The following is a 461,373-nucleotide window of genomic DNA, read 5'->3' as shown; positions in this document are numbered from 1 at the left end:
TTCCTTACTTAAATCCGTGCAAAAGCGGTGCTGCTCACTCTGGCAGCACCGCTTTTACGTCGAATAGCCCTCCGAACCGCAACGTCTGCCAGCGCCTGAGCTGGTTTTTCCATCCACGAGGCCGCGCTTTTCGTACTTCTTCCGTTTTCCCTCAGCCCGCCGCTTACTCCTCCCCGCTATGCGCAAAGAGAGCTTCGATTTCCTCGAGAAATACCTCAATACCCACTCTCCTACCGGCTTCGAAAAAGAAGGCCAGAAAGTGTGGCTAGACTACGTACGGCCGTACATCGACGAATATTTCGTGGACACTTACGGCACGGTGGTAGGCGTGGTAAATCCGGAGGCGGAGTACAAAGTCGTCATTGAAGCACACGCCGACGAGATTAGCTGGTTTGTGAATTACATCACGAAGGAAGGGTACCTATACCTGCGCCGTAACGGCGGCTCCGATGCACTAATTGCCCCCTCGAAGCGCGTAATTATTCACACCGCCAAGGGTCCGGTGCGGGCCGTATTTGGTTGGCCCGCTATCCACGTGCGCAAAACGGAGCAGGACAAGGCACCCACCATCGAAACCATATTCCTCGACTGCGGCGCCGCTTCGGCCAAAGAAGTAGAGGAAATGGGCATTCACGTGGGCTCCGTGGTGACGTTTGAAGACGAGCTGATGCAGCTCAACGAGAAGTACCTAGTGGGCCGCGCGCTCGACAACCGCGTGGGCGGCTTTATGATTGCCGAAGTAGCGCGCAAGCTCAAGGAAGAAGGCAAAACGCTGCCTTTCGGCTTGTACATTGTAAACGCGGTACAGGAGGAAATTGGCTTGCGCGGCGCTGAAATGGTGGCCCACCGCATCAAGCCCAACGTGGCCATCGTGACCGACGTGACCCACGACACTCAGTCGCCGATGTACGAGAAGAAAACCGCCGGCGACATTCACTGCGGCAAGGGCCCGGTAATTACCTACGGTCCGGCCGTGCAAAACAACCTGCGCGACCTGATTATTGCGGCGGCTCAGGAAAAGGGAATTCCGTTTCAGCGCGCGGCTGCTACCCGCGCCACCGGCACCGACACCGATGCCTTTGCTTACTCGAACGCAGGCGTGGCTTCGGCCCTGATTTCGCTGCCGCTGAAGTATATGCACACCACCGTGGAAACCGTGGCTGAGGCCGACGTACTAAACGTTATTGAGCTGATTTACGAGTCGTTGCTGCGCATCGAAGACCAGCACGATTTCCGCTACTTCAAGTAAGCCACTACGGCTCTGATAGAACGTCATTCCGAGCGAAGCCGAGGAATCTCGCGTGTTTAGCTGGATAGTATCTTTTCCTCTGGATTTACTATTCGCCGTCAGCACGCGAGATTCCTCGGCTTCGCTCGGAATGACGTTCTTTTGTTACCTCTAATTCGCTTACCCATCACACCCGCATGTTCATTTCCGGCTTCACCATCATTCGCAATGCCGTTATCAACGACTACCCCGTGGTGGAAGCCATTCGCTCCATCCTGCCCGTCGTTGATGAAATGGTGGTGAGCGTGGGCGCCAGCGACGACGATACCGAAGGCCTGATTCGCAGCATCAACTCGCCTAAAATCCGCATCGTACACTCGGTGTGGGACCCGGCGCTGAGGCAGGGCGGCGCCGTACTGGCCGTGGAAACCGACAAAGCTTTCCGGGAAATCAGCCCCGATGCCGACTGGGCCTTTTACATTCAGGCCGACGAGGTGGTGCACGAGCAGTACCACGCCGCCATTCGGCAAGCGGCCAAGCAGTACCTGCACGACCCAGAGGTGGACGGGCTGCTATTCGATTACACGCACTTTTACGGCACCTTCGATTACGTGGGCGACAGTCGCCGCTGGTACCGCCGAGAGGTGCGCCTAGTGCGCAACGACCCGGCCATTCGTTCGTACCGCGACGCGCAAGGTTTCCGGCGCAACGGCGAAAAGCTGCGCGTGAAGCCAGCTAATGCCGCCGTATACCATTACGGCTGGGTGAAAAGCCCCCAGCAAATGCTCACTAAAATCAAGAACCTAGACCAGCTGTGGGCCGAAGACAAAGCCCCCGAAGAGCACCCGCTGGCCGCCGCCGAAGCATTCAACTTCGACGATTACGACTCGCTGCAGCTGTTTCAGGGCACGCACCCCAAGGTGATGCAGGAGCGCGTAGCGCGTCAAAACTGGAAGGTTGACATTGACGTGACGCGCAAGCGTTTCAAGCTAAAAAACCGCGTGCTGCACTGGGTGGAAAAGCTCACCGGCAAACGCTTTTTCGAGTACCGCAATTACCGCTTGGTATAGGCCATGCAGCTACCGCCCGTTTTTCCCCCGCTCACCGTAACCGACCAAATGGACCGGCGCGTGGCCGTGCCGTTTCCGCCGCAGCGCATTGTGTCGCTGGTGCCGTCGCAAACCGAGCTGCTGTTCGATCTGGGCTTGGGCAAACGGGTGGTGGGCGTTACCAAGTTCTGCATTCATCCGGCCGAAGCACGGGAGCAAGCCACCGTGGTAGGCGGCACCAAGAACTTCCACTTCGATAAAATAGAGGCGCTAAAGCCCGATTTAATCATCGGCAACAAAGAAGAAAACTACCAGGAAGGCATCGAGCAGTTGGCAGCCCGCTACCCGGTATGGATGAGCGACATTTTCACGCTGGACGATTCCCTGCGCATGATGCGGCAGCTTGGCCTGATTACCGGCGCCAAAACCAAAGCCGATGCCCTGAGCGAAACCATTGCCGCTTCCTTCGCTCAACTAACGCCCGCCGAGCCCCGCCTTTCGGCCGCCTATTTTATTTGGCGCAAGCCGTACATGATAGCTGCGCCCGGCACTTTCATCGACGATATTCTGCGGCGGGCGGGCTTCACCAATGCTTTTGCCGACTGCACCCGCTACCCTGAAATCAGCGCCGAAGAACTAGCCGCCGCTCAACCCGACGTGATTTTGCTTTCCTCCGAGCCCTACCCTTTCGGAGAAAAGCACGTGGCTGAATTCCAGCAAATATGCCCGCAGGCCCGCATTCAGATTGTGGACGGCGAGTTGTTTAGCTGGTACGGCAGCCGCTTACAGCATACACCGGCTTACCTGCAAAAGCTGCGGCAAGAGTTGTAAAACAAGCGCCTTTACTGCAGATCAAAGCCGGCCTGCCGTAGCTCTTCCCAGAAAAACGGGTACGACTTGCGCACCACAACGGGCTTTTCGACGGTGAGACGGCCCCGAAATGCCAACGGAGCAAACGCCATAGCCATGCGGTGGTCGTGGTAAGTAGCCACGTGCTGCTCGCGCACCTCAAAATCGTTGGCCGTTACCTGAAACACGTCGTCGACGGTCGGTTTTAGGGCGGCCCCAAACTTGGCCAGCTCTGTTTGCAGGGCGGCAATGCGGTCGGTTTCCTTGATGCGCAGGCTTTCCAGACCGGTCATGTCCACCACCACGCCGGTAGCCGCGGCAGCCACGGCAATGGTTTGGGCCAGGTCGGGGCAATCGGTGAAGTTCATGGCCACGCGGGAAGAGCGGCTTTCGGCAGGCATTTGGTACAGCGTTACCCCTTCGTCTTCGAACTCGGTGCGCACGCCCAACGACTCCATCAGGTGTCGCACAACCTGGTCGCCCTGCAGGGACTGGCGCCGCAGCCCCGGCAGCCGCACCTGCGAACCGGTGGGCGCCAGCGCCACCAGGCTGTACCAGTAACTGGCCGCCGACCAATCGGACTCCACGTGGTAATCGGCCGGCAGGTAAGGCCGCTCGCTGACGCGCACGTCGCGTTCGTGCACTTCCACTTCGGCGCCGAAATGGCGCATGAGCTCGGCCGTCATCTGAATATAAGGGCGCGAGCCGATGTGGCCGGTGAGCTGCAAATGCAAGCCGCCGGGCACCAGCGGGCCAATCATCATGAGGGCCGAAATGAACTGGCTGCTCACGTCGCCGCGCACCTGCAGCGGCGCCGACTCCACGGGTTGCCAGCCGCGCAGCCGCAGCGGCGGGTAGCCTTCGCGGCCCTCGTAGTCGATTACGGCTCCCAGTTGCCGCAACGCGTCCACCAGAATACCGATGGGGCGTTCCAGCATGCGAGGCGTACCGGTGAGGGTTACATTACGGCCCGTAACGGCCAGGTAGGCGGTAAGAAACCGCATAACGGTGCCGGCGTCTTCGGCATTAATCTCGGTGGCGTCTGCATCGGCCAAGAGGCGACGCATCAGCTGGGTGTCGTTGGCCTCGGAGAGGTTTTCGAGCGTGCCGCCACCGGCCAGGGCCTGCAAAATCAGCACGCGGTTGCTTTCGCTTTTGGAGGCGGGCAGTTGCGCCGTGCCGCAGAGCGGGCCACCGGTCCAGTGCAGGGTAAACGAATCGGGGTAGGTCACAGGCGGTGGTAGTAGCGCAGCGAATCGGCCAGTTCGGCCACGGTTACGGGTTGATCGTACACGCCGCGGCCAATGGCTTCCAGCAGCGTGCAGTTAATGGTGTCGCCTTGGTTTTTCTTGTCCTGGCGGGCGAGTTCGGCAATGGCTTCGGTTTCCAGGGTCACGAACTGCACCTTGTCGTAAACCGAAAACAGGAAGGTTTCGATTTTGTCCAGCTCGCTTTCTGTTAGCAGCCCTTTCTGCACCGACAGCCACGCCTCGCACACCATACCGGCGGCAATGGCCTCGCCGTGCAAAATAGCGCGGCCGGCCTGGCCCAGCAGGTAGCTTTCTAGCGCGTGGCCCACGGTATGCCCGAAGTTGAGCAGCTTGCGTGGCCCGCGTTCCAACGGGTCCTGTGCTACAATTTCCTGCTTTACCGCCACCGACTCGCGCACCACGGCTGCCCAATCGTCCACGAACAAGCCGTAGTTGCGGCCCTGCATAAACGCGTCGGCGTCGGCAATGAGCCAATGCTTTACTACCTCAGCGTAACCGGCACGCAGTTCGCGTGGGTCGAGGGTGGTTAGGAATTCGGGCTCGATGCACACGGCTTCGGGCAGTTGAAACACGCCCAAATGGTTTTTGAACCCTTGAAAATCGACGCCGGTTTTGCCGCCAATGCCCGCGTCTACCTGCGCCAGCAGCGTGGTGGGAACTACGGCACACCGAATGCCGCGCTTGTAAAGCGCCGCACAAAAGCCGCCGAGGTCGGTTACCACGCCGCCGCCCAGGCACACCAGCACGCTGTGGCGGTCGAAGCGGTGCTCGGTTAGCTCGGCCCACACCCGTTCGCAGGTAGAGAGGGTTTTGTGTTCCTCGCCAGCTGAAATTTCAATCAGCAAATGGTTGTCAGGCAGCAGCGGCTGCAGGCGCGGGTAGCACAGGCGCGCGGTGTTGGTATCGGCCAGCACGGCTACGTGCGTGGTGCCGGGCCGCTGCAGCAGCTGAGCCAAAGCCGGCAAAGCGTCGGAGCCGATGTGGATGGAGGAGTTATTCACGGGCGCTAAGTTCTGCTTTCGGGAGCGTTTGTGCCACAACGGCACCTTTACCTAACGCAGCAAGCGTCTTTACCGGCTATTTTTAGCGGCGTAACGTGCCTCTATCATGACTGCTGACGTGCCGAAAACCCCGCTGGTGGATTGCGAGGTAACCCTCGAGAAATTTGCCGGCAAAGGTGGCTGGACTTTCGCGCCCTTGCCGCCACTGCCACCGCAACGGGGTCAACATTTCGGCGTGCTTAAAGTTACCGGCCAGCTCGACAACGTGCAGCTGCCGCCCATGCACGTAATGCCCATGGGCCAGGGCCGCCGTTTTTTGCCCGTTAACGCCGCCCTGCGCCGCCAGCTGGGCAAGCAGGCCGGCGACACCGTGCACGTGCGCCTGTTCACCGACGCTGAACCGCCCAGCATTACCGAAGCCGACTGGCTCGACTGCTTGGCCGATGCTCCCGCCGCTTGCCGCGCTTACCAGGCGCTGCCGACTGCTCAGCAACAAGCCTGGCTGCTTTGGGTTAGCGCGCCTTTCACCCCCGATGCCCAGGTTACCCACGTGGAAACGGCATTAGCGCAACTGGCTGCAGGAGCGGGCTGGCCACCTTCGTCTTCCCCGGCTACTTCCCGCACAGAATGAATACCCGGGCGTAGAAATATTTTAGCGGCAGGCCTGCAACCACGTGGGCAAGGAGGGAATCGTGTGGATATACCTCCTCACGAAATTCTACATGTTTCGGCGTCTTACTTTACCGCTTTTACTGGCTGCAGCCTTGTTAACAGGCTGCTCCAAGGAAACCGACACCCTGGAACCCACGGCAGGGCCGTTATTGCAGGACAGCTGGACTTGGAGCCAAACCTCGGGCGGTTTTACGGGGCAGGTGCTTACGCCTGCTGGCACCGGCGACCAGCAGCAGCTGGAGTTTGGGGCTGACGGTCAGGTTCGCCGCTACCGCAACGGCCGCCTGGTGGCCACCGACACCTATTCGGTAAGCCGAGGCACGTCGGTTATCGACCGGCAGAACGCCATTATCGTCAAGTACGGCAGCGGTTTGGATCAGTCGGCTTTTATCAGTGGCTCGCTACTCACCCTGCGCGACGAGGCGGCCGACGGTCAGTTGCACCAGTACTCCCGCTAAGAACTGTTCTCTTACCCTTCTTCTGACTTACGATGCGTCCTTTTCGTACGCTGTTTTCATTTTCCTCGCTACTGGCTGCCGCTGGGCTGCTTGCCCTAACGGCCTGCCAGGACGACTGCCACGCGCCGGAACCGGAATTTGGGCTGGAGGGCCGCTGGGTCTGGGTATCCAGCTCTTGCGGGATGAGCGGCCCGCACACCGTAGAATCTACCGGCCGCCGGGAAAGCGTGCTGTTTGCCGCCGACAAAGCTTACTTCTTCGTGAACGACCAGCCGAAGGACACGGCTCGGTATGAAATTCTGCAGAAACAAGCCTGCGGCGGGCAAGCGGAAACCATGCGGCTCACGTTTCGCACTCACGTCTGGGAGCGGGGCTACGAGAAAAAAGGCAGCCGGCTGGTGCTCGACGGCTGCGCGCCGCTCGATGGTTGTATTGAGTACTACCAACGCCGTTAGAGCCGCCGGTTTTATCGATTTCACTTCCTTTTTTTTATACCAATGAAAGCTTCTGCCCTTTATACCTTGCTTTTGAGCGCGCTACTGGCCAGCAGCTGCCAAACCGACGACGATACCAAGCCGCAAGTCTCGGGCGTGGCGGGGTACTGGACCGTTACCAAGCTGGAATGCTACTGCCCAGCCAATGCGCCCGTGCCTAACGAAGCGCTGGAGCTCGACGCCGCCGGCAATGCCACCCGCTACCTAAACGGGCAGGTAGTGCAAACCGGTACCTATGAGCTCAGCACCGGAGCTGCCGCCTGCGAAACCAACGCCCCGGTCATCACCTTCAGTTGGACCAGTTTAACGCCGGGCGCTACCTATACCCTTTCCGGCGACGTGCTGGTCATTGACTACGGCTTGTGCTTCGATGCGCCCCGCTACACGTATTCCCGCACCAACTCACGCTAACGCGAATAAGCCCCGAACTACTCGGGCCGCTGCATGATTTCGGTTTGCTTGCGGATGCTTTCGATGTGAATGAGTTTGTAGAGCTCGGCCACAAACTTATCGTTTACCCGTAGTCGGTTGGCCCATTCCGGACGGCTCGTGTAAATCTCGTTCCAGCGGTCCAGCTGCAGAATTTTTACGTTGTTCTGCTTTTTATACTCAGCTAGTTCCTCCACCAGGGCCATGCGCCGCGCCAGCGCCTCAATAATATCCTGATCGGCCACGTCCATTTTCTGGCGCAGTTCTTCGGCTTTGTTGAGGTAATCGGCGTTGTCGGTGGTACGGTAGCGGTGCTTGAGTTCGTGCACCATTTCTGCGAGGCGCTGCGGCGTTACCTGCTGCGCGGCGTCGCTCCAGGCGTTATCCGGGTCGGGGTGCGTTTCCAGCATCAAGCCGTCGTAGTCTAGGTCGAGGGCTTTTTGAGCCACGGGCATCAGCAAGTCGCGGCGACCGGTAATATGGCTGGGGTCGCAGATGAGCGGAATTTCGGGAAAGCGCGTTTTCAGCTCAATAGGAATGCCCCAGGTGGGCGCGTTGCGGTAGCGCGAAGGCGCTCCGGTGCTGAAGCCGCGGTGAATGGCGGCCAGGTCACGCACGCCGGCACGGTCGAGGCGTTCCAGGGCGCCGGCCCACAGCGCGAGGTCGGGATTCACCGGGTTCTTCACCATTACCGGCACACCGGTTCCGCCCAGGGCTTCGGCCAGCTCCTGCACCGCAAAGGGGTTTACGGTGGTGCGGGCCCCAATCCAGAGTACATCGATGCCGTGTGCCAGGCATTCTTCCACGTGGCGCGGCGTGGCCACTTCCACCGTTACGGGCAGGCCATATTCCGCCTTAACTCGCTGTAGCCAGCGCAACCCTTCCGTACCAATACCCTCAAACGAACCCGGGCGTGTGCGCGGCTTCCAGATACCGGCCCGGAACAAATCGACGCCTACGCCCTGCAACCCGCGGGCGGTGGCCAGCACTTGTTCTTCGGTTTCGGCCGAGCACGGACCGGCAAACAGCAGCGGCTGGCCTTTGTGGGCCAACATGCGCGTGAAGTAGGTATCGATTTCCATGGAATGGGGAAGCGGCCTTTGCAGCCGAAAATGGCAACCGCGAAAGAAAGAATGCGAAGCTGGTCAGATAAGCAGCCCGTGATGTAACTACCTCCCCCGAAACGTTGTTTCGTGGCTATCTTCGCTGCTCCAAATCTACCGCTCTGCATGCCCGTTCCCCAAACAAAGCCCGTCGTTTCCTTCGACAATACCGCCATTGCGTTTGCCTCTAAGTCCGATGCCGAATTGCGGCGCATGTACGCCCTGTTTGCGGCCATGAACAACAAGTCGCTGGTAAGCTTTGGCGGCGGCTTAATGAAGAAGGCGTTGGGCTGGGGCCTGCCCGGTACTAAAACGGCCGTTAAGTACACCATCTTCCAGCAATTCTGCGGCGGCGAAACCATTGCCGAGTGCAAGCCGGTAATTGCCGAGCTGGGCCGTTATAAAATCGGCACCATCCTGGACTATTCGGTAGAGGGCGAAGGCAGCGAAAAGAGCTTCGACCATACCCGCGACGAGTTGCTCCGCACCATTGACTTGGCCGCCGGCAACCCCCACATTCCGTTTTCGGTGTTTAAAGTAACCGGTGTGGCCGATAGCGCCCTGCTGGAAAAAGTACAGGCCGGCAAAGCCCTGACGGCCGCCGAGCAAACCAGCTACGACCGCGCCCTGGAGCGCGTAGACGCCATTTGCCGCCGTGCCCACGAGAAGCAGGTACGCGTATTTGTGGACGCCGAGGAAAGCTGGTTCCAAACCACCATCGATGACCTGGCCCGCGACATGATGCGCCGCTACAACCGCGAGCGGGCCATTGTGTGGAACACCTACCAGCTCTACCGCCACGACCGTCTCGACGGCCTACGCCACGATTACGAGCTGGGTGTGGCCGAAGGCTACTACGTAGGCGCCAAGCTGGTGCGCGGCGCCTACATGGAGAAGGAAGCGCGCACGGCTACGCAGCGCGGTTACCAGAATCCCATCAACCCCAGTAAGCAAGCCACCGACGACCTGTACAACGAGGCCCTGCGCTTTTCCGTGGAGCACATTGACCGCCTTGCCATTTGCGCGGGCACCCACAACGAAGATTCTTCGCGCCTGCTGGCCGAACTCATGGCCGAGCACGACATAGCTCCCGGCGACGAGCGAATGTGGTTCGCGCAACTCTACGGCATGAGCGACAACCTCAGCTACAACCTCGCGCACGCCGGCTACAATACCGCCAAATACGTCCCTTACGGCCCCGTAGAGGCGGTTATGCCATACCTGCTCCGCCGCGCCGACGAGAATACCGCTATTTCGGGACAGAGCAGCCGCGAGTTTATGCTCATTCAGCGGGAGATGCAGCGCCGCAAGCAATCCGGCCGCTAGAGCCGGCACAATTTTGGCGCAACGTTCCGCCGCGTTGGATATTTTCCGGCGCGGCGGGTCTTTTTTTGTATTTTCCGAGCCCGTTTCTGCTTCCCTACTCGCTCACCCCCGATGAACGCGCGAATTCGACGCTACCTGATTAACATTTCCCGCAACCAGACCGGCACGGTCAGCTACCTCACCTTGGTGCAGGAAGCCGAGTTGGGTCTCAACCTTGACGTATCGCACGAAAAATCGCGGCTCAACGAAATTCTGGCCGAGATTTCCGATACCGAACACGCCGCTGGTCGTCCCATTCTCAGCTGCTTGGTGAAAGTGGAAGGTTCTAAAGGACAGGGCGACTCGTTCTTTAAGCTTTGTGAACGGATGGGCATGGGCACGTGGCGCGAGCTAAAGCAAAACCCAGAGTTCTTGCCCTCTCTACGGCAGGAATGCCGTGCCTTCTGGCGCAACGACGAGAACTTCAACAGCTTCTCGTAATACTGCAGCATTGTAGGCGGTCAACCCAGGAGGTTGGTACGTGAAAGTTGGATTTAGACACGGTCGGTTGTAACCCCGACCGGAAACCACTCGTTAAGGGTGCTAACGGGGCCCGCATCGGCTACTCGGCTGGTGACGGATTTCCGTTTGTTTCTCTCATCCTTCCCTTCACATACACCACAACCTCATGAATACCGACAACACCTCCAACATGGGCAACACCCCCGGCACTGGCTCGAGCATGAATCCTAACACGCAAGGCACGGGTGCTGGCGCTGGCTACGGCTCTACGCAGCATTCCGGTAGCGGCTCAATGGGCAGCACGGGTATCAACTCGAGCAGCAACACGTCGTCGGGCACCCCGGTAAACTCGGGAACTGATATGAATTCCTCGAACATGTCGAACTCGGGCTCGTCGATGGGCAACAGCAACATGGGCTCTACTACCGGTTCGCAGTACGGCAGCGCTAATACGCAAGGCGGCTCGTCCTCGGGCGGCTACCTGACCTCGACCTTCCGCGACCGTGACTCGGCCGAGCGTGCTTATAGCTCGCTGTCGTCGCGCGGTTACACCAAGGACGATGTGAACGTGCTGATGTCTGACGACACCCGCAAAACGCACTTCGGCGACCATACGCCTGATTCTGACCTTGGCAACAAAGCCATGGAAGGCGCTGGTGTAGGTTCAGCCATTGGTGGCACGGCTGGTGCCGTAATTGGCGCCATTGCCGCCATCGGTACGTCGGTAGCACTGCCAGGCCTGGGCCTGATTGTAGCTGGTCCTCTGGCTGCTGCGCTGGCTGGCGCTGGTGCCGGTGGTCTGACAGGTGGCCTGGTAGGCGCCTTGGTAGGCTCGGGCATTCCCGAAGAGCGTGCTGCTGAATACGAGCACGACATTAAGAACGGCGGCATTGTAATGGGCGTACGCCCCCGCAACGACGAAGACGCTCGTCACCTGCAAGACGAATTCCGTCGCAACAACGGTGACCGTATCTACTACTAGCCTTCTTTTTAGTTTAGTTAAAAAAGCCTCCCCGCAACCGGGGAGGCTTTTTTGTTTCTATATAGGCCGGTACCTAAACTAGGGCACTTATTGGCATCCCGACATCGTTAAGAAGAAAAGCGGCGCAACTTGTTCCGGCCCTTTCACCCCTGCGGGCGGCTTTTGCGTATGTTTGTTCAGACACTTTTTTGCTGCTTTCTCATGCTATTTTCCCGCTTTCGCATAGGTCTGTACGCTGCCGTTGTCGCGGCTGTGTTCGTACTGGCTTCATACAAGCTCTACCGCGGCCACGACGCCATCGTTCCGCAAAAGGAAGAGGTACTCATCAAAGCCATGTTACAGGGCTTGAGCGCAGCTCACTACCAGCCTGAGCAGATTGATGATAACTTCTCGCGCCGGGTGTTCGACCTGTACCTGAAGCGCATCGACTACGCCAAGAAATTTCTCTTGCAGTCGGATGTAGCCCAGTTGCGCAAGTACCAAACCGATATTGACGACCAGGTACGCCGCGGTTCGCATGAGTTCGTGGATTTGGCTTCGCAGCTTACCAAGCAGCGTTCCAAAGACGTGCAGGCCCTGTACCGCGACTTGCTTAGCAAGCCGATGGACTTTACCGCCGAAGAGTCGTTTCAGACCGACCCCGATAAAGCTCAGTTTCCGGCCGATGCGGCTGCCCAGCGCGAAGAGTGGCGCAAGTACGTGAAGTATCAGACGCTGATTCGCCTGTCTGAAATTCAGGAGGAACAAACCAAGCGTGACCCGAAGAAAGCAGCTACGCCTGCCCTTTCGGCTACCGAAATGGAAGCCGAGGCTCGTAAGCGCGTGCTGAAGAACTTCGATGAGCAGTTTAACGACCTGTTGCAAAACGACGATAACGACCGGTTGGCCCTGTGGGCTAACACCATTGCCAATACCTACGACCCCCACACGGAGTACTTCGCCCCGCGCGACAAGGAGTCGTTCGACATTGAAATGACCGGCCGCTTCGAGGGAATTGGCGCCACGTTGCAGCAGAAAGACGGTCAGATCAAGGTGGCCGACATCGTACCTGGTTCGGCTTCTTACCGCCAGGGCCAGTTGAAAGTAGGCGACATTATTCAGCGGGTGGCCCAGGGCCCTGCCGAACCGATTTCCATCGAAGGCATGCGTCTTGATAAGGCCATTACCTACATCCGTGGCCCCAAAGGCACAGAAGTTCGCCTCACGGTGAAGAAAGCCGACGGCAGCATGCAGGTTATTCCCATCGTGCGCGACGTGGTGATTTTGGAAGAGAAATTCGCTCAGTCGGCTACCATCGACAACGGCGGCAAGAAGGTGGGTTACATTCACCTGCCTGCTTTCTATGCTGACTTTAACGACAACGGCGGCCGTAGCTCGGCCGACGACGTGAAGAAAGAGTTGGAGAAACTCAAGCAGGAAAACGTGCAGGGCGTCATTCTCGACTTGCGCAACAACGGCGGCGGCTCTTTGTCGGATGCCGTAGACATGGTGGGCCTCTTCATTGACAATGGCCCCGTGGTGCAGGTACGCTCGCCCCAGGGCGCAGCCCAGGTAATGAACGACCGTGACCCGCGTGTGCAATACGGCGGCCCCTTGGTGGTACTAGTAAACAAGTACAGCGCTTCGGCCTCGGAAATTCTGGCTGCTGCCGTGCAGGACTACAAGCGCGGCGTGGTAATGGGCTCTACCAGCACCTACGGCAAAGGCACGGTACAGCGCATTTTCAACCTCGATGATGCTCTGCCCGCTGAGTTTAACGCTATCAAGCCGTTCGGCTCGCTGAAGCTGACGACTCAGAAGTTCTACCGCATTAACGGTGGCTCCACGCAGTTTAAAGGCGTAACGCCCGATATCCTGCTGCCCGGCGCCGACAGCTACCTCGACCAAGGCGAAAAAGACACCGATTACCCGTTGAAGTGGGACGAAATCAGCCCGGCCCGCTACCGTGCCTGGAACCAGCCGCCGTCTATCGACAAGCTGCGTACTGCCAGCGCAGCCCGCGTTGCCGCCAGCCCCAGCTTTAAAACGGTACAGGACATTGTGGCTCGCATGCGCAAGCGTAAGGATGACACCATGGTATCGTTGAACCTCGCCAAATTCCGCGCCGAGCAAGAGCAGGCCAAGGCCGAGTCGAAGCGCTACGAGGAGTCGCAGAAGACCGCCTCTGCCCTGAACATTGCTCCGCTGCCCGCTGACTTGCGCGCGGTGCAGTCGGATACCGTTAAGCAGAACCGCGTACGTCGTCTTACCAAGAACTTGGTGAAAGACATTAACCTGCGCGAAGCAGTAGCCGTGGTGAACGACCAACTTAACTCGGGCGTGACCAAGCGTTAGAACTTCTTAACAGGTCCAAAAAAGCCCCTGTACCCCATGGTACAGGGGCTTTTTTGGACCTGTTGTGGTCTGGGATATGCTCTCAAAAACGGCATTTACAGCATCATCAGCGGGCAACTTTCAAGAACGCATTATCTCTCCTAACCATTTTATTCATTCACTAAATAACCACTTGATTATCAACGTTAAAAACTACAAAATTTAGCTCTAATTTTTTTAGTATTTTGGCACTCAAACGCTACCCAATGCGTTGTGCATGTATGAATATGACGAACGAACTTCTGAACGATAACATCCTGCACCTGCAAGCTGCCGACGAGGCCACGCCCCAGCACGATGAGGCATGGCGCAAGTCCATCCCGGCTCAGGTGTTCCTCAACTACTTCTTCGCCCTGAGCTACCATATTCGCGAGGCGGATGATGCCGCTGGGGGCCTGCAGCACCTTCCTTTTTTCCGGGCCCACCAGGCTGAGCTAACCGAGGCCGACCTGGCTGCGGTGGAGAAGATGCTGATTAACTGCTGGAGCACTGAGTATGCCTTGCGCGCTACTGCCGAGCTCGGCAACGAAGACTACCTGCGCCACGCGCTGCACTGGACGTTCCCGCAGGCGTACCATGCCGTTACGGCGGGCTTACAAGCCTTCCTGTACACGACCGGTGTGCGTACCAACAATCCTTCGCTTATTCGCCGCGAAGTAGGTCGCTTAGTGGTACGCAATGCCTACCCTCGCCCGGTGTCGTTTTACGCTGCTGGCTCGTATGGAGACTTCAGCATCCACCGTTTGCCGCTGGCTGGTTACAAGGCCGGGCTGCAGATTGCCGGCAAGGCTATTGATGCCCAGGCCCAGATTGGGCAGTTCCTGCGCACCACCCGCAAGCAGAAGGCTGTAGGCGTGCGTCAGCAAGTGCAGGCCAACCCTAACACGGCCCTGCGCAGCCAAAAGACGGGCAAACTGCTCGATAAGTGGACGGCGCAACACTGGCAGCAGATTACGTGGCGCCTCGGTTACACCACCATTTTCGACCTGCTGGGCCGCCTGCGCATTTCGCAGACCAGCCGTGAGATTGAGCGTTACGTGGAAGCCGACATCGACTTCAACCTGTTCCACCAGTCGCTGCTGGACATTGTGAGCTACCTGAACGGCATTCACGAGACCTACGTGGCCAAGGCTCTGGGCCTGCAGCGCTACCAGGAGCTGGTGGCTAACCTGCCCCAGCACTTGCAGAATAGCTTTGTGACCGAGCGCCTGCGCAACCGCATTGAGCCGGTGCTGACGGAAACGCCGCAGATGGGCATGGCTGCTTAACCGCACTGCTTATACTAGACACAACTGCATATACACGTAAACGCTGGTCCACTGGGCCAGCGTTTTTTGTTTTGGGCCCAGCAACACAATGAAGCTGCTCTTGTTAGGCAGCTACCATCATTGCCCATCCGCGGTCTATCTTTGCAGCTTGACTTTGCCGGCCGCAACGGCCGCCTCAACCCCGCCTTATGCATCACCTCAGCGAACAGGAGCTTATCCGTCGTCAGAAGCTGGACGAGCTTCAGCAACTGGGCATCGAGCCCTACCCTTCCGAGCTGTTCGATGTGAATTTCTACGCCAAGGAAATTCACGACAACTACCACCCCGAGCTGAACAACTTCCAGGACGTGAGCCTGGCCGGCCGCCTCATGTCGGTGCGCATCAAGGGCAAGGCCTCGTTTGCCGAATTGCAGGACGCCTCGGGCCGCATTCAGCTCTACATAAACCGCGACGAAATTTGCCCCGGCGAGGACAAGGAGCTCTACAACACGGTATTCAAGAAGCTGCTCGACTTAGGCGACTTCATCGGCGTGAAGGGCCACGTGTTCAAAACAATGGTGGGCGAAACTTCCATCCACGTTACGGGCTTTACGCTGCTTTCGAAGGCTTTGCGTCCGCTGCCGGTAGTACGCGAAACCACCGACGAGCAGGGCAACAAAGTGCGCTACGACGAGGTAACCGACCCCGAGTTCCGCTACCGCCAGCGCTACGTGGACTTGGTGGTGAACCCCCACGTGCGCGACACCTTCGTGAAGCGCACGCAGCTGGTGCAGGCCATGCGCAACTACCTGAACGACCGTGGCTACCTGGAGGTGGAAACGCCCATTCTGCAGCCGCTGTACGGCGGTGCCGCTGCGCGCCCCTTCACCACGCACCACAACACGCTGGACATGACGCTGTACCTGCGCATTGCCAACGAGTTATACCTGAAGCGCCTCATCGTGGGTGGTTTCGACGGCGTGTACGAATTCTCAAAGGACTTCCGCAACGAAGGCATGTCGCGCTTTCACAACCCGGAATTCACCCAGATGGAGCTGTACGTAGCCTACAAAGACTACAACTGGATGATGGACTTGGTGGAGGAAATGGTGGAGCGTGTGGCCATTGCCCTGCACGACAAAACCGAAGTACAGGTAGGCGACAACCTCATCAACTTCCAGCGCCCCTGGAAACGCTACACCATGTACGAAGCCATTAAGGAGTACACGGGAGTGGACATTTCGGAAATGGACGAGGCTCAGATGCGCGAAGCGGCAGCCCAGCTGCACGTGAAGCTGGACCCCACCATGGGCAAGGCCAAAATCATCGACGAAATTTTTGGGGAGCACGTGGAGCCGAAGCTGATTCAGCCCACGTTCATCACCGATTACCCGGTCGAAATGTCCCCGCTGGCGAAAAAGCACCGCTCGAAGCCGGGTTTGGTGGAGCGTTTCGAGGCAGTGTGCAACGGCAAGGAAATCTGCAACGCCTTCTCCGAGCTGAACGACCCAATCGACCAGCGCCAGCGTTTCGAGGACCAATTGGAGTTGGGCAAGCGCGGCGACGTGGAAGCCATGGTGCTCGACGAAGACTTCCTGCGTGCTTTGGAGTACGGCATGCCGCCCACGGCGGGCCTGGGTATCGGTATCGACCGCCTGTCGATGATCATGACCAACTCGAACTCCATTCAGGACGTGCTGTTTTTCCCGCAGATGAAGCCGGAAAAGCAGGAAACGGCTAAGTCCGAAACGCAGGAAGAAGCTAAGTAACCTTTCCCAATAGTTTTAACGCACGCGGCCCGTCAGGTAAGTACCTGACGGGCCGCGTCTTTGGATACGGTGCAGAAGAGCTGTAAAAATCGAAAGCCTCCCGCACCAATAATATGTGCGGGAGGCTTTCTTTATAAAATCAGCTTACCATTCCGGCCGGTACTACCTAAAGAAGTGTGCGATGGACTAGTACGATTTTGCTGTCAGGTTTTAGAACCAATCCTGTCAGAAGCTCTACTAATCGGCAATTTTACTTTAAGAAGTCTATCCAGCTTTCTATTCAAACTGACTTTATACTGTCTTTAACGGCGGCTGTTACCGCAGGGTTACGGCGCCGTTAAAAATTCTTTTAGCTAGCTGCCTACGCCGCTGCCGCCCTCGGTGCCACCGGCTCCGCCAGCACCACCGGTGCTGCGCGACGTGCTGGCCGTGGAAGCGCCACCAGCGCCACCCGAACCTGAAGTAGAGGAGCCGCTGCCTGAGCCACCAGCGCCGCTGGTGCCCGAGCCGCTGCCGGAAGTAGAGCTACGACCTGCACTGCTGCCGGAACCGCCGCTGGTAGAACCACCGCCCGAAGAGGACGAAGAACCACCTGCCGTGCTACCGCCACCGGAGGCACCCGCACCACTACCCGACGACGAACCACCGCCGGAAGCGCTGCCGCCCGAAGTACCGCCGCCAGAGCGGCCACCGCTGCTTCCGCGGCTACCAGCCCCCGATCCACCCATACCGCTTAGGGCGCTTTCAGCACCTTCGCGGTCGGCGTTAGAGCCGCCTTGACCGCCCTGGCCGCCTTTCATGGCGTCGAACTTCGCGAGGCCGTCCTGCAACAGTTTGTTTAGGTCGTCGCCGAATTTACCGAGCGACTTGCCAAGGCTGTCGCGCGTGGCAGTGCCCGCGTCGGGAGCCATGAGCAGTCCAGCTACGATACCTGCGCTGGCGCCGGCCAGCAGGGCGAGAATTACTTTGCCGCTGTTGTCTTTCATAAGGAAGCAGGGATGTTGAGGTTGGGGAAGGAACAATGATCAGGCCCAAGGGCCGGTAGATTCCTAACGCGAAACGTTGGGGAAGGTTGTACAAAAAAAGCCCGCTGCCGGAGCGGCAGCGGGCTTTTACTACGCATTAGCGCAAGGCAAACGGCAGGCCGGGCCTACAGTTCGTTCAGCATGCGCACAATTTCGCGCTTGCCTTTGCCCAGCTTCTCTTGCAGGCGGCCCACCAGCTCGTCGCCCTGGCCTTCGGTGTAGGTCAGATCTTCGTCGGTGAGCTGGCCGTATTGCTGCTTCAGTTTGCCTTTGGTGGTGTTCCAGTCGCCTTTCATGTTCAGGCTGCTGCCGGCGCCGGTTACGCCCAGCTCTTCCAGCTTCTCTACCACACCTTTAAAGGAGGTATCGAACTGCTGGCCCAGCTTAGTGAGTTGCTCACCGAACTGGTCGCCGTATTTGCCGGCGTAGTTTTTCAGGTTGCCGCGGGTAGCGCTGCCTTTATCTGGTGCCATAAGCAGGCCGGCTACAATGCCAGCGCTGGCGCCGGCCAGAACGGCCAGCAGGATCTTGCCCGAGTTGTTGTCTTCGTTATAAGACATGAGGTAGAAAGTGTAGGTGAAGGAAAAGTCAGAGGAAGTCAAGAACCGGCTCCGGAAGCTCCGCAGGCCAGTTTGCTCTGCCTATACGGAAGCATACAGACCAGGTTGTATTGCCCGGCAAAAAGATAGTGCTTCCACCATATAACCACAAATTATTAGCGCTACTATATCCTTTAGCGGCCGAACAGGCGACCGGGCTGGCTGCATTTAGGGTTTCGCCGTACTTTTCGTTTCCACCCTTCTTCCTGCATTAGCCATGTCTTCTTCTCGACTTTCAAACGGCTTATTTTTCCTGGCTTTGCTGCTTACCGGCAGCTGCCAACAGCCCACCGACTCGACCGCAACTGCCGATAGCGGCTGCATTGACCCCAACAAAATCAACCCGAATGGTATTTGCACCATGGAATACAACCCTGTGTGCGGCTGCGACGGCAAAACCTACAGCAACCCCTGCGCGGCCGCCAATGCCGGCGTAACCCGAACCACCCAAGGCGAATGCCCCACCAAAACCAACTAACGCCTCTATGTCCACCAAACGATACTTCCGCCAGCAGGCCCCTTTTGTGGTTCCCACCACCGACGGCAAACTCATTGAAGAACACATTGGGCTGGCCAGCACCCAAACCGGCGAGTACAGCGTGGCCCACATGGTGGCGCCGCCGCACTGGAGCGAGCCGCACCAAAACCCGGCCTTCGACGAGGTAACCATAGTGGTGCGCGGCCGCAAACGGTTCGAAATAGATGGTGACGTGGTGGAGTTGGGTGCGGGCGAGTCGCTGCTGATCAAGGCCGGTGCGCGGGTGCGCTACTCCAACCCGTTCGACCAAGAATGCGAGTATTGGTCGGTTTGCGTGCCGGCCTTCTCCATTGATACCGTGAACCGCGAGGCCGAATAAACCGCACGCTCCTGCCCCTTTTGCCAAGCCGCCGGACCGCCGGTATTTTTCTCTCTGTTTCCTTTTTCCCGTCCATGGATCAGCGCATCATCAACCTCTTCGACGAGTACACCCACAAACCGCTTACCCGCAAAGAATTCATGGAGCGGCTGGTGAAGCTCACCGGCGGCATGGCCCTGGCCATGTCGGCGCTGAACGTCCTGGACTCCGGTTACGCCGAAGCCGCCACCGTGCCCGACGATGACAAAAACCTGGTGAGTGAAGAAGTAACCTGGGCCGGCGAAGCAGGCGTAACCATGAAAGGGCTGCTGGTGCACCCCAAAGGCAAGAAAAAGCGTGGCGCGGTGGTGGTAATTCACGAAAACCGCGGCCTCACGCCGCACATCAAAGATGTAACGCGGCGAGTAGCCAAGGCCGGCTATCTGGCGCTGGGCGTCGATGCGCTATCGGTATTTGGCGGCACGCCGGCTAACGAAGACGAAGGCCGGACGCTCATCGGCAAGCTGGATCCGCAGCAAAACCTGAACAACTACCTGCGCGCCTTCGAGTACCTGCGTACCCGCCCCGACTCGAACGGCAAAACCGGCTGCGTGGGCTTCTGCTGGGGCGGCGCCATGGCCAACAAGCTGGCCGTAGCCGACCCTAAGCTAAACGCCGCGGTAGGCTATTACGGCACCCAGCCCAAAGCCGAAGACGCCGCCAACATCAAAGCCCACCTGATGCTGCACTACGCCGGACTCGATGAGCGCGTAAACGCGGGCATGGTAGCCTGGGAACAGGCCCTGAAAGCAGCCGGCGTGAAGTACGAGCAATATGTGTACGAGGGCGTTAACCACGCTTTTAACAACGACTCGTCGCCGGCGCGCTACAACGAAGCGGCTGCCAAACTGGCCTGGGGCCGCACGCTGCGCTTGTTTAAGGATAAGCTAAGCTAAACCGCTGTAAATCGAGGCTTCCCCACTTTCAGAACCGTTCTAATGGCTTTGGGAGTGGGGAAACTTCGTTTATACCTGCATCTTTGGGTAGTTATTCCCCTTCGATGCCGTTTAGCCGATACCTTATTCCACTATCCGTTTGCCTGCTCGCGGCACTGAGCAGTCAGGCCCAGACCAAGCCGGTAAGCGTGCCCAAGCCGGCTGCCACCCAGCCGGTGGAGGTACGTTTGAAAATGCCCAAGCTGGTGGTGGCCATACGGGACTACGGCACCATTCTCGTAACCAAAGACGAAAACCAGGACAAGCTGCAACGGCTGGCCGCGCGGCGCAGGCAAGGCACACCCGAAACAGAGGTTGTGGTAACGGTGCCGGTAAGTAAAAACTGGGTTACCGAAAGGCTCGGCATAGTGGAGCCGCGCACCGACAAGTAAGATCGAGTGGGGTGGCTGGTCAGTCGCATTTCTAACCTCACTCCTCCCGAGAATTGCATAATTGGGCCTGCGTGCCCTTGCTAGTTACATCAATACCTAACCCTGATTTCGATGCGCTTCGTGAAGCTCCGCCAGGCAGTCCTTTCCTTTCTATTGCTGTTGCTTCCGTGGCTGGTCGCAGCCCAGGCCAAAGACAGCAGCTACGCCGCCAAAATGCAGGCACCAGGCGTGAAAATGATTACTGTGGATGGCAAGTACCGCGTGTGGACGCAGAAAGTGGGCGAAGGCAAGATCAAGCTGCTGCTGCTGCACGGCGGCCCCGGCAACACCCACGAGTACTTCGAGAACTTTCCCGAATACTTGACCAAGGAAGGCATCGAAATCTATTACTACGACCAACTGAACTCTTACCACTCCGACGAAACAGCCGACAAGGCTGTGTGGGACATCAACCGCTTTGTGGGCGAAGTGGAGCAGGTTCGCCAAGGCCTGGGGCTCGACCAGTTTTACCTGCTGGGTCACTCCTGGGGCGGCATGTTGGCCTTGGAGTACGCCAGCAAGTACCCGCAGCACCTGAAAGGTCTTATTACTTCGAACATCGGCTACAAGGCCACGGTATTCAACAAGAACCGCTACGCCCAATTTGCCGACATCATTCGGCGCCACGCGGCCAAAGAAGGCAAAACCATTGCTGGCCTCGATACCATGGGGCTGAAAGCCTTGTCGCCGCTCATTACCCCGGCTGTGTACACGGAATTTCGCCAGCTGCACATGATGCGCCTGACGCCGGAGCCGCCCACCTTCACCCGCAGTCAGGCGCACATCGTCCGCAAATACGCCGTGAACTTCCTGCCCTTCATGGTGGCGTGGGACTTTAGCACCCGCCTGGCCTCCATCAAAACGCCCACGCTGGTCATCGGCTCACGCTACGATTTCATTCCCACCGCCGACATCGACTATATGCAGCGGCAGATACCGAAAAGCCAGAAGTACATCTGCCCGGAAGGTTCGCACTACGCCATGTGGGACGACCCGCAGCACTACTTCCCGGCGCTGCTCAAGTTTCTGAAGAAAACGGAGCGAAAAGGGTAGTTTGCTATTCGTAGGCGCGTGTCGCTGCCTGCTTTCGAAGGCTTTCTGGCCGTGCCGCAGGTGGCGCCTTCCGTAACCACTCAACCACCGTTCACCATACTTTTTGCATGAAGCCAATATTTACCTTGCTGGCCGCATTGCTTTTGTTCGCGGGTACCACGGCGTCTGCACAGTCGCGCGACCAAAAACTGTACGAAGCCGTCAGCAAGAACCAAGTGAGCAAGGTCGCCAAGTTGATTGAAGAAGGTGCCAACGTGAACTACACGTTCCGCATGAACAACGCTTTCTTCATCACCACCCTAATGCAGGCCACGATGAAGAACTACACCGATGTGGCCACGCTGCTCCTCAACCACGGCGCGGATGTTAACGCCGTCGACGGCTTCAAAATGACACCCCTGATGTGGGCTGCTCACAACGGCAACGTGCCTTTAGCCCAGCTGTTGGTGGAAAAAGGCGCCAAACCCGACGCCAACGACGGGCAAGGCAACACCGCGCTGAAAGCTGCCCAAGATCAAAAGCACGCGGATATGATAGCTTACTTGGAATCGTTGGGGGTAAAGTAAATGCTGGTTCGTACAACTCAAAACGCCCTGCTGGCTCAATACCAGCGGGGCGTTTTGAGTTGTACGAACCAGCCAAACCTACGACTTAGGTGCGGTAGGTGGCTGGGGCAAAGCTTTGCGCGGCAGCTTCTGGTCGCGCATGGCAGCGTGGTACACGAACGAGGCCACGATTACCGAGGCCTGCTTGAGGTCGTCGGCTTGCAAACGCTCGTAGGTGTCCATGTTGGTGTGGTGGGTGCGGGTGTTGTAGTCGAGGCCGTCCTGAATGAACTGGAAACCGGGCAGGCCCACGGCGTCGAAGGCGAGGTGGTCGGTGCCGCCGGTGTTGCGGGGCGTAACGGTGGTGGCGCCCATGTCGGCGAAGGGCTTGAGCCAGGCGGCGAAGATGGGCTGCACCTGCTCGTTGCCCTGGGCGTAAATGCCGCGGATTTTGCCCGAACCGTTATCGAGGTTGAAGTAGGCCGCGAGCTTTTCGTGCTCGGGCAGCAGTTTCATGGTGGCGGGGTCGGCGAAGTGGTTTTTCACGTAGTTGCGCGAGCCGTGCAGGCCCTGCTCCTCGGCGCTCCACAGGGCCACCCGAATGGTGCGGCGCGGCTTCACGTCGAGGGCCTTCAGAATGCGAGCGGCTTCCATCATCACGGCGCAGCCGGCGGCGTTGTCGGTGGCGCCGGTGGCGGCGTGCCAGGAGTCGAGGTGGGCGCCGAGCATGACCACTTCGCTTTTCAGCTTGCGGTCGGTGCCGGGAATTTCGGCCACCACGTTGTAGCCCTTCAGGTCCTGGGTTTGGAATTTGGTGCGGGTTTCCATTTCCACTTCCACCGGAATGCCGGCTTCCACCAAGCGAATCAGCCGCAGCTGGTCTTCCGGCGACATTTCAATCTCGGGCAGCACGGGCTTGGCATCGGCGGCGTACGGGGCGCCGTTGGAGGTGAAGAACGTGCCGTGCGAGCCGCCGCGGGTGCTGAGCACTGCCGCTGCGCCTTCCTGCATGAACATTTCGCTCATTTTGGTGCGCAGGGCCAGGCGGGCACGGTAGGCGTTGCGGGCTTCATCGTTGGCAGTGGTGGCGGGTCGCGCTTCGGCGGGGGTAGCCATTTTCTGCAGCTCCTCGTCGGTGTAGCGGCTGGCGTCGGCGGTGAAGGTGGTTTTGGGCTCGGAGGCTACTTCCGTCAGCACAATTTTGTCGCGCAGCTGGCCTTTGTACTTGGCGAGGTCGGCTTCGGTGGCGGCTTTCACCAGCACCACCTGCTTTTTCAGGGCGCCGTTGGTGCCGGGCGTCCAGGCTTTGGGCGCGCCGATCATGGCGTGGTAGTACGGCGCCGTCATGGCCACGTACGACTTCTCGATGTCCCAGCCGCGGCCGAAGTCGCCCCAGGGCTCAATCTTGGAGTTGGTGAGGCCCCAAATGGCCATCTGCTTTTGCGTCCAGTCGTTGGCGCGGTTCAGGCCTTCCGAATTGGCCAGGCGCGGGCCGCACACATCAGTGAGGTAAAAGGCCGTTTTCATCACCTGGGAGCGGTTCAGGCCTTCGTCCTTGATCTTGGCAATTATTGCCTGATCGACTTTTTCGGCCTGTTGGGCCAGCGCTGGCGCGGTAGCGGTAAGGCCGTACGCCACGGCCAGGTAAAGCAGTTTTTGCATAACGGAGAAGAGAAGGCGAAGATTGAATGCTGCCGAAGAAACGAGAAATTGACGACGTTTTTGGTCTGGCGTTGCGGCGCGGGTCAAAGCTGATACCCTTTCACTACCTGTTCGCTATGCGCTTTCTGCTACACCTCAAACATTGGCAACTTTTCCTACTCACCTGGGGCACTGTTTTTCTGATGAACCTGGTAGTACTCATCGACATAAAGTTGATGCTATTCGCCTTCCCAATAGCTATGCTGCTGTTCACACTGGGTACGTTTGGCTGGATATGGGCCATAGCCACGCAGCTGCATTCCTTAGCCCCATCCAGCGCAGGCCTGAATTTGGGGCGCTTCAAGCTCTTATTCTCGGTGCCCCTGCTGTATGCTGTTCTTTTGGTATTTGGGGTGGCATACATTTTCTATCGGGGTAACATAGGAGAAGCTGGCTTGCCAAAAACCGCTATCATCAGCGCCATGGTGCTGATGCACCTTCTATCTATGGCTGGCGTTTTCTACGGTCTTCGCTTCGCTGCTAAGACGTACAAATCGGTGGAGTTGCAACGAGAAGCGCACCTGAGCGACTATCTGGTCGAGTTTTTTCTACTCTGGTTTTCGATAGTTGGGGTGTGGCTACTACAGCCGCGTCTGAACGCGCTGGCAGCGCAAACCGAACCGCAGCAGTAGGTTAGACTTTTTGGATAAGAGCTTGTTTGGATTTTAGATTTAGGTCATGCCGGGCTTGCCGAAGCATCTCTACCGTGTACTACCCCAACGGGCTGCTGAGAATGGCAACTGGTGCTTTATTTACTTGGTCACCAATTCGACTTGGCGGTAAACTTTGAACTACCTCCCACCCAGTCCTCTTTCGCTTTTCCAGCCAGCAGCATGAAGCCGTTACTATTACTCGCTTTATTTATCCTCAGCACTTTTACTACCCTCGCTTGCGACTGCCTGATGATGCCTGTCGAACATCACATAAAGAACACTTCTTATTTACTTACAGCAGAAGTAGTTGAAATACTAGACGCCAGAACTCCTGAAGGACGGGCATACCGGCATTGGTTGCGAATCTCAAATCAGGACTCAACCCGCGGCTTTAATGTCCGGCTTCGCGTGCTGGAAAGCTTTAAGGGCAAATTTGTAGCAAACGACACCATTGAGTTACAGTCGGACTACTCGTCGTGCTCAATGCATTTTGCCCTGGGTGAAAAGAGCATATTGTTTTTGCACGAGGAGAAAAAGGGGCTGTTTATTACCCCCTGTTCTTATTCGAACCGACTAAACGGTAGCAAGTACGCCAATGATTTGCAGCGAAAGATTCAGACGAGAACGAGGCGCAAGCGTCGTGATTAACGGTATACGGTCCAATACGTGCACATTCATAACTCCGCCCCCACGCTCAACGTCTAACCGGCTACCACCCACACCGTAGCCGCTGCCGCATGAGTCTCTGGGAAATCATCAAACGCCTGTACCCCTACGTCCTGCCCTACCGCTCGCTCGTCATTGGCACGTTGCTGCTGACGCTGGTGGGGTCCTTGGCGGCCCAGGTAAACCCGTTTGTGCTGCGCTACACTGTGGATACGGTGCAGAACCTGCTGAACCGCGGCCTCGGCCTGGCCCAGGGCGCCGACATGCTCCTGCTGGTGAGTGCGCTGCTGCTGGGCAAGGAAGTGGTTAACACATTCATCACCTTCGGGCAGAAGTACTACGGCGAGAAAATCCGCATCAACGTTTCCAGCACCCTGGCCCAGGACGCGGTGCGCAAAATTCTCTCCTACCAGCTCGGCTTTTACTCCGATAGCGGCAACCAAACCGGCAAGCTGCAAACCCGCATCGACCGCGGCGTGGAAAGCCTGATGAAGCTGGTGCAGAACTTCTTTATCGACATTCTGCCGCTGTTTGCCAACGCCCTTGTGGCCTTGGTGGTCATGTTCACGGCCAACCTGTACGTGGGCCTGGTGGCGCTGGCGGTGCTGCCGGTGTACTTCTGGATCAGCTACCGGCAGGCCGACCGCCTCAACGGCACCCGTCGGGCGCTGCGCAGCCTGCGCGAGCAAAAAAGCCAGGGCTTGGTAAACATCATCGACTCGGCCGTGGTCATCAAGAGCTTCGTGCGCGAAGACTACGAGGAGCAGAAACAGGCCCAGCTGCAGCAGAACCTACAAACCGCGCAGCTGGAAACCCGCAAAACCAACTTCCGCTACGACGGCCTCAAAACCTTCACCGAGCAAGTGGGCGTGGTGTTCATCATCATTCTCACGGCTTACCTGGTGCTGGATCGGCAGATCAGCATCGGGGCCATTATGTTCCACATTCTGCTGTTCAACAACGTGTCGGCGCCCATTCGGCAGTTGCACCGTATCTACGACGAAATGAACGAGGCCCTCACCTACTCCGAGGGCTTCTTCGACATTCTCGACGCCCGCGACGCCCGCGAGAAAACCGGCCGCATTCAGCCCGATCAGGTACGCGGCACCTTCGAGATTTGCAACGTCGATTTTACCTATCCCAGCGGCACCCAGGCCCTGCACGACGTGTGCCTGACCGTTGAAGAAGGCAAAACCACCGCTTTGGTGGGCCTGAGCGGCGCCGGCAAAAGCACCGTCATCAACTTGCTCTGCAAGTTCTACGAGCCCGACCGCGGCCAGATGCTGCTCGACGGCCGCCCCCTGGCCGAGTACGACACCCAGGCCCTGCGCCAGCGCATTGGGCTGGTGCTCCAAAAAAACCACATCTTCAAGGGCACCATCGAAGAAAACATCCGCTACGGCGTAATGGACGCCACCTTCGAGCAGATTCAGCACGCGGCCAAGCAGGCCTATTTGCACGATCAGATCATGCAGCTGCCCAAGGGCTACGCCTCCGATGCCCAGCAGCTTTCGGGCGGGCAGCAGCAGCGCATTGCCATTGCCCGGCTGTTCCTGAAAAATCCGCCCATCATTTTCCTCGACGAGCCCACCGCCTCCCTCGACGCCATTGCCACCGAGCAAATCAAGAACTCCCTCGAGGCCATCAAGCAGGGCCGCACGGTGGTCATCATCTCCCACAGTCTTGCCCAGATTGTGGACTCCGACTGCATTTACGTGATGAAGCAGGGCCGCATGGTGGAAAGCGGCACCCACGAGCAGCTCTACGACCTGCGCGGCACCTACCGCGAGATTTTCGATGCCTCGGCGCGCAGCTTGAACATCGAGAAGTTAGCCCGGGTGATGGTGGACGATGAGGATGACGTGGGCGACACGGCGGCGTGAGGTAACTTTAGTGGCTTGATCAAAGTTTATGGGCTACGCTGCTATTGTTAAATGCAATTGTTACCGAGAAGGGAAGACCATTCCCGCACCTCATCAAGAATATTTGCGCGTTGATGAAACAGGCTGGGTCTACCTTGATGTAGATGACCTGAACTTACCTAAAACCATTCGTGATGCGTGGTTTTTGGAGTTCGATCAGTGGGAACATGCGGCCTGTGCTCATGAAAACATGGAATATACCTATGCTCACCTGCAGAATAGTTCGGGTATGGGAAGTTTTCAGCGCTTTTTAGCTGAAATTGATGCTCCGCTTAGGTATCCGCTCCTAGCTACATATTTACCCAACTCCGAAGCTGAAAGCTTTCCGGCTGCTTATGCCACAGCGGGCTTGGCGGAAGTTCACCGGCTTAGGCTGGAGCCAACGCAGGAAACCAATGTGCGGCTAATAGAGGAAAAGTCAGGTAAACTCATTGCCGAAACATGCAGCCAAGAAGTAGCTGTTTTCCGGTTCACCCCACGCGGACCACACTATGCCTTGCATGCCGACGGCTTTTTTTTGTTCGAGGACTCGCGCCGACGTTTTTTCGCCCCGCGCAGCAATGTGGTGTTTAAGTCCATGCACTTCGTACAAATACAGCTTACTTCTGGAGCTTGCTTGCTCACAGACATTGCCACCGACCGTGCGTATCTGGCACCTGACACTTTAATGCTTCCCGGCGACGAGACACCTGCTGGAACACTCTCTTTCCGTGTTGACGTAGCGCCAGTACTGGCTACCACACAGCATGCTTATATTCTCAACGCTTTAGAAAGGGTATTGCAGGCATCGGTGGAAACCAGTAATCCAGTACTCTGGGCATAATTATCTATCTATTTGGCGCGAGTTTAGCGCACCGTAACTCGTGACCAGCCTCCCTGATTGGGAAGGCTGCGCTGCGCCTTCTCTACCGTCCCTCAGCGGCAAGTCGGTACTACAATTTCCCAAACCTTATCTTCACCCTATGCCCGACGACCTCCTCGCCCGCATCACCATCGACCCCAACATCTGCCACGGGCAACCAACGGTGCGGGGCATGCGCTACCCCGTGCAGCACGTGCTGGAACTACTGGCTTCCGGCATGACGGAGGCCGAAATCCTGGCTGACTACGAAGACTTAGAAACCGAAGACCTGCGCGCCTGCCAGGCCTACGCGGCCGAAGTGCTGAAGGTGCGCACCGCCTACCGGCTGGCCTCGTGAGCAGCTGGTTGCCGCTCCGGTTGCTCACGAGGCCCAGTTGCCGAAGCGACTGGCCCGGTGGCTGCTACTGAAGCCGGCTGCGACTGTCTGCACACGCTGGAACTGCCTGAGGCCAACAACACTACTGACGGCGCCATTAGTAACCTGTCGGTGCAGGAGCAGCGCGTGGTTATCAGCAAGAACGCCGATTTCGTGAACACCTTTTACTGCATGGAAAGCCTTATAAGTTACTCCTCGTCTCGACCGGCAACCTAACTACCAACGACTTACTGATGCTGTATCAACAGCATTGGCCGGCCATCAGCAACTCCTTGCAGCAGTATTCCTACGTCGAGCTGACACGCTTGCAACTACTGATTCACAAGTAGCTCAACAATCCTCTACCTCGTTAACTCCCCAACCAACCCCGCCAACTGCGGAAACTCCACCGTCAGCCCCTCTCGGTTAGCCAGCTCGAAATCGGCGAAATCAAACCCAGGAGCCACGGTGCAGCTGACTAGCGCGTAGCCGGTGCCGTGCTTAACACGGGCGGCAAACCACGTATTGGCCGGAATAGTGGCTTGGGGTACCTCTGCCGCCGCGAAGTCATTGCCGAGCGTGACTATGGTGGCTTGCCCGTCGAGAAGCAGGATGATTTCCAAGGGCTGGCCTTGGTGGAAAAACCACAGCTCATCGGACTTAATGCGGTGAAAATGCGACTTGTCTTGCCCTTCCAGCAAGTAGTAAATGGCCGTGCTCACGTTTCGGGTTTCGGACCCGGCAGCGCCTATGGTCTGGCTGGAGCGGTAGGTTTCGCGGTAGTAGCCGCCTTCGGGATGGGGTACTAGCTGAAGCAAACGGATAATATCGGGTGTGGTCACGGCTGAAGAAAGAAGGAGCGTTGAGGATAGCCTACCTGGACAGGCGGCCCTTTGGGAACGTGGAGCTGGCGCAATGTAGACCCAGTCCGGCTTCTTTTCCCTTCCCTTATTCTTCTATCCCGATGCGTGTTTCCCTCCCGCCGCCGTACACCCCTGCAGCGGAGGGCCTTGCTGCTTACGCAGTATCCGCAGGCCACTATTGGTCGCCCGGCCGTACCACCCACCCATGAAAAACTTCACCGTAGAGCGCCTATCCTTCGATACCCTTAGCGAATTGCCGAACTCCTGGCAAAACCAGGACTACACCGCGCTGCTGAACCTGATGAACTTCGACGGCACCGCGCAAATTGCTCCCGCCGAGCTGAAAGCCATGTGCCTGATGGCCCTCACCGACCTGGAGCCCACCGAAGCGGCCCAGTTGGTGCTAGGTTACCTGTTTACTGAGCAACACACGGCCGGCCAAATAGAGAACCTGGCCCACCAAATGCTCACGGAAAAGCTGTGGGAGGAAAACCCGCAGTTAGAGCAGCACGAAGGTTTCTTCAAAGCCACGCAGCTGCTGCACGAAGCCTACAACGGCAAATTCCCCCGCGCCGAGGCCGTGCAGTTCCAGGTAAAGCTAACGGCCGAAGATGCCGAAGGTCTGGCGTTGCTGCTCGACCGCCCCGAGGCGCCGTTGCTGCGCCTGTTGGCCCAGGGCATGCCCGATAATACCCTGCTCAAGCGCCTCTTTGGCGAGCAACTGGCCGGCACTGCCTTTCCGGAAGCGGAGCACATCATTTGGCAAGCCCTCAAAGTGCAGCAGGACGCCAATACCCTGGTGTTATCCGTTGTCGGTTCGGCCTATTGGCTCGATGATTTTAAGTACGCCGACACCTACGAGGCCGCCACGCAGGCCGACGTTTTAGCCGAAGAGGCTTAACCACACATGCCGCAACGCCTGTTATGCGAAGGCACCACCAGCCCTTTTCGCGGGCCGCTAAATAACACTGGCAGGTAATAAGGGCGGCCACCGCAGCCTGTCTGTTCATCCGCAAAACCCCAGCTCTGCCGCAACATCCAGTAAGTCGGTGGCGTTTGTCGGTGCCGAACAATACCGGCCCGGCCACGTTACGGGCGTGGGCAGTTCGCTTCCCGGGCCCACATTCATTTCCTACCAATTAGTGCATGATTACTTCGCTGAAGCGTGGTGACGGCAGCGTATACCTCACAGTAGAGCGCAACACCACCGACAACTGGATTCACGCGCACTGGCACGGGCGCCAAACCATTGGCACCGTGATGGACGGCGGCTTGTGGTACTTGGACATGCTGCGGCAGCAGCCTTGCCCCAAGCTGCTTAACGACCACCGCGACTTGGTGGGCACGTTCACCGAGGCCAACGACTGGATTCAGCAGGTCTGGACGCCCCTCATCATGGCCGAGGGTCTGCGCTCCATCGGGCAGGTGGTGTCGCCGGATATTTTTGGGCAGCTTTCCATCGAGGACCTGCAGATGCGCATCGGCAATCAGCTGGACATTTACCTGTTCGACAAGCTCGACGACGCGCAAGCCTGGCTAAGAAGCCAACCGTAACGCACCCGGCGCAGCAGCAGGCAACTCCGGGCCTTTAATTGGCAATATTCTCTTAACACATGGTTCACATTAAGGACATAGGTAATATCGCACTTTGTGCCAGCATTACCTTTTCATGAAGAAACTGTTAATCTGCCTGCTGCTTTTGGCTGCCGGGCCTGCTTTCGGGCAAGAAACTGACACCCTGGACCAGGCTCCTTCGGCCAAAAAGTGGTTCGAAACCTTCAACATTCGGGGCTACGCGCAGGTACGCTACAACCGGCTGCTCGAAACCAACCCCGATTTGCAGTGCGAGCAGTGCGACCGGTCGTGGGGACGTAACGGCGGATTTTCGTTGCGCCGCGTGCGCATTATTTTCTCCGGTCAGCTCCACGAGCGGGTTTATTTCTACATCCAGCCCGATTTTGCCAGCGCCCCAAATGGCGGCAACACGTTGCAGAACTTTGCCCAGCTCCGCGACGCCTACCTCGACCTGGGCCTCGACCGAGCCAGCCAGCTGCGGGTGCGCATTGGCCAAAGCAAAATTCCCTACGGCTTCGAGAACATGCAGTCGAGCCAGAACCGCCTGCCCCTGGACCGCGCCGATGCCCTGAACAGCTCTCTTGCCAACGAGCGGGACCTGGGTGCCATGTTATACTGGGCCCCCACGGCCACCCGCCAGCTCTTCGGCAAGCTGGTGCGGGACGGCCTGAAAGGCTCCGGCGACTACGGCGTGCTGGGCCTGGGCGTGTTCAACGGCCAAACCACGAACCGCCCGGACCAAAACGACCAGCAACACGTGGTGGCCCGTGTTTCCTACCCCATGGCCCTGGGAAAGCAAATCATCGAGCCCTCGCTACAGGCCTACAGCGGCAACTTCGTGGTAACCCGGGAGCAGCTCTCCGACGGCGTGAAGCACCGCCCCGGCCTGAGCTACCCCGACCAGCGCCTCGCGGCCTCTTTTGTGCTGTACCCACAGCCCTTTGGCGTGCTGGCCGAGTACAACATAGGCCGGGGCCCCGAGTTTAACCCCGCCACCGACAGCATTGAAACCCAAAGCCTGAACGGCGGCTACGTGCTGCTGAACTACCGGATACAATACCAGCAGCAGCAGTTTTACCCTTTTCTGCGCCTCCAGTATTACGACGGTGGCAAAAAACACGAACGCGACGCCCGCAGCTACACCGTGCGCGAAGCCGAGCTGGGCCTGGAGTGGCAGCCCCTCCGCAACTTCGAGCTGGTAACGATGTACACGCTGTCGTCGCGGCGCTTTGAGGATTTCCAGCGGCAGAACAACCGCCAGCGCGGCGGCCTGCTGCGCCTGCAGGCCCAGCTGAATTTCTAAGCGGGCCAAACACGCTTACGCGTGGGTAAAGTGGGGTTCTGAGCTTCCGCCCGATACGTAGTAGGTACGCGTAGCCCGAGCCCGCGCTGCGAAGCCTGGTCCGGCGGCTACCTTTGGATACCGGTGCCACCCTTCCTGCTTACCCGAATGCCTTTTCGCAGCCTGAGTCTTTTCGTAGTGCTTGCGCTGGTGGGCTGTAAAAAACTGTTTCCCGACTACAAGACCCGCACGGCTTACTTCCAGAACCCGGTTCCGGCGGCCCAGCCCGATAGCCTGCTGACCTGCGTTACCTACAACATTCAACTCGGTTTTCGGGCCGGACAGGACCCCTGGGATAAAACCCAGCGCGGCGGCTCGTCGGCCCATATCGACAGCCTTGCCCGCCTTCTGAGCAGTGTGCAGCCCGATATCATTTGCCTGCAGGAAGTGCCGCGTAACCGCTCGAACGTAGACACGCCGGACCTGCTGGAGCAGCTGGCCGCCCGGTTGCACATGAACTACGCGTTTGGAGCACATGGCTTTAACGAGCCGACTGGTGTTAAGCCCGCCCGTGGCGAATGGGGCAACGCTATTCTCTCCCGCTTCCCCATCGAGAGCATCGAAAACCGCGAGAACGAGTACGTGAGCGTGTGGCAGCGGCGCAGTATTCTATCGGCCGAGCTGCGCGTAGGCCCCAAACGGGTGCGGGTATATTCATTGCACTTCCAGCCCTCGGCGCCGGCGGCCCCCAATGCGGCGGCGTACTTCCGCGAGCGGGCCGCCGAAACCCAACTTGTTCTGGGAGACTTCAACATGCGCCAGGTACCCGAGCTGTTGCCCACCGATTACACCGACGTGCTGGCCTCTACCAACTTCAACGGGGGCGCCGACATCGACCGCATTTACATTTCCACCCGCCGCTTCCACATTCGATCGGTGCAAACCATTCCCGGCAGCTGGCGCGTTTCCGACCACCCAGCCAACTATTGCCGGCTGAAGTGGCAATAGTTGGCTGGGTGGCCGGCGGTCCGACCTCAGCCGACTGCCGCGTTATTCCAGCACAGATACGATGCGCGGCGGGGCGGAGGGTGGGGTAGCGCTACTTCCTGAGCCGAAAGAAACTGGCCTGTAGGCGCCTATATTTGCTGAACTACCTCCCCGGTTTCTTTTGCTCTGAATTTCTATGCGCTTCTCTTCTATTGCTTGTCTATTGTCTTTAAGCTTAAGCGCCGTGCTTGCAGGCTGTGGCAAGTCGGAATCGGAAAAAGAGTATGTGCTAAAGGGCGACTACCAAACCCAAAATCCGCTCACCGTAACTGCGCCCATTCTTTACACCCGCCAGGGACCGGTTACCAATCCGCAGGTAATTCAGCAGTTTCTGGCCCGACTCAACAACACGGGTTTCGTATTCGGCACGTCGCAAACCCTTTCGAGCAATTCGCTGCTCTCCTTCCGCGACGACAAGACGGCGAGTATTGTATTTCAGGCACCACAGGGAACCGCTATTGAAGCCCGCCTGGAAGAAAAGACCTCCGACCGCATCGTGCTGGTGGGCCGCGACTCCATAGCGTATTCGCAGGCACCAAACCCCGTGCTAGTGGTTCAGAACATCAATCAGTACAAAGTTGCCGGCCGCTGCCGGCCGGTACCCCCGGCCTCGGGGTTTATCTCGCCCTGCAAAGGAGCGGTGCGCTACCCCATTAACCGCACCGCCGACGGCCAGCTGCGCATTCCGTTGCTTTCCTTCCTGCATAAGGTTACTTACCCGGGCGGAATGGCCTCTAACTCCGGAATAAACGTGTGGGGCGTATTTAACTCCGCCGTGCTGGGGCAGCTTGGCGCTACCGATACCCTGGTGGTGCAAACCAAAGAGCTTCCGCTCCTGAAGCAATAAGCAGCTTTGCAGGTGCATACAGCCGTTTCGGCCCGGTGAATAAGGTAAGTGGAGGGCTGGTGCGTCTACCTCGGAACTTAACTCCACTACCCATGAAAATCAGAGCCATAGTAACCGGCGCCACCGGAATGGTAGGCGAAGGCGTACTCCACGAATGCCTCTCCCTCCCCGATGTGGAGCAGGTGCTGGTACTCACCCGCAAGCCCACAGGGGTTAAGCATGCCAAGGTGCGGGAGCTATTGCACGCCAATTTCCACGACCTCAGCACCATTGAAACGCAGTTGGCTGGCTACAACGCCTGTTTTTTCTGCCTCGGCACCTCATCGGTGGGCATGTCGGAGGCCGACTACACCCGCGTTACCCACGACCTAACGCTGCACGTGGCCGAAACCCTGCTGCGGCAGAATGCCGGGCTAACGTTCTGCTACGTATCGGGCGACGGCACCGACGGCACCGAGCAGGGCCGCCAGATGTGGGCGCGGGTAAAGGGCCGCACCGAAAACGAGCTGCTGCGCCTTCCTTTTGGCGGTGGGGCGTACATGTTTCGGCCGGGCTACATGCACCCTACACCGGGCCTGCGCAATGTGCCCCGCTGGGCCTCGGCTGTTACCTGGCTTTATCCGGTGCTGCGTCGCGTGTTGCCCAAACACGTTTCTACCCTCCGGGAACAGGCTCTGGCTATGATTAACGTGGTGCGCCGCGGTTACCCCAAACGGGTGCTGGAGGTACCCGATATTGTGGCGCTGGCGCGGCAGGCCTAACGGTGAGCCGGCAAAGCCCGGGGGCTTATGTTTGCGCGTCGGTTCAGGGCCGGCAAACACAAGACAACGTTCTGCAAAGCCCCGATTTGCTGACCGAACCCATCGACCGTTCCCAGTGGTCGGGGGAAACGTTGATGTACGTGGCCGACGAAGCATATGCGCGCAAATACGGGTTACCCGCCGATGAGAGGCGCACTCCGCGCGTCCGCACATCGGCCATCGACTACGACATGGGCGCTTACCGCATAACGGGCACCTACGTGGCGCCCGGTGATTTTGCGGATCGGTATCCGCGTTTTTCCAGCTTGTATTAAGTCAGCCATGCTTCCCCCTTCCGCTGCCCCCGCACCCGCCGCCCAGGTCGATCCGCTCCTCGCTTTCGTGCGCGAAATAGGCCTGGAAGTGCAGGAAGCATCGTTGAAAGACCAACCGACTTTCCTGCCCGGCCTGCTCATTGACCGGGGTCGGCTGGTAGTAGACCGGCAGCGGCTGCTATACCCCGGCGACATTCTGCACGAAGCCGGCCACCTGGCCGTAACGCCCGCCGCGGAGCGGCCGCTGCTTGGGGGCAACGTTACCGAGGGCCAACCCGAGAAGGAAGGCGAAGAGTTGGCTGTGCTCTGCTGGACGTATGCCGCCTGCCGCGCGCTGCAATTGCCGCCAGAGGTGATTTTTCACCCGGCCGGCTACAAAGGCCAGAGTGCTTGGCTCATCGAGGAATTCGAAAGCGGCCGCTACCTGGGCTTGCCCTTGCTGGCCTGGATGGACCTGACAACCACCGCCAGTTTCCCACACATGCAGCGGTGGCTGCGGGCCTGAACACGAGCTGTCCTTTTTGGGTATTTACTGGCGCTTGTCAGCGGGAGTTAATCTAGCGTGGGGTCCCAGCCGTGGAACACCGTTTTTAGGGAGTATTGCTGTGCTTCGGCGGCCGTAAGCTGGCGCGACCAGGGCACGCGCTGCTTGGGTTGAAAGCCCTTGCCTCGGTTTTGATACTCGGCGTAGCGGGCGGTCTGCTTGTTGGTTTCCTTTTCCCAATGGTCCCAGCCTTCGGGCTTGATGTGCGGGCCCAAGTCGCAGTTCATGAACACGGTTTTGGCGTATGGGCGCCACGGACGGCCCAAGTAACAGCTGCTGGCTGGCGCATCGCCCACGAGGCGGCAGTTGCGAAACACGTAACCGAAGCGGGTGGTATCGGGCGTGGAAGCGGCCGTAACAAACGAGCCGCCTTTTTTGGAGAAAATGGTGCAGTCCTCAAACCACGCGGTGCTCGAGCCGAAGATAAAGTCCACGGTGCCCTCTATGTAGCAGCCTTGGTAATACTGCCGGCTGCCGTAGCCGTAGGTGTACAGCGTGTCCTGAAACCCGAGGAAGCGGCAATTCCGGAACCGGGCTTTGTCGCCGGCTACCCACATGGCCACGGCCTGGCCTACCGGACCCGAGGAGTTCTGAAACGTGAGGTTTTCGGCCGTAAAATCGGCGCCGTAGATGTAGCAGCTAGCCGAGCCCGAGGTGCCCTTGTCTTCACCGAAGATGTTTTTCTTCTGGTTGTAATCGTCGTAAGTGAGAATAGTTTGGTCGCGGTCTTCGCCGATGAGCCGCACCAGGTTTTTCGAGCCGGCCAGAATCAGCTTCTCCTTGTACACGCCCTTTTTCACCAGAATGGTGGTGGCCTTTTTGCGAAAATCGGGCACAGCGTTAAAGGCCTCCTGCACCGTGCGAAACTGCCCGCTGCCGTCCTGGGCCACCACAAAATCGGGCTTGGGCGCAGCATTTTGGCCGTAGGCCGGCAGCAGCAACAGCCAGCTCAGGCAGAGGAAAACGAGGCGGTTTATCACGGCGTGGTGGGTTGAGCATCTTTGCCGGTGGCAGCGGGCGGCACGGCGTTTTTAGGCAGCGGTTTGGCCATGCGTTCGGCCAGCGGCAGCTTCTGCGCTTTTATGTCATTAACCACCAGCTGCGCCATTTTGCGGGCGCCTAATTCGCTGAAGTGGGTATTGTCGTTGCGGCCGAAGGGGTAGTTGGGATGGTCGCCGGGCTCAAGCTGCAAAAACAGCAGCTTGGAGTTTTCCACGCCGAACTGCTGCAGCAATTCCCGGCTCATGCGGTCGAGGTCGATGAGCGGTACTTTGAGGGTTTTGGCTACCTCCATCGTGGCTGCTGAGTACGCCACGTGGGTTTCCATTATGCGTCCTTCCTTGTCAAACTTGCGGCGCGTGACGGGCGTAATGAGCACCGGATTGGCCTTTTTAGCGCGCGTTTCGCTTACAAATTTGACGAGGTTCTTGCGGTAATCGGCTGGGGAAGTGTAGCGGTCGGGGTGCGCTTCCGACTCATCGTTGTGGCCAAACTGAATGAACACGTAGTCGTCGGGCTGCAAGGCCTCCACTACGGGCTGCCAGCGGTTTTCCGCCAGAAACGTGCGGGTGCTGCGGCCGTTCACAGCGCGGTTGTCCACCACCACCGTCGAATCGAAAAACGTGGGCAGCGGCATGCCCCAGCCAGTTTCGGGAAACGTTTGCTTTACCTTCTGGGCAATGGTGGAGTCGCCGATGAGGTAGAGCTTAATCTTCTTGGGCGGCGCCGGGGCCGCAAAAGCCAGCAGCACAAACAAGCTCAGCAGCCCGGCTTTATGCAGAAAGTGTAGTCGCATGAAAAAGCGTTTTGATGCCAGAAATGACGTTTTGAGTTGCTGATGCGCTTTTACCGCGCCTGCGCATCCACGGTGGATTTGCTTTGCACCTTCACCACGCGGTTGGCTAATTCCAGCTTAAGTGCCCGGATGTCGGCCAGCACCAGCTGCGCCATTTTGCGCGCGCCCAACTCGCTGAAGTGGGTGTTGTCGTCGCGGCCGTCGGGGTAGTTCGGATGCTCCCCAGGGACCAGCTGGTTGAACAGCAGCTTTGAGTTTTCGACCCCATACTGCTGGAGCAGCGCTTGGCTGGTTTGGCTTAAATCGATGAGCGGCACTTGCTGCTCCTGCGCCACGCGGCGCACAATGGCGGCGTACACCGCGTGCGTGTCTTCTACCTTGCCTGCGGCATCAAACTTGCGCCGGGCCACCGGGGTGAGCAGCACCGGCGTGGCTTTTTTGGCGCGGGTTTCGGTCACGAACCGCGTGAGGTTGGCGCGAAAATCGGCTTCGGTGGTGTAGCTGCGTTTGGTGGGCACCTCGTCGTTGTGGCCGAACTGAATAAAGACGTAGTCACCCGGTTTCAGGGCATCGGCTACGGGTTGCCAGCGGTTTTCGGCAATGAACGTACGGGTGCTGCGGCCGTTTTGGGCGCGGTTGTCCACGGTTACTGTTTCGTCGAAAAATGCCGAAAAAGGCATGCCCCAGCCTGTTTCGGGGTAAGCCCTCCGCTCTTTAACCGACATGGTAGAGTCGCCGATGAGGTACACCGTAATGCCGCCCGGCGCACCGCCTACGCACGAGAGCAAAACCAGTAGCGCAGTGGCGCTGAGCAGTAACAGGCGAAGGGGCATAAGCAAGCGAAAAAGCAACTGAGTAACTGATAAAAACCACGCGCCGCGCAGGTTCGGCCAAGGAATGATAGCGCAAAAAGGTCGGCATTGGGGCTTGCGTCCCGGTCTTTTTCTGCGCTATCGATGCCGGGAACGTTGCCGGAGCCGTAACCGGGTGCATCACCACCGCCTAGCGCCCGGTGTTACCGCGGCCCGGGCTTTCTTTGTGCCGAATTTGGTGCTACGCGTATAGCCTAGCCCGCACCTTTCCCCTCGCGCGCCCATGCACTTATACGTTTATACCTCGCTGAGCGAAATGCTGCGCGCTCATTTACGCGCCCAGCTGCCGCCCGATGTACAGGTAACCTTTCACAACGAGCTGTCGAAACCCGATTCACTGGCCGCCTTTCGCAGGGCAAACGCGGTGCTCGGCAACCCGCCGCCCGAGTGGTTTAGCGGCGGCCCGCTCCCGGCACTGCAGTTCTGGCAAATCGATTCGTCGGGCTTCGAGCGGTACGCCGGGTTACATCTACCTATTCCGGTAGCCAACATGGGCGACTACTTCGCCTGGCCCTGCGCCGAAACCATAGTGGCCGGCATTCTGGCCCTGTACCGCAACCTGCCCGAGTTAACCTTGCTGCAAGCCGAAAAGCGCTGGGTAGGGCCGCCCGTTAGGGCCACCATGCAGCTCATGCGCTACAAACGCGTGGTGGTGTTGGGCGCAGGCTACATTGGGCTGGCCGTGCGTCAGCAGCTCTCTGGTTTCCAGTGCCAGGTGCAATTGCTAGCCCGCACCAACCCCGAAGCGCAGCTGCACTCCACCGAAGAGCTGCAAGCCGTGCTTCCCGAAACCGACTTGGTAGTGAACTGTCTGCCCGGCACCGCCGAGGGCTTTTTCACGGCCGAACTCATCCGGGCCATGAAGCCCGGCAGCGTGTACGCCAGCATCGGCCGCGGTAACACCACCGACGAGCCGGCTCTCATTACCGCCCTGCAAAACGGCCACTTACACGGCGCCGTGCTCGACGTTACCGCCGTGGAGCCCATCCCAACTGAAAACCCACTCTGGCGCTTACCCAACGTGCTTCTCACTCAGCACTCCGGCGGCGGCCAACCCAACGAGGACGCCGGCAAAGTGGACATGCTGCTGCTGAATTTAAGCCGCCTGCGCAACGGTGAGCCGCTGGAGAATCTGGTGGATGTAGCGCGGGGCTATTAGAGGTCGAAGGCGTTTTACTATTTGCGCTTTGGCAATATGTTTATTGCGTTCCGGTAGTGCATCCGTTACATACGACTAGGGCTTTGCAAATAATAACCCGAAACGCATTTATCCTCCTCTGCCTTCACATTCTACTTGCCTGTGAAGTCCAGCAACCAAACGAGCAAGCAGTTGCTTGGTGGCATACCGAAGGAGACAGGATTCGCCGACTGCCCCCAATCGGCAATAACCCGGCTGTGCGTGATTTGCTGCCAGTGTCGGGAGACACACTTGTTGCTGCTAAATGGGACGGAGGCATTCTAATTAGTACCACGACCTCAGGCTTCCGATGGCGAGTGTTACATGATGACCCATGGCAACCTAATTTTCTCTTCCTCAGGCGCCTCACCATTGACCACGAGGGTACGTTGTGGGGCTTGGATTTTTGGAAAGGCATCCATGAGCGTAGCTACGCCCGACTATCCGTTTCACGGGATTTCGGCAAAACTTGGCGGGAACAGACCTTTAACCCGCACACGTTCTTTCCCATTGACTTTTATTCCCGACCAGGACAGCCACTGCAATTAGTGACTTGGAGCGGCCGAGTGTACCGCCCTGGCGACAAATTAGTCCAGAACTGGCAGTTTCAGGAGCCGCTTCAATTGAAGACATGGGCCGGCCGGCTTTATTTTCCCGCGGATCAATTAGGACAGAACTGGCAGTATGTCAGATACTGTCCAGAACTAGACAAAACCACCAGCCGTGATAGTCCTTTGGACGTGGAAAGTTTCTTTCACAACAGGCAGTACAAGTTTATGGAAGACGGCAGGCTGATGACCCGCTCCGGTACAGCTTGGAAGCTCGAGGCGACCATCGGTTTTGTGAATAATGTATATGACGTATGCGCCTGCAACACCAGCCTCTACGTTACTGCGGAGAACCACAGCACTTACGAAAACGCGCAGGACAAGACACTCGGAGGACCTGTGACTTTCTTGATGCGCGTCGCCAACGGGCAGGTGCGAAATATCCGGTTGCTGCCTGGAAAAAACTACATGCGCTGCGATGCTGCCGGCAGACTGTGGCTCTTTGGCAGCGAAGGCATTTGGGAACTGCAAACTCCCTCTTTGCTCAGAAAACGCTTTTAGCCATTCGCAGCCAATGCGGGTATTTATTATTTATATAATTCTCTCACAAAACATTTCCCTTGTTTACTCTATTGTAAGCCCCAAAAAAGCCCGACCTCACGGCCGGGCTTTTCTATTGAATCAGTTTTAGTAACTCTATGCCTCCTTGGTAGCTGCCGTAATTGCTTCCACCATGGCTTCTGAAATGCCGGTGGTGCTGAAGCCGCCGTCGTGCATGAGGTTTTGCATGGTCACGTAGCGCGTCAGGTCTGAGAACAGGCTCACGCAGTAGTCGGCGCAGGCTTCGGCGGGCGCGTTGCCCAACGGCGAGAGGCGGTCGGCGTACTCGAAGAATGCATCGAAGCCGCTGATGCCGGTGCCGGCCGTGGTTTTCGTGGGCGACTGGCTGATGGTATTCACGCGCACTTTTTTCGAGGTACCCAGCCGCTGGCCGTAGCTGCGGGCAATGCTTTCAAGCACCGCCTTGGCCTGCGACATATCGGTGTAATCGAGGAAGGCACGCTGGGCAGCGATGTACGACAAAGCCACCACCGAACCCCACTCGTTTAGGGCGTCCTGCTTCTCGGCCACGGCCAGCATTTTGTGGAACGACAAAGCCGAAATGTCAAGCGTCTTCTGGAACCAGTCGTAGTTCAGCTCGCCGTAGTGCTTGCCTTTGCGAATGTTCGGGCTCATGCCAATGGAGTGCAGCACGAAGTCGATTTTGCCGCCGAGCTGCTCTACTGCGCCGCTGAACACCTTTTCCAGGTCTTCTACCAGCGTGGCATCGGCCCCGATAATAGGCGCGTTGCACTGCTCCGAAAGCTTGTTGATTTCGCCCATACGCATGGCCAGCGGCGCATTGCTGAGCACAAACGTGGCGCCTTCTTCGTGGCAGCGCAGGGCTACCTTCCAGGCAATGGACTGTTCGTTAAGGGCGCCGAAGATGATGCCGCGCTTGCCGGCGAGTAGATTGTTGGCCATAAAAGATGAGTGGTCGAGTCGGAGGAAGGTCTTTGCGACGAGCAAAAATAGGGTTTCACGCCGAAGGTACCGACTAGCCGCTTTTTCTGCCATACAAGCGCGTCATGCCGAGCGTAGTCGAGGCATCTCGCGTACTGACTCCTGACACATCTGAGCAAACACGCGAGCTTCCTCGGCTGCGCTCGGCATGACGGTCTGTAAACGACGTTCTACGGAAAAACCGGACTTCTGAAACTACGCTGCCACCAAGTCGCTTTCGCCACGCAGAGCCAGCAGCTCCCGGGCGCTTTGCACGGCGTTTTCGCTCGGGCGGGCGCCGGAAATCATCTGGGCTATTTCGTGGATGCGCTCATCTTCGCTGAGTTTCCGGATGCGGCTTACGGTGCGGTCGGCGCGGTCTTCTTTGTAGACGAAGAAGTGGGCGTGGCCCGAAGCCGCCATTTGCGGCAGGTGCGAAATAGCAATGAGTTGGTGCTTCTTGGCCATTTGCTGCATCATCCGGCCCACTTTCACGGCAATTTCACCGGAAATGCCGGTATCAATTTCGTCGAATACGATGGTGGGCAAGGCGGTTTTATCGGCCAGCAGGTACTTCACGCACAGCATCAGGCGCGAGAATTCACCGCCCGAAGCCGCCTTACTCAGCGTTTGCGGCTGAGCTCCTTTGTTGGCCGTGAAAAGCAGGCTAATTACATCGGTGCCGCTGGTAGCGGGCTGGCCGGTGTGGTGTTGCACCACCAAGCGGGCGTTGGGCATGCCCAAGTCGGCTAGCAGGTCAGCCAGTTCCCGCTCGAACAGCGGGAAAGCCTTGCGGCGCTGCTCCGACAGATGCGTGGCGCGCTTCTGCACGGTGGCCAAAGCGCCTTCGGCATCCTTGCGCAGGCGGCTGATTTCCTTGTCGAGGTTGAGCACCGAGCCGACTTTCTCTCGCAGTTCGTCGCGTACGGCCAGCAGCTCGGTTACGTCGCGCACCTGGTGCTTGCGCTGCAGGTTGAAGATGATATTCTGGCGCTGCTGCAGCTCGTCGAGGCGCACGGGGTCGGCTTCGGTGCGCTGCTCGGCTTGCTCGGCTTCATCGGCCACGTCGCGTAGCTCAATCAGGCAGGAATCCAGCCGCTCCTTCAGCTGCCGGGCGGCTTCCGAATACGCCGCAATCTGGCCCAGCAAGGTAGATGCCTCTTTTAAGCTGCCAGTAGCGCAGTATTCGCCCTCCGAAAGGCCCTGCAACGCGCCGCTCAGTTTCAGCTTGATTTCTTCGGCATGTTCCAGCTCCTTTATCTCGGCTTCCAGCGCTTCTTGGTCTTCGCCATCGAGCTTGGCTTCTTCCAGCTCACTAAGCAGGAAGCTGTGGTAATCCAGTTCCTTATTAGCCTGCGCCACCTGGTCTTCCAACGACTTTAGGTCAGCAGCCAGCTTGCGGTACTGGCGGAAGGCGTTGCCGTACTGCGTGCGCGTGGGCACTAGGCCGGCGTAGAGGTCGATGAGGTTGAGCTGAAACACTGGGTCCCCAAGCAGCAGCGTGTCGTGCTGGGAGTGAATGTCCATCAGGTTCGCCCCGATTTTACGCAGCGTTTCCACCGTTACCGGGGTGTCGTTTACAAACGCCCGGGACTTCCCCGAAGGGCTGATTTCGCGCCGCAGGATGCACTGGGCATCGTAGTCCAGGTCTTCGGCCTCGAAGATGTCCTGTAGCTGGTAATTCGAAATGTCGAACTGCCCTTCAATGACGCATTTCTTGTCAGTGTTGAAGAGCAGCTTGGAATCGGCGCGGTTGCCCAACAGCAGGCCAATAGCACCCAGCATGATGGACTTGCCGGCGCCGGTTTCGCCGGTAATAATGTTGAGCAGCGCCGAGGGACGCAGCTCTAGCGCCTCAATAAGGGCGTAGTTCTGTATGCGAAGGTCAACCAGCATAAGGGCAATGGTTGCGTGAGACGATAGGGAAGCCAAGCTCCGCGGCTGTCAAGCAACCAGAGGTCAGCAGATTACAAACCTACTAAATCATTTAGCAGACACGCAACCCCCTACCCCAACCTATTTAGCACATACACTCTTAAAAGCGGCTTGAAACCAACTTCAGCCCAGATAATAAAATTTAGCACGTTGCTAAATTTCAAAAACCACATTTTCCTCTATTCTCCGCTTTCGGAATTTGGGAGCACACAAAAACAAAGAGTCCGCGCTGAGGCGCGGACTCTTTGTTATGGCTAGTTGGTATTCTAACGCTTCTGAAGAATGGTTTGGTACTTGGCCGTATTGGTAGGATCTACTTCCTGCAATAAGGCAACCGCGGCCTGCTTTTGCTCGGGCTTGCTGCTGCTGCGGTAAATGTTGGCAATTTCATCGGCTTTGGTTTCGAAGAACGAGCGGATGAGCGTGGAACCGGGGCGGCGCTGGTTGGCCTGCTGCACGCCCTGAAGCGCGGTTAAGATGCTGGCGCGGGCGTCTTCGGGCTTCTGGATGAAAATATCGAGGCCTTGGCGGTAGTAGCTGTACACCGCCGTGCGCAACGCCTCCAACTGCGGGTCCTGCAGGCCATTGAGCAGGGCAAAGCGGCTGCGCTGGTTGGCCTTGCCGTTGTCTTTCCAGCCGTCGTCGCCGTCGGTGCCTTGTGTAGCGGCTACCTGCAGGATATTGCGGGCGCGGTCGTAGGTGCGCGAGCCACCCAGCGGCGAAAACGAATCCTGGTCCATGCCGATGATGACGAAGGCGTAGAAGCTCAGGATGGACGAGAGATTATTGACGTAGGTGTTTTCCGAAAAATTCAGCGGCTGCCCGGGCAGGTAACTGAACGTCCAGCCCTCAGCGTAGTTCAGCAGGTTTGTTTCGTAGCTGGTGCCGTACACGGGGCGCGTACTGAAAATACGCACCGTGGCGCCATACACCCCGTTCTGCGGAATGCTCTGAATGCTAATGTACATCCGGCAGCGGATGCGCTCATCGGGCTTGTACACGTCGTTGGTCCAAGCCCGGTTCATGAACTGCGTGATGTCAGTTTGCATCTGGCGCAGCAGCTGCGGGTCGGTAATGGTCACGTTTTCGGCCTTCACGTCTACCGTCGTGAGCAACTCCTGCGCACGGGTGGGCATGGCAAACCCGAGGAAAACGGCCAGTACAGCCAAGCAACAGAACAAACGATTACGCAACATGGGCATTGAGGCGGGCTAGAATGGCGGAAACAATGTCGCGGGCAACATCGGCCTTGGGTTTGAGGTCGAATGGCGTCACGCGGTCGGCCTCCACCAGGGTAATTTTGTTGGTATCGTGGCGAAAACCGGCGCCGGCGTCGCGCAACGAATTTAACACCACCATATCAAAGTTTTTACGACGCAGCTTGCCCTGGGCATGGGCCAGCTCCTCGTGTGTCTCTAACGCAAAACCCACCGAAAATTGTTCAGCCCGCTTGGTTTGCCCCAGCATGGCGGCAATGTCTACGTTTTTTATCAGCTCCAGCACCAGCACGTCTTCCCCGTCGTCGCGCTTCTTGATTTTCTCAGCCGCCACGGTGCGCGGGCGGTAATCGGCTACGGCGGCGGCAAACACCCATACGTGGGCTTCGGGTGCCACGGCGGCGGCGGCGCGGAACATTTCCTCGGCCGTTTGCACACGCACCAGCTCAATAGACGGGTGCGCCACCGTTAAAGCCGACGGGCCGCTCACCAGCGTGACCGAAAAACCGGCTTCGGCAAATGCTTCGGCCAGGGCATAGCCCATTTTTCCCGTGGAGTGGTTACCAATGAAGCGCACCGGGTCGATGGGCTCGTAGGTGGGACCGGCCGTTAGCAGAACGCGCATGGTGGGCTTAGGAGTTAGGAAACAGGCCGGCTACTGCCGCCAGCAACTGCTCGGGCTCCAGCATGCGGCCGGGGCCCACGAGGCCGCTGGCCAGCTCGCCGGCTGGCGAATCGAGCACGTGTACGCCATCTTGGCGCAGCAGGGCAAGGTTGCGTTGTGTGGCTGGGTGCTGGTACATATCGAGGTCCATGGCGGGTGCCACCAGCACCGGGCAGCGGGCCGAAAGGTAAACGGCCGCCAGCAGATTCGGGCACAGGCCGTTGGCCATAGCACCCAGGGTGTTGGCACTGGCTGGGGCTACCAATAGCACGTCAGCCCAAAGGCCCAAGTCCACGTGGTTGTGCCACACCCCGGATTTCTCATCCTGCAAAAAGCCCTGCAGTACCGGTCGCTTAGAAAGCGTGGCCAAGGTAAGGGGCGTCACAAAAGCCGAAGCCGAGGGCGTCAGGATAACCTGCACCTCGGCTTCGGCTTTGATGAGCAGCCGCACCAGCGCGGCCGATTTGTAGGCGGCAATGCTGCCGCTCACGCCCAACAGAATGCGGCGGTTGGCCAGCATGCGTGCGGGGCTAATTATTCAGCTTTCGTGTCGCTGGGCAGTTCCTCTTCCGAGGGGTGACGGAACGTCACTTTGCCTTCCATGAACTCCTCAATGGCGAGGTTCGTGGCCTTGGGCATGCGCTCGTAGTGCTTGCTGATTTCGATTTGCTCGCGGTTCTCGAACACTTCTTCCAAGTTGTCCACAGTGGTGGCAAACTCGGCCAGCTTGCCGTTCAGCTCTTCCTTGATCTTCACGGAAATCTGGTTGGCACGCTTCGAAATGATGGAGATGGACTCGTAAACGTTGCCGGTTTCGTTGGTGAAATCCGACAGGTTACGCGTAACGATGGAAGCGGGAACGTTGCTCGGTACTTTCATGGGGAGGTTGAGTTAAACGGCTGGATGGTTAAATGACCGGTTGCTGGCGTGGTGGGATAAGCCACCAACCACTGGGCCATTCAGCCATTAATTATTGTTGGCTTGCGTAGCCTTGGTAGCCACGTCGGGGTTGTCTTTGAGGAACTTTCGGGCGTTGTCGTAGTACCCTTCGGCGTCTTTCAGGTTTTTGCTTTGCGGATAGGTATCCACGAAGGTCTGGTAGTAAGCTACGGTTTCCAAGTACCGCTCGCGCTGCTTTTCCTCCACGCTTTCGCGGGCCAGTTCATATTGTGACACCAGTTTCAGGTAAGCTGCCTGCTCGCCGTACAGCGACGACGGGTACTGCTGCTGGAAGGTATTGAAGGCTACCACCGCCGACTGGTAGTAGCGCACGGAGTAGTACAGCTTGGCCGATTCGAAAGCCTTTACTTCCAGCTTCTTCTGCAGCTCGTTCGACATGTTCTCCGTTTCGGGGCGGAACTTGCTTTCCGGGAAACGGTTCAGAAACTGCTGAATCGATTCGATGGCCGTAATGGTGTTCGTCTGATCCAGTTCGTACTCGGGAGAGTCGCGAAACAGCGACTTGGCGTGCATGAACAGGGCCTCCTCGGCGTATGGAGACGATGGGTAGGTTTCGGCAAACGTTTGGAAGTAGTAGGCACTGAGCGTGTAGTTGCCTTCTTCGTAGTTCGAGCGCGCAAAGTAGAACTCGGCCTTTTCGGCTTCGGGGCGGCCTTTCAGCAGCGGAATCAACGGTTCCAGCAGGCCCTGAGCCTTGAAGTAGTCCCCTTTTTCGAAGTACTTCACAGCGGCTTGGTACCGCTCGTTTACGTCGGTGCTCTTCAGCAGCTTTTGGTATGGGCTGCAGGCGCCGAGCACGGCAAGGCTCAGCAGCAGGGCAAGAACACGGAGGCGGAATGCGGGCATAAGGAAGGCAAAGGTAACGGATTGGCGGCCGAACGCAAAAGTGGCTCAGATACAGGATACCAGCCGGGGCCGGGAGGTTGCGCCCGATGCGCATTGGCCGCCGCAGGGGTTAACAATCAGAACTATGGTTTGGTGCGCGGCGCCGGCTTGGCGGCGGGCTTCTGCGCCAGCGGGGCCGCTTTCTTGGGAGCCGGCCTAGGAGCGCTCCTGGTTTTGGGCGCAGCCGGCTTGGTTGTTTTGGCTTTAGAAGGCTTTGCTTTGACCTTGGGCTTGGCTTTAACGGGCGGCGCAAAATGCTTGCCCAGCACGGCACGCCGGGGGGGTTTCTGGTCGATGAGCCAGCGGAACCCTTTAAGTTTTTGATCTTCTTCCTTCAGCTCGTGGGGTGGAATGAAGCTGGCGTCGGGGTTGGTTACGAAGGTGATGGTTTGCAGCTTGCTATCGGCGAAGCGCAGGGCCATGGTAGCCGACACGGCCTTGTTCACGCCCGTGACGGCCGTGTCGCCCTCTAGGGCATAGTACACGCTTTCGGCGTTGCCCAGTACATCTACTCTTTTCAGCTTACTATCCTGAAAGTAGGCCACCATGTTGCGGCCCTTCACTTGGTTGAAGTCCAGAAGCGTGTCCTGCCCAACGATGAATGAGTTGGCGTACAGCCGCATCTGGTCGATTTTCTGGCGGCGCATGCGCACCTCCATGGAGTCGGCGGTGAGCTGGTTTTTCTCGTTCCAGAGAATGGGGTTGCGGTTCAGGTAAATAACCGAGTCGCGGCGGTTGTAGGTGAGCGAATCGGCGCGGCCGCGCAGGTCAGCACCCCGCAGGATGCGCACTTTGCGGTAGGCGTACACAATGCCGGGGTCGTTTTCGCGCGACTCCACGTTTACCAGCGTATCGGCGGCGAGGTATAGTGTGTCGCGGCTGGTAATACTGCGCATTACGGGTGAGCCGTGCACTTTGGCCCGGCCGGTAGCACGCCAGTAGCGGCCCACGTCGCCGCGAATCACCACGTTGTCTTTCTTGGAGGTCATCGACACGTTGCCGCGGGCCACGCCGTACTGCCGGGCCTCGTCGTACACCAGCTGGTCGCCGCCCAGTAGGTAATTAGGCGTCTCGATTTTAGCGTTGCGCTTGAAGTCGGAAACCCGCGTCACGGTGTTGTACTCGCCTTTTTCGGCATATATATTTCCCTGCTTGCCCACAATGCGCGTGGGGCCGAAGAAGTACGCCACCTTGCTTTGGGTGTTGTACTGCAGGGTGTCGTTGGTGATTGTGTAGTCCTTGGTGACCAGCTTCACGTTTGTGCGGAAGCTGAATACTTGGGTTTGGGTGTTGTAATAGCCCTTCTGGCTGTCGAGGGTGTTTTCGGGGTCGGTGAGGTGGCCGCCGGTGCTGTAATAAGCCAGCTTCCGGTTCAGGTCGTAATCGAGCACCTGGGTGGTGAGCGTGATGCGCGGGTCGCGTAGCACCACGTTGCCGGTTATGCGGGCCGTGCGCTTTTCGCCGTCGTAGTAGCCCCGGTCGCCGGTAATGGTAACGGTGTCGTTTTGAATAATGCGAACGTTGCTGAAGGCCTCAATGGCGTTTTGGTCGAGGTACTGATAGGCCGAGTCGCAGTACAGGAAGGTGTCGCCCTGTTTAAAGCCCACGTTGCCGATGAGTTTGCGGATTTGCCGGCCGTTAAAGTCGCCGCCAATAAGCTGGCCGGCGCCCGGCAGCAGCTCTACGCGCTGGGCCTTGGGGGGCGTATCTTGGGCTTTAGCCGGGGCAGTGCGGCGCTGCGCCCACGTCGCCCGGGGCAACGTCAGCAGCAATAGCAAAGCAAAAAGGAGAAAACGAAAGTGCATCAGGGGCGCAAAAGTACGGAACCCCCGCCCTAACGCACAGGGTTCGGAATTGGTGCGTGCAAAACACGATACCCAAGCTGAACAAAGCCCTCCGCCGCGAATCAAAGAGGGCAGCATCCTTACTTACCGCTCTTCCACTTCCCCGGCCCCTCGCCTACCTTTGCGCCATGCTCGACCGCGTCCGCCAATTTATAACCGAAAATCAGCTTTTTAACCCTACCGACGACCCCATTCTTGTGGCCGTGAGCGGCGGCATGGACTCCGTGGTGCTGCTCGATGTGCTCGACAAGCTGGGCGTGCAGCTGGCCGTGGCTCATTGCCATTTCGGGCTGCGCGGCGAAGAAGCCGATGCCGACGAGGAGTTTGTGCGCAAGCTGGCCAAGAAATACAATGCTCCTTACTTCGCCGAGTTCTTCGACACCAAGGGCTTTGCCGAGCAGGAAAGACTTTCCACGCAAATGGCGGCCCGGGTACTGCGCTACCAGTGGTTTGAGCAACTGCGCCGCACCCAGCAACTGAGCTACGTGGCTACCGCCCACCACCAGCGCGACGCCGCCGAAACCATGCTGCTCAACCTCACCCACGGCACCGGCCTGGCTGGCTTGCACGGCATTCCGGTGCGCCAGGGCCACGTGGTGCGCCCGCTGCTAATCCTGGGCAAAGAAGATTTGTACGATTACTTAGTGGAGAACCGCCTCGTGTGGCGCGAAGACGCCTCCAACGACAGCACCCTGTACCAGCGCAACAAGCTGCGCCACGAGGTGCTTCCGGTGCTGCGCGAGCTAAATCCCAACCTCGACCAAACCCTGCAGAACACGGCCGAGCGCGTACGCGGCGCCGAGGCCCTGGTGCAGCATTTTGTGGACGAAACGGCCCGCCAAGCCCGCCGCGACGAGCCTGATGCCGTGTACTTCAACATTGCTACGCTGCAGGCTACACCCGCCGCGGCCTTGGTGCTGCACGAGTTGCTGCGGCCGTTTTACTTTCCCTGGCTGACGGTGAAAGACATTGTGGCGTCGTTTCACGCGGTGTCAGGCCGGCAGTTCGAGTCGCCCACGCACCGGCTGGTGAAGGACCGCGACCAACTGGTAGTTACGCCCAAAAATCTGACGAGCTTCGGCACTTACCAGTGGCCCGAAGGCCAGCCCGAGTTGGTAGTGGAGGATTTGCGCCTCACCATAAAGCAATTGCCCGCCGAAGGTTATCAGATCAGTCGGGCCAAGGACGTAGCCGCTTTTGATGCCGACAAGCTCGGGTTTCCGCTCACGCTGCGCCGCTGGCGCGAGGGCGAGTGGTTTATGCCCATTGGCCTGAAAGGCAAAAAGAAAATCAGCGACTTTCTCATCGATCAGAAAGTGCCGCTGAACCTGAAAGACCGTGTGCGCCTGCTCACCGCGCCCGACGGCCGCGTGGCTTGGGTAATAGGCTTGCGCCCCGATGACCGCTACAAAGTGACCGAAGAAACCCAGCGCGTGCTGGAAGTGCGGCTGAAGCGCAACCAACCGCAGGCGTAACCTCGCTTCGAAGTTGCGACGCTGCTTTCCAACAGCGGGACAGGTTCGGGTATAATTGCTTCGGCGAAAAACTAGGCTTTCAGTACCTGCCTCTAAGCGCCCGTGCGTACTTTAGCGCCCCGAACCCGTTTTCCCATTTCCAACTGACTCCCCATGAAAGTAACCGTTGTAGGGGCCGGAAACGTGGGCGCTACGTGCGCCGATGTTCTCGCCACCCGCGAAATTGCCAACGAAGTAATTCTGGTTGACATCAAGGAAGGCATTGCCCAAGGCAAAGCCCTTGACATCTGGCAAAAGGCCCCCATCATCGGCTACGACACACGTACGGTGGGCGTAACCAACGATTACTCCCGCACCGCCGGCTCGGAAGTAGTGGTTATTACCTCGGGCCTGCCCCGCAAGCCCGGTATGACTCGTGACGACCTCATTTCGATTAACGCCGGCATCGTTAAGACGGTAACCGAGAACGTTCTGAAGTACTCGCCGAATGCCATCATCATCGTGGTGTCGAACCCGCTGGACGTGATGACCTATCAGGCACACCTCACCTCGGGCCTGCCCCGCGAGAAGGTGTTTGGCATGGCTGGCATTCTGGATACCGCTCGCTACCGCGCGTTCCTGGCCGAGGCCCTGAACGTAAGCCCGAAAGACATTCAAGCTGTATTGATGGGTGGTCATGGTAACACCATGGTACCGCTGCCCCGCTACACCACCGTAGGCGGCATTCCCGTAACCGAGCTGATCGGTAAGGCGGAGCTGGATGCCATCGTGAAGCGTACTATCAATGGTGGCGGCGAGCTAGTAGATCTGATGGGCACGTCGGCGTGGTACGCTCCGGGTGCTGCCGCAGCCCAAATGGTAGAAGCCATTGTGCGCGACCAGCGCCGTGTGTTCCCCGTGTGCATTGAGCTGCAGGGCGAATACGGCATCAACGGCGTGTACCTGGGTGCTCCGGTTATCCTCGGCAAAAACGGCATCGAGAAGGTTATCGAGCTGCAGCTGAACGACGACGAGAAGCAGTTGCTGGAAACCTCGCGCGGCCACGTGAAAGAGGTAATGGACGCCTTGGACAACATGGGCAAAGCCGCTCCGGCCAACGCATAATTTCTTCTAACTAAGAAGGCTACGGGCCGTTCTGCACCAGCAGAGCGGCCCGTTTTGTTTGGTGGCAAGGCGTGTGAGGCAGTACATTGCCGGTGCTGAAACCCCTTACATGCACTTAAACCTTATCGACACCAACGCCGAAGTAACCGATGCTTGGTCCTTGGTATTTGCCGACGTCCCGCAAGTCACCGTTCGTCATGCGTCCATCTTCGAGCACCCGGCCGACGCCATCGTAAGCCCCGCCAACTCCTTCGGCTTTATGAACGGAGGCATCGATTTCGCCATTTCAAAGCACCTCGGCTGGCACCTGGAAAAAGACCTGCAGCGCGTCATTCGCGACAAGCACTACGGCGAATTACTCGTTGGGCAGGCCGAAATCATTGAAACCGGTAGCCCGTTGTTTCCCTACCTGATTTCGGCCCCCACTATGCGCACGCCCATGACCATCACGCGTGGCCCAAACGTGTACCAGGCAATGAAGGCTATTTTGGTGTTGCTGCGCCACGGCCGTTTGAGCACGAGTGAGCCGGTGGCCGACAAAGTGCAGACAGTAGCTATTCCTGGCCTAGGCACTGGCGTGGGCCAGGTCCGGCCCTTGGTGTGCGCCAGGCAAATGCGCATTGCCTGGGAAGACGTGATGCACGAAAAGTATGCGACCAAAGCTGGGTGGGAAGAGTTGCGTTCGAATTACGCTTACTTCTACACCCACGACCCGCGCGACTTGAAGTATCCTATTCCCTAATCATGTTCAAAGCCGCCGAGCTGCTCACCCGCATCCATGCCCTGGCTAACCCCGAACGGGCACTGCTGCTGGCGCGCTTCTTCCAAACCGGACCCGGCCAATACGGCGAAGGCGACCAGTTTCTGGGCCTGACGATGCCCCAGCAGCGCCAGCTAGCCAAACAATTCCGCACGTTGCCTATGGCCGAAGTGGAGCAATTGGTGCAAAGCCCTTGGCACGACTGCCGCTCCATTGGGCTTATCATCTGGACGCTGCAATTCCCCAAAGCCGGTCCGGCGGGCCAAATGGCTATTTATGAACGGTATCTGCAGAACCGGCGCTTCGTTAACAATTGGGACTTAGTAGATGTAACCTGTCCGCACATTGTGGGCGCTTACCTGCTGCACAAGGACCGCACGCCGCTTTACGAGCTAGCCGCCGAAAACTACCTCTGGAGTCAGCGCATGAGTATCGTCTCCACGTTGGCTTTCGTGCGTAAGGGGCAGTTTGCCGACACCTTTGCCTTAGCCGAGCAACTCCTCTCCCACCGCCACGACCTCATTCACAAAGCCGTGGGCTGGCTGCTGCGCGAAGTAGGCAAACGCAACGAAGAGGCGTTGGAAGAATTCCTGCACGACCACCGCCTGCGCATGCCCCGCACCATGCTCCGCTACGCCATTGAGCGGCTGGAACCGGCCAAGCGCCACCATTACTTGCGGAAGGAAACCGCGTAACCCCGGCTGGCTCGGGTAATTGCACGCAACGGCTTACTGGCCGGCATCGTTTTCGGGGCTATGCTTACCGCCGATTCCATCAGCATCATCATTCCCACCTACCAGGAGGCTGCCTGTATCGGGCAGCTCGTCGAATACCTGCAGCAAGCCGGAGCGGCTGAAAACGGGGTAGAAATTATTGTAGCCGATGCGCCTGGCACCGATGCTACGGCTGCCGTAGCGGCCGCGGCGGGCGCACGGGTGATTCAGTGCACGGAACGCGGCCGAGCCGCCCAAATGAACCACGGCGCCGCTCAGGCACAAGGGCAGCTGCTATACTTCCTGCACGCCGACACCTTGCCGCCCAAACGTTTTCTGACGACTATTCGGGCTGCGCTAAGGCCGGGCGGTTACGGTAGCGGCTGCTTTCGGCTGCAATTCGACCACCCGCACTGGTTTTTGCGGCTCAGTGCCTGGTTTACGCGCTTCCCCGCCGAAATCGTGCGCTTCGGTGACCAAAGCCTGTTTGTGCGGCGTGAAGTATTCGAACAGGCGGGCGGCTTCCGGCCAGATATGGTTATTCTGGAAGATCAGGAAATAATTGCCCGGCTGCGGCGGCACGGTCGGTTTGTGGTGCTGCCCGAGGCGGTGGTTACCTCAGCCCGCAAGTACTTAGACAACGGTGTCTTTCGGCTGCAGGGCATTTTTCTGCTGCTTTGCGTGCTCTACCGGTTAGGCCTGGGACAAACGCAGTTGCGGCAGACCTACCGGACGCTCGTTCGGCAAGACAAGATCTGATTCTCTGGCACAGGATGCCTCGACCGCCAAGAATAGCTCTGGGCTTGCTATTGCTGACTGGCTTTGAAGAGTTTCTGCTTTTCGTCTTTGGAAAGGCTTTCGTAGCCGGAGCGTGAAATCTTGTCCAGAATCAGGTCAATTTCGTTTTGCTTGGGCTGTGCCAAGGGTGCTTGGTTTTTACCGGGGGCCGCAGCCGGGGCATTGCGGTGCGACACCCGCAACCGCGGCCGGCCTTGCAGCAATCCGCTTACCCAGTCACCAACGGCCAGAATGGGGCGGCCCAGGTCGCGGCCGGCTTGCAGCTGACGCACAAACACAAAACCCATGATAGCACCGCCGATGTGGGCAATCTGGCCACCGGAGTTTTGCCCGCTGATGCCGGCAATGGAAATCAGCACCACTACCGCCGCAATGTATTTAATGCGAACCGGCCCAATCAGAATTATACTAAACGTGTAGTCGGGCAACAGTGTGGCGGCGCCCACAATAATGGCCGTAACGGCCGCCGAAGCGCCAATCATGGGTGTACCAAGCTTCGGCTGCAAAGCTGGCAGTAGGTTATAGCTCAGCAGAAACAGGACCGCGCCGGCCAAAGCACCCAAAATATACAAGCCCACTAGGCGCCGGTCGCCAAGATACTCCCGCAACAGCATGCCAAACCAGTAGAGATTCAGCAGATTGAAGAGGATGTGAAAGAACTTGACGTGCGTGAAGGCATAGGTTAGCAACGTCCAGGGGTGACGAAGCAGGCTGGGCAGGTTCGACGATATTTCCAACTGGCGCAACAGTACGGCGAATACGGAGCTGGCGCCGGTGAGAAACAGAATTGCTTCCATTACTACCAGCACCACAAACACGAGCACGTTAATCAGCAGCAGCTGATTAAGGGCGTTGTCGCGGCGGCTGAAGGCAGTCTTTATATCGGCAATGATGCTCATGAGGACGGGGAAATCAATAGAAGCGGGACTGGTTCTTTTCCCAGTATTTCAACAGCAGGAACCCAAACAACATTCCGCCCAAATGCGCGAAGTGTGCCACGTTGTCACCGGGGTTGCGCTGCACGCCAGCATACAGCTCGTAAATGCCATACAAGGTCACGAAGTACTTCGCCTTAATGGGAAAGGGGAAGAACAGCAGCATCAGTTCCGTATTGGGGAAAAGGTAGGCAAACGCCAGCAAAATGCCGAATATGGCCCCGGAGGCACCCACCATCGGCACCCGCAAAGCATCCTGGTATGCACCGTCGACGCTTTTAACGGCAGCGTCGATGTAGCCCGCGTTTGTAGGGTCGCTTTTCATGGCCCGGGCCAGTTCCTCGTACCCTCTGTACATCGAGGCATGGTCTTCATAATAGTCGACTAGCCTAACCGGCGAAGGGGCTTTCCTGAACGCTTGCCGGTCGTTGTTCATTTGATTGACTTCGTAATACCGAATGCCCGTGTACAGCAGGCCGGCTCCCACGCCGCAGATCATCCAGAACATGAGGAAGCGCTGAGCCCCCCAACGCTGCTCCAGCATCGGCCCGAAGGAAATCAGGCCGAACATGTTGCCAAAAATGTGCATCAGCCCTCCGTGCAGAAACATGTACGTAATGAACTGGAAGGGCTGAAATAGCTCCGATTGCACGGGGTACAGCGCCAGCCAACCCATTAGGTTGGGCATAAAAGCGCTGGTGAGCAACATCATCCCCAGGTTGAGGAAAAGAAGGTTGCGCACCATCGGGGTCAGGTTGAGCATCGACGTCGGGAGAAACTAAAGGAACGGAAACGGGTGCAAGGTTAGGCTTTACGGAAGAACTCCTGCAGGTGGTCGGCTTCCAGCATAACCAGGGTGCGGCGGCCATCGGGCGTGTAGCCGGGTACTTGGCAGGCAAACAGCTTATCGACCAAGGCGTTCATTTCTATTTCGGCCAGCCGGGCCGGCACGCTGGCGGCCACCCGACGCGCCAGGGTGCGGGCCAGCTGCTCGCGGCGGTCGAGCTGGGCGCGGGCTCCGCCAATGCGGAACTGCTCCAGCAGGCCTTCCAGCAACGACTTCTCATCGGCACCGGCAGGTACTTCGGCGGGCAGTGCTTCCACGGCAATGGTTGTGGGGCCAAACTCCGAAAAGCGGAAACCAATGCTTTGCAGCTCGTGGGTCATTTCGCGCAGCACGGCAAAATCGGCGGGCGAGAAGGTGACGGTGCGCGGAAACAGCAGGGCCTGCGAGGCACCGGTTTCGTTGGTGAGCGTGTCCTGATACTGCTCGTAGAGAATTCGCTCGCGGGCGGCCACTTGGTCAATCAGCATCAGCCCCGACTTTACCGGTACCAGCACAAACTGCTGCACCTGCACGGCGCGGCGGCCGGGTGCGGGCGCTTCGGGCCGGGATTCATGCTCCGGACTATTTATTTCGGGGTGCATGAACGGCAGCGTGGGCACGGGCTCGGGGGCTACCCCTACTAAATCTGCCGCTTCGGCCTCAATATCGGCCAGCGGGGTTTGCCCAATGGAGCGGTAAAAGTCGTCGAGGGCTTGGCGGGCTTGCTCGGTGGGGCGCGGCGTGAGGGGTTTCTCGTCGAGCCAGCGCGGGGCGCGGGAGGGCGGCGCGGCCGAGGCGGCGCCGGCCATAGCGGCCGCGATGCCGCCGTCTTCGGACCGGGGATTAAAGCTGCGGTGAATGGCGGCCTCGTCGTCTTCATCGGCCATGGCGGAGGGCGCGCCGGTACGCATGCCGCGCAAGGGTCCAAAGTTTACGTCGCTTTCAAAGTCGAGAGAAGGCGCCATGTTGTGCAAGCCCAGCGCCTGCTTCACGGCAGCCCGCATGATGGCGTACACGGTTTTCTCGTCCTCGAACTTGATTTCCGTCTTCGTGGGGTGCACGTTGATGTCAATGGCCTTTGGGTCGAGCTCCAGGAAAAGCACGTAGAACGGATGCGTGTCGCGGGGAAGCAGGCCTTCGTAAGCGGCCAGCACGGCATGGTTCAGGTAAGCCGACCGAATGAAGCGCCCGTTGACGAAGAAAAACTGGTCGCCGCGGCTTTTCTTGGCTGCCTCGGGCTTGCCAATAAAGCCTTTCACCGTGATGAACGGCGTTACTTCGTCTACCTGCGCCAGCTGCTCCTTGTAGCTCTGGCCGAGCAGGGCCACAATGCGCTGGCTGAGTTTGCCGGCGGGCAGGTTGAAAACCTCGAGGTCGTTTTGGTAGAGAGTGAAGGTAATGTCAGGGTGGGCCAGCGCCACATGCTGAAACTCGTCGAGAATGTGGCGCATTTCCACCGCGTTGCTCTTGAGGAAATTACGCCGAGCCGGCACGTTAAAGAAGAGGTTCTTCACGGCTATGCTGGTGCCGTCGGCGGTGGCGGTGGGCTGCTGGCTGCTTACCTGCGAGCCTTCCACCAGCAGCAGGGTACCGGTGTCCTGCTGGCGCAGCTTGGTGCGAATTTCCACCTGCGCCACGGCCGCTATGGAGGCCAGCGCCTCGCCCCGGAAACCGAGGGTACGAATGCGGAACAGGTCGTCGGTTGTGCGGATTTTGCTGGTGGCGTGGCGCTCCAGGCTCATGCGGGCGTCGGTGGCACTCATGCCCGAGCCGTTATCCACTACCTGCACCAGCTGTTTACCGGCCTCTTTTACAATCAGTTGGATGTGCGTGGCTTTGGCATCTACCGCGTTTTCAAGCAGTTCTTTCACCACCGAAGCCGGGCGCTGCACCACCTCGCCGGCTGCAATTTGGTTGGCGAGGTACTCGGGCAGCAGTTGAATGATATCGGACATGGAGCGGCTGGTTAAAGAAATTCAGAATGGCAAAACTCCGACATCGGCTAAGCATGCGAACGAGCAAAATCCTCCACGCAAGGACGCCTTTCATAACAACGAACCGGGCGCCGACGTTATTTGGATGTGTCCATTCAGTTAGGCGTTGCCAACGGCTTTTCGGTGGACAAAGGTAATTCCGGCGGGCAAGGCACACCCAAGATTCTTCAACGCATTGACACGCAAGCTCCTGCATATGCATATTGTTTTTCTCCTATACTGAACCGGAACTTTCGGTGAAAATGAAGCCGTTAGGCCATCAGCCGATGGTTGGCTTGATATTCGCACGCATCCGGCACAGGAAATAATGCGTAAGTTTGTGGCCAGCTTTTGCTTGCGGGCCGCAAGGCACGTTATTCGATCAACGTCTGCCGGGCTTTGGTCGGTTTTTTCCGCACCGTGAATCGGGCGCCCTTTGCCACAGGCTCAACTGTTGGCGGAGGGCGTCGGTGCAGCGGGAAGGGTGAAACACTTTTTAGTACGCGACACGACTCAGGGGCCAATGGGCAAGGAATTTCGGATTGGACTGGTACTGCTGCTGTTGGCCATTACAGGTCTAATCGTGTCGTTTTCGCACCCCTACGACAACGGCTCCAAGCCCGGCTCGGCGGCCGAGCAAAACTGGGTCGACTCGGTTTTCGCGTCGCTTACCCCCGAGCAGCGCCTGGGCCAGCTGTTCATGGTGGCCGCGTACTCCAACAAAGACCAAAAGCACGTTCAGCAAATTGACCGGCTGATTCGCGACTATAACATTGGGGGTCTGATGTTTCTGCAGGGCGGCCCGCGCCGGCAGGCCCGCCTCACCAACCGCTACCAGGCTGCTGCCCGCACCCCGCTGCTCATAGCCATGGACGCCGAGTGGGGCCTCGATATGCGCCTCGACTCCTCCATGCACTTCGCCAAGCAAATGACGCTTGGTGCCATGGACAACGAGCAGTACATCTACCGGATGGGCCGCGAAATTGCGCTCAAGCTCAAGACCTTGGGCGTACACATCAGCTTCTCGCCGGTAATCGATATCAACTCGAACCCCAATAACCCGGTTATCGGCAACCGCTCCTTTGGCGAGAACAAAGAGCAGGTAACCACCCGGGGGTTGGCCTATATCCGCGGTTTGCAGGACCACGGCGTAATTGCCGTAGCCAAGCACTTTCCCGGCCACGGCGACACCGACGTAGACTCGCACCTAGCCCTTCCGGTGATTAACTCCGACATGGCCCGCCTCACCGACGTAGACCTCTACCCCTTCCAGAAGTCTTTTGAGGCCGGCGTAATGGGCGTAATGGTGGCCCACCTCTACGTACCGCTCATCGACACGGTGCGCACCCAAACCACTACCCTCTCGCGCAACCTGGTAACCGGGTTGCTGAAGGAGAAGATGGGCTACCGCGGCCTCGTGTTTACCGATGCGCTCAACATGAAGAGCGTTTCGAACCTCTACAAGCCGGGTGAGCTGGATGCTCTGGCCCTGGCCGCCGGCAACGATGTGCTGCTCTTCTCGGAAGACGTACCTGTAGCCGTACAGAAAATCAAGGAGAAAATGGCCGCCGGCGTGATTTCGCCGGAAGACGTGGACCAGCGGGTGCGCAAAATTCTGCGGGCCAAATACTGGGCAGGCCTGAACCGCCCACAGTCGGTAGACGTGGCCAACCTGATGCAGAACCTTGACCGGCCTCTGGCCCGCACGGTGCAGCAGGAAATCTACGAGCACGCCGCTACGGTGGTAAAGAACGAAGACGATATTTTGCCCTTCAGCCACCTCGATACGGTGCGCATGGCCACCATTACCGTGGGCATGCCTACAGGCAACGCCTTCGGGCAAATGATGCAGAACTACCTGCCCAGCGCGGTGTACTCCATCCCGAACCGCTACGCCCCCGATTCCACGTTTGAGCGTTTGCTGCCCAAACTCAGCCTCTACAATACCGTGGTGGTGAGCCTGCACAACCTCAACAACACACCCGTGCACAACTACGGCCTGGGCGACGGGGCGCTTCGTTTCATTAAGAAGCTGCAGGAAAACCCATCGATGAAAACGGTGGTGGTGGTCATGGGTAACGCCTACGCTCTTAAACACTTGGAAGGCTCGCGCAACCTGGTGTGTGGCTACGAAGACAACTTGGCTTCGCAGCGCGTGGTGCCGCAGGTGCTGTTTGGGGCTCTGCCCGCCGTAGGCCGCTTGCCTGTTACGGTATCGGAAACCATGAAAGCGGGCTTGGGCCTGCCTACGCCCGATTTCCGCCGCTTGCGCTACGCCACGCCCGAAGCGGTAGGCCTCGACTCGCGGGTGCTCAGCCAGATTGACAACGTAGCCACCGAAGCCATTGCTTACGCCGCCGCCCCCGGCTGCCAGGTACTAGTGGCCAAAGACGGCGCTGTGGTATTTGAGAAAAGCTACGGCTACGCCACGTACGATAAGTCGCAGCCCATTAACAACGAAACCCTGTACGACCTGGCCTCGGTAACGAAAGTTGCTGGTACGCTGCAGGCCATTATGTGGCTCAAGGACGAAGGCAAGATCAACCTCGACTCCAAAGTTGCGGAGTACATGCCGGAGTTGAAGGCCACGAACAAAAAGGACATGACGGTGCGCGATGTGCTCATGCACCAAGCCGGCCTGAAGCCGGGCATTCCCACCTGGGAGCGTACCGTTACCAAAACCGGCCTCAAGCCCACTTTTTACGCTAGCACCCGCACCGATGAATTTTCCCGCGAGGTAATTCCGGGAACTTACGTGGTGGGCACCGCCGAAGACTCTGTGTGGACCTGGATCAAGCGCAGCAGTTTGCTGCCGAAGGGCAAGAACGGCAAGTACCCCGTAGAGTATTCCGATCTGAGCTTCATTGTGCTGAAGCGCTTGGCGGAGAAGCAGCTCAACCAACCCCTTGAAACGTTTCTGCAAAAGCAGTTTTACGCGCCATTGGGATTGAACACTATGACGTACAACCCGTTGCAGCGCTTTCCCAAGTCCTGCATCGCGCCCACCGAAAACGACACTTACTACCGCAAGGCCCTGCTGCAAGGCTCGGTACACGATCAGTCGGCAGCTTTAATGGGCGGCGTAGCGGGCCACGCGGGCTTGTTTTCGAACGCGCGCGACCTGGCTATTCTGATGCAAATGGATTTGCAGAACGGGCGCTACGGCGGGCAACGGTACTTCACCACGCCCGTGGTAGCCGAGTTTGCCCGCAGCCAAGCCGGTGGCCGCCGCGGCCTGGGCTGGGACCACGGCGACCCAACCAAGCCCGAGGGCCCCACCAGCAACCTGTCGCCGGCCAGTACTTTCGGGCATACGGGCTTTACCGGTACCTGCGTGTGGATGGACCCCGAAAACAAGATTTTGTATATTTTCTTATCGAACCGGGTGTACCCCGATGCAGGCAACAACAAACTGCGTCAGTACAACATCCGGACTCGCATTCACGACGTTATCTACAAATCCATCATCACCGACAAAGGGAAGTCCTAGCCCAATTTGGGTTGTTGACTAGAGGGGAAGCTTAACTATGTGGTGTGGAACAAGCAACCCCTTGACCGGCGCGTCGTCCTCTGGGCGGCGCGCTTTTTTCTTGCGGGCAGTTTGAGTTGGTACCGGCAAGGAAGCCTCCGGCTCAGTTACTCAAACCTTACCGAGGAAGATAAACTGGTGTTTTGGCCACGAATTTTAAAGTAACAGGCTGTACGCTTCGTCAAGGATATTAACCGGCAGGTGGAAACCCACGCAAATCGTTTTTCGCTGTTCATCAAGTTTTGATTAAGCGCGTAGAATATTTGCCGGTTTCCCCAACTTGCCGCCCGTTGTGCTGTTAGGCAGCAAACCACCCGTCCCTCCCAGCCCGCCGCACCCCCGCATATGAACATCGGTATAGTCTGTTACCCCACCTTCGGCGGCTCTGGCGTAGTAGCCACCGAGCTGGGCAAAGCCTTGGCACAGAAGGGCCACCGCGTGCATTTTATCACCTACAGCCAGCCCGTGCGGCTCGACTTCTTCAACGAGAACCTATTCTACCACGAGGTTTACATTCCGCCCTATCCGCTGTTCCAGTTTCCGCCTTATGAGTTGGCGCTGGCCTCGAAGATGGTGGACATTGTGCAGAACGAGAAGCTCGATGTGTTGCATGTGCACTACGCCATTCCCCACGCCTCGGCCGCGTACATGGCGAAGCAGATTTTGCGCACCAAGGGCCTGCAGATTCCGGTAATTACCACCCTGCACGGCACCGACATTACCCTGGTAGGCAAGGATGCCAGCTACGAGCCGGTGGTAACGTTCAGCATCAACCAGTCGGATGCGGTTACGTCGGTTTCGGCCGATTTGAAGGAGGAGACCTACCGCTACTTCGCCATTGAAAAGGACATTGAGGTTATTCCGAACTTCATTAACCTCGATCGGTTTCGGAAGCAGCCCAAGGAACATTTCCGCACCGCCATTGCCCCTGAGGGCGAAAAACTGCTCATTCACACGTCTAACTTCCGCTCGGTAAAGCGCGTCGATGACGTGGTGCACATCTTTGACGGGGTGCGCAAGCAAATGCCAGCTAAGCTGCTGCTCGTAGGCGACGGTCCCGACCGGCCGCGCATCGAGAAGCTCTGCCGCGAGCTGGGCCTGCTCAGCAACGACGTTCGTTTTCTGGGCAAGCTGGAAGCCGTGGAGGAAGTCCTCAGCGTGTCGGACCTGTTCCTGATGCCTTCGGAAAAGGAAAGCTTTGGATTGGCGGCCTTGGAGGCCATGTCCTGCGAAGTGCCGGTTGTCAGCACCAATGCCGGCGGTATTCCCGAGCTGAACCTGCACGGCGTAACCGGCATGGTGAGCGAAGTAGGCGACGTGGCTGACATGATCAAAAACGCCCTTTACGTGCTTGACGACGCCAACCTAAACCGCTTTAAAGCCGCCGCCCGCGCCCGCGCCGAGGAGTTTGCGGTGGATAACATTTTGCCGCGCTACGAAGCCTGCTACCAGCGCGCTATCGACGCGGTGCTGTCGGAAGTGTAGGGAATGGCAGGAGCGTAACAACGATTCCGTTCAACTACGCGGGGCCGGCAAGCTAAGCTTGCCGGCCCCGCCCGGTTCTGCGCCGCTCGCGCCGTGTGGTGCTGGTGGTAGTCGTTAACCTAAAGCAGCGTCACGTTTTAGCAGCGCTGACCTTTGGTTAAAACAGGCCGGCAGCCTCGCGCTTCACGGCCAACAACGCGGTGGCCGTGGGGTCTGCTTCGTCGGTAAGCAAGGTTTCCAGCACTCTTTTGGCAAGCTCCGTGCCGCGTGCTTGTTGCTGGTTGGGCAGCGTGTGGTAGGCTTTATTGATCATCGTTAGGATATTCTCCTTCGACTGCCGCACGTGGTTCCAGGTATCGGGGCCCATGTAGAGCTGCTGCGAAAGGTTGTGCTCGTACTCGGCCCGAATTTCGGTGAGCAGCAGGCGGTGATACTCGGAAGCTGTTTGGCCGGCCGAGCTAAGGCGGACCATGAGATTATTGGGCGTAATGCGCTCCAAAAACAACGTAATACGCTCCAGAGCCTGCAAACGCAGCGGCAGCGTGGTTTTGCTGACTTCGAGGCGCAGCTCCAGCAAGCGGCTCTGCCGCTCTTTCTCCATGAACTGTTTAATGAGGTAGTAAGCGGTGCCGGCCACGATGAGGGCGGGCAGGGTAATTTTCAGCAGATCAATGAAAAGAGCGGTGTCCATGCGGTGTGGAGGCGCCAGGCAAAGCCAAGCCAGTAGTTGAAACGAAAACGGGTGCCGAAAGGCCGGCAAAGATAATACGGTGAACCTGCCGTGCGGGGTAGCTGTTAAGGGAATATCACGGCGCAATACCGTGCAAGCCGTATCTTTACGGCGTCGGCTGCAAAGCCTTTTACCTGACGACTCTACCGCAACTTCTCTTGACTATGGCCACTGCCACTGCTCCCGTTAAAACGGCTCCCATCACGCTCACCTCGCGTGCGTTGGAGGAAGTAAAAAACATCTTGGTCGAGAAGAAAGTCCCGACCGAGTACGGCCTGCGCATTGGCGTACAGGGCGGCGGCTGCTCGGGCCTGAGCTACCTGCTCGGCTTCGACAAGCCCAAAGACCAGGACGAAACCTACGAACTCGACGGTGTACTGCTGGTGATGGACAAGAAACACGCGATGTACGTGCTGGGCATGGAAGTAGACTTCCAGGACGGCCTGAACGCCCGCGGCTTCGTGTTCAACAACCCGCAAGCCAAGAGCACCTGCGGCTGCGGCTCGTCGTTCTCGGCGTAAGCAGTTCCCTCTGCAGTTTTCTGAAAGCCCGGTCCGCGCCTGCGGGTCGGGCTTTTTTACGTGGCTTGGTCTAACGTAATGCGGGCTCCTCCCATTACCCGTGCCTCCGAGCCAGCCGCCATAAACACCGAACGCGGCGCCTGGGCCAGTGGCTCTACGAAAGCCGCGCCGTAAAGCTGAGCCACGCTGCAGTGCATATCGTACTGCAACACGCGGTGGGCATCCCAGCGCGGGTGCACCACCTCGTATTGGTCGGTGCGCTGCGGGCCGCGGCGGGTGTAGCCCCAGTAGTGCTCGGTGATGAACTCGGCTTCGGAACCGACCTCGATGGGGTGCACGGCTTGCTCTACGGTGGCGCGCAGGTGGTTCCACTCCGCCCCTACCCGCCAGCCGTATTCCACGTCGAGGGTGCCGGCTTCGGCATTGGCGCGCCACTGGTGGCGCATGGGCAGGGCCGCATACTTCTCGCCGTAAAAGGTGTTGGCTACGGCCACAATCATGGGCCGCGGCACAATTTCTTTTACGAATACCACCCCACGCCGCCAACCGTGGTGCGGGTCGCGGTGGCGCACGTAAAAGCGCAGGTTTACTTCCTCGAAGTGCCGGTGCCAGGGCACGCTGAAACCCCGCACCCGCGTGTGCATAAACATAAAACCCACCATGCTGGCGTAGTACGTGCCATTAAAGTCGTCGAGCTCGGTGCCGTAGGGCAAGTAGGGTTTCAGAATGTCCGGCTCCACGGCGTAGTTGGCCATGAGCAGGTTGCGCCATTCGGCGGTGAGGAAAGTGGTAGGCATGGGCGGGCACGAGGAGCTTGTGCTCCTCTAACCGGTGCCGCCGCACTTGGTTCTCCGTCCTTTTACGACCTGATTTCTGGGCTACTGTTTTCTACCACTGAACAAGCGGCCATTACTCCGTTTCGTCCGCCACGGGGCTGTTACCCATCCCGATTCGGTCCCAGTGTTTTTCCAGCCAAATGACTTTGTCGGCATAGCTCTGCAAATCAGGCGACACGTTGCCGCTGAAGCCGGCCAGCCAGATTTCCTTGTGCAGTTCGGACTTTACGTAATCGATGGCGTCCTCAAAATCCCCGTCGCCGGCGCTTAGCAGCAGGCGGTCGTACTGGTTTTGCGAGGCCAACTTAATGATGAGCGTGGCAATGCCCACGTCTACGCCTTTCTGCACGGGCCGAGCTGTTGTTTGGCCGCATTCCCCGCAGCGCACCGACATTTCCTTCAGCCCGTAAAGCTTCACGCGCATTTTGGGGCCGGTAGGCGGGGCGCTTTTCAGCCAGTTGTGAAAGGCATTCTGCTGGGCCGCCGAGGAATCTTTCACCGAATTCAGGTAGTAGATTTCCTTGAACTCGCCCCCGTTGATTTCTTCCAGCTCGTTCTTGAGCTTGATGTAATCGAACTTGCCGTGCGCGGCCGATGACTTCAGTAAATAAGCTCCATCGATGAGCCAGATGGTTTTAGGCATATGGGTGGTAGGTTTTAGATGGTATGATTGTAATGAGCTATTCACCCCGCTTAAGGCATACACATAGCTTGTATACGGTCATGCCGCGGCGCTACTTCTAATACGTCTTGGTCATATCCGCCGGCACCACCAGCACATAATCGGCTTTCTTCAGGTTCTCCTTGTCCAGCTTCTGCAGTTGTTCCTGCGTCACGGTGCTGATGGTGCGGATGCGCAGTTGCGGTTCGGCCTGGCGCAGGTAATGCACGATACCGTCGTGATTATCGGAGTGGAAAGAACCGTTTATGTGCAGCAGCAGTTGGCCCGGCTGACGACTTTGCCGGATGAAATGGGCCATGGTAGCGTCTTTCAGCGCCTGGGCCGCAATCATTTGCTGCAGGCCGGGGCCGGCGGTACCGTGGGCGGCGCTACCGCCGAACATTTTTGCCATTTGCTGGTAACCGGGCAGCGTGTAATCAACCACCAAGGGCAGCGGGGCCAGCCAGGCTTTTTCTTCGGTGGGCAGCGCATCGAGGGAAGCGACACCCTGCCGGGCTACCTGCTGAGCGTAGCGGCGCGGAACGTTGGTACCTACCACGCGCAGTTTCTGTTGCCGCGCCAGTTGTAGCAGCGGTTTGTAGTCGGTACTGTAGTTGGGCCAGGGGCGGCTTTGCTCCTCGAAGGCTTTATCGTCCAGCTCGCCGGTGTTATACTGCTCCACCAGGGGCTGCACGTCGCGCTCGAACATTTCCAGACCCAGCACCAGTTGGCCGGCTTTGCGTTGCGCCAGTTCCTTGGCCACTTGCAGCTCCAGCCAGTGCGCCAGGGGGTCGTTGTGCTGCTCGCCAAAGAAAACGACGTCGGCCGTGGCCAGCTCCTTAGTCATTTTCTCGAAGCTTACGGGTTTGCCATCGGCGGTGAAGAGACGGTAAGCGGGGCGGTCGTCGGGGGCACTGACTTCGAGTTTGGCTGCCAATGCAGTTAGGGAAGAAAGCAGAAACAACAACAGAACAGGCAGGAGGCGCATACAGCAAAAGTAGGGGCCGAAAAGTCTGCTCGCTACGTGGCTACTGCCCGCTGCCGGCACTTTTCCCGATGCGGTACAGCCGGCCGGCATCGGTAACGGCGTACAAGGCTCCGTCTTTGCCCTCCGCAATGTCGCGGAAACGCTGCTGCTGGTCGGCGGCCAGGCGCTCCTCCCCTACTACTTTCCGGTTTTCCAGCACCAGCCGGGCAATGTGGTAGCTGTTGAGGCCACAGATGAACAGGTTGTTTTTCCATTCGGGAATGGCGCTGCCTTGGTAAAAGGTCATGCCGCTGGGCGACAGCACGGGGTCCCAGTAATAGGTGGGCTGTTCCATGCCCTCGCGCTGGGTAATGCCTGCGCCTACTTTTTCGCCGCTGTACTCGAGGCCGTAAGTAATGACGGGCCAGCCGTAGTTCTTGCCGGGCTGAATCAGGTTCAGCTCGTCGCCGCCTTTTGGCCCCATCTCCGTCATCCACAGGTCGCCGGTTTCGGGGTGAATATCAATTCCCTGGGGGCTGCGGTGGCCGATGGAATACACTTCGGGTAAAGCTTTGGCCTGGCTTGCAAACGGGTTGCCGGCCGCAGGCTGGCCGTCTTTGTTAATGCGCACGATGGTGCCCACTGCCGTACCGGGATTCTGCGAGTTTGCCCGCCGCTCCTTCTCAAAACGTTCGCCGAACGTGACGTACAGATTGCCCGATTTATCGAACACCAGCCGGCTCCCGTAGTGGTTGTTGCCATCGTAAGCCGGTTCGGCCCGGTAAATAACCTGGGCATTCTCGATGCGTCGCTCGTCAGCAGAAAGCTTGCCTTTGGCTACGGCCGCCAGGTTTCCCTGGCCTCTCTTTTCCGTAAACGTCCAGTAAACCATGCGGCTGGTGCCGAAGTCCGGATCGAGAGCCAGCCCGAGCAAGCCGCCCTGGCCCGCCGCTACCACCTCGGGAATTCCGCCAATCTTTTCACTAACCTGCCCGCTTGCCGTAACGATGCGCATGGTGCCTTCTTTCTCGGTAACCAGGAAGCGTCCGTCGGGCATGGTGGCAATGTCCCAGGGTTTGGTCAGGCTTTCGGCAAGCACCTGTACCTGATACGCCGCGGAGGTTTTTACACCCGGCGCGCGGGTTTGACCACTGAAGGCGGGCTTGTAGTCGGTCCCTGGCTTCCGGGTTTCCACCGGCTGGCCCGCCGTTTCGTTGCCGATGGCCTCCTGCACGTTAGCGTCGTTGGTGCCGCGGTTGCAGGCGCTCAGGCCGATACACGTGGCTGCGATGATGATTCCAATTCTCACCATGGTCTTTGGTTTTGGTTTGGAGAAACCCATGATTTTAATCGATGGGCCTTCGTGTTCGGTCATGCACACACGCCAAAGCGCCCTCAGCAGTGCATTAACCATTGGGTATGCTTCAGCTTTACGCACAATAAAGCGTTGCTGTTCATCCTTCAGCAGCGGGCCGGGCAGCAGCAACCAACGAACTTCCTGGCAGTTGGGCTTACAAGACCAGCTAAGGGTGGCGGGAGTTGGCAAACGGATAAATAACAACGAGGCCGGGCAACATGCCCGGCCTCGCATCAGAAACAAAGAAACAAGATGTTAATCGTCCCAACCGTCGCCGCCCGAGCCGCCCGCTAGGGCTACCAGGGCTAGATAAGGCGCGGTACAACTTAGGTTACGGGCCGAAGCGCTGTTCAATTCCACTCTATCTATCACCAGTCCATTGGCCAGTATTTCTGCTCTCAACCAGCTGTTTGGGCCCAACTGAGCGGCGTTGTTGCACGTTACGTTGCGCATAGCCAGGGTCACTTCCAGGGCATCGTACATGCCAAATTCACCCAGTTCGTAGGTTTCGCTGACGCGCGTGGCGTAGCTGTACTGCGCGCTGGGACCGGGCTTGGGGTCGGTGAGGGTATTCCGGATGGAAGTGTAGCTCATTTCGGCACCTAAACCGGTAAGGTTTTCGCCGGTAACGCGCACCTCCACTTTGTAACGGAGCTTGCCCTTGAGCGGGTCTTCCTTTTTACAGCTCACAAGCAGTATAAAGGCGGTTAACAGCCATAAAGGCAGACGTAGTAATGGCTTCATGCAGGCGAAATAGAATGTTATACTTGGGCGAAGGGCAGCAAAAAGCCCCTCTCGCAAGCAAGAGGGGCTTTGGGTGCTAAAGGTTGCAATTAGCCTTTGTAGAACAGCCACTTCGACAGCTCGCCGTAGGTCACTTTCTTACCGTACATGAGAATACCCACGCGGTAAATGCGGCCGGCCAGCCAAATGGTGCCTATAAACCCGGCAATGAGCAACGCCATCGACAGGAGCAACTGCCAGGTGGGAACCCCGCCGAAGGGCAGGCGCATCATCATGGCAATGGGCGAAGTCAGCGGGAAAATCGACATCCAGAACGCTACCGAGCCGTTGGGGTTGGTCGTCAGGATGGCCTGCGACACCACGAAGGTTAGTACCAGCGGCATGGTCACGGGCATCATGAACTGCTGGGTGTCCGTTTCGCTGTCCACGGCCGAGCCGATGGCGCCAAACAGGGCGCCGTAGAACAGGTAACCGCCCAGGAAGTAGAACAGGAAGCAGCCCAGCAGCAGGGGTACGTTCAGGTCGGCGTTGCTTACTTCCTGCATGAACTTGGCCGTGAAGTTGGTTTGCTTGGCGGCCGCGTCGTCGGGGGTGTCGGCGCGGGCAATGGCCGTAGTGGCTGCGTCGGGCGCGGCGGCCGATACGCGGGCGGTCTGGCTGGCCAGGGCCTTGTCGGGGCTGACGAAGGCGGAGGCGGCCGAGGTAATGCCCACCGAAAGCAGCACCCACAGCGCCAGCTGTGTGAAGCCCACGCCGGCAATGCCCAGCACCTTGCCCATCATCAGTTCAAAAGGCTTCACCGAGGAAATAACCACTTCCACGATGCGGTTGGTTTTTTCCTCCATCACTCCGCGCATGATTTGCACGCCGTAGAGGAAAATGAAAATGTAGATCAGGAAGCCGAAGAAATAGGCCACGCCTGTACTGATACCGGTGCTGGAGCTTCTCTCGCCGTCGTCGCTCAAGCTAACGGTTTGCAGGTCCACGTTGGCCTTCAGGTTGTCGAGCACGGCGCGGTCGATGCCGGCTTTCTGCAGGCGCTGGTTCTCGATGGCCTTGTTAGCCGCCCGCTGAATGTCGCGCTCCAGCGAAAGACCCAGGCCCTTGCGCGAAAACACCTGGAAACCCACGGGGTTGGCAATATCCACCTTGGGCACGTAGAGCAGCGCGTCGTGCTTGGCTTTCTTGAACTCGTCCTTGGCCGTGGCCAGGTCGGGCGACACGCGAATGAAGCGCAGGTCGGCTGTGGCCTCGGGCAGCTTTTCGGTGAACAGCCCGCCGGCGTCGGCCACGGCCACCACTTTGCCGCCGTCCGACATCTTGGCGATGAGCACCGGCACCGCGAACAAAGCCACGGTGAGCAAAGGCCCAATGAGGGACATGATGATAAAACTCTTTTTGCGCACGCGGGTCAGGTATTCGCGCGTGGCGATGAGCCAGATTTTAGACATAGAAGTAGCGGTTGGCTCTTAAGCGGTTACAGAATCGGTTTCGGGCACGTAGTCGGGGTGGGTTTCCCGCACACGCCGAATGAAGATTTCGTTGATGGTGGGCACCTTCTCGCGGAAAGCGTGGACCTCCACACTGCCAATGAGGTAACGCAGCAAGTCGTTCGGCGTACCGTGCACAATGCGGATGCGGTCGTAGAAATGGCCGTTTTCGCGCTCCTTGTGCTCAATCACCTCGAAATCGGGGTGCATTACTATTAAGTGGCCCTTGCCCTCTACTTCGAAGGTCTGGTCGCGGTAGCCGTTTTTCACGTCGCTTACCTTGCCGTCGAGTACTTTCTTCGAGCGGTTGATCAGGGCAATATGGTCGCACATTTCCTCCACCGATTCCATGCGGTGCGTCGAGAAAATGATGCTGGTGCCCTGCTGGCGCATGGCCAGAATCTCGTCCTTCAGCAGGTTGGCGTTAATGGGGTCGAAGCCGGAGAAAGGCTCGTCGAGGATGAGCAGTTTGGGGTCGTGCACCACGGTGGCCACAAACTGCACCTTCTGCTGCATGCCTTTGGAGAGGTCCTCCACGTTTTTATCAACCCAGGACTTGATGTCGAACCGATCGAGCCAGTACTTGATTTTCTGGGTGGCATCGGCCTTCGATATGCCCTTGAGCTGCGAGAGGTACAGCAACTGCTCCCCTACCTTCATTTTCTTGTAGAGGCCGCGCTCTTCGGGCAAGTAGCCAATTTGGCCGATGTGCGAAGGGTTTAGCTTCTCGCCACGGAACATAATCTGGCCCGAATCAGCCCCGGTAATTTGGGTGATGATGCGGATGAGCGAGGTTTTGCCGGCGCCGTTGGGACCGAGCAGCCCGAAGATGGAGCCTTCGGGAATGTCGATGCTCACGCCATCGAGGGCGGTGTGGTTGGCGTACTGCTTGCGTACGTCAATGGCCTGTAGAATCGGTTTCACAGCGGTTTCGAGATGGTTGCTAGCACAAGGTAGAGAGTTGAGCGGCTAGGCGGTGCATCCGCAGAGCCAATCTTCAACGAACGGTATATTTCGCGGCGTTAACGGGTAATAAGCGGGCTGAAATAATCACCGTCTTACGCCTCCTGGTCTTGCAATTCACGCAAGTAGCCCTCCAACCGGTCGAGGTGCTGGCCGTAGAGGTCTTGTAGAGTAGCCCGGGCTAAACGGCCCAACAAGAAGTGTGTAAGCGCCCAAATAACGCCGTAACCCGCCACCAGCAGGGCCAACTGCGTCCACAACAGCCGGCCGGAATAATTCGTTAGCAAGCGGCTGCCCGAGAAAAACATGCCAATGCCCAACGATACCGGCACCGTGCGCAACACGGATTGCACGCTTTGCTCGATCAGGCGCCGGATGTTCGCGACTTGCTGCGTTACGTACTCGCGCACGTTGCCGTCGGCGTACTCGGTTTCCAACAGGCCCGTCATGCGGCGGTGGTAGCTTAGCAAGCTAACCACGCACAGCAGCATAATCCAGAGCAGCATAACGCGGCGACCGGTATCTTCCACGAAGAACAAGCCCGCCAGGCTGGCCAGCAGGCAAAGCACCGTAAAGCTGGTTTCCAACCGTGCATTGCGGCGCATTTTGCTGTTGGGGGAAGCATCGCCTTGCGCCAGCAACTTTGTCAGCGCGGTTGAATCGAAAGAATCAGCGGAATTACCGGCGGTAGCGGCAAGCTTCCAGTTCCGGCGCAAATCATCGAGTTCCATTACACAAGTCGGGCTAAAAGGGTGCGGAGCTTGTCTTGCACGCGGTGCATTTTCACGCGCACATTGTTTTGGGTGATGCCGAGGATGTCGGCCATTTCTTCGTAGCTGCGGTCTTCGAGGTAGAGCAGCACAAAGGCTTTTTCCACGTCGGAGAGCTTTTCAATGGCGCGGTACAGCTCGTCGATCTGGCTGGGCTCATAACCGGCTTCGGCCGCTTGGGCCATTTCCAGCACGTGCCAGTCGAGGCGGTCGGGGGCGGGGCGGCGGGTGCGTTGGCGCAGGTTGCTAATGGCCACGTTCAGCGCAATGCGGTACAGCCAAGTGCTGACTTTGGCCCGCGGCTCGTAGCGCGGGTAGGCCCGCCAGAGCTGCAGCACGATTTCCTGAAACAGATCCTGCCGGTCATCGGCATCTTGGCAATACAGCCGGCAGACGCGCCGAATCAACGGCTGGTGCTCGTTGATGAGGGCAACAAAGGGCTGAGAAGGGGCATCGGGCGGCATACGCGGACGAAGGAACCGAAATACACGGTATGAATCGGCGCCGGACCCTCGGCATTACAGCCAATGGCCAGAAATATTTTTTTGTCGAAGCGTGTAATGCTACGCCCACTTCGCCGATTCATCCGTCAAACTTCACCTTCTACCTTTTCAATTATGGATACCCGGAGCCTGTACACCGCCGCTTTTATGTTTTTCTACGGCGTGATTTGCCTGTGTCAAGGCAAGTTCGGCCAAACCGCCTTTTGGCTGATTCTGGCCGTGGTGGCGTGGGCCTATAATGTGCGCCTCGATAACGGCAAGCTCCGCGCCGATAAGCTAGACCTACCGGGCCGTACGGCCATCCTGCGTCAATTCCTTGCTGCACGCTAAGTACTTCGGCTCGCTTTAGCCATCAAAAAAAGCCTGCTCCTTTATTGGGAGCAGGCTTTTGCATTTTCGAATCAGCCAGCAGGTTTACTGGAAATACTCCTTCACTTTCTCGAAGAAGCCTTTCTCGTTTTTGCCGGGGCTGGGCGTGAAGTTGGGCGAGTTACGCAGCTTTTCCAGTGCCGCCCGCTCGTCGTTGGTCACCGTTTTGGGCGTCCACACATTCACATGAATGAGTTGGTCGCCTTTGCCGTAACCGTTCAGGTCGGGAATGCCTTTGCCGCGCAGGCGCAGAATCTTACCGGCCTGTGTGCCGGGGTCAATCTTCACCTTTACTTTTCCCTCAATCGTGGGCACTTCCAGGTTTGCACCCAAAGCGGCGTCGATGATGGAAATGTATTGGTCGAGCACCACGTTGTTGCCGTCGCGCTTCAGGAACTCGTGCGGCTCTTCCTCAATCTGAATGAGCAAATCACCGGCCATGCCGCCGCGCTCGGGGTAGTTGCCCTTGCCGCTCATGGAAAGCTGCATGCCCTCGGCCACGCCGGCCGGAATGTTGATCGGAATGATTTCCTCGGCTAGCTGGCGGCCTTCGCCGCGGCATACGTCGCAGGTGGCACTCACAATCTTGCCTTCGCCGTGGCAGGTGGGGCAAGTAGAGGAGCTAACCATTTGGCCGAGCATGGTTTGCACCACGCGCTTAACCTGGCCCTGGCCGTGGCAAGTGCCGCAGTCCTTGAGCTCGGTACCGTTCTTAGCACCGGTGCCGGAACACGGGGCGCAAGCGGTGTAGCGCTTCACCTTAATCTTCTTCTCGACGCCATTGGCTACTTCCTCCAGGTCTAGTTTCAGTTTGATGCGCAGGTTCGAGCCCTTGCGCACGCGCCGGCCACCGCGCTGGGCACCGCCGCCGAAGAAGCCTTCGAAACCGCCACCGCCGCCGAAAATATCGCCGAACTGGCTGAAGATGTCCTCCATGCTCGGGCCGTGGCCGTTGCCGCCGGCTCCGCCCACACCCTGGTGGCCGTACCGGTCGTAGCGGGCGCGCTTGTTTTCGTCCGACAACACCTCGTAGGCCTCCGCGGCTTCCTTGAACTTGTCCTCGGCCGTGGGGTCGTCGGGGTTTTTATCGGGGTGAAACTTGATGGCCACCTTGCGGTAGGCCTTCTTGATTTCGTCACCCGACGCGTTTTTGGCTACGCCCAGTATCTCGTAAAAATCTCGCTTCGTTGCCATGAATTCGGTGCGTGCGGCACGCGCAGGTAATCAGTTACTTATTGGCCCAACACCACCTTGGCGTGACGAATCACTTTGTCGCCGAGGTAATAGCCTTTTTCAATTTCGTCCACAATCTTGCCCTTTAACTCCTCGGTGGGGGCGGGAATCTGGGTAATGGCCTCGTGCAGGTCGGGGTCGAAGGCATTGCCTTGCGCGTTCATCGGCTGCAAGCCTTTCTGCTGCAAGGCTTTCGAAAGCTTGTTGTAAATGATGTCGACACTCTCGCGCACCACACTAGCGTCGGTGGTTTCGCGGGTGTGCTGGTAGGCACGGTCGAAATCGTCGAGCACCGGCAGCAAGGCCGTCATGAGCTCCTGGTTGGCGGTTTTGAATAGGTCGGAGCGCTCCTTGGTGGTGCGACGCTTGTAGTTCTCAAACTCAGCCGCGAGGCGCAGGTACTTGTCTTTAAGCTCGCTCACTTCCTGATCGGTGCGGGTGGCTTCGCCTTTGGGCGCGCCACCATCGGCGGGTTGACCGGCTTGGTCTTCCATCATTTCGCCGGCCACGTGGTCGGCGCTATTGGTAGCGGCTGCGTCGTTTTGCAGCTCGTCGGGATTCGGAAACGTTGCGTCAGCCATTCCTTAAGTCAAGTATTTCAGGCAGATGGATGTTCAATTAGGAAATAGCGCAGGCACAATGAGTTTGCCAAAGCCCCGCCCCGTGACATAGTGGCACGGAAACCCCAAGCTCAGGTGAAAAGGTTCGGACGAGGCGGCAGAAGCTTGTGCCAACTTGGAGCGTTTCAGCGCTTAACAGTTCTTCGCACTCCGCATTAAAGTCCTCTGCCGAATCTAACGTCCTGATGAGCTTGTCGAAGCATCTCTACCGCTGGGTTGGAACAAGTGCAATTGAGAACAATTACGAGCTCAGGCATCAAGCTTTGCCTGCTCAATTCTGGACAACCAATCAATGAACCAGCTTCCAGAGTAATAAGCTCAGCGCAGCAGCTATTAGAATTAAACATCCGAAGCTTTTCAAGCGGTCTGTGGCCTGAACTCGTTCCACATAAGCTTCGGCTCGCTTCACAGGCAGAAAATAACCACGCCACGCATTTTCGGGAAAGGAAAGCGCCCAGGTTACGTTGCAATTGCGGCACTGGTAGTATGCTTCTGCTTTCGTTAAATCATTGGTCGATGATGTTGGCGCCTGCTTTTCCAGTAGGAGTAATTGCCCTGTTCCAATTTTGGCCCGTAAGAATCTGGTAAAAGATTCAAAGTCTTGCCAAGTCTCAAAGCCTTCAATGCCTATCGAAAAGCATTTCCTACACATCGGTCTTTAGAGTTGAATCAGACCCAACTAGTTAATCCTGCTGATCTTCCGACGTTTCTTCATCGTCAAACTCGTCTTCGTCTACTTCGTCATCGGCTCGTTTCTGGGCCCAAATGCTATGGCGTAGCGGTTTGGGGTCTTCGCGGCGGGCATCCTGAATTTGCTGCCAGAGTAGGTCTTTCAGCTGCTGGATGTTCTTTTGGGTGATGCTGGAAATGAACACATGCGGCACGTCGGCGGGCAGCGTGGCTTCGATTTCAGCTTCCAGTTCTTCGTCCAGCATGTCGGCCTTGGTAATGGCCAGTACGCGGCGTTTCTCCAACAAATCGGGGTTAAACTGCTCCAATTCGCTCAGCAGCACCTGGTACTCGGCGGCAATGTCGGGCGAGTCGGCGGCAATCATGAACAGCAGCGTGGCGTTGCGCTCAATGTGCTTTAGGAAGCGTAAACCCAAGCCTTTGCCCTCGGCTGCGCCCTCAATGATGCCCGGAATGTCGGCCATAACGAAGGATTGGTAGTCGCGGTAGCCCACCACGCCCAAGTTCGGTACTAGGGTGGTGAAGGCATAGTCGGCAATTTTGGGCGTGGCCGCCGAAACTACTGAGAGTAGCGTGCTTTTGCCGGCATTCGGGAAGCCCACCAGGCCCACGTCGGCCAGCAGCTTCAATTCTAGCACGTTCCACACCTCCTGGCCTGGCTCGCCGGGTTGGGAATACGTAGGCGCTTGGTTGGTAGCCGATTTAAAGTGGTCGTTGCCCCAGCCGCCGCGGCCACCGGGCGTCAGAATAATTTCCTGGCCGTCCTCGGTGATTTCCGCACGGATTTCGCCGGTTTCGGCGTCGCGGGCGATGGTGCCCAGCGGCACATCGAGAATCACGTCTTCACCCTCGGCACCGGTGCAGAGGCCGCCGCTACCGGGCACGCCGTGGCCAGCAATAACGTGCTTCTTGTATTGCAGGTGCAGCAGCGTCCAGAGCTGCTTGTTGCCGCGCAGGATAATGTGGCCGCCGCGGCCGCCGTCGCCGCCATCGGGCCCACCCAAGGGGCGCCCTTTCGAGCGGAACATGTGAGACGAACCGGCCCCGCCCCTGCCCGAGCGGCAGCAAATCTTGACGTAGTCGATGAAGTTATTGGAAGCCATAGTGGTCAGCTGGTAAAAAGCTGTCATCCTGAGCGTAACGAAGGACCTCCTCAGTACAGAACGAATCGAAATACGATTTTCGCCCTGGCGTGATAAGGTCCTTCGCTACGCTCAGGATGACAGATTGTGTCAGATGCTACTTTGCCGGAGCGCCGTAGCGCTGCAAAGTTACGCCTTTACTTCGTCGGCCGCCTGCTCGCCGTCGGTTACCGTGGCGGGCTGGTGCGTATCGATGAGGCTGCAGAGCTGCGAGAAAATGTCGTCGATGGCGCCTATGCCGGGAATGGCGTGGAATTTATCCTGCTCGGCGTAGTACGAGGCTACTTGTGCGGTTTTGGTGTTGTACTCCACCACCCGACGACGGATTAGCTCTTCGTTCTGGTCGTCGGGGCGGCCGGAGGTTTTGCCACGCTCCAGCAGGCGTTTCACCAGCTCGTCTTCGGTTACTTCCAGGGCAATCATGCACGAAATACCGGTGTCGTAACGCTGCATAAGCTCATCGAGAGCTACGGCTTGGGGAATGGTGCGCGGGAAACCGTCGAAAATAAAGCCACCGGCCTGGGTGTTGCCGGCTAGCTGGCTTTCAATCATGCCAATAACCACGGCATCGGGCACCAGTTGGCCGGCGTCCATGAGTTTTTTGGCCGTCAGGCCCAGCTCAGTGCCCTGGGCAATCTGCGAACGAAGCAGGTCACCCGTGGAGAGGTGCACCAGGCCGTAGCGCTGGATGAGCTTTTGGCTTTGGGTTCCTTTGCCGGCTCCGGGAGGGCCAAACAACACGATATTAAGCATGATTGGAAGTGGTAGCGGGGAACGTGAGAGAAGAGGGGGCGAGGGTAAGTTAAGAAATTGTAGCCAGCCTTAGGGGCTTATACGGCGCGGTACAGGTCGCGGTAATTGCGGCCGAGCCCGTCGTAGTCGAGGCCGTAGCCCACTACAAAATCGTTGGGTATCGAAAGGCCTTGGTACTTGATGTTGAGTTCGTGCTGCAGGCATTCGGGCTTGATGAGCAACGTAGCAACCTCCACCGAAGCCGGCTGTTTGGCGTGCAGCTGCTCCAGCATGGCTTTCATGGTGTGGCCGGTGTCCACAATGTCTTCCAGAACAACGAGGTGGCGGCCCGCTACGTCTTCCTGCAAACCCAGAATTTCCTTGATTTCACCAGTGGAGCTGGTGCCCGCATACGAGGCTACCCGAATAAAGGCTACTTCGCAGGCTACGGTTAGCTCTTTTAGCAGGTCGGCGGCAAACATGAACGAGCCGTTGAGCACGGCCACGAACAGCGGCGTTTGGCCGGCGTAATCCTGGTTGATGCGGGCGGCCACTTCGCGTACGGCGGCGGTTATCTGCGCTTCGGGCAAATACGGGGTAAACTCCTTGTTATGCAGCGAAATATTGGCTTGCGACATGCCGGCGGCTTAGGGTGCAGAGCGAAAAAGTGCCGCGAAGGTACAAACCAAAACCGAGCGCGCCGGCCCTCCTCCCCCATTCGTGTGAGGCAGTAAGTAGGCGCATTCATGTGACTTGTGCCAAAAACCGGCCCTATTGAGTTTAAACGCATGGTGCCCCGACTAAAAGCCGGGGCACCACATCATTCAGCCAAAAGAGCAGATCTTACTCGGCGCGCTTCATTAGGGAAGTAAGCACGATTCGCGTGGCAGCGGGGGCTAAATCGGCGTAGCGCACTTTGGGCTGAGCCGTGGGCACAACCGCTTGTTCTACGGCTGGCTTCAGCGGCAGCGGCGCCACACCGCGCTCAGGGGCCGTACCATCCACGGCAATGTGCGGGGCTATAACCAACGACACAATGCTCATCAGCTTGATGAGAATGTTCATGGAGGGCCCCGAAGTATCCTTGAACGGGTCACCCACGGTGTCGCCGGTTACGGAGGCTTTGTGGGCGTCGGAGCCCTTGAACTCCATTTTGCCGTTTACCATCACGCCTTTCTCGAACGACTTTTTGGCGTTGTCCCAAGCGCCACCGGCATTGCTCTGGAACATGGCCATCAGCACGCCCGATACCGTAACGCCGGCCAGCGTACCGCCTAGAACCTCGGGACCGAACGCGTAACCGATGATAATGGGCGAAACGAGGGCAATAGCGCCCGGCAGCAGCATTTCGCGCAGAGCGGCTTGGGTGGAAATGGCCACGCACTTCTCGTACTCGGGGCGGCCGGTGCCTTCCATAATGCCCGGAATTTCGCGGAACTGGCGGCGCACTTCCTGTACCATGCTCATGGCTGCGCGGCCCACGGCCGAAATAGCCAAAGCCGAGAAGATGAACGGAATCATAGCGCCGATGAACAGACCAGCCAGCACGCGGGCGTTGCTGATATCGATGCTTGAAATACCGGCAGTGCCCATAAAGGCGGCAAACAATGCCAGCGAGGTAAGCGCGGCCGAGGCAATGGCGAAGCCTTTTCCGGTAGCGGCAGTGGTGTTGCCCACAGCGTCCAGAATATCGGTCCGCTCGCGTACTTCCTTGGGTAACTCGCTCATTTCGGCAATACCACCGGCGTTGTCGGCAATGGGGCCGAAGGCGTCGATGGCCAACTGCATGGCCGTGGTGGCCATCATGCCGGCGGCGGCAATGGCCACGCCGTACAGGCCGGCGCACTCGTAGCTGAGCACAATGCCCGCGGCCAGCACGATAATCGGCAGCACCGTGGATTCCATGCCCACGGCCAAACCGCCGATGACGGTGGTGGCGTGGCCGGTGGAGCTTTGCTGCACAATGCTCATGACTGGACGCTTGCCCATGGCGGTGTAGTACTCGGTGATGATGCTCATCAAAGCTCCCACTACGAGGCCCACGAATACGGCCCAGAATACATCGGTGGCCGTGAAAGGCGCCGAACCGAGGCGGCCCATGCTAAGTGTACCGCCGGGCAGTATCCAATGAATGGCAAACCACGAGCCGGCGGCCGTTAGCGCCACAGAAATCCAGTTGCCCAAGTTCAGAGCGCCCTGCACGTTGCCGCCCTCTTTCACCCGTACGAACAGAATACCAATCAACGAGAAAACGATGCCGAGGCCGGCAATTACCATTGGTAAAATAATAGGCGACATGCCGTTGTACGCGTCGCCAGAGGCCACGACCTCGCGGCCGAGCACCATGGTTGCAAGGATGGTGGCTACGTACGAGCCGAACAAGTCGGCACCCATGCCGGCTACGTCGCCCACGTTGTCGCCCACGTTATCGGCAATGGTGGCGGGGTTACGGGGGTCGTCTTCGGGAATACCGGCTTCCACTTTGCCCACGAGGTCGGCACCTACGTCGGCGGCCTTGGTGTAAATGCCGCCGCCCACGCGGGCAAACAGGGCAATGCTTTCGGCCCCGAGCGAGAAGCCCGTGAGAACCTCCAGTGCCCGCTCCATTTCGGGTCCGTTGGCCGAGGCACCGTTCACAAACATGTAGTAAAAGGCGATAAACAAGCCCCCTAGGCCGAGAACGGCCAGACCCGCTACGCCCATGCCCATTACCGAACCGCCGGCAAAGGAAACTTTCAGGGCTTGCGAAAGACTCGTGCGGGCGGCCTGCGCGGTGCGCACGTTGGCCTTGGTGGCAATTTTCATCCCGATGAAGCCTGCCACGGCCGAGAAGATGGCGCCCAGCAAAAAGGCACCGATAATGATGGGGGACGACCGTTCGTTGCCGTAGCTTAAAAAGCCCAAGAACAGGCAGGCAATGAGGGCGAAAATGGTTAAGACTTTGTATTCGGCTTTCAGGAAGGCAATGGCACCGTCGGCAATGTAGCCGGCTATGGTGCGCATGCGTTCGTCGCCAGCGTCTTGCCGGGCCACCCAGCTGGAACGCAGCGCCGTGTAGAGCAGCGCCAGCACCCCCAGCGCGGGTGCGAGGTAAAGAATGGTCATAAAGCGGTGTTAAGGGTTGGTAGGAGGAGAGAAATGTGAAGACAACGCAAGGTTGATGCTTGAAAAATAGAGGATTTCAATGCAAGCCCAAGTTTTTTCTTCGCTCCTGCCCCATTTACCCAGAAATGCTTCCGTCTTCTGCAACAGCCTATAGCTCCCGCATCAGTACCTGATACAAGCGTAACATACTGTCTATGTCGGCTTTGTGCACTTGTTCATGTGGGGTGTGCACGTGGTCTTCGGGCGCACCTACAAAGCACCAGTCCCAGGGCTGGGCACCGTGCTGCAACTCCTTGCCGTCGGAGCCGCCGCTACCTTCCACCTCCAACTGGTGCGGAATGCCCGACTTCTTGGCTATCTGCCGAATGCGTTCCACGTAGCTGCGTCGCGGAATGAGGGAGTCGCGCAGGGAAATGGCGCAGCCTTGCCCGGCGTGCACGCCTTCGGTTACCCAGGTAATGTCGCACACCAAGGCCTGGCGCACGGCAAACCGCTCGTGGATGTACTTGGCCAGAAACTTCACCGTGCCGCCGCCGTGCTCTTCGTAGCAACTGAACACAACAATGCCGTCCTGCAGGGTTTCGCACAGTTGCAGCGCATTCCACACTCCCAGCCGGTTATCGAGGTAGCAGCTTTGCACCGTCGTTTCGGTTTCGCGAAAGTCGCAGGCGAAGGTGAGCGTGGTGCCGCGCTCAATGTCGCGACTGAACTCATACCCCAACGCGCCGGTTTCGTCATCTACCGTTAGCGTGCAGTCGATGGCGCCCTGCGAATCTTCTCCTACCAGCCGGTAGCCCGTTTCGGTGTCGGGGCCGCCAATGCGCACCAGTTGGCGACCGTACCGAACCGTAAACCCAATGGAATCTATGTGCGCAAACACGGCCGTGCGCGGCTTCCCGAATACCAGAATGATACAATCCTGAAATTCCTCGCCAGCCAGTACTTCGGGCTGCACTAGCCAGGTAGGCGCTTGCCGGTTGATATAATCAAGCAAAAATGCCGTCAGTGGGGCCTCACTCCCGGAGGGCGCAGCCAGTTGGCACAACGTTCGTAGTAGTTCCATACGTAGGGGGTTACAAGTCCCATTCCGGCTTAAATATCCTATTTTTGTGGTTCCGTTTGGCGACGGAACGCCGGTGGCCTTCTCGCTTTTCGCTCCCATTCGCTATTTGCATGCTCCCGAATCTGCGTTATATCCTGTCGTTGTGCTTACTAAGCGGGCTATGCATGCTGCTGCCCGCGCGTGCAGTGGCGCAGCAACCCGATACAACCCGGAGGCCCGCTCCCATCCGCAACATTCAGCTCGACACCGTGGACGTAGTGCCCGGCGCCGTCGATTACTCGGGCTGGCTGCTGCTCGACAAGGACATCCAGCTGGAGCTGGAAGGCGCCGTGCAGAACCTTTACAACTTCAAGTACGACAAGGCCGAAAAGCAATTTCGGTCTCTGAAGCGGCGCTACCCCAACCACCCCATGCCCTACTTTTTGCTGGGTTTGAGCCAGTGGTGGAAAATAGTACCGACCAACGTGCAGACGAAGCAATACGACAAGGTATTCTTCGCCTACATGGACACCTCGATTACCAAAGCCGAAAAGCTTTACGACATCGACAACCGCAATTACGAGGCCTGCTTTTTCCTCTCGGCCGCCTACGGATTCGACGCCCGCCTGCACGCCGAGCGCAAGGACTGGCGCAAGGCCACCGTCAGCAGCAAACGGGCCCTTGACTACCTGCAGAAAAGCCAGGAAGCCAACGGCCTCAGCCCCGAGTTTCTCTTCGGCCAGGCTTTGTTCAACTATTACGCGGTTTGGATCAGCGAGAATTACCCGCTGCTGCGCCCCGTGCTGCTGTTCTTTCCCAGGGGCAACCGCGAGTTGGGCCTGAAGCAGCTCAAAAGCGTAGCCGACAACGGTTTTTACACCGGCACCGAGGCCAAGTTTTTCCTCATGCGCATCCTCAATAACGAGGAGAATAACCCGGCGGCCTCCATGCCCATTGCGCGCCTGCTGGCCACCCGCTACCCCGATAACGGTTATTTCCAGCGGTTTTACGCCCTGCTTACGTTCAACGAGGGCGAGTTTCGGGAGTGTGAGCGGGTGAGCCGCGAAATTCTAGACAAGCTCAACCGCGGCTACCCCGGCTACGAGGGCATTAGCGGCCGGTACGCCACCTACTTCCTGGGCTGGCTTATGCAGAACAAGTACAAAGACATTCCCAAAGCCAAGGAGTATTACCAGCGCTGCATTGTGTTTGCCGAAAGCACGAACGAAACTACCGGCGGCTTTTATTTGTACGCTAACCTGAACCTGGCCCGCATTGCCGACAAGGAAAAAGACGGCAAAGCGGCATTGCGCTACTACACCGTAGTGCAAAACAAATCAGACCGCAAAAGCGAGCAGTACCGCGAAGCCAGAGCGTATGTGAAGGGTTCGAAACGGAAGTAAAGGGCTATGGCAGGACTGGGCGGCACAATAGGATTAGGCGGAATGGACTTTAAGGACTTGTTCCTGGGTCCACTGTATCTAGCGCTATTCTATGGGTTGGCCTACGCCGTACGTCCTCGGTTTACCAATCCGCTAACCAAGCGTTACTTTATTCCGGCGCTGTCGGTCAAGTTTCTTGGCGCTTTTTCGCTGGGCTTAATTTACCAGTTCTATTACCAGGGCGGCGACACCCTAAACTACTTTAACGAGTCGAAGGCCATTTACGACGCCTTTTGGGACAGCCCCAGCATTGGCATCCGCCTGCTGCTGTCTAACGACGGCAGCTACGATCCGGACATGGGCAAGTACGTTGCCCTGATTCACTGGTACGATGCCCAAACAGAGTACTTCGTTGTGAAGGTGTGCGGCTTCCTTTCGCTGTTCTGCTTTCACTCCTACAGCGTGGTGGCGCTTATGTTCGCCATACTGAGTTTCAGCGGGGTATGGGCGCTTTACAACACCTTCCTCCGCCTCTACCCGCACTTGTATAAGCAACTGGCCATTTCGGTATTCTTTATTCCGTCAGTATTTTTTTGGGGTTCGGGCATTTCCAAAGATGCGTTGTGTATTGGCGCTTTGGGCTGGCTGTTTTATGGGTTTTACAACCTCTTGGTAAGCCGTACTAGACCCGTAGCGGCCATAATGGCGCTGCTGATTGGTGGCATTGTATTGCAATCGGTTAAGATCTATATTCTGATCAGCTTCCTCGGGCCGGTAATGGTATGGGTAGCCACGCAGCAAAGCGCCAAGATCAAATCTTCCGTGGTTCGGGCCCTAGTGCTGCCAGTGCTGTTGCTCATTGGGGCAGTTATAGGCTTTTTTGCCAGCCAGAAGATAGCAGAGGGTAACCAGAACTACGACTTTGATAAAATCGAAGATCGTGCTAAGGTGGCCTCTACTTACCACAACGAAATCAGTCAGGACGAATCGGGAAAGGCCCGTGGCATGGGCAATTCGGGCTACCACATGGACGACTTTACCGGCCCGGCAGACATTCCCAAACTTGCCCCCAAGGCCATTGTCATTGGCTTGTTTCGTCCATTCGTGTGGGAGGTACGAAACCCGGTAATGCTGCTCTCGGCATTCGAAGTACTTTGGATTACCTTCCTAACAGCCCGCGTATTCTATCGAACCGGTTTATTTAAGACCTTCAGCCGGATTGGCAGCACACCGCTTATTCTGTTCAGTATTATTTTCTCGGTGCTTTTCGCCATCGGCACGGCTATTACATCCGGTAACTTCGGTAACCTGGTGCGCTACCGCATCCCCATGTGGCCTTTTTATGTCACAGCCTTGTTCGTCTTGCAGGACGACTTCGTCAGACGCAAGGCAAAGCCTAAAAAGCGCCGCGTTCTACCGCCGCGTCGTCCTCAGCTAGCAGGCGCCGCATAGCTCTGACATTTTTCGTTAACAAGGCATTACGTGCACCGGTCAGTCGGTAACTTGGAGCCCTTCTTCTACCCTCGCTGTGCCTTGGTAGGCATACCTTCCCCTGGAGTAAAGGCCTGAGTTACTCTACTTAGGCTATTAGCGGCCCATTCACTGCTTCACGTTACCTTTGTTGGGTCTGCCTACTTAAACGAGCCCTCTGTATCATGTCTTCCCACGTCAGTGGTTCGCCTACGGTCCTCTCCGTAATTATTCCGATTTTTAACGAAGAGGCCAATATTCCCACGCTGTATAAGCGCCTGCGGGGAGTTATCGACCCGATGGGTTTGTCCTGCGAATACGTATTCATCAACGACGGTTCCCGCGACCGTTCTCTGGAACTGATTCGTGGACTTGCCGCGCAACACGACGATGTGCGGTACGTGAACTTCAGCCGCAATTTTGGGCAGCAAATGGCCGTTACAGCCGGCCTCGACCTGTGCGTGGGCCAAGCCGTGGTCATCATCGATGCCGACCTGCAGGACCCGCCGGAGCTCATTCCGCAGATGTACGAGAAGCTGCGTCAAGGCTACGAGGTAGTGTACGCTAAGCGCCGCAGCCGGGAAGGCGAAAGCGCCATGAAGAAGCTCACCTCCAAGCTTTTCTACCGCACCCTGGCCAACCTCACGAACGTGGATATCCCCGTCGACACGGGTGATTTTCGCATCATGGACCGCAAGGTGGTAGAAGCGCTTAAACTCATGCCCGAGCAAAACAAGTACATGCGAGGACAGATTTCGTGGGTGGGCTTCCGGCAGACGTTTGTGGAATTTGACCGGGCCGAGCGGGCCGGTGGGCAAACCGCCTGGACCTACCGAAAAATGATTCGCCTGGCTCTGGATGCCATTACGAGCTATTCGGATGTTCCCCTTAAGGTTTCCACGGTTGCTGGGTTTTTCGTGTCCGCCATTGCTTTTGTAATGATGATTTACACGTTTTACTCCCGCTTTTTCCGCCAAAGCTACCAGCCTGGCTGGGCCTCGCTCATGGTGAGCATCCTCTTCCTGGGCGGGGTGCAGCTGATAGCCATCGGCATTATTGGAGAGTACCTAGCCCGGGTTAGCGCGGATGTTCGCCGCCGCCCGCTGTACCTGATCGACGACACGAATATTGTGCTGGAAGACACAAGACCGCAACGGCAGCCCGGCGTTCCGGCTTAGAGCAAGCAGACTAACCAGCAAGCATAAATCGACGAAAACAGAGAAGCGGCGCTCCGTTAGAGGCGCCGCTTCTCTGTTTTCAGCGAACAAACAATCAATGGTGCAGGGCTTGTTGCAATGAGTTACAACCAATGCAACGCCAGCAGTGGACTATACAAAGTCCAGGTCGCCGAAGAAGAAGTTGAATTTAACTTTCGCCAGTTCATCGGTTTCGCCCTGGTTTTTGCCCTTCACCAAAAAGTCGAATTGGTTAGGCCAGAACTTACGCAGTACCCCGCGGGTGGCAGCGTCAATGAGCGGGTTGCCCATGTAAAGTAAGCCCACCGAGAGGTCTTTGGCGGCGTAAATACGAGCTTGTTTGATGAGGTAAGCCAGTTCGGTTTCGGAATGGCAAGCCACATCCATGAGCACGTGTACTGGCAGGCCCTTCTTCTTGATTTTCTTCAGGAATACGTAGCCAACCACTTTACCTGCACGCTTAACGGCCAGCGTAACGTACTTGTAGTGCGGCGACTGGAAAGTGAGGTAGCGCCACTGCAAGAACTTTTGGTCCTTGATCATGGCGTTGTTAAACTGGAAGGATGCGATCTGGAAGAAAGCATCATCCAGTTTGGTCACCACCTCGTAATTACCGCCGCTAAGCAAATGCGCGGGGTTGGTAAAGAGCAGCGTGAGGTCGGGATAAATACCGTGGCTGTAGTTGTACTTGGCCAGGTATATGGGCTTGGCTACTGCATTCGGGAAAGCGAGGAAACAGTCGCCGCCGCGCTCCATGAAATCGGTATCGGTTTTCACGTAGAGCTTGCCAAACAGGCCCTTGCCGCGCACCGCGTTCGAGGTGAGTACCTTCTGGATAAAACCCGATTTCCAGGGCTTGCCGTTGATGCTAAAAATAGCATCGTTCGAGGTACACATACCGGCTCCTTTGCCCTGAAAGCGCGCCAGGAAGAAGGAGAACGAGTTGAACGGGTTGTTGAAATACCACCAGTCCAAATAACCGGTAGTCATCCGGTCGTCGTCGTTTTCGGTGCGGTTAAGCTCCACCACATCGGCCAGGTCGGCCTGGGTAGCGCGGGTAATGGTAATATCGTCAGGAAGCTGAGCCATACGTGGTCAGGGTTACGTTAGGGTCGTGGGCAAACAAAGGCGGCCCGCTCAGAATGCGGTGCTCGGCGTAGCATTTCTCAAAAAACGGCTTTCGCAGCGCTAAATCCGTGGGATATAACGCGTCGATGTCAGCCCCGGGAATGTAAGGGTGCACCATCAGTTCCACCACTTGCGCATCGGCAGGAGCCTCGTGTACGAGTTGGCGCAGGGTTTCGGCGGTGTAGCCGGTGGGCGGCGTGCTCAAATCGTGCACCGATACCAGCACATCGTTGGTACGGGTGCTTACCTGGCGTTTAAACTGCTGACTGCTGCGGTACAAAATGCTTTGACGCACAAACTTTAGCGGCCAGCGCAGCAGCAAAGCCAGACTGGGCTTGTGTGGAATGGCCAGGCGCACCGGCAGCTTGCGGGCATTGAGCACCGGCGCAATAGCCCGAAACACTGCTGGCAGCATGTGCACGTGCTGGTGCGAGTCGGTGTGGGTGGGCTTGATACCCAGCCCTTCCAGCTTGGCTAGTTGGGCCTCAAACTCAGCGCGTACTTCAGTTTCTTTTACCTGGCCGCGCAACGCTCGCTTGAGCAAAGCACCACGCTCCAGAAAGTTGCCGTTGGCATCGGTGAGGGAGGGCGCAACCGTAAGCGGGCGGCCTTCGCTTAGGCAGAAATGCAGGCCAATGGCGAGGCCGGGGTTTTCGCTAGCCAGCCGGGCACCGTCGTCCGTGCCGGGCATGTTCACCATCATGGTGGTGCTGGTGAGGTTGCCGGCCCGATACGCGTCCACAATGGCGCGGCTCACCGAGGGACTGAGCCCGAAATCATCGGCGTTGATAATGACCTGACGCATGCGGGTCACTTAAGCGTACTTGAGTACTGCCTCGCCTTCCAGCACAGCTTTACCATCCTGATTGGTGCAGGTGGTGCGCACCGTGATTATCTTCTTTTCTTCCTTTAATCCGATTACTTCTACCTCCGCCGTAATCGTATCGTCTACAAACACGGGGTGCAAAAACTTGATGGTTTGGCCCAGATAGATGGCCCCTGTTCCAGGAATCTTGGTTCCCAGAATGCCACTCAGCAACGAGGCGGTAAGCAGTCCATGGGCAATTCGTCGACCAAACAAGCTAGACTTGGCAAACTCATCGTCGAGGTGAACTGGATTCGTATCGCCGGACAGTTCAGCGAAGGTCCGGATGTCGGCATCCGTAAACGTTTTGGAAAGCTGAGCTTTCTGGCCGATTTCAAACATAGTAGAAAGAATAAGGTGCAAAGGAAGCTCCACCGCGCGTTGATTTCGAACGTACGATAGAAAAGCAGCGCCCAGCTACGGGCAAGCGCAAATGTATTAAGCCGTTGCGGGAACAGTCACTACCCGCGCTGGCTCTGTATCGACCGAAAACAACCGCACGAAGTTTTCGGTGTTTGATACCACGGAATAGCGCGCACGCACTGTTTGCTGGGCGTTAGCACCAAGCCGAATGCGCAGTTCGGCATCCTCGATCAGGCGGGCCAGGGCTTGGTACCATTCTTCCTCGTCCTTGCATAGGAAACCATCGACGCCGTCGGTCACAATTTTAGTATTCACGCCCACCGGTGATGCCACCGCCGGAATACCCAACGACATGTATTGCAAGGCCTTGAAACCACACTTGCCCAACGACAATGGGCTGACCTGCTCCTCCAGCGGCATTACACCCACATTAAAAGTGGCCAAGTCATCAATTTCGGTGGTCTTGCGCCACGGCAGGTAGTCGAAGCTTTTGAGGTCCAGTTGCGGATCCTGGTTGGAAATAACGCGGAAGGTAAAATCGTACTTCTCCTCCAGGCGGCGTAGCACCGGCATCAACGACGCCAGGTACACCATGTTGGAATGGGTGCCGGTCCAGCCCAGAATAACGCGGTCGGTTTTCTGGTCTTTGGTACGGTTGTGCAGGTTAACCGTGTCAATAGTGGTGGGATTGAGCACCACCCGGGAGTTGTACTGGCGGGCGTACTCGCATAGGAAATCGTTGCCGCAACTCACTTTGTAGCTCCAGCGGCAAACGTCGGCCACCTTGCTGTGCCACTTTACGATGGCCGCCATTTGGTTGTGTTTCGACGTTAAGGCCATCCAAATAGCATCGTCGAAATCATAGATAATCTTTTTGCCCAACAGCTTGGCAATGATCCACTCGAACACGGGTGGCCCTATGGGCGACGCTTCACGGTGAATGAATACGTAATCGTAGCCCGGCACCTCGGGCAACGTAGCCAAACGACGAAAGAAGCCTTTCACAATACCCCACATCTTGGTTTTTGCATGACCAGGCTTGTAGAGCACCCGCCAAGTGGGCAAATCCAGAAAAGCGCGTTCGGAGTACTCAATGCCGCGCGCACGTAACGCCGGCAGATACTGCTCAAAACGAAACCGCTGGGAAGGCGCCTCGCCTTGGGGATAAGGCGTCAGAAATAGAATCTTCATTGGGTAAATTGACAACCACCAAAAACCAGTCGCCCGTACCAGGTCAAACACGGGCGGGCCGGCGCCGAACAAGAAACGTGCCCCAGCTTCTGGTTATGAGCTGAATTTCGTTTCGGCCTGCAAAAATACGAAAGAACGCGGGTGCGGTTCGGTCGCACCGCGCCGTTGCCGTTACTCTGCTTGTGGCACGCTCTTCGGTTTGCTACCTGTGCCGTTTACTGCTCGGCATTCCCGAAATTGTCACCGCATGAATATTGCTGCTGATTCCCCCGACTTTATTCCCTTTAACCGCCCCCACTTGGTAGGACCGGAGCTTAAGTATATTCAAGAAGCCGTTCTGCTCGGCAAGCTCTCCGGAAACGGGCAATTCACCCAGCGTTGCCAGCAGTACTTCGAGGAGCATTATGGCATTGCCAAGGCGCTGCTGACGACCAGCGGTACGGCAGCGCTGGAAATGGCAGCCTTGCTGCTCGATATTCAGCCCGGCGACGAGGTGATTGTCCCCAGCTACACGTTCACATCTACGGCCAACGCTTTTGTACTGCGTGGCGCCCGCATCGTTTTTGCCGACAGTACGGCCACTCATCCCAACCTCGATGTAGCAGCAGTAGCTCGGCTTATTACCCCACGCACCCGTGTCTTGGTGCCAGTTCACTATGCGGGCACGTCTTGCGACATGGAGGCGCTGCTTGCGCTGGCCAAGCAACACAGTTTGTGGGTGGTGGAGGACGCCGCTCAGGCGGTTGAATCGCGCTACCAGAATCGTCGGTTGGGTACCATGGGCCACCTAGCCGCTTTTTCCTTCCACGAAACCAAGAACATCAGCTCGGGTGAGGGTGGATTACTGGCAGTGAATGATCCGCAACTGGCTACCCGGGCTGAAATTATCTGGGAAAAGGGAACAAATCGTGCTGCGTTTTTCCGCGGCGAAGCCGCCCGCTACGAGTGGGTGGACGTAGGGTCTTCCTTTTTACCCTCTGAGCTTAATGCCGCCTTCCTATGGGCTCAGTTAGGCGCATTAGGAGCCATTCAGCAGCGCAGGAAACAGCTGTGGCAGCGCTACCAACAAGCGCTGGAGCCATTAGCTGCTGCGGGGTGCCTAGAGTTACTAAAGCACCCGGCTGAAAGCACGCCCAACTGGCACCTGTTTGCGTTGATATGCCGCACCGAGTCAGAGCGTGACAAGCTTCTGGCGCACATGCGCGCGCAGCACATCTTGGCGGTATTTCATTACCTGCCCCTGCACGCCAGTCCCTACTTTGCGCCTCGTCACGATGGGCGGCCCCTGCCTCATGCCGAGCGCTTCGGTCGTTGCTTGGTGCGCCTGCCGCTGTTCCATGACCTCAGCTCAGACCAGCAAGATAGAGTTATTGGGGCGGTGCGGAAGTTTTACGCGACGCTGGGTTTGGTCAAAAGTTCGTCGTAGAGCATTCCAAGCCGCTCGTACGTGGCATCGGCGCTGAACTTCCGGCGCACGAAGGCTCGGCCCGCCGCGGCGAACTGCTGGCGCAAAGCGGCGTCGGCGGCCAAACGTTGCAGGGCGGCAGCCATGGCGGGCACGTCGCGGTTAGGCACCAGCAGGCCCGAAAGGCCGTTTTCGAACAGTTCGGCCGGGCCGCCACAGTCGCTGGCAACAAGCGGAGTACCAAAGAACAGTGCGTCGAGACAGGTTAACGAGAAGGACTCCGACTCGGAGAAGTTAAGCACAATGTCGGCTTCCTTAATGGCGGCCTCTACGTCCTGTACAAAACCCCCGAAAGTCACTACGTCTGTTAAACCAGCCGTTGCGGTGGCGGCCTCAAGTTGTCGGCGATACTCCCGGTTTTTCTCCAAGCCCATGTCGCCTCCGGCAAAGTGCATGCGCAAACGCTGATCAGTAGCGTAAGCCTGGCGAAAAGCCTCTACGGCAAAGTTCTGGCCCTTACCGGGAATGTAATTGCTCAGGTACAACACGCGTATGGTGCCGTCGGGGCGCGGTTCCAGGTTGGTAGGAGCGTATTTCTCCTGCTCGGGAATGGGGTCGGCAATAACCTGCACGTGCGGCAGCGGCCGGAAGTAACTATACACCGCCTGCGACACGCAGACCACGCGCTGGGCTAGATGCTCGGCCACCCAGCGCCAGGTACGGGCCAACGGCTGCATTTGCGTGTGCGGCAAAAAACGAACGTGGGTAACCAGAGGCCGGCCCGTCAGCAGCCGTGCTACCACTCCGGTGAGGTTGTAAAAGTCATTCATGTGCACGGCTACCGCCTTCTCCCGGCGCACCAGGCTAGCTAAGCGCCACCCGTTTACCAGCAGCATAGGTATGTACAGCAACAAATTGCGCACGCGCTTACTGATTTCCACAAAAGGCAGCTCATGCACCCGATAGCCAGCAGCTTCCAGCACTTCAGCGCCGCGGCTGCCGGTGGGCAGCACGTACACGAACTCGTAGCGGTGGCGCAGACGGTCGGTGGCGTTGCGCATGGCCATGAGCGCGCCCGTTACGGCCGTGGAGTTATCGGCAATAAGGATAACGGGCCGCTGCGTTTTCGGCTGTTCGCTCATGAGTTCAGAACGTCATTTATCACGGCTACCCACTGCCGGAATATTTTCTCGCGCGAGAAGTCCTGCATGCGTTGATTGGCCAGTTTCCCGAGGCGCTGGCGCTCGGCCGGGTCGTTGAGCAATTGCGCCAAAGTAGTCGTCCATACCTGTTGGTCGGAGGCCAGGGTGGCGGGCTGGTTTAGCATGGGCATGAGCACGCCGTAGGCGGCCCGCTCGGCACGGCGGATGCCGGTGGCGGGCGTGGCCGAATCGGGCGCGAGAATTTCGCGCGGGCCGGTTGGGCAGTCAGTGGTTACGGCGGGAACACCACAAATCATGGCTTCGCCAAGCGCCATCGGGAAGCCCTCCCAGGCAGAGGGAAATACGAAGAGCGACGCAGGCCGAATATATTTGAAGGGGTTTTGCTGCATGCCCATGAAATAGACGTCGTACGCGGGTGTGAGCAGGGCTTCGCTCCAAGCTTCGTAGACGCGCAGGCCCAAGGCCCGCGCATGACTGGTCAACTCGTCGCGCAGTTCCCCGTCGCCCACAAACACCAGTTTGACCGGCTGCTGCTTGATGAGCGCCGCGAAGCTATCCAGCAAAGGCGCTTGGTTCTTTTGAATGGTAAGTCGGCCCGAGGTTACCAGTACCGGCGCAGCATCGTAGACGGCTTGTTCTTGCGGCGTAAGCGGTTCTTGCGCCTTCTGAGCTATTTGCTCAACCTCAAAGAAATTGTTGATGGTTTGAATCTTTTCCCGCTTCACGCCAAATCCGTCGATCAGTTCAGGGTTGATGTCGCGGCTTACCGTGATGATCCGGTCGGCGCGGTTGTACAAGCCGGGCATGAGCACTTTTTTCCGCAGCCAGCCAATGGGCCCTCGAATGTTGCCATCGTGCAGCTTAGAACCGTGAATGCAGAGAATAACCTTCTCGCTGCCTTTGCTGAGTAGGTTCACGTAGTCGGCACCCTCTAGGTGGCTTATGCAAACATCGGTAGCTAGCCTTTGCTTGAGGCTACGCAAGCGAGAAATGCGGCGGCCAAAATTACGCACCTTGTCGAGCGGGCTTCCGCCCCCGGATACATCGAGACTTATGAGTTCGTTACCGCTGGGATATAGATTGCCACCGTCGAGGTTAAATACGGCTTCCTTAACGATGAAATGATGGGCCAATTCCACGCTGTGGTCGTGAAAAACCCGCTGTGCGCCGCCCATGCCCAGGTTGGGAATGAGTAGCAGGATGTTTTTATTTAAAAGGCTCATCGGATGTAACGGTGCGAGAACCGAACCCGATCATTCGCAATAAGTAGCCGAAGCCGTTTATTAACCAGTCCCGGTTCGTGTGGAAGCGGTGGCAAAGATACTCTGGTTGAAAGCAAATGCACCGTGAAGGGTTACAACCACCAATGGTAAACCAAACGGACTTGTTGCAATAGAAAACCAGCACGTTCATATAGAGAGCAGGCCGGTATATTATCTAACTGGGTGACTACGCGCAGTTCAGGAGCCTGCCATTGTTGCGCTTGCTGTATGGCCGCGCGAATTAGTTGCTGGCCCAAACCTCTACGACGCGACTTGGTATCAACGGCCAATAGACCAATACCAGCAGCACCGCCCTCAAGCTGTTCCAGGGTTATCAGCCCCGTTTCTTGTCCGACAGCGCCAGTGGTCAACACTACTCCTGCTTGGTTGTTCTGCAGCGTATTGTGAAGCCATATCTCGTACAATCTTTGAAATACCGGATACGGAATTTTAGGATCGAGAAGAAAACGAGAGTACGCACCGCTTTGCCATGCTAGTTCCAACAGGGACGCTGTGACGGCATCATTGCCTGCCAATACACGCACTCCTTCGCCTGCGTTGAACTCCTGCTCGTCTATGCGTTTTATCCACGTGGCCTTGCGGTCTAGCAGTGGCAGGCTCTGCTGCTGTACGGCATTTTTGGAAAGGGCGTCAGTAGGGTCGACATAACAGTACACAAGCCGAATACCTTGCGCTGTGGCTTTAGCGCGAAGCTGATGAAACGATGATTCGGCAGCTTCCGCCAGAACCACTTTTGCTACTCCAAAGCCGAAGAAGGTACTATCCCACGGAAGGAGTTCCAGATTAAGCTCTCTGTTTTTCACTCCGGCGTGGTCATAGTATCCACAATATAAATTGGCCGTTGCTTCGTCTCTTCGAACGTGCGCCCCACATAGAGCCCTACCATACCAAGCACCGAGATACAAAGCCCTGAGAAAAAACACATTAATAACACTAAACTAGTGTAGCCCGGCACAGAAATTTGTCCGATCCAGTAGCGTATCAGCGTAATCATTCCTAACAGAAATGCCAGCACCATAACCAGCAGGCCCAACATGACAGTTAGCCGTAACGGTTTAGCTGAGTAGGCCAACACGACGTCTAAAGCTAAGTGAAAACGTTGCCCCCAACGGTACGACGACCCGCCCCCCGGCCGAGCGGCGTGTTCAACGGGCATAATCCCCCCCGTAAATCCCACCCACTGCACCATTACGGGGAAAAATCGTACACGCTCTGGCATTTGGCGAACAGCTTGAATAACACGCTGATGGTAAAGGCCAAAGTTACCCACAGTCGCGTCTTGCTTAACATCTGTCAAAAAGTATAACGTGCAGTAAAAAAGATACGATATACCTCGGTGTAATCGGCTATGCTTTCTTTTCCTTCGGCTGGCTAATACATAGTCTAGGTTATGCTGCCGGGCATGCTTTAACAGGCTTGGAATTTCTTCGGGAAGATCCTGCAGATCATTGTCCATCACCACTACCCATTCGCCTTGACAGTGGCTGAGACCGGCTGCAATGGCGGCGTGCTGGCCGAAATTGCGTGACAATCGGATTCCTTTCACCCTGGCTTCTTGCTGACACAGGTCCTGAATGCGTACCCAAGCGTCGTCCGGGCTTCGGTCGTCAACCAGCACAATTTCAAAGTAGGGAGTAATTGAAGCCAAGGAATTGACCAAGCGCCCCACCAACTCTGGTAGCAGCTCTCCTCCCCGATAAACAGGGCTTACAACCGAAAGGTAGGGTACGGAGTGCGTCAACGGAAAGCTACGGTTGGTGGCTGGAGTTGGCGGCATCGCGGGCAGCCGGGCCCGAGGCAAGCTGGTGGGTGCAACTTTGATACAAAGCGGTATATGCGGCTACGCACCGTTCCATCCGAAACTGGGCGAATGCATGAGGCGCCAATGCTTGGTGTTTGGCCAACAGCGCAGGCTCGGTTAAATAGCGACGCATGGCTTGGTAGAGTTGCTCGGTATCCGTAAGCCCTTGGTTCGGGAAGTCGATCAACAGGCCGGCCTGCTCGCCTTCCTCGGTGCAGAGCATGTTGCGTACCTCCCCGATGTCGGTGGAAATAGTGGGTTTCCCGCAGAACAAATACTCTGCAATAGAATTTGGCAGGCTTTCCCGCAACGAAGACGCCAACACGCCCACGTCGAAGTTGGCCACATAATCCACCGGGTTGTCGGTAAAACCGGTAAACAGAATGTCAGCCTCAGCAGCATATTGGGCCCGTAGAGCGTCGATGGCCGGGCCCTCACCCACCAACAGAAGCCGCAATGGTCGAGTGGATTCGGCCCGTAGGCGTCGATATGCTTCGGTTAAGGGCTGCCACCCTTTCCCGGCTACCCCACGCGCCACCATGCCAAACACGAAAGCGTCTGGCGGTATGCCCAAAGCAGTGCGGTTACGTTGTCCAGCCTGTGGTGAAAAGGCGGCCGAGAGGCCATTGTAAATGCGTTGGGTTAGCAAATGCTGCGTATTTGCCCCAGGCAGTACGCTTGGCTTGAGTACCTCCAGGTTTTGTTCGGACAGGTAAGCAATGCCGTTCACACGGCGTAGCGTACGCGTTAAACGAGGTAGGTAATTGGGGAGTACATGTTCCTTCCCAGCTCGGTAAAAGGCCAAGAACTGCTCGTAGTCGCCGTGCATAGTAACCACCAGAGGAACATGGGGCAACGGTTCAAGGGCTTGCGCCATGAGTTCGTCGCAACGAAACGTATTGCTGCTCACCACGTCGATTTGTGCCTCGCGCAGGAAGCGCGTTAGGTGCTTTCGCAGGCGGGCGGTGCGCACTGGCGAGGCCAAGCCCTTTCGTTCAAGCCATCCTTCGGTGCGTTGCAACAGCATATCCAGTTGCTGGTTACCGGGCTGGTAATGCACAAACTTTACATCGGGCGCCAAGCGACGCAACATGGAATCCTCCGAATACTGCCAGTACATGGTGTACAACCACACGCGGTGTCCGGCATCGTGTAAGGCCTGCGCAAAACGCAAAGCAAACGTTTGGGCGCCGCCAGCGCGGAGTTCCTCTACGGCAACAAGAATGTTCATTAATAGGACAAAAGCATTTAGTATACAATTACTGCTCGGTTAAACTGCCTTCATAAGCAAATACGACCTCCAACGGACAGGAATATAGTCGACAACAGCATGGCGCAGAAATACTATCCATGCCGTGCCACCCAATACTAGTGTGGCTGTAAAAGCTACTAAAAAAAACATGCTCCAACTATTGGAATACTGCGCTTGCACTTTAGTGGCTGCCCACCACACCATTCCCCCAACTACGCTTAATATCAGCGTGGGCCGTATGATGGGTAAGCCCCAATAAGCTATAAACGATATTCCTAAATGTTTGCGAAGTAGATACGGCACATACCATACCGAGGTCAGCAATGCTGCCAACAATGTGCCAAGTAAGATACCCGTCATACCCATTCGGTACCCAAGAATGACAGAGAAAGTAATATTAAGTACTGCTTCAACTATTGCTGCTATACTTACAGCGCGGGCTATGCCCTTTGCATACAGAAAAAAGGTTCCTGTTCTGGCCAACGTTTGCTGAACCATTACTCCAAGTGCTAATAATAGCACCGCCTGCCCGGCAAAAAAACTTGGACCTACCCATAAATCAACAAACCACTCGTCGAGTGCCAGCATCAGCCAAAAAGCTACTATACTGGATACCATAATAATCAGCATGATACGCTGCAAAAACAACTGAGTCCTGTTATGTCCCTCGTGCGTTACAATCTCAGTCGCAGCCGGACCTACATTTTCCAGCACCTTGGCTAATAAGCCCATCCCAACCTCTGGAATACGTACAGTTAGAGAGAAAACAGCGACTGCTGACAATGACAGTATTTTACCAATAACTAAGCGGTCAGTATTTAAAATAATTTGAGTCGACAGATTGCCCAAAAACATGAAGAGCCCAAACCCAAATAACTCCTTCATCAAGCTTCGATCAAAGTGCCGTGGTCTGATGCTTAAGTATGGAAAGTATCGTCTTAGTAACCACACTATACTTACCATTGATAGTAGCAATTGTAGCATGTTCGCATAAACGAACGACCATAACCCTACACCATTCATAAGTAAAATAATTGTAGCGACAATTCCCGTCATACTTAATATGAACTGTGTTACTCCGACGTGCACCTGCTTGTGATGAGTAAATAGTATACCGCCCAAGCCACGTTGTAAAAACTGAGCACCTACCAACAAACTGAACGTAGCGACAATAGGAATTGCCGCCTCAGCTAAGTCTGGTCGCAGATTAAACAACGACGGAACAAACGGAGCGAAGCCAAAACCAAGTAACGTAACTGCACCACCTAGTACCGCAGACACATACAAGCCTGTGGTAGCAATCCTGTTGAGTGTAATCCGTGCTAGTTCATCCTCGCCACGGTGAACAGATAATTGACGAATCAGCGCTGTTGAAAGGCCGAAATCAAATAGCGCTAAATAGCCAATAATCTGGAAGAAAAGAATTGACAATCCATATTCCTCTTTGTCAAGGTATTTAACCATCAGTGGCGTGCTGATTATAGAAACCAACATGCTAACGATGGTAAACACTTGCGACGAAACTGCTCCCCAAAAGGCAGGTTTCGCGCGTGCAACAGGTTTGCTCATGCTACAGGAGAAACGAAAGGAGCACCTGTATTGCGTCCAATACCACGTTCGATTAATACTTCCTTCATCCTCGTAGCCCACACATCCCAATTCAACACCTGCTCGTATCGCTCCCTTGATTGCTGACGCAGCTGTGCGTAGCTCACAGGATCTTTCCATACATGTGCAATGGCTGAAGCAAAGTCGGAGCTAGTAGCGGTAAGCGGAAGCATAAATCCGTTGCACCCTTCTTCTATAAAGCTACTAATACCACCAACGTTGGTTGTAATAACAGGAATGCCGAATGAATTAGCATCTCCAAAGGCAATAGCGGCACATTCGGCTCTAGAAGGAAGCAGAAAAAAATGAGTTTCCCGGAAAATCGCATCGAGCCGTGCCAAATCTTCAGGCACGCCCATATTTAAGTAAGGAATAACGTGGAAGTTGGGATGGGTATAGTTCTTCAGATCAGGCGGTTGACAGCCTACTACAGTAAGGTGGGTCGATATTCCCTGATCATTCAGTTCTACAAGTGTTTGGTAAGCTATATCACCTCCTTTGCGCCCCCATTCCCCTCCTAATAGGAAGAGGTTACATTGAGTCAGGTCAGGTGTTTTTAGAGCCTCTTCGCGGCTTACAGGTGCGGGATAATTTGCTCCAAAAGGAATAACAACAACCTTGTGCGGGTCTACGCCATAGTCTCGTATAGCCGATTCTGCAGCCCATTCAGACGAATAGCAGACTAAGGCAGCAGCACCCAACGCTTTGCTTTCTAGTTGATTTAATTCTCGTTTCGAATAATCCAGCAAACCAGTTAACCCAGGATAGAAATCGATAAGTTGACCAAGCGTGGAATCCTCACAGTATATAATGGGTACGTCAGTGCGCAAATACGCAATTTCTGTGAAGGAAGCAGGAGCTAGAAGGATGTCGAACTTAGACGCTTGAATTTTACGGGAGAAACGACGAGCGTACAGTTTGGCCATCCACTTCGTCCAAGAATAATGGTATCTTTTACCAGTAAGTGGTTGAATAATTCGTCGGTTCAAATTATCTCCGAAACGCATAGGCCAAACCATTGGCTCCGGGCCAAGCGCGGTGGTAGGACCTAAAACGCGAGCAGATGCTTGGAACATTGAGTAGTGTACCCCAGACCACGATCGACGATTCATCGGATCGGTACTGGTGAGAAAACCCACGTTGAAAGAGGAATCAGTAGAGTTCATGCTTAAAAAAAGGAATGCCAGCTAACTAGCCGATGCCAAATGCTGGTTCAGATACCACTCCCAAGTCTGTTGTAAAGCTTGCTCGAAAGAAAGTATCGGTTGCCAGCCAGTAGCTGTGCGAATGCGTTGAGTACAAAGTACGTTGGCCGGAACGTCGAAAGGACGCTCAGGTTGCATACGAACGCGCAATTCATAGCCAGCTGCCGTAGCCATTGGAACTAATGCATCCAATACTTGACGGTTACTCAAACCTACGCTGCTACCCAGATTATATACCCCCCCAGGCTGGCCTTGTTCAAGTACCGCCACTATACCCCGAGCCATATCGTGAACATGTAAGTAGTCACGAATAGTCCCATTCTCTCCGAATAAAGTCAATTCCCTTCTATCCAATATAGAGGCGACAGCAGTAGCAATAAAACCTTGTCCTACATAAGGACGCTGCCCTTCCCCAAAAGCATTTGCAGGTCGCACACAAAGCACCGGTAATCCACGCGTTGAGAAATACATATGGGCGTATTTCTCAATTGCTAATTTGGTAATACCATAAGGAGAGATTGGAAACGTAGGATGACCTTCGTCAATAAGTGTTGCGCTAGTATGGCCGTAAACTGTTCCGCCTGACGATATGCAGATGAACCTACGTACCTGTGCTTCCACTGCCATTTCAAACAAGCGAACAGCTTCTGGTAGGTTAACCATAATATCGTTAACCGGATCCTGAAAACTTGTTTGAGGTACCGTGGCATACGCCAAGTCGATGACTTCTTGCACTTCTTCCATCACGGTTCTCAATACCGTGTGGTCAGAATTTGCAGCAATACTTAAGTAACGGACCCCTCGTGGCAAATTTACAGCATCGGCACGACGTCCCACCACCACCACCTGCCGTCCTATAGCCAGCAATTCGCTGACAACAGCCCTCCCGATAAAGCCTGCACCACCGATTACACAGGTGGTAATGGGCTGAATTCTCTTTTCCAAAACTTCCTCATAAAATCGGAGAGGAACAAGCAACTTTCCGATTCTGCAAAGGTAACAGCTATACCAACACCAAGACTAGGTAGGACTAGCGCTTAGTTAATGAAGCGAAGTTGCTGAAGACTCTTTTTAATTTTAATCACACTACTTATAGGAATATTCAAACTAGATCCTAGCCATAAACCCAATGAATGAAAAGTATGGTCTTGCTGCCACTTTAACTTTAACCACCTTTTACTATGTGTATAGTCTCCAAGTTGATACAGAATTTGGGCTATGTCAATCATCTGCTTCTTGATCAACTCATCTGCCTTTTTACTGACGCCCCAATGCTTTTCCAATATTGCCATAGCGTCCCTGTACGTTTTTGCACTACGATTACGCCACGCCGACTGATTGTGAAGCCTGTAGCTCCCACATTTCTGTGGAATGTAGGCAATACCATAACTTCGGGATACACGCAACCACATGTCCCAATCTTCGAAGCTCAGGCTCTCATCGTAATTACCTACGTTCTCGTATACGCTTCTCCGAACTAACACACTTAAGGCAGGTATAAAATTACCTAAAATCAGGGGCTCGAAAAACTCCCCTTCTATCGGCAAAGCTTCATAACTCTCAAAAAAACTTTTCTCAAGTCTTTCACTCTGCTCATTCATATGCCATACGTCACTATAAACCAAAGCTATATTCTCTGGAAGTGCAAGCAAATATTTTAATTGAACTTCGGTCTTTTCTGGAATATAAGTATCATCAGAGGCTACTAAACTAATAAACTCTCCTTTTGCTTCTGAAATAAGCCGGTTACACACGCGACAAACACCCTGGTTAATCTCATGAACGATTAATCGAGCGTTGCATTCAACAAAATCTTTCATCCATTGTTTGATAACTTCAACAGAGTTGTCTTTCGAAGCATCATCAACAATTATCAACTCTATATTAGCATAAGTTTGCAGTCTTATGCTATCCAACGTTTCACGAATATATGCCGAATTATTGTACGACGCGACCCCAATAGTCACCAATGGCGAATTAAGCATTGAAATTTTATTTGTGTGTCCTAAAATTCTTGAATTTTGCTTAACCCTTCAGACATTTCATTTATTAACAAGTAAGATTCACAAACTATTACATCAATAACAATATTTTATTTTTTTACCCAGTTATCAAAGCCTATATTTTCCCACGGCATTCCACGTTCAAAACGGTGCATCCATGGATAATGATTGCCTGCAGCCTCCTTTGAACTAATAGTACGGATATCCCGCTGCACTTTGGCAGGACTTCCTACAGCAAAGCTAAAATCAGGAATATCGCGAGATACTACCGAATTAGCGCCTATAAGGCAATTTTCACCAATTTTGACACCTGGCAAAACAACTGAGTGAACTGCTACTATTGTATAATCGCCGATGGTTGGCCCTTTATAATGGTTAGATGGGGGCAAAGGATCATTCGTAAAAATCGTATATGGATACACAAATACATGATTACCTAGTTGCGAAAATTCGCAAATATGAACATTACTATAAAGCCTGCAATAGTCTCCAAAATTTGAGTTACCTTGTATATCTGCTAATGTGCTTATTAAGCAATTTATACCAAAGTTTGCTCCCTCGCGCACAGTAATGCGGTGCCCTGTCATTAATCCTTCACCAAAAACGCTACCCGCATAAATGATAGCATGGCTACGTATCATTGAATTCGCTCCGATAATTGTAGCGGGATTAATATAATTTTCATCGTGATAGTACCTTCCTGTGGGCTCACCAATTACACAATCATTTGTAATAATCGAATTATCTCCAATCTGTACATTATCGTAGATAATACAATTATCCCCTATACGGACATTAGTTCCGAGTTGAACATTGCGCCCAATCTGAATGTTTCGATTGTTGAATTTCATGACTATTTCAAAGTTTTGAAAGAATTATAGTCGCGAATATAGTCCTGCTCATCATATTCCTTTGATGCTAGGCATAAGAGTACGGCGTTATGCGAGAAACGGATAGTGCGCCAGAACATTCTCGGAACGTATAGCCCAATGTTTGGCCGGCTAAGCTCAAAAGTTTGTTGATGACCTTCTACATCTTCCAGAGTAAAAACAATTCGTCCGCTCACAGCGAAGATTATTTGCTCCAAATCATGATGGGCATGGTGCCCACGCAGTACTTCATCGGGAGTGAAGTAGGTCCAATACACGCGTTCTATGGTGAAGGGCAACTGACTATTTTGTGCTACGGTTAAATAGCCTAAGCTCAGGGCACCAACTTTCGAAAATTCAATCAGGTGTGGAACACACATAGTAAGCTGTTCTGAATCAGAAACTTCCTCTCTACTGAGCCGCAAGAGCTGAAGAGGTGGCTTTAGGTAGGACTTATCTAGCAAAGAAATCCTTTACAGCTCTAACAACATATTCAACATGTTCCGTAGTCATTCCTGGCCACATTGGCAAACTCAAAACTGTTTTCGCCGACGCTTCAGCAATTGGAAACTGGCCTGCTTTGAAGCCCAAGTGACTGTAGGCCTGTTGCAAATGTGGAGGAACAGGATAATGAATAAGTGTGCCAATGGAGCGCTCCTGTAACCACTTATGTAAAGCATCCCGGCTTTGGGTATTTACAACATATAAATGATATACATGAGTACACTCTTTAGCAATTTCTGGCAGCTTCAAATCTCCTACCCCTTCAAGTGCCTGATTATATAAACCAGCTATCTGTTGACGCTGTGATGTCCAATAGTCCAGTTGTTTCAATTTAACGCTAAGTACAGCTGCTTGTAATTCATCCAGTCGGGAGTTATGGCCAATAATTTCGTTGTAATATTTCTGTTGAGACCCATAATTACGCATTACCTGTACCTTTCGAGCCAGATCGGCGTTATTTGTTGTTATGGCTCCTGCATCACCTAGAGCGCCCAAATTTTTGCCTGGATAAAAGCTTGTAGCATTTAATTGCCCAAAGCTACCGGTCCTTTGCCCTCTACAAATTGCTCCCTGCGCCTGAGCGTTATCTTCGATTACGTTTATTTCGTAACGGTTGGCAATGTCCATTATATCGGCCATCTGGCAAGCTTGACCATAGAGATGCACAGGCAGTATAACACGCGTACGTGGTGTTATAGCCGTCTCAAGTTGAGTAGGATCGAGGTTATAAGTAGTTGGGTTAGGCTCAACAGGCACCACAGTAGCCCCCACGTAAGAAACGGCTAACCAAGTAGCTATATAGGTATTTGAAGGTACGATAACCTCATCCCCTGGTTTAATGTCTAGTGCTTTGAGAGACAAATGCAATGCATCCAGCCCATTGGCTACCCCAACGGCGTGACTAACATTGCAATACGCTGCAAATTGCTGTTCGAAATCTGTTACCGATTCCCCTAAAACATACCATTGAGAGTCATACACGCGGGCTACGGCCGCTAATACTTCCTCTCTGATAAGTTGATGCTGGGGAACAAAAGACAAAAAGGGAACCTGCATGTGTGTCAACCAAGTTTAATCATGTGAGCCCTCAAAGTTAGCCAAAAGTGTTTGTCTTACTTTTTCCATTTTCAAGCGGGTCCCCTTTAGTTGCTAGTTGTACAGTTTCCACCACGTACATGGGTCGATTTCGGGAAGCATCGAGGCCACGCCAAACATATTCCCCAATAACCCCCAAGGCAATCATTTGGAATGCCGACACAAACAGCAGCACCAGCATCAAAGCGGTCCAGCCTTCGGGCTCAGGTGCTCCAGTGAGGCGCAGAACCAACAAAAACAAACCGTAACTCATGGCCGAAAGTCCCAGCAGCAAACCAAGTACGGAAATGGCCCGCACCGGGAAAAACGAAAACGCCAAGAGGGAATCGACAAATAACTTCACCTTTTTGCTAAACGTCCACCGGGAACGGCCTACCTGTCGCTTTCGCCGTGTATAGGGGATGCTCACGTACGGGTAACCCAGCCATACCAGCAGGTAAAACACGTTGCTGTTGCGCTCCTGCAGGCGTACCACTTCGCTGCAAAGTTGCCGATCGAAAAAGACCATATCGAACCCACCGGTTGGTACGCCAGGGAGGGCAATACGGCGCATGAGGTAGTGAAAAGTATTGGAGACTACTCGTTGCACTGGGCCCTCTTCCCGGTCGGCACGGTTGGCTAGTACAAGCTTAAAGCCCTGTTCCCAGTAGGCGTACATCTGCGCCAGAAGTTGGGGAGGGTCCTGCAAATCGGCGGTAATTACGGCCACACAATCACCGGTTGCTTGGGCCATACCAGCTACGATGGCGTTGTAGGACCCCACATTCCCAGCCAGTTTAACCACCGTGACCTTTTCCGGGTGCTGCTCTTTAAACCGACACAGCGCGTTCCAAGTACCGTCGCGCGAGCCATCGTCTACCAATACGTACTCAAATGTTACGTCGGGTGGAAAATTCTGCTCATTTGCCAGCAACTCAGCCCCTGTAAGCGGAATGTTTAGCTCGTTGAAATAACAAGGAATTATGATGGAAAGCTTGGGCATGTTGCGAAAAAAGAAGGCGCCTTAACGCAGCCATTCAGCCGGTGGCAAATCGTGACCATCTACCCGTACTGAATCGAGCCCGTAGTAAGTGGCTACAGATTGGTTCACAATATGCCCGGCGGAAACCGAGAGCATATCGGTGTTCCAAATTAAAACTTGATACGGAACCACACCGCGCACGGCGGGTAGTGTTACCTCGCGCAACCCTTGCTGCTTAGCCGTACGCAATTGCTGATGCCATTGCCGGTGCTGCTGTCCGAAAACCGGTGCACCCCCTGCCAACTCACGCCACGCCCGGTAAACCGGTCCTCGCACCAAGCCGCCAAGCGCTAAAATGGCTACAATCATCCACCACGTGCGCGGAAGCGGCTGCCAATTTGGGTGTTTGCTTTGAGCCCAAGCCACAATTTCACGCCCAATGAATACCACCGCCACGAGTAAGAGCGCAATAATCAGGTTTTCTACGCGCCCGACAGCAGGTACGCCGTAAATCCACCTCGAAGGCAGCAGTACCCCTGCTACAGTCATGCCCACAAGTACTGGCCACAGCCATGGCGTGAGGGGTTTGCCAACTACCGGCTGGGGACGCAGGCGCATCCACGCATTTAAGCTAAGCACCAGCAAGGCTCCTAGGCACAGCCACACAGCCGGACGAGTAAGTAGGTTTACCGCATCGGCTACCGCTCCCACAGCGGCTTTCGGCCACGACCGATCGGCCAAAGGCAGAACACCCGATTCAACAGCCAGACGCTCATAGTTTCCTGGCGCTAGTACCGCTATACATCCGCCAGCCAAGGCAGCCGCTAACAAAATCAGCCATTTATGCCAGTATGTCTTGCGGCCATAATAGGCCAAGAGAGTGGCCACCAATAGCGCGAAGCACAACGTTAGCATTACTACCTCGTTAGTCGCTGTGGCCAGCACGGCAAGCAAGGAGGCCAGTACCAGCCAAGTATAGTGTGCGCCCGCCGTAGCGGCACGAATGGCCGCTACTGCGGCCAACCAACAGCCCAAGAAAAGGAGAAGTCCTGAGTGGTATACTGTCAGGCCCGTAAACCAATAAAGCCCTTGGTAAGGGTCGGGAATAATGCTTGCGTATACAACATAGAGCAAGATTCCAATCAGGATGGATTTGCCGACGCGCATGACGTAACCGCTGAGCGAAGCGACCAGAGCGGCAAAAGCTATGACCAAAGCCACCTGAGAAAAGAATGCAACCCACCCCAGACCCGGCAGCCAACCGTGCGTGAGTGGATTAGCACCAGCCAATAGCCCAATGGCTACGTAACGGCCGCTCCAGTGCCGGTATTGATCGACTAGGATAGAGCCGAGGTCATCCTTCCATAAAAGCGTGGCATAAGTGTAATCGTCCCAGTAAGGCTGAGTGAAAAAGCACAGCAACAGATAAGGCAACCACATGAACAATGCTAGCCCAGCAAGGCCAAACTGCCCCGTTATTAAGCCAAGTAGTTTTTTAATCATAAGCGGTTATGGGAGTGTTCGTAGACGTTGTAACCGCACTGCCCGGGCAATTTAGCTCGGGTACGCGAAGCGAATCGAGTCCGTAATACATGGCTGTTACTCGGTTCCGCTCCTCGCTGGCTTGAGGCTTTAAATCTTCTTCATGAACCAGAATGGCTTGTGGCTTGGCAATGGCCATGGGTGGTAGCGTAAGTTCACGCCAACCTTGGGCTCTAGCCTGGGCCAAAGCCCTATACCGAGCTTGCATTTGGCTTTCGAAAGGCATTGCATTTACCAGCAATTCCCGCCATGCCGGCAGTATAGCCGCGCCACTTATGGTGCCTAGAGCAAGGAGTATACCCCACGCTGTAATCCAACCAGGAATGGGGCTACGCACAGTCTCAATTCCGCTCCTGTGCCGCGCCGCGTACCAGCCCATTACTGCTTGCACTAAGGGCGGTATGCTCAGCAACGCTCCGAAAAGAATGGCGTTTTGGGTGCGTACGGGCGTGTAGGAGGCCCACATCCACCAGAAGGGAAAAAAGCCCATTAGCAAAGTGCCTAGCCATGCTGCAAGTGCTATAAGCGGATGTAACCGCCACGCCTTAAAAGCTGTCAAAGAAGCATTCCGGGCGGCCCACGGCACGCACACAGCCACCACCATTGCAAGCATAATCCATACCCGGGGTACAGCTAAGAATTCGATAGCGGAATAAATGGTGCGCGGAACTGCGTAGGTAAGCTCACGAGCGTGCAACGGATGTACTACGTGCAAACGAGCAAAATTTCCCGGCGCCGCCGTGGCAATTACTCCTATGCTCAGCGTTACCACCAGCAGTCCGACCCACCACTGCCAGGCGTTTGTTTTTTGCCAGTAGCTGATACCACTGAGTACGCCCAGCACCACTACCAATTGTACCAGTGCTACTTCGTTTGAGCTAGCTGTGGCAATTGCCGCCAATATTGCGCCAAAGGAAAGAACATATTTTGCGCGGCCTGAAGACCGGAAACGGTACCCGGACAGGAACACCGTTAAGGCAAGCATTGCGTTGCCTGCTTGGTAAACCACCGCTGAAGTAAACCAATAAAATGCCTGGTACACTTGGGCCGCCGCACCTAAATACAGCAACAAGGCCAGCGCAGCCACCCAAACGCTCCACTTACGGCTGAGCTGTGCGGAAGCGAGGTAACGCACCGCCAAGTAGAATACGCTCCAAATCAGTACCAAGAAAAAAAGCGGAGTGAGCCGTATGCCAGGTACCCAATCGTAAGTAAGCGGATTGCCGACGGTCAGGAGAAAAGAAGTAAAAAAGCGCCCTGTCCAGTGGAAATACAAGTGCTTTTGAGCGCCCCAAAGTCCGTATTGGCGTACCCGAATAGCTTCCATGTAATCATCGTAGAATGGATGATTAAAGAAGCTAAGTACCGCAAAGGGCAATAGGCCCAAGAGCGTCCAGCCTAGCAATGCCCACAAAAATATCCGACGCCAGCGGATGGTTCTGGTAGCTGGGAGTGACTTTACCAGTACGTCCCCAGTGGATTCGGCGGTATTGGAGGAAACGTGGGACATAGCTTACAATTTAATGCCGCTCATCTATCTAACCCGTAGAAAAGACCCACGCGGAAAAGCGCCGATGGTTACTGCTGGCATTAAGCAGTGGCAGCAAAAATCAGAAGTTCAAAACAATGTTCATTGCTTGCTTTAGCGTACACGTGCCGCGCCGGCAACGTTCGGCTATTCCCATCAATAAACTTGGTACCGCGGGCCCTCTACTCCCGAGTGCAGTTGCCAATCAACATGATAAGCTTACGCCTCATGTTTCCACTTCGCCCGAAACACCTCATAGTCGCGTATGTAGTCTGTTTCGTCGTAATGGGTAGAGGCGTACACAAGCTGCACTGCCCCGGGTGTATACTGCATTGTGTGCCATACATGTGGCGGCACGTACAAGCCTTGGTGCGGGTTCTGCAGATGGAATATTTCCGTAGCACCTCCGGGCATTTCAGTGGTTACCGTAATACGACCAGCTACAGCAAACAGCACCTGCTCGGTATTGTAGTGGGCATGATTCCCTCTCACGAAAGATTCCGGTGTGTCATAGGTCCAGAAAGTACGCTGTACTTCAAAAGGCAGAGCTTTGTGAAGCTCTACCACACAGATGTACCCCGTGGAGTCCTTCCCCAACTTCGGAAAATCAATCAAATACGGTTTTACCACAACACTACCTAATTCGATGGGGTTGAGGACGGCACACGTTCCCGAAAGTACTCGAAGGTGCGACGCAAGCCTTCGGCTCGGTCTACATTCGGTTCCCAACCTAAAATGTCCCGGGCTTTGGTAATGTCAGGGCGCCGCTTGAGAGGGTCGTTTTCGGGCAGAGGGTGGAAGGTGGGGCGAAACTCAACACCGGCCAGACGTGCAATTTCTTCGCCAAACTCCTTGATCGTAATTTCCGACGGGTTACCGATGTTCACCGGCAGGTGGTAATCCGACAGCAGCAAACGATAAATGCCCTCCACCAAGTCGTCGACGTAACAGAACGAGCGGGTTTGCGAACCGTCGCCGAAAACCGTGAGGGGCTCACCCTTCAGGGCTTGGCTGAGAAAAGCGGGCAACACGCGGCCGTCGTCGAGGCGCATACGCGGCCCATAGGTGTTGAAGATCCGGATGATTCGCGTTTCCACGTTGTGTACGTTGTGGTAAGCCATAGTAATGGCTTCCTGGAAGCGCTTCGCCTCGTCGTAGCATCCCCTTGGCCCCACGGGGTTTACATTGCCGTGGTACTCTTCTACTTGTGGGTGTACGTCAGGGTCGCCGTATACTTCCGAAGTACTGGCAATCAAGACGCGGGCTTTCTTCACGCGTGCCAGTCCCAGCAGGTTATGGGTGCCCAGCGAACCTACCTTGAGCGTTTGAATGGGTATTTTGAGGTAATCGATGGGCGAGGCCGGCGAAGCAAAGTGTAGGATGTAGTCCAGCTGGCCGGGCACGTGCACATACTTCGATACGTCGTGGTGGTAGAACTCGAAGTCCTGTTTGCCGAACAGGTGCTCAATGTTGGCCAGATTACCGGTTACCAGGTTATCCATGGCCAATACATGGTAGCCCTCGGCTAAAAACCGGTCGCACAGATGCGAACCAAGGAACCCTGCCCCGCCGGTTATCAGAATGCGCTTTTTTTCCATGCGGAGGTTAAACTGTTTTATGGGCGTGCTCGTGATGGGACGTACGTACGCCAATGCAATGGTAGGCAAATCCGGCGCGCTCCATCTCCTGGGCGTCGTAAATATTGCGCCCGTCGAACACCACTTTGGTGTTCATAAGGGCCCCAATAGTTTCGAAGTTAGGTGAACGGAACTCGGGCCACTCCGTTACCACCAGCAGTGCATCGGCTCCTTCGGTTGCGGCGTAAGGATCGGAGGCATACGTGACCCGGTCGCCAAGGTCTTTTTTAGCCTCGTGCACAGCCACGGGGTCGTAGGCGACTACCTCACACCCCACGGACAAGAGTTTTTCGATAATAACCAACGACGGTGCTTCGCGCATATCGTCGGTCTTTGGCTTGAAGGAAAGCCCCCAGACTGCCATCCGTTTGCCTTTAAGCTCGCCACCAAAATGGCGCTTTACTTTCTCGAACAACACCGACTTCTGGTCCTCATTCACGCTCTCCACGGCTTTGAGAACCTGCATTTCGTACCCGTTTTCGGCGGCCGTTTTAATAAGGGCCTTCACATCTTTGGGGAAGCAGGAACCGCCGTACCCGATGCCAGGGTAGATAAATTTCGTACCGATGCGGGCATCGGAGCCGATGCCACGGCGCACCATGTTCACGTCGGCCCCCATGATTTCGCACAGGTTGGCCACGTCGTTCATAAAAGAAATCTTAGTGGCCAGCATGGCATTAGCGGCGTACTTGGTCATTTCGGCCGACGGAATGTCCATGAAAATAATGGGGTGCCCGTTTAGCAGAAAAGGCTTGTAAAGCTTACGCATTACCTCTTCGGCGCGCTCCGAAGCTACACCCACCACAATGCGGTCAGGCTTCAGAAAGTCGTCAATGGCCGCACCCTCTTTCAGGAACTCGGGGTTGGAAGCCACGTCGAAATCGATGTCGGCCCCGCGCTTCGCCAGTGCCTGCGCAATTTCGTTTTGAACCTTGGCGGCCGTCCCTACGGGTACCGTGCTTTTAGTTACAATGACGCCGTAGCTGTTCATGTGTTCCCCAATTCCACGGGCCACAGCCAGAACATACTTTAGGTCGGCCGACCCGTCTTCGCCGGGAGGAGTGCCCACGGCAATAAAGGCCACATCAGCGTTCTGGATGCCCTCGGCCAGCGAAGTAGAGAAGTGCAAACGCCCTTTCTCCATGTTCCTAACCACCATTTCTTCGAGGCCGGGCTCATAAATGGGCAGAACGCCTTGCTTCAGATTATCAATTTTCTGTTTGTCGATATCGATGCAAGTCACCTCGATGCCAACTTCGGCAAAGCACGTACCGGTTACCAAGCCAACGTAGCCAGTGCCAACAACAGCTATTTTCATGGAGGACGTATGAAGTGGGGGGAAGAAATAAGCCGGGTTAGTGGTGACGAATTTCCGCTTTTTTAGGAGAAGTATATTTCTCTTTACCCCACAAGCGCACTTTATCCCGCAAAATTACTTGCCTAATGCGTGCTTGGTAGTAAGAATTTGGCAGGGACAGCCCAAAAAGCGCGGGTTCGAACGGCTTCATCACTCTGTTCCCCGAATGAACCAAACGACCTTTGTGCGGCTTAGCAGCGGTTTTATTTATGTAACCGGCCCCTAACCCAGCTTCTTGCAGAAAAGTACATGCGGTTTAGAAGGGCCAGAGAATTACGACCCCAAATGCACCTTAGAGTAGGTCAGCAATGATGAAGCTACTTACCCAAGCATAGCCTTATAACACAGTAGCCGTAAAGCAGACGTTGCTCCTGCAGGCCAGACCGAAGAGTTCCAAGGTCTACCCTGCAGGAGCAACGACACTAGACTTAATCTACCGAAACAAACCGTATTTAACGATGCAGTAGATGGCCCGGAACCCGTCCCGCCAGCCAATCTTTTTGCCTTCTTCGTAGGTACGGCCGTAATAGCTAATGCCCACTTCGTACACGCGTACATTGGGAACCTGAGAGATTTTGGCCGTCACTTCGGGCTCGAAGCCAAAGCGCTTTTCTTCCAGTTTCAGACCCTGAATTAAGTCGCGGCGGAACATTTTGTAGCAAGTTTCCATGTCGGTCAGGTTCAGGTTGTTGAACATGTTCGAAGCCATGGTGAGCCACTGGTTGCCGATGCTGTGCCAGAAGAAGAGAATACGGTGGGGCTTGCCGCCCAGAAAGCGCGAGCCGTACACCACGTCGGCTACGCCGCGCAGCACCGGGCGCAGCAGTACATTGTATTCCTCCGGATCGTATTCGAGGTCGGCATCCTGAATGATGACGTAGTCGCCGGAAGCGTGTTGGATGCCCGTGTGCAGAGCGGCGCCTTTTCCCGCGTTAACCTCGTGCTTGAGGTAGCGAATGGGGAAATCGGTGTTGGCCGCCATGTAACGCTGAATGGCTCCTTCGGTGTCGTCTTTGGAGCAGTCGTTTACAATAATAACCTCCTTCTCCATGTCGTTCAGCAACCGCACCGCCTTCACCTGATCCAGAATAAGGTGGATGGTACGGGCCTCGTTGTAGGCAGGAATAACAATGGAGAGCTTACGCGGGGGAAAGTGAATGGCACCAACTGGTGGGTTCACGGGCGTAGCGGGTGAGACCATGAAGGAAGGTTGTATCGACGAAATGAAAGAGGCAAACGTGGGGCTTAGACCATGTGGCGCTTCCACCAGTGCTGGAACACAATGAGGGCCCAGATGCGGGCGTGTACGTCGCCCGGGTTGTTAGAGAACAACTGCTTTTTCAGGTCGCGCACGGCATCGACCGAGAAAATGCCTTGCGCCTCAACAAAGTCATCGGAGAGCAGGTCGTCGGTGATGAGCGGACGCAGTTCGTTGCGGAACCACTTGAGCAAGGGCACCTCGAAACCGTGCTTGGGACGCTTGTATAACTCCTCGGGCAGTAGCGGACGGAAAGCATCCTGCACAATGCGCTTCTTCATTTTCGCGTCGATTTTGCTTTCGACGGGCAGCGAAAAAGCGAAGTTGACCACCTTGTAGTCCAGGAAAGGCGTGCGCACCTCCAGGGAGTTGGCCATGCTCATCAGATCCACCTTGGCTAGCATGTCGTAGGGCAGCACCAAGTTCATATCGGTGAGCAGCACTTCGTTCAGGTCGCCATCGGCGTGCAGGTTCTCCAGAATGTCTTTGCGACGCTTGTCGGCAATCCGCTTTCCGGCTTTGCTGCGCGCACTGGGGCTGAGCAGGTTGCGGGCGTCTTTTTCGCTGGCCAGGCTGGCCCAGTCCCAGTACCGGTCCTTGGGACCGGAAAGCATGCCGCGCGAAAAGCGTTGCAACTGCCGCACCTTGTTACCCAAAAACGAATTGCGCGACTTCGGCAGTACGTCCCATAGGATGTTCAGGCCCGTTACCAGCTCGGCTTTGGCGCCACCGGTACGCACCTGCCACTCGCCCATGTGCTTGTTGTAGCCAGCAAACATCTCGTCGGCGCCGTCGCCCGACAGGGCCACGGTTACTTTCTCACGGGTGTGCTTGCTGAGAATGTACACGGCCAGGGCCGAGGAGTCGGCGAAGGGTTCGTCGAAGTAGTCGAGCACATCGAAGAGATGCCCGTACAAGTCGTTGTTGGTCAGCGAAAAGACCGTGTGATTGGTCTTGTGCATCTTGGCCACGAGGTTGGCATACTTCGTTTCGTCGAAGAACGGCTCGTCTCTGAAGCCAATGCTAAACGTGTTCAGGTGCGGGGTGTGGCGCGCGGCCAGCGCCGTAATGACCGAGGAGTCGATACCACCGCTCAGGAACGAGCCCAGCGGCACGTCGGCCACTAGGCGGCGGGCCACCGAGGCGTCCATCAGCTCGACCAGCTTGGCCTTTTGCTGCTCGTAGGTGGTGCGGTTTTTGGCTACTTTCTTGGGGTCGTAAGGAATCTTGTACCAGCGCTTCTTCACCACCTTGCCGTCGGGGCGGACGAACAGGTAGTGGCCGGGCAGCAATTTCTTGACGCCTTTGAAGATGGTTGCCGGGCCCGGAATGTAGTTCAGCTGCAAATAATGGCTTAGGGAGGCATAGTCGAGCTTACGCGGCACGCCCAGCGCCAGCAACGACTTCATTTCCGAAGCAAACATCAGCTTGTCTTCGTCGCGGTACACCAGCATGGGCTTCACCCCCATTCGGTCGCGGGCAATGAAGAGGGTATTTTCCTCCTTATCGTAAATGGCGAGGCCGAAAAAGCCGTTGAGCTTCTTTAGAAAGCCGCGACCTTCGGTAATGTAGAGCTTGAGAATTACCTCCGTGTCGGTGTGCGACTTAAAGGTGTAGCCTTTGCGCTGCAACCGGGCCCGCAACTCGCGAAAGTTGAAGATTTCGCCATTGAACACGATGGTATAACGCCCCGACTCATCGGTCATGGGCTGGTTGCCATCGGCCGAGAGGTCGAGAATGGCGAGGCGGCGGAAGCCCAGCCCTACGCAATCGTACACGAAGTGGCCCTGCGAATCGGGGCCCCGGCTCACGATGGCGTCGGTAGAAGCTTGTAAACCTGTCAGCGACGAGCGTCCTGAATCAGAAAAGGCGAAGAGTCCGGTTATTCCACACATAATTGGCGGGCAAAGGTACGAAGCTTCGGGACTTACGTTGGCCGAAACTTGAAGGAGCCCGCGCCCGCAACCAAAGCCGTGCCAAGCCAGTAGACCAAAGCATCGGTCCAGCCGATTTCCTCTTACTTAACTTGATTTACTCATGAGCCTTCAGGATCAACTTTCCCTGCAACATGAATTCGAAGCGGCTGTAACGCGCGTAAACGGGTTGCCCGGTGATAAAGCCGCCGCTCACATGACGGAGCTCTACGGGCTTTACAAGCAAGCCACCGAAGGCGACCATGACACTCGCGACGGCGCCATCGGCGACGACTCACCGGACATGCCCAGCGGCTATCAGGGCATGTCGCAGGCTCAATGGGACTCGTGGAGCCGGTTTAAGGGCACCAGCGAAGATGACGCTAAGCGCCAGTACATTCAGAAAGTAAACGATATAGCAGGACCCGTAGGGGAAGATGCTTCGGTAAATACGGGCAACGGCCAGCCCGCCCTTGGCTCGCAAGTAGGCAGCGGCGACAAGGTTCCCGGCAACGAGGCTCCGGCCCCCGGCACAGCCAAGGCACCTTACGAAAACGAAGGCGGCCAATCGATGGGCGGCCTGCGCGGCGACATTAACGACGGCGCTCCGTATGGCGGCGAGGATCGGCTGAAAACGCAGCAGTAAGGGCCGCATATTCCGCAGACTTTGCTGCCAAACGAGTTGCTGGGCGTCGTTTTCCTCACGGTAATTAAGTGTGCAGGAAGCCCTAAAAAAAGCAGCAGGCCCCAATCTATTGATTGGGGCCTGCTGCTTTTTATCTGCTAAGTCCACAGAATTCGGCTAACTTCCTGGTTTAGAAAATCTTGTCGGGGTTCATAATTCCATGTGGGTCGAATACCTGCTTGATGCCGCGCATCAGCGCCAAGTTGATTTCGGGCAGGGCAATGCCAATGTATTGTCGCTGCACCATGCCAATGCCATGCTCCCCGGAAATTGTGCCGCCCAGCTTTACGCACAACTGAAACAGCTGCCGAATGGGCTCTTGCAGGCCGTGGTTCCACTGCTCATCCGTCAGTTCACCCCGAATGATGTTCACGTGCAGGTTGCCGTCGCCGGCATGGCCGTAACACACGCTTTTGAAGCCATACTGGCGGCCCAGTTCCTTCACCCCTTTTAAGAGTGTAGGCAATGCGGCGCGCGGCACCACGGTGTCTTCTTCTTTGTAAACCGAGTTGTAGCGCACGGCATTGCCAATGTTGCGCCGGATTTTCCACAGTTCGTCCTTCTGGGCGGCCGTATCGGCCAGCAGAATTTCGCCCACGTCGTAATGCTCCAGCACGGCGTACACCTGTTCGGCCTCCTTGTATAACTGTTCCAGGTCTTGCCCATCTAGTTCAATGAGCAGGTGGGCACTGATGTCTTCGGGCAGAGTGAGCGGAATATTTAGGTAGTTCGAGGACCATACAATGGCCTCTCGCTCCATAAACTCCATGCCCGACGGGATAATACCGGCCCGGAACACGGCCGACACGGCCTCGGCCGCCTGCTCCTCCTGCCGAAACGGCACCAGCATCAGAATATTCTGCTGCGGATACGGCAACAGCCGGAATACCACTTTGGTGATAATGCCCAACGTACCCTCCGAGCCCACCATGAGTTGCGTGAGGTTGTAGCCGGTGGAGTTCTTAAGCGTATTAGCCGCCGTCCAGATGATTTCGCCGGTGGGCAGGACAACTTCTAGGTTCAGCACGTAGTCGCGGGTGGTACCGTATTTCACGGCTTTGGGGCCGCCGCTGCTGTGGGCCAGGTTACCGCCCAAAAAACAGCTGCCTTTGCTGGCCGGATCGGGCGGGTAAAACAGTCCCACTTCCTTCACGGCGTTCTGAAACGCTTCATTCACCACGCCCGGCTCCACGGTGGCCTGCAGGTTGCGCTCGTCTATTTCAATGATGCGGTTGAGCCGTTCGGTACTCAACACCACGCCGCCGTGCGCGGGCAAAGCGCCGCCGCTGAGCCCGGTACCGGCACCGCGCGGTGTTACGGGAAGCCGGTTTTCGTGGCAGAGACGCATAATACGACTCACCTCATCGGCGTTGGCGGGGCGTAATACCACGTCGGGGGTGAAGTGTAGGTCCTCCGTATGGTCGCGGCCGTAGCGGGCGTAGTCATCGGAGGCTTGCCCGGCGGCCGTGAGCACATGCTCCTGACCCACAATGGTTTCAAAAGCCGCCAGCAATGCGGGCGTACAAGTCTCAAACCGCTTTATTTCTTGTAAATGGCTCATTCGCGTATCTTTGTCCCGATGCCGAAATCATTTCTAAAAGTACGGCTTTCAGCCCGGCCGTTGGGTTGGCTGCCGTTACTCGCGCTCGGGTGGTTGTTGATGCTGGCTGGGTGCAAAAGTGGGCAGAAGCTGAATTACCGCAATGGCCGGTATTATTCGGCCCGTGAAATGGCCCGCATGAAGGCCGAAAGCCGCGGCCGTACAGCCAGCCGGGTGAAGACCAAAAGCAAAACGGGTGGGAGAACCACTAAAACAGTGGTGCGCAAGCCCGGCAGACCCGTTAGCGCCAACCGGCAACTTGCCTCGGTTATCGAAACGGCCCGCTCCTACCAAGGCACTCCTTATAAATTCGGAGGCACCACCCGTTTGGGACTCGACTGCTCGGGGCTCCTATCCGCTTCGTTTGGGGCGGCGGGCGTTCAAATTCCGCGCTCCTCCAACGAGCAAGCGGCTTGGGGCGACCCAATCCGTTCGCAGGATTTACAGGCCGGTGATTTGGTATTTTTTGGTGCTTCTCCCGGCAGCCGCACCATCACCCACGTGGGCCTGGTAACCGAAGTCAGCGAAGAAGGGGTGCAGTTCATCCACTCTTCCACCTCTTTAGGGGTCGTGGAAAATGCCTTGGAAAGCGACTATTATCTGAGTAGATTCATTAAAGCGGTACGCCCTAAGTTGTGAATTTCCGTCGTAGCTTTGCGCTCCGTTTTCGCTCCCCTGGTTGCCTGGTAGCCCGGTAAATGTAATACTCTGGTAACCTCGTCTGCCGCCCGTCGGCTGTATTTTTGCCCCACTTTCCTGAGTACCTTTTTCACCAATGTTCCCTTTTATGAAACAAGTACGTTTACGCCACTTGCTTGCGCTGCTGCTGACGTTGCTGTCGGTGCAGCAGGGCTGGAGTCAAGGCGTTACGACCTCCTCTATGAGCGGTGTCATTACCGACAAAGCCGGTGAGGGACTCCCCGGGGCGACGGTAATTGCCGTACACACGCCCACTAACTCGCAGTACGTGGCCCCAACCAACGCCGACGGCCGCTACAACATCCAGGCAATGCGCGTGGGTGGTCCGTACACGGTTCGCGTAACGTTTGTGGGTTACCAAGAAGCTGTGCGCGAAGGTATTTTCCTGAGCCTAGGCCAAAACCTGCGCCTCGACGTTAACCTGAGCGAGACGACCCAAACGCTGGCGGGTGTAGAAGTGCAAGGCCGCCGCAGTCCTATCATCAACGCCGACCGCACGGGTGCTGCTACTAACATTCAGCGCGAGCAAATCGAGCGTCTGCCTACTCTAAGCCGCTCATTCAACGACTTCACGCGATTGACTCCGCAGTCAAACGGTGGTCAGAGCTTTGGTGGCCGGAATGGCAACTTCAACAACGTCACGGTTGATGGCGCCCTGTTTAACAATGCTTTCGGTTTGTCGTCTACTGTTGGTGGCCAAACCAACTCGCAGCCTATCTCGCTTGACGCCATCGAAGAAATCCAGGTAAACATTGCTCCCTATGACGTTCGTCAGGGGTCGTTTACCGGTGCCGGCATTAATGCCGTTACCCGCTCGGGCACCAACAAGTTCTCGGGCTCGGCATACGCCTTCCGTCGGAACAACAACCTGATTGCGGACGAAGTACGCGATACAAAGCAGCCTTTCGCAGCCTTCAGTCTGTGGCAGGTAGGTGCCCGCGTAGGTGGCCCAATTATCAAAGACAAGCTGTTTTTCTTCGTTAACGCCGAAGCCGAGCGCCGAGACGATCCGCCCGGTAACTTCGTTCCTTCCCGCCCCGGCCAAAACACGCCTGGTGCCGGCGTATCCACAGCGCGGGCCGACGAGCTATCGGTGCTGAGCAACTTCCTGCAAACGAACTACGGCTATAATACCGGCCCGTTTGAGAACTACCAACTTGAGACATACAGCGACAAGCTGACAACGAAAATCGACTGGAACATCACCCCCAAGAACGTTTTCAGCTTCAAGTACAACTACCTGAAGTCGTTCCGTGACGTCCCCCCCAGCCCATCTGGTGCTCCCGCGGGCGGCCGTAACCCTTCGGCAACGAACCTTCCTTACCTAGCCGCTTTTTACCGCATTAACAACAACCTGAACTCGTTTATCGGGGAGTTGAACTCGACGATTTCGGGCCGCCTGTCTAACACCTTCCAAGCCGGTTACACGGCTTTCCGCGACTCGCGTGAAAGTTCCGGCGGGCTGTTCCCCACGGTTGACATCGAAAACGGCGGGGGCCAAGCTTTTACCTCGTTTGGCTACGAGCCGTTCTCGGCAAATAACATTCTCAACACGGACGTAACGCAGATATCGGACAACCTTACCTACTCCGCAGGCAAGCACGTTCTTACTGTAGGTACGTACAATGAATTTTACAAATTCCGTAACGGTTTTGCACCTAACTACTTTGGCCGCTACCGCTTCCGCAATCTTACCGACTTTTACTCCGCAGCCGTAACGCCAGATGCTCCCTTCGGATTTATCTACGACCCGGCTACTTTGGCACTAACGCGGCGTAATGCAGCGCTGCCGCCGACCGCTCCAAACCCGATCTTTGATTACGAGGTTCGCTACTCAGCACTGCCCGACCGTAGTTTCCCGTTTGCCGACGTGAGAGCGTACCAACTGGGTTTTTATGCGCAAGACGAATTTAGCGTGTTGCCGAACCTGAAAATCACGGCGGGCGTACGCGCTGACATCCCAGTTATCAATACCGAAGTAGAACGCAACGAAACCGCCGCAAATCTAGAGTTCCGCGATGGTGTACGGTTATACACCGACCGCTTGCCCAAAACCAACGTGCTGTTCTCGCCGCGTATTGGCTTCAACTGGGACGTGAAGGATGATCAGAAAACCCAGCTGCGCGGCGGTACAGGTATCTTCACGGGCCGTGTTCCTTACGTCTGGATTTCGAACCAAGCTTCCAACAACGGTGTGCAGTTCGGTACTTACCGAAGCACCACTGTTCCAGGTGGTGGCCGCGTGGTCTTCTCGCCCAACGTTGATGCATCGGGTGACCGGGCCAACCCCAACCTGCCTGCTAACGCAACTGCCTCGACCAACTACAACTTGGCTGTAACCGAAGAGACCTTCAAGTTTCCGCAGGTATTCCGCTCCAACTTAGCTATTGACCAGCGTTTGCCCGGCGACGTGGTTATGACCTTGGAGGGTATATACACTAAGGACTTGAACGCAGTATACCACCAGAACGTAAACCTGCCCAACCCGTCGGCTACGGCTGCCGGTGCTGACAACCGCCCCTTGTTCCGCGACCCTGCCGCGCTGAACACCCGCATAAACCAGATCTACCGCGGCCAGCCGGTACCAGGCACCACCACGGGTGAGCGTTACCCCAACATCTCGGATGCTATCCTGATGCGCAATACTAATAAAGGGTATTCGTACACGCTGACGGCTCAGTTCCAGAAGACCTTCGACAACGGCGTTTCAGCCAGCCTGGCTTACAACTACGCCGATGCCCGCTCGGTAAACGACGGCGGCTCCATTGCCAACTCCATCTGGCGCGACCGTCAGGTGCCGGGTGACCCCAACTCCGAAGAGCTCAGCTACTCGCAGTTCCTGCAGCAACACCGGATCGTCGGTTCGGCTTCGTACCGCCGCGAATACTTGGGTCATCTTGCCACTACGCTATCGGCTTTCATTGATGCGGGCCCAGGTTTCCGTACCTCATACACCTACAACGGAGACTTGAACGGCGACAACAACCTCAACAACGATCTGATTTATGTGCCGCGTGATCAGAGCGAAATCGTGTTGACTGACATTGCCTTCTTTAGTGGTACGCCCCAAGCTTTTACCTACACTAAAGAGCAGCAATGGGCCGACCTTAACCGGTTCATCGACCAAGATAAATACCTAAGAACTCGCCGCGGTCAATATGCCGAGCGTAACGGTGCCGTGTCACCTTGGGTAGGATTTATCGATGCTCGCTTGCTCCAGGATGTATTCACTAACATTGGTGAAAATCGAAACTCTCTGCAATTCAGCGTTGACGTTTTCAACGTAGCTAACCTGATCAATAAAAATTGGGGTGTCTCGCAGTCTACTTACCGCACGGGTTTGCTTCAGTTTCAGGATTTTGACACCCGCGCTACCGTGGGGGGTGCTCCAAACCCCGATTTAAACAAACCTCGCTTCACTTACCCTTACTTCAACAACCCGACGCGCAATGCGTCTACGGGTGAAGTAACCCAAGGTGAGCCGCTGACGGAATCATTCCGCTACAGCACGGGCGAAGGGTCGCGCTGGCGCATCCAGTTGGGCCTGCGTTACATTTTCAACTAAGCCTTTACCGGCTAATTGCCTGAAAGCGGGCGGAACAGTAGTTCCGCCCGCTTTTTTTGTGGCCCATTCCCAGAGCTTTACAATTTATTTTAGATGGCGTCTTGCAGATTACGCCGGCTGCCGTACTTTTGCACTCACCAAACGCAAACGGCGGGCGGTAATACTACTTGGGGGATTAGCTCAGCTGGCTAGAGCGCTTGCATGGCATGCAAGAGGTCATCGGTTCGACTCCGATATTCTCCACTCGATTAGTAAAACAGAAAGGCCGACCTGGTATTCCAGGTCGGCCTTTCTGTTTTAAAGCAGTTACCGTTATACGAATAAGCCGTCGACGGAGAGGTACCGCTCGCCGGTATCGTAGCAGAAGGTAAGGATGCGGCCGCCCTGCGGTGCCTCGGCAATTTTGCGGGCTACCGCCGCTAACGACGCACCGGAGGAAACCCCTACAAAAATCCCCTCCTCGCGGGCGGCACGACGCGTCATCTCAAAGGCTTCCTGCTGACTAATCTGCACTACGCCGTCGAGGACCTCGCGGTGCAGGTTATCGGGAATGAAACCAGCCCCGATTCCTTGGATGGGGTGCGGACCGGGCGCTCCGCCGCTGATAACAGGTGAAAGTTCCGGCTCCACAGCAAACGTCTTCATGTTCGGGAAATGCGGCTTGAGCACTTCGGTAACGGCCGTGATGTGGCCGCCGGTACCCACGCCGGTAATGTGAAAGTCGAAGCCGCCTTCGGGAGCGTCGCGCAGAATCTCCTGGGCGGTGGTTTCGGCGTGAATCCGGATGTTAGCGGGGTTGCTGAATTGCATGGGCATCCAGGCACCGGGAGTATCACGCACCAGTTCGTGGGCTTTTTCGATTGCACCCTTCATGCCTTTTTCGCGAGGCGTGAGTTCCAGGTTAGCGCCGTAAGCGGCCATCAGGCGGCGGCGCTCAATGCTCATGCTCTCGGGCATTACCAGGGTGAGCTTGTATCCCTTTACGGCCGCTACCATGGCCAGACCAACGCCCGTGTTGCCGGAAGTAGGCTCTACTATCAGGCTGTCGGGCGTAAGCAGGCCCTCCTGTTCGGCTTGCTCGATCATGGCCAGGGCTATGCGGTCTTTGATGCTGCCGCCGGGGTTGGCCCGCTCCAGTTTCATCCAGACTTCTACGTCAGGCCTGAGGTTATGAAACAAGCGGTTCAGGCGCAATAGCGGCGTGTTGCCGATGGTGTCGAGAATGGTGTTGGCTTTCATGAGCTGACGGATTGATTGACAGATGAGTGCTTTAGCAATAACCCCATTGAGGGGATAAAGCTTTCAGATGGAAAAGACGAGGTCAGCCAATGGATCTTCGGATCGGGTTACGTGCAGCTGGGCGCGGTGGTACACCCGCGAATGCGACGGCACGCTTTCCGTGAGCCACACATTGCCGCCTATGATGCTGTGCCGCCCTACCGTAGTGCTGCCCCCCAGAATAGTTGCCCCGGCGTAAATAACCACGTGGTCTTCAATGGTGGGGTGGCGCTTAAGCCGAGCCAGCTCTTTGGCAACGCTCAGCGCACCCAAGGTCACTCCCTGAAACAACCGCACATGGTCGCCGATAACTGCCGTTTCGCCAATCACAATTCCGGTTCCGTGGTCAATGCTGCAGGATCGTCCGATTTGGGCGCCGGGATGGATATCGATGCCGGTACGCTGATGGGCATGCTCGCTTAGCAAACGCGGCAGCAGCAGCACTCCTCGCCTGTTTAGGGCATGCGCAATGCGATGAAACGCCAAGGCGTAGAAGCCGGGGTAGGTGCAGGTAACTTCGGCCAGGTTCTGGGCCGCGGGGTCGGCGGCGAGAATGGCTTCGGCATCGAACTGCAGCAACTCGTGCAGTTCCGGTAATAACGCCAGCAGTTCGGCAGCCAAGGATTCGGGTGGTGCTGGTAGGCTCGGAGCACTGCGCAATACCCTCGCCAGGGCCTGCTCGTGTTGGACAAGCACATCGGCTACCGCAGCGGGTTCGAAGAGCCGCTCCTCGGAACGTTCGGGAAAGAGCAGCGCCAGCAGGTGGTCGACCAACTGCACCAGGGCCGGGCCGGGCAACGGGGCAGGTGCTGCCCGGTGGGCCGCTGCCAAGCGCGCAAGAAAGTCAGTTGCCATGGGTGGGGGAGGCCGCAGGCCCCGTGTAGTGCTATTGGTAGCAATGTATAGTAACCACTGCAAGGCGCACAGGTTACAGCCCAGCTTGCGGCACCAAGGCGGCAACTGATAACGGTTGGGTTTCGTTAGCCCGTATTCACGTATGTTCCGACCTTAATCGATAAACGCCATGACCGACACCACCGTTACCAAAATCGATTCCCGACACTCGCCCAAAGGCCCCGATGGCCAGAAGTACCTGGCTTCGGGCCTGAACGTATCCATGCGCCTGTGGGAAAACGAGCAGCCGGGCAAAGCCAAAGAAACCGTAAGCCGGGACTACGAAACCGTTGGATTTGTAGTGAATGGCCGCGCGGAGTTGCACCTCGAAGGCCAAACGGTACTGTTGGAACCCGGCAATTCGTGGGTGGTGCCCAAAGGCGCTTCTCACACCTACCGGATTCTGGAAGCCTTTACGGCCGTGGAAGCCACTACCCCACCGGCCCAGGTTCATAACCGCGACCAGTAATATCCGGCCTGTGTGCCAAGAACTGAGCACCGCCGTTTCACACATTGTGATTCGGCGGTGCAATTATTTATAACTATATTATAATCAATAAATTAAATAGAGATTTTGCATTTTTCTTTCTAACGAAAAGTACATTCGCATTCCAACTGCTATTGCCCGATTGGCCTTCGCGCCAGAAAAGTGCAAAACAGTTATATTTTATGTATGCAGATGCCTAAACATGTATGTAGCTCTGCACGTTGAGGGCGTACACTTCTTACTGGTTGGGATATGAGAAACTTCTTACGCTTGCTGCCCGGCATCCTTACGCTCAGCTGCTTGTCGTTGGCTGCTCGAGCTCAGGGCCCGGCATCGATTTACATCAACGACCTCTCGACGGCCGGCGACGTGTACACCACGGCGCCCGGCAACGATGCTACGGGCAACGGCACTGCCGGAGCCCCGTTTGCCACGGTGGCCCGCGCCCTCGAGTCTGCCGGACCCTCCACCGCCACACTTTTCATTGATGCGGGTACCTACTCGGAGCGGGTAGTGCTCAGCAAAAACGTGAGCCTGCGCGGCGCCGGTAACCTCACGAGCAGCCCCGGTTCAGCTACAATACTCGATGGCGGCCTGCCCGCTTCCAGCAGCCAATCGTTCTTCGCGGGGGTGTTCATTAGTGCCAGCGGCGGCACGGTGGCAGCACCCCTTGTCATTTCCGGCCTTACCATCCGCAACTACGACCTCGGTATTCAAACCGACATTACCAGCAGCAAAAATTACTTCCTGCTGGAAGACGTGGAAACGGTGAACAACCGGCAATACGGTATTTTTTGGAATGGCCAGGGCGGAACTACCCCCGGCACTTCGTTCATCACATTTCGCCGGGTGCGGGCTTCCAGCACGGCCGTGGCGCCCAACACGCGCGATGGTGGCGCAGGGCGCGGCTTGTTTTTAGTGAACGGCCACAAGCAGCACATTCTCATCGAGAACAGTGTGTTTGAAGACAACGCCCGCGCTGGCATCGACATTAACGACGGCAGCGTAGGCGACCTGACCATTCGGGGCTGCCGGTTTGGGCGCAACCTGGGCGCTGCCATGTCCATTCTGGGTGTGGCCGGCAATCGGGACGGTAGCGGCAACTACACCAGCATTGCGGCCCTCATCGAAAACAACATCATTCGCGACAACCCTTCGAACGGCATGGAGTTGAAGTCGTGCACCGGAACCGGGCGCGCGGCAGGTCCCGGCAGCTTTGTAATACGCGGCAACTCCATTCTGCGCCAAATCCTGGCCCCCGGCGTATCGCCCGATCCGCAGTTTGATGCGGCTGGCATTGCCTTCGTCGACCGTGACCGAACCGCTGCCGGTGCTCCGTCGGTGGGCGGCGTAAACGGCGACCTAGTAACGGGTGGCGCCTGGATAGAAGGCAACGTGGTACGTGGCTATTATTCCACGCCTAACTCGTCGCAGTTCAACATCAATGCCTTCGGCATGGTGCTGGAAGGCAGCAACAACAAAGTAGTGTACAATGAAGTGGCCCAGTGCCAGTTCGGCATTCAGGTGCAGGACCGCCCCACGGGCACTGCCACCCAGTTTAATGCCTACTTCGGCGGCGGCGGAAACCGCCTCGTAGTTTCTGCCGGCGACAGTATCCGCCAGAACCGCATCGATAGCTGCCAGGTGGCGGGCCTGCGGGCCGTAAACCTGACCAACGTAGTGGATGCCGCCACCAACTGGCTGGGCGGCACTTCGGCCACTGACATCCGTGGCGCCTCGGGCCTTGGAGGACGTGTGCGGACCCTCAACGGCAGCTTGGCAGAAGTATCCTCGCTGGCCCCCACGGGCCGCATCGATTACAACGCCTTCCTCAATACCCCTGCTGATGCGTTAGCCGCCGCCGGCTGGCAGGGCGACCTAAGTTTCCTGAACGTAAACCACGACCGTCCCGCAGCCGGTACCCTCGGGGCCCTGGGTCAGGGCGCCAGCCTTGTGCTCGACGGTGGCACGGTGGAGGCCCTGGCTGGCCTATACACCGAAAACGCCGTGGTGACCAAGAGCTTCACGCTGCGGCAGGAAGCCGCTGGCTCACTCACGCTGACGGGCCTGACGCTCAACGGTCTGGGCAAAGCCCTTACGCTGGGCGTACCCCTAACGGTGAGCAACAGCCTGACCCTTACGGCTGGCCTGGTGAATACCATTGCGACCAACCTGCTCACGTTGCCCGACAATGCCACCAGCACGGCCGGCAACGCCACCAGCTACGTGAACGGACCGCTCCAGAAAATCGGTAACGACGCCTTCGTGTTTCCGGTAGGGCGCAATGGAGTATGGGCGCGCCTGGGTATTTCGGCACCCACTACCACTGCCAGCGCCTTAACCGCAGAGTACTTCGATGCGGCCTTCAGCAACAGCACATTCAATCCGCCCCTGGTGCGGGTCAGTCAGATAGAGTACTGGACGCTTAACCGCACTGCTGGCACCGGGCAAGTTTCGGTGAGCCTGTACTGGGAAAACGGCGGCCGCAGCGGCATAGCAGATCCGCAGTTTCTGCGCGTTGCTCGCTTCGATGGCTCGGCTTGGGTAAACGAAGGCAACGGGGGCACCACGGGTTCGGCTGCGGCAGGCTCCATCGTATCGTCGGGCGGTGTAGGCGGGTTCGGACCTTTCACTTTCGGATCGACACGGCTTATCAACCCCTTGCCCGTGGAGCTGAGCGCCTTTACAGCCGTGGCCGACGGCGAAGGCACTGCCCGCCTTACCTGGACGACTTCGTCTGAGCGAAACAATACCGGTTTCGAAGTGGAACGTTCGCTCAACGGCCAAGCCTGGCAGCGCCTCGGCTTTGTGCCCGGTCATGGTACTTCCACGCAGCCCCACTCCTATTTTTACCGCGACGTGGCTGGCCTGAGTGGCCGGGTCTTCTACCGTCTGCGTCAAATAGACACCGATGGCCAGACCAATTATTCACCCGTGGCCACCGTGCTGCTGCAGCTTGGCAAAAACGCCTTGGCCGTGTATCCAAATCCGGCCAAAGCAACGGTTAACCTGCGCCTATCAACCCCAGGCAACGGCCCGGTGCAAGTACAGTTAACCGACATAACCGGCCGCGTGGTACTGCGAACCGATCTGTCGTTTGCTAACTCGGAGGCAGCGCTGCCCCTTACGGGTGCCTTGAAGCCCGGCGTGTACCTGCTGCAAGTAAGTGGCAACGGCCTCGCCACTCCCCTAACCCAGCGGCTGGTAGTGCAATAAGTTTCCCATCCAGCTACGCAAAAGCGGCCGTTCCTTGTGGAACGGCCGCTTTTGTATTTACATCAACCGTAGGTGCGGAAATTCGCCGGAAGCCAGCACGCATAAGCCCCGGTTTAGAGTAGTTCCACGCTGCTTATTCGGTCGCCAATATCGAGGCGGTGTACCACGTCCATGCCGCGTTCTACCTGGGCGAAAATGGTGTAGCGGCCGTCGAGGTGGTGCGTGGGGGCATGGGTGATGAACCACTGGCAGCTTTCGGTGTCTTTACCAGCCGAGGCCAAGCCCACGGCCCCTTCCCCGTACCGCAGGTCGGCGAATTCGGAGCGCAGGGTGTAATCGGTACCGCCCCACCCGTCGCCGCGGGGGCAGCCCCCCTGCGCCACAAAATTGGGTACCACGCGGTGGAAGTTCTTATTGGCATAGAATCCCTGCCGTACCAGCTGCACGAAACTAGCCACCGAGCCGGGAGCCTCTTCTACCCGAAGGCGCAGCACGACGTCGCCACGTGAAGTATGCACCACGGCGCGCTGGGTAGCTGGTATGGTTTGCACCAGCGCCCAGTCGATGGGGTGCTGCGCCGCCGCGCTGGGCAAAGGTGTGGGCGTGGTTTTGTTGGCGAGGAAGTCCAGCGCCTGTTGCAGGGCCTGCCACGCTTCAATATCGCGCGGCAAGGCAATGCGCGACTGCGCCTGGCGCAGCAGCTCGGTGTTTCGGAAAGCACCGCGCATTTCCAGCTTCGGCTCGCGCAACGCCGTAGCGGCAGTACCGATCAGGGCCACGTCGTTCGTTGCCAGAGCTTTTTCCAAGGTGCTTACAAAGAGCGGCTGCTGCGCCACCGGAAAATCGGGGCGGCTGCGCAGGGCCACCAGCGCTTCAATGCCATAGGTACTGATAACCGGCACCTGGTTGGGGGCGAATGTGGCCTGCTCCACGAAAGCGTAAGCCGCCGGGTCTTCGCCCAGTGCTTTCAGCAGAAAAGACTTCTCGTAAACATCGGTAGCGGTGCTGAAACGCTGCTCGATGACGGCCCGAATACCCGGCTTTTCTTCGGCTGCAGCGTGGTGCAGCGCAGCCGCCAGCAAAGTGCTGCGCACGCGCCAGTTGGCTAGCCGGTTAGCGCGGTCGAGAAAAAGCTTACCGGTTTCTCCGGTGGCGTGCGTCAGAAAAAACTCGGCAGCGGTTACAGCAACCTGGTTACTGGCATCGTCGAGAGCTGCCCAGGCGGCTTCCTTCACGGGCAGGTACATGCCGGCGTTCATGGCGCGCAGGGCTGCAACGCGCACGCGGTAATCGGCGTCGCGGCGCAAAATACCGCTAAGCGTAGCCGGCAGCGCCGTTGACTTTACTTTGCTCAGCGAGGTGGTAGCAGCCACGCGCACGGGGTAACGGGCATCGGCGGTGGCGGCAGCTGTAATGGGGGCTTCGTACTGCGTTAAATCGAGGCGGGCCGTGCGGGCCAGCGCGTTTGCCGCAGCTAGGCGGGCACCGTAGGGCTGGGCCGCGGCCAACAGCGTAACCACCCGCCGCACCGCTGCCTCCGATGTAACCCCGCGCAGACCCGCCCGGTAGAGTCCCCAGGCCTGCCCCACGGCCTGCAGCGTATCGGTCGAAGGCGGGACGCGCAGCAGCAGCGGCAATGATGTGCGGCCCACGCAGCGGCCCAGGGCCTCCCATTGGTAGCGGCGGGCCTGGGCATCGGTTTCCGTGGCTATTTGGCTGGCCAATACGGGAGCGGCCGCGCTGTCGGCGGTTTGGCCCAGGGCGTAGGCCGTGGCTTGGCGTACCTGCGAGTCAGCGTCGGAGAGGGCGCTAAGCAAATCGGGCAGCGCGGCGCGGTCCTGTACCGAGGCAAAGGCCATAGCCGCGGCCCTGCGGTAGCTGCTCTTGGGGCTTTGCAGGTAGGTGCGCAGCACGGCGGTCTGCCGTTGGTCCTGGGCCGTAGCAATACGGCGCAGAATGGAATCGGCAGCAAATTGATTGGGAGCAGTACCCACGGCGCCGGGGGTGCGCGTGGTGGAGCAAGCCGCCAGGCAAAGCCCGACTGGCGCGAGGAGAAGGAGCAGACGATTCATTAAGCCGGAATTTAGGCAAACAGACGCAGACCTGCTTTCTATCTACCGTTTAACAGCGCCTGGCGGTATCAGGGAGCAAGCGCATCACCGCTATTTTCAAGTACGCCCGGGTAAGTCAAGTTCCCTACCCTGCTGGAGCCACTGCCCGCAGCACTTCGTCGAGCCGAGCAAACAGCTCGTTATTGCCGTGTTGCTCGTAGCCGGCCAGGGCCTGCTCAAAAGGCTTGAGGTCGTACAGGAAGGCGCGCAGGTTGTCGGGCGTAAGGGCGGAGAAATGCCGGCCGTAGCTGAGCTTTTCTACTTCGGCCGCGTTCAGCCACTGCTCAAACTGGGCCGGAATGGGAATAGCACAAATGGGCTTGTGCAGGTACACGGCTTCCGAAATCAGCGAAAAGCCACCGTTGGTAACAATGGCCCGGGCCGAGGCCAGGTCGTCGATGAAGCCGGCCTCGGAAAACGGCCGCAACTTCACGTTGCCGTGGTCTTCGTCGCGGTTAAAGCCGTACACCCGAAACTCCTGCTGCGGCAATTGCTGCAGCATCTGCACAAGGTCGTTCTGATTGGTACTCGACTGGTAGACCAGCACGTGCTGGCCCTGGCGCGGGCGCGCCGCCACAATTTCGGGCCGGATAATGGGCGGCACCAGCGTGGTATCGGCTTTGGCTACGGGCGGGTGAAAAAACGTGGTAATGAGGTAATGCTGACTGCGCGGCAGCTTGGCGCGCACAATGTGGCGAGCCAGTTGCTGGTTGCCGCGCTCTTTTTTGGGCACCGCCACATCCAGGTTGGTGCGGCTGATAACCTGCATGTTGTCGATGCTGATGACGGGCAGGCGCTGGGCTTTGGCGAAAAAGTAGCTGAACGACTCGAAATCGGAAATAACCAGATCGAAGCGGCAGCAATTGCGCAGCAGGTCGCGGTAACGCGTAAAGTTCAGTCGCAGGCTGTCGGGCGCGGTGCGGAGCGTGAGCGAAGCTGTCCGGCTTTTCGACACGGTGAGGTGCTTGTAGGCCAAGTGAAATCCGCGGATTTCGCGCACCCGCTCCCCAAAATTATCGGCCAGCAGCTTGTAGGCGCGGCTGCTGCTCACCACCTGCACGTCGTGGCCCTGCTCGAGCAAGTGGCGGATGATGACTTTGCTGCGGGTGGCATGGCCGAGGCCCTCACCAGGGACGCCGTAAAGGATGTTCATCTTTTTTTTGGGGTCTGAAATCAACCGGCAAGTAACAATAAATACCGCACGGCAGCCTTGCACAAGGCTGCACCCGCTGGGCTTCAATAGCTCAATGTGCCACCTCCACCGCCGTGCAAACTGGCAATTGGTGAGCACCTCTGGCTTAGTTCCCGCGCCGAAACCCGTTGCGCCACGAAGCCCCCCTGGCCCTTAGGTTGGCCTCGGTGCACGGAGCACAGGGCAATGGGGCACCGTAACACTGCAGCCCGGTGCGCGGCACCCGTATTTGGCCGCCTTTAATTGGCACCAGTTCGGTAAGCATTTGGGGAACTGGTTCGGGCCACAGCACCCGAGTAGCAAACCGGCGTGGGCTGGTACGCAGGTGGTAAACCGGGTCGCGCATTTGCTGCCCCACCCACAGCAGCAGCGCCACCACCAGCGCACTGCGCAGCCAGCCAGATGGTAGCAGGGGCCGCGCCGCCAACCAGGGCCATAAGGCGGCCACCAGCAAAAAGAGTAGCCCGAAGCGAAAATCGGGGGCGGAAAGCAGCCAGAACCAGCCACCCAGCCACGCCACCAGCCAGCCCACGGCCCAGCCGGTTTGGGTGAGCGGCACACCGCGGCGCCAGCGCCCAACCGCGGGCAATACCGAACCCGCAGCCAGGATGAACACCGCTTGCTGAAAGGGCAGACTCAGCCGCCACCACGTGGGTACCCAGGCAGCCAATGCGGTTTCAGGAGCAGCTGCGGCCACCGCGTGCGGCACGTTGCGGGCCAGGTTTACAATGAGCCGCTGCTCAATGCGCGCGGCCTCCAGCGGAACCTTCCAATCGAGGGCCAGCCAGTCCAGCGCCGGCAGCGGGTACACCAGGTAGCCCGAAAGCACTACGTTACGGGCCAGCCAAGGCAAAACCAGTACCGCTACGGTAGCCAAAGGCACAGCCCAACGGCCGTCCGTGACTAGCTTCCACCGCACCGTCCAGAGGGCGTGCGCGGCCAGACCCAGCACCGGCAGCACCGAGAGTTTCATGGTGACCAGCGTAACGGCCAGCAGCACGGTAGCCAGGGCCTCGGACACCGTTAAGCGGGATGCTTCGGCGCGCCAATGCGTGGTATAGCGCAGAAACAGCAGGGCTGCTAATGCGGCGGCAGGCCCATCGGTGAGGGCCGAAGACAGCCGGCTCTGAAACGGGTAGAGCAGCAAAAGCATTAGCAGCAAGGCCGCCCAGGCCGTGCCGGACCGTTGCCGATGGCGCCCGCCTTCGTTCCAGGCCCGCCCCACAGCCACGGCAAGCAGGGCAAACGGGTAGCTGCCCAGGCCGTACGCGGGGCCAACCGGCGTAAGCACCCGAAACAAAGCCGTAGGCAAAAACCAGCTGGCGTTAAAGGCCAGCCGGCCATGCAAATTGCCCAGGCCCGGTACCACGGGGTAATGTTCCGTCCATTGCAGCGTTTGCAGCGTGTACAGGCCCACATCGAAGCTCATGGGTCGTTGCGAGGCGTACACCAACACCCAAACCAAGAGCAAACTACCCAAGGCCCATCTCCAAAGGTTGGCCGTTTTCAAGTGCTGGCGCGCCTGTTTTGCCCATTGCTGTATTGCCTGGCGTTGCCACACGGCACTCAGCAAGGCAATGCCTGTTACAACCACCCGGGCGGCGTCGGCTACGGGCCACAGCAGCGACCAAATCTGCAGAAACGCAATGAGCAGGCCCAGCCCGAGGGCACTGAGCCATTCGGACGGCAAAGGCAGCGGCTCGGCCGGGCTCAGCCGCGCCAGCCAGCGGCAGAGCGCCGCGCCCCAGGCAGTGGTACACACCGCCGCAACCATCCAAGTAATCAGTACCGTAAGCATTCGGGGTGCAAAGGTTGGCAAATATGCGCAGCCCGCCGCCGTGCTTTCGGCCCGATTTTCGCCCGCCGCTGCTTAGCGGTTTCCCTTCAGAGTGCTTTTCTTCGTCCTATGATTCCTTTCTCCTCCCTTTTGCGCTGCCTGCCGGGCTTGTGCGTAATGTTGCTGGCTGCATGTAGCGCCCCGCGCTCGGTTATCCAATCCGGAAAAGTTACGCCCCGTGGTGAGTTTAGAGTGGGCGGCAACACGGGCGTAAACGTGGGCACCGCGGCCCTGGGCAAGCTCACCGGCGCCGTGAAAGAATTAGCCGAAGAAGCCGCCGACAAGGACACGGTAAACTACCGTCCGGCCCTCGACCAGGTACAAGCCGCCGCGCTGGCCTACGCCCTCGACCCCACCGTTGCTACCTCTGACCTGTACGTGCGCTACGGTGTGTTCGACCGCATCGACGTGGGTTACAAGTACTCGTTCGGCGCCCACAGCCTCGATGCCATGTACCAGTTTATGGGCCCCATTGGCACGCCCGAGAAGCCCGGCGGCGCAGCCGGCGCCAACTACGGCAGCATCGGCCTGCAGTTTTCCACCCAGCGCGCCAAGCTGCCCAGCATTCCGTTCCTCAACGATGCCGAGCGGCTGCTGGGCTTCTCGGCCCGCCGCATCGATTTGCTGGTACCGCTGGTGTTCAGCCATTCATTTGGGGCCGAAGAAGAAATAGGCAGCATCTCATACGGCCTGGCCTATAGCCACTCGTTTCTGAAGTACGGTTTCGAGCCCGGCAAAATTTACACCGGACCGGGCAGCGGCCAAACCACCCAGAAGCTGCCCAGCGTATCGGGCAGACAAAGCTTCGGTGCTTTGGGCGCCTTTGCGAACCTGAAAATTGGCTACCGCTACGCGTATTTCCTGCCGGCCCTGGCCATTTACTACCAAAACTACGGCACGTATCAGCTGCTCAACAACAAGGAAACCAAGCTAAAGGGCGTCACCATCATTCCCTCAATTGGGGTGCAGTTCCGGATTCCCAACACCCGCAACCGATAGCGCCATTCCCCTAGAAACGCCGCGCCCCGGCTCCATTGCAGGAGCCGGGGCGCGGCGTTTCTAGGCTTTACTGCGGCCTTACCGCAGCTGTGCTTCCTGCGACTGATATTCCTCCGACAACACCCGGTAGCGGTCGAAAATGGAGCGCACGGCGCGCCGCATGACGGCCATGGCTTGCGGCCCCGCCGGTGCCGATACGTTTGAGGCGTAGCCCTGCCACACGGCGCGGCCGTTTTTGCGGTCGATGAGGGTAATGAGCAGCGTTCCGTCGCTGAGCAGGTAGCGCACCCGCTTGTAGCCCTGTTTCTCGGTTTCGGGCGTTTCCTCCGACTCCACCGTCTCTTGCTTAATCCATTGGGTTAGCTCGGGCTGGTCGTAGCCGGTGAAGCGCATGGCCCCGTCGAACAGGCGGTACGACACCAGCAGGTCGGGCCGGCGGGCGGTAATGCGGTAGCCCTGGGAGCGGAGGTGGGTTTGAATAGCTTCCCGCACCGTAGCCGCGAGCTGCGAGGTATCGGGGGTGGTGTTGGACTCCAGAAAATTGTAGCTGCGGTAGTGCTTAAAGTCTCCCGCGTAGCTGTAATCCGATTCGATACGGCTTTCGCGAGCCGCGAAACAACTCGTTAACGCCCAGCCCAGGAGCAGTACAGCAGAAGTAGAAATGGGTTTCATACGCAGAAAATAACGGTGGTTGGGCGGGGGACTTGGAAGTTACGAAAAAGTACGAAGCCAGATGCGGCTATCTACTGATTATCACCGCATGAAGCCTACGCTATGGAGTACTAGCCGGTTTTCGATATCTTGCCTGTCCGGCTTTTGCCGTTTTCCCCGCTTATGCTCCAGTTTTACCTTAACCATCAGCTGGTTCGCCCCACGCACCGGGCCGGCAGCACCCTGCTCGATTACGTCCGCTACCACCAGCACCTTACCGGCACCAAAATAGGCTGCCGTGAGGGCGACTGTGGCGCCTGCACCATGCTCGTCGGCGAGTTGCAGCCTAATGGCTCGGTGCGCTACCAGTCCATGACCTCCTGCCTCACGCCGCTGGGCAATGCCCACGGCCGCCACATTGTAACCGTGGAAGGCCTGGGACAAGAAGCCGGCTGCCTTACGCCCGTGCAAGAAGCCATTGTGGCCGAAGGCGGCACGCAATGCGGTTTTTGCACCCCCGGCTTTGTGATGTCGCTGACCGGCCATTGCATTGGCGGCGCCGCTACCGACGAGGCCGCCCGCGCCGCTATCGACGGCAACATTTGCCGCTGCACCGGCTACAAGTCGCTGGAACGCGCCACCAACCGCCTGACTGCGCAGCTGCTGGAGCGCGACGCCGCGCCCGAACGCCTCACCTGGCTAGTCGAGCAGGGCTTCATTCCCGCTTACTTCCAGCAGATGCCCGCCCAGCTGGCCGAGCTACGCGCCGAAACCGTAGCCGACGTGGCCGCCCGCACCGGTGGCCACACAACCGGAGCAAACGGCACTTCCGAAATACCCACCTCCTACCTGCTGGGCGGCGGCACCGACTTGCTGGTGCAGCGTGCCGACGACGTGCTGGCCGCCGAGGTTCAGCTGCTCTACGGCCACGCCGAACGCTGCTTCCTGCGCGAATTGCCCGACGGCCGCCTCAGCCTGGGCGGTGCCACCACGGTAGAAGATTTGCGCGGCTCGGAGCTGATGCAGCGCCGCTTCCCGCGCCTGCGCCAGCACCTGAAACTGGTATCGAGCACGCCCATTCGCAACATGGCTACCGTGGCCGGCAACTTCGTGAATGCCTCCCCCATCGGCGACCTGACTATTTTCTTCCTCGCCCTCGATGCGCAGCTCACTTTGCAGGATGCAGCGGGTCAAACCCGTCAGTTGCCGCTGCGCGAGCTGTACCGCGGCTACAAGCAGCTCAACCGCCAGCCCGACGAGCAGGTGGTGGCAATCAGCTTTGTGCCGCCTACGGCCGATGACACCTTCAACTTCGAGAAAGTCAGCAAGCGTACCCACCTGGATATTGCCAGTGTAAACTCTGCGGCCCGCCTGCGGGTGCAGGATGGTGTTATTCAGGAAGCGCACCTCGCGGCCGGTGGTGTAGGTCCCACGCCGTTGTACCTGCGCCAAACCTCGGCTTTCCTGGCGGGCCGCCCCCTGAACGCGGAAACGTTGCGTGCGGCCAACGACGTGGCCCAGCAGGAAATCAGTCCCATCAGCGACGCCCGCGGCACCCAGGAATATAAGCGCCTGCTGCTGCGCCAGCTGCTGTTCGCGCATTTTCTGGAGCACTTCCCCGAGCAGCTACAGCTTCATGAACTGGTGTAGCCCGCGCTGCCAGCTCCTTCCCCGCTTCTCCCCATCCCATGCATAATCTCGACGCTGCCGGCCACGTGCGCGGCGAATCCCAATACCTCGACGACATTCCCGTGCAGCGAGGCACCCTGCACGCGGTGGTGTACGGTTCGCCGCTGGCCCACGGCAAGCTCCGCAGCTTAAACCTAGAGGCAGCCCGCCGGGCGCCCGGCGTGGTGCGCATTCTTACCGCGGCCGATATTCCCGGCGAAAACCAGATCGGTGGCATTGTACCCGATGAAGAACTGCTGGCCGGCTCGCACGTGCATTTTCAGGGCATGCCGGTGGCCTTGGTACTGGCCGAAACCGAACCGCAAGCCCGGGCAGCCGTCAAGCTCATTGAAGCCGACATCGAGCCGCTGCCCATCATCACCGACCCGCGGGAAGCTGCGGCCCAAGACGAGTTGATTGTGCCCCCGCGCACTTTCCGCCTCGGCGACCCGGCCGCTACCTGGGATGCTTGCGCCCACATTATCGAAGGTGTAGCCGAAAACGGCGGGCAGGAGCACCTGTACATTGAAACGCAGGGTGCCTACGCTTACCCGAGCGAAGGTGGCGGCGTGCGTGTGCATTCCTCCACGCAAGGGCCCACTGCCGTGCAGCGCCACACGGCGCGGGTGCTGGGCGTGGGCATGCACAAAGTAGAAGTAGATGTAGTGCGCCTGGGCGGCGGGTTTGGCGGCAAAGAAGACCAAGCCACTACCTGGGGAGCTTTGGCCGCACTCGGGGCTTTCGTGGTGAAGAAACCGGTTAAGCTGGTCCTTTCGCGCCACGACGACCTGCGCATGACCGGCAAGCGCCACCCCTACTCCTCCGATTTCAAGCTGGGCCTCTCAGCCGATCTGAAGCTGCTGGCTTACGAGGTAACGTTTTACCAAAACGCCGGTGCCGCCGCCGACCTTTCGCCGGCTGTGCTGGAACGCACCCTGTTTCACGCCACCAATACGTACTTCATTCCCAACGTGCGGGCCACGGCATACAGCTGCCGCACCAACCTGCCGCCCAATACCGCTTTCCGGGGTTTTGGCGGCCCCCAGGGCATGTTTGTCATCGAGTCGGCTATTGCGAAGGCCGCCGAGCAGTTGGGCGTGCCGGCTTGGGAAATTCAGCGCCGCAACCTGTACCAGGACGGGCAGGAGTTTCCTTACGGACAGCGTTTGGCCGATTGTCATGCTGGGCTAAGCTGGCAAACCGCCGAGCAAAAATTTAAGCTGGAGCAGTGGCAAGCCGAAGTAGATGCCTTTAACCAGCAAAGCGCGGTAAAGAAGCGGGGCTTGGCGGTGATGCCGATTTGCTTCGGCATTTCGTTTACCAAAACGGCCATGAACCAGGCCCGCGCCCTCGTGCACATTTACACCGACGGCTCGGTGGGCATTAGCACCGGCGCCGTGGAAATGGGCCAGGGCGTTAACACCAAAATGGTGCAGGTTGCGGCCCGCACGCTGGGCATTAATCCCAACCGCGTCCGCCTTGAAACCACCAACACCACGCGGGTGGCCAACACCTCGCCCACGGCCGCCAGTGCCACCGCCGACCTCAACGGCAAAGCCGTGGAAATGGCGTGCCGGGCGTTGCGGGTGCGGCTCATGCGCCACGCCGCCGAGGAGTTGAAGCTGGAATACGAGGGCCTGGAAATTTACGACGAACAGGTACTCGCCGCCGGCAAACCCGCCGAAACCGATTGGGAGAAGCTAGTTTCCACGGCCTACTGGAAGCGCGTGAGCCTCACCGAAAACGCCCACTACGCTACGCCCGACCTGTGGTTTGACCAGACCCAAGAGAAGGGCAACCCCTTTGCCTACCATGTGTACGGTACGGCTTTGGTGCAAGCGACGGTGGATGCTGTGCGCGGCACCTACGAAATTGACGCCGTGCGCCTCGTGCACGATTTCGGCCAGAGCTTTACCCCCGGCATCGACCGCGGCCAGATTGAAGGCGGATTGGTGCAGGGCCTGGGCTGGATGACCATGGAAGAGCTGATTTACAACCAAGAAGGCCGCCTGCTCACCAATGCCCTAAGCACTTACAAGGTGCCCGATCTGTACAGTGTGCCGGCCGTAGTGGATGTAGAGTTCCTGGAAACGCCCGGTCACCCAAACGCCATTCTGCGCGCCAAAGCCGTGGGCGAACCGCCGCTGATGTACGGCCTGGGCGGCTACTTTGCCATTCGCAATGCCGTACGCGCCTTCCGCCCCAGCGTGTTCCCCGCGTTTTCGGCACCCATTACACCCGAGAAAGTGCTGATGAGCTTGTACGCGGCACCCGCTGCGGAACCAGCACCCGTTCATCAAGCGGCCACTGTAGCTCCTATAAAACCTTAGAAACTCCTCGAGTGGTTATACCGCGGCCCGGCTAAGCAGTTAACGTCTGTTTGGCCGGGCCGTTCTGCGTTTCCTCGGTGAGCGAGAAACAGGACTAGTAGCTGCTATTTCCGTTCGTTCGTGGCATTTGTCGGCTTTGCGGCGTACCTTTGCGGCCTTTTTACCGCAATTCTTGCCCATTCCCGCTTTGTCGAATACCCTCATTACCGCTCCCCTGCGCATTATTGTTGCGCCGGTTATCCGTTCTACCCAAGTGCAGCGCAACATGCTGCGTGGCTTGGTTCTTTACTCCGCCGGCGACACCGTAGCAGCCCTGTTGCTCAACGATTTTCATTGGTTGCGCCTGCTGGGCGTAGCGTTGCTGGGCGGTTTCCTGTACGCCTTCGAAGTGCCGGCTTTCTTCAACTGGATTGACCGCATCGTACCCGAAAGCAAAAGCCAAGCCTCCCGCTGGCTGCGTGCAGCGCTGTCGCAGGTGTACTTTAACCCCATCTGGATTTTGCGCCACATGGTGTTTCTGCTGGTGTTTACCGGGCAGTTCGAGCAAATCGGCTGGCATTTGCTGCCGGTGGCGGCTAAGTCGTTCGCTCTGAACGCGCCGGTGTCATTGGTGGTGAATTACTTTATTCAGAACCACGTATCGCCGCAGCGGCGCTTCCTAGCCAGCTCGGTGTATTCGGGGGTTATGGCGGTGTACTACGCGCTCAGCGCAACTTGGTAGCAGCTGGTCTGCGCAAGTAAATATTAATCATATCCTATTCTTTCATAACTGCGTCTAAATCCGTTTCTTGCGGGCTGATTTCCCATTCCGCCCACTTGGATTCGCTGTCTCCCCACTCTCCTGCTCCACGCGACTTGGTTGTGTGGCAACACGCCATGGCCTGCTTGCGCGCAGGCGTACCCGTGACTCTGCTTATTGTAGCCAGCAGCACCGGCGACAGTCCGGGGCGGCAGGGGTTTAAAATGAGTGTGGCCGCTGGCAGCATGACGGGCTCCATTGGCGGCGGTATCATGGAGCACAAGTTTGTGGAGCTGGCCCGTGACCGTATGCAGCGCCGCGAAACCGGGGTATTACTCCGCGAACAGGTTCATCGGTCCGAGGCTGGTCACAACCGCTCCGGCATGATTTGCTCGGGACAGCAAATGTTGGTGTTGCTGCCGCTGCTGCCGGCACACTTGCCAGCCGTGCGCGCAGCCCTGGAAACCCTGGAGCAGCATTTGCCCAGCACCTTGCACCTCTCCCACACCGGTGAGCTAAGCGTGCACCTGGGCCACACAGGCTACCCGACGCAATTCGAATCGGCCGACGCGGCTGCCTCGCGCTGGCACTACACCGAGCCGTTGGGCTTCCGCGACCGGCTTACCATTATTGGCGGGGGGCACGTGGCGCTGGCGCTGTCGCGGGTAATGGCCACGCTCGATTTCCACCTCACGGTTTTCGACGACCGGCCCAACCTGAACACGCTGCTTCAGAACCCCTTCGTACACGAAAAACGCACGCTTAGCTACGAGAAACTGGCCCTGGAAGTCCCCGAAGGCCCGAATCAGTACGTGGTGGTCATGACCTTCGGCTACCGCTCCGACGACGTGGCGGTGCGCCAGTTGCTCGACCACCAGCTGGCCTACATCGGCCTGATGGGTAGCGAGGCCAAAATCGAGAAGCTTTTGGCGGGCCTACGGGCCGATGGCTATTCTGAACAGCAACTACAGCGCCTGTATACGCCCATTGGGTTGCCCATTCACAGCCGTACGCCCGAGGAAATTGCCATCAGCATTGCGGCCGAAATCATTCGGGTGCGCAATGCACCGTTCGACGACGCCCGCTAAAGGACGATACAACCGGATCAGGGCAATAGCGTGAAGGACACGGTTTCGGCCGTATATACCTCGCCATTGGTCAGGCGCAGTCGCACCCTAAACTGCTGCGGGCCAGAAGCTGTGGGGGCCCGGCGAAGTCGAAAATTCAATTGCTTTAACGGCTGACCATTGGCCTCAGCAATGCGGTTAGGCTCCAGGATCAGGCCGGAAGGCAGGTAGTCCAGCGCCACGAGGTCGTTGAGGGAGCTGCCGGCGGGATGCTGCGCGTCGTAGTCGAAACGGCTGCGAATGGTCAGCGAATCCACCCGCTCGTCGGTGCCTAATTGTCCGGGTTCGAGCGGGGAGCAAGCGTAGGCGCGGTTACCGCCGCGGGCCGGAGCAGAACTGTAGTAACGCACTGGCAGGCTCATGGCCAGCAGCAGGTTTGGGCGCGAAACAGATTCGTTGGGCACAATGCTCCGGGACGTCTGGTTTGCAGGACTGTTCAGGGCAAACAGGTTCGCGCCCTCCACATCGAAATAAGCTAGGGCGGGCTCACTGCCGCACTCGTCTTCGCAAGCGTAGAGAGGCGCCCAAAGGAGTAGCAAAAGAAGTATTCGTTTCATAGCAAGCCATATTGTAGCTGAAGAGCTGGCTATGCGGCTACAAGTTGCATCAGAGGCCGGTTTTACCGGTAACCGGCGGCCTGCAGCTGAAACAACTCGGCGTAGCGGCCGCCGCGCGCCAGCAGGTCGTCGTGCGAGCCAAGCTCCTGCAGCTGGCCGTGTTCAATTACCAGAATGCGGTCGGCCATGCGCACGGTGCTGAAGCGGTGCGAAATAAGGACGGCGGTTTTGCCGCGCGTCAGCTCGGCGAAGCGCTTGAATACCTCGTGCTCGGCGCGGGCATCGAGGGCGGCGGTGGGCTCGTCGAGAATCAGCAGCTGGGCGTCGCGCATGTAGGCACGGCCGAGGGCAATTTTCTGCCATTCCCCGCCGCTGAGGTCCACGCCGCCGGCAAAGCGGCGGCCAATCATTTGGTCGTAGCCGGCGGGCAGCTTCTCAATAACCGAGTCGGCGAGGCTGCGCGAGGCGGCACCTTCAATCCGCGTTTGGTTTTGGCGCTGGTCGATGCGGCCCACGGCAATGTTCTGGCCGGCAGGCAGCTGAAACCGCACGAAATCCTGGAAAATGACGCCGATTTCCTGGCGCAGCTCGGCCGGGTCGTACTCGCGCAAATCGTGGCCGTCGAGCAAGATGCGGCCTTCGGTGGGGTCGTAGAGGCGGGCCAGCAGCTTCACGAGCGTGGTTTTGCCGGCGCCGTTTTCGCCCACCAGCGCCAGCTTTTCGCCGGCCTGCAGGTGGAAGCTCAGGCCACGTAGCGCCCACTTGGAACCGTTGCGGTACTGGAAGCCCACGTTTTCGAAGGTAAACCCTTGCTGGATGGGGCGCGGGAAAGGCCGCATACCGGCGGCTTCGTCACGAATAATGCGGGGCCGCAAGGCAAAGAAATCGAAGAAGTCCTGCAGGTACAGCGCGCCATCGGCCATGGAGCTGAAGCGGCTGAGCACGCCTTCGAGCAGGCCGCGCAGCCGCCCGAACGAACCGGCCAGAAACGTGAGCTGGCCCACCGACATTTGCCCCTGCGCCGCCCGAATAATCAGGTACACATAGGCCCCGTAATAGCCCAGCGTACCGATGGCGGCAAACACGGTGCCCCAACTGGCCCGGCGAATGGCTAGGCCCTTGTTCTTGGTGTAAAACTCGGAGGAAAGCGTTTCAAAACGGTCGATGAGAAAACCCGACAGCCCGAAAATCTTGACCTCCTTGGCGGTTTCGTCAGAGGCTCCGGTTTGGCGCAGGTAGTCCAGCTCGCGCCGCTCGGGCGTCCAGGAGTGCACCAGCGAATAGCTCCGCTCGTTGAAATGTGATTCGCCCAGAAAAGCCGGTACCACCGCCACGGCTAGCAATAGCAGCAGCCAGGGCTGAAAAGCCACCAGGCCCGCCGCCAGAAACACCATTGTAATCAGGTCCTGCGCCTGGCCCAGCAGCTGCGCCATGAGCGTGGAACGCGACAGAGTTTGGCGGCGGGCCCGCTCCAGCTTGTCGTAGAATGTGGCGTCTTCGAATTGATCGAGGTCGAGGGTAGCGGCGTGGGCCATTAAGCGCACCGAGGAGCGGTTGGCCAGCAAGTCGCCCAGGAGACTATCGAGCAACGCCACGCCGCGGCCCAGGGCATCGGACAATATGGCGAGGCCGAACTCCAGCGCCACCAGCGTGAGAACAGGCGTGAGTGGCACGTCGGCCGGGCTGGGGCTTTGACTAAGCCGGATTACTTCATCTATGATTAGCCGGGCTACGTACAGCACGGCCAACGGAATAGCGGCTCGCACGAGGCGTAGAGCCGCATTTATCAATAGCAGGCGCGGGCTCGTTTGCCACACCAGGCGCATAAACGCCGGAATGTTACGCAAGGCGGCGGCCCGTTCGCGCAGGCTTACGGCCGGCTTGTGCTCGGGCCGGGGCCGCTTGGCCGAAATCGATTCAAAGAGGTTGGTCCAGAAACTCATGTGCAACTACCCCGGCAAGCGCCGCGCCGAAACGTGCCGGGCAGCCGTATTGGCAGCATACGCAATGGGTTCCGGTTCGGATGGTTGAGCTTGCCGCGCCGAGACAGGTATAGGACTGAATCAGAAATGTTTTAGGTGCAGGTTGGCTTATCGGCCCGAAAAGCATCTGGCACGAGTATGCCCGCTCGTTTGCGGGTTACCTTTGTCTCCGCCCACGCGTTCTGTTGCTCCATGCCCACCCCCACCAAGGTCTATTCAGCCGGTTTCTGGCTGATGTGCCTGAGTTCGTTTCTGTTCTTTCTGAGCTTTAACCTGCTCATTCCCGAACTGCCCGACCACCTCACCAGCATGGGCGGCGGCGACTACAAGGGCCTCATCATTGGTTTGTTTACCGTTACGGCGGGGCTTTCGCGGCCCTTCAGCGGCAAGCTGGCCGATACTGTGGGGCGCATTCCGGTAATGGTGGTGGGCTCGTTGGTATGCTTTATCTGCGGCTTTTTCTACGTGTGGGCCGGTACTGTAGCCACCTTTCTCACCCTGCGCCTGCTGCACGGTTTCAGCACCGGTTTTAAGCCCACCGGCACGGCCGCCTACATTGCTGATATTACCCCACTGGAGCGCCGAGGCGAGGCCATGGGTATGCTGGGCGTGGCGGGCAGCCTGGGAATGGCCGCCGGACCGGCCATTGGCGGGTACATTACGCAGTGGTTTTCACTGAACACGCTCTTTTACCTTTCCAGCGGTACGGCCTTGGTTTCGGTGCTGGTGCAAGGTACCATGACGGAAACCCTTCCCCGCGCCCAACGCCAACGGTTTCACTGGGGCTTGCTGCGCATTAAATGGAATGAGATTCTGGAGCCGCAAGTGCTGAAACCGGCCGCTGTTACGCTCCTGTGCTTGTTTCCGTTTGGCATTCTGCTCACCGTAGCGCCCGACCAAAGCCGCCTGCTGGGCATCGATAACAAGGGCTTGTTTTTTACTTCATACACGCTGGCTTCATTGTTAGTGCGCTTGGTAGCTGGCCGCGCCTCCGACCGTTACGGCCGCGTGCCCATACTGCGGATTTCTGCCTTAATGATGGTGGTGGCGCTGCTGACGCTCTGTGTGGCTCATACGCCGCTGTTGTTCCTGGCGGCGGCGGCATTGTTTGGCTTGTCCACGGGGCTGAACTCGCCCACGCTTTACGCCTGGACTATTGACCTAAGCCACCCCGAACGGCGCGGCCGGGCCGTAGCCACCATGTACATTGCCTTGGAAGTAGGCATTGGCTTAGGAGCCATGCTGAGCGGTTGGCTGTACTCGAACGAGCCGGCGCGCCTGCCGCTGGTGCACGGCTTGGGAGTGGTGGCGGTAGTTGCAGCGCTGGTGTATTTATACCGAATTCCTACCCGGCAGGTGGTCAACGGGTAAGGGTTAAAAATATGGACCGGAGTAATTCAATGCAACTAAAAAGCCCGTCCTAGACGGGCTTTTTAGTTGCATTGAATTACTCCGGATATCCCCCTACCGACTTCTGCTTAGGAACATATGTTTTATTCCCGTTGCTATTAATGTAGTACTGTCCGCCGCGTGACCCTGTTTGGATGGTATTGCCACTCCCATAATTTTCGGCTGCAGGAGAATAGTCCCGTGCTTTTGTTCCTGTTTCCCCGGTGTAATAGTTAGAGTTGCCTTTGGTAGAAAAATTATCGTGGTTGGTGCTATTTGACTCAGTTTTCATATGAGGACTAACGTAAGTACCGTCTGCCTTCGTGTATCCGTTTTGATAACGTGTAGAAGTGTTAGTTTGCGAGAAACCAGCGTAACTAGCCAGCATCAAAATCCCAGAGAACAAAAATTTCTTCATAAACAACGAAATGTGAAGGGGGCCTACTCTAAGTCAGTTTTCGGCTATCCTGTTGTAACGTAAGGATAGTCAACCGCATTCATAATAAAAACACTTTATCTAAAATAAAACCCAAAATAGTTCAAACGTTGACGGGTGTTCTTAAAACTGTAACCATAAGCCCTGAAATCGGGCACTAGCAGTCCGCTTTATCAGTAAGGGCCGCCGGTAATGGAAGCTATTTGAATTATTGCTGCCTTGATTTACTTTGAGAACACCACTGAGAGTAACATTTTTGGTAAAGAGCACACCACTTACATATAAAGTTCTATATTTTTCTACATATTTAGTTGTGCTACGTCCATTGCAATGTTTCTCAGTCCTCTGTACTTGTCTTTGTGGTTTATGAGTTTATTCTCTCAAGCCTCTATTCCTGTGGCAAATTATTGGACCGCGCTATCCAAAAGCCGGCAAGCCAAGCTGGGCACGCCGCGCATACGCCCCACTTCGTACCGTGTGCTGGCCCTCGACCTGCCGGCCCTCAAAACCTACCTGCAAAAAGTACCCACCACGGGCACTGCACCAACGCCCCTTGCGCTGCCACTGCCCAATGGCACCCGGCGCAGTTTTCAGGTGCAGCTCTCGGGCGTAATGGCTCCGGAGTTAGCCGCCAAATACCCCGAACTGCGCGCTTACATCGGCCGGGCGCTGGGTGCTCCGGGAACCGATGCGCGGTTTGAAGTATCGGCTACCGGCTTGCGCGCCATGATTACGGCCGAGGGAAAAGTATACCTCATCGAATCTTATCGTACCGGGGACACCCGTCACTATATCTGCTTCGATAAAGCCCAAATGCCGCCGGGCTCTAAACGCTGGCAAGAGCCTAGTAATTAAGGTTCAAAAGCCGGTGCCGAGCCGCTCAAACCTCTGCAAAAATTCTTACTTTAGAGGCTTAGTTCTCTCTGGCATTTCTCACCCAACCCCTATTTTACTGCCAATGCGTACACCCTTTACTCCTACTGGCACCGCCCTGCGTGGCACCTTGCTAGGCGGACTACTGGCCGCCGGTCTGGCAGCACCGCTAGCTGCTTCGGCGCAGCGGGTGCTGTGGGCCGATGACGCCCAGTTGCCCGTCGCGGCCCGCAAAGCCACCACTTCCCTGGATCGGTACCGAGCCGTAACCATTCAAATGGCAAACCTCCGGGCTACGTTGGCGCAGACGCCGGCCGAGCGCGGTGCCGGAGCACGGGGCTCGAACACGGTCATTTCTCTGCCCATGCCCGACGGTACGTCGGGCCGGTTCCGGGTGGTGGAAACCCACGTGATGCACCCGCAGTTAGCGGCCCGTTTCCCCATGATCAAGACCTACGCGGGTCAGGGCATCGACGACCCCACCGCAACGGCTGTTCTGGACGTAACGCCCGCTGGTTTTCACGCCCAGATCAACTCGGCCGAAAACACGGTTTACATTGACCCCACCGCCGACGGCAGCCACCACCTGGTGTTTTACCGCCGCGACATCAACCGCGCCACGCTTATTCCGAACCGGTGCCACACCGAAACGTCCTCGGACGTTAACCACCGCCTGGCTCCCACCGCGCTGGCGGCCCGCCGGCCCAATGGCGCGCAGCTGCGTACCTACCGTTTGGCCATGGCCTGCACCGGCGAGTACGCCCTGACCAAGGGCGGTACGGTGGCCGGCGCCCTGGCCGGCATTGTTACCTCGGTAAACCGCGTGAACGGCGTGTACGAGCAGGAGGTAGCCGTGCGCTTCCAGCTGATTCCCAACAACGATGTTCTCATCAACCTCGACCCGGCCACCGACCCGTACACCAACCTTAGCAACAGTGCCGCGCTAAACACTAACCAAACCGTAGTCGATCAGCGGGTGGGCAATACCAGCTACGACATCGGCCACCTTTTTAACACGGCCGACGGCGGCATTGCCGCGCTGCGCTCGGTGTGCAACACCGCCAACAAAGCGCGCGGCTCCACGGGCCTGCCCAATCCCACCGGCGACGCGTTCGACATCGACTACGTAGCCCACGAATTCGGCCATCAATTTGGGGGCAACCACTCGTTTAACTTTGCTGGCAGCAGCTGCGCCACCCGCAACGCCTCCACGGCCTACGAGCCCGGCGGCGGTACCACCATTATGTCGTACGCCGGCATTTGCGGCCCCATTGGCAACCTGCAGCCCAACTCCGACCCCTACTTCCACACCCGCAGCTACGACGAAATCCTGACCCACATTACCGGGGCGGGCAACTGCGTAACCCCGGTAGCAACCGGTAACACCCCGCCGGTGGTAAATGCCGGCCTCGACTACACCATTCCCGTGGGTACGCAGTTTGAGCTGACGGGCTCGGCCACCGACGCCGACGGCGACCCGCTTACCTATAGCTGGGAGCAAGTTGACCTAGGCCCCGACGGGCCGCCCACGGCGCCCACGGGCGACGCCCCCATTTTCCGCTCGAACGTACCCTCTACCTCCCCCAACCGGCTGTTTCCGGGGCCATTGCGCCGCACGGCGGCCGGGGGCCCGCCTGTGGCCGGTTCGCTTGAAGTGTTACCCAGCTACGCCCGCGTACTTAACTTCCGCCTCACGGCCCGCGACAACCGCACTGGTGGTGGCGGCGTTAACTACGACGCTGTGGCAATTCCCGTAGTGGCCACGTCAGGTCCGTTTGTGCTTACTGCTCCTAACGCCAGCAACGTAACGTGGCGCGCCACGGTACCGCAGCAGGTAACCTGGGATGTAGCCAACACCACGGCTGCCCCCGTTAGCGCGGCCAACGTGGATATTTTGCTGTCGATTGACGGCGGTGCTACGTACCCCTACACCCTGCTCAGCAACACGCCCAACGACGGTTCGCAGACGGTAACGGTGCCGGCCAACGTACCGGCCAGCTCGCAGGCCCGCATTAAGGTGAAGGGCTCGGGCAACATTTTCTTCGACGTATCGGACCAGAACTTCCAGTTGCTGGTGCCCACTGCCCCAGCCTTCTACCTGGCTTCGGGCTGCGGCACCACTGCCCCGGCCTTCTGCCCCGGCAGCAGCGGCACTTGCTCGGTTGAAGTAGGTCAGGTACTGGGCTTTACCGGCCAGGTAACCCTAACGGCCAGCAATTTGCCCACCGGCGTAACGGCCAGCTTCTCGGCTAACCCTGTGGCCGCCGGCGCTAACAGCACGGTTACCATTACCTCCACCACGGCCACGCCTTCGGGTAACTACAACATTACGGTAACTGGCACCAGCGGCTCGCTAACCGAAACCCAGCAAATTGCCATTACGGTACGTAACTCGGCGGCCATTGCGCCTTCGCTCACGCAGCCAGCCGCCAACACGTTGCGGGCCCTTCCCTTGCCCACGTTCACCTGGTCGCCCATCACGGGTGCTACCAGCTACGATTTGCAGGTATCGACGGACCCCAACTTTGCTACCACGGTTATCAACCAGAGCAACCTGACCACCAACCAGTACACCTCCACCGTTTCGCTGCAATCGAACGGCCGGTACTTCTGGCGCGTGCGCGGCACGGCCGACTGTGGCGCAGGTCCGTTCTCGGCGGCTTCGGTGTTCTATGTAGGTCGTCAGGTGTGCACCACGTACAGCGCTACTAACGTGCCCGTGGTTATCGGCACGGGCGGCGGGGCCGTGTACACCTCCACGTTGCAGGTACAAACCCCCAACAACGACCTGATTACCGACATCAACGTCAAGAACCTGAGCATCACCCACCCCGACATTTCGGAATTGGGCATTGCCCTGCTGAACCCCAGCGGCCGGCGCACGCAACTGTACACCGTAGCCTGTAACGGGCCGAACATGATCATCAACTTCGACGACCAGGCTGCCAGCGTTGTAACCTGCCCGCTGCCCAACAACGGCACCTTCCGCCCCGACACCCCGCTGAGCGGCTACCAGGGTTCTGCTCCCAACGGTACTTGGTCGTTGCAGGTGAATGATTTCCTGCCCGGCAACGGCGGCAGCATTACCGCCTGGGGTCTGGAAATCTGCACCGTGGCAGATGCCGTTCTGAGCGCCCGCGACGAGCAGCAGATGCTGCAAGGCGTGGCCGTGTTCCCCAACCCGAGCACCGGCGAGTTTAACGTTACCCTCGACAATGCCCAGCGCGGCACCCTGTCGATTCAAGTAACCGATGCCGTAGGCCGTACCGTGCTGACCGAGCAGGTTGCCAAAGGCGCCGGCTTGCTGCAGCATCGCCTAGACCTGACCAAGCTCAGCCAGGGCATGTACCAGCTGCACCTCTCGCTGCCCGGTGGTGGCAAGGCCGTGCAAAAGCTCATGAAGCTGTAAGCAACGGCTTCGGCATTCCCGATTTAGCGGGCGGTTTCCACTGGGAGCCGCCCGCTTTTTTGTGCCCTAACTTCCCAATTACATCATAGAACCGACACTTTTAGCAACGATTTATCGGTTCGTGGTATACCAAGCGTGGCCGCCAGTACGCATCTGTTGGGTTGATGCAGGAAGGTGATGACCCGACAGCAACGTTGGAAATAACCTCATCCTTCATTTCTTCATCATAAGCAAAAAACGCAACGCCCCGGCTTCTCCATCAGAAGCCGGGGCGTTGCGTTTCGCTGGGCAACTGCTAAAGAGCCACCCGTAGCTGCGCCTTCACGTCGGAGCGTTGCGGGCCTTGAATTTCCTCCAGTCCCGAGCCCACCGTGCGCTGGTCGCGGTAGCGGGTTACGGCGTAGCGCAGCCAAAGCGTGAGGCGCCGGTTCAGCTTGACTTCCGCCAGCGCATACATGCGGGTGCCCCGGCCCGACAAACCGGGTACCGAGAAGGCGTACAACACGTCTTGTTCGAAGGCATACTGCCGCGTATCGAAGTCGTCGGTATCGAAGAGGGCGTAGCGGCCGGTGAGGCGCAGGCGTTGCATGGGATGCACCGTAACATCTTGGGCCAACAGGAAACCGGAGGTTGTCGGGCCTTCGTTTTCGCGGTACAAGGTGCCCTGTACACGGGTACGCAGGCTCAGCGTTTGCGTGGGGTTGGTGTCGTAGTAGAACAGCAGGGAGCGGCGCACCGTGGGCACGGGCATGGGGGCCGGCCGCACCAGTTGGTCGTCGTCGTACTCCTTCTCACGGGTTCTAAACTGGGCGTAAAGCAGGCTGGTTTTGGTGGGCGCGTACGTCACGCGCACCAGCCAGTCGTACCCGCGGGAGGGGCCGCCTACCTGGTATTTCAGCCACGGAAAGCTGAACTGGTCGTAGTAGGCCGACAACTCCCAGCGGGCAATAGGCCTCACTTTCAGACCGAAATAAAGGCCGTTTTCGTTGATGTTGCGCGTGTTTTCGGCCAGAGCATTGCCGTACAGCGTGTGGAAGTTGCGGGCGTAGCTGCGGTGCAGCACCGAGGCGTCTACGTCGGGCCCGAGGCTGGCCAGCAGGCCGTTAACGGTACCGATGCCGCCGCTGCTGCTGCGGCCGGTTTCGCCAAACAAGCTCAGGTTACGCCAGCCGTAGCTGTAGTGTGCGCTTATGGCCAGGTTGTGGTTGCCGCGAAACTCGTAGCGGTTGTACGGCTCCAGGCTGCGTTCCAGCGGCGTGCTTAGCTGGGTATTAACCGCCGTGAGTCCGAGGTTGAAACGCCCGCCACCCGGCGCGAAAGTGACGTTGCCGCCGGTTATTACCTCGCGCACGTTTTTGCGGTTGGCCAGTTCGTTTTCGGTGCGGTGGAATCCCGAAATCAGCAGGCCCGAGGCGAATTCATCGAACTCCCGCAAGGTATCGGCGACGCCGCTCTGCAGGGAGGCATCCACGCGCTTAACCGAGGCAAAACCGGTGAGGCGTAAGCTGGGCGCTACAGCTACAGTAGCCGCTGCACCTCGAAAGAAAGTGCTTTCCAGCACGGAATTATAAGGCCGGATGCCCAGGTTGCTGCGCCGCAACGTGGTAATGGTTTCGGCGCCTTTGCCTACCTGCAAGCCTGAGGAAAGCAATAGCCCTTGACCAAACTGCAGCTGGTAGTCGCCTAGGATGACTGACTTTAGACGGCCACGTTCGAACAGGGCGATGTGGCCGGCGTAGTAATCGAAGCCGTAGCGGCGGGTTTTCTGGTCCCAGGTAAACTGCTCGCCGGCGTCTTTTTCGGCGGCAAACCCTACGCTGAAGTCGCGGGCGTGGCTGGTACGGAACCGCACGAGCACTTTATCGGGGGAGCCGAGGTAGCGGCTGGCGGGACGGCCGGTACTGGTGGTATCAGACGGTGCGTAGCCGGGGCGCTCTTCCAGTACCCGCTCATAGCGAATGAAGAGGGCGTTGTTTTCCTCCTGCAGAATACGACGCCAGAGCGGGCCGCGAGCGGCGTTGGTGTTCTGGTCGCCCACGTTCACGAAAGCCGCCATGCGGTAGGCTGTGCGCAGGTCGAAACCGCGGATGCTTTGCAGCTCATACAGGCTCAGCAGCGGCCCGTTTTGCTGGCGGTGCTCGAGCAGGGCCGTAATCTGGGGTTCCGAAAGCAACAGTAGGCTGCTAAGCTCTTCGCGGCTGGCCGTGTTCAGGTTCAGCGGCGTTTGCAGGTATTGCAGCAGGGTTTCGTACAGGTCCTCGTAAGGAACGTTGTCGCTCTGCGGCTCGGCAAACAGCTCCTGCACCAGCCGGTCGAGGTCGGGGCGCGGGCGCGGGTACTCGGGTGCCTGCGCATGGGCCGTGGCGGCTGTGAGCAAGAGCAGCGCGGCCAGACCGGTTTTCAGGCTGCTGGAGCGGACGGCAAGTCGGGAAATGGCAACGCGAGCAAACCGGTTACCTGGCTTCGGCAGCGCAATCAGCGACTTGCTCATCACGATTTCGGACCGAGGCGGAGGTTAACGTTCAGGTGCTGGCTCAGGCCCAACACGTTGTGTAGCTGGGCACCGTAATCCACGCGCAGTTGGCCGAAACGCAGGCCAAAACCGGCCGTTACCTGTTCGCTAAGCGTGGCCACGCCGGCCCGCACCGTAAACGCGTCGATTAGTTGGTACTCCAAGCCGGCGCGGAAGTCGGCGTCGCGGTCAATGTCCTTTTCGGTTTCGGCCACCAGCATCACTTTCGCCGAAGGCCGGAAACCGAGGCCGGCGCGCAGTACCGTGGGCACGCGTTCGTCCTGGTATTCGGCTAGCTTGGCTTGGTTAAGGTTGTAGAGGTACACGCCAAAAGTGAGCTTCTGCGGTACCACCTCGGCTTGCCCGCCCAGCGAAGCGGCCACGGTGCGGCGGCTGCCCAATCCCTCGATGCTCGTTTGGAGCATATCTACGCGGGCACCCAAGCTGATTACGCCCAGGCGGTACGCGTAGCCCAGGCCCGCGCGCGACTCGCTGTACCGCTTGTCACCGAAACGCTGTACTTCCACGCCTACTACGCCGTTGGGCGGGGTGGTAACGGTGCTGCCTTCGGGCTGGCGGCCCAGGGGCATGGCTACGGCCAGGGCGGCGTTGTTAATGTTCGGTATGAGGAAGCGGTTTTCGGCGTACACGCCTACTTCGGGCCGGTTGAGCTGCGCCAAACCGGCCACGTTGTTACTCAGAGCCCACAAATCGTTGCTAAGCGTAACGGAAGCATTGCCGAGCGCCGCTGCCCGTGCGCCCCGCACGCCGGGGGCCCCGCTTTGAGCCTGCGCGGCGGCAGAAGCAAGCAGTAAACAAACCAGAAAGTAGAGTTTTGACATAAAAAGGCATTGGTCGGCACCTTAAAGTACTGCAATAGAATCCATAAGAAAAAACATTCTGGCAGCAGGTCCCCGGTTTGCCCGTGGCGCTTAACCTCAACCGTTGCATACACGGGTGAAACGAGGCACCGAGGGCTCCTCAACGCTATGTTGGCAGTTGCAAACCAGCGCACCCCCAGATCAAAAAAGCCCCGGCGCAAATGCGTCGGGGCTTTTATCAAAAGTCGTTTTGCTTGCTAGAGGCTAGCAGGGGCTGGTTCGCCTTTCTTCTTCTTGGTTTTGATCTTCACCTTGGTGGCTTTGCCATCGAGGCTGGTAGGCACCATTTGAGCGGTGTTGCTAACGCCCGGGTTCGGACCGTTGTTCACCACCGTCATTTCGTCTACCAGATGCTTGGCTCCGCCGAGTTTCTCGATGCACCAGAGCACGTAACGGATGTCGGCGTTGATGCAGCGCTTCAGCTCGGGGTCGTAGGCCAAGTCGCCGGTCATGGCTTCCCAGTTGCCGTCGAAGGCCAGGCCGATTAGCTCGCCGCGGCCGTTGATAACGGGCGAACCGGAGTTACCGCCGGTAATGTCGTTATCGGTAATGAAGGCCGTGTGCAGCGTGCCGTCTTTGTCGGCGAAGCGGCCGTAGTCCTTGGCTTTCAGCAGTTCAATCTGCTTTTTGGGCACCACAAACTCGGGGTTGGTGGGGTCTTCTTTTTCCAGAATGCCTTGGGCCGTGGTGAAGAAGCTGTACTTCACCGCGTCGCGGCCTTCGTACGAGCGCACCGAGCCGTAGCTCAGGCGAATGGTGGAGTTGGCGTCGGGCGAGTATACCTTCTGGCTGTTTTTCTCGCGAATGGCGGCTACGTACAAGCGGTTGGCCCGTACCAAGCCGGCCTGCGCCGCCTGCATTTTGGGTGCAATGTTTTGCTGGTAATTGGTGAACAAGCTGTTAATCATCTTGAACGCCGGGTCGTTTTCCAGCTGCGGCAGCGTGGGCTTTTGCAGGAACTGGTCGGTTTTGGCTTTCGACGTCAGGAACGACTTGCTGAATACCTCGTCGGCGTACTTCTGCATGGAGCCGCCGTACTGCTTGGCCACCGTTTGGAAGATTTCCGGCTGCTGGTTCTTGGGCACGTCGGTGTAGTAGAGCTGCATAAGAGCGGCAAACACCTTCTTGTCAGTGGCGGCGTTGTAGTCCTTGAATAACTCCTCGGTGGGCTCCTTCAAATCATCGGTGGCCTTTTTGATGGCCGCCTGGTCGGGGCTTTCCGATTTCAGCAGGTTATGCAATGGGCGCAGGCGGGCCGCAAACGCTAGGATTTCGGTGCCCAGCGCGGCTTCGTTCATGTACACCGAGCTCAGGTTGTACTGGCGCATGCCGGCGTACGCCTGGTTGATGTCGTTCAGTACCGAGCCGTACTGCTGACCGCGGGCTTGGTCGGCGGCAATCCACTGCATGAGGGCGCGCTCTTCGGCCGTTTTCTGGTCCACGGTTTTCAGGCGCTTCATGCCTTCGTTCTGGCCGATGAAGTACTTCCAGTAGTTGGCAATGTTGGCGTACTTGGAGGCATACTTCAGGCGCACATTCGGGTCCTGGTCGCCGTCGGCTTTCCAGATTTTCAGGCGGGTGTCGCGCAGCTTGATGCGGGCCGGGTTGCTTTCGTCGAGCGTGAGTTGCAGGCCGGCAGCGGGCAAAAAGCGCTGCGTGCGGCCGGGAAAACCGAACACCATGGAAAAGTCGCCTTCGTTCACGCCTTGCAGGCTCACGGGCAGGTGCTTCTTGGGCATGTACGGAATGTTGCCTTCCTGGTAGCCGGCGGTGGGCTTGTTGTCTTTGGAGGCGTACACGCGGAATAGGGAAAAGTCGCCGGTGTGGCGGGGCCACATCCAGTTGTCGGTGTCGCCACCAAACTTACCTACCGACTCGGGCGGCGCGCCAACCAAGCGTACGTCGCCAAAGCGCTGGTACACGAACAGGTAGTACTCGTTACCGGCAAACATGTCGCGCACGTAGGCCACGTACTGGCCGTTTTCCTTGGCGGCGTTGGCCATTTCCTGCTGGCGCTTCTGCACCAGCTGGGCGCGCTCGGCTTCAGGCGTTTGGGGCGTAATGCCTTCCAGCACCTTGCCCGTTACGTCCTCCATGCGCACCAAAATATCCACGAACAGGCCGGGGTTCTTCAGCTCATCGGTTTTGGTGGTGGCGTAAAAGCCGTCGGAGAGCAGGTTTTTCTGGGGCGTGCTGTGACTCTGAATAGCGTCGTAACCGCAGTGGTGGTTGGTCAGCAGCAAGCCTTCCTTCGACACGAACTCGCCGGTGCAAAAGCCGCCAAGCTGTACAATGGCGTCTTTCAGGGACGAGTTGTTAACGTCGTAAATTTCTTCGGCCGTCAGTTTGAGGCCTTTCTTCTGCATGTCGGCGTGGTTGAGGCGCTTTACAAACAGCGGCAGCCACATGCCTTCGTCGGCACGGGCCACGGCCGGCAGCAGCAAAACCAGCAGCAGGGCTTTCAGCCAGGAGCTTTTTAGCATTCTTGAAATGAGGAAAGTGGTGAGTGAATGGGCGAATTACCGCGAATGGTAAACCAAACCTACAAAAACGGGTGTTCTTTGTGCCGATATCGGGTAGTATTCCAGCAACGCCGCGACCAGCAACGGCCTCTGTGTCAGCCAAACTAACCGATAGTCAGTACCCCAACATCCGCGCGTGGCGTCTCTGTTCAAACACTTCTTTCTGGCCTTGGTTTGGGTGTATCGGCACCTGATTTCACCGCTTACGCCGGCCTCCTGCCGCTACACGCCCACGTGCTCGGCGTACGCGGCCCAGGCCATTCAGCGGCACGGGCCGTGGCGCGGCGGCTGGCTGGCGCTGCGGCGCATTGGCCGCTGCCACCCCTGGGGCGGCCAAGGGTACGACCCCGTACCGGACTAGTTAGCGCCGGAACAACCGTAGCATTTTCAGCTCGGCCGCTACGGAGTTAATCTTAGCGTAACAACCTGCGTATACCCCCTCATACACCCGGCGCGCCCGTGCAGCCGGGTGTTTTTTCACGCTCCTTCCCCTCACCATCATGAACAAACTATTTGTGGGCTTGCTCGGCCTAACGCTGCTGGTCTCTACGGCTTGCTCCGAAGCTCAGAGCGACATTAAAGGAGAAAAAGGCGGTAAAAAAGAAGGCGGCAAGAAAGGCGGCAAAAAGGGCAGCTCGCCGATGAACCCCATTGCCGGCCTCACCAAAATCGGCACCATGCCCTCGGAGGTACCCGAAAGCTCGGGCCTGGCGCGTGGCCCCGAAGCCGGCACTTTTTACACCCACGGCGACCACGGCAACACGCCCACGCTGTACCTGGTGCGCCAGAACGGCGAGTTGGTGCGCCGCGTCGAAATTCCCGGCATTCAGCAGGAGGACTGGGAGTCGTTAGCGCAGGACAACCAGGGGCGCCTGTACATTGGCGACTGCGGCAACAACAGCAACAGCCGGCAGGACCTGACCATTTACCGCCTCGACCCCAACAACCCCTCGAAGGTTAGCCCCATCCGCTTCTCGTACCCCGATCAAAAGGAATTCCCGCCCGCCAAAAACGACCGCAACTTCGATGTGGAAGCCAGTCTTTGGCGCGACGGCACTTTGTATCTCTTCACCCGCAACCGCGCCCGCGGCCGCGACTGTAAGATTTACACCCTGCAAGCCGACGGCCCCGCCAAGCAAACCGCTAAGCTGCTCGGCCAGCTCACGCTGCCCGGCGAAGTAACCGACGCCAACCTCAGCCCCGATGGCAAGCATCTGGCCCTGCTGGGCCGCGAGCAGCTGTACATCTGCGATGTGAACGGCACCAACTTCACGCAGGCCAAAGCCAAAACCGTGGAACTGCCCGGTGCTGGCCAAACCGAAGGCGTGGTGTTTACCGACGACCAAACTCTCGTTATCAGTACCGAGCAGGGTGTGTTGTACCAGTACAAGCTGTAAACGCTTCCTCTCCCATCACTACATAAAAAAAGCCCGCTGGAGTAGCGGGCTTTTTTAGTTAGCGCGTGACCGGCTTAGCGGCGGGTGGCGCTGTTTGCTCCAGGTCGCGCGGGGCGTAACCATAGGGGTTGCCGGGCGTTTTGCCGGCCCGCAGCAGCACCCACAGGCCTACCAATACCAGCGGTATGCTCAGTACCTGGCCCATGTTCAGCGGAGCCAGCACCCAGGTGCTTTCAAAACCTTCCTGGTTTTCCTTCAGGAACTCCACCATAAAACGGAAGCTGAAGAGCAACGTGACGAACAAGCCGAACAAGAGGCCACGCGGTGTACGCTCCTTATACTTGTTCCAGAGCCAATACAGCAGCACGAACAGGAACAGGCAAAACAGGGCTTCGTAGATCTGGGTGGGGTGGCGTACCTCGTTAGGGATGTTGCCCGAGTCGTTGTGGATTTGGTTGTAGCGCAAAAACTTAAAGCCCCACGGCGCGGTGGTTTCGCGGCCAATGATTTCGGAATTCATGAGGTTACCCAGCCGGATGCACATGCCGCCGGTGGCCACCACAATCACAATGCGGTCGAGCACCCACAGGTAATCGAACTTGTTATTGCGGCTGAATAGCCAGGTAGCCAGTAGAATGCCAATGGTGGCGCCGTGACTGGCCAGACCGCCTTCCCAAATTTTGAAGATTTCCAGAAAATGCTCCCGGGTCAGGTAGTAATCGGGGTCGTAGAACAGCACGTGGCCCAGGCGGGCGCCCAGCACCGTGCCGATAAGCATGTAGATGGTAATGACATCGACCCAGTTCTGCGACACCCGCTCCGACTTGTAGATGTGGGTGAGGATAAACGAGCCGATGATGAACCCAGAGGCAAACAGCAGCCCGTACCAGCGCAGCGTAAGCGGCCCAATTTCGGCAATGATGGGCGAAACATCCCAGGGAATAAAAGCAAGCATAGGCGCAGAGTGTGGGGCAAAAGTACAGAAAGCCCTGTAAGCGGACGATTGGCCTTTGCCAGCGCCAAGATACGCTCCTGCGCGTAGCGGCAGTGCTCTTTCCAGACGCGCCCCCACCATGCGCAGTTCGGGTTGTCGGTCCTTCTCATCGGTTGCTGACTCACCAGGAAAGTATTCCCGGTACCGGGGCAGCCTTGGTACGCTACCGATGACGCATTGCCTACTCACAATGGCTTGGCTTTGCGACCCATCAGATTAAAATAAGTTAATGCAGTAAAGCCGAGTTTCTTTTCTGAATCCTTGGTATTTTGCATCCATGGCATGTTGCGTTGGCCTGCTCCCTCCTCTTTTCTCCTTTGCCTTTTTTCAGTTGCAAAGCTTCGTACCCGCGAGGCTTTTCGGCGTTTAAGCCTGCGGTTGCGTGTAGCAGCCCAGGCTTCTTTGTTTATCCACCTTTCCCTCTTTACACCCACCACCCACAATCCACCATTCATGCGAACAATTTTACCCGGCCGAAAGCGGCCCTTTCTAACACGTCTTGCGGCTGCTCCTTCGCGGCTGCGCCACTGTGCCAGCGCCCTGCTGCTGCTGTGCACCACGTCAGCTGCCTGGGCCCAAGCCCCACTCAGCGGTGCTTACACCATTAACAGCGGCCAGGCTACGGGCGGCACCAATTTCGCCAGCTTTACCGCCGCCGCCGCGCGCCTGAACACCGACGGCGTGAGCGGCCCGGTAACGTTTAACGTAACGGGTGGCCCCTACACCGAGCAAATGACGCTGAACGCCATAACCGGCACCAGCGCCACCAACACCGTGACGTTCAACGGCAACCGCAGCGTGCTGCGCTTTGCGCCGTCGGTTAGCGCCCAGCGCAGCGTGGTGTCGTTTAACGGCGCCGATTTTGTGACCCTGAACAATCTTGTTATTGATGCTACCGGTGGCGGCACGCCCGGCACCTTCGGCTGGGGCGTACACCTGATGAACGGCTCCGACCGCAACAGCCTCATCAACTGCAGCATCCTCAGCAGCACTACCTCCACCTCCACCAACTTCGCGGGCATTGTGGCCAGTGGCTCGGCCACCTCGGCTATTACGGCCGGCAACTCCGCTAACTTCCTCACCCTGCAGGGCGACACCATTACGGGTGGTTACTACGGCATTATTCTGAACGGGGCCAGCGCTACAGCCCTGGCCGGCGCGCACACCATTCAGAACAACGTGGTGCGCGACTTTTACTTCTACGGCATCGACGTAGAGTTTGCCGATGGCGCCCAGATTATCGGCAACGATGTTCACCGCCTGACGCGAGCCGATGTGAGCACGTTTTACGGCATCTACCTCTCGAACACCCGCAACACGGATGTTGAGCGGAACCGGATTCACGCGCCGTTTACCGGCGAGCCAGCCGCAACCAGCGCTGCTTACGGCATTTACTACACCGCCAACGACGCCGTAGCCGGTCAGGAAAATGATGCCGTGAACAACCTGATCTACGACTTTAACGGCTCAGGCACCGAGTACGGCATTTACAACTCCGGTTCGGATTTCGCCCGCTACTACCACAACACCATTTCGCTGGATAACCAAAGCGCTACCGGGGCTACGCAGTTGACCTATGGCTTCTACCAAACCCTCGCCGCAACGGGCATCGATTTCCGCAATAACGTGGTGTCGGTAACGCGCACGGGCGGCTCGGGCAGCAAGTACGCGCTGGGCTTTGTCACGGCCACTTCCACCATTACCTCGAACAACAACGACCTGTACGTGGGCACCGGCCCCGAGTACTTTACCGGCCGTTACGGCACCACCGATTACGCTACCCTGGCCGATTGGCGCGCTGCCAACTCCAATGCCTACGACCAGAACAGCGTGCAGGTAAACCCAGGCTTTGTGGCTGGCACCTTGCGTCCCACGGCCGCTCCGCTGAACAACAGCGCCGCCCCGCTGGCTCGCGTAACCACCGACTTTACCGGCGCTACACGCAGCACTACGGCTCCCGACATGGGTGCTTACGAGTTTACGCCAGCCGCCAACGACGCTGCCGTGGTTAGCCTGGCCAGCCCCGTGGCGCCCTTTACTGCCGGCACCCGCAACGCGGTCATTAACGTGCTCAACAACGGTACCTCTCCCCTCACCTCGGTTACGCTGACGTACGTACTGAACGGCGGCACGGCCGTTACCCAGGCTTTTACCGGCCTGAACATTGCCGGAGGCCAAACCGGCCAGATTACGTTGTCGAACCTCAACTTTGTAGTGGGCCTGAACACCCTTGCGGTAACCAGCAGCCTGCCCAACGGCGGCACCGACGCTAACCCGAGCAACAACTCGCAAACGTTCACCGTGCGAACCTCGCTTTCGGGTGCTTTCACCATTAACAACGGCCAGGCTACGGGCGGTACCAACTTCGCCAGCTTTACCGCCGCCGCCGATGCCCTGAACCTGGGCGGCGTGAGCGGCGCGGTAACCTTCACCGTATCGGGCGGCCCCTACACCGACCAATTGGTGCTGAACACCATTCCCGGCGCCAGCGCTACGAACACCGTTGTGTTCAACGGCGGTGGCAGCACCTTGCAATTCGCACCTTCGGTATCAGCTGAGCGCGCGGTAGTTACCCTGGATGGCACCGATTACGTGACCATTAACAACCTCGTTGTTGATGCCACCAACGGCGGCACGCCCGGCACCTTCGGCTGGGGCATTCTGCTCACCGGCGGCGCCGACAACAACCGCATTACAAACTGCACCGTGACGAGCAGCGTCACCTCCACGTCGTCTAACTTCGCGGGTATTGTGGTAAGCGGCTCGTTAACGGGCGCTACCACGGCGGGTGCTTCAGCCAGCTCACTGCTGCTCGAAAACAACACCATTACGGGCGGTTACTACGGCATTACCCTGGTGGGCACCAGCGCCACGGCGTTGGCCACGGGCAACATTGTGCGCGGCAACCAAGTGAAGGAGTTTTACCTCTACGGCGTGTACGCAACGGCCCAAGACGGCGCCCTAATTGAGACCAACGACATCGGCCGCCCCACGCGTACCGATGTTTCGACGTTCTACGGCGTGTACGTGGGCACGTCGTCGCGCAACATAGACGTGCTGCGTAACCGCATTCATGACACCTCCACTGGCGAGCCGGCTTCGACAGCCGTCAGCTACGGCATTTACTTTACCACGGGTGCGGGCGCTGCCGGTGCCGAAAACGACGTGGTAAACAACGTGCTCTACAACTTCAACGGTTCGGGCACGCAGTACGGCATTTACAACACGGCCTCCGGCTACGTACGCTACTACTACAACTCCATTAACCTTCGGGCCCCGTCCACCATCACCTCAACCTCGGCCTCGTATGGTTTCTGGCAGTCTACGGGCACCAACGTTGACTTCCGCAACAACATCGTGGTTGTGGAGCGCACCGGAACGGGCGTAGAGTACGGCATTTACCTGTCCTCGGCTACCGGCTCAACCACCTCGAACTACAACGACCTGTTCGTTCCGGGCGGCAACGTGGGCTACCTCGGTACGGCCTTCGCCACATTGACCGACTGGCAAGCCGCCAGCAGCAATGCCTACGACCAGAACAGCGTATCCATCGACCCGCAGTTTACCGCTCCTACCACGGGTAGCCTGGTACCATTGAACGCGGCTCTTAACAACCTGGGCACGCCCATTGCCGGCATTACCACCGACATTGCTGGTACCACGCGCAGCAGCACCACGCCCGATATGGGCGCGTACGAATTCTCGACCCTGGCCAGCGACGTAGCCCCGCAGGCGCTGGTAAGCCCGGCCGCCGGTACTTCGTGCTTCACGCCGGCCGAAGCCATTACGGTGCGCTTCCGCAACGCAGCTGCTACCGCCCTCAACCTGGCCAATTACCCTGTAACGGTTACGGTAGTGGTAACGCCTCCGAACGGCACGCCGCAAACCTTTACCACCACGGTTAACACGGGCACTGTAGCTGCTGGCGCTACCCAGGACGTAACGCTGCCCGGCACCCTGAACATGACGGCGCAGGGCACTTACAGCTTTGCCGTAACCGCCACCGCCGTGGGCGACGCCAACACCAGCAACGACGTACTCACGCCCGTGCCCACCCGCACCATGACGGTAGCCGGGCCGGTTGCCACGTTCTCCTACCCAGCCGGGGCGTACTGCGCCGGGGTAGCCAACAACATTTCGCCTAACCTGGCAGCTGGTGCCACGGCCGGTACGTTCTCGGCTTCGCCGGCTGGTTTGGTTATCAACGCCAGCACCGGGGTTATTTCCGTTGCCGGCAGCTCGGCCGGAACCTACACCGTAACCAACGTGGCGCCCGCTACCAGCACCTGCCCAGCCGTTAGCGCCACTACCACGTTCACGGTACGCGCCACGCCTGCCGCTCCTACGCTCACGGCCCAAACCCAGCCCAACGGCACGGTGGTCCTGACTTCGAGCGCCGCTGCTGGTAACCAGTTTTACTTTAACGGCTCCCCCCAAGGTGGTATCATCAGCGGCTCTACGCTGACGCTGACTTCGCCTGCGCAGAGCGGTACCTACACGGTGTACAGCACAGTGCAAGGCTGTACCTCACCGGTTTCCAACTCCGTCACTGTTAACGTGGTGCTGGGCTCCCGGACCGCAGCAGCAGGTACCAGCTTGTTGGTGTATCCCAATCCCACCCCCTCGGGCCGCCTGACGCTGGAATTGCAAGGCTACCGCAAGGCCGCTACGCTAACGGTGTTTAACAGCCTGGGCCAGGTGCTGCACACGCAGGTACTGACGCCCGATGCTTCGGGTAAGCACCAGACGGAAGTAAACCTGTCGGCGCTATCTGCTGGCGTATACACCGTGCGTGTTGCTACGGAAGGCGGCGTTGACACCCGCCGTATCGTTCGCGAGTAGTCTTCGTTACCTGCGCTGACATTGTTGCCAGCAGACAAAAATCCCCGCCGGCTTCGGCGGGGATTTTTATTTACCGTCGTTGCTTAATCGTGCCGGTTTTCCTGTTACTACCTGAGCACTGCCAGAATTGACCATGCTTCAAAACGCCTCGCCGTCATCTTTCCTAGTTGCGCAGGCCGCTGGTCATGCTGTATAACACCACAAAACGCCACTCCGGGAACTTACTTTCTCCGGCCCTTTGCTTTTGCCAGTATGAATACCCAAAATGCCGCTTTCGCAACGCTCAGGTAGCTCTTATCAGAGCTTGACGGCCAAGTAATGTAAACTCACCTGCACTTGGTTCTCAGCCTCTGAGTTTCATCTGTTTTCAGCTAGCCTCCACCCTGCGCAAACAAAAAGCCCGGCTCATCTGAGCCGGGCTTTTTGTTTGCAGTGCAGTAAACGCAGGAGGTAAGATACCTGCGCTACACCTAAATGCTTACTGAACTACAATTTGCTTGGTTGCCAACTGGTTGCCAGCCTGCACTTTCAGAGTGTACAGCCCTTTGGCCAAGTGACCTACTTCCATTTGCGTCTGCGTACCAGCAGCGTTCAAAGTCAGGGTGCGGGTTTGCACCAGCTGGCCGAGGCTGTTAACAAGCGTGAGCTGAGCAGTACGCTCGCCTCCCAGGGCAGGCAGGTTGAGCGTGAAAGCCTCGGTAGCTGGGTTCGGGAAAGCATCAATAGCATTAGCCAGTTCGATGCTGCGCGTAGCCGTTACGGTTCTGAACCCAACCTCAATGGCGAGGCGGGTACGCAGGGCAGTAGTATTTACTTCAGCCCATGCGCCGGTGGCAGGCGACTGGAAGTAGAACGTGCCTGGGCGCAGCGGGTCTTCTACCTGGTAGCCGATGCCCACGTTACCCGAAATTTCCTTCAGACCTACGAAGAACGGACCGTTAACCGTAATATTACCAGTGATGGGCACCGTTACTATTCCGGCAGCCGTCGGACGGTTCAGGGTAGGCGAAGTAAACAGGGCAGTGCCTGGCGTACCACCCGTGCCGGCAGCGTTCAAAACCACTACTTGGTACGTGGAAGTAGTAGTAGCATTAGCAAGGAACTCCAAACGCACCTCGTTCAGAACAGAAGCTTGGTTAGTAGTGTACTTAACAGCCAAAATACCGTTGGGCGTGGTGCTCGAAACACCAACCGAGGCCGTTACCGGCTGCGAGGCATCGATGTAAGACAGCTGACCAGCCGTTATGGCTTGCGCGTACGTGCGGACGTTGTTGGTGGCGACGTCATCGGCGGCCAATGTTACCGTTACGGTGTTAGCGCCGGTGGTTGCCGTTACCGGGTAAGCGGCAAAGGTTACCGTGGTGGAAGCACCCGGAGCCAGCGAGGCAATGGTTTGGGCGTTGGTGAAGGTGGTAGCCCCGCTAACAGACAGCACAACGATACGGTTGGTAATAGCAGCGCTACCAGCGTTGCGAACCACGGCCTGCACCGTTACCGGCGACGAGTACGTGGAAACTTTGCCCAGCGTGAATACAGCCGTTACGGCCGCATCATCAGCGGGCGAAGACGTGGTAAACGAAGTAGTTACCTGCTGCGACGAGCTGGTGGCCGAGCAGTTAGCCACTACCGTTAACGTGTAGGCAGTATTGGCAAGGAGGCCGGAAAGCGTGACGGGCGAGGCCGTAGGCGCTGGAGTAACCGTGGTTACGCTGGCAGGCGTAGCCGTGGGGTAATACGTTACCGTGTACGAGGTATTGCCGGTACCAGCCGTAAACGCCAACTGCGCCGACGTGGCCGTAATAGCAGAAACGGCCAGGGCCGTAGGCGCGGCGCAACTGGCCGGCGTGAGGCCGGTCAGGCGAATGTTGGGGCGAGTGGCGCTGAGAACACCAACGGCGACAGGAGCCGTGTTGTCCTCATTCCAGAACTGGGCGCGGGCAACACCCGTCGTAGCATAGCGGAAAACCTTGCCCGTGCTGCTTTCATTGCCTTCAGCAGCGGCATTGGTTTCTACAATTACTTCCAGGTTGCTGGTTCCATTGTAGGCGAAAGGCGTCGTCAGCGGCACACTTACCCAGGTATTAGCCACGAAGGCCGAGGCCGGAATGGTAGCATCGTACACCAACGTAGCCCCACTTATTTCGCTTGCCACAGTGGTGGCAGCGGCAAAGGCGCTATTGGTAACTGTTTTCAGGTAAATTTTAGTGGGTGCAGCGCCGGGGGTGCTAACCGAGTTGAGATAGAACCCAACCTGACTGATATTGCCACTGCTACCAATTTCAGCCGCGGTGTAAATCATCGCGCTCCGCTCGAACCCGTACCAAGTACCAAGCGGACGGCGGCCAGAAGCGTTGTTGGGATTACCAACCGTTACATCTACCTGGGCCATTACGGCCGGTGCCAGCAGAAGCGCCGAAGCTAGTGCAAAAAGGCGCGTTCGTAGTTTACCTCTCCAGGAGGTAGGTGTGTAGATTTCGTTCATACAACGAAGGAGAAAGGGTTTAATGGGACTTTGGTTGTCAGCTTTCGGCTTAGCGGCAGAAGCTGCGGTTAATGTAGCTTATTTATTCAAAGCCTGCATGCAAAAGCTCCTCCATTCTGGCACCTGCTTGTTCTGCCCCCATCGGTGGCCGATGGAAAAGTCATAATTAGCAGTCCATGGATAACTCATATCATTTGGTCCATGCGGCGGCCGCAGATAGCCTTTCGGGCACCTTAAAGTTTAGCACAGCAATAGCCAGCCGCTTTTGCGGAACGCTTACCCAAGACCTGTATATGGGGCTATAACGCGCGCAGTTCCTCGGTGTACCCACCGCTTAAAATGGGGAAGCGCAGCCACGAGCGGGGGTCGAGGTTGTAATCGTCGAGGTGGAAGGACGGTGCATACCGCTCCCGCTTCCACTGGTTGCGGCTCCAAAGCGTGAAAAAGCGCTGCACGTAGGTCTTGAGCTGCTCGCGGTCAGTACTGGTCATTTCTTCGCTTAAGCTGGCTAGCACTTGCTCGGGGCTCAGGCGCTCGTAAAAAGCCAGCCGCTCGATGCGGTTGAGCAGCGCGTAGGGCATCAGGTCCCGCTCGTCGGTTTGCTTGTCTTCCAGAGGCCGCAGCTCGGCGGTGGGTGCCAGGCTGTTCACGCGGCGCAGGCCGGGGTAGTTCAGCTCGCTTTCGGCCCACACCAGCCACTTCTTCACAAAGTCCTTGTCCACTCCCGCAATGGGCGAAATGCTACCGGCCGTGTCGCCGTCCATGGTGCAGTAGCCCACAGCAGCTTCCGAGCGGTTGGAAGTAGTAATAAGCAGGCAATTGAGCACGTTGGCCAGCATCCAGATGCTGGGGGCACGTACCCGGGCCTGAATGTTCTGCAAGGCCAGATCATCGGTTTTCCACGACAAATCCCGCCCCAGGGCATTTTCAATCTTCCCGGCGTAGCCCTTCACTTCCTGGTCGATGTCCCAGTTAAAGAACACCGCGCCCACGTTTTCGGCTAGCTCCTTGGCCGATAGATAGGTATCGTCGGAGGAATTAACGGTTCCTTGGTAGGCGCAGGTAAGCAGGCGGCGCGTGAGTTGCTGGTTGAGCGTCTGACCTGCGTCAGTATCGCCTGCTTGCCGGTCTTGGTCGGTTACAACCTGGGTGCGCGAGCCGGTGTCAGTGGCTACCGTTACCCCCGTCGGAGTTGCCGCTAGTGCCCCGTGCTGAGCTACCTGGCTGATGTCTTCTTCCGAGAAACAGCCGGCTTTGCGCATGAAGGTTTCGGCCCCAAGCTCCTCCACCCCCAGCCGCACAGACTCGGCCACGCCCACGGCGCACATACACGAGTCGGCCCCTCCCGAAAGGCTTAATACGAAGCCCTTGCTGCGGGCCTTTCGCAAGTAATCGAATAAGGCCAGGCTTAAGGCTTGGTTTAGTTCGCGGTACTCATCGGGTATGGGCAGCGCAGCTATTTCCGTAGTCAAGGCCGGCTCGTTCCGGAAATCCACGTCGGTCCATTCTAGGTCCACGTCCTTGAAGCTCAGGAGTTGGTTGCGCTTCAGCAACTCGCCGTTACGCGCAATCAGGATTTCGCCGTCGTAAGTAATGCGCCCGGCTTCATTGCCGAGCAAGTTGGCGTAGAGGTAAGTCACCTGATAATCCCGCGACGCCTTCAGCACCAGTTGGTAGCGTACGTCGGTTTTACTCATGGCGAAGTGGCTGGCTGAGGGGTTCACAATCAGCTGCACGCCGCGGGCCGTGAGGCGTGGGGCGGGTCGGTCTTCGGCGGGGCGCCAGGCATCCTCGCAAATTTCAAAGCCGAACTGCACGCCTTGGTGCTCGAACGTCAGGTCGCCAATCAGCCATTGCTCCTCACCGTAAGTTACGGTGCCGGTGGTGCCGGCAATCCAGGAGTTGAAGAAACGGGGCTCGTAATGCACGCCGTCGTTGGCTAGAAATTGCTTGGCCGCGAAGCCCAGAATTTCTTGATTACGGATAACGCAAGCTGTGTTGTAGGTGCGGCCATCGAGCCGCACGGGCAAGCCCACGCACACCACCATGTTGGGCTCGGTGCAGCAGCGGCGCACTTCCTGCAGCTTTTCCAACGCCGTTTCACTGAGCCATTCGTGTAGAAACAAATCCTCACAACCATAGCCCGTTAGGCACAGCTCCGGCAGGCACAGCAGCTCCACCTGGGCGTCCTTAGCTTGCTGAATGGCCTCGCAGATGTTGCGCAGGTTGTTGGTCCAGTCAATGGGAGTTTGGTTGAGAGCGGCGCCGGCAAGTCGCATAAAGAGTCAGCTGGAAGGAGGAAGATTTGTCCTGCAAGTAACTGCAAATGCCGCGCGTGGGTTGTCTGATGCAGGTAGTTGCCACCCGGCGCAGTTTATTGCTGCCTTACGGACGCCGTTATAAAACCACTGGCACCTGCCAAACCGAAGCTGTTCGGTTTGGCAGGTGCCAGTGGTTCTCATGAAGAAAGTCGCCTGTTCTGCCCTCAGCGGTACAGAGTTAATTACATACCAAGTGCCACCAGTGCCCGCTCGGCGGCCGTTTGCTCGGCCTGCTTTTTCGAGAGGCCCATACCCGATGCCACGGCCTCGTCTTCCACAAAAACGGTCACGGTGAATTCCATTACGCCGCCAGGGCGCTGCTCGCCGCTGTGCTCGTAGCGCAGGGACTTTCCTTTGCGCTGCGCCCACTCAATGAGCTTGCTTTTGAAATTAGCCGTAGTCGATGTCAGGGCTTTCACGTCCACAAACGGCCGGATAAGCCGCGCCAGCACAAAGCGACGGGCTGCCGTATAGCCGTGGTCGAGGTACACGGCCCCTACCAGCGCCTCCAGGGCATTACCGTTCACCGACCGGGACCTGGCCGCTCGGTTTTGCGCCGGGTCCAGCTGAACGAGTTTATCGAGGCCGAGCTTCAGGGCCATCTGGTTCATACTTTCCCGGTTCACTATGCGCGAACGAATTTCCGTGAGGAAACCCTCGGGCTCGTAGGGGAATTTACGAAACAGGTATTCGGCCACCACCGCTCCCAGAATGGCGTCGCCGAGAAACTCCAGCCGCTCGTTCGAGAGGTGCTTGCCCTGCTCGGCCTGGCGCACCACCGAGGCGTGCGTAAGGGCCAGGGTATACAAACGCGCGTTGCTCGGCGTGCGACCCGTAACGGTGGCTATTGCCTGCCGAAACGCCCGGTCGCCGCCGAGCAAGCGACGGAAAAATCCGAAAAGCGGAAGCGGTTGGCCGCCGCGTAGTATTGCCATAATTAGTCGCGCAGCTTGCCGAACACCACGGAAGTGTTGTGCCCGCCAAAGCCGAAGGTATTGCTCACGGCCACGTTCACGGCGCGAGTTTGGGCTTGGTTGAACGTGAAGTTCAGGCCAGCGTCCAGTTCGGGGTCGTCGGTAACGTGGTTGATGGTGGGCGGTATAATGCCGTGCTGAATGGCCAGCACGCTGGCTACTGCCTCAATACCACCAGCGCCGCCCAGCAAGTGCCCGGTCATGCTTTTTGTCGAGCTGATGTTCAGCTTGTAAGCATGTTCCCCAAATACTTTCTGAATGGCTTTTACCTCGGCTCCATCGCCCAGCGGGGTGCTGGTGCCGTGGGTGTTGATGTAGTCTACCGCTTCGGGGCCAATACCGGCGTCCCGCAACGCGTTCTGCATCACCAGCACTACGCCTTCACCCGTAGGGTCGGGCGCGGTAATATGGTAAGCATCCGACGATAGACCGCCGCCGAGCACCTCAGCGTAAATTTTAGCGCCGCGCGCTTTGGCGTGCTCGTATTCTTCCAGAATCAGCGCACCCGAGCCTTCGCCCAACACGAAACCATCCCGGTCCTTGTCGTAAGGACGCGAAGCCGATTTCGGGTCGTCGTTTCGCTCGCTCATGGCTTTAATGGCGTTAAAGCCACCAATGCCCGCCTCGCTGATGGCTGCCTCGGAGCCACCCGTCACCACCACGTCGGCCATGCCGGCGCGGATGTAGTTCAGGGCCGCCACAATAGAGTCCGACGATGAAGCGCAAGCCGACGTGGTAATGAAGTTCGGGCCCCGGAATCCGTTCTTAATCGAAATGTTGCCCGACGCGGAGTCAGCAATCATTTTTGGAATGAAGAATGGGTTAAACCGCGGCGTACCATCGCCACGGCCGAACTGCACACACTCTTCTTGGAAGGTGCGTAAGCCGCCAATGCCAGAACCCCAAATCACGCCTACGCGGTCCTTGTTCACGTTGCCCTCCAAGCCGGCGTCGCGAATGGCTTCGTCGCTGGCAATGACGGCAAACTGCGTGAAAAGGTCCATTTTACGGCCTTCTTTGCGGTCAAAATACGTATCGGGGTTGTAGCCCTTCACTTCGCAGGCGAAGCGGGTTTTGAATTTGCTAGCGTCGAAACGGGTGATGCTATCAGCTCCGCTTACGCCTTGGCGCAGGCCGTCCCAGTATTCGGCAACGGTGCTGCCAAGGGGGGTAATTGCGCCAAGACCGGTAACGACAACTCTTCGTTGGGCCATACTGGAGTGCGAAGGGGAAAGAAAAACGGCCGGCGGCGGGCCGGCCGGCAAAGCGGTGGAGCTTTAGCTAGAAAGGTATGCGTGCCTTATTTGGCGTGCTCTTCGAGGTAGGAAATAGCCTGACCCACGGTACCGATGTTTTCGGCTTGATCATCGGGGATGCTCACGTTGAATTCTTTTTCGAATTCCATGATCAGTTCAACCGTGTCGAGCGAATCAGCGCCCAAGTCGTTGGTGAAGCTTGCCTCGGGAGTAACTTCCGACGGCTCAACGCCCAACTTATCAACGATGATGCTCTTTACTTTTTCTGCGATTTCAGACATTTCCGTGGGGGTTTAAAGAAAACTCGCCACAAATAACACCATCTTCCCCAACATTGTCAAACTACTCCCGCTGAAATGCAGGGCGGCCGGCGCTGGTTTCGGCCTGCCAAGTCCGTATTTTTGCCCGGCCCCCGTAGCTTCTCCGTCCCATGAAAACTTTCACGCTTGAGTGCGACTACGATTGCGACTTCGACCTGTTTGGGGTGGTTTCATCGAGCCGCGACCATAAGCTGGCGTGGGCGCTGAACCAAGCCTTACGCCTGCGCTTGGTGAAGCAGCAGGACATCATTTACGACCTGCTAAACCGTGGGCGACTAGTTATCAGCAATTACTTGCACGCCACTGAAACCGCCACCCTGCGCCTGCTGCGGAACCGTTCGGTGGACCCTTCTCCTTTGAAAAAGCCGTTTCTGGCACCCGACATCAAGGAGTACGATTACCTGATTCAGGTAACTAATGGCACCGGTTCGCTCGACGCAGATGCGCTGATGGAGCAACTGGCCGCCTTGCCGCTGGTGCAGTACGTGTGCCGTTTCGACCCGAACGCACTCAAGTTTAAAGAGAATTTTCAGTTTTAATTACGCTTTTTAAAGCGGTGACTACTCCTGCCTGAAGTGCCCGTACAGGCGTTTCAATCGTTTGCAATAGCGAAGCAGGAAATGATAGGCGTGGCTTCCGAGCGGAGTCGTGTTGTTTAATGCGCTTCGTTTTCCGCCTAGCCTCCGTTTCTTTAGGGCGTCTCTCCCGTTTCCCGGGACCATGGGCGTTTGCGCCCACTTCATCCTTAAGCACTTCCCGAATTCATTGCATGGAAAACGTAACAGCGTTTAATAAAACTAAAATCGTGGCCACGGTCGGTCCCGCTTCAAACACTTACGAAAGGCTGGGCACGCTCATGCGCGAGGGTGTGGATGTGTTCCGCCTCAACTTTTCGCACGGCAAGCACGAAGAGCACTTGGCCGTAATTAACCTGGTGCGCCGCCTGAATAAGGACATGCGCAAGCACGTGGGCTTGCTGCAGGACTTACAGGGGCCCAAAATTCGCCTTGGCGACGTGGAAGGCGGCTCGTTTGAGATTAAGGTTGGCGAGAAAGTAACGCTAGTGTGCGGCGAGCAGGAAATCAGCCGACCCGGCCGCATCAGCACCATTTACATGGGCTTAGCGCGCGACGTGAAGCCCGGCGACATGATCCTGATCGACGACGGCAAGATTGAGCTGAAAGTGCTCAGCACCGACCGCGAAAAGGAAGTAGAGGCCGAGGTGATTTACGGCGGCACCGTGAAGCCGCGCAAAGGCATTAACCTGCCCGATTCCGACGTCTCGGCCCCCTCGATGACGGAAAAGGACTTGGAGGATCTGCGTTTCGGCCTCGAAAACGACGTAGACTGGGTGGCGTTGTCGTTTGCCCGACGCGCCGAGGATATTCGCGCCATCAAGCAAATAATTGCCGAGAGCGGCAAGCAGACGCGGGTAGTGGCTAAAATTGAAACCCCGGAAGGCCTGCGCAACCTCGATGAAATCATTGCCCTTACCGACGCGGTAATGGTAGCACGCGGCGACCTGGGCGTGGAAATTAAGGCCGAGGAAGTGCCCATGGCCCAGAAGATGATCATCCAGAAATGCAACCGCGCCGGCAAGCCCGTGATTGTGGCCACGCAGATGATGGAAAGCATGATTGTGAACCCGCGCCCCACCCGTGCCGAAACCAACGACGTGGCCAATGCCGTGCTCGACGGAGCCGACGCCGTGATGCTATCGGCCGAAACCGCCGTGGGTGCATACCCCACCGAAGTTATTCGTTCGATGGTGGCCACCATTTGCAGCGCCGAAGAACACGAGGCGCTGTACTACCGCGAGTTTGCCCCCGGCGACCCGCTAGCGCAGCCGCAAACCTTCTACACGAACAGCGTTATTGCGGCGGCTTGCTCACTTGCCCGGGCTACCGGCGCCCAGGCTGTGGTGGGTATGACGCACAAAGGCTACACCGCCTATCAACTCAGCAAATACCGCCCCCACGCACACATCTTTGTTTTCACCGACAACCGGGCCATTCTCACGCAGCTGAGCCTGGCTTGGGGCGTGCGGTGCTTCTACTACGACCGGTTTGTGAGCACCGACAACACCATTCAGGACATTAAGTACATCCTGAGCACCACCGGCCACCTGCACCCCGGCGACGTGTTCATCAGCACGGCCTCCATGCCCATTAACGAGAAAGGCAAAGCCAACATGATCAAGCTGAGCACGGTGTAACCGCGTTCATCCTCAAACAAAAAGCCTCGCCCGTGTGTAACGGCGAGGCTTTTTGTTTGCCGAAAGAAGCACAGACGAATTACGGAGTGAATTACCGACTCGGTTGGCTAGACGAGGTTACCTGAACGCGTAAAGGCCCCACGCACCGAATGCATGGGGCCTTTAAGTACAAGAGACGAAACGCGCTTGTGGCTTAGGCAGCCAGGGCGTTAACGTGCTTGGTCAGCTTCGACTTGTTGTTCGCAGCTTTGTTCTTGTGGATGATGTTCTTCTTGGCCAAACGGTCCAGCATCGACGACACTTTCTTCAGCAACTCTTGTGCTTCAGTTTTGTCGGTCGTGCCACGCAGTTTCTTAACGGCCGTGCGGGTCGATTTAGCTTGGTAACGGTTCAACACGCGCTTGGCTTCGTTCGAGCGGATGCGCTTCAGAGCCGACTTATGATTTGCCATGATGCGGAAAGCGGAAAAAAGACAGAAAAATCTGTCGGGGTTTATCAGTTGGGCTGGCAAAGGTAGAAGGTTCGATTGGGAATAACAAACCCACTGGCGAAGAATTACCTATCGGTGTCAGAATCTCATTTTGAGGCTTTTGCCGTTCTTGCCGACATGCGTTACCTCACCCGCACCGTGTGGCTGCTTTCGCTTGTGAGCCTGCTCACCGACTTAGCCAGCGAAATGCTTTACCCCATTATGCCCCTTTACCTGCGCGACATCGGCTTTTCGCTGGTGTTTATTGGCGTACTCGAAGGCGTAGCGGAAGCCACCGCCGGCCTGAGCAAAGGCTACTTTGGTCAATGGTCGGACCGGTTGGGCCGGCGCCGGCCTTTTGTGCAGTGGGGCTATGGACTCAGCGCCTTGTCGAAACCCATGCTGGCGGTGCTGGCCGTGCCGTGGTGGGTGCTGCTGGCCCGCACCGTGGACCGCCTGGGTAAAGGGCTGCGCACCGGTGCCCGCGACGCCATGCTGGCCGACGAAGCCGCTGAAGGCCGCAGCGGTGCCGTTTTCGGTTTCCACCGCGCCCTCGATACGCTGGGCGCCGTGCTGGGACCGGCGGCGGCCTTGTTCTGGTTAACGCTGCACCCGGGGCAGTACCGCACTTTGTTTTTGCTGGCGTTTATCCCGGGCTTGCTAGCCGTGGTGGTAACTCTGCTTGTGCGGGAAAAACCACAACTTCCTTCAGGGCGTCCGGTGCGTCCGTTTTGGGCCTCTTTCGAGTATTGGCGACGCGCCCCGGCAACTTACCGGCAAATAGCCGGGGCTTTGCTCGTGTTTGCGCTGTTCAACAGTTCCGATACCCTGCTCCTGCTCTTGGCCCGCCAGCAGGGCTTGTCCGATTCTTCGGTTATCGGCGTGTACATCTTTTACAACCTGGTGTATGCCGCTGCTGCATTTCCGGCTGGTCTTCTGGCCGACCGCCTAGGTCCGCGCCGCGTGCTGGTGGTCGGGCTGCTGCTGTTTGCTGTGGTCTATGCCGGCGCTACTCAAGTACATACCTGGTGGCTGTTCGCCGGCTTGTTCGGGTTATACGGGCTATACGCCGCCGCTACCGAAGGGGTGGGCAAATCCTGGGTGAGCCGGCTCTGCGCGCCCACCGACAAAGGGGCCGCGCTGGGCACCTTCGCAGGCCTGGGCAGCCTGGCCGCACTGGTGGCCAGCATTCTAACGGGGCTGGTTTGGCAGACCCTCGGGGCAGGAGTTGCTTTTGGGCTATCGGCCATGGTAGCGGCCGGCGTAGCGTTATTTTTGGCGCTAACTGCTTCGCCTGAAATGCCACGCTAGTTGCCCCCCATTGCAACTCTTGTTGTATGCATGCAGAACTGTTTTCTGCGTATCTTCCTTATTGCTGATCAAGCTCCAACCCTATCAGGCTTGTCACTGCCATGCCACTCGTTTCCGATTCGCCTTACCGCCCGCCGTTCTACCTGTTTAACGGGCACCTGCAGACCATTGTCCCGAGCTTGATGCGCGCGGTGCCGGAAGTGCAGTACCAACGCCAGCGTGTGGAAACGCCCGACGGTGACTTCCTTGACCTCGACTGGGCACGCACCGAGTACGTAACCGATTCGTTGGCTATTATTTCCCACGGGCTCGAAGGCGACGCCGGCCGGCCGTACGTGCGCGGCATGGCTCGGGCCCTCAACCGCGCTGGTATCGACTCATTGGCTTGGAACTACCGCAGCTGCAGCGGCGAACCGAACCGCCTGCTGCGCGCCTACCACCTCGGCGACACCGACGACCTGCACTTTGTGGTGCAGCAGGCCGTGGCTACCGGGCGCTACCGCCGCGTGTTCCTGACAGGGTTTTCGGCTGGTGGCAACGTAACGCTTAAGTACTTGGGCGAAGACGCTAGCCGCGTGCCAACGGCGGTGGAGCGCGCCGCCGTTTTCTCGGTGCCCACCGATTTAAAAGCCGGATCGGAGCAGATTTCGCGTATTCAGAACCGCGTGTACCTGAACCGCTTCCTGAAATCGTTGCGGCTGAAAATTCGGCAGAAAGCCGAGCTGCTGCCGGGCCAGCTAGACTTAGAAGGGCTGGACGAACTCAGCAACTTTCCGCAGTTCGACAACCGCTTTACGGCGCCTATGCACGGCTTCAAATCGGCTGACGAGTATTACGAGCACAGCAGCTCCGGCCGTTACCTCGACGGCATTCGTATTCCCACCCTGCTGGTCAATGCCCAGAACGACCCGTTTCTAGCGCCTACCTGTTTCCCGCACGAGGCGGCTAAGCGCAGCCCGTACGTTTTCCTGGAAACACCCGAAGAAGGCGGGCACGTTGGCTTTGCCGAAGGAACGCCCGACGGCGTCTATTACTCCGAGCGGCGGGCCGTGGAGTTCCTGACGGCTGCCGTTCCAGCGTAATTCGGATTATGGCAATACCTAAAACGAAAGCCGCCCGCGGATGACGCGGGCGGCTTTCGTTTTATACTTGGCTTCTACCTTACATGCTTAGGCTTACACGTTGTTCGTTCGTTTGCCGCGGGCCAAGGCATTGTTAGCCGGCACGAACACTACTTTTTTGGTTTCGAAAAACTCTTCCTTAAAGAAGTCGGCAAGTTCGGTTACCGTTGCCACCAAACCCGATTCGGCCAGCTCTTCGGTCAGGTCGCCGCCTTTTAGGTAATACAGGCCGTGTGTGGGGCTGGCTGTGGCCGTAGCGGTATAGCGCTGGGCAATCCAAGGGTGAAAGTTGGCTAGGCGCGTTACAGCCCGGCTCACTACGTAGTCGAACTTGGTGCGCACTTGCTCGGCCCGAACTTGCTCGGCGGTTACGTTGTGCAGCCGTAGCGTATGGGCCATGTCCTGCACCGCTTTGATCTTTTTGCCGATGCTGTCGATGAGGTGAAACTCTACTTCGGGGAACAGGATGGCCAGCGGCAGGCCGGGCAAACCGCCGCCGGTGCCCACATCGAGCACCGAGCTTCCGGGCTCGAACTGCACGGCTTTGGCAATGCCCAGGGAGTGCAGCAGGTGACGCTCGGCCAGGTTATCGACGTCGGATCGGGCAATGAGGTTAACGCGTTCGTTCCAGCCGCGGAACTCGGTAGCCAGTTGGCGAAACTGCTCCTGCTGGCGCGGCGTGAGGTCGGGGAAGTAGCGGAAGAGTATTTCCATCGTGTGGCAAAGATAGGGCGAGGACAAGAACGGAATGGCTGGCCCGCCTGTCATCCAGAACCCAGCAAAGGACCTTCTCACCTCTAAACGAGCCGTTATTACCATTGTCGTTCTTATGTGGTAGGTACTTCGCTACGCTTAGCCGGGCAATTGCAGTGAGCTAGAAACAACGAAGCCCCGCTGGTTGGGCGGGGCTTCGGTTGCAACGAGCAGAAGGCTATATAATTTCCTTCTTGTTCTTTACCATGTCGTAGAGCAACTCGCGGGCGCGGTGCAGCTGGGCCTTCACGGTGCCGAGGGGCGCTTTCAGCTCCTGGGCAATTTCTTCGTAGCTCAGCTCATCGAAGTAACGCAGAGTAACCAAACGCTGGTACTTATCGGGCAGCCGCGACACCACATGCTGCATGATTTCGATCTTCTGGTTCTTGATGGCCGACTCCGCCGGGTTCAGGTTGTTGTCGCGGAAATCGATGGTGATTTCGTCGCCGTTGTCAATCTTGATGGCCGAGTCAATGGACATCGTCTTGATTTTATTCTTGCGAATAAAGTCGATGCAGTTGTTGGTGGCAATGCGGAAAAGCCACGTGCTGAACGCGTACTCGGGGTTGAATTTGTGCAGGTTGCGGAACGCCTTGGCAAAAGCCTCAATGGTGAGGTCTTCGGCGTCGTCGGGATTGCGCACCATCTTCAGCACCACGTGGTACACGGGCTTCTTGTAGATCTGCATGAGTTCGGCATACGCCTTCTCATCGCCCTGCTCTACGGCAGAACGGATGAGCTTGAAGTCGTGCTTGGCCTTGGCCGAGAACTGCTTCTGGAGGTCCGGGTTGTTTACTTCCATCGGGAGGGTTTGCGGTAAAGCACTAGCGAGGCTGTCAAGAGAAAATAAGCCAGGAAATACGTCGCGTCCAGCACCGGCAGCAGTGCTACCGACTGCCGGTCATTCAAACGACGACTGGCCCCCGCGTACGTAGCTAATATGGCTGAGGTTCGCACGAACCAGGCTATAGCCAAAGGTACCCAATCGACCGGGGAAAAAAAGAGGGCCCCGAGGGTGGTCAGGTAAAAAAGGCCATTAGCCAACATAAAGGTTCCAATTCGGGCCTTGTCGGTTGCGCGATATTTAGATCCGGCTGACATATGCCGTCTTTTTTGGCGCCACCACTGGCTCCAAGAGGCGGGTGCTTCGCTTACGGATTGGGCCGCAGGATGGGTTACCACGGCGGCGCGCTTACCCAGGGCCACTGCGTCCTGCACCAGCAGGTCGTCGTCGCCGCTGAGGCTGCGGATGTGTGAGGCAAAACCTTTGGTAGCAAGGAAGGTAGCCTTGGTATAGGCCAGGTTGCGGCCGACGCCCATGTAAGGGTTGCCGCGCTCGGCGAAGCTCAGGTATTGCAGGCCGGTGAGCAGGGTTTCGTAGCGCACGAGCTTGTTCAGGAGGCCCGGCGCCTCATCGTAGGGACCGTAACCGAGGACGATGTCGGCGCCGGAACCGAAGCCGCGGGCCATGTGGCGCAGCCACTGGTTGGTGGTGGGCACGCAGTCGGCATCGGTAAAAAGCAGGTAGGGGTAGCGGGCTACTTTAATGCCGAGGGTAAGGGCGTATTTTTTGGGGGCGAGGCCCTCGGGCGTGCTGCCCACGGTAACGAGGCGCACGTTGGGGTAATACTGCGTGAGCTGTTGGGCGTACAGGCCGGTGTCGTCGTCAGAACGGTCGTCGACGAGGATGATTTCAAATTCGGCGTACTCCTGCGTCAGCAGAATGGGCATGAGGTGGCGCAGGTGCTCCAGGGCGTTGCGGGCGGCCACAATTACCGAAACCGGATGCTGCTGCTCGTGCGTGGGGGCCGGCTCGGCGTCGGGGCTTCTTTTAGCAGCGAAAGGCCAGAAATAATAGGCCATGTAGGCGAGCTGCACCACAACCGTGGCAAGCAGCAACCAGACTACGGGCGAAAAATGAACTGGCAAAACGACGAGCGAGGATGAGAAGCGGGCAAAAGTAGCCAATCCGGACGCAGCCCGGCGTCTGAAGCATAAAGTAAAACGCAACGTGTACGGCGCCTACGGGTTACCTTTGCGGGCAGGAGCTAGAAGCTAGAAGTCAGGAGCCAGGAGTGCGTGAACTATCGATTGGTTCGCTACGCCTCTCCCCTTCTGGCTTCTAGCTCCTCGCTTCCAGCTTCTTGTAAATGACTTTCGACCTCGTCGCTCACGACCCCCAAACCAAAGCCCGCGCCGGTGTGCTCACCACCGACCACGGTACCATTCAAACGCCCATTTTCATGCCCGTGGGCACGGTGGGCTCGGTAAAAGCTGTGCACCAGCGCGAGCTGAAGCAGGATATTCAGGCCCAGATTATTCTCGGCAACACCTATCATTTGTATCTGCGCCCCGGCCTCGACACGCTACAAAAAGCCGGTGGCCTGCACAAGTTCAATGGCTGGGACGGCCCCATTCTCACCGACTCGGGCGGCTACCAGGTGTACTCGCTGAGCAACACGCGCAAGATCAAGGAAGAGGGCGTGAAGTTCCGCTCGCACATCGACGGCTCGCAGCACCTGTTCACGCCCGAGGGCGTGATGGACATTCAGCGCGTCATCGGGGCCGACATCATCATGGCCTTCGACGAGTGCACGCCCTGGCCCTGTGAGTACGACTACGCCCGCCGCTCCCTCGACATGACGCACCGCTGGCTGAAGCGCTGCATCCAGCGTATTGATGAGACGGAGCCGCTCTACGGCTACGAGCAGCAGCTGTTTCCCATTGTGCAGGGCTCCACGTTCCGCGACTTGCGCGAGAAATCGGCGCAGTTTGTAGCCGAGCAAGGCCGCGCCGGCAACGCCATTGGCGGCCTGAGCGTGGGCGAGCCGGCCGACCTGATGTATGAAATGACGGAGCTGTGCTGCGACATTCTGCCCGCCGACAAGCCGCGCTACCTGATGGGTGTGGGCACGCCGGCCAACATCCTGGAAAACATTGCGCTGGGCGTGGACATGTTCGATTGCGTACTGCCCACCCGCAACGCCCGCAACGGCATGCTGTTTACCACGCAGGGCATCATTAACATCAAGAACAAGAAGTGGGAGCAGGACTTCTCCCCCATTGACGCCGAACTGGGCGGCTACGCCAGCACGTTCTATTCCAAGTCCTACCTGCGCCATTTGTTCCACGCCAGCGAGTACCTGGGCGGCATGGCGGCCTCGGTGCACAACCTCACGTTTTACCTCTGGCTGGTGCGCTCGGCGCGGGAACAAATCCTGGCCGGTACCTTCCGCGAGTGGAAGGAGCGCATGGTAAAGCAGCTGATGGTGAGATTATAAGTTGGCCGTTGTCAGTTTTGAGTTGTCAGTTCGTTCTGGCAAGCATTACTGACAACTAACAACTGTTACCTGACAACTCGTAAATGCTCCGCATCCTCGACAAATACATTCTGGGTAAACTGCTGACCACGTTTTTCTTCGTGGTGGTGGTGCTGGTGCTCGTTATCTGCGTGATTGACTTCACGGAGAAGAACGACGACTTCATCAAGCACGACTTGTCGGCGGGCAAGATCATTCTCGAATACTACGTCAACCTCTTCCCCTACTACGCTAACCTGCTCTCCCCCATAACCGTGTTCATTGCCACGGTGCTGGTAACCTCGCGGCTGGCGGCGCGCACCGAAATTGTGGCCATTCTGGCCAGCGGCGTGAGTTTTAAGCGGCTGCTGTTGCCTTACGTAATGGGTGGCGGCATTATCGGGCTGGCCATCTTCGGGCTGATCGGCTGGGTTATTCCCATTGCCAACAAAACCCGCGTGGACTTCGAGCGGAAATACGTAAAGAACCCCTACCGCTTCCAGGGGCGCAACGTGCACATCAAGATTGGGCCGAAGAGCTACGCGTACCTCGAGAGCTACGACAACGTGAACAACATGGGCTACAAGTTCGCGCTGGAAACCATCGACGGCACCGTGCTCAAACGCCGCATGACGGCCGAAGTCATGACCTGGGACTCTACCAAGCAAGCCTGGCGCCTCACGCCGCAGCTGGTGCGCACCTTTAAGGGCGACCGGGAAACGCTGCTTACCCTGCCGGCCCGCGACACCACCCTAAACCTCTACCCCAAGGATTTCGCCAGCACTTTTAAGCTGAACGAAACCATGACCACGCCCGAGCTCAACCGCTACATCCAAGAGAAAATCGACCGCGGCGCTTCCGACACCGACATTTACCTGGTAGAGAAGTACGAAAGGCTGGCGTACCCCTTCGCCATCGTTATCCTCACGGTTATCGGGGTAATCATGAGCGCGCGAAAATCCCGGGCGGGTGTGGGTGGCCAAATTGCGCTGGGCTTCGTGCTGGCGTTTGTGTTCATCATCTTCGTCATCATGAGCCGCAACCTGGCGTTGGTGGGCGAAATGTCGCCGGCGCTGGCGCCGTGGGTGCCCAGCATTGTGTTTACCATCATCGGCGCGGTGCTGTACCGCTACATTCCGCGCTAACCGGTCCGGCAAACGGATTTTGCGCCTTCGTTTCTATTTCTCTCCCATGCTCAAGGATTACCTGCGCCTCCATTTCATAGTGTTCCTGTGGGGCTTCACGGCCATATTGGGCAAGCTGATTACACTACCGCCGGTGGAGTTGGTGTTCTTCCGCACGCTCATTGCAGCGGTGGGTTTGGCGGTGTTGCTCTCGGCGCGGCAGCAACCTTGGCGCATTCCACCGGGACAGGCGTTGCGCCTGCTGGGCATTGGGGTGCTGGTGGCCGCGCACTGGATTACCTTCTTTTTGGCGGCCCGACTATCGTCAGTAAGTGTGTGTTTGGCAGGCATGGCTACGCTTGCGCTCTGGACCTCGCTACTGGAGCCGTTGCTGCTGCGCAAACGCTTCCAACCTTATGAAATTCTGCTGGGTTTGGTAGCCATGCTGGGCCTGTACCTGGTGTCGCAGGCCGAGTTCGATCAGCTCACCGGCTTGGCCGTAGCTGTACTGTCGGCCGGCATCAGCGCCTTGTTCAGCGTGCTGAACGTGAAGCAGGTGCAGCACCACCCACCCCTGCGCCTCACGCTGTACGAAATGGCCGGCGCTTGCCTCAGCATCATGCTGTTTCTGATCATCCGCCCTGCATTTGGCGGCGAACTGCCCCAACTCGACCCCAAGCCGCTCGATTGGGTGTGGTTGCTGATCCTGGCTGGCGTGTGCACGGTGTATGCCTTCTCCACGTCGGTGGAGTTAACGAAACGTCTTTCGGCCTTCGCCGTGAACCTGACCGTTAATCTGGAGCCGATTTACGGCATTGCGCTGGCCGTTGTCATTTTTGGCCAGCAGGAAAAAATGAGTCCGGGTTTCTACGCCGGTACGTTGCTCATTCTGGTTAGCGTGCTGGTTCACCCGCTGATTGACCAGTGGGTGCAACGGCGGCGAAGAGCAGTAGCAGCATAAATTTCTCCTCTGCGAACGGCTGCTCCGGTTTTAGCCGACCACCCGGCGCAACGGCAGGAAAGCCATCAGCAACTTCAGCAACGATTTCGTTCAACGACGCGGGGCCGGCAAGCTAAGCTTGCCGGCCCCGCCCGGTTCCGCGCCGTTCGCGCCGCCGTGGTTCCACAGGTTCAACGTAAGCAACGATAATCAACGGTGCCACGACTCAGCTACGCCGACCTGCGGTTGGAGTGATGACACCACGCGGCAGCGCGCCGCCGTGGCTCCCCCTCTCTTTTGGAGAGGGGGCCGGGGGTGAGGTCAAAGCCGTTACAGCCGCCCGTTCCATACCTCAAAATTCGCATTAAACTCCACAGCTGGTGGTGTTTCCAGCCCCGGCCACAGCCCAAATACCGCCGAGCCCGAGCCCGACAAACTCGCGTATGCCGCTCCGGCCGCGTAAAGCTGCTGCTTAAGTTGCTCCAGCACCGGAAACTTCGGGGCCAACGACGCCTCGAAATCATTCACCACCGTCTCGCGCCAGGTTTCTATGGGGCCAGCTAGAGCCGTGCGCAAATCGTGCTGCGGCGCCCGCGGCGTTACGCCCGCGTAGGCTTCGGCCGTGCTGATGTGCAGGTTTGGGTACACCACTTTGCAGGCGGTACTGGCCAGCTGCGGCAGCGGCAGTGGGGTAAGCTCGTCGCCACGGCCGGTGGCCAGGGCGGACAGGTTACGGATGAAAAAGGCGCAGTCGGAGCCCAGGCGGCGGGCGTAGGCCTCCTGCTGTTGTTCGGTCAGGCGCAGATTCAGCACGATGTTCAAGGCCTTGAGCGCAAACGCGGCATCGGCCGAGCCGCCGCCCAAACCCGCCCCAATGGGCACCACCTTGTGCAAGTTAATGCGCACGGCCGGCACCTGCGGAAAATCGGCCCGCAGCAGCTCGTAGGCCCGTACGCAGAGGTTGGAGGCTGGGTCGCCGGGCACGGGGCGGCCCGTAAGCGTGAGTTCGGTTTTGCCCTCGGCGGCAGGCAGTATCTCCAGCGCATCGGTCCAGGGCAGCGGCACCATGGCGGTTTCGAGGGTGTGGAAACCATCGGGGCGTCGGGCCGTGATGTGCAGACCGAGGTTGAGCTTGGCGTTCGGGAAGACGAGCATGGCGCAAAGAACGGCAGTCGGCGGAAATCAGCCGGCAGTTAAGTTGACCAAAAGACTGGCGGCTGCTCGCCTTTCGGCTTGCGCGGTAACAGCAAAGCCAGTTCGCTTAAACCGTGGAGGCAGCGTGGCGCGTAACTTGCACGGCCCGAGTGCCCGCGTTTCTGCCTTATGTTCACCACTGCCGCATCTGCCAACTGGTACCGCCGCACGGGCAAACGCCTGCTCGACGTGCTGCTGGCCGCGCCCTTGCTGCTGGCGGTAGCACCCGTGTTAACCTTGGCCGCCGGGTTGCTAAAACTGCAGCCGGGCAGCGGACGGATCCTGTTTCGGCACCGCCGGCCCGGCTTGCACGGGCAGCTGTTCACGCTCTACAAGCTCCAAACCATGACCGATGCCCGCGACGCCGCCGGGCAGCTACTGCCCGATGCCCAGCGCCTCACCCGCCTCGGCCGCCTGCTACGCGCCACGTCCATTGACGAACTGCCCCAACTCTGGAACGTGCTTCGCGGCGACCTGAGCCTGGTGGGCCCGCGCCCCTTACTACCTGAGTACCTGCCGCTGTACTCGCCTGAGCAAGCCCGCCGCCACGCCGTGCGGCCCGGCATTACGGGCTGGGCGCAGGTAAACGGCCGCAACGCCATTTCCTGGGAGCAGAAGTTTGCTTACGACGTTTGGTACGTTGAGCACCTCTCTTTTGCCCTCGATTTGCGTATTCTCGTACGTACCGCCGGTCGGGTACTGAGTGCCCACGGCGTAGCGGCTCCCGGCCAGGCCACCACCGAGGCCTTTCGCGGCTCCTCCCCATCTGCTTCTTCCCATACCGATTTCTCGGCATGACTCAACTTTTCTTCTCTGATTACGACGACCTGGAATTCTCCGGCAGCCGCCCGCTGGTTATTGTGGGCGCCGGCGGCCTGGGCCGCGAAGTGCTGATGCTGGTGCGCCAGCTCAACGAAATGCGCCTGCAATGGGATGTGCTAGGCTTTTACGACGACCAGCAGCCCGCTGACCTCGAACGCCTGCACGATTTACCCTACCTCGGCACCATAGCCGATCTGAACGCCACCACCGAAACGGTGTACGCTGCCGTTGCCGTGGGCAATAGCCACCACCGCGCCGCCGTGGTGGGGCGCCTTACCTCACCGCACCTGCACTTTGCCACCCTTATTCACCCTTCCGTTACGTTGCGCGGCTATCAGAATGTGCAAGTAGGCCCCGGCAGCATCGTTACCCAAGGCTGCGTGTTTACCTGCGACATCGTTATCGGCCGGCACGTGCTGCTGAACTTAGGCTGCACCATCGGCCACGATGCCGTGCTGGAAGACTTTTGCTCCCTTATGCCCCACGCCAACGTGGGCGGCGAGGCTCACTTGGAAAGCGCCGTGTACCTGGGGACCAATGCCACAGTCATCAACAAAGTACGCGTAGGCGCCCGCACTATTGTAGGTGCCGGCGCCGTGGCCGTACGCGACCTGCCCGCCGATGTAACCGCTGTGGGCGTACCAGCGCAAGTCATCAAGCAGCATTAGTCTAGAATACTGCGTCCGGTGCGGCTGCCTGTCATGCAGCCACTCACCTTGTTCCTTCGCTACCACTTCCGGCTTTCGGGCCGCTCTTCCGCCCTGCATGCACAGCGACGATTACGACCGGCTTTTCCTCTCTCCGCCCCACCTTGGTCGCCACGAGCTGAATTACGTTCACAAAGCCATCGAAGACAATTGGGTGGCCCCCGCCGGCCCCAACCTCGACGGCTTCGAGCGCGACCTGTGCCAGTACGTGGGCACCCAGCACTGCGTGGCCTTGTCGTCGGGCACGGCTGCTATTCACCTGGGGTTGCTACTGCTCGGCGTGGGCCCCGGCGACGAGGTGCTGGTGCCGTCGTTCACCTTCGTGGCCACGGCCAGTCCGGTACGCTACGTGGGCGCCGAGCCGGTTTTCATCGACAGCGAAACCCGCACCTGGAACCTGTGCCCCCAGCGCCTGCGCGAGGCGTTGGCCGAACGCGCCCGCCGCGGCAAACAGGCCAAGGCCATTATTGTGGTGCACCTCTACGGCATGCCCGCGCTGCTGAACGAAATCCTGGAACTAGCCGCCGAGTACGGCGTGCCGGTGCTGGAAGACGCGGCCGAGGCTTTGGGCTCCCGACACCACGGGCAGGCCTTGGGAAGCTTTGGCGACGTTGCCGTTCTTTCGTTCAATGGCAACAAGATCATTACTACCAGCGGCGGTGGCGCCCTGCTCACCAACAACGCCGAATACGCCCGCCAGGCCCGCTGGCTGAGCACCCAGGCCAAGGACCCGGCTCCGTACTACCAGCATTCTACCCTCGGTTATAACTACCGCCTGAGCAACATTCTCGCCGGCATCGGCCGCGGCCAGATGGAACTGATTGAAGAGCGCGTGAAGCGCCGCCGCGAAATCTTCGCATTATATCAAGAACTGCTGCGCGATGTACCAGCAGTGCAAGTAGGTCCCGCCGAGCCGGCCAACACCCGCTCAAACCGCTGGCTGACCACCATTCTACTCAGCCCCGAACATACCGAGCGCACGCCCGAAGACCTACGTCAGCACCTGGAAACGCACAACATCGAAAGCCGGCCACTCTGGAAGCCCCTGCACCTGCAGCCGCTTTTTGCAGCATCCGCCATGTACGGCGGCACCGTGTGCGAAGACCTTTTCACCCGCGGACTTTGCCTGCCTTCCGGTTCCAGCATGACCGACGCCCACGTGCGCCGCGTCGTTAAGGCTTTGCAGGCAAAGCTATAATGTCTACCCTTTTTAGCTTAAAAAGCCGCGCAGGTAGTCTATAAAGTTCACTATGCAGTACAAAACGTGCGGCTATCAGTTTAAAAACCCTGGACTTCGGTACAAAATTCTTGCTCGTTTGGCCTACCCCAACGCTTGTCGCAAGTCTTCCACCAACTCCTCGGCTGGCTCAATGCCCACCGACAGCCGCACCAGCCCCAATGTAATGCCCAGGTCCCGTTGCTGCTCCGGCGTAAGTGCCCGGTGCGATGTTCCCAGCGGGTACGACAGCGACGAGTCTACCCCCGCCAACGAGGGCGCGAACGGGAACCGCTGACAGCGGCGCATGAAGCCGCTCACCGCTTCCTGATCGTCTTCCAGCAGAATCGACATCATCCCACCGAACATACCTCCACCCTGCTCCTTGGCCAGTGCGTGCTGCGCATGATCGGGCAGGCCGGGGTAATACACGGCGCGCACGCCGGGGTGTTGTTGCAACATCTCGGCCACGGCTTGGGCGTTGTGGCAATGTTCACGCACGCGCAGGCGCAGGGTTTTCAGGCCGCGAACGGCCAGCCAGCTTTCCATGGGGCTGAGCGTAAGGCCGTAAAACACCCCGATTTGCTTGAGTCTGGCGGCTACTTCCGGGTCGGCCGCTACGGCGGCGCCGGCGGTTACGTCGCTGTGGCCCGCCAGGTACTTGGTTACGCTGTGCAGGCTGATATCGGCTCCCAGGCTTAGCGGCTTGGTGAGCAGCGGCGTGGCAAAGGTGTTGTCCACCACCAACTTCAGGCCCAGGTTGTGGCATTCGGTGGCAAGGCGACGCAAATCGGCCACACGCAGTAGTGGGTTGCTAATGGTTTCGGCCAGCAGCAGGCGCGTGGTGGGCTGCACAAATTGGCCGAGGCTGTAGAGTTGCTCGAAGGGCACGTACGTCACCGTGATGCCCATGCGGCTGAGTTCGGTATTCAGCAGCGCAGCCGAGCCGCCGTAGATGTCGGCAGCGCACAGCACATGGTCGCCGGTTTGGCAGTAGGCCAGAATAGAGGCAAAAATGGCCGACATGCCCGAAGACGTAGCCACCGCGCCCGCGCCGCCTTCCAGCTGATTGATGGCGTTAACCAGCTCGTCGGAATTGGGGTTGCCGTTGCGCGAGTACAGGTACCGGCTGCTGGTATCCTGAAAGTACTGGTCGAGCTCGTCGAGGTCCTGAAACTTGAAAACCGAAGTTTGGTAGATGGGCGTGATTTTCGGAGTAATGGAGGTCATCAGCGACGAGGGTTGGCGGGTATGGCGGGCGACACCGGGAGGAAATCGGTTTCTTTTCCGTGGTGCAAGCTACTGCCGCAGCCGCATTTTTCTGCTCCTCGCTTGCAACGATCAGGTCCTAACTACCCAAGGCATGTAAGGCACTGCCCGACCCTCCCTAAGCGTCAGCACCTGGGGACTCCCCCGCAATACCTTTGCTCTTGGCCGCCAAAGCAGCCCGTGCCACCCGGTTTTCACGCCGGAACACTTCCATCAGTACCAGAAAGTAAGACACCAGCAGCGGCCCCACCACTAAGCCCACGATGCCGAAAATTTCTATTCCCAGCACCAGACCGATTAGCGTTATCAGCGGATGAATGTCGCCCATGCGCTTGGCCAGCACAATGCGCAGCAGGTTGTCAACATTCACAATCACAATGAAGCCCACCAGCAGAATCCCAACTGCCGCCCCGGTAGCGCCTTCCGAAAACTGATACAATGCAGCCGGCCCCCATACCAGCGGAGTACCCAAGACTGGCAGGAAAGCCATAAAAAAAGCTACCACTCCCCAAAAAAGAGGATCGGGCACGCCAAAAATCCACAAGGTCAAGCCCGTCAGAATACTCTGCACCATCGACACCAGTACCTGGCCCAATACGTTGGCGTTAACGTTGTTTTTCAACGATTCCCCCAGCTCCGAAATGGTTTCGCCCCGAAACGGCAGGTACCGGCGCAGCCCGAGTAAAAAGTACGTTTCCTGCATAAACAGGTAGTACATAGTGAACAGCATTAGCCCCACAATCACCAGGAAATTCAAAGCACCGCTGGCAACTGTGGGCACCCAGCTGCTCACTTGCCGCGCAGCCTGCTGAAGCAGTTCGCGCACGTTTTGCTTCCCCACAATTTGAAAGCCGCTAGCGTTTTCCAGCTTGTGCAGTACATCCATGATGCGCTCGGGGTGCCGGGCAAATGCCACCATCCGGTCGATCAGCAACGTGCTCAGGGCAAAGAAGGGGATAATGAGGGCCACCACGGTAACCAGCAGCAGCCCCACGGCCACCAGCCGGCGGTTCCAGCGGCGCTGATGCACCAGCGCCACCCACCACGGCCGGAACATAACAAACAGAATGCCTGCCCCCAAAAACGCCGTTAGGTACTGCACCAGCCCCAACAGCATCAGCCCACCCAGCCCAATAAGCGAGGCAATCAGCAGCACGTGCCGCTGCCGGGGTGTGTAAATGTTCTCAATAGCAGCAAAAGGGTCCTGAGGACGCAGCATAGATCGGGCAACTAAACGGGCACTTGCTCCACGCAAGGTCGGCACTCCTTACTATAATTCAACCGAAGTGCTGTTCCCTCTCTAGACCAACAAAAAAGCCTCTCCGGGGCGGGAGAGGCTTTCCTGATTTCTTTTCGTTGAAGCGTTACGCCAACACCGACTCGGCCAAAACCACGACGTTGTTGCGCAGCACTTCCACCACGCCGCCCGTTACCTGGAACGACTCGCGGCCGGCAGCGCTGGTTAGGCGCACCTCGCCCGCTTGCAGCGCGCTGATGAGCGGGGCGTGGTTGTTGAGCACTTCAAACTGGCCGTCGGCGCCCGGGAAGATGGCCGAAGAAACTTCGCCCTCAAACACCTTGCGGTCCGGCGTGATGATTTCTAAACGCATAGCAGTTGCCTGTTTGTAGTTATCCGTTGTCAGCGTGTGCCGTTCGGCCTCACAACTGACAACGGATAACCGTCAACTCAAAAATTAGCGGGCTTCCGCCATCAACTTCTCACCCTTGGCTACGGCATCCTCGATGGTACCTACGAGGTTGAACGCTGCCTCAGGCAGGTGGTCGTGCTTGCCGTCGATGATTTCGTTGAAGCCGCGGATGGTGTCCTTGATATCAACGAGTACACCGGCCAGACCGGTGAACTGCTCGGCCACGAAGAAGGGCTGCGACAGGAAACGCTGCACGCGACGGGCGCGGTTTACGGTCTGCTTGTCTTCTTCGGAGAGTTCGTCCATACCCAAGATGGCGATGATGTCCTGCAGTTCTTTGTAGCGTTGCAGAATTTCTTTCACGCGCTGGGCGGTGTTGTAGTGCTCGTCGCCGAGAACGGCGGCATCCAGGATGCGTGAGGTCGAGTCCAGCGGGTCCACAGCCGGGTAGATGCCAAGCTCGGCAATCTTACGCGACAGTACCGTGGTAGCGTCCAAGTGAGCAAAGGTGTTGGCCGGAGCCGGGTCAGTCAAGTCATCGGCAGGCACGTAAACGGCCTGTACCGAGGTGATAGAGCCCCGCTTGGTGGAGGTGATACGCTCCTGCATGGCACCCATTTCGGTAGCCAGCGTGGGCTGGTAACCTACGGCCGAGGGCATACGGCCCAGCAGAGCCGACACTTCCGAACCCGCCTGGGTGAAGCGGAAGATGTTGTCGATAAAGAACAGGATGTCACGACCAGCACCGGTGCCGTCGCCGTCGCGGAAGTTCTCCGCAATGGTCAGACCCGACAGGGCCACACGGGCACGGGCTCCGGGAGGCTCGTTCATCTGGCCGAACACCAGCGTAGCCTGAGATTTTTCCATCTCGGCCATGTCCACCTTCGTCAGGTCCCAGCCGCCCTGCTCCATGGAGTGCTTAAACTCCGAGCCGTAGCGAATGATGTCCGATTCGATGAATTCGCGCAGCAAGTCATTGCCTTCGCGGGTACGCTCGCCCACACCAGCAAACACCGACAGACCCGAGTAGGCCTTGGCGATGTTGTTGATGAGTTCCTGAATCAGTACGGTTTTGCCTACGCCAGCACCACCAAACAAACCGATTTTACCGCCCTTTACATAAGGAGCCAGCAAGTCGATTACTTTGATGCCGGTGAAGAAAACTTCCGAGGAAGTAGCCAGTTCTTCGAAAGCGGGAGCCTGACGGTGAATGGGCAGACGCACGCCCGATTGGGGCTGCGGAATGCCATCAATGGCCTCGCCGATTACGTTGAACAGGCGGCCTTTTACGCCGTCGCCGGTGGGCATCGAGATGGGCGCACCCAAGTCGCGCACGTCGGCGCCGCGGGTCAAACCTTCGGTCGAGTCCATGGCGATGGTACGCACACGGTCTTCGCCCAGGTGTTGCTGGCACTCCAGGATTACGACTTGGCCGTTGTCCTTCGTTACTTCCAGCGCGTCGAGGATGTTGGGCAGTTTGGAGCCTTCACCCGCGAAGCTCACGTCCACCACGGGACCGATGACCTGGGTGATTTTGCCGGTATTCGCCATTGCGTTTGTGTATAGGGAAATGAAGCAGTTTCAGGCCGCAAAAGTACGGACCATCCGCCGCATGGGCAAACCCGAACGCCACGGAAACTTTTCGCGCTGAAAATCACCGCTAAAAGGCGCTTTTCAGGCCAAATAACGCCTTTACCCCAAAAAATTATTTCGCCCAAAATTTGGAGCCGCCCGAAACGGTAGTACATTTGCAAACCCAAACGGGACACCGCGTGGGATTTTGTCCGATGGTGTAACTGGCAACACGCTTGATTTTGATTCAAGAAAGTCCAGGTTCGAGCCCTGGTCGGACAACTGCTCAACAGCGAAAGGCGCTGGCTTCCTCTTCGGAGAGAAGTCGGCGCCTTTCGCTTTTTACGGTTCCACCGGTACTGACCACGCGCTAGCGGCGGTCAGGGCCCTGCAGCGGCCTGCGACCCAGCCACTAACGCGTGCATCCGGACTACGGACGCCGGTTCTTGGTTGGCTTTCCTTGTTCCCTTTTCTTCTCTCATGGCTTCGCAGGTCAAAATCTTCTCCGGTACCACGTCGCGCGACGTGGCCGAAAAAATTGCCGCCGCTTACGGTCAACCCCTGGGCGACCTCACCATCCAGCGCTTCGCCGACTCCGAAATCGGACCGAGCTTCAACGAGAGCGTACGCGGCTGCGAGGTGTTTCTCATCCAGAGCACCTTCCCACCCGCCGATAACCTGATGGAACTCATGCTGATGGTGGACGCGGCCAAGCGCGCCTCGGCCTACAAAGTGAACGTGGTGATGCCCTACATGGGCTACACCCGGCAGGACCGCAAGGATAAGCCCCGGGTAAGCATCGGGGCCAAAGTCGTGGCTGAGTTCATCCAGAGCGTGGGCACTTCCCGCCTGATGACCTGCGACCTGCACGCGGGCCAGATTCAGGGCTTCTTCGACATTCCCGTCGACCACCTCGACGGCTCCACCATCACGGCGCCCTACATCAAGTCCCTGAACCTGGAGAACCTCATCTTCGCTTCTCCCGACGTGGGCGGCGTGGTGCGCACCCGGGCCTTTGCCAAGAAGTTCGGGGCCGAAATAGTGGTCTGCGACAAGATGCGCCTGCGGGCCAACGAAATTGCCTCCATGCAGGTCATCGGCGACGTGACGGGCATGAACGTGGTGCTGGTGGACGACATCGTGGACACGGCCGGCACCGTGTGCAAGGCCGCCGATCTGCTGCTGGAGCGGGGTGCCGCTTCGGTGCGGGCCGTCATCACCCACCCCGTGCTTAGCGGCCCGGCCCATGAGCGGATTCGCAATTCCTCGCTGGTGGAGCTGATTACGACCGATACCATCCCGCTGCGCGAGGAAAACGACAAGATTCGCGTCATCTCGGTGGCCGACCTCTTTGCCCAAGCCATCCGGAACGTGGTGACACACGAGTCTATTAGCTCGCTGTTTATATAAAGACGGACTAATTGCCTGTCGTCAGGAACAGAGCGAAGGGCCTTCTCACGCCAGAACAAATCGTCCGGCGGTGAGAAGGCCCTTCGCTTTACTCAGGATGACGCTTTTCTAGCTACTGACGGCTTACTTCCGTCACATATAGTAAGCCCACACTTTTCAATCCGAAACCTTCCGCGTACCTTTGCGGCCCTGTCGGCTATTCTGGCTGGCGGAACAGTTTCATTTCAAGGTCTTTACTAAGACCACACTTTCAAACACCAGTATTATGAAAAGCCTCGAGATTGTAGGGTTTAAAAGAGCGAATCTCGGTAAGAAAGATGCCAAGGCCCTGCGCCTGGACTCTATGGTTCCGTGCGTATTGTACGGCGGCGAAGAGCAAGTGCATTTTTCGGTTCCGGCCATCCTGTTCCGCGAGTTGCTGTACACCCCCGAGGTGCACATCGTTGACTTGAACATTGAAGGCACCATGTACCGTGCCATCGTGCAGGACTCTCAGTTCCACCCCGTGAACGAGATGTTGTTGCACGTTGACTTCCTGTTGCTGCAGGAAGGCAAAGAAGTGAAGATGGACATCCCCGTGCAGTTCGTAGGCGTTTCGCCGGGCGTACTGGCTGGTGGCAAGCTGGTGAGCAAGCTGCGCAAGCTGAAAGTGAAGGCTTCGGCCGAAAACCTGCCCGACTACGTGAAGGTGGACATTTCGGACCTGGGCCTGGGCAAGTCGATCAAGGTAAACAAGGTGGTGCCCGAGAACTACACCATCCTGACGAACCCGATGGCTCCCATTGCCACGGTAACCATCCCGCGTGCCCTGAAAGGCCAGATGGCTGCCGACAAATAGGTTTTTCGCGCTGTCGAAAGCAAAAATCCTGCTTCGCCTTGCGGCGGGGCAGGATTTTTTACGTTTGTAGGCGTCTACACAAACAAGTATGAAATTTCTGATTCTGGGGCTGGGCAACATTGGCCCGGAGTACGCCGACACCCGCCACAACATTGGCTTTATGGTGCTCGATTACCTGGCGGCCAAGCACGAGGCAAGGTTTGAAATTGGGCGGCACGCGTTCGTGACCGAAATCAAGCACAAAGGCAAAACCTACGTACTGGTAAAACCCACCACGTACATGAACCTAAGCGGTAAAGCCGCCGCGCACTACCTCACCAGCCTGAAGCTGGAAAAAGAGCAGATGCTGGTGGTAACCGATGATTTGGCCCTCCCCTACGGCAAAATTCGCCTGAAAGGCAAAGGCTCGGCCGGCGGACACAACGGCCTCAAGCACATTCAGGAAACCCTCGGCTCCGACGAATACGCCCGCCTGCGCTTCGGCGTGGACGCCAACTTTCCCAAAGGCCGGCAGGTGGATTACGTGCTCAATCCGTTCAGCGAAGACGAGCGAATTGACCTGCCGCTGCGCATTGAAAAGGCGGCGGAAGCGGTGCTGGCGTTTGGCACGTTGGGACTGGAGCGGACGATGAATGTCGTAAACGTGAAGTAAGAGCTACTGCAGCGGCTCCGACTGGTGGTATTTCACTAGGATCGAGCAGATGTAGAGCAACCCAGGCAGTATTTTACTCACCCATGCAAGGCCACACAGCAGCAAGCCGAGACCGACGTAGAACTTTATAGAAAGATAAAAAGGCCCCGATCGGGTGGCGGTCATTAGCTTAATACCGCCCCATATCAGAGCCAAAATGCATACCGCAACCAATCCTACCGCCAGCAGGATGGACTGTCCAAGATTCTGAGGTTCCAGTGGGATTTCGTGCATTAGTTGGCTTAATAGCCAGCAGCACCATATAGTAACCCAAGCCAAAACAAACGGGCCGCCCTACTCCTTGCAGAGTGGGACAGCCCGTTTGTTTTGGGCAAGGTGGCTTCCCTACGCAACAAAGCTACCCGGCCGCACCGGCTGGCCGGGCTGCATGAGGTGCAGCGAACCGTCGGCGTTTTCGGCCATAAGCAGCATGCCTTGGCTTTCGATGCCTTTGATTTCGCGCGGCGCGAGGTTCAGCAGCACCAGCACTTGCTGACCTACCAAGGCCTCGGGAATGAAGTGCTCGGCAATGCCTGAAACAATGGTGCGCTGATCGAGGCCAGTGTCGACGGTCAGCTTCAGCAGCTTTTTGGTTTTGGCCACTTTCTCGGCGGCTACCACGGTACCCACGCGCAGGTCCATGCGGCCGAACTCGTCGAACGACACGTTTTCCTTGGCGGGAGCGGCGACGGCAGCGGCCATCTGGTTGGCTTTCTTGGTATCGAGCAGCTTCTGTACCTGGGCTTCTACGGTGGCGTCTTCAATTTTCTCGAACAGCAGGAAGGCTTCGCCCAACTGGTGGCCTTCGGGCAGCAGCGTGGCACGGCCGGCCTGGCTCCAAGCACCTTGCTCGGTGCGCAGCATGGTGGCCAGTTTCTGCGCCGACTCGGGCAAGAAGGGCTCCAGCAGCGTGGCTAAAGCGGCCGTAAGCTGCAGGCTCACGTGCAAAATGCTGGCGGTGCGCGTGGGGTCGGTTTTGATAAGTTTCCAGGGCTCGGTATCCGCCAGGTACTTGTTACCGACACGGGCCAGGTTAAGCACTTCGGCCAGGGCGTCGCGGAAACGGTAGTTCTCGATTAGGTCGCCGATGCGTTGCGGAAACTCCGAGAGCTGGCGCAGTACCTCTTCATCCAACTCGTCGAGTGGGCCGGCTACGGGTACACGGCCTTCGAAGAACTTGTGAGTTAGCACCACAGCGCGGTTCACAAAGTTGCCGAGTGTAGCCAGCAGCTCGTTGTTGTTGCGTGCCTGGTAATCTTTCCAAGTGAAGTCGTTGTCCTTGGTTTCGGGGGCGTTGGCACAGAGCACGTAGCGCAGCACGTCGGCTTTGCCGGGGAAATCCTGCAGGTACTCGTGCAGCCACACGGCCCAATTGCGGGACGTGGAAATCTTGTCGCCTTCCAGGTTCAGGAACTCGTTGGCGGGCACGTTATCGGGCAGAATGAATTCGCCGTGGGCCTTGAGCATCGCCGGAAAAATGATGCAGTGGAACACGATGTTATCCTTGCCGATGAAGTGCAGCAGCTTGGTTTCGGGGTCCTGCCAGTAGGGCTTCCAGGCGTCGCCGGGCAGCAGGTCCTTGGTGGCCGAGATGTAGCCAATGGGCGCATCGAACCACACGTATAGCACCTTGCCGTCGGCGCCTTCTACGGGTACGGGCACGCCCCAATCCAGGTCGCGGGTTACGGCGCGGGGGTGCAGGCCCTGGTCGATCCAGGATTTGCACTGGCCGTACACGTTGGTTTTCCAGTCCTGCTTGTGGCCTTCCACAATCCACTCGCGCAGCCACGGCTCGTACTGGTCGAGCGGAAGGTACCAGTGCTTGGTTTCGCGCAGCACGGGGTGGTTGCCCGAGAGCATGGAGCGCGGGTTAATCAGCTCGGTGGGGCTGAGCGAGGAGCCGCACTTTTCGCACTGGTCGCCGTAGGCGTTTTCGTTGGCGCAGGTGGGGCAGGTGCCCACGATGTAGCGGTCGGCCAGAAATTGGTCGGCCTGCTCGTCATAATACTGCAGCGAAGTCTGTTCGGTGAACTGGCCGGCCTCGTAAAGCTTGCGGAAGAAGTCGGAGGCCGTTTTGTGGTGCGTTTCGTTGGAAGTGCGCGAGTAAATATCGAACGACACACCGAACTCTTTAAAAGAGTCACGGATGATGGCGTGGTATTTATCGACCACCTGCTGCGGGGTAACGCCTTCTTTCTGAGCCCGAATGGTGATGGGCACGCCGTGCTCGTCGGAGCCGCAGATAAACTTCACATCGCGGCCCTGAGCGCGCAGGTAACGCACGTAAATATCGGCAGGCAGGTACACACCTGCTAAGTGACCAATGTGCACGGGGCCGTTGGCGTAAGGCAGCGCAGCGGTAACGGTATAGCGTTTGGGAAGGGCTTGCATGGGGAGGTGAAAAACGCCGCGCCACACATTCAGCGCGAACAAAAAATACGAGGAAGGCGCAAAGAAACGCCGAAAAGTGCAGACGTAACCGCACCCGCACGCGTATCAGATACGCGATGCGGTAGTACGGCGCAATGTTATCAATTACCGAGCAACGGTAACATTCTGCTTCCGATTCGTTTCCTTTCCGAAATAGTACATGAGTTGCTCATCTTTACCAGACCACACCATGGCAAAAGCAGATAAAAAAAGCGCCGGTAAACAAGGCGAAAAAGCCGGCAAAGAGAAGGGCGAAAAGAAAGGCAAGGCCAATGCAAAGGCGGAGCGTAAATCCGTAGCCCGGGCTTCTTCTGATGGCGCCCATGCCAGCATTGATCTGCCGACCGGCAAGGACAAGTCGGGGGGCAAGAAGGCGCAAAAAGCCGCTACCAAACAGGCGCAGAAACAGCTTAACAAGCAGCTTGATGAGTTGTCTAAGCGCATTCGAAAGGAAACCAAAGCGCAGGTAAAAGAAGTAGTGGCGCAAGCCGCTGTTCGCTTTGAGCAGGAAGCCCGTCAACTCCTGAAAGCATCTTCGGTTCAGGCTAACGACGAGAAACCGAGCACCTCAACCACTTCCAAAGCCGTTAGTGGCGCCACCAAGCCAGCAGCCCGGCCCGCAGCCGCAAAGCCTGCGGCTCCACGCCGGCCAGCCACGGCAGCAGCGGCTCCCAAGGCCACGCCGGCACCGCGCCCCAGCCGTTCGCGGGCTACGGCCACCACGCCCACAACCGCTACGCCGCCTGCGGCACGGCCGGCTGCCGTCCGCAACCGTTCTGGTGCCCGCCCCAGCGCACCGCTGGCCCCCGAAAAACCGGCTTCGCTGGTTACCCCGGCCTCGTCGGCTAACGGTACTACCGAATAAGATTTCCTGACGTGCCTTCGCATCGGTCCGCCTAGCTGTTTACGCAGCGGGGCGGGCCGATTCTGGTTTTAAGGACGCCGCAGGGTATCGGCCATATTGGGGTTGCCCTGAATACGACGCACGCGCTCTTCGGGCGTGCTCAGGTTGGGGTCGTTAGTGTTAACGGACTCGATGCGCTGCCGGGCGCCGGTAGCCGCTGCCTGCTCACGCACTTGGGGCACACGGTTGGGCGTGGCGTCGGGTTGAGTGCCGGTGCCCACGCCGTTGTTGTAAGCGGCCTGGCGGTCGGCATCGGTGCGAATTTCGGTGGGCGCGCGGTCCACTTCCGCCGATTGGTCGGAGGTGGTGCAGGCGGCGCCGAGCCAACAGAGCAATACGGCGGGCAAAACGAGACGAAACGGGCGGCAAGACATGAGACAGGAGCTGAGGTATATTCTCTCAACGCAAGGCAGCTACAGCTTGTTGGATCCCTTTTATGTACCCGAGCAGCAATAGTTGACGGTGCTGACCAAGGCGGCTACGCACAGAAAAGCCCGCACCGAGGCGCGGGCTTTCTTTTAAAGCAGTGACGACTCTTACTTCTTGACGAACACCATAGCGCCGGAGTTCATGCAGTAGCGCAGGCCCGTGGGCGCGGGGCCATCGTCGAACACGTGGCCCAAATGACCGCCGCACTTGGCGCAAACTACTTCGTCGCGGCTCATGCCGTGGCTGTTGTCTTTCTGCACCTTCACGCTGCTGGCTGTGGCCGGCGCAAAGAAACTAGGCCAGCCGGTACCCGACTCGAACTTCTCGGTGGAGTGAAAAAGCAAGTTTTTATCGGCCGCGCAGTAAAAGGCGCCTTTCTCGTGGTTGTCGTTGTATTTGTTCGCGAAGGGCCGTTCGGTGCCTTTTTCGCGTAGGATGGTGTACTGCTCAGGCGTGAGTTGCAGTTTCCATTGGGCGTCGGTTTTACGCACGGGAAATTCATCGGCCTTGTTGGTCATCGGCTGCGCCGTGGGATACACCTTATTAGATGCCTTGGCGACAGATATTTCCTTGGTTTTTTGTTGAGAACAAGCCGGCAACGAGGTTAAGCACAGCAGACTAAGCAGTAAGACGGGGATGCGCATGGAATAAATTAAACGGGAGAGAAAGACGGCCGAAAAAACCCGCGCCGCATGCAGAACGCTGTGCTGTCGGGTTTTGTTCAGCATACCTACGACGCTGACAGGCAGCGCGGTTTGCTTTCAAACATTAAGGGTAACAAGCATTTGCGGACGAAATTCCCTACCTTTGCACCCGCAAAACAGCTCTCATGCAGAACATCCGTAACATCGCCATCATTGCCCACGTTGACCACGGCAAAACCACGCTCGTGGACAAGATCATCCACGCGTCGAAGCTCTTTTCGGAGCACCAGCACTTCGACGACCTGATCTTGGACAACAACGACCTGGAGCGCGAGCGTGGCATTACCATCGTATCGAAGAACGTTTCGGTTCGCTACAAAGACGTTAAAATCAACATCATCGACACCCCTGGTCACGCCGACTTCGGCGGCGAGGTGGAGCGTGTACTGAAGATGGCCGATGGCGTATTGCTGCTCGTCGACGCCTTCGAAGGTGCCATGCCCCAGACCCGTTTCGTACTGGGCAAAGCCATCGATTTGGGCCTGAAGCCCATTGTGGTGGTTAACAAAGTCGACAAAGAAAACTGCCGCCCCGACGAGGTGCACGAGCAGGTTTTCGACCTCATGTTCAACCTCGGCGCTTCCGAAGACCAGCTGGACTTCGTAACGCTGTACGGCTCTTCGAAGCAGGGCTGGATGAGCACCGACTGGAAGCAGAAAACGGACGACATCACCCCGTTGCTCGATGCCGTTATTGCCTCCATCCCTCCCGCTCCGTTCTACGAAGGCACCCCGCAAATGCAGGTTACCTCGCTCGACTACTCGTCGTTCGTGGGCCGTATTGCCATCGGACGCGTGCAGCGCGGTACCCTTACTGAAGGTTCGAACATGAGCCTGATGAAGGCCGACGGCACCATCAAAAAGGTTAAGATCAAAGAACTGCAGGTATTCGAAGGCCTGGGCAAAGCCAAAGTTTCGTCGGTTTCGGCCGGTGAAATTTGCGCGGTAACCGGCATCGAAGGCTTCGACATCGGCGACACCCTCGCCGATGCCGAAAACCCCGAGGCGTTGACCCGTATCAGCATCGACGAGCCGACGATGAACATGTTGTTCACCATCAACAACTCGCCGTTCTTCGGTAAGGAAGGCAAGTTTGTGACCTCGCGTCACTTGCGCGACCGTCTGTACAAAGAGACTGAGAAAAACCTGGCGCTGCGCGTGAAGGAAACCGACCGCGAAGACTCCTTCTTGGTGTACGGCCGGGGCATTCTTCACTTGTCGGTACTCATCGAAACCATGCGCCGCGAAGGGTACGAGCTGCAGGTAGGCCAGCCGCAGGTGCTCTTCAAAGAAGACGACAACGGCAACCGCCTGGAGCCCATCGAACACTTGGTGGTAGACGTACCGGAGGAAACTGCCGGTAAGGTTATCGAGCTGGTGACGATGCGCAAGGGCGAGCTGACCATCATGGAGCCGAAAGGCGACCTGCAGCACCTGGAGTTCAACATTCCGTCGCGCGGCCTGATTGGCTTGCGTAACAACGTGCTGACCGCCACTGCTGGTGAGGCCATCATGAATCACCGCTTCCAGAGCTACGAGCCTTACAAAGGCCAGATTCCCGGCCGTATCAGCGGCTCGCTGATTTCGATGGACACCGGTGCCGGCACCGCGTACACCATCGACAAGATGCAGGACCGCGGCGAGTTCTTCGTTGATCCAGGCGAAGAAGTTTACGCCGGCCAGGTTATCGGTGAGCACACCCGCCCGAACGACTTGACCATCAACATTCAGAAGGGCAAGAAGCTGACGAACATGCGTGCTTCGGGTACCGACGACAACGTGAAGATTGTGCCCAAGCGCCAGTTCTCGCTGGAAGACGCCATGGAATACATCCAGAAGGATGAGTACCTGGAGGTTACGCCGAAGTCGATCCGGATGCGCAAAATCCTGCTCGACGAAAACGAGCGTCTGCGCTCGGCCAAGAAAATCGACTAGCTCTTTCGGGAGCTTATGTAAGAAAAGGCGCGGCTTCGGTCGCGCCTTTTTTGTTTGCGACCCGTCGGTAAACAGCCAATTAATATTCAATTGATTTCATATAGTATTATTGTGACCCGTTCTCTCCCGGTTACCCTATGCAGGCACATTTACGCCCTTTACTTCTCGCATTGCTGATGGCCGGCGCCGGCTTACAAGCTCAGGCCCAGAGCGTCGGCATTGGTACCACACAGCCCGACGGCGCCGCAGCCCTCGACGTTAATTCCACCAACCGGGGCTTTCTGCCGCCGCGCATGCTGCAGAGCCAGCGCGAGCAGATTCCCGTTACGGCCCAAAGCGCGGGCCTGCTCGTGTACCAGACCAATGGCACTCCGGGCTATTACTATTACACCGGTACGGGCTGGATGCAGCTAGGCGCTCAGGGCCCGGCGGGCGCTCCAGGGGCCGCCGGGCCGCAGGGCCCGCAAGGACCAGCCGGCGCCCTCGGGCAATACGGCGACGGCTCGGCGGGCGCGTTCAACATTGCGTCTGGCAACACCCTGGATCTGACTACCGCCAGCGGCTTTAATGCGCTGGCAGGGCGGCATCCTTTGCAGTTTACCACGCTCAGCATCTCTGGTAACCTAATTGTACCCAGCGGCACGGTCATCCGCTGCACCGGCGACGTCACCATTTCGGGCACCATCACCGTGGCCAACGGGGCCGAGGATAGCGGCAACGGCGCCCCGCACCCGGGCGTAGCCCGCTCTGCCCCAGGCGTCATTACCGGTGGAACCGGGATGAGCCTGCTTTCGGCGGCTGGGCTAACGTATGCCCCGGTGGCCGCTGGCGGCGCCGGCGACCGAACAATTAACGGCACGGGTGGAGAGGGCGGCGGCTCAATTGCCATCGTGAGCCGCGGCAACATCAACCTGACGGCAGGAGGCAACATCAACGCCAACGGCAATAGCGCGGTTAATACCGCTACGGCAGGTGACGTGGGCGGCGGTGGGGGTGGTGCTGGGGGCATTGTGATACTAGCGGCCCAGGGCAACATCACCGTATCGGGAAGCATTCGGGCCAACGGCGGCGCCGGCGCGAGTGGAGTCAATGCCAACGGCGGCACCAACGGTGCGGGCGGGGGTGGCGGCGGCGGTGGCGGCATCATCCATTTGATTTCGAGCGCCACGGCCACCGTAACGGGCACGCTGCAAGCCAACGGCGGGGCCGCGGGCGCCGACGCCTTCTCAACCAATCAAACGGCAGGCTCCGGAGGCGGCGCCTGCGGTGGTAACGGCGGCTCCGGTGGCGGCACCTTCGTGTTCGGCGGTGCTCTTACAGCCTCCCAAGCGGGCGCGGCGGGTTATGTAGTCCGCACGGTGGTGCCCAGCCCGGAGCTGCTTATCCGTTAGGGCGCTTGTCTTAAAAAGACAACAGGGCGCGGCTAAAGCCGCGCCCTGTTGCGTTTGGACTTGCTATACCTTGCTACTTCTTGCGCAGCAGCCATACATCCTGACTGGCAGCGGCACCCTGGCGCTGGCCGGGAATGTGCTCCAGCACTTCCGCTTGTTGGCCGAACAGGTGGTGCAAGTAGCTAGGCGGCTGGAAAGCAGCGAAGACCCGGTGACCTTCGTCCACGTTGCTGCGAATGACGAGTTGCCCCGCGTCGAAAGTGGCCCGTTCAGCTTCAGTCAGGATTTCGCGGAAGGCGGCACCGTGGGTGGTGAACAGCAACACGCCCCCGGAGCGCGTAACGCGCATCAGCTCATCGTACCAGCGTTGGTGGCCCTGAGCAGAAAGGTGAGTGAAAATGGATATGCCGTAAACCGCGTCGAATGCCGCATCAGCAGCTTGCAGGGGCGGGTCGATGCCGTTTAGCAGAAATTCAATGCCCGATAAATGTTGGCGGCACCACTCAATGGACTGCGCGTTGTAGTCGGTGCCGGTGTAGCGGCAGCCTTGCCCAACAACCTCGGGCAGGTGCCTAATGACGCGGCCGGGGCCGCAGCCCCAATCGAGGATGTGCTGATTGCGGAGCTCCAAATGTTTGCCGAGGTGGTCACGTACCCACGCAGCCGTGTCGCGGCCACCCTCGTAATACTTGCGGTAATTGAGTTGAAACGACTCGTACATCAAGTAATCAGGCGGCAGCTTTACGCCGGTGTTAGCTGCCCGGAAGGCCTGGTTGAGGTGGCGGTTTTTATAGCGCATCAGCCCGTATCGAACGCGGTCGGCGGCGTGCATGAGGCCTATTTGGCGAAGCAGATTGGTAAGTAACCCTTTGTTCATCGCTGCAATATCCTACTTTAAGTTGGGGCAAAGAAGCTCGAAATACTCACCGTGCCGAACTTCCGCGTGATGCCCAAGCAGCCGGAAAGCTTTACCACAGCCCGGAGCGGAAAGGCGCGTCGCAATTCACCCCCCCTACTGCCGCACCTCAAACGCCCTGAATCCTTGCATTTCGCCCGTTTGCGTTTCTACCCGGTCTACCCGTGCTGCCGGCGGCCCGTGCTGGCACCAAACTTCCAAAGCAGACAGTGCTTCGGCGGAGCCTTCGGCTTCAATGGTTACGGTGCCGTCGGGGTTATTGCAGGTGTACCCGTGCAGACCCAGCTCGGTGGCTTTGCGCTTGGCCGATTGGCGAAAGAACACGCCCTGTACGCGGCCGTGGATGCGGAATATGCGGTGATGAGTAGTCATGGCCATAGCACACGCAGCGGGGTTACGGGCGCAGCTGCACCTGCCAGCGGTTATCGGTGGCACGGCCCCAGCGCACGGTATCGAGCAGCGCGGCCGGGGGCACGTACACCCCGTTTACGATTTGCCGCTGGGCACTACGGGTTTCAAAATAATACTGATCGATAACGAGGCCCGGGCCCATAGCCGGCCGGCGGCGGGTTGGCACCCCTCCCACAACCACAACAACCGAGGTGGTATCGGGGCTATGCAGGCGGGCCAGTACACGGGCATCGGGGGAGAGCGTGTAGGCAGTACGTTCGGGGCGGTACTTCCAGCTCAGCCGCCGCGGCAAGGCAGGCAACAGCACGGGCTGGGTGCGCATTGCCTGCCAATCGATAAAGACGCCCGTGGAATCCGAGGAAACCAGGTAGGCATAACGGTTATCCGGCAGGGTTACCAGGTTACGCGCTCGGGCCGGATACCGCAACGGGCCCAGCGGGAGCAGCACCGGCCCGTCGGCCGTTAGCCGAAGCAGGTACAGCGTGGTACCGCCGGGGCAGCGGCTTTCCACGAGCCAGCGGGGATCGGGCCCACTGATGGGCCGCGGATGAAACCATTCGGCGTGTTTGGAGCCCATGTCGCAGGGCGTAGCAGGCCGCAGCTCCCGGCCCTGGTACACAATTTCGGTCCCGATGGTGTCGTAGCTGCGGAAAAAGAAGTGCAGAAAGCTCGTTTTATCAATGGTGTACCGAAACACCAGCGGCTTTTGGTGGCGGTCTTCGGTGGTGAACTTAAACGAGCCGCAAGCGCCCAGCACCTGCACCACCACAAAGCCCGCCAGCAACAGCCGCGGCCACAGCCACCGCCCCGAAAAGCGAACAAAAAAGGAATTCGGCTGCATTGAGGCGCGAGTGGTAGCGAAACAGGTACCGGAAAAATGGGTATTTCCGACCAATAATAAGCCCAACCAGCCCCGCAGAACCGCTACCGTTCTTCCTCGCGCTGCCGAACGGCTTCGAAGGCCAGTACTGCGGTGGCGGTGCTCACGTTCAGCGAGTCGATGTAGCCGCGCATGGGAATGATGATGGTTTCGTCGCAGGCGGCAATGAGCTCGGGCGTGAGGCCGTCGGCTTCGGTGCCCATGAGCAGGGCGGTGGGGCCGCGAAAATCGTAATCGGTGTAGGCTTTGGCGGCGGGCGTAAGGGCGGCGGCGTAGGTTCGGATGCCGTGCTGCTTGCACCACGCCAGTAACTCGGGGCGGGAAGTGGCAATAACGGGCACGGTAAACACGCAGCCGATGCTGGCCCGAATGGCGTTGGGGTTGTAGAGGTCGGTGCGCGGGTCGCACACAATCACGGCGTCGGCCTGGGCGGCGTCGGCGGTACGGAGCACGGCGCCCAGGTTGCCGGGCTTCTCCACGGCTTCCAGCACCAGCAAAAGCGGGTTGGTGGGCAGCTGCAGATCGGCCAGGCGGCGCTGCGGCGGGCGCACCAGGGCCAGCACGCCATCGGAGCCTTCGCGGTACGCCACCTTTTCGAACACGGCCTTCGATACGTCGAACCACTCGGTGCTGGCTTCCAGCACGTGGCGTAGCTCCCGCTGCTGGGTTTCGGGCAGCAGTTCGGGGCACACGAACACGGCCGGCACCACCACGCCGGCGCCGCGCGCAATGGTCAGCTCGCGCAGGCCTTCTACAATGGTGAGGCCCTGCTCACGGCGCTCGGAAGCTTTCTGCTGCAGGCGAAGCAGGTTTTTAATGCGTGGGTTCTGGGGGCTGCTGATGGCGTCGGGCATGGCGGAAACGGGCGAAAGCGGCGCGAAGATACGCCTTGGCGCGGGCGGGCGTGGCGGGCAGGCCACGCCGGCTGCGTATCTTGTTGGGCTTTTGCGGCCGTGGTTGCCGCAGTCGTTTTTCCACGTCATGCGCCTGCATACCAAAACTAAACTTTACATCGGCTTCGGCATTGCAGCGGGCGTGCTGCTACTCACGGCAGTAGCGTCGTTCGTTAGCATCCGGCAGCTGGCCAACCGCACCACGTGGGTTGAGCATTCGTACCAGGTTATTCAGGAGCTGAAGGATCTGGAACTGAGCATTAAAGACGCCCGCACCGGCGTACGCGGCTACCTCATTACCACCGATACGGTGTACCTGGGCAACTACGTGCGCGCCGCCAGGACGGTGGCGCCGCATTTGGAGGAAGTTGACCGCCTCAGCCAGGACAACGCCGTGCAGCAGATGCGCCTGGATACCATCGGTGCGGCTATCGAATCGGAAATGCGCCTGCTGGCCGAGCTGGGCCGCCCCCAGGCCGGTCTGTCGCAATCGGCCATTCAAACCGGCCTCGACACCGACCGGCAGACCATGCGCGCCATTGAGCGGCTGCTGGCCCGCACCCGGGCCCGAGAGCTGGAGCTGCTGGCGGAGCGCAGCGCCGAGCAGGAAATATACCAGTCGCTCACGCCGGCCATAATCCTGCTCTCGGCGGGGTTGGCCATTGTTATTACGCTGTGGCTGTTTGCCAAGGCCGGCAGCGAAATCAGCGCTAACGAACGGCTGCAGGCCGAGCTGGCCCTTACCAACGAAGCCGTGGCCCAGCGCATCGAGATTATCGAGAACCTGGCCGAGAAAGTGGTGCACGGTGACTACACCGTGAAAATTCGCGACAAGGAGAAGGACAACCTGGGTAACCTGGCCAATTCCCTGAACCGGATGACGCAAACCCTCGACGACACTTTTGGGGCCCTGCAAAAGCGCAACCGCGAGCTGGACCAGTTTGCGTACGTGGCCTCGCACGACCTGAAAGCCCCGCTGCGGGGCGTTACCACGGTGGTGAAGTGGATTGAGGACGAGTTGAACCAGGAACTCTCGCCCAAAATGCAGGAGTACCTGGGCCTGATGAAAGGCCGCCTCAGCCGCCTCGAAGACTTGATTAACGGCCTGCTGGCTTATGCCCGCGTGGGTCGCACCCAGCAAAAGCTGGAGGAAGTAAACGTAGACCACCTCGTGCACGACGTGGTGGACATGGTGGTGCCGCCCCAGTTTGAGTTGCGCATTACCGACCCGCTGCCGACCCTGCTTACCGACCGCCTCAGCCTGCAGCAGGTCTTTACCAACCTGCTCTCGAACGCCGTGAAATACCACCACCGCGGCGCGGGCACGCTCACCATTGGCTGCCGGGAGCTGAAAAAGGAGTACGAGTTTCGGGTGCAGGACGACGGCCCCGGCATTGCGCCCGAATACCACGAAAAGATCTTCCTGATGTTTCAGACCCTGCGCGACCGGCACACGGCCGAAAGCACCGGCATCGGGCTCAGCATTGTCAAGAAAATCATTGACGAGCAGCGCGGTAACATCCGGGTGGAATCGGCGCCGGGCGCGGGGGCCACGTTCGTGTTTACCTGGCCGCGGGTGCCCGCCGGCGTACCGGCCAGCATAACCGCAGGATAATACCGAAAGGCGCGGAATTGGCGCCGGGGTGTTGTATTTTTGCAGGCCGTATTTTTTTCGAGGCCTTAGTTACGTTGTATGCGTTCTGTTCTGCTGGTAGAAGACGATTTTTTCGACACGATGACCGTGCAGAAGTCGTTTGAGAAATTCAACATTCCCCACAAGCTGCACACGGCTTTTAACGGACTGGAGGCGCTGGATTTACTGCTGGGCACCAACGGCACCGAGGCCATCCGGCCCCTGCCCGAGGTTATTCTGCTCGACCTGAACATGCCCAAAATGAACGGGCACGAGTTTCTGGCCGAGCTGCGCACCCACGAGGAGCTGCGCGACATTCCGGTGTTTGTGACCACCACATCTGAAATGGACGAGGACCAGATCAGCACCCGCGAGCTAGGCGTGCAGGGCTACATCGTGAAGCCCATCGACTTCGAAAACACCCGCGACCTGGTGGATAGCATGAGCTTGCTGGAAACGCTGCTCAAGTAAACCGCCGCCCCGCACCGTTTGCTCTAATGCCGGCCGGCAGCCTTGGGGCTGCCGGCTTTTTTGTGTGGCGCATACGGCCACCGTGCAGCCGGCTAACGATACCGGCTGTCGAGGAATTACCGTACACTTGCCGGCGCGGTTTCAGGAACACGAAACCCGGGCGGTACATCGGCAAATGCACCACCACGGAACGAGTGTAGGGCTTTGCACCGTTACAGACCCGACAGCGGTATGGCCGGTTTTTTGTTCGTACTTGCCTCCGGCTTATTAACGTTGTTTTTCAGCCCGGCAATTCGGCTGTTCCGCCGTGCTGCTTTTCTTCCGCTCTTTCTTTCCACTGCTCACGCTACTCTGTTCATGAACGTTCGTTCATTGCTTCTGGCCACGGCACTGCTGAGCGCGCCGCTTGCCGCCACCAGGGCGCAAGATGCGCCCCGCCAGCTTAACACGCCCCCTGTGGCTCCTCCGCCCGATACCACCGCTCCGCAACGGGCCGTTCAACCCGCGCCAGCCGTGGCCCCGCCCGCTTCGCGCTACCGCATCGGCCTGAAATCGGGCGAAGTGTATGCGGCCGACGATGTGGAAGTGCGCCAGCCGGTGCTCGGCCGCTCGTATCTGCTGCTTAACGGCCAGCAGCGCTTCGAGCTCGACCAGATCAAGTTTTACCAGGACGAGACCGGCCACTACGTGCGTACCCGTTTGCCCGGCTCACGCCGCGAAGCTACGCTGCGCCGCGACCGGCTTGGCCGCATCAGTACGTATTCCATAACCACGCAGCAGTTTCAGCCGGGCGCTTTCGGTGGGCCCTTTGGCTACGGACGCTACCCTTACGGCGGTTTTGGCGGGTTCCCGTACGGCGGAGGCTACCCCTACGGCGGCTACCGCACCGTGCGCCAGGAGTACTTCAGCAAAGATGGTGGGCCCATTGAGGAAATGAACTTTCGCAGCCTGAGCGTGGCCTTGTCGGACAACCCAGGCAGCGCCGAAACGCTGCGCGACGTGGCCCGGCTGCGCCGCTACAGCACGGCCGGCTACGTGGTGGGCGGCGGCCTGATGGCGGCCGGCCTGCTCAGCACGTTTAGCGGGCAAACGCAATCGGTTTCGCCGCTGCTGTTTATTTCGGTACCGGTGCTGTTGGTGCCGTCCATTCTCAGCGGCTCCCAACACCGCAAGCTGAAGCAGGCCGTGGCTTTGTACAACCGCACTGCCGAGTAAAGTCCCGAGCTTGGCTCTGTTATGACCCCGCCCGAACAAGTTTGGGTGGGGTTTTTCGTGCCCGAAAGCCACAACCAGCTGCGGTCCGCGGCCGTTGGAACGAAGGCTATGCCCAAACTACCCACCGCTGCGCTACCAGTCTCTCCTTCTGCACCACCCGATCGTCAGGCGCTGGCGCTGCTGGCTCACGAGCGTCTGTGTGCGTTGTACGGGGCACCATTTCGGTTTTTCAGTACCAAGCCGCCACTTAGTGAGCTGATGAGCGCGCTGCTTTCGCACCGTACCCGCAACGCCGAGTCGCACCGGGCGTTTCAGCAGCTCACGACCCAATTTCCTACCTGGGAGCAAGTGCGCGATGCACCCACGGAAGCAGTCCAGGCCGCCATCAGCCCCTGCACCTGGCCCGAGCAAAAAGCTCCGCGCCTGCAGGCCATTCTGCGTGAGCTAACGGTTCGGCTGGGAGGCCACCTCGACCTGCCACGGTTTACGCAATTGCTCACCGAGCTGCCGGTGCCAGAGGCCCGCGCGTGGCTGGAAACACTGCCCGGCGTGGGGCCCAAAACCAGCGCTGCCACCCTGCTGTTCAGTACGCTGCGCCGCCCGGCCATGCCCGTCGACAGCCACCACCACCGCGTAGCTCAACGGCTCGGGCTCATTGGTCCGAAGGTGGGCACCGAAGCTTCGCACGCTTTGCTGGAAGCGCTGCTGCCGCCCGGCTGGGATGCTCAGCAGGTGTACGACCACCACGAGGCGCTCATGTTTCATGGGCAGAAGTGCTGCTACTTTAACTCGCCGGCCTGCGGCCGTTGCGTGCTGCTGGAGGTATGCCCCACCGGCCAGCTACGTTTGGGAGCTGCTCCCGCCACCGAACCAGCTACTATTGCGTAATTACACAGGTTCCTTCCCTTACTCAGCCATGAAACCAACTTACGGCGTACCTGCCATTCTCTCGGCCATTCTGCCCGGCCTGGGCCAGCTCATAAAGGGTCAAATTTTGAAAGCCATTTTCATCTGGGTTGTTAGCGGCATAGTGGGCTTTCTGCTGTGGTGGACCATCATTATTCCGTTTCTGGTGTGGGCCTGGAATATTTACGATGCCTACAACTCGCCAGCCTAAGTGGTTACCCTGCACCTGCGGGCCAAACCCAATGCCCGCGCCAACGCCCTGCAGGTAGCACCCGACGGCACCGTGACCGTACGCCTGAAAGCCCCCGCCCACGACGGCAAAGCCAACGCCTGCCTGCTGGCATATTTGGCCGAGCTGTTTGGAGTAAGCAAATCCAGCGTGGAGCTACTGAGTGGCCACACGGCCCCTTTTAAGAAAGTGCACCTGGCCTCGGTAGATGAAACTGCTTTGCAAACGGTGCTGCAACGTTACCGGGAATAAGCCAGCCGATTGGGAACAGTTGCAAAACGCTTGGTCAGCTGCTACCTTATTACTTTGTAACCGCCTGCTGCCATGCCTATTCGTGAGCTGCGCTACCTACTGGCCTACCTGGTGCCGCTGAGCATGGCGGCCGGGCTGGCATGGCGCGGGCCGTGGAGCTGGCTGACGCCGGCCTTCGTATTTGGGCTGGTTCCGGTGCTCGAAGAAGTGTTACTGCCGCGCCCGCGACCCGAGCCTCAGGTACCGGCCGTAACGCACAGCTCGGCGCGCCTCAACCGCTTTTTCGACGCGCTGCTGTACCTGAACGTGCCGCTGCTCTACGGTCTGCTGGGCTGGTACCTGATTACCGTAGCCCGCGTTCCGTTAACCACCCACGAACTGGTGGGGCTAACCCTCGCGCAGGGCATTTGCTGCGGCGCCATGGGCATTAATGTGGCCCACGAGCTGGGGCACCGCCCGGGCCGCCTGCCGCAGGTACTGGCCCAGTTGCTGTTGCTCGCCAGCCTGTACCTACACTTTTTCATCGAGCACAACCGCGGGCACCACCGGCACGTGGCCACCCCGCACGACCCGGCCACGGCCCGCCGCGGCGAAGCGCTTTACGCGTTTATTCTGCGCTCCATGGGCGGCGGCTGGTGGTCGGCGTGGCAGTTGGAAGCAGCGCGGCTGCGCAAGCTGGGGCACGTGCAATGGCACCCCTGGCACAACCAGATGCTGCGGTTTCAGCTGCTGCAAGTACTGGCTTTGCTGACCGTGGGCGCGCTGCTGGGAATCAAAGCCGCCCTAGCCTATTTGGCCGTGGGAATACTGGGCGGTACGCTCCTGGAAATCATCAACTACGTGGAGCACTACGGTTTGCTGCGCCGCGAGGTGCGGCCCGGCGTGTACGAACGTGTGCAGCCCCACCACTCCTGGAACGCCGAGCAGCCGCTGGGCCGGGTGCTGCTCTACGAACTCACCCGCCACTCCGACCACCATTACCTGGCCTCACGGCCGTTCCAGCAGCTGCGCTACCAACCCAGCGGCCCGCAAATGCCCGCCGGCTACCCCGCCATGATGCTACTGGCCACGCTGCCGCCGCTCTGGTTTCGGGTAATGCACGCGCGGCTGACGCAAGCCCAGCAGGCAGCCGCGCAACTGGCGTCCGATTAGCCGGCCCAAGGGCAGAAGCACTTTTCAGTAGACTGCCCCACGGCGCGGCCGCAGCTAACACCCGCGCACTCCAATACATAAAAAAGCCGTCGGTTTCCCCTCCGACGGCTTTTATCTCCCCTCACGTCTCCTCCCCTACTTTCGCCGGGGTGGCGGGCGCCTGTCCATTGCAGGGCCCGGCCGGCGAAAAGCGTTAGGCGCGGCGTACCAGCGCCTGCCGGTACGTGCGCTCAAATTCTTCGTCCACGTGGTAGGTGGATTCTTCGTGCTGGCTGAGGTCGAGGCCGAGGTCTTCGTCGGCGGGCTTCACGCGCAGGGCGAAGAAACGGTCGGTGAGCTTCAGCAGCACCCACGACCCGGCAAACGAGTAGCTCACCACAATCAGCAGGCCAAGCACGTGGTAACCGAACACGGTGGCGTCGCCGTGAATAAGGCCTACTTTATCGGCAAACACGCCGGTAAGCAGCATGCCCACAATGCCGCCCAGGCCGTGGCAGGGAAACACGTCCAAAGTGTCGTCGATGCTGGTGCGCGAGTTTTGCCAGTGCACGGCCGCCTGGCTGATGAGCGCCGCCACCACCCCAAACAGCAGGCTTTGCCCGTAGCTGACGTAGCCGGCGGCGGGCGTAATAGCTACTAACCCCACTACGGCCCCAATGCAGGCGCCCACAGCCGTGGGCTTGCCGCCGCGGGCCACTTCCACCAGCAGCCACGCAAACAGCGCCGCGGCCGAAGCCAGATTCGTGTTAACAAAAGCGTTTACGGCCAGCTCGTTTGCTCCCAAAGCCGAGCCGGCGTTGAATCCAAACCAACCGAACCACAGCAAGCCGGTGCCCAGCACCACATAGGGCACGTTGGGCGTGGAGAAAGTAGTGGCCCGCACGTGGTCGGTGCGGCGGCCGAGCACCATGGCTCCGGCCAGGGCCGCAATACCCGCCGAAATATGCACCACGGTACCGCCCGCGAAATCGAGCACGCCCCATTTCCGCAAAAAGCCCTCGGGGTGCCAGGTCCAGTGCGCCAGCGGGCAGTAAATGAACAGGCAAAACAGCACCATGAACGCCAGATAGCCTTTAAAGCGTACCCGCTCGGCAAACGAGCCGGTAATGAGGGCTGGGGTGATGATGGCAAACTTGAGCTGAAAGGCGAAATACAGAATGAAGGGAATGGTGGGCGAGAGTTCCGGATGCGGTGCCGTGCCTACGCCGCGCAGCAGCGCATACGTGAACGGCGACCCAATGAGCCCGTGCCAGGAGTCGCCGTAGGCCAGGGAAAAGCCCACGAAGTAAAACACCAGCGTGATAACGCCCAGGGCCACAAAGCTCTGCAGCATGGTACTGATGACGTTTTTGGGCCGCACCATACCGCCGTAGAAAAACGAGAGGCCGGGCGTCATAATCAGCACCAAAGCCGTGGCCGTAAGCATCCAGCCAACGTCGGCATAGTTCAGGCTGCCGGGCCCTGCAACCGGGTGCGTAGCCGGGTAAACCGCCGCTACCATAACCCCTAGCAGGAGGAAACCTAGCGTAACACGCGCCACCGACAGACGAGGCAAAGCAGAATCATTCATTTTACGTTTTACCCCTTGTTTTCGAAGGCCAATCTAAACATCAGCGCTATTTATTCAAATGTTACCCCTTAAAAAATATATCCTATTCACTCATTTTTTACCTTGTTAAAGAATAAATCCCCTAAATTTTTAACCCATATCAAATCTTGAAGCAGATAAGTTGTCCCGCCTGCCTATTAGGTTGGTGGGCGGATAAACTCGAATTTTAGGTTTTACTCATCAAGGCCTCACTTCTGCTGCTGCCTTGCTCACTTATTCTGTGATGTCTACGTTTTCCAGTCAGCCCGATTTACAGCCTCTGCTCGATGCCTTGGCCTTTTCGCCCGACAACCTTCCCTTGCGCCGCCACGTGGCCACTCAGCTTCGCCAGGCTGGCCGGCTAACCGAAGCCGAGGAGCACTACCGCGCCGGTATGCGGCAGGCGCCGCAGGATACCGAGCTGCAGCTGGGGTTGGCCGAAACGTACGCGGCGCTCGGCAAATCGTCGGCGGCGCTGGTGGTGGTGGAGGAGTTGCTGAGTAACCACGCCGAGCTGGCCCCGGCGCAGCTGCTGTACGCCCGGCTGCTGGCCCGCGCTGGCGGCAACTCCGAAGAAGCTCGCCACGCCTACCAGCAGGCCTTGGTGCTAGACAACTCCCTGCGCGACCCGGAGCTTGATGCCCAACTTGGCTTGCACACCGCCGCCATTCCCGCCGGGGGCGGCGCCCCTGTGCCCGGCAGCGGCGCAGGCGTTACCCCAGCTGGCCTCGACGAGCGGACCTTGTTCGCAGGCCTCGAAAAGCCCAAAATTACCTTCGCCGAGGTGGGCGGTATGGAGGCCGTGAAAGAGGAAATCCGGCTGAAAATCATTCACCCGCTGCAGTACGCCGACCTTTACAAGGCCTACGGCAAGGCGGCCGGCGGCGGCTTGCTGCTGTACGGCCCGCCTGGCTGCGGCAAAACCCACCTGGCCCGCGCCACCGCCGGCGAGGTGCAGGCCTCGTTTATTCACGTGGGCATCAGCGACATTTTGGACATGTTCCTGGGCCAAAGCGAAAAGAAGCTGCACGAGCTGTTCGAATTAGCCCGCCTGCAGGCACCGTGCGTGCTGTTTTTCGACGAAGTGGACGCCCTGGCCGCCAACCGCCACGACTTGCGCCAGAGCGCCGGCCGCACCCTCATCAACCAGTTTCTGGAAGAGCTGGACGGCGCCCGCAGCTCTAACGACGGCGTGCTGATTCTGGCCGCCACTAACGCGCCCTGGCACCTCGACCCCGCCTTCCGCCGCCCCGGCCGCTTCGACCGCATTGTGCTAGTAACCCCGCCCGACGAGCCCGCCCGCGCCGCCATTCTGGAGGTAATGCTGCAGGGCAAGCCCGTGCAAGACAACCTGAACACGGCCGCCGTGGCCGCGCAAACCGCCGGCTTTTCGGGTGCCGACTTGAAGGCCGTGGTGGACACCGCCGTGGAAACCCGCCTGCGCGAGTCTATGCGCGCCGGCCGCCCGTTGCCGGTGCAGCAATCCGACCTCACGGCGGCTGCCAAGCAGGTGCGCCCCAGTACCAAGGAATGGTTTGCCACTGCTAAAAACTACGCCCTATACTCCAACGAAGGCGGCACGTACGATGATATCTTAACTTACATGGGCATTCGAAAGCCCTGACGCCACCGCCCGCATGACAACCGATGAAGGCACCACCCTATGGCAGGAGCGCGCCAAGCTGTTGCTGCGTTTGCACCGGCCCGCCGATGCCGCGCAGCTGGCCGCTCGGCAGCTTACCCTCGATGCGCACGATGTAACGGCGTACATCACGCTGGCCCAGGCGCTGCTCGCGCAAAGCCAGTTAGTTGAGGCAGCCGAAGCCGCCTCGGCGGCGGCAGCGATTGATCCGGAAGAGCCCGCCGCTTATTATTTGCTGGCCGTAGCGCTGCAATATCAGAATCGGTATAAGGCAGCCGAAGCGCCGCTGGCAACTGCGTTGCGCCTGAACCCCTACGAGCCCGATTACCACGGCCGGCGCAGCGTAAACTTGTACTTTCAGAAACGCCTACGCCCAGCCCTGGAAGCCGCCAACGCGGGCCTGGCCATCAACCCACACCACTCCGACTGCCTGCTGTGGCGCGCCATGACCAGCGAAGCCCTGCACCGCCCCGAGGCAGCCGACCGCGCATTCGAAACCCTGCTGCGGCTGGCACCAACCAACGCGGGTGTGCACGCCAATCGGGGCATTATGCTGTTCCACCGCAACGAGCCTGAGGCGGCCCGGTACCATTTCCTGGAGGCGTTGCGCTTCGATCCTAACCAACGATTGGCGCTGGACTACCTGCCATCCGTGCTGGAAGAACGGCCTCTACCGCTACCAATCCCAGCGTCACCGCCCCTCATTAACGCTGCTACGTGGTGGGGTTGGCTGGCGTGGTTAATTACGGTAGCCATGTCGGGCGAAGTATTATCGCGGCCGGCACTGCAAAGCGAAGCCAGCTTTGCCGTTCACGTTCTGGTTCAGCTGGGTGCGGTTTTGATGGTTCTTCTTAGCTCGCATAGGCGCATGCAAGCACGCTGGTGGCCTACAGCTCTTTGGGTAATTCCTGCCGCAGGCGTAGCGGCGGCCGCTTGGTTAGCCTACCGGAACGGCAATGGGTATTCAGCCTTGTTGTGGGTGCGCATGAACGGATTGGTCCCTCTGATTAATTTAACACTTGCATTCAATACGCTTCAGAAGAAGCAGCGCCAAGAGGCCAGCCACTGAGCATAGTGCCGCTGCTGAAGCCATATCCTTAGCCATGTCCGCCCGGCAAGCAAGCCCATATTCGGTTTGAGTTATTCTTTTCTTCCATGCCCGCTGAGCCCGACCTCTCGCGCCTGCAAGCCCTGTTTCAAACGAACAGGCCCGACGTTGCCGAGCAAGCCGTCCGGCAGGTTTTGCAGCAGCTCCCCCAAGATGCCCGTTTGTATGCTCTGCTAGCACTGGCGCTTCACCGCCAGCAGCAATACGCTCCGGCTTCTGAGGCGGTCCGCACCAGCTTGGCTTTGGCGCCTCATTACGGTTACGGGCACTATATACAAGCCGTTATACTGCTGGCGCAAGGCCAAGCGCAAGCAGCCGTTACGAGCATCAACGAGTCGTTGCGGCTCACGCCGATGGCTGCGCACGCCCTCAGCCTGCGGGCTTTGATTCACTACGAGCTAAAGCAATACGCGGCTGGCCTGGCCGATGCGCGGGCTGCTCTGGCTATTGACCCGCTAAACGGTGAAGCCTTGCGCTGGTGCGTGGCCTGCCTGAGGCGCTTAAATCGGTTTGCCGAAGCCAAAGAAGCCGCTCAGCAGTGGCTGCAAATAGAGCCCAACAATGCCGAGGCGCAGTTGGCGGTAGGTCACGCTGCCTTGCATTTTCACGAGCCTACCGAAGCCGAGCGGCACTTGGTGGAAGCCGTGCGCCTGAATCCAACGGACCAGGTAGCCCGTCAGCAACTTTCGCGGGCGTACCAGAACCGCTACCTCGGCCTGCGCTTGTACCGCGCTTACGACGCCCATTACAACCAAATCAACACCCGGGTTCAGCGCGGTCAGGTATGGTGGTTCGGCCTTTTGCTGCTTGAAGTCATTCTGGTAGGCATGCTTTCGCCGTTGATATTGCTTTGGATTGGTGTCGATTACTTGCGCTGGCGCTTGAGCCCAACGGTGCGCCGCTTGCGCCAGCTCGATGCCGTGGCCGCCCGGCAGCGACGCCGGAGCTGGGCCCTCGGATTAGCCTTTTCTGCCGTTTTGCTGAGTCTCGTTGGTGCGGCTGTTTGGGTATGCTCGCACTTCGGTTGGTCGCTCAGCTGGCTGGGCCCCGGGCTGGTAGCCGGACTCACGCCGCTTTTCTACGGGCTCAACGAGGAACGGCAACAACTACGCCCTTGAGCTGCCTGGCAATACCGGGTTAGCACATTAATTTAAGTGCCTCATTTTGTTTATGGCCGCTGCTACTACCGACCGCGTTTCCCTCCTGCTGCAGCAAAAGCGCCCCGATCTGGCCGAGCAGGAAGCGCGCCGCCTGCTGCGCGAGGCCCCCAACGACGCCTGGACGCATACGCTGCTGGCACTGGCGTTGCTGCAGCAGCACTTACCCGCCGAGGCTAAGACCTCGGCAGAAGTTGCTTTGGCCCTGGACCCGCTTCAGGCTCAGGCCCACTATTGCCTGGGCATGAGTTTACTGGCGCAGCAGCAGTCCAAGTTGGCGCGGCAAGCGCTGCGGTCGGCGCTGGCGCTTATCCCCTTCGAGCCGGCTTACCACGCCGCCCTGGGCTGGACGTATTTTGGTGAGGCCCGGTGGCATTTGGCCCTGGCATCTGCTGAAGCAGGATTAAGTTTGGATCCAACCCATCCGGATTGTCTTAACCTACGCCTGCGAGCTTCGAGCTGGGTGAATCAGTCCGCTGAGGGCTTCGCCGATATACAACGAGCGGCCCTGCGTGCTGCCCCCAACAGTGAGCTTACTCATACCAACCTGGGTTACACTTATCTTGAATCCGGCAACTTCCGCCAGGCCCGGCACCACTTGCAGGAGGCTTTGCGCCTCAACCCAACCTGTTCCATGTCCTTCCGGGGCTTGCGTAAAGCTCATTTAGGACGTTTTTGGCTTTACCGAGCAGCCGCTTGGCTAAGCCGGCTAATTACGCCGGGTCTAATTCGAATGGTTAACCAGCCTGTGCTGTGGGGCATTGTGAGCCGGCTGATTTACCTGAGCCTGTGGGCTCTAACGGGCTGGTTGGTTTACCGCTTTGCCGCTCAGGATGCCCTGGAGAGTGTAGGCACTGCAAGCGCCATTTTGATAGGTGTAGCCTTGCTGTTCCCGTTGATGCGCCTGTGGATGCTGACGCTACTGCGCCTGGACCCGAAGGCCCGGCTTCTGCTGACGCCCACCGAAACCGTTTTCAGCAATGTGCTCTTGGGCGTCACGGTTGTGGTTATAGTCCTGACGGGAGCAGCATTGCTGCCTACCAATGGCTTTACCGCGCTGCCTCTGATGCTTTTCGGATTGACCGTTCCCGTGGGCGGCTCCCGCCTGCTGCCAGCCGGCAGCTACCACCGAGCGTCGCGGTGGGTGGCTATTGCATTTGCCGCCCTGGGTTTGTATGCCATGTACTGCGCTGCCGTCAACCAGTCATCGATTTGGGAAACCGTTTATGGCTATCTGCTTTGCCTGTACCTTCTGGTTTTCACCATGGGAGATTGGCCCGAATAACTCTTCACTTTTGATCATACCCTTATCTTTCCACTGCTTATGTCTGCTGCTACTACCGACCGCGTTTCCCTCCTGCTCCAGCAAAAGCGTCCCGATTTAGCTGAGCAGGAAGCGCGCCGCCTGCTTCAACACGACCCCGAGGACGCCTATACCCACGGCCTGCTGGCCATGAGTCTGCTGGAGCTGAAACGTCCGGTAGAAGCCCAAGAGGCGGCTCAAATGGCCGTGGCCTTGGAGCCGGCATACGATTTTGGCTTCTACCTGCTGAGCCTGGCTCACGTGCAGCAGCACCGGCCGCAGCAAGCCATGGCAGCCATTGAAGAAGCCCTGAGCATCGACCCCGAAGACGCCAACTACCACCACTTGCTAGGGCAGTTGCGCTTCCAGCAGAACCACCTGCGCGCCGCCCTGCAAGCCGCCGAAACCGGGCTGGCCTCCGACCCTACCCACGTGGATTGCCTGGGTTTGCGGGCCCGCTGCCTCGCCCGCCTCGGTCGCCGCGATGAAGCCTCCGCCGATTTTGCCGAAGCCTTGCGCTACGGTCCCACCGACACCGGTACCCACGCCGATTTGGGCTGGGTAGCCCTGGAACGGGGCCGCGCCAAGGAAGCCGCGCAACACTTCCGCGAGGCCCTACGCCTGAACCCCACATCGGAGTACGCCCGCGAAGGGTTGGTGGCGTCGCTTAAAGCACGTTTCTGGCTTTATAACGGCTTCTTCCGGTTCATGACCTGGACCCAAACCCTGAGCAACGGCACGCGCACGGCACTGTTTATCGGCATGTTTGTACTGGCCCGCCTGGTGCCGGCGCTGCTGCCGCTGTACCTGGCCTTCGTGGGCATGAGTTGGTTTGCCGAGCCGCTATTCAACACGCTGCTGCGCTTTAGCCGCGACGGCCGCCTGGCCTTAAGCGCTGAAGACACCCAGCACTCCAACATCTTCACGGCCTTAGTAATAAGCGGCGTTACGGCGCTTTCGGTGCATGCGTGGGCGTGGGCCTATGAGCCGCTGGAAATGATGGGCATGGTGCTGTTGGGCTTATTGTTCCCGGTAGCCGGAACCTACCGGCAAGTAGTTCCGCACTTGCGGCGGCGTTCCATGTGGTTTGGCGTGGCGCTGGCGGTAGTGGGCTTGCTGGCGGTTGCACTCATGGCGTTGGGCAGCGGTTGGCACCACACATTCATCATGATATTTCTGTTCGGCACCTTAGCCTACATCTGGGGCTTTGCGCTACAGTCGTAAGTCGGCCGCTTTCTTCATTCAAAACTGCCCCGCGGCTTCGAAACCAATGGTTCGAGGCGGCGGGGCGGGTTTGGTTTGATGCCTATTCAGAAGCCAGTGCTACCACGGCCGCGAAGGCACCCTTTACCACCTCGGTCATACGCGGAAAATCCAGCGTCTCGATGGTGTCGGAGGTTTCGTGGTAGTTGGGGTTGCGCAGGAACGAGGTATCATCGATCATGACGGCGTTGTAGCCGTAGCGCCAGTAGTTACGGTGGTCGGAAAGGCCAGCGAGCGGCGCGTTGGCGGGCAGGTTAATGCGCTGCACATCAATGCTGGAATTCTGCTGCATGAGCTGCTGCACTTGCTGGGTGAAGGCCTCTTGCCCGTCGCGGCCTACCACGATGATGAAGTTGCCGGTGTTCGGGTAGAGTTTGGCCAGCCGCTCGTCGGGGAAGTTCTGGGAGTTGGGCGCGTCACTGAAATACCCGATCATTTCGTAGCAGAGCATGGCGCGCACTTTCACACCGGCCTCGTGCAGGGATTTGGCGTGCACAGCGCTGCCCATGTACTCGCCAGCGAAGTAGGGCGGCTCCTCGTTGGGGTAGCCCACTAAATCGATGCGGTAACGGAGCGGCGGCCGTTGCTCGTGTAGCAGGCGGGCCGTTTCCAGCATACCGGCCACGGCGGAGGCGTTATCGTCGGCGCCGGGCTGCTCGCCGCACACGTCGTAGTGGGCGCCCACCACAATGCGCTCGGCGTCGGGCGGCCCGAACGAGGCAATGATGTTGCGGTATTGACGGCCGTCAGCGGTGAAGGTCTGCTCTTCTACCTGGCAATCGAGCTTTTCGAATTCGGTTTTGATGTAATCGGCGGCGCGGTTTAGGGAACCAAGGTTGCGGTAGGTGCGCGCCGGCTGCAGCGAGGTCAGGTATTCAACGTCGGCATAGAGGCGCTTCTGGTTGGCGGGCATAGTGGACAGGGATTGAGGAGCAGGAGAAGCGGCGGAAGGTGTATACGGCAAACGGCCGCTGCGTTTAGCAACGCACCACCCCAGCAGCCCCAGCGCGGCCGCTACCACGAACAGCATTAGCCCCGAACGTATGGAGAGCATGGCGTTAAGAATTTGCATCAACTAACGTGCGGCTTATCCCCATACGCAGCACAAAAAAACGCGGCGGCCTCCACTAAGGAAGCCGCCGCGTTTGGCCATTCTAGTGGCTGAATTAATACCGGCCTTCCACGTTGGCCATGTACTTCTGGCCCGAGCCAGTGTTGAGCAGCAGCATGTGCTCGTTTTCGCGCAGCCAGCCGGTTTTCAGCAGTTGGCGAGCAGCCATCCAGATGGCACCGCCTTCGGGAGCTACGAACAGTCCTTCCAGGCGGCTTAGCTCGCGCATGCCTTCCACCATTTCATCGTCGGTAATGCTAACGGCAGTACCATTCGATTCTTCCAGCACCTTTAGCATGAGGGCCTCGCCCAAGGGGCGCGGCACGGCCAAGCCGTTAGCAATGGTGGGGCGGCCGTTGTAATTCTGGCTATTGGGCTGTCGGCCGGCCAGGGTTTCTATGAGCGGACAGCAGTTGGCGGCCTGCACGGCCACCATGCGCGGCAGCTTCACGTCGGGTGCCAGCCAGCCCATTTCCTGCATTTCGCGGAAGGCTTTCCAGATGCCGATGAGGCCGGTGCCGCCGCCGGCGGGGTACAGAATTACGTCGGGCAGCTGCCAATTCATCTGCTCGGCAATTTCGTAGCCCATGGTTTTTTTGCCCTCGATGCGGTACGGCTCTTTCAGCGTCGACACGTCGAGCCACTGGCCATTGGCATTCAGCTGGCGCACGTGAGCGGCGCAGTCGTTAATCAGTCCATCAATGAGGTGCACGTCGGCGCCGTACCAGTAGCATTCTTCCTTAAAGGCCTGGGGCGTGTGGCGCGGCATTACCACGGTGGCGGCCATGCCGGCTTTGGCGCAGTACGCGGCCATGGCCACGCCGGCGTTGCCGGCGGTGGGAATAATGCAGCCTTCCACGCCCAGCTCTTTGGCCTTGGAAATGGCCATGCTCAGCCCGCGGGCTTTAAACGAGCCGGTGGGGTTCTGGCCTTCGTCTTTGAGCGTGACGGTAGCCAGACCGTGGCGGGCTGCCAAGCGGTTAAGCGTAAGCAAAGGCGTCATGCCCTCGCCCAGGCTCACCATGTGGTCGTTGTCGAGCAGCGGCAACTGCTCCTGATAACGCCACATGGTGGCCGGCCTTCCGTGCAGCACGTCTTTGCTCAGCGACTGGTCCAGCATGTAGCGGGCCAGCAACGGGACAGCGCAGCACGCCGAAACGGTTTGCAGGGAAAAGACCGAATGCGGCGCTCCGCAGCGGGAACATTCCAGCTCACGAATGCGACTTGAGGTTGCGACGTCGATAACCATAGACTTGCCAGGGAAGGTGCGAGGGGAAAACGCAGGCAAGTAGGGCTTGGGTTATGCCTTAAACAAATGGTATTTCGGCATACCCTATTCCTTGGCGGAATAGTGACGCTTGGTGAACTGAATAAAATCCCGGAACGGCTCTTGGTTTTCGGTGCCCCGGCGCTGAATAAACTCGAAGTGACGAGTGAGCTGCAAGCCTTGGATAACCACCTCCACCAACTCTCCCGAGGCTAACTCCTTCACCACCGCCTGGCGGGGCAAAAACGCCAGCACGCCGGGGTCCACGCGCACGAAGTTCTTCAGGGCCTCGGTACCGCCGAGGCGCACTTTCACCTGCAGGTCGCCGAGGCGAATGTGCTGGGCCTGCAGGGCCTGCTCCAGCACCGCGAGAGTTCCAGAACCGGCTTCGCGCAACGCCAAGGGCACGTCGTAAAGGTTTTTGACTTCCAGCTCGGTACGGTGCAGCGGATTTTCGGCGGCGCACACGGCCACCACGTCGTCGGTGAGCAGGGGCGTGTAGGTTACGTTGCTCACGCGGTGGATGCCCTCAATCACGCCCAGGTCGATTTCGTGGTCGAGCAGGGCTTTCAGGATGTTCTCGCTGTTGCGGTTTTTGAGCGTGAGTTGAATGTGCGGATTGTGGCCTAGGTACGCCGACAGCACCGGCGGCAGCACGTACAGCGAAATGGTGGTGCTGGCCCCCATGGTCATGCGAATCTGGGGCGAAAAGTTGGTGCTCAGGCGCGCCATTTCCTGCTGCAGCTCGGTTTGCAGCTGTTCGGCTTGCAGCAGCTTCTGATACAGCAGCCGCCCGGCCGGCGTAAGGGCCACGGAGTTGCCCAGCCGCTCAAAAAGGCCGGTTTTGTAGTGCTCCTCTAGCGCCTTTACCTGCTTGCTAACTGCCGATTGACTGATGAACAAGCTCTGCCCAGCTTTGGTGAAACTGAGGCGCCGCGCTACTTCCAGAAAAACCTCGTGTTGGTGGGAAAGCATGGCGGCAAGGTACGAGGAAGCCACAGGCCATGGACAGAAGGCCCCGCCGTGCTTCGGCAGCAATACCGGCAACCAGACACGATCTGACCGGGCCGAGGATTTGAATGGGCTAAATCAATTACAATATCTGTTTTACCGAATACTTATTTGTACATTAACCATGGCATCGGCCCCTGCCTTGGTTGCCCGCTGCCACATCCGTAACACCCAAACCTAACTGCCATGCCGAAGTACATAATTGAACGGGAAATTCCCGGTGCCGGCGCGTTGAGTGCTCAGGACCTACAAGGCATTTCGCAGACTTCCTGCGGAGTGCTTAATGACATGGGCCCGCAAATTCAGTGGGTCAACAGCTACGTGACCAACGATAAAATTTACTGCGTTTACAACGCCCCAAACGAGGAAATGATCCGCGAGCATGCGCAAAGAGGCGGTTTCCCCGCCAACGCCGTGAACCGCGTGCATACCGTCATAGACCCGATTACAGCAGAGCAACATGCCTAAATAAGGCGCGGTAAGTTTGCAATAGCCGGGGCAACTGATGCTAGCAGTTGCCCCGGCTTTTTTATGCCCATGACTCAGCACACTTCGCCAACCTGCTGAGCACGGCCCTCCCGTTCTCATACTATCATTCATCCATTCCCGTTTTTCTATACCTTCCCGCCGCCGCAACCCACCCCTCCTATTTCTGTATGACATCCCCCCTACTGCTCCGCCTGCCGCTGCTGGTGCTGCTGGCTTTGCTGTGCGCCTGCTCCAAGCCCGGTGCCGATACCGCCAGCGCCGACGGCGACGAAATCGACCCCTACGAAAACCTGGTGTTTAGCTTCGACGAGCCGGTGGCCGCCGCAGCCCAGCTCAGCCGCTGGGACACCACGCAGCTGGTGCGCTTCGAGCCGGCGGTGCGCGGGCGGTTTATGTGGACTTCGGACCGGGAGCTGGTGTTTTCGCCTAGCCAGCCGTTTGCACCCAGCACCTCCTTCAAGGCCGAGTGGCAGCCGCAGGCCCTGCCCAAAGAGTTGCAGGGCAAGCTGCCCGAGCTCAAACGTAGCCGCTTTCACACGCCCTACCTCGACATGACCACCCCGCAGGTGTTCTGGACCGCCGGCAACAGCGGCCCGGCCGTGCGCCTGAACGTGGCCTTCAATTATGCCGTGCGTCCCGCCGAGCTAGGCCAGCACCTGCGCCTGACGGCCAACGGCCAGCAGATTCCCTTTGAGGTAGTGTCGGCGCAGGCCGACAAGGTGGTGGGCGTGCGGCCTACCCAGGCCGTGCCGGCCGGCAGCGCCATTCAGCTGGAAGTAGCGCCGGGCCTTACGCCGGTGGGCGCCCCGGCCCAAACCGACACCACTAGCCGGCGCCGTCTCACGGGCTCGGTCACGGTGCCCGACCCGCAGGAATTGCAAGTGCGCGAGCTGAGCGGCACCCAGATCGAAGGCGACCCGGCCGTGAGCATCTTGACCAGCCAGCCGGTGAGCGTGGCCGCCATTCAGCCGCTGATTGCGGTGCAGCCGGCCGTGGGCTACACCGTGGAGGCCACCGAAAGCGGCTTGCTGCTGCGCGGAGGCTTCGAGCTGGGTAAAAGCTATACCGTGAGCATTCAGGCCGGGGCTACCGGTGAGTTGGGCGGCCGGCTTAATCAGGCGGTGAGCCAGCAGGTGTCGTTCAGCGACGAGCGGCCCAGCATCAGCTTTGCCCACGGCGAAAAAGCCATGTACCTGGGAGCGGGCGGATTTCGCAACCTGGGTTTGCGCCTCAACGAGGTGAACCGCGTGAAGGTGAGCATCTACAAGGTGTACGCCAACAACATCCGGGAGCTGCTGCGTGCGGGCGAGCAGTACGGCTACGACTACGAGGAAGACGGCGGCGGAGAAGAGGAAGGCGGCGAGTACGTGGACCGCAGCTACCGCTACTTCAACACGGCCGATTACGGGAACCTGCTCACCGAGCGCACCTACTCCACCGCCGCGCTGCCCAAGCAGGGCTCGTTGCGGCTGCTGCATTTGTCGCTCAAGGACCTGGAATTCAGCAACCAGCTGAAAGGCCTGTACGTGGTGCGCGTGCAGGACACCGAGCGCAGCTGGCTGCAGGTGTCGAAGCTGGTGACGGTGTCGGATTTGGGCGTGGTGGTGAAGCAGGGGCCGACGGGCGCGCTGGTGTTTGTGAATTCCTTGCGCACGGCCAAGCCGGTGGGCGGAGCCACGGTGCGCTTCATCAGCACGAACAACCAGACCATGTTCACGGGCGCTACCAACGGCCGCGGCGTGGCCCAGATGGGCACGGCCGCCGACACGGCCCTGGCGCGGCGCTTTCAGCTGGAAACGGTGCTGGTGCAGAGCGGGCCCGATTTTACCTTCCTGTCGCTGCCGCGCAGCCGGGTAGAAACCTCGCGCTACGATGTGGGCGGTCTGCAAAGCAACGCGGCCCGCTTCCAGGCTTTTCTGTACGGCGACCGAGACCTGTACCGCCCCGGCGACACCATTCGCACCAACACCGTGGTGCGCACCGACGACTGGCGCGTGCCCGGCGCGGTGCCCATGAAAATTCGCCTGCTGCTGCCCTCGGGCAAGGAATACGCCAGCTACCGCCGCACCCTGAGCAAGCCGGACGGCTCGTTTGAGGCGCAGTTCATTTTGCCCGCCTCGGTAATGACCGGCCTCTACACCCTGGAGGTGCTGACCGGCAACGACGTGCTGCTGACCTCGCGCAAAATCAGCGTGGAGGAGTTCGTGCCCGACCGCCTGAAAGTGACCGTAACGGCCGCGCCCGCCACCGTGAAGCCCGGCCAGACCGTGCGCGCCGCCGTGCGGGCCCAGAACCTGTTCGGCCCGCCCGCCACCGACCGCAAGGTGGAGGTGGAATTCTCGCTCAAGCAGAAAACCTTCGCTCCGAAGGACTACCCCGACTACAGCTTCAGCCTGGAAAGCGGCGGCACCCAGCGCCGCTACGTGAACAGCGAAGAGCAGGAATCGAGCCTGAACAGCCGCTTCGCGAAGGCCGTGCGCGAAACCGTGACCGACGCCCAGGGCCGCGCCACCGCCGAGTACCAGGTGCCTGACTACCGCGACCTGGGCACGATGGAAGGCACGGCCTTCGCCACGGTGTTCGACGAAACCGGTCGCCCCGTCAACCGCCTCGCCACCTTCGAGGTGCGCACCCAGCCGGTGCTCTACGGCGTGCAGCAGCTGCCCGAGCTGGTGAGCACCCGTCAGCCCACCGAAATTCGGGTGGTGGCGCTGAGTCCCCTAAATTCAACTCAAGGCAAGCCGACCCGGGCCGCCGCGCTGGTACGCGTGGTGCGCATTCTGTGGGAAACCGTGCTGGAACGCCAGGGCGGGCGCTACATCTACCAGTCGCAACGGCGCGAGGAAGTGGTGCTGACCAAAACCGTGCAGGCCGCCCCCGGCGCCGCGCTCAGCTTCCAGCCCAGCTACTCGGGCGAGTACGAGGTGCGCGTATCGCGGCCCGGCGCCGACACCTACGTGGCCAGCCGCTTCTACGCCTATGGCTACGGCGACACGCCCAGCAACGCCTTCGAAGTAAGCAACGAGGGTCAGGTGCAGATTGAGACCGACAAAGCCAGCTACCACCCCGGCGACAAGGCCACGCTGCTGCTCAAAACGCCCTTTCCCGGCCGCGTGCTGGTAACGGTGGAGCGCAACCGCGTCTTCAACCACTTCTACGTGGACACCGACCAGAAATCGGCCCGCGTGACCGTGCCCATCACCGGCGCGCACGTGCCCAATGTGTACGTAACGGCCACCGCCATCCGGCCGCTGTCCACCGATGCGCGCAACCCGCTCACGGTAGCCCGCGGTTTCGTGCCCCTCACGGTGGAAAAGCCCGAAGCTCGGCTGCCCGTCACCATCAAAGCACCCGCGCAAAGCCGCTCGCAGACCTTTCAGACCATTGAGGTGCAAACCAAGCCCGGCGCCGCCGTAACGCTGGCTATGGTGGACGAGGGCATTCTGCAGCTGAAAAACTACCAGACGCCCGACCCCTTCGGCTACTTCTACCAGAAGCGCGCCCTCGAAGTATCGGCCCACGACGTGTACCCCTTCCTGCTGCCCGAGCTGGGCACCAGCAGTAGCGGCGGCGACGGCTACGACCTGGCCCGCCGCACTACGCCCGTGCCCTCGCGGCGGGTGCAGCTGGTGGCCCGCTGGAGCGGCGTGCAGCGCGCCGATGCCAGCGGCAAAGTGCGCGTGCGCATGCGCATTCCGCAGTTCAGCGGCGCCGTGCGCCTGATGGCCGTGGCCTACCAGGGCGACGCTTTCGGCTCCGACGACCACACCATGCGCGTAGCCGACCCGGTGGTTATCAGCACCGCCCTGCCCCGTTTCCTCAGCCCCGGCGACACGATTGATGTGCCGGTGACGCTAACGAATACGACGGGGAAAACCATCAGAGTAAGGACATCATACGACTTGAAAGGAGGTCTAGCCTTTTTGATTCCAGGAGTTTTTACCGGAGAAGTGGGACAGATATTTCCAGGGAAATTTGTAAACGGTGGCCTCCAAACTATTGGCCCAAATTCAGAGAAGCGTCTCACCGTAAAATTTCCGCTAGTAGCAAGTGATATAGGCAATGGTGAAGTTTTGATTTCGGCAAAAATCCTTGACGCTGAAACCTTCACCGAAACCATCGAAATACCCGTACGCCCCGCTTCGCCGCTGCAAATGCGTACCGGCTCAGGCACGGTAGCGGGCGGCCAGACGCAGGCGCTGGACCTGCGCACCGATTTCCTGCCTACCTCGCAGCGCAGCCAGCTGGTGCTGAGCCGCTCGCCCATGGCCGAGTTCAGCAAAGACTTGCGTTACCTGCTGCAGTACCCCTACGGCTGCCTGGAGCAAACCGTGTCGGCCGCCTTCCCGCAGCTGTATTACCCCGATCTGGCGGCTACGCTCGGCCAGACGAAAAAGCAGCAGCGCTACAACCCCAACTACCACGTGCAGGAAGCCATCCGTAAGATTGAGGCCCAGCAGCTCTACAACGGTGCGCTCAGCTACTGGCCCGGCGGCGACTACGACAACTGGTGGACCTCGGCCTACGCTGCGCACTTCCTGCTGGAAGCGAAGCGCGCCGGTTTCGCAGTAAACGCCGGTGTGCTCGACAAAACCCTGCGCTACCTGCAATACCGCGTTCGGAAGCGCGAAACCGAGGAATACCAGTACCTCACGGCCGGCAACGTGGCGCGCCAGAAGGTCATTGCCAAAAAGGAAATTCCCTACTCGCTCTACGTGCTGGCCCTGGCCGGCCGCCCCGACCCGGTGGCCCTGAATTACTACCAGGCCAACCAGAATCTGCTGGCCCAGGACATGAAGTTTGTGCTGGCCAGTACCAGCGCGCTGTCGGGCCAGCGGCGCGGCTTCCAGGCCCTGCTGCCCCGCGGCTTCACCGAAACCGCCGCCCGCCGCGCCCTCGACGGCTCGTTCTACTCCCCGGTGCGCGACTTGGGTCTGGCTCTGAACACGCTCATCGAGGCCGATCCGCAAAACCCGCAAGTGGCGAGTATGGCCCGGCAACTCTCGCGGCTGGTGAAGCAAAGCGGCTGGCTGAGCACCCAGGAGCGCGCCTTTGCCTTGTTGGCCCTGGGCAAAGTGGCCAAGCAAAACCGCAACAGTACCGTCACGGCCACGCTGGCCGAAGCCGGCGGCACCGTGCTCGGTCAGTACAAAGGCCCGCAAAACCTGACGGTGAGCAACGTGGCTAACCGCCGCCTGAGCCTGAAAACCCAGGGTAGCGGCGCGCTCTACTACTTCTGGACGCTGGAAGGCATTTCGCCCACTGGCCAGGTGCGCGAGGAAGACCAGTTCCTACAGGTTCGCCGGCAGTTTCTCGACCGCAGCGGCCAGCCGATGGGTCGGGCCGAGTTCCGCCAGAACGATTTGGTGGTGGTCAAAATCACGCTGCAGGCCGCCGAAACGGCCGGCGAGGTGCCTAATGTGGCCATTACCGATTTGCTGCCCGCCGGACTGGAAATCGAAAACCCGCGCATCGGCGCCGTACGCGAGCTGACCTGGGCTACCGACGCTGCCACGCCCGATTACCTCGATGTGCGCGACGACCGGATTAACCTGTTCACCACCGCCACCAGCAAGCCCAAGTCCTTCTACTACCTGGCCCGCGCCGTGTCGAAGGGCACATTCAAGCTCGGCCCGGTGAGTGCCGATGCCATGTACAACGCCGAGTACCACAGCTACAGCGGCGCCGGCACGGTGCGCGTGCGGTAAGAAGTTATGCGCCATTGGGTCAGAAAGCAGTGGGAAAATGTGGGACCAGGCGGCCGACGCCTGCGCCTTGGGCTGCTGAGCCTGCTCGGAGTGGTCCTCGCCGCGCTGGGCCTCGACGCGGCTTTCCCGCTGCCGCCCGTACCGCCCGCCTCACCCGTGGTGCTGGCCGCCGACGGCTCGGTGCTGCACGCCTACCTTTCGCCCGACCAGAAGTGGCGCCTGCCCGCCGCACTGCGGGACATTACGCCCACGCTGCGGCAGGCGTTGGTAGCGAAGGAAGACCGGTGGTTTTACTGGCACCCCGGCATCAACCCCGCGGCTTTGCTGAAAGCGGCCGGCAACAACGTGTTTGGCAATAAGCGGCGCACCGGGGCCAGCACTATCACCATGCAGGTGGCGCGGCTGCTCGAGCCCAAGGAGCGTACCGTGGCCGGCAAGCTGCAGGAAATGCTGCGGGCCCTGCAGTTGGAGGCGCATTACTCCAAGGACGAAATCCTGCAGCTGTACCTGAATCTGGTGCCCTACGGCTCCAATGTGGAAGGCGTAAAGTCGGCAGCGCTGCTCTACTACGGACAACCGCCGCACTACCTCTCCCTAGCCCAAACGGTCACGCTTACCATCGTGCCTAACAACCCCAGCCGCCTCACGCCGGGCCGGCACAACGCAGCCTTGCTGGCCGCCCGCAACCGGTGGCTGCGCCGTCTAGGCGAACAAGGCGTATTCCCCGCCAAGGACATTGAAAATGCGTTACAAGAGCCGTTGTTGGCCCAGCGCCGCCCGGCGCCGCAATTGGCACCGCACATTTCACGCCGCTTGGTGCAGGCCAGAAACCAAGCCAATCGTCAGGCTCCCCCCTCTCTACAGGAGAACCGAAGGAAGGCGTTAGCCAGGGGGGCCGGGGGGGTGAGGTCCACCCTCGTGCGCGGCAAGCAAGCCAAGGCCGAGGCCCTGACGCGCAACTACGTACGCCGCCTCGCCCCACTGGGCATCACGCAGTCGGCCGTGCTAGTGGTTAATAACCGTACGCGCGCCGTGGAAGCCTACGTGGGCTCGGCCGATTTTCAGGATGCGTTTCACCAGGGTCAGGTCGACGGCATTCGGGCGGTTCGCTCCCCGGGCAGCACGCTCAAGCCCTTTCTCTACGCCCTGGCCGTGGACCGCGGCCTCGTCACGCCCAAGCGGGTGTTGCCCGACGTGCCCACCAACTTCGGCAGCTACCGGCCCGAAAACTTCGACAAGCGCTGCAACGGCGAGGTGACGCTGGAGCGCGCCCTGGCCTACTCGCTCAATATTCCGGCCGTTCACGTGCTCGAGCAGCTGGGCGTGGGCACGTTTACCAGCCAGCTGAGCCGGGCCGGATTTCGCACCGTGGGGCGGCAGGCACCGCAGTTGGGGTTGAGCACTATTCTGGGCGGCTGCGGCGCTTCCTTGGAAGAATTGGTGGGCCTGTATGCGGCCCTGGCCAACGGCGGCCGCTACCAGCCGCTGCGCTTCACCGCCGCCACTTCTGCTACGAACCGTCCAGCTCCCCCCTCTCTTTTGGAGAGGGGGGCCGGGGGGGTGAGGCTCGTGTCGGAGCCCGCAGCTTACCTCATTACCGATATCCTGTCCCAGCTCGTGCGGCCCGACTTGCCGGTGGGCTACGAAAACTCGCTGCGCCTGCCGCGCATTGCCTGGAAAACCGGCACCAGCTACGGCCGCCGCGACGCGTGGAGCATCGGCTACAACCGACACTACACCGTGGGCGTGTGGCTGGGCAACTTCGGCGGGCAGGGCGCGGCGGCCCTTACTGGCACCGATGTAGCCACGCCTCTGCTCTTCGACCTGTTCAACGACCTGAGCTACAACGACGGCGGCGAGTGGTTTGCCCCGCCCGCCGGCCTCGATTTCCGCCTAATCTGCGGCGTGAGCGGGCAGGTGCCCGGCCCGCACTGCCCCGATCAGGTTATGGATTACTTTCTACCCGGCCTTTCCGACACGCGCCGCTGCGAACATCAGCAGGAAGTGCTGGTGTCGGCCGATGGGCAGTTAAGTTACTGCCGGGTGTGCCAGCCCGAAATGGGCTACCGCCGCGTGCTCTACCCCAACTTCTCGCCCGAGGTGCTGGCCTTCAAGGCCGCGCAGGGCCTGCCGCACACGGTACGCCCGCCGCATAACCCCGCTTGCGCCTTGGTGCGCGCCGACGACGCCCCCGACCAGGCCCCGCGCATCCTCTCGCCCACGCCCAATGCCGAATATGTGCTGGATGCGCGCGACTCACAGCAGCTGCAGCTGCGCTGCGCCGCCGCCAACGACGTGCGCCAGGTCTATTGGTACGCCAACGACCAGTTCGTACGCGCCGCCGCACCTACGGAAGCCGTGTTCATTCGGCCCGCGGCGGGCGTGCTGAAAATTTCCTGTGCCGATGACCACGGCCGCAACACCAACGTGCAGGTGCTGGTGGAGCGGTTATAGAAGTGGCGGAGCCGCGGTTGGCAACGGGCTTAAGAAATTGCTGCGGTGACTTTCTCGGCCGTTGTTACCGTCGGAACGCGGTCCAGCCGCTGCATTTGCAATAGCCAATCGGTTGCTTCTCCTTCCTGAATAGCGTAGTGGAGCTGATAAGGCGCATGAGGGCCCGTGGCGGCTTCCTGGGTTTTGCGGAACTCTTCGGCCGCATTCAGGTGCACGGGTGAAATCAGGTAACTGAAATACAGAGGGCCACCGAGCTGACGGGCCATTTTTGGGGCAAACTCTCCCAGCATCCATTGCGTAGTGAGCGAGCTGGAGCTAGGCCGACGCCGGGCATCGAGCAGCCAAAATCGGCACTGCTGCACCGCTGCTTGCTCCAGCGACGCGTACACCCGCCGAATTTCTTCTTCGGATGTGACGCCCAACCAGCGTACCACTACAATGTGTAACTCGGGGCGGTAGGCAAGCTCTACCAAAGCGGAAGGCGAGGCAAGGTGCATGGGGAAAGGCAATTCAACTCCGCAATCATACGCGCAAGTCGGCCACACAGTTAACCCAGGCGGTTGCGCGGGCAACGGCGGTAGGTCCGCTTATCTTGGCCGTTGCCTAGCACTACCATTTAGCACTTATTACCATGGTCAAATTAGTCTTCCTTGTTTGTTGCCTGAGTGCTGCCCACGCGCTATTGGCCCAGAGCACTATTGCGCTGTACTCGGGCACGATTCCTAATTCCAAGCCCAGCAGCGTGCAGGAAACCAGCGTAACGTTGCCCAACGGCGGCGTGCGCATTTCCAACGTGGTGCAGCCCACGCTCACCGTATTTCGGGCGCCGGCCGCCACGGCAAATGGTACGGCCGTTATTATTTGCCCCGGTGGGGGTTATGCGCGCTTATCCATCGACCACGAGGGCTACGACGTGGCCAAGCGCCTGAACGAAATAGGCATTACCGCTTTCGTGCTGAAGTACCGCCTGCCCAACGACGCCAGTCAGCCCGACAAAACCACGGCCCCGCTGCTCGATGCCCAGCAGGCCCTGCGCCTGGTGCGCCAGCGCGCCGCCGACTACGGCGTGAATCCTGCCCGGGTGGGCATTATGGGCTTTTCGGCCGGCGGCCACCTAGCAGCCACGGCCGGCACGCACTTGAATCAGTCGGCGGCCGCAGCCCCTGACCGCACCTCCGTACGGCCCGATTTTTTGGTACTGATTTACCCCGTCATTAGCCTTTCCGATAGCCTGATGCACGCCGGCTCGCGCACCAATTTGCTGGGCGCATCCCCAAGTGCCCAGCAAATCCGCGAGTACTCCAACGAGCTGCAGGTTTCTGCCCAAACCCCACCCACGTTTCTGGTGCACGCCCAGGATGATAAGTCGGTGCCGGTGCAAAACAGTCTGCGGTTTTACGAGGCCTGCTTGCGCCGCAACGTGCCGGCCGAAATGCACCTTTATCCCAAGGGCGGCCACGGCTTTGGGCTGACCAACAAGACTACCAAAGACGACTGGATGCAGCGCCTGCAAAACTGGTTCGATGCCAATGGCTGGCTTACCAAGTAACTGCACGAAAACTTGTAAAAAGGCATTTACAGAACCTGAAGGCGGTTTTTCATTTTTGGCACTACCCTTGCAATACAGGTTTCAGGCACTGTAACCTTCCTCCGAAGACCTCAGTTAAGAGACTTGCCAACGGGGAACTGGCACGGTGCTTGCAAAACTCCACTCAGAAGTTCACCACCAAACTTTCACTCTGGTTCTCTGAACCCTAATCAAGAAACCACCATGAAAAAGGTCACTTATATGTTCGCCGTGATGCTGCTCATCTTCGCAGTATTGGGTAGCTCGCTCCAGGTACAAGCTCAGGACGGCAAAGTAAGCCCACAGGCTAAAGGCGCTATTATTGGTGGCTTAGGCGGTGCAGCTGCCGGTGCCATTATTCACAAGCGTAACCGCGTAGTGGGTGGCGCAGTAGGTGCCGCCGCCGGTGCTGGTACGGGTTACATGGTAGGCCGTAACATTCAGAACAAGCGTAAAGCGCAAGCTGCTGAAGCCGCCCGTGTAGCCGCTGCTAACCGTGCTGCCCGCGCCGAGCGCGCCGCCGCTGCCGCCCGTGCCGAGCGTAATGCCATGGCCCGCCGCGCCGAAGCTGCTGAAAACAAAGCCGCTGTGGCCCAAGTACAGGTTGCTCAGCAGCCCCAGTACCCCGGTATGGCCGCTGGCTTTGCTGCCGCTCCTAACATGATGTACACCAACAACGGTGCACCCATGGCCATGAACGCTGCTTACTTGCCCAACGAGTCGTACGGCAACCGTAACGCCCCGTACGCTAGCTCGGAAGTTCGCCGCAAGAGCTGGTAACCCCACACTTTCGTTAGTTTCGCCGACTCCAGCCCTGCGCCGGGGTCGGCGAAATTCTTTCACCCTTTACCAAAAGACCTGGTTTTATGAAATCCTCCCTCTGGATGTTGCTCGTAACTGCCGCCGTGGCTGCCTCCTGCACCAAAACGGAAGAAGCCCCTGCGGTTAACGTGCAAACCCTTAACCAGCAATTTATAAGCGCCTGGAACAGCCGCAACGCCGTGCAACTGGATACGCTGCTGGCCGACGACGTGCACTTCCTGCAAGGCGAAGCCCACTACCAAGGCAAGTCGGAAGTGTCGAACCGCTGGATTCGCGAAACGATGGGCACCATCGACGACCTGCGCCTGAGCGTGGTAAGCACCGGTGCCGATGCCAATATGGCCTACGAAGCCGGCACTTACGACGTGGAAGTTATTCCCTCTACGCCCGGCCAGCCCCGCGGCGAAGGCGAAGGCAACTTCATTCTGCTGTGGAAGAAAAACGCCAAAGGCGCTTGGAAGCTGGGCTACGCGCAGCTGGAAGGCCTGCCCGTACGAGTGAAGCAGTAATCTTTTACCAAACGCAAGAAGCCCCGGCAACAACGTGTTGCCGGGGCTTCTTGCGTTTTATATGTTCTGCAGGGCGGGTGTGCTGCTACGGTCTGATATGAGAATTGCAGCAACGCTTCGGCCAGCACCCGCGACCCGCGTAGCAACGTTGGCTAAACCTCGCTCGGTTGCGGATAATCGTCGCCGGCAAATACGGGTGCCATGTGTTGCTCCTCTTCCTCGGTAAACAGCCGGGAGCGAATGAGAAACCGCACGCCCAACGGAATTTCCAGCGAGAAGCTGGCGCCGCGGCCTTTGGTTACATCCACCGTAAGCTGCGTGTGTTTCCAGTACTCAAACTGCGAGGAGCTCATGAAAAAGTCGCAGCCGTGAATGCGGCCGAGCCACACGTCGCTGGCGCCTACCTTGAACTCGCCGGCCTGAAAGCACATGGGCGAGGAGCCGTCGCAACAGCCGCCGCTTTGGTGGAACATGAGCGGGCCGTGCTCGTCGCGGAGCACGTCAATGGTGGCTTCGGCGGCGGGCGTTACCAGAACGCGAGGCGTTTGTTCGGACATGGGATTTGGGGAAAAAGGTCATCCCGAGCGCAGCGAAGGACCTTACCTAGTTTGCTGCACTTACTTCGAGCAAACATCCTCAGTCAGTATTACCTGACGCGGTAAGTTCCTTCGCTGCGCTCGGGATGACGACTGGTTAATACGGTCCTAGAAGAAGCCCAGTTTCTGCTTGCTGTAGCTGATGAGCATGTTCTTGGTTTGGCGGTAGTGCGCCAGCATCATCTTGTGGTTTTCGCGGCCGAAACCCGAGGCTTTGTAGCCGCCAAAGGGCGCGCCGGCGGGGTAATCGTGGTAGCAGTTCACCCACACGCGGCCGGCCTGAATGGCGCGGGGCATGGTGTAAAGCTCGTGCGCGTCGCGGCTCCAGAGGCCGGCGCCCAGGCCGTATAGCGTGTCGTTGGCCATTTCAATGGCCTCCTCGTTGGTTTTGAATGTGGTGACCGACAGCACCGGCCCGAAGATTTCCTCCTGGAAAATCCGCATTTTGTTGTGGCCGCGGAAAATGGTGGGCTGAATGTAGTAGCCCTCGGTTAGCTCTTCGTGGTCGTGGACGTGGGCTTCGCCGCCGGTTAGTACTTCGGCGCCTTCGGCCTTGCCAATTTCCAGGTAGCTCAGAATTTTCTCGAACTGGTCGTTACTGGCCTGCGCGCCCATCATGGTTTCCTTGTCGAGCGGGTGGCCTAGCTTAATGGCCTTCACGCGCTCAATCAGGCGCGGCATGAACTCGTCGTAAATGTCCTCGTGAATGAGCAGGCGCGACGGGCAAGTGCAGATTTCGCCCTGGTTGAGGGCAAACATGGCGGCGCCTTCCAAACACTTATCTAGGAACTCGTCGTCGGCGTCCATCACCGATTTGCAGAAGATGTTCGGCGACTTGCCGCCCAGCTCCATAGTTACCGGAATGATGTTTTCGGAGGCGTATTGCAGGATGAGGCGGCCGGTAGTGGTTTCGCCCGTGAAGGCCACTTTCTGCACCCGTGGCGACGAGGCCAGCGGCTTGCCGGCTTCCAGTCCAAAACCGTTTACCACGTTCAGCACGCCGGGCGGCAGCACGTCCTGAATCAACTCCATGAGCACCATGATGCTGGCGGGCGTTTGCTCGGCGGGTTTCACCACCACGCAGCAGCCGGCGGCCAGCGCGGGCGCAATTTTCCAGGTGGCCATCAGCAGCGGGAAGTTCCAGGGAATAATCTGGCCGATTACGCCCAGCGGCTCCTGAATGACCAACGACAGCGTGGTTTCGTTGAGCTCGGTGGCGGAGCCCTCTTCGGCCCGAATAACGCCCGCGAAGTAGCGGAAGTGGTCGATGGCCAGGGGCAGGTCGGCGGCCATGGTTTCCCGAATGGCTTTGCCGTTTTCCACGGTTTCCACGGCGGCCAAATGCTCCAGGTTGGCCTCCATGATGTCGGCAATTTTCAGCAGCAGGTTGCTGCGCGTGGTGGCTGAAGCGGTTTTCCAGGTTTTAAACGCCTCGTGGGCAGCATCCAGGGCCAGCTCAATGTCCTCCTTGGTGGAGCGGGCTACTTTGCAGAACGCTTTGCCGTCGATGGGCGAGGGGTTGTCGAAGTACTGGCCCTTCACCGGGGCCACCCACTTGCCGCCGATGAAGTTGTCGTAGTGGGATTTGAACTTGGGCCGGGCTACGAGGGTGGTGGTTCTTTCGAGGGTTTCCATGCGGATCGAGGGGTTTGGGTTTTGGTGTTGGCCAAGCTCCCTTCTTTCCTGCCGAAAAAGCTGCACTATCCTCGCAACAAACTGACCTATCGTCGCATTTGTATCTTACTGCTGCGCCGTGGCCCGCTGCGCGTCTTGCGTTGTTCCCAGGTTTCCCCATCTTCCTGCTGCATGAACCACCCCCTCGTTCCCGCTCCCGTTGCCCTGCACCGCCCCGCCGACCTGCTCACGCTGGTGGAAAACCGCACGGTGTACTCGCTGAACGCCTTCGAGCTGAACATTTTCGAGACGCACCAGCAGGCGCACAAAGTGGCGCTGAACATGGGCTCGTTGGTGCTGACCACCATGCTGCGCGGCAAAAAAGTGATGCACCTGCCCGGCCGCGACGCGTTCGAGTATTTGCCCGGCGAATCGGTGGTGGTGGGCGAGCAGCAAACCATGGAAATCGACTTTCCGGAGGCCACCGAGCAAAACCCCACGCAGTGCCTGGCCGTGGCCATTCCCGCCGAAACCATCCGTTGCACCATTGATTTGCTGAACGAGCGGTACCCGCGCACCGAGGAGCACACGCCCTGGCAACTCGACGCCCACGATTACGCCCACCTGCATAACACGCCCGAGCTGACGAGCACCCTGGAGCGCATCATTCGGGTGTCGCAAGAAACCACGGCGGCCAAGGATGTGCTGGCCGGTTTCACGCTGCAGGAGCTGCTGGTGCGCCTCATGCAAACCCAGGCCCGCCGGCTCATTTTCGACAACTACCAGCAGCACCTCACCACCCACCGTTTCGCGCACGTGGTGCAGTACATCAAGCGCAACCTGGCCGAGCCGCTGACCGTGGAAAAGCTCAGCGAACTGGCCTGCATGAGCAAAGCCACGTTCTTCCGCCTGTTCAAGCGCGAGTTCGGCCTGACGCCCGTGGAGTACATCATTCAGGAGCGCCTGAGCGAAGCCAAGCGGCTATTACGCCACCCACTGAGCACCGTGGCCGATGTGTGCTACCGCGCCGGCTTCAACAACCCCGCGTACTTTCAGAAGCTGTTCCGCAAGCATGAGGGCCTCACGCCGGGACTGTACAAGAAGCAGTGCATTGTGGGATAGAATTATGAATGAAATGTTGCGCTATGTATTGAAGCCCGCAAAAATGGTGTGGGCAATTATACAAGCGGTATCGGTAGCTATTTGCCTTGCTCTTCCTCTGCTGTTTTTGTACACTATTTATAACGAACACTGGAGCCCGGAAGCCCGGCAAGGTCACTTAAATCAGCAGCACAGCAAGAGCATCCGACAGGGAATGAGCCGGGCTGAGGTTAAAGCCATTATGGGCGAGCCAATGGATAGCTCTAGGGATGAACGGGTACCACAAACCCTAGCTTACTACTATCGTGTTCCACCGGGCTCCTCCCTATCGTGTCGTATAATTTTTGACTTTGAGGCCCGGGTTACCAAGGTGTATTGTCCATCCGAGTAGCTCCACCCCACTTGGTACAGGAAGCCAAGCATTGTGGGGTAGCTTTGCGGCATGAGAGACGACATCGAAACGCAAATCATTGGGTTATCCGACCGCCAGAAAGCTGTTTTTGCCGGGCTGGTTTGCGAACGGCTGTACCCGCAATACCAGGCGTTTTGTGAAGCTGAGAGCTGGGGTAGCCCGGTTGTGTATGAGCGCGGCGTGGAGCTGCTCTACAACTCCGGCCTCGGGGAGTTTCACAAGCAGGAAGCCGCTTCGCTGCTCGAAAAGCTGGAGCTGGTAACGCCCGCCCTAAACGCCTCGAAAAGCCCGCTGACCTCGTACGCCGTGGATGCGTGCATTGCCCTGAACGAGGCCCTGCAATTCCTGACCGACAAGCTGGAAAGCCACCTGCATAATTGCGCTACCGCTGCCATGGACAGCGTGGATATGTTCGTGCAGGACTACCAGAACCTGAGTCCCAGCCGCCGCGGCCTGGAAGCCGTGGTAGCCGCCGACCCGTTTATGCAGGCCGAAAAAGCCCGCCAGCACCGTTTGCTGGAAGCCCTGCTTACGCTGCACGATTTCGACGCGACCAGCATTCATCAGCTGCGCCGCCTTAATGGTTCCGGCGGCATCATTGATGTTGATTTGCTGCCTCGCTCTTGAGGCTATAATTTACTCAACAAGCCGCCAGCAGCCTTATTGCTACTGGCTTGCAACGCCCCAGCCAATCTACTTATCATTAGTTACGATGCGCTACCTCGCTACTCCCCTCCTACTCTTGCTTACGGCCGTTTGCCAGCCCGTCTTCGCACAAACCACGGCTGTAGCTCCTGCCGCGGGGCCGGCAAACACCCTCGCTACGGCGCGCTACTCCCCCGCCGATACCATTCGGGCCGTGCGCAACCTGTTTGGCTTGCGCAGCAAGGGGGCGCTGGGCTACACGGCCGCCGGCAGCGCCGTGCTGGCCGAGGCGGCCGTAACCACGGCATTGCGCCCGCCCGGCACCTCCACCGGCCAACGCATCGACACGAACCGGGACTGGCTGTTCGGCAGCGCCATGATGGGCTACGGCCTGCTGCGCACCAAACGGTTCGGCAAGCACCGCGGCGAGCAAATTATTGCCGCTTACGAGCAAGGCGAACCGCTACCGTCGTATGTGCGGCGCCGGCTCAAGCCCAAGTACTTTCGGTACCGCCCGTTTTAGAACACCACGCTGTACGGCGCGGCGGCCAGGGCCTTCTTTTCCTCGTTCAGCTCCACGCCCAGAATTTCGTGCACGTTCACCCGAATCCGGTTCGACATTTGGGTCAGCGGCAGGTCGTTGCTGTCTTTGCCGAATGGGTCTTCGATTTCGTCGCCAATCATTTCCACGCCCAGCAGGGCGAAGGCGCCGAACATGGTAATGGGCACCATAAAATAGCCGTAGGCCGTGAGCAGCACCAGCGGCATCACCATCAGGAAAACCGAAATAAAGGCCTTAATGAAGAAGCTGTACGAGAATGGTATGGGCGTGCGCTGAATTCGCTCGCAGGCGCCCGTAACGTCCAGCAGCACTTCGTGGTGGCGCTGAATGGCCAGCAGGTGTATGGGCAAAATCAGTTCTTGGCGCAGCAGCTGCTCGTAGTACTCCTGCAGCGTGGCCGAGAGCAACGAGGGCACGTGGCTGGCCTGACTTAGCTGCTCCATCAGCTCAGGCCCAAGGTCTTCAAGCTTTTCGAAGCGCACGCCGCCGCGCAGGTGGCCGTCGAGGGCCATGGGAAAATTGGAGAGCAGCTTGGCCAGGTGGAAACGGTTTTCGCGGTCGGAGGCGGGCAGGCGGGCGTGCAGCAGCACGGCCAGGTTCCGGCAGCTGTTGATAAGCTGGCCCCACTGGCGGCGGCCCTCCCAGAAACGGTCGTAGGCGGTATTGGTACGGAAGGCCAGCAACAAACTGAGCAGGATGCCCAGCAGCGAGAAATACTGCGGATCAACGGTGAACTTCAAGTTCATGACGCCGCGCCCCAGCAACGCCACCACGGTTCCGTAAAGCCCCACCAGCACCACCCGCTTTAGGAGTTTGCGGATGACGGAGGACTTGTGCAGGTGGCGAAACGCATCCCACCAGTCACTGGATTTGTAAACAATCATAAGGCAGCAAGCGGGGCAACACCGTGCCCCGTTGCAAAGCTACGTTACTGCCGATTTGTGGAAACCGCAGCCCGCTATAAGCCACCGTCGTACGCAATGCCTGTTACCTCTACTTCCTCCTCTCGCGGGCCAAGTTTCAGCGTGACGAGCTGGCCCAGCTTAGCACCCTGCACAACCCGCGCTACGGGCGCTACAAACGCCACTTTGCCCTCGGCTACGGAGGCTTCGTCCACACCCACGATGGTGAACTTCCGCTCGAAGCCCACCTTGCCACCGCTACGGGTGCGCAACGTTACGGTAGCGCCAAACCGCACTTCGTCGGTGGGTTGGCTACGTGGATCCACCACTTTGGCGCTGGCAATGCGGCTATTTAATTGGCTGAGCTGGCCGTTTAGCAAGCTCAGTTGCCGGGTGCGGTCGGTATCGTTGTCGCGGTTGGCCTCGGCACGGGCGCGTTCGGCTTCCAGCCCGGCTAGCTCCTCGCGCAGTTGCTCCAGGCCACGTGGCGTCACGTAGTTGGGCGTATTGGGTGGCAGCGCCGCCCGCGGCGGAATAATGGGCGGCTGCTGCGAGTCGTCTTCTTTTACAAAACCTCGGCTCATGCCTGTTCTGAACGCAAGGCCTAAACGCAGGTTGCCGTGCGCTGAGTTGCCTGGAAGTTAGGCATGAGCCTGAGGCTTAGGAGCGGTTCTCAGCTTGGTGTATGGGGACCCCACCCCCGGCCCCTCCCCCGTAGGGAGGGGTGCCAGACGTCCGCAACAATTTCATTTTTTAGCAGAACGCACCCCTCCCTACGGGGGAGGGGCCGGGGGTGGGGTCCGCCATCCTGAGAACCGCTCTAAGAACGCGGTACGTACTGCTGAAACAGCTGCGCAATGCGGGTAGCGCGGGCCTGGTCGTTGGTGTCGGCGGCAGCTTGGTAGAGGCGGCTTAGCATAACTACGTTCGACTGAATTTCGCGGTCGAAACGGGCGGGTTCGTGGGTGGTGTAGTAGGCCAGGGCCTGTTGGGCGCGGTTGGTCATCAGGTCCATCATTTGGTGCGCCCGCGGAGCTTGCCCGAGCTGCACCAGCGGCGCCACCAAATCCGCCGATGAGGCATCGTACGGAATGGAATCGTCGGGCAGCACGCGCAGGCACTTGTCGATTACCTGTTGAGCGCGGGCTGGGTCGCCGGCTGCCATGTGCGCGTGCGCGAGGCGGGCGAATTGCTGGCGGTACTGGCCCATGAGGCGGCGCTGCTGCTCATCGAAATACACTTTGGGCAAGTGCAGGTTGCGGTAGGCAAACCTGCGCATCAGCGAATCGTCGAGCAGTTCGCGGGCCACGGTTCCTATTTCCGGTGCGGCATTGGGGTCGGCGGTAACGGCGGGTGCGGCCACGGGCAGTACGCGGTACGCCAAGCCTTCGAGCTGCAGGTAGTTATCGAGGCCTAGGTACTCGCGCGGGTCCATGCTGGTGGAGAAATAAACGGGCCGCTGCCAGTTGTTGGTGGCCAGCAAATCGAGTAGGGCCAGCTGCTTTTTCTCCAGCGCATCTTTGCCCACACTCCACTGCATGCGCGCTACCAGTTGGGTGCGGCGCTCCGCCGGCACAATGCTCAACCGGCGCACGGCAGCGGTATCTACATCAAGGTAAAAATTGGGCGTGGGGTACGAGAGCAACGACTTGCCGCTTTGCGTTTGCACTTGCAGCAGCGGGCTATTTTGGCGTACCAGCTGCATAAACTCTTTCACGTTCACGGCCTGCACACCCGGGTTCGGCACGAAGGGCAAATAGTCATTCGTGCCCTGGGCGAAATCCTGGTGCTGCAAAGTCATGGGCCACGGCGCCGAGGGTCCGTGGCGCTGCTGCATCTGGTCGAGGTACCAGTCGGTGTTCAGGTACGACACGACGGCCACGCGCACGTCGGGGCGCACGCCTTCCACTTGCTGGGCGTACCAGAGCGGAAAGGTGTCGTTGTCGGCGTAAGTGATGAGAATGGCGTTTGGCGCCACGCTGTTGAGCATGTTCTTGGCCCAGTCCAGCGCGGCGTAACGGCCGCTGCGGTCGTGGTCGTCCCAGTTCTGCTGGGCCATCAGGAAAGGCACGCCCAGGCAGAGCAGTGAGGCAGCCACGGCACGTAGGCGTTCCTGCTGCACTACCCGGCGCAAGCCCTCGGCCACCGCCACCACGCCCAGGCCCAGCCAAATGGCAAACGCGTAGTACGAGCCGGCGAAGGCGTAGTCCCGCTCGCGCGGTTCGGTGGGCGGCTGGTTTAGGTACAGCACCACCGCGAGGCCCGTGAGAACGAACAACATGCCCACCACCAAGGCGTTGCGCCGGTCGCGGCGCAGCTGGAACAGCAGGCCCGCTACGCCCAGCAGCAAGGGCAGGGCAAAGTAATTGTTGCGGGCGCGGTTATCGGCTAGTTCGGCGGGCAGGCCGTTTTTACTGGCGCTAGTAGGCCATAGCACGCCGGCCTGCTGCACATCGGCCTCGCGGCCTACGAAGTTCCAAAGGAAGTAGCGCGTGTACATGTGCCCGATTTGGTACCGAAACAGAAACGCCAGGTTTTGAGCCATGGTGGGCTTCTGATCGGGCTGCACGTCGGTCCACTTCTGGTACTCACGCACGTGGCCGGGTAGGTTGCTGTACAGGCGCGGCAACAGGGTTTTGTCCTCGGCGCGGTAAATGGTTTCGAGGCGGTGTTCGGCTACCACGTACTTGCTGCCTTGGCGCACGTAGCGCGGCGCGCCCTCTGTTTGGTCGATGGGTTGGGCATTGAACTGCGGGCCGTAAAGCAGCGGCCGGTCGCCGTACTGCTCGCGCTTCAGGTAGCTTACGAACGACAGCACCTCGTCGGGGTTGTTTTCGTCGATGACGGGATTAAAGCCCGAGCGGATGGGCACCATCAAATACGACGTGTAGCCGATGAGCACGAACACAAAGCCAAGCAAGCCCGTGTGCAACAGCTGCAGCTGCCGGCGTTTGGTATAGCGCAAACCACCCACGATTAAGCCTACCAGCAAACCGACAAACAACACCACGCCGCTGTTAAACGGCAGGCCGAAGCTGTTTACCACGAACACCTCCAAAGCGCCTGCCACCGAAGGCAAGCCCGGAATAACGCCCATCAGAATACCCAGCACCAATGCCCCGCTCACGGCCAGCGTTACCAGGCCGCCGCGGCGGTTGGGCTGCGCCGTACGGCGGAAATAGTAGATAAAGGCCAGGGCCGGAATGGCCAGCAAGTTCAGCAAGTGAACCCCGATGCACAGACCAATAACGTAGGCAATAAGAACGAGCCACTTGTCGGAATCGGCCTCGTGGGCGCGGTTCTCCCACTTCAGCATCAGCCACACCACCACGGCCGTACCCAGGCTCGATAGCGCGTACACCTCGGCCTCGACGGCGTTAAACCAGAACGAGTCGGAAAAGGCCAGCGCCAGGGCGCCTACCACACCGCTGCCCAGAATGAGCAGCGTTTGACCGGAGCTGGGCTCCAGGCCGCGGTCGTCGTGCATGCCGGGGCGGCCGAGCACGAGCTTTTTGGCCAGAATGGTGATGGTCCAGAACAGGAACAGCACCGTAAACGCGCTGCTCAGCGCCGACAAGCCGTTTACCCACAACGGAACCTGCGCCACATCGGCGCCGGCGAAGAGCGAAGCGGCGCGGCCCAGCAGCAAGAACAGCGGCGCGCCGGGCGGGTGCGGCACCTGCAGCTTGTTGGCGCTGGCAATGAACTCGCCGCAGTCCCAGAAACTCACCGTGGGCTCCAGCGTGAGCCAATACGTGGTGAAGGAAGCCAGCAGCACCAGCGCGCCGACGAGGTTGTTCAGGTGGTTGTAGGTTAGCCGCATATGCCGTTCGGGTAAGAAGCGTCTGAACGGCTCAGATGCAGGCCCTGCGGAAAGGGTTGCCCGGCACCCGCTCTGCGGGAACGGCCGGCTGCCCTACGGCCCGCCGGTCGTTTTGCCCACCCGTTGCCGTCCTCGTTAGCGGCCAGCATGGGCAATGCAGCGGCGACTGTAGCGCAGGTTAAGCAGATGCGTGCCCATCAGCCCCACAGAAGCCGCGTATTGCACCAGCTCCAGCCACGGGTATGACTCACTCAGCAAGCCCGCCGCCACAAACACCCCGAAAAAGCCCCAAAGCCCCAACCGCAAGCCCACCGACGACATTCGCCAGGTTGCCACCGCTACCAACAGCCCGCTCATGACCAGAAACACGCCTTCCCACAGCTCAGATGAATGCTGACGTACACTCAGAAATGCGAGCAGTACGGGCCCCACGGTACAATGCAGCAGGCAAAGGCCGGCATTCAGCATGCCGCCGTAATCGGCCATAACGCGCAAAACGTAAACTTTCATGCGGAGTAGAAAAGCTACCGGCTTAGAGCACGAGCTCAAGCGTGGCAGCGGTTGTGGGCTTGTTTCGGGGCAGCCCCGCAACGCAAACGCTTAATAGCTGCGCTGTTGCCCTAGTTAGTACTGGTGTTGTTGAAGCTCGGCCTCACTGAAGATCAACTGGTTATTGAGCATGGCCGCAGCGGCGGCGCCAGCAGCGGCGGCGGCTACCACCTGCTGCAGAGGCTTGGCAAGGTCGCCGGCTGCGTACACGCCGGGCACCGTGGTTAGTCCCATGGCGTCTACTTTCACGTAAAGGCCGTCCTCGGTGGAAGCACACCCAAGCTGGGCGGCCAAATCGGTGCGCTGCTGCTGGGGCGCACGAGCAAAAACGGCGTCAACCGGCAGCAGCGAGCCATCGGCAAAGGCTACGGCCTCCACGCCGTGAGCGGTGGGCACCAGTGCCGTTACGGGCGTTTCCACCACCCGAATGCCCAGCTGATTCAACGTGGCGCGCTGGTCGTCGTCCAGTTCGGCCGGGCCATCGGTGCATAGCGTCGGCTGCGGGCACCAATGGTTGAGCAGCACGGCTAGGTGAAAGCCTAACTGCCCGCGTCCGTAAATGGCCACGCGCTGGTCGCGCACTTCCCAGCCGTGGCAGTACGGGCAGTGATACACGCCCTGCCCCCACTTTTCCCGCAAACCGGGCACGGCGGGCAGCAGGTCCAGCATGCCGGTGGCCAGAATAAGGCTGCCGGTGCTTACGTCCGTTCCGTCGGCCAGGGTGAGGGCGAAGCCGGTGGGCGTAACGCGGGCAGTTTGGGCCGCTACACCCCGAATTTCCACATCGTAGGGCGCAAGCTGCTGGCGGCCGAGGCGCAGCAGCTCGGCGGGCGGGGTACCGTCTTGGGTGTAAAAGTTGTGCGCGTGGGCCGCGGGCGCGTTGCGCGGCGGACCACCATCGAGCACCAGTACGCGGCGGCGCGAGCGGCCCAGGGTGAGGGCGGCGCTCAGGCCGGCGTGACTAGCTCCCACAATCACGATTTCGGGTGAGTTATGCATGACGATATGAGTTTGAAAATGAGAAACCCAGGCCGGCGGGGCAAACCGGGTTAGGTCGCTCCCTTCGCTTTGCTCACGCAGCCGGGAGCCTTGCCTTTTGACTCCAGGTTTCGCGAGGCGCGTTGCGCACTCAGCAGGCCGCCAAGCACAGCAGCGTAATCAATAAGGAATTAAGGCCCGGGGGCGGCAGCGCAAACACAGATCCTTACTGCCCCACAGCTTCGCCGCAGCCCGACAAAGGTAAACCCTATTTTCTTAAATGCAACAATGTTGCATTTAAGAAAATAGGTCAGCAGTTTCCCACAGCAATGGCATCAAGAAAAAAGCCGTTCCGACTTCACTGGTCTGAACGGCTCGTTCGTGGTTACAAAAACCGGCTACGCGGGCTGGCACTCGCGGCAAACGCCCCCAAGTAGGTAATCCCGGGTAACGGCCTGAAACCGATCCGGCAGCGTCACGGCCGGAATGGCTACCTGGTTCAGGCAGTAAATGTGCTGGCAGCTCGTGCACTTGAAATGCACATGGTTGTCGAAGTGAGCGTGGGCGCTGCATTCGATGGAGCAGGCGGCGTATCGCACCACATCGGTGGTATCTACCACGCGGTGAACAAGGCCGCTTTCCTCGAACGATTTCAGCGTGCGGTACAGCGTGATGCGGTCGGTGCTGGGGTCGAGCTGCTGCTCTATCTCGCCGCCCGACAAGGCAAAAGCCGAATCGGCCAGCACTTGCAGCACGGCCCGGCGTACCGCCGTCTGGCGCAGGCCGTGGCGGGTTAGGGTCTGGGAAATACGGTCGGGAGTGGCCATGCTGCTGAGTACAAATTAGGACGCCAGCCCGCTTCTACTGCTAAGCAGAGGCCGCGACTACGAGAAGCAACAGCTGCAAAAGTAACGAAGTTGCAGGAGCGGCAAAGACGTCTTTCCTGTCCTTCTCCGAAGATGGGCGCTGCGCGGCAATCTGGGTCCCGCGCATTCTTACAGGCGGCAGGACTGCCGCTCTTGTCGGCCAGAACAGTTCAGTCCCACTTATTTTCCAGAATCCGGACCTCAACCCGCGTTGCGCATTCGCACGGCGTGGGCTACACAACCATCGGCCGGGTTTCGCAGTTAGGCAAAGGCCGCTTGCCAAAATCCCTGCATGAAAAACGCTCCGTTGAGCCCGGAACTCGCGCCCCCACCCGAATCCGTTTCGGTACCCCAACTTGGTCCGGCACTGGTGTGGCTGATGTCGCTGACCTGTGGCCTGGTGGTGGCTAATATCTACTACAACCAACCCCTGCTGGGCGAAATTGGCCGCACGTTTGGCGTGCCCGACAACCAGGCCAGCTACATTGCCACCATCACGCAGGTGGGCTATACGCTGTGCATGTTGCTGGTGGTACCGCTCGGCGACAAGCTGGAACGTAAGCGCCTGATTTTGCTGATGCAGCTGGGCGTGGCCTTGTGTATGGCCGCTGCGGCCTGGGCGCCCAGCTTCGCTGTTTTGCTGGCGGCCAGCCTGCTCATCGGCGTCTTCTCGGCCGTGCCGCAACTGCTGCTGCCCATGGCGGCCCACTTGGCCCGCGACGAAGACCGGGGCCGCGTAGTGGGGCAAATCATGAGCGGTTTGCTGATCGGTATTTTGCTTTCGCGCACCGTGAGCGGCTACGTAGGGGCGCATTTCGGCTGGCGTACGGTGTTTGGCGGCGGCGCGGCAGCCATGGTGCTGCTGGGCGCCGTGCTGGCCTGGCGCCTGCCCACCGACCAACCGGGCTTCAGCGGCTCCTACGGCACGCTCATGAAATCCTTGCTGACGTTCACCCGCGACCTGCCCCTGCTGCGCCGCTCGGCCTTGGTGGGCGGCTGCATGTTTGCCGGCTTCAGCGTGTTCTGGACCACCCTCGTGTTTCTGCTGGAAGGCCCGCCCTTCCACTACGGCAGCGCCGTAGCCGGTTTTTTCGGCCTGATTGGCGCTTGTGGTGCCCTGGCCGCGCCGCTGGCCGGCAAAGCCGCCGATAACCGCGGCCCCGACTACGCCATCCGCATCGGCATTGCGCTGGGGGTACTGGCCTACGGCATCCTGTTTTTAGGCAGCGGCTATGTGGCCGCGCTGGTAGTGGGTGTCATTCTGCTAGATGTAGGCGTACAGGCCACCCACATTGCCAACCAGTCGCGCATCTTTTCCCTCGTTCCCGAAGCCCGAAGCCGCCTGAACACGGTGTACATGACGGGCTATTTTATTGGCGGGGCGCTGGGCTCGTTGGTTGGCGGCTGGGCCTGGACGCACGGGCACTGGCCCGGCGTTTGCGCGGCCGGGCTGGGTTTTGTGGTGCTGGCGTTTGGATTCAGCCGGTTCTACGGCCGCAGCCGGGGCTAGGAGCTTGCCCCGCGAGTTAAGCCTGTTCTTCTTTCGCCCCTCCTTTACGCCGCGTTATTCTTATTCTGAATCGGCTGGAAGTTTCGTTCGCGCGGCTGCTTTTCCGTGAGGAAGCGCCAGTAGCGCTTGGGCATGTGGCGGCGGTGCAGCTTCAGGTTGCGGCGCTCCGGGATGTTCACGTGGTCGAAATAAGTCTGCCACAAGGACTGAAACAGCGGCTCCCGCTCATCCAGCACGGCGGCCGATACGGCGTTGCCACCACGTGGCGCGGCCGATTCTGCATCGAAGCTCAGGATATCGGTGCGCTGCAAATCGTAGTACAAACCGTAACCGCGGCGGCGGTCGAAAATTAGCCAGCGTTGGTCGGCGTAGCGCTTGGTGAAGTGCTCGGCAATAAGCGGCAGCACGTCGAAATCGGGCTCCACGGTGGCGTGAAACAAGCCGTCGTGTGACTTCTCGAAGCGCACGAAAGCCTCCATACGATGCTTTTCGCGAAACATCTGCTTGTTGATGTCGGCAATGAGGCGCACGGTGTCGTTGCTGAAATTCTCGCTGATGTCCTGCCCACCGGCTTCAATGGCCAGCTGTACGTAGCGAAAAATGAGCAATTCCCGGTCGGCGCGCTCCGAGAGGAATGCCTTGTACAAGCTGGTGCGCGCCTCGCCGGTCATGTGCTTCAGCAGGCCGTCCCACACGCGCCGGGCTTTTTCCTCGTCGGCCTCAATGTGCTGCGTTTCGGCAAACAAGCCACCCTGCGCCGTGCCTTCGGGCTGAATGGCCTCGGGCCACAAACGCTGCTCCCAGCAGGCCAGCACCACCGTCAGCAGCCCGTCGAACGAGCCGTCGTAGGTGAAGCGGCCGGTGCCGCGGAAGCTGGGCGGCAGCTCACCGGGGCGGCGCAACGCCGTAACCGGCACGGCGGCGGGCATGCCGGGGGCGCGGCGTTGGAGCTTGTTGAGGCGAGGCATTTTCAAGAGGTGGTGTAAATAATCGGCACCTGATTCGCTTGCTGGAACAGCGCCAGGAGCAATTCGTTTACGCGGGCTGCTTCTTCGTGCTGCACCCAGTGCGTGGCTTTGTCGAAGTACGTTAGCTGGCCCCGGTCGCAGTAAGTCAGGCTTTCGGCGGCCATGTCGGCTTCCAGAAAAGCGTCGCGTCGGCCCCAGATGATATGCACCGGCACCGTAACGCGGCCCGTTTTGCCGAGCCGGCTCACCGAGCGCACGGCCGCGCGGTACCAGTTAATCATGCTGCGCACGGCGCCGGGTTGGGCCCACGCGGCTTGGTACTGCTGCAAATCGGCGTCGCTGAAAGTGCCGCGCCGGCTGCTGCCCACTAAGGTTTTCCGCCCCACGCGCCAGTTGCCGAAACGAATAAGCCGCTCGGGCAGCCAGGGCAGCTGAAAGAAGAAGATGTACCAGCTTTTGCGCAACTGCCGCGGGCTGCGCCGCACCTTACGGCCTAGCACTGCTGGGTGGGGAACGTTCAAAACGGCCAGCTTTGCTACTCTATCCGCGTGGTGCAGGGCCAGCCACCACGCCACCGCCGCGCCCCAATCGTGCCCGACCATGAAGGCCTTTTCGCGGCCCGCGGCATCAATCAACCCCACCACATCGGCGGCCAGCTTATCGATGGCGTAGTGCGCCACGCGGGTCGGTTTGTCGCTGAGGTTATAGCCGCGCTGGTCGGGTGCCCACACGCGGTAACCCGCTTCGGCCAGAGCCGGAATTTGCTTTTTCCAACCGTACCAGAACTCCGGAAAGCCGTGCAATAGGATTACCAGCGGCCCTTCGGCGGGGCCACATTGCACCACGTGCAGCTGAATGCCGTTGGTGCGCACGTAATGGTGTTCGAGTTCGTAAGCCACCGTCTTTGTACCCCGCTGGCGCCGGTAGGTTTTGCCGGAATTCTGTTGCCAGCAAATGGGGACAACCGGACGTGTTTTACGCGGCTTCGGCCTCGCGGGGCGAGGCGGTGGCGTTGCGCTGCTGGCGGGCTTGCAGCTGCTGGCGAACCAGTGGCAGCAGGTCGCTGAGCTTGCAACAGCAAGCCATGCGCGCCACTTTCTCGGGCTGGGCGAGTTGCGGGGCGGCGGGCTGTTGTTCTTCGGAGTCTCGGTGCGAAACGGTCATGGCTGAGGAGAGAGAATATCGGTGGTTAGCTGGCCTGGCGAAACAGGTCGAGCTGTGGCGAAACGAGGTCGGGGGCGGTAATGATGGTGGGCTCGGGCGCGAACAAATCGAGTTGGCGCTTAACCAGAGCGGAGCGGGTTTGCCCGTCGCCGTAGAGGATTTTGCGGCGCACGGTTTGCTCGTCGTACTCGCGCTTTTCCAGGGCCATGCCGCGGCAGGTAATGAAGTAGCGGGCCCGGCGCAGCACCACGCCAAACTTGTGCAGGTGGTCCAGCGTGAGCGGCGCAAACCGGCGGGCGGCCACAATGCGCTTCGCCGATTTCATGCCGATGCCGGGAATGCGCAGAATCAGCTCGTAGTCGGCGGTGTTCACGTCCACCGGGAATATCTCGCGGTGGCGCAGGGCCCAGGCCAGCTTGGGGTCAATTTCCAGGTCGAGGTGCGGGTGCGCGGGGTCGAGGATTTCGTCGGCGTCGAAGCCGTAGAATCGCATCAGCCAGTCGCTCTGGTACAGGCGGTGCTCGCGCATTAGCGGCGGCTGCACCACCTGCGGCAGGCGCTGGTCGCCGCTCACGGGCACGTAGCCGGAGTAGTACACGCGCTTCAGTCCGTAGCCTTTGTAGAGGCCGTCGGCGAGCTTGATGATCTGATGGTCCGACTCGGGCGTGGCGCCCACCACCAGTTGGGTGGTTTGGCCAGCCGGGGCAAACTGCGGCACTTTCTTGAACAGCTCCCGCTCCTCGCGGTTCTCCGCCACCTTCAGCTGAATTTGCGTCATGGGCGTGAGAATCTCGGCGTAGTTCTTTTCGGGCGCCAGCTTTTGCAGGCTCTCATCCGAGGGTAGCTCAATGTTCACGCTCAAACGGTCGGCGTACAGGCCCGCTTCCTGAATCAGCTCCTCGGAAGCACCGGGAATGGTTTTCAGGTGGATGTAGCCGTTGAACTTCTCCTCCAGGCGCAGCTTCTTGGCAATGCGCACAAGGCGCTCCATCGTGTAATCCGACGACGAGAAAATGCCGCTACTCAGGAACAAGCCCTCGATGTAGTTGCGGCGGTAGAAGTTCATGGTCAGGTCTACCACTTCCTGCACCGTAAAGGCGGCACGCTTCACGTCGTTGCTCTTGCGCGACACACAATAAGCGCAGTCGAAAATGCAGTGGTTTGTCAGCAAGATCTTCAGCAGACTCACGCAGCGGCCGTCTTCGGTATAGCTGTGGCAAATGCCCATGCCCTCGGCGTTGCCGAGGCCTCCGTTGTTGTTTTTGCGCTTGCCGCCGCTGCTCGAGCACGAGGCATCGTACTTGGCGGCATCTGCCAATATGCTTAGCTTTTCCTGAATCCGTTCGTTCATCTAAGGCGGGCCTTACAGTGCGTAAATCAACGGATAAACCCTGTGGAAGGCAAGCTTGTTCCCGATTTTTTAGCAACTAATTTTTTTAGGAATGGTTCCCGCCAACAAATTCTTTTCCTGCGCTGTTTTACGGCCCATGCTACCCCGACAGCAGCCTTGTTGCGTATCTTCGGGGGCCGCCGTGGCAGGGGTGCCGGGGCGGCATTGCTGTGCCTAAACTGTTGCTGCGTTTTCTGCGGGTATGGGGTTGCTGCGTGCTGGTCGTGCTGGGGCTGGCCGGCTCCGCCATGGCCCAACAGCCGGTGCTTGCGCAACCGCCCAAAGCCACCGACGCCCCCGACAGCCTGCGCAACGCCCCGCTGGATTCCTTGCGCCGCCGCTTCGATCAGCAGCGGTTTTTGGGCAACCTAAAAGCCTATACCAAACGCAAAACCATTGCGGGCAAGGCGCTGTCGGTGCTGTTCAATTTCACCGAGCGCCGCGAAGAGCAAGCCGGCCTCGACGCGGCCCTGCTCGATAGGCAGTACGACCGGCACAACTTTAAAATCGTGCGCCGTGTGCAGGTGGTTGCCCTCGATGCTTTCGGCTACAACATCAACGATACCACCCGCACGCCGCGCAACTTCCTGGAAAAGGGCGGCAACTTCCTCCACCTCACCACCTCGCGGCGCAAGATCCGCAAGCTGCTGCTGTTCCGCCCCGGGCAGGAACTGGAGCCGCAGTCGTTGGCCGAAACCGAGCGTTTGCTGCGCCAAACCGATTTCATTCTCGACGCCCGCGTGGTGGTGAACGAGCGCAGCACCACCCAAGACAGCGTCGACATCAAAGTTATTACCAAGGACGTGTTCAGCCTCAGCGGCGGCTTTCAGCTACGCGACGTGGGCTCGGGCGTGGCTACCCTGCGCGACAAGAACTTTCTGGCCCGCGGCCACGACTTCCGCAACCGTTTCGCCTACGGCCTGAACAACCCGCAGGGCTGGGCTTACCAGGGCAGCTACACGGTGCCGCTGCGCAATTACCTGGTGGCCCAGGCGCGCTACCGCAACGAGTGGCAATCGGAGGAAAAGGGCGCGTTCCTCTCGCGCGGGTTTGTATCGGTAAATACAGAATATGCGTATTCTGTGGGCCTTTCGCACTTTCGGCAGGGCCAGCTGATTAGCGCCCCCGGCGAGCAGCCCGAGCAGTTTACGCCGCTGGGTTTCCGCGTGGCCGATGCCTGGCTGGGCCGCGCTTTTCGGCTGCGCAGCTACGATTTGGGCTTCGACAATCCCGCCCGCATCATTCTGGCGACGCGCCTTATTCGCACCGATTTCACCGAGCGCCCCTCACCTAACTACCGCAACGGCACCCTGGGGCTGTTGAGTGTGGGCTACAGCGTGCGTCACTATTACAAAGACCGGTACCTGTTCGGCTTTGGCCGCACCGAAGACGTACCCACGGGCACGCTGCTAACCGTAACGGGCGGTTACGACTTAAACCGCACCCTTGCCCGCCCCTATTTCGGCACCCGCGTGGCCGCCGCGGGCTTCAGTCCCTTGCGGGGTTATTTGTACGTGAGCGGCGAAATAGGGCGGTTTTTAGAAAACGGACACTGGACCGAGGGCATTTTTAACGGCGAAGCGTTGGCCTTCACCCGCCTCTACCACATGGCCAACTGGCAGCTGCGGCATTTTTTTTGGACGCGCGCCCTCATTGGCATTGAACGCCAGCCCGGCGACCTGCCCCTGATTATTGAAGGCAGCCGGGGCGTGCGCGGCTTTCAGCCCGATGGCCTGCTGCGGGGCAGCAGCCGCTTTGTGGTGAACTACGAAACCAACCTGTTCACGCCGGTATCGTTTCTGGGCTTTCGCCTGGCCGGCGTGGCTTTTGCCGATGTGGCTTGGTTGAGCACCAACGGCCGCGAGTCGCCTTTCCAACAGAAGCCCTATTCCGGCTTCGGCATGGGCTTACGCTTCCGCAACGAATACTTGGCGGTAAGCACCATTCAAATCATGCTGGGCTTCTACCCGCGCGGCATTGCCGACGGCAACGGCCTGCGCATTTTTGAGTCGTCGCGCAGCTATTACCAGTTCAACGACTTCAGCTTTGGCCAGCCCGGCATTACGCGCTACGAGTAAGCGCCTGGCTGCCGGTTCCTGAACACGCCCCGGCCAACGACCGGGCGCCGCGGCCGTAGAAACCCGGTATTTATTCCTGATGGATTAAGCCGCACCTTTGCGCACCATGAACGGCTTCGTTCATGCCTCCCTGCTACCTTGACCCCTGCCCATGCTCCTCGGCGACTATAACGACCTGGAAGTAGCCCGTTTTGTTGAATTCGGTGTGTACCTCACCTCCGACGACGGCGACATTCTAATGCCCGACCGCTACGTGCCAGCCGGCATTCAGGTGGGCGACACCGTGCGTGCTTTCGTGTACCGCGACTCCGAGGACCGTTTGGTGGCCACTACCGAAACCCCACTGGTGCGCGTGGGCGAGTTTGCCGCCCTCACCGTGCGCGACACGAGCGGCATCGGCGCCTTTCTCGACTGGGGCCTGCCCAAGGATTTGCTGCTGCCGCTGCGCAACCAGCCCAAGCGCGTGAAAACCGGCGACAAAGTACTGGTGTACGTGTACCTCGACGATAAATCGGACCGCATTGTGGCCACGGCCAAGTGGGAACGGCACGCCGACCGGGAACCCGACCTGCGCGAAGGCGACGAAGTGCAGCTGCTGGTGGGCGGCCAAAGCGAAATGGGCTACGCGGCCCTGGTGAACAAGAAATACATTGGCATGCTGTTCCGCAACGAGGTGTTCCGCCTGCTCACCATCGGTGACGAGCTGCCCGGTTTTGTGCGCCAGGTGCGCCCCGACGGCAAGCTTGACGTGAGCTTGCAGCGCGTCGGGTTCGACGAAGCCCGCGCCGCCGCCGATCTGCTGGTGGCCGCCCTGCGCAAAGCTGGCGGTAAGCTGCCGCTCTCGGACAAAAGCGAGCCGGAAGACATCTACCGCCGCCTGGGCATGAGCAAAAAAGTGTTCAAGAAAGCCCTCGGCAGTCTTTACAAGCAGGGCCGGGTGCAACTCGCCGACGACCATACCCGTCTCATCGAAGAAGAATAAACCGGCCGCCATTCCCGTCGGCTACCCGCGTGCGGCTTATTGCCTTGCGTAAAACCTTCGCCCGCCGCGTGCGTTGGGTAATCGGCTTGCCTTGTTTCGTCTGACCTCCTCCGCCCTATGGTCCCCACGTCGGATCTGAAAAAAACCGCCCTCATTGCCGGTGCTTCCGGCCTAGTGGGCAGTTACCTCCTGCCGCTGCTGCTGCAAAGCGAGCGGTACGGCAAAGTTATTTCGATAGGCCGCCGGCGCTTGCCCATGGTGCATCCCAAGCTGGAGCAGCGCATAGTCGACTTCGACGAGCTTGAAACCCAGCGCCTCGCCCTAATTGCCGACGACGTGTACTGCTGCTTGGGCACCACCATGCGGCAAGCTGGCTCTAAGGAAGCTTTTTACAAGGTCGATTACTTGTATGTGGTGAAGCTGGCCGCCCTAACGGCCGCCAATTTCGCGGCGCAGTTCATGGTGGTATCGGCCATGGGCGCCGACGTGGCCTCCCGCTTTTACTACAACCGCGTGAAGGGCGACATGGAGGCAGCCGTGCGCCAGGCGCCGTTTCGGGCGGTGCACATTTTCCGGCCTTCGCTGTTGCTAGGCAACCGCAGCGAGCAACGCCTGGGCGAACGGGTGGGCGCTACCCTGCTGCGGCTGCTGAATCCGCTGCTCATCGGGCCGCTGCAACACTACCGCGCCGTTCCGGCGGCCGCCGTGGCCCAAGCCATGCTAAACGCGGCCCTGCAGGAAGGCGGCGGCGTGCGCACCTACCTTTCCGCCGACATTGCCCGCGGGGTGTCTCCTTTGGCTTAATGCCCTGAAATTGGGGCAGCGCTATTCGGCAAATAGTCAATGGCAAGCTAACGGCTTCCGGCCGCACTAGATTACCTAAAATTGCATCCTTTGCCGTATATTTGGCTTTCCAAAGCTGAATAGGCCATTCACCCAAGGCCATTATTGACTTTTACCATGAAAAAACACGTACTGATTTTACTTTTGCTTGCGGCATTTGCTTCTGCCACGAGCACGGTTACCGCGCAAACCAAGAAGAGCAGCAAAAGCTCGGGCGGGGGCAGCGGAAGCTCCGGCTACCAAACCGGCATTGGCCTGCGCGGCGGCGGGTACTCTTCGGGCTTAACCATTAAGCACTTCCTCGGCAGCAAAAACGGGGTGGCGTTGGAAGCCCTGCTCACCACCGAATACAAAGCCCGTGGGGCGCGGCTCACCATATTGGGCGAGAAACACAAAAGCATTTCCGACTTTAAAGGCCTGCAGTTCTACTACGGCGCGGGCTTCCACGCCGGCTCTTACCAGGGCCGCTACTACTTCGCCGACAGCCGCTATTACTACAAGGGCCGCAAGGGCGACGTGTACCTGGTGCGCGATTACCGCTTCGATGACCAGACCTACGTTGCCTTCGGCGCTGACCTGATTTTGGGCCTGGAGTACAAGATCGAAGACCTGCCCTTCGTAATCGGCGTCGATTACAAGCCTTTCTTCGACGTGTTTAACGGCTACACCGGCTTCTACAACGATGCGGCCGTAAGCCTGCGCTTCGCGTTTTAAGCTGCTTTACCTACCTGCTGAAAACGGCTCCGGTTAATTCCGGAGCCGTTTTTTTATGCGTTTACCTTTCGTTCACAATATCTCAGTCATTGCGCCCCTCGTCTTCAAAAAATACCCGCAAACGGGTATTGTTCGCGCCTTTTTACTCAACCAACTTTGCTTGGTAATGTGCGGAGTTGGGTCCGGTACTTTTTACGGCTTTCTAAGCTGTGTTTTGCTTCCTATAGATCCTTCATCGGATTTCAATTGGGTTAACCAGTCATTCTTAGTAGAAATCATAATCTCAGTTGATTACACTACCTGACAGAGCACACTTACGCATCCTGGATACCGGCCCAGGATTCTGGTAAGCTTACTGATTTTTTGCCCTCTTCACACCTCATTTTCACATGAAACACTTTCTACACAGTGCCTTTACCGCTGCCCTGCTCACAGTGACCTTTGGCAGCTTTGCGCAAGGTCAGCATCAGCGACTTGCAAAGGGCCTTTTAGCAAAAGAGGCGAAACCTACTGCTAGCGCGGCGGCCCGCGGCGTACTTGGTGCAGTAACGGTACCCGGCCGCACTGTATACCATACCTGGGACACCCAAATCAACCGCTGGGCTAGTGGCTTGGTTACGACCACCACGTATAATGCCCAAGGCAAACCTTCGCAGATAATCTCATCGGACTCTGCTACCAACGAGGTTTTCGCGCTATAACGCGCAGGGGCAGGTTACCGAGGAAATTGCTCAGAGCTGGACTGGCTCAGCCTTCGTTAACTCCCGGCGCACCGCATATACGTATGACGCCCAGGGGAGCCGCAGCTCAGATTTCTACTACCTGTGGCAAGGCAACAGTTGGGTAATGAACCAAGGGTTTCGGTCCACGCACACCTACAACGCGGCCGGCACCATTCTTCTTCGGGTAAACGAATCGTGGGACTCCATTACCAATACCTGGCTACCCGACACCCGCCAGACGTACACGGTTAACGCCAGCAACCAATGGACCGAATTTCTTGGTGAATCCTGGGGCAACGGCAGCTACGTTCCCGAATACCGCATCCGGAACATTACCTGGCACGACTGGGCCGCTATGCTCCCCTCTTCCTACGAGGACCAGGAATGGAATCCTACGTCCAATACTTGGGGCGAAGAATTCCGAATTACGGTTACGCACCAGCCTAATGGCAGCTACCTGGAAATTACCCAGCGCCAGGCTTCTCCCGGCACTTGGGTTAACGACTACCGCTTCACGTACTCCAATGATAATTTCGGCAACGAACTCCAGTACACGGGCGAGCAGTGGGCTAACAACACCTGGGCCATCGACTACGCACGCCGCAACTTGCTTTCTTATACCGCCGGCAACCAGGTACGCCGCAAAGTATCGCAGGATTACAACCCCGCCACGAGCCGCTACGATAACAATACCGTGTTTAGCTACAGTAACTTTGTAACGCTGGGCATCCGCCGCGCTACGGGCCTAGAAGCAGCCGCTTCGATTTACCCCAACCCCACCCTGCGCACCGCCACCTTTACCGTGGACGGCCTGCGCGAGCAGGGCATCGTGAAAGCCGAGGTGCTAAACACCGTAGGCCAGGTGGTGGAAACGCTGGCGCTGCGCGTGCAACAAGGCAGCATTAAGCAGGAGCTGAACCTGGCTGCGCTGCCTGCTGGTATGTACACCGTACGCCTGCACGCTGCCGAGGGTACCATTGCCAAGCGCATTGTAAAGCAGTAAACCTGTTCGTTATAGGAAACGGCAAGGCCCGGCAGCAAATGCTGCCGGGCCTTTTTTGTATTGACCTTCGGTGCGAAGTGCAGCTGCGCTTGCGGCCCGACCACCTCGCGCTGCTACAGCGGAATGCGCGTTACGGCATCGGTTGCACCTCCGAAAATGCCGAAGCCAGGCTTGATGTTGGAGTGCAGCGGGGTAGGCTCCGAGAACGGGTTGCCGTCGTTATCCTGGTAAACGCGGCGGCTGTTGTAGAACAGGTACAGGTCGCGGGTAACGTGCGACACCACTACTTCGATGTAGCGGGGGCCCCGGCCCGTGCCGCCGTCGCCGTAGTACTGCACGGTGTTGGTAAGGGTGAGGCGCCGGCCTTCGTAGCCCCTATCGGAGAACGGGTAGGTGCCGTAGCCGCCCGGCACCGACAGCTTAAAGGCGGAAATGCTAACCGTTCCGTCGCCCTCGTCGTCGGCGAAGGCCCAGGTGAGAAACCGCCCTTGCGCATCAAGCAAACGGGCGTACACCAGGTAATAGTCGGTGCTGCCGGCGGGGTCGTCGAAGGAAACCGACAGGCGTCCTTTCCGGCCGCCGTAGGGGTCGGGGCTTGAAAGCTGGGTGAAGCTGGCTGTGGCCACGGGCACTTGGGTGGGCATGGTCAGCTGGCTTTCGGCGGGTTCTATTCCGGGCACGGCCACCCGCAGCTGGTAGGTGCTGCCGGGCTGAAATTGGTAGCTCAGCCGTGGCTGGTAATAGCCGTCGGTCCCGAACGTGCCGCCGCTTTGGGGCCGCGCGGAGCGGTAGCGCTGCACCACCGTGCCGGCCTCGTCGCGCACTTCAATGGTGGCATCGTTACGACCCTTCAGCTCCCGCGAGTCGAACAGGCGCTGGCTTACGCTCACAAAGGGCTGCCGGTCGCTGAACAGCTGGCGGCCCAGGGAATCGTTAGCGGGTCCGGCATCCAGCACGTACGAAGTGGCGATGCGCGGGGTGTGCTCGGGCTCGGGCACGTCGATGCTCGTTTCGCAGCCGGCAAGCAGCAGGCTGGTACTGGCCAAGGCTACCAATGGCAGGCGGGAGCGGGTGAAACAGGAATTACGCATGGCGAGGGAGGTTGTACTAATGGGCATCAGCATACATCGGCAGCGTTAAAACTTAAAGCTTTTGCTGAACGAAGGCAGCACGGGAAACAGGCTGATTTGCTTGTAACTAGGCTTTTCCTGTACGTTGCCGTTGCTATCGGTGTAGCCGCGGCTGAAGTACAGGTAGTAGGGATTTTGGCGGCTGTACGCGTTGTAAAGGCTGAAGCTGTTCACGATTTCGCCCCACTTTTTCTTTTTGGTGTAGCTCAGGTCGAGGTCCATGCGGTGGTAAGCGCGCATGCGGTAAGAGTTGCGCGGGCCGTAGTCGTCGTACTGGGTGTAGTCGCCCAGCACAAAACGGCCGCGCGAGAGCGTAACGGCGTTGCCGGTGCCGTAGACCCAAGTGCCCGAGAGGCGCAGGTTTTCCTTGAATTGGTGAATGAGCACCAGCTTGGCATCGTGGCGGCGGTCGTACTTAAAGGGGAATATTTCGCCTTGGTTCAGCTCCTCAAACCGGCGCTTGCTCCACGACAGGGTATAACCGATCCAGCCGGTGGTGCGGCCGGTTTTCTTCTGCACGAACACCTCGGCACCGTAGGCCCAGCCTTTGCCGCTTGTTACTTTATCCTGCCAGTTATTATCGGTGGTGCCCAAGAAGTTGGCACCCTCGCGGTATTCGATGAGGCCCAGCATGGGTTTGTAGTAGGTTTCCAGGCTCAGCTCGTAATCTTCGTCTTTAAAGCGCAGGTTGCGGGCCGCGCCCAGGCTGATTTGCTGGGCTTTTTGGGGTTTAATTTTGGCCGTGGCGGGCACCCACAAATCGGTGGGCAAGCCAATGCCGCTGTTGGTGAGCAGGTGAATAAACTGAGAAGTACGGGCGTAAGCGCCCTTCAAGGCCCAGTCTTCGGTGAGCAGAAAGCGGGCCGCCAGGCGCGGTTCTACCGATGGAAAGAACTTGTTATCGACGGCAAACCCGTTCAGGCGCAGGCCGGCGTTAATCTTCAGCCGCTCGGTTACTTTGTAATCGTCTTCGGCGTACACGCCCACCTCGTGGCCCAGCGTGCGGCTGGACGTGTTGAACTGGTCGAGGTTGGCATCGGGGTCGGAGCTTTTCAGCTGCACGGCGCCCGGCCGGAAGTGGTGGAAAATGTACTGCCCGCCGAAGCGCACGTAGTGGTCGGGCAGGGGCAGGTAGTCGAAATCAGTTTTCAGGCTGAAGTCGCGGATGTTCGAAAGGTAGCGCAGGGCGAACTTGTCGGTTTTCAGCTCGCCGTTATTGCGGTAGCGGTTTTCTTCCTCAATGCCCACGTCAAACTGATAGCGACTGAACGTGAGGTGGGTGTTGGCAAACAGCTGGTCGTTGATGATGCGGTTCCAGCGCAGGGCTGCCGTGAGGTTGCCCCAGCCCAGGCCTGACTTCAGGCGGTTGTACTCGCCGTCGTCGCCGGAGTCCTTGGAGCGGGCGTAAAACTTGTCGCGGCCGGTGTAGGCGCTTAGGTACAGCCGGTCGCGCTGGCTGAGTTTCCAGTTTACCTTGGCGTTAACATCGTGGAAGAAGTAGCCCACGGTGGGCCGCTCGTCGCGCGGAATACCTTCCGCGGCCAAGGCCCAGTTAACAAGCGGCCGGGCCAGAACGTCGATGTAAGTACGCCGGGCCGAGATGATGAAGGAAGACGTGTCTTTCTTAATAGGGCCTTCCAGCGTGAGGCGCGAGGCAATGAGGCCCACGCCGCCTTCGCCGTGAAACTCTCGCATGTTGCCTTCCTTCATGGTGATGTCGAGCACCGAGGACAGGCGGCCGCCGTAGCGGGCCGGGAAGCCGCCTTTAATCAGTTCCACGTTGTTCAGCGCGTCGGCATTAAACACCGAGAAGAAGCCGAACAAGTGCGAAGCGTTGTACACCGGCGTGCCGTCGAGCAGGATCAGGTTTTGGTCGGGTGAGCCGCCGCGCACGTACAGGCCGGTCTGGCCTTCGCCGCCGCTTTGCACGCCGGGCAGCAGCTGCAGTACTTTTAGCACGTCTCGCTCCCCAAACAACGCCGGCACGGCCTTAATCTGGTTCAGCGGAATGGTTACCGTGCTCATGCGGGTGGTTTCGGCCAACTTTTCCTGCTTGGTGCCCACAATTTCCACGGCGTCCAGCTCACTCATGGCCGAGGTCAGCCGGATGTTCAACGACTGGCTTTTGTCGAGGCGTACCGGCATCAGTTGCCGCTGATAGCCCAGGTAGGAGGCCAGCAGGCGGGTGGTGTCGCCGGTAGCGGGCAGGGTGAGCGAATAAAAGCCGTAGGTATTGGTGGAGGTGCCGTTGCCCGTGCCCGGATGCACCACGGCCACGCCAATGAGGTTTTCGCCGGTGGCGGCGTCGCGCACGTAGCCGCTGAAGGTAACCCGGCCCACCGACGCCGGAGCCTGCTGGGCCTGCACCGCGACTCCCGATAAACAGATAAACGCACCAGCGGTAACGCCCGAGCGAAGAAGTAGCTTCATAAAAATGGGTGGGGGAGGAAAAACAAAGCTAGCTGCGGCAAACCCGCCCGGGCAACCGCACAATGATGTTAGCAAGGCACGCGGGCCCACCGCGTAGAGGCCGTTGGTTTAGCGCCGGGTTGCAAACGGGCAAAAAAATACCCCGCCGGCTGTAAGCTGCTGGCGGGGTACTCGTAACGTTCAGTGAGGAGGTTTACTTCTTGCCCTTGGCGGCGTACTCGGCGTTCAGGCGCTTGAGAATGGGCTCGGTAATGTCGAGACCTTTGCGGCCGTAGGCAATGGTGCCGCTGCCGGCAATCAGAATCAAGTCGTAGTCGTTTTCCTTGCCGTAGGTTTCCAACAGCTTGTTCACGCGGCCCAGCACCTGCTCGGTCATGCGGCCTTCTTCCTGCTGAGCTTGCTGCTGCAATTGCTGCTGCTTTTGGGCCACTTGCTGCTCCTGGGCCTGCAGGCGCTGCTCGGTGGCGGCGCGCTGCTCCTCGGTTAGGCCGGCGCCGGTTTTCTGGTAGTTCTGCACGGCGGCCTGGAAGGCGCGCACGTTGGTTTCGTGCTGTTTCTGCCACTGCGTGGCTTTGCGCTCATACTCCTTGCGGGCACTCTGCATGGCCCGGTAGCCTTCCAGCAGCTTGCTCGACTCCACGTAGGCCACCTTGCGGATGTTGTTGGTGGCGGCCGCCGGCAACGGCTTGTCGGCCTCGGCGGTAACCACGGCGGTGCTGGGCCCGGGGGTGGTAGCGGCAGAATCGGCGGGCTCGTCGGCCGTCTTTTCGGCGGTAGCAGCGGCTACGGGCTGCGTGGTAACGGCGGGCTTCTGCGCAAAGTGCAGGTAAAACAGCACGGCTACGGCAATCAGCAAAATGGCGTTAATGGCCAGTTGAAGCGGGTTCTTCATGAAGAAAGGAAAGCAAGAAAGCGCCGGATACTCCGCCGGCTTGCGCAAAGAAACGCAGAAATGGGCAGCTTTTTCGGTCGAGCTTTTCCTCAACTGAAGTCGTTGAGACGCAGGGAATAAAAGCCCTTGCTCATGTATAATTATTACACCTAATTACTATATTTAACCAAGACAGGCCACCTGCCTTTTGGCTTGGGTGCTGATTGGCGGCTGCCTTGTTTTAGCGCCGTACAAAACGCAGCTTACTCCATTTTGCCTGGGTTTGTCTAAGCGAAACTCCCGCTTTCTGCTCTTTTCCTCAACCGAAAAACGCCAGTATGAAAAGCCTCTCCCCTCGCCTGCTTCATCTGCTGTTACTGCTGACTGTGTTGCTGCCTGCTGTGGCGCAGGCGCAAGCCAACAAACCCGGCCCCGACCAGAAGATGACGCGCCGCTACACCATTGAGCAATTCATGAATACCACCAAGCTCAACGGCCGCGCGTTTTCGCCCGACGAGCAGCAAGTCCTGTTCAGCTCTAACCAAACCGGCATTTACAACCTGTACACCGTGCCGGTGAAGGGCGGTAAACCCACGGCCGTTACCACCTCGACCACCGAAAGCATCTACCCTGCCGCCTGGCTGCCCGACGGCCGCATAGTGTACCGGCACGACCAGGGCGGCAACGAGAACTACCACCTGTACGTGCGCGAAGCCAACGGCCAGGAACGCGACTTAACGCCCGGTGACAAGCTGCGGGCCGATTTTGGCCGCTGGCGCCGCGACGGTAAGGCTTTTTACGTACTCACCAACGAGCGGGACCCCAAATTCATGGACCTCTACCGCTACGATGTGCCTTCGCTGCAACGCACGCTCATCTACCAAAACACCCAGGGCCTCGACCCGGTGGTGGCGTCCGACGACGAGCGTTATGTGGTCTTGCAGAAAACCAATACCACGCTCGATTCCGACGTTTACCTCTACCGCACCGATACCAAGGAAACCAAGCCGCTCACGGCGCACCAGGGCAACATGGCCAACACGCCCATGGATTTCGACCCCAAGTCGCGCTACCTCTACGCCACCACCGACGACGGCTCCGATTTCAGCTACGTGGTGCGCTACGACCTGAACACGGGCAAGCGCGAAACGGTGGAAAAGGCCAATTGGGACGTGGTGTACACGTATTTTTCGCGCACCGGCAAGTACCGCGTAACGGGAATTAACGAGGACGGCCGCACCACCATGCGCCTCTACGATGCGGCCACCAACAAGCTCGTGGAGTTGCCCGCGCCGCCTGCCGGCGTTATTACCGGCCTTACCTTCTCGCCTTCCGACCGCCGCATGGCCTACTTCGTGAACGGCGACCGAAGCCCCTCCGACCTGTACGTGTACGACTTCAACAACAAGGCCACCAAGCGGCTGACCAACTGCCTGAACCCCGCCATTAACCCCGCCGACCTCGTTGACACCCGCACCATTCGGTACCAGTCCTTCGACGGTATGGCCATTCCGGCCTTGCTTTACGCGCCGCAGTGGGCTAAACCCGGTGGCGTGAAACTACCGGCCGTGGTGGAAGTACACGGCGGCCCCGGTGGCCAGTCTACCCCTAACTACTCGGCCCTGAGCCAGTATTTGGTGAACAACGGCTACGTGGTGCTGCGCGTGAACAACCGGGGCTCCTCGGGCTACGGCAAGGCTTTTTACGCCGCCGATGACCGAAAGCACGGCCGCGAACCGCTCTGGGATTGTATTGCCGCCAAGAAGTACCTCGCTTCCTTGGGCTACGTGGACACCTCGCGGGTAGCCATTATGGGTGGTTCGTACGGCGGCTACATGACGCTGGCCGCGCTGGCCTTCACGCCGAAGCGCTTTGCGGCCGGCGTCGATATTTTTGGGGTAAGCAACTGGGTACGCACGCTGCAGAGCATCCCTCCTTACTGGGAATCGATGCGTAAGGCATTGTACGAGGAAATTGGCGACCCAACCACCGAAATGGAGCGCCTGAAAGCTACCTCTCCCCTCTTCCACGCCGATAAAATTGAGCGGCCGCTGCTGGTAATTCAAGGCGAAAACGACCCACGCGTTATCAAACCAGAATCCGACGACATGGTGGCGGCCATCAAGAAGAAGGGCGGCTCCGTGGAGTACGTGGTGTTTCCCGACGAGGGCCACGGCTTTGCCAAACGCGCCAACGAAATGAAGGCCTACGAAACCACCCTCAGCTTTCTGAACAAGCACCTGCAGCCGGCTAATTAGCAGCAGGAAACGAATGGGCGGCCCACGTTACGTTACGCAGTAGCGCGGACCGCCCATTCTTCGCGCAGTACGGCGTACAGAAACTCGTCGCCCCAGGCGCCTTTAAACCACACGTGCTGCCGGAAATGCCCCTCGCGCCGCATACCTACACCTTCCAGCAGCTGCGCGGCGGGTGTGTTTAAGGCATCGGTTATGGCGTACACACGGTGCAGGTGTAGCTCCTGAAAGCAGTAGCCTAGCAACAGCCGAAGCGCCTCGTGCGCGTAACCGTGTCCTTGGTGCACGGGTGCCAGCGTAATGCCGATTTCGGCAATGCGCGGGTCGTCGGCGGTAAGGTGCAGGGCACAGTCGCCGATCAACTCGTCGGTGGCACGCAGGGCAATGGCCAGCTGGCGCCACTCGCCGGGGGCACCGGGAATGGCGGCCGGGCCGTATGTGGCTACGAAGTCAACGGCCTGTTGCAGCGAGTAGGTTTCCCAACTTTGGTAGCGAGATACGTTGGGGTCGGCGCGGTATGCAGCGAAAGCGGCAGCATCCTGCGGCTGGAGACGGCGCAGGTGCACGCGGTCGGCAGCTAATGGGCGGGAGAAGCTCATTGGGCGTCAGAGTCAGAGGGCAGTTCTTCGTCGTCCGTCGGCTCTTCGGGCACGGCAATGTGCAGCAGCGCGTCGCCTTGGTTTACCACCGGCATGTGGTTCAGGCCGATGACATAGCCACTCACCGGCGACACCAGCCGCACGGCCTGTTCGCCGTAAGGGTCTGCTACCACGCCGTATTGCTGGCCTTTGTGCAGGTATTCGCCGGTGCGCAACGGAGTACGAAACAGGCCCGCGTACTTGGCCCGCAGCCAGGTGTGGCGGCGGCACACCACGGTGGCTTGCGCGGGCTCGGGGGCTTCGGCCAGCATGCCCAGGTGCTTCAAAAACCGAAACGTACCGGCCGTGGCTAGCTCAATTCCAGCTTCATCGAGGCGCAACGATTCCCCGGTTTCGAACACGATGATGCGGCGGCCCTGCTGCATGGCGGCTTCGCGCAGGGAGCCGGGCCGCAGGGCCGCGTGCAGGGTAAACGGAGCAGCAAAAGCAGCAGCTAAGGCGTCGGTTTCGGCGTCTTCGCCCAGCAGGCAGCGCACCTGCGGGTGGTTGGAGCGGGCCGCGCCGCCGGTGTGAAAATCGATGCCGTAGTCGATCAGCGGCATAATTTCGCGCATAAAGCGGTGCGCTACCCGGCTGGCTACCGAGCCGCGCGGGTGGCCGGGAAACGAGCGGTTCACGTCTTTGCCGTCGGGCACTTCGCGCGAGAAGTTCAGGAAGCCGTAGATGTTGAGGATGGGAATGGCCACGATGGTGCCGCGCAACGGCTCCTGCAGCTGCCCGCGCCGAATCATGCGCCGAATGGTTTCGATGCCGTTCACCTCGTCGCCGTGCATGCCGGCCATCAGCAGCACCGTGGGGCCGGGTTGCAGGGAGCGGAACACGTGCACCGGCACGTCGATGACGGTGCCGGTGGGCAACTGTGAGATGATGAGGCGGGTAAGCACCTGCTCGCCGGGCGCAATGGTGCGACCATTCAAATAGAACGCGGGCGTGGAGTCGTTGGCTTTCTTCTTCAACAGAAACGGATGTGGAGCGAACCAAAAAGGCCGGCTTCCCGCTTACGCGTGGCGGCCGGTGCCGGCTAATGCCGTTCCTAAGTTCCACTAAAATCTGACTTCTAGACCCTGCCCTACTCCTCTGCCACCACCAGCCGCTGACTGCCGCTACGGCCGGAGCTGGTTTCGCGTACCCGCAGCACGTAGGTTCCGGCCGGTACGTGCTGCAACGGCAGGTTGGTAGCAGCTCCGTTGCCGACGTGCGTTTGCACCACCTGCCCGCTTAGGGTAAGCAGTTCCACGGTGTGCGGCCCGGCCTGGCCGAACGCGTGGTTTGCTGCCGGGCCGGGTTGGGGTACACGCTTTGAATGGGGCCAGCAGCTGGAACGGGCGTTTTCGAGGTCGAACGGGCGCCCGCCTGCACGCGGTACACGGGCAAGCTGTCTAGCACGGCTTCGTAGAACGGCCGCAGGGTTTTGGCGTGGTAGCGAAGGCGCAGCACCTCTTTTTTATTGTCCTGGAAGCTTATCAGGTCCTGGTACTGGCCGTCGTTAACGGCTTCGGCCAGCTTGGTGAGCTGGTTGTAGTCGTGGTAGAGGCCCTGCACCTGGCTACTGCTGATGCGCACGGCGTGTACCAAGTATACTGAGTCGTGCTGAGTGGACTGGGTTAGGTAGTACAGGCCCCGGTAGCGCGTGGCCCACACGCTGAGCGGCTGCCGGCTGCTGTCGGAGCTGACGATGAGGTTTTGGCGCGTGGCCGGGTCGAATGATATGGCCAGCGCCAGGGTATCGGGGCCGAGCAGCGTGACGCGGCGGCCCAGCACGCGCTCCAGGTTCAGCGGATGCTTTACCGAATACGGCTCGAAGGTGGCAACCGGGTCGCAGGCCGCCAGGCTGAGGGCCAGCAGGCCGATTAAGAGGGCTGGTACAGAACCTGCCATAGCCGTAGCGGTATCGGGTGAGCGGATACTGTTGATCTGGACGCGGGCTTAACGTAACCCATTGGTTGGCTGAATCGGCGAATGCGGACGTCAGCAGCCGGTTTGTTCTGGCGTCAGCAACGATTGTCAACCACCCCGGCCGCGCCTAAAGGCGCGGCGTCCCCTCTTCATCTGAGGAGGAGAGTTTCGTTCAGTTTCGCCCGGCTAGAGCAACGACTCGTCCGACTGCGTGTCGGGCATGCCGGCTTTGCTGGGGCGTTTGGGAGCGGCCTTCTTCTTAACGCTGCGCTTCTTCTTCGTCAACTCGTCGGTGTACTCAATGATTTTGCCAGCAATGTCGAGGCCGGTGGCTCTTTCGATGCCTTCCAGACCCGGCGACGAGTTTACCTCCAGCACCAGCGGGCCACGCTTGCTTTGCAGCATATCCACGCCCGCAATGCCCAGACCCAGGGCCTTGGCGGCCAGCAGGGCGGCGGCTTTTTCGGCGCGGGTGAGCTTCACCAGCTTGCCGGTGCCGCCGCGGTGCAAGTTCGAGCGGAATTCGCCTTCCTTGCCCTGCCTCTTCATGGCGCCCACCACTTCGCCGTTTACCACGAAGGCGCGTAAATCGGCGCCCTTGCTCTCGGCAATGAACTCCTGCACGATAATGCGGGCCTTCAGGTTGTGGAACGCTTCGATGACCGATTGAGCGGCTTTTTCGGTTTCGGCCAGCACCACGCCCAAGCCTTGGGTGCCCTCAAGGAGCTTGATGATGACCGGGGCGCCGCCCACCTCCTGAATCATTTCCAGCACTTCGGCCGAGTAGTTGGTGAAAGCGGTTTTAGGCATGCCCACGCCAGCACGGGCCAGAATTTGCATGGAGCGCAGCTTGTCGCGCGAGCGTACAATGGCTTGGCTGTCGACGGCCGTGCGCACCTTCATCATCTCGAACTGCCGCACCACGGCCGTACCGTAAAACGTTACCGAGGCCCCGATGCGGGGAATGACGGCGTCGAAGCCTTCGAGCCGGCGGCCTTCGTAAATGATGCTGGGTGTGCCCTTTTCGAGCACCAGGTTGCACTGCAAATGGTCGATTACTTCGACTTGATGGCCACGCGCTTCGGCTGCTTCCACCAACCGTTTGGTGGAATACAGTTTCGGCTCACGCGACAGAATAGCCAATTTCATGGGGTGGGGTAACGGGTAGAAACGGATGCGGGCGGCCGTGGCGACTTTACCCGGAATATTGACGCTGCTGGAGCTTGAAGGAAAGATTGCGCCGGGCCACGTCGACCACCAGCCGGGCCCGGCGCAGCAACAGGCGGCCGATGAGCACGGGGTATTTCATGTCGGAGCGGTCGGAAAGCGAGAACTCCGTGTCGTAATCCTCGCCAAAGATGCGAAGCGTGGCCTGAATGACGTAGCGCTCCTGCACGTCGCCGTTGGAAGAGCGAATTTCGCGCAGCGTAAACTGCTCGAAGTGCAGCGGCCGGCCGTCGAAGGCGGGGTGCGACTCGTCGAGCAGCAGCACGCGCAGCACGGACCGCCCGTCGGGCAGCGTGTCTACGTGAATGTTCGAGCAGTGAATGGCGCCGGTGTAGGCGCCGGTATCTACTTTGGCCTCTACGCCGCAGAGCTGAAATTGCGGGAAATCCACCAGCTCGCGGCGGCCCACGGTGCGCTTGGCTGGGCGTCGGGTCAGGGTTTTCTTCACAGAGGCAAAATACGGCAGCGGCCGCCGGCCGACTGGCACGCACCCCACTTTTTTTTCGGCGACGCGGGAAAAACCCACTCAGCAGACCGGTGACCGGCGGTCCGGGAGGCGTGCTCAGGGAGAAAACCGGGTGCACTACTCCCGCGTGGGATACGCTCTTCAGCGGTGAAGGCAAGCTCCAACGGGCTTCGGAGGCCTTCTTCACCAGTGAAGAAGGGTTAAGTGTGGGTCCGCAGCCGCCCTTCACCGGTGAAGGACGTGTCCGAAGGGCTTAGGATTGGTTCTTCACCGGTGAAGAGGACCTCCGAAGCCCCTGGCATGCCTTCTTCACCGGTGAAGAAGGCATGCCAGGGGCTTCGAAACACGTTGCCACCAGTGGCGGGCCCGTGCGAAGGGCGTTGGAGCGCATTGCCACCGGTGGCGCTTCCAAAGGCTATGTGCCGGGGCCAATGCGATACGCGCACTCGTTGCGGTAGTCGGGCACCGGCCGGGCTACAGTCGTCCGGCCTGCTTGTCGCGCAGCAGCCGTTCGTATTCGCGCTCCGACCAGTTGTTGCGGCCCGTAAAGCCGTAGGTCGTGAGGCCCTGAATGGCCAGGCCAATGCCCCAGAACAGCGTGGGCCATACCGGCCAGGGCAGGAAGTTTCGGCCGTACGAATGGGAGCCGGAGACGAACCAGATGCCCCACAGCAGCGCGTTACCGAGCAGGTACGTCACGGCATGCGACTTGAATTTGGCGCGGGCTTTGGCCATGCGCCAGAGTTGCGGGTCGCGGGCTACGGTTTCCATAACAAGTGTAGGGTTTTGGAGGGCAGATCAGTTGATTAAATGTACCGAAGCCGGTCGTATTCGGCAACCACAATATTGCCCAGGCGGTAAAGCCGCGGGCTGAACCGTCGGATTTTACCGACCAGCTGTTTTAACCCGCCGCCCGGTTTACTGCGTACCTCTGTCCATGCCTGCTTCTCTTGATTGGCGCGCTACTGCCCGCTCCTTCGGCCGCATCCTGCTCTGGCAGGGCGACATCACCCACCTCGATACCGACGCCATCGTTAACGCCGCCAATTCCTCCCTGCTCGGGGGCGGCGGGGTCGATGGCGCCATTCACCGCGCCGGCGGGCTCCAAATTCTGGAAGAGTGCCGCGCCATACGTGCCCGGCAAGGCAGTTTGCCCACCGGCCGGGCCGTGCTAACCACCGGCGGCCGCCTACCGGCGCGCTACGTTATTCACACCGTGGGCCCGGTATGGAACGGCGGCCGCAACAACGAGCCGCAGCTCCTGGCCGATTGCTACCGCCACAGCCTGCAGCTGGCCGCCGAGCAGCAGGTGCAGAGCGTGGCTTTTCCCGGCATCAGCACCGGTATTTACGGCTACCCCAAGCCCGAGGCCGTGCGCATTGCCGTGCGCGAGGCGCAGCAGTTTCTGGCCGCACACCCCAGGCCGGAAACCATTGTGTTCGTGGCTTTCGATGAGGAGAGTTACCGGCTGTACGAGCAGGAACTGGCTACGTAAATCGACGCTTATGCTGCCCAGCGCCACTCTTCGGGATGACGGCGCAGGTAGGCGGCCACTTCGTAAATCAGGCCGGCGTGGCCGGTATCGAGCAGCACGGTGTGGGCCGCGCCCAACGAGGCAATGAAGGCTTGCAGTCCGGTATGCGGAATGACTTTGTCGTGCTTGCCGAGGAAAAATGTAACCGGCGTGGGTTGCTGGTTTAGCGTGGCGGTTAAGCGGCGCAGATCAAACGTGAGCAGGCGGAAGTTGGTCCAGCTGCGGTACACGCGCAGGCGCTTTTCGCGGCTATCGAGTTGCCACTGGGCAAAGCGCACCAAGCCGTAATCGACGATGCGGCGCTCGGCCAGCCGGTCGATAAAGCGCAGCAGGCGTTGCGGGCGCAACACGGCACGGCCCAGCACGCCGCGCATCCAGGGCGGGTACGTGGCCAGCGAATACCAGAACTGGGTTTTGATGCCGTCGGGGGCAATAAGCCAGAGTTGCTGCACGCGCTCGGGAAAAAGCTCAGCCAGGACAAGGGCAAACTTGGCACCCATGCTAAAAGCCAGCAGCCCGAAGTGACTGATGTTGTTGTCCACTAAAAACTGTTCCATCAGCTCGCCCAGACGCGGCTTGCGCAGGGGCGCATCGGCTTTGGCCAGCTGGCTGCGGCCGTGGTAAAACAGGTCAAAGGTGTAGAGCGTCACCTGGTCGCCAATCTGGTTCACCAAGGTACGCCAGTGACTTTCGCTCTGCCCGTAGCCGTGAAAAGCCAGCAGCACCCGCGGCCCACGGCCGTATACCTGGTAATGCAGCTTGGTTGAGCCCGAGGTAACGAACATGTTCAGGTGACAGGTGACAGGTGACAGGTGACAGGTGACAGGTGACAGGTGACAGGGTTTACTCTTGCCCACTGCACGCGGTTACAGCCTACCTCAAATTGCCAGCTTGTTACGTGTCTCCTAATTACAGCCGCGCCACGCCGCCCGACACCACGAATTTCATAACCTGCGAGCTGGGCAAGTCGATGTGGATGACGCTGTCCTTGGGCACCAGCAGCAACTCGCCCGAGAAGTTATAGGAGTCGGGGAAATACACGGCCGTGAGGTCGGTGCGGTTAATGCCCTCCATCGACTCTTGGGTGACGAAGCCCAGCTTGTAGCACTCGGTGCCGGCAAACACCTTCACCAGCACGGGCGCGTTAAACTTCTGCTCTTCGCCCAGTAAGGCATCGAAGATGTCCTTGATGCTGGAGTAGATAATGTTAACTACCGGAAGGCGGTTGAGAATACGCTCGCCCAGCACAATGAACGGGCGCACCTGCGTGCCGATGTAGCCCATGAGCGTAAGCAGCCCTATTACCACCGCCAGGCCCAGGCCGGGGTAGCCCTCGATGTCAAAAATGTCGTTCAGCCAGTTGAAAACGCCCAGCAGCAGGTACAACGTGATGGTCACGGGCGCCAGAATGAGCAGGCCGCGCAGGAAATAGCCAATTATCTTTTTCATGGCCGGAATACAAAATCGCCCGGCCGAATCGGCCGGGCGGGCAAGCTATTAAAAGAAGCGTACGGATGCACTACGCGGGCACAGCCGCGCCTATTTCCTGAATGCGGTCGGCCACGCGCTGCATCAGCCACATGGGCGTGCTGGTGGCTCCGCAGATGCCCACCGACTGCGCACCCTCGAACCACGCCTCGCTCAGCTCCTGCTCGTTTTCCACGAAGTAGCTGCGCGGGTTGGTTTGGTTTACTACCGAAAACAGCGCCTTGCCGTTGGAGCTCTTGCGTCCGCTCACGAACACAATCACGTCGTGCTCCACAGCAAACTTGCGCAGCTGCGGCTCGCGGTTCGATACCTGCCGGCAAATGGAGTCGTTGGCGTCGAAGCTCTCCACGGTGCCGCCGGCCGCCGCAATGCGCTCCTCAATGAGCTGCTTCATGTGGTAAAAACCGGCGGTACTCTTGGTGGTCTGGCTGAAGAGGGTAACCGGCCGCGTGAAGTCCACCTGGTCCAGGTCGGCCTCGTTCATCACAATAATGGCGCGGTTACCGGTTTGGCCCGTCAGGCCGGCTACTTCGGCGTGGCCGGGCTGGCCGTAAATCACAATCTGGCCGTCCTGGCGCTGGCTGGCGTCGAAAGCGTGCTTCACGCGGTTCTGCAGCTTCAGCACCACCGGGCACGAGGCGTCGATGAGGGTGAGGTTATTGCGCAGGGCCAGCTCGTAGGTTTCGGGCGGCTCGCCGTGGGCCCGAATGAGCACCTTGCAGTCGTGCAGAGCGCCCAGCTGCTCGCGGTCAATCACGCGCAGGCCCTGCTGGTGCAGGCGTTCCACCTCCATGCGGTTGTGCACGATGTCGCCCAAACAATACAGCTCCGCGCTGTTACCCAGCTCGTCTTCTGCCATTTGAATGGCGTATTCCACGCCGAAACAATACCCGGAGTTCTTATCGATGGAGACGTTCATTCTTACAAAGTTCGAAAAAAGACAGCAGGCAATTACTACGCCGAACTAGCTACACTGCCACGAAAATGTTAGCTCGTCGGGATGCTGAGCGCAATAGGTTAAGTACGCAGTTCCCACGTCGCCGAACACAAAGTCCAGGTTTTCCTCCGACTCCAGCTGAAACACTAGGGTGTGGGGCCGCTCGCACACGCGGCAGGTGGAGTATTCGGGAAACTGCACCCAATCGGGCCAGCCGCCGAGCTTGTCGCGGCTGCGGCCGTTGCGGAACCACGGGTAATCAACCGCGTCATCGTCATCGGTAAAATCGGGAGGCAGCTGTCCGTTCGCCTCGTCCCATTCGTCGCTGGTTGGCTCCTGGGTTTCGGCCTGCCACCCGGTAATGGTATTGGGCGCCAGTACGGCAGTACGTACCGTGGAATAAGTTGGGTAGCGCGGGGCCACGGGCAACACCCGAGCCAGGGCGGAGCCGTCTTGTGTGAAGGCGAGGCAGCTTTTCTGCCGGCAGCCGAACAGCTGCAGCAGTCCCGCAGAGCCTTCTTTTGCCAGCGGAGCTCCTGTGGGTAAGCTGCCTGTATCAAGCTGCAGAAACAAGGGCATAACGGCCCCGCAGGTCTGGCAGCAGGGCCATGTTTCGCCGGCCGCTAAGCTAGGCGTCCCGCCAAAACGGTTGGGGTTGGTATCCGACTGCCCCGCCTGGGTAAGCGGCAGCCAGAGTGGCCGGCGCGCGGCTTCGCGCCAGGCCAAAATGTCGGCCCGGCTTACTACATGTCCCGGTTTTCCTTTTTCAGCCACGGCAGCCGGTTTCTCCGCCCAGCGCTTCAGCCAGCCCCACATACCGGTTTTTTAGCCGAGGTCGGCCACGCGCAACGCATCCACCAGCACCGACGACACTCGCTCCAGCACAAAGTCCACCTGCTCGTCGATGGTGATGTGCGAGGTATCGAGCAGCACGGCATCGGAGGCGCGGCGCAACGGGCTTTCAGCCCGCGTGGAGTCGATGTAGTCGCGCTTCTGCAGGTTCTGGATAATGTCGTCGAGCGACACGTCTTCGCCTTTCACGGCCAGCTCCATTTGGCGGCGCATGGCGCGAGTGTGCACGTCGGCGGTCATAAATACCTTCACCTCGGCGTCGGGAAACACGGTGGTGCCAATGTCGCGTCCGTCCATTACCACACCGCGCTTGCGACCCATGCGCTGCTGCTGGCGCACCATGGCGTGGCGCACGGCCGGAATAACCGATACCTCGCTCACTGAGTTCGAAATGCGCATCTGCCGGATGTCGTCCTCGCGGATGACGCCGTCGAGGCACAACTCGTTGCGCCCCGTCCGGCGGTTCCGTTTAAAGCTGATTTGCAGCTCGTGCAGGGCTTCCTCCACGCGCGGCACGTCTTCAAAGGAAATGTCGTGCTCGAGCAGGTAAAGCGTAACACCGCGGTACATGGCCCCGGTGTCAATGTATGCATAGCCTAATTCGGCGGCAACGGCCTTGGCCGTGGTGCTTTTACCGCAGGAAGAGTAGCCGTCGATGGCTATGACGATGTTTTTCATGTAGCGTGCGGTCGGCGGAAGGCCGGCGGGAGCGGCACGGGAATCCACGTCTTGCGCGGCGCGGGCTGCTGCTTCAGGCGGTCGGGCACCGAGAGGTAAAACCCATCCACCGATTCAGCTAGCCCGTGCGTGAGCTGACGGTCCACGTGCACGAACGGCCGCACAAAGGTATGCGCTCCGAGCTGTACGCCCACCAAACCCGACTCATTGGTTTCCCAACGGCCTCCATACGTGCGAATTATACATTCGCCTAAAAAGCAACCCAGCGCATTTACCACGCCCTCGCGGGCCGCGGGCTCAATGCCGTGGCGTTGTTGTTCAATGAAATCCATGAGTGCCCGCACGGCAACAGCGTCGAAGGCAGGTACGTTGAGTTGTTGCCGCACGGCTTCGGCGGCAGTCCGAAGTTCTTCCATTACAAGAAGAAGTAAGAAAAAAGAAAGATTAAGCAACCCGCATCAGGTTGACAACGTAGTTACAAAATTTTTGCTGGAAACGCTAAAAACCACGCAAAAAAAGCCTCGGCGCGCGAGTGCAGCACCGAGGCTTTTTTTGACTTATTCAAACAATTTATTTCCGCCAGCTACTAAATCCAGCCTTTCTTCTTGGGTGGCTCGGCCAGCCGAGCAGGCATGGACTCAAAGAAGCCCACCACCGATTCGTCGAGGCCTTTTTCCAGCTGCATGGCCACGCGAAAAAACGGGTTAAAGAACAAGTCTCCTCGTACGCCCACGCCCGTTGTCCCGTCGGGGGCCGAGGCCCATTCGCCTTTGAACTGCTGCACCAGGCATTCCCCGAAGAAAGCGCCCAGGGCCACTACTACGCCTTGGGTCGTCTCTTTGGTGAGTAGCGGGCGTTGCTCTTCGATAAAGGTTTCGAGGCGTCGTACGGCGGCTTCGTCGAAATTATTAACCTGAAGCTGCTGCCGTACGGCTTCGGCGGCCTGGCGGAGTTGGGCGAGAGGGTTTTCGTGGGGCATGGGTGTGGTCGATAAATCAGGGGCAGGCGCTGGGCACTAAGTACGCTTTAGCAAGATAAGGACTTAAAGGCACCGGCGCAGGCCGCTATCCGGCGGAGCAAGGTCAATAGCATCATGCTCTTCTGGTAGCACTGGCTACATCAGCGGCTCGCCTCGCTGCGTTGCTGCCACTCGATGTATTCGTGCAGCACCAACGGTATTTCGCGCAAATCGAATTTCCGGCTCTCCATTCGGGCTTCCACCTCCGGACATTGGCCCAGCAGCGGGCGCAAGAACTTTTGCAAAGGCTTTACCCCTAAAGGAAGGTTACCAACGCGGCCGTCAGGTAGGCGCAGGAGCAGGCGGCTAGGCTGGATGCCGAATGGCAGTGTCAGCCGATCCCCCTGCAGTTGGTAAAGCAGGTAGCCGTGGCGGCTATACAATACGCGCACTGGTTGTTGAGCCAAACGACGCCCCGTTGCCAAATCATTTCCGCTCACCACTTCAAATGTATCGCGCACAATAACGACTCGCTGCACTTCGGTCAGGTGAAACCGTATTTCGGCCGAACCGTTGTGGGGTTCGACCCACAACTTGGAGGGTGTAATAGAAAGTGTGCCCTGGCCGCGCCGCCCGTTCGACAATACGTAAGAACCTTCGCCTCTGGCATACATGCGTTGCGTGACCCATTCGTTCCCATTCATCCAAAGGATTTTCTCTGTGGTCTTTATGGGTATCTGGGGGTCGTATAACCGCCGTGGCAGGGGTGGCGGGGGTGGTGTAACAGGCAAATCTGCTGACTGGGCAAAGACTTGACCGATGCTGAGCACCCACAACAAGCCTACACTAGCCAAACGGGAAAGAGCCATTTGGAGAAAGCCCAACAGGTTCGGGTCAGACGCGAGAGTTGCAATTTGCTTCATTGTGTGAGGCCCTGATAGGCCCCTCCTGTTAGTATCAATCAAGCGTTGTCGTAAAGAACCTGCTCGGAGAGTTGCTCTAAAGCAGAATGATTTAACCAGACCATTGATGGTCAGCCGTGACCAGGATGGTAACGTTGATAGCGGTGCAGGTTAAGGCCATGGCAAGGCCAGCTTGCGCGGCGGCAGTTATTGACAGGCTACATAGAAGCAAGGCTACACCCAAAGCACGCCGCAGCGGTAACTCAACAAGCAGTAAAAGCTAATCGTATCAAAAAGAAAAATTGAACCAGGAATTGGGCACTGATTTAGTGACTGTCGCAGGGGCAGGGCGTTTTGCCGCCCTTGGCTTTACGCTTGAAAGCGGCCGTTTTCTTTTGCTGGGTAGTACGGCGGGCGCAACTGGTAAGAGCCGGCACGCTGGTAGCCAGTACAATCAGCGCCAGCCACAGGGTAAGGGTCTGCTTCACAATTCGGGGATTTAAACAAATATAAAGTTCTTTACCCCCCCGCTGGTTTCATGCCGTCGGCTTTTCTTTTCGTCCTCTCCTCCCTCATGCCTACCGAATTCAGTCTCCGCGCCAACGTCATCGACCTATTTGCCAGCACCATACGGCCCGCTACCATCCGGGTGGCTGAGGGCCGAATAGCTGCTATTACCTACGAAGGCGACGCACCCGATACCGCCCTGCCCTATGCCCTCCCCGGCTTCGTAGACGCCCACGTACATGTGGAAAGCTCGCTGCTGGTGCCCGCCGAGTTTGCCCGCCTGGCGGTGGTACACGGCACCGTGGCTACCGTTTCCGATCCGCACGAAATCGGTAACGTGTTGGGCGTGGCCGGCGTGGAGTTTATGCTCGACAACGCCCGCCAGTCGCCGTTCCACTTCTGTTTCGGCGCGCCGTCGTGCGTGCCCGCCACGGTGTTTGAAACGGCTGGCGCCGTGATTAGCGCCGAGGACATTGAACAGCTGTTTCAGAACCCTAAAATTGGCTACCTGGCCGAAATGATGAACTGGCCCGGCGTGCTGCACAACGACCCGGACGTGCTGCGTAAAATTGCCTTGGCCCGACAGTACAACCGCCCCATCGACGGACACGCGCCCGGTCTGCGCGGCGACGACGCCCGCCGTTACGCGGCCGCCGGCATGAGTACCGACCACGAATGCTTTACCGCCGAAGAAGCCCTGGATAAGCTGGCTGTGGGCATGCACATCCTCATCCGCGAAGGCTCGGCGGCCCGCAACTTCGAAGCGCTGGTGGATTTACTGCCCGAGCACGCCAGCCACATCATGTTTTGCTCCGACGACAAACACCCCGATTCGCTCGTGCTCAGCCACATCGACGCCCTGGTGCGCCGGGCCCTGGAACGTGGCATCGACTTATTCAAGGTGTTGCGCGCCGCCTGCCTAAACCCCGTACAGCATTACCGCCTCGATGTGGGCTTGCTGCGCGAAGGTGACCCGGCCGATTTCATCGTGGTGAACAACATACAGGACTTTCGGGTGCAGCAAACCTACCTGCGCGGCGAGCTGGTAGCCGAAAATGGCCAGGCGTTACTGCCGCCCGGCCGTAACGAGGCGCCCAATAACTTTCATGCCCAGCCCGTGAAGGCTGCCGATTTCCGACTTGCCGCTCCCGATACCTCGGCTAACCCGGTTTCCGTGCGCGCCATTCGCTGTTACGACGGCCAGTTGATTACCGAAGCCGAGCCCGCCGCCGTGCCGGTGCAGAACGGTAACCTGGTAGCGGACGTGCCCAACGACGTACTCAAGCTCACCGTGGTGAACCGCTACGAGACCGGCGCCGCGCCCGCCGTGGCGTTTATCCGCGGCTTTGGGCTGCAGCGTGGCGCCCTGGCCAGCAGCGTCGGCCACGATTCCCACAACATCACCGCCGTGGGCTGCGACGACGAAGCCATTGCCCGCGCCGTGAACTTGGTAATTGAAGCGAAAGGCGGGTTGGCCGCCGTGGGTGCCAACGGCGAGGAAATCTTACTACCCCTCCCCGTAGCCGGCCTGATGTCGGACGGTGAGGGGTATGCCGTGGCCGAAGCCTACACGGCCGTGGATCAGCTGGCCAAGCAGCTAGGCAGCACGTTGGCCGCCCCGTTCATGACATTGTCGTTTATGGCCCTGCTGGTTATTCCCAGCCTCAAGCTCAGCGACAAAGGGCTGTTCGACGGGGAGAAATTCGAGTTTGTACCGGTGCTGCTGTAGAACTCGCAACCAAATCATTTGAGCATAAAAAAGCCGCTTCGGACGCATCCGAAGCGGCTTTTTCTATTTAGGAAATACGTTCTAATTAGCCAGCGCGAAGCGCTTTTGCAGCAGGCGCTGCATTTTTTCTTCCGTTAGGGGCTTAGCCAAATATTCTACGCCTTCGTACTGCGCCACGCGGGTGGTGTCGGCCGAGTGCATGGAAGTGGTAAGCACGGCCATAACGGTTTTTTCACGCTGCTCGGGAGCCAGGCGGTTGTATTGGTTCAGGAACTCAAAACCATCCATGCCAGGCATTTTCAGATCCACGAACACCAACTCAGGTGCATCGGAGTCGGAACCGGACTGCTTGCCCCAGAAGTGCGCGAAAGCCTGCTCGGCATTAGTGAACGAAAGAACGTTTTCGGCCAGCTCCAACCGCTGCAACAAGCGGTTATTCAGGAAACTGGTGGTTTCGTTGTCGTCGATGAGGACGACCTTTTGCAGTTTACGTGCCATAAGCTTATGCCGAATAAGGTGAACGATACCGGCCACGGCGGCAGTCGGCCTAATAAGCTTAAAGGTACGCAATTTATTCCAGCCAGCCCTGTTCGCGCATCCAGTCGTCGTTGTATATTTTTCCGAGGTAGCGCGTTCCGTGGTCTGGCAGCACAATCACCATGGTGTCGCCGTCCTTCAGGTTTTCTTTGGCGTACTCCAAGGCGCCGTATACTGCTGATCCACACGACCAGCCCACGAACAAACCCTCTTCTTTGGCCAAACGGCGCGTCATTACGGCCGCATCTTTGTCGGTTACCTTGATAAAGAGGTCAATGAGGTCGAAATCAACATTTTTCGGTAGGATGTCTTCGCCAATTCCCTCGGTCTTGTAAGGGTAGATTTCGTTCTCGTCGAAAATACCGGTCTCTTTGTACTTTTTAAATACCGAACCATAAGTATCGAGGCCAATGCTGACGATGTTGGGGTTCTGCTCCTTTAGGTACTTGGCGGTGCCGCAAATGGTGCCGCCGGTGCCCACGCCGCAGGCGTAGTGGGTAATGGTGCCTTCGGTTTGCTTCCACAGCTCCGGGCCGGTGCCTTCGTAGTGGGCCGCGGTGTTCGAGAGGTTGTCGTACTGGTTGGGGTAGAACGAGTTCGGGGTTTCCTGGCTCAGGCGCTTGGCCACCGAGTAATACGAGCGGGGGTCTTCGGGGGCTACGTCGACGGGGCATACCACTACCTGGGCACCCACGGCGCGCAGAATGTCCTGCTTTTCCTTGCTCTGCTTGTCGCTCATCACGAAGATGCACTTGTAGCCTTTGGCAATGGCGGCCAGCGCGAGGCCCATGCCGGTGTTGCCAGAAGTGCCCTCGATGATAGTGCCACCAGGCTTCAGCAGGCCCGCCTTTTCAGCGTCCTCCACCATGCGAATGGCCATGCGGTCTTTCACCGAGTTGCCGGGGTTGAAGTACTCCACTTTGGCCAAAATGGTGCCTGGAATGCCAGCAGCTACGCTGTTCAGCTTCACCAGCGGCGTGTTGCCGATGGCTTCAATGATGTTATTGAGGTACATGAAGGGAGGTTTGGGAAAGCGCAAAGGTACGGTTTTGGCAAAGTTGCCGACGCATCTACCTGCACTTGTCTTGGAACCGAAGCAACTGCCAGTGCCGGAATACGCCAACAACAGCCTGCGTGTGATGGTGCCCGAGGGCAGGAATGATTTCGAGGCTGCCGGACTTCGCACGAATGGAAGTTACTTAAAGCCACAAACGAGCCAACTGGGTTGTTTACGGGACCATAGAAAAGCGCCCCAACCAAGTAGGACGGGGCGCTTTTGGTGCAAATTGAAGGACCTTGCGTGCGCAACTATTGCCGCACAAAACGTTTCACTACTGCTCCTTCGCTGGTGTTCAAGCGCAAGCTGTACACCCCGCTGGGCAGAGCGGATAAGTTCAGGGTTTCGTGCAGAGCGCCTTGCTTTGGCTGCAGTTCAAAGGTGCGCACCACCTGCCCAATGTTGCTGATGAGCTCGGCTTTTATAGGTGCGGAGGAACGCAGCCCCGTCAGGCTGAAGGTCGCGTGTTCAACTGCCGGGTTGGGGTATAGCGTAGCCGAGGCCGCCAGGTCTTGGTTGCGGGCGGCGGTAATAATGGCTTGGAAGTCGCTGTAGTTGGTGCGCTCAACGTTGACAAACGCCGGTGCCGTTTGATTGCGCACCTGCGTTATCTCGCGCAGAATGCGGTCATTGGCGCCGTAAGAAATAAGGGTGCGTCGCTCTTCGTCCAGTTCCCAGGCGGTACCATCCCAGCTCTCTTCGCGCGAGCCGACTTGGTTGCCGGGGCCGTCGAACGTGATGGTTTCCCGGAACGTGTTGGTCCACGTGTTATTCTCCTTTTCCTGACTTACTGTAACAATGCTGGTGGAGCTATGCGTGAGGGCATGGCGGAACTCAACCCAGCGGGCATCTGCCGTATTCCATAGCTGCTCATCGTAGGATGCCAGCCGCCGCTGTGCCCAATCAGCCCACACTATATTGAGCGTACGTTCTTTCTCTACATAGGCGCCGTTATCCCAATCTTGCTCGCTTACGGCCGTGTACTGACCATTGGAAATGGTGTAAACCGTCCGATTCACCTTGGAAAAGATGGGTGCTTGTGCCACTTTAACTTCCTGCTCAACCTGTTGAATCAAGCTTCCGCTGCGCGAAATGACGTAGCGAAAAGCCATTGAGTTTACCCAAGTACCGCTCACCCAATCCTCGATTGCATAACCGGTGATGTCGCCGAAACCATCGTATGAAATAATGTAGCGGTTTAGGTTGGCCCAAGCACCATTGCTCCAGCTAGCAGACAGGTACTGGGTTGGACGGCCCTGACCGTCGTAAGAATAGGAAACCCGGAGCGAAGGAACGCTGGTGCTCGAATCGGAAACGATCTGCTGATTGGGCAAGCCCTGCGCATTGTAGGAGGTAACCGTTTTCAGGGCCGACGACCTGTCCCAGGCACCGTTTTCCCATTCGTACTGAACGGTTGTGCCGGGCTTGTGAATGGTGGCACTGGTACGTGCAGCCAATTGGCCGCTGGTTTTTGAAATGCCATAGTGAGGCGGAGCAGGGGCGGCAGGCACACGGGAAGTTTGGGCCTGAATACTTACCGTTGTTGCAACGAACAGAACCGCCGCTAGTAGATGCCGGAACATGATCATAAGAAAGGAAAAAGAGAAGGTTGAGTGACCGGGTACCCCAGCGAATGAGACGTCAATACTGCCTCGTAGTACCCGCCGCGGGATGCCGCAAAATTCCATACCGCATGCTCAACGCACAATCACACAAGCATGTGGTAATCAGCCTGCCTGCCACCTGAAGCCGTTTTTGTTTTCTTTTGCGCATCCTGCACGTACTTATGAGCTTGCCGAGAAAGCGCAAAGTCCACGCGAGGTTCTCATCGGCGCGTTCAACATTTGAATGGAAAGCCCATTGCTTTGCCGCCTGCAATTGTTACCGCAGCTTGTGGAGCAGGCGCCGCCTTGCAAAGCAACCTTGCCCCGCCGCCCGAAAAGGCTACCTTTGCGGCCGTGCCGCTGCGTGCAGCACACTCCCACCGATATTTCCTCCCAACCTACCCCACATGAGCGTACTGGTCAATAAGGACTCGAAAGTGATTGTGCAGGGCTTTACGGGCTCCGAAGGCTCGTTTCATGCCCAGCAAATGATGGACTACGGCACCAACGTGGTGGGCGGCGTGACTCCCGGCAAGGGCGGTCAGCAGCACCTCGGCAAGCCCGTGTTCAACACCGTAGCCGACGCCGTTAACGAAACCGGCGCCGACACCAGCATCATTTTCGTGCCCCCGGCTTACGCCGCCGACGCCATTATGGAGGCTGCCGACGCCGGCATTAAGGTTATCGTAACCATCACCGAAGGCATTCCTACCAAGGACATGATTGCGGTGAAGGAGTACCTGAAGGGCCGTGAGGGCCTGCGCATGATCGGCCCGAACTGCCCCGGCGTAATGACGGCTGGTGAGTGCAAAGTGGGCATCATGCCCGGCTTCATTTTCCAGAAAGGCAAAATCGGCATCGTTTCCAAGTCGGGTACCCTGACCTACGAAGCCGTTGACCAGCTCACCAAAGCCGGCCTGGGCCAAACCACGGCCATCGGCATCGGCGGCGACCCCATCATCGGCACCACCACCAAAGAAGCGGTGGAAATGCTGATGAACGACCCCGAGACGGAAGGCATCGTGATGATCGGTGAAATTGGCGGCGGCATGGAAGCCGAAGCCGCGCGCTGGATCAAGGAAACCGGCAACAAGAAACCCGTGGTAGGCTTCATTGCCGGCCAAACGGCGCCTCCCGGCCGCCGCATGGGTCACGCCGGTGCCATCGTAGGCGGCGCCGACGACACGGCTGCCGCCAAAATGGCCATCATGCGCGAGTGCGGCATCCACGTGGTGGACTCGCCAGCCGAAATCGGCGACACCATGCTTCGCGTGCTGAAAGGCAACAAGGTAACGGCGTAAGTAAGCTCACGCGCTTTTTGAATTTCTTATCAGCGGCCTCTCCCTCAGGGGAGAGGCCGCTGATTTTTTAAATCTTTGTTTTTATATATTAGAGAAATACAACCACATTTGCTGCTGCTAGCCCGCGGGAACCGAAAAGCGGCAAAATAGAGTAGGTAAATTCTCCTTTTATTTTATAATGAAAAATAAAGTTCGCGCCCTTCTCTTGGGCACGGTGTTGGTTGTGGCTGGGGTATCTTTCAAGGCTTACGCTCAAGGTGAAGAACCAATTGAAGAACGTCCCGCTTTCGGATGGGGGGCTTGGTCTTGCGGAGTTTGTGTAGATGGGATGAAAATCTGTCATCGGTCGCGTTATTTCGCATTTATAGGCTATTCATCCGAAACAATGGAGCAGACCTGTTACGGAGACGAATAATTAAAACTGAGGGGCTTTGTGAAAGCCCCTCAGTTTTTTCGATATTTCATACAATGAGTAGATTACTCTATTTTCTGACCTTGTTTTCGGTCTTTTTTTGGTCCCTACCAGCAAAGTCTCAATCCTTTTATGAAATACTGGTATTGGATGCGGCGGAACGACGCCCCCTCGCCGGTGTATCTATCAACGCTGAAGCACCTTCCACTCAGGCAATAACTGGTTCCGACGGACGTGTCCGCGTGCCGCGTCCGCAAGCGTTTACCGCTTCGCATATTGGTTACGGTACCGTCCGCATCGTTGCTTCATCAGCCGAAGGAGTTGTGGACTCCGTTTTGTTAATTCCGCAAAGCATCATCTTACCGGATATTGTGGTTGCCCGTGGCAACGTAGCAGCCCCATTTTCGCTGCTGTCGGGTGAGCCGGTACGCAACCGCATGATTGTGGCAACTCAGCGGGTAGATGCTGTGGCTTTTACAGAAGCCCGATTTCGGGTGCCTTCGCAACTACGGCAAGTGCGTCTACACCTTGTTAATGATCGGGAAATCAGCCAAGGCACTCTTTTTCTACGTGTTTCTACTTTGACAGCCACTGGCGCACCTGCCGATGACAACCTGCTTCCTCGACCCGTGGAGGTGAAAGCGCATCAAATGCAACGCACAAAAAAAGGGGTTTTAACACTCGATCTGAGCGCCGAAAACGTGGAAGTTCCGGCCGCTGGGTTTGCAGTTGTTTTGTCCTTCACTCCATCGCAGCCTGACGAAGTTGCGGTGTCCCGGCAGGACCTACTGAACCAAGAGAAAATGATGGAGTTGGTGTCGATAAACACCGGTAATCGACGCAAAGTGGCATACGACGCCTTCCCCATGTTGGCCAGTGTTAAGTCCAGAGCTACTTTCTGCAAATTTTGGCGCTATAACAACAAGGCAGGTGCTTGGCAGCTTCACTCGGCCGCAAGCATGGTGCCTGCGGTTGAAGCCGTTATGGAAAACTAGTAGCAACATGTATTAGGCAACAAAGTAACAGCGTAAGCTCACGCGCTTCAACGCTTTTAAAAGCCCCGACTCGTAAGAGCCGGGGCTTTTTCTTTGCCCTCCTCATCTGGGCCGCAATGCGTAGACGACGCCCAAGCCAATCAGTAACCCACTTCCCCGGTTGAACTGCGCTCGGTATGCAATATCAGAATAAGGCTCAGGAGTACTTCGGCCCGGCTCGCAGAACGAATAAGCCACGCTGGTTTGCAGTTGCCAATGGCTTTGAGCGACAGGGCCGTCGAGGCCATATCGGATAAATCCATACAATTCATGGCGCAGCTGATTTTCGAGCGGCAGTTCGTAGCGGGTTTGATTACCCGACCGGTCTTGGGCACTCAATTGAGAAAAAACAGCTTGCGTAAGCTGATATCCAAATCCCATTCCGGCCCACCCTTTTTGGTACGCAACCCCTAATTGACCAAAATTTCTGCGGTAGCGGGCTTCGTATGCATTACTGAATGCTAGGATAATCCCAAACTCTGACACTGTTCGCTCGACATAAGCTTGCCCCGTACCAGCAGCCAGTTGAATGTTCCAGTTTGGATTCAATGGCAAATAGGTCCCCACCCCAAACTCATACTGAAGGGTGCGGTAATTATCCTGTTGACGGTCCTTTCTGGTGGGTAAACTAGGACGTCCTGTGGCAGCGGCCATGACCAGCAAATGATTTAGGGGGGAATACGCTGCTTTCACTTCCACTCGACCAGTGGCTTGGATTTGCGCAAGAGCTTCTCCTTCACCCTTTGCGCGAATAAGCGTGGCATGCGGCTGCATGGGCGTGTACACCGTACAGGAATGACATGCCAACGCGAGGCTGCCCATGAGTACTTGCTTGCTTAAAAAGGAGTGCGTTGCCATTGCCCGTGAGATAAAATCTTAGTTGAGCATTAAAGCACGGGGAATGACATAGCCTTAGCAACTAAAAAAACTCATTTATTGGACTTTACAAACCGGACATTCATAAAAAATAATGTTAGGAAAAACGCTAATTATATAGCCTAAACGGCAATAGCACCATACCTAAAAAGGACATTAAAAGCACTGTAAACTTCACGCCTAATAAGTTCATGTTACTCATATAGCGCGGTGGCCTTGTCTAGGAGGCTGTTAAGAAGTGTTAGTAATGTGCTGGCGGAACCCCTTATTTCGGTCTTGTTCAGCGGACCCTTCACAGAAGCGGCCAGCACTTCCACCCAGCCGTGGCTCGGCGCACCTCGGCTACCGATGACAACCACACCTGGCTGTATAACGTCGCCCTGGCAAAAGGCCGCTGGATTAGTCAGCGGCAGCACCACCAAGAAATGCGCAATCGGCTGCCGAATGCGGAGTTTCAGCCCTCCACGTACGACCTGGAGCTGGAGGTAGAGGAGCTGTAATACACCCAGGGACGCCCATCCACTTCCGTAAAATCCACTGCGTACGGCAACTCGTTTCTGCCAAACCGACTGGCGTTTGTGCTCTTTCCGCCGGTATTAGCGTACTACTGCAATCCTCTGTGCTCTTACAGGTTTTGTATGTCGACTTACACCATTGCGCTAACGTTGCTGGGCCTGGCCATTCTGGGCGTGGCCTGGCTGCCGTCGTTGCTGGAGAAATACCCGCTTTCGTATCCTATTCTGTACATCGCTCTAGGCATGGGCGTGTACGCGCTGCCGCTCGATTTACCAACGCCTGATCCGCTGCAGTACCCCAAACTGGTCACCCACCTCTCGGAACTGTGCGTGATTGTGGCCCTAACCGGCACGGGCCTGAAAATCGACCGCGTGTTTTCGTGGCGGCGCTGGCTCCCGCCGTTGCTCTTGGTGCTGGTACTGATGATAATTACCATTGGCGGACTGGCTTGGGGCGGCTGGTTGGCGGGCCTGAGCTTAGCCAGCGCCGTGCTGCTGGCCGCTTCCCTGGCCCCCACCGACCCCGTACTGGCGGGCGATGTGCAGGTGGGCGACCCTGGCGAAGGCCGCGAAGACAACGTGCGTTTCAGCCTTACCGGCGAGGCGGGCCTTAACGATGGCCTGGCCTTCCCCTTCGTGTACCTGGCTTTGGCGCTGCTGCCGGCTAGTACGTCTATTTCGGCCCGACTGCAAGAATGGGTATGGTACGACGTGCTGTATCGCACGGTGGCGGGTTTGGTAGTGGGGTGGCTGGCGGGTAAGCTGCTGGCGCTGCTTATTTTTCACCTCCCCAAACGCGTCAGCATAAAAACGGGCGCTTATGGCTTTGTGGCCCTGGCTGTTACGCTGCTCTCGTACGGCGCTACCGAGCTGGTACACGGCTACGGCTTCTTGGCCGTGTTTATTGCCGCCACCACCCTGCGCAGCTACGAGCGGAAACACGAGTACCACAAGCAAATGCACGCCTTCACCGATCAAATGGAACGGTTGCTCATTGTGGTCATTCTCATTTTGCTGGGCGGCGCCATCATGCACGGGCTGCTTTCCCCGCTTACCTGGACCGATGCCGCGCTGGGCCTGGGGCTCATTTTTGTGCTGCGGCCTTTAGGAGGCATGTTCACGCTGTCCTTCGTGCCAAACATTACCTGGTCCGAGCGGGCTATTATCTCGTTTTTCGGCATCCGCGGCATCGGTTCCATCTTTTACCTGGCCTTTGCCCTTACCAAAGGTGACTTTGATGACCCACGCCGGCTCTGGGCCATTTTAGGCTTTACCATGGTGGTTTCCATTATCGTACACGGCATTTTGGCCACCCCAATTATGAACTGGCTGGACCGGCGCCACGGCCGGCCCATAGCGGAAGAAGTTGCGGAGCAAAGCCGGGAAGAAGAAAAACGGGCCGAAGAGGCCGCCAGGCTCAACCGCCCGCAGCCCATGGAGGAAGCGTGATGCATTCTTCACCGAGAAGCAACCACGCTGTTCCCCGTTAAGAAGCGCCATTTACAGCGCGCCCGGCAGGACTGCACCCACGCTACTCCTCGCCTCTACCGTCGCCGCCCAGGTTAAGAATGAACCCGAAGCTGAACACGGAGTTGCCGGCCGTGAGGTATTTGCGGTTTTTCAGGCCGAAGTTCCAGCCGCTCATGAATTGCAGCTTAAGCGGCCCGTAAATGCCAATGCGGGTGTAGCTCACGGGCTCGAAAAAGATGTTGTCTTCGCCCGGCGTACGCACACCGTTCAGGCGAAAATCGGTCATGTTCAGGTAGCTCAGCCGCAGGGCTGCCCCGTAACGAATGGGCCAGTCGCGGCCCAGCACGCGGTACGACTCCTTGTCTTTTTTGGTGTAGTTCACCTGCAGAAAGTATTTCTCGAGCTTGGATTCCTGCAGCTCCGCAGGCCGGTCGCCGCGGGCGAATTCCTGCAGCTTGGCACTGCCCAAACCAGCCCCGGCGTATACCTCCAGAATGCGGCTTTGCGAGGCGCCAAAGCGCGTGAAGTAGCCTGCGCCCACCTCGCCTATGTTCTGTTCGATGTAGCGCTTCTTGGACTTGTTCTGCAACGCCGAGCCGGTGGCAATTAGTCCCACATGCTCGCCGGGCGCATAAGCGCCCTGCACGGTGAAATTTTCTTTGAGGTTGGCGTGCAAACCGCCGCTGAATTCGCCCTTCTGCGTAAGCATGGGCGCGGCGGCGGGTGGCGGGTAATACAGCGACGAGCAGCTGGCCAGCAACGGCAACAGCACAAGCGGAAAAAGGCGTTTGAAGGTCATGCGAACGGGTTCCGGGTTGGGCTGACAACGACAGACAGGCAGTTTCGTTGTATTAAGCTCCTCTACTGCCGCCGGCCTTTCGGCCCCAAGTACGCGCATTATGCCCAAAACCACTTCCTACGATGCCCTCATCATCGGTTCGGGCCAGGCCGGAAACCCACTGGCTACTGCCCTTGCCGACGCCGGGCGCCGGGTGGTTTTAGTGGAATCGTTTCAGTTGGGCGGCTCCTGTATCAACTACGGCTGCGTGCCCACCAAAACCCTGCTGGCCTCGGCCGAACGGACCCACGCCGTGCGCACAGCAGCCGAATACGGCGTGCGCACCCACGCGCCCACGGTCGACATGGCTGCCGTTATCGAGCGCAAGGATGCATTGCTGCGGAAACTGCGCGCCGGTATTCGCAGCAACCTCACGGTGGAGCGCCCCGGCATTACGCTGCTGCAGGGCCACGCCCGCTTTACGGGGCCGCGTTCGGTGCAGGTTGCCTTAGCCAGTGGCGAAACCACGGCCCTGACCGCGCCCCTTATTTTCATTAACACCGGCACACGCCCGGCTATGCCGCAACTCGACGGGCTAAACGAAACGCCCTACCTCACCACCGACCAGCTGCTGGACCTGAAAGAGCTACCCGCGCACCTGCTCATTATTGGCGGAGGCTACATCGGCCTGGAGTTCGGGCAAATGTACCGGCGCTTCGGCAGCCAGGTAACCATTGTGGAATCGGGCGGGCAGGTGCTCGACCGGGAGGATGCCGACGTTAGCAAGGCCTTGCAAGCGGCGCTGGCCAACGAAGGCATCGAGTTCGTACTGAATGCCCGAACGCGGCGCGTTAGCCGGAACCAGGCCGGGGAGTTGACCCTGACCGTGGACACCCGCACCGGCGAGCGGCGCCTGCGCGGCACGCATCTGCTGCTGGCCACCGGGCGCACGCCCAACACGGACGACCTCGGTTTGGACGCCGCCGGCATTAAAACCGATGAGCACGGCTACATACAGGTGAACGAGCGGCTGAAAACCGGCGTGCGCGGCGTGTACGCCCTGGGCGACGTGCACGGTGGCCCGCAGTTCACCCACATCAGCTACGACGATTACCGCGTGGTGCGCGACGCGCTGCTGCGCAACAAGCGCCGCTCGGCCAAAGACCGTCCGCTGCCCTACGCGGTGTTTACCGAGCCACAGTTGGGCCGCATTGGCCTTTCCGAAACCCAGGCCCAAGAGCAGAACATTCCCTACCGAGTGGCCAAGCTCCCGGTCAGCACCATTGGACGGGCGCAGCAAACGGGGCTGGCCGCGGGGTTCTGGAAAATATTGGTGGGCGAAGACGACCGGCTGCTGGGCGCCGCTATCCTCGGCCCCGAAGGCGGCGACGTTATGGCCGTACTGCAAGTGTCTATGGTCGGTCGCCTCAAATACCAGCAGCTGCAGGAGATGGTGTGGGCCCACCCCACCTGGGCCGAGGCGCTGAACAACGTGTTTGCGCGGCTGAAGTAGGCCACGGGCGTCATTGAAATGATTTCCTTAACAGGTGGGGGCGCACTACCAGACCCATTCCAATCATCAAAGTATTGGCCGCTAAGTACCGTTGCTCTTCACGCTGCAGCCCCAAGCGCATATTTGCATTGGGTGACGAGAACCCCAGCGTGGCGTGTCCCTGCCAAGCCCGCCGCCCGAACCGCAGAAACAGCGCCGGCTCAAAATACTCCGTGGCCTGCCCACCAACCGGGCCTCCGTTACGGGTTAAGCGTCGTACATCAAGCCAAGTTTGCCGAACCAACAAGCCGCCACTCACGCCTTCGCCTAAGAAAGCCAGACACAGTTGCCCGCTGTAAGGCCGATAAGCGGCACGGTACTCGGTAAGCACTTGGCCGGGTAGGGTGTCCAAAGCACTGTAGCCATTGTAGCTTACACGGCTAGCAGCTATGCCGTAACTGCCCAGCACCGACAGGTACAGCGCTTTGCCTACCATCGTGTAAAGCCCGCCTCCAAGGCTGGTAGTGTAACGCGTTCGATAAGGATTGTCTGTGCGGCTGTGGAGACCAAACGAGCCAGCCCCGGTAAGCACCACATGCTTGAGCGGGGAATAAGCAAGGTCCATTCCAAGCTTGGAGAAACCATTCATGTTCCCTTGTACTTCGCTTTGGCCACGATCTTGCACCAAAGGGAGCACGGGCAGCTCAGGCGAGTAAACAGCACAACTGCTAACCCCACTTGCCAGCGCCACTAAAACGAATACAAAGATTTGACGCATGGTTCATCAGCAGACGGTGGAAAAGACAGTATCAAGCAAGCTTGTGCGAGGTTCTGGTCCAGAGCACTATTCAGTACCCGCTTTGACTAACGCATTTTTTCGGCCGCAGCTTTGCTGTTTTTGCTCTCCCCTCTCAGCCAATCGGGGCGAAATACCACGCCCACGCTCGTGCTGATTAGCGGCATGCGCGTACGATTAATTTCCTGCTGAAAAATCCGTTCCTCCCCTTTCTGTTCGGGCCCTTGGCTGTATGACAGCCCAACCGAACCTTGTAGCTGCCAACGTCGCGGCCGGGCACGGTCCAGGTCAATTCGGCCGTAGAGCATGGGCTCGTGGCGCAGCATGCGCGGCATCGACACGGGTAGATGCATTTGCAGCTCTGAATTGCGGTAAGTAAACGACTGAAACTGCAGGTGGGTAAGGCGGTAATTCGCTCCTATCGAGCCACCCCGGAAATCGTAATGCAGGCCTAGTTGCCCGTATACTTTATTGTAACGAGCTTGGTAGTCGGTGAGCGAAACCCCGGCGTTCGAAAATATGCCCGGCAGTTCCAGGAAGCCCCGCCGGGAATTGGCTTGCCCTACGCCGGCCATGCCGGTCACAATTAGATGCTGCCCCAAGGCCCAGTACGTGCCAGCACCGGCTTCCCACTGCCGGGTTGCTGTATAGGTCGTATCTCCGATTTTGGGACGGAAGGTTGCGGCTCCATTAACCAGCACATGCGGCAACGGCGAATACACCGCAGAGCCTTCAAGTCGGCCGTTGGCGTGTATAGTTCCTGTGTATTCAGCTTCCCCCTGCGCCCGTATGCCCGACGCAGTAGGTTGCATAGGAGCATACACGGAACAGCTGCTGAGGCAAACACTCAATAGAACAGCAGAAGCAACAACAGTAGAAAAGCGCAGGAGCATGATAGCGGGTTGAAGTATGCTCCAAACCTACGTGGGCATTGTCCGCAACTCGACCTCTGATTTCACCATTATCTGACTTTACAAACGCGGAAAATCGTGGCTCAATCTACCCATTTAAGCCTCTAAAACCACCTTTAACTCCTTTAAACATAGAATTAGATCTGACTTTGTAATTCACCTCAGCCGTGGAATAAAAACTCGCTTTTGTTCCCTTGTTCTACTGAATGACTATCGTTCACAGCAAACCGCCCGTTGCAACAGCTGTTGCAACGGGCGGTTTAGGTACTGCGTCGGCTGATGGGTTACTTGGCGTAAGCCACGGCGCGCATTTCGCGTATCACCGTCACTTTAATCTGGCCGGGGTACTGCATTTCCTTCTCGATTTTCTGCGAAATCTCGCTGGACAGCTCTTGCGCGCGGTCGTCGGTTACGTTGTCGGCGTCCACAATCACGCGCAGCTCGCGGCCGGCCTGAATGGCGTAGCACTGATTCACGCCCTTGAAGCCGTTGGCCGTTTCCTCCAGCTGCTTGAGGCGCTTGATGTAGCTCTCCATCATTTCGCGGCGGGCACCGGGGCGCGAGCCGCTGATGGCGTCGCAGGCTTGGATGATGGGCGAAATGAGCGCGGTCATTTCAATTTCGTCGTGGTGGGCACCAATGGCGTTAACCACGTCGGGGTGCTCCTTGTACTTCTTGGCCAGCTCCATGCCCAGAATGGCGTGGGGCAGCTCGGGTTCCTCGGTGCTCACCTTACCAATGTCGTGCAGGAGGCCGGCACGGCGGGCATGCTTCACGTTCAGACCCAGCTCAGCCGCCATGGTGGCGCAGAGGTTGGATACTTCGCGCGAGTGTTGCAGCAGGTTCTGGCCGTACGACGAGCGGAAACGCATGCGGCCCACCATCTTAATCAGTTCGGGGTGCAGGCCGTGAATGCCGAGGTCCACAATGGTCCGTTCGCCAATTTCCACGATTTCCTCGTCGATGTTCTTGCGCGTCTTGGCTACGATTTCCTCGATGCGGGCCGGGTGAATGCGGCCGTCTTTCACCAGCAAGTGCAGCGAGAGGCGGGCCACTTCGCGGCGCACCGGGTCGAAGCCCGAAATGATGATGGCCTCGGGCGTGTCGTCTACTATAATCTCGACGCCGGTAGCGGCTTCCAGAGCGCGGATGTTGCGCCCTTCGCGGCCGATAATCTTACCCTTAACGTCGTCTGATTCGATGTTGAACACCGACACGCAGTTCTCGATGGCGTGTTCGGCGGCGGTACGCTGAATGGTTTCCAGCACCACTTTCTTGGCGTCTTTGGTAGCCGACAGCTTGGCTTGGGCCACAGTATCCTTGATGTAGCTGGACGCCTGAATCTGGGCTTCGTTCTTCAACGATTCCACCAATTGCTCGCGGGCTTCGGCGGCCGTAAGGCCCGAAATAGTCTCCAGCTGGGCCTGAATCTGGAGGCGCTGCTCTTCTACCTCGCTTTGCTCCTGGCGCAGCTCGGCCAGTAATTCGTCGTGCTCCTGGCGGCGTTTTTCTTCCTGGGCTTCCAGTTTCTCCAGCTGCCGCTGGGTGTCGTTCTGCACCTTCTCGCGCAGGGTATCCAATTCTTTTTCCTTGCGCTGTACTTGCTCCAGTTGGCGCTGCGAAGCCTGGGTGAGCTGCTTTACGCTGGCTTCTTGCTGAATTACTACTTCCCGGCGCTGCGCCAGATCCTGGTCGGCTTCCTGGCGAAGACGACGGATTTCCTGCTCCGATTCGTTGCGAATCTGACGGGCTTTGTCTTTGGCCTGCTGAATGCGCTCATCGCGCACGCGGTTGGCCTTGGCTTCGGCTTCCTGCAGCAGTTCCTGGGCGCGGGCCTGGGCCTGCGTTTCCACGTCCTGCCGGGCTTTGCCGGCCATTTGCCTACCCGCCACGAAGCCCACTACAAGGGCCACGACAGCGGCTAGTACTATGTATATTATATCCATGGGGGTGATTGTTGGGAATGGAACAAGCACCACAGCCGTGGAGTAAGCGGCTGCCGCAACGGCAGCTATGCGGGCAAAAACCACCGGGCCGGCTGCCCCGTGGATATGTGTCTGTTAGGCGAGTACCACCGACGACAACATCTCGTCCAAACGCACAAGGCGCTCGGTGAGGGCAGCATCGGTACCGTCCTTTTCCTTCGTGGCCTTCACGCCGTCGGCCAGGGTTGTAAGGGCAATCATGGCCAGCAGGTCCTGCTTGTCCTGAATGCCGTACTGTTCCCGAAATTCCTTCAGCCGCTCGTTCAGCAAGCGACCCGCGTAACGCAGGCGCTCCTCTTCCTGTGGCGACACCCGCAGGGGGTAGTCACGGTCGGCGATGCGGATTTTAACGGAGAGTTCGGTCACGGTGGGTTAGGTGGTCATGCGGTGGGCGGCGGGGTTACTCCCTCAAATAGGCAAGGCACTTATCTAGCTCGCGGATGTATTCGTTGAGACGTTGTTTCAGCTCTGTTGCGGCAGCCGGCTCGCCGGCTATGGTATTAGCAAGTTTAACAATATTTTCCTGGTTCTGGTGCTCCCGCAGCTGCCGGTCCCGGTCGCGGATGTCGGCTTGCAACTGGGAAATGGTGGTTTGAGCATCGGCCAACTCCTCGCGCACATGCTGATAGGCAGCCACTAAAGTGGCCACCTGCCGTTCGAGGCGGTCGAGTTGAGCGAGTTGCTGAGAAGAAGCCATGCAGGAAAATTTCCCGGCAAAGTAATGAAATGACAGCGCGGAAGCGAAAAACCCTGCCGGGCTTGAGGCTCCGGCAGGGCTTGAAGGTTTGATGCCCAGGCTTCAGCTAGCCACGCATCGTCGGCATCGAGAGCGGTCCTACGGCCCAGGGAGGCAGTACCTCTCTGGATTATTTGCGGATGACGGCGCCGGCCTGCTGCTCGAACTGCGCCATGAGCTTCTGCATTACCTGGTCGATGGCCTGGTCGGTGAGGGTGCGCTCGGGGTCTTGCAGCTGAAAGCTAAGCGAGTACGACTTCTTGCCCGCGCCCAGGTTTTCGCCCTGGTACACGTCGAACACGTTCACTTCGCGCAGCAATTTCTTCTCGGCCTTCACCGCAATCTGGCGCAGCTGCTCGAAGGTTACGCCCTGGTCTACTACCAACGACAGGTCGCGGCGTACTTCCGGGAACTTGGCCAGTTCCGTTACCGACATAGCGGTGCGGTACTTTTTGGCCAGCCACTGCCAGTCCAGTTCGGCGTAAAACACGGGCTGGTTCACGTCCATCTGCTTCAGCACTTTCGGCGATACGCTGCCGATTTGTACTACAGGTTGGTTGTGGAGCAGCAGCGTGAGGCCGCCGTTCAGGTAGGGGTGCTGCACGGGCTGCGAGCCGGGCTGCGGGTGGCCAAGGCTGCGTAGCAGTTGCTGCACCGTGCCGGCGAGGTGGTGAAACGCGTTTTTCTCGTCCTTTTGCTGCCAGGTTTCGGCCTGCACATTACCGGTGAGGTAAAGGGCCAGCGTGGGCCGCTCCTTGTAGCTGCCGTCGGGCTGGCGGTGGTAGCTGCGGCCGAACTCGTAGAGCTTTAGATCACGCTGACGGCGGTTCACGTTATGCCGCACGATTTCCAGGCCGGTGTGCAGCAGCGAGGGGCGCATCACGTCGAGGTCGGCGGAGTTGTAGTTCAGCACGCGTACCAAGGTTTCGTCGGGCTGCTCGGGCGAAGCTTCGTAGTAGCGCGAGTTGGTGAGCGAGTTGGTAATGATTTCCGAGTAGCCCTGGCCGCTGAGCAGGCGCGCCACGTCCTGGCGCAGCAGCTCGGGGTCGGGGTTCGGGAACTTGGCCAGAAAGGCTGCAGCGTTGAAGGGGCGCAGCGGCACGTGGTCGTAGCCGTAAATGCGCAGGATTTCCTCTACCACGTCGGCTTCGCGAGTTACGTCCACGCGATACGGCGGAACCGACAGAATCCACTCGGGGCCACCGGCCACGTCGTTGTTTTCCTCAACAATGAGAATGTCGAGGTCGGTGAGAATCTGGCGGATGCGGTCGGGGGCAATGTAGTGGCCGATGAGCTGCTCCACGCGCGGCAGCAGCAAACGCACCGGCGTGTACTCGATGGGCGTGGGATATACATCCACTACCGGCGCAGCTATGCGGGCACCAGCTACCTCCTGCAACAGCAAGGCGGCACGCTTAAGGGCCAACGGCACCATGTGTGGGTCGGTGCCGCGCTCGAAGCGGAACGAGGCGTCGGTTTTGAGCTGGTGGTTTTGCGCCGTTTTGCGGGCTACAGAGGGCTCGAAGTAAGCACTTTCGAGGAACACACGGGTGCTGACTTCGCTCACGCCCGAGGTTTTGCCGCCGAACACGCCGGCCAGTGCCAGGGTTTGGCCCGTGGCATCGGCAATAACGAGGTCGTCGGTTTTCAGGCTGCGCTCGGTACCGTCGAGGGTCGTGAGCTTCTCCCCTGCTGCGGCGCGGCGCACCCGAATGCCGTTGCCACCAAGCTGGTCGGCATCGAACGCGTGCAGGGGCTGGCCCAGCTCATGGAGCACGTAATTGGTTACGTCCACCACGTTGTTGATGGGCGCCAGGCCAATGCTGCGCAATCGGCGCTGCAGCCACTCGGGGCTCGGGCCCACTTGCACGCCTTCCAGCAGCAAGCCGGCGTAGCGTGGGCAACCGTGAGCGTCTTCAATCTCAACGCTGATGTTCTGCTCGGCCGAAGCTGGGGCATGAAACTTACTCACGTCGGGCAGCTGCACGGGCTGGCGCAGCAGGGCGCGCAGGTCACGGGCCACACCGAAGTGCGAAGCAGCATCGGCGCGGTTGGGCGTCAGGCCGATTTCCAGGATGTGGTCGGTGCCGAGGCCGAAGTACTCAGCGGCGGGCGTGCCATTCGGCAGGTCTGTGGTCAGCACCATAATGCCGGCGTGCGACTGGCCCAGGCCGATTTCGTCTTCGGCGCAAATCATACCTTCCGAAGCCGCGCCCCGGATTTTCGACTTCTTGATTTTGAACGGTTCGCCGCTGCTGGGGTGCAATACTGCACCATCCAGAGCTACTACAACACGCTGGCCGGCGGCTACGTTGGGTGCCCCGCACACAATCTGGCGCGGGGTTTCGTCGCCCACGTCCACAGTGGTTAGGCTGAGCTTGTCGGCATCGGGGTGCCGTTCGCAGGTGAGTACCGTGCCCAGCACCACACCTTTCAGGCCGCCGGGCACGCTTTCCAGCTCCGATAGGCCTTCTACTTCGAGGCCGGCGCTGGTGAGCAGGGCCGAGAGTTCAGCCGGGGTTTTATCGGTGGGGAACAGCGTACGGAGCCAGTCGATGGAAATTTGCATAGCGAATTCGAAGTCAGAAGGAAGCGGCGACGCACGTAAAAGCTGCGGCGGCTTACGGGTGCAAAAGTAGCAGGTGAGCGGGAAGGGTTGGCGGGTTTCTATCAGACCTTCCCTCCAGCTCCTCTCCCAAAAGCAGGGTGTAGGATAACTGGATCCAGCACGCGAGATGCCTCGGCGGCACTCGACATGACGGCCTTATAGAGCGGGAAGGCCCTTAGTGTTCCTTATATGTCTTTTCACCGGCCTTTATTTCCACGCTCAAGCGGTTTTCGGCGGGCGGCATGGGGCACGCGAAGGCGTCTTCGTAGGCGCAATACGGATTGTAAGTGCGGTTGAAATCGAGGACCACCTCCTGCTCGTTGGCGGCAGGCGTTTCCACGTCGAGGTAGCGGCCGCCGCCGTAGGTGTCGTGGCCGTTGGTGAGGTCGGCGAAGGGCACGAACAGCGTGGAATCAGTTTTGCTGACGCGGCGCAGCAAGGTTAGCTGCTGCGGCTTGCCCTGCAGCTCAAATGTAGCCCGGGCAAAGCGCGTGTACTTGTCGGCTTTGCCGTCGGTGAGGGGCAGCGTAATGGTGTCGCCGACGGGCAGGCGCTCCAGCTGGGCCGTGAGGCGGTAGTCGCGGTCGGGGCCGAAGTAGTGCAGGCTGTCGAACCGCTCGTGGTGCTCTTCGGAAAGGGGCGAGTCGCCGTGGCGGCGGAACTGCTCGTTTTTCTGTTTCCGCTCCTGCTTGAGCTTGAAAACGTATTGGTCGTCGCTGATGAACAGATCGGACGCAATGTAGCCGAGGACGATGAGCAGGCCGAAGCCGAGCAGGATTTTGGGAATGGAGAGCTTGGGCACGGATTCGATGGATTTTTAGCTTCGCCGAGCTTAATTTCAGATGGCACGGAATACAGCTCCGCTGCCTCTCGGTTACAGACGATTACGGCGGCGCTTGAACTCCTCGTCTTGAGCCAGTTCTTGCGCTCGGGCTCCGCGTAAAAGCGGTACGCGTTGTTCAGAACACCTCCGCTTGCCTCTGCTCGAGCCAACACAGGCCCGACGCCGCCGACACCCCAAAAGTAGCCATCAAAAGGCATCCATCACCCGAAAGTAGAAGTTCGAGGTGCCGTTGGAAGTAAACGCCTGGTCCAGGCGGGCGTACAGGTTTTTCTTGCGGTTGAGCAGCACGCGCAGGCCCCCACCCCCGGCGTAGCGGGTGTTGTTCCAGGCAAAATCCGGCACCGACGCGGCCACCCCGCCGGCCGAAGCAAACACGGCCCCTACCAGAAACCGGTTCAGCGGGTAGCGGTACTCGGCTTGCATTGACCACAGCTGCTGGTCGCGGTAGCGGCCCTGCACGAAGCCGCGCATGATGGTGGGCCCGCCCAGGCGCGGCAGCTCCAGCAGCGGCACGGTGCCGCTGGTAAAATGCCCCACGGCCTGCAGACCCAGCGTGGACTGGCGCGGCAGGCGCAGGTAGCGGCGCATATCAAAAAGATACTCGGTGTAGCGAAACTGGCTGCCGAGGGCCCGCCCGAAATTGTGCATTGTCCACTCGGCGTACCAGCCGCGCGTGGGGCTGAAGGGGTTGTTGCGGTAGTCGGCCAGCAGCGAGGGGCCCAGGCCCGACACGCGGCTGCCGTCGCTGCCCGCCAGGGCTTCGTAGCCCAGCATTTCATCGTCGAGGCGCAGCCGCTGGGTTTGGCTGAAATGGTAGCTCAGGCCGGCGAAAAAGTTGCCCTGCACGCGGCGCCACGTGCGCGGCTGCGCGTACCAGCGCTGATAAAAAACGTTGTTGCGCTCTTTCTCCGCTAGCGTCTCGTTGCCCACCCCCCAGTAGTACTCCGAAAAATCCTGGTAGCCGGCGCGGCCGCGCAAAATGTAGCGCTCGGCCGGGCTATAGGCCTGCCACACGGTTTCGAGGGTAAGCTGCCGCCGGGTACTATACAGCGCTTGAACGAAGGCAAACGAGTCGCGCGTAGCAAGGCGGGCCGAATCGGTGGGAGCACCGGGGCGGCGCAGTTCCTCGGGCAGCCGGGCGGGCCAGGTGCCGGAGTTAAAGAAGTAGTCGAGCGCAATACCGCCCCGCAGGCCGGTCTCGGGCGTAGACTGCAGCACCGGCACGGGTATGAAGCGCAGCGGGCGGTTGGTGAGCGAATCGGGACTGAGCTTGCGCCAGAACGACGTTTGCGTGGGCTGAGCCCGGCTTGGAAGCCCCACCAACAGCATCAGCCACAGCAGCCCCAACACCTGATAGCCGCGCTTGCCTTTGGCAGCGGGCGTGGCAGAAAGGCAGCTTGCCATGAAGGGCATAAAGCGGTACCTGGTTCGGTTAAGAGAAACGCGGTAATTACCTGGCCGCGGCCTCCTTACCGGCCGTGGCAGAAAGTAACCGCAAACGGCGGTGCATAGTTACCGCTGTTTTATCTAGCCCAAGCCAATTGCTCCTGGGTCAACAAAGTATTAACCTGGTACGGTTGACTTGGGCCATATGCAGCACCGTGCTGCAGACCGTACTTATAATATGCCTTCATCGGCGAAGCTGTAGTAGCCGTGGTCGGTGTAAATGAGGTGGTCGAGTACCGGCAGATCCAGAAACTGGCCGCCTTCTTTGAGCTTACGGGTCAGGGCAATGTCGGCGGCGGAGGGCTGGCGGTTGCCGCTGGGGTGGTTGTGCACCAAGATGATGGACGACGCCAGCTGCTCGAGGGCCAGCTTGAAAATCATTTTGGGGTCGGCCACGGTGCCGGCCACACCGCCGCTGCTCACGCTTTGTTTGCGCATCACCACGTTGGCTCGGTTCAGCAGAATCACCCAAAACTCCTCGTGCGGCAAGTCCTGCAGATTAGGCCGCACAAGGTTGTATATGTCGGTGGAGCAGGTGATGGTGGTGCGGGCTGCGGCGGCAGTGTCTTTGCGGCGGCGGCCCAGCTCCAGCGCCGCCACTATGGTTATGGCTTTGGCTTCGCCAATGCCTTTGTGGCGCATTAAATCTTTTATCGACAGCCGGGCCAGCTCGTTCAGGTCGTTGCCGGTGGCGGCCAGAATAAGCTTGGCCACGTCTACGGCTGATAATTTGGCGGTGCCCGAACCCAGCAGAATGGCCATTAGCTCGGCGTCGGTGAGGGCGGCGCGGCCTTTGGCCATGAGTTTTTCGCGCGGCCGGTCTTCTTCGGCCCAACTCTTGATGCTGAACGACGTGGGTGCTTGGTAGGCTCCGGTTTGCGGATCGTCTTCCGACAGGATGTCAAACGAATTCATGGGGCACGATTGTTAAGGGGCTATAAGCGTCAGAAATAAAGTAAAATCCCAGTTCATTCGTCAGCGCCGGTAACGCGCGCCGCGAAACCCTGCGTGGGTGGCCGCGGTTTCACACCCTGTTATGTCCCGACTGTTTTCTTCGTTCTTCTTTCTCGCCCTCCTGGTGGTGGCCGAGTGGTATGGCTTTCAGGCCATCCGTACGCTTGTGCAGCACACCTCGCTCACCACCCGTCGCCTTGCCACGGCCATGTACTGGCTGATAACGGTGGGGCTCTGGGCCGCCGGTATCTGGGCCATGAGCACCCGCCATTTGGGCACCACGCCCTATAAAGGCTACATCGGCGGTTTGCTGCTGGCCTTGGTGGTGGCCAAGCTAGTGGTGCTGCTGTTCCTGTTTCCCGAAGATTTGGTGCGCTCGGTGCGGTGGGTAGGCCGCCTGTTTACCGGTTCCTCCGGCTCTACGGCGGCTACGGGCACCCCGCTTACCCGCAGCGAATTTCTCAATAAGCTGGCGTTGCTGATAGCCGGTATTCCGCTGGTGGCCCTCATTTACGGCATGGTGCGCGGCGCCACCGACTACCGCGTAAAGCGCGTAACGCTGCGCTTTCCCAACCTGCCCGCTTCCTTCGATGGCTTTAAGGTGCTACAGATTTCCGACCTGCACACCGGCTCGTTTCCTTCGAAAGAACCCTTGCAGCGCGCCGTGCGCATGATTAACCAGCAGGGCGCCGACTTGGTAGTAATGACCGGCGACTTAGTCAACAATTTTGCCCACGAGGTGGAAGAGCACATCGAAACGCTGGCTGGTATTCAGTCCAAATTTCAGCCGTTGTCCATCCTTGGCAACCATGACTACTCTGATTACGTGGACTGGGACGCGCAGGGCGGTGCAGAAGCTAAAGCGGCCAATTTGGCCCGAATCAAACAAAACCATGCCAAAATGGGTTGGCGGTTGCTTCTGGATGAAACCCAGGAGATAGAGCGCAATGGCGAGCAAATTGCCGTGATTGGCGTGCAGAACTGGGGCCAGCGTGGCTTTAAGAAATACGGTGACCTAGCTAAAGCTCATGCTACCTCTGGCGACGCACCCTTCAAGCTGCTGCTTTCCCATGACCCATCGCACTGGGAGGCGCAAGTATTGCAGTACCCCGACATCGACCTGACTTTATCCGGCCACACCCACGGTATGCAGTTCGGCGTGAACTTACCGCACCTGAAATGGAGCCCCGTGCAGTACGTGTACAAGCAGTGGGCCGGCCTGTATGAGCAGGGCAAGCAATACCTGTACGTAAACACCGGCCTGGGCTTCATCGGCTACCCCGGCCGCGTGGGCTTCCTGCCCGAAATAACCGTTTTTGAGTTAAAACGAGCTTAGTTGAAAACCGGCTCGAAAGACCGAGAAAGGCCCCTGCCGCGCTTTGGCAGGGGCCTTTTTTATTGACCTGAACGAATAGATGAGGTGGGCGTATAAGGCCGATACAAAACCTTTGGTTTTGTTCAATTCTGACTCTCACACCTTCCCTCCCTTCCCATGAAAAAGATGTTTCTGCTGTTGTCGTGCGCTGCGGCCATGACCATGGCTTCCTGCTCGCAGGAAAAAACCACCGAAACCGATGGTACGGTAACCACCACCACGACCACAACAACCACGGCCAGACCGGCGGTATACACCGAAGAAGCTTACAACAGCCGCGCCGACCGGATTTCGGCCGACATGGCGGCCCAGATGAAACTCGACGAAGCCACCCGCGCCAAGGTGCGCACGGCCTATTACAACCGCTCGAAGCGCCTCGGCGAGCTGCATAACCAGTACATGGAGGACACCACCGGCATGGCCGCCGCCATGCGCACCGTGTACACCGAAACCGACGCGGAGATGAAAACCATCTTCACCGACCCGGCCCAGTACTCGGCTTACGAATCGAGCCGCACCAACTACTACGAGGACCGCTACCTGGACGACGCCATGGCCCAGGGCATGGACAGCGAAGAGGGCGCGAACAGCATGTCGTCTTCGTCGGACATGAGCGCCACGGCTTCGGGCGAAGGCGCTATGGAAGTTTCGAAGATGAAAGCCAAAGATGCCGACGGCAACAAAATCAAGGTTAAGAGCGACGGCGACATCAAGACCAAAGATGCCGCCGGCAACAAAGGCAAAATGGACGCCGACGACGGCACCATTAAAGACAAGCCCGCCGACGGCGACAAAACCAAGATGCAGTAAGGCTTCGGCCCTATTGCGCGTAAAAAAAGCCGGCCCCGTTCGCAACGGGGCCGGCTTTTTTTGCCTCCTTGAGGCAAAGCTTGGCTACTTTGCGCCGCGCGGCCGTGTTGTGCCCCCGTTGATGACTACTGGTTTGACTGACTTGATTGCGCTTCGTTTTCGGCTTTGGCTGTTGGTTTTGGGAAGTTTAACGCTGTTGCTGGCTGCCCGCCCGGCCGCCGCCCAGGTACGCGTAACCGGCTCGGTAACCGATCGGGCCACCAAGAAAGCCGTGCCGGGGGCCACCATCTGGAACATCAACACCCGCCGCGGCACCGTGGCTAACGAGGAAGGCGACTTTGCCGTGACTGTGCGCGCCTCCGATACCCTGGAGTTTCGGGCCGTGGGCTATAACAGCTACCGACTGCCGCTGGGCAACACCGGCGTTTCGCAGATTATCGTGCAGGTGAAGCTCGACCAGGCCACCATTCAGCTGGGCGAGGTGCGGGTGCGCGAAGGCCGCCCCGACGACGCCACTGTGAATCGCGCTCTGCGCAACGTGAAGCGGCCCGCACCGCCCGCCAACGCCGTAAAGCGCCCGCCCAAGCCCCAGCCGCTGTTCCCCGTGGATTCTACGGCGCCCAAAGTCCCTACGCCCACGCTGCAAAGCCCCATCAGCCTGATTTACGACCAGTTCTCCCGCGAAGGCATGCAGCGGCGCAAGATGGAGGAAATTGAAGGTGAGAAACGCATGGAAGCCGAACGGTCCAAGCGCCGCGCCTACAACCAGTACTTCCGGGTAAACCGCGGCTACGAAGTAGAAGGCGACCTGACCCTGCCCCTAACGGTACCGCAGCAAGTGCCGCAGCGGCAGCTGCCCCAGCAGCCTATGCAGCCCCCCGCCGGCAGTCTGGCCCCTAAACAGTAATGCTAAGCGTAAAGCGTCGTAGCCACTGATACCGAGGGCACTTCCGAAACGGCAGGACCACCGTACGCGAACTAAAGGTTCGTGCTACAAACCCCGGAAGCAGCCCCGGCGTAAGCTGGGATATGAGAATAGGGTATCCTTGCGTAAACGAGTCGCTCGACTGCACCGCCACCAGCACTTTCAGGCTGGCGTCGTACTCCGATGAACGGGTGGAGCAAGCCGTGGCCAACAATTTGGCCTGTTTGCAGCGCATTCTGGAATACAACGTGCAGCACAACCTGCGCTTTTTCCGCATTGGCTCGGGCGTGGTGCCGTTTGGTTCGCACCCCATCAATACTTTCCGCTGGCAAACCCGCTTCGCCGCCGAGTTTCGGGCCATCGGTGACTACATCAAGCAAAACGATTTACGGGTTTCGTTTCACCCGGATCAGTTTGTGGTGCTCAATTCGCCCGACGCGGGCATTGTGCAGCGCAGCATCGATGAGTTGGTGTACCAGGGTTCTATTCTGGATTTGATGGGCCTCGACGGTACCGCCAAGCTGCAAATTCATGCCGGCGGCGTGTACGGCGACAAGGAAGCCGCCCTCACGCGCTGGATTGCCACGTACCGCCAGCTGCCCGATGTGGTGAAAGCCCGGCTGGTGGTAGAAAACGACGACCGCCTTTACAGCCTGCAGGACTGCCTGCGCCTCCACAACGCCGTGGGCGTACCCGTGCTCTTCGATAACTTTCACCACGAGTGCCTCAACAACGGGGAGCCGATGCCGCTGGCCCTGCGCATGGCGGCCGCCACCTGGCACCCCACCCTCGATGGCCCCATAATGATTGACTACAGTTCGCAAGCACCCGGTGAGCGGCGCGGCAAGCACGTAGCCAGCATGGAAGAAGACCTATTCCGCCGTTTCCTGGAAGACCTACGCGGCCTCGATGCCGACATCATGCTCGAAATCAAAGACAAAGAAGCCAGCGCCCACCGTGCCTGCATGATTATGCAAGACGTGGGCCTGCTGGTGCGTGCTGCGCAGTCTGTTCCCTCGGGCAACCCAGCCGTTTCCTAACCCATTTCCTTTTGCCTTCTATCCGAATGAAACAACCCACCCCTACCGACCAGGAAAACGCCGATTTGCTGGCCAATACCATTCACGCCCTGCAAGGTGGCCTAACCGCTCTGCCCCTGAGCGCCGCCATGGAAAATACCGAAGTCTGGCAGCAGCAATTCCTGCAAAGCGGTCAGCCCGAGCTGCAAAACATTGCCCGCGAGTTTGGCAACCTGCAGTCGATGCTGAGCAGCGGTAAGCTCGACGGCCCTTCCATTGGCCGGTGCCTGAGCATGCTGGGTGCGCAAACCAGTGAACTGATGCGCAGTGCGCCCGAAGAACGAAAACTCGGTTTAAACCAGCTGAGCACCCTCCTCCTGCGCATCGGCGGCGACCTGGAAGCCGACAACAACGGCAAGAAGAAGTAGCGCATTCGAACGCAAAACGGCCCGGCGGCATCGTTAACCGATGCCGCCGGGCCGTTTTTATTTAGAGCAGCTTTAGGCGTGAAGCGCTGCTACGGGAGCAACCGCCTGTTGCTGCACTTGATTGAACGCTTGGTCCAGGTCTGCAATAAGGTCGTGGGCATCTTCTACCCCAATGCTGAGGCGCACCATGCTGGCGGTAATGCCCATTTCGCGCTGGGTGGCGGGCTCAATGTCGGAGTGCGTCATGCTGGCGGGGTGCTCGGCCAGGCTTTCGGTACCGCCCAGGCTTACGGCCAGCTTTATGAGCTTGAGGCTGTTCAGGAACTGGAACGCCTCGGCTTCGCCGCCCGCAATATCAAAGGAAATCATGGAGCCGGCCGAAAGACACTGCTGCTCGAAAATGGCCTGCTGAGCGGGGTCGTCCTGCAAGTGGCCGAGGTAGTAGGTGCGCGTTACCTGCGCGTGCTCACGCAGCCAGTCGGCAATAACCCGGGCGCTTTGGGCGGCGCGCTCCATGCGCAGTTTCAGGGTTTCGAGGCTGCGCATGAGCATCCAGCCGGTGTTAGGGTCGCACATGGTGCCCATGAACGTGCGCATGGCCCGCACCTCTTTCATGAGGGCTTTCGAGCCGAGCACGGCGCCGGCAATGAGGTCGGAGTGGCCACCCAGAAACTTGGTGGCGGAGTAAATCACGAGGTCGGCGCCGTGGCGTAGCGGGTGCTGAAACACGGGCCCAAGGAAGGTATTATCGACCAGCACGCGGCACGGGCGCTGCGCGGTACCGCCGCGCCGGGCCGCGGCGGCGCAGGCTTGCAGGTCGAAAAGGCGGTTGGTGGGGTTGGCCGGTGTTTCCACGAACAGCACAGCCAGCTTCTCGCCCAGGGCAGCGGCGCGCTCCTGTAGCTGTTCGGGGGTAGTGTGCAAATCGAATCCTTCGGCCGTTATGCCAAAGCGCGGCAGCACCTGCTTCAGGAAGAAATCGGAGCCGCCGTACACGGGTTCGGAATGCAGCACCACGTCGCCGGGCTTGAGCAGGGCCAGCAGCGAAGTACTGATGGCGGCCATGCCCGAGGCGAACGAGGCCGCGTCTTCGGCGCCGTCCCAGAGGGTGAGGCGGTCCTCCAGAATTTCGAGGCTGGGGTTGTTCAGGCGCGAGTAAATCAGGCCCATTTCCTCTTCGGGCGCGGGCTGGCGCAGGCCGTAGGCCAGCTCAAAGAATGCCTTACCTTCTTCGGCGCTGTTGAAAACGAAGGTGGACGTTTGGAAAATGGGGCATTTGATGGCGCCTTCGCTCCATTCGGGCTTGAAGCCGTAGCTCATCATCAAGCTCTCGGGCTTGAGGGGGCGGCCGTTCAGGTGGGCCTGTTCGTGTAGTTGTTTCATATGGGTGGGGAAAGGGGTGGCAAGCAGGGCAGAAAGACGAAGGTAGGCTTTTGCTCTGCGGGCGCACGTAAAAAAACCCGCTACCGAGGGCGGCAGCGGGTTCTTGAAGAGGCCGGGGAATACACAACTTACGGGTGTATAGTGCTGGGCAAGGGTTTCATGCGCTTTCGTTTACGCTCGGGTTTCTGCTCCTTTTTCATGTCGGCGGTGGCCGTTTGGGGCGGACCGTAGTTAGGGCTGGCGGCCGAGTCGTCGACAGCGAGGCGGCGCGGACGGTTGTTGCCGGGTGGCAGCACCGGAGAACCGACGGGCGAAGCATACACCCCCTGTACCGTTCTGGTGGCCGGCGCGGACTTCTTGGGTGTTTCAGGGGTGGTTTGGGCATTTGCGCCCAACGAAGCGGCGGCAATAAGAGCAGCGGTTAGCCAATGAGTCATTTTCATAGGAGAAACGGATGGGTTACAGCCTACTTATACGCAAGCGGGTTACATATAACACATTGCCGTTCTGGCAGCAGGGCTTTTTGCTGGTTTACATGCGGCTTCGAACTCGCCCGCCTCACGCCTGGCCGTGGCATAACGGGTAACTGCGGGCTGGCATTTACCGCCCTTACAAAAACACCCCGCCCGCTGTAGCGCTACAGCGGGCGGGGTGTTTTTGTAAAAAGAGGACTGACTGTTATTTACCCACTTCGGCCAGCTGTTTGCGCAGCTCCTGTACCTGGCGTTCCAGCTCCAGGGTCCGGAAGGTTACTTTCAGTTCCAGATCGGAATAGGCGCGTTCCAGACGGTCCTGCAACTGCTTTTGCTGCTCAATATCGGTGCAGGTTCCAAACCACTTTACAATTTGGCCTTCGTCGTTGCGCAGGGGTACGGCCTGGCCCAGGAACCAGCGGTAATTGCCGTCTTTGGAAATGAAGCGGTACTCTATTTCATAAAACTCACCGGTTTTCAGCGAATGAGCAAACCGCTCCCGCGCCCGTTGCCGGTCGTCGGGGTGCAGCAGGTTGTTCCACATTTCGGTACCGGCGCTGTTTTCCACGGTATAGCCCGTGTAATCGATCCAGCGCTGGTTGAAGTAATCGTGGAAGCCTTCGGCATCCGTAGTCCACACCAGCTGCGGAATCATTTCCGCCAGGAAGTTGAAATTAGTGGCGGCCGATTTGTACTGCGAGAGGTCTTGGCTTGCAGTGGCCAGCGTCGGTTCGCCCGTTACGGGGTCGTCGATGCGGAATACATGGTAGCGCACTGGCACCGCCCGGCCTGTGGCAAAGTGCCGCATGGGCAGTTCCCCAGTCCAGGTGCCGTCGCGCATTACGCCGGGTAGCACTTGCTCTTCAATGGCGGGCAGCGCCTCGGGCATGAAATATTCCGCTAGGCGGGTTTGCCGAATTTGCTCCTCGGTTTCCAGCCCCACCAGCTGCTGAGCGGCCGGGTTCAGGTACAGCACGCTGCCGTCGGCCGAAGCCAACCCCACGAAGTCGCTGGACTGTTCCACAATGGCAGCCAGGCGCACGGCTTCCAGTTCTCGTTTTTTGGAGGCGGTAACATCGGCCACAGTGCCCACAAAACGCATAGCCTGGGTACGGGCGTCGTCAAAAAAGGCTTTGCCCGTAGCCCGTATCCAACGCACTTGGCCGCCGTCCTGCAAGCCCACGGTGCGGTACTCAATGTCAAACGCACCGTCGCCGGCGGGGTCGAGGGCGTGCGTAACAGCTTGGTCTGCCGATTTTCGGTCGTCGGGGTGCAGCCCTTGCAAAAAGGTGGGGTAATCAATGGCAGCCGTAACCGGCAGCCCAAACAACGCTTTGCAGCGGTCCGACCAATTCAGCTCGCCGGTGAGCGGGTTCAGGTCCCAGGTACCAATGCCGGCGGCTTCCACAGCCGTTTGCAGGCGTTCGTAGCTTAAAATGTCATTGGGGTTCAACATTGTAAGGCAGCAATGAGCTAGGGGCGCGTGAGTTGCACCTCCATGCCGGAGAGAAAATACAAACTAAGCTGGCTGATGAGGCCATCGGCGGAGCGGCGCAGGCGGGTAATAAGCGCACGGGTGTCTTCTTCGGCCAGTTGCAGCTCCAAATAGGGGCGGCTCAACAACTCGTCGCGGCGTACGGCCCACTGCCCGCTCTTATAAGCGTTGCCCATGTGTACCTGCAACGCGCCGGGCTCCAGGGATACGTGGGTAGCCTGCGCCAGGGTACTGGTGGGGTCGGTGTGGTTGAGCACGCGGTCGGCCACGCGCCACTCGCCCGTCAGGTAATCGTCCGGCAGTTGCTGCAGGTTGATATCAAACAGGTATGTATCGGTCATGCGGTGGCGGGAGACGTTGTAGCGGCAGAAACCGCAAAGATAGGCACATTAAAAGGCTTTAATACACCCCCTCAAAAAGCAGTATTTCGTGGTTCCAACGCGGCTGGACTAGTTACAGTTCAGCTTATATCTTGCTAATGCCACAGCGGTATGATAATCAGCCGCTAATAGTTGTACCGGCTCAAAATGGCCCGATAACCCGGCGAAAAGCCGCCGGCTAAGCACGAAACACCCCAGGCATTTTCGGCCTCATATTCACGCATGAACCTGTAGGGCAAAAGCTGCCTGCGCGGTTAGATATGGCCTCTAAGCGCAGCTAGCTAACAGCTTATATCAAATCGGCTAATCGAAGCATGAATTAAGTGAGGCTTGTTGCACCTGCATCAGGCACTGTTAGTCCCAAATGCCGTTGGCCGCGGTCAGAATCAGGGGCTGGCCGTCGGTAACCACCAGCGTGTGCTCGTGCTGGGCCACAAAGCTGCCATCCTTGGTGACCAGCGTCCATCCGTCGCCGAGCTGGTGCGCCAGGCTGGCACGAGTGGAGATGAACGTTTCCACGGCCACCACCGAGTTGCTTTTGAAGCGCTTCAGGTTGTGGCGGTCGTAGTAGTTGGGAATTTCCTTGGGCTCCTCGTGCAAACTGCGGCCAATGCCGTGGCCGACCAGGTTCTTGATAACACGGAAACCGGCTTTGCGGGCTTCAGCCTCAATCAGCCCGCCAATGTCGGCAATGCGCACCCCACCCCGGATGCGGCTGATGGCCGTGCGCAGAATCTGCCGGGAAGCGTCTACCAAAGGCTGATGCCGGTGCAGATCGGCGCCGAGCACAAACGAGCCGCCGTTGTCGGCCCAGTAGCCGCCCTTCTCCGCCGACACGTCGATGTTAATCAGGTCGCCTTCCCGCAGCAACTTGTGCGGCGCGGGTATACCGTGCGCCACTTCGTTATTCACGCTGATGCAGGTCCAGCCCGGGAAACCGTAGGTTAGGCGCGGGGCCGAGCGGGCGCCTTGCGCGGCCAGTAAACGGCCGCCGTATTCGTCCAGTTCCTGCGTGCTCATGCCGGGCTGGGCATATTCGCGCATTTGCTGGAGGGTGGTAGCAACGGCGGCGCTGATCTGCTGCAGGCCGGTGAGGTCGGCTTGGGAGGTGATGGACATGGCAACGAGCTGATTTCAGCGGCAAGGTCCTGCCAGACAGGACGCGAGCCGAACATTATGGCAAAATAACTGTACGGAAGGCGCTTAGCATCCGTTTGGCAGCGTAACACAAGCGGCGTAACACAACGAAGAACAGGGCCCTTTCAGCACGTATCCGTAATAAAGTGGCGGAGTTTGTCGCGTAAGGGAAGCGGGCCGTAGCTCAGCCTTACCGAGTGACTTGCAGCACCGTTTGCATCCAGTCACACCTACCTATGCCGCTCAGCTTGGTTCCAGCACTGAATCAGTAGCCCGTACAACACAGGCGACGCAGAAATTCGGCCTACAGGAAAAGCGTGCATCCTGGGTCCGTAAACAGGTCTTGCCCAAACGCAAAGTGGCCGCAGCATGTGCTGCGGCCACTTTGCGTTTGGGCAAGACCAGAGTCTTACTGCACTTTGATGTTGCCGCGGATTTCTCCACCCGTGAAGGCGGCGGTGTGCAGGTTGGCGTAGAACTCGCCGGCCAGCAGCTTGGCAGCCTCGGCTTCGGTCAAGGTTATCTTGCCGGTAATGGGCGACGTTAAACCACCCAAGGGATACACAACCGGACCGTTTGAGCCGGGAACCGCCTGGTGAAAGTGACCGGCAGTGGGGTTGGCGGTCAAGCCCTGAAATTCGATGCGGTACGTGAACTCGCGCGTGGTTTTGTTTAAGGTACCGCTAAAAGTGCCCGTGCCGGTGGAGTTGTTCGCTGGAACCTCTTGCATGCCATTCAGCGTGGCCGTTAAGGCAGTGGTTTGCGCAGCAGGCGTAGTGTCGTCATCGTCGTTGTTGCAGGCCGTGCTCAGCAGACTCACGAAAAGCAGGAAGAGGTAAGCGTAATTTTTCATCATTTGATGGTGTGTGAAAAGTGAATTTCACTCTGAAATCAATTCGACAGGGAAATGTTTAATTAATTATGAGCCCCTCGGTCATTTCTGTAAAAACCAACTATATATTTTAATATTTGCTTTAATACATTTTAATTGATTCAAGCGTAAATGCGCAGCCCTTACTGCTAGTGGCAAAACCTGCTGTTAATCAGGTGGCCCCGGGTACCTCATACTGCGCATCCGATCTTCACTGAAGCATCTTCAGGCGGCTTGAAGTTGGTTAAACAGCTCGGCCGGCTCCTTCACTCACTGTTCTTTTATGCTTTCACCGAAAACAAAAAACCCTCTCCACGATGCGTGAAGAGGGTTCAAAGTGGAGCTGCAGGGAGTCGAACCCTGGTCCAGACAAGGAAACCGACGAGCTTTCTACGTGTGTATCTATGCTTGATTTGTTCGAAGCAACCGAGGCGCACATCAGGCCTATAGGTTACCCTTATCTGCTTGAGTTTCGCTTGGGCGTCGCAGCGCCACCCAAACTATCCTAATACTTTCGACACCCCGAACTCACCCGTGAAAAGGAAGACGGATGCGGGATGATGGCTAGTGCTTAGTACCTAGACTAGGCAGCCATGGCGTACGAGTAGTCGCCAGTTATTGGTCGAATGATTTGTTGGCGAGAGATTCATTCAACTCTCGACACGCTTACTCGCGACTTGCACGAGCTGTCAATTCCGGTCAGCCCCAATTTTAAAAGAACGATGCCCACCCGGTAAGGCGGGGTGCGAAGGTACGCACATCAATCAGGAAACGTTGCTACCGGGTAAAAATGTTCCCGTAAAAAGACAAGCGAACGGGCGGGTTCGTCCGGCATTGCGGTGGAAACAATGGCGGCGCTTCCCGGCCCGTTCGCTTGGTATGGAGGCTTATTTCGCGGCGGTAGCCTTGGGCTGAAAACCGGGCGTACCGGTTTGCCAGAGGCCAAAGCTTAGCAAGTCGGCCATGGTCTCAAACTGCTTCTGTTTAGAGTCGCCATTGCCGTGACCGGCTTCGTAATCGGTGAAGAACAGCACGGGCTTGCCCGAGGTGTTACTGGCTTGCAGGCGGGCGGCGAACTTGGCGGGCTGCCAGGCAATAACGCGGGGGTCGTTAAAACCGGCCGTTACGAGCGTAGCGGGGTATTTAGTGCCTTTTTGGAGGTGGTGGTAGGCATCCATTGCCAGCAGGGCCTTGTACTCGTCTTCCTTCTGCACGGTGCCAAACTCGGGCACGTTCACGGGGCCGTTGGGTGAGTTTTCCATGCGTACAGCATTCATAAGGCCCACCTCCGGAATAGCCACGGCAAACAGATCGGGGCGTTCCGTCATGGCCCGGCCTACCAGAATGCCGCCGGCGCTGCCGCCGTTAATGGCAATTTTGCCGGGGCTGGTGTATTTGTTCTGCACCAAGTATTCAGCGCTGGCAATCAAATCTTTCCAGGTGTTGGGCTTGGTGGTTTTCTGTCCGGCTTTGTGCCATTCCTCGCCCAGTTCGCCACCACCGCGCACGTGGGCCACAGCCAGCACTCCACCTTGCTGGGTCCAGAGCAGGTACGGCGGGTAGAAAAACGGGCCGGTAGACTTGGAGTACGCGCCGTAGCCCACCATGAGCACCGGTACCGAGCCGTTGCGGGGCGTGCCTTTCTTGTATACCAGGGAAAGTGGCACCATTACGCCGTCGTGCGAGGGCACCGTAATTTCCTCCACCACCAGATCCGCAAACTCCGGGTACTGCACCTCCGATGACAACGGCTCAGACGTAAATTTCCCGGTGGCAGCCGTGTAGCGGTAGCGCTGCCGGTCGGCGGTCCAGCCGCCCAGCGTGGCCCACAGGTCCGACGACTGCGCGTTTTTGGTAACCAGCTCAATGAGACCCGACGGCTGTGGCAGTTTCAGCTCCTGCGCCGATTTTGAGTTGCGGGGCAGAAAGTAAAGCTTGGCTTGCACCCCGTTTTTAACCCGCACAAAGTACAACCCGTCTTTGGTGGTTTTCAGTTGCTCGTCCTTGATGGCCTCGTCGGGGCTTTCGGGCACCAGCACCTCGGCCGCGGCCACGTTGGGCTTGGCAACGGGCATGCGCATCAACTTCTGGCGCGGGGTGTTTTTGGAGGTAACAAAGTAGATGTACTGCTCGTCGGTCACGAAATTGGTGACTTCATCGGCGGGCTGAAACAGTGGCTGCCAAGGCACGTTGGGCTTGGTTAAGGACTCCGCCGGGGCGTAATAGCCGTGCAGGTAACGGTCTACGGAGTACAAAAAGCCGTAGGCCAGCTTGGCGTCGCGGTCGATGCCGGCGTAGGGGTAATCGGAAGAACGAATGCTAAGCTTGGGGTATAGCTGGCTGGAAAACACCGGCTGGTCCTGGGCCACGGGCGTGCCCACGCGGTGCAGGCGGCACTGCGTGTTTTGGCGGGCGGCCATGTCCTTCAGGTCGCCGTTGTTAAATGGCAAATAGGCCAGTGTTTGGTTGTCGGGCAGCCACTCGCCGCCACCGCGCGTGAGTTGCAATTGCTCGGGGTACAGCTTGCGGGCTTTCACATCCATGATGAGCGTGCGGCCCAGTTCGGCACCTTTCTCGGTCAGGCCAAACGACACCTTGGAGCCGTCGTTGGTGGGCGAAAAACCGCTGATGTTGAACACCTTGCCCTTATCGTAATTCTCGGGGTCGAAGAGCAGAACTTCCTGGCCTTTGTACCCATCGCGGCAGTAGAGCTTGGGCTGCTGGTCTTGGGGGCGCGACTTAAAGTAGAAGTACCGGTCGTTGTCGGTTACGCGCAGTTCGCTCACGCGCGACGCTTTGCGCGAGTCGAAGTCCTTCATCTTGTCGATAAGCCCCTGCCGGCCGGAAATGGCATCGAGGGTTTGACGGGCATACGCGGCCTGCGACTTCATCCAGGTTTGTACGGCCGCATCGTTAAGATTTTCGAGGTTGCGGTAGGGGTCCTCCACCTTCGTTCCGAAGTACATATCGGTGGCAGTTACCGAGGGCGCCGCGGGCGGCCCTTGCTGGGCTAGGGCGGCCACGGAGGCGAGCATGCCCGCAAGAAGTAATACTGGTTTCATGTGCATAATGCGGCAATTGGTTAGCAAATGAGACTGAGTAATCAGAAGGCCCCCAATGACACCAATTCTACCCGGCAGCACAATCACACAATGATGTGGTAGTCAGCACACACGATGCATTCTACATAACTGATTCACTTCTTAACTGCCGACTAAAAACCTTGCCCTGCATCAGGGATTAGCGGTTAGGGAATGGATGCGTCAGGTACTGAAAGGTGGAGTTTGCAGGAGCTAAACCGCCCGGAATTGGGTTTCCAAAGCCCGCCTTTTCAGGGTATCTTTGCAGGGAGTGAGCATGGAAAATTTCGTCGTTTCGGCCCGTAAGTACCGTCCCGCCACGTTCCGCAGCGTGGTAGGGCAGCAGCACGTAACCACCACGTTACAGAACGCCATTGTGACCGGCCACTTGGCCCAGGCATTCCTGTTTTGCGGTCCGCGCGGCGTGGGCAAAACCACTTGCGCCCGCATTCTGGCCAAAACCATTAACTGCACCAATCTCACGCCCGAGGCCGAAGCCTGCGACCAGTGCGACTCCTGCCGCGCCTTCAACCAGAGCGCCTCGTTTAACGTGCACGAGCTGGACGCGGCCTCCAATAACTCGGTGGAAGACATCCGCTCTTTGGTGGAGCAGGTGCGCTACGCCCCGCAGGCCGGCCGCTACAAGGTGTACATCATCGACGAGGTGCACATGCTCTCGAACGCGGCCTTCAACGCGTTTCTGAAGACGCTGGAAGAGCCGCCGGGCTATGCCATTTTTATTCTGGCTACCACCGAGCGCCACAAAATCATCCCCACGATTTTGTCGCGCTGCCAGATCTTCGATTTCAACCGCATCAAGCTCGACGACATCGTGGGGCACCTCGGCTACATTGCCGGCAAGGAGCAGGTGCAGGCCGAAGACGACGCGCTGCACCTCATTGCCCAAAAAGCCGACGGCGGTTTGCGCGACGCACTCAGCATTTTCGACCAGATGGTTACCTTCTCGGGCCATCAGCTGAGCTACCGGGCGGTGGTGCAGAACCTGCACGTGCTCGATTACGAGTACTATTTCCGCCTTACCGAAGCTTGCCTCACCCAAGACCTGTCGGCCACACTGCTGCTGCTGGACGAAGTGGTGCAGAATGGCTTCGATTTGCACCAGTTTGTAGTGGGCGCCGCCGAGCACTTGCGCGGCCTGCTGGTGAGCAAAGACCCGCAAACGGTGCAGCTGCTGGAGGTATCGGAAGGCCTGCGTCAGCGCTACATCGACCAGGCCCGGCAAGCGCCGCTGAGCTTTTTGGTGACCGGCCTGAACCTGCTCAGCCAGTGCGACCGAGATTTTAAGGCCGCCAAAAACCAGCGCCTGCACGTGGAGCTGGTGCTCATGAAGCTGGCCTACCTGCGCAACGCCGTGCAGCTCACGCAGGATTTAGTAGCCTCGGCTGGCAACCACGTAGCATCGTCGGATAACGGCGAGGCTAAAAAAAAAACTAGTTCAGTAGCGCCCGCAGAGCCGGCCGCGCCGCTGGCCGCATCTGCTTCGGCAGGTCCGCGCCAGGCGAACGGCACGGCAGCGTACGCCACGAACGGTGCGGCCCTGAACGGTACGGTGGCCCACGATGCGCCCCCGGCATATCCGAAGCCCAACGGCACGCAAGCTCACGCGCCGGCCGCGCCCGAGCCCATTGTGCCGGTGCAAAGTGGCGTGGAAGAAATGCACCCCACGCCCAGCATCGAAGACGAGCAGGAGGAGCGCCCATCTACCAAAGCCCAGCTAATAGATACGCTGCCGCACGTAGTTGCTGGCCGCCCCAGCGTAGCCGGTCACGAGCCCGGTGCGCCGGCACTGGTGTCGGAATCCAGCTTGCCTGGCACACGTCCGGCGCCCAAGCCCATTGCCATTCCCAAGATGAACCTGCAAGCCGTGAAGGCGCAGGCGTCGCAGCGGCAGGAAGTGGCTGCCGTGGTAGTGGAGGAAGAGGCAACCGGCCCCGTAACCGGCCAAATCGACAACGAAGTGCTGCAGCGGGTGTGGGCCGAAATTGCCGAGGAACGCAAAGTCAACAGCATGAGCGAGTATCTCGTGCTGAACCGCCCGGTGCAGGCCGATGATCAGCACACCATTCACCTGCACCTCGACAACGGCGTGCAGATGGACCAGTTTAATTCCTTCCGCCCCGAGCTGCTGATGGAGCTCAAGCGCCGCACCGGCTTCCGCACCCTGCGCCTAGCCGCCGAAGTGGTAGAATCGGCCCCCACGGTGAAGCGCCTCTACACCTCCACCGACAAGTTTGCCTTCCTGGCCGATAAGTACCCCGTGCTCGTGGAAATGAAGCAACGACTGGGGTTGGACACGGACTTTTAAGCGCGAAAAAGTAGCTATGAAAAGCTTCTCTCTTGTTTGCAAGAAGGGAGCTTTTGGTTGTGCGGCTCTGTTATGGCCGCATAACTACCTTTGGTTCCTCTCCTTCTGCTAGTCTCATTCCCGTGAAAAAACCCTTCCTGCTCCTGCTGCCGGCGGTGGCCGCTCTGGCCCTAACCGAATGCCAATCGAGCAAAACGGCCGCCACGGCCACTGCGCCGGCCGCCACCCAAGCCGCTGAAACGCCCAAAGCCAAGGAGTACAAGTACACCACCGTGGAGGGCGACCCGCTGAAAACGCGCATCTACACCTTGGACAACGGCCTGACGGTGTACCTCTCCGACTACGACGACGCGCCGCGCATTCAGACCTACGTGGCGGTGCGCGCCGGCTCCAAGAACGACCCAGCCAACGCCACCGGTCTGGCTCACTACCTGGAGCATATGGTGTTCAAAGGCACCTCGCGGCTGGGCGCGCAGAACTACGCGGCCGAGCAGCAGGAGCTGGCGAAAATCGAAGGGCTGTACGAGCAGTACCGCGGCACTCGCGACGCCGCGTTGCGCAAGAAGCTCTACCACCAAATCGACTCGGTTTCGGGCGTGGCGGCCAAGTATGCCGTAGCCAACGAGTACGACAAGCTGATGGGCGCCATTGGGGCGAAGGGTTCGAACGCCTACACCTCCAACGAGCAGACAGTATATCAGGAAGACATTCCCTCGAACCGCATCGAGCAGTGGGCTTCCGTGCAGGCCGAACGGTTTGGCGAGCTGGTGCCGCGCCTGTTCCACACCGAGCTGGAGGCCGTGTACGAGGAGAAAAACCGCGGGCTGGACAACGACTTCAACAAGGAGTTTGAAGCCCTGAACCGCTCGTTGTTCAAAAAGCACGAGTACGGCACGCAAACCACTATCGGTACCATCGAGCACCTGCAGAATCCCTCCATTACGGAGATTAAGGCGTATTTCGATAAGTACTACGTGCCCAACAACATGGCCGTGACCATGAGCGGCGACTTGGACTACGACCAGACCATTCGCCTCGTAGACCAATACTTCGGCAAGCTCAAAACCAAGCCGGTGCCGGCCTACACGCCGGCGCAGGAAGAGCCCATTCAGGCGCCGCGGGTATCGGAGGTGAAGGGCCCGAACGCCGAGAACGTGATGATTGGCTTCCGCTTTCCCGGCACGGCCTCGAAGGATGCCCTCACGCTGCGCCTCATCGACAAGATTCTGACCAACGGCCAGGCCGGCCTCATCGACCTGAACCTGAACCAGCAGCAGGCCGTGCTGGAAGCCGCGTCGTTCACTGAAATCAACAACGACTACAGCACCCACGTGCTGTACGGCACGCCGCGCCAGGGCCAGAAGCTGGAGCAGGTGCGCGACCTGCTGCTGGCGCAGCTGGATAAAGTAAAGAAGGGCGACTTCCCCGACTGGCTCATCACGGCCATCATCAACAACGAGCAGTTGCAGCGCACCAAGAGCTACGAGAACAACGAGTCTCGCGCCGGCGCTTTCGTGGCCGCCTTCGTGGCCAAGCAGAACTGGAAGGATTACCTCAACCAGTTCGAGGAGTTCGGCAAGCTGACCAAGGAAGACGTGGTGCGCGTAGCCAACCAGTATTACGGCCCCGGCTACGCCCTGGTGTACAAGCGCACCGGCAAAGACACCAGCACGCCCAAAGTCATCAAGCCCGCCATTACGCCGGTGCCGGTGAACCGCGAGGTAGCTTCCGAGTACTACCAGCAAGTGGTAAGCATGCCCACGCCCGAGCTGCAGCCCGTGTTCGTCGATTACCAGAAAGACATTCAGCAAACCCAGCTCAAGCCCGGCCTGCCGCTGTTCTACACCCAGAACAAGGAAAACGGCCTCTTCGACCTGTATTACGTGCTCGACCTGGGCACCAACAACGACCCCAAGCTGGGCCTCGCCGCCAACTACCTGCAGTACCTGGGCACCGGCAAGTACAGCGCCGCCCAACTGCAGCAGGAGTTCTACAAGCTGGGCTGCTCGTTCAGCGTGAACAGCGGCGCCGACCGCATTTTCGTGAGCCTCTCCGGCCTCGACAAAAACCTGGAGCCGGCTCTGCAACTATTTGAGCAACTGCTGGCCAACCCCACGCCCGACGCCAAAGCCCTGAAAGACATGGTGGCCGGCGTACTGAAGTCGCGCCAGGATGCCAAGCTCAACAAGAGCGTGATTCTGCAGCAAGGCATGGTGAACTACGTAAAGTACGGCCCCCAAAACCCTTTCACCAGCCAGCTGAGTGAGAAAGAGCTAAAGGCCCTAAAGCCCGCCGACCTCACGGCCCTCACCAAGAAAATCCCGACCTACGAGCACCGCGTGCTGTACTATGGCCCACGTAAAATTGACGGGTTTGACACCCAAGAAGAAATCAGCGACGGTCCAGATAATGGTAAAAGCACCTTTATACCGGCCGGCATTGCTACCATTCTCAAGAATCTTCACCGCACGCCCGCCAAGCTCACCCCCACCCCGCCCGCCAAGGACTTCGCCGAGCTGCCCCTCAAGGACCGCAAAGTCTACTGGGTTGATTACAACATGGTGCAGGCCGAAATCCTGTTCCTGACTAAGGGCGAGGTGTACAACAAGGACATTGTGCCCACCGTGAGCCTCTACAACGAGTACTTCGGCGGCAACATGGGCAGCATTGTGTTCCAGGAGCTGCGCGAATCCAAGGCCCTGGCCTACTCCGCCACCTCGCGCTACGCCAACGCCGACAAAGCCGGCCGCTCCAACTACCAGCTCAGCTACATCGGCACCCAGGCCGACAAGCTGCCCGAGGCCATGGCCGGCATGGAAGCCCTGCTCACCGACATGCCCGCCGCCGAGGCCAACCTCACCATTGCCCGCCAGAGCATCCGCAACAGCATTGCCACCGAGCGCATCACCAAGTCGGACATCCTCTTCAGCTACGAGCGCGCCAAACGCCTCGGCCTCGACTACGACCTGCGCCGCGACGTGTACGAAAAGACAGCTAGCATGAGCCTCGACGACCTCAAGAAATTTCAGCAAGCCAAGGTGAAAGGCCAGCCCCAAACCATTCTCGTCATCGGCTCCAAGGACCGCCTGAACTTCAAGGAGCTAGCCAAGTACGGCGAGGTGAAGCAGCTCACGCTAAAGGAAATTTTCGGCTACTAAAAGCAAGGCCGGTTGGGTTGACCGGCGTCCGCGCCGCCTGCCGAAAACCACTCGCTACCTTACCCCAGAACGCACAGCGCCCGAAACCTCTCCGCAGGTTTCGGGCGCTATTTTTTAGGCCAATGCGGCCGAAAACAACCACGACAACCGCTAACAAAAGCCTCGTTCAGCAGTTGTCACCCTCCGCATCGCACTGGCGCGCCAAAGCCCTTCCCGGCCTCCCATACGACATTTTTCCCAAACACTTGTTTCCCCCCAATTTTAGTCGGTGCTTTGCACTCTGATTCGAGCGACCTGACAAGAAAGGCCCCGCCCCAACCGGCGTAGGCACTGCTTTGCCCGCCCGCTTCCCGCCCACCAACACCCCTAAACATCCGTCTTAAACGACCACGTTTCATATGGCAGACCAGAAGATTACCATTAAGAACGGCAAGCTTAACGTTCCCAATCGTCCTACTATTCCTTTCATCGAAGGCGACGGCATCGGTCCGGACATCTGGGCTGCGTCGGTTCGCGTGTTCGACGCCGCCGTGGCCAAAGCCTACGGCACCGAGCGTCAGTTGGTATGGAAAGAAGTACTGGCCGGTGAGAAGGCGTTTAAGCAAGCCAACAACTGGTTGCCCAATGAAACCCTGGAAGCCTTCCGCGAATACCTCGTGGGCATTAAAGGTCCCCTCACCACGCCCGTAGGCGGCGGTATTCGTTCCCTGAACGTGGCCCTGCGCCAGGAACTCGACCTGTACGCCTGCGTACGCCCCGTGCGCTGGTTTAACGGCGTGCCCTCGCCCGTGAAGCAGCCCGAGCTGACCGACATGGTCATCTTCCGCGAAAACACCGAAGACATCTACGCCGGCATCGAGTACATGAACGGCACGCCTCAGGCCCAGAAAATGCTGGAATTCCTGCAGGACGAGATGGGCGTGAAGAAAATCCGCTTCCCCGAAACCTCCTCCTTCGGCATCAAGCCCGTATCCAAGGAGGGCACCGAGCGCCTCGTGCGCGCTGCCATCAACTACGCCCTGGAGCAAAAGCGCGAGTCAGTGACCATCGTGCACAAGGGCAACATCATGAAGTTCACCGAGGGTGCCTTCAAAACTTGGGGTTATGAGTTGGCCGAGAAAGAATTCGGCGACAAAGTCTTCACCTGGGCCCAATACGACAAGCTGGCCGCCAAGCACGGTGCCGATGCCGCCAACCTGCACATGAAGAACGAGCTGGCTTCGGGCAAAATACTGGTGAAGGACAGCATCGCCGATGCCTTCCTGCAGCAGATCCTGCTCCGCCCCGCCGACTACGACGTGGTAGCCACCCTCAACCTGAACGGCGACTACATCTCCGACGCCCTCGCCGCCATCGTCGGCGGTATCGGCATTGCACCCGGCGCCAACATCAACTACCTCACCGGCCACGCCATTTTTGAGGCCACCCACGGCACCGCGCCCAAGTACGCCGGCCAGGACAAGGTGAACCCCGGCTCCGTAATCCTCTCCGGCGCCCTCATGCTGGAGTACATGGGCTGGCAGGAAGCCGCCGACCTCATCTACAAAGGCCTCGAAGCCGCCATTGCCTCCAAGCGCGTCACCTACGACTTCGAACGCCTCATGGAAGGCGCCACCCTGCTGAAATGCTCGGAGTTCGGCGAGGAGATTGTGAAGAACATGTAGTAGTATAGATATAAAGAAAAGGACCACCCCTAAATAGGTGGTCCTTTTCTTTATACAAAACAATAAAATAATGAGAACAAGCCAATTAGTTAATGTGCTTTCGCAAAACATTAAAAATATAAAAATTGAGAAGACAGCAGGGAGCCCACTTACTAATGGTCAGCCTGGCCCAGTTTTATTCAAAGGAATAAACTCCTTAAAATATGCTATACATCAATTAGAATCTGCTGGACTTTTAGTAGATCAGATAGATCCTATAAAAAACACTATCCTTTATCAGACAGGTGCGGATAGCATTAGTGTTAATTACAGTGAGTCCTCTGATATATCTAATAGAATAAGAAGTGCTTCTCTCATAGGGGAGTTGCTACTTGATGCGCTGTCATCTACTATTAAAGACCAGCCATCGGATTCAATTAACGTTAGACTACCTGATAGCATTAAAGATTTTCATGACCTTGAAAAGTTTTCTCATGACTTGCACATTGCATTAAGCCAAACTGTCATTGAGGATGAAATAGGAGGAAAGGTAGAAATTACTGGCGTTGAAAACGGATCTATATGGTTACAAATTTTCTTAGGATCTTCAGCAGCAGTGCTTTTAGTTGGTAGCTTAGTATGGGCCGCGATGGTTATATATAAAAAGAAGCAAGAGGGTGACTTACTTGCTCAGCAAGTACGTGGGCTTGGAATTAGGAATACTGCTGTTGAAGAAATACAGCAGGCCCAACAAGCTCTACTTAAGGAAGTAATTGATGCGGAGGCTAATCATATTAATGAAGAAAATTATGACATTAAAAATCCGGAGAGAGTAGAACGCCTTAAGCATTCTATTGAATTATTTTCAAAATTAATTGAGAAAGGAACCGAAATTTATCCTTCTCTAGCAGCTCCTGAGAACGTATCTAATCTATTCCCAAATATCAACAACCTAACGGGGGTAGTGTCAAAAATAAAGCAGATTGGTAATCAATAGGTTTTATATTAATAATTTGAATACTTCGCTAAATACATGAAACAGGGCATCCCACCACGGGATGCCCTGTTTCATGTAAGCACATATCCAAAAAACCTAAGCCACCGGCTTGACCGCTTCCCCCCGTTCCTGCTGCACCCGCTTCAGCAGCTGCGCCAGCGTGTAGTTCTTCTCCTTCGCCTTGTCCACGCCCCGGTACAGGCTTTTGCCGTCGGCCATCAGCTCCCGCAGCAGCGCGTAGAGGTGGTTGAGCACCTTCGTCGATTCAAGCCACTCCCCGTCCCCTTGGTATAACCTTTCCGTAAGCTCCGCGGTATGCCCAACATTGCGCCGCGCACCGGGTTACGCTACCCGTAAGCCCTTCACCATTTCGCCGGCGTGCGGCCCCTCTCCTCCTTCTTTTCAGGCTTCTATTTTGGCAGAAACCATCCCCGCCCACTTGCCCGGCACCAAGCCCGCCTCCGCCACTATCGTGCTGGCCGGCGCCACCGGCGCCCTGGGCCGGCTCATCGGCCAATACCTGCTGCAACGCGGCGCCACAGTGCGGGCCTTAATTCGCCCCGGCAGCGGTGTCAAGCCCGAAGCCGCCGCCCTGCGCAACCAAGGCGCTACGGTGTTGGAAGTCGATTTCAACAACGAAGCCGCCCTAACCGAAGCTTGCGCCGGCGCGGCCTGCGTGGTATCGGCCCTTTCCGGCCTGCACGACGTGATTGTGGACACCCAAACGCACCTGCTCCAGGCTGCCGTAGCCGCCGGCGTGCCCCGCTTCATTCCCTCCGATTACTCCATCGACTACACCAAGCTGCCCGAAGGCTCAAACCGCAACCTCGACCTGCGCCGCGAATTCAGCCGCAACCTCGACAAAGCGCCCATTCAGGCTACCTCCGTGCTGAACGGCATGTTCACCGACCTGCTCACCGGCCAGGCCCCGGTCGTCCTCTTCGGCTTGAAGCGCGTGGCTTACTGGGGCGACGCCTACCAGCCCATGGACTTCACCACCACCGCCAACACCGCCGAATTTACCGCCGCCGCCGCCCTCGACCCCACCACGCCCCGCTACCTACGCGTAGCTGGCGAAGTAGCCAGTATGCAGGGCTTGCAGCAGGCCGCCAGCGCCGCCACGGGCGAGAAGTTTAAGTTGTTTCGCATCGGCGGCCTCGGTGCTTTTGGTAACGTTATCAAGCTAACCAAAGCCCTCATGCCCGCCTCCGACGACGTGTTTCCGCCCTGGCAGGGCATGCAATACCTGCACAACATGTTCACCGGCCTCCCCAAGCTGGCGCCGCTTGACAACAACCGCTACCCCGAAATCCATTGGACCTCGGTGCGCGAGGTGCTAGCCACCAAAAAATAGGCAGCCAAGCCGCCCCCAGCTCAAACCCCTACAAACAAGAACGGGACGCCCAAGGTGGGCGTCCCGTTCTTGTTTTATGCAAATCCGGCTACTTATCGTAGCTCCGGCTTCTGCAGTTTAGCAGCGGCGCTCTGCACTTCTCAGATGCAAACCGCACCGCGCAGTCTTTATCGAACCACCAGTTTGCTGGTAGCCGAGCCACCCGCCGTGGTAACCCGCACCGAATACACGCCGCTGCCAAGGCTGCTGGTGTTCAGCTCGGCCGTAACCAAGCCGTTTACAGCCCGGGCTTCCTGGCTCAGCACCTGTTGGCCTACCGTGTTAAGCACCACAATGCGCGCTACGCCAGTGGCCGGAACGTTCAGGAACGCCTTGCCCTGCGCGGGGTTGGGGTACAGTTGCACTTGGCCGAGGCTCTTGTGGGTATTGCTGGCCAGCACGCGGGCCGCACCGAGGCGCACGAAGAAGCGGCCGCTGGTGGTTCCGCCCGCGAGGGTTGCCGTGTAGGCGCCGCGGCGCAAATCGTGCAGGGTGCCGGTGAGGCGGTCTTCCAGCAGCACCTCAGCGGTGGCCGGGAAATGCATCAGCCGCTGCGCCGAGAAGGTGAACGTACCAGCCGGTGCTACCACTTCCAAGGGCAGCACCACTTGCGGCGCCGTTAGCTCGGGCAGGCCCTGAATGCTGAGTTGCTCGGTGCCAGCTACCGTAGCCACACTCACCAACGAGGCCGTGGGCACTTTCCAAGCATCGAAACGCACATCGACGCCGGGCGTGGCGCCGGCTTCGGCGTAAAACACCACCACATCGTAGGCGCTGCCGTTGCTCACCTGCAAATCCAGGCGCGGCCGGGTATCGGTGTTGGCTTGGCGCTGGAACGTGGGATTCGCGTAGGTGGTCAGACGCATGGCGCGGGTAATGCTCAGGCTGGCGTTGGTGCCGGCGTTGGGGTTGCGCACGAAAAAGCCCTGGCCCAAGGCCAGTTGCCCGTTGCTTAGGTCGCCCGTACCAATGCCGTTTACATACTGATCGTAGCTACCGGTGTACGGGCCGCTGGGACGGAACACGTATACGGCATCGGCCAGGCCGCCCGTTTGCAGCGCGGGGCGCATGGCCGACAGGCTCAGCGGCGACGGGAAGGGGTTACCCAGCAAGTGCCACCCGGAATTGGCAGCTCCCGAATTGCCCAAACCAGACAACTGAACCTGCTCTGCGGGCGGCGCCGAACCGGTGAATGACAGCGTTTGTCCGCCAGCCAGCTGGGCCGTGTAGCCCTGGCCGGTGCTCATAGCCTGCGTTGTACCCGTCGGCGACACCCACCCCCGGTCGAAGAAATCGGTGGTTGAGTTCAACCGCGTTTGGTCGTAGGCAAACACCGTGGGAAAAGGCGTAACCAGCCCCGGCGTGGCCGACGTGTTGTACGCCGGGTTTACCACCACCGACGAGCCGCCGCTGCCCAACTGCGCCACAGTGGCTCCGGTTACGGGGGCACTCAGGTGGCGGTAGCCCTGCATGCTGCCGGCCTCAGCGCGCTGAATGGTCATGTTGCCTTGCACCTGCTGGCCCACGCTATTTACAATCATGCCGCTCAGCGCGGGCGTGGAAAGCAGCGTGAGGTTACCGGCGCTGTTCAGGTTGCCGTTCAGGGTTAGCACCCGGGCCACGCGCAACGGGCCGCCCAACGTAGCACCCGACAGGCCTACCGTTAAGTCATACAAATTGCTGGTGCCCGTGCCGTTCAGGGTTTGGTTAGCAGCTCCCGATAACGTAACCGTACCGGTGCTGGCCGAGAAAGATCCATCGTTGGCGACGTTGCCCTTCAGATCCAGCGTTCCGCCACTCATACTGAGCGCGGCACCACTGCTGATGGTTAGTGCCTTGGCGGCTGCCGCGCCGCTGGCTATAATGGGCATCCGGGGCCGGCCGCTCGGAATAGAGGCATCCAGCAAGGCGGTGGGTACGCCATCGGACCAGTTGCCGGCCGTAAACCAATCGGTGGAAACGTTGCCCGTCCAAGTCGTGGTGGTGGCAACGGCCGTTGTGGTTGCCGTGCGGTACAAGGTAGCGGTCGGACTGTTCGAGGCAGTTAATCCACCCACCACGTACACGAAGTTGCCGGCGGCCACCGCGCGCATCTCCGTTATGGCCTGGGGCAGCGAAGTGCCCGCGGTCCAGGTGTTGGTAGCCGGGGTGTAATAATCCACGTTGTTGTAGAACGTGCCGAGGTTCATCCCGATGTCATTATCGCCGCCGACAATGTAGAGGTTGCCGTCGGAGCCGGCTACGCCGGTGGTGTAGCCCCGGGCCGGGTTGGGCAAGCTCGCCGCGGTGGTCCAGGCGTTGGTGGTGGGGTTGTACACGTAATGATCCGTCAGGGCCGGATAGGGACTGGCCCCAATGCCCCCGTAAATATGCATCAGCCCGGCGGCGTCGATGGCCGCCGCCATGCCCATGATGGCTCGCGGCATGGATGTACCCACGGACCAGGTGTTGGTGCTGGGGTTGTAAATCTGCACATCCGTAGCCGGAGTGATTCCCAGGTCGAAGTTCCAGCCCCCGAACACGTAAATGAGGCCGCTAGGGGCCGTTAGAGCCCGCGCCTCCCAGCGCGCCGACGGCATGGAGGCAATGGTTGTCCAGGTATTCGTGGTGGGATTATAGCGGAAGCATTCGGAGCGGTATATGCTCTGGTCGCGGCCGGCAAACGAGTAGATGTTGCCGTCGAGGCCCACCGCCGCCGCGGGTCCCTGCATGGGTACGGGCATGGGGGCCCGGCTCGTCCAGATACCGGTTGCGATGTTGTACGCCTCGGTGGAGTTGAACGTGGTGGAGCCATTGTAGCCCCCAAACACGTAAATGTTGCCGTTCGGGTGCGCCACGGCCCCCTGCTGGGCGCGGGCAGTGCTCATCGGGGCCATGGCTACCCAGGGCCCGTTTGAGCGGGCCGCTATGGGATTAGGCTGCAGGGCTGGCTGATGCGCGTGGGAAACATTGCCCTGTGAAACTGTGGGGTCAGCAGATTGCGCCAGCACCTGGCTGCCAAAAAGAAAACCGACCAGCACAAGGCCAAGCGTAGGTAAACGTTGGGGCATGTTCGTGGGAAGATATTGTTGGGTTTAAGCATAAAAATAGGGGCAAGTAGTTTGTATAAAAAAGGGTTTACAGCGTATTTAATTTTAGAAACGGCCTCAAGTCATGACCTGTGGCCTAGCGGTACTGTTCTGGAAGCGTTACTTCCCGTTCACCAATTCATACAACATGCAAAGAGGACCCCAAACGGGGTCCTCTTTGTGGGGTTTCAACAAGTGCGTTCGTAACGCTGTCGGATTCACCGCAGTCGGCTTACCGCTTGATCATTTTCAGTACCTGCTGCTGCTTGCCCTGGCGGGCAGTGAGGTAGTAAATGCCGGCGGGCAGCGTAGCGGTTTCGGGCAGGGCAATGGTTTGCAGGCCCGTGGCAACCGTGGCCGTAAGGCGGCGCACCGTTTGGCCCAGCGCATTTTGCACGGTGAAAGTTACCGGTCCGGCCTCCAGGGCATCCAGCTGCACCGAGGCGGTTTTCTCGTAGGGGTTTGGGAATACGCTGGCTGTAAACAGCTGCTCAGCCGCGGGTACCTGCACCGTACGCACCGGCGACAACGTGCTGGTCTGGTCCTCATCGACCTGGCGCAGCCGGTAGTACAGGGTGCGGCCGCTGCCTTGGGGCACGCTATTATCGGTAAAGCGGTAGGTCGAGCGGTTGGGCGTGGTGCCCGCGCCGGCCAACTGCCCCACCGCCTGGAACTCGGCCCCGGTCAGGCTCCGCTCCACCACGAAATAGGCGTTATTCTTTTCAGTGGCGGTGGCCCAGGTAAGCAGGGCCCCTTTGCCGCTCCACACGGCCGAAAAAGCAACCAGCTCTATCGGCAGCGGTGCGTTATTCACCGTTATCAGCAGCGACACCGTGCTGGGGCAGTTGCTTTCGATGGTGGTACCGCTGACCGTATACAAGGTGGTGCGGGTGGGCGTTACGGTTATCTGGGCACTGGTAGCGGCCAGCGTGGTGGTAGAAATGCCGTTGTTGGCCGTATACGTGTACGGCCCTCCCGTGCCCTGCGTGGTAGACAGGATGACCTCGGTACCCGGCTGCACGTTGTTATCTTCGTCGTTGGATTCCAGCACCAGGTTTTTGGTAAGCACCCGGATATTCTGCGACACCAAATCGGAACCGCAGGTGGGGGTATTGGTCGCTACGGTGTAGGTAGTGGATTCCGACGGCATCACGTCGAATACCCCGGTCGTGTTGCTATTGATAACCTGCCCGCCCGCCGAAAGCAGGTACTGCGACCCACTGGTAGCCCCGCTTGCCTCAATGGTTACCCTGGTGCCGGGGCATACCGCGTCTTGGGCACCAAGCGCCGTGCCTGCGGAACTGGCCCTGACCGTCAGCGTAGGGGCCAACACCAGGTTGAATTCCTTTAGCTTGGCATTGGGGCAATCGATGGTGCTGGCCAGGATATAGGTGGCTTGCGTTGCAATTTGGGGCAGCGCAAACGTATGGGTAGTACCCGCCAGCGAGGGATTGATGGTCATTACCACCGCAGTATCCGTGCCGATGGCTCGGCGTAGAGTTAGGATACCGTTAGAAATTGGGGTTACCACCAAGGCCGTGGATGCCGTAGCGGAAGGGCAGTAAGAGCCCGTTAAATCCCCGGTCCCATTGTTAATGGTGGTAGTGGCAGTACCGGTACCGGAGGGGTAGGTAATGGTGAACTGCCCAGAGCAGTTACTCGACGACTGCCCGTAGCTCACGGTTGTGAAGCCAACCAACAAGAGAGCCAACCAAAAGGAGGTGTAAACTTTTTTCATTTTCCAGCATTTTTTATAACTCATCCAACTACGACACGAATCTACATGACTTTTCCAATTATAAATTGTTTAATAGCAACTTAATTTATTTCCACCCCTAAAAGCTCCTTCCCTGAACGCTAACGCACTTTATTACAATATTTTATTTGCATGATTAAACGTTGTCAGTTTTTGACAGTACCTACTCTATTGAAAAAGTTACATTTATGAATATAAAAAGTTCTATAATCACCCTATAGCAACTCGCGAATTGCAAAAGGCATGGCTGAGTTCGATTAGTACATTGCTTACGACACTATGAAATAAGCCACTTCGGGCCGCCAATGCGGTTCTTCCTGGCAGCGAAGCGGCTAGAGTACCTCCGGAGAAATTGGCCCGCAAACCCCTATCCGGGCTAGCACTTTCGGCGTTTCCGGGTAACGGAGTTGCCAGGTCCGCACAGTTACCGACTGGGCACGGCCGAACGGGATGCGGCCAGGAACCGCGCTGTAACCAGCAGTTGGCCTACGTGGCGCATGGTGTGTTCGGCGGCATGCACTAGCAGGCCCATAACCGTGGACGGCAGTTTGGCCCGGCCCACCCCGCGAAATTCGGTCAGCGTGGCCTCGTTGGTGCCGTTCAGCTGAACCAGTGCTACATCTACCTGAGCATCGAAAGCGCGCAGCAGGTCGGCGGTGGGGGTAGGCCGTTCTATGGGCTGGCCCTCGGCAGTCAGGTACGCCAGCTGCGCGGGCGACAGGGCTTCGCCGCGGGCATAAGTCAAGAGTCGGTCGAGCACGCCGGTGAGGTGCTGCAGGTGAAACCCCACCGAAGCCACGCCGGCGGGCCGTTCCCAAAGCATGGCATCGGGGAAATCATGCAGGGCAAGTGTTAACTCTTCGCGGGCCTGCAGCAAGGCATGGGCCACCGGTTGCAGCAGTGCCGGCACTACGGGCAGAGGACCGCGCAGCCATACTTCTTTGAGGTCGGAGGAAGCCATTGAGGCTATAACGCACGAGGTAGGCGCTGGTTTGTTAATTCACCCGTCTGCTTTCGGAAAAGGCGGCTCGTAACAGTCCCCATGCAGTAGCCAGCGCATAAAAATGGCCGGTATTTGCACGCCGAAGCCCAAAACTGCCAGCTATGCGGTATTTTGGGGCATTCGTTGGCTGAGCGCTCAGCCGTTTACCCGCATGTTGCAAGTTTCCCGGCGCGGCACGGCCATGCCCATGTCGCCCTACCGCAAGCTCACTCCTTACGCCGATGCCGCCAAGCAGCGCGGCGTGGGCGTGTACCACCTGAACATCGGCCAGCCCGATATTGAAACCCCGCCCGCCGCCCTGGCCGCCGTGCAGCAGGCCCGCATTGGGGTACTCGAATACAGCCCCACCGCCGGCCTGCCCAGCTACCGCACCAAGCTGGCCGCCTACTACCAGCGGGCCGGTATGCCAGTGGAGGCCGAGGATATTCTGGTAACGGCCGGTGGCTCGGAGGCCATTTTCTTTGCCCTGATGAGCTGCCTGAACCCTGGCGACGAGCTCATTGTGCCCGAGCCGTTTTACGGCGCGTACACGGCCTTTGCCGTGGCTACCGATGTGCGCATTGTGCCCGTTACCTCGCACATCGAGAACGGGTACGCCCTCCCTCCCATTGCCGAGTTCGAGTCCCGTATTACCCCGCGCACCAAGGCCTTGCTGGTGTGCAACCCCAACAACCCTACCGGCTACGTGTACAGCCGGCAGGAACTGGAGCAACTGCTGGACTTATGCCGGCGCCACCATTTGTACCTGCTCTCCGACGAAGCCTACCGCGAGTTTTGCTACGACGGCAACTACGTAAGTGCCCTGCACTTGCCTGGTGCGGCGGAGCACGTGGTGGTACTCGATACCATTTCCAAACGCTACAGCGCCTGCGGGGCACGCATAGGCGCCTTCGTTACCAAAAACAAAGCGTTGCAGGCCGTAGCGTTCAAGTTTGCCCAAATGCGCGTGAGTCCGCCCGGCCTGGCGCAGCTGCTGGGCGAAGCCGCCACCGAGCTACCCGACAGCTACTTCGACTTGGCCAAGGCAGAATACCTGGCCCGCCGCAACCGCATGGTGGAGCGCCTGCGCGCCATTCCCGGCGTGTACTGCCCCACGCCCGGCGGCGCGTTTTATATTATGGCCAGCCTGCCTATTGCCGATGCCGAACATTTTGCGCTGTGGCTGCTAGAGGAGTTTCAGCACGACGGCCACACCGTTATGATTTCGCCCGCAACTGGCTTTTACGCCACGCCCGGCGCCGGCCGTAACGAGGTGCGTCTGGCCTACGTCATTAACCAAGCCGCCATCGACGGCGCCATGGATTGCCTGGCCGAAGCCTTACGGCAGTACCCCGGCCGCATCGGGGCCTAATTTCGCTTTCTTCAGCTTCGCTTCTTCTCGTTTCTTCACTTTCATCCTGCCCCGCTTCCATGTCTGAATTGCCGCCCGCAGCTGCTCCTGCTGCCCGAAAATACTCCCTTGCTCTGCGCATCTGGCATTGGGCCAACTCCTTTGTCGTGTCGGCGCTGCTGACCTCCATTTTCGTGCTGTTCGTGGTGCTGAAGATGAAGGAGGTGGGGCCGAAATTTCAGGAGGTGCTGCAGAAAGAAGGCGTAACCATGAGCCTGGAGCAGATTCGGGGGCTCACGCGCATTGTGAGCCACAAGGTGTGGGACTGGCACATCTACTTTGGGGTGACGCTGGCCGTGCTATTGGCCCTGCGCATTGTAACCGAAATAGCCCAAGCCCGCAGCCAGCGGTTCGCACACCGCTTAAAACAGGCCAAGGGACAATCGGCCGAAGGTCAGCCGTTCCGATTGCAGAAATCGGCGCTGGTAAAGTACTCCTACCTGGCCTTTTACCTGATGCTGGTGGTGATGGTCGTAACCGGCCTGGGGCTGATTTACGCCGACGACGTGCCGTTCCTGGAGGAGCTGGAGCACACCATTGAAGAAGTTCACAACTTCACCATGTACCTCGTTATGGGCTTTATTGTGGTGCATGTGGTGGGCGTGGTGTGGGCCGAGCTGCACAAAGACCGCGGCATTGTGTCGGATATGATTAACGGCGGCGAACCACGCACTTAAAGCATAGCCCGTTCGTTGCAGGCTATGCGTCTGTGCCAGCAGTCCGACGACGCTTAACTGCTAACCGAAAAGTATCCGCTCATGTACCCGCTACCCAAAGCCTCTTGGTGCCGCAACCTTGCCCTTAGCTGCGGCTTGCTGGTGGGTATGCCATTGCTGGCTTTCCGCCTGGAGCCGCCAAAACCGGTGCGGGCGGCTCCGTCGCTCACCATGCGCATCAACGGGGCGCCGGTGGCCGTGGATACCGTGTACTCGCGCATTGAGGTTTCTACGGGGCCCGGCAAGGTGCTTACGCTGGCCCTGGCCCGCGCCGACGCCCGCGACGAGCAGGGCCTCACCATACTGGTCGATGAGTTTAAGCCCGTGCCGGCTACGTACCGCTTCAAGGAAATCCTGAGCGGCCACGTGCGCGAAGCCGCCTACCGCGTGGGCGAAATCAGCGCCGAGTCCATGGCCTGCGGCGTAAACGAAGGCGAGGTGCGCGTCATTGCCATTGATGCCACGCGCCACATCATGATGGGCACCTACCGCGTGGTGACCTGCCAAACCAACGTGGCCCGCTCGGCTGCCAAGAAGCTGGTGTTTGAGGGCAGCTTCTGGTTTCCGTACGAGGTACGCTAAAAGAGCCAAACGCAAAAGCGGCGGCTGCCCGGTGAGGCAGCCGCCGCTTTTGCGTTCAGGTTACTCCTACTCTACAGCGTGGCCAAATCAATTACGAAGCGGTACTTCACGTCGCCTTTCAGCATGCGTTCGTAAGCTTCGTTGATGTCCTTGATGTCGATGATTTCGATGTCGGACATGATGTTGTGCTCGGCGCAGAAGTCCAGCATTTCCTGGGTTTCCTCGATGCCGCCGATGAGCGAGCCGGCAATGCGGCGGCGCTTGGCAATGAGCTGGAACGCGTGCAGCTGCGGGGCTTCGGGCGGTACACCCAGCAGAATCATGGTACCGTCGCGGCGCAGCAGGTTCACGTACTGGCCCATATCCAGCGGCGCCGATACGGTATTGATGATGAAGTCGAAGTAATTGGCTACGCTTTTCAGCTGCGCGGCATCCTTGGTTACCACAAACTTGTGGGCACCTAACGCTTCGGCGTCGGCGGCTTTGTTGGGCGAGGTGCTGAGCACGGTTACCTCGGCACCCATGGCGGCGGCTAGTTTTACGGCCATATGGCCCAGGCCGCCCAAGCCCATTACGCCTACGCGGTGGCCGGGGCCTACTTTCCACTGCCGCAGCGGCGAGTAGGTAGTGATGCCAGCACAGAGCAACGGCGCCACGCGGGCCAGATCCAGCTTTTCGGATACTTTCAGCGTGTATTTCTCGTCCACCACTATCTGGTTGGAGTAGCCGCCATACGTGGGCGAGCCGTCACGCTCGCGGCCGTTGTAGGTGCCCACCATGCCGGTGGTTTCGCAGTACTGCTCCAGGCCTTCCTGGCAGCTGGGGCAGGTGCGGCACGAGTCCACCATGCAGCCCACACCGGCCAGGTCGCCGACCTTGAAGTTCTTTACATGGTCGCCCACTTTGGTCACGCGGCCCACAATTTCGTGGCCGGGCACCATGGGGAAAATGGAGCCGCCCCACTCGTCGCGCACCTGGTGCAAATCGGAGTGGCAGACGCCGCAAAAAGCAATGTCAATCAGGACATCGTGCGGACCGACCTCGCGGCGCTCGAACTGGAACGGAGCCAGCGGCACGTTAGCGGCGGGGGCGGCATATGCTTGGGTTGGGAGCATGTTGGTTTGGTTAGAGGGAATGGAGTTCAGAAAGGGTATAACCGACAGCAGGGCCCGCAGGTTTAAGCTCCACAGCGGCAAAGCCCCGCACGGGGGTTAGTTTTGCACGTTCGTTTTACCCGAGTTTTTGCTGCGCATGTTTCGTTTGCTTTCGTCTACGCTTGGCCGCCTGCGCGTTGTGGGTTTTGCCGAAGGGGTTTCGTTTTTGGTGTTGCTAGGCATTGCCATGCCGCTGAAGTATCTGCTCGGCCAGCCCGAAGCGGTGCGCATGGTAGGCATGGCGCACGGGCTGCTGTTTGTGCTGTATGTGCTGCTGGTTATTATGGCCGCCATCGAGCACAGCTGGTCGTTCAAGAAAGCCGTACTGGCGTTTGTGGCGTCGTTGGTGCCGTTCGGCACGTTCTGGGCCGACAAGAAGCTGTTTCAGGAGTAAGAGAAGTAATTGTAGCAGTTTCCAAGTTCGTGTACGTGGACCCCACCCCCGGCCCCTCCCCCGTAGGGAGGGGTGCCAGACGGCTTCGTTGTTTGGTACCCCTCCCTACGGGGGAGGGGACGGGGGTGGGGTCCACGTACACGAACTGGTGAATCGCTCTGGGCCAGCAGCGCCGTTACCGAGCGTCACCCCCGCCCCTTCTGCAGCTGCTCCACCACCAAAGTACGCAGCCGCCTGAGAGATTCCCGCGCAAACTTGCGCTGCAGCGTGCGCCCGAACAGCTTGAAGCCGATGCGGTAGAAAATATTGTCGATGCGGTCGGGCTGTGAATACGCTTTGACTTTGAAATGCACGCGGCCGGTTTGCAGCTTTTTGTGCACCGTGAACGTGATTTCGCCCTTCTCGAAGTGCCCTTCTAAAGTGCGGTAATTGTAGCCCCACACCCGCTCGGGGCCGTCGGGCGTGGTCCGCTCTTCGTCGATTACGCCGCCGATACGCACGCCAAACCAGAACGTAAAGCCCAGGAAACGCCCGCGCAGCAGCATCACGCGCTCGGCTAAGGGCGTATCGGGCACGAAAATGCCGGTGATGAGGTCGGGCGGCGGGAACGAGTAATTGAGCAGCACTTGGTGGGCGGCTTCCCAGCTGCCGTTGGGCTGAGGCGGCCCGGGTGGCTCCGAGGGCAGCTCGGTCCCGTAATCATCAATGCGCCAGCCCGACTCGGCGGTGTACTCGTGCACGCGGTCGAGGTCGTAGTTTACCTTGGCTTTGGCGTAGGCATCGAGGCGGGCGCGGTGCAGCTCCCAGAGGGGCGGCGCAGTGGCGGTACTAGGTGCGTTCATGGCGGTCGGTGTGTTTTTCGGTGCCGTCCTGCTCCACGGTTACCACCTGCACGGGCTTAATGGGTTTACCACCGCTTGCTTCGGCCACGCGCTGGCAAAACGTTACCCAGGTTTGCTCCTGCACCCGTTTACCCACGCCAATGGTGCTGTAAGCAAAGGCCACCAGCCCGTCGCGGGAACGAGCCCAGGAATGAATTTCGAACCGCAAGGCCCTGGCCGGCTGGGGCAGCTGCCGCACCGAAAACCGAATGCGGCCGGCTTCGGGGTGGCCTTCCAGGGTGATGAACTCGAAGTGCTGATTGGTAACTTCCGTGACACGCACCGAGCCATTCCAAGGGCCCAGGATTTTGATGTGGAATTCGTCGTCGACGCGCAAGCGGCCTTGTTCGCCTTTGCGCTTTTCGAAGTTGGCCAGCAAATCGGGGGAAAACTTCTCGACGTCGCACTGAACGGTGTTCATGAGCTCAGTCGCCGACTTTTGCGCGTCGGCCACGTCGATGTAATACCGCCGCTCGATGTGCGGGCCGGAGCCGGACTCGGCGGGTTGCGGGGTTTCGTTTTCGGTCATGAGAAAGGAGCCGCCGGGGGAGGAACGGGCAGCTGTTACCCAAACGCGGCTAACGGCGCAGGGGTTGGCCGGGGTGGCTTTCTGGCGCCCGCCAATTAGCACAAATGGGTTTGGCACCACTCCACCGACAAATCGGCGACTTCCTCCAACGTGCCCGGCTCCTCAAACAAATGGCCGGCGCCCTGCACCACGTGCAGGCGCTTGGGACTGGTAAGCGTTTCCAGGGCCTGTTCGTTCATGCCCACCACGGGCCAGTCCTGTCCGCCCACAATCAGCAGCGTGGGGGTTTTGATGAGTTCCAGCGTGCCGGGCGCTAAATCGGGGCGGCCGCCGCGCAGCACCACGGCTTTTACTTTGTCGCCGAGCTCGGCGGCGGCGCGCAGGGCGGTGGCGGCACCGGTGCTGGCTCCGTAAAAGCCAAGGTGCAAATCGAACAGGCGCAACTCCCGGCACACCCAGCTGGTGGCGCCAATGAGCCGGCGCGTGAGCAGTTCCTGGTCGTAGCGCGCCTCGCTGTGCTGGTCTTCTTCGGGGGTCAAAAAATCGAACAGCAGCGTACCAAAACCGGCTTGCTGCAGGCGCTGGGCCACGTATTGGTTACGAGGACTGAGGCGGCTGCTGCCGCTGCCGTGGGCGAAAATAATGATGCCCGGGGCGTTGGTCGGCAGCGTTAAATCGGCAGCCAGCGTCGCGTGGGGCAGCTCCAGCCGAATGGGCTTGGGAGCGGTAACAGGTTCCATGAAAGGGGGAGTGTTGACGAAGCGGCAGGTATGTTACGCAGTTGGCGGCAAAAAGTAGTCGTTGCCCCTGCTTACCCCTGGTGGCGGCATGCCCGAAGCTGGCGGCCCGGCGGTATCTTTGCCGCTTCCACATTCATTACCTGCCGTGTTTCGTTCGCGCCTTCAGGCTTTTGTGTTGCAACCGCGCTTTGTGCTGGCGCTGTACGCGCTAATGCTGGTGTTTGCCACCGCTCAACAGTACCTCAAGTACGCCGTCGACAACTACAAGATTTTCACGCTGCCCTTTTTCCACTTGCTGGCGGGCCGCGACCTGTACGCCGACTACCCCGCCCTTTACAGCGTGCCCTACAAGTATAGCCCCACTTTCGCGCTGTTCATGGGCTCGGTGGCCGTAATGCACGACTCGCTGGGATTGTTTTTGTGGAACGCGCTAAACATTGTGGTGATGTACACGGCCGTGCGGCGGCTGTTTCCCGAGCAGCGCCGCAGCATCCTGCTGTTGCTGGTGCTGGCCATCGATACGCTTACGGCGCTGCAAAACAGCCAGAGCAACTGCCTGCTGCTGGGCCTGATGCTCTGGACCTACATCAACCTGGAGAACAAGCGCCAAATGTGGGCGGGCTTGTGCATCGCGCTGGCGTTTTTCATCAAAGTGTACGGCATCGGCATCGGGCTGATTTTCCTGTTTTACCCCGGTTGGTGGCGCGCGGCCCTGTGGGCGGTGCTGTTCGGCATTTTGCTGGCCTTGGCGCCATTGGTGGTGGCCTCGTGGGCGGAGTTTCAGACGATGTATCTGAACTGGTACACCATTGTGCGCGAGTCGGCCACTAACGTGCAGCTTTCCCTGATGGGCGTGCTGGAAACGTGGTTTGGCTGGCCGGTTTCCAAGGGTTTGGTGCAGGGCCTGGGGCTGCTCACGCTGCTGCTGCCGCTGGTGCATTGGCGCAGCTGGAGCGACACCGCTTACCGCCGCCTGTACGTGGCCGCCATTCTGATTTTCGTGGTCATTTTCAACCAAATGGCCGAGTCGCCCACTTTCGTTATTGCGGTGGCGGGCTTCGGGTTGTGGTTTGTGTGCTACCGCCGTGCCACGCCCACGCTGGCCTGGGTGCTGCTGGCCTTGGTGCTGGTGTTTACCTCGCTTTCGCCCTCCGATTTGTTCCCGCGCAGCATCCGCAACGATTTCTTCGTGCCCTACAAAATCAAGGCCGTGCCTATGATTCTGACCTGGGCCGTGATTATGGCGCAGTTGCTGCTGTACCCGCGTTGGCGCACCCGTTTGGCGCAAGCCGAGGCCGAAGTCACGGAACCGCCGGTAGCAGCCGACGCGGTAACCGCCTAAAACCTTGCGCACCCGGTTGAATTCCGCATCTTCACCGGGCAGCCGTGCCCAACGCAACGCGTCTTTGCCCAGCCTTCCTTCGTTTTCCCTGCTTCTATGATTGCACGTGTACTCCGTACCGGCCTTGCGGCCACCGTTTTCTCGGCTACTTCCCTGCTGGCTTCGGCCCAAACGCCCGGCGTGCAGGTGCCGGGCAGCCGTTTCGTGGCCGATTCGCTCGATGCCTACGTGAAGCGTGGGCTGAAACAATGGGACCTACCGGGCTTGGCCGTAGTGGTGGTGAAAGACGGCAAAGTGGTGGTGGCCAAAGGCTACGGCGTGCGCGCTGTGGGCAAGCCCGAACCCGTGGATGCCAACACGCTCTTCATGATTGCCTCGAACACCAAGCTGTTCACCGGAACCGCCCTGGCCAAGCTCGACGACGAGAAGAAACTCTCGCTCAACGATAAAGTCACCAAACACCTGCCTGATTTTCAGCTGGCCGACCCCGTTTCCACGCAGCTGGTAACGGTTCGGGACTTGCTGGGCCACCACCTCGGCACCAAAACCTTCCAGGGCGACTTTACCTTCTGGAGCTCCAATATGAGCCGCGAGGACATTGTGCGCAGCATGCGCCTGCTCACGCCGCCCAACCAATTTCGGCAGGAATACGGTTACTGCAATGCGGCTTTCCTCACGGCTGGCCAAATTATTCCCACCGTAACGGGCGGCACCAGCTGGGACGATTACCTGCAGCAAAACATGTTGCAGCCCCTGGGCATGACGAGCACCAGCACCCGCACCCGCGGCTTTGGACAACTGCCCAACATTGCCCTGCCCTACTCAAACGGCTACGGCCCGTTGAGCCAGATGCCTTTCGACGAAATCGATAACATTGGCCCCGCCGGCAGCATGGTTTCGAACGTGACGGACCTGGCCAAGTGGCTGCAGTGCCAGCTGGACAGCGGCAAGTATCAGGGCCAACGCGTGCTGAGCTGGGCCGCCGTGCGCCGCACCCGCGACGCGAATACGCTCATTTCTACCCGCAAATCGTCGCTTCTGCCCTCTCATTACCAAACCTACGGCCTCGGCCTGCTTTCGGCAGATTACAACGGCAAGCAGGTGTACTGGCATACCGGCGGCGCCGTGGGCTACGTAACCAACGTGTGCTTTGTGCCCGAGGAGCGGCTGGGCATTGCCGTGCTCACCAACCAGGATAACCAAAGCTTCTTCGAGGCCCTGCGTTACCAGCTGCTCGACAGCTACCTGGGCATGCCGTATGTTGACCGCAGCAAGCAATTGTTGCCCTATTCCACGTCGGCCCGTCAAGCCACGCTCAAGAACCTAACCGAACTGAACGCCCGCGTGGCGAAGAAAACCAAGCTGCCGCTGAACCTGCAGGACTACACCGGACAGTATACGCACCCGCTCTACGGCCCCATTACGGTGGCGCGTAAGGGCAAGCAGCTGCTGGTAAGTTTTAACCGCCACCCCAGCCTTACGGCCACCCTCGATTACATGGACGGGCAGCAGTTCCGTTGCGTGTACTCGAACCTGAGCTACGGCATTTATCCCGCCGATTTTAAGGTAGAAAGCGGCAAAGTAACTGGCCTGGAGCTGCGCGTAAACGACTTCATCGAGCAGGACTCGTACGTGTTCCGCAAAGGGTAAAACAGCAGCTGAGACGTGCAACCACCGGCTCGCCGTGGGGCTCACCGCTATGTATCCCTGAGCTCTATGATACCGAAATTTACTACCAGTTGGCAGCGCATAACCCTTGCCCTAAGCCTAGGCGCCATGTCGTTTGGGCTGATGGGCATCGGCTGTTGTGACTGTTTTGATGGGGACGTAAGCACCTTTCGCCTGCCGATTAATACGGACTCGCTTTCCGGCCGGGGGTTTCGGGCAGCAGAACTACGCAGTGCTTACCTGCTGGCTTACGCTACACCGAACCTGTTGGGCCAGCCCGACACCTTTCGGCAACCTTTGCCGCAGGCCACCTCGATTATCTCCGGCCAGTACCTGGATATCCGCAACGATTACGTGTATTTGGAAGGGCTGGCGCGCAACCCTGCCGGCGAGTTGGTAAAAAGTTACCGTTTGCGGGTGCCGGTTGCCAACCGAAGCTTTGAGTTAACCGACCTCGACGTAAAAGTTGGTGGCGGGGGTGGCCGTTGCGGTTGCAAGCACACCAAGCGCAAGGAACTGACTTTGGATGGCCAACGCGTTGACGCCGAAAAAAGCCCGATGCCCATGCTGAATCGGTAGTTTCCAGTGACTGGATGGCAGCCGCGGCCGGTAGCCCGACGCTGCCGGCCGCGGCTGCGTATAGGGCCTACCATCCCGATGCAATTATGGCCTACTACCGCCCCTACCACCCGCCCGCCGACCCCGAGCTGGTTCGCCAGTTAACCGCCACCCAAAACGAGATGCGCCAGCGCGTGCGTCTGGAGCCGCTGGCGCACCCGCCCAAGCTCATTGCCGGCCTGGATTCCTCGTTTCCCACCCCCGAAACCATTCTATCGGTTATTGTGGTGCTGAAATTTCCGGAGTTGGAGCTGGTGGAAAAGGTGTACCACTACGGCACCGTAAACATGCCCTACGTGCCGGGTTTCCTGAGCTTCCGCGAAGCGCCCAACCTGCTGCTGGCCTTCGAGAAGCTCACCCAAAAACCCGATGTGCTGATGGTAGACGGCCACGGTATTGCGCATCCCCGCCGCATGGGCATTGCGGCCCATATTGGCGTGCTACTCGATAAACCCAGCTTCGGAGTAGCCAAGCAGGTGCTAACCGGCCAGCACCCCGAACCCAGCACGGAAGCCGGAACCACGGCACCGTTAACCGACAAAAAAACCGGTGAGCTGCTAGGCGAAGTATTGCGCACGAAAGACCGCGTAAAACCCGTCTTCGTCAGCCCCGGCCACCGCATCGACCAGGATACTGCTACGGCGCTGGCGTGGCACTGCACCCGCGGCTACAAGCTCCCCGAGCCTACTCGCCTAGCCGACCATTGGGCCGAAGAGTTCAAGAAAGAAGTGCGGTAAAGCGTAGATGGTCGGGGAGCGAAGATGCCAGCTCAGCCAATGAGCTGGCATTTCCGGGAGGAAGGCCCCATAACTTCGCCACGGCTTCATAAACCAACTGCGGTCCTCTTCCCGAGCCCATTACGCCCTGCTCCAGCGGTAACTGCTGCGACTTCGAGAGCTTCTGCCCTTGCGCATCGGTTAGCAGCGGGTGGTGAAGAAACCGCACCCTTGGGCCGCAGAAAGCCGCTGTTTCGGGCAACTGCCGGGCCAACCACAGTTGCGCTGCGGTGCTGGGCAGCAAATCCAATCCGCGCACGATGAGGGTAGTGCCCAAGCGCAGGTCGTCGGCTACCGAGGCCAACTGATACGCCACTACGCCGTCTTTCTTACGCAGCACAAAATCGGGCATCAGTCGGCCTAGTGGCACGTTGGTTTTGCCCTGCCAGAGGTCCGGGAAGGTCACTTCCACTCCCGGCTGCACGTGGGCACGCCAGGCCGCGCCGGGTTGGTCAAGGTCGGCGGGTACTTCGGCGTTTTGGGTGCGGCTGCGCAGGCTGGCATGCAGCAGGCCGGGCACGAGCCGCAGACGGCGCAGCAGCTGGTTGTACTCGGGCAGGTGCAGCAGCTGCGAGTGGTGGCGCAGGAAGTCGTCGGGGCCGCTGGGGCCGTGGTCGTAGTCGATACCCAGCCACTCGATGGTGCGGAAGATGCTGTCGAGGTAGGCTGGGCGCAGACGGGCGCGGTCAAGGTCGTCGATGCGCAAATGCAGCGTACCACCGGCCTGGCGCACGAGCAACCACGTCAGCACAAAGTTCACGGCATTGCCCAGGTGCAGGTAGCCGCTGGGCGTTGGCGCCAGCCGGCCTACCACCGGTGCGGGGTATGCAGCAACAGTAGTAACCGAAGAAGCAGCCTGATTCATGGCCCGAACTTACGCAGCTGGCTATTCTTCCGACGTGTTCTTGAGCTTACCCAGCAGGCTGTAAGCTCCCTCGGTTACCACGGTGGTTTGGGCCGTCACGGCAGCCGGCAGCACAACCGGCACCATTCCATTTTCTACCGAACCAGCCCGGCGCACTTCCACCATGCGGTAGCGCGGCTGCCCGGCCGTGGGCTGCACAAAAATGTAGCTCCGGCCCTCGTAATCGACCACTGCCGCTTCAGGCAAGGCCGGCACCGGGGCCGTGGTTGGCTTTTCATTGGTTTCGATGGTTGCCCGCACGAACATGCCCGGCAGCAGCCGCGGGTTGTTTTCATCATCGGGGTGGCCGTGGATGCTCACGGTGCGCGACTCTGGGTCTACGGTCCGGCTTACCAGGTTTACGTGGCCGGTATGCTCGCCGCCTGCCGAATCGGAGGCCAGCGTGAAGCGCAGGCGCTGCCCAACCCGTACGCGCGGCGCATCCTTTTCAAACACCGTCAGCTCTACGTGCAGGTGCGTGGGGTCGACCAATTCCGCCACGGGGTCGGTGGGGGCCAGCGTTTGGCCGGTGGTGGCATTTACTTTCTGCACAAAGCCGCTGATGGGCGCCCGCAGCTCGGCCGTGGTGGCCATGGCGCCGCTGCCTCGTACCGGCAGGCCAGCCAAACGCAGACGGGCCAACAGGGCGTCGCGCTGCACCTGCAGGCTGCGGTACTCGGCCTGGGCCCGCTGGTAGTTTTTAGCCGGGGCCACTTCTTCGGCTACCAGCTCACGCTGCCGCTCCACATCAGTACGGGCATACTCGAGCTGGCTGAGCACCTGCCGGTAATCCTGCTGCACCTGAATGAATTCGGGGTTACGGATTACCGCAATGGCTTCGCCTTGGCGCACCCGCGTACCGGCCAGCAACGGTAGGCGCTCCACGTACCCACCCAACGGAGCGCTTAGCACCACCAAGCTCTGCGGCGGCGCATCCAGCGTGCCATTTACGCGCAGGGCACCAGCCGACGACTGCATGCTAACCCGCCCGGTGCGCACGCCGGCTACCCGCTGTTCGTCGGGGCTGAGTTGCACTTCGTTGGCAACGGCAGGTTCCTCGGCAGCAGCAGGGGCGGCGGTTTCGGCGGCTGACTTTTCAGAGGCCGAGTTACAGGCGGCCAAACTCAGCAGGAGCGCGGGCAGCAGCCACCTCGTCGGTTGATAAACAGAAGAAAACATTGGGTTGATAAGTCAGAATAAGGAGAAGGACAGCATCGTTTTACCAGGCCATTAATCCGTGCGGCCGAGCAGGTATTCCAGCTCCAGCACGGTTTGGTTGTGGGCCAGCACGGCGTCGAGGTAGTCGGTGCGCAGGCGCTGGGCGCGCTCGGCGTGCAGCAGGTACTCGGCGAAGGGCATTTCGCCGGTCCGCCAACCCTTGCCGGCCAGCCGCTGAATAAGTGCGGCCTGGGGCAAACCGGTTTGCTGGTAAAAGCTCAGGCGCTGCTGCTGCTCGCGCAGGCGGGTCAGCAGAGCGGTCTGACTGGCTGCTACCTCGGCTACGCGGCGTCGGTAAGCTTCCTGGGCGGCCAGCTGCTGCAGGCGGGAGGCTTCTTCGCGGGCTTTGTAGGGGCGCGCCCACAGCGGTACGCTCACACTCAGCTGTGCCGCCTGAAAGCGGTTGCCCGGGCCGTAAAACTGCTCGGCGCCCTGGTACAGTACCGTGCCGCGAAACGACTGGTTCAGGTACGTCAAGCCCAACTCGGGCCGGCGGCTCCGCTGCTGCACCAGGGTTTCAGCACGGCGCTCCTCGGCCTGTCGGGCCAGCAGCTGCGCGGCCGGGTCGGCGGGGTTCAGCGTGTCGATGGCGGCGTTTTGCTCCTCACCCAGCAGCGCGAGCAATTCCGTGGGTGGCGCGAGCGGCAGCAGCAGGCTGTCGGCGGGCATGGGCAGCGCGGGCCACTGCAACAGCGCCTGCAGCTGCAGGCGGGCCGCCTGGTAGTCGGTGCGGGTGCGGGAGGTAGCCAGCTGGGTTTCGCCGGCCTGCACCAGCGCCGTAGCCGGCTCGATGCGGGCCGCTTCGCCGGTGCGGAAGCGCAGTTCGGCCGAGCGCCGGAACTCGCGGCTTAGGCTGTCCTGCGCACGTAGCAGCCGCAGCCGATGCCGGGCGTACACGGCCTGCTGGTAGGCTTGGCGCACCTGTCGGCGCAGCTCGGCCCGGCGCACGTTCAGCTCCGATTCAGCCACGGCCACCTGCGCCACCGCCAGCCCGGTGAGGGCGCGGTACTGGCCCAGCGCCGGCAACTGTTGGGACAAGGCAAACTGGTTGTCGAGGTAGGGCGAGTTCAGCTGCCCGTAGCCCACCTGCAAGGACGTGCGCGGCAACTCCCACACCGCGCCGCGCACGGTCGAGCGGGCGGCCAGCTGGTAATTGGCGGCCCGCACGTCGCCGCTGCGGCTTAGGGCCGTTTGCACGGCAGCCGTGGCCGTCAGCGGAGCGGCAGTAGGGTTTCCCGCCGGCGTTTGCGCCGAAGTCCCAATCGGACCGAGCAGCGCGGCGGCCAGCGCGGCCACGACGGTAGCCGGGCGCGGCCGGCGGCCCAGCAGGTTACGCCAGAAGCCGCCATCCGCCTCGCTCAGGTAATACAGCACCGGTAGCACCAGCAACGTGAGCAGCGTGGCCGACACCAAACCGCCGATAACTACCGTGGCCAGAGGGCGCTGCACTTCGGCGCCGGCGGTGCCGGCCAGGGCCATGGGCAGAAAGCCGAGCGAGGCTACGGTAGCCGTCATCAGCACCGGGCGCAGGCGTTCTTCGGTGCCGCGCAGCACCCGCTCGCGCACGTCGCGCAGGCCGGCGTCGCGCAGTTGGTTGAAGGAGCTCAGCAGCACGATGCCGTTGAGCACGGCTACGCCAAACAGGGCAATGAAACCCACGCCGGCCGAAATGCTGAACGGCAAGTCGCGCAGCCACAAGGCCAGCACCCCACCCACAGCGGCCAGCGGAATGGCGGTGAAGATGAGCACCGCCTGCTTGAGCGAGCCGAACGTGAGGTAGAGCAGCCCGAAAATCATGAGCAAAGCCACCGGCACGGCCACGGCCAGGCGGGCGTTGGCCTGGCGCAGGTTCTCGAACTGCCCGCCGTAGGTCATGGTGTAGCCGGGGGCCAGCTGCACTTGCTGGCTGATTTTGCCCTGCAGCTCCTGCACCACGGTTTCCACGTCGCGGCCGCGCACGTTGAAGCCCACCGTAATGCGCCGCCGGGCGTTGTCGCGCTGAATCTGGCTCGGGCCCACCTGGTAATCGACGCGGGCCACCTGCTCCAGCGGCACTTGCCGGCCGCCGGGCAGGGCCACATTCAGAGCACGCACCTGGGCAATGTCGTGGCGGTACTCGTCGGCCAGGCGCACCACCAGCCCGAAACGCCGGTCGCCCTCAAACACCTGCCCGGCCTCCGAGCCGGCAAAGGCCGCGGCAATGCTTTCGTTCAGGTCGTCGATGCTCAGGCCGTACTGGGCCAGCCGTTCGCGGTCGGGCCGCACCACTATCTGGGCCAGACCGGTGGCCTGCTCCACGTAGAGGTCGGTGGCGCCTTCCACCTGCTGTACCACGCGGCCGGTGTGGCGGGCGTAGCCGGCCAGCTGATCGAGGTCGTCGCCGTAGATCTTGATGACCACGTCCTGCCGCGCCCCGCTGATGAGCTCGTTGAAGCGCATCTGAATGGGTTGCTGAAAGCCGAACGTAACGCCGGGCAGCACGCGCAGCGCCTTTGCCATTTGGGCCGCCAGGTCTTCGCGGTTGTCGGCCGAGGTCCACTCGCTGCGGTCCTTCAGCACCACAATCAGGTCGCAGGCCTCCAGCGGCATGGGGTCGACGGGAATTTCGGAGGAGCCGATTTTGGCCACCACCTCCTTTACCTCGGGAAATTTTTCTTTCAACAAATCGGCGGCGCGCTGGGCCTGCTGGGTGGTGTAGTCGAGGGAAGAGCCGGGCAGCACGCGGGTTTCCACCGCAAAGTCGCCTTCTTCGAGGGTGGGAATGAACTCCCCGCCGAGGGTGGTTAGCAGCCAGGCCGCGCCCACCAGCAGGGCCACGGCCGCGGCCAGCACCAGCTTGGGCACGCGCAGCACCCGCGTGAGCAGGCGGCGGTAGCGGGCCGCGAGGCGGGCCAGAAACTTATCGGACCAGCCGCCGTGCACGCCCTTGCGCAGCACCAGCGCCGACATCACCGGCACGTAGGTGAGCGAGAGAATAAAGGCGCCCAGGATGGCAAATATCACCGTCTGGGCCATGGGCCGGAACATCTTGCCTTCGATGCCGGTAAGGGCCAGGATGGGCAGGTACACCATCAGAATGATGAACTGACCGAACGAGGCCGACTGCTGAATGCGCGAGGCCGCGTCGTACACTTCCTCGTCCATCTGCTCGGGCGTCATGTCCTCGTTGGTGAGCGGGATTTCGCCGGCCCCGTGCGCCTGCCCGTAGCGCGACGTGAGCCGGTGCATGGTGGCCTCAACAATGATAACCGCGCCGTCCACAATCAGCCCGAAGTCGATGGCGCCGAGGCTCATCAGGTTGCCCGACACGCCAAATACGTGCATCATGCCGATGGCAAACAGCATGGCCAGCGGAATAACCGAAGCCACCACCAGGCCGGCGCGCAGGTTGCCCAGAAACAGCACCAGCACGAAAATCACGATGAGCGCGCCCTCCGCCAGGTTTTTGGTGACGGTATGAATTGCTTGGTCCACGAGCTTGGTGCGGTCGAGGAAGGGGTGAATTTCGAGGCCGGGCGGCAGGCTTTGCTGCACGGCCTGCATCCGGTTTTTCACGGCGTCTACCACTTCCGAGGAATTGGCCCCGCGCAGCATGAGCACCAGCCCGCCCACGGTTTCGCCGGTGCGGCTGCGCACCATGGCCCCGTAGCGTGGCATGGCGCCGGGCCGCACGGTGGCCACGTCGCGCACCAGCACGGGGCCGCGCCCTTCGGCCGGCGCCCGCACCACCGCCCGGCCAATGTCGGCTTCGGACTGGGCCAGGCCCTCGGTGCGGATAAACCAGGCCTGCGGGCCGCGCACCAGGTAGCCGCCGCCGGCGTTGCCGTTGTTGGCGCTCAGGGCCGCGCGCAAATCGGCAATGGTCAGGTTAAAGCTGCGCAGGCGGGCCGGGTCCACGGCCACCTCGTACTGGCGCACGTAGCCCCCAAACGACGACACATCGGCCACGCCGGGCGTGCCCAGCAGCTGGCGCCGCACCACCCAGTCCTGCAGGGTGCGTAGCTCGGCCAGCGAATATTTCTTCTCGAAGCCGGGCTTTACGCGAATGGTGTACTGATAAATCTCGCCAAGGCCGGTGGTGGCGGGGCCCATTTCGGGGCGGCCTGCGCCGTCGGGAATTTCAGATTCGGCAGTACGGAGCCGCTCGGCCACCTGCTGCCGGGCCCAATAGTTGTCCACGTCGTCGCCGAACACGATGGTAACCACCGACAGGCCGGCCCGCGAAAACGAGCGCACTTCCTCGCGGCCGGGAATGGTGGCCACGCTTTGCTCCACCGGAAACGTGACGAGTCGCTCCACATCGGCCGCGCTCAGGGAGGGCGACACGGTGTAGACGATAACCTGGTTGTTGGTGATGTCGGGGACGGCGTCGATGGGCAGCTGCCGCAACGCGTACAGCCCCCAGGCCAGCAGCGCCAACACGCCCGCCGCCACTCCCAGCTTGTGCCGCAAGCTGAGCGCGATAATCTTATTGAACATGGATCTGGTGCCACCCTTCGGCGGCTTTCCTGATGACCGGCGGTACTGCAGCGAAATGCGCCGCGCCCACTTTGGCACGCGCATTTCGCCCAAACCGGGCCGCTAGCCTACGCCCGGCTTGCCTTGGAGGCAGCCGAGGAGCGCGGGGGCTGGAAGCAGGTGCTGGGCACGCCGCGGGGCGTGGAGGCCACGTACTCACCGCGGTATTGCTGCTCTACCGTAAACTCGGGCAGCTGCGGCGGCAACGCCAGGCGCAGCACCGGCGGCAAAGCCAGAGCCGTGGCCTGGTGCAGGCAGCAGTGCAGGGGCAGCGAGTGGTGGTCGGACTGGCGCTGCTGGTTGTGCAGGCCGGCGTAGTGGTCGTAGAGGAAGCTCATCACCGCGGTACCGGCGTGCTGCTGACGGTAGTGCTCCACCAGCTGCGGCAGCTTCAGCAGCTCCAACGCATTGCCGGCAGGCACCATGGCCACTGCAAACAGGTGCAGGCTCAACAGCGCTATGACCAGTCGCTTCGTCATCGTGAGGGCAAAGATACCAGCAGCAATCGAGAGCGGGCGGGTGCGCGGCGCTGAAAAACCGAAAAGGGGGTGAAGAGTTGCTGGCGAAGGCAGTATGCCAGAAGGAATCAGGCTTTTTTGCCGGTATTCTTTCGGCATAAGCATAGTGCAGAGCTAATTTTCGAACGGCGTTAAACGTTGCTCGGCTGCCTCAGTCCAAGCGCAAAACCGCTGCCGACCATGAAACACTTGCTACTCGCGTTACTGTTGATTGTGGCCCTGACTACGCAGGCCCAGAGCCCCGCACTGTACTTCCCGCCCACTACCGGCACTACCTGGGCCACTACTTCGCCGCAAAGTTTAGGCTGGTGCCAGCCGCGGCTGGATTCGCTGCTGAACTTCCTGGGGCGCAAAAACACCAAGTCGTTTATCATTCTGAAAGACGGCCGCATGGTGGTGGAGCAGTACTACGGCACCTACACCCGCGACTCGGTCTGGTATTGGGCCTCGGCGGGCAAGACGCTCACGGCTACGCTAGTGGGCATTGCGCAACAGGAAGGCCTACTGACGCTCAACACCACGGTAACCAGCGTGCTGGGCGCGGGCTGGACCTCCGCGCCGGCGGCCAAAGAGCAGCTGATTACGGTGCACGACCAGCTCCGAATGACCTCGGGCCTGGACGACACCCCACCCCCACCCTGCGACGAGCTCAGCACCACCCCCAACTGCCTGTACTACCGCACCGATGCCGGCACGCGCTGGGCCTACCATTCCGGGCCGTACCGCTTGGCACAGGACGTAGTGGCCCGCACGAGCGGCCTGACCATCAACCAGTACACCAACCAGCGCGTGGGCAGCCGTATTGGCATGATTGGCGCCTGGGTGAACGACGTGTATTACAGCCGGGCACGCGACATGGCCCGCTTCGGCCTGCTGATGCTGAACCGCGGCACCTGGGCACAAACGCCTGTATTGCGCGACACGGCCTATTTCCGGCGCATGACCACGCCTTCCCAAGCTTTCAACCGTTCCTATGGCTACTTATGGTGGCTGAACGGGCAGCAGTCCTACATGCTTCCCGGGCCGCAGCAAACGGTATTCCCCGGCTCCTTCGTGCCCAATGCCCCGGCCGATATGATTGCCGCACTCGGCAAAAACGACCAGAAAATATACGTGGTACCCAGTCTCGGCTTAGTAGTGGTTCGACAAGGTCAATCGGCCGGGCAACCGCGGCTGGCGGTTTCTTCCTTCGATAACGAACTGTGGCAGTACCTGAATGCCATGTTCAACTGCACCGTAACCGCCGGCACCAGCCGCACCGAATCGATGGCTTTTGAGGCATATCCCACGCCCGCGTCCGATGCGCTGTTCGTGCAGCTGCCGGGCAAGATTCCTTCGGGAAGCTCGCTCAGCCTCATCGACCTGCTGGGCCGTACGCTGGTGCAAAAACCGGCTAACACTCCGCAGCTGCAATTCCCGCTCGTGGACTTGCCCACCGGCGCCTACGTGCTGCAGCTCCGTGCTGCCGATGGCCGCGTATTAGGCTCGCGGCGCGTACTGAAAAACTAAGCCCGCTATAAAAAAGAAGAGCGGTCATGCCGGATTAGCTCCGGCACGACCGCTCCGCCAAGTCGCATCGGCAATGCCTTACCGCTGACCCGAATACTCCGCCACGCGCACCAGCTGCTTGCCAGTATTCTCGCCGCGGAACAGGCCCAGAAATGCATTCGGTATCTGCTCGAAGCCATCCACAACCGTTTCCTCGAACTGCAGCTTGCCCTCCTTGTACCAGGTTAACAGCGCCTGAATGCCTTCGGGGTTGCGGGCGGCGTAGTCACTCACGATGAAGCCTTTCATCAGGGCACTGCTTTGCAGCAGCTTTACCTCGGGGCGCGGCCCCACGGGTGTTTCGGTGGCGTTGTAGCTTGAAATCTGGCCGCAGAGGGCAATGCGGGCGTGCTTGTTGAGCAGGCCGTACACGGCGTCGGAAATAGGGCCGCCCACGTTATCGAAGTAGCAATCCACGCCGCTGGGGCAGGCCGCGGCTATTGCGCGTTTGATATCGGGCGCGGTTTTGTAGTTAATGGCTTCATCGAAACCCAGCTGCTCTTTCAGGTAAACCACTTTTTCATCGGAGCCGGCAGTGCCTACCACGCGGGCGCCGTGCAGCTTGGCCAACTGGCCCACCACCGTGCCCACGGCCCCGGCCGCCCCAGAAACCACCACGGTTTCGCCGGGCTGCGGGCGACAGATATCGAGCAGGCCGAAATACGCCGTGAGTCCCGGCATACCCAGTAACCCCAGAAAGTAGCTCAGTGGTGCGGCATCCGTTGGAATAGCCTGTAAACCGCGCCCGTCCGATACGTTGTACTCGCGCCATTCCAGGTGGCCCACTACGGCCGTGCCCACCGGATACTGCTCGTGCTGGCTCTCCACTACTTCGGCTACCACGCCGCCGTTCAGTGCTTCGCCCACGGCAAAAGGCGGCACGTACGATTTACCCTCGTTCATGCGCCCCCGCATGTACGGATCGACGGAAACGTAAAGCGTTTTCAGCAGCACTTGGCCCGCTTGGGCGGTGGGTGCTTCGGCGGTTACAAAGCGGAATTGCTCGGCGGTAGGCATGCCCTTGGGCCGGCTGGCCAGCACAATGGAGGTGTTGTTCATAGCAATGAGTTTATCGGAAGAGCGAAAAAGAAAACAGTGGCTCCCGACGAGGGTGGAAGCCACTGTTTGCTGAAAGGGTACGCCGATGGATTAGTTGGCGTTGGTCGTCGTGTTCAGGTTTACCTCAATGTTGCCGCGGGTAGCGCGCGAGTAAGGGCAAATTTGGTGGGCAGCGGCCACCAGGTCTTCGGCCTGGCCTTGCTCCACGCCGGGAATGTTGATGTGCAGATCGGCCGAAATGCCGTAACCGCCGTCCTCGGCCTTACCGAAACCGATAAGGGCTTCTACCGTTACGCCGTCGAGCTTCACGCTGGCTTGGCGAGCGGCTACGCCCAGGGCGCCTTCAAAGCAGGAGGCGTAAGCAGCGGCAAACAGCTGCTCGGGGTTGGTGGCGCCGGCTTTGCCGGGGCCGCCCATTTCGCGGGGCGTGCTCAGGGGCACGTTCAGCACGTCGTTGCTGGTGGTAATTTGGCCGTCGCGGCCGCCTTTGGCTTTGGCTTGTGCGGTGAAGACTTTCTCGATTTTCATCGGGTAGAGAGGTAAAAATGATGCCCGCCAGATTAGGCAAGCAGGGTTAAAAGATGCTTGAGTTGGGTGCGTAGCTGGTTAAACTCCGCTTCCGGCATATCTAGCTTTTCCAGCAGCGCAGCCGGCACGGCGCAGGCCCGCTCGCGCAGCTGCTGGCCGCTTTCGGTGAGGCCAATAATGACCGACCGTTCGTCGCGCAGGTCACGGCGACGCGTGAGCCACTGGCGCTGCTCCATGCGCTTGAGCAAGGGTGTGAGCGTGCCCGAATCGAGCAACAGCTCCTCGCCCAATTGCTTCACGGTACGCTCGCCGTGTTCCCACAGCAGCAGCAGCACGAGGTACTGCGGGTACGTGAGGTCAAGCTCTTGCAGCAGCGGCTGGTAGGCCTTGGTGAACATGCGCGAGGCCGCGTATAGCGGAAAGCACAGCTGATTGTCCAGCTTTAGCAGGGCAGCGGCTTCCGGTGAATGCACGGTCGGCTTGTTCATGACACCCTTAACGAGGACGCAAACTAAATTGTTTGAAATTTAATTGCGCACAATCAAATCGAATAACCCTAATCGGTACTCTGGCCAGCAGACAAAAGCCTTCTGAAGTGGATCATTTCAGACTGGCAAATATTCTCTTGAACTATGTATATACATTTGATGTATGTACATATATTTGCATCATTAGCTAGACTTCCGGCTTTATCAGATTCACTGATAAGCCAACGGCTGCTAACAGTTACACTTCGCTCTTACCCCATCATGGCCCAAACCATTTTGCACCGCGCTGCTACCCGCGGCCACGCCAACCACGGTTGGTTGAATTCCCACCATACCTTCAGCTTTGCTGGCTACCACAACCCCGAGCGCATGCATTTTGGGGTGCTGCGCGTGCTAAACGACGACACCGTAGCCGGCGGCATGGGCTTCGGTACCCACCCGCACGACAACATGGAAATCATCAGCATTCCGCTGTCGGGCGACCTGGAGCACAAGGATTCGATGGGCAACCTGGGTGTTATCCGGCGCGGCGATGTACAGGTAATGAGCGCGGGCACGGGCGTGGCGCACAGCGAGAAAAATCACAACCGCGACCAGGAAGTGAAGTTCCTGCAGATTTGGCTGTTCCCCAACAAACGGGGCGTACAGCCGCGCTACGACCAGCAAACGTTCCGCGCGGAAGACCGTCACAACCAGTTACAGCAGGTACTCTCGCCCAACCCCGATGACGCGGGCGTGTGGATTCACCAGGATGCGTGGTTCCACCTTGGCAATTTCGACGCCGGCCATAGCACCGAATACCAAGTAAAAAAGCCCGGCAACGGCGTGTATGCGTTTGTGCTGGAAGGCGACGTAACCATTAACGGCCAAACCCTGCACCGCCGCGACGGTTTCGGTATTTGGGAAACCGACCGCTTCGATATCAAAGCCGACAGCAACGCCGAACTGTTGCTGATGGAAGTTCCCATGGCCGTATAAGCCTTTTTCTTACCAAACACCGGGCCTGCTCCGCTAGGGCCCGTTTGCATATTACCCATGAAACCAGCCACCGTAACTTACCCCGTTCACGAGCTCATTCGTAACCGCTGGAGCCCGCGCGCCTTCGCCGACAAACCCGTTTCGCAGGAAACCCTGGAACAAGTATTGGAAGCGGCATCGTGGGCGTTTAGCGCCATGAACGAGCAACCCTGGCGCTACATCTACGCCCATAAAGCCGACACGGAAGCGTTTAACCGCATTTTGGACTGCCTGGTGCCGGCCAACCAAGCCTGGGCCAAACACGCGCCGGTGCTCATGATTTCGCTGGTGAAAACCCACTACGACAACGGCCAGCTGAACCGCACGGCCATGCACGACGTAGGCGCCGCCAACGCCACCCTGTTTCTGGAGGCCACGGCTCTGGATTTGCACGGCCACGTAATGGGCGGCTTCGATTTCGCCAAAACCCAAGAGGTGTTCAACCTGCCCCCTACCCTTGAGCCGGTTGCATTTCTGGCCCTGGGCTACGTAGGCCAGGCCGAGCAGCTCGACGAGCCATTCCGCTCGCGCGAAACCGCCGCCCGCAGCCGCAAGCCGCTGGCCGACTTCGCCTTTAACCAACAATTGCCCGAGTAAGCACCTAGCACCCTATCGTTATGAAACACCGCATCATTCGGGCTGCCGAGCGTGGCCTAAAGGACATTGGCTGGCTGAAAAGCAACTTCACGTTCAGCTTTAGCAGCTACGCCAACCCCGAGCGCAACGGCTTCGGGCTGCTGCGCGTGTTTAACGACGACTTTGTGCAAGCGGGCGGCGGTTTCGGCATTCACCCGCACGCCAACATGGAAATCATTTCCGTGATGCTGGCCGGCAAAATGAACCACATCGACTCGCTCGGCTACAAAGAAGTGGTGGAGAAGGATTGGGTGCAGATTATGAGTGCCGGCACCGGTCTGCGCCACGAAGAGCACAACGTGGGCGACGACGAGGTGAACTTCCTGCAAATCTGGATCGAGCCGAAGCTGCAGAACGTAACGCCGCGCTACCAGCGCCGCTCGTTTCCGGAGGAAAAGCGCCGCAACCAGCTTACCACCGTGGTCAGCAACGAGGAAGGCCAGGCACATTGCTGGATCAACCAGAACGCGAAACTTTCCCTGGGCTACTTCGAAGCCGGCCAGCAACTAACGTACGCGCTGAACCCGACCAACAAGGCGGTGTTTGTGTTTCTGATGGACGGCGCCCTCACGGTAAACGGCGAAACCATTGAGCGGCGGGACAGCATCGGCCTGTGGGAAACCGACGCGGTAACCATCGAATGCCGCGCCGAAAGCCGGTTTATTGTTATCGAAGCGCCCATAAACCACTAAGCATATGCCCGGTTTCAGCGGCCGCATCGGCCCCAGCGGTTACCGCACAGAGTTAACCTCGGAGAGCGGCCACCACCTTGTGGCCGACGAGCCGCTGGCCGACGGCGGCCAGAACCTGGGGCCCACGCCCGGCGAGTTGCTCGCTGCTTCTTTGAGTGCGTGCACCTGCATAACCCTGCGCATGTACGCCGACCGCAAGCAGTGGCCGCTGCACAGCGTGGAAGCGGTGGTGCGCTACGAAGAAACCCCGCAGCACGTGGTTACGCGGCTTACGCGCACGCTGCATTTCGGCGGCGAGCTAACCGAGGAGCAGCGCCAGCGCCTGCTGAAAATTGCTGAGCTCTGCCCCATTCACAAGTCTTTGGGGGCCTCCATTGCCATCGACACGGAGCTGGCGTAACGACTGAGTCCAATTGCTTCCCTGACCAAAAAGCCCCGCCGTAATTCCGGCGGGGCTTTTTGCTGCACTTAACTTTCCGCTGAAAAGCAGGTACTATTAGTGCAAGCCCCGCATCTGCAAGCAGATGCACACGGCTTACTCCGCACCTTTTCTGCCACCAAAACTGCCAGGTTTATGCCCAAACGTCGACGATTCCTGATTTGGTTGCTGGGCTCGGTAGCAACGCTGGCAGCCGCGGAGTTTGTGGTGGGCTGCTCGTTATCGGCGCCGCGTTACTCGGGCCCGAAGTCGGCGCATTTCAACGGCGAACAATTCGTAAACCAGGGCGGTGTGCAGGCCCAGGAAGGCATGCGCCCCTTGCTGCGCTGGATGCTGAACCGCGACAAAGGCGAGTTTCCCGCGCAGCCCGATGCGCCATACGGTCCCAAGCCGCCAACCCGCGTGGGCGCCGGGCAACTGCGCGTGACGTTTGTAAACCACGGCACGTTTTTGCTGCAGTTCGACAGCCTGAACATTCTCACCGATCCAATTTGGAGCGAGCGGTGCAGCCCTTTCCAGTGGATTGGCCCCAAACGCCTGCGCCCACCCGGCCTGCGCTTCGACGATTTGCCCCCCATCGACGCGGTGCTGATCAGCCACAACCACTACGACCACCTCGATGTGCCCACTTTGCGCCGCCTCGCGGCCCGGGACAAGCCGCAGGTATTTGCCGGCTTGGGCGTAAAAGCATTTCTCGACAAAGAAGGCATTCCGAACGCCACCGACCTGGATTGGTGGCAGCAGCAACTCCTCAGCAAACGCGCGCAAGTGGTAAGTGTGCCCGCGCAGCATTTTAGTGGCCGGGGCCTCCGCGACCGGGATGCCACGCTGTGGGCGGGCTACGTGCTGCGCACCTCGGCCGGCAACGTGTATTATGCCGGAGACACGGGTTACGGTGCTTTTTTCCAGGAAATTGGTCGGCGCCAGGGACCTATTGACTTGGCCATTTTGCCCATTGGAGCGTACCGGCCGCAGTGGTTTATGCAGCCCATTCACATCAGCCCCGCCGAGGCAGTAAAGGCCTTTCGTGACCTGGGCGCTAAGCGCGGCGTGGCCACGCACTTTGGCACGTTTCAAATGGCTGACGACGGGCTGCTGGAACCGGCCATTGATTTGCACCATGCCCTTCGCGAGCAGCAGGTACCCGACAGCGCCTTTTTGGTACTGAAAGAAGGTATTGGCTGGGAGCTTCCTCGCTAAAACCCGCGTGAGCCCGAAAACGTGAACTTTCGGGCGTTTTGCACAACGTTTGGATTTGACTTTATGCGTCTTAGCACCTAGACAACAACCTTTCTGGCGGGCAAGGGTATATAGGCCTATTCCAATACAGAACTGGCTTCAGTTCCCTCAACCCTTGTTGCCCATGAAACGACTTTTTCACCTGACCCAGGCCTCGGCGCTGGGACTGGCGCTGCTCCTGGCAGCCCCGCACGATGGCCGCGCGCAGACGGCCGACCGCAAAACCAGCCTTAGCTTGTACGGCAGCACCTTGCAGTACAAAGGCAACCTTGGCTCGCAATACTGGAAAGCCGGCGACAACTTCGAGTTGGGCGGTGGCTTATCGGTGTACCGTTACATCACCAAGGGCCTGGATTTGGGCATCGACCTGAACTACGGCGACATGCAGTTCGATGCTCCCCAGGGCGCGCCATACTTCGGCTCGAACTTCTCGGCCAACGTGATTAATGCCAACCTCGGCATCAAGCTGAAGCTGCCCATCAAGGAAACCTTCTTCGTGCAGCCTTACCTGCTGTTCGCGCCCGGCCTGGCCGTGGTAAGCGCCGACGGGGAGTTGAACCAGGACGGCAACTTCTCCACTTTCGACCGCAGCACGTCTTACTTCGATCTGCACGGTGCCGCTGGTCTGAAGTTTCGCCTCTCCGACGGCGTGGGTTTGTTTGTGCAAACCGGCCAGCACTGGCCCATTGGCGCGAACTTCGATAACGTAGCCAACCGCGACGAAAACAGCTGGGACGACCGGTACCTGCAGCACTCGGCCGGCCTCACGTTTGCCCTGGGCCAAGCCAAGGACGAAGACAAAGACGGCGTATCTGACAAGCGAGACAAGTGCCCCGGTACCCCAGCCGGGGTAGCCGTAGATGCCAACGGTTGCCCGCTCGACGGCGACAAGGACGGCGTACCCGATTACCAGGACAAATGCCCCACCGAAGCCGGTAAGCCCGAACTCGAAGGCTGCCCCGACCGTGACAACGACGGCGTGCGCGACTCCGAAGACCAGTGCCCCGATACCCCCGGCAAGCGCGAGCTGCAAGGCTGCCCCGACGCCGATAACGACGGCGTGCGCGACCAGGATGACAAGTGCCCCGACACCCCGGCCGGCGTGAAAGTAGACGCTACTGGCTGCCCCGTAGATACCGACGGTGACGGTGTGCCCGACTACCAGGACCGCTGCCCGAACACCCCCGGTCCGGCTTCGAACCGCGGCTGCCCCGAGATTAAGGCCGAGGCCAAGAAGCGCCTGCAGGAAGCTACCAAGTACATCCAGTTTGAGTTCGACCGTGCGGTACTGAAGCCGATTTCGTACCCGACCCTGGAAAGCCTGGTGCAGATCATGAACGAGTACCCGGACTACACCCTGAGCATTGCCGGCCACACCGACAACAAGGGTTCCGACCCGTACAACCTGCAACTCTCGCACGACCGCGCTGCTTCGGCCCGCGCCTTCATGCTGAGCAAAGGCATTCCGGCCGCCCGCATTGAGGCCCGTGGCTACGGCGAGCTGAAGCCCATTGCCACGAACGACACCGAGGCCGGCCGCGCCCAGAACCGCCGCGTCGACTTCGACCTCTACCTCACCGGCGACCCGAACGCGGCCGAAGTGAAGTACGGTCCTGAGCCAGCCATGCCCGATCCGGAAACCCTGAGAAAGGCTACCCCGGCGCCCAAAAAGGCACCGGCCAAGAAAGCGCCGGCCCGTAAGGCCGCGCCCCGCCGAAAGTAGGCTCCCAATAGTCCTACAGCCCCTTGTACAAGCGGCCCGCCACCCCGGCGAGCCGCTTGTTTTTTGCCCATTGCGCCGTTAAAACAAGGCAGCGTTACGTGCTACTGCTAGCGACTATCTGTGTATCTTGTTGGACCCTCCCTAATACTTCTTTACCTCGGTTATGCCCCGCCTGCGCTGGATGATGCTGGTAATTGCGTGCAGCGGCGCGCTGCAGTGCCATGCCCAATGGGCCGTGCAGGAATGGGTAACCACCCCGCTGCACGACGAGGCCCGCGTGGATTTACCCTACGAAGCCAAGCCCGTTACACTTCCTCATCAGCCGCCCGGCCTAAAAATCCTCGAAACCACCACCGCCGACGCAGATTTTATGGTGATGAGTCTCGACCGGCGCTATTTTCCGGGTTACCGCCCGCAAAGCCGCATTACCCCCAAGGCCCTGAGCCGGTTTTTCGACAAGCAAAGCCGGCAGTACGGTCGTCGCGTATTTCACGGCCGGCTGCTGGAGCAAGCCAACGTGGTGTTTGTAAACAGTCCGGCCCGGGCGGTGGTGTACGAGGGCTTCGATTACGACCACCAACAACCCACGCGCATCGAAACGGTGTGGGTGTGGCGTGTACATGCGCTGTACCTGTTTGCGTGCGTGTACCGCTTGCCGGAGCAGGCCGGAGTGGCCGCTGGCAGAAATAAATTTTTCGCTTCGGTCCGGTTCGATCAGCCTCTCCCGCCAACGGAGTTGTAGGCCTGCAAAGTTGCTGAAACACGCCGCGGGCCGGCTCTTTTAACGCGCGGCGGCCTGCCAACCAACTACATACGCAGCTTAAAATTGACTTTAAAATAGGATAAAGCCGGGCTGCCGCAGTGGCAGCGCAAACCGCTTGTTGTATCTTAGTGCTTGAATCAGTGTTGCTTGGGACGATTCCCTCCTTTTACATGAAAAAACACATACTCCTTGGTTTGCTGTGGCTCGGTGGCTGGGCCGCGCAGGCGCAGGAACTTCCTTACCAAACCCCGCCCAAAGCCATTGCGGACTTGGTAGAGGCCCCTCAGACACCCCGGGTAAGCCTGTCATCGGACGGGAAGTGGATGGTGCTACTCATTATGCAGGACATGCCCAGCATTGCCGACCTCTCGCAGCCCGAGTTGCGCCTGGCCGGTATGCGCCTGAACCCGCGCACCAACGGCCCCAGCCGGGTGAGCTTCGCCACGGGCATGATGCTGCGCCGGGTAGAAGACGGCAAGGATCTGGCTGTGCTTGGTATGCCCCAAAAAGCCCGCATCAGCGACGTAAGCTGGTCGCCGGATAACTCCAAAGTTGCCCTCACGCTTACCACCGGCGCTGCCGAAGGCAAAATTGAGCTGTGGGTGATTGACGTAAACACGGTACAGGCCAAACGCCTGGCCGGCGTTACCCTGAACGGCACTTTCGGCAAACCCTACGAATGGTTGCCCGACAACGAAACCATTATTGCCCGCGGGCTGGTGGCCGGCCGTGGCGCCGCCCCCAGCGCCACCGCTGTTCCGGTAGGACCTGCCATTCAGGAAAACGCGGGCCGCAAAGCCGGCGCCCGTACCTACCAGGATTTGCTGAAAAACCCCGCCGACGAGCGGCTGTTCGAATACTACGCTACTTCGCAGCTGGTAAAAATCACCTTGGCCGGCAAGCTGCAGCCGCTGGGGCAGCCCGGCATTATTCAATCGGCCAAACCTTCGCCTAACGGCAAGTACGTACTGGTAAAAACCCGTCACCGCCCCTACTCCTACACCTTGCCGGTAAGCAGCTTTCCGGTGAAAGTAGACGTGGTAGACGTAACTACCGGCGACCTGGTAAAGAACGTAGCTGATCTGCCGCTGGCCGATAACGTGCCCACCAGCTTCGACGCCGCCCCCACCGGCCCCCGCGCCCACGACTGGCGCGCCGATGTTCCCGCCACGCTGTACTGGGCCGAAGCCCAGGACGGCGGCGACCCAAAAACCGAAGCGGCCATTCGTGACAAGGTATTCACGCTGCCGGCTCCCTTTACGGGCAAAGCCGAGGAGCTGGCCGCTTTGCCGCTGCGCTTCAACGACATTACCTGGGGCAATAACAACATTGCCCTTATCGATGCCTACCGGTGGGCCGACCGCAAAGAAGTAACCTACACCGTGAGCCCCGGCGCGCTGCCGTCGTTGGCGGTGCTCTTCGACCGCTCTTCGCAGGACAAATACCGCAACCCCGGCACGCCCTATACCAAGCGTAACCCTCAGGGGCATTACGTGCTGGCTACCGACGCCAAAAGCCAACTGATTTACTTGGTAGGCGCCGGTGCCTCGCCCGAAGGCGACCGGCCGTTTGTGGACGAGCTGGACGTAAAAACCAAAGCCAGCACCCGCTGGTGGCGTTCGGAAGCCCCCTTTTATGAAGTACCGCTGGCCATTCTCGATTTCGATAAGCGCCGCATGCTTACGCGCCGGGAATCGGTGGATCAGAACCCGAACTACTACCTGCGCGATGCCCGCTCGGGCAAGCTAACGGCCCTCACCAAGTTTCCGAACCCTTACGGCGCCACGGGCGTGTTGAAAAAGCAGGTAATCCGCTACAAGCGCGCCGACGGCGTGGAGCTAACGGCCAACCTGTACCTGCCGCCCACTTACAAAGCCGGCGACGGTCCGCTGCCGACGCTTATGGAGGCTTACCCGGTCGAATTTAAAGACAAGAGCAACGCCGGCCAGGTTTCCGGTTCGCCGTTCACGTTTACGCGCGTGGGCTACGGTTCGCCGGTGTTCTGGGTAACGCAGGGCTACGCCGTACTGCAGGGCGCCAGCATTCCGATTGTGGGCGAAGGCGACAAGCAGCCCAACGACACCTACACCGAGCAACTGGTAAGCAGCGCCAAAGCCGCTATTGACGAAGGCAAGCGGATGGGTGTGGTAGACCCCAGCCGCGTGGCCGTAATGGGCCATTCGTACGGTGCGTTCATGACGGCCAACCTACTCGCGCACTCCAACCTGTTTAAGGCCGGTATTGCCCGCAGCGGTGCCTACAACCGCACCCTTACTCCCTTCGGATTTCAAGGTGAAGAGCGCACGTACTGGGAGGCACCAGAGGTGTACAACGCCATGTCGCCGTTCAACTACGCCGACAAGATTAAGACGCCCATTCTGCTGATTCACGGCGAATTGGACAACAACTCCGGTACATTCCCCATTCAAACGGAGCGTTTCTACAACGCCCTCAAGGGCCACGGCGCCACGGTACGGTACGTGGTGCTGCCGGCCGAGTCGCACGGTTACGCGGCCCGTGAGAACATCATGCACATGCTCTGGGAAATGAATACCTGGCTCGATAAATATGTGAAGACCCCGCAGCCCGTGCAGGCGGCCAACTAACCTCGGGCTGCTTAGGGCAAGGCTCTAAGGCTTACTTACGCCGGTTCTGGCGGGGTTTCTACTCCGGCCGGAACCGGCGGTTTGCTTGCTGGGTCTGCCCAATGGCAAGAGCTTTTGGGCAATAACATCGTCGCGCCGCAATCAAAATTTCGGCGGCTACGTAAGGCCGATGAGGGCATATCGTGCTTGTTTAGTACCTTTTCCGACCACCCCGGGCTCCTTCCTACCTGCCAAAGCCCCTTTGGCTCCCGCCGTAAACGCCGTCTGTGATGAAGTACTTTTTACCCACCTGCTGGTCGTGCCTTGCGTTGATGGTCGTTTTACCGGCTGCTTCCCTGGCCCAAACGGCCGACCGCCCCACCAGCGTAAGCCTGCACCTGAACGCCCTGCAATACCGCGGCACCTTTGGCTCCACGTACTGGGATTTTAGCAGCAGCAACCGTACGGCAGGCCTCGGCCTGGGCCAGTACCTAGGCAAGGGGCTCGATTTAAACGGGCAGGTGCTCTACGGCGACCTGAAAGGTACTCGCGGCCCCAACGCTACCTTTAACACCACCCTGATAAACGTGAACCTGGGGCTGAAATTCAAGCTGAATAACGGCTGGGCCCTCAAGGAAAACGCTTTCATTCAGCCTTACTTACTGGCTGCGCCCGGCTGGACGTACACCAGCCGCGAGGTATCAGCGGACGGCCTGCGTAACGACCAGAACGAAAACCTCATCGACCTTTTCACCGGCGCTGGCATTAACTTCCGCCTAGGAGGCGTGGTGGGCTTTTTCGTGCAAACCGGGCAGCACCTGCCGCTGAATGCCAATTTCGACGGCTCACTTACCCGCGACGCGGACAAATGGGACGACCGTTTTCTGCAGCATACCGCCGGCCTGACCATCAACCTGGGCCAAGGCCAAGACCAGGACCAGGATGAAGTACCCGACCGCAAGGACCGTTGCCCGAACACGCCGCCCGGCACGCCCGTCGACGATAACGGCTGCCCTCTCGACGACGACCACGACGGCGTAGCCAACTTCCAGGACCAGTGCCCCTCTGAGGCCGGTACCGCCGAAAACCAGGGCTGCCCAGAAGGTGCCGCCGATGCCGATAACGACGGCGTAAACGACTCCGAGGACAAGTGCCCCGACACCCCGCCGAGCACCGCGGTAGATGTGAACGGTTGCCCCACGGCTAACCCGGACGCGGCCCCCGCAGAGGGCGCAGACACGGACCGCGACGGAGTGCCCGACGCCGATGACCGCTGCCCCAGCAGCGCCGGCCCGGCCGCAAACCGCGGCTGCCCGGAAATAAAGGCCGAGACCCGGGCCAAACTCCAAGAAGCCACCCGGTTCATGGGTTTTGAGCTAAACAAGGCCACGCTGCTTCCGGCTTCGTATTCCACGTTGGACGACATCGTGCAAATTCTGCGGGCCTACCCCGATTACACATTAAGCATTGCGGGCCACACCGATAGCAAAGGCTCAACGGCGTTTAACCTACGCCTGGCGCGCGAGCGGGCTGCATCAGCCGGCGGTTACCTGCGCAGCAAAGGCGTGGCCGAAAACCGCATCGTGTTGCGCAGCTACGGCCCTCTGAACCCCATTGCCGACAACAGCTCCGACGCCGGCCGCGCCGAGAACCGCCGCGTAGAGTTCGACCTGTTCCTGACTGGTGACCCCAACCCAGCCGAAACCAAATACGGTCCGCAGCCCCCCATTCCTGCAGTGGCTCCGGCCGTTAAGAAAGACCCGGCTAAAGCCACGAAAGTAAAAAAGGGGGCCGTAAGAAAAGCACCGGCGAGAAAGACGGCGGCAAAGAAGTCGGCGACTAAGGCTCCCGCCAAAGCCGCACCCGCGCAAAAGCCTGCACCCAAAGCGGCGACGCCCAAAGCCACCGCACCGTCCAAAACGGGCACACGCACCAACGCGCCAGCGCCGCGGCGGTAAGGGCAGCCGGCGTGCGGGGCGTGGCGCTGCGCTTCTCGCAGCCTCGCGTGCGCGAGGCCGGCGGCGTTACAGGTAAAAGCAGTATAGCAACCGGGCCGCGGGGTAGCGGCCGCGGTTTACAAGGCGGGTTTCGTACTGCTCGGAGGTGTTGGTACGCCGGTTGATGTACTCCAGCTTCCGGGACTCCAAAACATATGTTTCCCGGAAGCCGTGGTGATACTGCACGGCCAACGCCAGGCCGCTGCGGTCTGTTAACCGCCACTCGGCTTGCCCCGAGGCATACACGAGGTAATTGGCCCGGTGCGGGCTTAGCTCATCAAACACGTAGTTGATTTCTTCCTCGGGCAAAGCCCCCGATGAGTTGCTGTAAACACCGCTGATTACAGAAGAGGCAAAAGCAGTCCGTACCATCATATAGCCACCCCCGCCCTCGGCGCTTATTTTGAGCTTCTGCGCTGGGTTGAAATAGTAACGGGCGCCGGCCGTAAAGTGCGCGGGCGAGGAGGCCAGCAGGCTGCGCGAGGAATTGGTGCTGTTTACCCCGCCTTGGGCATCGCGCTGGTAAATCAGGTGGTCGATGCGTAATCCGCGGTGCAGGCTGGCGGTTTTAACGGCCAGGCTACCCGCCCACCTGGGGCTGAACCGATGCACCACGCCCAGGGAAAAAGCGGCACCGGCTGTTTGAGTGGCGCGCATTTTGGGCGGCAGCCGGTTGCCTTCCGCGTGGTTCAAGGATACGCAGAAGCCGCCGCCGGCTTCAAGCGAGGTACGCTCCTGCGCCCGCAACGGGCTGAGCAGCGGCGTACCCAGGCAACAAGTGGCAGTAAGTAAAAGGCAGTTATAAGCCAGCATATAAGAGAGTTGTAAGCTAGCACCTTAACGGCTCGGGCACTTATAAAATTGCGCGCTGCCGCGGGCTACTTATTTCCTGCGGCCGTGTGCCTCGCTGGAGTTGGGATCTATGCGGTTGCGGCATGCCTGCACCAAGTGGTTGAACTAATCGGGGGTCGAAGGAACGCTGATCGGCAAGCATGCAATTCGGAAACGCGGAAAAACCTACTACACGGCAGGGCTGCTGTACGGCGGGAGCAGGACCCGAGAACGGCAAATGGTTTTATGCCGCCCCCGCAAGACGAACGGCTGTTCTACAGCTGGCTTTCGGTTAAATACTAGTGACCTGCTTTGTTCATGGCCACCTTTAGGTTAGCCACCAGCTTGGCCGCAGCCGCCTCAAACGCCTTACGAAGGGCCTCGAAACTAGCGGCACCGCCTTCCCCGATGGGCCTCACTTTGCCGGTCAGAAAATAATCTTCGAATGAAGTGGCGCCGCCCGGTTCTACAAACACAAAATCGGTTACCTCGTACCGATAACGGCCTTCCTGGAGGCACAGTTTTGTGGTGTAGTGCAGATGGGCGGTTGCGGTATAGGTTCGCTTCGCCCCATTATGAGTGTAAGAATAGGTGTAACTCAGGGGCTGAGCCGACGCCGCTTGCATAGCCTCGTTATCCAGCTCACGGGTAGTAATGAGAGACTTGGGCGGCGCGGGAAGCGCCATTACCCACGCTTTGACCCGTTCCTGCAATTCGGCCTGGCTGGCCCCGGCCACTGGCACTTCTTCGGTGAACATAACGCGGCGCGTTGCCTTGTTCATGGGTAAACCGAGTGGTTTTTGGGCCCAGACAGAACCGGCCAGGCAGCAGCTGAAAAGGATAGGCAATAGGCGTCGCATCGGGTAGGGCGTTGTGGTTATCGACAGCGAATGGTTAACCACCAACTTACCTTCTTTTTCTAAGAGTCAATCAACCGCCTGTTGTCTGGCACAGGGCAATAGTCAGGAGGCCTTGAACTGACCTTCTTGCAATTGACTATTTACTGGCAGGTGCTTCGTCAGGCTTGGCGTCGTCTTCTGACGATTTACCTGCCGATGCGTCTGTAGCGCGTTTTTCCTGGCTGGAAGTTTCGTCAGACGCTTCTTTTGCTTCGCCCTTGGCCTCGTGGCCGTCTTCCTGTTTCTCCTGCTCGTCGGCGTTTTGCTTGAACGCCTCCAGCTCCTTTTTGCTGTAAGCTTTGCGGGTGATGAGCACGTACACCACCGCCACCACTCCCGTGCCCACTATGGTGGCCACTAGCAAGCCGCCAAACACCGTCCAGCCGATGTGGCGGCGGCTTTCGGCACCGGCGCCCGAGGCAATGATGAGCGGCACCACGCCCAGAATGGCCGACATGGACGTCATGACGATGGGGCGGAAACGCAGGCGCACAGCGTCCAACGTGGCTTCCACTAACTCGGCACCCGCTTCGAGACGCTCCTTGGCGTATTCCACAATGAGAATGGCGTTTTTGCCTGCCAAACCCACCAGCGTTACCAACCCGATTTGGGCGTACACATTGTTGGTGAGGCTGGACATTAAGCTGAGCGTAACAATGGCCCCGAGCGAGCCGATGGGCACCGACACCAGCACGGCAAAGGGCACCGTCCAGCTTTCGTAGAGGGCCGCTAGCACCAAGAACACGAACACCAACGACAAGCCGAAGATATAGAGGGCTTGCGAGCCGGCTTCGTTTTCCTCGCGGCTCAGGCCCGAAAACTCGTAGCCGTAACCCGGCGGCAGGTTTTGCTCGGCCACCTCTTCCAGGGCTTTAATGGCGTCGCCGGTGCTGTAGCCGGCACCTGGGTCGCCGTTAATATCGGCCGAGCGGAACAGGTTGTAGTGTGAAATGAGCGGCGCCGTGGCGGTGCGCTGGTAGCTGATGAGGGTACTCAGCGGCACCATGCTGCCGGCAGTGTTGCGCACGTAATACTGGTTGAGGTTCTGGATGTCGCCGCGGTAACTGGTGTCGGCCTGGGCCACCACGCGGAAGGTGCGGCCGTAGAGCGTGAAATCGTTCACGTACGACGAGCTCAGGTAGGTTTGCAGGGCACGACCTACATCGGCTACCTGCACGCCTAGCTTTTTACACTTTTCGCGGTCGATATCGAGGCGGTAGCCGGGGGTGTTGGCAGTGAAGAAGGAAAAGCCCTTGGCAATTTCGGGGCGCTGGCGCATGGCACCCAGGAAGCTTTGCAAGGTGCGGTCGAAGGCCTGGATGTCGGTTTGGGCTTCGCGCTCCTGCAGTATAAACGAGAAGCCCGAGGTGTTGCCGAGGCCCGGAATGGCTGGCGGCGGAATCACGACCACCTTGGCTTCTTTGAACTGCCCCAGCCGGCGCTGAATGGTATCCACCAAGGCTTCGGCGTGCAGGGCCTCGTCTTTGCGTTCATCCCAGGGCTTGAGCTGCACGAACAAGGTGCCGCTGTTCGATTTCTGCGAAAAGTTGATGCCGTTCAGGCCCGCCAAACCCGAAAAGTGGTTGACGCCGGGCGTGCTTTCCAGCTCCTTCATCACATTCTTCAGCACGGCCACGGTACGGTCGGTAGACGACGCTTCGGGCAGCGTGAAGGTGATGATGAGCCGGCCTTCGTCTTCGGTGGGAATGAAGCCCGAGGGCTTGGCGCGGTACAGCAGCACCGTGCCCACCAGTATGCAGGCCAACGCTACCAATACCCAGCGCGGGTACTCAATCCCGCGCTTCACGCCGTTGGTGTACTTGTCGGTAAGCCGGCCGAACCAGCGGTTGAACTTGTCGAAAAACCGTTGCAGGAAGCCGGGCTTTTTCGCAGGTTTATCGTCGTGCTTTTCGGCTGGTCGTTCGGCGGAATTCTCGGCAGCAGTTTGCGTTTCCGCAGCTTCTGCGGCGCCCTCTGGTGCTGGTTTTCCGCCCTTGCTTGGGTGCTTGCGCTTCTTCAGAATGAGGGAGCAGAGCGCGGGCGTGAACGTGAGGGCCGAGAATGTGGATAGCACCACCGACACCGCTATGGTGAGGGCAAATTGCTGGTAGAGCCGCCCGGTAATGCCGCCGATGAATGCCACCGGCACAAACACCGCAATCAGGATGATGCTGGTGGTAACCACGGGCGTGGAAATTTCGCGCATGGCCTCGATGGTGGCCTCGCGCGGTTCCATGTCCTTCTCGTCCATGTTCAGCTGCGTGGCTTCCACAATCACAATGGCGTCGTCGATAACAATACCGATGGCTAGCACCAGCCCGAACAGGGTGAGCGTGTTGATGGTGAAGCCCAGCGGCACAAACGCCAGAAACGGCCCCACCACCGCCACCGGAATAGCCAACGTGGGAATGAGCGTGGCGCGCCAGTTTTGCAGAAACAGAAACACCACCAGCACCACCAGCACCAACGACTCCAGCATGGTGAACAGCACTTCCTTGATGGACACCTTCACCACCGTGGCCGCCTCGAAGGGAATGATGTAGTCGAGGTCGGCGGGGAACTGCTTTTTCAGCCGTTCCATTTCCGTTTTCACGTTCTCGTAGGTTTCCAGCGCGTTCGAGCCGGGCGCCTGGTACACCAGCATGTAGGCGGCGCGCTTGCCGTCCACGTAACTCTGGCTGCCGTAGTTGTACTTGCCCAACTCCACACGGGCCACGTCTTTGAGGTACACCACCGCGCCGGTTTCGGGCAGGGTTTTTACAATGACGTTGCTAAACTCTTCCACCGACGACAGCCGCCCGCGTACGAACACGGTGTACTCGAAACTCTGGCCCTTTTGCTGCGGCGCGGCACCGAGCGAACCGGCCGCAATCTGCGCGTTTTGCTCCTGCAGAGCCTCGGTCACTTCGGTAGCCGTAATGCCCAGCTGCGCCAGCTTATCGGGCTTCAGCCAGATGCGCATGGAGAAGTCGTCGGCGCGGGCATTAATGTCGCCCACGCCCTTGGTGCGCAGCAGCGCGTCTTTGATGTAGATGTTGGTGTAGTTGTCGAGGAAGGTAACGTCGTGGGTGCCTTTGGGGGCGTACAGGGCTACCAACATCAGAATACTGGGGTTGCGCTTGCGTACGGTGAGGCCCAGGCGCTGCACCTCCTGCGGCAAGCGCGGCAGCGCAATGCCCACGCGGTTTTGCACGTCGAGGGCGGCTATGTCGATGTCAGTACCTACCTCGAAGTTCACCGACATGCTCATTTGCCCGTTGTTCGAGCTGTTGCTGGTGAGGTAGCTCATGCCGGGCGTGCCGTTCACCTGCACCTCCACCGGCGTGGCTACATTTTGCTCCACGGTTTGCGCGTCGGCGCCCACGTAGGTGCCGCTCACCGATACCGTGGGCGGCGTGATGTTAGGGTACTGCGTAATGGGCAAACTCAGGATGGCCAGCACGCCCAGCAGCACAATAAGCGTGGAGCACACAATGGCCAGTACCGGCCGCCGAATAAAGGTTTCGGCTATCATGATTTGGCCTCTCCTTTCTTGCCGCCCGCTTTACCACCGGCCTTGCCTTCGCTGCCGCCCTGCTTGGGCTTGCCCAAGGTTACCACGCTGCTGTCGCGCAGTTGCTGCAGGCCCTCAGCCACTATTTTTTCGCCTTCCTTCAGGCCTTTCAGCACCACAATGTCGTCGCGCAGGCGCGGGCCCAGCTCCACCTTGCGCTGCAGGGCCACGGTGTCCTTCACCACAAACACGAAACTCTCGCCCATTTGGTCGAGAATGGATTTATTGGGCACCACCACCCGCACGCCTGATTCCTCGTTAAGCACGCGCAGCACGGTGCTCATGCCATCTTTCAGCACGCGCATGGGATTGGTGAATTGCACGCGCACCTGCACGGTGCCGGTTTGCTGGTTCACGCCCCGGTCAATAGCGAGGATCTTGCCGCCGGCCGCGTAGGGCTTGCCGCCGGGCAGCATGAGACGCAGCGTAGAGTCGCTGCTGATGCCGCGCTGCTCCTGCTGCAAGGCGGCGTAGCGGCTCAGCTCTTTCTCGTTGATGACGAAATCGACGCCGACCGGGTCTTCGCTGGAAATGGTATTGAGCAAGGTGCTGCCGGCACTTATTTGGGAACCCAGCTTCACTTGCGAAATGCCGATACGACCCGTGAACGGCGCTTTTACAAGTGAGTAATCGAGGTCGGTTTGGGCCGTGGCCACGGCGGCGCGGGCAACTTCTACCTGCGCACGGGCGGTGGCCTGGGTGGTTATGGCATTGTCGAGAATTTGGCGGGCAATGGCGTCCTGGGCGGCGAGGCGCTGGTAGCGCTCCACGTTTACGGTGGCGTTTTGCAGCTCGGCCTTGGCGCTCAGCAAACCGGCGCGGGCATCGCGCACGGCCGCCAGGTATTTGCGCCGGTCGATTTCGTAGAGCACTTTGCCCTTGGGCACCACTTCGCCTTCCTTGAAGAAAATACCCGTGACGAAACCGGGCACCTGGGTACGCAGCTCCACCGTGTTCAGCGCCACCACAGACGCGGGATACTCGTCGTAGTACACGGCCTCGGCCTTGCGGGCCTGTACCAGCGTAACGGGCGTGGGCGCCGATTCTTTGTCTTTCTCGCCGTCTTTTTCCTTGTCGCCGCAAGCAGTAAGCAAGCTTAGCAGAACCACCAGCACTGCTCCTTTCAAGGCTGTCATCCGGAGCTGGCGCAGGACCTTTCCTTCGAAGCATGAGTCGTTAACACGATAGTCGTTCGACGGCGGCAAGGACCTTCGCCAGCTCAGGATGACGGACGCGAGTGAGGAAGTATACATCGGGTAGCGGCTTAGTAGTTGGTGGGCAGGTTGCCCCGGGCCCGCAGCAGATCCACTTTGCTGGTCAGTACCTGGAACAGGGCCACGTAGTAATTCAGCTCGGCGGTGCGCAGCGTGGTTTGCGCCACAATCACGTCGAGGTAGGGCTTCACACCCTCGCGGTATTGCAGGTACACCACGTCGTTCACTTCGCGCGCCAGGGCCAGGTTGCGTTTGCCCAGTTGGTAATCGGCGTAATAGCCTTTGTAGGTAGCCAGGGCCTGCTGAAACTCGGTGTTGATCTGGTTGCGCACCGCTGTCAGGCTTTCGTCGAGGCGGGTATCGAGCAGGCGGGCGCGGCGCAGGTTTTGCAGCCGGCGCGTACCCTGAAAAATGGGCAAAGCCAGCTGCAAACCGGCAAACGAGCTGGGAAACCGACGGCTGTAAAGGTCGGCCAGCCGGTTGTTTTGGTACACCGAGTTGTAAGTTCCGAAGGCCGACAGCTCGGGCAGGAAACCGTACTGGTAATAGCTGATTTGGGCCGCTTGCAGTGCCTTCTCGGTTTGCAGCTGCTGGTACTCGATGCGGTTGGTGGCGTCGAGCGCAGCGGCGGTGTCTACAACGGCGTCACGCTCCAGGCGCAGCGTATCGTACTGCAGGCCCAGCGGCTGTTCACCGGGCAAGCCCATGAGCTGTTTGAGATAGGCAGATTTCGCATTTACGCTTTCGAGGGCCTGCTTGCGGGCGGCCAGGGAGTTGTTGAGGGCAATTTCGGCCTGCTTGTAGTCGATTTTATCCACCACGCCGGCATCGTAGCGCGCTTTGGCATCCTTCAGGCTGCGCTGCAGGCGCACAATGTCGGCCTCGAATACCTGAAACTGCCGCTGCGAGAGCAGCACGTCGAAAAACGCCTTGCTTACGTTGGCCACCACGTTGGTTTGCACTACGGCGGTGTTCTGCTGGTAAAAGCGCCGGGAAGGCCGCGCCGTACGCAGGGCCAGCCACACGTCGTTATTGAACAGAGCCTGGGTGCCGTTGAGGCTGATGGTAGATGTGTTTTTCAGCCCGATTTGCCGCGGCGTACTTACCCCTTCGGCGTTTGGGAATACCGTGAAGGGCAACTGAAAGAAGTGTTGCGCATCGGCCGTAACCCCCACCTGCGGCAGCCAATCCGAAAGCCCGATGCGGATGTCGGCCTCGTTTACTTCTTGGTCGAGGCGCGCTTGCCGCAGCACCGGCTGGTTGCGTACGGCATACTGCAGGCACTGCTCCAAAGTAAACGTGCCGCCGGGTGGCACGGTAGCGGGCGGCGTTTGGGCGCTGGCGGCCAGGCTCCAAAACAGCAGCAACGCCAAACACCACCCAGCCCTTACTGGCATGGGCAATAACACGCGAGACGGAGTTAAGAAGCCTGGGTGCACGAGCAACGGTTGCATGAGCGACATTCACAGGGTACAAATACCCAGACTGAAGCCTTACCGCAAATCGGCGCTTTGGGTTGCGCCTATCCTAGGTATGCAACCACTTAAACCAATTGTTTACACCCAGTAAATCAATTTTTTATAAATATTAACGCCGAATATTAACAATATGACGTGCAATTAGGTTAAGGCAAAAACATCAGCAAGTCACTTGTTATAATTATATTCAATTACCCAAAACACACGAGCGTTCTGGCGAAACCTTGTGCAGGTAATACCTCAGTATGAAGCCGCATTATTTTCCTGATTCAGCCAGTGTTTATCAGCGCCAGCATCTGCCGCGCGTCGCCGATGGCGGAGCCGCCGATGTCGTTGTTGAAATACAGGTACGCCTGCTTCACAGTGGATGCAGCTTCTATTTGTGCTTTCACCTGCTGCAGAAAGGCGGGCGCGTAAGGCGAGTGGTACAGCGCCGGCACGCCGTGTAGGCGGTAATAGAGCACCGGCGTGTTGGCTACTATCGCATCGGGCAGTTCGGGGTGGCTTTGCCCGCAAAAGCTTACGCCCCGGTCGGCCAGAGCAGCGTACACGGGCGGCTGCCACCAACTAGGATGCCGAAACTCCAGCACGTTAGCAAAGCTCGGATTGAGGCACTCGAGGATACGCGCGAGCCGCTCGGGTGTGTAAACGGTGCGCGGCGGCAGCTGAAACAGCACCGGGCCCAACTTCTCGCGCAAGCCCTCCTGCACGGTATTGTAAAAGTCGGTGAGCAATCCGCCCACTTCGTTAAACTGTCTGTAGTGGGTTATTAGCCGGGGCGCTTTTACCGAAAACACGAAATCGGCAGGGCTCGTGTCGTACCAATTTTGCAGAAAGGAAAGCTGCGGAAAACGGTAGAAAGTTACGTTTAGCTCCAGGGTCCGAAAGTGCTCGGCGTAGTACTCAAACCAGCGCCGCATGGGCAGCTTTTCGGGGTAAAACACGCCGCGCCAGTGGCGGTAGTGGTAACCAGAGCAGCCGATATGGTAAACGGGCATCGTGCAGAAACGAGTGGTACTTGCGGCTCTACGCAGCCCAACCCGAAAATGTGAGCCTACGCGTTGCGCCACCGGAGCTAAGCCCAACCGGATAGCAGCTTGGCCCGTTCTAGCAGGGCATATCCGACCCTCGACTCCATGGAAACTACCCGCGTTTTTACGGCCGATACCGAAACCGACCTGTGGCAGCAGGTAACCACCGACATGACCCAAGACGGTGCTCCCCTGGAGTACTCGGCGCTGTTGCATCAGGGCGGGTATAACTTTCGCCTCGACCTCGACATAGACCCCGGCGGCGGCTTTGAAAGCGGTTATGCCTATACGGCCCTCACGGCGCTGGTGCCCGGTAACCTGCCGCTTCGTTTTGCCTTGCACGAGCAGGACTGGATTCACGAATTGGGCAAGCTCGTGGGCATGGAAGACGTGGAACTGGGCCTCCCCGACCTCGACCCGGTATTCATGGTAAAAACCAACGACCCCGAGCTGCTCCGCGACCTGCTGGCTGATTCCGTGGTGCGCAACACGCTCATCAAGTACCAGGAATGCCGCCTGACCCTTGCCCCAGCCGACGACGAAACCGACCCTAATCTACACCTCATTTTCACCAAGGAAACGGGCATTGTGGAGCAAGAGAGTTTACTGGAAATCTACCACATGCTGTGCCGGCTGCTGCAGAAGCTCAGTCCGCAACCCGCCGGAGCAGTGGCATAAATTTGCGGGCAGGCATGCAACCGTTTTTCCGGCTGCAGGCTCCTGTTTGAGCCGCTGCACTACATGCCTAACCTGCTTTTTATGCCGAACCGCTACGCATTACTCCTTATCTCGAGTATGCTCCTCACGGGGCTATCCGGGTGTTGGTATCAGTTCAGAGTAGAGCCCGAACAAGTGCCGCTGCCCAGGTACCGGCCGCTGCTTATGTCGCGCTCCGCGTTGGAGCAGTCGGTGGCGCTGGTGGCGGCCCGCGACCTGCACAACACCGGCAAAATCTTCATCAAGGGCCCATACGTGTACATTAACGAGCGGTACGAGGGCGTGCACATCATCGACAACACCGACCCTGCCCAGCCGCGCAACGTAGGTTTCCTGCGCATTCCCGGCAACCTCGACGTTTCCATGCGCGGCAACCTGCTGTATGCCGATAACGCCGAGGACCTTGTAACCCTCGACGTGAGCGACCCGTCCGCCGTGCGCGTGAGCAGCCGCGTACGCCGCGCATTTCCCGAGCTGGCGCCGCCCGAGCAGGCCGACGTGATAGAGGAATACCGCCCCGAAAACCGCCCCGCCGACGCCGTAGTGGTGGGCTGGCAAAAAGTAGACTAGCGCCATGATTGTACCTGCTTTCCTGCGCCGCTACGCGCTGCCGCTTCTGCTATTGCTGCCGTTAGCAGCCTGCGAAACCTCCGCCGATTCGGCCAGCCCCATATCGGCGGGAGCCGACACCGGCAAGGCTGGCTCCATGGCCCGCTTCGCCGTGATGAATAACACGCTCTATACTGTCGACGGCCAGAGTTTGCGCGTGTTTAACCTCGCCGACCCCAACAACCCCGTGGCCGCCGGCCGGGCTGCCTTGGGCGTGGGCATTGAAACGATATTCCCCAAGCCGCCTTATCTGTTTATTGGTACCCAGCGGGGCATGTTCATATTCGACGCATCTGTACCCCTGGTTCCGCGGCAGGTGGCGTACTACGAGCACGTGGTAAGCTGCGACCCGGTGGTGGTAGCCGACCGCTACGCCTACCTCACGTTGCGGGCCGGCCGCACCTGCGGCGGTGGCATGAACCAGCTGCAAGTAATCGACCTCACCAACCTCAGCCAGCCCCGCCTCGCCCAGGTTTACCCGCTCACGAAGCCCTACGGCCTGGGCATCGACAGTGCCTCGCTGTTTGTGTGCGACGACGGCCTGAAGGTGTTTGATGCCCGCCGCACGCCCCTGCTTACCCAGCGCGAGCATCACCGCATCGAAGCCTACGATGTGATTCCCGACCGGGGCCGTTTATTTGTAATCGGGTCGGCGGGCCTGTACCAGTACCGCTACACAGCCGGCACCCTTACGCAGCTCAGCTTATTGCCCATTACGCCGCGCTAAGTGGTTTTATTCCGCATCGTTTCTTTCGCATGAGGCCAGTAACGCGCCGTGTAGTAGCCTTGGCCGCAGGAATTCTGCTGAGCCAGATTCCGCGCGCCTGGGCTCAATCGGCACCGGCGGTGGAGCGGCGGCCGCGGCAACTGGTGGTTAAATTGAACGCTTTTCCGCTGCTGGCCCGCGGCTACCACCTGGAAATCGAGAAAAGCTTTGCGGGCTACCCCCGGCACAGTGTGGGCCTCACCGGGCAGTACTACAACGGCCGCGTGCTCGACATTACCGCCGCCAACGTTAGCCGGCAGAACGAGCAGGTGCACGGCTATGGCGCCGAACTGCTGCACCGCGTGTACCTAAGCTCCGTGGCCGATGCGCAGCTGCGGGGCTTGTATATGGGCTATGGACCAAGTTACCAGCGCTTCTCCATGAGTTTTGTGCAGGATACCTGGGTGGAGCGGCCCGATGGTTTCGGCCTTACTTACTACGCCTTGGTTCCGGTTCCTTACACCGAGGACATTACCCGCGTGGGCGCGTCGGCGGTGCTGGGCTTTCAGGACTTGCTGGAAGCCACGCCTATTACCTTCGATTTCTATATTGGGCTGGGCTACCGCTACAGCAGTTTTCGCTCGGAGCTGCCCGAAAGCCGTTACCGCGCCGGCCTCCTCGACTATGGCCAACGGGGTGTGTACCTGCCGGCCGGCTTTAAAATTGGCCTGCTGCTGTAGCATACCAATGCCAAAGCAGCAGCCCGCATTACCCACGCACCCAACTAGCCGGCTCGGCCAACGAAGCGTTAGCGAGGCTTGCCTGGTGACAACTTTTTTCGGCACGCTCAGCAAAAACCAACAGGTACCTAGCGCAGCAAGCGTTGCAGGGCCTGCGCATTGAGCACGCCGGCGCCCCCAATGCCATTATTAAAGAACACGTACGCTTCTTTTACGCCCGGCGCGGCCTGCACATCGGCGGCCAGCTGCGTCAGATATTCCGCGCTGTAGCTCGATTTGTACAGTTCCGGCACGCCGTGCAGGCGGTAGTAGAGCAGACTATTGGTCGTTACTACATCGTCGGGGAGCGGCAGGGGGTGGCTCTGGCCCACAAAGCTGATGTTGTGCTGCGCAAGGGTGCGTAATACTTCTCCTTCCCACCAGCTGGGGTGCCGGAATTCCAGCGCGTTCGAAAAGCTGGGGTCGAGATGCCCGAGGATGCGGCCAAACAGCTCCTCGGTGTAAGCTGCTTTGGGCGGCAGCTGAAACAGTATTGGCCCCACCTTCTCGCGCAGGCCTTCGCGCACCAACCCGTAAAAATCGGCCAGTACGGGCGCCGCTTCGGGGCTGAACTTCTTGTAATGCGTAACGATGCGCGGCGCTTTCACCGCGAACCGAAAGCCCTCGGGGCTCTGCTCGTACCAGTTTTCGAAAGCCCTTAGCTCGGGCATCTTGTAAAAGGTAACGTTCAGCTCCAAGGCATTAAACTGCGTGCAGTAGTACCCAAACCACTTGCGCGGAGGCAATTCGGGCGGGTAAAACACGCCTTTCCAGTCGCGGTAGTGGAAGCCGGAACAGCCAATGCGGGGGGTATTCATGCGTAGAGCGGAGCTTGCTGACAGCGGCTGTACGCAAAAGCGCGCGGGAGGTACGAAGGCTACCGCAGCGGCGGCTTCCTCCGGTAGTTAGCACCGCCGTATAAGCCGGCCGGGCACCCAAATAAAAAGCATTACTTATATAGCAAAATGTTACTATTGTTGAACAGCGTTTAATTTTTCCCGTACCACTTCCCTCTCGCTTTTTTCCCAGGCTTATTCGCTGTTTTTCATCCTTACCCAGCTAATCCTCTTCGCTATGCCATTCCCTAGCCACGACCACGCCGGGAAATTTCTAGGGACTCCGGAGCTGGAGTTTATTACCGATGTCAACACCCCGAACCCCACAGCGAAACTCCTCAACGACTTTCTTTTCGTGGAGGTAACCGGTATTCGCTGGACCGCGCCCGCTGGCAGCCTCGTGGACGCCAGCAGTATTCCCCATGCCCTCTGGACGCTGTTCGGCTCGCCCTTTACGGCTAGCTATGCTCACGCCTTCATTATTCACAACGTGGCCTGCAACGCCCGCGTACGGCCCTGGCAGGATGTTCACCAGATGTTTTACCACGCCTGCCTGGCCGGCGGCATAGCCCTGGGCCTGGCCAAAGTCATGTACTTGGCCGTACGCAATTTCGGGCCGCGCTGGCCCCACCACATGTACGGCGAAAACACGCCCGGCAGCAGCACACCAGCGTCATCGGAAGAAGCCCAGCTGCGCTACGTTACACTGGCGCACAGCTATGTGCAGCAGCACGGCGACCGGGTTTCGTTGCAGGAAATAGACCGATACGCCACCGCTGCGCAACCGCAGAACCAGCAGACGGGCACGGCGTGACTCCCAACAGACGCACGTAAACCAACGCGCCCGTGGGTTCCCATTTATACGGAAAGCGGCGCCCTTAACGGCCCGAAAGCACGCCCGACCAGTACAGCACGCAGTACAGCAGGTAAACGCCGGGAATGGTAAGCATGTACACCCACCACGAGGGGTGCGAAAGGCGGTACTTCAGGCTTTCGGTGGAGTGCTTGGTGGTTTCCATAGTCGCGTGGCCCCCGGCCGTAACGGTGTACTTAAATATACAGCGTTTCCGCTGCATATTGCATCCGTATTTATAACACAAAAATCTAAATAATAACCTGTTAGCCGTTCTCGTGTAGCAGCTCGGCGTAACCAAACCGCTCATGGCGGGTACACGCTGAAACCTAGCCCGCTCCACGGCCAATTGTACCGCTTCTAATACCCACTCGTATGCCGCGTATCGTAACGCTCACCCTGAACCCGACCGTCGACAAAAGCACCACCGCCGACCAGATTATTCCCGACCACAAGCTGCGGTGCGCCGCGCCCAAGTTCGAGCCCGGCGGCGGGGGCATTAACGTGTCGCGGGGGCTCAGGCGCCTGGGGGCCGACTCGGTGGCGGTGTTTCCGGTGGGCGGCCCCTCGGGTACGCTTTTGCTGGAACTGCTCGAACAGGAGCACATCCAACAGCAGGCGGTGCCCGTGGCCGCCCGCACCCGCGAAAACTTCATCGTCGTTGATGCTTCAAACGGGCAGCAGTACCGCTTTGGCATGCCTGGCTCACCGCTCACACCCGACGAGCAGCAGCAGGTGCTTGAAAGCCTGCGCAGCCTGCCGGAAAAGCCCGAATACCTGGTTATCAGCGGCAGCCTGCCGCCCGGCGTCGAGCCAGAACTGGTGGTACGCATCATTCGGGCCGCTAAGGAGCTGAGCATTAAAGTAGTCGTCGATACTTCAGGGCCGGCCCTGCACCAGGCCCTGGCCGAGGGCGTGTACCTGGCCAAACCCAACGTGGGGGAACTCAGCAAAATGGCCGGCGTCGAGGAGCTGGACAACGACGCCGTGGCCGATATGGCACGGCGCCTGGTGCACGAAGGGAAATGCGAAATCGTGGTGACCTCACTCGGCCCCCAGGGAGCATGCGTGGTTACCCGCGACCTAGTTGACCATATTCCCGCGCCTGCCGTGCGCAAGCGCAGCACCGTGGGCGCCGGCGACAGCATGGTGGCCGGACTGGTGTATGGCCTGTCGACGGGCCTTTCGGTGCGCGAAACAGTGCGACTGGGCGTGGCCTGCGGTACGGCCGCCACCATGAACCCCGGCACCGAGCTTTTCAAGAAGGCCGACGTGGACAAGCTTTACCACTGGCTGCTTCAAACCATGCCGGCGGTAGCCGCTTAGCCCCAGCCCGTCCCTCTTTTCGCCTATACCCATCAACTCCCGCGCTATGTCTCTGTCTCAACCGCCCCAAAAACCCGAGCTGCCCGCCTGGGTATTTTTCGTGCTGCGGGTAAGCTCTCTGGCGGCGGTAGCGGTGGTGGCCTGGCTGGTGATGCGCTGCGAATCCTAGCCTTTCTCCTGGTAAAGGGCCTGCGGGCGTGTCTTCTTACCGACGCCGTTGCCTGCCGTTCTACGGCCAGGCGGAGCGTGCCTTATTTCCTCGGTTTTTGCCGTACTTTCTGGCCGTGGCAAGCCACCATTATCCAATTATTTCATCTATTAATCAGTATCTTAATAGAAACCGTAACTCCTACTGCCATGAATGAGCAAACTGCCCTCATTACCGGCGCGTCCAGCGGCATTGGCTTCGAGCTGGCCCGCTGTTTCGCCCGCGACGATTACCGCGTGGTGCTGGTGGCCCGCCGCCTCGAAGAACTGCAGGAGGCGGCTCGCTTGCTGCACCAGGAGTTCGGCGGCGTCGACATTCTGCTGTTGCCCCTGGATCTGAGCCGCCCCGAAGCGCCCGAGCAGCTTTACGCCGAAACCCAGCGGCGCGGTCTGCAAATCGACGCCTTGGTAAACGATGCCGGCTTTGGTGAAACGGGCTACTTCGCCGATACCGACATGCAAACCGAGCTGCGCATGATTCAGGTAAACGCTACCTCCCTGGTGCACCTGACCAAGCTGTACCTGCGCGACATGATGGCCCGCAACTACGGCCGCATTCTGCAGCTGGGCTCCGTGGCCTCGTTTTCGCCCAGCCCCTGCCAGGCCGTGTATGCGGCCACCAAGGCCTTTGTGCTCAGCTTCACCGAGGCCGTGCAGCACGAGCTGAAAAAGCAGCGGTCGGCGGTAACCATGACCATTCTCTGCCCGCCCCCCACCGACACCAATTTCTTCCAGGTAGCCCACGCCGAGCACACCTGGGCCGCCAACCACACGGCCTCGGCCCGCGAGGTGGCCGAAGAAGGCTACGATGCCATGATGGAGGGCGCGGCCCGCTCCCTGCCCACGCTGGCTGCCAAAGCCAACTTCTTTTCCAGCCTCGTGCTGCCCGATTCGGTGCTGGCCACGCTCATGAACACGCAGCTGCAGGAAGTCCGGCATTAAGCATCCGCCGGCAGGGCCGCCGTGGTTTCGCGGCGGCATTACGGGTTAGCCGAACGGCTGTTGCGCAGCTCCTGCCGCAGTTGCCGCACCTCCTCGTGCAGGGCCTCTATTTGCGCCGATCCGGCTATTTCGGCGCCCTGGTCCTCGGCGTCGCGGCCCATGAAAAAGGACGCCAGCGTGGCCGTGAAGTAGCCGAACACGGCGAAGCCATACAGGGCCAGCAGAAAGCAGAGGGTCCGCCCTTCGGCCGTTTTCGGCCAGTATTCGCTGCCCATGCTGGTGAGTACCATGGCCGTCCACCACAGGGCCTCGGGGTAGGTCCCGAGGCCGTTGGGCACGTCTTTTTCGAAGGCGTACATGCCGGCGGCGCCCAGCAGCAGCACCACGCCCGTGAGGCCTACCACGTAGCCAATGCCGCGCCGACCAAAGCTGGCCGCCAGCGCCTTCATGCCCCGGTTTAACGACCCCACCACTTTCACCAGCCGCAGCCCGCGCACAGCCCGGGCGGCCCGCAGCACCCGCGCCAGCCGGAACAGCCGCAGCGCCGGCACCACCAGCGAAATAAGCGTGATAATATTCGACTTGAGGAAAGGCAGCTTGGCCGGTGCGAGTATAAACTTGAGCGCGAAGTCCAGGATAAATAACACCCAGATGCCCAGGCTCAGGTGCTCCAGCGCCGGCGAAAGTCCCCAAATCAGCTCGATTCCCAGCAGCAGCAGCCACACGAAGCCCAGCACCAGCATGGGCGTTTCCAGCCAGTCGGTTAGTTGTTCCAGCAGCTCATGCCGCTCGTGCTGCAGCTGTTCTTTTTCAGAGGGAGAAGTAGCCATGCCTATGCGGTGCGGGTGGCGCGGCGTGCCATAAGGGCCGCCCTGGTGCATACGCCCGCTATGCGGCGGAGTTATATGGCCCGGCGCAGGCGCTGAACAGGCGTCGCCCCCACGCTATACCGTGCCTGCATTTTGCCTTGTTTCCCAGGCGCACTTCCCTTCGCTTCGCAGCCCCGCCCAGGGGCAACCTCCGCGCCGGACAACTCACCGGGCCTTGCCCGAGTTGGAGACCTGAGCAACCGAAAGGCACCAGCCGTTCCCGTATCCGCCTCTTGCTCCCGACCAGTTAGGCCCGGCTTAATCCCAAACAGCCCAGGCCCGTACCGAAGTAGCGCTGGCAACGGCCCGGCACGAAACCAGCAACCAAATGGGCACTCAGGATGCGAAGTACTGGCCCGGCAACCGCACCCATCGCACCCCGCCCGTATAAGGCGTGCATGCCCCGTTTGCGGAACCGCCATAACTTGCCTCCGAGTTGAGCGGAGCAACACCGCCTAACCACTGGGAAACGACAATTCAGTAACGAACACACAGCACATGGCTTCAGGTTTTTTTGCGCTACTAGATGATATTTCTGCTTTGGTAAAAGTAAGCGCGGCCAGTCTGGACGACGTGCCTGCCCAAGTAGCCAAAACCACCGGCAAAGTCTCCGGCATTGTTATCGACGATACGGCCGTTACGCCCAAATACGTGGTGGGCCTCGACCCCTCCCGCGAGCTGTCCATCATCTACCGGATTGCAAAAAAGTCCCTGATCAATAAACTATTGATTCTGAGTCCGGCCGCCTTGGTGCTGGGGTATTTTGCCCCCTGGGCCATTACGCCCATCCTCATGCTGGGCGGGGCTTACTTGTGCTTCGAGGGCTATGAAAAGGTGCATTCCATGTTCAGCAAGCACCACGAGGTGAACGTAGAAAGCGAGCAGGTAAAAACCATTACGCCCGAGGAGTTGGAGCAGGAACGGGTGGCCGGCGCCGTGCGCACCGATATTATTCTGTCGGCCGAAATCATGGCCATTGCCTACAGCCAGGTAACCGACCAAACGGTGGTAAACCAGATTGCCGTAATGGCGGCCGTAGCCGTGTTCATCACCATTGCCGTGTACGGTTTTGTGGGCCTGATCGTGAAAGCCGATGATTTCGGCGTACACCTGGCCCAGGACAAATACCACCCCGCTACGCAAAAGCTGGGGCGCGGCATTGTGAAATTCATGCCGCACTTCCTCAGCATCCTGAGCTACGTGGGCACCGCCGCCATGCTGTGGGTGGGAGCCGAAATTATTGCCCACGGCATTCCGTTTACCGCGCACCTGCTGCACGAGCTGGAAGTAGCTTTAGCTGATGTTCCCGCGCTGGCCTGGCTGGCCAAAGCACTTTCCTGTGCTATTGGCGGCTTACTGATTGGCTTTGTGGTGGAGAAACTGGTGCTGCTGGTTAAGAAGCTGCTAGGCAAGGACAAGAAGGAGCAAGCAGCCTGATCGGTTTTCCAGCTTCCATGCTCCACTTTCCCGATCCTGCAGGTTTTTTCGATTGCGTATCTTAGCTAGCCATGAAACTCGCCCTCGAACTGGAATTCCCCGACGACCAAGCCGCCAACGTGCTGCGCCTGCTCCAAAGCCTGCCTGAAACCACGGCCACCGTCATTCCGCATCCGGCCACGACCAACGCACCAGCCGCCGCATTGTCTGAAGCCGAGCAACAGCGCCTGATGCACGAGCTATTCGGCTCATGGCAGTCCGAAGAAAGCGGCGACGAGCTAACCCGGCAGCTGCTCGAAGCCCGCTACTTCCGCGACCGGGACGTGGAGCTATGAGCCAATACCTGCTCGATACCAACATCTGCATCCACTTTCTGAAAGGAGAAGCCGCGCTAGCCACCAAATTGCATGCGGTAGGTGTACATAATTGCTTTGTTAGCGAGCTGACGATAGCCGAACTCATCTACGGCATTGCCAAAAGTGCCCCTACGCGCCAGGCAGCCAACCGGCAAAGCTTGGCGAAAATCCAGCAGCTATTCAGCAACCGCATACTCCCCATTGCCGCCTGCTTTGAGCTCTACGGCTCCGAAAAAGCCCGACTACGCAGCATCGGCCGCCCGGTAGATGATTTCGACCTGCTTATCGGCTGCACGGCCCTGGCCCATGGCTTAACATTAGTCACGCGTAACACCCGCCATTTCGCGGACCTTGGCGGTATTTGGCTGGAGAACTGGATTGATGCGCCGCCCGCATTATCCGCCGCTCAGCAGTTGCAGTAACTCAGGCCTCTGCCGCCAGTTTAAACCATGAAACCTCTACTTCTCTTCGTGTTGCCGGCACTCCTTGCAGCCAAAACAACCGAGCAAGGCACCAGCCCTGAAGCGGGCAAAGTAGTTTACCAGTCGAAACGGCTAACCATCACCCAGGTAGCCCAAAACACCTTCGTGCATACCTCCTTTCTGGATTCCAAAACCTTCGGCAAAGTGCCGTGCAACGGCATGATCGTGAAGAGTGAAGGGGAAACGGTCGTCTTCGACACCCCCACCACCGACAAGGATTCCAAAGAACTGATCAACTGGATCAAAAAAGACCTTCGCTGCACCGTTAAAGCCGTAATTCCCACCCACTTTCACGAAGACTGCCTGGGCGGCCTGAAAGAGTTTGCGCGCCATAACATCCCCTCCTACGCCCACGAACCAACGATTACCTACGCCAAGCAGGCCAAATTTAACGTGCCCCAGCGCGGCTTTACCACCAGCCTAGCGTTGCCCTTCGGTAACACGCAGGTACTCGCTACGTTTTTCGGCGAAGGCCACACCCACGACAACGTGGTGGGCTATTTCCCCGACGACGAAGTGCTGTTCGGCGGGTGTTTGCTCAAAGAGCTAAATGCCACCAAAGGCAACCTGGCCGATGCCAACGTGCAAGCCTGGTCCGCCACGGTAACCCGGGTAAAGCAAGAGCACCCCAACGTGCGCGTGGTGATTCCCGGCCACGGCAAACCCGGCGACCAAAGCCTGCTCGATTACACCATTCGGCTGTTTCAGCAGCCCTAAAAGCCTACCGGTGCGCGTGAGCGAAGGCGTAATTTCCCCCTACTGGCCCCTACTGGCGCGAGTTTAGCGTAGCGTAACTCGTGACCAGCCATACCGAGAGACTGAGCCTCCCACGCTAGAATTTTTAAACCAAGCCCATCCGAAGCAGCCCCACCACACTGCCCAATTCTATTTGTCATCTAAAGCGCTTCGGAGCGGAGTAACTTCCTGCTCTGAGGCGCTTTATTTCACCCCAACAACCATTCCCTTGTTCCGCACCCGCGTCCTCTACTTGTGGCTGCAAATGATCGGGCTTACCCTAGTCCTGCTAACCGTTGCAGCATTCGTAGCCGCCACCTTCACCGACGATTTCAAGACCGCGGCCGTGTTGCTCCTCGTGCCCTTCGCGTTTGTCTTATATGCAAGTATGGCGGCAATTGCAGGCTTTCTGCCCATGCTAATCTTGATGCAACGCCTGCTCGTAGCAACAGGCACGCGCACCGGTCGTCCGGCCGAGTTTCAGGCCTTCCGTTCCCGGCTCAGCCTATACAGTTTAGTGCCCGCTACGTTTCCCTTTATGGCCTTGCTTTTACCCCAGTTGCGCCCGCACAGCGGACCACTTGCGGGCTTGCTGCTGCTCTGGGCGTTGTCCACGCTCATCGTGTGGCGCTTCAATGCTCGTCGCCTGCATCAGGAGTGGAACGCGGGCCAGCCATACTAAGGCATTGCTGATTCATCCAACCGCAGGCATTGTGCTTGTCTTTATGGCTCATTAGCCCGGCACATACCCTTACATTCACGTCATTTTGTCCAAAAACACGGGCGCAAAATCCTGCTTTTCAGCCAAAAAGTCCGCTTTACCCACCTAGCCCACCATTTGCTAAGTCCGTATCAGCAGAACCAGAGCACCTGAAACAGACTTAGCGCTATGAACTTCAACAACTTCACTATCAAGGCTCAGGAGGCCGTGCAGAAGGCCACCGAAATTGCCGGCGGCTATCAGCAGCAGGCCATCGAGACGGGCCACCTCCTGAAAGCCGTCTTTCAGGTGGACGAAAACGTGACCGGGTTTCTGGCCGGCAAGCTTGGCGTAAACCTGAACATCCTCACCCCGCGCCTGGATGCCATTGTGCAGGCGTACCCCAAGGTGAGCGGCGGTTCGCCCTACCTCGCCAACGAAGCTGCCGCCGCCATGCAGCGCGCCAACGGCTTCCTCAAGGAGTTCGATGACGAGTACGTATCGGTGGAGCACCTGCTGCTGGCCCTCGTGGACGGCCGCGACCAGGTGGCTACCCTGCTCAAGGACACGGGCTTCAACACCAAAGACCTCAAAGCCGCCATCAAGGAGCTGCGGGGCGGCCGCAAAGTCACGTCGCAGTCGGCCGAGGACCAGTACCAGAGCCTGAACCGCTACGCCCGCAACCTCAACGAGCAGGTGCGCTCGGGCAAGATGGACCCCGTCATCGGCCGCGACGAGGAAATCCGCCGCGTGCTGCAGATCCTGTCGCGCCGCACCAAGAACAACCCCGTGCTGCTGGGTGAGCCGGGCGTGGGCAAAACCGCCATCGTGGAGGGCCTGGCCCAGCGCATTGTGGCCGGCGACGTGCCTGAAAACCTCAAGGACAAGGTTATCATGTCGCTCGACATGGGCCTGCTCATTGCCGGCGCCAAGTACAAGGGCGAGTTTGAGGAGCGCCTCAAGGCCGTTATCAAGGAAGTAACCGACTCCGAAGGCCAGATCATTCTGTTCATCGACGAGATGCACACCCTCATTGGGGCGGGCGGCGGCGGCGAGGGCGCTATGGACGCGGCCAACCTGCTCAAGCCGGCCCTGGCCCGCGGGGAATTGCACTCCATCGGGGCTACCACGCTCAAGGAGTACCAGAAGTACGTGGAGAAAGACAAGGCCCTGGAGCGCCGCTTTCAGGCCGTGATGGTGGACGAGCCCAGCACCGAAGATGCCGTGAGCATCATGCGCGGCATCAAGGAGAAGTACGAGCTGCACCACGGCGTGCGGATTACCGACGACGCCGTAATTGCCGCCGTGGAGCTGTCGAGCCGCTACATCACCGACCGCTTCCTGCCCGACAAGGCCATCGACCTCATGGACGAGGCGGCGGCCAAGCTCCGCATCGAGCTGAACTCCATGCCCGTGGAGCTCGACGAGGTGCAGCGCCGCATCATGCAGCTGGAGATTGAGCGCGAAGCCATCCGCCGCGAAGACAACAAGGACCGCGAAGCCGTACTCAACAAGGAGCTGGCCGAGCTGGGCGACAAGCGCGACTCGCTGAAGGCCCGCTGGGAGTCGGAGAAAAACGTGCTCAACGACATCCAGGAGCAGAAGGAAGCCATTGAGCGGTTTAAGCTGGAAGCCGACCAGGCCGAACGGCAGGGCGACTACGGCCGCGTGGCCGAGCTGCGCTACGGCAAGATTCAGGAGGCCGAGGCCAAGCTGAAGACGCTGCAGGAGCAGGCCAACCAGAACAAGGACGGTGGCTCCATGCTGCAGGAAGTGGTAACCCACGAGGACATTGCCGAGGTAGTGGCGAAGTGGACCGGCATCCCAGTAAGCAAGATGCTGCAATCGGACCGCGAGAAGCTGCTCAACCTCGAAGCCGAGCTGGGCAAGCGCGTAGCCGGCCAGGCCGAAGCCATTGCGGCCATCTCCGACGCCGTACGCCGCTCCCGCGCCGGCTTGCAGGACCCCAAGCGGCCCATCGGCTCGTTTATCTTCCTCGGCACCACTGGGGTGGGCAAGACGGAGCTGGCCAAGGCCCTGGCCGAGTACCTCTTCAACGACGAAAACGCCATGGTGCGCATCGACATGAGCGAGTACCAGGAGCGCCACGCCGTGTCGCGCCTCATCGGGGCGCCTCCCGGCTACGTGGGCTACGACGAAGGCGGGCAGCTGACCGAGGCCGTGCGCCGCAAACCGTACTCGGTAATTCTGCTCGACGAGATTGAGAAGGCCCACCCGGACGTGTTCAACATCCTGCTGCAGGTGCTAGACGACGGCCGCCTCACCGATAACAAGGGTAGGGTGGCGAACTTCAAGAACACCATCATCATCATGACCTCGAACACCGGGGCCGACATCATTCAGCGCAATTTCAAGGAGCTCAACGAGTACAACCACGACGAAGTGGTGGACCGCACCCGCGAGGAAGTGGTGGAGCGCCTCAAGCAGCACATGCGCCCCGAGTTCCTGAACCGCATCGACGAAATCGTGATGTTCCAGCCGCTGAAACGCAAGGAGATTCGCAAGATTGTCGACATCCAGTTCAAGCAGATTCAGCACCGCCTGGAAGAAGCCGGCATCCGCCTGGAAGCCACCGACGAGGTGCTCGACTTCCTCGGCGAGCAAGGCTTCGACCCGACCTTCGGCGCCCGGCCCCTCAAGCGCGTGCTGCAGCGGCTGATTCTGAACGAGCTGTCGAAGGAAATCCTCTCCGGCAAAGTCAGCAAAGACGCCGTGGTGGAAGCCGAGCTGCGCGACGGGCATATCGAGTTCGTGAACGTGGACGTGCAGATTCCCGGCGTGTAAGTGCCTGCCCCCAACGAGTAGTAAAAACGCCCCGCCGATAACGGCGGGGCGTTTTCGCTTTTTAAACAACTGCAAAACTGCTTGTTACTAGTTGCCGGAGCAAGCAGTTATGTGCTGCGCCTATGCCCTGCCAACAAGGGTATTTTCGGTACCGAACAGCCGTATCCGTTACGCGCAGAGAGCAAAGTCTGCCACCAATGAGAAGCCCTAACTTAGCGGCCACCGCCCGGGTGCTACCGGCTGAAATTATACCTCCTAACTACCTTTTATGAGCAGACGAATTCTACTGCTGATTCTGGCCTGCATTACTTCACCTTTCCTTTGCCTGGCGCAGGAAAAACCCGCCTTTTCAGCGGCAGATATTAAATCGGATTTAGCGTATTGCTACGAAACCATAGCCAAGGCGCACTACAACTTATACGCTTATACCAGCAAAAGAAAATTCGATAAAACGTACGCCGCTTTAAAGCAATCCATCACGCAGGATTCTGTGGGCTTGCTGGAAACCACGAGGATTTTTCAAAAGCTGACAGCTATTGCCAATACCGGTCACTGCGAGGTGGACTTTCCCGCCGGATCGTACATAGCTTATGCCCAGCAGGGAGGCACCGTTTTTCCCCTGGAGTTAGCGTTGGAGGATGGCGTGGCTTATGTCCGCAAAAACTTTAGCAGCAATGCCGCCCTAAAGCCGGGTACCCAAATCATCAGCATAGACCAGATTCCGGTTGGCAAAATACTCGCCCGCATTCATCCCTACCTCTCGGCTGAGCGGGTGTATTTTAAGAACACCAAGCTTGAGTTGTATTCCTTTCCCCGGCTGTACTGGTCGTTGCTTGGCGCCAAACCGTCTTTTACCGTTCAGCTAAAAGATGCCCGGGGAGAAATGATCAGCCACGAGATTACCGCCATTCCGGTAATGGAATACGAAACCCGGCGCGGTGGCGAAATACTGTCTTCGGAGCGGGCTTTTAAATACCTGAACGACGTGGGCTACCTAAACCCAGGCCCTTTCGGCTCGGCGTTGCCGGATGGCGAAGCTCGTTTCAAGCGGTTTATCGATTCGGTATTTACCGATCTGCAGGCGCAAAAAACCAGCACCCTGCTCATCGACCTGCGCAACAACCCGGGGGGGCACAATGCCTACAGCGACTACCTCATCGCCTATTTCGCCGACAAGCCTTTCCGCTGGCACTCGGCTTTTCAGTTGAAGTCCAGCGCCGTGCTCAAGGAGCAAAGCCGCCCCCAAAACACCGCGGAAGTGACGGACGACTACACCAAGGCGATATTGAGTCATGCCGACGGCGAGGTTTACGCTTACTCCTTTCCCTTGCAGCAGCCGGCACCCGCCCCCAAACGATTTACCGGAAAGGTGCTGGTGCTCATCAACCGTCAATCCTACTCCATGGCCGCGGTAAGCGCGGCGCTTATCCAGGATTATGGCTTTGGCAAAATCGTAGGCGAAGAAACCGGCGACGTGCCCACCATGTACGGCTCGCAGTTCTCGTTTGTACTGCCGAGAACCAAGCTCGTAGTGAAAGTACCGAAGGGCTATTTCGTTCGCCCGAACGGCAGCACCAAGCTTGCCGGCGTCCAGCCCGACTACCCGGTAAGGGACCACCTGCTCGACGAAGAGGATGAAGTGCTAACCTACGTGCTGGATAAATTGCTCGTACCGGCCTCCGCCGGCAAGTAGCGGCCGGTACCGGCACGGAGGACTGCAGCGGCGCTGGGCACAGCCGAGGCGCTCGGCCGGGCGTTGTTCGGCTCCGCCTTTACTTGGCCGTCGGATACCAGTCGCGGAGCCGCACGTCGATTTTCCGGTTGGCGGCCTGCACGGTTTTCTGGAAAGCGGCCACGTCGCTCAGGCCGTTCTGGCCCCGGTAGTGGTAAGGATACACGATGCCCGGCTTGAAGGCCAACACGCCCTGGGCGGCCTGTTGCTCGTCCATGGTATAGGGCAGATTCATACACACAAACGCCACGTCGATGCGCTTGAGGGCGCGCATCTCGGCCACGTCTTCGGTGTCGCCGGACAGGTACACGTTCTTGCCGCCCAAGGTTAGCACGTAGCCGTTTCCCCGGCCTTTGGGGTGCCGGGAGTCGGCCGTTTCGGGCAGGTTGTACATTGGCACCGCCGATACGCTCAGGCCCAAGGTGTCGAGCCGCTGCCCGTTGCGCAGAATTCGCGCCTGCGCCCGATACTGCGCCGGCAGCTGGTCGGCCACCGCCTGGGGTACCACCAGCATAGCTTTGTTTAGAGAGAGGCCCGCCAGGGTTTTTGGGTCCAGATGGTCGCCGTGGATGTCGGTGATAAGGACGACATCGGGCGCCGCCAGCCCGGCATAGGCTTCGGCGCCGCCGTAGGGGTCTACGTAAATCGTTTTGCCGTTCCAGCTGAACACCACGCTGCCGTGCGTAATGGGCTGCACCGTAAGTGGCCCTTGGGCGGTAGCAATCTGGTCGGCGGCCGCACGCGGCGCGGGCGTGGCCGACTGGGCCTGCGTTTGCAACGCCAAAGCAGCCAGCGCGGCCGTGAGCATGAGGGTAGCTTTCATCTGTTGTTGTACCGGGGGTTAGGGAAATACCATGTTTCGCGGGCGGGCCCCATCGGACCCGCTGCCCCGCAGATCGGGTCAATAACCCTACCGGCTGTTATAAGTTCGCATCGGCTGGCGGCTCCGCCCCTGGGGCCAACCCGTTCCGCAGCCGGCAGGCCCGTGTTGGCCGCTTTTTCCAGCAAACGATTGGCGGCGTTTTTTGCACTTTGGCTACCGCGCTGCTGCCTTCTCCAGTCGTTCGTTAAGCGCCACACCCAGGCCGGTATTCGGCAGACGTTCGGCCAGCAGTTGTTGCAGGCCCAGCCCGTCGAGGCGGTGCAGGGCGGCGTAAAGGCCATGGGCGGCTTCGGCCAGGTTGCCGCGGCCGGGGCTGAGCACCACCTGCTGCGCCTCGGGCAGGCCCGGCACCGGCTCGCGCAGGGTGAGGGCGCCGGTGGTGGCGGGGTCGAAGGCGGGTACCGCTGCCAGGCCGGGACCGAAGAGCTGCAGCGGCGTGTGCGGCGAATAGTGAAAGGGCAACAAGCCGGGGCTGGCGGCGCGCTGCTCTTTCTCGGCGGCAGTCCGCAGGCGCGTGCCGGGTACCACCGCCCGGAGCATTTCCAGCGAAATAGCTCCCGGTCGGTATACCACCGGCTCCCCAGCCGGCCCGAAACCCACCACCGTGCTTTCGATGCCCTCCTGGCAAGGGCCGCCGTCGAGGATATATGGAATCTTGCCCCCCAGCTGGCGCTGCACGTGCTCGGGCAGGGTGGGGCTGATGTAGCCGAACGGATTGGCCGAGGGCGCGGCCAGCGGAAAATCGAGGCGGGCCAGCAGCTCCTGCACTAATGGGTGAGCCGGAATGCGCACGGCCACATCGGGCAGGCCGGCCGTAACCATATCGGGCACCACGGCCGGCTCGCGGGGCAGCAGCAGCGTGAGCGGACCGGGACTGAAGGCCGCCAGCAAGGTGTGGGCGGCGGCCGGCACGGCTTCGGGACGCACATAGCCAGCCAGGTGCGCGGCGCTGGCAAAGTGGAGAATCAGCGGGTTGCTTAGCGGCCGGCCCTTCACGACGAAAATGCGGCGCAGGCTTTCCTCGCGCAGGCCGTTACCGGCCAGCCCGTATACCGTTTCGGTGGGAATGGCCACCAGCTCACCGGCCTGCAACAGGGCGGCGGCGTGGTTCAGATCGGTACCCAGCAGCGTGTTCATGGCGCAAAACGAAGCGGCTCCGGGCGGTCGGAGCACCGGGCAAAGGTACAGCGACCCGGCCCAGCCCGGGCAATGCGCTGTTCTGGTCGGCAGCCGGTGTGCGGCAAACCTTCCAACGGCAGGCAGGTTGAACGGCTTAAGATCCGACACCGAGCCGTGCACCTGGGGTACCGTTTAGTAAGCCGCGTTCGACGACAGATCGACTTAACAAAGCAGAGGCAGGTCACTGCTTGCCGAGCTGATGCGGTGCGTTTCGCCTTGGTTCCTTTCCAGTTCAAAAAAGGGCTTACTGGCTCTTTTCGTTGTTCTTTCAAGCTAATTCCAACCAAAACAGGAACGCGGCTTCAGGCATAAAATCTGATTCATTGACACGAAAACGCCCCGCTGACTCTCTGCCAGCGGGGCGTTTTAATAGGATCGGCCCCGAACTACCGAACCGGGCGGAAGTAGTCGGGCTGCAAGCGCCGCCGCACGGCTTTGGGCAGCGGCCGCCCCTGCTGGTAGGCTTTGATGTAAGCTTCTTCTTTTTTGCTGCCGAAGCGCACGAGCTTGGACAGGCCCACCGCCAGCAAAGGCGCCGCCACAACGGCCGAGGGGCCGATGCCGGTGTCCTCGTTATCGGTGAGGACGCCGCGCAACAGCACCAACGAGCCCACGGCGGTAAACGCCGTGCCGCCGTTGCGGCGCTTGCGGAACAGGTTGCGCACGGCGTCGATGGAATCGGGGGCGACGCGGGGCGGCGTCATGGCAGCCACGGCCGGCGGCGGAACCGGCGCTTCGGGCAGGACCGGGGTGCTTTGGGCCCACGCTCCCGCAGCGGGCATGGTTAGTAAAGCAACTATCAGGATATGCTTGCGCATGGAGGATCGGGATGGAGTTGGCGGAGCAAGATAGCGCCTGCTCCGCCAACCGGTGGGGGCTTTCTTTCCCGCCCCTAACGCCTTTTCGGTGCTTATTGTTCGGTTCGGCCAGCACGGCCGGGGCCTCGGTAAACTATCAACTCCCTGCAGGCCTCCATAACCCTCGATAAACCCCGAAACCGCGCTGGCTGCATACCGGCGGTGTTTCGGGCCCGACGCGCGGCCTGCCGTTGCTACTTCCGCTCGTTGTAGCGGCGAGGAGCCTGAAAGAACTTCGGCTTCAGCCGGCGCCGCACCCAGGTTGGTAACGGCTTCCCTGCGGCGTAGCTCGTGAGGGTTTCCTCCAAACGGCCGTTGCTGAAGCGCACCAGCTTGCTCACGCCGTAGCCCGCCGCCAAGCCTCCAATGATAAACACCGGCGCGGGGTTAGCGTCGGACTCATCTACCACCACTCCGTTGATGCTCCGTTGGTTGGCCCCGCGCGACGCGGCGTACCCGCGCACGGTGGCAATGCCCGATGTTACGAGCCACGCCGCGCCGCCGCCCTGGCGTTTAGCAAACAGGTTGATGATGGCCACGGCGGTGTCTTTCTGCCCGTAGCGCGCCAGCATTTCCTGCTTGAAGGTTCGTTTGGCAACGGTGCCGGGTTTAGCAGCCGGGGCCGATACAGTCGTTTTTACCGAATCGGGAGCTTGCGAAAACGCGCTGACAGATAGCAACAGGCAAAAGGCCAAGAAGACTGAATGCTTCAACATTGGAGTCGTTGTAACGGCAATAAAATGAACGCAAGGTAGCCATGGTTTCGGGCAGGCCAATGCTTCGATTTCAGCTTTTGCGGTTGGCATGCCACGCTCGTTGCGGTGGCCATGCCATGTTTGCGGGGGCGCTTCGGTGGTGTTTGCAGAACTGCGACTGGCAACGTTCCCGGCATCGTTTGCGCAAATAAAGGCGCTCTTTCAGGCGTTGGAGGCCGGTTTATAGGACTAATATTCAAGTCATTCTAACCCGCAACCCTCCCCTCCATGCATCAAACTTTTACGCAATTTCGGCGAACAAACGCCTTGCGCTGGTCCTGGCTAACGCTGTGCCTGGTGCTGCTGACGTCGGTTTTCGGCGCGCCGCTTTTCGCCTACGACCTGACCGTGGCCAAGGACGGCACCGGTGACCACACCACCGTGCAAGCCGCTATTAACGCCGCGCCCACGGGCCGCACCACGCCGTTCACCATTTACATCAAAAACGGCCGCTACAAAGAGAAAATCAATGTTCCCTCGAGCAAGCCGTTTTTACAGATTATCGGCGAAAGCGTGGCCAACACCATCCTTACCTACGACGATGGCGCCAGCACGCCGCTGCCCGGTGGCGGTACCATTGGTACCCAGAACTCGGCTAGCTTTACGGTAAACGCCACAGATTTTTCAGCCCTGAACATCACCTTCGAAAACTCCTTCGGTGATGGTTCGCAGGCCGTGGCGGTGCTCTTAAACGCCGACCGCGCTGCTTTCTACAACTGCCGTTTCCTGGGCAACCAGGACACGCTCTACACCAAGGGCTCGGGCACGCCGCGCCACTACTTCCGCAGTTGCTACATCGACGGCAACGTGGATTTCATCTTTGGCAGCTCGGTGGCCTTGTTCGAGAACTGCGTGGTGTACGCCAAAACGCGTACCTCGGCGGGCTCGTCGTACATCACGGCGGCTAACACGCCGGCCGGCCAAACCTACGGCTACGTGTTCCGCAACACCAGGCTACCGGCCAACACCGGCGGCACGCAGTACGTGCTGGGTCGGCCCTGGCAGAACTCCACCGGCAGTTCGCCGCTGGCCGCCAACAAAACCGTGTTTCTGAAGTCGCAGATGGGCGCTGGCCTGATTGCCCCCGCGGGCTGGAGCACCTGGGACGCGGGCACCAACACCAGCCTGATTACCTATGCCGAATTCCAGAGCCGCACTTTCAGCGGCAACCTGCTGAACGTAAGCCAGCGCGTAGCCTGGTCGCAACAGCTCACCCCGGCCGATACCGCCGCGTACACCCGCGCTAACGTGCTGGGTAACTGGGACCCTTGTGCCGTTTCGGCGGGCTTCTGCGGCAATGCCGCCGCGGAAATTGCCGTATCGAACTTCCGCGCCACCAAAGGCGCCACCCAAAGCACCTTGAACTGGAACATCAGCTGGGCCATTAACCAAGTGAAGTACGAGCTGTTTCGCTCCACCGACAACACCACGTTCAGCAAGCTGAGCGAGCTGACGGCCCAGAACGACTCGACGTACAACTTCCAGCTGACCGATGCGCTGCCGCCCGCTGGCAGCATTTACTACTATTACCTGCGCGCATCCAAAGCTGGTTACGCCACCCACACCACCGAAACCGTTCAGGTTTCGAGCGCGCCCACCATTACCACCACGGGTACTTTGGGCGCTTTCGCGCAGTACCAAACCGGCACTTCGGGGGTGCAGACCTACAACGTTTCGGCCGTTAACCTAACCGCCGACCTGACCATTACCCCGCCCGCCAACTACGAAATTTCGATTAACGGCGGCACTACGTGGTCGAGCGCGCCGATTGTGCTTACCCCAAGCAGCAACACCGTGGCCGCCACCACCGTGAGCGTGCGTTTGAACGCGGCCACGGCCGGCACTTACGCCGGCAACATTACCCACACCAGCGCCGGCGCCCCGGTAGCCAACGTAGCTGTAACGGGCACGAAAGTGAACACGCAAGCCGCGGTTTCCGAAGTGCTGCAGTGGTGGCCCATGACGGTTAACAACCAGGACAGCGTGGCCGTGCGCTCGTCTGCCGTAACGGCCAGCACCTCGGTGCTGCGCAACCTCTACGTTTCGAACGGCACTACCGTACCCGCTATCCGGGCGTACTCGGCCAAGTTTGGCCAGGCTTTCGGAACCACCGCCAACGGCGACGGTTCGTGGGGTACAGCTGTTGGTGGCCCTGGGGGCAACCTCAGCCGCAAGTTTTACGAGCAGTTCACGGTAACGGCCGCGGCCGGCCGCAGCCTGCGCCTCGATTCACTGCTGCTGACGTCGGCTTTCTACAACACGGCCAGCAACACCAAGCTGGCAGTAGTGTACTCGCTCAGCGGCTTTGTAGCCGACTCGGCCGATGTAACCGGTGGTCGGGGCCCGGCAGGCGGTTTGCTGAGTACGGCCAACGGCGGTTTCACCACGCCCATTCTGCTGGCAAACCAAACTGGTGGCCCCACCAACACTTACCGCCTGGCCTTGGCTGGCGCTACGGGCGTCACGCTCGCGGCCGGTCAAACGGTAACCATTCGTTTGTACTTCAGCTGCGGTAGCTCCAGCACGGGCCGTTACGCCATGCTGCGCAACGTGGTGGCCAAAGGCGAAGATCTGACCCCAGCCGCCTGCAACGCCGCCTTTGCTTACTCGGGCAACGCTTACTGCGTCAGCGGCACGAACCCGACGCCGACGATTACGGGCACGACGGGCGGCACCTTTGCCTCTACCACCGGCCTAAGCCTGAACGCTACCACGGGGGCCATCAACCTGAGCGCCTCCACGCCCGGCAGCTACACCGTAACCTATAACGCCAGTGCCACTTGCAGTAGCACCGCTACGGTAACGATTACGGCGCCAGCTACGGCCGGCTTCAGCTACGGCACGCCGGCTAGCTACTGTACCTCCGCCCCGGCTACGACCCCGGCTACGCTGGGTGCGGGCGCTACGGCCGGCACGTTCTCCTCGACGACCGGGTTGACGCTCAACGCCACCACAGGCGCTATTACGCCATCGACCTCTACCCCCGGCACCTACACCGTGACCAACACGGTGGCCGCCTCGAGTGGCTGCGCGGCCGTCACGGCCACGGCCACGGTGACGATCCTGGCCACGCCGGCGCGCCCGACGGTGAGCGTGCAGTACACCACGCCGGGCACGGCCATTTTGACCAGCTCGGCCGCCACGGGCAACCAGTGGCTGCTGAACGGCGCGCCCATTGCCGACGCCACCGGCCCCACCTACACGGCCCCGGGCGGCACCCAGCCCGGCGCCTACACCGTGGTGGTGACCAACGCCTCCGGCTGCACCTCGCAGGCTTCGCTGCCGCTCACCGTCACGGCTACGGCCAAGCCGCTGGCCGGCACGAGCCTGCAGGTATTCCCCAACCCCACCCGCGACGGCAAGGTCACCGTGGAGCTGAGCGGCTACCGCAAAGCCGCGCAGCTGACGGTGCTCAACACCGTGGGCCAGGTGGTGCTCCGCCAGTCCATTGCGGCCGGACAGGTGGCCGCAGCGGTGGACCTCTCGGCCCAGCCGGCTGGCATGTACCTGCTGCGCCTGACCACCGAGGGTGGCACGGACACTCGCCGTATCGTACGCGAGTAAACCCACGTTACGCCGCTTGAAAACACGCCCCGCCGGCTCTGCCAGCGGGGCGTGTTTGTTTCTACCAGACAGCCGGGCATATACGTAGCCAGATCGGGGCCACTTGTTGTTGCTGCAGCTGCCGGAGCTGGATTCGGCCGCAGCGTGGCTGTGCTTCAGTTTCTCGAAAATAGATGCAATTATTCACTGCTTTTATGAAATGCGACGGCGTTTTTCGCCAACTTTAGTGCCCTTATAGTTCAACTCTCTTGATTCTGTCTTGCTATATCTTCTTCTGACTGCTGCCCTGAGCTGCATCGGCTTCAATTCCTGACTCTTTTCATGGCTTCTCTCCGTAAAACGACCGAAGCGGCCTTCGCATGACTTCATTCCCCTTCACTTTTTTTATATGACCAACTTTTTACGTGCTACCCGAACACGGGTAACGTCTGGTTTACGGACTTCTGGCGGGCGGCCCTGGCTGCTGGCCGCACTGGGCCTATTACCGTTAATGAATACGCAGGCGCAACAACGCCCGGCCGTGTACACCACGGAGGTGTCTGCCAGCCCGGCTTTGTCGGCGCCGCAGCAAGCTACCCCGCGCGCGGCCGCAACCGTGCGTGCACCGCGGGTAGCCCGGCGTGGCATTCAGGCGGCTATTAGCTCCACCGCCACCGGCGGCAACTGGAGCGACGCGGCAACCTGGACCGGCGGCGTGGTTCCTACCGCCGCCGATGACGTTACCATCGTAGGTGGCGCCACGGTAACGCTGGACGTGGCCGCCAGCTGTGCTTCCCTTACCGTAGCTACCGCCGGCTCCCTGCTGACCTCGGCTACCACGGGCTACACCCTGCAAGTGGCCGGCAGCGTGACCAACAACGGCACGCTGGACCTGAGCGCAAGCAGCGCCATCGGCTCGAGCCTGCGCTTTACCGGCCCCGGCGACGTGACTTTTACCGGCACAGGTACTACCGACCTGCAGTCGGTAACCCTGGCCAAAGCAGTGCGCGACGACGTGGTGGACATGAACCTGCCGGCCTTCACCGTGCAGGGCGGCGCTCCTGATCTGCAGGGCTTCCTGCTCACCCGCACCACCGCCACCCCCGCCGCCGACGACATGACCGGCACCCTGAAAATTTCGGGTACGGCCACCATCAGCGCCCGGGTATTTGGTAACGCTGCGGCCTACGTGATTCCGGCTACCGGCAGCTTCTGGCTGAACAACCCCAACTACACCGTAGTCGCGCAAACAGGCTCCCCTACGGTTAACGGCTTGCTGCGTATTTCGGCGGGCACGTTTAACGTGGGCAGCAGCAGCGGCAACTCCCTTGCCTTCGGGGCAAGCTCTGCCTACATCATGGAAGGCGGCACGCTGAACACAGCAGGCCGCTTCACGAACTTCACCGGGGCAGCTACCGTCTCGGGCACCATGACCTTCCTGATGAGCGGGGGCACGCTGAACGTGTCTACCGTAGGCAATGCCTCCGCTACGCCTTCCTTCGGGGTAAACGGTGCAACCACCATTTCGGGCGGTAGCATTAACCTGGTGCAGCGCAGCACAAACGCTGCCCCGCTCGACTACTACGTGGCGGGTAACTACACCTTCACCGGTGGCACCCTGAACGTGGGTACGGCGGCTACGGCCACCAACTTCGATTTCCGCATCCGCGGTAATGCCCCGAACATTACCATCGACAACACCAACAACGCCAAGAGTGCCTTGCTCGCCGGGCAAACCAACCCGTTCGGCACGGTGCTTATTAACACGGGCGCCACGCTCAATTTGAACGGCGCTATTCTGCTCCAGCTGGGAGCGGCCATTACCAACAACGGTACCCTTACGGGCACCGCCACCGGCAGCCGCCTGTATTTCCAGGGCTCCGTGGCACAAAGCATTGGCGGTACCGGCACGGTTACCAGCCCGCTCGTGCAAATTACGTTTCAGAACAGCGGCCCCGGCGTAACCCTAGGCATGCCAATCGTTACTCGTAACGTGGCTATGTTCCGTGGCAACGTTATCAACGCTAACAACCTCACGCTGCAGAGCACCAGCACGGCGCTGGCCGTGGTTTCCTTCGGCCTGAACGCTCCTACTGCCTCGGCCGGTAGTTTCGACGTGGCACCCACTTTCGACATTACCTCCAGCGGGCTGTACTTGATTTACAACCCCGAGCTGGCAGCCCGCACCACGGGCACTGAGGTTCCGCCCTCGCGCACGGTTTACTTTCTCGACATCAACAACCCGCAGGGCATTACGCTGGCGGGCGGCGACCTGACCGTTAACGGGGCCTCATCCACGGCCAGCACCCTGACTTTGACAGCCGGTATCGTAACGACGTCGGCAGCCAGCAAGCTCATCATCGGCAAAGCCGCTGCGGTGTTGCCAACGGGCTCGGCCACGTCGTACGTGAAAGGGCCGCTGGGCATTACGGTGAACAGCGCTACGGCGGTGTCGCGCACGTTTGCGGTGGGCGACGCCACGGGCTGGCGCCCGGTGGTAGTGGGCGGCATTACCAACACTGCCGACCAAACCTACACGGCCACGGTAATTGCCGGTGCTACCGGCGGTACCGGCGCACAGCTTGCCCTGAACCCCACGCGCTATGTGCGCCTGGAAAACACGGCTAACCTGCCGGCTACCGCTACGGTTCAGCTCAGCTACGGTGCCGATGACACGAGCGTAAACGCAACCACGGCCGTGGTGGCCCAGGCGCCTACCGCTACCGGTACTTACGTTTCGCGCGGTGGCGCTCCGGTTACCACGCCCATCACGGGCATCGTTTCTACGCAGAACATTGTGCCCGGCAACGACTTCTTCGTGCTGGCCGCTCCCTCGGCCTGCAACGCGGCTTTCACGTACGCCAGCGCTACGTACTGCACCACCGGCACGAACCCCACGCCCACCATCACGGGCGACGCCAACGGCGTGTTCAGTTCGACGACTGGTTTGACGATTGACGCCGCCACCGGCGCTATTGCTTTGGCAACTTCCACGCCCGGCACGTATACGGTGACCTACACGGCCCCCGGAACCTGCACCGCTACTGCTACAGTAACGATTACGGCACCGGCCACGGCCGGCTTCAGCTACGCCGCTACCAGCTACTGCACCTCGGCTACGGCTACCGCCACGCCTACCCTCACCACGGGTGCCACGGCCGGCACGTTCAGCTCCACTACGGGCCTGACCATTGACGCCACCACCGGCGCCATTACGCCTTCGACCTCTACCCCCGGCACCTACACCGTGACCAATACGGTGGCCGCCTCGGGTGGCTGCGCGGCTGTAACGGCTACGGCTACGGTGACGATTACGGCTCCCGCTACGGCTGCGTTCAGCTACGCCAATGCCACGTACTGCACCACGGCTACGGCTGCTGTTGCTCCTAGCTTGGCTACGGGCGCTACGGCCGGCACGTTCTCCTCGACGAGCGGTTTGACCATTGACGCCGCAACGGGTGCCATCACGCCGTCCACGTCCACGCCTGGCACCTACACGGTAACGAACACGGTAGCTGCCTCCGGTGCTTGCGCCGCCGTTACGGCCACGGCCACGGTAACGATTACGGCGCCGGCCACGGCGGGCTTCAGCTACCCGGCCACGGCCAGCTACTGCGCCGGGGGCACGAACACCGTAACGCCCGCGCTGGCTACTGGCGCTTCTGCCGGCACGTTCTCCTCGACGACCGGGTTGACGCTCAACGCCACGACGGGCGCCATCACCCTGGCCACGTCGGTAGCGGGTACTTACACGGTAACGAATACGGTGGCCGCCAGCGGCGGCTGCGCGGCCGTCACGGCCACGGCCACGGTGACGGTGAACCCGACGCCGGCGCGCCCCACGGTCACGGTGCAGTACACCACGCCGGGCACGGCCATCCTGACCTCGAGCAGCGCCACGGGTAACCAGTGGCTGCTGAACGGTGCGCCCATCGCCGGCGCCACGGGCCAAACCTACACGGCCCTGGGCAACACCCAGCCCGGCGCCTACACCGTCGTGGTGACGGGCACCGGCGGCTGCGCTTCCCAAGCCTCGCTGCCACTCACGGTTACGGCCACCCAGAAGCCGCTGGCCGGCTCTTCGCTGAGCGTATTCCCCAACCCCACCCGCGACGGACGGTTGACGGTGGAGCTCAGCGGCTACCGGAAGCTGGCCGAGCTGACGGTGCTCGACGCCACGGGCCGCGTGGTATACCGCAGCGAGGTGAAACCAAACGCCAATGGTTTCACGCAGCAAGCTGTTGATTTGAGCAGCCTGCCCCGCGGTATGTATGTGCTGCGCCTCGTTACGGAAGGCGGCACCGATACGCGCCGCATCGTGCGCGAGTAACCCCGCGTTACGCTTACCCCTCTGCAGCGCCCCGCCGGTTCTTCCGGCGGGGCGTTTGCGTTTAAACTCAGGCTGAAGGTTGCCGCACAGTACACGGAAATGCCTGGGTCAGGCCTGCATATTACGCCGTCGTGTAGTTTTGCCGCATGTCCGTTTTTCAGACCTACCTCCAACTCGGCTTCTTCCACATTTTCAACCTGCAGGCCTACGACCATCTGGTGTTCCTGCTGGCGTTGTGCGCGCCCTACGTACTGCGCGAATGGCGGCGCGTAGTGGCGCTGGTTACGGGTTTTACCCTGGGGCACTCCCTCACGCTGGCCCTGGCTACGCTGGGCGTGGTGGTGTTTCCGGCGGCGGTTATCGAGGCCCTTATTCCAGTTACAATTCTGCTGACCTGCGTCTTCAATCTGATTCAGGCGCCCCGGGGGCCGCGCCGCAACGATACGCGCCGGCCCGCGCCCGTGTGGCTGGCCTGGCCGAACTTGCTGGCCGTGGTGTTCGGGTTGATTCACGGCCTCGGGTTTTCCTCTTACCTGCGCGGGCTGCTGGGCGCCACCTCGCGGCCGGTGCTGGAGCTGCTGGCCTTTAACGTGGGCGTGGAGCTGGGCCAGCTGCTGATTGTGCTCCTGATTCTGCTGGTGGGCTTTGTGGTCGTGCGCGGGTTTCGGGCCGCCCCGCGCGACTGGGTTATGGTAGTCACCGGCATTGCGGCCGGGGTAGCGGCGGTACTTTTGCTGGGCCAGCTGAACGCGTAGGCGCAGGCGCCGGCGGTGCTACCAGCGTCGCACGTAGCTGATGGCGGGCAGAATGGGGAACAATGCCAATTGGCGCAGGCGCCAGCGGTTATCCTGGCCGCGGTTGAAATACACGTAGTACGGGTTCTGGCGGCTGTACGCGTTGTACAACCCCACCTGCCATACCCGTTCGCCACGCTTCACACGCTTTGGAAACACGGCGCCTACGTCGAGGCGGTGGTAGGCCCGCATCCGAAAGGAGTTGCGCGGGCCGTACAGCTCCGCCCGGTCGAGCTGGAACCGATTGCCGGGGCTGGCGCCGGGCGGAGCGTCGGCGTAGCCGGGCAGGGCCGCGTCGTATTGGCCCTGGGCCAGCGTGAGGGCGTTGCCGGTATTGTACTGCCAGGTAGCCGTGAGCTGTACGAGGTTCTTTAGCTCGCGCATTACCACCACCGACGCCCCGTGGCGCTGGTCGTACCGGAAAGGGTACCAGCGGCCCGCGTTCAGGCCCGTAAACTGCCGCTCGTTCCGGCTCAGGGTGTAGCCCACCCAACCCGTGGTGCGGCCCTGCTTTTTCTGCGCCAGCAGCTCCAGACCGTACACGCGGCCGCGGCCGCCGGTTTCCAGCCGCTCGGCCCAGTTCAGGGTGCTGTTGTAGAAGGTAGCGCCCTCCCGAAACTCCACGAGCCCGAGCAGCCACTTGCTGAACACCTCGCCGCTGAGCTCAATGCCGGCCACGCCGGGCCGGCTCCAGGTAGCGCCGGCCGTGAGCTGCGCGGCCCGTTGCGGCGGCACGTCGGGGGTAGCCGGCACCCACAGGTCAATGGGCAGCCCGGCGCCGTTGTTAGACAGCAGGTGCAGAAACTGCCGCATGACCGACGCCGACGCCGTCAGGCGCAGATTCTCGCGCAGGGCATACTCCCCCGATGCCCGCGGCTGCACCGACCACCACGTGCGGCCGGCCCCGTAGACCACCGCGTACAGCCCGCCGTTCAGGGTCAGGCGCGGCGCGGGCTGCCAGGTGTCTTCCAGATAGGTTACCACCTCGGTTGCCCGCACCGGCGCGGCCCCGAAGGTGCTGTCCACGTTTTGGGCCGCACGGGCGCCCACGTTTACCACGTAGTGGTTTTGCCCCGGCTGAAAAACGTGCCGGGTGAGCCCTGCCCCAAAACGCAGCGTATGGGCTGAATCCAGGTGCAGGACGAAGGCGGCACGCAGCAGGCCATCGGTTACGCCGGCCCGGAAACGGGCTTCGGAATACGTGGACCGAGCGCCGCTCGGGCCGCTTTCGGCGCTGCGGGCGGTTTGGCCGTTGCGGTAAAAGAAATCGGTAACGCCGGCTGAGAAGACGGCGCCCAGCCGGTTGGTAAAGTCGTGGTGCCAGCGCAGGGCCGCCAGGGCGCTGCCGTAGCGCAGGTCGCTGCCGCCGCGGTACTGGTAGCGGTAGCCACCGGGGGCCGTGCGCGTCAGGTCTTTGGTGGTCACAAACAGGCGGTCGGCGCCGGTGTAGGCCAGCAGGCTGAGGCGGTTGCGTGGGCTGGGCCGGTCGGTTAGGTGCAGGGTCGCGTCGTGAAAGGCGTAGCCGCCGCTGGTCTCACCGGCGGAGCTTTTCAGCGACAACGGCCGGGTAATCAGATCGAGGTTGCCGCGGCGCACCGACAGCACCGCCGTGGTACGGCCGGGGCGTAGGGGCCCGTGCAGGGCCAGCCGCGTGGCCAGCACGCCCAGGGCCGCTTCGCCGTGCCAGCGCTGGGGGTCGCCCTCGCGCAGGCGCACATCCAGCACCGAAGACAGGCGCCCACCGTAGCGCGCCGGAAACCCGCCCTTTACCAGCTGCACCCCGTCGATGGCGTTGGCGTCGAAAACCGACAGGAAGCCGCCCAGGTGCGTAACGTAGTAGAGGGGCACGTCGTCGAGCAGCACCAGGGTCTGGTCGGGGGAGCCGCCGCGCACGTACAGCGCGCTTCGCCCCTCGGGCCCGCCCTGCACGCCCGGCAGCAGCTGCAAGGGGCGCAGCACATCGGTTTCGCCCAGCAGGGTGGGCATGCGCTTGATTTGCGCCCGCGAGAGACGCAGCGTACTCAGGCCCGGCAGGGTGCCCGCTTCTTCGGGCCGTTGTCCGCGCACCTGCACCTCGCCCAGGGTGGCGGTGGCCGGGCGCAGCCGGAAATCGAGCCAAGCGGGCCGGCGGGCCGACGCTACCACGGTTTGCGTGGCGTAGCCCAGCAGCGCGGCGGTGAGCTGTACGGAGTCGGCAGCAGTTACGCGCAGGGCGTAGCGCCCGGCGGCGTCGGCGGTGGTGCCGGTTCCGGGGTGGTCGGCCACAAACACGGCGGCGCCGGGCAGGCCCTCGCCGGTGCGGGCGTCGGTTACGTGGCCGCGCAGCAGGGTGGCAGGCGCGGTTTGGGCCCGCACCACTAGCCGCGACCCAAGCAGGGCGCCGAGCAGCAGCGCCACCAGTAGGCCCTGTTTCATGGACGACGGGGCATGGCCAGGGTGCGTTCGGCGAAGCAGGCCACCACGCCGTACCCACCCTGCACGTTGGTGTACAGGTTCACGGGCTCGCCCTGCCAGAGCACTTGCAGCGGGTCGTCGGCGTAGGTGGTTTGGTTGTACCGGTGGCGCGTCCAGGACTTGCGGAAGCGGTAGTAGGCGCGGCTGGTGGTGCGCAGCACCAGCGGCTGCGTGCGCGCAGGTTCCACTCTGGGCCCGAAAAGGGTTCCGAGGTTAAACTGAAACCGCAGCTCGGCGGTTTGGTCCCGAAACAGCCGGTCGCTGAAAAACGCCGTTTGGGGGTTGTAGAACAGGTCGCCTTCGGCCACAAAAACGGGGTCGGAGGTGGCGCCGAAGTCGCCCCACAGCATCCGGTCGATTTCGTAGAAAGTAGCCCCCGGCAGGTCGGGCAACGTCAGCACGGCCTCGGCGTACAGCAGGCTGTTGTTGGCATCGAGGCGCACCGGCCAGCGGTGGTAGGCCGTGGTGCGCAAGGTGTCGAAGAGCAGCGGCACCGTATCGGTGGCGGCCACGCTGGGGAAGCCGGGTGCCGTGGCGCGCAGGTTAACTATCTGGCCGTGGGCGGGGAAAACGGGCGCGGCGGCGCGGTACCGGCCCTGGCCCGCGGGGACCAACGCCTGGCTTAAACGCCCGTCCAGGTACAGCTCCACGTGGGCGTCGTTTACGGCGCGGCGGGCGCTGTCGGTCATCGCGGTTACCCGGCCCACATACACCTCCACGGGTTTGCCGGCCTCCAGGAGGGCGCCAAGCACCAACCGGCGCGGTGGCGCGGGCAGGTCTTCGTCGATTTCCCGGATGCACCCGCAAATGCACCCGAGAAGGATCAACGTTATCAGGCTTTTAAGGATGGGGGAAGGTTTCGTCACTTGCTGATTGATAAGTAAAGGCCGCTGCTGCCACCGCGGCCTGCAACTTCCCGGAAGCCATTGCTTGTAGCGGTTTAGCGAACGGTGCGCCTGCCTCGATTGCGCATCAACCTCAACCTAATAAGTCAGCTATCAATATCTGCAAACAGATGTACTGAGCCGGTATTCGCTACGGCTCACGGGTTCGGTACAGGTGGTTGCTCTTGTAAAAGCCAAAGGCTGGTTGCTGCATAACGGTAGATGCTGTCACCTATTGTAAGCAGTTCCTTGTTGTTTGCAGCCCGCGCCACAACGAGGCTCATCTTGTGACCGGACTGGCCCGCCGCGGCCCCCAAGCCACATACCGCCCCGGCGCAGGTGCCGCCCGCTACGCCCAGCGTCACCGCATTGGGTGGCTCTTCAGCTGCTTGAGGCAGTTCTGGCACGTAAGCACCCGCTAGGGCAAATTTGAATGCCATTTTCTGGCCTTCCTGTACTGGGCAGCTACCGTACTCCGGCTGCGCAACTGTCAGCAGTTCCTATGGACAAAGCCCAGCCCCCGCGAAACTCTTCCTACAAAAAAATCCGTTGGCGGAAGTACGCGGCGCAACACTTGGGCTGCGGCTGTGTTTTTGGGTTTCTTCTGGAGCTGGGTTTGGCGTGAAGCAGCTATTCTGCTGACGCTGCCCTACCTTCAAGGCCGCATTCATTGCTCCGTTTTCGCTTCTCACTCACCGTATGCGTTTACACCTTCTCCTGACTGCCGGCCTGGTTGCAGCCCTGGCCGGTCCGTTGGTGGCTCAATCCACCCACTCGGGCACCGACAAGTTCGCCCAGCTGGGTACCGAACTGCCCACGCCCAACACCTACCGCACCGCCTCGGGCGCCCCCGGCGCCGACTACTGGCAGCAGCGCGCCGACTACAACATCAAGGTCACGCTGAACGACGACAACCAGAGCATTACCGGCTCGGAGGACATTACCTACACCAACCTCTCGCCCGACAAGCTCACCTACCTCTGGCTGCAGCTCGACGCCAACATTTACGCGCCGAACTCCATGACGGCCTCCACCCAGAACGCCGAGCTGAAAGACAAAATGTCGGTGCAGGCGCTGGAGTACATTGCCCGCACCGGCTTCGACGGCTCCTTTAAGATTGACGACGTGCGGATGAAGGGCGGCAAAAACCTGCCCTACACCGTGAACTACACCATGATGCGCATCGACCTGCCGCAGCCGCTGGCCCCGAAGCAGTCGGTGACGTTTTCGGTGAAGTGGCACTACAACATCAACGACCACCTGAAACTGGGCGGCCGCTCGGGCTACGAGCTGTTTCCGGAAGACAAAAACGTGCTCTACGAAATTGCGCAGTTCTACCCGCGCATGGCCGTGTACGACGACGTGAACGGTTGGCAGCACAAGCAGTTTTTGGGCGGCGGCGAATTCACCCTGCCCTTCGGTGACTACCGCGTAGCCATTACCGCCCCCGCCGACCACATTGTGGGCGCAACCGGCACCTTGCAGAACCCCGACCAAGTACTGACTGCCACCCAGCGCAAGCGCCTGGAGGAAGCCAAGAAGGCCAAGAAGCCGGTGGTTATTGTGACTCAGGCCGAGGCCACGCAAGCCGAAAAGAACCGCGCCAAGAACACCAAGACCTGGGTGTATAGCGCGAAAAACGTGCGGGACTTTGCCTGGGCTTCGTCGCGCAAGTTCATTTGGGATGCCATGGGCATCGAAATTGAGGGCAAGCCGGTAATGGCTATGTCGTACTACCCCAAGGAGGCCAATCCGCTGTGGGGTCAGTACTCTACGGAGTCGGTGGCGCACACGCTGAAGGTGTACTCGCGCATGACGGTGCCTTACCAGTACCCCGTGGCCATTTCGGTGCACGGCAACATTGGCGGCATGGAGTACCCCATGCTGTGCTTCAACGGCTACCGGCCGGAGAAAGACGGCACTTACTCAGCCGGCACCAAGTACGGTCTGATTTCGGTGGTGATTCACGAAGTGGGCCACAACTTCTTCCCCATGATTGTAAACTCCGACGAGCGGCAGTGGACGTGGATGGACGAAGGCCTGAACACCTTCATGCAGTACCTCACCGAGCAGGAATGGGAACGTAATTACCCTTCGCGCCGCGGCGAGCCGCGCCAGATTGTGGACTATATGCGCGCCGACAAGAACGTGCAGAACCCCATCATGGTCAACTCCGAGAGCGTGCTGCAGCTGGGCAACAACGCCTACGGCAAGCCCGCCACGGCCCTGAACATTCTGCGCGAAACGGTAATGGGCCGGGAGCTGTTCGACTACGCCTTCAAGGAATACGCCCGCCGCTGGGCCTACAAGCACCCCACTCCCGCCGACTTCTTCCGCACCATGGAAGACGCCTCGGGCGTAGACCTCGACTGGTTCTGGCGCGGCTGGTTCTACACCACCGACCGCACCGACCTCGCCATTGAGGGCGTGCAGTGGTACAAAGTGGACTCGAAAAACCCCGAGGTGGAAAACGCCCGCCGTCGGCAGGAGCTGAACGCGGCCCCGCAAAGCCTCTCGCAGCAGCGCAACCTACAGGACATCAAGAAGACGTTGGTGGACGACGAGAAGCCCGGCCTGAAGGACTTCTACAACAGCTACGACCCGCTGGCAACTACCGAAGCCGATAAGGCCGCTTACCAGAAGTACTACGCTTCCCTCTCGCCCAAGGAGCAGGAAATCCTGAACAAGGGTTTGAACTTCTACCAGGTGAACTTCCGCAACATTGGCGGCTTGGTAATGCCCGTGGTGGTGCAAATGACCTTCGAGGACGGCAGCAAGGAAGTGGTGAACATTCCGGCCGAAATCTGGCGCAAGAACAACGAGCAGGTAACCAAGGTGTTCGTGACCGAGAAGCCCGTGGCTTCGTTTACCCTCGACCCCTTCCTGCAAACCGCCGACACGGACCTCTCGAACAACGCCTTCCCGCGCCAGCTGGCGCCCTCGCGCTTCGAGTTGTTCCAGCAGCAGCAACGTCCTGCTACGAATCCCATGCAGCGCAACGTGTCGTCGCAGCAGCCGCAGCGCAACAACGGCACGGGCACCACGGGCGGCGGGAATTAATTCTTGCTTCTCTTAGCTTTGAACAGCCGGGCCGTTTGGTCCGGCTGTTTTTATTTGTGGATCTTTCTACTCTTGGTTCACCTACCTGCATTCAAGATGAATCGGCTGTTTTCCCTGGTGGCTTGCTTAGCAGTACTGCTCGTGCTACAAGCTTGTGCTACTGCTTCACAGAAACCCCTTAAGCCGGGGGCTAACGAACCCGCTGCCGTACGCAACGAGCTTTATCACACCATTGCTCGGATGGATAGCCTGATGTTTGAGGCATTCAACCGTCAAGACGTAGCCAAGCTGGGCACCTTCTTCGCCTCAGATGTCGAGTTCTTCCACGACAAAGGAGGTCTGACCAACTACGAGCAAACCATGGATGGTTTTAAACGGCTCTTTGCCAACAACCAGCACACCGGCTTGCGTAGGGAGTTGGTGCCCGGCACCCTGGAAGTATATCCTATTCCCGGCTACGGAGCAGTAGAAACACATTTGCATAAGTTCTGCCATAAAGAAAATGGCAAAGACGACTGCGGCGTATTCAAGAACATGATGATTTGGCAACAACGCGGCACGGAATGGAAAGTGACCCGCGTAGTAAGCTACGACCATTAACACCGCTACCTGACATCTGTATTTCTCACCTGATTTTAGGGCGGGCATGAGCTCCTTCGCCGCATTGCTAGTTTCTGCTCATTCTTCTTCACCGCTACAAATGCGCCGTTTTCTCCTTCCGATATTGCTTAGCGGCCTGCTCCTCGCCGCCGCTCCCCGCTCCTACCCCGGCGCCCCGGCGGCCCTGAAAACCGCTGCCGTTAAAGACCTCGATGCCGCGTCCGCCAAGTACCGCGACGTGGCCCAGCAAATCTGGGGCTTTGCCGAAGTAGGCTACAAGGAAAAGCGCAGCTCGGCGCTGCTGCAGCAACTCCTGCGCGACAACGGCTTTGCCGTGGAGGCCGGCGTGGCCGATATTCCGACTGCCTTTGTGGCCACGTACGGCAGCGGCCAGCCGGTTATTGGCCTGCTAGCCGAATTTGATGCGCTGCCGGGCCTCTCGCAGCAGGCCACGCCCAGCAAGCAACCCGTTGCGGGCCAGGATGCCGGCCACGGTTGCGGGCACCACTTGTTTGGCACGGCCAGCGTGGCAGCGGGCGTGGAGCTCAAGCAGCTCATGGCCCAGGGCAAGTTCAAAGGCACTATCAAAGTCTATGGTACGCCGGCGGAGGAAGGTGGCAGCGGCAAGGTGTACATGGTGCGCGCCGGCTTGTTCAAGGGCGTGGATGCGGTTATTCACTGGCACCCGGCCAACGAGAACCGCACCATGCTCAATAACTACCTGGCTAATTCCTCGGCCAAATTCCGTTTCCGGGGCGTGTCGGCGCACGCGGCCATGTCGCCGGAGCGTGGCCGCAGCGGCCTCGATGGAGTGGAAGCCATGAACCACATGGTGAACATGATGCGGGAACACGTGCCGCAGGAAACGCGCATTCACTACGTAATTACCGGCGGCGGCAAGGCCCCCAACGTGGTGCCCGATTTTGCGGAGGTATACTACTATGTGCGCCACCCGAAAAAGGACGACGTCAAGGCCATTTTCGCGCGGGTAGTGAAGGCCGCCGAAGGCGCTGCCCTGGGCACCGGCACCACCATGGAGTACGAAGTCATCGGCGGTACCCACGACCTGTTGCTCAACCAAACGCTGGCTCAGGTACTCCAGCAAAACCTGCAGCGCGTGGGCGGCGTGCGCTACACCGAGGCCGAACGCAGCTTCGGCCAGCAGATTCAGGCCTCGTTAGGCTTCCCCGCCCCGCCGCTGGACGCTGCCAGCCAAATCGGCCCCTACACCCTGCACGAGGGCGGCGGCAGCACCGATGTGGGCGACGTAAGCTACGTGGTGCCTACCGTGGGATTGGAAGCCGCTACCTGGGTGCCCGGCACGGCAGCGCACAGCTGGCAGGCCGTGGCCTGCGGCGGCACCGAAATCGGCTCGAAGGGCATGCTGGTGGCCGCCAAAACCATGACCCTGACCGGCCTTGACCTGTTTACCACGCCCTCTTTGCTGCGGCAGGCGCAGGAGGAACACCGCCGCAACGTGGGCAGCTACCAGTACCAGCCGCTGCTCGGCAACCGGCCTCCAGCGCTGAATTACCGCGACTGAGGTCCATTGAGCTGATATAGCTTCTTGGGCCACAGGTCCGGTTTGTCCCGGTAATTTTCTTGTAGTTTACCCCACACATCAATCTTCATCTTACAGCCATGGGCCTCCTCGACGCATTACTCGGCAACGCTTCGGAAAGCGACATCAACGAAACCCAGGAAGAGCTGCTGCGCATCCTGGGCTCCAACGAGCGGGTGGAGCGCGCTTACGCCATCATCCGCGACCAGATCATTTTCACCAACAAGCGCCTGATTCTGGTAGACAAGCAGGGCGTAACGGGCAAAAAGCGCGACCTGATGAGCGTACCCTACCGCAGCATCGAGCGGTTCAGCATGGAAACCACCGGCCACTTCGATATGGACGCGGAACTGAAAATCTGGATTCGGGGAGAGGCAGAACCCGTCAGCAAAACCTTCCGCAACGACAAAACCATTCACGACGTGGCCCGTGCCCTGGCCGAATACGCGCTGTAGAGTAAACACTAATCTTGGACTATCGTCATCCTGAGCGCAGCGAAGGACCTTTTCGCATAAGAACAACTTGTTCACGCGTGGCAAGGTCCTTCGCTGCGCTCAGGATGACAGTTGTTTTATGTTCTCTTTCGCCTATTCACAGTACGTGCGGGAAATTTTCCGGCACTAAAATCGTTGTGGCTCCACGGCAGCCCGCGTAGTTTCGGGCTTCGTTTGCTTTAAAGTATTCCGCGCGTGCTGGTTTCCACCCCTTTCTTTCGCTTCCGCTTACGGCCGAATTCGGCCATTCGTTTGGTAGTTGTTCTGTTCTTATTGGCCCTCGGCCACGCCAGCCAAGCCCAGTACCTGCTCAAGGGCACCACCATCGACAAGGACACCAAAGAGGTTATTCCCTTCACCAGCATTGGCGTGAAAGGCTCCTCGAACGGTACCACCAGTAACGCCAACGGCGAGTTTACCCTGCGTGTGTCCACGCTGCCCGTCACCCTTATGGTATCGGAGCTAAGCCACCAGCGCGACTCCGTGGTGGTAACCAGCGCCGAGCCGGCCTTGCAGATTGCTCTTGCCTCGGCCAGCATTGTACTGCCCGAGGTGGAAATCAAAAGCTACGCCGCCACCTTGGTTACGCGGGCTTACAGCCACATGAAGGCCAACTACAGCCGTAATTTTTATGGCAAGGCCTATTACCGCCAAATCACGCGCCTCGACAACGACCCTACCGAGCTGCAGGAAATGATCTGGAACGTGAAGTCCAGCAACGCCCGCATCGAGGGTACGTCGCTGGCGCAGGCGCGCTACGCGGCCAAGGACGCCATCATCAACTTCCGCGACTTTTCTTTTTACACCCGCGCCTACGGACTTTACGATGCCAACGTGGACAGCACCAAATCCTTGGCGCTGCTCTCGCCGAACGCGGCCGAAAACTACATTCTGGAACTGGTGGGCGTAATTCAGCAGGGCGACCGAGACGTAGCGGAAATTAGCTTCGAAACCAGCCCCAAGCTGAAAACCTACCGCGCCAAGGGCACCGTGTGGATCGACGTGGACAGCTACAAAGTGGCCCGTTTCCACATTACCACGCCCAATTTTACGGGCTCGGCCAACAACCCCACCTACAAGTTCAAAAACACGCAGCTGGAGTTCGACATCGTGTTTCAGAACTCGCCCGGTCCGGTTTCGCCGCTCGACCACATCAGCACCAACCTGTCCTTCGACATTGAGCGGCCCGGCGTGAAACCCAAGCGCATGGCGGTTTCGGCTTACACGTTCTTCTTCGATACCGGCGAAACGCCCGCTGCGGCGGCCGTGTACCGCAAGCCGGCCCTGCAGGAGAAGGACCTCGACGAGATTCGCAAAACCAAGTACGACCCCGAGTTCTGGGCCAACAACCCGGTGGTAAAACGCACGCCGCTGGAAGACGAAGTAGCCGAATCGTTCGAGAAAAAGGGCGCTTTCGGTACCATGGTGAAGCCCCAGCCGACCAAGCCCACACGCAAGCTCCAGCGCTAAATCATCAACTTTACTGCTTATTATGCCCCGTTTCTCAACAGCTATACTATTTGCCTTGTGCGCCACGGCTGCCCTAAGCAGCTGCAACGACGACGACAACCCCACGGTGCAATGCGTGGAGGCCACGGTGGTAGGCCGGCATTGCGCCGCTCCTTCGGGCACCTATGGTTATGTGCTGAACCTGAGTCAACCCAACGGCAACACCGCGGGTTGGGTTGATTCCGTGGGCAACCAGTATTCATTCGCCGTTACTGCCCTCAACTTACCCGCCGCCCTGCGCGTGCCCGGCCGGAAAGTCTACCTGACCGCCCACGAGGCTACGGCGGCCGAACGCGACGCCCTTGGCCCGCGCACCGCGCAATGCACGGCGCCGCCCCCGCTTATTACCCTGGAGATTATACAGGCCGAGCCCTGCAAATAGTGTCGGCGGTTGCTTTTTTGCACCTACCTGATAAAAAATTGCAAGGCTGATGCAACCGAAAAAAACAGTGGCTGGCTCTTAGAAGCAAATCAACCGCTCTTTTTTCGACAACTGCATGAAAGCTTCTTTGCTCTCCGCCTCCGCGGCTTTATTGGTCCTGCTGGCTTCCGGCTGTGAACATCTCTCCAACTGTGAGCCAACGCCCCGCTGCGTGAAAGGAATTGTGCTGGCCAACACCTGCATGGCTGGCACCCTCATCCAACTCCAAGGCGTCAGCTCGGGCGGCCAAACCATCGAATACAATTTCGATGGCACCGGCAAAAAACGCTACGACCACGTGATTTCCACGTACTCGGAGCTGAATGGCCTCAGCAGAAAGGGCCAGACCATTTACTTCACGTACCAGCAAGGCGGTAAAGAGCCTGATTTCCGTTGCCTAGCCGCCGACGGCCCCGACACGCCGGTAGCCGTTTACACCGTTTCGAATGTCTCCGATTCGGCCTGTAACGAGGGCGAAGTCACTACCAATTAACGCCTCATCTACTTCATAAAAAAAGCCCGTTCCAACGACTGGAACGGGCTTTCTTTTTACTCTGAGCTTACGCTGCGGGGGTTTGAATAGCCGGCGGTGTGGGGTTGTACTGCGGTGTGGCCACTTGGTGTTCGGCGGCGCGCTTGCCCATATCGTCCTTCATGTCGCGGCGATTAAAGGGGCGAATGATGAGGCGCAGGGCCTGATCGGAGCTGATGTAGCTGAAGGCCCAGTCGACGAAGGCTACCACTTTATTGCGGAAGCCCACGAGCGTCATTAAGTGCACAAACAGCCACGTCAGCCAGCCAAAAATGCCGTTGAAGTGTACGTCTTTGGGCAGGTCCACCACGGCCTTGTTGCGGGCCACAATGGCCATAACGCCTTTGTTCTTGTACACGAAATCGACGGGCGTCTGGCCTTTGGCCAGGCGACGGAAGTTCTCGGCCAGGTGGTCGGCTTGCTGCTGGGCCACGGGTGCCAGCATGGGCAGGCCTTTGGGCATGTCCTCGGTCACCATGTTGGCCACGTCGCCGATGGCAAACACGTTCTGCATGCCTTCCACCTGGTTCCAGCGGTTCACGTTGATGCGCTTGTTGCGGGTTACCACCGGCTCGGGCAGGCCCGGCAAAGCGGCTCCGTTCACGCCAGCGGCCCAAATCAGGTTTTCCGTCGGAATGAAATCGGTTTCGGAGTAGTAGGCGCGGCAATCCTCGAAACGCTTGATACCGGTGTTCAGGCGCACTTCCACGCCCAAATCCTGCAAATAGCGCAAGGAATCGGCCTGCGACTTGGCCGACATCGGGCCTAACAGCGCGGGCCCGGCCTCTACCAGAATGATCTTCATCTTATTCAGGTCGAGTTCGGGGTAATCCTTGGGCAGCACGGTGCGCCGCATTTCGGCTAACGAGCCGCTGATTTCTACGCCCGTAGGGCCGCCGCCCACTACCACAATGTTCATGAGGGCCTGCCGCTGCTCAGGGTCTTCCTTGAGCAGGGCCTTCTCGAAGTTCTGGAAAATGTAGCTCCGCAGATTCAGGGCGTTCGGAATGCTCTTGATCTGCATGGCATTCCGCTCGATGCTTTCAATGCCGAAGAAGTTCGTGAGCGAACCGGTGGCAATAACCAGGTAATCGTAGCTGATGTCGCCGATGTTGGTGTGCACCGTATTCGACGCTGTATTTACGTGCTCCACGTCGGCCATGCGGTAGAAGAAATTCTTCTGCCCGGCAAAAATCTTGCGGATGGGGTAGGCAATGCTATCGGCCTCTAATGCCCCCGTGGCTACTTGGTAGAGCAGTGGCTGGAAGTTGTGGTAGTTGTGGCGGTCGATGACCACAATTTGAACGGGGTCGTGCTTCAACGCCTTGGCCAGGCGCAGGCCGGCAAAACCGCAGCCAATGATGACCAGGCGCGGGTTATTGGATTTCGGAAGGTTCGTATCCATAGAAGACCGGAGAAAGTGCGGGGAAAGGTAACCCGCGGTGACGTAATGCGGCCATTCCTCAACTTTACCGGAAAACGTGGGCTGTGGTTGCCTCACCCCCCGGCCCCCTCTCCAAGGGGAGAGGGGGAGCCAAACGTCAGCAACGATTGCGGCGGCTGCGGCTAACGCCTGCGCCGCCGCTTGGTACCGTGCACAAGGAACCAGTAAAACCGAAGCGGGGCCGCCGAACGAGAGTTCGGCGGCCCCGCAATCGTTGCTGAGGTTGCTGAGGGCTGGCTCCCCCTCTCCCCTTGGAGAGGGGGCGGGGGGGTGAGGCCGCGGCAAAGGACCCAGAGGACGAGGCTAATCCTTCTTCTTAAAATCTCCGTTTTTCACCTGCTGAATCAGCTGCAGCCAGCTAAATGGGTTCAGCAAGGGGTTATTGGAATACGGGTTGGGCGCCATGCCCATGCGGCGTTGCTGGTTTAGCTCCTGCGCCTGCATGGTTTGCCGGTAATTCGCCATGCTGGTTACTGGCGCGTTGCGGAAAATCTGTCGTAAAATCTGTTCGTTCAGGTTTTCGGCCGTGCGCGTGCCTCGCTCTTTGGGAAGCTCCAGAGCCAGAAAAGCCCGCTTGAAATCCTTCTCCGTCAGGTATGGAAAAATGCGCACTTCGGGCAGCACGGTGGCGTCTTCGCGCAGCTGCACAATCACTGAGTAGCTCTGGCGGGGGTAGTCGGGCGGAATAACCACGTACTGATTGCGGTAGCCCAGGGACCGAACCACAATGGAGTCGCCGGCCAGCACGGGCAGCGAGAAGTAGCCGTAAGCGTTGGTAGCGGTGCCACGGCCGGCTTTGGGCACAAACACCGTTGCGCCCGGTACACCCAGCAGCGAGTCGCCGGTGGCCACAATGCCCGTGAACTGCACCACCTGGCGCTGCCCTTGGGCTTGGGTGTGCTGCGGTAGCATAAACAAAGCTGCCAGCACAAGCAGCAACGAGCAGAGCGAAAGGTGGAAACGGGCAATCAAGGGCATGTCGGGCAGGTGCAGAAACAAAGATACGGCTCTTTCAGGGAGCCAGAGAAAGGTGCCAGACGCCGGCGGCTTACCTTTGAGCACAAGCCGCCCAGCGGCTATATAACCCGCAGTTCAGCCAAAAGATGCGTCTCAAACACTTTTCCGTTGCATTCGGGCTCGGTTTATTCAAGGCCCTCGGCGACGAGTCGCGGGTGCGCATTTTGCATTTGCTCTGGCGCAACCAGGAAATGTGCATTTCCGACCTCGAACAGGTACTCGACTTTACCCAAACCAAAACTTCCCGCCAGCTCGGCTACCTGAAAAACGCCGGCCTCGTGAACTTCCGGCGGCTCGATAACTGGATGTTCTACTTCATCAAAGACGAATACGCCGACCTCCTTCAGCAACAGCTCGGCTACATGGAACGCGACGCTCAGCTTGTAAAAGACCAGCAAGTGTACCAAACGCTGTGGTCGAACCGCGAGCTAGCGGCGTATAAGCTGCAAAACCGCCACTGGACCGGCGCGCCGCGACCGTAAACCACCACCATGAAGTACCAGCACCACCTTTTCGTTTGCACCAACCAGAAAAGCGGCGTTGGCTCCGATGTAGCCAAGGCCCTCAAGAAAGAGCTAAAAAAGCAGGACCTGAAAAGCCTGCTCGTCGGCGGCAAAAAGCGCAAGAACCGGGTGCAAACCGTAGGCTGCCTCGACGTGTGCAAACACTGCAAAAAAGGCGACGGTGCGGCCCTCGTGCTTTATCCGGAAGGCATTTGGTACGGTGATGTACACCCCAAAGACGCCGCCGACATTGTGCACGACCACCTGGGCGCGGAGCGCCCGGTGAAGCGGCTCGTTATCGAAAAATAAGCTCCTACCTGTATCCTATTCGGCTGCTACCTTGTTGCTTACCATTACCCACCCCGTTGTTCCAGTGAAATACCGCCACCTCTTCTTCGACCTCGACCATACCCTTTGGGACTTCGAGAAAAACGCCGACGAAACCCTACGCCACCTCTTCGACCACCACGCCCTGGCCCGTTTCGGCTCCTTTACGGTTGAAGAGTTCATAAGCCGTTACAGCGAAATCAACCACGGCCTCTGGCGCCTCTACCAAGCCAATAAAATTACCCAGCAGCAGCTGCGCAGCGTGCGGTTTGTGCGCACCCTGGCTAAATTCGGCGTGCCCGAAGACGAAGTACCCGTCACCATTTCCAAAGACTTCACCGACCTGCTGCCGCAGAAATCTGCGGTTTTCCCCTTCACCCACGAGGTGCTGCAGTACCTGCAGGACCGCGGCTACACCCTGCACCTCATCACCAACGGCTTCCGGGATATTCAGTACGCCAAGCTCGCTTCGTCCCGGCTCACCGACTACTTTCAGGAAATTGTGACCAGCGAGTGCAGCGGCTGCCTCAAACCCGACCGCCGCATCTTCGAGCACGCCCTGGAACGCGCCGGCACCTCCGCCCCCGAAAGCCTGATGATCGGCGACAACCTCGAATGCGACGTGTTAGGCGCCTTTAACGCCGGCATCGACCAGGTCTACTTCAACCCCGATAAGCGCCGGCATTCGGCCGAGGTGACTTATGAAATTAGCTGTTTAAGCGAGTTGAAAGGTTTTTTGTAATCCAGCCATGCGGATACCGCGTATCATTTGGCTCGGCATATTGCTGCTGATTGGAGGCGCCGCTTTGACTGGACTAGTTCATTGGCTCAATCAGCCCATCCATCCGGTCCTTTTCCGATCCTACAGCGACAATTTTGCCGGCATGTGGGGCCTGACGCTATACCGGGACGGTGGCTTTGACGAATACCTGCCTTCTTCCAACAGGTCGGGCCGATTTCAGCTCAGCGGTGATACTATAATGTTGCACTACGACGACGCCTCCGCTCAAGCCCAATCAGCAGCTTACTATATCGACCGGCCGAAGCAGAAAATTTACGCGTTGCGGCGGGAGGCATCTCACTGGGTGCCTGACGCAAAACGCAGCGACTGGTCGCAGATTCAGTTGGATTCGCTGCGGTAGCGGAAACCGGGTGCGGCCCTCCCGAGCTTATAGCTTCTGCTACTCCAGCGCCACTGCCGCCTGTACGCCGCCGCCGAAGTGCATCAGCTCCGGCATTAGCTTGAAGCTGCGGCCACCCATACCCTTGCCGTACAGCTCCATATCCACGGCCCGGGGCCGCCCCCAACCGTCGTTAGATGATTCCCCGCTACCTCCTTCAACAACTTCCAGCACCGGCCCACGCTCGGCTTTGAGCACCCCACACAGCTTATCCGCCGATTTCAACGCGTTGCGCAAGGCAATAGCCTGGGCCTCGCGGTGCAAACTATCGGCCTTGGAATGCGAATAGGTGAGGCTTTTAATCCGGCTGATGCGGGTTTGCAGCAGCGCCTCCATGTACTGCTCCAGCTGGTTTAAATCGGCTAGCTGCACCGTCATCGACTGCGTGGCCTCGAAGCCCATGAACGTTTCCTTGCCCCGGAGGTATTCGTAGCTTTTGTTGGTAGAAACGTGGCTGAGCCGCATATCTTCTTTGCGGCGCACGAACGGTTGCGAGGCTGCCAGCACCTGCTCCACCACGGCCTGTGTTTCCGCGGTAGCCTCTTTCAGGCGCGGCTTGGTAAACGATACTTCCACCGTAATTTCTGCCAGATCGGGGTAAGCCGTAACCGTCCCGAAACCCGACACCTTGATTTGCCGAACAGGCGCGGCGGTTTCAGAAGTTGGGCGGCAGGCGGCGCAGGCCAGCAGGCAGCCAACGAACAAGAGTAAGCGCATCGGAGTATCCTTTTGCCGAATGAACGTGCCACCGCCGGCTAAAATTGTACCCCAACAGCAACCCCAAGAAACGCCTACACTCGGCCAAAACGACTTACGAAATCAGCTACCTGAGCGAGTTGAAGAACTTCTTATAGTTTTGGCAGAACTATAACGCACAAGCCTCTATGAGTTCTAAAGAATCCGGGGCAGAAGTTTACGCCTTGGTGGCAGCTGCCGGGTTCTTCGTGGTATCCTGCTTTCAGTGGTTTATCAGCTACCAAGTTTCCAACGGGCCAGAAGCTATGGCAACCGTTCTGAGCAAGGAATTTCACAACAGCGGGCGAAACCGTCAGTATCAATTAGGCTTGGCGTACCCGACGCCCATATCGGATAGCACTTACTCAACCATGAGCGTTACCGCCGAGCAGTTTAACAATGCTTTCGAGGGTCAACGCATTTCCATTCTTTACAACCGCACCAGTGTCAGCCAAACCCAGTTTGCCGACAAACCGTGGTCAGGCCACTGGCAGCTACTCATCAGTACCAGCTTATTGGGCTTGATGATTTATCGCGTCAGGCACTGAGTACATTTTCTACTTCCGGCCGGTATCGGTACTGTGTTACCTTTGCCCACTCCCACGCGAAACATCAATTTCCCCGCTATGGCCAACGGCTTTTTTAACGTCCCTGCCCCTAAGAACGAACCGGTAAAAGGCTACGCCCCCGGCTCCCCCGAGCGCGCCGAACTAAAGGCGATGCTTAAGACGCTCAAAAACCAGGAGCGCGACATTCCGATGTACATCGGCGGCCAGGAAGTGCGTACCGGCAACACCCAGCGCATTGCCCCGCCCCACGACCATAAACACACCCTCGGCCACTTCCACGCCGGCACCACCGCGCACGTGCAACAGGCCATCGACGCCGCCCTGGCCGCCCGCCCCATGTGGGCCGAGTTGCCCTGGCAGGAGCGCGCCGCTATTTTCCTGAAAGCAGCCGAGCTGCTGGCTGGCCCCTACCGGGCCCGCCTGAACGCGGCCACCATGCTGGGCCAAAGCAAAAACGCTTTCCAAGCCGAAATCGACGCCGCCTGCGAGCTGATCGACTTTTTCCGGTTCAATGTGCATTTCATGCAGCAGATCTACCAGCAGCAGCCCGAGTCGGCGCCTGGTATGTGGAACCGCATGGAGCACCGCCCGCTGGAAGGCTTTCTGTTCGCCCTCACGCCCTTCAACTTCACCTCCATTGCCGCCAACCTGCCCGCGGCCCCGGCCATGATGGGCAACGTGGTGGTGTGGAAGCCCGCCAACACCCAGATTTACTCGGCCCAGGTGCTCATGGAGCTGTTTCAGGAAGCCGGCGTGCCCGACGGCGTCATCAACCTGGTGTTCGTGGACGGCCCCACTGCCGGCGACGTCATTTTCAAGCACCGCGACTTTGCCGGCATCCACTTCACCGGCTCCACCGGCGTCTTCAACAACATCTGGAAGACCATCGGCGAGAACGTGTCGAAGTACCGCTCTTACCCCCGCGTGGTAGGCGAAACCGGCGGCAAGGACTTTATTCTTGCTCACTCCTCGGCCAACGCCAAGGAAGTAGCCACCGCCATTACCCGTGGCGCCTTCGAATACCAGGGTCAGAAGTGCTCGGCCGCCTCGCGCGCCTACATTCCCTCTAACCTCTGGGACGAAGTCCGTCAGTACCTCATAGACGACCTAAAGTCGTTCAAGATGGGCGACGTGGAGGACTTCTCGAACTTCGTTAACGCCGTTATCAGCGAAGCTTCGTTCGACAAGCTGGCCAAGTACATCGATGCCGCCAAAAACGACGATTCGGTGGAAATCCTGGCCGGCGGCAACTACGACAAGTCGAAAGGCTACTTCATCGAGCCCACCATCCTCGTAGCCAAAGACCCGCAGTACGTGACCATGTGCGAGGAGCTGTTCGGCCCGGTGCTGACGCTGCACGTGTACGATTCGCAGCAGTTCGAGAAGACGCTGGAGCTGGTCGACAACACCTCGCCCTACGCCCTCACCGGCGCCATCTTCGCCAAGGACCGCTACGCTGTAGATTTGGCTACGCGCAAGCTGGTGCACGCCGCCGGCAACTTCTACATCAACGACAAGCCCACCGGCGCCGTGGTGGGCCAGCAGCCCTTCGGCGGTGCCCGCGCCTCCGGCACCAACGACAAAGCCGGCTCTATCCTGAACCTGCTGCGCTGGGTGTCGCCGCGCACCATCAAGGAAACCTTCGTGCCGCCCGTGGATTACCGCTACCCCTTCCTGGGCGTGGACACCGGCGAAGACTTGAACGCAACCGGCAAAGGCGGCTTCTAAGCTGCGCAGGCAATTTGCAAAAAGCCGCTTCGGGAAACCGGAGCGGCTTTTCGTTTCGGCAAATGTCACCTAAGAATCCGAGTTAAGAGGTGCGGATGTTTGCTTTTTTATTGAAGTGGTTATCGACTAAAGGAGCTACCAGCAGTGCCGTGGCAAAAGGGCCCACAAGTACCAAATACAATTGGCTGTTTGAATGCAGGTCGCGCAGCATAATCCATAAGTTTTTTTCCGCGAGCCATCCGATAATTAATAACAGGCTGCAATACGATAAGACACAAAACACTGCGTATTTGACATAGAATTGAAGCTTTATAAAGCGGTTAACGGCCCAACCTATAAGTAATATCGAGGGGTACAACGTCAGGACCTTAATTATTATAGCCACTACGGCTATTAAGCCCGCTTCTTGATAGATCAGGATAACGCTAGTAGCTGTAATGGTTTCGACAATCATAATCCATAGTACTAACGTAGTCCAGCTGATCTGCGGAGTAGTCTGTTTCATCAGCTAGGTCTTACATGTTCGTCGGCGGCTCGGCACTTAGCATAGGCACTGCTACCTCATCGTAGATATCCTGCACGCGCAGAGTTACACCTAACTCTGGCATTTCCAGTACGTCGGTCATGTCGGCTAGGGCTGTAAATGACCACACCCCGCTGGGCTCACGCCGAAACCACTCCACCAAACACACGTGCTGCGACACCAATATGTAGTGCTGCAACGAAGCCAGCTGCTTGTACTGATTGAACTTCCAACTCCGGTCGTGGTCGGCCGTTGATGGTGACAGTACTTCAATAATGAGCACCGGGTGCCGCATGGTACGTTCGGCCGCTATGTCATCGGGGTGGCAGGTTACCATTACATCGGGGTAGGTGTAATAGTGTCCTTGCGCCACGGCCAGCTGCACCGACTCCATGTACACCCGGCACCCGCTGCCGCGCAGCGCAGTGCGTAAGCTGCTCGCACAATTCAGCGTGATGGTGTTGTGCGCACTGGTTCCGCCCGACATAGCATATACCTCACCCGCAAAGAACTCGTGCCGGAGCTCCGAGGTAAGCTCCAGGGCCATGTATTCGTCTACCGTGTAAAGGCGCGGGGCTGCTTGCGGTTGTGCCATTGTGCTTGCGGTTACTACTCTTCAAAGATACCTTTTAAGCCCAGCCCGTGACAAACAGGCCCGGTTTTGTGTTTATCAACGGCAGGCCTGGGTAGTGCCTATTTCCCATAGAACTTATCCAAGCCGCACGTTCGAAAACCACTACTACTAATCCGGCCGCATCAATGGCCTTGGATTCGTTGCACCCCCCCGGTTTTCGTTCTACCTTTGCCCCCCAATGCCTTTTTTCTACAGCAAACCCCTTTCGCCATGCTGTTAGCTACCACCGCCACGTACCAACCGGTCGATTACCTACCGATTCTGATTCAACTGGGCCTCGCACTGGCCTTTGTCGCGTTTGCCATGGTGGTTTCCCACCTCGTGGGGCCCAAGCGCAGCTCTACCGTGAAGGATTCTTCCTTCGAGTGCGGCATCGAGTCGGTGGGCAACGCCCGCACCCCGATTTCGGTGAAATACTTCCTCACTGCTATTCTCTTCGTGCTCTTCGACGTGGAAGTCATCTTCATGTACCCCTGGGCCGTGAATTTCCGGGAGCTGGGCTTGTTCGGCTTCGTGGAAATGCTGCTGTTCATGGGCCTGCTGCTGGCCGGCTTCCTGTACATCATCAAGAAGGGTATTCTGAAGTGGCAGCAGTAAGCTGAAACGCAGTAAACCTTTGCTTTCCGGCAGATGTTGGGGAGACTGAGGTTGCCGCTTAGCTTATTTCCAACCAGACTTTTCGCCATGAGTGATAACCGCGTTCCTGAAATCAAGACCGTAGCCGCCCCCGAGGGCATTGAAGGCGCCGGTTTCTTTGCCACGTCGCTGGACAAGGTGGTGGGCATTGCCCGCGCCAACTCCCTGTGGCCGTTGCCTTTCGCTACTTCCTGCTGCGGCATCGAGTTCATGGCTACCATGGGCGCCCACTACGACATTTCGCGCTTCGGCTCGGAGCGTCCGTCGTTTTCGCCCCGCCAGGCCGACTTGCTCATGGTAATGGGTACCATTGCCAAGAAGATGGCCCCCATCGTGAAACAGGTGTACGAGCAAATGGCTGAGCCCCGCTGGGTACTGGCCATGGGTGCCTGCGCTTCGTCGGGTGGTATTTTCGATACCTACTCCGTGCTGCAGGGCATCGACCGCATCATTCCCGTGGACGTGTACGTGCCCGGCTGCCCGCCCCGCCCCGAGCAGGTGCTGGAAGGCCTGATGCGCGTGCAGGAGTTGGCCAAAAACGAATCCATCCGTCGCCGCAACACGCCCGAGTACCAGGCGCTGCTGGCCTCATACAACATTAAGTAAGAAGTTAGGAGACAGGAGCGAGAATGTTCGCCATCCTGCTCTTCTATCTCCTGGCTCCTAACTCCTAGCTTCTCCCGAAGAATGTCTGAATCCAACGAATCACCCGCCGCCCAGGAGCTGGCTGCCGAACTGGACCCCACGGCCGCGGCCAACGCCCGCATTCTGGCCCGCTTGCAGGAATTGTTCGGCGCTGATGCGTTTACCGACGTGGAAGAGCCTTACGGCCTGCTCACGGTAACCACCACCCGCGAGCGGATTCACGAAATCATTGACGTGCTGCACGGCGAGGAGCAGTTGCAGATGAACTTCCTGACCACCATGTGCGGCATGCACTGGCCCGAGAAGGAAGGCCAGGAACTGGGCATGGTGTACCACCTGCACAGCCTCACGCAAAACATTCGGCTCCGTCTGAAAATCTTCTTCCCCATTGCCGACCCCGTAGTGCCCACCCTCACGGATGTGTACGCCACGGCTAACTGGATGGAGCGCGAAGCCTACGACTTCTTCGGCATCATTTTCACCGGCCACCCCAACCTCATTCGCATCCTGAATGTGGAGGACATGGACTACCACCCCATGCGCCGGGAATACCCTCTCGAAGACGGCACCCGCGAAGACAAAACCGATTTGTTCTTCGGCCGATAGTTTCTGAAACGGCTGGTCAACCAGCCAGCCGCCCGAACCCCGACTCCATGGCAACGAACGACACGCTCGACGCTACCCATAAAATCATAGAAGAAGCCCGCGAAACCGAACGCCGGACGCGCGGCTCTTTGGTACCCCGCACCGAGGACTTCAGCCAAGAGCTGACGACCCTGAACCTGGGTCCGACGCATCCGGCCACGCACGGCATTTTCCAGAACATCCTGCAAATGGATGGCGAGAAAATCATTTCCGGCGTGCCCACCATTGGCTACATCCACCGGGCTTTCGAGAAGATTGCCGAACGCCGGCCCTTCTACCAGATTACCCCGCTCACCGACCGGATGAACTACTGTTCGTCGCCCATCAACAACATGGGCTGGCACATGACGGTGGAGAAGCTGCTCGGCGTGCAGGTGCCCAAGCGTGCCCAGTACATCCGGGTTATCATGATGGAACTGGCCCGCATTGCCGACCACTTGGTGTGCAACGGCATTCTGGGCGTGGATACCGGTGCGTTTTCGGGCTTCCTGTACCTGTTTGAGGAGCGCGAAAACATCTACGAAATCTACGAGGAGGTGTGCGGCATGCGCCTTACCACCAACATGGGCCGCGTGGGTGGCATGGAGCGTGATTTGTCGCCGGTAGCCATTGAGAAGCTGCGCGTGTGGCTGAAGCGTTTCCCGGCCGTGATGCGCGAGTTCCAGAACCTGTTCGACCGCAACCGCATCTTCATGGACCGCACCATCAACGTGGGTCCGATTTCCGCGGAGCGCGCCCTCAACTACGGCTTCACCGGCCCGAACCTGCGCGCCGCCGGCGTCGATTACGATGTGCGGGTGATGAACCCTTATTCCTCGTACCAGGACTTCGACTTCGAAATTCCGGTGGGCACCAACGGCGACACCTACGACCGTTACCTGGTGCGCAACGAGGAAATTTGGCAGAGCCTGCGCATCATTGAGCAAGCCTTGGAAAACCTGCCCGAAGGACCCTACCACGCCGATGCGCCGCACTACTACCTGCCGCCCAAAACGGAGGTGTACCGCAACATGGAGGCCCTCATCTATCACTTCAAGATTGTGATGGGTGAAATCGAGGCTCCTGTGGGCGAAGTCTACCACTCGGTGGAAGGCGGCAACGGCGAACTGGGCTTCTACCTGGTGTCGGACGGTGGGCGCACGCCTTACCGCCTGCACTTCCGCCGGCCCTGCTTCATCTACTACCAGGCCTACCCCGAAATGGTGGTCGGCTCTACCCTCTCCGACGCCATTCTTACCCTGAGCTCCATGAACGTCATTGCCGGCGAGCTGGACGCTTAATCTGCTGCTAATGGAATCGACAACCGCGACCGTAAAGCCGCAATTCTCCGAAGCCGCCAAGGCGGAAATTGCTCGTCTGTTTGAACACTACCCGGCCGACCGTCGCAAGTCGGCCCTGCTGCCCATCCTGCACATTGCGCAGGCCGAGTTTGGGGGCTGGGTGAGCCCCGAGGTACAGGATCTGGTGGCCGAAACCATCGGCATTCTACCCATCGAGGTGTACGAGGTATCTTCGTTCTACACCATGTTCAACTTGAAGCCGGTGGGCCAGCACGTGCTGGAAATCTGCCGCACGGGCCCCTGCATGCTGCGCGGTTCCGATGAGCTGACCGCCAACCTGGAGCGCATTACCGGCGCCAAAGTAGGCGGCACTTCGCCCGATGGCCTCTTTACCCTGAAAGAAGTGGAATGCCTGGCCGCTTGCGGCACGGCGCCCATCGTGCAGGTGCGGGAGAAATACTACGAGCAGCTGGATACCCAGGAAGCCGTGGATGCCATGCTCAACGAGCTGCGCAATCTGGTGCACCGCCCCCTGCTGCCCTGGGAACAGACTGGTTTGCAGCACACGCAACAATAACCCGAAGCAACTACCGTCATGGGCCGCAAGCTACTGACCGAACATATTAACGTCCCCGGCATCGACACCTTCGAGGTATACCGCAAACACGGCGGCTACCGCTCGGTGGAAAAGGCCCTGAAGACGATGACGCCCGACGAGGTGGTGGAAGAAGTGAAGAAGTCGGGCCTGCGCGGCCGCGGCGGCGCGGGCTTCCCCACGGGCATGAAGTGGAGCTTTCTGGCCAAGCCGGAGGGCGTGCCGCGTCACCTGGTGTGCAACGCTGACGAATCGGAGCCCGGCACTTTCAAGGACCGGGAGCTGATGTCGAAGCTGCCGCACCTGCTGGTGGAAGGCATGATTACGAGCTCGTACGCGCTGGGCGCCAACACCTCGTACATCTACATCCGCGGCGAGCTGCTTTACGTGCTGCGCATCCTCGAAAAGGCCATTGCTGAGGCTTACGCCAACGGCTTCCTGGGCAAGAACATCCTGGGCTCGGGCTACGACCTGGATCTGCACGTGCACCCCGGCGGCGGCGCTTACATCTGCGGCGAAGAAACCGCTCTGCTGGAATCGTTGGAAGGCAAGCGTGGCAACCCGCGCAACAAGCCGCCCTTCCCCGCTGTGCAGGGCCTCTACGCCCGCCCCACGGTGGTCAACAACGTGGAATCCATTGCGGCGGTAGTGCCCATCGTGAACGACGGCGGTGAGGAATACGCCAAAATCGGCGTGGGCCGTAGCACGGGCACCAAGCTGATTTCGGCCTGCGGCCACGTGCGCAAGCCCGGCATCTACGAAATCGAGCTGGGCGTGCCAGTGGAGGAGTTCATCTACTCCGATGAGTATTGCGGCGGCATCTGGAAGGGCCGCGACCTGAAGGCCGTGGTGGCCGGTGGCTCCTCAGTGCCGATTCTACCCAAGGAGCTGATCCTGAAGACTGCGGCCGGTGAAAACCGCCTGATGACCTACGAATCCCTCTCGGACGGTGGTTTTGTGACCGGTACCATGCTCGGCTCGGGTGGCTTCATTGCCATGGACGAGACGACCTGCATCGTGCGCAACACCTGGAACTTCTCGCGCTTCTACCACCACGAGTCGTGCGGGCAATGCTCGCCCTGCCGCGAGGGTACGGGCTGGCTGGAGAAGGTGCTGCACCGCCTCGAGCACGGCCACGGCCACATGCACGACATCGACCTGCTGGTGAGCGTGGCCAAGCAAATCGAGGGCAACACCATTTGTCCGCTTGGCGAAGCCGCCGCATGGCCGGTAGCTGCCGCCGTGCGCCACTTCCGCCACGAGTTTGAGTGGCACGTAACCCACGCCAAGCAAGCCGCCCAACCCGGCGCGGTATACCCGGCTCAAGGCGTGCTGGTGTAACTTTACTTGACTGAACTGACTTTTCGCTCCCCTCATCGGGAGTTCTGAAAATGGCTAAAATAACCTTCGACGGCGTTGAGGTGGAAGTACCGGACGGTACCACCATTCTGAACGCAGCCCGCAAGATTGGTGGCGGCATTGTGCCGCCGGCCATGTGCTACTACACCCCGCTGAAAGGCTCGGGCGGCAAATGCCGCGCCTGCCTGGTGCGCGTGGCGGCTGGTTCGGCCAAAGACCCGCGCCCCATGCCCAAGCTGGTGGCCTCGTGCGTGACGCCGGTACAGGACGGCATGGTGGTGGAAAACACCACTTCCCAGCAGGTACTGGACGTGCGCAAGGGCATCGTGGAAATGCTGCTCATCAACCACCCGCTGGACTGCCCCGTGTGCGACCAGGCCGGCGAGTGTGATTTGCAGAATTTCGCCTTCGAGCACGGCATGGCTACTACCCGCTACGAGGAGGAGCGCCGCACGTTCGAGAAAATCGACATCGGTCCGTACATCCAGCTGCACATGACGCGCTGCATCTTGTGCTACCGCTGCGTGTACACGGCCGACCAGCTGACCGACAAGCGCGTGCACGGCGTACTGGGCCGCGGCGACGCTGCCGAAATCGGCACCTACATCGAAAACGTCATCGACAACGAGTTCAGCGGCAACGTCATCGATGTGTGCCCGGTAGGCGCCCTTACTGACAAGACTTTCCGCTTCAAGCAGCGCGTGTGGTTTACCAAGCCGGTAAATGCGCACCGCAACTGCGAGAACGACAAGTGCGGCGGCCGCGTGGTGCTGTGGTACAAAGGCAAAGACGTGCTGCGCGTAACCGCCCGCAAGGACGAGTACGGCGAAGTAAAGGAGTGGATTTGCAACACCTGCCGCTTCGACAAAAAGGAAACTGCCGACTGGACCATTGAAGGCCCCACGCACGTTGACCGTACCTCGGTTATTTCGGCTAACCACTACGAACTGCCGGTGGTGAACCCGCAAGTCATTGCCGACCTGCCCGAAAGCTCGATCCGCGACCTGGAAAACAACCCGCCGCTGAAACTCGGCGCCGGTCGTCAGTAATCTGTTAGCTCCAGCTAGCACCCGCTTACCTTTACCACGCTTCATCAGCTCATAGCTTACCGCGAAAGCTCGAACGAATGGAAATTCCACTGTTGGCCTGGCAAGGCCTCGTTATTCTGGCGGTGTTCGGCATTACCCTGCTGATTGCCACCTATTCTACTTACGCCGAGCGCGTGGTAGCAGCCTTCCTGCAAGACCGCGTGGGTCCCGACCGCGCTGGCCCCTTTGGTTTGCTGCAGCCGCTAGCCGACGCCGTGAAGCTGTTCACAAAGGAGGAATTCTTCCCGAGCGGCTCAAACCGCTGGTTGTTCGTGTTCGGTCCCTGCCTAGCCATGACCACGGCCTTAATGGCTTCAGCGGTTATTCCCTTCGGTAACACGCTCATTTTTGGCGACGGCACGGAAATCCGTCTGCAAGCCATTGAGGTGAACATTGGCATGCTCTACGTTTTCGGCGTGGTGTCGCTGGGTGTGTACGGCATCATGATTGGCGGTTGGGCGTCCAATAACAAGTTCTCCTTGCTGGGAGCCGTACGCGCCGCCGCTCAGGCCGTTAGCTACGAACTGGCCATGGGCATGGCCCTGATTGCCCTGCTGATGCTAACCGGTACGCTGAGCCTGCGCGAAATCACGCTGCAGCAGTACAACGGCCTCTGGAACATTGTGTACCAGCCGCTGGGCTTCATCATCTTTTGCACCTGCGCCTTCGCCGAAACCAACCGCACGCCCTTCGACTTGCCGGAGTGCGAAACGGAGCTGGTGGGCGGCTACCACACCGAGTACTCCTCGATGAAAATGGGCCTGTACCTGTTTGCCGAGTACATTAATGTGTTCGTGGCCTCGGCCGTGATGAGCACGCTGTACTTCGGTGGCTTCAGTTTCCCCGGTGAGCATTTACTTTACCGCGCCCTCACCGATTCGCAGGGCGAGCTGTTTGCCCACAACGTGGTAACCATCCTGGGCACCGTGACGATGTTTGCGAAGATCTTCTTCTTCATCTTCTTCTTCATGTGGGTGCGCTGGACGCTGCCGCGCTTCCGCTACGACCAACTGATGCGCCTGGGCTGGACCATCTTGTTCCCCCTCGCCATTCTGAACATTTTGCTGACGGGCGCTTTCATCCTGCTGAAGCCTTACTTCTTCGGCTAAGTCAGTAGCGCGAAGTGTTGCTTCGCGTTTCGCTGAATGCCTACCGAACGATACGCGAATGGTTAATTCGCGCCAGATTCCGACTCTCATGCAACTGACCAATAGATCCAAGCACTTAGAGAAGAAGCCGATGACGCTGGCCGAGCGGGCCTACCTGCCGGCTATTCTTACCGGCATGGGCATCACGCTCAAGCACTTCTTCTCCAAGAAAGCGACCATTCGTTACCCCGAGGAGACGCGGCCGTTTTCGCCTACGTACCGTGGCCTGCACGTGCTTAAGCGCGATGAGCAGGGCCGGGAGCGGTGCACCGCCTGCGGCCTGTGCGCCGTGGCCTGCCCCGCCGAAGCCATTACCATGGTAGCCGGTGAGCGGAAGAAAGGCGAAGAAGGCCTGTACCGCGAGGAGAAATACGCCGTCAGCTACGAAATCAACATGCTGCGCTGCATTTTCTGCGGCCTGTGCGAGGAGGCGTGCCCCAAAGCCGCCGTGTATCTGCAAGCCGACAAAATGGTGCCGCCCCGCTTCGAGCGCGACGAATTCACCTACGGCAAAGACCGCCTCGTGGAGCCCGTAGACCCCAGCGCCCGCAGTAAGCGCGGCATTCAGCTCACCGACGAGCAAGCCGAAGCCCTGGCCCGCCGCATGGCTGGCATGGACGCTTAACCGAACATCAAGCTCCCCTCCTCATCTGAGAAGGGGACGTTGCCGCTAAAGCGGCACCGGGGTGGTTGAAGTCATTAGATAGTAAACCCAACTGCCCGCACGTTCCGCAACGATTGTCAACCACCCCGGCCTTCGGCCACCCCTCCTCATCTGAGGAGGGGAGTTCGTTCTCCTCTCCTTCTCTGCCTCCTTTATGGGTCAGTCCCTTTTCTACTTCCTCGCGTTTGTAGCCCTGATTAGCGCCTTGGGCGTGGTGTTTGCTAAAAACCCCATTCACTCGGTGCTGTTCCTGATCCTGACGTTCTTTGCCATTTCGGGGCATTACTTGTTGCTGAATGCGCAGTTTCTGGCCGCCGTGAACATCATCGTGTACGCCGGTGCCATTATGGTACTGTTCCTGTTCGTGATTATGTTCCTGAACCTGAACACCGACACGGAGCCGCACAAACCAGTTCTGGCAAAAATCACGGCTGCCGTAGCTGGTGGTCTGCTGTTGCTGGTGCTCGTTGCCGCGCTACGCAACGTGAACCCCGTGGGTGCCGACGCTGCTACCTTCGACTCGCAGATTGGTATGGTGAATCGCCTCGGTTTGGTGCTGTATCAGCAATACCTGCTGCCGTTTGAACTGGCCTCAGTGCTGTTCCTAGTAGCTATGGTAGGTTCGGTGATGCTAGGCAAACGTGAAACTGGCGAGCGGAACTTCTAACTACTGCTTCTTCATAGAAACCACAAGCGGCGCCTGTTGATTCAGGCGCCGCTTTTTTGATTATTGCAAGGCTTATACTTCTGCTATGACGCCTCAACCGCGACTGCGCCATCCTTACCGGTTATTACCATCCAAACGCGTGTTCTTCATCACATTGGCTGTGTCCACTTTTACCGTTTTGTTGGTATGGTTTATCGGCCTGCGTCAAGACTGGAGTCTATTTAAAGACTCGTTGATTACGTTAACGGTATTGTCCATTTCCTTTTTTGCCTTTGTCACTGTAGGTCTCTGGAGCGGCGTGAAGCTGCAGGATACCCTGGGTACTATTTCCACAACTGAACGACTTAAAAAGCTCAGCTTGCCCGATTCATTGCCAAGCTTTGATTCTGGAGATTTTAATGTAGATGGGGAAGGCTGCGGCGCAATAATTCTGGCTGTTTTTGCCTAGATAGCCGCGGCTATTGTAGCAGCACTACTGCTTTGGTTTTTTGCGGCGGTTATGTGGGTAGTATTCTTGGTATTCGCAGCTATGCTGTACTGGATCTTCTTCCGAGCATTGCGGTTGGTATTTAGGCACTCGGCCGAATGCAAAGGACAATTGGGAAAGAGTATTCGCTACGGCCTCATCTATACCCTTCTGTACAACGGCTGGCTATACAGCATTATACTGCTCGGCCATTATGTGCGCTGAACCAATGAGCTTTGAAATAAGAGTAGCAAAAACTGAGGAGCGTCAAATTCAGCATTGATTCTAATCATTATACATTCATCTGCTAGCACCGACTTTTGCCTATATCCCATCCGAAAGTCAGTCACATGAATACCACCCAAATACAAAGCGGCAGCTTGCTGGCCGGCAAGCACCTGCAAATCGGCGAACAGAAAGGCAAAGTGCTGTTCAGCCGCAACGGTCAGAAATTGATCTACAAGACCTTTCGCACCGGCGAAACCATGCCCACACACCACTCGCCCGATGAAGTGCTGGTAACGGCCCTAGCTGGCCAACTCGAGTTAGAACTGGAAGGCACTACTACCCTGCTGGAAGCCGGCGACTACCTCATTATTCCGGCTGGCGCGCCCCACGCGTTGCGTTGCTTAGAAGATGCCAAGCTGTTGATCTTCCGCTAAACCTACCAGCTGGCAAGCAGCTGCCTGCTACTGCTCACTAAACAAGAAAGCGGCGCCCGATTGCTCGGGCGCCGCTTTGGTTATTCTACGACTGTTGTGTGTGCTGGCTGTTGCGGTTGCGGGTCGGCCATTCGGCCCCAGGGCTGGCCGCAGCGGCCCATTTTCTGGCGGAATTTCTCGCGCTCCTCGTCGGTCATGCCCTGCATGCGGCTTTCCATTTTGTGGCGCCAGTGTTCCTGGGCGCGGGCTTTCCAGCCACCGGCCGGGCCACCGCGGAAACCGCCGAAAAGGATTTTGCAGAGGGCAAACAAGCCAAGAGCTTGCACGAAGCTAATGGCCTTCCAGCCGAAGATGGCGGGCATGAGCCAGTTCCAGAGGCTCATGACAACGAAGCCGGCCAGGAAAACGAACAGGGCCGCCAGGAGCACAAAGCGCAAAATGCGGAGCGGCCAGGAGTTGCGGTTCATATGAGTAGGAATGTCAATTTGAGGGAAATGAGGAAGTCCGAAAGGCGCAATGCCTTAATCGGTAAACAGGTCGGTGTAGAGGGCTTGCAGCTTGGTGCGAAGCTGCTGCACGGCGTAATGCTTGCGTGAAATCAGGGTTTTGAGCGGCACACCGGTTTCTTCCGACATCTGCTTGAAGGTTTTACCGTCGAACTCGTGCCATGCAAACACGTCGCGCTGGGCGGGGGGCAACTCGTCCAGGGCATCGAGAATGGCCTCCAAGATGGTTTCGCGGGCCATGACCGTTTCCGTAGAGTCATCGGGGGCGGGCAGCACGTCGGCGAGTAGCAGGGGCTCGTCGGAATCGGAGGCGGAATGGTAGGCGGCGGCTTCTTCCAGCGAGGCGGCCTTGGGGCGGCGGTACCGGTCGATGATTTTGTTGCGAGCCACCCGGAACAGCCACGCGGCCATTTGCTCCACGGGCTTTACCAAACGGTAGCTCTGCACCAGCTCGAAAAAGACGTCCTGCAGCACGTCTTCGGCGTCGTCCTGGTCGGGAATGCGCCGTCGGATAAACGACAGCAGCTTGCCCCGCTGCTGTTGCACCGCTTCCTGCAACCGCTCGTTTTGCTCGGTCATCACCGCGGCGTTCTGTATGGTCAGTACCTGTTCCATTCTGAGTGGACAGACGCAGGCCCCGGAAAAATACTTTATCGGGAATAGAAAATTATCCGAAGGCCGCAGAACGACCAAGCCACTTTCCTGTTTGCAGGAAAGGAAGGAGCAGCCCGCCGCTTTTCTGCCTTGGCTTACGCTAACCTTCGGCATTAAAAGGCGGGGAGCTTTCGTTCTGGACTCTGGTCTACAATCGTGGACTTTTCCGCGTGCGTTTTCCAAGTTTCGGGCTACCTTTGCCCGCTAATTGGCCCCGCACTGTTGGGGGTTTTTCCGCTGCTACCTTGCCCTGAATGGACCAGACGATACCGGAAGTCATCCGCACCATTCCGCTCCAGCACTACGTGTTCTTCGCCACGGCTCTGTTTGCCATTGGTGTGCTGGGCGTACTTACACGGCGTAATGCCATCATCATTTTCATGTGCGTGGAACTGATGCTTAACGCCGTCAATATTCTGCTTACGGCGTTTTCGGCTTACCGGGCCGACCCGAACGGGCAGGTATTCGTGTTTTTCATCATGGCCGTAGCCGCCGCCGAAGTTGCGGTAGGCCTGGGCATTATCGTGATGATTTACCGCAACATCCAGAATACCGACGTCAGCCTGCTCGACCGGCTTAAATGGTAATTTTTTGAATGTGAGCAATGTGCAGATGTGGAACAGGCGGGTCACTACCGCTCCGTTTCCCACCAGCTAAAGCATTATCACATTTTCACATTCAACCACATCAGCACATTCCAAAACATGGCTGAACTAGCGCCCCTCGCCGTTTACCCCGGCTCGCCGCTGCTCTACATTCTTATTCCGCTGCTGCCGTTTCTGGGCTTCCTGATTAACGGCTTGCTCAACCGCCGGATTTCGGGCACAACGGCCGGCATGATCGGCAGTGCCACCGTGCTGGGCTCGTTTGCCATTTCGCTGACGCTGTTCCTGCGGTTCCTTGGCAACCCGGTTCCTTACACGGTGCACCTGTTCGACTGGATTTCGGTGGGCTCGATGGAAATTCCCTTCGCCTACCAAATCGACCAGCTCAGCCTCATTATGCTGCTGCTGGTAACGGGTGTGGGTTTCCTGATTCACGTGTACAGCACCGGCTACATGCACCACGACGAGAACGTGGGCAAGTTCTTCTCCTTCCTGAACTTGTTCGTTTTCTCGATGCTGGTGCTGGTACTCGGCTCGAACTACGTAATTCTGTTCATCGGTTGGGAAGGCGTGGGGCTTTGCTCCTACCTGCTCATCGGTTTCTGGAACAAGAACCACAACTACAACAACGCCGCCAAGAAAGCCTTCATCATCAACCGCATTGGTGACCTGGGTTTCCTGCTAGGCATCTTCCTGATTTACTTCACCTTCGACTCGGTGCAGTACGGCGAAGTGTTCCAGAAAGCCTCGCAGCTGCAGATTGGAGCCGGCGTGGTTACGGCCATTACGCTGCTGCTGTTTGTGGGTGCTATGGGTAAGTCGGCGCAGCTGCCGCTGTACACCTGGCTGCCCGACGCCATGGCTGGCCCTACGCCCGTTTCGGCGCTTATTCACGCCGCTACCATGGTAACGGCCGGCATTTACATGGTGCTGCGCTCGAATGTGCTCTACACCCTCTCGCCCGATACGCTGGACGTGGTGGCCTGGGTTGGGGCCCTCACGGCGCTGTTCGCCGCCACTATCGGTTTGGCGCAAAACGACATTAAGAAGGTACTGGCTTACTCCACTGTTTCGCAGTTGGGCTACATGTTCCTGGCGCTGGGCGTAATGGGTTACTCCTCGTCCTTGTTCCACGTGCTTACGCACGCCTTCTTCAAGGCCCTGATGTTCCTGGGTGCTGGCTCGGTAATTCACGCCATGAGCAACGAGCAGGACATCCGCAATATGGGCGGTCTGCGCAAAGCCTTGCCCATTACCTTCCTCACGTTCCTCATCGGCTGCATTGCCATTTCGGGCATTCCGCCGTTCTCGGGCTTCTTCTCGAAAGACGAAATTCTGGCCCACGCCTATGAGCACAACAAGGTGCTGTGGGGCATCGGTCTGCTCACAGCGTTCCTGACGGCGTTCTACATGTTCCGCCTGCTGTTCCTCACCTTCTTTGGAGAGTTCCGCGGCACCGAGGAGCAGAAGCACCACCTGCACGAGTCGCCGGCCAGCATGACCATTCCGCTGGTGATTCTGGCGGCGCTATCGGCTATCGGTGGTTTCATGAACGCCCCACTAGTGCTGGGCCGCGGCTACCTCGCCGATTTCCTGGCGCCCCTCTTTACCTACTCGCGTCAACTGAATCCGACGGCGTTTAACCACCAGATCGACCATTCTACCGAATATATGCTCATCGGGCTGTCGGTGGCGGCCGGTGTGCTGGGCATAGCGCTGGCTTACGTGCTGTACGTGGCCAAGCGTACCCGCCCGGTAGCCGAGGAAGCCGAGCGCGGCGCTTTCGAGAAACTGGTGTACCACAAATACTACGTCGACGAGCTGTACAACGCCCTGTTCGTGAAGCCTTCTATGTTCCTTTCGCGCGGCCTGCACGACATCGTGGAGAAGCGCGTGGTCGACGGCGCCGTGAACGGCGTGGGTCGCGGGGTGATGGGCGGCTCGCAGCTGCTGCGCTACCTGCAAACCGGCAAGGTAGAAACCTACCTGCTGCTCATCGTGCTCGGCGTTGTGGTAGTGCTGGCGCTGAATTTCATCCGACTGTAGAACGATTTAATGGGGCGGTTCTGCACCGCGCTACCATTACACAGTAAATCATGCTGACTGCCCTCCTGCTTATCTGGCCCGTGGCTGCCGCGCTGCTCTTGCACTTTGTGCGGGGCAATGCTGCGCGGGCGCTGGCCTTTGGCGCTTCGCTGGTCGAACTGGCGCTGGCCCTGTACATGGCCTTCACGTTCGTGCCGAACTCCCAGGTTCAGTTTGAACTCAACTACCCGTGGCTGATCGACGCCGGCATCAACTTCCACATCGGGGTTGATGGCCTGAGCCTGCTGCTGGTGCTGCTCACCACGTTTCTGGTGCCGCTGATTCTGCTGGCCTCGTTTCGCCACAACTACGACAACCCGAGCGCCTTTTACGCCCTGGTGCTGTTCATGCAAACCGGCCTGCTGGGCGTATTTGTAGCGCTTGATGCCTTCGTGTTCTACTTCTTCTGGGAAGTGGCCCTCATCCCAATTTACTTTCTCGCCGGCGTGTGGGGTGGCGAGCGGCGTGTGCAGGTTACGCTTAAGTTCTTCATTTACACCGTGGTTGGCTCGCTGTTCATGCTGGCCGGCTTCGTGTACCTCTACTATATGACCGGCGCTAACGGAGCCATCCGGTCCTCCGATATTCAGGCTTTCTACAACCTGAACCTCTCGGCCCAGGAGCAGTCGTGGGTGTTCTGGCTGGTGTTCCTGGCCTTCGCCGTGAAGATGCCCATCTTCCCGCTGCACTCCTGGCAGCCCGATACCTACACCGAGGCGCCCACGCCGGCTACCATGCTGCTGTCGGGCATTATGCTGAAAATGGGCATTTACGGCACCATGCGCTGGGTACTGCCCATCCTGCCGAAGGGCGTGAGCATTTGGGCCGACTACATCATGATTCTGGCCGTTATCGGCATTATCTACGGCGCCATCATTGCCATTCGCCAGCGCGACATGAAGCGCCTGGTGGCCTTCTCGTCGCTCTCGCACGTGGGGTTGATGATTGCCGGCATGTTCTCCCTCACGGCCGTGGGCTTGCAGGGCACCACCATTCAAATGCTGGCTCACGGCGTGAACGTGGTGGGCATGTTCTTCATCATCGACATCATTCAGCGCCGCACCGGCACGCGCATGATTCCCGAGTTGGGCGGCCTCACGCGCAACACGCCGCTGCTCTCGGTTACCTTCCTCGTAATTCTGCTGGGCACCGTGGCACTGCCGCTCACCAACGGTTTTGTGGGCGAGTTCCTGCTGCTGATGGGCGTGTTCCAGTACAACGCCTGGCTGGGTGCCGTAGCCGGCCTCACCATCATTTTTGGCGCGGTGTACTTGTTGCGCATGTTCCAGCGCGTAATGCTCGGCCCCGACTCGTCGTTCTCGGACGCCATCAAAGACCTGACCGCTTCGGAGCTGGCCGTGCTGGTTCCACTTATTTTGATGGTGTTCTGGATCGGTCTGTTCCCCGGCACTTTCATGCACCTTTCCGAGCCGGCCATTAACAAGCTGCTGGTGCTGATCAACCGCTAAGCCTCCCGACTCATGCTCTCGATCATCCTGCTTTCTGTTTCCGGGTTGGCCAACCTTTTTCTCGGCTTCAACCGCTCCAACCGCATGCTGCTGCCCTTCGCGCTGCTGGTGCTGTTGGCGGTGCTGGGCATTACCATTTCCGGAATTGATACCACCGGTGCGTTGGCTGGCTTTAACCAGTCGCCGTATTTCGCCGGCATGCTCACCTTCGACCGGTACGCCCAGGTATTTACCGGCGTAATGGCCTTAACCACGCTGCTCATTCTGCCCTTCTCGCAGAAGTACGTGCGCGACAACAACGCCAACCTGGCCGAGTACTACAGCATTATGCTGTTCTCGTTGGTGGGCGGCATCATGATGGTGAGCTACACCAACGTGCTGGTGCTGTTTCTGGGCATTGAAACGCTGAGCATTGCCATGTACGTGCTGGCAGGTTCCGACAAAAGCAACGTGCGCTCGAACGAAGCGGCCCTCAAGTACTTCCTGATGGGCTCCTTTGCCACCGGCATTCTGCTCTTCGGTATTGCCATGCTTTACGGAGCCACCGGCACCTTCGACCTGCCTCAAATGGGCGTGGCCGTGCGGGCCCTGCCTACTGCCGACCCCACGCTGCAACCCATGATGAGCATCGGCATTTTGCTGATGCTGGTGGGTATCGGCTTTAAGATTTCGGCGGCGCCCTTCCACTTCTGGACGCCCGATGTGTACGAAGGCACGCCCACGCTATTTACCGGCTACATGAGCACGGTGGTGAAAACGGCCGGTGTGGCCGGTTTCTTTAAGCTGCTGGCGGTGGCTTTCGGCGGAGCTACCATCGAGTTCTGGCTGCCCACGCTTACGGCCATGCTCGTGCTAACGCTGTTCGTGGGCAACGTGGGCGCGGTGGCCCAAACCAACGCCAAGCGCATGCTGGCGTACTCCAGCATTTCGCACGCTGGCTATCTGCTGCTGGCCTTGGTGGCGCTGCGCAGCGGCCGTCTCTCGGCCAACGCTATTTTCTTTTACTCCCTGGCTTACTCGGTAGCCACCGTGGCCGCTTTCGGCGTGCTTAAGTTGGTGCACGACCAGCGCCAGCGCGACGACTACGACGGCCTGAACGGTTTGGCCCGCACCAACCCGCTGCTGGCTTTCGTGATGACGGTATCCATGCTCTCGTTGGCGGGGATTCCGCTCACCGGCGGCTTCTTCGGTAAGTTTTACCTGTTCACCGCCGCCGCGCAGGAAGGCTTCATCGGCCTCGTGATTTTTGCGGTGGTGATGTCGGCCGTGGGTATTTTCTACTACCTGCGCCCCATTATAGCCGTGTACATGAAGCCGGCTGTAGAGGGCAGCGAAGAGCCGATTCCCGTTACCGGGTTTCAGTCGGCGGTGCTCATTCTGCTGGTAGCCCTCACGGTGCTACTGGGCGTGTGGCCCGGCGTGGTAGAAGGGGTATTCTAGACTTCCGAAGCTTGTAAACAAAAAGGCAGCCTCTACCGGGCTGCCTTTTTGTTTAACCGTAGGGCAACGCCGGGGGGCGGAAGTTCGTCTAACTGCCGTTGGCTACTTCCCCGCTTATGCTGCTACCTCGACTGTTTCTGCTGCTTGTTTTTCACAGCCTGATTGCGTCGGCGTCGGCGCAAACGGCGGCCGATGCGCTTACGGCCGACCTCAGCAAGCTGTACCGCAAAGCCAAGCTACCCGGCTTTAGCGTGGCCATCGTTACCAAAGACTCGGTGTGGTACGAACAGGGCTTTGGGTATGCCGACATCCAGACCGGGCGGCCCTATACCCCCCAAACGATTCAGAACGTGGGCTCGGTAAGCAAGACCGTAATTGGTGTGGCGCTCATGAAAGCTGTGGAGCAGGGCCTGTTCACGCTCGATACGCCCATCAACCAGATTCTGCCGTTTCGGGTGGAAAACCCGCACCAACCCGACAAGGCCATAACCGTGCGCCACCTGGCCACTCATACGTCCGGCATCATCGACCGGCCCGACGTGTACAAGCAGTCCTACCTGTTCCGGACCGCGGCGGGCACACCGCCGGCACCAGCGCTGGCTCAGTACCTGCGCGACTACCTCCACGTGGAGGGCGCGGCATATAGCGCCCATAATTTTCAGGGCTACGCACCGGGGCAATCCTATGCGTACAGCAACATCGGCGCGGCCCTGGCGGCTTACCTAATTGAGGTAAAAAGCGGGGAATCGTTTGCCGACTACAGCCGCAAACACATTTTGCAGCCCTTGGCGCTAACCGCGTCCTCGTGGGCTTACACTGAAGCGCAAGCGGCTCAATACGCCACCAATTACCAGGAGCTGGGCCGTGCTTATCCGCCGTATTCACTCATCACTTATCCCGATGGCGGCTGGCGCACCTCCTGCCACGACCTGGGCCGTTACCTGCGCGAGATATTAAAGGGCTATGCCGGGGAACCTTCCCGGTTGCTCAAACCGGCCTCTTTTGCCACCATGCTGCACGGGCAGTTCACCCCCGAGCAGCAGCCCCTGAACCTCGACAGCAAAGAACCTAATGCAGGCGTATTCTGGGCCATTCGGGCGAACCAGCAAATTGGCCATACCGGCAGCGACCCGGGCACCACCGTGCTCATGTTCTTCTCGCCCACCACGGGCGTGGGCAAAATCCTGATGGTAAATGCCGACACCGGCAAGCAAACCTCGCAGGATATAGTGGCCGCGTGGCGTCTGCTGGAAAGCTACGAGCAGCGGCTGGCAACCCGTTAGCCGCTGGTTTATCTTTTACCGAGCACTTTGGCCTCGTACACCACCTTGCCACCAATCATCGTCAGCTCACTGGTGGTACCGGGCAACGCAGGCGCGGGTACGGTGAAAATATCCTGCGACAACACCGCTAAATCGGCCAGCTTGCCGGGCATGAGGCTGCCTTTGTCTGTCTCGGTAAACTCGGCGTAAGCGGCGCTGGCCGTGTATGCTATTACGGCTTGTTCCCGGCTGAGCGCCTCCTTGGCATCGGCCAGGGTGGTCACGAACAGAATATTTAGGAAAGGGTTAATGGGTCCGTCGGAGCCCAGCGCCAACGGAATGCCGGCACGGAGCAACGACTGGAACGAGGGATGCACGGGCATGGGCGGCGCGCCGTTCACTTTGTCGATGGCCGGGTTTACAAAGTGCGACGGGTTTTGTACTACCACGATGCCCAGGTCCTTGGCACGCGGGTGCATGTCGGCCGTCAGGCCTTCGCCGTGCTCGAAACGCACCCGCTTGCCGCGCCAGGTAGCGTCGTCGGCCAGCTCGCTCATCAGGCCCAGCACCAGCTTGGCGGTGCTGTCGCCCACAATGTGCAGCATCAGCGGCTCCTTAGTGGCCAGGCTTTCGCGCAGGATCTGCCGGATGGTATCGACGGGGAAATTCAGCTGCCCGTGCCAGCCGGGGCGGCCCGGGTAGGCTTTGCGCATGAGCGCGCCGCCCTCCAGCGGGGTAGCGTCGAGAATCCACTTGCGGCCTTCCACGCGTAGCTGCGCCGTGGCGGGCATGTACACCCGGCCCCACTCGCGCCGCAGCCGGCCCTGAGCGGTGGTCATGGGCATGGGCATTACGCGCACGCGCAACGGCAGCCGGGCAGCGTGCAGCACCCGCATCATGTTATCGGGGGCCAAATCACCGGCCATGTTTTGCACGCTGGTAATGCCGAAACGCAAGGCTTCGGCGCCATATTGACGGCACAGCGGCACCCAGGTTTCGTCGGGCTGCGCCGAATTAAAGGCCCGTCGGGCGTTCCACTGCGCGTATTCCTTCAGCAAGCCGGTTAGCCGGCCGGAACGGGGCTCCCGCTCGAAGGTGCCGCCCACAGGGTCGGGCGCGTTGTCGGTTATGCCCAGCTGCTGCAGCGCCTTGGAATTCAGAATAAGCCCATGGCCCCAAGGTACTGCCAACATAACCGGGTGGTTCGGGGCTACTTGGTCCAGGGCAGCGCGACGCAGCTTGGGGTCGACGAGCACCTGCATGCCAATTTCGCCCTGCAGCCAAGTATGGGGCGGCAGCAGGCCCGTCAGCACTTTCAGCGAGTCGAGTACTTGCTGGGAACTCGGCCCCGGCACCATGGGCGCATCGAACCGAAACGAATACCCGACGGGGCTGCCGTGCGGCAAATGGTCGTGGGCATCGTTAAAACCGGGCACCACTACCCGGCCGCGCAACTCGATGCGGCGGGTGCGCAAGCCCGCCAGCTGGTTGATTTCGGCCGTTGTGCCTACTGCCACAATTCGCTCGCCGCGCACGGCCAGGGCTTCTGCGTACGGGCGGGCGGGGTTGGCGGTAAACACTTTGCCTCCCGTCAATACATAATCGGGAGCTTGGCCTGCTGCGGGCCACGTGCCAAGCAGCAATCCAGCAATAACCAGCAGCTTTCCCATGGCGCGGCAAGTAGTTCGTTTCCTGCAAAATACACTTTTGCAAGCAAGCTCCGAAGGCCCTTCGGCACCCGGTAAGTGGCTATTTCTTAGTCACGCGCACGCTAATTCGCCGATTCAGTGCGCGGCCTACGGGAGTTTCGTTGCTGGCCACGGCGTGCTTCATGCCGTAGCCCTTCATTTCGATGCGCGAGGCCGAAATACCCATGTCGACCAACGCTGCCATGGCGGCCGTGGCGCGTTGCTCGCTCAGCTTCAGGTTCGCCATAAAATTGCCGGTACTATCGGTGTAGCCGCCAATTTTCACGTGCGCATCGGGGAAGCTCTTTAGGATGCTGGCCACGTTGCGCAGCTGCCCCATCGACTCGTCGGTGAGCGTGGCCTTTTTAGCATCGAAGTACACGCGGTCGAAGTTGATCCAGCCTTTGGTGCGGTTCACCGGGTCTACCTGTTCCGAAGCATCGGCCAGAAAATGGTAGAGCTTGTTCTCGGTGGAATTTACGCCCACGGTCTGCGTGGAGCCGTCGATGAGGGTGAGACGAACCGGCTTGCCCGTGTCGTAAATGTAGTTTTCGGAGGCCGCATCGTAGCGGCCGGGCGCGGTAGTGGGGCTGGCGGCTTTGCGGGGTGCCGGTGCCGGTAATACCCGCATGGGCGCGCTTTCGGCGGCAGCAGTTCCTGCTAAGGCTAGCCCCGGGGCAACGGCCGGTTGCGGTTGCGGGCTCCGGCTTTGGCCCAGCCAGAACCCGGCGGCAATAGCGGCCAATACAAGTAATGCAGGCCACAGCCACCGTGGTGCGCTGCCCTGAGCACCTGCCGCAATACGCTCCGGGCTGCTGAAGCTGTTGTGAACCGGGGCTTCGGGCGTGGGGGCGGTTGCGGGAACCGTCACAACAGGACTCTTGGACGGCTGGGCGGCTTCTTCGGCAAAAATGCCCGACACGCTGCTACGCTGGGTTTGCAGCCAACGGCTTAGGGCCGCCGAATCCAGGTTATCCTGGGCCACGTGGCGGTCGAGCACGTCCAGCATTACGGGCGCCACAATACCCAGCAAGTCCTCCACCGCCGCGGGCCGAATGCCACTGGCACTGGCCACGGTTTCCACGCGGCCGCTGTAGGTATCGGCCAGCAGGGACTTCATTAGCTCACGGCCGCGCCGGGCAGCCCCTTTGCCCACCGCTGCCGTGGGCGCTACCGACGCGTTGGGTGCGTCGTCGTAATCGTGGGCGTGATGGGCCATGGTCCACACCACTTCGGGGCCTCCTATTTGCTCGGTCAGTTTAATCAGACTGCTGAGCACCAGGGGTACCACCTTAGGCAAGGCTTTGCGTACGCCGGCTTCGCTCTCCCCCACTGCGGCACTGGCTTGGCTCACGGCAGGCGCCGTAAAGCAAGCCGATACTTCCTCCAACACGTTTTGCGTCATGATTGTAAATGTTTGGCATGTTAAACTATACTATAATACAAATTTTTATTTGCAAATGTCAATAAATAGCTTTTGAGTAATGTTTGTTGCTTGATATGCGTACCGTAACGCGCAAGAAAAAAGCGGCCTTTCGGGCCGCTTCTGCGCTATTTCAATTCAAAGTTTTTACTCGAGTCGCATGACTACCATTTCGGGCTGATCGGCATACACCACGGCATCGTCGGCAAAGGGCTCATCGCCGCGAAATTTCTGCAGCACGCGGGCCGTGGTAATGATGTCCTTCTGGCAATACTTCACAATGCGCGGCAGGTCTTTCTCCTCATAGTATACTCGTGCTACATCGGCCCCGCTGATGTCGTCTTTGGGCGTGGGAATACCAAACATGGCGGCCAACAAGGCCAAGGACGTAAACGACTTCCGGTCGCCGAACTTCCACAGCTCCATGGTGTCGAGGTGGTTTACTTCCCAAGGCTTTTTGCCGGCTACGTCGAGTTGCGGGGGCAATTGTACGCCGTTGATGAGCATGCGGCGGGACAGGTACGGGAAGTCGAATTCCTTGCCGTTGTGGGCACACAGGGCGTGGCCGGGCTTGCGGCTAAGCACTTCGGCAAACTCGCGCAGCAGGGTTACTTCGTCGTCGGAGGCAAAGCTCTTGACGCGGAAGCGCAGCTGCTCCTGCCGGTCGTAATAAAAGCACCCCAGAGAAATGCACACCACGCGGCCAAACTCGGCGTAAATGCCGGCCTGCCCAAACAGGGAGGCGGCGCTAAGGCGGTCGGGCATGGGCTCAATTTCCTCGGCGCCCCAGCTAGGGAAGCCTTGCTGCCGGCGCAAGCTCTGGGCCTTGTGCTCCCATAGGTGTCGCAGCATGCCGTCGAGTTCGTCGTGGCACCCCACGCAGGGCACGGTTTCGATGTCGAGCACGAAGACTTCGGGAAGTTTCAGGTTGCGGAGCAGCTGCATAAGCACGGCGGCGAAAGGCGGAACGTAACGAAGATAGCCCCCTAGCCGGCGAAACGGCAAGCTGGCTGCCTATTTTACGGACGGCTGCTGAGCAAGGGACAAAAAAACGCACGCTTCCGGGGTACGGGAAGCGTGCGTGGCATACGTCACTTAGCAGCGGCGTTCAAGGTTACGCCTGCGGAAAGCGGAGGAGTGTCGGACCCAAAACGGCAACAAGCCGAATTCAGGCCAAGGCGGGGCGGCTGGTAAGGCAGAGGCCCAGCAGGGAAATCAGCAGTTGCCGACGGGTCTTCGTTGACATGACAGACGCGCGTTTAAGTGAACGTATCAGTCCTGGTCGGGCCGACCAGACTCACTTCCAATATCGGCAATGCCAGCGCCCGTTTCAATCACACAATGATGTGACAGCGCGTTGGGAATGAAGCTACTGCTGCGGCTGCGCGGTATTCACGGGCAGCAAAGGCTGCGGAGCGGCCCCTGCCGGCACCGGCGTGGGTGCTTGGGTGGTACGCCTTTCCCCTACTTGCGGGCTGCTTGGGGACTTGGCTGGCGCCGCTGTTCGAGCGGCGGCCCGCTGCTTTTCCGGCACTGCGCCCCGCACGGCTTCCACGGCCTGCGAGGCGGGGCGGCCAAAGGCGGCGGGGTGCAGGTAGCGGCCGCGGTCGGCAGGCTCTTTGGCTTCCTCCACCGGTATGCGGTTTTGCTCGGCAAATTTATCGTGGCGGATGCCGGTTACCTGCCAGGAAACGCGGCCGCCGGGCGCACCGCCCGCAATGCGGAAACGGTTTCCCTGCACCTCGGCGCCCACGTACAAGTTGGGTCCTGGCGCGCCAATGGGCGTGAGCTGGTAGCGAAAATCCCGGTTCAGGGCCTCAAACCATTCGGGCAGCAGCACCTCGGCTTCGCCGCGGGCATCAAGCGTAACGTTGCCGTTGTACACGTTCAGCATGTCGGGGCTTTCCACAAAGCTGTGGTAGAGGTACTTGTTTTCGGGGTCCAGGGGGTGGTCGATTTTAAACGAGCCGCCTCCTTTGCTCAAGTTGCCTACCACCTGCACGCTGCCGTTACCGCGTGCCAGTAATACGTTACCGAAGTCGCTGTAATACAAGTTTAAGAAGGCATTTTGGCGGTTAGAGGGGCCGGTGTTGGCTGTAATTCCGGCTATTGTCCAAAACGTGCTGTAGGTGTAATTTTCGAAGTTCAGGCGGGCGTAGTCGTATTCGCTATTGATGATGCGCACATTGGCGCGGTTTACAGCGCTGCGGCTGCTAAGGTGGGCGGCGGTACCATACCGGGCCGAAGCGAACAGAGCCACTCCGTCGCGGGTAGACACGCGGGCGCCCGTTCCGTCGGCATCGTTTGAAATATCTACCGCCGGCACAGTACTGTTTGCATTAATAAAGCGGGCCACAGCGCCAAACGGACTGCCGGTGGCATACACGTCCAGGGTATAGCCCGAGCCGGCATTCGTGAGGCCCAGCGTGGGGTTAAAATTGGACGGATTGGTATTGGAAAACTCTGCCACCGGCCCGGTTTGGCTATTGCGTTTTTCAACCAGCAGGGCGGTACCGCTGCCACTCACAGCGTATACTCCTATGCCGGAACTTGCTACCCCCGATACACCCGCGCCGGCTACGCTGCCCGGGTAGGTGTCGGTTGAGTTGGCTAAGGCAACGCCTACCACGCCCTGCCCACCGGCCGTAGCAAAACCCACCACACCAAAACCACGGCCCGCGGTAGAGCCGGTTAGGGCCTGCCGGGTATTTGACGGGTCGAGGATACTGAAAGAGCCGCCGTAGCCTCGCCCGGTTATTACATCCAGCCGCAAGCCCACATTAGCGCTGGTAGTTGTGGGGTCGTTCCAGGTAAACTGCCCGAGGGTGCCTTGGGTGGAAACACCTGGGCTGGAGCTGCTTACGCGCAGGGCCGAGCTGGCGCTGTTAGACATCACTTGTAAGGTAGGCGCCGGGTTGGCAGCGTCGGAGGTGATAAGTAAAGCCGCGGGGCCGGTTTGTGAAAAGGACTTTTCGGCATGCAAGGCGGCGCCGTTCATGCTGTAGCCCTGCACCCCGTACCCGTTGCCAAAGTTGCGGCCTACCAAGGCCGGAACGGTGCTGGTGGTGCTGGTGGTGCGCGCAATCAGGCCAATGCCGTCGGCCATGTTATCGGCCAGCACACCGGCGGTGGAAGTGGCAGTGGCTACGCCGTGCACGCCTACGTCGGCGCCCCGGCCGTAAATGCCTACGCCACCTATGGCGGTGGAGCGTACATCGAAGGCGGTGCCGCCAGCCGCCGTGGTTCCGGCATAAGGCAGGGTAAGGCCGGCGTTGTTCCCCAGAGGCAGCCACGCGGAGCCGTTGTAGTAATAAAAGCCCGACGCGTTGTCGGTTTGGTACACCAGCAGCCCAAGCGCCGGACTACCAATGGCCGTGCGCTGGCTTTCCAGCATGCGCGGCGCCAGCAAACCGCGGGTGGTGCTGCTCAGGTCGAGCACCGCCGAACTGTGCGGGGTGCTGATGCCAATACCTACCTGGGCCTGCGCTGAAGCGCCCAACAGTAACAAATACCCACCGAGGCTGACTACGCGGTACACGTTCTTCATCGGTCACTGGTTTATGCGCAACGCGCTATTACACGGCCGCCCGAAGTGGACCGGCCTTTATTCTGTTAGCGACAAAGCAGGCGGCACTGCAGCACCCGGCCTAAATAACTCAAAGCGCAGACGCTGGATTGGGGCCGGTGTTACCAGCAATATGACGCAATAACCCATACCTATCAACCGCATAATGATGTGATTATCAAAACACAAAAAACCCCAGCCAGAGCTCTGACCGGGGTTCATTTAAATACATAAGACTGGTTTACGTAAGGCCCTGGCGCAGGGCTTTGCTTACGGCCTCGGTCATGGAGCGCACGTGAAGCTTCTCGTATATTTTTTTGATGTGCGAGCGGACCGTGTCGAGCGAAATGCCGCGGTCGTGGGCAATCATCTTGTAGCTGTAGCCTTCCACCAGCAAGCCCAGGATTTCCTGTTCGCGGGCGCTCAGGTTAGCCGGCGAGTCTTCGTGCTGGCGCGGGGCCACGGGCTTGGGGAACAGGCGCAGAACCTGGCGGGCAATGGCGGGCGTCATGGGCGCGCCGCCGGCCTTTACCTCGTTAATGGCGTCGAGCAGCTTGGCGGGTGGTGTTTTCTTGAGCAAGTAGCCATCGGCACCGGCGCACACGGCCTGAAACACCCGGTCGTTGTCTTCGAACACCGTGAGCATAACCACGCTCGTGCCCGGCGACTTGGCCTTGATGCGCTTCAGGCCCTCGATGCCGTTGATACCGGGCATGTCGATGTCCATGAGCACTACGTCGGGACGCAGGCGCGGAATATCGGTTTCTACCTGCTGGCAGTTGCCCAATGCCCCGGCCAGTTCCAGGCCCGGCGTACCACCCAAGAGCTGGCTCAGGCTGATGCGCAGATCGGGGTTGTCTTCGTAAATAAGAACGCGGGTGGCAGGAGCTTCCATGGGCTGAAACGGTGGGTATGAATGAGGTAGAACAGTAGGCGCAAGGTACGGCGCAGGTGCACGCGGCGCCGTAGCATAATGATGTGAGCCGATGGCCTATTTCAGCGGTACGCGCACCTGCAGTTTGGTGCCTTGGCCGGGGGCGGTTTCAATTTCCAGCTTAGCCTTAATGGCCGCGGCCCGGCTGCGCATGTTGGTCATGCCGTTGCCGCCGCCCTGGGCCGGGGCCGTCACGTCGAAACCTACGCCGTCGTCTTCCACGCGCAGTACCAGGTGGCGGTTTTCGTACTCCAGCCGAATAGCGGCCATTTCAGCTTTCGAGTACTTGGCCAGGTTGTTCACGGCTTCCTTGAAAAGTAGGAAAAACTCGCGGCGGGCACGCATGGGCAGGCGCTGCTCCAGCACTTCGGGCGCTACCTTAAAAATAAAATCGATGCCGCGGGCTTCCAGTACATCAGAGGCAAAGGAGCGCATGCGTGAGGTAACGGCCTCCATGCTGTCGTGCGCGGGGTTAATGGCCCACACGATGTCGTCCATGGAATCGAGCATGCGGCGCGAGGAGTCGCCGATTTGCTCGAGCAGCGCGCCGGCCTGCTCGGTGTTGTTGCGTTGCTGGTGGTTGCGGGCCAGCTGGCTGAGAATGGAAATGGAGCTGAGTGTGGAGCCCATGTCGTCGTGCAGGTCGCGGGCAATGTTGTGGCGCACGCGCTCCAAGGCCAGCAGCTGACTCACCCGAATGCGGTAAGCGGCAAAGAGTAACCCAAACACTACCCAGCTGGCCAGAATACGGAACCACCAGGTTTGGTACCACGGCGGCTCCACCACTACCGAGAGGGCAGCGCCGCTGGGGTTCCACACGCCGTCGTTGTTAGCGGCCCGCACCCGAAACGTATAGTGGCCGGGAGGCAGGTTGGTATAGGTGGCTTGATGCTGGTTACCGGCCTCAATCCATTTCTCATCGTTGCCTTCCAGCTTGTACAGAAAGCGGTTTTTATCGGGCAGGCGGTAGTTGAGGGCCGCAAACTCGATGGAAATGAAGTTGTCGCGCGGGCCCAGGCGCAACTGGCGGCGCTCGGTAATGCTGGTATCGAGGCGCGCGGGCCGGTTGAACTTTCGAAAACCGGTGAATACCACCACCGGCGGAGCGGGGTTATAGCGTACGGCCGTGGGCTTAAAAGCCACCACGCCGTTTTCGCCCCCGAAAAGCAGGGTACCGTCGAGGCGGCGGCAGAAGGCGCCGGCGTTAAACTCGTCCTGGGCCAGTCCGTCGCGGGTGTCGTAGGTGCGGAACCGGCGGGTACGGGGCGTAAAGCGGGCTATGCCTTTGTTGGTGGCCAGCCACAGGTTCTGCTGGCCGTCGGCCAGCATGCCGTACACCACGTCGTTGGGCAGCCCCTGCGGCTCCCGAAAGGTCTGGAACCGACCGGTGTCGGCGTCGAGCAGGCAGCAGAGGCCACCGCCCTCGGTAGCCAGCCACAAACGGCCTTGTGCGTCTTCCAGCATGGAGCGCACAAAGTTGCTGCTCAGGCTGGTTGGGTCGGTGGGGTCGGCGCGGTAAATGCGCGAATGGCCCGTGCGCGGATCGAAACGGCACAGGCCGCCACCGCCTACTCCTACCCATAGCTGGCCGTTGCGGTCCTGGTACACGCAGCGCACGTAATTGCTGCTCAGGGTGCGGGGGTCGCGGGGGTCGTTGCGGTACACGGCGCAGCGGCCGGTTAGGGGGTCGAGCAGGTTCAGACCGCCTTCGGTACCCACCCACAAGCGCCCCTGCCGGTCCTCGTACACGCAGCGCACGTTATCGTCGGAGAGGCTGGTGGGGTCGGCTGGGTTGTGGCGGTAGCGGCGGAAGCGTCCGGTAGCCGGGTCGAGGTAGGCCAGGCCGTGGCCCTGGGTGCCCACCCACAAGCGACCTTGCCGGTCGGGCAGCACCACGCGCACAAAGTTTTCGGGCAGGCTGGTAGGGTCGCTGGGGTTGTGGCGGTAGCGCACGCGCTGGTCGGTAACGGGGTCGAGGCGAATTAAGCCTTCGTTTTGGGTGCCCACCCACAGGCGACGGGCGGCGTCTTCGGCCAAAGCCCACACGGCTCCGGTTTCGTGCTGGGGCAAAGGCTGAGAAAAGACATTCGAGCGGGGCTCAAAGCTGGCCAGGCCCTGCTCGGTACCTACCCACAGCAAACCCAGACGGTCTTCGTACAGCGTGAGCACCCGATCATTAGGCAGCGTGCGCGCTCGGCCCGGCTGGTGCCGCCAGCTAACGAACGTATTGGTGGCGGCGTCAAGCCGGGAAATACCGGCCGTGGTTCCTACCCACAACCGTTGCTGGGTATCTATAAGCAGCGCCCGCACGGCATCGGCTGGCAGCGTGCCGGGCTGCTCGGGCACGTGGTGGAAACCAGCGGACCGCCCGCTGCGCAAATCCACCTGGTACAACCCGGCGTTTTCCACCCCAACCCACAGGCTGTTGTGGGGCGTGGCGGCTAAAGCCAGAACCGGATTCTGCGCCTCCCAGTTTGCCAGCGGCACCAAGCGCCCGGTACGCTCGTCGGCGTAACTGATGCGGCCTTCCCCGGTGCCCACCCACACGCGGCCGTCGGCAGCCTGCGCAATGCTCCAGATGGAGTTGCGGCGGGGCTTGTCGGTACGGCTGTCGGCGTGAGAAAAAAGCTGAAAACGACCAGTTGCGGGGTTAAGCAGGTGCAGACCCGTGCCCGCTCCGGCCCATACCCGGCCGCGCCGGTCGCAAAACACGGCCCGCACGAAGTTGTCGGTGAGGCCCGCAGAATCGGAGGTTTGGTAGGTAATGAACCGGTCGGTAAGGGGCTCGTAGCGGCAGAGGCCGCCCCCACCGGTGCCCACCCACACGCTGCCCTGGGCATCGGCGGCCAGCGCCAGAATAAAGTTTGAGCTGAGGGTGCCGGCTTGCTGCGGGTCGTTGCGGAACACGCGAAACCCCGAGCCGTCGTAACGATTCAGGCCGTCCTGGGTGCCCAGCCACATAAATCCCCGCCTATCCTGTACGGCGCACTGCACGCTGTTTTCCGACAACCCTTGGGCAGTGGTGAGGGAATGAAAGGTTACATCCTGCCCCTGCGCTGCCAGTGCGGCCAGCCACCACGCGCACCACAGGCCCAAACGCACCCACCAACTCCGGTAATTCACTGCCGACTTCGTCATTTTACGCAAGAAACGGCGTGAAAAGCAGGTTGGCAAGCGGCGGGCACTGCATGGTTCAGCGGGCGGCTAACGCGCGACGGTTCGGTTGGTTTTCGGTTTCGCGGCCACAAAGAATCTGCGGGCAGCCTTTAACTGCCGGAGCCGATCAATTACCTCGTCGAACACCATGGTATTGAGCGCGCAGTTCCCCAATTGCTTCTGCTTGATGGTGGTCCACAAACCGGCTTGCCGCAACACGCTCAGGTAATGCTGAACGCTGAGCTTCGACACCTCGATACGGTTGGCTGTTGCAGGGACTTTCATCGGCCCTTGCCGCAACAACTCCACAATGGCTGAGAGGGGTCGTTAAGAGTTTTAAAAAGTGAGTCAAAGGACATTCGAGTAATTAGATATTCGGCTAATTATTTATCATAAAAGCAGGCATTAGAGCATTTTAACGTATTCAGTTCCCCTGTTCTGCCCCATGCTTTCGGGCGCTAAATTCGCTCAACAAGCTTGTTTAAGTGGTTTGTATTCTGAGGCGGAGGTAAAAGATAGACCCGAGGGCGGACCCTCCGTATAAACGACTTGACAACCAACCGCGCGAGCCGATGGATCCTAAATATTTCGAGCCCATACCGGATGGACTTCCCAAAGCGGAGGCCGCTGCGCGTTTAAAACGCCAGCGGCACGCCGAATGGGGGGTTGCCGTCTGCCGGTTAGGAGGCACGCTTCCCGACCACAAACTGATAGCCGAACTTCAACGCTACATCAACGGCGAAATAACGATAGCGCAGGTAGCCGGAGTGGTGGATCCGCCCATGGCGGCCGCCGTTCAGGCCATAGTTACCCGCGAACGACTTAGCAAAGCCGCTTAAATGCGAAAAGCCCCGGCCAGTTGGTCGGGGCTTTTTTACACGATAAAACGTACTCGGTTAGTGGGCCACCACCACTTTCTGGAAGTAGCTGGCTTGCCCACTGGTAAGCTTCAGTAAGTACATACCGGCAGGCAGCCCGGCTACATTTACCGTTGCCTCGCCCTGGTTGCCCGGCCAGGTGCAGGTGCGTACTACGCGGCCCTGCACATCCAGCAAGTTGCCCTGGAACGCACCCTTCACCACCGGTAGCTTCAGGGTAAACTGCTGACGAGCCGGATTTGGGTACAGGGTCAGCATCTCGGCGTCTTTGGCCGAGCGCGTGGCCGTTACGCCGGGGTTGTTAATGCGGGCCAGCCCAATGCGCGGCTGCCCCAACACCGAGCGGAAGCTGCCGAAGAGCAGAATTTTTCCATCGGCAGGCTGCAGCGTGATGCCGCTCAGCAAATCGTCGCCGGTGAAAATGGCCACTGGCAAAGCAATGGGGGTAAAAGAATTATCCACGCTGCCGTTGGCGTTCAGGCGTACGATGGCGCTGTTTTCGTAGCGGCCGGTTTGGGCGATAATGCGGCCGTCGGGCTGCACTACGCGGGGCAAAAAGCTGTTGCTGGAAACGAAGCTATTGTCGATAGCACCTGTGGCCGTGAGGCGCACCGAGCCGGTTGCAGGCTGTCCGTTAAAGCTCCCGAAGGCACCCGTAACTAACAATTGTCCATTGGGTTGCATGAGCACGCTGTACGTAACGCCGTTGCTGCCGCTGCCCACCGAGAACGTATTGTCGAGGGTGCCATCAGGGTTTAGGCGAGCCAGGAAAGTACCCAAGGCGGCACCGGTACCGAACTCGGTGTACACAATCACAATCTTGCCATCGGGCTGCACGAAAGCGGGGAGAATGGTACGGGTAACGGTGCTGGCGGGCGGGTTGAACGAGTTGTCCAGGGTACCGTCGGGGTTCAGGCGAACTATGCTGTTGCGGGAAGCAGTGCCAAACGTGCGGAAGTTGCCATACACCAGCAGCTTGCCATCGGGCTGCACGGTAATGCCCTGCAACGGGGCTGCACCAACCGCCGCTATGCCGAAAGGCAACGAGGTGAAGGCAGCGTCGATGGCACCCGAGGGCAACACCTTTTGTATCTGGAACGTGCCACCAGAGGGCGGCGTGTTCACGGTGTAAAAAGTACCATCGGGCTGGGCGCCGTACACCGTTGTGGCGGTGGTGTTGTAGTTTAAGTTGATGGATCCGTCGGCGTTCAGGCGGCGCACAGTGGAGTTCGGGAAAGCCACGCCGTTCACGTTAACGAAGTTGCCGGCTATCAGCATTGCGCCGCCTGTGAGTGGCGTAACGGAGTTGATTATTGCGCGCACTTCCGTAGTAGGCGCAAACGCAGGATCTACCACGCCGCTGGCATCGAGGCGCACAGGGCTGGGTTTTACCAAAGTTTGGTACTGGGTGAACGTACCACCAACAGCGTACTGGTTATTACCCAGGCTGACAATGCTGTTCACGTTGCCGTTCGCCCCGCCCGCGGCGCCAAACGTAGCGTCGAGTGTGCCGGTGCTGCTGATGCGTGCCAAGCGGGTGCGGGCTACGCCATTGTATTGGGTAAATGAACCGCCTACCAGAATATCGTTGGTGCTCGTGAGCAGCAAGCTGAACACGCCACCGGAGTTGAAGCCGGCGCCCAAGGCCAGGGAATTGTCTACGGCGCCGGTGAGTTCCAGGCGCACCAAGCGGGGCGACGTTACCCCGTTGAATTCGGTGAAGTCGCCACCAATCAGCAGCTTTCCATCGGGTTGCTGAACAATGGTCCGCACCGTGCTGCCACTCGTTGCGTTAGTGGCACCGGCTCCCACGGCAAAGCCGGCGTCGGTGCTGCCGTTGGCATTCAAGCGCACGATGCCGTTAGCGGACTGCCCGTTAAACGTAGTGAACGTGCCACCCGCCACAATTTTCCCATCGGCTTGCACCAGAATGCTCCGGATGAACGCGCCCGTAGAGCCAGCGCCGGTGCCCACGTTAAAGGAAGCATCGCGGGTGCCGTCGGCGTTCAGGCGTACAATGCCGCCGGTTTCCGGTTGGCCCTGCAGGCTCATGCCGCTGCCCACGAGAATTTTACCATCGGGCTGCAAGGCCACGGCCGACATTTGCCGCACCGACCCAATGCCGCTGTAGGTGAACGAAGGGTCGAGGGTGCCGTTAGGATTTAGGCGGGCAATCATGAAGGCGGGGGCATTGTTGTAAGCCGTGAAGCCGCCCACAATTACAATTTTGCCGTCGGGCTGCAGCGCCATGGCCGCAATGAAACCCGCCGCACCGGTTCCGCCGGGGTTGAAGGTGGCGTCCAGGGTGCCGTCGGCGTTCAGGCGGGTGATTTTGCCAGCCAGCACGCCGTTCATGAAGTCAAAGCCGCCGGCTGTGAGCAGCTTCCCATCGGGCTGCCGAATGACCATGGAGGCCGAAGCCTGCAGGCCCGCAATAAAGGGCGCCTTCACCACCGTGGGCTGAAACGTGGGGTCGAGCGTTTGGGCTTGGGCGGTTACCAGACTGCTAAAAAACAGCAAGCCCGCCAGCCACAAGCGTAGCGTAGAGAATGATTTCATAAAATGAAGAAATGGTAAGGGGTTATGAGGCAAGCACCCTTGTGCCTGCGCTTTCAATCAACTGTGTACTAGATAGTAGGCTTCGCTAAGAGAGCAAAGCCACGAGAGTCTATGGCAGTAAGGGTCCTAAGATCCTTCGCAACGGCTGCTCACACAACTTTTAGAGCATGTAGGACGGAATAAAAACTTGCAGCACGACAGTAAAGCGGGTAACCCCGACAAATTCGTGCAGGCCTTGTTCATTGTTCAGGTATATTCGGCCGCCTCCAAAGAGGGTCTTATTTACTGTTACCAATGGCTACCGACGGCGTAAAGATTATAGACAGCGACCATGCGCACGATGTGTACCACACGTTCATGGATTTGTATGACCAAGGCCTCCCAGTAGATGAGATAAAAGCCTCTGTTCGCCAGCAGCAAATGGGCGACGACGATTTTTACGATGAGCTGTTCATTACGGCTTATGCATTAGCGCTTTGGGAGACCGGAAACCTCACGGCTCAGGAAACTGAGGAGGTAAAGCTGGCCATAGACCGGCAAGCCTTCGTCAAATACTTGCGCGACGAAGAGCAAGCCCCCAATGATGCCGCCGAAAGGCAGCGTGTGCTGAACCGTTTTTGGGCCAAGATAAACCAGCCCAATCCTAGGATCCGGAAGCGAAAGAACTACAAGCCTCAAACCAAGTTCATCTTCAACGAGGGCGACGTGCTGGCTTTCCAGATGCCCGAAGACGGTACCTACCGGGCCACTATTTTGCTATTAATCTCACAGAACAGAGGCCGTTGCATCTATTATTTTGCCTTCCCAACCTATAGCAGTACCCGCAAGCCCACGCTAGACGACATTGTAGCTGGTGAAATCATGGGCAGAGTATACGCTCCGCCAAATTTCCCGGAATACCGGCTGGGCTTTGATGTAACTGGCATTGGGCACAAACATCTGCGCGCTATTGCGGATCAGTTTGAGTGCATCGGTCATTTAAAAATCAACCCCATAGCGCAATGTTTAGGCAGCCAAGCCGGTGCGACCAATTTTGAGAATTTCACATCCTTCTGGTCTTCTGATGTAGATGCAAGAAATGATTTCTTCGATTTTCTACCCAAAAAACAGGCAATTGCCAAGACTGCGCTTACACACCCCGGGAATGTTTTCCCTATACATAAACTACTGTAACGAAAGCGGCGCCTGATGCATCAGGCGCCGCTTTTGGTATTGGCACAAGGGGCTTTAGCTCAACCCAACCTTTTAACTTTCTTGGAGCGCAACCATTGCATCAGTTCGCCATAGCTGATATCGAGGTTCCCGATGCTTTCAATAAACCGCCGATTCGCATCGTGGGGCAGGCGGATTTCCAATTGTCCAGGAGCTAAAAATTGCCGAGACTGATGTGCTGTGCTTTTGTAAAGGCGAATCTCTACATCCGACCACTTCTGCCAACCGAACTCTTTCGTCCACACCCGATCAGCCGTAAAGCGCAACAACACATCGGGCTCTTGCAATTGCAACCTCCCTATATGCGCAATTACGGCTCCTACGAAGACAACAACGGCGCCAATGATCCAAGATACGTCAGTATAGACCGCCAATGCCACTCCGGCTCCTGCGGCTAGTGCCCCAAGTGCGACAATTGCCCATCCTTGTTCTCGGACGTATCGTACCTCGCGCATCGCATAAAGAAGCCCGCCGTATAAACCAACGGCGAGGCTGTCAAAATTACGCGGTAATCTTCTCTATTTTTCCTCCACCTTCGTCTCGATACTCAGCTCCTTGAGCTGAGCACCCGAAATCGGCGAAGGCGAATCAATCATTACATCCCGGCCGGAGTTGTTTTTCGGGAAGGCAATGAAGTCACGGATGCTGTCGGCGCCGCCGAACATAGAGCAGAGGCGGTCGAAGCCAAGGGCAATGCCGCCGTGGGGCGGGGCGCCGTACTCGAAGGCGTCGAGCAAGAAGCCAAACTGCGCTTGGGCCTCTTCGTCGGAGAAACCGAGGAGTTTGAACATACGGGCCTGCACGGCGCGGTCGTGAATACGGATGGAGCCGCCACCGATTTCGACGCCGTTAATCACGAGGTCGTAGGCGTTGGCACGCACCTCGCCGGGTGCGGTGTCGAGCAGGGCAACGTCCTCGGGCTTGGGCGAGGTGAAGGGATGGTGCATGGCGTAGTAGCGGCCGTCCTCTTCGTTGAACTCCAGCAGCGGAAAATCGAGCACCCACAGCGGGCGGAAGTCCTCCTTGTTGCGCAGGCCGAGGCGCTGGCCCATTTCCAGGCGCAGCTCGTTCAGGGCCTTGCGGGTTTTGTCGGCCGGGCCAGCCAGAATCAGCAGCAGGTCACCGGATGTGGCGCCGAACGCCTCCTTCCAGCGCTGCAGCACTTCCTGCGAGTAGAACTTATCGACCGACGACTTTACCGTGCCGTCGGGCTCTACGCGGGCGTACACGAGGCCGGTGGCGCCTACCTGGGGGCGCTTCACAAACTCGGTCAGCTCATCCAGCTGCTTGCGGGTAAAGGAGGCGCAGGTATTGGCATTGATGCCCACGACCAGCTCGGCCGCGTCGAACACCGGGAAGCCGTGGCCTTTGGCCACGTTGTTCAACTCCCCAAACTGCATGGCAAAGCGCGTGTCGGGCTTGTCGGAGCCGTAGAGACGCATGGCGTCGGCGTAGGTCATGCGCGGAAATTCCCCGATTTCGATGCCCTTCACCTCGCGGAACAGGTGCCGCGTCATGCCCTCGAAGGTGTTCAGAATGTCTTCCTGCTCCACAAACGACAGCTCGCAGTCGATTTGGGTAAACTCCGGCTGACGGTCGGCGCGGAGGTCTTCGTCGCGGAAGCACTTCACGATCTGGAAGTACTTGTCGAAACCCGACACCATGAGCAGCTGCTTGAATGTTTGCGGCGACTGAGGCAGGGCATAAAACTGGCCGGGGTTCATGCGCGAGGGCACCACAAAGTCGCGGGCGCCTTCGGGCGTACTTTTGATGAGCACCGGGGTTTCCACTTCGATGAAGTTCTGCTCGTCGAGGTAGCGGCGTACCTGCTGGGCCAGCTTGGAGCGCAGCTCCAGGTTGCGGCGCACGGCATTCCGCCGCAAATCGAGGTAGCGGTACTTCATGCGTAGGTCGTCGCCGCCGTCGGTTTCGTCTTCGATGAGGAAGGGCGGCAGCTTGGCCGGGTTCAGCACCTGCAGGCTCTCCACGCGAATTTCGATGTCGCCGGTGGGCATGTTGGCGTTTTTGGAGTACCGCTCGGCCACTTTGCCGCTGATTTGCAGCACAAACTCGCGGCCTAAGTTGCGGGCAGCCTCGCGCAGCTCTTCGGTTTCCACGCCTTCTTCCAGGGCCAGCTGCGTAATGCCGTACCGGTCGCGCAGGTCAATCCAGCTGATGCCGCCTTTGTCGCGGGTGCGCTGCACCCAGCCGCAGAGCGTTACGGTTTGGCCGATGTGTTCGGGGCGAAGTTCGCCGCAGGTGTGGGTACGGAGCATGGAGGCTGGCGGTAGGCCCGCGCCGCGCCGAAGCGCGGGAAACGGCGGGCGGTTGGTACATTTGGTACCGGCAAAGATAGGCAAGCCGGCCGCGCAACGGGAACCGAAAAGCGGCCAGCTGCAAATTGGCCCGGAATGTGCAAAGGGCCGCCTCAGTACTCCACTGCTTTACTTCCTCCTTCAACCGATAGCCTGCGCCCCGGCGCAATCGTCACCTCTTCCCTCTATGAAACGCTCCGCTCTGCTGTTCGCCGCCACCGTTCTGCTGTCCGTATCGGCTGCCCAGGCCCAAACCAAAGTCAAAACCAAAACCAAGTCGGAAACGACGGGCACCGAAATCAAGACCAAGAGCACGGCCGAGCCGGTGATTCTCGACGGCGCCGTAAAGCGCGTGGAAACCCTCTCGGGTATCGATATTTTCCCCAAGCCGAACTCGAACGCGGTGCTGCTGAGCTTTACCCAGCAGTTCACCAAGCCCGGCATGCTCACCATGACCAACTACAAAAAGGCCGTGGTGTACTCGCAGGAACTGGACCCGGCTACCCACACCGGCGCGCCCGTTGACCTGGGCCACATTCCGGCCGGCACGTACCTGATCGAAGCTAAAATCGACAACTACCTGTACTGGAAGAAGGTGAACGTGAAGTACCCTTCCAAGCCGGTAGTGAGCAAGAAAAAGCGCCGCGGCTAAGCCCAAGCGCCTCCCCCATCCACCAGGTTGTCATGCTGCGCGAAGCCGAAGCATCTCTACCGTTTCGCCGGCTGCTGGCGGCCGGAAGCGGCAGGATCCTTCTCGCTTCGCCCGGCATGACGTTCTTTTTTGCCGGTTTCTCCTTTCGCGGCCGCCGAATTTTCCCGCTGCCGGCTGCGTTACTTTGCTGCTGACCTTATGAACCGAACCGTGTTTCAACTTGCCCGCCGCTTTGCGTGGCTGCTGCCCGTGCTGCTGCTCGTAGCCTTTGCCGGCCCCAAGCTCAAGAAAACCCAGATTACCAAAAACCTCACTGTGGGCGTGCCCGAGGACTTCACGGTTTTGCCCGACGATGCCATTGCGGTAAAATATCCCGCACCGCGCAAGCCGTTGGCGGTGTTCAGCAACCCGGCCGGCCGGGTCGATTTCAGCGTGGCCAGCAAACAAACCACTTTTACCAACAAGGATTACGCCCTGCTGCTGAAGGTGTACGAGTCGAATTTGCAGCGCACCTACAGCAAAGTAGATTTCATTGCCCGCGACATTAAGACCGTGAACAAGCGCGACTTTATGGTGCTGGAGTTTGTCTCGACGCTGACCGACACCCGCCGCGGCCGCGAAATGATGGCGCCACTTAAGCGTTACCAGCTGATGTATTACTGCATTGAGGGCGACCAACTCTACGTGTTCCACTTCAACTCGCCCACCGAGGAGCAGCCTAAATACCAGCCCGTAGCCCAGCAAATCATGCAAAGCATTCAGTTGAAATAGCCGGGCAGCAGCTCGTCTTCAGCTAAAAGCAAAGACTATAACCAAGCAGCCCCGACCGGTTCACTACCGGCCGGGGCTGCTTGGTTATAGCTGGTTGTAAGCCCGAATCAGGGCCATAAAAGCGTCGCGGTAGGCGTCGCCGACGGGCAGCAGGCGGCCGGCCACCTGCACCTTGCCGCGCTCCACGTGCTCGATGCGGGGCAGGGCCACGACGAAGGACTTGTGGATGCGGGCGAAGCGCTGCGGGGGCAGCACCTCCTCCACCCGCCGGAACGACTGCAGGGTGAGGATCTTGCCCCCGTCGGCGGTGTAAATCATCAGGTACTCCTTCATGCCCTCGATGTAGAGAATATCGTCGAAGGCCACCCGCTGCAGCCGGTGCTCGTTTTTCACGAACATCGCGTCGGCCATGGTTTGCACCGGCGTGGATTGTGCCGGCTCTGCTGCTACCGCTGCCGGGGCGGCGGGGACTAGCGGAGCGGCGGTGCTGCTTTGGTGTACGCGGGTAACGGCCTGCACAAACCGCTGAAAAGCAATGGGTTTCACCAGATAATCGGCCACACCCAGCTCGTAGCCCTGCACGGCATATTGGTTATAGGCCGTGGTGAGAATGATGCGCGGCTTCCGGTCGGTGGGCAGCACCTGCGCCAGCTGCATGCCGGTGAGGCCCGGCATTTCGATATCGAGCAGCACCAGATCCACGGCGGTGCTTTGCAGAAACGCCAGGGCCGACAGCGCATCGTGAAACGTGGCCACGAGCTGCAAAAACGGCAGCTGGGCGCAGTAGCGCTGCAGTACCGCGGTGGCCAGGGGCTCGTCGTCGACGATGACGCAGCTGAGTACGCGGGCAGAAACCGGGGAGTCGTCCATGGGGCGTAAAGCTAAGCGGTTGTGGCAGGCAATAGGGTAAGCGTAACCTGGTAATGCGTGGCGGTTTCCTCGATGTGCAAACCGTGGCGCTGGGGATACAGCAGCAGCAGGCGCCGGCGCAGGTTTACCAGCCCCACGCCCCCGGGCCCGGCCGGGCCGGGCCGCCCGCCGCGGCGTTTGGCGTTGCGCACCGAGAAGGACAGTTGGCCTTTGTGCAGCGCCAGGGTCATGTCCAGCACGTAGGGGCGGGCCGTCAGGTCGCCGTGCTTGAACACGTTTTCCACCAGCGGCAGCAGCAGCATGGGCGCTATGGGGTAGTGGGCGGGCAGTTCGTCGGCCACTTCAAAACGCAGGCAGCTGGCATCGGTGGCGGGCAGGCGCAGGCGTTGCAAACTCAGGAAACTCTGCAGGTGCGACACCTCTTTGGTGAGCGGCACGGTATCGGCCGCCGACTCGTAGAGCATGTAGCGCATGAGCTCGGCCAGCTGCAGCACCGCCACCGCGGCCGGCGCCTCCGGCGACTCTTCGCTGGTGAGCGAGTAAATGTTGTTGAGGGTGTTAAACAGGAAGTGCGGGTTTACCTGGGCTTTCAGCAACGCCAGCTCGGCGGCCAGGTTCTGCCGTTCCAGCTCTTCGCGGCGGCGCTCTTCTTCCTCGCGGCGACGCGCCTCGAACTTGTAATCGGCGGTGAGGCGCAGGTAAAAGCTGAGTAGCAGCACCAGCAGCGAGGTAACCGCCACGCCGCCCCCGGCTTTATTCAGGGTTTGCCCGTAATGGTACCCCGCACGGAAAATAGCTGAATTGCTAAGCTGTTGCTGCACATTAGCCGGCACATTTGCATTCGTGGACTGCGTGAGGCCGAGTATGCTAACAGAGACCGTACGCACGATAAACGTGGTGCTGAGGGCCAGCAGCAAAACGCCCACAAAACGGGCAGTGTCGTTGTGGGCTACGTAGCGCGGAATGATAACGCGCCAGTTCAGGTAAAACAGCGCTGCGTACGTGCCGCAGGTCAGAACAATATCGGCAGCAGCCACGGGCCAGCCAAAGTCCCGTAGCTGCCGGGCCCCCAGCCAGTACAGGGTATTGCTGAGCAGCATGAGTCCCCACAACAACCCGTGCGCCCACAACGGAATGGACTGGGCTGCCGATGAACGAGGCCACCACGAGCGGGGCACGGCCGGAGCAACAGAGGAATATCGCATGCGGTAGGCACTTGCCTGGATCAGGGAGCAGAAAGCCGATAAAAGTAAAGCACCACTTTGCTTACCCGAAATTATTTCAACCACCCGCCCTGCGCACTGCCCCAACGGCCTTCTGTGCCCCATAACCGGCCGTGGGTGGCCTCAAGCGGCTGCCCTACGGCTTAAGCGGGCGTTGCGGGCCGCGGGGGCGGGGTTGGTTGAAAATCCCCGCCACGCGAAAACAAGCGGAATAGGTTTGTGGCACTTACTCTTACCCGCAACCCAATTCCAATTCTATGCCGAGCGCCGCTTATCGATTCCTGTTGTTCGTCTTATTGTGTTTGGTGGGCACCGCTGCCCGGGCCGGCGTGGTGCGCGGCCGCCTTACCGATGGCCAGGGCGCGCCCCTGAGCTTTGCTAACGTAGCCGTAAAGAACGCAGCCCACAGTACCGCCGCCAACGAAGAAGGCCGCTACCAGCTGAAGCTGCCCGCTGGCTCGCACACGCTGGTATTTCAGTACGTGGGCTTCCGCACCCGCTTCGAGGAGGTGCGGGTAGCCGGCGGCGACACCGCCACGGTACTCGACGTGACACTGCAGGCCGAAAACTACCAGCTGAATGAAGTGGTGGTGCGCGGCTCCGACCGCGACCCGGCTTACACCTTGGTGCAGCACGCTATCAATTGGCGCCCATACTACCAGCGCGAGGTGGCGGCCTACCAGGCGCGTACGTACCTCAAAAGCGTGTTTGGCCTGAACGAGATGCCGAGCAAGGTGATGGGCATTGCCGTAGACTTTAACGAGAAAGGCACCGACCCCAAGGTGCTGTACCTGGAGGAAACGGTGACCGAGCTGCGCTACCAACGCCCCGGCCCAGCCCAGGAACGCATGATTTCGACGCGGGTGAGCGGCCGGCGGCAGAATTTCGGTGGGGGCCGCGCGGCTAACCAGTTCAACTTCTACCAAAACCAGCAGCGCGTGCAGGTAATTACGCAAAGCATGGTGTCGCCCATTGCCGACGGCGCCATGCAGTACTACCGCTACGAGCTGGTGGGCACCAGCCAGCAGGCGGGCCTCACCTTGCATAAGATTAAGGTGGCGCCGCGCCACGCCCGCACCCCGGGGTACACCGGCTTCATTTATTTAGTCGATGGCACCTGGCGCCTGCACTCGGTGGCCCTGGAAGTAAACAAGGCCCTGCTGAAAGACAGTTACGAAAGCCTGCGGGTAGAGCAGCAGATGATGCCTGCGCCGGGTGCGCCCGCCGTGTGGGTGCTGCAGTCGCAAAAGCTGCACGTGGGCTTTTCGTTCATGGGATTTAAGGGGCAGGGCACCACCCAAACGGTGTTTCTGAACTACCGCAACGTAGCGGCCACCTACGCGGCCCGGCCGGCTGAGCAACCCGTAACCGTAGCCCGCCCCGGCCGCGAAACACCGGAAGAAGCCCGTAAGCAGCGCCCCGAGCTCAGCAAGCTGACCGAGCAACCCAGGGTCCCACTCCCCACCGACTCCCTGCCACCCCTACGCCGCGGCGAGATAATGCGCATTGAAACCGGCGCCAACGAGCGTAGCGCGGCCTATTGGGATGCGCTACGCCCCGTGCCCCTTACCGCCGACGAACAGCGCGACTACCACTCCCGCGACAGTATCGAAATTCGCCACAGCTCCCGCGCCTATCTCGATTCGGTAGACCGCGCCGGCAACAAGGTGGGGCTGCGCAAGCTGCTGATGGGCCATGAGTTCCGCAACAGCTTCCGCCAACGCAGCTTCCGTACCGTGCCGCTCTACGAAGGCCTGCAATACAACACGGTGGAAGGCGTGGTGCTGCAAGTCGCCGGTACTTATCAGCAACGCTACCCCGACGGCCGCAGCTTTTCCCTTACGCCCAGCCTGCGCTACGGTGCAGCAGCTCGCCTGCTGAGTCCGCGGTTGGAAGGCAGCTATTTCTTCCAGCCGCAGCGGCGTTCGGCGCTAAGCGTCGGCGTGGGCCGCACCATTGCCGATTTCAACGACCGCACGCAGCTGACGCCGCTGCACAACTCGCTGTACACGCTGCTCGACGGCCGCAACTACGCCAAGCTTTTCCAGCAGGACGCGCTGTGGCTGGGCTACGCCACCGACCTCGCCCCGGGCCTGCGGGTGGAAACCGCCCTGCGCTACGCCGACCGCCAGCTGCTGATAAACCACACCGCCGCCGCGCTGCGCGACGTGCCCAACCGCGCGTTTACGCCCAACCACCCCGTAGCCGCCGAGTTGAGGCCAAGCCAGCTTATCGGCCGCAGTCAGGCCCTGACCTTCGCCGCCGATCTGGCCTGGAAGCCCGCCCAGCGCTACATTTCCCGACCCAACGGCGTGGTGCTGCTTGCCTCGCGCTACCCCACGTTCCGGCTGGGCCTGCGCCAGGGTCTGGGCGGCGTGCTGGGTTCCGATGTACGGTTTACGCGCTTGGAGGCCGGGCTGAGCCACACCCAGAACCTGGGCGTGTTAGGCCGGGGCCAGGTGTCGGCTACGGCAGGCACATTTGCGGGTACTCCCAAGCTGCAGTTCATGGACTACCGCCATTTCACCGGTAACCGCGCCCTACTGGCTGCCGATTTTGGTCAGTTTCAGTTGCTCGATTACTACCGCTTCAGCACCCGCAAATACTTTGCGGAAGGACACTATCAGCACTTTTTCCAAGGACTGTTGCTCAACAAAGTCCCCCTTTTCAATCGCCTCAAGCTGCAGGAAGTGGCTTCGGCACACTACCTCTACACGCCCACCCTGGGCCATTATGCCGAGGTGGGTGCCGGCCTGCAGCGCGACTTCCTCATTGGCTCGGTGCGGGCCGATGTGTTAACCACCGCCCTGCCCGGTACCAGCCAGGCTCGTTCCACCGGCGTGCGGCTGCGCATTGGGCGCAATTTCTAACCCTAGTTTGCGCCGCCCCTTACCCCCATTAAATCTACCCAACCAAGCAACGGCCTGCGACGAAGCGCTATCTTATCCCCGGTTTCGGCCTTGCTCTTCCACCGCCTCACTTCTAACAACTTACTACCTATGGAACTGGTCATCGAACACCTTTCCAAAACCTACCCCAACGGCACCAAAGCCCTGAACGACGTTTCGCTACGGATTCAGCCGGGCATGTTTGGTTTGCTGGGCCCGAACGGCGCCGGCAAGTCCAGCCTGATGCGCACGATTTCCACCTTGCAGGAAGCCGATCAGGGCTCCATTCAGCTCGGTGACATTGACGTGCTGCGCCAGCCCGAGCGGGTGCGGCAGGTGTTGGGCTATTTGCCCCAGGAGTTTGGCGTGTACCCAAAAGTAACCGCAGCCGAGCTGCTCGACCACTTTGCGGTACTCAAGGGCATTAGCAACAAAAGCGACCGGAAACAGGTGGTGGAAGGCTTGTTGCAGCAAACCAACCTTTACAACGTGCGCAACAAGAACCTGGGCGGCTACTCCGGCGGCATGAAGCAGCGCTTCGGCATTGCCCAGGCCCTGCTGGGCAACCCGCGCCTCATTATTGTGGACGAACCCACGGCCGGCCTCGACCCCACGGAGCGCAACCGCTTCCACAACTTGCTGGCTGAAATTGGCGAGGACCGCATTGTGATTCTGAGCACGCACATCGTGTCCGACGTGTCGGACCTGTGCCGGCAGTTTGCCATTATTAACAAAGGTCAGGTGCTGTACACCGGCGACCCGCTGCAGGCCATAGAGGAAATGCGTGGTCAGATCTGGCGCCGCACCATTCAGAAACAGGAGCTGGAAACCTACCAGCAGCAATTCGCAGTCATTTCGTCGCGCTTGTTTGCCGGGCAAACCATTATTCACGTGCACAGCCTCGGCCAGCCCGGCAACGGGTTCGAGGGCATCGAGCCCACGCTGGAAGACGTGTACTTCGCCCGCATTTTTGCGGCCGAGCAGGTGGCGGCTAACGCAGTAAAAGCATAATTCCGGCGCGTCATGTTCTTCGAAATATTCCTTTTTGAGCTGCGTTACCGGCTAAAACGGCCGGCTACGTACATCTACTTCTTCCTGATGGCCCTCATGGCCGGCTTGTTCATGCTGGCCGTGGGCGGGGTCTTCGGGGCGGGTGTCATCATTGGCGGGGGCGGCGGCAAAGTGCTGGCCAACTCGCCGTACCAGATTAACACCATTCTCACGGTGCTGAGCTTGTTCGGGGTGTTCATCACGTCCTCGATGATGGGTACGCCTGTGTACCGCGACTTTGAGCACCGCACCCACTCGCTGTACTACACGGCGCCCATCAGCAAGGCCGGCTACCTCGGCGGCCGTTTCCTGGGCTCGTTCCTGATTACGGCGCTGGTGTTCTTGGGCGGAGCTTTGGGCGCGTGGCTGGCCACGTACTGGCCCACCATGCTGGCCGATAAGCTGGGTCCGAATTCCCTGATGGCCTACCTGCAGCCCTACTTCACGCACGTGCTGCCCAACCTGTTTCTCACGGGTGCCATTTTCTTCACGGCGGCTTCGCTGTCGCGCTCGGCGTTGGCCATTTACCTGGGCGGCGTGCTGTTTCTGGTGCTCTACTCCATTGCCGGCAGCTTGCAGCAAGACCTCGACAACGACACCTTAAGCAACCTGCTCGACCCGCTCGGCGGCAGCTCCATTGAATTAACGCAGCGCTACTGGACGGTAGCCGAACGCAATACTCAGCTTCTGCCCTGGAGTTCGTTTGTGGTGCAAAACCGCTTGTTGTGGATGGGCGTGGGTTTGCTCACGCTGGTGGCCTGCTTCGTGTTTTTCCGCTTCTCCTTCGCGAACAGCGCCGATTCGGGTCCGCGCCCGAAAGGCGCCCTGGGCGTGGCCGAAACGCCGAAAATGGGCAAGCTCCCCGTGTTTACGCCCAGCTTCACGCCGGCCCTGGCCTGGGCGCAGCTTGGGCGACTGATGCGGCTGGAGTTTTTCAGCACCATTCGCAGCGTGTACTTCATTGGCATTGTAAGCGCGGGCGTGTTGTTCCTGCTGATTACGGGCCTGCAAGTGGGCAAGCTCTACGGCACCAACACGTTCCCGGTAACGCCGGTGGTGGTGCAGCTGCTGGCCGGCACGTTTGCCTTGTTCCAGCTCATCATCATCACCTTTTACGCGGGTGAGTTGGTGTGGCGCGAGCGGGATTCCAAGGTGAATCAGATTTACGACGCCATGCCCATGCCAAGCTGGGTGCCGTTCACGGCCAAGCTTTCGGCCCTCATGTTTATTCAGGTGGTGCTGCTGGCCGTGGTGATGGTGTGCGGCTTGCTGCTGCAAACCTTCAAGGGCTATTTCAACTACGAGCTGGACGTGTACCTGAAGGAGTTGTTCGGCTTCCGCCTCATCGGCATGCTGCTGATGTGCGTACTGGCCATGCTGGTGCAGGTGCTGTCCAATAACAAGTACATCGGCCACTTCATTATGGTGGTGTACTACCTGGCCAACATTTTCGCCGGCCAGCTGGGTCTGGAGCACAACCTGATGCTCTACAACAACGCCCCCGGCACGCCTTACTCGGCCATGAACGGTTACGGCCACTTCATTCTGCCCTTCTTCGCCTTCAAGTTTTACTGGGCAGCATTTGCCGTACTGCTGGCCTTGGCCAGCAGCCTGCTGTGGCCACGCGGCACCGAAACCCGCTTCTCGTGGCGCTGGCAGCAGGCCAAGTTCGGCTTCTCGCCGGCGCTGCAAATGGTAACGGGCGCCGCGTTGTTGGCTTTCGTGGGCCTGGGCGCTTACATCTACTACAACACCAACGTGCTGAACCCTTTCCGCACGTCGGACACCGAAGAAGAGCTGACGGCGGGCTTTGAGAAGAAGTACAAGCGCTTCGAGAAAGCCGCGCAGCCGCGCATTACGGCCGCTAACCTGAACGTGGACATATTCCCCGAAGAGCGCGACGTGCGTTTCCGCGGTTCGTACTGGCTAGTCAACCGCACCCGGCAGCCCATCGACTCGGTACACCTGATGGGCTCCTCCGAAGCCGAGGTAAAGCAGTTGGAACTGGGCCGCACCGCGAAAGAAGTGCTGCACGACCAAGTGGGCGACGCCGATTACCGTATTCTGCGTCTCGCGCAGCCCCTGCAGCCCGGCGACTCGGTGCAGCTGAACTTTGACCTGGCCTACACCAATCCCGGCTTTAAGAACAGCGGCTCGAACACCAGTATGGTGTACAACGGCACCTTCGTGAACTCGCTCCTGCTGCCGCACATCGGCTACCAGCCCAACTACGAGCTCAGCGACGACGACGTGCGCAAAGAGCAGGGCCTGCAGCCCAAGCCGCGCATGGCGTCCGTCAACGACTCGGCCGCGCGCATGAATACTTACCTGGCCAACGACGCCGACTGGATCCGGTTCGAGGCCACGGTTAGCACCTCGCCTGACCAGATTGCCATGGCCCCCGGCTACCTGCAGAAAGAGTGGACCAAAGACGGCCGCCGCTACTTCCATTACAAAATGGACGCGCCCATCCTCAACTTCTACTCCTTCCTCTCGGCTCGCTACGCCGTGTACAAGGACAAGTGGCGCGACGTGCCCATTGAGATTTACTATCAGCCGGGCCACGAGTACAACCTCAAGCGCATGGCAACCGGTGTAAAGCTGGGGCTCGATTACTTCACCGCCAACTTCGGCCCCTACCAGCACAAGCAGGTGCGGATTCTGGAATTCCCCGGCTACAGCACGTTTGCGCAGTCGTTCCCGAACACCATTCCGTTCTCGGAAAGCATTGGTTTTGTGGCCGACGTGGACTCCACCGACCCCAAGGACATCGACTACCCGCTGTACGTAACGGCCCACGAAGTGGCGCACCAGTGGTTTGCTCACCAAATTATTGGCGGCAACGTGCAGGGTTCCACGCTCATGGCCGAAACCCTGAGCCAGTACAGCGCCCTGATGGTGATGAAGAAGCTCTACGGCGCCGAGAAAATCAAGAAATTCCTGCGCTTCGAGCTGAACAGCTACCTGACCGGCCGCAGCGTGGAGCGCAAAAAGGAAGTGCCGCTGTACCTGGTGGAAAACCAGCCCTACATCCACTACCGCAAGGGCTCCTTGGTGATGTACGCCCTGCAGGATTACCTGGGCGAAAACGTGGTAAACGCCGCCATCAAGGAATACCGCGACCAGGTAGCCTTCCAGCGCCCGCCCTACACCAACTCGGTGGAGTTCCTGAGCTACATCCGCAAGCACACGCCCGATTCGCTGCAGTACGTGGTAACTGACCTGTTCGAGAAGATTACGCTCTACGAGAACAAGGTGGATTCCGCCTCCTACCGCAAGCTGCCCAACGGCCAGTACCGCGTAACCTTCACCGTGGATACCAAGAAGCTGTATGCCGACTCCCTGGGCAACGAAACAGCCGATCTGAAGTCCCGCGACCTGATTGACATCGGCGTTTCGGCCCGCAAAAAAGGCAAAGGCGGCACCTACGAAGACGTGCCCATGGTAATGGAGAAGCGCCGCCTGAAACCCGGCCAAAACCGCTTCGAATTCACCGTGCCGCAGAAACCCGACCGCGTCGGCATCGACCCGTTCAACAAGCTGGTGGACCGCAACCCCGACGACAACACCAAAGCCCCGGAGGAGAAGAAGGCGTAACGCCGGCCTCGCAACCGCAGCAAAAAGGCCCCACCGAAATACGGCGGGGCCTTTTTTCATGCGTAATCAGCTTGCCTGAAGCGCTGAGAAAAGTTTAGTCAGTGCTGAACAGTTGGTCATAACTAGTGGTAACGGAGGACGAATCGGCAAAACTAAACTCGCCTTGAAAGGGTAAGTCTTTCAGATTGGAGACGACTACCCAGCGGTTGGAAGTTAGCTTGGTGGCTTTGATGTCTTCGTTTGGTTCTAGTGCGTGCGCGCCTAAGTCCGGAGAAAAAGCATTTAAGTACCTGTACAATTTTGAATGCCCTGGATTAGCCGCCGTTACGATACTGTCTCGCGTATCTAGTTCAAGGAATAGAGCTATGGAGGAATCTATATCCCAAACCGGACCTTGGCCAGGCTTGTAAATGGGCACTCTGTATTCTTGAAAAACCAATACATGGTTGTTACCTGCTACAACTTTAATGGAAAGACTATCGACCACAACAACAGATTTCCTCGGCAGCACCCGAATTGTTGTTTTGTGTTTCCAGCCATCTAGGGTGTGTGGACAATCGGCGACCTTTAGGTCGTGCGACGTTATGAACTCAAAGATGCGGATTGGGCACGCTTAGCGCCGTTGTTGCCGGGTAAAGTCGGGGACGCGGGCCGCCCGGCTGTTGACAACCGGCTGTTTGTCAATGCCGTGCTGTGGATTGCGCGCAGCGGTGCGCCCTGGCGCGATTTG

404 protein-coding genes, 2 tRNA genes, 1 other RNA gene and 1 pseudogene are annotated in these 461,373 nt (G+C 59.2%); 204 read left to right on the top strand and 204 right to left on the bottom strand.

Features of this window, described 5'->3' with window-relative positions; all coding sequences use genetic code 11:
- The first annotated feature begins 178 nt into the window (after positions 1-178).
- The 3 genes from ABD903_RS02030 to ABD903_RS02020 all read left to right on the top strand — a co-directional run bounded on the left by ABD903_RS02030 (position 179) and on the right by ABD903_RS02020 (position 3,108).
- Positions 179-1,249 (top strand): M42 family metallopeptidase, encoded by a 1,071-nt coding sequence (locus ABD903_RS02030; RefSeq protein ID WP_345220910.1) that lies wholly within the window; start codon positions 179-181, stop codon positions 1,247-1,249.
- Between the two features lie 176 nt (positions 1,250-1,425).
- Complete coding sequence (locus ABD903_RS02025) at positions 1,426-2,298, top strand: glycosyltransferase family protein (RefSeq protein WP_345220908.1); 873 nt, start codon at positions 1,426-1,428, stop codon at positions 2,296-2,298.
- Positions 2,299-2,301: 3 nt separating this feature from the next.
- Positions 2,302-3,108, top strand: a complete 807-nt coding sequence (locus tag ABD903_RS02020; RefSeq protein WP_345220906.1) for an ABC transporter substrate-binding protein — start codon at positions 2,302-2,304, stop codon at positions 3,106-3,108.
- Between the two features lie 11 nt (positions 3,109-3,119).
- Here the strand turns inward: ABD903_RS02020 and ABD903_RS02015 are convergent, their stop codons facing one another.
- Positions 3,120-4,358 (bottom strand): 3-phosphoshikimate 1-carboxyvinyltransferase, encoded by a 1,239-nt coding sequence (locus tag ABD903_RS02015; protein ID WP_345220905.1) that lies wholly within the window; start codon positions 4,356-4,358, stop codon positions 3,120-3,122.
- Complete coding sequence (aroB, locus tag ABD903_RS02010) at positions 4,355-5,398, bottom strand: 3-dehydroquinate synthase (RefSeq protein WP_345220903.1); 1,044 nt, start codon at positions 5,396-5,398, stop codon at positions 4,355-4,357. The genes ABD903_RS02015 and aroB overlap by 4 nt, the downstream gene beginning before the upstream one ends.
- 106 nt (positions 5,399-5,504) lie before the next feature.
- Between aroB and ABD903_RS02005 the strand changes: the two genes are divergently transcribed.
- The 4 genes from ABD903_RS02005 to ABD903_RS01990 all read left to right on the top strand — a co-directional run bounded on the left by ABD903_RS02005 (position 5,505) and on the right by ABD903_RS01990 (position 7,433).
- Positions 5,505-6,029, top strand: a complete 525-nt coding sequence (locus ABD903_RS02005; protein ID WP_345220901.1) for a DUF1905 domain-containing protein — start codon at positions 5,505-5,507, stop codon at positions 6,027-6,029.
- A 133-nt stretch (positions 6,030-6,162) separates the two neighbouring features.
- Positions 6,163-6,528: a hypothetical protein gene (locus tag ABD903_RS02000; protein WP_345220899.1), complete on the top strand. Its 366-nt coding sequence runs from the start codon at positions 6,163-6,165 to the stop codon at positions 6,526-6,528.
- Positions 6,529-6,560: 32 nt separating this feature from the next.
- Positions 6,561-6,983, top strand: coding sequence for a hypothetical protein (locus tag ABD903_RS01995; protein WP_345220897.1), 423 nt, complete (start codon positions 6,561-6,563; stop codon positions 6,981-6,983).
- 42 nt (positions 6,984-7,025) lie between these two features.
- Positions 7,026-7,433 (top strand): hypothetical protein, encoded by a 408-nt coding sequence (locus tag ABD903_RS01990; protein ID WP_345220896.1) that lies wholly within the window; start codon positions 7,026-7,028, stop codon positions 7,431-7,433.
- A 17-nt stretch (positions 7,434-7,450) separates the two neighbouring features.
- Here the strand turns inward: ABD903_RS01990 and ABD903_RS01985 are convergent, their stop codons facing one another.
- Positions 7,451-8,533, bottom strand: coding sequence for a chorismate mutase (locus ABD903_RS01985; protein WP_345220895.1), 1,083 nt, complete (start codon positions 8,531-8,533; stop codon positions 7,451-7,453).
- Between the two features lie 147 nt (positions 8,534-8,680).
- Between ABD903_RS01985 and ABD903_RS01980 the strand changes: the two genes are divergently transcribed.
- The 6 genes from ABD903_RS01980 (at position 8,681) to lysS (ending at position 16,752) form a co-directional block, all read left to right on the top strand.
- Positions 8,681-9,880: a proline dehydrogenase family protein gene (locus tag ABD903_RS01980; protein ID WP_345220893.1), complete on the top strand. Its 1,200-nt coding sequence runs from the start codon at positions 8,681-8,683 to the stop codon at positions 9,878-9,880.
- Positions 9,881-9,991: 111 nt separating this feature from the next.
- Positions 9,992-10,360 carry a hypothetical protein gene (locus ABD903_RS01975; RefSeq protein WP_345220891.1) on the top strand — a complete coding sequence of 123 codons (369 nt, stop codon included), beginning with the start codon at positions 9,992-9,994 and terminating at the stop codon, positions 10,358-10,360.
- A 187-nt stretch (positions 10,361-10,547) separates the two neighbouring features.
- Positions 10,548-11,363 carry a hypothetical protein gene (locus ABD903_RS01970; RefSeq protein ID WP_345220889.1) on the top strand — a complete coding sequence of 272 codons (816 nt, stop codon included), beginning with the start codon at positions 10,548-10,550 and terminating at the stop codon, positions 11,361-11,363.
- Between the two features lie 201 nt (positions 11,364-11,564).
- Entirely contained in the window at positions 11,565-13,697 is a 2,133-nt protein-coding gene (locus tag ABD903_RS01965) for a carboxy terminal-processing peptidase (protein WP_345220888.1), read from the top strand.
- Positions 13,698-13,963: 266 nt separating this feature from the next.
- A complete protein-coding gene (locus ABD903_RS01960; RefSeq protein WP_345220886.1) occupies positions 13,964-15,004 on the top strand; it encodes a hypothetical protein in 1,041 nt (346 codons plus the stop codon).
- 188 nt (positions 15,005-15,192) lie between these two features.
- Positions 15,193-16,752 carry a lysine--tRNA ligase gene (lysS, locus tag ABD903_RS01955; protein ID WP_345220885.1) on the top strand — a complete coding sequence of 520 codons (1,560 nt, stop codon included), beginning with the start codon at positions 15,193-15,195 and terminating at the stop codon, positions 16,750-16,752.
- A 353-nt stretch (positions 16,753-17,105) separates the two neighbouring features.
- Here lysS and ABD903_RS01950 read toward each other — a convergent pair whose 3' ends face one another.
- Complete coding sequence (locus ABD903_RS01950; protein WP_345220883.1) at positions 17,106-17,738, bottom strand: YtxH domain-containing protein; 633 nt, start codon at positions 17,736-17,738, stop codon at positions 17,106-17,108.
- 164 nt (positions 17,739-17,902) lie between these two features.
- Positions 17,903-18,337 carry a YtxH domain-containing protein gene (locus ABD903_RS01945; RefSeq protein WP_345220881.1) on the bottom strand — a complete coding sequence of 145 codons (435 nt, stop codon included), beginning with the start codon at positions 18,335-18,337 and terminating at the stop codon, positions 17,903-17,905.
- Between the two features lie 256 nt (positions 18,338-18,593).
- Here ABD903_RS01945 and ABD903_RS01940 point away from each other — a divergent pair, with 256 nt between their 5' ends.
- The 6 genes from ABD903_RS01940 (at position 18,594) to ABD903_RS01915 (ending at position 22,257) form a co-directional block, all read left to right on the top strand.
- The gene (locus ABD903_RS01940) at positions 18,594-18,854 is read left to right on the top strand and encodes a Kazal-type serine protease inhibitor domain-containing protein (RefSeq protein ID WP_345220880.1); all 261 of its coding nucleotides are present in this window, start codon (positions 18,594-18,596) and stop codon (positions 18,852-18,854) included.
- A gap of 7 nt (positions 18,855-18,861) precedes the next feature.
- Positions 18,862-19,233, top strand: coding sequence for a cupin domain-containing protein (locus ABD903_RS01935; protein ID WP_345220878.1), 372 nt, complete (start codon positions 18,862-18,864; stop codon positions 19,231-19,233).
- A gap of 74 nt (positions 19,234-19,307) precedes the next feature.
- Positions 19,308-20,168 carry a dienelactone hydrolase family protein gene (locus tag ABD903_RS01930; protein WP_345220876.1) on the top strand — a complete coding sequence of 287 codons (861 nt, stop codon included), beginning with the start codon at positions 19,308-19,310 and terminating at the stop codon, positions 20,166-20,168.
- A 104-nt stretch (positions 20,169-20,272) separates the two neighbouring features.
- Complete coding sequence (locus ABD903_RS01925) at positions 20,273-20,599, top strand: hypothetical protein (protein ID WP_345220874.1); 327 nt, start codon at positions 20,273-20,275, stop codon at positions 20,597-20,599.
- 111 nt (positions 20,600-20,710) lie between these two features.
- Positions 20,711-21,691: a proline iminopeptidase-family hydrolase gene (locus tag ABD903_RS01920; RefSeq protein ID WP_345220873.1), complete on the top strand. Its 981-nt coding sequence runs from the start codon at positions 20,711-20,713 to the stop codon at positions 21,689-21,691.
- 107 nt (positions 21,692-21,798) lie between these two features.
- A complete protein-coding gene (locus ABD903_RS01915) occupies positions 21,799-22,257 on the top strand; it encodes an ankyrin repeat domain-containing protein (protein ID WP_345220872.1) in 459 nt (152 codons plus the stop codon).
- Positions 22,258-22,335: 78 nt separating this feature from the next.
- Here ABD903_RS01915 and ABD903_RS01910 read toward each other — a convergent pair whose 3' ends face one another.
- The gene (locus ABD903_RS01910) at positions 22,336-23,898 is read right to left on the bottom strand and encodes a M28 family metallopeptidase (RefSeq protein ID WP_345220870.1); all 1,563 of its coding nucleotides are present in this window, start codon (positions 23,896-23,898) and stop codon (positions 22,336-22,338) included.
- 116 nt (positions 23,899-24,014) lie between these two features.
- On the opposite strand from ABD903_RS01910, the gene ABD903_RS01905 reads away from it, so the two are divergent.
- From ABD903_RS01905 to ABD903_RS01880, 6 genes are all read left to right on the top strand, one after another.
- A complete protein-coding gene (locus tag ABD903_RS01905; RefSeq protein ID WP_345220868.1) occupies positions 24,015-24,569 on the top strand; it encodes a hypothetical protein in 555 nt (184 codons plus the stop codon).
- Positions 24,570-24,770: 201 nt separating this feature from the next.
- Positions 24,771-25,238, top strand: coding sequence for a hypothetical protein (locus tag ABD903_RS01900; RefSeq protein WP_345220866.1), 468 nt, complete (start codon positions 24,771-24,773; stop codon positions 25,236-25,238).
- 89 nt (positions 25,239-25,327) lie between these two features.
- Positions 25,328-27,139, top strand: a complete 1,812-nt coding sequence (locus ABD903_RS01895; RefSeq protein ID WP_345220865.1) for an ABC transporter ATP-binding protein — start codon at positions 25,328-25,330, stop codon at positions 27,137-27,139.
- Between the two features lie 28 nt (positions 27,140-27,167).
- Complete coding sequence (locus tag ABD903_RS01890) at positions 27,168-28,001, top strand: hypothetical protein (protein ID WP_345220863.1); 834 nt, start codon at positions 27,168-27,170, stop codon at positions 27,999-28,001.
- A gap of 139 nt (positions 28,002-28,140) precedes the next feature.
- Positions 28,141-28,377 carry a DUF433 domain-containing protein gene (locus ABD903_RS01885; protein ID WP_345220861.1) on the top strand — a complete coding sequence of 79 codons (237 nt, stop codon included), beginning with the start codon at positions 28,141-28,143 and terminating at the stop codon, positions 28,375-28,377.
- Positions 28,378-28,434: 57 nt separating this feature from the next.
- Positions 28,435-28,632 (top strand): DUF5615 family PIN-like protein, encoded by a 198-nt coding sequence (locus ABD903_RS01880; RefSeq protein ID WP_345220859.1) that lies wholly within the window; start codon positions 28,435-28,437, stop codon positions 28,630-28,632.
- 125 nt (positions 28,633-28,757) lie between these two features.
- Here ABD903_RS01880 and ABD903_RS01875 read toward each other — a convergent pair whose 3' ends face one another.
- On the bottom strand, positions 28,758-29,237 hold the full coding sequence (locus ABD903_RS01875) for a cupin domain-containing protein (protein ID WP_345220857.1): 480 nt from the start codon (positions 29,235-29,237) through the stop codon (positions 28,758-28,760).
- A 226-nt stretch (positions 29,238-29,463) separates the two neighbouring features.
- Here ABD903_RS01875 and ABD903_RS01870 point away from each other — a divergent pair, with 226 nt between their 5' ends.
- The 8 genes from ABD903_RS01870 to ABD903_RS01835 all read left to right on the top strand — a co-directional run bounded on the left by ABD903_RS01870 (position 29,464) and on the right by ABD903_RS01835 (position 35,589).
- Positions 29,464-30,159 (top strand): hypothetical protein, encoded by a 696-nt coding sequence (locus ABD903_RS01870; RefSeq protein WP_345220856.1) that lies wholly within the window; start codon positions 29,464-29,466, stop codon positions 30,157-30,159.
- A 245-nt stretch (positions 30,160-30,404) separates the two neighbouring features.
- The gene (locus ABD903_RS01865; protein WP_345220854.1) at positions 30,405-30,812 is read left to right on the top strand and encodes a hypothetical protein; all 408 of its coding nucleotides are present in this window, start codon (positions 30,405-30,407) and stop codon (positions 30,810-30,812) included.
- 115 nt (positions 30,813-30,927) lie between these two features.
- Positions 30,928-32,136, top strand: a complete 1,209-nt coding sequence (locus ABD903_RS01860) for a porin (protein WP_345220852.1) — start codon at positions 30,928-30,930, stop codon at positions 32,134-32,136.
- Positions 32,137-32,283: 147 nt separating this feature from the next.
- Entirely contained in the window at positions 32,284-33,123 is an 840-nt protein-coding gene (locus ABD903_RS01855; RefSeq protein ID WP_345220850.1) for an endonuclease/exonuclease/phosphatase family protein, read from the top strand.
- Positions 33,124-33,346: 223 nt separating this feature from the next.
- Positions 33,347-34,009 carry a hypothetical protein gene (locus ABD903_RS01850; RefSeq protein ID WP_345220849.1) on the top strand — a complete coding sequence of 221 codons (663 nt, stop codon included), beginning with the start codon at positions 33,347-33,349 and terminating at the stop codon, positions 34,007-34,009.
- A 92-nt stretch (positions 34,010-34,101) separates the two neighbouring features.
- The gene (locus ABD903_RS01845) at positions 34,102-34,770 is read left to right on the top strand and encodes an NAD-dependent epimerase/dehydratase family protein (protein WP_345220847.1); all 669 of its coding nucleotides are present in this window, start codon (positions 34,102-34,104) and stop codon (positions 34,768-34,770) included.
- A gap of 86 nt (positions 34,771-34,856) precedes the next feature.
- The gene (locus ABD903_RS01840) at positions 34,857-35,084 is read left to right on the top strand and encodes a hypothetical protein (RefSeq protein WP_345220845.1); all 228 of its coding nucleotides are present in this window, start codon (positions 34,857-34,859) and stop codon (positions 35,082-35,084) included.
- Between the two features lie 7 nt (positions 35,085-35,091).
- Positions 35,092-35,589: a hypothetical protein gene (locus ABD903_RS01835; RefSeq protein WP_345220844.1), complete on the top strand. Its 498-nt coding sequence runs from the start codon at positions 35,092-35,094 to the stop codon at positions 35,587-35,589.
- 47 nt (positions 35,590-35,636) lie between these two features.
- Here ABD903_RS01835 and ABD903_RS01830 read toward each other — a convergent pair whose 3' ends face one another.
- The 3 genes from ABD903_RS01830 to ABD903_RS01820 are packed head-to-tail and all read right to left on the bottom strand — an operon-like array spanning position 35,637 to position 38,256.
- Complete coding sequence (locus tag ABD903_RS01830) at positions 35,637-36,608, bottom strand: pectinesterase family protein (protein WP_345220842.1); 972 nt, start codon at positions 36,606-36,608, stop codon at positions 35,637-35,639.
- The gene (locus ABD903_RS01825; RefSeq protein ID WP_345220841.1) at positions 36,605-37,423 is read right to left on the bottom strand and encodes a rhamnogalacturonan acetylesterase; all 819 of its coding nucleotides are present in this window, start codon (positions 37,421-37,423) and stop codon (positions 36,605-36,607) included. Before ABD903_RS01825 ends, ABD903_RS01830 begins: the two co-directional genes overlap by 4 nt.
- Before the next feature lie 50 nt (positions 37,424-37,473).
- On the bottom strand, positions 37,474-38,256 hold the full coding sequence (locus ABD903_RS01820; RefSeq protein ID WP_345220840.1) for a rhamnogalacturonan acetylesterase: 783 nt from the start codon (positions 38,254-38,256) through the stop codon (positions 37,474-37,476).
- A gap of 262 nt (positions 38,257-38,518) precedes the next feature.
- Between ABD903_RS01820 and ABD903_RS01815 the strand changes: the two genes are divergently transcribed.
- Positions 38,519-39,454 (top strand): D-2-hydroxyacid dehydrogenase, encoded by a 936-nt coding sequence (locus tag ABD903_RS01815; RefSeq protein ID WP_345220838.1) that lies wholly within the window; start codon positions 38,519-38,521, stop codon positions 39,452-39,454.
- Positions 39,455-39,690: 236 nt separating this feature from the next.
- Positions 39,691-40,581 carry a beta propeller repeat protein gene (locus tag ABD903_RS01810; protein WP_345220837.1) on the top strand — a complete coding sequence of 297 codons (891 nt, stop codon included), beginning with the start codon at positions 39,691-39,693 and terminating at the stop codon, positions 40,579-40,581.
- A gap of 135 nt (positions 40,582-40,716) precedes the next feature.
- On the opposite strand, the gene ABD903_RS01805 is transcribed toward ABD903_RS01810, so the two are convergent.
- The 8 genes from ABD903_RS01805 to ABD903_RS01770 all read right to left on the bottom strand — a co-directional run bounded on the left by ABD903_RS01805 (position 40,717) and on the right by ABD903_RS01770 (position 49,028).
- Positions 40,717-41,544 (bottom strand): enoyl-ACP reductase FabI, encoded by an 828-nt coding sequence (locus ABD903_RS01805; protein WP_345220835.1) that lies wholly within the window; start codon positions 41,542-41,544, stop codon positions 40,717-40,719.
- 234 nt (positions 41,545-41,778) lie between these two features.
- A complete protein-coding gene (gene recN / locus ABD903_RS01800) occupies positions 41,779-43,458 on the bottom strand; it encodes a DNA repair protein RecN (protein ID WP_345220833.1) in 1,680 nt (559 codons plus the stop codon).
- Positions 43,459-43,763: 305 nt separating this feature from the next.
- Positions 43,764-44,693 (bottom strand): type IX secretion system protein PorD, encoded by a 930-nt coding sequence (gene porD, locus ABD903_RS01795; RefSeq protein WP_486333533.1) that lies wholly within the window; start codon positions 44,691-44,693, stop codon positions 43,764-43,766.
- Positions 44,683-45,339: a phosphopantothenoylcysteine decarboxylase domain-containing protein gene (locus ABD903_RS01790; protein WP_345220829.1), complete on the bottom strand. Its 657-nt coding sequence runs from the start codon at positions 45,337-45,339 to the stop codon at positions 44,683-44,685. Before ABD903_RS01790 ends, porD begins: the two co-directional genes overlap by 11 nt.
- A gap of 7 nt (positions 45,340-45,346) precedes the next feature.
- Positions 45,347-45,898, bottom strand: coding sequence for a flavoprotein (locus ABD903_RS01785; protein WP_345220828.1), 552 nt, complete (start codon positions 45,896-45,898; stop codon positions 45,347-45,349).
- Between the two features lie 14 nt (positions 45,899-45,912).
- The gene (locus ABD903_RS01780) at positions 45,913-46,257 is read right to left on the bottom strand and encodes a DNA-directed RNA polymerase subunit omega (protein ID WP_345220826.1); all 345 of its coding nucleotides are present in this window, start codon (positions 46,255-46,257) and stop codon (positions 45,913-45,915) included.
- Between the two features lie 87 nt (positions 46,258-46,344).
- Complete coding sequence (locus ABD903_RS01775) at positions 46,345-47,184, bottom strand: outer membrane protein assembly factor BamD (protein WP_345220824.1); 840 nt, start codon at positions 47,182-47,184, stop codon at positions 46,345-46,347.
- Between the two features lie 122 nt (positions 47,185-47,306).
- Positions 47,307-49,028 carry an OstA-like protein gene (locus ABD903_RS01770; RefSeq protein WP_345220822.1) on the bottom strand — a complete coding sequence of 574 codons (1,722 nt, stop codon included), beginning with the start codon at positions 49,026-49,028 and terminating at the stop codon, positions 47,307-47,309.
- A 167-nt stretch (positions 49,029-49,195) separates the two neighbouring features.
- On the opposite strand from ABD903_RS01770, the gene tilS reads away from it, so the two are divergent.
- The 5 genes from tilS to ABD903_RS01745 all read left to right on the top strand — a co-directional run bounded on the left by tilS (position 49,196) and on the right by ABD903_RS01745 (position 53,878).
- Positions 49,196-50,542 (top strand): tRNA lysidine(34) synthetase TilS, encoded by a 1,347-nt coding sequence (gene tilS, locus ABD903_RS01765; protein WP_345220820.1) that lies wholly within the window; start codon positions 49,196-49,198, stop codon positions 50,540-50,542.
- 153 nt (positions 50,543-50,695) lie between these two features.
- Positions 50,696-51,646, top strand: a complete 951-nt coding sequence (gene mdh, locus ABD903_RS01760; RefSeq protein ID WP_345220818.1) for a malate dehydrogenase — start codon at positions 50,696-50,698, stop codon at positions 51,644-51,646.
- A 109-nt stretch (positions 51,647-51,755) separates the two neighbouring features.
- The gene (locus ABD903_RS01755; RefSeq protein WP_345220816.1) at positions 51,756-52,388 is read left to right on the top strand and encodes a macro domain-containing protein; all 633 of its coding nucleotides are present in this window, start codon (positions 51,756-51,758) and stop codon (positions 52,386-52,388) included.
- Between the two features lie 2 nt (positions 52,389-52,390).
- Positions 52,391-53,101, top strand: a complete 711-nt coding sequence (locus ABD903_RS01750; protein WP_345220814.1) for a DNA alkylation repair protein — start codon at positions 52,391-52,393, stop codon at positions 53,099-53,101.
- Positions 53,102-53,161: 60 nt separating this feature from the next.
- Complete coding sequence (locus ABD903_RS01745; RefSeq protein ID WP_345220813.1) at positions 53,162-53,878, top strand: TIGR04283 family arsenosugar biosynthesis glycosyltransferase; 717 nt, start codon at positions 53,162-53,164, stop codon at positions 53,876-53,878.
- Between the two features lie 47 nt (positions 53,879-53,925).
- Here the strand turns inward: ABD903_RS01745 and ABD903_RS01740 are convergent, their stop codons facing one another.
- From ABD903_RS01740 to mutL, 3 genes are read right to left on the bottom strand one after another with little or no spacing between them, the layout of a single operon-like run.
- Complete coding sequence (locus tag ABD903_RS01740; RefSeq protein WP_345220811.1) at positions 53,926-54,816, bottom strand: rhomboid family intramembrane serine protease; 891 nt, start codon at positions 54,814-54,816, stop codon at positions 53,926-53,928.
- A gap of 13 nt (positions 54,817-54,829) precedes the next feature.
- Positions 54,830-55,615, bottom strand: a complete 786-nt coding sequence (locus ABD903_RS01735; protein ID WP_345220810.1) for a rhomboid family intramembrane serine protease — start codon at positions 55,613-55,615, stop codon at positions 54,830-54,832.
- A gap of 41 nt (positions 55,616-55,656) precedes the next feature.
- The gene (gene mutL / locus ABD903_RS01730) at positions 55,657-57,633 is read right to left on the bottom strand and encodes a DNA mismatch repair endonuclease MutL (RefSeq protein ID WP_345220808.1); all 1,977 of its coding nucleotides are present in this window, start codon (positions 57,631-57,633) and stop codon (positions 55,657-55,659) included.
- Positions 57,634-58,135: 502 nt separating this feature from the next.
- Between mutL and ABD903_RS01725 the strand changes: the two genes are divergently transcribed.
- Positions 58,136-61,141, top strand: coding sequence for a serine hydrolase domain-containing protein (locus tag ABD903_RS01725; RefSeq protein WP_345220806.1), 3,006 nt, complete (start codon positions 58,136-58,138; stop codon positions 61,139-61,141).
- A 384-nt stretch (positions 61,142-61,525) separates the two neighbouring features.
- Complete coding sequence (gene bshA, locus ABD903_RS01720) at positions 61,526-62,665, top strand: N-acetyl-alpha-D-glucosaminyl L-malate synthase BshA (protein ID WP_345220804.1); 1,140 nt, start codon at positions 61,526-61,528, stop codon at positions 62,663-62,665.
- 157 nt (positions 62,666-62,822) lie between these two features.
- On the opposite strand, the gene ABD903_RS01715 is transcribed toward bshA, so the two are convergent.
- The gene (locus tag ABD903_RS01715; RefSeq protein WP_345220803.1) at positions 62,823-63,356 is read right to left on the bottom strand and encodes a DUF7935 family protein; all 534 of its coding nucleotides are present in this window, start codon (positions 63,354-63,356) and stop codon (positions 62,823-62,825) included.
- A gap of 203 nt (positions 63,357-63,559) precedes the next feature.
- Between ABD903_RS01715 and ABD903_RS01710 the strand changes: the two genes are divergently transcribed.
- Positions 63,560-63,916 carry a HesB/IscA family protein gene (locus tag ABD903_RS01710; RefSeq protein WP_345220801.1) on the top strand — a complete coding sequence of 119 codons (357 nt, stop codon included), beginning with the start codon at positions 63,560-63,562 and terminating at the stop codon, positions 63,914-63,916.
- 56 nt (positions 63,917-63,972) lie between these two features.
- Here ABD903_RS01710 and ABD903_RS01705 read toward each other — a convergent pair whose 3' ends face one another.
- The 9 genes from ABD903_RS01705 to ABD903_RS01665 form a co-directional block, all read right to left on the bottom strand.
- Positions 63,973-64,713, bottom strand: coding sequence for a YqjF family protein (locus ABD903_RS01705; protein WP_345220799.1), 741 nt, complete (start codon positions 64,711-64,713; stop codon positions 63,973-63,975).
- A gap of 112 nt (positions 64,714-64,825) precedes the next feature.
- Positions 64,826-65,395: an NYN domain-containing protein gene (locus ABD903_RS01700; RefSeq protein WP_345220797.1), complete on the bottom strand. Its 570-nt coding sequence runs from the start codon at positions 65,393-65,395 to the stop codon at positions 64,826-64,828.
- Positions 65,396-65,492: 97 nt separating this feature from the next.
- Positions 65,493-66,401 carry a ChaN family lipoprotein gene (locus ABD903_RS01695; protein ID WP_345220796.1) on the bottom strand — a complete coding sequence of 303 codons (909 nt, stop codon included), beginning with the start codon at positions 66,399-66,401 and terminating at the stop codon, positions 65,493-65,495.
- A gap of 40 nt (positions 66,402-66,441) precedes the next feature.
- Complete coding sequence (locus ABD903_RS01690) at positions 66,442-67,692, bottom strand: PQQ-dependent sugar dehydrogenase (RefSeq protein ID WP_345220794.1); 1,251 nt, start codon at positions 67,690-67,692, stop codon at positions 66,442-66,444.
- Positions 67,693-67,992: 300 nt separating this feature from the next.
- Positions 67,993-68,481, bottom strand: coding sequence for a hypothetical protein (locus ABD903_RS01685; protein ID WP_345220792.1), 489 nt, complete (start codon positions 68,479-68,481; stop codon positions 67,993-67,995).
- 89 nt (positions 68,482-68,570) lie between these two features.
- A complete protein-coding gene (locus tag ABD903_RS01680) occupies positions 68,571-69,932 on the bottom strand; it encodes an ABC transporter permease (protein ID WP_345220790.1) in 1,362 nt (453 codons plus the stop codon).
- A gap of 18 nt (positions 69,933-69,950) precedes the next feature.
- Positions 69,951-70,895 (bottom strand): ABC transporter ATP-binding protein, encoded by a 945-nt coding sequence (locus tag ABD903_RS01675; RefSeq protein WP_345220788.1) that lies wholly within the window; start codon positions 70,893-70,895, stop codon positions 69,951-69,953.
- A 134-nt stretch (positions 70,896-71,029) separates the two neighbouring features.
- Complete coding sequence (locus tag ABD903_RS01670) at positions 71,030-71,665, bottom strand: hypothetical protein (protein WP_345220786.1); 636 nt, start codon at positions 71,663-71,665, stop codon at positions 71,030-71,032.
- Entirely contained in the window at positions 71,665-72,168 is a 504-nt protein-coding gene (locus ABD903_RS01665; RefSeq protein WP_345220784.1) for an RNA polymerase sigma factor, read from the bottom strand. The genes ABD903_RS01670 and ABD903_RS01665 overlap by 1 nt, the downstream gene beginning before the upstream one ends.
- Before the next feature lie 153 nt (positions 72,169-72,321).
- Here ABD903_RS01665 and ABD903_RS01660 point away from each other — a divergent pair, with 153 nt between their 5' ends.
- Positions 72,322-72,537, top strand: coding sequence for a hypothetical protein (locus ABD903_RS01660; protein WP_345220783.1), 216 nt, complete (start codon positions 72,322-72,324; stop codon positions 72,535-72,537).
- 84 nt (positions 72,538-72,621) lie between these two features.
- On the opposite strand, the gene dnaJ is transcribed toward ABD903_RS01660, so the two are convergent.
- The 7 genes from dnaJ to ABD903_RS01625 all read right to left on the bottom strand — a co-directional run bounded on the left by dnaJ (position 72,622) and on the right by ABD903_RS01625 (position 81,161).
- Positions 72,622-73,770, bottom strand: coding sequence for a molecular chaperone DnaJ (gene dnaJ, locus ABD903_RS01655; RefSeq protein WP_345220781.1), 1,149 nt, complete (start codon positions 73,768-73,770; stop codon positions 72,622-72,624).
- Positions 73,771-73,808: 38 nt separating this feature from the next.
- Positions 73,809-74,390, bottom strand: coding sequence for a nucleotide exchange factor GrpE (locus tag ABD903_RS01650; RefSeq protein WP_345220780.1), 582 nt, complete (start codon positions 74,388-74,390; stop codon positions 73,809-73,811).
- Between the two features lie 722 nt (positions 74,391-75,112).
- Complete coding sequence (obgE, locus tag ABD903_RS01645; protein WP_345220779.1) at positions 75,113-76,222, bottom strand: GTPase ObgE; 1,110 nt, start codon at positions 76,220-76,222, stop codon at positions 75,113-75,115.
- A gap of 168 nt (positions 76,223-76,390) precedes the next feature.
- Positions 76,391-77,014, bottom strand: coding sequence for an adenylate kinase (locus ABD903_RS01640; RefSeq protein WP_345220777.1), 624 nt, complete (start codon positions 77,012-77,014; stop codon positions 76,391-76,393).
- Between the two features lie 77 nt (positions 77,015-77,091).
- Positions 77,092-77,631 carry a hypoxanthine phosphoribosyltransferase gene (gene hpt / locus ABD903_RS01635; protein WP_345220775.1) on the bottom strand — a complete coding sequence of 180 codons (540 nt, stop codon included), beginning with the start codon at positions 77,629-77,631 and terminating at the stop codon, positions 77,092-77,094.
- Between the two features lie 205 nt (positions 77,632-77,836).
- Positions 77,837-80,098, bottom strand: a complete 2,262-nt coding sequence (locus tag ABD903_RS01630; RefSeq protein WP_345220773.1) for a sodium-translocating pyrophosphatase — start codon at positions 80,096-80,098, stop codon at positions 77,837-77,839.
- A gap of 148 nt (positions 80,099-80,246) precedes the next feature.
- On the bottom strand, positions 80,247-81,161 hold the full coding sequence (locus ABD903_RS01625; protein WP_345220771.1) for a M20/M25/M40 family metallo-hydrolase: 915 nt from the start codon (positions 81,159-81,161) through the stop codon (positions 80,247-80,249).
- A gap of 110 nt (positions 81,162-81,271) precedes the next feature.
- Between ABD903_RS01625 and ABD903_RS01620 the strand changes: the two genes are divergently transcribed.
- From ABD903_RS01620 to ABD903_RS01610, 3 genes are all read left to right on the top strand, one after another.
- Positions 81,272-82,543 carry a tol-pal system protein YbgF gene (locus ABD903_RS01620; protein ID WP_345220770.1) on the top strand — a complete coding sequence of 424 codons (1,272 nt, stop codon included), beginning with the start codon at positions 81,272-81,274 and terminating at the stop codon, positions 82,541-82,543.
- 42 nt (positions 82,544-82,585) lie between these two features.
- On the top strand, positions 82,586-83,974 hold the full coding sequence (locus ABD903_RS01615) for a hypothetical protein (protein ID WP_345220768.1): 1,389 nt from the start codon (positions 82,586-82,588) through the stop codon (positions 83,972-83,974).
- A gap of 203 nt (positions 83,975-84,177) precedes the next feature.
- Entirely contained in the window at positions 84,178-85,170 is a 993-nt protein-coding gene (locus ABD903_RS01610) for a glycosyltransferase family 2 protein (RefSeq protein ID WP_345220767.1), read from the top strand.
- A 150-nt stretch (positions 85,171-85,320) separates the two neighbouring features.
- On the opposite strand, the gene ABD903_RS01605 is transcribed toward ABD903_RS01610, so the two are convergent.
- The 4 genes from ABD903_RS01605 to ABD903_RS01590 form a co-directional block, all read right to left on the bottom strand.
- Complete coding sequence (locus ABD903_RS01605; protein WP_345220765.1) at positions 85,321-86,277, bottom strand: GNAT family N-acetyltransferase; 957 nt, start codon at positions 86,275-86,277, stop codon at positions 85,321-85,323.
- On the bottom strand, positions 86,261-87,121 hold the full coding sequence (locus ABD903_RS01600) for a ChbG/HpnK family deacetylase (RefSeq protein ID WP_345220763.1): 861 nt from the start codon (positions 87,119-87,121) through the stop codon (positions 86,261-86,263). The genes ABD903_RS01605 and ABD903_RS01600 overlap by 17 nt, the downstream gene beginning before the upstream one ends.
- A 9-nt stretch (positions 87,122-87,130) precedes the next feature.
- On the bottom strand, positions 87,131-87,523 hold the full coding sequence (locus tag ABD903_RS01595) for a MaoC family dehydratase (protein ID WP_345220762.1): 393 nt from the start codon (positions 87,521-87,523) through the stop codon (positions 87,131-87,133).
- 96 nt (positions 87,524-87,619) lie between these two features.
- A complete protein-coding gene (locus ABD903_RS01590; RefSeq protein ID WP_345220760.1) occupies positions 87,620-88,735 on the bottom strand; it encodes a glycosyltransferase family 4 protein in 1,116 nt (371 codons plus the stop codon).
- A gap of 247 nt (positions 88,736-88,982) precedes the next feature.
- Here ABD903_RS01590 and rffA point away from each other — a divergent pair, with 247 nt between their 5' ends.
- On the top strand, positions 88,983-90,161 hold the full coding sequence (gene rffA, locus ABD903_RS01585; protein ID WP_345220758.1) for a dTDP-4-amino-4,6-dideoxygalactose transaminase: 1,179 nt from the start codon (positions 88,983-88,985) through the stop codon (positions 90,159-90,161).
- Here the strand turns inward: rffA and ABD903_RS01580 are convergent.
- From ABD903_RS01580 to asnB, 20 genes are all read right to left on the bottom strand, one after another.
- On the bottom strand, positions 90,125-91,282 hold the full coding sequence (locus tag ABD903_RS01580) for a glycosyltransferase family 4 protein (RefSeq protein ID WP_345220757.1): 1,158 nt from the start codon (positions 91,280-91,282) through the stop codon (positions 90,125-90,127). The two genes, rffA and ABD903_RS01580, sit on opposite strands and share 37 nt — an antisense overlap.
- Positions 91,279-92,526 (bottom strand): glycosyltransferase, encoded by a 1,248-nt coding sequence (locus tag ABD903_RS01575; protein ID WP_345220755.1) that lies wholly within the window; start codon positions 92,524-92,526, stop codon positions 91,279-91,281. Before ABD903_RS01575 ends, ABD903_RS01580 begins: the two co-directional genes overlap by 4 nt.
- Positions 92,527-92,657: 131 nt before the next feature.
- Positions 92,658-93,389 (bottom strand): GNAT family N-acetyltransferase, encoded by a 732-nt coding sequence (locus tag ABD903_RS01570; RefSeq protein ID WP_345220753.1) that lies wholly within the window; start codon positions 93,387-93,389, stop codon positions 92,658-92,660.
- Positions 93,386-94,327 (bottom strand): glycosyltransferase family 2 protein, encoded by a 942-nt coding sequence (locus ABD903_RS01565; RefSeq protein ID WP_345220751.1) that lies wholly within the window; start codon positions 94,325-94,327, stop codon positions 93,386-93,388. Before ABD903_RS01565 ends, ABD903_RS01570 begins: the two co-directional genes overlap by 4 nt.
- A 7-nt stretch (positions 94,328-94,334) precedes the next feature.
- Complete coding sequence (locus tag ABD903_RS01560) at positions 94,335-95,618, bottom strand: glycosyltransferase family 4 protein (RefSeq protein WP_345220749.1); 1,284 nt, start codon at positions 95,616-95,618, stop codon at positions 94,335-94,337.
- Positions 95,619-95,657: 39 nt separating this feature from the next.
- Positions 95,658-97,208 (bottom strand): oligosaccharide flippase family protein, encoded by a 1,551-nt coding sequence (locus tag ABD903_RS01555; RefSeq protein ID WP_345220747.1) that lies wholly within the window; start codon positions 97,206-97,208, stop codon positions 95,658-95,660.
- Complete coding sequence (locus ABD903_RS01550; RefSeq protein ID WP_345220745.1) at positions 97,205-98,413, bottom strand: glycosyltransferase family 4 protein; 1,209 nt, start codon at positions 98,411-98,413, stop codon at positions 97,205-97,207. The genes ABD903_RS01555 and ABD903_RS01550 overlap by 4 nt, the downstream gene beginning before the upstream one ends.
- A 21-nt stretch (positions 98,414-98,434) precedes the next feature.
- Positions 98,435-99,430: an NAD-dependent epimerase/dehydratase family protein gene (locus ABD903_RS01545; RefSeq protein WP_345220743.1), complete on the bottom strand. Its 996-nt coding sequence runs from the start codon at positions 99,428-99,430 to the stop codon at positions 98,435-98,437.
- Between the two features lie 59 nt (positions 99,431-99,489).
- A complete protein-coding gene (locus tag ABD903_RS01540) occupies positions 99,490-100,437 on the bottom strand; it encodes a glycosyltransferase (RefSeq protein WP_345220741.1) in 948 nt (315 codons plus the stop codon).
- 107 nt (positions 100,438-100,544) lie between these two features.
- Positions 100,545-101,306, bottom strand: a complete 762-nt coding sequence (locus ABD903_RS01535; protein ID WP_345220739.1) for an N-acetyltransferase — start codon at positions 101,304-101,306, stop codon at positions 100,545-100,547.
- Between the two features lie 2 nt (positions 101,307-101,308).
- Entirely contained in the window at positions 101,309-101,788 is a 480-nt protein-coding gene (locus ABD903_RS01530; RefSeq protein WP_345220737.1) for a sugar 3,4-ketoisomerase, read from the bottom strand.
- Positions 101,778-102,884, bottom strand: coding sequence for a DegT/DnrJ/EryC1/StrS family aminotransferase (locus ABD903_RS01525; RefSeq protein ID WP_345220735.1), 1,107 nt, complete (start codon positions 102,882-102,884; stop codon positions 101,778-101,780). Before ABD903_RS01525 ends, ABD903_RS01530 begins: the two co-directional genes overlap by 11 nt.
- Positions 102,885-102,921: 37 nt before the next feature.
- On the bottom strand, positions 102,922-103,905 hold the full coding sequence (locus tag ABD903_RS01520) for a glycosyltransferase family 2 protein (protein WP_345220733.1): 984 nt from the start codon (positions 103,903-103,905) through the stop codon (positions 102,922-102,924).
- A gap of 21 nt (positions 103,906-103,926) precedes the next feature.
- A complete protein-coding gene (locus ABD903_RS01515; protein ID WP_345220731.1) occupies positions 103,927-105,387 on the bottom strand; it encodes a DUF6056 family protein in 1,461 nt (486 codons plus the stop codon).
- Complete coding sequence (locus tag ABD903_RS01510) at positions 105,380-106,936, bottom strand: DUF6056 family protein (protein WP_345220729.1); 1,557 nt, start codon at positions 106,934-106,936, stop codon at positions 105,380-105,382. The genes ABD903_RS01515 and ABD903_RS01510 overlap by 8 nt, the downstream gene beginning before the upstream one ends.
- 237 nt (positions 106,937-107,173) lie before the next feature.
- Complete coding sequence (locus ABD903_RS23255; protein ID WP_425555381.1) at positions 107,174-107,584, bottom strand: sugar 3,4-ketoisomerase; 411 nt, start codon at positions 107,582-107,584, stop codon at positions 107,174-107,176.
- Between the two features lie 8 nt (positions 107,585-107,592).
- Positions 107,593-108,552 carry a UDP-glucuronic acid decarboxylase family protein gene (locus ABD903_RS01505; RefSeq protein ID WP_345220727.1) on the bottom strand — a complete coding sequence of 320 codons (960 nt, stop codon included), beginning with the start codon at positions 108,550-108,552 and terminating at the stop codon, positions 107,593-107,595.
- Between the two features lie 7 nt (positions 108,553-108,559).
- The gene (locus ABD903_RS01500) at positions 108,560-109,909 is read right to left on the bottom strand and encodes a UDP-glucose dehydrogenase family protein (protein WP_345220725.1); all 1,350 of its coding nucleotides are present in this window, start codon (positions 109,907-109,909) and stop codon (positions 108,560-108,562) included.
- A 472-nt stretch (positions 109,910-110,381) separates the two neighbouring features.
- Positions 110,382-111,149, bottom strand: coding sequence for a glycosyltransferase family 2 protein (locus tag ABD903_RS01495; protein WP_345220723.1), 768 nt, complete (start codon positions 111,147-111,149; stop codon positions 110,382-110,384).
- 44 nt (positions 111,150-111,193) lie between these two features.
- On the bottom strand, positions 111,194-113,101 hold the full coding sequence (gene asnB, locus ABD903_RS01490) for an asparagine synthase (glutamine-hydrolyzing) (protein ID WP_345220722.1): 1,908 nt from the start codon (positions 113,099-113,101) through the stop codon (positions 111,194-111,196).
- Positions 113,102-113,243: 142 nt separating this feature from the next.
- Here asnB and ABD903_RS01485 point away from each other — a divergent pair, with 142 nt between their 5' ends.
- Positions 113,244-113,765 (top strand): acyl-CoA-binding protein, encoded by a 522-nt coding sequence (locus ABD903_RS01485; protein WP_345220720.1) that lies wholly within the window; start codon positions 113,244-113,246, stop codon positions 113,763-113,765.
- 169 nt (positions 113,766-113,934) lie between these two features.
- On the opposite strand, the gene ABD903_RS01480 is transcribed toward ABD903_RS01485, so the two are convergent.
- Positions 113,935-115,365, bottom strand: coding sequence for an FAD-binding oxidoreductase (locus ABD903_RS01480; RefSeq protein ID WP_345220719.1), 1,431 nt, complete (start codon positions 115,363-115,365; stop codon positions 113,935-113,937).
- A gap of 168 nt (positions 115,366-115,533) precedes the next feature.
- Between ABD903_RS01480 and ABD903_RS01475 the strand changes: the two genes are divergently transcribed.
- From ABD903_RS01475 to ABD903_RS01465, 3 genes are all read left to right on the top strand, one after another.
- On the top strand, positions 115,534-116,043 hold the full coding sequence (locus tag ABD903_RS01475) for a C40 family peptidase (protein WP_345220717.1): 510 nt from the start codon (positions 115,534-115,536) through the stop codon (positions 116,041-116,043).
- 148 nt (positions 116,044-116,191) lie between these two features.
- Entirely contained in the window at positions 116,192-119,668 is a 3,477-nt protein-coding gene (locus ABD903_RS01470; RefSeq protein ID WP_345220716.1) for a TonB-dependent receptor, read from the top strand.
- A gap of 169 nt (positions 119,669-119,837) precedes the next feature.
- A tRNA-Ala gene (locus ABD903_RS01465) sits at positions 119,838-119,911 on the top strand.
- Positions 119,912-119,980: 69 nt separating this feature from the next.
- Here ABD903_RS01465 and cysK read toward each other — a convergent pair.
- Entirely contained in the window at positions 119,981-120,907 is a 927-nt protein-coding gene (gene cysK / locus ABD903_RS01460) for a cysteine synthase A (RefSeq protein WP_345220714.1), read from the bottom strand.
- A 63-nt stretch (positions 120,908-120,970) separates the two neighbouring features.
- The gene (epsC, locus tag ABD903_RS01455) at positions 120,971-121,801 is read right to left on the bottom strand and encodes a serine O-acetyltransferase EpsC (protein WP_345220712.1); all 831 of its coding nucleotides are present in this window, start codon (positions 121,799-121,801) and stop codon (positions 120,971-120,973) included.
- A 169-nt stretch (positions 121,802-121,970) separates the two neighbouring features.
- Here epsC and ABD903_RS01450 point away from each other — a divergent pair, with 169 nt between their 5' ends.
- Together ABD903_RS01450 and ABD903_RS01445 are read left to right on the top strand one after the other, a co-directional pair.
- A complete protein-coding gene (locus tag ABD903_RS01450) occupies positions 121,971-122,309 on the top strand; it encodes a cupin domain-containing protein (RefSeq protein WP_345220710.1) in 339 nt (112 codons plus the stop codon).
- A gap of 270 nt (positions 122,310-122,579) precedes the next feature.
- The gene (locus ABD903_RS01445) at positions 122,580-125,543 is read left to right on the top strand and encodes a T9SS type A sorting domain-containing protein (protein ID WP_345220708.1); all 2,964 of its coding nucleotides are present in this window, start codon (positions 122,580-122,582) and stop codon (positions 125,541-125,543) included.
- 113 nt (positions 125,544-125,656) lie between these two features.
- On the opposite strand, the gene ABD903_RS01440 is transcribed toward ABD903_RS01445, so the two are convergent.
- From ABD903_RS01440 to ABD903_RS01430, 3 genes are all read right to left on the bottom strand, one after another.
- Positions 125,657-127,615 (bottom strand): peptidylprolyl isomerase, encoded by a 1,959-nt coding sequence (locus ABD903_RS01440; protein WP_345220707.1) that lies wholly within the window; start codon positions 127,613-127,615, stop codon positions 125,657-125,659.
- A 124-nt stretch (positions 127,616-127,739) separates the two neighbouring features.
- Positions 127,740-128,807 (bottom strand): MJ1255/VC2487 family glycosyltransferase, encoded by a 1,068-nt coding sequence (locus tag ABD903_RS01435; protein ID WP_345220705.1) that lies wholly within the window; start codon positions 128,805-128,807, stop codon positions 127,740-127,742.
- Positions 128,808-128,952: 145 nt separating this feature from the next.
- On the bottom strand, positions 128,953-130,644 hold the full coding sequence (locus tag ABD903_RS01430) for an LIC_10190 family membrane protein (protein WP_345220703.1): 1,692 nt from the start codon (positions 130,642-130,644) through the stop codon (positions 128,953-128,955).
- Between the two features lie 108 nt (positions 130,645-130,752).
- Here ABD903_RS01430 and ABD903_RS01425 point away from each other — a divergent pair, with 108 nt between their 5' ends.
- The gene (locus ABD903_RS01425; RefSeq protein ID WP_345220702.1) at positions 130,753-131,682 is read left to right on the top strand and encodes a hypothetical protein; all 930 of its coding nucleotides are present in this window, start codon (positions 130,753-130,755) and stop codon (positions 131,680-131,682) included.
- Positions 131,683-131,760: 78 nt separating this feature from the next.
- Here the strand turns inward: ABD903_RS01425 and ABD903_RS01420 are convergent, their stop codons facing one another.
- On the bottom strand, positions 131,761-132,354 hold the full coding sequence (locus ABD903_RS01420) for a DUF4136 domain-containing protein (protein ID WP_345220700.1): 594 nt from the start codon (positions 132,352-132,354) through the stop codon (positions 131,761-131,763).
- 162 nt (positions 132,355-132,516) lie between these two features.
- Between ABD903_RS01420 and ABD903_RS01415 the strand changes: the two genes are divergently transcribed.
- From ABD903_RS01415 to ABD903_RS01400, 4 genes are all read left to right on the top strand, one after another.
- A complete protein-coding gene (locus ABD903_RS01415; RefSeq protein ID WP_345220698.1) occupies positions 132,517-133,983 on the top strand; it encodes an FAD binding domain-containing protein in 1,467 nt (488 codons plus the stop codon).
- A 38-nt stretch (positions 133,984-134,021) separates the two neighbouring features.
- Positions 134,022-136,331, top strand: coding sequence for a xanthine dehydrogenase molybdopterin binding subunit (locus ABD903_RS01410; RefSeq protein ID WP_345220697.1), 2,310 nt, complete (start codon positions 134,022-134,024; stop codon positions 136,329-136,331).
- Positions 136,332-136,503: 172 nt separating this feature from the next.
- Entirely contained in the window at positions 136,504-137,052 is a 549-nt protein-coding gene (locus ABD903_RS01405; RefSeq protein ID WP_345220695.1) for a hypothetical protein, read from the top strand.
- Between the two features lie 95 nt (positions 137,053-137,147).
- Positions 137,148-138,158, top strand: a complete 1,011-nt coding sequence (locus tag ABD903_RS01400; protein WP_345220693.1) for an XdhC family protein — start codon at positions 137,148-137,150, stop codon at positions 138,156-138,158.
- Positions 138,159-138,175: 17 nt separating this feature from the next.
- On the opposite strand, the gene ABD903_RS01395 is transcribed toward ABD903_RS01400, so the two are convergent.
- Entirely contained in the window at positions 138,176-138,754 is a 579-nt protein-coding gene (locus ABD903_RS01395; protein ID WP_345220691.1) for a hypothetical protein, read from the bottom strand.
- Positions 138,755-138,816: 62 nt separating this feature from the next.
- Entirely contained in the window at positions 138,817-140,697 is a 1,881-nt protein-coding gene (locus ABD903_RS01390; protein ID WP_345220690.1) for an ABC transporter ATP-binding protein, read from the bottom strand.
- 231 nt (positions 140,698-140,928) lie between these two features.
- Between ABD903_RS01390 and ABD903_RS01385 the strand changes: the two genes are divergently transcribed.
- Positions 140,929-142,107, top strand: coding sequence for an MFS transporter (locus tag ABD903_RS01385; RefSeq protein WP_345220688.1), 1,179 nt, complete (start codon positions 140,929-140,931; stop codon positions 142,105-142,107).
- A gap of 76 nt (positions 142,108-142,183) precedes the next feature.
- Here the strand turns inward: ABD903_RS01385 and ABD903_RS01380 are convergent, their stop codons facing one another.
- Positions 142,184-142,543: a hypothetical protein gene (locus ABD903_RS01380; protein WP_345220686.1), complete on the bottom strand. Its 360-nt coding sequence runs from the start codon at positions 142,541-142,543 to the stop codon at positions 142,184-142,186.
- A gap of 414 nt (positions 142,544-142,957) precedes the next feature.
- On the opposite strand from ABD903_RS01380, the gene ABD903_RS01375 reads away from it, so the two are divergent.
- Both ABD903_RS01375 and ABD903_RS01370 read left to right on the top strand, forming a co-directional pair.
- Positions 142,958-143,416 carry a hypothetical protein gene (locus ABD903_RS01375; protein WP_345220684.1) on the top strand — a complete coding sequence of 153 codons (459 nt, stop codon included), beginning with the start codon at positions 142,958-142,960 and terminating at the stop codon, positions 143,414-143,416.
- A 103-nt stretch (positions 143,417-143,519) separates the two neighbouring features.
- A complete protein-coding gene (locus tag ABD903_RS01370; protein ID WP_345220682.1) occupies positions 143,520-146,843 on the top strand; it encodes a reprolysin-like metallopeptidase in 3,324 nt (1,107 codons plus the stop codon).
- Between the two features lie 295 nt (positions 146,844-147,138).
- On the opposite strand, the gene ABD903_RS01365 is transcribed toward ABD903_RS01370, so the two are convergent.
- The 3 genes from ABD903_RS01365 to ABD903_RS01355 all read right to left on the bottom strand — a co-directional run bounded on the left by ABD903_RS01365 (position 147,139) and on the right by ABD903_RS01355 (position 152,719).
- Positions 147,139-149,334 carry a helix-hairpin-helix domain-containing protein gene (locus tag ABD903_RS01365; protein ID WP_345220680.1) on the bottom strand — a complete coding sequence of 732 codons (2,196 nt, stop codon included), beginning with the start codon at positions 149,332-149,334 and terminating at the stop codon, positions 147,139-147,141.
- Positions 149,334-150,197, bottom strand: a complete 864-nt coding sequence (locus ABD903_RS01360) for a PorV/PorQ family protein (RefSeq protein WP_345220678.1) — start codon at positions 150,195-150,197, stop codon at positions 149,334-149,336. Before ABD903_RS01360 ends, ABD903_RS01365 begins: the two co-directional genes overlap by 1 nt.
- Before the next feature lie 236 nt (positions 150,198-150,433).
- A complete protein-coding gene (locus tag ABD903_RS01355; RefSeq protein ID WP_345220676.1) occupies positions 150,434-152,719 on the bottom strand; it encodes a S46 family peptidase in 2,286 nt (761 codons plus the stop codon).
- Positions 152,720-152,903: 184 nt separating this feature from the next.
- On the opposite strand from ABD903_RS01355, the gene yidD reads away from it, so the two are divergent.
- Both yidD and ABD903_RS01345 read left to right on the top strand, forming a co-directional pair.
- Positions 152,904-153,119 carry a membrane protein insertion efficiency factor YidD gene (gene yidD, locus ABD903_RS01350; protein WP_425555385.1) on the top strand — a complete coding sequence of 72 codons (216 nt, stop codon included), beginning with the start codon at positions 152,904-152,906 and terminating at the stop codon, positions 153,117-153,119.
- Between the two features lie 139 nt (positions 153,120-153,258).
- The gene (locus ABD903_RS01345) at positions 153,259-154,155 is read left to right on the top strand and encodes a hypothetical protein (RefSeq protein ID WP_345220672.1); all 897 of its coding nucleotides are present in this window, start codon (positions 153,259-153,261) and stop codon (positions 154,153-154,155) included.
- A 58-nt stretch (positions 154,156-154,213) separates the two neighbouring features.
- Here the strand turns inward: ABD903_RS01345 and lgt are convergent, their stop codons facing one another.
- Positions 154,214-155,110: a prolipoprotein diacylglyceryl transferase gene (lgt, locus tag ABD903_RS01340; RefSeq protein ID WP_345220670.1), complete on the bottom strand. Its 897-nt coding sequence runs from the start codon at positions 155,108-155,110 to the stop codon at positions 154,214-154,216.
- Between the two features lie 492 nt (positions 155,111-155,602).
- Between lgt and ABD903_RS01335 the strand changes: the two genes are divergently transcribed.
- Positions 155,603-159,991, top strand: coding sequence for a beta strand repeat-containing protein (locus ABD903_RS01335; protein WP_345220669.1), 4,389 nt, complete (start codon positions 155,603-155,605; stop codon positions 159,989-159,991).
- A 478-nt stretch (positions 159,992-160,469) separates the two neighbouring features.
- On the opposite strand, the gene ABD903_RS01330 is transcribed toward ABD903_RS01335, so the two are convergent.
- The 5 genes from ABD903_RS01330 to ABD903_RS01310 form a co-directional block, all read right to left on the bottom strand.
- Positions 160,470-162,473: a T9SS type A sorting domain-containing protein gene (locus tag ABD903_RS01330; protein WP_345220668.1), complete on the bottom strand. Its 2,004-nt coding sequence runs from the start codon at positions 162,471-162,473 to the stop codon at positions 160,470-160,472.
- Positions 162,474-162,772: 299 nt separating this feature from the next.
- Positions 162,773-164,752 (bottom strand): NAD(+) synthase, encoded by a 1,980-nt coding sequence (gene nadE / locus ABD903_RS01325; RefSeq protein ID WP_345220667.1) that lies wholly within the window; start codon positions 164,750-164,752, stop codon positions 162,773-162,775.
- A 224-nt stretch (positions 164,753-164,976) separates the two neighbouring features.
- Positions 164,977-165,729 carry a ribonuclease III gene (rnc, locus tag ABD903_RS01320; protein ID WP_345220665.1) on the bottom strand — a complete coding sequence of 251 codons (753 nt, stop codon included), beginning with the start codon at positions 165,727-165,729 and terminating at the stop codon, positions 164,977-164,979.
- A gap of 2 nt (positions 165,730-165,731) precedes the next feature.
- Entirely contained in the window at positions 165,732-166,982 is a 1,251-nt protein-coding gene (gene fabF / locus ABD903_RS01315; protein WP_345220663.1) for a beta-ketoacyl-ACP synthase II, read from the bottom strand.
- Positions 166,983-167,068: 86 nt separating this feature from the next.
- Positions 167,069-167,305, bottom strand: coding sequence for an acyl carrier protein (locus tag ABD903_RS01310; protein WP_151079153.1), 237 nt, complete (start codon positions 167,303-167,305; stop codon positions 167,069-167,071).
- Between the two features lie 149 nt (positions 167,306-167,454).
- Here ABD903_RS01310 and ABD903_RS01305 point away from each other — a divergent pair, with 149 nt between their 5' ends.
- Together ABD903_RS01305 and pyk are read left to right on the top strand one after the other, a co-directional pair.
- Positions 167,455-167,883, top strand: a complete 429-nt coding sequence (locus ABD903_RS01305) for an IPExxxVDY family protein (RefSeq protein ID WP_345220656.1) — start codon at positions 167,455-167,457, stop codon at positions 167,881-167,883.
- 230 nt (positions 167,884-168,113) lie between these two features.
- On the top strand, positions 168,114-169,559 hold the full coding sequence (gene pyk, locus ABD903_RS01300; protein WP_345220654.1) for a pyruvate kinase: 1,446 nt from the start codon (positions 168,114-168,116) through the stop codon (positions 169,557-169,559).
- A 193-nt stretch (positions 169,560-169,752) separates the two neighbouring features.
- Here pyk and rpsT read toward each other — a convergent pair whose 3' ends face one another.
- The gene (gene rpsT, locus ABD903_RS01295; protein ID WP_345220652.1) at positions 169,753-170,010 is read right to left on the bottom strand and encodes a 30S ribosomal protein S20; all 258 of its coding nucleotides are present in this window, start codon (positions 170,008-170,010) and stop codon (positions 169,753-169,755) included.
- A gap of 156 nt (positions 170,011-170,166) precedes the next feature.
- Between rpsT and ABD903_RS01290 the strand changes: the two genes are divergently transcribed.
- The gene (locus tag ABD903_RS01290; protein WP_345220651.1) at positions 170,167-171,339 is read left to right on the top strand and encodes an MFS transporter; all 1,173 of its coding nucleotides are present in this window, start codon (positions 170,167-170,169) and stop codon (positions 171,337-171,339) included.
- A 101-nt stretch (positions 171,340-171,440) separates the two neighbouring features.
- Positions 171,441-172,421 carry a YheT family hydrolase gene (locus ABD903_RS01285; RefSeq protein WP_345220649.1) on the top strand — a complete coding sequence of 327 codons (981 nt, stop codon included), beginning with the start codon at positions 171,441-171,443 and terminating at the stop codon, positions 172,419-172,421.
- Positions 172,422-172,514: 93 nt separating this feature from the next.
- Here the strand turns inward: ABD903_RS01285 and rsmG are convergent, their stop codons facing one another.
- The 3 genes from rsmG to ABD903_RS01270 all read right to left on the bottom strand — a co-directional run bounded on the left by rsmG (position 172,515) and on the right by ABD903_RS01270 (position 175,142).
- A complete protein-coding gene (gene rsmG / locus ABD903_RS01280) occupies positions 172,515-173,174 on the bottom strand; it encodes a 16S rRNA (guanine(527)-N(7))-methyltransferase RsmG (RefSeq protein ID WP_345220647.1) in 660 nt (219 codons plus the stop codon).
- A gap of 217 nt (positions 173,175-173,391) precedes the next feature.
- Complete coding sequence (locus ABD903_RS01275; RefSeq protein WP_345220645.1) at positions 173,392-174,015, bottom strand: RNA polymerase sigma factor; 624 nt, start codon at positions 174,013-174,015, stop codon at positions 173,392-173,394.
- A complete protein-coding gene (locus ABD903_RS01270; protein WP_345220644.1) occupies positions 174,006-175,142 on the bottom strand; it encodes a glycosyltransferase in 1,137 nt (378 codons plus the stop codon). Before ABD903_RS01270 ends, ABD903_RS01275 begins: the two co-directional genes overlap by 10 nt.
- Positions 175,143-175,363: 221 nt before the next feature.
- Between ABD903_RS01270 and tgt the strand changes: the two genes are divergently transcribed.
- From tgt to ABD903_RS01255, 3 genes are all read left to right on the top strand, one after another.
- The gene (gene tgt, locus ABD903_RS01265) at positions 175,364-176,494 is read left to right on the top strand and encodes a tRNA guanosine(34) transglycosylase Tgt (protein WP_345220642.1); all 1,131 of its coding nucleotides are present in this window, start codon (positions 175,364-175,366) and stop codon (positions 176,492-176,494) included.
- Positions 176,495-176,577: 83 nt separating this feature from the next.
- Positions 176,578-177,657 (top strand): LptF/LptG family permease, encoded by a 1,080-nt coding sequence (locus ABD903_RS01260; RefSeq protein WP_345220640.1) that lies wholly within the window; start codon positions 176,578-176,580, stop codon positions 177,655-177,657.
- Positions 177,658-177,703: 46 nt separating this feature from the next.
- Complete coding sequence (locus ABD903_RS01255) at positions 177,704-178,597, top strand: DMT family transporter (protein WP_345220638.1); 894 nt, start codon at positions 177,704-177,706, stop codon at positions 178,595-178,597.
- A 309-nt stretch (positions 178,598-178,906) separates the two neighbouring features.
- Here the strand turns inward: ABD903_RS01255 and ispE are convergent, their stop codons facing one another.
- Positions 178,907-179,731 (bottom strand): 4-(cytidine 5'-diphospho)-2-C-methyl-D-erythritol kinase, encoded by an 825-nt coding sequence (ispE, locus tag ABD903_RS01250; protein WP_345220636.1) that lies wholly within the window; start codon positions 179,729-179,731, stop codon positions 178,907-178,909.
- A 168-nt stretch (positions 179,732-179,899) separates the two neighbouring features.
- Here ispE and ABD903_RS01245 point away from each other — a divergent pair, with 168 nt between their 5' ends.
- The 3 genes from ABD903_RS01245 (at position 179,900) to ABD903_RS01235 (ending at position 182,497) form a co-directional block, all read left to right on the top strand.
- A complete protein-coding gene (locus ABD903_RS01245; RefSeq protein WP_345220634.1) occupies positions 179,900-180,568 on the top strand; it encodes a sugar transferase in 669 nt (222 codons plus the stop codon).
- Positions 180,565-181,260, top strand: coding sequence for an acetyltransferase (locus ABD903_RS01240; RefSeq protein WP_345220632.1), 696 nt, complete (start codon positions 180,565-180,567; stop codon positions 181,258-181,260). The genes ABD903_RS01245 and ABD903_RS01240 overlap by 4 nt, the downstream gene beginning before the upstream one ends.
- A 97-nt stretch (positions 181,261-181,357) precedes the next feature.
- Positions 181,358-182,497 (top strand): aminotransferase class I/II-fold pyridoxal phosphate-dependent enzyme, encoded by a 1,140-nt coding sequence (locus ABD903_RS01235; RefSeq protein ID WP_345220630.1) that lies wholly within the window; start codon positions 181,358-181,360, stop codon positions 182,495-182,497.
- Positions 182,498-182,620: 123 nt separating this feature from the next.
- Here the strand turns inward: ABD903_RS01235 and ABD903_RS01230 are convergent, their stop codons facing one another.
- The 4 genes from ABD903_RS01230 to atpD all read right to left on the bottom strand — a co-directional run bounded on the left by ABD903_RS01230 (position 182,621) and on the right by atpD (position 186,984).
- The gene (locus tag ABD903_RS01230; RefSeq protein WP_345220628.1) at positions 182,621-183,745 is read right to left on the bottom strand and encodes a trans-sulfuration enzyme family protein; all 1,125 of its coding nucleotides are present in this window, start codon (positions 183,743-183,745) and stop codon (positions 182,621-182,623) included.
- A 157-nt stretch (positions 183,746-183,902) separates the two neighbouring features.
- Positions 183,903-185,003: an AI-2E family transporter gene (locus tag ABD903_RS01225; protein ID WP_345220627.1), complete on the bottom strand. Its 1,101-nt coding sequence runs from the start codon at positions 185,001-185,003 to the stop codon at positions 183,903-183,905.
- A gap of 145 nt (positions 185,004-185,148) precedes the next feature.
- Entirely contained in the window at positions 185,149-185,394 is a 246-nt protein-coding gene (gene atpC / locus ABD903_RS01220) for an ATP synthase F1 subunit epsilon (protein WP_345220625.1), read from the bottom strand.
- A gap of 84 nt (positions 185,395-185,478) precedes the next feature.
- Positions 185,479-186,984, bottom strand: coding sequence for a F0F1 ATP synthase subunit beta (gene atpD / locus ABD903_RS01215; protein ID WP_345220623.1), 1,506 nt, complete (start codon positions 186,982-186,984; stop codon positions 185,479-185,481).
- A gap of 230 nt (positions 186,985-187,214) precedes the next feature.
- On the opposite strand from atpD, the gene ABD903_RS01210 reads away from it, so the two are divergent.
- The 4 genes from ABD903_RS01210 (at position 187,215) to pth (ending at position 189,905) form a co-directional block, all read left to right on the top strand.
- Positions 187,215-187,287 (top strand) — tRNA-Gln (locus tag ABD903_RS01210).
- Between the two features lie 198 nt (positions 187,288-187,485).
- The gene (locus ABD903_RS01205) at positions 187,486-188,415 is read left to right on the top strand and encodes a ribose-phosphate pyrophosphokinase (protein WP_345220621.1); all 930 of its coding nucleotides are present in this window, start codon (positions 187,486-187,488) and stop codon (positions 188,413-188,415) included.
- Between the two features lie 265 nt (positions 188,416-188,680).
- Entirely contained in the window at positions 188,681-189,253 is a 573-nt protein-coding gene (locus ABD903_RS01200; RefSeq protein ID WP_345220619.1) for a 50S ribosomal protein L25/general stress protein Ctc, read from the top strand.
- An 88-nt stretch (positions 189,254-189,341) separates the two neighbouring features.
- Positions 189,342-189,905: an aminoacyl-tRNA hydrolase gene (gene pth, locus ABD903_RS01195; RefSeq protein ID WP_345220618.1), complete on the top strand. Its 564-nt coding sequence runs from the start codon at positions 189,342-189,344 to the stop codon at positions 189,903-189,905.
- Positions 189,906-190,289: 384 nt separating this feature from the next.
- Here the strand turns inward: pth and metG are convergent, their stop codons facing one another.
- On the bottom strand, positions 190,290-192,335 hold the full coding sequence (gene metG / locus ABD903_RS01190) for a methionine--tRNA ligase (protein ID WP_345220616.1): 2,046 nt from the start codon (positions 192,333-192,335) through the stop codon (positions 190,290-190,292).
- A 229-nt stretch (positions 192,336-192,564) separates the two neighbouring features.
- Between metG and ABD903_RS01185 the strand changes: the two genes are divergently transcribed.
- Positions 192,565-193,239 (top strand): hypothetical protein, encoded by a 675-nt coding sequence (locus ABD903_RS01185; RefSeq protein WP_345220614.1) that lies wholly within the window; start codon positions 192,565-192,567, stop codon positions 193,237-193,239.
- A 68-nt stretch (positions 193,240-193,307) separates the two neighbouring features.
- Here ABD903_RS01185 and ABD903_RS01180 read toward each other — a convergent pair whose 3' ends face one another.
- Entirely contained in the window at positions 193,308-193,652 is a 345-nt protein-coding gene (locus tag ABD903_RS01180; protein ID WP_345220612.1) for a hypothetical protein, read from the bottom strand.
- 162 nt (positions 193,653-193,814) lie between these two features.
- On the bottom strand, positions 193,815-194,351 hold the full coding sequence (msrB, locus tag ABD903_RS01175; RefSeq protein WP_345220610.1) for a peptide-methionine (R)-S-oxide reductase MsrB: 537 nt from the start codon (positions 194,349-194,351) through the stop codon (positions 193,815-193,817).
- Between the two features lie 185 nt (positions 194,352-194,536).
- Between msrB and typA the strand changes: the two genes are divergently transcribed.
- Together typA and ABD903_RS01165 are read left to right on the top strand one after the other, a co-directional pair.
- Positions 194,537-196,345, top strand: a complete 1,809-nt coding sequence (gene typA / locus ABD903_RS01170; protein ID WP_345220608.1) for a translational GTPase TypA — start codon at positions 194,537-194,539, stop codon at positions 196,343-196,345.
- A gap of 137 nt (positions 196,346-196,482) precedes the next feature.
- Entirely contained in the window at positions 196,483-197,736 is a 1,254-nt protein-coding gene (locus ABD903_RS01165) for a hypothetical protein (RefSeq protein ID WP_345220607.1), read from the top strand.
- Between the two features lie 73 nt (positions 197,737-197,809).
- Here the strand turns inward: ABD903_RS01165 and ABD903_RS01160 are convergent, their stop codons facing one another.
- The 4 genes from ABD903_RS01160 to ABD903_RS01145 form a co-directional block, all read right to left on the bottom strand.
- Entirely contained in the window at positions 197,810-198,613 is an 804-nt protein-coding gene (locus tag ABD903_RS01160) for a class I SAM-dependent methyltransferase (protein ID WP_345220605.1), read from the bottom strand.
- A 135-nt stretch (positions 198,614-198,748) separates the two neighbouring features.
- Positions 198,749-199,030, bottom strand: a complete 282-nt coding sequence (locus tag ABD903_RS01155) for an acylphosphatase (protein WP_345220604.1) — start codon at positions 199,028-199,030, stop codon at positions 198,749-198,751.
- 16 nt (positions 199,031-199,046) lie between these two features.
- Entirely contained in the window at positions 199,047-199,904 is an 858-nt protein-coding gene (locus ABD903_RS01150; RefSeq protein ID WP_345220603.1) for a hypothetical protein, read from the bottom strand.
- Between the two features lie 83 nt (positions 199,905-199,987).
- Complete coding sequence (locus ABD903_RS01145; protein ID WP_345220602.1) at positions 199,988-200,797, bottom strand: TrmH family RNA methyltransferase; 810 nt, start codon at positions 200,795-200,797, stop codon at positions 199,988-199,990.
- 127 nt (positions 200,798-200,924) lie between these two features.
- Between ABD903_RS01145 and ABD903_RS01140 the strand changes: the two genes are divergently transcribed.
- The 7 genes from ABD903_RS01140 (at position 200,925) to ABD903_RS01110 (ending at position 206,694) form a co-directional block, all read left to right on the top strand.
- Entirely contained in the window at positions 200,925-202,451 is a 1,527-nt protein-coding gene (locus ABD903_RS01140) for a sensor histidine kinase (protein WP_345220600.1), read from the top strand.
- Positions 202,452-202,529: 78 nt separating this feature from the next.
- The gene (locus ABD903_RS01135) at positions 202,530-202,940 is read left to right on the top strand and encodes a response regulator (RefSeq protein ID WP_345220598.1); all 411 of its coding nucleotides are present in this window, start codon (positions 202,530-202,532) and stop codon (positions 202,938-202,940) included.
- Positions 202,941-203,297: 357 nt separating this feature from the next.
- Positions 203,298-204,155, top strand: a complete 858-nt coding sequence (locus ABD903_RS01130) for a hypothetical protein (RefSeq protein ID WP_345220597.1) — start codon at positions 203,298-203,300, stop codon at positions 204,153-204,155.
- Between the two features lie 108 nt (positions 204,156-204,263).
- Entirely contained in the window at positions 204,264-205,043 is a 780-nt protein-coding gene (locus tag ABD903_RS01125; protein ID WP_345220595.1) for an endonuclease III domain-containing protein, read from the top strand.
- Between the two features lie 28 nt (positions 205,044-205,071).
- Positions 205,072-205,272, top strand: a complete 201-nt coding sequence (locus ABD903_RS01120; RefSeq protein WP_345220593.1) for a hypothetical protein — start codon at positions 205,072-205,074, stop codon at positions 205,270-205,272.
- The gene (locus tag ABD903_RS01115; RefSeq protein ID WP_345220591.1) at positions 205,273-205,542 is read left to right on the top strand and encodes a DUF167 domain-containing protein; all 270 of its coding nucleotides are present in this window, start codon (positions 205,273-205,275) and stop codon (positions 205,540-205,542) included.
- Positions 205,543-205,614: 72 nt separating this feature from the next.
- Complete coding sequence (locus tag ABD903_RS01110; protein ID WP_345220589.1) at positions 205,615-206,694, top strand: alkane 1-monooxygenase; 1,080 nt, start codon at positions 205,615-205,617, stop codon at positions 206,692-206,694.
- A gap of 193 nt (positions 206,695-206,887) precedes the next feature.
- On the opposite strand, the gene ABD903_RS01105 is transcribed toward ABD903_RS01110, so the two are convergent.
- The gene (locus ABD903_RS01105) at positions 206,888-208,264 is read right to left on the bottom strand and encodes an ammonium transporter (RefSeq protein WP_345220588.1); all 1,377 of its coding nucleotides are present in this window, start codon (positions 208,262-208,264) and stop codon (positions 206,888-206,890) included.
- A 262-nt stretch (positions 208,265-208,526) separates the two neighbouring features.
- On the opposite strand from ABD903_RS01105, the gene ABD903_RS01100 reads away from it, so the two are divergent.
- The 5 genes from ABD903_RS01100 (at position 208,527) to ABD903_RS01080 (ending at position 214,716) form a co-directional block, all read left to right on the top strand.
- Entirely contained in the window at positions 208,527-209,906 is a 1,380-nt protein-coding gene (locus ABD903_RS01100; RefSeq protein ID WP_345220586.1) for an ATP-binding protein, read from the top strand.
- 13 nt (positions 209,907-209,919) lie between these two features.
- Positions 209,920-210,993: a tetratricopeptide repeat protein gene (locus tag ABD903_RS01095; protein WP_345220584.1), complete on the top strand. Its 1,074-nt coding sequence runs from the start codon at positions 209,920-209,922 to the stop codon at positions 210,991-210,993.
- An 86-nt stretch (positions 210,994-211,079) separates the two neighbouring features.
- Positions 211,080-212,150: a tetratricopeptide repeat protein gene (locus ABD903_RS01090; RefSeq protein WP_345220582.1), complete on the top strand. Its 1,071-nt coding sequence runs from the start codon at positions 211,080-211,082 to the stop codon at positions 212,148-212,150.
- A 52-nt stretch (positions 212,151-212,202) separates the two neighbouring features.
- The gene (locus ABD903_RS01085; RefSeq protein WP_345220580.1) at positions 212,203-213,474 is read left to right on the top strand and encodes a tetratricopeptide repeat protein; all 1,272 of its coding nucleotides are present in this window, start codon (positions 212,203-212,205) and stop codon (positions 213,472-213,474) included.
- Between the two features lie 39 nt (positions 213,475-213,513).
- Positions 213,514-214,716 (top strand): tetratricopeptide repeat protein, encoded by a 1,203-nt coding sequence (locus ABD903_RS01080; protein ID WP_345220578.1) that lies wholly within the window; start codon positions 213,514-213,516, stop codon positions 214,714-214,716.
- 82 nt (positions 214,717-214,798) lie between these two features.
- On the opposite strand, the gene ABD903_RS01075 is transcribed toward ABD903_RS01080, so the two are convergent.
- From ABD903_RS01075 to ABD903_RS01065, 3 genes are all read right to left on the bottom strand, one after another.
- Positions 214,799-215,668, bottom strand: a complete 870-nt coding sequence (locus tag ABD903_RS01075; RefSeq protein ID WP_345220576.1) for a M28 family peptidase — start codon at positions 215,666-215,668, stop codon at positions 214,799-214,801.
- A 253-nt stretch (positions 215,669-215,921) separates the two neighbouring features.
- A complete protein-coding gene (locus ABD903_RS01070; protein WP_345220574.1) occupies positions 215,922-217,115 on the bottom strand; it encodes a threonine synthase in 1,194 nt (397 codons plus the stop codon).
- 84 nt (positions 217,116-217,199) lie between these two features.
- On the bottom strand, positions 217,200-218,108 hold the full coding sequence (locus ABD903_RS01065; protein ID WP_345220572.1) for a LysR family transcriptional regulator: 909 nt from the start codon (positions 218,106-218,108) through the stop codon (positions 217,200-217,202).
- A gap of 222 nt (positions 218,109-218,330) precedes the next feature.
- Between ABD903_RS01065 and ABD903_RS01060 the strand changes: the two genes are divergently transcribed.
- The 3 genes from ABD903_RS01060 (at position 218,331) to pbpC (ending at position 226,795) form a co-directional block, all read left to right on the top strand.
- Positions 218,331-218,612: a DUF4242 domain-containing protein gene (locus ABD903_RS01060; protein ID WP_345220571.1), complete on the top strand. Its 282-nt coding sequence runs from the start codon at positions 218,331-218,333 to the stop codon at positions 218,610-218,612.
- A gap of 188 nt (positions 218,613-218,800) precedes the next feature.
- Positions 218,801-224,341 (top strand): alpha-2-macroglobulin, encoded by a 5,541-nt coding sequence (locus ABD903_RS01055; RefSeq protein ID WP_345220569.1) that lies wholly within the window; start codon positions 218,801-218,803, stop codon positions 224,339-224,341.
- A gap of 6 nt (positions 224,342-224,347) precedes the next feature.
- Positions 224,348-226,795 carry a penicillin-binding protein 1C gene (pbpC, locus tag ABD903_RS01050; RefSeq protein WP_345220567.1) on the top strand — a complete coding sequence of 816 codons (2,448 nt, stop codon included), beginning with the start codon at positions 224,348-224,350 and terminating at the stop codon, positions 226,793-226,795.
- 29 nt (positions 226,796-226,824) lie between these two features.
- Here pbpC and ABD903_RS01045 read toward each other — a convergent pair whose 3' ends face one another.
- A complete protein-coding gene (locus tag ABD903_RS01045; protein WP_345220565.1) occupies positions 226,825-227,292 on the bottom strand; it encodes a hypothetical protein in 468 nt (155 codons plus the stop codon).
- A gap of 134 nt (positions 227,293-227,426) precedes the next feature.
- Here ABD903_RS01045 and ABD903_RS01040 point away from each other — a divergent pair, with 134 nt between their 5' ends.
- From ABD903_RS01040 to ABD903_RS01030, 3 genes are all read left to right on the top strand, one after another.
- Positions 227,427-228,344 (top strand): alpha/beta hydrolase, encoded by a 918-nt coding sequence (locus ABD903_RS01040; protein ID WP_345220563.1) that lies wholly within the window; start codon positions 227,427-227,429, stop codon positions 228,342-228,344.
- A gap of 222 nt (positions 228,345-228,566) precedes the next feature.
- Positions 228,567-229,142 carry a YMGG-like glycine zipper-containing protein gene (locus ABD903_RS01035; protein ID WP_345220561.1) on the top strand — a complete coding sequence of 192 codons (576 nt, stop codon included), beginning with the start codon at positions 228,567-228,569 and terminating at the stop codon, positions 229,140-229,142.
- Between the two features lie 86 nt (positions 229,143-229,228).
- The gene (locus ABD903_RS01030; RefSeq protein ID WP_345220559.1) at positions 229,229-229,693 is read left to right on the top strand and encodes a YybH family protein; all 465 of its coding nucleotides are present in this window, start codon (positions 229,229-229,231) and stop codon (positions 229,691-229,693) included.
- A gap of 152 nt (positions 229,694-229,845) precedes the next feature.
- Here the strand turns inward: ABD903_RS01030 and ABD903_RS01025 are convergent, their stop codons facing one another.
- Both ABD903_RS01025 and ABD903_RS01020 read right to left on the bottom strand, forming a co-directional pair.
- Positions 229,846-230,250 (bottom strand): DUF779 domain-containing protein, encoded by a 405-nt coding sequence (locus ABD903_RS01025; protein WP_345220557.1) that lies wholly within the window; start codon positions 230,248-230,250, stop codon positions 229,846-229,848.
- Between the two features lie 147 nt (positions 230,251-230,397).
- Positions 230,398-231,924, bottom strand: coding sequence for an aldehyde dehydrogenase family protein (locus ABD903_RS01020; RefSeq protein ID WP_345220556.1), 1,527 nt, complete (start codon positions 231,922-231,924; stop codon positions 230,398-230,400).
- 171 nt (positions 231,925-232,095) lie between these two features.
- Between ABD903_RS01020 and ABD903_RS01015 the strand changes: the two genes are divergently transcribed.
- From ABD903_RS01015 to ABD903_RS01005, 4 genes are all read left to right on the top strand, one after another.
- A complete protein-coding gene (locus ABD903_RS01015) occupies positions 232,096-233,025 on the top strand; it encodes an AraC family transcriptional regulator (RefSeq protein ID WP_345220554.1) in 930 nt (309 codons plus the stop codon).
- Complete coding sequence (gene bamE, locus ABD903_RS23250) at positions 232,916-233,395, top strand: outer membrane protein assembly factor BamE domain-containing protein (protein WP_425555380.1); 480 nt, start codon at positions 232,916-232,918, stop codon at positions 233,393-233,395. The genes ABD903_RS01015 and bamE overlap by 110 nt, the downstream gene beginning before the upstream one ends.
- Before the next feature lie 51 nt (positions 233,396-233,446).
- Positions 233,447-234,043 (top strand): DUF416 family protein, encoded by a 597-nt coding sequence (locus ABD903_RS01010; protein ID WP_345220552.1) that lies wholly within the window; start codon positions 233,447-233,449, stop codon positions 234,041-234,043.
- Between the two features lie 85 nt (positions 234,044-234,128).
- The gene (locus ABD903_RS01005; RefSeq protein ID WP_345220550.1) at positions 234,129-234,584 is read left to right on the top strand and encodes a hypothetical protein; all 456 of its coding nucleotides are present in this window, start codon (positions 234,129-234,131) and stop codon (positions 234,582-234,584) included.
- On the opposite strand, the gene ABD903_RS01000 is transcribed toward ABD903_RS01005, so the two are convergent.
- The 6 genes from ABD903_RS01000 to ABD903_RS00975 all read right to left on the bottom strand — a co-directional run bounded on the left by ABD903_RS01000 (position 234,581) and on the right by ABD903_RS00975 (position 241,702).
- Entirely contained in the window at positions 234,581-235,507 is a 927-nt protein-coding gene (locus tag ABD903_RS01000) for a bestrophin family protein (protein ID WP_345220548.1), read from the bottom strand. The genes ABD903_RS01005 and ABD903_RS01000 overlap by 4 nt on opposite strands.
- 74 nt (positions 235,508-235,581) lie before the next feature.
- A complete protein-coding gene (locus tag ABD903_RS00995) occupies positions 235,582-236,109 on the bottom strand; it encodes a GreA/GreB family elongation factor (RefSeq protein WP_345220546.1) in 528 nt (175 codons plus the stop codon).
- Positions 236,110-236,345: 236 nt separating this feature from the next.
- The gene (locus ABD903_RS00990) at positions 236,346-239,348 is read right to left on the bottom strand and encodes a glycosyltransferase family 117 protein (RefSeq protein WP_345220544.1); all 3,003 of its coding nucleotides are present in this window, start codon (positions 239,346-239,348) and stop codon (positions 236,346-236,348) included.
- A 135-nt stretch (positions 239,349-239,483) separates the two neighbouring features.
- Positions 239,484-239,858, bottom strand: coding sequence for a MerC domain-containing protein (locus ABD903_RS00985; protein ID WP_345220542.1), 375 nt, complete (start codon positions 239,856-239,858; stop codon positions 239,484-239,486).
- Between the two features lie 114 nt (positions 239,859-239,972).
- Positions 239,973-240,896: an NAD(P)/FAD-dependent oxidoreductase gene (locus ABD903_RS00980; RefSeq protein WP_345220540.1), complete on the bottom strand. Its 924-nt coding sequence runs from the start codon at positions 240,894-240,896 to the stop codon at positions 239,973-239,975.
- 377 nt (positions 240,897-241,273) lie between these two features.
- Entirely contained in the window at positions 241,274-241,702 is a 429-nt protein-coding gene (locus tag ABD903_RS00975) for a Fur family transcriptional regulator (RefSeq protein WP_345220538.1), read from the bottom strand.
- A 331-nt stretch (positions 241,703-242,033) separates the two neighbouring features.
- Between ABD903_RS00975 and ABD903_RS00970 the strand changes: the two genes are divergently transcribed.
- Complete coding sequence (locus tag ABD903_RS00970; protein ID WP_345220536.1) at positions 242,034-243,251, top strand: MFS transporter; 1,218 nt, start codon at positions 242,034-242,036, stop codon at positions 243,249-243,251.
- 44 nt (positions 243,252-243,295) lie between these two features.
- On the opposite strand, the gene ABD903_RS00965 is transcribed toward ABD903_RS00970, so the two are convergent.
- From ABD903_RS00965 to ABD903_RS00950, 4 genes are all read right to left on the bottom strand, one after another.
- Positions 243,296-244,219 (bottom strand): TIGR03915 family putative DNA repair protein, encoded by a 924-nt coding sequence (locus ABD903_RS00965; protein ID WP_345220535.1) that lies wholly within the window; start codon positions 244,217-244,219, stop codon positions 243,296-243,298.
- A 2-nt stretch (positions 244,220-244,221) separates the two neighbouring features.
- Positions 244,222-245,118, bottom strand: a complete 897-nt coding sequence (locus ABD903_RS00960) for an alpha/beta fold hydrolase (protein WP_345220533.1) — start codon at positions 245,116-245,118, stop codon at positions 244,222-244,224.
- Between the two features lie 76 nt (positions 245,119-245,194).
- On the bottom strand, positions 245,195-245,383 hold the full coding sequence (locus ABD903_RS00955; RefSeq protein WP_345220531.1) for a hypothetical protein: 189 nt from the start codon (positions 245,381-245,383) through the stop codon (positions 245,195-245,197).
- Positions 245,384-245,408: 25 nt separating this feature from the next.
- A complete protein-coding gene (locus ABD903_RS00950; RefSeq protein ID WP_345220530.1) occupies positions 245,409-246,734 on the bottom strand; it encodes a putative DNA modification/repair radical SAM protein in 1,326 nt (441 codons plus the stop codon).
- A gap of 209 nt (positions 246,735-246,943) precedes the next feature.
- Between ABD903_RS00950 and ABD903_RS00945 the strand changes: the two genes are divergently transcribed.
- The 6 genes from ABD903_RS00945 (at position 246,944) to ABD903_RS00920 (ending at position 253,115) form a co-directional block, all read left to right on the top strand.
- Positions 246,944-248,851: a BamA/TamA family outer membrane protein gene (locus ABD903_RS00945; protein WP_345220528.1), complete on the top strand. Its 1,908-nt coding sequence runs from the start codon at positions 246,944-246,946 to the stop codon at positions 248,849-248,851.
- Between the two features lie 151 nt (positions 248,852-249,002).
- Positions 249,003-249,833, top strand: a complete 831-nt coding sequence (locus ABD903_RS00940; RefSeq protein ID WP_345220526.1) for a CvfB family protein — start codon at positions 249,003-249,005, stop codon at positions 249,831-249,833.
- A gap of 117 nt (positions 249,834-249,950) precedes the next feature.
- Complete coding sequence (locus ABD903_RS00935) at positions 249,951-250,637, top strand: NAD-dependent epimerase/dehydratase family protein (protein WP_345220524.1); 687 nt, start codon at positions 249,951-249,953, stop codon at positions 250,635-250,637.
- A 156-nt stretch (positions 250,638-250,793) separates the two neighbouring features.
- Positions 250,794-251,390 carry a hypothetical protein gene (locus tag ABD903_RS00930; RefSeq protein ID WP_345220522.1) on the top strand — a complete coding sequence of 199 codons (597 nt, stop codon included), beginning with the start codon at positions 250,794-250,796 and terminating at the stop codon, positions 251,388-251,390.
- Positions 251,391-251,779: 389 nt separating this feature from the next.
- A complete protein-coding gene (locus ABD903_RS00925; RefSeq protein ID WP_345220521.1) occupies positions 251,780-252,091 on the top strand; it encodes a hypothetical protein in 312 nt (103 codons plus the stop codon).
- Between the two features lie 145 nt (positions 252,092-252,236).
- Positions 252,237-253,115 carry a T9SS type A sorting domain-containing protein gene (locus ABD903_RS00920; RefSeq protein WP_345220519.1) on the top strand — a complete coding sequence of 293 codons (879 nt, stop codon included), beginning with the start codon at positions 252,237-252,239 and terminating at the stop codon, positions 253,113-253,115.
- Between the two features lie 113 nt (positions 253,116-253,228).
- Here ABD903_RS00920 and ABD903_RS00915 read toward each other — a convergent pair whose 3' ends face one another.
- From ABD903_RS00915 to ABD903_RS00905, 3 genes are all read right to left on the bottom strand, one after another.
- Positions 253,229-254,206, bottom strand: a complete 978-nt coding sequence (locus tag ABD903_RS00915) for a DUF4249 domain-containing protein (protein ID WP_345220517.1) — start codon at positions 254,204-254,206, stop codon at positions 253,229-253,231.
- A 45-nt stretch (positions 254,207-254,251) separates the two neighbouring features.
- Positions 254,252-256,675 (bottom strand): TonB-dependent receptor, encoded by a 2,424-nt coding sequence (locus tag ABD903_RS00910; protein ID WP_345220515.1) that lies wholly within the window; start codon positions 256,673-256,675, stop codon positions 254,252-254,254.
- Between the two features lie 193 nt (positions 256,676-256,868).
- Positions 256,869-257,567: an OmpH/Skp family outer membrane protein gene (locus ABD903_RS00905; protein ID WP_345220513.1), complete on the bottom strand. Its 699-nt coding sequence runs from the start codon at positions 257,565-257,567 to the stop codon at positions 256,869-256,871.
- Between the two features lie 317 nt (positions 257,568-257,884).
- Here ABD903_RS00905 and ABD903_RS00900 point away from each other — a divergent pair, with 317 nt between their 5' ends.
- Positions 257,885-259,804, top strand: coding sequence for a S9 family peptidase (locus tag ABD903_RS00900; RefSeq protein ID WP_345220511.1), 1,920 nt, complete (start codon positions 257,885-257,887; stop codon positions 259,802-259,804).
- A 32-nt stretch (positions 259,805-259,836) separates the two neighbouring features.
- Here ABD903_RS00900 and ABD903_RS00895 read toward each other — a convergent pair whose 3' ends face one another.
- The 7 genes from ABD903_RS00895 to ABD903_RS00865 all read right to left on the bottom strand — a co-directional run bounded on the left by ABD903_RS00895 (position 259,837) and on the right by ABD903_RS00865 (position 264,820).
- Entirely contained in the window at positions 259,837-260,400 is a 564-nt protein-coding gene (locus tag ABD903_RS00895) for a GNAT family N-acetyltransferase (protein ID WP_345220510.1), read from the bottom strand.
- A complete protein-coding gene (locus ABD903_RS00890) occupies positions 260,397-261,416 on the bottom strand; it encodes a succinylglutamate desuccinylase/aspartoacylase family protein (protein WP_345220508.1) in 1,020 nt (339 codons plus the stop codon). The genes ABD903_RS00895 and ABD903_RS00890 overlap by 4 nt, the downstream gene beginning before the upstream one ends.
- 113 nt (positions 261,417-261,529) lie before the next feature.
- Positions 261,530-261,697, bottom strand: a complete 168-nt coding sequence (locus ABD903_RS00885; protein WP_345220507.1) for a T9SS type A sorting domain-containing protein — start codon at positions 261,695-261,697, stop codon at positions 261,530-261,532.
- Positions 261,679-262,338, bottom strand: a complete 660-nt coding sequence (locus ABD903_RS00880) for a hypothetical protein (protein ID WP_345220505.1) — start codon at positions 262,336-262,338, stop codon at positions 261,679-261,681. The genes ABD903_RS00885 and ABD903_RS00880 overlap by 19 nt, the downstream gene beginning before the upstream one ends.
- Before the next feature lie 204 nt (positions 262,339-262,542).
- Entirely contained in the window at positions 262,543-263,505 is a 963-nt protein-coding gene (rimK, locus tag ABD903_RS00875) for a 30S ribosomal protein S6--L-glutamate ligase (protein WP_345220504.1), read from the bottom strand.
- A 46-nt stretch (positions 263,506-263,551) separates the two neighbouring features.
- Positions 263,552-264,031 (bottom strand): ATP-dependent zinc protease family protein, encoded by a 480-nt coding sequence (locus tag ABD903_RS00870; RefSeq protein ID WP_345220502.1) that lies wholly within the window; start codon positions 264,029-264,031, stop codon positions 263,552-263,554.
- A 492-nt stretch (positions 264,032-264,523) separates the two neighbouring features.
- A complete protein-coding gene (locus ABD903_RS00865) occupies positions 264,524-264,820 on the bottom strand; it encodes a 2TM domain-containing protein (protein ID WP_345220501.1) in 297 nt (98 codons plus the stop codon).
- Between the two features lie 166 nt (positions 264,821-264,986).
- Between ABD903_RS00865 and ABD903_RS00860 the strand changes: the two genes are divergently transcribed.
- Positions 264,987-265,544: an O-acetyl-ADP-ribose deacetylase gene (locus ABD903_RS00860; protein ID WP_345220499.1), complete on the top strand. Its 558-nt coding sequence runs from the start codon at positions 264,987-264,989 to the stop codon at positions 265,542-265,544.
- Positions 265,545-265,552: 8 nt separating this feature from the next.
- Here the strand turns inward: ABD903_RS00860 and ABD903_RS00855 are convergent, their stop codons facing one another.
- The 9 genes from ABD903_RS00855 to ABD903_RS00815 form a co-directional block, all read right to left on the bottom strand.
- Positions 265,553-266,368 (bottom strand): alpha/beta fold hydrolase, encoded by an 816-nt coding sequence (locus ABD903_RS00855; RefSeq protein WP_345220497.1) that lies wholly within the window; start codon positions 266,366-266,368, stop codon positions 265,553-265,555.
- A gap of 124 nt (positions 266,369-266,492) precedes the next feature.
- Complete coding sequence (locus ABD903_RS00850) at positions 266,493-267,032, bottom strand: DUF502 domain-containing protein (RefSeq protein ID WP_345220495.1); 540 nt, start codon at positions 267,030-267,032, stop codon at positions 266,493-266,495.
- A 70-nt stretch (positions 267,033-267,102) separates the two neighbouring features.
- Positions 267,103-267,990, bottom strand: a complete 888-nt coding sequence (locus ABD903_RS00845; RefSeq protein ID WP_345220493.1) for a 4-hydroxy-3-methylbut-2-enyl diphosphate reductase — start codon at positions 267,988-267,990, stop codon at positions 267,103-267,105.
- A gap of 45 nt (positions 267,991-268,035) precedes the next feature.
- Positions 268,036-268,782 (bottom strand): DUF1963 domain-containing protein, encoded by a 747-nt coding sequence (locus tag ABD903_RS00840; RefSeq protein WP_345220492.1) that lies wholly within the window; start codon positions 268,780-268,782, stop codon positions 268,036-268,038.
- A gap of 51 nt (positions 268,783-268,833) precedes the next feature.
- Entirely contained in the window at positions 268,834-269,538 is a 705-nt protein-coding gene (gene cmk, locus ABD903_RS00835; RefSeq protein ID WP_345220490.1) for a (d)CMP kinase, read from the bottom strand.
- Complete coding sequence (locus tag ABD903_RS00830) at positions 269,535-269,954, bottom strand: hypothetical protein (RefSeq protein WP_345220488.1); 420 nt, start codon at positions 269,952-269,954, stop codon at positions 269,535-269,537. The genes cmk and ABD903_RS00830 overlap by 4 nt, the downstream gene beginning before the upstream one ends.
- 170 nt (positions 269,955-270,124) lie before the next feature.
- Entirely contained in the window at positions 270,125-270,517 is a 393-nt protein-coding gene (locus ABD903_RS00825; RefSeq protein WP_345220486.1) for a hypothetical protein, read from the bottom strand.
- Positions 270,518-270,657: 140 nt separating this feature from the next.
- Entirely contained in the window at positions 270,658-271,419 is a 762-nt protein-coding gene (locus ABD903_RS00820) for a hypothetical protein (protein ID WP_345220484.1), read from the bottom strand.
- Positions 271,420-271,724: 305 nt separating this feature from the next.
- Positions 271,725-271,886, bottom strand: coding sequence for a hypothetical protein (locus tag ABD903_RS00815; protein ID WP_345220483.1), 162 nt, complete (start codon positions 271,884-271,886; stop codon positions 271,725-271,727).
- A gap of 86 nt (positions 271,887-271,972) precedes the next feature.
- Between ABD903_RS00815 and ade the strand changes: the two genes are divergently transcribed.
- Positions 271,973-273,634: an adenine deaminase gene (ade, locus tag ABD903_RS00810; protein ID WP_345220481.1), complete on the top strand. Its 1,662-nt coding sequence runs from the start codon at positions 271,973-271,975 to the stop codon at positions 273,632-273,634.
- 81 nt (positions 273,635-273,715) lie between these two features.
- On the opposite strand, the gene ABD903_RS00805 is transcribed toward ade, so the two are convergent.
- The 3 genes and pseudogenes from ABD903_RS00805 to ABD903_RS00795 form a co-directional block, all read right to left on the bottom strand.
- Positions 273,716-274,132, bottom strand: coding sequence for a response regulator (locus tag ABD903_RS00805; protein WP_345220479.1), 417 nt, complete (start codon positions 274,130-274,132; stop codon positions 273,716-273,718).
- A 76-nt stretch (positions 274,133-274,208) separates the two neighbouring features.
- Positions 274,209-275,186, bottom strand: a pseudogene (locus ABD903_RS00800) (PLP-dependent cysteine synthase family protein); the annotation flags it as partial.
- 293 nt (positions 275,187-275,479) lie between these two features.
- Complete coding sequence (locus tag ABD903_RS00795; RefSeq protein WP_345220478.1) at positions 275,480-276,817, bottom strand: T9SS type A sorting domain-containing protein; 1,338 nt, start codon at positions 276,815-276,817, stop codon at positions 275,480-275,482.
- Between the two features lie 422 nt (positions 276,818-277,239).
- Between ABD903_RS00795 and sucD the strand changes: the two genes are divergently transcribed.
- Positions 277,240-278,133 (top strand): succinate--CoA ligase subunit alpha, encoded by an 894-nt coding sequence (gene sucD / locus ABD903_RS00790; protein WP_345220476.1) that lies wholly within the window; start codon positions 277,240-277,242, stop codon positions 278,131-278,133.
- 468 nt (positions 278,134-278,601) lie between these two features.
- Complete coding sequence (locus ABD903_RS00785) at positions 278,602-279,540, top strand: peptidase associated/transthyretin-like domain-containing protein (protein WP_345220474.1); 939 nt, start codon at positions 278,602-278,604, stop codon at positions 279,538-279,540.
- Between the two features lie 102 nt (positions 279,541-279,642).
- Here ABD903_RS00785 and ABD903_RS00780 read toward each other — a convergent pair whose 3' ends face one another.
- Complete coding sequence (locus ABD903_RS00780) at positions 279,643-280,437, bottom strand: hypothetical protein (RefSeq protein WP_345220473.1); 795 nt, start codon at positions 280,435-280,437, stop codon at positions 279,643-279,645.
- Between the two features lie 341 nt (positions 280,438-280,778).
- Between ABD903_RS00780 and ABD903_RS00775 the strand changes: the two genes are divergently transcribed.
- Positions 280,779-280,955: a hypothetical protein gene (locus ABD903_RS00775; protein ID WP_345220471.1), complete on the top strand. Its 177-nt coding sequence runs from the start codon at positions 280,779-280,781 to the stop codon at positions 280,953-280,955.
- A gap of 138 nt (positions 280,956-281,093) precedes the next feature.
- On the top strand, positions 281,094-282,419 hold the full coding sequence (locus ABD903_RS00770; RefSeq protein WP_345220470.1) for a cation:proton antiporter: 1,326 nt from the start codon (positions 281,094-281,096) through the stop codon (positions 282,417-282,419).
- 82 nt (positions 282,420-282,501) lie between these two features.
- Here the strand turns inward: ABD903_RS00770 and ABD903_RS00765 are convergent, their stop codons facing one another.
- A complete protein-coding gene (locus ABD903_RS00765; protein WP_345220468.1) occupies positions 282,502-283,239 on the bottom strand; it encodes a hypothetical protein in 738 nt (245 codons plus the stop codon).
- Between the two features lie 100 nt (positions 283,240-283,339).
- Between ABD903_RS00765 and ABD903_RS00760 the strand changes: the two genes are divergently transcribed.
- Positions 283,340-284,731, top strand: coding sequence for a mercuric reductase (locus ABD903_RS00760; protein ID WP_345220467.1), 1,392 nt, complete (start codon positions 283,340-283,342; stop codon positions 284,729-284,731).
- A gap of 10 nt (positions 284,732-284,741) precedes the next feature.
- Here ABD903_RS00760 and ABD903_RS00755 read toward each other — a convergent pair whose 3' ends face one another.
- From ABD903_RS00755 to radC, 9 genes are all read right to left on the bottom strand, one after another.
- On the bottom strand, positions 284,742-285,488 hold the full coding sequence (locus ABD903_RS00755; protein ID WP_345220465.1) for a hypothetical protein: 747 nt from the start codon (positions 285,486-285,488) through the stop codon (positions 284,742-284,744).
- 86 nt (positions 285,489-285,574) lie between these two features.
- A complete protein-coding gene (locus ABD903_RS00750) occupies positions 285,575-286,318 on the bottom strand; it encodes a hypothetical protein (RefSeq protein WP_345220463.1) in 744 nt (247 codons plus the stop codon).
- Positions 286,319-286,701: 383 nt separating this feature from the next.
- Entirely contained in the window at positions 286,702-288,363 is a 1,662-nt protein-coding gene (gene rny, locus ABD903_RS00745; protein WP_345220461.1) for a ribonuclease Y, read from the bottom strand.
- Positions 288,364-288,477: 114 nt separating this feature from the next.
- On the bottom strand, positions 288,478-288,768 hold the full coding sequence (locus tag ABD903_RS00740) for a cell division protein ZapA (RefSeq protein ID WP_345220459.1): 291 nt from the start codon (positions 288,766-288,768) through the stop codon (positions 288,478-288,480).
- Between the two features lie 34 nt (positions 288,769-288,802).
- Entirely contained in the window at positions 288,803-289,099 is a 297-nt protein-coding gene (locus ABD903_RS00735; protein WP_345220453.1) for a hypothetical protein, read from the bottom strand.
- 169 nt (positions 289,100-289,268) lie between these two features.
- Positions 289,269-291,707, bottom strand: coding sequence for a phenylalanine--tRNA ligase subunit beta (gene pheT / locus ABD903_RS00730; RefSeq protein ID WP_345220451.1), 2,439 nt, complete (start codon positions 291,705-291,707; stop codon positions 289,269-289,271).
- A gap of 214 nt (positions 291,708-291,921) precedes the next feature.
- A complete protein-coding gene (locus ABD903_RS00725; protein WP_345220450.1) occupies positions 291,922-292,548 on the bottom strand; it encodes a DUF1684 domain-containing protein in 627 nt (208 codons plus the stop codon).
- A 228-nt stretch (positions 292,549-292,776) separates the two neighbouring features.
- A complete protein-coding gene (locus ABD903_RS00720) occupies positions 292,777-293,994 on the bottom strand; it encodes a BamA/TamA family outer membrane protein (protein WP_345220448.1) in 1,218 nt (405 codons plus the stop codon).
- A gap of 213 nt (positions 293,995-294,207) precedes the next feature.
- Entirely contained in the window at positions 294,208-294,951 is a 744-nt protein-coding gene (gene radC, locus ABD903_RS00715; RefSeq protein WP_345220446.1) for a RadC family protein, read from the bottom strand.
- A 121-nt stretch (positions 294,952-295,072) separates the two neighbouring features.
- Between radC and ABD903_RS00710 the strand changes: the two genes are divergently transcribed.
- From ABD903_RS00710 to ABD903_RS00690, 5 genes are all read left to right on the top strand, one after another.
- Positions 295,073-296,326, top strand: coding sequence for a metallophosphoesterase (locus ABD903_RS00710; protein WP_345220444.1), 1,254 nt, complete (start codon positions 295,073-295,075; stop codon positions 296,324-296,326).
- A gap of 156 nt (positions 296,327-296,482) precedes the next feature.
- Complete coding sequence (locus tag ABD903_RS00705; RefSeq protein WP_345220442.1) at positions 296,483-297,175, top strand: hypothetical protein; 693 nt, start codon at positions 296,483-296,485, stop codon at positions 297,173-297,175.
- A gap of 133 nt (positions 297,176-297,308) precedes the next feature.
- The gene (locus ABD903_RS00700; RefSeq protein WP_345220440.1) at positions 297,309-298,082 is read left to right on the top strand and encodes a carboxypeptidase-like regulatory domain-containing protein; all 774 of its coding nucleotides are present in this window, start codon (positions 297,309-297,311) and stop codon (positions 298,080-298,082) included.
- A gap of 122 nt (positions 298,083-298,204) precedes the next feature.
- Entirely contained in the window at positions 298,205-299,140 is a 936-nt protein-coding gene (gene uvsE, locus ABD903_RS00695; RefSeq protein ID WP_345220438.1) for a UV DNA damage repair endonuclease UvsE, read from the top strand.
- Positions 299,141-299,166: 26 nt separating this feature from the next.
- Positions 299,167-299,547 carry a hypothetical protein gene (locus ABD903_RS00690; RefSeq protein WP_345220436.1) on the top strand — a complete coding sequence of 127 codons (381 nt, stop codon included), beginning with the start codon at positions 299,167-299,169 and terminating at the stop codon, positions 299,545-299,547.
- A gap of 72 nt (positions 299,548-299,619) precedes the next feature.
- Here ABD903_RS00690 and ABD903_RS00685 read toward each other — a convergent pair whose 3' ends face one another.
- The 8 genes from ABD903_RS00685 to ABD903_RS00650 all read right to left on the bottom strand — a co-directional run bounded on the left by ABD903_RS00685 (position 299,620) and on the right by ABD903_RS00650 (position 308,348).
- Positions 299,620-300,930 carry a cystathionine gamma-synthase family protein gene (locus ABD903_RS00685; protein WP_345220435.1) on the bottom strand — a complete coding sequence of 437 codons (1,311 nt, stop codon included), beginning with the start codon at positions 300,928-300,930 and terminating at the stop codon, positions 299,620-299,622.
- Positions 300,931-301,058: 128 nt separating this feature from the next.
- The gene (locus ABD903_RS00680; RefSeq protein WP_345220433.1) at positions 301,059-301,373 is read right to left on the bottom strand and encodes a hypothetical protein; all 315 of its coding nucleotides are present in this window, start codon (positions 301,371-301,373) and stop codon (positions 301,059-301,061) included.
- A 235-nt stretch (positions 301,374-301,608) separates the two neighbouring features.
- A complete protein-coding gene (locus tag ABD903_RS00675) occupies positions 301,609-302,859 on the bottom strand; it encodes a PAS domain-containing protein (protein ID WP_345220431.1) in 1,251 nt (416 codons plus the stop codon).
- A gap of 17 nt (positions 302,860-302,876) precedes the next feature.
- Positions 302,877-303,239: a hypothetical protein gene (locus ABD903_RS00670; RefSeq protein WP_345220429.1), complete on the bottom strand. Its 363-nt coding sequence runs from the start codon at positions 303,237-303,239 to the stop codon at positions 302,877-302,879.
- Positions 303,240-303,632: 393 nt separating this feature from the next.
- The gene (gene map, locus ABD903_RS00665) at positions 303,633-304,397 is read right to left on the bottom strand and encodes a type I methionyl aminopeptidase (protein ID WP_345220427.1); all 765 of its coding nucleotides are present in this window, start codon (positions 304,395-304,397) and stop codon (positions 303,633-303,635) included.
- 427 nt (positions 304,398-304,824) lie between these two features.
- Positions 304,825-305,271 (bottom strand): CHRD domain-containing protein, encoded by a 447-nt coding sequence (locus ABD903_RS00660; RefSeq protein ID WP_345220426.1) that lies wholly within the window; start codon positions 305,269-305,271, stop codon positions 304,825-304,827.
- A gap of 350 nt (positions 305,272-305,621) precedes the next feature.
- Positions 305,622-305,993: a transfer-messenger RNA gene (gene ssrA / locus ABD903_RS00655) on the bottom strand.
- A 180-nt stretch (positions 305,994-306,173) separates the two neighbouring features.
- Positions 306,174-308,348: a prolyl oligopeptidase family serine peptidase gene (locus ABD903_RS00650; protein ID WP_345220424.1), complete on the bottom strand. Its 2,175-nt coding sequence runs from the start codon at positions 308,346-308,348 to the stop codon at positions 306,174-306,176.
- A 295-nt stretch (positions 308,349-308,643) separates the two neighbouring features.
- Between ABD903_RS00650 and ABD903_RS00645 the strand changes: the two genes are divergently transcribed.
- The 4 genes from ABD903_RS00645 to ABD903_RS00630 all read left to right on the top strand — a co-directional run bounded on the left by ABD903_RS00645 (position 308,644) and on the right by ABD903_RS00630 (position 316,490).
- Positions 308,644-310,692 carry a DNA polymerase III subunit gamma/tau gene (locus ABD903_RS00645; protein ID WP_345220422.1) on the top strand — a complete coding sequence of 683 codons (2,049 nt, stop codon included), beginning with the start codon at positions 308,644-308,646 and terminating at the stop codon, positions 310,690-310,692.
- 122 nt (positions 310,693-310,814) lie between these two features.
- Positions 310,815-313,850: a M16 family metallopeptidase gene (locus ABD903_RS00640; protein WP_345220421.1), complete on the top strand. Its 3,036-nt coding sequence runs from the start codon at positions 310,815-310,817 to the stop codon at positions 313,848-313,850.
- Between the two features lie 398 nt (positions 313,851-314,248).
- A complete protein-coding gene (gene icd / locus ABD903_RS00635) occupies positions 314,249-315,514 on the top strand; it encodes an NADP-dependent isocitrate dehydrogenase (protein WP_345220420.1) in 1,266 nt (421 codons plus the stop codon).
- Positions 315,515-315,551: 37 nt separating this feature from the next.
- Entirely contained in the window at positions 315,552-316,490 is a 939-nt protein-coding gene (locus tag ABD903_RS00630; RefSeq protein WP_345220418.1) for a hypothetical protein, read from the top strand.
- Positions 316,491-316,586: 96 nt separating this feature from the next.
- Here ABD903_RS00630 and ABD903_RS00625 read toward each other — a convergent pair whose 3' ends face one another.
- Entirely contained in the window at positions 316,587-316,745 is a 159-nt protein-coding gene (locus ABD903_RS00625; protein WP_345220416.1) for a hypothetical protein, read from the bottom strand.
- 160 nt (positions 316,746-316,905) lie between these two features.
- Here ABD903_RS00625 and ABD903_RS00620 point away from each other — a divergent pair, with 160 nt between their 5' ends.
- Positions 316,906-317,844, top strand: coding sequence for an NmrA family NAD(P)-binding protein (locus tag ABD903_RS00620; RefSeq protein WP_345220415.1), 939 nt, complete (start codon positions 316,906-316,908; stop codon positions 317,842-317,844).
- A gap of 167 nt (positions 317,845-318,011) precedes the next feature.
- Here the strand turns inward: ABD903_RS00620 and ABD903_RS00615 are convergent, their stop codons facing one another.
- The 3 genes from ABD903_RS00615 to ABD903_RS00605 form a co-directional block, all read right to left on the bottom strand.
- A complete protein-coding gene (locus ABD903_RS00615; protein ID WP_345220413.1) occupies positions 318,012-320,933 on the bottom strand; it encodes a Kelch repeat-containing protein in 2,922 nt (973 codons plus the stop codon).
- 250 nt (positions 320,934-321,183) lie between these two features.
- Complete coding sequence (locus tag ABD903_RS00610; RefSeq protein WP_345220412.1) at positions 321,184-322,689, bottom strand: T9SS type A sorting domain-containing protein; 1,506 nt, start codon at positions 322,687-322,689, stop codon at positions 321,184-321,186.
- A gap of 442 nt (positions 322,690-323,131) precedes the next feature.
- Positions 323,132-323,668, bottom strand: coding sequence for a DinB family protein (locus ABD903_RS00605; protein WP_345220411.1), 537 nt, complete (start codon positions 323,666-323,668; stop codon positions 323,132-323,134).
- 193 nt (positions 323,669-323,861) lie between these two features.
- Between ABD903_RS00605 and ABD903_RS00600 the strand changes: the two genes are divergently transcribed.
- The 3 genes from ABD903_RS00600 (at position 323,862) to ABD903_RS00590 (ending at position 326,398) form a co-directional block, all read left to right on the top strand.
- Positions 323,862-325,061: a pyridoxal phosphate-dependent aminotransferase gene (locus ABD903_RS00600; RefSeq protein WP_345220409.1), complete on the top strand. Its 1,200-nt coding sequence runs from the start codon at positions 323,862-323,864 to the stop codon at positions 325,059-325,061.
- 59 nt (positions 325,062-325,120) lie between these two features.
- Complete coding sequence (locus ABD903_RS00595) at positions 325,121-325,777, top strand: cytochrome b/b6 domain-containing protein (RefSeq protein ID WP_345220408.1); 657 nt, start codon at positions 325,121-325,123, stop codon at positions 325,775-325,777.
- An 81-nt stretch (positions 325,778-325,858) separates the two neighbouring features.
- Positions 325,859-326,398 (top strand): hypothetical protein, encoded by a 540-nt coding sequence (locus ABD903_RS00590; RefSeq protein ID WP_345220406.1) that lies wholly within the window; start codon positions 325,859-325,861, stop codon positions 326,396-326,398.
- Between the two features lie 71 nt (positions 326,399-326,469).
- Here the strand turns inward: ABD903_RS00590 and ABD903_RS00585 are convergent, their stop codons facing one another.
- Complete coding sequence (locus tag ABD903_RS00585; protein ID WP_345220404.1) at positions 326,470-327,513, bottom strand: NAD(P)-dependent alcohol dehydrogenase; 1,044 nt, start codon at positions 327,511-327,513, stop codon at positions 326,470-326,472.
- Positions 327,514-327,649: 136 nt separating this feature from the next.
- Between ABD903_RS00585 and ABD903_RS00580 the strand changes: the two genes are divergently transcribed.
- Complete coding sequence (locus ABD903_RS00580) at positions 327,650-327,946, top strand: DUF3817 domain-containing protein (protein WP_345220402.1); 297 nt, start codon at positions 327,650-327,652, stop codon at positions 327,944-327,946.
- Positions 327,947-328,131: 185 nt separating this feature from the next.
- Here ABD903_RS00580 and ABD903_RS00575 read toward each other — a convergent pair whose 3' ends face one another.
- From ABD903_RS00575 to ABD903_RS00565, 3 genes are read right to left on the bottom strand one after another with little or no spacing between them, the layout of a single operon-like run.
- Positions 328,132-328,788 (bottom strand): DUF1990 domain-containing protein, encoded by a 657-nt coding sequence (locus ABD903_RS00575; RefSeq protein ID WP_345220401.1) that lies wholly within the window; start codon positions 328,786-328,788, stop codon positions 328,132-328,134.
- Positions 328,775-329,473: a DUF1990 family protein gene (locus tag ABD903_RS00570; RefSeq protein WP_345220399.1), complete on the bottom strand. Its 699-nt coding sequence runs from the start codon at positions 329,471-329,473 to the stop codon at positions 328,775-328,777. The genes ABD903_RS00575 and ABD903_RS00570 overlap by 14 nt, the downstream gene beginning before the upstream one ends.
- Positions 329,452-330,096 (bottom strand): dienelactone hydrolase family protein, encoded by a 645-nt coding sequence (locus ABD903_RS00565; RefSeq protein WP_345220398.1) that lies wholly within the window; start codon positions 330,094-330,096, stop codon positions 329,452-329,454. The genes ABD903_RS00570 and ABD903_RS00565 overlap by 22 nt, the downstream gene beginning before the upstream one ends.
- 145 nt (positions 330,097-330,241) lie before the next feature.
- Here ABD903_RS00565 and ABD903_RS00560 point away from each other — a divergent pair, with 145 nt between their 5' ends.
- From ABD903_RS00560 to nfi, 4 genes are all read left to right on the top strand, one after another.
- Positions 330,242-331,438, top strand: coding sequence for a glycosyltransferase family 87 protein (locus ABD903_RS00560; RefSeq protein ID WP_345220396.1), 1,197 nt, complete (start codon positions 330,242-330,244; stop codon positions 331,436-331,438).
- A gap of 96 nt (positions 331,439-331,534) precedes the next feature.
- A complete protein-coding gene (locus tag ABD903_RS00555; RefSeq protein ID WP_345220395.1) occupies positions 331,535-333,088 on the top strand; it encodes a serine hydrolase in 1,554 nt (517 codons plus the stop codon).
- Positions 333,089-333,154: 66 nt separating this feature from the next.
- Complete coding sequence (locus ABD903_RS00550; RefSeq protein ID WP_345220394.1) at positions 333,155-333,685, top strand: hypothetical protein; 531 nt, start codon at positions 333,155-333,157, stop codon at positions 333,683-333,685.
- Between the two features lie 86 nt (positions 333,686-333,771).
- The gene (nfi, locus tag ABD903_RS00545; protein ID WP_345220393.1) at positions 333,772-334,461 is read left to right on the top strand and encodes a deoxyribonuclease V; all 690 of its coding nucleotides are present in this window, start codon (positions 333,772-333,774) and stop codon (positions 334,459-334,461) included.
- Here nfi and ABD903_RS00540 read toward each other — a convergent pair.
- The 4 genes from ABD903_RS00540 to ABD903_RS00525 form a co-directional block, all read right to left on the bottom strand.
- Positions 334,442-335,365, bottom strand: coding sequence for a glutamate--tRNA ligase family protein (locus ABD903_RS00540; protein WP_345220392.1), 924 nt, complete (start codon positions 335,363-335,365; stop codon positions 334,442-334,444). The two genes, nfi and ABD903_RS00540, sit on opposite strands and share 20 nt — an antisense overlap.
- A gap of 21 nt (positions 335,366-335,386) precedes the next feature.
- Positions 335,387-336,583 (bottom strand): efflux RND transporter periplasmic adaptor subunit, encoded by a 1,197-nt coding sequence (locus tag ABD903_RS00535; protein ID WP_345220391.1) that lies wholly within the window; start codon positions 336,581-336,583, stop codon positions 335,387-335,389.
- Positions 336,584-336,634: 51 nt separating this feature from the next.
- Positions 336,635-341,101, bottom strand: coding sequence for a CusA/CzcA family heavy metal efflux RND transporter (locus ABD903_RS00530; RefSeq protein WP_345220389.1), 4,467 nt, complete (start codon positions 341,099-341,101; stop codon positions 336,635-336,637).
- A gap of 107 nt (positions 341,102-341,208) precedes the next feature.
- Entirely contained in the window at positions 341,209-341,619 is a 411-nt protein-coding gene (locus tag ABD903_RS00525; protein WP_345220388.1) for a hypothetical protein, read from the bottom strand.
- Between the two features lie 219 nt (positions 341,620-341,838).
- Between ABD903_RS00525 and ABD903_RS00520 the strand changes: the two genes are divergently transcribed.
- A complete protein-coding gene (locus ABD903_RS00520; RefSeq protein WP_345220386.1) occupies positions 341,839-343,167 on the top strand; it encodes a serine hydrolase domain-containing protein in 1,329 nt (442 codons plus the stop codon).
- A gap of 78 nt (positions 343,168-343,245) precedes the next feature.
- Here ABD903_RS00520 and ABD903_RS00515 read toward each other — a convergent pair whose 3' ends face one another.
- The 3 genes from ABD903_RS00515 to ABD903_RS00505 all read right to left on the bottom strand — a co-directional run bounded on the left by ABD903_RS00515 (position 343,246) and on the right by ABD903_RS00505 (position 345,281).
- Positions 343,246-344,265 carry an NADP-dependent oxidoreductase gene (locus tag ABD903_RS00515; protein ID WP_345220384.1) on the bottom strand — a complete coding sequence of 340 codons (1,020 nt, stop codon included), beginning with the start codon at positions 344,263-344,265 and terminating at the stop codon, positions 343,246-343,248.
- Between the two features lie 90 nt (positions 344,266-344,355).
- Positions 344,356-344,793 (bottom strand): organic hydroperoxide resistance protein, encoded by a 438-nt coding sequence (locus ABD903_RS00510; protein WP_345220383.1) that lies wholly within the window; start codon positions 344,791-344,793, stop codon positions 344,356-344,358.
- 32 nt (positions 344,794-344,825) lie between these two features.
- Positions 344,826-345,281 (bottom strand): MarR family winged helix-turn-helix transcriptional regulator, encoded by a 456-nt coding sequence (locus tag ABD903_RS00505; protein ID WP_345220381.1) that lies wholly within the window; start codon positions 345,279-345,281, stop codon positions 344,826-344,828.
- Between the two features lie 261 nt (positions 345,282-345,542).
- Here ABD903_RS00505 and ABD903_RS00500 point away from each other — a divergent pair, with 261 nt between their 5' ends.
- The 9 genes from ABD903_RS00500 to ABD903_RS00460 all read left to right on the top strand — a co-directional run bounded on the left by ABD903_RS00500 (position 345,543) and on the right by ABD903_RS00460 (position 356,333).
- Positions 345,543-346,259, top strand: coding sequence for a pirin family protein (locus tag ABD903_RS00500; RefSeq protein WP_345220379.1), 717 nt, complete (start codon positions 345,543-345,545; stop codon positions 346,257-346,259).
- Between the two features lie 57 nt (positions 346,260-346,316).
- Positions 346,317-346,895 carry a nitroreductase family protein gene (locus ABD903_RS00495; protein ID WP_345220378.1) on the top strand — a complete coding sequence of 193 codons (579 nt, stop codon included), beginning with the start codon at positions 346,317-346,319 and terminating at the stop codon, positions 346,893-346,895.
- A gap of 20 nt (positions 346,896-346,915) precedes the next feature.
- A complete protein-coding gene (locus ABD903_RS00490; protein ID WP_345220377.1) occupies positions 346,916-347,626 on the top strand; it encodes a pirin family protein in 711 nt (236 codons plus the stop codon).
- A gap of 4 nt (positions 347,627-347,630) precedes the next feature.
- Positions 347,631-348,026, top strand: a complete 396-nt coding sequence (locus ABD903_RS00485) for an OsmC family protein (protein ID WP_345220375.1) — start codon at positions 347,631-347,633, stop codon at positions 348,024-348,026.
- Between the two features lie 174 nt (positions 348,027-348,200).
- Positions 348,201-349,265 (top strand): MBL fold metallo-hydrolase, encoded by a 1,065-nt coding sequence (locus ABD903_RS00480; RefSeq protein WP_345220374.1) that lies wholly within the window; start codon positions 348,201-348,203, stop codon positions 349,263-349,265.
- A 163-nt stretch (positions 349,266-349,428) separates the two neighbouring features.
- On the top strand, positions 349,429-351,027 hold the full coding sequence (locus tag ABD903_RS00475) for an OmpA family protein (RefSeq protein WP_345220372.1): 1,599 nt from the start codon (positions 349,429-349,431) through the stop codon (positions 351,025-351,027).
- Positions 351,028-351,190: 163 nt separating this feature from the next.
- Positions 351,191-351,769, top strand: coding sequence for a hypothetical protein (locus ABD903_RS00470; RefSeq protein WP_345220370.1), 579 nt, complete (start codon positions 351,191-351,193; stop codon positions 351,767-351,769).
- 191 nt (positions 351,770-351,960) lie between these two features.
- Positions 351,961-354,396, top strand: a complete 2,436-nt coding sequence (locus ABD903_RS00465) for a S9 family peptidase (protein WP_345220368.1) — start codon at positions 351,961-351,963, stop codon at positions 354,394-354,396.
- Positions 354,397-354,665: 269 nt separating this feature from the next.
- Positions 354,666-356,333 (top strand): OmpA family protein, encoded by a 1,668-nt coding sequence (locus ABD903_RS00460; RefSeq protein ID WP_345220367.1) that lies wholly within the window; start codon positions 354,666-354,668, stop codon positions 356,331-356,333.
- A 66-nt stretch (positions 356,334-356,399) separates the two neighbouring features.
- Here ABD903_RS00460 and ABD903_RS00455 read toward each other — a convergent pair whose 3' ends face one another.
- From ABD903_RS00455 to ABD903_RS00430, 6 genes are all read right to left on the bottom strand, one after another.
- Positions 356,400-357,185: a hypothetical protein gene (locus ABD903_RS00455; protein ID WP_345220366.1), complete on the bottom strand. Its 786-nt coding sequence runs from the start codon at positions 357,183-357,185 to the stop codon at positions 356,400-356,402.
- 317 nt (positions 357,186-357,502) lie between these two features.
- The gene (locus tag ABD903_RS00450) at positions 357,503-357,985 is read right to left on the bottom strand and encodes a DUF4468 domain-containing protein (protein ID WP_345220365.1); all 483 of its coding nucleotides are present in this window, start codon (positions 357,983-357,985) and stop codon (positions 357,503-357,505) included.
- Between the two features lie 214 nt (positions 357,986-358,199).
- Positions 358,200-361,616 (bottom strand): efflux RND transporter permease subunit, encoded by a 3,417-nt coding sequence (locus ABD903_RS00445; RefSeq protein ID WP_345220364.1) that lies wholly within the window; start codon positions 361,614-361,616, stop codon positions 358,200-358,202.
- Entirely contained in the window at positions 361,613-362,791 is a 1,179-nt protein-coding gene (locus ABD903_RS00440; protein ID WP_345220363.1) for an efflux RND transporter periplasmic adaptor subunit, read from the bottom strand. Before ABD903_RS00440 ends, ABD903_RS00445 begins: the two co-directional genes overlap by 4 nt.
- A gap of 128 nt (positions 362,792-362,919) precedes the next feature.
- Entirely contained in the window at positions 362,920-364,266 is a 1,347-nt protein-coding gene (locus ABD903_RS00435) for a TolC family protein (RefSeq protein ID WP_345220361.1), read from the bottom strand.
- A gap of 350 nt (positions 364,267-364,616) precedes the next feature.
- Positions 364,617-365,345, bottom strand: a complete 729-nt coding sequence (locus ABD903_RS00430) for a DUF72 domain-containing protein (RefSeq protein ID WP_345220359.1) — start codon at positions 365,343-365,345, stop codon at positions 364,617-364,619.
- A 138-nt stretch (positions 365,346-365,483) separates the two neighbouring features.
- Here ABD903_RS00430 and ABD903_RS00425 point away from each other — a divergent pair, with 138 nt between their 5' ends.
- From ABD903_RS00425 to ABD903_RS00410, 4 genes are all read left to right on the top strand, one after another.
- A complete protein-coding gene (locus ABD903_RS00425) occupies positions 365,484-366,056 on the top strand; it encodes a hypothetical protein (RefSeq protein ID WP_345220357.1) in 573 nt (190 codons plus the stop codon).
- Between the two features lie 204 nt (positions 366,057-366,260).
- The gene (locus ABD903_RS00420; protein ID WP_345220356.1) at positions 366,261-366,665 is read left to right on the top strand and encodes an LVIVD repeat-containing protein; all 405 of its coding nucleotides are present in this window, start codon (positions 366,261-366,263) and stop codon (positions 366,663-366,665) included.
- A gap of 4 nt (positions 366,666-366,669) precedes the next feature.
- Positions 366,670-367,431, top strand: a complete 762-nt coding sequence (locus ABD903_RS00415; protein ID WP_345220354.1) for an LVIVD repeat-containing protein — start codon at positions 366,670-366,672, stop codon at positions 367,429-367,431.
- A gap of 29 nt (positions 367,432-367,460) precedes the next feature.
- Complete coding sequence (locus ABD903_RS00410; protein WP_345220353.1) at positions 367,461-368,150, top strand: hypothetical protein; 690 nt, start codon at positions 367,461-367,463, stop codon at positions 368,148-368,150.
- 128 nt (positions 368,151-368,278) lie between these two features.
- Here the strand turns inward: ABD903_RS00410 and ABD903_RS00405 are convergent, their stop codons facing one another.
- On the bottom strand, positions 368,279-369,007 hold the full coding sequence (locus tag ABD903_RS00405; RefSeq protein WP_345220351.1) for a DUF72 domain-containing protein: 729 nt from the start codon (positions 369,005-369,007) through the stop codon (positions 368,279-368,281).
- 256 nt (positions 369,008-369,263) lie between these two features.
- Here ABD903_RS00405 and ABD903_RS00400 point away from each other — a divergent pair, with 256 nt between their 5' ends.
- Positions 369,264-369,839 carry a DUF1353 domain-containing protein gene (locus ABD903_RS00400; protein ID WP_345220350.1) on the top strand — a complete coding sequence of 192 codons (576 nt, stop codon included), beginning with the start codon at positions 369,264-369,266 and terminating at the stop codon, positions 369,837-369,839.
- Between the two features lie 64 nt (positions 369,840-369,903).
- Here the strand turns inward: ABD903_RS00400 and ABD903_RS00395 are convergent, their stop codons facing one another.
- Entirely contained in the window at positions 369,904-370,044 is a 141-nt protein-coding gene (locus tag ABD903_RS00395) for a hypothetical protein (protein WP_345220349.1), read from the bottom strand.
- A gap of 209 nt (positions 370,045-370,253) precedes the next feature.
- Here ABD903_RS00395 and ABD903_RS00390 point away from each other — a divergent pair, with 209 nt between their 5' ends.
- The 3 genes from ABD903_RS00390 to ABD903_RS00380 all read left to right on the top strand — a co-directional run bounded on the left by ABD903_RS00390 (position 370,254) and on the right by ABD903_RS00380 (position 372,353).
- Positions 370,254-371,204 carry a 1-phosphofructokinase family hexose kinase gene (locus ABD903_RS00390; protein ID WP_345220347.1) on the top strand — a complete coding sequence of 317 codons (951 nt, stop codon included), beginning with the start codon at positions 370,254-370,256 and terminating at the stop codon, positions 371,202-371,204.
- 46 nt (positions 371,205-371,250) lie between these two features.
- Positions 371,251-371,373, top strand: coding sequence for a hypothetical protein (locus ABD903_RS00385; RefSeq protein WP_345220346.1), 123 nt, complete (start codon positions 371,251-371,253; stop codon positions 371,371-371,373).
- 188 nt (positions 371,374-371,561) lie between these two features.
- Positions 371,562-372,353, top strand: a complete 792-nt coding sequence (locus ABD903_RS00380) for an SDR family NAD(P)-dependent oxidoreductase (protein ID WP_345220344.1) — start codon at positions 371,562-371,564, stop codon at positions 372,351-372,353.
- Between the two features lie 38 nt (positions 372,354-372,391).
- Here the strand turns inward: ABD903_RS00380 and ABD903_RS00375 are convergent, their stop codons facing one another.
- Complete coding sequence (locus ABD903_RS00375; protein WP_345220343.1) at positions 372,392-373,183, bottom strand: ion transporter; 792 nt, start codon at positions 373,181-373,183, stop codon at positions 372,392-372,394.
- A 537-nt stretch (positions 373,184-373,720) separates the two neighbouring features.
- On the opposite strand from ABD903_RS00375, the gene ABD903_RS00370 reads away from it, so the two are divergent.
- From ABD903_RS00370 to ABD903_RS00340, 7 genes are all read left to right on the top strand, one after another.
- Positions 373,721-374,659: a DUF808 domain-containing protein gene (locus ABD903_RS00370; protein ID WP_345220341.1), complete on the top strand. Its 939-nt coding sequence runs from the start codon at positions 373,721-373,723 to the stop codon at positions 374,657-374,659.
- Between the two features lie 71 nt (positions 374,660-374,730).
- A complete protein-coding gene (locus ABD903_RS00365) occupies positions 374,731-374,994 on the top strand; it encodes a hypothetical protein (protein WP_345220339.1) in 264 nt (87 codons plus the stop codon).
- Positions 374,991-375,437 carry a type II toxin-antitoxin system VapC family toxin gene (locus tag ABD903_RS00360; RefSeq protein WP_345220337.1) on the top strand — a complete coding sequence of 149 codons (447 nt, stop codon included), beginning with the start codon at positions 374,991-374,993 and terminating at the stop codon, positions 375,435-375,437. The genes ABD903_RS00365 and ABD903_RS00360 overlap by 4 nt, the downstream gene beginning before the upstream one ends.
- Before the next feature lie 27 nt (positions 375,438-375,464).
- Positions 375,465-376,214 carry a subclass B1 metallo-beta-lactamase gene (gene bla / locus ABD903_RS00355; protein ID WP_345220335.1) on the top strand — a complete coding sequence of 250 codons (750 nt, stop codon included), beginning with the start codon at positions 375,465-375,467 and terminating at the stop codon, positions 376,212-376,214.
- Positions 376,215-376,461: 247 nt separating this feature from the next.
- On the top strand, positions 376,462-376,914 hold the full coding sequence (locus ABD903_RS00350; protein ID WP_345220333.1) for a hypothetical protein: 453 nt from the start codon (positions 376,462-376,464) through the stop codon (positions 376,912-376,914).
- Between the two features lie 207 nt (positions 376,915-377,121).
- On the top strand, positions 377,122-379,737 hold the full coding sequence (gene clpB / locus ABD903_RS00345) for an ATP-dependent chaperone ClpB (RefSeq protein WP_345220331.1): 2,616 nt from the start codon (positions 377,122-377,124) through the stop codon (positions 379,735-379,737).
- Between the two features lie 268 nt (positions 379,738-380,005).
- Positions 380,006-381,430 (top strand): S41 family peptidase, encoded by a 1,425-nt coding sequence (locus tag ABD903_RS00340; RefSeq protein ID WP_345220329.1) that lies wholly within the window; start codon positions 380,006-380,008, stop codon positions 381,428-381,430.
- 79 nt (positions 381,431-381,509) lie between these two features.
- On the opposite strand, the gene ABD903_RS00335 is transcribed toward ABD903_RS00340, so the two are convergent.
- The 4 genes from ABD903_RS00335 to ABD903_RS00320 all read right to left on the bottom strand — a co-directional run bounded on the left by ABD903_RS00335 (position 381,510) and on the right by ABD903_RS00320 (position 385,104).
- Positions 381,510-382,292 (bottom strand): MBL fold metallo-hydrolase, encoded by a 783-nt coding sequence (locus tag ABD903_RS00335; protein WP_345220327.1) that lies wholly within the window; start codon positions 382,290-382,292, stop codon positions 381,510-381,512.
- Between the two features lie 213 nt (positions 382,293-382,505).
- Positions 382,506-383,489: an L-threonylcarbamoyladenylate synthase gene (locus ABD903_RS00330; protein ID WP_345220325.1), complete on the bottom strand. Its 984-nt coding sequence runs from the start codon at positions 383,487-383,489 to the stop codon at positions 382,506-382,508.
- A 428-nt stretch (positions 383,490-383,917) separates the two neighbouring features.
- A complete protein-coding gene (locus ABD903_RS00325; protein WP_345220324.1) occupies positions 383,918-384,349 on the bottom strand; it encodes a hypothetical protein in 432 nt (143 codons plus the stop codon).
- Positions 384,350-384,582: 233 nt separating this feature from the next.
- Complete coding sequence (locus tag ABD903_RS00320; protein ID WP_345220323.1) at positions 384,583-385,104, bottom strand: hypothetical protein; 522 nt, start codon at positions 385,102-385,104, stop codon at positions 384,583-384,585.
- A 267-nt stretch (positions 385,105-385,371) separates the two neighbouring features.
- Here ABD903_RS00320 and ABD903_RS00315 point away from each other — a divergent pair, with 267 nt between their 5' ends.
- The 3 genes from ABD903_RS00315 (at position 385,372) to ABD903_RS00305 (ending at position 393,771) form a co-directional block, all read left to right on the top strand.
- Positions 385,372-388,707, top strand: a complete 3,336-nt coding sequence (locus tag ABD903_RS00315) for a pectinesterase family protein (protein WP_345220322.1) — start codon at positions 385,372-385,374, stop codon at positions 388,705-388,707.
- A 490-nt stretch (positions 388,708-389,197) separates the two neighbouring features.
- A complete protein-coding gene (locus ABD903_RS00310) occupies positions 389,198-393,016 on the top strand; it encodes a T9SS type A sorting domain-containing protein (RefSeq protein ID WP_345220320.1) in 3,819 nt (1,272 codons plus the stop codon).
- Positions 393,017-393,162: 146 nt separating this feature from the next.
- Entirely contained in the window at positions 393,163-393,771 is a 609-nt protein-coding gene (locus tag ABD903_RS00305) for a HupE/UreJ family protein (protein WP_345220318.1), read from the top strand.
- Between the two features lie 18 nt (positions 393,772-393,789).
- Here ABD903_RS00305 and ABD903_RS00300 read toward each other — a convergent pair whose 3' ends face one another.
- The gene (locus ABD903_RS00300) at positions 393,790-396,225 is read right to left on the bottom strand and encodes a TonB-dependent receptor (RefSeq protein ID WP_345220317.1); all 2,436 of its coding nucleotides are present in this window, start codon (positions 396,223-396,225) and stop codon (positions 393,790-393,792) included.
- Complete coding sequence (locus ABD903_RS00295) at positions 396,222-397,091, bottom strand: DUF4249 domain-containing protein (RefSeq protein WP_345220315.1); 870 nt, start codon at positions 397,089-397,091, stop codon at positions 396,222-396,224. Before ABD903_RS00295 ends, ABD903_RS00300 begins: the two co-directional genes overlap by 4 nt.
- 756 nt (positions 397,092-397,847) lie before the next feature.
- Here ABD903_RS00295 and ABD903_RS00290 point away from each other — a divergent pair.
- The 7 genes from ABD903_RS00290 (at position 397,848) to ABD903_RS00260 (ending at position 405,286) form a co-directional block, all read left to right on the top strand.
- Positions 397,848-400,208 carry a M1 family metallopeptidase gene (locus ABD903_RS00290; RefSeq protein ID WP_345220313.1) on the top strand — a complete coding sequence of 787 codons (2,361 nt, stop codon included), beginning with the start codon at positions 397,848-397,850 and terminating at the stop codon, positions 400,206-400,208.
- Between the two features lie 96 nt (positions 400,209-400,304).
- Positions 400,305-400,808 (top strand): nuclear transport factor 2 family protein, encoded by a 504-nt coding sequence (locus ABD903_RS00285; protein ID WP_345220312.1) that lies wholly within the window; start codon positions 400,305-400,307, stop codon positions 400,806-400,808.
- A gap of 100 nt (positions 400,809-400,908) precedes the next feature.
- On the top strand, positions 400,909-402,351 hold the full coding sequence (locus ABD903_RS00280) for an amidohydrolase (protein WP_345220310.1): 1,443 nt from the start codon (positions 400,909-400,911) through the stop codon (positions 402,349-402,351).
- A gap of 98 nt (positions 402,352-402,449) precedes the next feature.
- Positions 402,450-402,824 carry a PH domain-containing protein gene (locus ABD903_RS00275; RefSeq protein ID WP_345220308.1) on the top strand — a complete coding sequence of 125 codons (375 nt, stop codon included), beginning with the start codon at positions 402,450-402,452 and terminating at the stop codon, positions 402,822-402,824.
- A 234-nt stretch (positions 402,825-403,058) separates the two neighbouring features.
- The gene (locus ABD903_RS00270; protein ID WP_345220306.1) at positions 403,059-404,333 is read left to right on the top strand and encodes a carboxypeptidase-like regulatory domain-containing protein; all 1,275 of its coding nucleotides are present in this window, start codon (positions 403,059-403,061) and stop codon (positions 404,331-404,333) included.
- A 22-nt stretch (positions 404,334-404,355) separates the two neighbouring features.
- Positions 404,356-404,754 carry a hypothetical protein gene (locus ABD903_RS00265; protein WP_345220305.1) on the top strand — a complete coding sequence of 133 codons (399 nt, stop codon included), beginning with the start codon at positions 404,356-404,358 and terminating at the stop codon, positions 404,752-404,754.
- A 115-nt stretch (positions 404,755-404,869) separates the two neighbouring features.
- Entirely contained in the window at positions 404,870-405,286 is a 417-nt protein-coding gene (locus ABD903_RS00260; RefSeq protein ID WP_345220304.1) for a hypothetical protein, read from the top strand.
- A gap of 67 nt (positions 405,287-405,353) precedes the next feature.
- On the opposite strand, the gene ABD903_RS00255 is transcribed toward ABD903_RS00260, so the two are convergent.
- Together ABD903_RS00255 and ABD903_RS00250 are read right to left on the bottom strand one after the other, a co-directional pair.
- On the bottom strand, positions 405,354-406,730 hold the full coding sequence (locus ABD903_RS00255; protein WP_345220302.1) for an NAD(P)/FAD-dependent oxidoreductase: 1,377 nt from the start codon (positions 406,728-406,730) through the stop codon (positions 405,354-405,356).
- A 342-nt stretch (positions 406,731-407,072) separates the two neighbouring features.
- Positions 407,073-407,747 carry a carboxypeptidase-like regulatory domain-containing protein gene (locus ABD903_RS00250; protein ID WP_345220300.1) on the bottom strand — a complete coding sequence of 225 codons (675 nt, stop codon included), beginning with the start codon at positions 407,745-407,747 and terminating at the stop codon, positions 407,073-407,075.
- A 125-nt stretch (positions 407,748-407,872) separates the two neighbouring features.
- On the opposite strand from ABD903_RS00250, the gene ABD903_RS00245 reads away from it, so the two are divergent.
- The 4 genes from ABD903_RS00245 (at position 407,873) to ABD903_RS00230 (ending at position 409,758) form a co-directional block, all read left to right on the top strand.
- Positions 407,873-408,268, top strand: a complete 396-nt coding sequence (locus ABD903_RS00245; RefSeq protein ID WP_345220298.1) for an ArsR/SmtB family transcription factor — start codon at positions 407,873-407,875, stop codon at positions 408,266-408,268.
- A gap of 9 nt (positions 408,269-408,277) precedes the next feature.
- The gene (locus ABD903_RS00240) at positions 408,278-408,598 is read left to right on the top strand and encodes a (2Fe-2S) ferredoxin domain-containing protein (RefSeq protein WP_345220296.1); all 321 of its coding nucleotides are present in this window, start codon (positions 408,278-408,280) and stop codon (positions 408,596-408,598) included.
- Positions 408,599-408,662: 64 nt separating this feature from the next.
- The gene (locus ABD903_RS00235) at positions 408,663-409,358 is read left to right on the top strand and encodes a YjjG family noncanonical pyrimidine nucleotidase (RefSeq protein WP_345220295.1); all 696 of its coding nucleotides are present in this window, start codon (positions 408,663-408,665) and stop codon (positions 409,356-409,358) included.
- A gap of 7 nt (positions 409,359-409,365) precedes the next feature.
- Complete coding sequence (locus tag ABD903_RS00230; protein ID WP_345220293.1) at positions 409,366-409,758, top strand: hypothetical protein; 393 nt, start codon at positions 409,366-409,368, stop codon at positions 409,756-409,758.
- A gap of 39 nt (positions 409,759-409,797) precedes the next feature.
- Here ABD903_RS00230 and ABD903_RS00225 read toward each other — a convergent pair whose 3' ends face one another.
- The gene (locus tag ABD903_RS00225; RefSeq protein ID WP_345220291.1) at positions 409,798-410,514 is read right to left on the bottom strand and encodes an SIMPL domain-containing protein; all 717 of its coding nucleotides are present in this window, start codon (positions 410,512-410,514) and stop codon (positions 409,798-409,800) included.
- A gap of 167 nt (positions 410,515-410,681) precedes the next feature.
- Between ABD903_RS00225 and ABD903_RS00220 the strand changes: the two genes are divergently transcribed.
- Together ABD903_RS00220 and pruA are read left to right on the top strand one after the other, a co-directional pair.
- On the top strand, positions 410,682-411,080 hold the full coding sequence (locus tag ABD903_RS00220) for a hypothetical protein (protein ID WP_345220290.1): 399 nt from the start codon (positions 410,682-410,684) through the stop codon (positions 411,078-411,080).
- A 78-nt stretch (positions 411,081-411,158) separates the two neighbouring features.
- Complete coding sequence (gene pruA / locus ABD903_RS00215) at positions 411,159-412,829, top strand: L-glutamate gamma-semialdehyde dehydrogenase (RefSeq protein WP_345220288.1); 1,671 nt, start codon at positions 411,159-411,161, stop codon at positions 412,827-412,829.
- Positions 412,830-412,911: 82 nt separating this feature from the next.
- Here pruA and ABD903_RS00210 read toward each other — a convergent pair whose 3' ends face one another.
- Together ABD903_RS00210 and ABD903_RS00205 are read right to left on the bottom strand one after the other, a co-directional pair.
- Positions 412,912-413,334: a hypothetical protein gene (locus ABD903_RS00210; RefSeq protein ID WP_345220286.1), complete on the bottom strand. Its 423-nt coding sequence runs from the start codon at positions 413,332-413,334 to the stop codon at positions 412,912-412,914.
- Between the two features lie 10 nt (positions 413,335-413,344).
- Positions 413,345-413,947 (bottom strand): Uma2 family endonuclease, encoded by a 603-nt coding sequence (locus ABD903_RS00205; RefSeq protein WP_345220284.1) that lies wholly within the window; start codon positions 413,945-413,947, stop codon positions 413,345-413,347.
- 249 nt (positions 413,948-414,196) lie between these two features.
- Between ABD903_RS00205 and ABD903_RS00200 the strand changes: the two genes are divergently transcribed.
- The 12 genes from ABD903_RS00200 to ABD903_RS00145 all read left to right on the top strand — a co-directional run bounded on the left by ABD903_RS00200 (position 414,197) and on the right by ABD903_RS00145 (position 423,841).
- Positions 414,197-414,583 (top strand): NADH-quinone oxidoreductase subunit A, encoded by a 387-nt coding sequence (locus tag ABD903_RS00200; RefSeq protein ID WP_345220283.1) that lies wholly within the window; start codon positions 414,197-414,199, stop codon positions 414,581-414,583.
- 87 nt (positions 414,584-414,670) lie between these two features.
- Positions 414,671-415,228: an NADH-quinone oxidoreductase subunit B gene (locus tag ABD903_RS00195; protein ID WP_345220281.1), complete on the top strand. Its 558-nt coding sequence runs from the start codon at positions 414,671-414,673 to the stop codon at positions 415,226-415,228.
- 81 nt (positions 415,229-415,309) lie between these two features.
- The gene (locus tag ABD903_RS00190) at positions 415,310-415,873 is read left to right on the top strand and encodes an NADH-quinone oxidoreductase subunit C (RefSeq protein ID WP_345220279.1); all 564 of its coding nucleotides are present in this window, start codon (positions 415,310-415,312) and stop codon (positions 415,871-415,873) included.
- Between the two features lie 47 nt (positions 415,874-415,920).
- A complete protein-coding gene (gene nuoD / locus ABD903_RS00185; RefSeq protein ID WP_345220278.1) occupies positions 415,921-417,192 on the top strand; it encodes an NADH dehydrogenase (quinone) subunit D in 1,272 nt (423 codons plus the stop codon).
- A 10-nt stretch (positions 417,193-417,202) separates the two neighbouring features.
- Positions 417,203-417,769, top strand: a complete 567-nt coding sequence (locus ABD903_RS00180) for an NADH-quinone oxidoreductase subunit NuoE family protein (protein ID WP_345220277.1) — start codon at positions 417,203-417,205, stop codon at positions 417,767-417,769.
- A gap of 18 nt (positions 417,770-417,787) precedes the next feature.
- Complete coding sequence (gene nuoF / locus ABD903_RS00175; protein ID WP_345220276.1) at positions 417,788-419,128, top strand: NADH-quinone oxidoreductase subunit NuoF; 1,341 nt, start codon at positions 417,788-417,790, stop codon at positions 419,126-419,128.
- A gap of 50 nt (positions 419,129-419,178) precedes the next feature.
- Positions 419,179-420,195, top strand: coding sequence for an NADH-quinone oxidoreductase subunit G (locus ABD903_RS00170; RefSeq protein ID WP_345220275.1), 1,017 nt, complete (start codon positions 419,179-419,181; stop codon positions 420,193-420,195).
- A 77-nt stretch (positions 420,196-420,272) separates the two neighbouring features.
- A complete protein-coding gene (gene nuoH, locus ABD903_RS00165; RefSeq protein WP_345220274.1) occupies positions 420,273-421,343 on the top strand; it encodes an NADH-quinone oxidoreductase subunit NuoH in 1,071 nt (356 codons plus the stop codon).
- An 88-nt stretch (positions 421,344-421,431) separates the two neighbouring features.
- On the top strand, positions 421,432-422,007 hold the full coding sequence (locus ABD903_RS00160) for a NuoI/complex I 23 kDa subunit family protein (RefSeq protein ID WP_345220272.1): 576 nt from the start codon (positions 421,432-421,434) through the stop codon (positions 422,005-422,007).
- Between the two features lie 193 nt (positions 422,008-422,200).
- Positions 422,201-422,713 carry an NADH-quinone oxidoreductase subunit J family protein gene (locus ABD903_RS00155; RefSeq protein WP_345220270.1) on the top strand — a complete coding sequence of 171 codons (513 nt, stop codon included), beginning with the start codon at positions 422,201-422,203 and terminating at the stop codon, positions 422,711-422,713.
- A gap of 85 nt (positions 422,714-422,798) precedes the next feature.
- Positions 422,799-423,161: a hypothetical protein gene (locus ABD903_RS00150; RefSeq protein ID WP_345220268.1), complete on the top strand. Its 363-nt coding sequence runs from the start codon at positions 422,799-422,801 to the stop codon at positions 423,159-423,161.
- A gap of 368 nt (positions 423,162-423,529) precedes the next feature.
- Positions 423,530-423,841, top strand: coding sequence for a cupin domain-containing protein (locus ABD903_RS00145; RefSeq protein ID WP_345220266.1), 312 nt, complete (start codon positions 423,530-423,532; stop codon positions 423,839-423,841).
- A gap of 80 nt (positions 423,842-423,921) precedes the next feature.
- Here ABD903_RS00145 and ABD903_RS00140 read toward each other — a convergent pair whose 3' ends face one another.
- Both ABD903_RS00140 and ABD903_RS00135 read right to left on the bottom strand, forming a co-directional pair.
- Positions 423,922-424,308, bottom strand: a complete 387-nt coding sequence (locus ABD903_RS00140; protein ID WP_345220264.1) for a hypothetical protein — start codon at positions 424,306-424,308, stop codon at positions 423,922-423,924.
- Positions 424,309-424,362: 54 nt separating this feature from the next.
- Positions 424,363-424,962 (bottom strand): RNA polymerase sigma factor, encoded by a 600-nt coding sequence (locus ABD903_RS00135; RefSeq protein ID WP_345220262.1) that lies wholly within the window; start codon positions 424,960-424,962, stop codon positions 424,363-424,365.
- Between the two features lie 293 nt (positions 424,963-425,255).
- Between ABD903_RS00135 and nuoK the strand changes: the two genes are divergently transcribed.
- The 5 genes from nuoK (at position 425,256) to ABD903_RS00110 (ending at position 431,883) form a co-directional block, all read left to right on the top strand.
- A complete protein-coding gene (gene nuoK / locus ABD903_RS00130) occupies positions 425,256-425,588 on the top strand; it encodes an NADH-quinone oxidoreductase subunit NuoK (RefSeq protein ID WP_345220260.1) in 333 nt (110 codons plus the stop codon).
- A 117-nt stretch (positions 425,589-425,705) separates the two neighbouring features.
- A complete protein-coding gene (gene nuoL, locus ABD903_RS00125) occupies positions 425,706-427,652 on the top strand; it encodes an NADH-quinone oxidoreductase subunit L (RefSeq protein WP_345220259.1) in 1,947 nt (648 codons plus the stop codon).
- A 50-nt stretch (positions 427,653-427,702) separates the two neighbouring features.
- Entirely contained in the window at positions 427,703-429,160 is a 1,458-nt protein-coding gene (locus ABD903_RS00120) for a complex I subunit 4 family protein (protein WP_345220257.1), read from the top strand.
- A 12-nt stretch (positions 429,161-429,172) separates the two neighbouring features.
- Positions 429,173-430,600: an NADH-quinone oxidoreductase subunit N gene (locus ABD903_RS00115; RefSeq protein ID WP_345220255.1), complete on the top strand. Its 1,428-nt coding sequence runs from the start codon at positions 429,173-429,175 to the stop codon at positions 430,598-430,600.
- A gap of 116 nt (positions 430,601-430,716) precedes the next feature.
- Entirely contained in the window at positions 430,717-431,883 is a 1,167-nt protein-coding gene (locus ABD903_RS00110; RefSeq protein ID WP_345220254.1) for a serine hydrolase domain-containing protein, read from the top strand.
- An 8-nt stretch (positions 431,884-431,891) separates the two neighbouring features.
- Here the strand turns inward: ABD903_RS00110 and ABD903_RS00105 are convergent, their stop codons facing one another.
- The 7 genes from ABD903_RS00105 to ABD903_RS00075 form a co-directional block, all read right to left on the bottom strand.
- The gene (locus ABD903_RS00105) at positions 431,892-433,532 is read right to left on the bottom strand and encodes an amidohydrolase (protein ID WP_345220252.1); all 1,641 of its coding nucleotides are present in this window, start codon (positions 433,530-433,532) and stop codon (positions 431,892-431,894) included.
- A 79-nt stretch (positions 433,533-433,611) separates the two neighbouring features.
- The gene (locus ABD903_RS00100) at positions 433,612-434,955 is read right to left on the bottom strand and encodes an OmpA family protein (protein ID WP_345220250.1); all 1,344 of its coding nucleotides are present in this window, start codon (positions 434,953-434,955) and stop codon (positions 433,612-433,614) included.
- A gap of 165 nt (positions 434,956-435,120) precedes the next feature.
- A complete protein-coding gene (locus ABD903_RS00095; protein WP_345220248.1) occupies positions 435,121-435,918 on the bottom strand; it encodes a 3'-5' exonuclease in 798 nt (265 codons plus the stop codon).
- 424 nt (positions 435,919-436,342) lie between these two features.
- The gene (locus ABD903_RS00090) at positions 436,343-438,520 is read right to left on the bottom strand and encodes an autotransporter outer membrane beta-barrel domain-containing protein (protein WP_345220246.1); all 2,178 of its coding nucleotides are present in this window, start codon (positions 438,518-438,520) and stop codon (positions 436,343-436,345) included.
- A gap of 259 nt (positions 438,521-438,779) precedes the next feature.
- The gene (locus ABD903_RS00085) at positions 438,780-439,433 is read right to left on the bottom strand and encodes a response regulator (RefSeq protein WP_345220244.1); all 654 of its coding nucleotides are present in this window, start codon (positions 439,431-439,433) and stop codon (positions 438,780-438,782) included.
- 96 nt (positions 439,434-439,529) lie between these two features.
- Positions 439,530-442,610, bottom strand: a complete 3,081-nt coding sequence (locus ABD903_RS00080; protein ID WP_345220242.1) for a sensor histidine kinase — start codon at positions 442,608-442,610, stop codon at positions 439,530-439,532.
- Between the two features lie 66 nt (positions 442,611-442,676).
- Positions 442,677-442,937 carry a helix-turn-helix domain-containing protein gene (locus ABD903_RS00075; protein ID WP_345220240.1) on the bottom strand — a complete coding sequence of 87 codons (261 nt, stop codon included), beginning with the start codon at positions 442,935-442,937 and terminating at the stop codon, positions 442,677-442,679.
- 263 nt (positions 442,938-443,200) lie between these two features.
- On the opposite strand from ABD903_RS00075, the gene ABD903_RS00070 reads away from it, so the two are divergent.
- Complete coding sequence (locus ABD903_RS00070) at positions 443,201-443,467, top strand: antitoxin VbhA family protein (RefSeq protein ID WP_345220238.1); 267 nt, start codon at positions 443,201-443,203, stop codon at positions 443,465-443,467.
- 57 nt (positions 443,468-443,524) lie between these two features.
- On the opposite strand, the gene ABD903_RS00065 is transcribed toward ABD903_RS00070, so the two are convergent.
- Positions 443,525-446,065, bottom strand: a complete 2,541-nt coding sequence (locus ABD903_RS00065) for a T9SS type A sorting domain-containing protein (RefSeq protein WP_345220236.1) — start codon at positions 446,063-446,065, stop codon at positions 443,525-443,527.
- 294 nt (positions 446,066-446,359) lie between these two features.
- Between ABD903_RS00065 and ABD903_RS00060 the strand changes: the two genes are divergently transcribed.
- Positions 446,360-447,238 carry a hypothetical protein gene (locus ABD903_RS00060; RefSeq protein ID WP_345220235.1) on the top strand — a complete coding sequence of 293 codons (879 nt, stop codon included), beginning with the start codon at positions 446,360-446,362 and terminating at the stop codon, positions 447,236-447,238.
- A gap of 59 nt (positions 447,239-447,297) precedes the next feature.
- On the opposite strand, the gene ABD903_RS00055 is transcribed toward ABD903_RS00060, so the two are convergent.
- Positions 447,298-447,732 (bottom strand): hypothetical protein, encoded by a 435-nt coding sequence (locus ABD903_RS00055; RefSeq protein WP_345220233.1) that lies wholly within the window; start codon positions 447,730-447,732, stop codon positions 447,298-447,300.
- A 63-nt stretch (positions 447,733-447,795) separates the two neighbouring features.
- On the bottom strand, positions 447,796-449,553 hold the full coding sequence (aspS, locus tag ABD903_RS00050) for an aspartate--tRNA ligase (protein ID WP_345220231.1): 1,758 nt from the start codon (positions 449,551-449,553) through the stop codon (positions 447,796-447,798).
- A gap of 226 nt (positions 449,554-449,779) precedes the next feature.
- Here aspS and ABD903_RS00045 point away from each other — a divergent pair, with 226 nt between their 5' ends.
- Genes ABD903_RS00045 through ABD903_RS00035 form a run of 3 tightly spaced genes read left to right on the top strand, consistent with a single transcriptional unit; the run spans position 449,780 to position 451,015 of the window.
- Positions 449,780-450,244: a hypothetical protein gene (locus ABD903_RS00045; protein WP_345220229.1), complete on the top strand. Its 465-nt coding sequence runs from the start codon at positions 449,780-449,782 to the stop codon at positions 450,242-450,244.
- A gap of 32 nt (positions 450,245-450,276) precedes the next feature.
- Positions 450,277-450,438, top strand: a complete 162-nt coding sequence (locus ABD903_RS00040; protein WP_345220228.1) for a hypothetical protein — start codon at positions 450,277-450,279, stop codon at positions 450,436-450,438.
- 4 nt (positions 450,439-450,442) lie between these two features.
- Positions 450,443-451,015, top strand: a complete 573-nt coding sequence (locus ABD903_RS00035) for a hypothetical protein (protein WP_345220226.1) — start codon at positions 450,443-450,445, stop codon at positions 451,013-451,015.
- Between the two features lie 84 nt (positions 451,016-451,099).
- On the opposite strand, the gene ABD903_RS00030 is transcribed toward ABD903_RS00035, so the two are convergent.
- Positions 451,100-451,885, bottom strand: coding sequence for a LytR/AlgR family response regulator transcription factor (locus ABD903_RS00030; protein ID WP_345220225.1), 786 nt, complete (start codon positions 451,883-451,885; stop codon positions 451,100-451,102).
- 11 nt (positions 451,886-451,896) lie between these two features.
- Positions 451,897-453,090, bottom strand: a complete 1,194-nt coding sequence (locus tag ABD903_RS00025; protein WP_345220223.1) for a sensor histidine kinase — start codon at positions 453,088-453,090, stop codon at positions 451,897-451,899.
- Between the two features lie 275 nt (positions 453,091-453,365).
- On the opposite strand from ABD903_RS00025, the gene ABD903_RS00020 reads away from it, so the two are divergent.
- From ABD903_RS00020 to ABD903_RS00005, 4 genes are all read left to right on the top strand, one after another.
- On the top strand, positions 453,366-455,978 hold the full coding sequence (locus ABD903_RS00020) for a DUF5686 and carboxypeptidase regulatory-like domain-containing protein (protein WP_345220222.1): 2,613 nt from the start codon (positions 453,366-453,368) through the stop codon (positions 455,976-455,978).
- Positions 455,979-456,107: 129 nt separating this feature from the next.
- A complete protein-coding gene (locus ABD903_RS00015; protein ID WP_345220220.1) occupies positions 456,108-457,007 on the top strand; it encodes an ABC transporter ATP-binding protein in 900 nt (299 codons plus the stop codon).
- A gap of 12 nt (positions 457,008-457,019) precedes the next feature.
- Entirely contained in the window at positions 457,020-460,643 is a 3,624-nt protein-coding gene (locus ABD903_RS00010; protein ID WP_345220218.1) for an ABC transporter permease/M1 family aminopeptidase, read from the top strand.
- A 574-nt stretch (positions 460,644-461,217) separates the two neighbouring features.
- A partial coding sequence (locus ABD903_RS00005; RefSeq protein WP_345221220.1) for a transposase occupies positions 461,218-461,373 on the top strand: 156 nt, incomplete at its 3' end.

This window comes from Hymenobacter koreensis (assembly GCF_039541855.1).
Classification (GTDB): domain Bacteria; phylum Bacteroidota; class Bacteroidia; order Cytophagales; family Hymenobacteraceae; genus Solirubrum; species Solirubrum koreensis.
This window is presented reverse-complemented; position numbering and strand designations above follow the sequence as displayed.

Excerpts from the sequence above, each read along its gene's own strand:
- pbpC (WP_345220567.1), top strand. The coding sequence starts at position 224,348 with ATGCGCCATTGGGTCAGAAAGCAGTGGGAAAATGTGGGACCAGGCGGC.
- ABD903_RS00055 (WP_345220233.1), bottom strand. The coding sequence starts at position 447,732 with ATGCGCGAGGTACGATACGTCCGAGAACAAGGATGGGCAATTGTCGCA.
- ispE (WP_345220636.1), bottom strand. The coding sequence starts at position 179,731 with ATGCTCGTCTTCCCGAACGCCAAGCTCAACCTCGGTCTGCACATCACG.
- ABD903_RS01750 (WP_345220814.1), top strand. The coding sequence starts at position 52,391 with ATGTTCAAAGCCGCCGAGCTGCTCACCCGCATCCATGCCCTGGCTAAC.
- ABD903_RS01160 (WP_345220605.1), bottom strand. The coding sequence starts at position 198,613 with ATGAACAAAGGGTTACTTACCAATCTGCTTCGCCAAATAGGCCTCATG.
- ABD903_RS01560 (WP_345220749.1), bottom strand. The coding sequence starts at position 95,618 with ATGAACATTCTTGTTGCCGTAGAGGAACTCCGCGCTGGCGGCGCCCAA.
- ABD903_RS00015 (WP_345220220.1), top strand. The coding sequence starts at position 456,108 with ATGGAACTGGTCATCGAACACCTTTCCAAAACCTACCCCAACGGCACC.
- ABD903_RS00850 (WP_345220495.1), bottom strand. The coding sequence starts at position 267,032 with ATGAAAAAGATAATTGGCTATTTCCTGCGCGGCCTGCTCATTCTGGCG.
- ABD903_RS01185 (WP_345220614.1), top strand. The coding sequence starts at position 192,565 with ATGGCAAAAGCAGATAAAAAAAGCGCCGGTAAACAAGGCGAAAAAGCC.
- ABD903_RS01985 (WP_345220895.1), bottom strand. The coding sequence starts at position 8,533 with ATGGAAATCGATACCTACTTCACGCGCATGTTGGCCCACAAAGGCCAG.
- ABD903_RS00510 (WP_345220383.1), bottom strand. The coding sequence starts at position 344,793 with ATGAAAATCGAGAAAGTCTTCACCGCACAAGCCAAAGCCAAAGGCGGC.
- ABD903_RS00410 (WP_345220353.1), top strand. The coding sequence starts at position 367,461 with ATGAGGCCAGTAACGCGCCGTGTAGTAGCCTTGGCCGCAGGAATTCTG.
- ABD903_RS00580 (WP_345220402.1), top strand. The coding sequence starts at position 327,650 with ATGTTTCGTTTGCTTTCGTCTACGCTTGGCCGCCTGCGCGTTGTGGGT.
- ABD903_RS00855 (WP_345220497.1), bottom strand. The coding sequence starts at position 266,368 with ATGTTCGTTACCTCGGGCTCAACCAAGCTGCATTACCAGGTATACGGC.
- ABD903_RS01200 (WP_345220619.1), top strand. The coding sequence starts at position 188,681 with ATGAAAAGCCTCGAGATTGTAGGGTTTAAAAGAGCGAATCTCGGTAAG.
- ABD903_RS01745 (WP_345220813.1), top strand. The coding sequence starts at position 53,162 with ATGCTTACCGCCGATTCCATCAGCATCATCATTCCCACCTACCAGGAG.
- ABD903_RS00540 (WP_345220392.1), bottom strand. The coding sequence starts at position 335,365 with ATGAATCAGGCTGCTTCTTCGGTTACTACTGTTGCTGCATACCCCGCA.
- ABD903_RS00760 (WP_345220467.1), top strand. The coding sequence starts at position 283,340 with ATGCCCAAAACCACTTCCTACGATGCCCTCATCATCGGTTCGGGCCAG.
- ABD903_RS00340 (WP_345220329.1), top strand. The coding sequence starts at position 380,006 with ATGAGCAGACGAATTCTACTGCTGATTCTGGCCTGCATTACTTCACCT.
- ABD903_RS01670 (WP_345220786.1), bottom strand. The coding sequence starts at position 71,665 with ATGGAACTCGATGATTTGCGCCGGAACTGGAAGCTTGCCGCTACCGCC.
- ABD903_RS00325 (WP_345220324.1), bottom strand. The coding sequence starts at position 384,349 with ATGCGCAAGCATATCCTGATAGTTGCTTTACTAACCATGCCCGCTGCG.
- ABD903_RS01410 (WP_345220697.1), top strand. The coding sequence starts at position 134,022 with ATGCATAATCTCGACGCTGCCGGCCACGTGCGCGGCGAATCCCAATAC.
- ABD903_RS01230 (WP_345220628.1), bottom strand. The coding sequence starts at position 183,745 with ATGACCTCCATTACTCCGAAAATCACGCCCATCTACCAAACTTCGGTT.
- ABD903_RS00200 (WP_345220283.1), top strand. The coding sequence starts at position 414,197 with ATGCTGTTAGCTACCACCGCCACGTACCAACCGGTCGATTACCTACCG.
- ABD903_RS01125 (WP_345220595.1), top strand. The coding sequence starts at position 204,264 with ATGCCCAAACTACCCACCGCTGCGCTACCAGTCTCTCCTTCTGCACCA.
- ABD903_RS00590 (WP_345220406.1), top strand. The coding sequence starts at position 325,859 with ATGTACCCGCTACCCAAAGCCTCTTGGTGCCGCAACCTTGCCCTTAGC.
- ABD903_RS01885 (WP_345220861.1), top strand. The coding sequence starts at position 28,141 with ATGCCCGACGACCTCCTCGCCCGCATCACCATCGACCCCAACATCTGC.
- ABD903_RS00275 (WP_345220308.1), top strand. The coding sequence starts at position 402,450 with ATGGGCCTCCTCGACGCATTACTCGGCAACGCTTCGGAAAGCGACATC.
- ABD903_RS00530 (WP_345220389.1), bottom strand. The coding sequence starts at position 341,101 with ATGTTCAATAAGATTATCGCGCTCAGCTTGCGGCACAAGCTGGGAGTG.
- ABD903_RS01605 (WP_345220765.1), bottom strand. The coding sequence starts at position 86,277 with ATGGCTCAGCTTCCTGACGATATTACCATTACCCGCGCTACCCAGGCC.
- ABD903_RS00830 (WP_345220488.1), bottom strand. The coding sequence starts at position 269,954 with ATGGAAGAACTTCGGACTGCCGCCGAAGCCGTGCGGCAACAACTCAAC.
- ABD903_RS00605 (WP_345220411.1), bottom strand. The coding sequence starts at position 323,668 with ATGGCTTCCTCCGACCTCAAAGAAGTATGGCTGCGCGGTCCTCTGCCC.
- ABD903_RS01450 (WP_345220710.1), top strand. The coding sequence starts at position 121,971 with ATGACCGACACCACCGTTACCAAAATCGATTCCCGACACTCGCCCAAA.
- ABD903_RS00465 (WP_345220368.1), top strand. The coding sequence starts at position 351,961 with ATGAAAAAACACATACTCCTTGGTTTGCTGTGGCTCGGTGGCTGGGCC.
- ABD903_RS00260 (WP_345220304.1), top strand. The coding sequence starts at position 404,870 with ATGAAAGCTTCTTTGCTCTCCGCCTCCGCGGCTTTATTGGTCCTGCTG.
- ABD903_RS00405 (WP_345220351.1), bottom strand. The coding sequence starts at position 369,007 with ATGAATACCCCCCGCATTGGCTGTTCCGGCTTCCACTACCGCGACTGG.
- ABD903_RS01480 (WP_345220719.1), bottom strand. The coding sequence starts at position 115,365 with ATGAGCCATTTACAAGAAATAAAGCGGTTTGAGACTTGTACGCCCGCA.
- ABD903_RS00100 (WP_345220250.1), bottom strand. The coding sequence starts at position 434,955 with ATGACGCAAAACGTGTTGGAGGAAGTATCGGCTTGCTTTACGGCGCCT.
- ABD903_RS01870 (WP_345220856.1), top strand. The coding sequence starts at position 29,464 with ATGAAAAACTTCACCGTAGAGCGCCTATCCTTCGATACCCTTAGCGAA.
- ABD903_RS02025 (WP_345220908.1), top strand. The coding sequence starts at position 1,426 with ATGTTCATTTCCGGCTTCACCATCATTCGCAATGCCGTTATCAACGAC.
- ABD903_RS01275 (WP_345220645.1), bottom strand. The coding sequence starts at position 174,015 with ATGGAAGTAAACAACCCGGACCTCCAGAAGCAGTTCTCGGCCAAGGCC.
- ABD903_RS01360 (WP_345220678.1), bottom strand. The coding sequence starts at position 150,197 with ATGTCAAAACTCTACTTTCTGGTTTGTTTACTGCTTGCTTCTGCCGCC.
- ABD903_RS00150 (WP_345220268.1), top strand. The coding sequence starts at position 422,799 with ATGACGCCTCAACCGCGACTGCGCCATCCTTACCGGTTATTACCATCC.
- ABD903_RS00155 (WP_345220270.1), top strand. The coding sequence starts at position 422,201 with ATGGGTCAGTCCCTTTTCTACTTCCTCGCGTTTGTAGCCCTGATTAGC.
- ABD903_RS01245 (WP_345220634.1), top strand. The coding sequence starts at position 179,900 with ATGTTCACCACTGCCGCATCTGCCAACTGGTACCGCCGCACGGGCAAA.
- ABD903_RS00180 (WP_345220277.1), top strand. The coding sequence starts at position 417,203 with ATGGAATCGACAACCGCGACCGTAAAGCCGCAATTCTCCGAAGCCGCC.
- ABD903_RS00820 (WP_345220484.1), bottom strand. The coding sequence starts at position 271,419 with ATGAAGCAAATTGCAACTCTCGCGTCTGACCCGAACCTGTTGGGCTTT.
- ABD903_RS00110 (WP_345220254.1), top strand. The coding sequence starts at position 430,717 with ATGCTGCTACCTCGACTGTTTCTGCTGCTTGTTTTTCACAGCCTGATT.
- ABD903_RS00585 (WP_345220404.1), bottom strand. The coding sequence starts at position 327,513 with ATGCTCCCAACCCAAGCATATGCCGCCCCCGCCGCTAACGTGCCGCTG.
- rsmG (WP_345220647.1), bottom strand. The coding sequence starts at position 173,174 with ATGGAAATACTCTTCCGCTACTTCCCCGACCTCACGCCGCGCCAGCAG.
- clpB (WP_345220331.1), top strand. The coding sequence starts at position 377,122 with ATGAACTTCAACAACTTCACTATCAAGGCTCAGGAGGCCGTGCAGAAG.
- ABD903_RS00440 (WP_345220363.1), bottom strand. The coding sequence starts at position 362,791 with ATGACAGCCTTGAAAGGAGCAGTGCTGGTGGTTCTGCTAAGCTTGCTT.
- ABD903_RS01790 (WP_345220829.1), bottom strand. The coding sequence starts at position 45,339 with ATGCGCGTTCTGCTAACGGCCGGTCCCACCTACGAGCCCATCGACCCG.
- ABD903_RS00190 (WP_345220279.1), top strand. The coding sequence starts at position 415,310 with ATGTCTGAATCCAACGAATCACCCGCCGCCCAGGAGCTGGCTGCCGAA.
- ABD903_RS01090 (WP_345220582.1), top strand. The coding sequence starts at position 211,080 with ATGCCCGCTGAGCCCGACCTCTCGCGCCTGCAAGCCCTGTTTCAAACG.
- ABD903_RS00280 (WP_345220310.1), top strand. The coding sequence starts at position 400,909 with ATGCGCCGTTTTCTCCTTCCGATATTGCTTAGCGGCCTGCTCCTCGCC.
- ABD903_RS01110 (WP_345220589.1), top strand. The coding sequence starts at position 205,615 with ATGCCTATTCGTGAGCTGCGCTACCTACTGGCCTACCTGGTGCCGCTG.
- ABD903_RS01255 (WP_345220638.1), top strand. The coding sequence starts at position 177,704 with ATGCTCAAGGATTACCTGCGCCTCCATTTCATAGTGTTCCTGTGGGGC.
- ABD903_RS01525 (WP_345220735.1), bottom strand. The coding sequence starts at position 102,884 with ATGCAGGTTCCCTTTTTGTCTTTTGTTCCCCAGCATCAACTTATCAGA.
- tgt (WP_345220642.1), top strand. The coding sequence starts at position 175,364 with ATGACTTTCGACCTCGTCGCTCACGACCCCCAAACCAAAGCCCGCGCC.
- radC (WP_345220446.1), bottom strand. The coding sequence starts at position 294,951 with ATGAATTCGTTTGACATCCTGTCGGAAGACGATCCGCAAACCGGAGCC.
- ABD903_RS00370 (WP_345220341.1), top strand. The coding sequence starts at position 373,721 with ATGGCTTCAGGTTTTTTTGCGCTACTAGATGATATTTCTGCTTTGGTA.
- mdh (WP_345220818.1), top strand. The coding sequence starts at position 50,696 with ATGAAAGTAACCGTTGTAGGGGCCGGAAACGTGGGCGCTACGTGCGCC.
- ABD903_RS01510 (WP_345220729.1), bottom strand. The coding sequence starts at position 106,936 with ATGTCCCACGTTTCCTCCAATACCGCCGAATCCACTGGGGACGTACTG.
- lysS (WP_345220885.1), top strand. The coding sequence starts at position 15,193 with ATGCATCACCTCAGCGAACAGGAGCTTATCCGTCGTCAGAAGCTGGAC.
- asnB (WP_345220722.1), bottom strand. The coding sequence starts at position 113,101 with ATGTGTGGAATAACCGGACTCTTCGCCTTTTCTGATTCAGGACGCTCG.
- ABD903_RS00435 (WP_345220361.1), bottom strand. The coding sequence starts at position 364,266 with ATGCCAGTAAGGGCTGGGTGGTGTTTGGCGTTGCTGCTGTTTTGGAGC.
- tilS (WP_345220820.1), top strand. The coding sequence starts at position 49,196 with ATGCTCGACCGCGTCCGCCAATTTATAACCGAAAATCAGCTTTTTAAC.
- ABD903_RS00680 (WP_345220433.1), bottom strand. The coding sequence starts at position 301,373 with ATGAAAATGACTCATTGGCTAACCGCTGCTCTTATTGCCGCCGCTTCG.
- ABD903_RS00315 (WP_345220322.1), top strand. The coding sequence starts at position 385,372 with ATGCATCAAACTTTTACGCAATTTCGGCGAACAAACGCCTTGCGCTGG.
- ABD903_RS01165 (WP_345220607.1), top strand. The coding sequence starts at position 196,483 with ATGCAGGCACATTTACGCCCTTTACTTCTCGCATTGCTGATGGCCGGC.
- ABD903_RS01475 (WP_345220717.1), top strand. The coding sequence starts at position 115,534 with ATGGCCCGCATGAAGGCCGAAAGCCGCGGCCGTACAGCCAGCCGGGTG.
- ABD903_RS01935 (WP_345220878.1), top strand. The coding sequence starts at position 18,862 with ATGTCCACCAAACGATACTTCCGCCAGCAGGCCCCTTTTGTGGTTCCC.
- ABD903_RS01640 (WP_345220777.1), bottom strand. The coding sequence starts at position 77,014 with ATGCTTAATATCGTGTTGTTTGGCCCTCCCGGAGCCGGCAAAGGAACC.
- nfi (WP_345220393.1), top strand. The coding sequence starts at position 333,772 with ATGGCCTACTACCGCCCCTACCACCCGCCCGCCGACCCCGAGCTGGTT.
- ABD903_RS01440 (WP_345220707.1), bottom strand. The coding sequence starts at position 127,615 with ATGAATCGTCTGCTCCTTCTCCTCGCGCCAGTCGGGCTTTGCCTGGCG.
- ABD903_RS01485 (WP_345220720.1), top strand. The coding sequence starts at position 113,244 with ATGAGCCTTCAGGATCAACTTTCCCTGCAACATGAATTCGAAGCGGCT.
- rpsT (WP_345220652.1), bottom strand. The coding sequence starts at position 170,010 with ATGGCAAATCATAAGTCGGCTCTGAAGCGCATCCGCTCGAACGAAGCC.
- ABD903_RS00675 (WP_345220431.1), bottom strand. The coding sequence starts at position 302,859 with ATGTTGAACCCCAATGACATTTTAAGCTACGAACGCCTGCAAACGGCT.
- ABD903_RS01600 (WP_345220763.1), bottom strand. The coding sequence starts at position 87,121 with ATGCGTCAGGTCATTATCAACGCCGATGATTTCGGGCTCAGTCCCTCG.
- ABD903_RS01385 (WP_345220688.1), top strand. The coding sequence starts at position 140,929 with ATGCCCACCCCCACCAAGGTCTATTCAGCCGGTTTCTGGCTGATGTGC.
- ABD903_RS01205 (WP_345220621.1), top strand. The coding sequence starts at position 187,486 with ATGGCTTCGCAGGTCAAAATCTTCTCCGGTACCACGTCGCGCGACGTG.
- ABD903_RS01950 (WP_345220883.1), bottom strand. The coding sequence starts at position 17,738 with ATGAAAGACAACAGCGGCAAAGTAATTCTCGCCCTGCTGGCCGGCGCC.
- obgE (WP_345220779.1), bottom strand. The coding sequence starts at position 76,222 with ATGGCTTCCAATAACTTCATCGACTACGTCAAGATTTGCTGCCGCTCG.
- ABD903_RS01020 (WP_345220556.1), bottom strand. The coding sequence starts at position 231,924 with ATGGAAACCCTCGAAAGAACCACCACCCTCGTAGCCCGGCCCAAGTTC.
- ABD903_RS01150 (WP_345220603.1), bottom strand. The coding sequence starts at position 199,904 with ATGCAGCCGAATTCCTTTTTTGTTCGCTTTTCGGGGCGGTGGCTGTGG.
- ABD903_RS00065 (WP_345220236.1), bottom strand. The coding sequence starts at position 446,065 with ATGAAATCATTCTCTACGCTACGCTTGTGGCTGGCGGGCTTGCTGTTT.
- ABD903_RS00495 (WP_345220378.1), top strand. The coding sequence starts at position 346,317 with ATGAAACCAGCCACCGTAACTTACCCCGTTCACGAGCTCATTCGTAAC.
- ABD903_RS01865 (WP_345220854.1), top strand. The coding sequence starts at position 30,405 with ATGATTACTTCGCTGAAGCGTGGTGACGGCAGCGTATACCTCACAGTA.
- ABD903_RS00455 (WP_345220366.1), bottom strand. The coding sequence starts at position 357,185 with ATGCTGGCTTATAACTGCCTTTTACTTACTGCCACTTGTTGCCTGGGT.
- ABD903_RS00045 (WP_345220229.1), top strand. The coding sequence starts at position 449,780 with ATGAAACGCTCCGCTCTGCTGTTCGCCGCCACCGTTCTGCTGTCCGTA.
- ABD903_RS00480 (WP_345220374.1), top strand. The coding sequence starts at position 348,201 with ATGCCCAAACGTCGACGATTCCTGATTTGGTTGCTGGGCTCGGTAGCA.
- ABD903_RS00010 (WP_345220218.1), top strand. The coding sequence starts at position 457,020 with ATGTTCTTCGAAATATTCCTTTTTGAGCTGCGTTACCGGCTAAAACGG.
- ABD903_RS00980 (WP_345220540.1), bottom strand. The coding sequence starts at position 240,896 with ATGCATAACTCACCCGAAATCGTGATTGTGGGAGCTAGTCACGCCGGC.
- dnaJ (WP_345220781.1), bottom strand. The coding sequence starts at position 73,770 with ATGGCAACGAAGCGAGATTTTTACGAGATACTGGGCGTAGCCAAAAAC.
- ABD903_RS01580 (WP_345220757.1), bottom strand. The coding sequence starts at position 91,282 with ATGAGCGAACAGCCGAAAACGCAGCGGCCCGTTATCCTTATTGCCGAT.
- nadE (WP_345220667.1), bottom strand. The coding sequence starts at position 164,752 with ATGCGACTTGCCGGCGCCGCTCTCAACCAAACTCCCATTGACTGGACC.
- hpt (WP_345220775.1), bottom strand. The coding sequence starts at position 77,631 with ATGTCGCAAGCCAATATTTCGCTGCATAACAAGGAGTTTACCCCGTAT.
- ABD903_RS01045 (WP_345220565.1), bottom strand. The coding sequence starts at position 227,292 with ATGCACCTTGCCTCGCCTTCCGCTTTGGTAGAGCTTGCCTACCGCCCC.
- ABD903_RS00915 (WP_345220517.1), bottom strand. The coding sequence starts at position 254,206 with ATGCGTAATTCCTGTTTCACCCGCTCCCGCCTGCCATTGGTAGCCTTG.
- mutL (WP_345220808.1), bottom strand. The coding sequence starts at position 57,633 with ATGTCCGATATCATTCAACTGCTGCCCGAGTACCTCGCCAACCAAATT.
- ABD903_RS01690 (WP_345220794.1), bottom strand. The coding sequence starts at position 67,692 with ATGGTGAGAATTGGAATCATCATCGCAGCCACGTGTATCGGCCTGAGC.
- ABD903_RS00140 (WP_345220264.1), bottom strand. The coding sequence starts at position 424,308 with ATGAACCGCAACTCCTGGCCGCTCCGCATTTTGCGCTTTGTGCTCCTG.
- aspS (WP_345220231.1), bottom strand. The coding sequence starts at position 449,553 with ATGCTCCGTACCCACACCTGCGGCGAACTTCGCCCCGAACACATCGGC.
- ABD903_RS01860 (WP_345220852.1), top strand. The coding sequence starts at position 30,928 with ATGAAGAAACTGTTAATCTGCCTGCTGCTTTTGGCTGCCGGGCCTGCT.
- ABD903_RS00940 (WP_345220526.1), top strand. The coding sequence starts at position 249,003 with ATGCTCCTCGGCGACTATAACGACCTGGAAGTAGCCCGTTTTGTTGAA.
- ABD903_RS00985 (WP_345220542.1), bottom strand. The coding sequence starts at position 239,858 with ATGAAAGTTTACGTTTTGCGCGTTATGGCCGATTACGGCGGCATGCTG.
- lgt (WP_345220670.1), bottom strand. The coding sequence starts at position 155,110 with ATGCTTGCTTTTATTCCCTGGGATGTTTCGCCCATCATTGCCGAAATT.
- ABD903_RS00305 (WP_345220318.1), top strand. The coding sequence starts at position 393,163 with ATGTCCGTTTTTCAGACCTACCTCCAACTCGGCTTCTTCCACATTTTC.
- ABD903_RS00225 (WP_345220291.1), bottom strand. The coding sequence starts at position 410,514 with ATGCGCTTACTCTTGTTCGTTGGCTGCCTGCTGGCCTGCGCCGCCTGC.
- ABD903_RS00955 (WP_345220531.1), bottom strand. The coding sequence starts at position 245,383 with ATGACCGTTTCGCACCGAGACTCCGAAGAACAACAGCCCGCCGCCCCG.
- ABD903_RS00995 (WP_345220546.1), bottom strand. The coding sequence starts at position 236,109 with ATGAGCCGAGGTTTTGTAAAAGAAGACGACTCGCAGCAGCCGCCCATT.
- ABD903_RS00390 (WP_345220347.1), top strand. The coding sequence starts at position 370,254 with ATGCCGCGTATCGTAACGCTCACCCTGAACCCGACCGTCGACAAAAGC.
- ABD903_RS01540 (WP_345220741.1), bottom strand. The coding sequence starts at position 100,437 with ATGCTTAATTCGCCATTGGTGACTATTGGGGTCGCGTCGTACAATAAT.
- ABD903_RS00290 (WP_345220313.1), top strand. The coding sequence starts at position 397,848 with ATGCGTTTACACCTTCTCCTGACTGCCGGCCTGGTTGCAGCCCTGGCC.
- pheT (WP_345220451.1), bottom strand. The coding sequence starts at position 291,707 with ATGCAAATTTCCATCGACTGGCTCCGTACGCTGTTCCCCACCGATAAA.
- cysK (WP_345220714.1), bottom strand. The coding sequence starts at position 120,907 with ATGAAAGCCAACACCATTCTCGACACCATCGGCAACACGCCGCTATTG.
- ABD903_RS01065 (WP_345220572.1), bottom strand. The coding sequence starts at position 218,108 with ATGCTTTCCCACCAACACGAGGTTTTTCTGGAAGTAGCGCGGCGCCTC.
- ABD903_RS01550 (WP_345220745.1), bottom strand. The coding sequence starts at position 98,413 with ATGAACTCTACTGATTCCTCTTTCAACGTGGGTTTTCTCACCAGTACC.
- ABD903_RS01305 (WP_345220656.1), top strand. The coding sequence starts at position 167,455 with ATGAAAACTTTCACGCTTGAGTGCGACTACGATTGCGACTTCGACCTG.
- ABD903_RS01180 (WP_345220612.1), bottom strand. The coding sequence starts at position 193,652 with ATGTCTTGCCGCCCGTTTCGTCTCGTTTTGCCCGCCGTATTGCTCTGT.
- nuoL (WP_345220259.1), top strand. The coding sequence starts at position 425,706 with ATGGCTGAACTAGCGCCCCTCGCCGTTTACCCCGGCTCGCCGCTGCTC.
- pruA (WP_345220288.1), top strand. The coding sequence starts at position 411,159 with ATGGCCAACGGCTTTTTTAACGTCCCTGCCCCTAAGAACGAACCGGTA.
- ABD903_RS01515 (WP_345220731.1), bottom strand. The coding sequence starts at position 105,387 with ATGATTAAAAAACTACTTGGCTTAATAACGGGGCAGTTTGGCCTTGCT.
- ABD903_RS01925 (WP_345220874.1), top strand. The coding sequence starts at position 20,273 with ATGCCGTTTAGCCGATACCTTATTCCACTATCCGTTTGCCTGCTCGCG.
- ABD903_RS01980 (WP_345220893.1), top strand. The coding sequence starts at position 8,681 with ATGCCCGTTCCCCAAACAAAGCCCGTCGTTTCCTTCGACAATACCGCC.
- ABD903_RS01815 (WP_345220838.1), top strand. The coding sequence starts at position 38,519 with ATGCACTTATACGTTTATACCTCGCTGAGCGAAATGCTGCGCGCTCAT.
- ABD903_RS01575 (WP_345220755.1), bottom strand. The coding sequence starts at position 92,526 with ATGAGCCTTTTAAATAAAAACATCCTGCTACTCATTCCCAACCTGGGC.
- ABD903_RS01755 (WP_345220816.1), top strand. The coding sequence starts at position 51,756 with ATGCACTTAAACCTTATCGACACCAACGCCGAAGTAACCGATGCTTGG.
- ABD903_RS01555 (WP_345220747.1), bottom strand. The coding sequence starts at position 97,208 with ATGAGCAAACCTGTTGCACGCGCGAAACCTGCCTTTTGGGGAGCAGTT.
- ABD903_RS00385 (WP_345220346.1), top strand. The coding sequence starts at position 371,251 with ATGTCTCTGTCTCAACCGCCCCAAAAACCCGAGCTGCCCGCCTGGGTA.
- ABD903_RS01650 (WP_345220780.1), bottom strand. The coding sequence starts at position 74,390 with ATGGCTGACGCAACGTTTCCGAATCCCGACGAGCTGCAAAACGACGCA.
- ABD903_RS00400 (WP_345220350.1), top strand. The coding sequence starts at position 369,264 with ATGCCATTCCCTAGCCACGACCACGCCGGGAAATTTCTAGGGACTCCG.
- epsC (WP_345220712.1), bottom strand. The coding sequence starts at position 121,801 with ATGGCAACTGACTTTCTTGCGCGCTTGGCAGCGGCCCACCGGGCAGCA.
- ABD903_RS00160 (WP_345220272.1), top strand. The coding sequence starts at position 421,432 with ATGCAACTGACCAATAGATCCAAGCACTTAGAGAAGAAGCCGATGACG.
- ABD903_RS00310 (WP_345220320.1), top strand. The coding sequence starts at position 389,198 with ATGAATACGCAGGCGCAACAACGCCCGGCCGTGTACACCACGGAGGTG.
- ABD903_RS01365 (WP_345220680.1), bottom strand. The coding sequence starts at position 149,334 with ATGAGCAAGTCGCTGATTGCGCTGCCGAAGCCAGGTAACCGGTTTGCT.
- ABD903_RS00825 (WP_345220486.1), bottom strand. The coding sequence starts at position 270,517 with ATGCCCCACGAAAACCCTCTCGCCCAACTCCGCCAGGCCGCCGAAGCC.
- ABD903_RS00550 (WP_345220394.1), top strand. The coding sequence starts at position 333,155 with ATGATACCGAAATTTACTACCAGTTGGCAGCGCATAACCCTTGCCCTA.
- pyk (WP_345220654.1), top strand. The coding sequence starts at position 168,114 with ATGGAAAACGTAACAGCGTTTAATAAAACTAAAATCGTGGCCACGGTC.
- ABD903_RS00475 (WP_345220372.1), top strand. The coding sequence starts at position 349,429 with ATGAAACGACTTTTTCACCTGACCCAGGCCTCGGCGCTGGGACTGGCG.
- ABD903_RS01945 (WP_345220881.1), bottom strand. The coding sequence starts at position 18,337 with ATGTCTTATAACGAAGACAACAACTCGGGCAAGATCCTGCTGGCCGTT.
- ABD903_RS00670 (WP_345220429.1), bottom strand. The coding sequence starts at position 303,239 with ATGACCGATACATACCTGTTTGATATCAACCTGCAGCAACTGCCGGAC.
- ABD903_RS00735 (WP_345220453.1), bottom strand. The coding sequence starts at position 289,099 with ATGGCTTCTTCTCAGCAACTCGCTCAACTCGACCGCCTCGAACGGCAG.
- ABD903_RS00615 (WP_345220413.1), bottom strand. The coding sequence starts at position 320,933 with ATGCCCCAACGTTTACCTACGCTTGGCCTTGTGCTGGTCGGTTTTCTT.
- ABD903_RS00525 (WP_345220388.1), bottom strand. The coding sequence starts at position 341,619 with ATGACGAAGCGACTGGTCATAGCGCTGTTGAGCCTGCACCTGTTTGCA.
- nuoD (WP_345220278.1), top strand. The coding sequence starts at position 415,921 with ATGGCAACGAACGACACGCTCGACGCTACCCATAAAATCATAGAAGAA.
- ABD903_RS00120 (WP_345220257.1), top strand. The coding sequence starts at position 427,703 with ATGCTGACTGCCCTCCTGCTTATCTGGCCCGTGGCTGCCGCGCTGCTC.
- ABD903_RS00195 (WP_345220281.1), top strand. The coding sequence starts at position 414,671 with ATGAGTGATAACCGCGTTCCTGAAATCAAGACCGTAGCCGCCCCCGAG.
- ABD903_RS00135 (WP_345220262.1), bottom strand. The coding sequence starts at position 424,962 with ATGGAACAGGTACTGACCATACAGAACGCCGCGGTGATGACCGAGCAA.
- ABD903_RS01290 (WP_345220651.1), top strand. The coding sequence starts at position 170,167 with ATGCGTTACCTCACCCGCACCGTGTGGCTGCTTTCGCTTGTGAGCCTG.
- ABD903_RS01520 (WP_345220733.1), bottom strand. The coding sequence starts at position 103,905 with ATGCCCAAGCTTTCCATCATAATTCCTTGTTATTTCAACGAGCTAAAC.
- ABD903_RS00865 (WP_345220501.1), bottom strand. The coding sequence starts at position 264,820 with ATGGAAACCGTAGCCCGCGACCCGCAACTCTGGCGCATGGCCAAAGCC.
- sucD (WP_345220476.1), top strand. The coding sequence starts at position 277,240 with ATGAGCGTACTGGTCAATAAGGACTCGAAAGTGATTGTGCAGGGCTTT.
- ABD903_RS01240 (WP_345220632.1), top strand. The coding sequence starts at position 180,565 with ATGACTCAACTTTTCTTCTCTGATTACGACGACCTGGAATTCTCCGGC.
- ABD903_RS00535 (WP_345220391.1), bottom strand. The coding sequence starts at position 336,583 with ATGTTTTCTTCTGTTTATCAACCGACGAGGTGGCTGCTGCCCGCGCTC.
- ABD903_RS00450 (WP_345220365.1), bottom strand. The coding sequence starts at position 357,985 with ATGAACAAGGCAACGCGCCGCGTTATGTTCACCGAAGAAGTGCCAGTG.
- bamE (WP_425555380.1), top strand. The coding sequence starts at position 232,916 with ATGTGTGCTACCGCGCCGGCTTCAACAACCCCGCGTACTTTCAGAAGC.
- ABD903_RS00500 (WP_345220379.1), top strand. The coding sequence starts at position 345,543 with ATGGCCCAAACCATTTTGCACCGCGCTGCTACCCGCGGCCACGCCAAC.
- ABD903_RS01695 (WP_345220796.1), bottom strand. The coding sequence starts at position 66,401 with ATGCGCCTCCTGCCTGTTCTGTTGTTGTTTCTGCTTTCTTCCCTAACT.
- ABD903_RS00755 (WP_345220465.1), bottom strand. The coding sequence starts at position 285,488 with ATGCGTCAAATCTTTGTATTCGTTTTAGTGGCGCTGGCAAGTGGGGTT.
- ABD903_RS00040 (WP_345220228.1), top strand. The coding sequence starts at position 450,277 with ATGCTGCGCGAAGCCGAAGCATCTCTACCGTTTCGCCGGCTGCTGGCG.
- ABD903_RS01890 (WP_345220863.1), top strand. The coding sequence starts at position 27,168 with ATGGGCTACGCTGCTATTGTTAAATGCAATTGTTACCGAGAAGGGAAG.
- ABD903_RS01770 (WP_345220822.1), bottom strand. The coding sequence starts at position 49,028 with ATGCACTTTCGTTTTCTCCTTTTTGCTTTGCTATTGCTGCTGACGTTG.
- ABD903_RS00785 (WP_345220474.1), top strand. The coding sequence starts at position 278,602 with ATGAGTAGATTACTCTATTTTCTGACCTTGTTTTCGGTCTTTTTTTGG.
- ABD903_RS00645 (WP_345220422.1), top strand. The coding sequence starts at position 308,644 with ATGGAAAATTTCGTCGTTTCGGCCCGTAAGTACCGTCCCGCCACGTTC.
- ABD903_RS01615 (WP_345220768.1), top strand. The coding sequence starts at position 82,586 with ATGGACTTTAAGGACTTGTTCCTGGGTCCACTGTATCTAGCGCTATTC.
- ABD903_RS00505 (WP_345220381.1), bottom strand. The coding sequence starts at position 345,281 with ATGAACAAGCCGACCGTGCATTCACCGGAAGCCGCTGCCCTGCTAAAG.
- recN (WP_345220833.1), bottom strand. The coding sequence starts at position 43,458 with ATGCTGGTTGACCTTCGCATACAGAACTACGCCCTTATTGAGGCGCTA.
- ABD903_RS00330 (WP_345220325.1), bottom strand. The coding sequence starts at position 383,489 with ATGAACACGCTGCTGGGTACCGATCTGAACCACGCCGCCGCCCTGTTG.
- ABD903_RS00255 (WP_345220302.1), bottom strand. The coding sequence starts at position 406,730 with ATGGATACGAACCTTCCGAAATCCAATAACCCGCGCCTGGTCATCATT.
- ABD903_RS01775 (WP_345220824.1), bottom strand. The coding sequence starts at position 47,184 with ATGCCCGCATTCCGCCTCCGTGTTCTTGCCCTGCTGCTGAGCCTTGCC.
- ABD903_RS00105 (WP_345220252.1), bottom strand. The coding sequence starts at position 433,532 with ATGGGAAAGCTGCTGGTTATTGCTGGATTGCTGCTTGGCACGTGGCCC.
- ABD903_RS00380 (WP_345220344.1), top strand. The coding sequence starts at position 371,562 with ATGAATGAGCAAACTGCCCTCATTACCGGCGCGTCCAGCGGCATTGGC.
- ABD903_RS01685 (WP_345220792.1), bottom strand. The coding sequence starts at position 68,481 with ATGAAGCCATTACTACGTCTGCCTTTATGGCTGTTAACCGCCTTTATA.
- ABD903_RS01355 (WP_345220676.1), bottom strand. The coding sequence starts at position 152,719 with ATGCTAAAAAGCTCCTGGCTGAAAGCCCTGCTGCTGGTTTTGCTGCTG.
- ABD903_RS00210 (WP_345220286.1), bottom strand. The coding sequence starts at position 413,334 with ATGAAACAGACTACTCCGCAGATCAGCTGGACTACGTTAGTACTATGG.
- ABD903_RS01060 (WP_345220571.1), top strand. The coding sequence starts at position 218,331 with ATGCCGAAGTACATAATTGAACGGGAAATTCCCGGTGCCGGCGCGTTG.
- ABD903_RS00750 (WP_345220463.1), bottom strand. The coding sequence starts at position 286,318 with ATGCAACCTACTGCGTCGGGCATACGGGCGCAGGGGGAAGCTGAATAC.
- ABD903_RS01895 (WP_345220865.1), top strand. The coding sequence starts at position 25,328 with ATGAGTCTCTGGGAAATCATCAAACGCCTGTACCCCTACGTCCTGCCC.
- ABD903_RS00060 (WP_345220235.1), top strand. The coding sequence starts at position 446,360 with ATGGCTACCGACGGCGTAAAGATTATAGACAGCGACCATGCGCACGAT.
- ABD903_RS01260 (WP_345220640.1), top strand. The coding sequence starts at position 176,578 with ATGCTCCGCATCCTCGACAAATACATTCTGGGTAAACTGCTGACCACG.
- ABD903_RS00845 (WP_345220493.1), bottom strand. The coding sequence starts at position 267,990 with ATGAACGTCTCCATCGATAAGAACTCCGGGTATTGTTTCGGCGTGGAA.
- ABD903_RS01905 (WP_345220868.1), top strand. The coding sequence starts at position 24,015 with ATGCGCTTTCTGCTACACCTCAAACATTGGCAACTTTTCCTACTCACC.
- ABD903_RS01005 (WP_345220550.1), top strand. The coding sequence starts at position 234,129 with ATGCGCTACCTCGCTACTCCCCTCCTACTCTTGCTTACGGCCGTTTGC.
- ABD903_RS01785 (WP_345220828.1), bottom strand. The coding sequence starts at position 45,898 with ATGCTGGCCAACCGCCGCATTCTGTTGGGCGTGAGCGGCAGCATTGCC.
- ABD903_RS00975 (WP_345220538.1), bottom strand. The coding sequence starts at position 241,702 with ATGGCCACTCCCGACCGTATTTCCCAGACCCTAACCCGCCACGGCCTG.
- ABD903_RS01075 (WP_345220576.1), bottom strand. The coding sequence starts at position 215,668 with ATGCCCGCCAACCAGAAGCGCCTCTATGCCGACGTTGAATACCTGACC.
- ABD903_RS01535 (WP_345220739.1), bottom strand. The coding sequence starts at position 101,306 with ATGAAATTCAACAATCGAAACATTCAGATTGGGCGCAATGTTCAACTC.
- typA (WP_345220608.1), top strand. The coding sequence starts at position 194,537 with ATGCAGAACATCCGTAACATCGCCATCATTGCCCACGTTGACCACGGC.
- ABD903_RS00115 (WP_345220255.1), top strand. The coding sequence starts at position 429,173 with ATGCTCTCGATCATCCTGCTTTCTGTTTCCGGGTTGGCCAACCTTTTT.
- nuoK (WP_345220260.1), top strand. The coding sequence starts at position 425,256 with ATGGACCAGACGATACCGGAAGTCATCCGCACCATTCCGCTCCAGCAC.
- ABD903_RS01855 (WP_345220850.1), top strand. The coding sequence starts at position 32,284 with ATGCCTTTTCGCAGCCTGAGTCTTTTCGTAGTGCTTGCGCTGGTGGGC.
- ABD903_RS02020 (WP_345220906.1), top strand. The coding sequence starts at position 2,302 with ATGCAGCTACCGCCCGTTTTTCCCCCGCTCACCGTAACCGACCAAATG.
- ABD903_RS01940 (WP_345220880.1), top strand. The coding sequence starts at position 18,594 with ATGTCTTCTTCTCGACTTTCAAACGGCTTATTTTTCCTGGCTTTGCTG.
- ABD903_RS01700 (WP_345220797.1), bottom strand. The coding sequence starts at position 65,395 with ATGCCTAAAACCATCTGGCTCATCGATGGAGCTTATTTACTGAAGTCA.
- ABD903_RS00710 (WP_345220444.1), top strand. The coding sequence starts at position 295,073 with ATGTCCCGACTGTTTTCTTCGTTCTTCTTTCTCGCCCTCCTGGTGGTG.
- ABD903_RS01345 (WP_345220672.1), top strand. The coding sequence starts at position 153,259 with ATGAACAAACTATTTGTGGGCTTGCTCGGCCTAACGCTGCTGGTCTCT.
- ABD903_RS01820 (WP_345220840.1), bottom strand. The coding sequence starts at position 38,256 with ATGCCCCTTCGCCTGTTACTGCTCAGCGCCACTGCGCTACTGGTTTTG.
- ABD903_RS02005 (WP_345220901.1), top strand. The coding sequence starts at position 5,505 with ATGACTGCTGACGTGCCGAAAACCCCGCTGGTGGATTGCGAGGTAACC.
- ABD903_RS00935 (WP_345220524.1), top strand. The coding sequence starts at position 249,951 with ATGGTCCCCACGTCGGATCTGAAAAAAACCGCCCTCATTGCCGGTGCT.
- ABD903_RS00240 (WP_345220296.1), top strand. The coding sequence starts at position 408,278 with ATGAAGTACCAGCACCACCTTTTCGTTTGCACCAACCAGAAAAGCGGC.
- ABD903_RS00035 (WP_345220226.1), top strand. The coding sequence starts at position 450,443 with ATGAACCGAACCGTGTTTCAACTTGCCCGCCGCTTTGCGTGGCTGCTG.
- ABD903_RS00765 (WP_345220468.1), bottom strand. The coding sequence starts at position 283,239 with ATGACCTTCAAACGCCTTTTTCCGCTTGTGCTGTTGCCGTTGCTGGCC.
- ABD903_RS01630 (WP_345220773.1), bottom strand. The coding sequence starts at position 80,098 with ATGACCATTCTTTACCTCGCACCCGCGCTGGGGGTGCTGGCGCTGCTC.
- ABD903_RS01990 (WP_345220896.1), top strand. The coding sequence starts at position 7,026 with ATGAAAGCTTCTGCCCTTTATACCTTGCTTTTGAGCGCGCTACTGGCC.
- ABD903_RS00610 (WP_345220412.1), bottom strand. The coding sequence starts at position 322,689 with ATGAAAAAAGTTTACACCTCCTTTTGGTTGGCTCTCTTGTTGGTTGGC.
- ABD903_RS01000 (WP_345220548.1), bottom strand. The coding sequence starts at position 235,507 with ATGATTGTTTACAAATCCAGTGACTGGTGGGATGCGTTTCGCCACCTG.
- ABD903_RS00415 (WP_345220354.1), top strand. The coding sequence starts at position 366,670 with ATGATTGTACCTGCTTTCCTGCGCCGCTACGCGCTGCCGCTTCTGCTA.
- ABD903_RS01120 (WP_345220593.1), top strand. The coding sequence starts at position 205,072 with ATGAAACCAACTTACGGCGTACCTGCCATTCTCTCGGCCATTCTGCCC.
- ABD903_RS01420 (WP_345220700.1), bottom strand. The coding sequence starts at position 132,354 with ATGAAACCCATTTCTACTTCTGCTGTACTGCTCCTGGGCTGGGCGTTA.
- ABD903_RS01960 (WP_345220886.1), top strand. The coding sequence starts at position 13,964 with ATGACGAACGAACTTCTGAACGATAACATCCTGCACCTGCAAGCTGCC.
- ABD903_RS01085 (WP_345220580.1), top strand. The coding sequence starts at position 212,203 with ATGGCCGCTGCTACTACCGACCGCGTTTCCCTCCTGCTGCAGCAAAAG.
- ABD903_RS01505 (WP_345220727.1), bottom strand. The coding sequence starts at position 108,552 with ATGGAAAAAAAGCGCATTCTGATAACCGGCGGGGCAGGGTTCCTTGGT.
- rimK (WP_345220504.1), bottom strand. The coding sequence starts at position 263,505 with ATGAAATTGGCTATTCTGTCGCGTGAGCCGAAACTGTATTCCACCAAA.
- ABD903_RS01415 (WP_345220698.1), top strand. The coding sequence starts at position 132,517 with ATGCTCCAGTTTTACCTTAACCATCAGCTGGTTCGCCCCACGCACCGG.
- ABD903_RS01070 (WP_345220574.1), bottom strand. The coding sequence starts at position 217,115 with ATGGTTATCGACGTCGCAACCTCAAGTCGCATTCGTGAGCTGGAATGT.
- ABD903_RS01845 (WP_345220847.1), top strand. The coding sequence starts at position 34,102 with ATGAAAATCAGAGCCATAGTAACCGGCGCCACCGGAATGGTAGGCGAA.
- metG (WP_345220616.1), bottom strand. The coding sequence starts at position 192,335 with ATGCAAGCCCTTCCCAAACGCTATACCGTTACCGCTGCGCTGCCTTAC.
- ABD903_RS01920 (WP_345220873.1), top strand. The coding sequence starts at position 20,711 with ATGCGCTTCGTGAAGCTCCGCCAGGCAGTCCTTTCCTTTCTATTGCTG.
- ABD903_RS01915 (WP_345220872.1), top strand. The coding sequence starts at position 21,799 with ATGAAGCCAATATTTACCTTGCTGGCCGCATTGCTTTTGTTCGCGGGT.
- ABD903_RS00970 (WP_345220536.1), top strand. The coding sequence starts at position 242,034 with ATGAAAAACGCTCCGTTGAGCCCGGAACTCGCGCCCCCACCCGAATCC.
- ABD903_RS00250 (WP_345220300.1), bottom strand. The coding sequence starts at position 407,747 with ATGCCCTTGATTGCCCGTTTCCACCTTTCGCTCTGCTCGTTGCTGCTT.
- ABD903_RS00300 (WP_345220317.1), bottom strand. The coding sequence starts at position 396,225 with ATGAAACAGGGCCTACTGGTGGCGCTGCTGCTCGGCGCCCTGCTTGGG.
- ABD903_RS00930 (WP_345220522.1), top strand. The coding sequence starts at position 250,794 with ATGAAAAAACACGTACTGATTTTACTTTTGCTTGCGGCATTTGCTTCT.
- ABD903_RS00430 (WP_345220359.1), bottom strand. The coding sequence starts at position 365,345 with ATGCCCGTTTACCATATCGGCTGCTCTGGTTACCACTACCGCCACTGG.
- ABD903_RS01715 (WP_345220803.1), bottom strand. The coding sequence starts at position 63,356 with ATGGACACCGCTCTTTTCATTGATCTGCTGAAAATTACCCTGCCCGCC.
- ABD903_RS01595 (WP_345220762.1), bottom strand. The coding sequence starts at position 87,523 with ATGTTTGAAATCGGCCAGAAAGCTCAGCTTTCCAAAACGTTTACGGAT.
- ABD903_RS01740 (WP_345220811.1), bottom strand. The coding sequence starts at position 54,816 with ATGAGCATCATTGCCGATATAAAGACTGCCTTCAGCCGCCGCGACAAC.
- ABD903_RS01225 (WP_345220627.1), bottom strand. The coding sequence starts at position 185,003 with ATGCTGCGTCCTCAGGACCCTTTTGCTGCTATTGAGAACATTTACACA.
- ABD903_RS01620 (WP_345220770.1), top strand. The coding sequence starts at position 81,272 with ATGCTCCCGAATCTGCGTTATATCCTGTCGTTGTGCTTACTAAGCGGG.
- porD (WP_486333533.1), bottom strand. The coding sequence starts at position 44,693 with ATGTTGCGTAATCGTTTGTTCTGTTGCTTGGCTGTACTGGCCGTTTTC.
- ABD903_RS00420 (WP_345220356.1), top strand. The coding sequence starts at position 366,261 with ATGTCGCGCTCCGCGTTGGAGCAGTCGGTGGCGCTGGTGGCGGCCCGC.
- ABD903_RS00025 (WP_345220223.1), bottom strand. The coding sequence starts at position 453,090 with ATGCGATATTCCTCTGTTGCTCCGGCCGTGCCCCGCTCGTGGTGGCCT.
- ABD903_RS00925 (WP_345220521.1), top strand. The coding sequence starts at position 251,780 with ATGAAACACTTTCTACACAGTGCCTTTACCGCTGCCCTGCTCACAGTG.
- ABD903_RS01930 (WP_345220876.1), top strand. The coding sequence starts at position 19,308 with ATGGATCAGCGCATCATCAACCTCTTCGACGAGTACACCCACAAACCG.
- atpD (WP_345220623.1), bottom strand. The coding sequence starts at position 186,984 with ATGGCGAATACCGGCAAAATCACCCAGGTCATCGGTCCCGTGGTGGAC.
- ABD903_RS01430 (WP_345220703.1), bottom strand. The coding sequence starts at position 130,644 with ATGCTTACGGTACTGATTACTTGGATGGTTGCGGCGGTGTGTACCACT.
- ABD903_RS00555 (WP_345220395.1), top strand. The coding sequence starts at position 331,535 with ATGATTGCACGTGTACTCCGTACCGGCCTTGCGGCCACCGTTTTCTCG.
- ABD903_RS00320 (WP_345220323.1), bottom strand. The coding sequence starts at position 385,104 with ATGTTGAAGCATTCAGTCTTCTTGGCCTTTTGCCTGTTGCTATCTGTC.
- fabF (WP_345220663.1), bottom strand. The coding sequence starts at position 166,982 with ATGGCCCAACGAAGAGTTGTCGTTACCGGTCTTGGCGCAATTACCCCC.
- cmk (WP_345220490.1), bottom strand. The coding sequence starts at position 269,538 with ATGAAAAACATCGTCATAGCCATCGACGGCTACTCTTCCTGCGGTAAA.
- ABD903_RS01335 (WP_345220669.1), top strand. The coding sequence starts at position 155,603 with ATGCGAACAATTTTACCCGGCCGAAAGCGGCCCTTTCTAACACGTCTT.
- ABD903_RS01965 (WP_345220888.1), top strand. The coding sequence starts at position 11,565 with ATGCTATTTTCCCGCTTTCGCATAGGTCTGTACGCTGCCGTTGTCGCG.
- ABD903_RS01035 (WP_345220561.1), top strand. The coding sequence starts at position 228,567 with ATGAAAAAGGTCACTTATATGTTCGCCGTGATGCTGCTCATCTTCGCA.
- ABD903_RS00685 (WP_345220435.1), bottom strand. The coding sequence starts at position 300,930 with ATGAAACAACTACACGAACAGGCCCACCTGAACGGCCGCCCCCTCAAG.
- ABD903_RS01390 (WP_345220690.1), bottom strand. The coding sequence starts at position 140,697 with ATGAGTTTCTGGACCAACCTCTTTGAATCGATTTCGGCCAAGCGGCCC.
- ABD903_RS00170 (WP_345220275.1), top strand. The coding sequence starts at position 419,179 with ATGGCTAAAATAACCTTCGACGGCGTTGAGGTGGAAGTACCGGACGGT.
- ABD903_RS00230 (WP_345220293.1), top strand. The coding sequence starts at position 409,366 with ATGCGGATACCGCGTATCATTTGGCTCGGCATATTGCTGCTGATTGGA.
- nuoF (WP_345220276.1), top strand. The coding sequence starts at position 417,788 with ATGGGCCGCAAGCTACTGACCGAACATATTAACGTCCCCGGCATCGAC.
- ABD903_RS01445 (WP_345220708.1), top strand. The coding sequence starts at position 122,580 with ATGAGAAACTTCTTACGCTTGCTGCCCGGCATCCTTACGCTCAGCTGC.
- ABD903_RS01705 (WP_345220799.1), bottom strand. The coding sequence starts at position 64,713 with ATGCCTACCACTTTCCTCACCGCCGAATGGCGCAACCTGCTCATGGCC.
- ABD903_RS01805 (WP_345220835.1), bottom strand. The coding sequence starts at position 41,544 with ATGGCCAACAATCTACTCGCCGGCAAGCGCGGCATCATCTTCGGCGCC.
- bla (WP_345220335.1), top strand. The coding sequence starts at position 375,465 with ATGAAACCTCTACTTCTCTTCGTGTTGCCGGCACTCCTTGCAGCCAAA.
- ABD903_RS01995 (WP_345220897.1), top strand. The coding sequence starts at position 6,561 with ATGCGTCCTTTTCGTACGCTGTTTTCATTTTCCTCGCTACTGGCTGCC.
- rny (WP_345220461.1), bottom strand. The coding sequence starts at position 288,363 with ATGGATATAATATACATAGTACTAGCCGCTGTCGTGGCCCTTGTAGTG.
- ABD903_RS00565 (WP_345220398.1), bottom strand. The coding sequence starts at position 330,096 with ATGGAACCTGTTACCGCTCCCAAGCCCATTCGGCTGGAGCTGCCCCAC.
- ABD903_RS01155 (WP_345220604.1), bottom strand. The coding sequence starts at position 199,030 with ATGGCCATGACTACTCATCACCGCATATTCCGCATCCACGGCCGCGTA.
- ABD903_RS00265 (WP_345220305.1), top strand. The coding sequence starts at position 404,356 with ATGCCCCGTTTCTCAACAGCTATACTATTTGCCTTGTGCGCCACGGCT.
- ABD903_RS01970 (WP_345220889.1), top strand. The coding sequence starts at position 10,548 with ATGAATACCGACAACACCTCCAACATGGGCAACACCCCCGGCACTGGC.
- ABD903_RS00895 (WP_345220510.1), bottom strand. The coding sequence starts at position 260,400 with ATGAGCTTCTCCCGCCCATTAGCTGCCGACCGCGTGCACCTGCGCCGT.
- ABD903_RS00720 (WP_345220448.1), bottom strand. The coding sequence starts at position 293,994 with ATGGCAAGCTGCCTTTCTGCCACGCCCGCTGCCAAAGGCAAGCGCGGC.
- ABD903_RS02030 (WP_345220910.1), top strand. The coding sequence starts at position 179 with ATGCGCAAAGAGAGCTTCGATTTCCTCGAGAAATACCTCAATACCCAC.
- ABD903_RS00660 (WP_345220426.1), bottom strand. The coding sequence starts at position 305,271 with ATGATGAAAAATTACGCTTACCTCTTCCTGCTTTTCGTGAGTCTGCTG.
- ABD903_RS00780 (WP_345220473.1), bottom strand. The coding sequence starts at position 280,437 with ATGGCAACGCACTCCTTTTTAAGCAAGCAAGTACTCATGGGCAGCCTC.
- ABD903_RS00395 (WP_345220349.1), bottom strand. The coding sequence starts at position 370,044 with ATGGAAACCACCAAGCACTCCACCGAAAGCCTGAAGTACCGCCTTTCG.
- icd (WP_345220420.1), top strand. The coding sequence starts at position 314,249 with ATGGCAGACCAGAAGATTACCATTAAGAACGGCAAGCTTAACGTTCCC.
- ABD903_RS00595 (WP_345220408.1), top strand. The coding sequence starts at position 325,121 with ATGTCTGAATTGCCGCCCGCAGCTGCTCCTGCTGCCCGAAAATACTCC.
- ABD903_RS00285 (WP_345220312.1), top strand. The coding sequence starts at position 400,305 with ATGAATCGGCTGTTTTCCCTGGTGGCTTGCTTAGCAGTACTGCTCGTG.
- rffA (WP_345220758.1), top strand. The coding sequence starts at position 88,983 with ATGAATATTGCTGCTGATTCCCCCGACTTTATTCCCTTTAACCGCCCC.
- ABD903_RS00445 (WP_345220364.1), bottom strand. The coding sequence starts at position 361,616 with ATGATAGCCGAAACCTTTATTCGGCGGCCGGTACTGGCCATTGTGTGC.
- ABD903_RS00335 (WP_345220327.1), bottom strand. The coding sequence starts at position 382,292 with ATGAAAGCTACCCTCATGCTCACGGCCGCGCTGGCTGCTTTGGCGTTG.
- ABD903_RS00905 (WP_345220513.1), bottom strand. The coding sequence starts at position 257,567 with ATGAAGAACCCGCTTCAACTGGCCATTAACGCCATTTTGCTGATTGCC.
- ABD903_RS01625 (WP_345220771.1), bottom strand. The coding sequence starts at position 81,161 with ATGGAACTACTACGAACGTTGTGCCAACTGGCTGCGCCCTCCGGGAGT.
- ABD903_RS00090 (WP_345220246.1), bottom strand. The coding sequence starts at position 438,520 with ATGAAGAACGTGTACCGCGTAGTCAGCCTCGGTGGGTATTTGTTACTG.
- ABD903_RS00795 (WP_345220478.1), bottom strand. The coding sequence starts at position 276,817 with ATGATCATGTTCCGGCATCTACTAGCGGCGGTTCTGTTCGTTGCAACA.
- ABD903_RS00425 (WP_345220357.1), top strand. The coding sequence starts at position 365,484 with ATGGAAACTACCCGCGTTTTTACGGCCGATACCGAAACCGACCTGTGG.
- ABD903_RS00860 (WP_345220499.1), top strand. The coding sequence starts at position 264,987 with ATGCCTGCTTCTCTTGATTGGCGCGCTACTGCCCGCTCCTTCGGCCGC.
- ABD903_RS00020 (WP_345220222.1), top strand. The coding sequence starts at position 453,366 with ATGCCGAGCGCCGCTTATCGATTCCTGTTGTTCGTCTTATTGTGTTTG.
- ABD903_RS00470 (WP_345220370.1), top strand. The coding sequence starts at position 351,191 with ATGCCCCGCCTGCGCTGGATGATGCTGGTAATTGCGTGCAGCGGCGCG.
- ABD903_RS01140 (WP_345220600.1), top strand. The coding sequence starts at position 200,925 with ATGCGCCTGCATACCAAAACTAAACTTTACATCGGCTTCGGCATTGCA.
- pth (WP_345220618.1), top strand. The coding sequence starts at position 189,342 with ATGAAATTTCTGATTCTGGGGCTGGGCAACATTGGCCCGGAGTACGCC.
- ABD903_RS00205 (WP_345220284.1), bottom strand. The coding sequence starts at position 413,947 with ATGGCACAACCGCAAGCAGCCCCGCGCCTTTACACGGTAGACGAATAC.
- ABD903_RS01040 (WP_345220563.1), top strand. The coding sequence starts at position 227,427 with ATGGTCAAATTAGTCTTCCTTGTTTGTTGCCTGAGTGCTGCCCACGCG.
- ABD903_RS01285 (WP_345220649.1), top strand. The coding sequence starts at position 171,441 with ATGCCACTCGTTTCCGATTCGCCTTACCGCCCGCCGTTCTACCTGTTT.
- ABD903_RS01470 (WP_345220716.1), top strand. The coding sequence starts at position 116,192 with ATGAAACAAGTACGTTTACGCCACTTGCTTGCGCTGCTGCTGACGTTG.
- ABD903_RS00990 (WP_345220544.1), bottom strand. The coding sequence starts at position 239,348 with ATGCGGCTAACCTACAACCACCTGAACAACCTCGTCGGCGCGCTGGTG.
- ABD903_RS01080 (WP_345220578.1), top strand. The coding sequence starts at position 213,514 with ATGTCTGCTGCTACTACCGACCGCGTTTCCCTCCTGCTCCAGCAAAAG.
- ABD903_RS01660 (WP_345220783.1), top strand. The coding sequence starts at position 72,322 with ATGGATACCCGGAGCCTGTACACCGCCGCTTTTATGTTTTTCTACGGC.
- ABD903_RS01395 (WP_345220691.1), bottom strand. The coding sequence starts at position 138,754 with ATGAAACGAATACTTCTTTTGCTACTCCTTTGGGCGCCTCTCTACGCT.
- ABD903_RS00030 (WP_345220225.1), bottom strand. The coding sequence starts at position 451,885 with ATGGACGACTCCCCGGTTTCTGCCCGCGTACTCAGCTGCGTCATCGTC.
- ABD903_RS01100 (WP_345220586.1), top strand. The coding sequence starts at position 208,527 with ATGTCTACGTTTTCCAGTCAGCCCGATTTACAGCCTCTGCTCGATGCC.
- ABD903_RS01495 (WP_345220723.1), bottom strand. The coding sequence starts at position 111,149 with ATGGTCTCACCCGCTACGCCCGTGAACCCACCAGTTGGTGCCATTCAC.
- ABD903_RS00245 (WP_345220298.1), top strand. The coding sequence starts at position 407,873 with ATGCGTCTCAAACACTTTTCCGTTGCATTCGGGCTCGGTTTATTCAAG.
- ABD903_RS01380 (WP_345220686.1), bottom strand. The coding sequence starts at position 142,543 with ATGAAGAAATTTTTGTTCTCTGGGATTTTGATGCTGGCTAGTTACGCT.
- ABD903_RS00085 (WP_345220244.1), bottom strand. The coding sequence starts at position 439,433 with ATGGAAGCTCCTGCCACCCGCGTTCTTATTTACGAAGACAACCCCGAT.
- ABD903_RS01330 (WP_345220668.1), bottom strand. The coding sequence starts at position 162,473 with ATGAACGAAATCTACACACCTACCTCCTGGAGAGGTAAACTACGAACG.
- ABD903_RS01835 (WP_345220844.1), top strand. The coding sequence starts at position 35,092 with ATGCTTCCCCCTTCCGCTGCCCCCGCACCCGCCGCCCAGGTCGATCCG.
- ABD903_RS00515 (WP_345220384.1), bottom strand. The coding sequence starts at position 344,265 with ATGAACAACACCTCCATTGTGCTGGCCAGCCGGCCCAAGGGCATGCCT.
- ABD903_RS01235 (WP_345220630.1), top strand. The coding sequence starts at position 181,358 with ATGCACAGCGACGATTACGACCGGCTTTTCCTCTCTCCGCCCCACCTT.
- ABD903_RS01590 (WP_345220760.1), bottom strand. The coding sequence starts at position 88,735 with ATGAAGATTCTATTTCTGACGCCTTATCCCCAAGGCGAGGCGCCTTCC.
- bshA (WP_345220804.1), top strand. The coding sequence starts at position 61,526 with ATGAACATCGGTATAGTCTGTTACCCCACCTTCGGCGGCTCTGGCGTA.
- ABD903_RS00080 (WP_345220242.1), bottom strand. The coding sequence starts at position 442,610 with ATGACGAAGTCGGCAGTGAATTACCGGAGTTGGTGGGTGCGTTTGGGC.
- ABD903_RS00650 (WP_345220424.1), bottom strand. The coding sequence starts at position 308,348 with ATGAAACCAGTATTACTTCTTGCGGGCATGCTCGCCTCCGTGGCCGCC.
- ABD903_RS01105 (WP_345220588.1), bottom strand. The coding sequence starts at position 208,264 with ATGAATGATTCTGCTTTGCCTCGTCTGTCGGTGGCGCGTGTTACGCTA.
- ABD903_RS00880 (WP_345220505.1), bottom strand. The coding sequence starts at position 262,338 with ATGGCAGGTTCTGTACCAGCCCTCTTAATCGGCCTGCTGGCCCTCAGC.
- ABD903_RS00575 (WP_345220401.1), bottom strand. The coding sequence starts at position 328,788 with ATGAACGCACCTAGTACCGCCACTGCGCCGCCCCTCTGGGAGCTGCAC.
- ABD903_RS01500 (WP_345220725.1), bottom strand. The coding sequence starts at position 109,909 with ATGAAAATAGCTGTTGTTGGCACTGGCTACGTTGGCTTGGTAACCGGT.
- ABD903_RS00920 (WP_345220519.1), top strand. The coding sequence starts at position 252,237 with ATGAACCAAGGGTTTCGGTCCACGCACACCTACAACGCGGCCGGCACC.
- ABD903_RS01825 (WP_345220841.1), bottom strand. The coding sequence starts at position 37,423 with ATGCGACTACACTTTCTGCATAAAGCCGGGCTGCTGAGCTTGTTTGTG.
- ABD903_RS00965 (WP_345220535.1), bottom strand. The coding sequence starts at position 244,219 with ATGCCTCGCCTCAACAAGCTCCAACGCCGCGCCCCCGGCATGCCCGCC.
- ABD903_RS01975 (WP_345220891.1), top strand. The coding sequence starts at position 9,992 with ATGAACGCGCGAATTCGACGCTACCTGATTAACATTTCCCGCAACCAG.
- ABD903_RS00095 (WP_345220248.1), bottom strand. The coding sequence starts at position 435,918 with ATGCAGCTGCTCCGCAACCTGAAACTTCCCGAAGTCTTCGTGCTCGAC.
- ABD903_RS00460 (WP_345220367.1), top strand. The coding sequence starts at position 354,666 with ATGAAGTACTTTTTACCCACCTGCTGGTCGTGCCTTGCGTTGATGGTC.
- ABD903_RS01135 (WP_345220598.1), top strand. The coding sequence starts at position 202,530 with ATGCGTTCTGTTCTGCTGGTAGAAGACGATTTTTTCGACACGATGACC.
- ABD903_RS00705 (WP_345220442.1), top strand. The coding sequence starts at position 296,483 with ATGAAAAAGATGTTTCTGCTGTTGTCGTGCGCTGCGGCCATGACCATG.
- ABD903_RS01710 (WP_345220801.1), top strand. The coding sequence starts at position 63,560 with ATGGCCACTGCCACTGCTCCCGTTAAAACGGCTCCCATCACGCTCACC.
- ABD903_RS01910 (WP_345220870.1), bottom strand. The coding sequence starts at position 23,898 with ATGCAAAAACTGCTTTACCTGGCCGTGGCGTACGGCCTTACCGCTACC.
- atpC (WP_345220625.1), bottom strand. The coding sequence starts at position 185,394 with ATGCGTTTAGAAATCATCACGCCGGACCGCAAGGTGTTTGAGGGCGAA.
- ABD903_RS01145 (WP_345220602.1), bottom strand. The coding sequence starts at position 200,797 with ATGCCCGACGCCATCAGCAGCCCCCAGAACCCACGCATTAAAAACCTG.
- ABD903_RS00520 (WP_345220386.1), top strand. The coding sequence starts at position 341,839 with ATGAAACACTTGCTACTCGCGTTACTGTTGATTGTGGCCCTGACTACG.
- ABD903_RS01735 (WP_345220810.1), bottom strand. The coding sequence starts at position 55,615 with ATGCTCAACCTGACCCCGATGGTGCGCAACCTTCTTTTCCTCAACCTG.
- ABD903_RS00770 (WP_345220470.1), top strand. The coding sequence starts at position 281,094 with ATGTCGACTTACACCATTGCGCTAACGTTGCTGGGCCTGGCCATTCTG.
- ABD903_RS00900 (WP_345220511.1), top strand. The coding sequence starts at position 257,885 with ATGAAAAGCCTCTCCCCTCGCCTGCTTCATCTGCTGTTACTGCTGACT.
- ABD903_RS00145 (WP_345220266.1), top strand. The coding sequence starts at position 423,530 with ATGAATACCACCCAAATACAAAGCGGCAGCTTGCTGGCCGGCAAGCAC.
- ABD903_RS01425 (WP_345220702.1), top strand. The coding sequence starts at position 130,753 with ATGATTCCTTTCTCCTCCCTTTTGCGCTGCCTGCCGGGCTTGTGCGTA.
- ABD903_RS00805 (WP_345220479.1), bottom strand. The coding sequence starts at position 274,132 with ATGGCACGTAAACTGCAAAAGGTCGTCCTCATCGACGACAACGAAACC.
- ABD903_RS00220 (WP_345220290.1), top strand. The coding sequence starts at position 410,682 with ATGAGTTCTAAAGAATCCGGGGCAGAAGTTTACGCCTTGGTGGCAGCT.
- ABD903_RS00600 (WP_345220409.1), top strand. The coding sequence starts at position 323,862 with ATGTTGCAAGTTTCCCGGCGCGGCACGGCCATGCCCATGTCGCCCTAC.
- map (WP_345220427.1), bottom strand. The coding sequence starts at position 304,397 with ATGTCCATCACCTCCCAAGCCGACCTCACCGGCCTGCAGCAGATCAGC.
- ade (WP_345220481.1), top strand. The coding sequence starts at position 271,973 with ATGCCTACCGAATTCAGTCTCCGCGCCAACGTCATCGACCTATTTGCC.
- ABD903_RS01900 (WP_345220866.1), top strand. The coding sequence starts at position 24,771 with ATGAAGCCGTTACTATTACTCGCTTTATTTATCCTCAGCACTTTTACT.
- nuoH (WP_345220274.1), top strand. The coding sequence starts at position 420,273 with ATGGAAATTCCACTGTTGGCCTGGCAAGGCCTCGTTATTCTGGCGGTG.
- rnc (WP_345220665.1), bottom strand. The coding sequence starts at position 165,729 with ATGGCAATACTACGCGGCGGCCAACCGCTTCCGCTTTTCGGATTTTTC.
- ABD903_RS01030 (WP_345220559.1), top strand. The coding sequence starts at position 229,229 with ATGAAATCCTCCCTCTGGATGTTGCTCGTAACTGCCGCCGTGGCTGCC.
- ABD903_RS01025 (WP_345220557.1), bottom strand. The coding sequence starts at position 230,250 with ATGTCCGAACAAACGCCTCGCGTTCTGGTAACGCCCGCCGCCGAAGCC.
- ABD903_RS01680 (WP_345220790.1), bottom strand. The coding sequence starts at position 69,932 with ATGTCTAAAATCTGGCTCATCGCCACGCGCGAATACCTGACCCGCGTG.
- ABD903_RS01610 (WP_345220767.1), top strand. The coding sequence starts at position 84,178 with ATGTCTTCCCACGTCAGTGGTTCGCCTACGGTCCTCTCCGTAATTATT.
- ABD903_RS01370 (WP_345220682.1), top strand. The coding sequence starts at position 143,520 with ATGCGTACACCCTTTACTCCTACTGGCACCGCCCTGCGTGGCACCTTG.
- ABD903_RS01095 (WP_345220584.1), top strand. The coding sequence starts at position 209,920 with ATGACAACCGATGAAGGCACCACCCTATGGCAGGAGCGCGCCAAGCTG.
- ABD903_RS00490 (WP_345220377.1), top strand. The coding sequence starts at position 346,916 with ATGAAACACCGCATCATTCGGGCTGCCGAGCGTGGCCTAAAGGACATT.
- ABD903_RS01665 (WP_345220784.1), bottom strand. The coding sequence starts at position 72,168 with ATGCCGCCCGATGCCCCTTCTCAGCCCTTTGTTGCCCTCATCAACGAG.
- ABD903_RS00910 (WP_345220515.1), bottom strand. The coding sequence starts at position 256,675 with ATGAAGCTACTTCTTCGCTCGGGCGTTACCGCTGGTGCGTTTATCTGT.
- ABD903_RS01310 (WP_151079153.1), bottom strand. The coding sequence starts at position 167,305 with ATGTCTGAAATCGCAGAAAAAGTAAAGAGCATCATCGTTGATAAGTTG.
- uvsE (WP_345220438.1), top strand. The coding sequence starts at position 298,205 with ATGAGAATAGGGTATCCTTGCGTAAACGAGTCGCTCGACTGCACCGCC.
- ABD903_RS01015 (WP_345220554.1), top strand. The coding sequence starts at position 232,096 with ATGAACCACCCCCTCGTTCCCGCTCCCGTTGCCCTGCACCGCCCCGCC.
- ABD903_RS00070 (WP_345220238.1), top strand. The coding sequence starts at position 443,201 with ATGGATCCTAAATATTTCGAGCCCATACCGGATGGACTTCCCAAAGCG.
- ABD903_RS01010 (WP_345220552.1), top strand. The coding sequence starts at position 233,447 with ATGAGAGACGACATCGAAACGCAAATCATTGGGTTATCCGACCGCCAG.
- ABD903_RS01055 (WP_345220569.1), top strand. The coding sequence starts at position 218,801 with ATGACATCCCCCCTACTGCTCCGCCTGCCGCTGCTGGTGCTGCTGGCT.
- ABD903_RS01130 (WP_345220597.1), top strand. The coding sequence starts at position 203,298 with ATGAACGTTCGTTCATTGCTTCTGGCCACGGCACTGCTGAGCGCGCCG.
- ABD903_RS00690 (WP_345220436.1), top strand. The coding sequence starts at position 299,167 with ATGAAACAACCCACCCCTACCGACCAGGAAAACGCCGATTTGCTGGCC.
- ABD903_RS00950 (WP_345220530.1), bottom strand. The coding sequence starts at position 246,734 with ATGAACGAACGGATTCAGGAAAAGCTAAGCATATTGGCAGATGCCGCC.
- ABD903_RS00365 (WP_345220339.1), top strand. The coding sequence starts at position 374,731 with ATGAAACTCGCCCTCGAACTGGAATTCCCCGACGACCAAGCCGCCAAC.
- ABD903_RS00485 (WP_345220375.1), top strand. The coding sequence starts at position 347,631 with ATGCCCGGTTTCAGCGGCCGCATCGGCCCCAGCGGTTACCGCACAGAG.
- ABD903_RS01780 (WP_345220826.1), bottom strand. The coding sequence starts at position 46,257 with ATGAAAGTACCGAGCAACGTTCCCGCTTCCATCGTTACGCGTAACCTG.
- ABD903_RS00360 (WP_345220337.1), top strand. The coding sequence starts at position 374,991 with ATGAGCCAATACCTGCTCGATACCAACATCTGCATCCACTTTCTGAAA.
- msrB (WP_345220610.1), bottom strand. The coding sequence starts at position 194,351 with ATGCGCATCCCCGTCTTACTGCTTAGTCTGCTGTGCTTAACCTCGTTG.
- ABD903_RS01435 (WP_345220705.1), bottom strand. The coding sequence starts at position 128,807 with ATGAACATCCTTTACGGCGTCCCTGGTGAGGGCCTCGGCCATGCCACC.
- ABD903_RS00375 (WP_345220343.1), bottom strand. The coding sequence starts at position 373,183 with ATGGCTACTTCTCCCTCTGAAAAAGAACAGCTGCAGCACGAGCGGCAT.